General features: G+C 58.5%; 429 protein-coding genes, 6 tRNA genes, 2 pseudogenes and 2 riboswitches (2 of these 439 cut by a window edge). Of the genes and pseudogenes, 191 read left to right on the top strand and 246 right to left on the bottom strand.

Annotated elements, in window-relative coordinates; translation table 11 throughout:
- The 3 genes from rpoB to moaC form a co-directional block, all read right to left on the bottom strand.
- Window positions 1-3,220 carry the 5' portion of a DNA-directed RNA polymerase subunit beta gene (gene rpoB / locus J2S62_RS03520; RefSeq protein WP_310171459.1) on the bottom strand. The gene continues 287 nt to the left of window position 1, outside the view, so only the first 3,220 of its 3,507 coding nucleotides appear in the window; it begins with the start codon at window positions 3,218-3,220; the stop codon falls past the left edge of the window.
- A gap of 269 nt (window positions 3,221-3,489) precedes the next feature.
- On the bottom strand, window positions 3,490-5,292 hold the full coding sequence (locus J2S62_RS03515) for a molybdopterin-binding protein (protein WP_310171458.1): 1,803 nt from the start codon (window positions 5,290-5,292) through the stop codon (window positions 3,490-3,492).
- On the bottom strand, window positions 5,289-5,786 hold the full coding sequence (moaC, locus tag J2S62_RS03510; protein WP_310171457.1) for a cyclic pyranopterin monophosphate synthase MoaC: 498 nt from the start codon (window positions 5,784-5,786) through the stop codon (window positions 5,289-5,291). Before moaC ends, J2S62_RS03515 begins: the two co-directional genes overlap by 4 nt.
- Window positions 5,787-5,896: 110 nt before the next feature.
- Between moaC and moaA the strand changes: the two genes are divergently transcribed.
- Together moaA and mobA are read left to right on the top strand one after the other, a co-directional pair.
- Window positions 5,897-6,919 carry a GTP 3',8-cyclase MoaA gene (moaA, locus tag J2S62_RS03505; protein ID WP_310171455.1) on the top strand — a complete coding sequence of 341 codons (1,023 nt, stop codon included), beginning with the start codon at window positions 5,897-5,899 and terminating at the stop codon, window positions 6,917-6,919.
- A gap of 2 nt (window positions 6,920-6,921) precedes the next feature.
- Window positions 6,922-7,557 carry a molybdenum cofactor guanylyltransferase gene (mobA, locus tag J2S62_RS03500; RefSeq protein WP_310171452.1) on the top strand — a complete coding sequence of 212 codons (636 nt, stop codon included), beginning with the start codon at window positions 6,922-6,924 and terminating at the stop codon, window positions 7,555-7,557.
- Between the two features lie 5 nt (window positions 7,558-7,562).
- Here mobA and J2S62_RS03495 read toward each other — a convergent pair whose 3' ends face one another.
- From J2S62_RS03495 to J2S62_RS03470, 6 genes are all read right to left on the bottom strand, one after another.
- Complete coding sequence (locus J2S62_RS03495; protein WP_310171451.1) at window positions 7,563-8,114, bottom strand: histidine phosphatase family protein; 552 nt, start codon at window positions 8,112-8,114, stop codon at window positions 7,563-7,565.
- Window positions 8,115-8,324: 210 nt separating this feature from the next.
- Window positions 8,325-8,708, bottom strand: coding sequence for a 50S ribosomal protein L7/L12 (gene rplL / locus J2S62_RS03490; protein ID WP_310171448.1), 384 nt, complete (start codon window positions 8,706-8,708; stop codon window positions 8,325-8,327).
- Window positions 8,709-8,771: 63 nt separating this feature from the next.
- Window positions 8,772-9,293, bottom strand: coding sequence for a 50S ribosomal protein L10 (rplJ, locus tag J2S62_RS03485; RefSeq protein ID WP_310171446.1), 522 nt, complete (start codon window positions 9,291-9,293; stop codon window positions 8,772-8,774).
- Window positions 9,294-9,582: 289 nt separating this feature from the next.
- Window positions 9,583-10,749 (bottom strand): carboxylate-amine ligase, encoded by a 1,167-nt coding sequence (locus tag J2S62_RS03480; RefSeq protein WP_310171444.1) that lies wholly within the window; start codon window positions 10,747-10,749, stop codon window positions 9,583-9,585.
- Window positions 10,750-10,854: 105 nt separating this feature from the next.
- Window positions 10,855-11,526, bottom strand: coding sequence for a response regulator transcription factor (locus tag J2S62_RS03475; RefSeq protein WP_310171442.1), 672 nt, complete (start codon window positions 11,524-11,526; stop codon window positions 10,855-10,857).
- 32 nt (window positions 11,527-11,558) lie between these two features.
- The gene (locus J2S62_RS03470) at window positions 11,559-12,794 is read right to left on the bottom strand and encodes a sensor histidine kinase (RefSeq protein ID WP_310171440.1); all 1,236 of its coding nucleotides are present in this window, start codon (window positions 12,792-12,794) and stop codon (window positions 11,559-11,561) included.
- Between the two features lie 165 nt (window positions 12,795-12,959).
- Here J2S62_RS03470 and J2S62_RS03465 point away from each other — a divergent pair, with 165 nt between their 5' ends.
- Entirely contained in the window at window positions 12,960-13,796 is an 837-nt protein-coding gene (locus J2S62_RS03465) for a DUF4352 domain-containing protein (RefSeq protein WP_310171437.1), read from the top strand.
- A gap of 100 nt (window positions 13,797-13,896) precedes the next feature.
- Here the strand turns inward: J2S62_RS03465 and rplA are convergent, their stop codons facing one another.
- From rplA to J2S62_RS03440, 5 genes are all read right to left on the bottom strand, one after another.
- Window positions 13,897-14,607, bottom strand: a complete 711-nt coding sequence (gene rplA, locus J2S62_RS03460; protein WP_310171434.1) for a 50S ribosomal protein L1 — start codon at window positions 14,605-14,607, stop codon at window positions 13,897-13,899.
- 78 nt (window positions 14,608-14,685) lie between these two features.
- A complete protein-coding gene (gene rplK, locus J2S62_RS03455; RefSeq protein ID WP_310175699.1) occupies window positions 14,686-15,117 on the bottom strand; it encodes a 50S ribosomal protein L11 in 432 nt (143 codons plus the stop codon).
- Window positions 15,118-15,251: 134 nt separating this feature from the next.
- Window positions 15,252-16,223: a transcription termination/antitermination protein NusG gene (gene nusG / locus J2S62_RS03450; RefSeq protein WP_407649886.1), complete on the bottom strand. Its 972-nt coding sequence runs from the start codon at window positions 16,221-16,223 to the stop codon at window positions 15,252-15,254.
- Window positions 16,224-16,311: 88 nt separating this feature from the next.
- Complete coding sequence (gene secE, locus J2S62_RS03445) at window positions 16,312-16,497, bottom strand: preprotein translocase subunit SecE (RefSeq protein ID WP_310175694.1); 186 nt, start codon at window positions 16,495-16,497, stop codon at window positions 16,312-16,314.
- Window positions 16,498-16,613: 116 nt separating this feature from the next.
- Window positions 16,614-16,686 (bottom strand) — tRNA-Trp (locus tag J2S62_RS03440).
- 222 nt (window positions 16,687-16,908) lie between these two features.
- Here J2S62_RS03440 and J2S62_RS03435 point away from each other — a divergent pair.
- The 10 genes from J2S62_RS03435 (at window position 16,909) to ehuA (ending at window position 24,997) form a co-directional block, all read left to right on the top strand.
- A complete protein-coding gene (locus tag J2S62_RS03435; RefSeq protein WP_310171432.1) occupies window positions 16,909-18,114 on the top strand; it encodes a pyridoxal phosphate-dependent aminotransferase in 1,206 nt (401 codons plus the stop codon).
- 59 nt (window positions 18,115-18,173) lie between these two features.
- Window positions 18,174-18,581, top strand: coding sequence for a TOBE domain-containing protein (locus J2S62_RS03430; RefSeq protein ID WP_310171430.1), 408 nt, complete (start codon window positions 18,174-18,176; stop codon window positions 18,579-18,581).
- An 11-nt stretch (window positions 18,582-18,592) separates the two neighbouring features.
- Window positions 18,593-19,348: a molybdate ABC transporter substrate-binding protein gene (modA, locus tag J2S62_RS03425; protein WP_310171428.1), complete on the top strand. Its 756-nt coding sequence runs from the start codon at window positions 18,593-18,595 to the stop codon at window positions 19,346-19,348.
- A 12-nt stretch (window positions 19,349-19,360) separates the two neighbouring features.
- Window positions 19,361-20,188, top strand: a complete 828-nt coding sequence (locus J2S62_RS03420) for an ABC transporter permease (protein ID WP_407649885.1) — start codon at window positions 19,361-19,363, stop codon at window positions 20,186-20,188.
- Between the two features lie 5 nt (window positions 20,189-20,193).
- Window positions 20,194-20,889 carry a sulfate/molybdate ABC transporter ATP-binding protein gene (locus J2S62_RS03415; RefSeq protein WP_310171426.1) on the top strand — a complete coding sequence of 232 codons (696 nt, stop codon included), beginning with the start codon at window positions 20,194-20,196 and terminating at the stop codon, window positions 20,887-20,889.
- 96 nt (window positions 20,890-20,985) lie between these two features.
- On the top strand, window positions 20,986-21,420 hold the full coding sequence (panD, locus tag J2S62_RS03410) for an aspartate 1-decarboxylase (protein ID WP_310171423.1): 435 nt from the start codon (window positions 20,986-20,988) through the stop codon (window positions 21,418-21,420).
- A gap of 335 nt (window positions 21,421-21,755) precedes the next feature.
- Entirely contained in the window at window positions 21,756-22,664 is a 909-nt protein-coding gene (locus J2S62_RS03405) for a transporter substrate-binding domain-containing protein (protein ID WP_310171421.1), read from the top strand.
- Between the two features lie 83 nt (window positions 22,665-22,747).
- Window positions 22,748-23,494, top strand: a complete 747-nt coding sequence (locus J2S62_RS03400; RefSeq protein ID WP_310171420.1) for an amino acid ABC transporter permease — start codon at window positions 22,748-22,750, stop codon at window positions 23,492-23,494.
- Window positions 23,491-24,210, top strand: coding sequence for an ectoine/hydroxyectoine ABC transporter permease subunit EhuD (gene ehuD, locus J2S62_RS03395; protein ID WP_407649884.1), 720 nt, complete (start codon window positions 23,491-23,493; stop codon window positions 24,208-24,210). The genes J2S62_RS03400 and ehuD overlap by 4 nt, the downstream gene beginning before the upstream one ends.
- Window positions 24,194-24,997 carry an ectoine/hydroxyectoine ABC transporter ATP-binding protein EhuA gene (gene ehuA, locus J2S62_RS03390; protein WP_310171419.1) on the top strand — a complete coding sequence of 268 codons (804 nt, stop codon included), beginning with the start codon at window positions 24,194-24,196 and terminating at the stop codon, window positions 24,995-24,997. The genes ehuD and ehuA overlap by 17 nt, the downstream gene beginning before the upstream one ends.
- A gap of 33 nt (window positions 24,998-25,030) precedes the next feature.
- Here ehuA and J2S62_RS03385 read toward each other — a convergent pair whose 3' ends face one another.
- Window positions 25,031-26,122, bottom strand: a complete 1,092-nt coding sequence (locus tag J2S62_RS03385) for a YkvI family membrane protein (RefSeq protein WP_310171417.1) — start codon at window positions 26,120-26,122, stop codon at window positions 25,031-25,033.
- Between the two features lie 360 nt (window positions 26,123-26,482).
- Here J2S62_RS03385 and J2S62_RS03380 point away from each other — a divergent pair, with 360 nt between their 5' ends.
- Window positions 26,483-27,244, top strand: coding sequence for a GNAT family N-acetyltransferase (locus J2S62_RS03380; protein WP_310171415.1), 762 nt, complete (start codon window positions 26,483-26,485; stop codon window positions 27,242-27,244).
- Here J2S62_RS03380 and ygfZ read toward each other — a convergent pair.
- The 3 genes from ygfZ to J2S62_RS03365 form a co-directional block, all read right to left on the bottom strand.
- Entirely contained in the window at window positions 27,241-28,440 is a 1,200-nt protein-coding gene (gene ygfZ / locus J2S62_RS03375) for a CAF17-like 4Fe-4S cluster assembly/insertion protein YgfZ (RefSeq protein ID WP_310171414.1), read from the bottom strand. The two genes, J2S62_RS03380 and ygfZ, sit on opposite strands and share 4 nt — an antisense overlap.
- 5 nt (window positions 28,441-28,445) lie before the next feature.
- Window positions 28,446-29,108 carry a nitrobindin family protein gene (locus J2S62_RS03370; protein WP_310171409.1) on the bottom strand — a complete coding sequence of 221 codons (663 nt, stop codon included), beginning with the start codon at window positions 29,106-29,108 and terminating at the stop codon, window positions 28,446-28,448.
- 175 nt (window positions 29,109-29,283) lie between these two features.
- The gene (locus J2S62_RS03365) at window positions 29,284-30,111 is read right to left on the bottom strand and encodes a hypothetical protein (protein ID WP_310171407.1); all 828 of its coding nucleotides are present in this window, start codon (window positions 30,109-30,111) and stop codon (window positions 29,284-29,286) included.
- 87 nt (window positions 30,112-30,198) lie between these two features.
- On the opposite strand from J2S62_RS03365, the gene mshD reads away from it, so the two are divergent.
- The 8 genes from mshD to J2S62_RS03325 all read left to right on the top strand — a co-directional run bounded on the left by mshD (window position 30,199) and on the right by J2S62_RS03325 (window position 36,082).
- Window positions 30,199-31,107, top strand: a complete 909-nt coding sequence (gene mshD / locus J2S62_RS03360; RefSeq protein WP_310171405.1) for a mycothiol synthase — start codon at window positions 30,199-30,201, stop codon at window positions 31,105-31,107.
- A gap of 9 nt (window positions 31,108-31,116) precedes the next feature.
- Window positions 31,117-32,130 (top strand): NUDIX hydrolase, encoded by a 1,014-nt coding sequence (locus J2S62_RS03355; RefSeq protein ID WP_310171403.1) that lies wholly within the window; start codon window positions 31,117-31,119, stop codon window positions 32,128-32,130.
- 55 nt (window positions 32,131-32,185) lie between these two features.
- A complete protein-coding gene (locus J2S62_RS03350) occupies window positions 32,186-32,563 on the top strand; it encodes a GNAT family N-acetyltransferase (protein ID WP_310171401.1) in 378 nt (125 codons plus the stop codon).
- A gap of 5 nt (window positions 32,564-32,568) precedes the next feature.
- On the top strand, window positions 32,569-33,396 hold the full coding sequence (locus J2S62_RS03345) for a thymidylate synthase (RefSeq protein WP_310171399.1): 828 nt from the start codon (window positions 32,569-32,571) through the stop codon (window positions 33,394-33,396).
- Entirely contained in the window at window positions 33,347-33,940 is a 594-nt protein-coding gene (locus J2S62_RS03340; RefSeq protein ID WP_310171397.1) for a dihydrofolate reductase, read from the top strand. The genes J2S62_RS03345 and J2S62_RS03340 overlap by 50 nt, the downstream gene beginning before the upstream one ends.
- Complete coding sequence (locus J2S62_RS03335; protein WP_310171395.1) at window positions 33,924-34,166, top strand: NF038396 family protein; 243 nt, start codon at window positions 33,924-33,926, stop codon at window positions 34,164-34,166. Before J2S62_RS03340 ends, J2S62_RS03335 begins: the two co-directional genes overlap by 17 nt.
- Window positions 34,167-34,172: 6 nt before the next feature.
- Window positions 34,173-35,345, top strand: coding sequence for an aspartate-semialdehyde dehydrogenase (gene asd / locus J2S62_RS03330; RefSeq protein ID WP_310171393.1), 1,173 nt, complete (start codon window positions 34,173-34,175; stop codon window positions 35,343-35,345).
- 206 nt (window positions 35,346-35,551) lie between these two features.
- Window positions 35,552-36,082 (top strand): DUF4442 domain-containing protein, encoded by a 531-nt coding sequence (locus tag J2S62_RS03325; RefSeq protein ID WP_310171392.1) that lies wholly within the window; start codon window positions 35,552-35,554, stop codon window positions 36,080-36,082.
- A gap of 55 nt (window positions 36,083-36,137) precedes the next feature.
- On the opposite strand, the gene J2S62_RS03320 is transcribed toward J2S62_RS03325, so the two are convergent.
- The 9 genes from J2S62_RS03320 to J2S62_RS03280 all read right to left on the bottom strand — a co-directional run bounded on the left by J2S62_RS03320 (window position 36,138) and on the right by J2S62_RS03280 (window position 44,810).
- Window positions 36,138-37,244 carry a UDP-N-acetylmuramate dehydrogenase gene (locus J2S62_RS03320; RefSeq protein WP_310171390.1) on the bottom strand — a complete coding sequence of 369 codons (1,107 nt, stop codon included), beginning with the start codon at window positions 37,242-37,244 and terminating at the stop codon, window positions 36,138-36,140.
- A 4-nt stretch (window positions 37,245-37,248) separates the two neighbouring features.
- Window positions 37,249-37,716, bottom strand: coding sequence for a MaoC/PaaZ C-terminal domain-containing protein (locus J2S62_RS03315; RefSeq protein WP_310171388.1), 468 nt, complete (start codon window positions 37,714-37,716; stop codon window positions 37,249-37,251).
- Between the two features lie 9 nt (window positions 37,717-37,725).
- Complete coding sequence (locus J2S62_RS03310; protein WP_310171385.1) at window positions 37,726-38,160, bottom strand: FAS1-like dehydratase domain-containing protein; 435 nt, start codon at window positions 38,158-38,160, stop codon at window positions 37,726-37,728.
- On the bottom strand, window positions 38,157-38,441 hold the full coding sequence (locus J2S62_RS03305) for a hypothetical protein (RefSeq protein WP_310171383.1): 285 nt from the start codon (window positions 38,439-38,441) through the stop codon (window positions 38,157-38,159). Before J2S62_RS03305 ends, J2S62_RS03310 begins: the two co-directional genes overlap by 4 nt.
- 24 nt (window positions 38,442-38,465) lie before the next feature.
- Complete coding sequence (locus J2S62_RS03300) at window positions 38,466-39,632, bottom strand: RtcB family protein (RefSeq protein WP_310171380.1); 1,167 nt, start codon at window positions 39,630-39,632, stop codon at window positions 38,466-38,468.
- Window positions 39,633-39,748: 116 nt separating this feature from the next.
- A complete protein-coding gene (locus J2S62_RS03295) occupies window positions 39,749-40,366 on the bottom strand; it encodes a sarcosine oxidase subunit gamma (RefSeq protein WP_310171378.1) in 618 nt (205 codons plus the stop codon).
- Complete coding sequence (locus J2S62_RS03290; protein ID WP_310171376.1) at window positions 40,353-43,283, bottom strand: 2Fe-2S iron-sulfur cluster-binding protein; 2,931 nt, start codon at window positions 43,281-43,283, stop codon at window positions 40,353-40,355. The genes J2S62_RS03295 and J2S62_RS03290 overlap by 14 nt, the downstream gene beginning before the upstream one ends.
- A complete protein-coding gene (locus tag J2S62_RS03285; protein ID WP_310171374.1) occupies window positions 43,280-43,579 on the bottom strand; it encodes a sarcosine oxidase subunit delta in 300 nt (99 codons plus the stop codon). The genes J2S62_RS03290 and J2S62_RS03285 overlap by 4 nt, the downstream gene beginning before the upstream one ends.
- Window positions 43,580-43,592: 13 nt before the next feature.
- Complete coding sequence (locus J2S62_RS03280; protein ID WP_310171371.1) at window positions 43,593-44,810, bottom strand: sarcosine oxidase subunit beta family protein; 1,218 nt, start codon at window positions 44,808-44,810, stop codon at window positions 43,593-43,595.
- 461 nt (window positions 44,811-45,271) lie between these two features.
- Here J2S62_RS03280 and J2S62_RS03275 point away from each other — a divergent pair, with 461 nt between their 5' ends.
- Window positions 45,272-46,615, top strand: coding sequence for an HNH endonuclease (locus J2S62_RS03275; RefSeq protein ID WP_310171369.1), 1,344 nt, complete (start codon window positions 45,272-45,274; stop codon window positions 46,613-46,615).
- 289 nt (window positions 46,616-46,904) lie between these two features.
- A pseudogene (locus tag J2S62_RS03270) lies at window positions 46,905-47,549 on the top strand (alpha/beta fold hydrolase); the annotation flags it as partial.
- A gap of 54 nt (window positions 47,550-47,603) precedes the next feature.
- Here the strand turns inward: J2S62_RS03270 and J2S62_RS03265 are convergent.
- The 6 genes from J2S62_RS03265 to glyA form a co-directional block, all read right to left on the bottom strand.
- The gene (locus J2S62_RS03265) at window positions 47,604-48,995 is read right to left on the bottom strand and encodes an L-serine ammonia-lyase (RefSeq protein WP_310171367.1); all 1,392 of its coding nucleotides are present in this window, start codon (window positions 48,993-48,995) and stop codon (window positions 47,604-47,606) included.
- A gap of 3 nt (window positions 48,996-48,998) precedes the next feature.
- On the bottom strand, window positions 48,999-49,586 hold the full coding sequence (locus J2S62_RS03260) for a sarcosine oxidase subunit gamma (RefSeq protein ID WP_310171364.1): 588 nt from the start codon (window positions 49,584-49,586) through the stop codon (window positions 48,999-49,001).
- Window positions 49,579-52,464 carry a 2Fe-2S iron-sulfur cluster-binding protein gene (locus J2S62_RS03255; protein ID WP_407650004.1) on the bottom strand — a complete coding sequence of 962 codons (2,886 nt, stop codon included), beginning with the start codon at window positions 52,462-52,464 and terminating at the stop codon, window positions 49,579-49,581. Before J2S62_RS03255 ends, J2S62_RS03260 begins: the two co-directional genes overlap by 8 nt.
- Window positions 52,465-52,529: 65 nt before the next feature.
- Window positions 52,530-52,820, bottom strand: a complete 291-nt coding sequence (locus J2S62_RS03250) for a sarcosine oxidase subunit delta (RefSeq protein WP_310171360.1) — start codon at window positions 52,818-52,820, stop codon at window positions 52,530-52,532.
- Window positions 52,821-52,835: 15 nt separating this feature from the next.
- Window positions 52,836-54,053 carry a sarcosine oxidase subunit beta family protein gene (locus tag J2S62_RS03245; RefSeq protein WP_310171358.1) on the bottom strand — a complete coding sequence of 406 codons (1,218 nt, stop codon included), beginning with the start codon at window positions 54,051-54,053 and terminating at the stop codon, window positions 52,836-52,838.
- 2 nt (window positions 54,054-54,055) lie between these two features.
- Complete coding sequence (gene glyA / locus J2S62_RS03240; protein WP_310171355.1) at window positions 54,056-55,387, bottom strand: serine hydroxymethyltransferase; 1,332 nt, start codon at window positions 55,385-55,387, stop codon at window positions 54,056-54,058.
- A 160-nt stretch (window positions 55,388-55,547) separates the two neighbouring features.
- Here glyA and J2S62_RS03235 point away from each other — a divergent pair, with 160 nt between their 5' ends.
- Window positions 55,548-56,207, top strand: a complete 660-nt coding sequence (locus tag J2S62_RS03235) for a GntR family transcriptional regulator (protein WP_310171353.1) — start codon at window positions 55,548-55,550, stop codon at window positions 56,205-56,207.
- Between the two features lie 10 nt (window positions 56,208-56,217).
- On the opposite strand, the gene J2S62_RS03230 is transcribed toward J2S62_RS03235, so the two are convergent.
- Complete coding sequence (locus J2S62_RS03230; RefSeq protein WP_310171351.1) at window positions 56,218-56,898, bottom strand: hypothetical protein; 681 nt, start codon at window positions 56,896-56,898, stop codon at window positions 56,218-56,220.
- 176 nt (window positions 56,899-57,074) lie between these two features.
- Here J2S62_RS03230 and J2S62_RS03225 point away from each other — a divergent pair, with 176 nt between their 5' ends.
- The gene (locus tag J2S62_RS03225) at window positions 57,075-57,869 is read left to right on the top strand and encodes an IclR family transcriptional regulator (protein WP_310171349.1); all 795 of its coding nucleotides are present in this window, start codon (window positions 57,075-57,077) and stop codon (window positions 57,867-57,869) included.
- Window position 57,870: 1 nt separating this feature from the next.
- Here the strand turns inward: J2S62_RS03225 and J2S62_RS03220 are convergent, their stop codons facing one another.
- The gene (locus J2S62_RS03220; protein ID WP_310171347.1) at window positions 57,871-58,845 is read right to left on the bottom strand and encodes a universal stress protein; all 975 of its coding nucleotides are present in this window, start codon (window positions 58,843-58,845) and stop codon (window positions 57,871-57,873) included.
- Window positions 58,846-58,994: 149 nt separating this feature from the next.
- Between J2S62_RS03220 and J2S62_RS03215 the strand changes: the two genes are divergently transcribed.
- Window positions 58,995-60,347, top strand: a complete 1,353-nt coding sequence (locus J2S62_RS03215; RefSeq protein ID WP_310171345.1) for a Na+/H+ antiporter family protein — start codon at window positions 58,995-58,997, stop codon at window positions 60,345-60,347.
- Window positions 60,348-60,354: 7 nt separating this feature from the next.
- On the opposite strand, the gene J2S62_RS03210 is transcribed toward J2S62_RS03215, so the two are convergent.
- Window positions 60,355-61,011, bottom strand: coding sequence for a phosphoribosyltransferase (locus tag J2S62_RS03210; RefSeq protein WP_310171342.1), 657 nt, complete (start codon window positions 61,009-61,011; stop codon window positions 60,355-60,357).
- A gap of 87 nt (window positions 61,012-61,098) precedes the next feature.
- Window positions 61,099-61,755, bottom strand: a complete 657-nt coding sequence (locus J2S62_RS03205) for a YczE/YyaS/YitT family protein (RefSeq protein WP_310171338.1) — start codon at window positions 61,753-61,755, stop codon at window positions 61,099-61,101.
- A gap of 306 nt (window positions 61,756-62,061) precedes the next feature.
- Between J2S62_RS03205 and J2S62_RS03200 the strand changes: the two genes are divergently transcribed.
- Window positions 62,062-63,306: an aminopeptidase P family protein gene (locus tag J2S62_RS03200; protein ID WP_310171336.1), complete on the top strand. Its 1,245-nt coding sequence runs from the start codon at window positions 62,062-62,064 to the stop codon at window positions 63,304-63,306.
- Window positions 63,307-63,369: 63 nt separating this feature from the next.
- Here J2S62_RS03200 and J2S62_RS03195 read toward each other — a convergent pair.
- From J2S62_RS03195 to J2S62_RS03175, 5 genes are all read right to left on the bottom strand, one after another.
- Window positions 63,370-63,446: transfer RNA gene (locus J2S62_RS03195), tRNA-Met, on the bottom strand.
- A 59-nt stretch (window positions 63,447-63,505) separates the two neighbouring features.
- Window positions 63,506-63,577 (bottom strand) — tRNA-Thr (locus tag J2S62_RS03190).
- 81 nt (window positions 63,578-63,658) lie between these two features.
- The gene (locus J2S62_RS03185) at window positions 63,659-65,458 is read right to left on the bottom strand and encodes a DEAD/DEAH box helicase (protein ID WP_407649883.1); all 1,800 of its coding nucleotides are present in this window, start codon (window positions 65,456-65,458) and stop codon (window positions 63,659-63,661) included.
- Between the two features lie 177 nt (window positions 65,459-65,635).
- Complete coding sequence (locus tag J2S62_RS03180) at window positions 65,636-66,814, bottom strand: cystathionine gamma-synthase (protein WP_310171333.1); 1,179 nt, start codon at window positions 66,812-66,814, stop codon at window positions 65,636-65,638.
- Window positions 66,815-66,834: 20 nt separating this feature from the next.
- The gene (locus tag J2S62_RS03175; protein WP_310171330.1) at window positions 66,835-68,358 is read right to left on the bottom strand and encodes a pyridoxal-phosphate dependent enzyme; all 1,524 of its coding nucleotides are present in this window, start codon (window positions 68,356-68,358) and stop codon (window positions 66,835-66,837) included.
- A 58-nt stretch (window positions 68,359-68,416) separates the two neighbouring features.
- On the opposite strand from J2S62_RS03175, the gene J2S62_RS03170 reads away from it, so the two are divergent.
- Window positions 68,417-69,400, top strand: a complete 984-nt coding sequence (locus tag J2S62_RS03170; RefSeq protein ID WP_310171328.1) for a DNA-3-methyladenine glycosylase family protein — start codon at window positions 68,417-68,419, stop codon at window positions 69,398-69,400.
- Here the strand turns inward: J2S62_RS03170 and trxA are convergent.
- Window positions 69,397-69,780, bottom strand: coding sequence for a thioredoxin (trxA, locus tag J2S62_RS03165; RefSeq protein WP_310171325.1), 384 nt, complete (start codon window positions 69,778-69,780; stop codon window positions 69,397-69,399). The two genes, J2S62_RS03170 and trxA, sit on opposite strands and share 4 nt — an antisense overlap.
- A 118-nt stretch (window positions 69,781-69,898) precedes the next feature.
- On the opposite strand from trxA, the gene J2S62_RS03160 reads away from it, so the two are divergent.
- Window positions 69,899-71,254, top strand: a complete 1,356-nt coding sequence (locus J2S62_RS03160; protein ID WP_310171323.1) for a cytochrome P450 — start codon at window positions 69,899-69,901, stop codon at window positions 71,252-71,254.
- Between the two features lie 58 nt (window positions 71,255-71,312).
- On the opposite strand, the gene fmdA (J2S62_RS03155) is transcribed toward J2S62_RS03160, so the two are convergent.
- From fmdA (J2S62_RS03155) to J2S62_RS03135, 5 genes are all read right to left on the bottom strand, one after another.
- Complete coding sequence (fmdA, locus tag J2S62_RS03155) at window positions 71,313-72,734, bottom strand: formamidase (RefSeq protein ID WP_310171321.1); 1,422 nt, start codon at window positions 72,732-72,734, stop codon at window positions 71,313-71,315.
- 43 nt (window positions 72,735-72,777) lie between these two features.
- On the bottom strand, window positions 72,778-73,353 hold the full coding sequence (locus J2S62_RS03150; RefSeq protein WP_310171320.1) for a hypothetical protein: 576 nt from the start codon (window positions 73,351-73,353) through the stop codon (window positions 72,778-72,780).
- A gap of 15 nt (window positions 73,354-73,368) precedes the next feature.
- Window positions 73,369-74,517, bottom strand: coding sequence for a zinc-dependent alcohol dehydrogenase (locus tag J2S62_RS03145; RefSeq protein ID WP_310171318.1), 1,149 nt, complete (start codon window positions 74,515-74,517; stop codon window positions 73,369-73,371).
- 164 nt (window positions 74,518-74,681) lie between these two features.
- Complete coding sequence (locus J2S62_RS03140; protein ID WP_310171315.1) at window positions 74,682-75,416, bottom strand: maleate cis-trans isomerase family protein; 735 nt, start codon at window positions 75,414-75,416, stop codon at window positions 74,682-74,684.
- The gene (locus J2S62_RS03135) at window positions 75,385-76,170 is read right to left on the bottom strand and encodes a maleate cis-trans isomerase family protein (protein ID WP_310171312.1); all 786 of its coding nucleotides are present in this window, start codon (window positions 76,168-76,170) and stop codon (window positions 75,385-75,387) included. The genes J2S62_RS03140 and J2S62_RS03135 overlap by 32 nt, the downstream gene beginning before the upstream one ends.
- A 179-nt stretch (window positions 76,171-76,349) precedes the next feature.
- On the opposite strand from J2S62_RS03135, the gene J2S62_RS03130 reads away from it, so the two are divergent.
- Entirely contained in the window at window positions 76,350-77,717 is a 1,368-nt protein-coding gene (locus tag J2S62_RS03130) for an amidase (RefSeq protein WP_310171309.1), read from the top strand.
- Window positions 77,718-77,721: 4 nt separating this feature from the next.
- On the opposite strand, the gene J2S62_RS03125 is transcribed toward J2S62_RS03130, so the two are convergent.
- Both J2S62_RS03125 and J2S62_RS03120 read right to left on the bottom strand, forming a co-directional pair.
- Window positions 77,722-78,216, bottom strand: coding sequence for a DUF3830 family protein (locus J2S62_RS03125; RefSeq protein WP_310171305.1), 495 nt, complete (start codon window positions 78,214-78,216; stop codon window positions 77,722-77,724).
- A gap of 128 nt (window positions 78,217-78,344) precedes the next feature.
- Entirely contained in the window at window positions 78,345-78,623 is a 279-nt protein-coding gene (locus tag J2S62_RS03120) for a hypothetical protein (protein ID WP_310171303.1), read from the bottom strand.
- A gap of 214 nt (window positions 78,624-78,837) precedes the next feature.
- Between J2S62_RS03120 and J2S62_RS03115 the strand changes: the two genes are divergently transcribed.
- The 9 genes from J2S62_RS03115 (at window position 78,838) to J2S62_RS03075 (ending at window position 88,153) form a co-directional block, all read left to right on the top strand.
- Window positions 78,838-80,490 (top strand): ABC transporter substrate-binding protein, encoded by a 1,653-nt coding sequence (locus tag J2S62_RS03115; protein ID WP_310171301.1) that lies wholly within the window; start codon window positions 78,838-78,840, stop codon window positions 80,488-80,490.
- A gap of 3 nt (window positions 80,491-80,493) precedes the next feature.
- Entirely contained in the window at window positions 80,494-81,435 is a 942-nt protein-coding gene (locus tag J2S62_RS03110) for an ABC transporter permease (protein ID WP_310171299.1), read from the top strand.
- Window positions 81,432-82,223, top strand: coding sequence for an ABC transporter permease (locus J2S62_RS03105; protein WP_310171297.1), 792 nt, complete (start codon window positions 81,432-81,434; stop codon window positions 82,221-82,223). The genes J2S62_RS03110 and J2S62_RS03105 overlap by 4 nt, the downstream gene beginning before the upstream one ends.
- A complete protein-coding gene (locus J2S62_RS03100; protein WP_310171295.1) occupies window positions 82,220-83,839 on the top strand; it encodes an ABC transporter ATP-binding protein in 1,620 nt (539 codons plus the stop codon). The genes J2S62_RS03105 and J2S62_RS03100 overlap by 4 nt, the downstream gene beginning before the upstream one ends.
- 63 nt (window positions 83,840-83,902) lie before the next feature.
- Complete coding sequence (locus J2S62_RS03095) at window positions 83,903-84,475, top strand: hypothetical protein (protein ID WP_310171293.1); 573 nt, start codon at window positions 83,903-83,905, stop codon at window positions 84,473-84,475.
- 24 nt (window positions 84,476-84,499) lie between these two features.
- A complete protein-coding gene (locus J2S62_RS03090) occupies window positions 84,500-84,973 on the top strand; it encodes a hypothetical protein (protein ID WP_310171291.1) in 474 nt (157 codons plus the stop codon).
- A gap of 59 nt (window positions 84,974-85,032) precedes the next feature.
- Complete coding sequence (locus J2S62_RS03085) at window positions 85,033-86,175, top strand: type III polyketide synthase (RefSeq protein ID WP_310171289.1); 1,143 nt, start codon at window positions 85,033-85,035, stop codon at window positions 86,173-86,175.
- Entirely contained in the window at window positions 86,172-86,909 is a 738-nt protein-coding gene (locus J2S62_RS03080; protein ID WP_310171287.1) for a class I SAM-dependent methyltransferase, read from the top strand. Before J2S62_RS03085 ends, J2S62_RS03080 begins: the two co-directional genes overlap by 4 nt.
- Window positions 86,906-88,153 carry an FAD-dependent oxidoreductase gene (locus J2S62_RS03075; RefSeq protein WP_310171286.1) on the top strand — a complete coding sequence of 416 codons (1,248 nt, stop codon included), beginning with the start codon at window positions 86,906-86,908 and terminating at the stop codon, window positions 88,151-88,153. Before J2S62_RS03080 ends, J2S62_RS03075 begins: the two co-directional genes overlap by 4 nt.
- Window positions 88,154-88,237: 84 nt before the next feature.
- Here J2S62_RS03075 and J2S62_RS03070 read toward each other — a convergent pair whose 3' ends face one another.
- From J2S62_RS03070 to J2S62_RS03055, 4 genes are all read right to left on the bottom strand, one after another.
- On the bottom strand, window positions 88,238-89,479 hold the full coding sequence (locus tag J2S62_RS03070; protein WP_310171284.1) for an aminopeptidase P family protein: 1,242 nt from the start codon (window positions 89,477-89,479) through the stop codon (window positions 88,238-88,240).
- Window positions 89,480-89,799: 320 nt separating this feature from the next.
- Window positions 89,800-91,584, bottom strand: a complete 1,785-nt coding sequence (locus J2S62_RS03065; protein ID WP_310171282.1) for a BCCT family transporter — start codon at window positions 91,582-91,584, stop codon at window positions 89,800-89,802.
- A 1-nt stretch (window position 91,585) separates the two neighbouring features.
- On the bottom strand, window positions 91,586-92,386 hold the full coding sequence (locus J2S62_RS03060) for a creatininase (RefSeq protein WP_310171279.1): 801 nt from the start codon (window positions 92,384-92,386) through the stop codon (window positions 91,586-91,588).
- Window positions 92,387-92,749: 363 nt separating this feature from the next.
- Complete coding sequence (locus J2S62_RS03055; RefSeq protein ID WP_310171276.1) at window positions 92,750-93,118, bottom strand: DUF488 domain-containing protein; 369 nt, start codon at window positions 93,116-93,118, stop codon at window positions 92,750-92,752.
- 250 nt (window positions 93,119-93,368) lie between these two features.
- On the opposite strand from J2S62_RS03055, the gene J2S62_RS03050 reads away from it, so the two are divergent.
- Both J2S62_RS03050 and fmdA (J2S62_RS03045) read left to right on the top strand, forming a co-directional pair.
- Entirely contained in the window at window positions 93,369-93,662 is a 294-nt protein-coding gene (locus J2S62_RS03050) for an FmdB family zinc ribbon protein (protein WP_310171274.1), read from the top strand.
- Window positions 93,663-93,714: 52 nt separating this feature from the next.
- Window positions 93,715-94,977, top strand: a complete 1,263-nt coding sequence (gene fmdA / locus J2S62_RS03045; RefSeq protein ID WP_310171271.1) for a formamidase — start codon at window positions 93,715-93,717, stop codon at window positions 94,975-94,977.
- Between the two features lie 74 nt (window positions 94,978-95,051).
- Here the strand turns inward: fmdA (J2S62_RS03045) and J2S62_RS03040 are convergent, their stop codons facing one another.
- A complete protein-coding gene (locus J2S62_RS03040; RefSeq protein ID WP_310171269.1) occupies window positions 95,052-97,547 on the bottom strand; it encodes a GcvT family protein in 2,496 nt (831 codons plus the stop codon).
- A gap of 139 nt (window positions 97,548-97,686) precedes the next feature.
- Here J2S62_RS03040 and J2S62_RS03035 point away from each other — a divergent pair, with 139 nt between their 5' ends.
- Window positions 97,687-98,433 carry an IclR family transcriptional regulator gene (locus tag J2S62_RS03035; RefSeq protein WP_310171267.1) on the top strand — a complete coding sequence of 249 codons (747 nt, stop codon included), beginning with the start codon at window positions 97,687-97,689 and terminating at the stop codon, window positions 98,431-98,433.
- Window positions 98,434-98,492: 59 nt separating this feature from the next.
- Here the strand turns inward: J2S62_RS03035 and J2S62_RS03030 are convergent.
- A tRNA-Tyr gene (locus J2S62_RS03030) sits at window positions 98,493-98,577 on the bottom strand.
- Window positions 98,578-98,748: 171 nt separating this feature from the next.
- Between J2S62_RS03030 and J2S62_RS03025 the strand changes: the two genes are divergently transcribed.
- Both J2S62_RS03025 and J2S62_RS03020 read left to right on the top strand, forming a co-directional pair.
- Window positions 98,749-99,237, top strand: a complete 489-nt coding sequence (locus tag J2S62_RS03025) for a YajQ family cyclic di-GMP-binding protein (RefSeq protein ID WP_310171265.1) — start codon at window positions 98,749-98,751, stop codon at window positions 99,235-99,237.
- A gap of 19 nt (window positions 99,238-99,256) precedes the next feature.
- Window positions 99,257-99,745 carry a hypothetical protein gene (locus tag J2S62_RS03020; protein ID WP_310171262.1) on the top strand — a complete coding sequence of 163 codons (489 nt, stop codon included), beginning with the start codon at window positions 99,257-99,259 and terminating at the stop codon, window positions 99,743-99,745.
- Here the strand turns inward: J2S62_RS03020 and J2S62_RS03015 are convergent.
- Both J2S62_RS03015 and J2S62_RS03010 read right to left on the bottom strand, forming a co-directional pair.
- Complete coding sequence (locus J2S62_RS03015) at window positions 99,742-100,611, bottom strand: M48 family metalloprotease (RefSeq protein ID WP_310171261.1); 870 nt, start codon at window positions 100,609-100,611, stop codon at window positions 99,742-99,744. The two genes, J2S62_RS03020 and J2S62_RS03015, sit on opposite strands and share 4 nt — an antisense overlap.
- A gap of 14 nt (window positions 100,612-100,625) precedes the next feature.
- Window positions 100,626-102,035 (bottom strand): FAD-dependent oxidoreductase, encoded by a 1,410-nt coding sequence (locus J2S62_RS03010; RefSeq protein WP_310171260.1) that lies wholly within the window; start codon window positions 102,033-102,035, stop codon window positions 100,626-100,628.
- A 153-nt stretch (window positions 102,036-102,188) separates the two neighbouring features.
- On the opposite strand from J2S62_RS03010, the gene J2S62_RS03005 reads away from it, so the two are divergent.
- Together J2S62_RS03005 and J2S62_RS03000 are read left to right on the top strand one after the other, a co-directional pair.
- Window positions 102,189-102,686 (top strand): hypothetical protein, encoded by a 498-nt coding sequence (locus tag J2S62_RS03005; RefSeq protein WP_310171258.1) that lies wholly within the window; start codon window positions 102,189-102,191, stop codon window positions 102,684-102,686.
- A complete protein-coding gene (locus J2S62_RS03000; protein WP_310171256.1) occupies window positions 102,679-103,212 on the top strand; it encodes an HIT family protein in 534 nt (177 codons plus the stop codon). The genes J2S62_RS03005 and J2S62_RS03000 overlap by 8 nt, the downstream gene beginning before the upstream one ends.
- Here the strand turns inward: J2S62_RS03000 and J2S62_RS02995 are convergent.
- Window positions 103,209-104,255 (bottom strand): polyprenyl synthetase family protein, encoded by a 1,047-nt coding sequence (locus J2S62_RS02995; protein ID WP_310171254.1) that lies wholly within the window; start codon window positions 104,253-104,255, stop codon window positions 103,209-103,211. The two genes, J2S62_RS03000 and J2S62_RS02995, sit on opposite strands and share 4 nt — an antisense overlap.
- 419 nt (window positions 104,256-104,674) lie before the next feature.
- Here J2S62_RS02995 and J2S62_RS02990 point away from each other — a divergent pair, with 419 nt between their 5' ends.
- Window positions 104,675-105,955, top strand: coding sequence for an isochorismate synthase (locus tag J2S62_RS02990; protein ID WP_310171252.1), 1,281 nt, complete (start codon window positions 104,675-104,677; stop codon window positions 105,953-105,955).
- Window positions 105,956-105,964: 9 nt separating this feature from the next.
- The gene (gene lhgO, locus J2S62_RS02985; RefSeq protein ID WP_310171250.1) at window positions 105,965-107,206 is read left to right on the top strand and encodes an L-2-hydroxyglutarate oxidase; all 1,242 of its coding nucleotides are present in this window, start codon (window positions 105,965-105,967) and stop codon (window positions 107,204-107,206) included.
- 25 nt (window positions 107,207-107,231) lie between these two features.
- On the opposite strand, the gene J2S62_RS02980 is transcribed toward lhgO, so the two are convergent.
- The 4 genes from J2S62_RS02980 to J2S62_RS02965 form a co-directional block, all read right to left on the bottom strand.
- Window positions 107,232-108,194, bottom strand: a complete 963-nt coding sequence (locus J2S62_RS02980; RefSeq protein WP_310171249.1) for a hypothetical protein — start codon at window positions 108,192-108,194, stop codon at window positions 107,232-107,234.
- Between the two features lie 75 nt (window positions 108,195-108,269).
- On the bottom strand, window positions 108,270-109,115 hold the full coding sequence (locus tag J2S62_RS02975; RefSeq protein ID WP_310171247.1) for a sugar nucleotide-binding protein: 846 nt from the start codon (window positions 109,113-109,115) through the stop codon (window positions 108,270-108,272).
- Between the two features lie 31 nt (window positions 109,116-109,146).
- Entirely contained in the window at window positions 109,147-110,913 is a 1,767-nt protein-coding gene (gene menD, locus J2S62_RS02970; protein WP_310171245.1) for a 2-succinyl-5-enolpyruvyl-6-hydroxy-3-cyclohexene-1-carboxylic-acid synthase, read from the bottom strand.
- Window positions 110,914-110,923: 10 nt separating this feature from the next.
- On the bottom strand, window positions 110,924-111,934 hold the full coding sequence (locus J2S62_RS02965; protein WP_310171244.1) for an o-succinylbenzoate synthase: 1,011 nt from the start codon (window positions 111,932-111,934) through the stop codon (window positions 110,924-110,926).
- An 18-nt stretch (window positions 111,935-111,952) separates the two neighbouring features.
- Between J2S62_RS02965 and J2S62_RS02960 the strand changes: the two genes are divergently transcribed.
- The 5 genes from J2S62_RS02960 to J2S62_RS02940 all read left to right on the top strand — a co-directional run bounded on the left by J2S62_RS02960 (window position 111,953) and on the right by J2S62_RS02940 (window position 118,346).
- A complete protein-coding gene (locus J2S62_RS02960; protein WP_310171242.1) occupies window positions 111,953-112,903 on the top strand; it encodes a phosphatase PAP2 family protein in 951 nt (316 codons plus the stop codon).
- A 58-nt stretch (window positions 112,904-112,961) separates the two neighbouring features.
- Window positions 112,962-114,431 (top strand): NCS2 family permease, encoded by a 1,470-nt coding sequence (locus tag J2S62_RS02955; RefSeq protein WP_310171240.1) that lies wholly within the window; start codon window positions 112,962-112,964, stop codon window positions 114,429-114,431.
- A gap of 18 nt (window positions 114,432-114,449) precedes the next feature.
- Window positions 114,450-116,627 (top strand): S9 family peptidase, encoded by a 2,178-nt coding sequence (locus tag J2S62_RS02950; RefSeq protein ID WP_310171238.1) that lies wholly within the window; start codon window positions 114,450-114,452, stop codon window positions 116,625-116,627.
- A complete protein-coding gene (locus J2S62_RS02945; RefSeq protein WP_310171236.1) occupies window positions 116,624-117,586 on the top strand; it encodes a diaminopimelate dehydrogenase in 963 nt (320 codons plus the stop codon). The genes J2S62_RS02950 and J2S62_RS02945 overlap by 4 nt, the downstream gene beginning before the upstream one ends.
- Window positions 117,587-117,701: 115 nt before the next feature.
- A complete protein-coding gene (locus tag J2S62_RS02940; protein ID WP_310171234.1) occupies window positions 117,702-118,346 on the top strand; it encodes a hypothetical protein in 645 nt (214 codons plus the stop codon).
- 23 nt (window positions 118,347-118,369) lie between these two features.
- Here the strand turns inward: J2S62_RS02940 and J2S62_RS02935 are convergent, their stop codons facing one another.
- Window positions 118,370-119,068, bottom strand: coding sequence for a tyrosine-protein phosphatase (locus J2S62_RS02935; protein ID WP_310171232.1), 699 nt, complete (start codon window positions 119,066-119,068; stop codon window positions 118,370-118,372).
- A 19-nt stretch (window positions 119,069-119,087) separates the two neighbouring features.
- On the opposite strand from J2S62_RS02935, the gene J2S62_RS02930 reads away from it, so the two are divergent.
- From J2S62_RS02930 to J2S62_RS02920, 3 genes are read left to right on the top strand one after another with little or no spacing between them, the layout of a single operon-like run.
- Window positions 119,088-120,041, top strand: coding sequence for a 1,4-dihydroxy-2-naphthoyl-CoA synthase (locus tag J2S62_RS02930; protein WP_310171230.1), 954 nt, complete (start codon window positions 119,088-119,090; stop codon window positions 120,039-120,041).
- On the top strand, window positions 120,041-121,105 hold the full coding sequence (locus tag J2S62_RS02925) for an AMP-binding protein (protein ID WP_310171227.1): 1,065 nt from the start codon (window positions 120,041-120,043) through the stop codon (window positions 121,103-121,105). The genes J2S62_RS02930 and J2S62_RS02925 overlap by 1 nt, the downstream gene beginning before the upstream one ends.
- A 2-nt stretch (window positions 121,106-121,107) precedes the next feature.
- Window positions 121,108-121,977: a 1,4-dihydroxy-2-naphthoate polyprenyltransferase gene (locus J2S62_RS02920; protein WP_310171225.1), complete on the top strand. Its 870-nt coding sequence runs from the start codon at window positions 121,108-121,110 to the stop codon at window positions 121,975-121,977.
- On the opposite strand, the gene J2S62_RS02915 is transcribed toward J2S62_RS02920, so the two are convergent.
- A complete protein-coding gene (locus J2S62_RS02915) occupies window positions 121,927-122,250 on the bottom strand; it encodes a DUF4229 domain-containing protein (protein WP_310171223.1) in 324 nt (107 codons plus the stop codon). The genes J2S62_RS02920 and J2S62_RS02915 overlap by 51 nt on opposite strands.
- A gap of 59 nt (window positions 122,251-122,309) precedes the next feature.
- Between J2S62_RS02915 and J2S62_RS02910 the strand changes: the two genes are divergently transcribed.
- Entirely contained in the window at window positions 122,310-122,732 is a 423-nt protein-coding gene (locus J2S62_RS02910) for a PLDc N-terminal domain-containing protein (protein WP_310171221.1), read from the top strand.
- On the opposite strand, the gene ccsB is transcribed toward J2S62_RS02910, so the two are convergent.
- The 5 genes from ccsB to J2S62_RS02885 all read right to left on the bottom strand — a co-directional run bounded on the left by ccsB (window position 122,717) and on the right by J2S62_RS02885 (window position 127,360).
- Complete coding sequence (gene ccsB, locus J2S62_RS02905) at window positions 122,717-123,721, bottom strand: c-type cytochrome biogenesis protein CcsB (RefSeq protein WP_310171218.1); 1,005 nt, start codon at window positions 123,719-123,721, stop codon at window positions 122,717-122,719. The genes J2S62_RS02910 and ccsB overlap by 16 nt on opposite strands.
- Complete coding sequence (gene resB / locus J2S62_RS02900; protein ID WP_310171215.1) at window positions 123,718-125,322, bottom strand: cytochrome c biogenesis protein ResB; 1,605 nt, start codon at window positions 125,320-125,322, stop codon at window positions 123,718-123,720. The genes ccsB and resB overlap by 4 nt, the downstream gene beginning before the upstream one ends.
- Entirely contained in the window at window positions 125,319-126,071 is a 753-nt protein-coding gene (locus J2S62_RS02895; RefSeq protein WP_310171212.1) for a cytochrome c biogenesis CcdA family protein, read from the bottom strand. The genes resB and J2S62_RS02895 overlap by 4 nt, the downstream gene beginning before the upstream one ends.
- Window positions 126,068-126,652 carry a TlpA family protein disulfide reductase gene (locus J2S62_RS02890; protein ID WP_310171207.1) on the bottom strand — a complete coding sequence of 195 codons (585 nt, stop codon included), beginning with the start codon at window positions 126,650-126,652 and terminating at the stop codon, window positions 126,068-126,070. Before J2S62_RS02890 ends, J2S62_RS02895 begins: the two co-directional genes overlap by 4 nt.
- 63 nt (window positions 126,653-126,715) lie before the next feature.
- Window positions 126,716-127,360, bottom strand: a complete 645-nt coding sequence (locus J2S62_RS02885) for a histidine phosphatase family protein (protein ID WP_310171204.1) — start codon at window positions 127,358-127,360, stop codon at window positions 126,716-126,718.
- A 155-nt stretch (window positions 127,361-127,515) separates the two neighbouring features.
- Here J2S62_RS02885 and J2S62_RS02880 point away from each other — a divergent pair, with 155 nt between their 5' ends.
- Complete coding sequence (locus J2S62_RS02880; protein WP_310171203.1) at window positions 127,516-128,385, top strand: MFS transporter; 870 nt, start codon at window positions 127,516-127,518, stop codon at window positions 128,383-128,385.
- Here J2S62_RS02880 and J2S62_RS02875 read toward each other — a convergent pair.
- The 4 genes from J2S62_RS02875 to J2S62_RS02860 form a co-directional block, all read right to left on the bottom strand.
- Window positions 128,361-128,996, bottom strand: a complete 636-nt coding sequence (locus J2S62_RS02875) for a redox-sensing transcriptional repressor Rex (RefSeq protein ID WP_310171201.1) — start codon at window positions 128,994-128,996, stop codon at window positions 128,361-128,363. The two genes, J2S62_RS02880 and J2S62_RS02875, sit on opposite strands and share 25 nt — an antisense overlap.
- Window positions 128,993-129,238, bottom strand: coding sequence for a glutaredoxin family protein (locus tag J2S62_RS02870; protein ID WP_310171199.1), 246 nt, complete (start codon window positions 129,236-129,238; stop codon window positions 128,993-128,995). The genes J2S62_RS02875 and J2S62_RS02870 overlap by 4 nt, the downstream gene beginning before the upstream one ends.
- Before the next feature lie 74 nt (window positions 129,239-129,312).
- On the bottom strand, window positions 129,313-129,540 hold the full coding sequence (locus J2S62_RS02865) for a helix-turn-helix domain-containing protein (RefSeq protein WP_310171197.1): 228 nt from the start codon (window positions 129,538-129,540) through the stop codon (window positions 129,313-129,315).
- 102 nt (window positions 129,541-129,642) lie between these two features.
- A complete protein-coding gene (locus J2S62_RS02860) occupies window positions 129,643-130,881 on the bottom strand; it encodes an acetoin utilization protein AcuC (RefSeq protein WP_310171194.1) in 1,239 nt (412 codons plus the stop codon).
- A gap of 187 nt (window positions 130,882-131,068) precedes the next feature.
- Between J2S62_RS02860 and J2S62_RS02855 the strand changes: the two genes are divergently transcribed.
- From J2S62_RS02855 to J2S62_RS02845, 3 genes are read left to right on the top strand one after another with little or no spacing between them, the layout of a single operon-like run.
- Window positions 131,069-132,394, top strand: a complete 1,326-nt coding sequence (locus J2S62_RS02855; protein ID WP_310171191.1) for a TrkH family potassium uptake protein — start codon at window positions 131,069-131,071, stop codon at window positions 132,392-132,394.
- Window positions 132,387-133,046, top strand: coding sequence for a potassium channel family protein (locus J2S62_RS02850; protein WP_310171188.1), 660 nt, complete (start codon window positions 132,387-132,389; stop codon window positions 133,044-133,046). Before J2S62_RS02855 ends, J2S62_RS02850 begins: the two co-directional genes overlap by 8 nt.
- Before the next feature lie 34 nt (window positions 133,047-133,080).
- Window positions 133,081-134,490 carry a phytoene desaturase family protein gene (locus J2S62_RS02845; protein ID WP_310171185.1) on the top strand — a complete coding sequence of 470 codons (1,410 nt, stop codon included), beginning with the start codon at window positions 133,081-133,083 and terminating at the stop codon, window positions 134,488-134,490.
- Here the strand turns inward: J2S62_RS02845 and proC are convergent.
- Genes proC through trhO form a run of 6 tightly spaced genes read right to left on the bottom strand, consistent with a single transcriptional unit; the run spans window position 134,487 to window position 142,396 of the window.
- Window positions 134,487-135,302, bottom strand: a complete 816-nt coding sequence (gene proC / locus J2S62_RS02840) for a pyrroline-5-carboxylate reductase (RefSeq protein WP_310171182.1) — start codon at window positions 135,300-135,302, stop codon at window positions 134,487-134,489. The two genes, J2S62_RS02845 and proC, sit on opposite strands and share 4 nt — an antisense overlap.
- Window positions 135,302-136,114: a sugar phosphate isomerase/epimerase family protein gene (locus J2S62_RS02835; protein ID WP_310171178.1), complete on the bottom strand. Its 813-nt coding sequence runs from the start codon at window positions 136,112-136,114 to the stop codon at window positions 135,302-135,304. Before J2S62_RS02835 ends, proC begins: the two co-directional genes overlap by 1 nt.
- Window positions 136,107-137,141, bottom strand: a complete 1,035-nt coding sequence (locus J2S62_RS02830) for a Ppx/GppA phosphatase family protein (protein ID WP_310171175.1) — start codon at window positions 137,139-137,141, stop codon at window positions 136,107-136,109. Before J2S62_RS02830 ends, J2S62_RS02835 begins: the two co-directional genes overlap by 8 nt.
- Window positions 137,142-137,144: 3 nt before the next feature.
- On the bottom strand, window positions 137,145-139,871 hold the full coding sequence (topA, locus tag J2S62_RS02825; protein ID WP_310171171.1) for a type I DNA topoisomerase: 2,727 nt from the start codon (window positions 139,869-139,871) through the stop codon (window positions 137,145-137,147).
- Window positions 139,872-139,907: 36 nt separating this feature from the next.
- Window positions 139,908-141,482, bottom strand: a complete 1,575-nt coding sequence (locus J2S62_RS02820) for a DUF7059 domain-containing protein (protein WP_310171168.1) — start codon at window positions 141,480-141,482, stop codon at window positions 139,908-139,910.
- A complete protein-coding gene (gene trhO, locus J2S62_RS02815; RefSeq protein WP_310171165.1) occupies window positions 141,482-142,396 on the bottom strand; it encodes an oxygen-dependent tRNA uridine(34) hydroxylase TrhO in 915 nt (304 codons plus the stop codon). The genes J2S62_RS02820 and trhO overlap by 1 nt, the downstream gene beginning before the upstream one ends.
- Window positions 142,397-142,533: 137 nt before the next feature.
- On the opposite strand from trhO, the gene J2S62_RS02810 reads away from it, so the two are divergent.
- Together J2S62_RS02810 and J2S62_RS02805 are read left to right on the top strand one after the other, a co-directional pair.
- On the top strand, window positions 142,534-143,295 hold the full coding sequence (locus J2S62_RS02810) for a GNAT family N-acetyltransferase (RefSeq protein WP_310171162.1): 762 nt from the start codon (window positions 142,534-142,536) through the stop codon (window positions 143,293-143,295).
- 62 nt (window positions 143,296-143,357) lie between these two features.
- A complete protein-coding gene (locus J2S62_RS02805; RefSeq protein WP_310171159.1) occupies window positions 143,358-145,661 on the top strand; it encodes a DEAD/DEAH box helicase in 2,304 nt (767 codons plus the stop codon).
- On the opposite strand, the gene J2S62_RS02800 is transcribed toward J2S62_RS02805, so the two are convergent.
- The 9 genes from J2S62_RS02800 to nth all read right to left on the bottom strand — a co-directional run bounded on the left by J2S62_RS02800 (window position 145,618) and on the right by nth (window position 151,434).
- The gene (locus tag J2S62_RS02800) at window positions 145,618-145,974 is read right to left on the bottom strand and encodes an Rv3654c family TadE-like protein (RefSeq protein ID WP_310171156.1); all 357 of its coding nucleotides are present in this window, start codon (window positions 145,972-145,974) and stop codon (window positions 145,618-145,620) included. The genes J2S62_RS02805 and J2S62_RS02800 overlap by 44 nt on opposite strands.
- The gene (locus J2S62_RS02795; RefSeq protein ID WP_310171153.1) at window positions 145,956-146,318 is read right to left on the bottom strand and encodes a pilus assembly protein; all 363 of its coding nucleotides are present in this window, start codon (window positions 146,316-146,318) and stop codon (window positions 145,956-145,958) included. Before J2S62_RS02795 ends, J2S62_RS02800 begins: the two co-directional genes overlap by 19 nt.
- A 51-nt stretch (window positions 146,319-146,369) precedes the next feature.
- Window positions 146,370-146,549: a DUF4244 domain-containing protein gene (locus J2S62_RS02790; RefSeq protein ID WP_310171149.1), complete on the bottom strand. Its 180-nt coding sequence runs from the start codon at window positions 146,547-146,549 to the stop codon at window positions 146,370-146,372.
- Window positions 146,550-146,610: 61 nt separating this feature from the next.
- A complete protein-coding gene (locus J2S62_RS02785; protein ID WP_310171147.1) occupies window positions 146,611-147,045 on the bottom strand; it encodes a type II secretion system F family protein in 435 nt (144 codons plus the stop codon).
- Complete coding sequence (locus J2S62_RS02780) at window positions 147,042-147,665, bottom strand: type II secretion system F family protein (protein WP_310171145.1); 624 nt, start codon at window positions 147,663-147,665, stop codon at window positions 147,042-147,044. The genes J2S62_RS02785 and J2S62_RS02780 overlap by 4 nt, the downstream gene beginning before the upstream one ends.
- Complete coding sequence (locus J2S62_RS02775) at window positions 147,662-148,876, bottom strand: TadA family conjugal transfer-associated ATPase (protein ID WP_310171142.1); 1,215 nt, start codon at window positions 148,874-148,876, stop codon at window positions 147,662-147,664. Before J2S62_RS02775 ends, J2S62_RS02780 begins: the two co-directional genes overlap by 4 nt.
- On the bottom strand, window positions 148,873-149,742 hold the full coding sequence (locus J2S62_RS02770; RefSeq protein ID WP_310171141.1) for a hypothetical protein: 870 nt from the start codon (window positions 149,740-149,742) through the stop codon (window positions 148,873-148,875). Before J2S62_RS02770 ends, J2S62_RS02775 begins: the two co-directional genes overlap by 4 nt.
- Before the next feature lie 99 nt (window positions 149,743-149,841).
- Window positions 149,842-150,651: an NUDIX hydrolase gene (locus J2S62_RS02765; protein WP_310171139.1), complete on the bottom strand. Its 810-nt coding sequence runs from the start codon at window positions 150,649-150,651 to the stop codon at window positions 149,842-149,844.
- A complete protein-coding gene (gene nth / locus J2S62_RS02760) occupies window positions 150,652-151,434 on the bottom strand; it encodes an endonuclease III (RefSeq protein ID WP_310171136.1) in 783 nt (260 codons plus the stop codon). It lies immediately after the preceding gene.
- 162 nt (window positions 151,435-151,596) lie between these two features.
- Here nth and J2S62_RS02755 point away from each other — a divergent pair, with 162 nt between their 5' ends.
- Window positions 151,597-153,576 (top strand): acetate--CoA ligase, encoded by a 1,980-nt coding sequence (locus J2S62_RS02755; RefSeq protein WP_310171135.1) that lies wholly within the window; start codon window positions 151,597-151,599, stop codon window positions 153,574-153,576.
- A gap of 82 nt (window positions 153,577-153,658) precedes the next feature.
- Here the strand turns inward: J2S62_RS02755 and J2S62_RS02750 are convergent, their stop codons facing one another.
- The 3 genes from J2S62_RS02750 to J2S62_RS02740 form a co-directional block, all read right to left on the bottom strand.
- Window positions 153,659-153,829 (bottom strand): methionine/alanine import family NSS transporter small subunit, encoded by a 171-nt coding sequence (locus tag J2S62_RS02750; RefSeq protein ID WP_310171133.1) that lies wholly within the window; start codon window positions 153,827-153,829, stop codon window positions 153,659-153,661.
- A complete protein-coding gene (locus tag J2S62_RS02745) occupies window positions 153,826-155,454 on the bottom strand; it encodes a sodium-dependent transporter (protein ID WP_310171131.1) in 1,629 nt (542 codons plus the stop codon). The genes J2S62_RS02750 and J2S62_RS02745 overlap by 4 nt, the downstream gene beginning before the upstream one ends.
- Before the next feature lie 125 nt (window positions 155,455-155,579).
- Window positions 155,580-156,773, bottom strand: a complete 1,194-nt coding sequence (locus tag J2S62_RS02740) for a MarP family serine protease (RefSeq protein WP_310171129.1) — start codon at window positions 156,771-156,773, stop codon at window positions 155,580-155,582.
- A 308-nt stretch (window positions 156,774-157,081) separates the two neighbouring features.
- Here J2S62_RS02740 and J2S62_RS02735 point away from each other — a divergent pair, with 308 nt between their 5' ends.
- Entirely contained in the window at window positions 157,082-157,759 is a 678-nt protein-coding gene (locus J2S62_RS02735; RefSeq protein ID WP_310171126.1) for a Crp/Fnr family transcriptional regulator, read from the top strand.
- A gap of 87 nt (window positions 157,760-157,846) precedes the next feature.
- Here J2S62_RS02735 and J2S62_RS02730 read toward each other — a convergent pair whose 3' ends face one another.
- Both J2S62_RS02730 and J2S62_RS02725 read right to left on the bottom strand, forming a co-directional pair.
- On the bottom strand, window positions 157,847-158,311 hold the full coding sequence (locus J2S62_RS02730; protein WP_310171124.1) for a RidA family protein: 465 nt from the start codon (window positions 158,309-158,311) through the stop codon (window positions 157,847-157,849).
- 10 nt (window positions 158,312-158,321) lie between these two features.
- Window positions 158,322-158,489 (bottom strand): hypothetical protein, encoded by a 168-nt coding sequence (locus J2S62_RS02725; RefSeq protein ID WP_310171122.1) that lies wholly within the window; start codon window positions 158,487-158,489, stop codon window positions 158,322-158,324.
- A gap of 72 nt (window positions 158,490-158,561) precedes the next feature.
- Here J2S62_RS02725 and J2S62_RS02720 point away from each other — a divergent pair, with 72 nt between their 5' ends.
- Complete coding sequence (locus J2S62_RS02720; protein ID WP_310171120.1) at window positions 158,562-160,883, top strand: transglycosylase domain-containing protein; 2,322 nt, start codon at window positions 158,562-158,564, stop codon at window positions 160,881-160,883.
- Complete coding sequence (locus J2S62_RS02715; RefSeq protein ID WP_310171117.1) at window positions 160,883-161,854, top strand: metallophosphoesterase; 972 nt, start codon at window positions 160,883-160,885, stop codon at window positions 161,852-161,854. Before J2S62_RS02720 ends, J2S62_RS02715 begins: the two co-directional genes overlap by 1 nt.
- Here the strand turns inward: J2S62_RS02715 and J2S62_RS02710 are convergent.
- Both J2S62_RS02710 and purD read right to left on the bottom strand, forming a co-directional pair.
- Window positions 161,851-162,750: a phosphoribosylaminoimidazolesuccinocarboxamide synthase gene (locus J2S62_RS02710; protein WP_310171115.1), complete on the bottom strand. Its 900-nt coding sequence runs from the start codon at window positions 162,748-162,750 to the stop codon at window positions 161,851-161,853. The two genes, J2S62_RS02715 and J2S62_RS02710, sit on opposite strands and share 4 nt — an antisense overlap.
- A 3-nt stretch (window positions 162,751-162,753) precedes the next feature.
- A complete protein-coding gene (gene purD, locus J2S62_RS02705; RefSeq protein WP_310171113.1) occupies window positions 162,754-164,037 on the bottom strand; it encodes a phosphoribosylamine--glycine ligase in 1,284 nt (427 codons plus the stop codon).
- 80 nt (window positions 164,038-164,117) lie between these two features.
- On the opposite strand from purD, the gene J2S62_RS02700 reads away from it, so the two are divergent.
- The 7 genes from J2S62_RS02700 (at window position 164,118) to J2S62_RS02670 (ending at window position 169,793) form a co-directional block, all read left to right on the top strand.
- On the top strand, window positions 164,118-164,360 hold the full coding sequence (locus J2S62_RS02700) for a hypothetical protein (RefSeq protein ID WP_310171111.1): 243 nt from the start codon (window positions 164,118-164,120) through the stop codon (window positions 164,358-164,360).
- Window positions 164,361-164,367: 7 nt separating this feature from the next.
- Window positions 164,368-165,390, top strand: a complete 1,023-nt coding sequence (locus J2S62_RS02695; protein ID WP_310171108.1) for an asparaginase — start codon at window positions 164,368-164,370, stop codon at window positions 165,388-165,390.
- Window positions 165,391-165,427: 37 nt separating this feature from the next.
- Entirely contained in the window at window positions 165,428-165,802 is a 375-nt protein-coding gene (locus J2S62_RS02690) for a sterol carrier family protein (RefSeq protein ID WP_310171105.1), read from the top strand.
- A 55-nt stretch (window positions 165,803-165,857) separates the two neighbouring features.
- Complete coding sequence (locus J2S62_RS02685) at window positions 165,858-166,319, top strand: hypothetical protein (RefSeq protein ID WP_310171103.1); 462 nt, start codon at window positions 165,858-165,860, stop codon at window positions 166,317-166,319.
- Between the two features lie 3 nt (window positions 166,320-166,322).
- Entirely contained in the window at window positions 166,323-167,744 is a 1,422-nt protein-coding gene (gene purF / locus J2S62_RS02680) for an amidophosphoribosyltransferase (RefSeq protein WP_310171101.1), read from the top strand.
- Window positions 167,713-168,885, top strand: coding sequence for a phosphoribosylformylglycinamidine cyclo-ligase (gene purM / locus J2S62_RS02675; protein WP_310171099.1), 1,173 nt, complete (start codon window positions 167,713-167,715; stop codon window positions 168,883-168,885). Before purF ends, purM begins: the two co-directional genes overlap by 32 nt.
- A gap of 128 nt (window positions 168,886-169,013) precedes the next feature.
- Window positions 169,014-169,793: an enoyl-CoA hydratase gene (locus J2S62_RS02670; protein ID WP_310171096.1), complete on the top strand. Its 780-nt coding sequence runs from the start codon at window positions 169,014-169,016 to the stop codon at window positions 169,791-169,793.
- 21 nt (window positions 169,794-169,814) lie between these two features.
- On the opposite strand, the gene J2S62_RS02665 is transcribed toward J2S62_RS02670, so the two are convergent.
- Entirely contained in the window at window positions 169,815-171,428 is a 1,614-nt protein-coding gene (locus J2S62_RS02665; protein ID WP_310171093.1) for an AMP-binding protein, read from the bottom strand.
- Between the two features lie 232 nt (window positions 171,429-171,660).
- Here J2S62_RS02665 and J2S62_RS02660 point away from each other — a divergent pair, with 232 nt between their 5' ends.
- Window positions 171,661-173,847, top strand: coding sequence for an HNH endonuclease signature motif containing protein (locus J2S62_RS02660; protein WP_310171090.1), 2,187 nt, complete (start codon window positions 171,661-171,663; stop codon window positions 173,845-173,847).
- Window positions 173,848-173,851: 4 nt separating this feature from the next.
- On the opposite strand, the gene J2S62_RS02655 is transcribed toward J2S62_RS02660, so the two are convergent.
- Together J2S62_RS02655 and J2S62_RS02650 are read right to left on the bottom strand one after the other, a co-directional pair.
- Window positions 173,852-174,865, bottom strand: coding sequence for a Sir2 family NAD-dependent protein deacetylase (locus J2S62_RS02655; protein ID WP_310171086.1), 1,014 nt, complete (start codon window positions 174,863-174,865; stop codon window positions 173,852-173,854).
- 53 nt (window positions 174,866-174,918) lie between these two features.
- Window positions 174,919-175,116 (bottom strand): DUF3073 domain-containing protein, encoded by a 198-nt coding sequence (locus J2S62_RS02650; RefSeq protein ID WP_310171084.1) that lies wholly within the window; start codon window positions 175,114-175,116, stop codon window positions 174,919-174,921.
- A 270-nt stretch (window positions 175,117-175,386) separates the two neighbouring features.
- Here J2S62_RS02650 and J2S62_RS02645 point away from each other — a divergent pair, with 270 nt between their 5' ends.
- The gene (locus J2S62_RS02645; RefSeq protein WP_310171081.1) at window positions 175,387-176,148 is read left to right on the top strand and encodes a hypothetical protein; all 762 of its coding nucleotides are present in this window, start codon (window positions 175,387-175,389) and stop codon (window positions 176,146-176,148) included.
- A gap of 108 nt (window positions 176,149-176,256) precedes the next feature.
- Here J2S62_RS02645 and clpB read toward each other — a convergent pair whose 3' ends face one another.
- Window positions 176,257-178,872: an ATP-dependent chaperone ClpB gene (gene clpB / locus J2S62_RS02640; protein WP_310171078.1), complete on the bottom strand. Its 2,616-nt coding sequence runs from the start codon at window positions 178,870-178,872 to the stop codon at window positions 176,257-176,259.
- A 125-nt stretch (window positions 178,873-178,997) separates the two neighbouring features.
- Complete coding sequence (locus J2S62_RS02635; RefSeq protein ID WP_310171076.1) at window positions 178,998-179,825, bottom strand: hypothetical protein; 828 nt, start codon at window positions 179,823-179,825, stop codon at window positions 178,998-179,000.
- Window positions 179,826-179,908: 83 nt separating this feature from the next.
- On the opposite strand from J2S62_RS02635, the gene J2S62_RS02630 reads away from it, so the two are divergent.
- Window positions 179,909-181,159 (top strand): YihY/virulence factor BrkB family protein, encoded by a 1,251-nt coding sequence (locus J2S62_RS02630; RefSeq protein ID WP_310171074.1) that lies wholly within the window; start codon window positions 179,909-179,911, stop codon window positions 181,157-181,159.
- 9 nt (window positions 181,160-181,168) lie between these two features.
- Here the strand turns inward: J2S62_RS02630 and J2S62_RS02625 are convergent, their stop codons facing one another.
- The gene (locus J2S62_RS02625) at window positions 181,169-181,750 is read right to left on the bottom strand and encodes a hypothetical protein (RefSeq protein ID WP_310171072.1); all 582 of its coding nucleotides are present in this window, start codon (window positions 181,748-181,750) and stop codon (window positions 181,169-181,171) included.
- 183 nt (window positions 181,751-181,933) lie between these two features.
- Between J2S62_RS02625 and trmB the strand changes: the two genes are divergently transcribed.
- A complete protein-coding gene (trmB, locus tag J2S62_RS02620; protein ID WP_310171069.1) occupies window positions 181,934-182,842 on the top strand; it encodes a tRNA (guanosine(46)-N7)-methyltransferase TrmB in 909 nt (302 codons plus the stop codon).
- Here trmB and J2S62_RS02615 read toward each other — a convergent pair whose 3' ends face one another.
- The 5 genes from J2S62_RS02615 to dnaK all read right to left on the bottom strand — a co-directional run bounded on the left by J2S62_RS02615 (window position 182,843) and on the right by dnaK (window position 188,068).
- Window positions 182,843-183,979: a glycerate kinase family protein gene (locus J2S62_RS02615; protein WP_310171067.1), complete on the bottom strand. Its 1,137-nt coding sequence runs from the start codon at window positions 183,977-183,979 to the stop codon at window positions 182,843-182,845.
- Window positions 183,963-184,493 carry a heat shock protein transcriptional repressor HspR gene (locus J2S62_RS02610; RefSeq protein WP_310171064.1) on the bottom strand — a complete coding sequence of 177 codons (531 nt, stop codon included), beginning with the start codon at window positions 184,491-184,493 and terminating at the stop codon, window positions 183,963-183,965. Before J2S62_RS02610 ends, J2S62_RS02615 begins: the two co-directional genes overlap by 17 nt.
- Window positions 184,493-185,443: a DnaJ C-terminal domain-containing protein gene (locus tag J2S62_RS02605; protein WP_310171061.1), complete on the bottom strand. Its 951-nt coding sequence runs from the start codon at window positions 185,441-185,443 to the stop codon at window positions 184,493-184,495. Before J2S62_RS02605 ends, J2S62_RS02610 begins: the two co-directional genes overlap by 1 nt.
- Window positions 185,444-185,455: 12 nt before the next feature.
- On the bottom strand, window positions 185,456-186,142 hold the full coding sequence (locus J2S62_RS02600; protein ID WP_310171059.1) for a nucleotide exchange factor GrpE: 687 nt from the start codon (window positions 186,140-186,142) through the stop codon (window positions 185,456-185,458).
- Between the two features lie 81 nt (window positions 186,143-186,223).
- On the bottom strand, window positions 186,224-188,068 hold the full coding sequence (dnaK, locus tag J2S62_RS02595) for a molecular chaperone DnaK (protein WP_310171055.1): 1,845 nt from the start codon (window positions 188,066-188,068) through the stop codon (window positions 186,224-186,226).
- Window positions 188,069-188,320: 252 nt separating this feature from the next.
- Here dnaK and J2S62_RS02590 point away from each other — a divergent pair, with 252 nt between their 5' ends.
- A complete protein-coding gene (locus J2S62_RS02590; protein ID WP_310171052.1) occupies window positions 188,321-188,944 on the top strand; it encodes a nucleoside/nucleotide kinase family protein in 624 nt (207 codons plus the stop codon).
- On the opposite strand, the gene cls is transcribed toward J2S62_RS02590, so the two are convergent.
- Window positions 188,945-190,444, bottom strand: coding sequence for a cardiolipin synthase (gene cls, locus J2S62_RS02585; protein WP_310171048.1), 1,500 nt, complete (start codon window positions 190,442-190,444; stop codon window positions 188,945-188,947). It lies immediately after the preceding gene.
- A gap of 141 nt (window positions 190,445-190,585) precedes the next feature.
- Here cls and J2S62_RS02580 point away from each other — a divergent pair, with 141 nt between their 5' ends.
- Window positions 190,586-193,189: an MMPL family transporter gene (locus J2S62_RS02580; RefSeq protein WP_310171045.1), complete on the top strand. Its 2,604-nt coding sequence runs from the start codon at window positions 190,586-190,588 to the stop codon at window positions 193,187-193,189.
- Window positions 193,190-193,233: 44 nt separating this feature from the next.
- Window positions 193,234-193,506 carry a DUF4235 domain-containing protein gene (locus J2S62_RS02575; protein ID WP_310171043.1) on the top strand — a complete coding sequence of 91 codons (273 nt, stop codon included), beginning with the start codon at window positions 193,234-193,236 and terminating at the stop codon, window positions 193,504-193,506.
- Window positions 193,507-193,590: 84 nt separating this feature from the next.
- On the opposite strand, the gene J2S62_RS02570 is transcribed toward J2S62_RS02575, so the two are convergent.
- A complete protein-coding gene (locus J2S62_RS02570; protein WP_310171041.1) occupies window positions 193,591-194,289 on the bottom strand; it encodes a peptidyl-tRNA hydrolase in 699 nt (232 codons plus the stop codon).
- A 48-nt stretch (window positions 194,290-194,337) separates the two neighbouring features.
- Between J2S62_RS02570 and J2S62_RS02565 the strand changes: the two genes are divergently transcribed.
- Both J2S62_RS02565 and J2S62_RS02560 read left to right on the top strand, forming a co-directional pair.
- The gene (locus tag J2S62_RS02565; RefSeq protein WP_310171038.1) at window positions 194,338-195,000 is read left to right on the top strand and encodes a mismatch-specific DNA-glycosylase; all 663 of its coding nucleotides are present in this window, start codon (window positions 194,338-194,340) and stop codon (window positions 194,998-195,000) included.
- 57 nt (window positions 195,001-195,057) lie between these two features.
- Complete coding sequence (locus J2S62_RS02560) at window positions 195,058-195,876, top strand: SDR family NAD(P)-dependent oxidoreductase (RefSeq protein WP_310171035.1); 819 nt, start codon at window positions 195,058-195,060, stop codon at window positions 195,874-195,876.
- On the opposite strand, the gene mnhG is transcribed toward J2S62_RS02560, so the two are convergent.
- The 11 genes from mnhG to J2S62_RS02505 all read right to left on the bottom strand — a co-directional run bounded on the left by mnhG (window position 195,873) and on the right by J2S62_RS02505 (window position 205,446).
- Complete coding sequence (gene mnhG / locus J2S62_RS02555) at window positions 195,873-196,280, bottom strand: monovalent cation/H(+) antiporter subunit G (RefSeq protein ID WP_310171030.1); 408 nt, start codon at window positions 196,278-196,280, stop codon at window positions 195,873-195,875. The genes J2S62_RS02560 and mnhG overlap by 4 nt on opposite strands.
- The gene (locus J2S62_RS02550; protein WP_310171029.1) at window positions 196,280-196,600 is read right to left on the bottom strand and encodes a monovalent cation/H+ antiporter complex subunit F; all 321 of its coding nucleotides are present in this window, start codon (window positions 196,598-196,600) and stop codon (window positions 196,280-196,282) included. Before J2S62_RS02550 ends, mnhG begins: the two co-directional genes overlap by 1 nt.
- Window positions 196,597-197,265 (bottom strand): Na+/H+ antiporter subunit E, encoded by a 669-nt coding sequence (locus J2S62_RS02545; protein WP_310171027.1) that lies wholly within the window; start codon window positions 197,263-197,265, stop codon window positions 196,597-196,599. Before J2S62_RS02545 ends, J2S62_RS02550 begins: the two co-directional genes overlap by 4 nt.
- Entirely contained in the window at window positions 197,262-198,935 is a 1,674-nt protein-coding gene (locus tag J2S62_RS02540; RefSeq protein WP_310171025.1) for a Na+/H+ antiporter subunit D, read from the bottom strand. The genes J2S62_RS02545 and J2S62_RS02540 overlap by 4 nt, the downstream gene beginning before the upstream one ends.
- Window positions 198,932-199,438, bottom strand: a complete 507-nt coding sequence (locus J2S62_RS02535; RefSeq protein ID WP_310171023.1) for a Na(+)/H(+) antiporter subunit C — start codon at window positions 199,436-199,438, stop codon at window positions 198,932-198,934. The genes J2S62_RS02540 and J2S62_RS02535 overlap by 4 nt, the downstream gene beginning before the upstream one ends.
- Window positions 199,428-202,562 (bottom strand): Na+/H+ antiporter subunit A, encoded by a 3,135-nt coding sequence (locus tag J2S62_RS02530; protein ID WP_310171021.1) that lies wholly within the window; start codon window positions 202,560-202,562, stop codon window positions 199,428-199,430. Before J2S62_RS02530 ends, J2S62_RS02535 begins: the two co-directional genes overlap by 11 nt.
- A gap of 346 nt (window positions 202,563-202,908) precedes the next feature.
- Complete coding sequence (dcd, locus tag J2S62_RS02525) at window positions 202,909-203,490, bottom strand: dCTP deaminase (protein WP_310171018.1); 582 nt, start codon at window positions 203,488-203,490, stop codon at window positions 202,909-202,911.
- 74 nt (window positions 203,491-203,564) lie between these two features.
- On the bottom strand, window positions 203,565-203,930 hold the full coding sequence (locus tag J2S62_RS02520; RefSeq protein ID WP_310171016.1) for a hypothetical protein: 366 nt from the start codon (window positions 203,928-203,930) through the stop codon (window positions 203,565-203,567).
- A 34-nt stretch (window positions 203,931-203,964) separates the two neighbouring features.
- On the bottom strand, window positions 203,965-204,591 hold the full coding sequence (locus tag J2S62_RS02515; RefSeq protein ID WP_310171014.1) for an SDR family oxidoreductase: 627 nt from the start codon (window positions 204,589-204,591) through the stop codon (window positions 203,965-203,967).
- A 129-nt stretch (window positions 204,592-204,720) separates the two neighbouring features.
- A complete protein-coding gene (locus J2S62_RS02510; protein ID WP_310171011.1) occupies window positions 204,721-204,948 on the bottom strand; it encodes a hypothetical protein in 228 nt (75 codons plus the stop codon).
- A 309-nt stretch (window positions 204,949-205,257) separates the two neighbouring features.
- On the bottom strand, window positions 205,258-205,446 hold the full coding sequence (locus J2S62_RS02505) for a hypothetical protein (protein WP_310171007.1): 189 nt from the start codon (window positions 205,444-205,446) through the stop codon (window positions 205,258-205,260).
- 105 nt (window positions 205,447-205,551) lie between these two features.
- On the opposite strand from J2S62_RS02505, the gene J2S62_RS02500 reads away from it, so the two are divergent.
- A complete protein-coding gene (locus tag J2S62_RS02500) occupies window positions 205,552-206,526 on the top strand; it encodes an AEC family transporter (protein ID WP_310171004.1) in 975 nt (324 codons plus the stop codon).
- Window positions 206,527-206,540: 14 nt separating this feature from the next.
- Complete coding sequence (locus J2S62_RS02495; protein WP_310171001.1) at window positions 206,541-207,638, top strand: nuclear transport factor 2 family protein; 1,098 nt, start codon at window positions 206,541-206,543, stop codon at window positions 207,636-207,638.
- Window positions 207,639-207,652: 14 nt separating this feature from the next.
- Here the strand turns inward: J2S62_RS02495 and J2S62_RS02490 are convergent, their stop codons facing one another.
- Window positions 207,653-208,057: a hypothetical protein gene (locus tag J2S62_RS02490; protein WP_310170998.1), complete on the bottom strand. Its 405-nt coding sequence runs from the start codon at window positions 208,055-208,057 to the stop codon at window positions 207,653-207,655.
- 78 nt (window positions 208,058-208,135) lie between these two features.
- On the bottom strand, window positions 208,136-210,184 hold the full coding sequence (locus J2S62_RS02485; RefSeq protein ID WP_310170996.1) for an NHL domain-containing thioredoxin family protein: 2,049 nt from the start codon (window positions 210,182-210,184) through the stop codon (window positions 208,136-208,138).
- A gap of 171 nt (window positions 210,185-210,355) precedes the next feature.
- Between J2S62_RS02485 and J2S62_RS02480 the strand changes: the two genes are divergently transcribed.
- A tRNA-Gly gene (locus J2S62_RS02480) sits at window positions 210,356-210,426 on the top strand.
- Between the two features lie 23 nt (window positions 210,427-210,449).
- On the opposite strand, the gene J2S62_RS02475 is transcribed toward J2S62_RS02480, so the two are convergent.
- From J2S62_RS02475 to J2S62_RS02400, 16 genes are all read right to left on the bottom strand, one after another.
- Complete coding sequence (locus J2S62_RS02475) at window positions 210,450-211,091, bottom strand: endonuclease III domain-containing protein (protein ID WP_310170992.1); 642 nt, start codon at window positions 211,089-211,091, stop codon at window positions 210,450-210,452.
- Window positions 211,092-211,095: 4 nt separating this feature from the next.
- Window positions 211,096-211,908 carry a metallophosphoesterase family protein gene (locus tag J2S62_RS02470; RefSeq protein ID WP_310170989.1) on the bottom strand — a complete coding sequence of 271 codons (813 nt, stop codon included), beginning with the start codon at window positions 211,906-211,908 and terminating at the stop codon, window positions 211,096-211,098.
- Between the two features lie 195 nt (window positions 211,909-212,103).
- Entirely contained in the window at window positions 212,104-212,892 is a 789-nt protein-coding gene (locus J2S62_RS02465) for a hypothetical protein (RefSeq protein WP_310170986.1), read from the bottom strand.
- The gene (locus J2S62_RS02460; RefSeq protein WP_310170982.1) at window positions 212,876-214,993 is read right to left on the bottom strand and encodes a cytochrome c oxidase assembly protein; all 2,118 of its coding nucleotides are present in this window, start codon (window positions 214,991-214,993) and stop codon (window positions 212,876-212,878) included. The genes J2S62_RS02465 and J2S62_RS02460 overlap by 17 nt, the downstream gene beginning before the upstream one ends.
- An 18-nt stretch (window positions 214,994-215,011) precedes the next feature.
- On the bottom strand, window positions 215,012-216,358 hold the full coding sequence (locus tag J2S62_RS02455) for a Dyp-type peroxidase (RefSeq protein WP_310170979.1): 1,347 nt from the start codon (window positions 216,356-216,358) through the stop codon (window positions 215,012-215,014).
- 15 nt (window positions 216,359-216,373) lie between these two features.
- Window positions 216,374-216,931, bottom strand: a complete 558-nt coding sequence (locus J2S62_RS02450; protein ID WP_310170975.1) for a copper chaperone PCu(A)C — start codon at window positions 216,929-216,931, stop codon at window positions 216,374-216,376.
- 19 nt (window positions 216,932-216,950) lie between these two features.
- A complete protein-coding gene (locus J2S62_RS02445; RefSeq protein ID WP_310170972.1) occupies window positions 216,951-217,604 on the bottom strand; it encodes a copper resistance CopC family protein in 654 nt (217 codons plus the stop codon).
- Between the two features lie 72 nt (window positions 217,605-217,676).
- The gene (locus tag J2S62_RS02440) at window positions 217,677-218,330 is read right to left on the bottom strand and encodes a hypothetical protein (protein ID WP_310170970.1); all 654 of its coding nucleotides are present in this window, start codon (window positions 218,328-218,330) and stop codon (window positions 217,677-217,679) included.
- A gap of 162 nt (window positions 218,331-218,492) precedes the next feature.
- Window positions 218,493-218,783: an HU family DNA-binding protein gene (locus J2S62_RS02435; protein WP_141863850.1), complete on the bottom strand. Its 291-nt coding sequence runs from the start codon at window positions 218,781-218,783 to the stop codon at window positions 218,493-218,495.
- Between the two features lie 234 nt (window positions 218,784-219,017).
- Window positions 219,018-220,697 (bottom strand): hypothetical protein, encoded by a 1,680-nt coding sequence (locus J2S62_RS02430; protein WP_310170962.1) that lies wholly within the window; start codon window positions 220,695-220,697, stop codon window positions 219,018-219,020.
- A gap of 172 nt (window positions 220,698-220,869) precedes the next feature.
- The gene (gene rpsN, locus J2S62_RS02425; RefSeq protein ID WP_310170959.1) at window positions 220,870-221,175 is read right to left on the bottom strand and encodes a 30S ribosomal protein S14; all 306 of its coding nucleotides are present in this window, start codon (window positions 221,173-221,175) and stop codon (window positions 220,870-220,872) included.
- A 3-nt stretch (window positions 221,176-221,178) separates the two neighbouring features.
- A complete protein-coding gene (gene rpmG / locus J2S62_RS02420) occupies window positions 221,179-221,346 on the bottom strand; it encodes a 50S ribosomal protein L33 (RefSeq protein WP_310170956.1) in 168 nt (55 codons plus the stop codon).
- On the bottom strand, window positions 221,346-221,582 hold the full coding sequence (rpmB, locus tag J2S62_RS02415; RefSeq protein WP_310170953.1) for a 50S ribosomal protein L28: 237 nt from the start codon (window positions 221,580-221,582) through the stop codon (window positions 221,346-221,348). Before rpmB ends, rpmG begins: the two co-directional genes overlap by 1 nt.
- A 373-nt stretch (window positions 221,583-221,955) precedes the next feature.
- Window positions 221,956-222,459, bottom strand: a complete 504-nt coding sequence (locus tag J2S62_RS02410) for a MarR family winged helix-turn-helix transcriptional regulator (protein ID WP_310170950.1) — start codon at window positions 222,457-222,459, stop codon at window positions 221,956-221,958.
- Between the two features lie 178 nt (window positions 222,460-222,637).
- Entirely contained in the window at window positions 222,638-224,071 is a 1,434-nt protein-coding gene (locus J2S62_RS02405; protein WP_310170946.1) for a thioester domain-containing protein, read from the bottom strand.
- Window positions 224,072-224,203: 132 nt separating this feature from the next.
- Window positions 224,204-225,706 carry an MFS transporter gene (locus tag J2S62_RS02400; protein WP_310170943.1) on the bottom strand — a complete coding sequence of 501 codons (1,503 nt, stop codon included), beginning with the start codon at window positions 225,704-225,706 and terminating at the stop codon, window positions 224,204-224,206.
- Window positions 225,707-225,829: 123 nt separating this feature from the next.
- On the opposite strand from J2S62_RS02400, the gene J2S62_RS02395 reads away from it, so the two are divergent.
- The 3 genes from J2S62_RS02395 to J2S62_RS02385 are packed head-to-tail and all read left to right on the top strand — an operon-like array spanning window position 225,830 to window position 227,981.
- Entirely contained in the window at window positions 225,830-226,240 is a 411-nt protein-coding gene (locus J2S62_RS02395) for a YchJ family protein (RefSeq protein WP_310170940.1), read from the top strand.
- A gap of 23 nt (window positions 226,241-226,263) precedes the next feature.
- A complete protein-coding gene (locus J2S62_RS02390) occupies window positions 226,264-227,232 on the top strand; it encodes an asparaginase (protein ID WP_310170937.1) in 969 nt (322 codons plus the stop codon).
- An 8-nt stretch (window positions 227,233-227,240) separates the two neighbouring features.
- Window positions 227,241-227,981 carry an SDR family NAD(P)-dependent oxidoreductase gene (locus J2S62_RS02385; protein ID WP_310170934.1) on the top strand — a complete coding sequence of 247 codons (741 nt, stop codon included), beginning with the start codon at window positions 227,241-227,243 and terminating at the stop codon, window positions 227,979-227,981.
- 3 nt (window positions 227,982-227,984) lie between these two features.
- Here J2S62_RS02385 and J2S62_RS02380 read toward each other — a convergent pair whose 3' ends face one another.
- Entirely contained in the window at window positions 227,985-229,085 is a 1,101-nt protein-coding gene (locus J2S62_RS02380; protein WP_310170930.1) for a glutathione S-transferase family protein, read from the bottom strand.
- A 12-nt stretch (window positions 229,086-229,097) separates the two neighbouring features.
- Here J2S62_RS02380 and J2S62_RS02375 point away from each other — a divergent pair, with 12 nt between their 5' ends.
- Genes J2S62_RS02375 through J2S62_RS02365 form a run of 3 tightly spaced genes read left to right on the top strand, consistent with a single transcriptional unit; the run spans window position 229,098 to window position 230,891 of the window.
- The gene (locus J2S62_RS02375) at window positions 229,098-229,946 is read left to right on the top strand and encodes an MBL fold metallo-hydrolase (protein WP_310170927.1); all 849 of its coding nucleotides are present in this window, start codon (window positions 229,098-229,100) and stop codon (window positions 229,944-229,946) included.
- Window positions 229,947-229,949: 3 nt separating this feature from the next.
- Window positions 229,950-230,372 (top strand): universal stress protein, encoded by a 423-nt coding sequence (locus J2S62_RS02370; RefSeq protein WP_310170924.1) that lies wholly within the window; start codon window positions 229,950-229,952, stop codon window positions 230,370-230,372.
- A 3-nt stretch (window positions 230,373-230,375) separates the two neighbouring features.
- A complete protein-coding gene (locus tag J2S62_RS02365; RefSeq protein ID WP_310170921.1) occupies window positions 230,376-230,891 on the top strand; it encodes an O-acetyl-ADP-ribose deacetylase in 516 nt (171 codons plus the stop codon).
- On the opposite strand, the gene J2S62_RS02360 is transcribed toward J2S62_RS02365, so the two are convergent.
- Window positions 230,888-232,498 (bottom strand): mechanosensitive ion channel family protein, encoded by a 1,611-nt coding sequence (locus J2S62_RS02360; RefSeq protein WP_310170918.1) that lies wholly within the window; start codon window positions 232,496-232,498, stop codon window positions 230,888-230,890. The two genes, J2S62_RS02365 and J2S62_RS02360, sit on opposite strands and share 4 nt — an antisense overlap.
- A gap of 58 nt (window positions 232,499-232,556) precedes the next feature.
- Here J2S62_RS02360 and hisD point away from each other — a divergent pair, with 58 nt between their 5' ends.
- The 5 genes from hisD (at window position 232,557) to J2S62_RS02335 (ending at window position 236,600) form a co-directional block, all read left to right on the top strand.
- A complete protein-coding gene (gene hisD / locus J2S62_RS02355; protein WP_310170915.1) occupies window positions 232,557-233,864 on the top strand; it encodes a histidinol dehydrogenase in 1,308 nt (435 codons plus the stop codon).
- A gap of 54 nt (window positions 233,865-233,918) precedes the next feature.
- Window positions 233,919-234,041: riboswitch (SAM riboswitch) on the top strand.
- 38 nt (window positions 234,042-234,079) lie between these two features.
- Window positions 234,080-234,613, top strand: coding sequence for a flavin reductase family protein (locus J2S62_RS02350; protein ID WP_310170912.1), 534 nt, complete (start codon window positions 234,080-234,082; stop codon window positions 234,611-234,613).
- A gap of 6 nt (window positions 234,614-234,619) precedes the next feature.
- A complete protein-coding gene (locus J2S62_RS02345; protein WP_310170909.1) occupies window positions 234,620-234,988 on the top strand; it encodes an RNA-binding S4 domain-containing protein in 369 nt (122 codons plus the stop codon).
- Window positions 234,989-235,278: 290 nt separating this feature from the next.
- Entirely contained in the window at window positions 235,279-235,494 is a 216-nt protein-coding gene (locus tag J2S62_RS02340; protein WP_310170906.1) for a cold-shock protein, read from the top strand.
- Window positions 235,491-236,600 carry a hypothetical protein gene (locus J2S62_RS02335; RefSeq protein ID WP_310170903.1) on the top strand — a complete coding sequence of 370 codons (1,110 nt, stop codon included), beginning with the start codon at window positions 235,491-235,493 and terminating at the stop codon, window positions 236,598-236,600. The genes J2S62_RS02340 and J2S62_RS02335 overlap by 4 nt, the downstream gene beginning before the upstream one ends.
- On the opposite strand, the gene J2S62_RS02330 is transcribed toward J2S62_RS02335, so the two are convergent.
- Window positions 236,601-237,878, bottom strand: a complete 1,278-nt coding sequence (locus tag J2S62_RS02330; RefSeq protein WP_310170901.1) for an MFS transporter — start codon at window positions 237,876-237,878, stop codon at window positions 236,601-236,603.
- 144 nt (window positions 237,879-238,022) lie between these two features.
- Here J2S62_RS02330 and J2S62_RS02325 point away from each other — a divergent pair, with 144 nt between their 5' ends.
- Window positions 238,023-238,502: a MarR family winged helix-turn-helix transcriptional regulator gene (locus J2S62_RS02325; RefSeq protein ID WP_310170899.1), complete on the top strand. Its 480-nt coding sequence runs from the start codon at window positions 238,023-238,025 to the stop codon at window positions 238,500-238,502.
- A gap of 16 nt (window positions 238,503-238,518) precedes the next feature.
- Here the strand turns inward: J2S62_RS02325 and J2S62_RS02320 are convergent, their stop codons facing one another.
- On the bottom strand, window positions 238,519-239,385 hold the full coding sequence (locus J2S62_RS02320; protein ID WP_310170897.1) for a M23 family metallopeptidase: 867 nt from the start codon (window positions 239,383-239,385) through the stop codon (window positions 238,519-238,521).
- A gap of 595 nt (window positions 239,386-239,980) precedes the next feature.
- Here J2S62_RS02320 and J2S62_RS02315 point away from each other — a divergent pair.
- The gene (locus J2S62_RS02315) at window positions 239,981-241,381 is read left to right on the top strand and encodes an aspartate ammonia-lyase (RefSeq protein ID WP_310170894.1); all 1,401 of its coding nucleotides are present in this window, start codon (window positions 239,981-239,983) and stop codon (window positions 241,379-241,381) included.
- Here the strand turns inward: J2S62_RS02315 and J2S62_RS02310 are convergent.
- Together J2S62_RS02310 and J2S62_RS02305 are read right to left on the bottom strand one after the other, a co-directional pair.
- Window positions 241,378-242,310, bottom strand: a complete 933-nt coding sequence (locus J2S62_RS02310) for a DMT family transporter (protein WP_310170891.1) — start codon at window positions 242,308-242,310, stop codon at window positions 241,378-241,380. The genes J2S62_RS02315 and J2S62_RS02310 overlap by 4 nt on opposite strands.
- A gap of 11 nt (window positions 242,311-242,321) precedes the next feature.
- Window positions 242,322-243,686 (bottom strand): FAD-binding oxidoreductase, encoded by a 1,365-nt coding sequence (locus tag J2S62_RS02305; protein WP_310170888.1) that lies wholly within the window; start codon window positions 243,684-243,686, stop codon window positions 242,322-242,324.
- A gap of 218 nt (window positions 243,687-243,904) precedes the next feature.
- Here J2S62_RS02305 and J2S62_RS02300 point away from each other — a divergent pair, with 218 nt between their 5' ends.
- The 6 genes from J2S62_RS02300 to J2S62_RS02275 all read left to right on the top strand — a co-directional run bounded on the left by J2S62_RS02300 (window position 243,905) and on the right by J2S62_RS02275 (window position 252,493).
- Window positions 243,905-244,993: an agmatine deiminase family protein gene (locus J2S62_RS02300; protein WP_310170886.1), complete on the top strand. Its 1,089-nt coding sequence runs from the start codon at window positions 243,905-243,907 to the stop codon at window positions 244,991-244,993.
- Between the two features lie 91 nt (window positions 244,994-245,084).
- The gene (locus J2S62_RS02295; protein ID WP_310170883.1) at window positions 245,085-246,539 is read left to right on the top strand and encodes an MFS transporter; all 1,455 of its coding nucleotides are present in this window, start codon (window positions 245,085-245,087) and stop codon (window positions 246,537-246,539) included.
- Between the two features lie 54 nt (window positions 246,540-246,593).
- A riboswitch (TPP riboswitch) is annotated at window positions 246,594-246,696 on the top strand.
- Between the two features lie 36 nt (window positions 246,697-246,732).
- On the top strand, window positions 246,733-247,764 hold the full coding sequence (locus J2S62_RS02290; protein WP_310170879.1) for a thiamine ABC transporter substrate-binding protein: 1,032 nt from the start codon (window positions 246,733-246,735) through the stop codon (window positions 247,762-247,764).
- On the top strand, window positions 247,764-249,410 hold the full coding sequence (locus tag J2S62_RS02285; RefSeq protein WP_310175687.1) for an ABC transporter permease: 1,647 nt from the start codon (window positions 247,764-247,766) through the stop codon (window positions 249,408-249,410). Before J2S62_RS02290 ends, J2S62_RS02285 begins: the two co-directional genes overlap by 1 nt.
- Window positions 249,407-250,267, top strand: a complete 861-nt coding sequence (locus J2S62_RS02280) for an ABC transporter ATP-binding protein (RefSeq protein ID WP_310170876.1) — start codon at window positions 249,407-249,409, stop codon at window positions 250,265-250,267. Before J2S62_RS02285 ends, J2S62_RS02280 begins: the two co-directional genes overlap by 4 nt.
- Before the next feature lie 378 nt (window positions 250,268-250,645).
- On the top strand, window positions 250,646-252,493 hold the full coding sequence (locus tag J2S62_RS02275; RefSeq protein ID WP_310170873.1) for an HNH endonuclease signature motif containing protein: 1,848 nt from the start codon (window positions 250,646-250,648) through the stop codon (window positions 252,491-252,493).
- A 3-nt stretch (window positions 252,494-252,496) separates the two neighbouring features.
- On the opposite strand, the gene J2S62_RS02270 is transcribed toward J2S62_RS02275, so the two are convergent.
- The 7 genes from J2S62_RS02270 to mvk are packed head-to-tail and all read right to left on the bottom strand — an operon-like array spanning window position 252,497 to window position 262,516.
- A complete protein-coding gene (locus J2S62_RS02270; protein ID WP_310170870.1) occupies window positions 252,497-255,937 on the bottom strand; it encodes a DEAD/DEAH box helicase in 3,441 nt (1,146 codons plus the stop codon).
- Window positions 255,934-257,082: a hydroxymethylglutaryl-CoA synthase gene (locus tag J2S62_RS02265; RefSeq protein WP_310170868.1), complete on the bottom strand. Its 1,149-nt coding sequence runs from the start codon at window positions 257,080-257,082 to the stop codon at window positions 255,934-255,936. Before J2S62_RS02265 ends, J2S62_RS02270 begins: the two co-directional genes overlap by 4 nt.
- A 14-nt stretch (window positions 257,083-257,096) precedes the next feature.
- Window positions 257,097-258,191, bottom strand: a complete 1,095-nt coding sequence (locus J2S62_RS02260) for a hydroxymethylglutaryl-CoA reductase (protein WP_310170866.1) — start codon at window positions 258,189-258,191, stop codon at window positions 257,097-257,099.
- Window positions 258,192-258,246: 55 nt separating this feature from the next.
- Window positions 258,247-259,335, bottom strand: a complete 1,089-nt coding sequence (fni, locus tag J2S62_RS02255) for a type 2 isopentenyl-diphosphate Delta-isomerase (RefSeq protein WP_310170864.1) — start codon at window positions 259,333-259,335, stop codon at window positions 258,247-258,249.
- A 2-nt stretch (window positions 259,336-259,337) separates the two neighbouring features.
- The gene (locus J2S62_RS02250; RefSeq protein ID WP_310170862.1) at window positions 259,338-260,429 is read right to left on the bottom strand and encodes a phosphomevalonate kinase; all 1,092 of its coding nucleotides are present in this window, start codon (window positions 260,427-260,429) and stop codon (window positions 259,338-259,340) included.
- The gene (mvaD, locus tag J2S62_RS02245) at window positions 260,426-261,397 is read right to left on the bottom strand and encodes a diphosphomevalonate decarboxylase (protein WP_310170859.1); all 972 of its coding nucleotides are present in this window, start codon (window positions 261,395-261,397) and stop codon (window positions 260,426-260,428) included. Before mvaD ends, J2S62_RS02250 begins: the two co-directional genes overlap by 4 nt.
- Window positions 261,398-262,516, bottom strand: a complete 1,119-nt coding sequence (gene mvk / locus J2S62_RS02240; protein ID WP_310170856.1) for a mevalonate kinase — start codon at window positions 262,514-262,516, stop codon at window positions 261,398-261,400.
- A gap of 160 nt (window positions 262,517-262,676) precedes the next feature.
- Between mvk and J2S62_RS02235 the strand changes: the two genes are divergently transcribed.
- The 5 genes from J2S62_RS02235 to J2S62_RS02215 all read left to right on the top strand — a co-directional run bounded on the left by J2S62_RS02235 (window position 262,677) and on the right by J2S62_RS02215 (window position 266,753).
- Window positions 262,677-263,291: a GerMN domain-containing protein gene (locus J2S62_RS02235; protein ID WP_310170853.1), complete on the top strand. Its 615-nt coding sequence runs from the start codon at window positions 262,677-262,679 to the stop codon at window positions 263,289-263,291.
- 79 nt (window positions 263,292-263,370) lie between these two features.
- Window positions 263,371-264,654 carry an ATP-binding protein gene (locus J2S62_RS02230; protein WP_310170850.1) on the top strand — a complete coding sequence of 428 codons (1,284 nt, stop codon included), beginning with the start codon at window positions 263,371-263,373 and terminating at the stop codon, window positions 264,652-264,654.
- Window positions 264,655-264,747: 93 nt separating this feature from the next.
- A complete protein-coding gene (locus tag J2S62_RS02225; protein WP_310170847.1) occupies window positions 264,748-265,050 on the top strand; it encodes a protealysin inhibitor emfourin in 303 nt (100 codons plus the stop codon).
- 52 nt (window positions 265,051-265,102) lie between these two features.
- Window positions 265,103-266,386 (top strand): M4 family metallopeptidase, encoded by a 1,284-nt coding sequence (locus J2S62_RS02220; RefSeq protein ID WP_310170845.1) that lies wholly within the window; start codon window positions 265,103-265,105, stop codon window positions 266,384-266,386.
- Between the two features lie 61 nt (window positions 266,387-266,447).
- Window positions 266,448-266,753: a hypothetical protein gene (locus tag J2S62_RS02215; RefSeq protein WP_310170842.1), complete on the top strand. Its 306-nt coding sequence runs from the start codon at window positions 266,448-266,450 to the stop codon at window positions 266,751-266,753.
- Here the strand turns inward: J2S62_RS02215 and J2S62_RS02210 are convergent.
- Window positions 266,750-268,393, bottom strand: a complete 1,644-nt coding sequence (locus tag J2S62_RS02210) for an acyl-CoA dehydrogenase family protein (protein ID WP_310170840.1) — start codon at window positions 268,391-268,393, stop codon at window positions 266,750-266,752. The genes J2S62_RS02215 and J2S62_RS02210 overlap by 4 nt on opposite strands.
- 188 nt (window positions 268,394-268,581) lie before the next feature.
- Here J2S62_RS02210 and J2S62_RS02205 point away from each other — a divergent pair, with 188 nt between their 5' ends.
- From J2S62_RS02205 to hpaD, 5 genes are all read left to right on the top strand, one after another.
- On the top strand, window positions 268,582-269,367 hold the full coding sequence (locus J2S62_RS02205) for a glucose 1-dehydrogenase (RefSeq protein ID WP_310170837.1): 786 nt from the start codon (window positions 268,582-268,584) through the stop codon (window positions 269,365-269,367).
- 329 nt (window positions 269,368-269,696) lie between these two features.
- Window positions 269,697-271,175: a fumarylacetoacetate hydrolase family protein gene (locus J2S62_RS02200; RefSeq protein WP_407649877.1), complete on the top strand. Its 1,479-nt coding sequence runs from the start codon at window positions 269,697-269,699 to the stop codon at window positions 271,173-271,175.
- Window positions 271,176-271,850, top strand: a complete 675-nt coding sequence (locus tag J2S62_RS02195; protein ID WP_310170830.1) for a GntR family transcriptional regulator — start codon at window positions 271,176-271,178, stop codon at window positions 271,848-271,850.
- 18 nt (window positions 271,851-271,868) lie between these two features.
- Window positions 271,869-273,368, top strand: coding sequence for a 5-carboxymethyl-2-hydroxymuconate semialdehyde dehydrogenase (gene hpaE, locus J2S62_RS02190; RefSeq protein WP_310170827.1), 1,500 nt, complete (start codon window positions 271,869-271,871; stop codon window positions 273,366-273,368).
- Window positions 273,369-273,399: 31 nt separating this feature from the next.
- Window positions 273,400-274,566: a 3,4-dihydroxyphenylacetate 2,3-dioxygenase gene (gene hpaD, locus J2S62_RS02185; protein ID WP_310170823.1), complete on the top strand. Its 1,167-nt coding sequence runs from the start codon at window positions 273,400-273,402 to the stop codon at window positions 274,564-274,566.
- Between the two features lie 40 nt (window positions 274,567-274,606).
- Here the strand turns inward: hpaD and J2S62_RS02180 are convergent, their stop codons facing one another.
- Window positions 274,607-275,665, bottom strand: a complete 1,059-nt coding sequence (locus J2S62_RS02180) for an alpha/beta hydrolase (RefSeq protein WP_310170820.1) — start codon at window positions 275,663-275,665, stop codon at window positions 274,607-274,609.
- A gap of 186 nt (window positions 275,666-275,851) precedes the next feature.
- Between J2S62_RS02180 and J2S62_RS02175 the strand changes: the two genes are divergently transcribed.
- On the top strand, window positions 275,852-276,574 hold the full coding sequence (locus J2S62_RS02175) for a hypothetical protein (protein ID WP_310170817.1): 723 nt from the start codon (window positions 275,852-275,854) through the stop codon (window positions 276,572-276,574).
- A gap of 97 nt (window positions 276,575-276,671) precedes the next feature.
- Window positions 276,672-277,358 (top strand): DNA alkylation repair protein, encoded by a 687-nt coding sequence (locus J2S62_RS02170; RefSeq protein ID WP_310170815.1) that lies wholly within the window; start codon window positions 276,672-276,674, stop codon window positions 277,356-277,358.
- Window positions 277,359-277,364: 6 nt separating this feature from the next.
- Here J2S62_RS02170 and J2S62_RS02165 read toward each other — a convergent pair whose 3' ends face one another.
- Both J2S62_RS02165 and J2S62_RS02160 read right to left on the bottom strand, forming a co-directional pair.
- Window positions 277,365-278,102, bottom strand: a complete 738-nt coding sequence (locus J2S62_RS02165) for an SCO1664 family protein (RefSeq protein ID WP_310170813.1) — start codon at window positions 278,100-278,102, stop codon at window positions 277,365-277,367.
- 8 nt (window positions 278,103-278,110) lie between these two features.
- On the bottom strand, window positions 278,111-278,764 hold the full coding sequence (locus tag J2S62_RS02160; RefSeq protein WP_310170810.1) for a histidine phosphatase family protein: 654 nt from the start codon (window positions 278,762-278,764) through the stop codon (window positions 278,111-278,113).
- Window positions 278,765-278,837: 73 nt separating this feature from the next.
- On the opposite strand from J2S62_RS02160, the gene J2S62_RS02155 reads away from it, so the two are divergent.
- Window positions 278,838-280,226, top strand: coding sequence for an ATP-binding protein (locus tag J2S62_RS02155; RefSeq protein WP_310170807.1), 1,389 nt, complete (start codon window positions 278,838-278,840; stop codon window positions 280,224-280,226).
- Between the two features lie 9 nt (window positions 280,227-280,235).
- The gene (locus J2S62_RS02150; protein ID WP_310170804.1) at window positions 280,236-282,224 is read left to right on the top strand and encodes a VWA domain-containing protein; all 1,989 of its coding nucleotides are present in this window, start codon (window positions 280,236-280,238) and stop codon (window positions 282,222-282,224) included.
- Between the two features lie 21 nt (window positions 282,225-282,245).
- Here the strand turns inward: J2S62_RS02150 and J2S62_RS02145 are convergent, their stop codons facing one another.
- The 4 genes from J2S62_RS02145 to J2S62_RS02130 all read right to left on the bottom strand — a co-directional run bounded on the left by J2S62_RS02145 (window position 282,246) and on the right by J2S62_RS02130 (window position 286,080).
- On the bottom strand, window positions 282,246-283,454 hold the full coding sequence (locus J2S62_RS02145) for an acyl-CoA dehydrogenase family protein (RefSeq protein ID WP_310170801.1): 1,209 nt from the start codon (window positions 283,452-283,454) through the stop codon (window positions 282,246-282,248).
- A 48-nt stretch (window positions 283,455-283,502) separates the two neighbouring features.
- On the bottom strand, window positions 283,503-283,940 hold the full coding sequence (locus J2S62_RS02140; RefSeq protein WP_310170798.1) for an acyl-CoA thioesterase: 438 nt from the start codon (window positions 283,938-283,940) through the stop codon (window positions 283,503-283,505).
- 77 nt (window positions 283,941-284,017) lie between these two features.
- Window positions 284,018-284,785 (bottom strand): SDR family oxidoreductase, encoded by a 768-nt coding sequence (locus tag J2S62_RS02135; protein ID WP_310170795.1) that lies wholly within the window; start codon window positions 284,783-284,785, stop codon window positions 284,018-284,020.
- 59 nt (window positions 284,786-284,844) lie between these two features.
- Complete coding sequence (locus tag J2S62_RS02130) at window positions 284,845-286,080, bottom strand: CaiB/BaiF CoA transferase family protein (protein WP_310170793.1); 1,236 nt, start codon at window positions 286,078-286,080, stop codon at window positions 284,845-284,847.
- A 336-nt stretch (window positions 286,081-286,416) separates the two neighbouring features.
- Here J2S62_RS02130 and J2S62_RS02125 point away from each other — a divergent pair, with 336 nt between their 5' ends.
- The 3 genes from J2S62_RS02125 to J2S62_RS02115 all read left to right on the top strand — a co-directional run bounded on the left by J2S62_RS02125 (window position 286,417) and on the right by J2S62_RS02115 (window position 291,085).
- The gene (locus J2S62_RS02125; RefSeq protein WP_310170790.1) at window positions 286,417-287,580 is read left to right on the top strand and encodes a TAXI family TRAP transporter solute-binding subunit; all 1,164 of its coding nucleotides are present in this window, start codon (window positions 286,417-286,419) and stop codon (window positions 287,578-287,580) included.
- Between the two features lie 144 nt (window positions 287,581-287,724).
- Window positions 287,725-289,623 (top strand): TRAP transporter permease, encoded by a 1,899-nt coding sequence (locus J2S62_RS02120; RefSeq protein ID WP_310170787.1) that lies wholly within the window; start codon window positions 287,725-287,727, stop codon window positions 289,621-289,623.
- Between the two features lie 109 nt (window positions 289,624-289,732).
- Window positions 289,733-291,085, top strand: a complete 1,353-nt coding sequence (locus tag J2S62_RS02115) for an MFS transporter (protein ID WP_310170784.1) — start codon at window positions 289,733-289,735, stop codon at window positions 291,083-291,085.
- Window positions 291,086-291,148: 63 nt separating this feature from the next.
- On the opposite strand, the gene J2S62_RS02110 is transcribed toward J2S62_RS02115, so the two are convergent.
- A complete protein-coding gene (locus J2S62_RS02110) occupies window positions 291,149-291,961 on the bottom strand; it encodes a CoA-transferase subunit beta (protein WP_310170781.1) in 813 nt (270 codons plus the stop codon).
- Window positions 291,962-291,999: 38 nt separating this feature from the next.
- On the bottom strand, window positions 292,000-292,941 hold the full coding sequence (locus J2S62_RS02105; protein ID WP_310170778.1) for a CoA transferase subunit A: 942 nt from the start codon (window positions 292,939-292,941) through the stop codon (window positions 292,000-292,002).
- Between the two features lie 243 nt (window positions 292,942-293,184).
- Here J2S62_RS02105 and J2S62_RS02100 point away from each other — a divergent pair, with 243 nt between their 5' ends.
- A complete protein-coding gene (locus J2S62_RS02100; RefSeq protein WP_310170775.1) occupies window positions 293,185-294,087 on the top strand; it encodes an acyl-CoA thioesterase in 903 nt (300 codons plus the stop codon).
- Here J2S62_RS02100 and J2S62_RS02095 read toward each other — a convergent pair.
- A complete protein-coding gene (locus J2S62_RS02095) occupies window positions 294,040-294,981 on the bottom strand; it encodes a LysR family transcriptional regulator (RefSeq protein ID WP_310170773.1) in 942 nt (313 codons plus the stop codon). The genes J2S62_RS02100 and J2S62_RS02095 overlap by 48 nt on opposite strands.
- 312 nt (window positions 294,982-295,293) lie before the next feature.
- On the opposite strand from J2S62_RS02095, the gene fdnG reads away from it, so the two are divergent.
- The 3 genes from fdnG to nrfD are packed head-to-tail and all read left to right on the top strand — an operon-like array spanning window position 295,294 to window position 300,696.
- The gene (fdnG, locus tag J2S62_RS02090; RefSeq protein WP_310170771.1) at window positions 295,294-298,554 is read left to right on the top strand and encodes a formate dehydrogenase-N subunit alpha; all 3,261 of its coding nucleotides are present in this window, start codon (window positions 295,294-295,296) and stop codon (window positions 298,552-298,554) included.
- Window positions 298,547-299,596 (top strand): 4Fe-4S dicluster domain-containing protein, encoded by a 1,050-nt coding sequence (locus J2S62_RS02085; RefSeq protein WP_310170769.1) that lies wholly within the window; start codon window positions 298,547-298,549, stop codon window positions 299,594-299,596. Before fdnG ends, J2S62_RS02085 begins: the two co-directional genes overlap by 8 nt.
- Window positions 299,593-300,696, top strand: a complete 1,104-nt coding sequence (gene nrfD, locus J2S62_RS02080) for an NrfD/PsrC family molybdoenzyme membrane anchor subunit (RefSeq protein ID WP_310170763.1) — start codon at window positions 299,593-299,595, stop codon at window positions 300,694-300,696. The genes J2S62_RS02085 and nrfD overlap by 4 nt, the downstream gene beginning before the upstream one ends.
- On the opposite strand, the gene selD is transcribed toward nrfD, so the two are convergent.
- Complete coding sequence (gene selD / locus J2S62_RS02075; protein ID WP_310170760.1) at window positions 300,693-301,697, bottom strand: selenide, water dikinase SelD; 1,005 nt, start codon at window positions 301,695-301,697, stop codon at window positions 300,693-300,695. The genes nrfD and selD overlap by 4 nt on opposite strands.
- A gap of 87 nt (window positions 301,698-301,784) precedes the next feature.
- Between selD and J2S62_RS02070 the strand changes: the two genes are divergently transcribed.
- From J2S62_RS02070 to J2S62_RS02025, 10 genes are all read left to right on the top strand, one after another.
- Window positions 301,785-301,880: transfer RNA gene (locus J2S62_RS02070), tRNA-Sec, on the top strand.
- A gap of 42 nt (window positions 301,881-301,922) precedes the next feature.
- Entirely contained in the window at window positions 301,923-303,236 is a 1,314-nt protein-coding gene (gene selA / locus J2S62_RS02065) for an L-seryl-tRNA(Sec) selenium transferase (RefSeq protein ID WP_310170758.1), read from the top strand.
- Window positions 303,233-305,020 (top strand): selenocysteine-specific translation elongation factor, encoded by a 1,788-nt coding sequence (gene selB / locus J2S62_RS02060; protein ID WP_310170755.1) that lies wholly within the window; start codon window positions 303,233-303,235, stop codon window positions 305,018-305,020. Before selA ends, selB begins: the two co-directional genes overlap by 4 nt.
- A gap of 77 nt (window positions 305,021-305,097) precedes the next feature.
- Window positions 305,098-305,883: a fumarylacetoacetate hydrolase family protein gene (locus tag J2S62_RS02055; protein ID WP_310170752.1), complete on the top strand. Its 786-nt coding sequence runs from the start codon at window positions 305,098-305,100 to the stop codon at window positions 305,881-305,883.
- Between the two features lie 31 nt (window positions 305,884-305,914).
- Window positions 305,915-306,727 carry an HpcH/HpaI aldolase family protein gene (locus J2S62_RS02050; protein WP_310170749.1) on the top strand — a complete coding sequence of 271 codons (813 nt, stop codon included), beginning with the start codon at window positions 305,915-305,917 and terminating at the stop codon, window positions 306,725-306,727.
- A 92-nt stretch (window positions 306,728-306,819) separates the two neighbouring features.
- Window positions 306,820-307,110, top strand: coding sequence for a hypothetical protein (locus J2S62_RS02045; protein ID WP_310170746.1), 291 nt, complete (start codon window positions 306,820-306,822; stop codon window positions 307,108-307,110).
- Between the two features lie 79 nt (window positions 307,111-307,189).
- The gene (locus J2S62_RS02040; protein WP_310170742.1) at window positions 307,190-307,618 is read left to right on the top strand and encodes a PaaI family thioesterase; all 429 of its coding nucleotides are present in this window, start codon (window positions 307,190-307,192) and stop codon (window positions 307,616-307,618) included.
- A gap of 38 nt (window positions 307,619-307,656) precedes the next feature.
- Complete coding sequence (locus tag J2S62_RS02035) at window positions 307,657-308,712, top strand: threonine aldolase family protein (RefSeq protein ID WP_310170739.1); 1,056 nt, start codon at window positions 307,657-307,659, stop codon at window positions 308,710-308,712.
- Between the two features lie 96 nt (window positions 308,713-308,808).
- Window positions 308,809-309,603 carry a cyclase family protein gene (locus tag J2S62_RS02030; protein WP_310170736.1) on the top strand — a complete coding sequence of 265 codons (795 nt, stop codon included), beginning with the start codon at window positions 308,809-308,811 and terminating at the stop codon, window positions 309,601-309,603.
- A gap of 2 nt (window positions 309,604-309,605) precedes the next feature.
- Window positions 309,606-311,243 (top strand): thiamine pyrophosphate-binding protein, encoded by a 1,638-nt coding sequence (locus J2S62_RS02025; RefSeq protein WP_310170733.1) that lies wholly within the window; start codon window positions 309,606-309,608, stop codon window positions 311,241-311,243.
- Window positions 311,244-311,251: 8 nt separating this feature from the next.
- Here the strand turns inward: J2S62_RS02025 and J2S62_RS02020 are convergent, their stop codons facing one another.
- On the bottom strand, window positions 311,252-311,644 hold the full coding sequence (locus J2S62_RS02020) for an ectoine synthase (protein ID WP_310170729.1): 393 nt from the start codon (window positions 311,642-311,644) through the stop codon (window positions 311,252-311,254).
- Between the two features lie 133 nt (window positions 311,645-311,777).
- Between J2S62_RS02020 and J2S62_RS02015 the strand changes: the two genes are divergently transcribed.
- From J2S62_RS02015 to J2S62_RS02005, 3 genes are all read left to right on the top strand, one after another.
- Complete coding sequence (locus tag J2S62_RS02015) at window positions 311,778-313,061, top strand: Nramp family divalent metal transporter (RefSeq protein ID WP_310170726.1); 1,284 nt, start codon at window positions 311,778-311,780, stop codon at window positions 313,059-313,061.
- 102 nt (window positions 313,062-313,163) lie between these two features.
- Window positions 313,164-314,615 carry a protein adenylyltransferase SelO gene (locus tag J2S62_RS02010; protein WP_310170723.1) on the top strand — a complete coding sequence of 484 codons (1,452 nt, stop codon included), beginning with the start codon at window positions 313,164-313,166 and terminating at the stop codon, window positions 314,613-314,615.
- A 93-nt stretch (window positions 314,616-314,708) separates the two neighbouring features.
- Entirely contained in the window at window positions 314,709-315,230 is a 522-nt protein-coding gene (locus J2S62_RS02005; RefSeq protein WP_310170720.1) for a hypothetical protein, read from the top strand.
- On the opposite strand, the gene J2S62_RS02000 is transcribed toward J2S62_RS02005, so the two are convergent.
- From J2S62_RS02000 to J2S62_RS01985, 4 genes are all read right to left on the bottom strand, one after another.
- Window positions 315,227-316,048: a serine hydrolase gene (locus tag J2S62_RS02000; protein WP_310170716.1), complete on the bottom strand. Its 822-nt coding sequence runs from the start codon at window positions 316,046-316,048 to the stop codon at window positions 315,227-315,229. The two genes, J2S62_RS02005 and J2S62_RS02000, sit on opposite strands and share 4 nt — an antisense overlap.
- Window positions 316,049-316,144: 96 nt before the next feature.
- Window positions 316,145-316,618: a Cpe/LpqF family protein gene (locus tag J2S62_RS01995; RefSeq protein ID WP_310170713.1), complete on the bottom strand. Its 474-nt coding sequence runs from the start codon at window positions 316,616-316,618 to the stop codon at window positions 316,145-316,147.
- 251 nt (window positions 316,619-316,869) lie between these two features.
- Window positions 316,870-317,187 (bottom strand): hypothetical protein, encoded by a 318-nt coding sequence (locus J2S62_RS01990; RefSeq protein WP_310170710.1) that lies wholly within the window; start codon window positions 317,185-317,187, stop codon window positions 316,870-316,872.
- Between the two features lie 592 nt (window positions 317,188-317,779).
- Window positions 317,780-318,217: an SdpI family protein gene (locus tag J2S62_RS01985; protein ID WP_310170707.1), complete on the bottom strand. Its 438-nt coding sequence runs from the start codon at window positions 318,215-318,217 to the stop codon at window positions 317,780-317,782.
- A gap of 296 nt (window positions 318,218-318,513) precedes the next feature.
- On the opposite strand from J2S62_RS01985, the gene J2S62_RS01980 reads away from it, so the two are divergent.
- The gene (locus J2S62_RS01980) at window positions 318,514-318,801 is read left to right on the top strand and encodes a hypothetical protein (protein ID WP_310170704.1); all 288 of its coding nucleotides are present in this window, start codon (window positions 318,514-318,516) and stop codon (window positions 318,799-318,801) included.
- 481 nt (window positions 318,802-319,282) lie between these two features.
- Here the strand turns inward: J2S62_RS01980 and J2S62_RS01975 are convergent, their stop codons facing one another.
- Both J2S62_RS01975 and J2S62_RS01970 read right to left on the bottom strand, forming a co-directional pair.
- The gene (locus J2S62_RS01975; RefSeq protein WP_310170702.1) at window positions 319,283-319,621 is read right to left on the bottom strand and encodes a hypothetical protein; all 339 of its coding nucleotides are present in this window, start codon (window positions 319,619-319,621) and stop codon (window positions 319,283-319,285) included.
- Window positions 319,622-320,256: 635 nt separating this feature from the next.
- Window positions 320,257-320,529, bottom strand: coding sequence for a hypothetical protein (locus J2S62_RS01970; RefSeq protein WP_310170699.1), 273 nt, complete (start codon window positions 320,527-320,529; stop codon window positions 320,257-320,259).
- 707 nt (window positions 320,530-321,236) lie between these two features.
- Between J2S62_RS01970 and J2S62_RS01965 the strand changes: the two genes are divergently transcribed.
- Window positions 321,237-321,689 (top strand): hypothetical protein, encoded by a 453-nt coding sequence (locus J2S62_RS01965; protein WP_310170697.1) that lies wholly within the window; start codon window positions 321,237-321,239, stop codon window positions 321,687-321,689.
- Window positions 321,690-321,831: 142 nt separating this feature from the next.
- On the opposite strand, the gene glnT (J2S62_RS01960) is transcribed toward J2S62_RS01965, so the two are convergent.
- The 8 genes from glnT (J2S62_RS01960) to J2S62_RS01925 form a co-directional block, all read right to left on the bottom strand.
- On the bottom strand, window positions 321,832-323,199 hold the full coding sequence (gene glnT / locus J2S62_RS01960; protein ID WP_310170694.1) for a type III glutamate--ammonia ligase: 1,368 nt from the start codon (window positions 323,197-323,199) through the stop codon (window positions 321,832-321,834).
- 236 nt (window positions 323,200-323,435) lie between these two features.
- Window positions 323,436-324,764 carry an FMN-binding glutamate synthase family protein gene (locus J2S62_RS01955; protein ID WP_310170691.1) on the bottom strand — a complete coding sequence of 443 codons (1,329 nt, stop codon included), beginning with the start codon at window positions 324,762-324,764 and terminating at the stop codon, window positions 323,436-323,438.
- 12 nt (window positions 324,765-324,776) lie between these two features.
- Window positions 324,777-325,463, bottom strand: a complete 687-nt coding sequence (locus J2S62_RS01950; protein WP_310170689.1) for a GltB/FmdC/FwdC-like GXGXG domain-containing protein — start codon at window positions 325,461-325,463, stop codon at window positions 324,777-324,779.
- Window positions 325,451-326,344, bottom strand: coding sequence for a class II glutamine amidotransferase domain-containing protein (locus J2S62_RS01945; RefSeq protein WP_310170687.1), 894 nt, complete (start codon window positions 326,342-326,344; stop codon window positions 325,451-325,453). Before J2S62_RS01945 ends, J2S62_RS01950 begins: the two co-directional genes overlap by 13 nt.
- Before the next feature lie 46 nt (window positions 326,345-326,390).
- Window positions 326,391-327,467, bottom strand: coding sequence for an ammonium transporter family protein (locus J2S62_RS01940; protein WP_310170685.1), 1,077 nt, complete (start codon window positions 327,465-327,467; stop codon window positions 326,391-326,393).
- 80 nt (window positions 327,468-327,547) lie between these two features.
- Entirely contained in the window at window positions 327,548-328,942 is a 1,395-nt protein-coding gene (gene glnT, locus J2S62_RS01935) for a type III glutamate--ammonia ligase (protein WP_310170683.1), read from the bottom strand.
- 1,345 nt (window positions 328,943-330,287) lie between these two features.
- Window positions 330,288-331,157, bottom strand: a complete 870-nt coding sequence (gene catA / locus J2S62_RS01930) for a catechol 1,2-dioxygenase (RefSeq protein WP_310170679.1) — start codon at window positions 331,155-331,157, stop codon at window positions 330,288-330,290.
- 74 nt (window positions 331,158-331,231) lie between these two features.
- On the bottom strand, window positions 331,232-332,824 hold the full coding sequence (locus tag J2S62_RS01925) for an ATP-binding protein (protein ID WP_310170676.1): 1,593 nt from the start codon (window positions 332,822-332,824) through the stop codon (window positions 331,232-331,234).
- Window positions 332,825-333,065: 241 nt separating this feature from the next.
- Here J2S62_RS01925 and J2S62_RS01920 point away from each other — a divergent pair, with 241 nt between their 5' ends.
- From J2S62_RS01920 to J2S62_RS01905, 4 genes are all read left to right on the top strand, one after another.
- The gene (locus J2S62_RS01920; protein WP_310170674.1) at window positions 333,066-333,386 is read left to right on the top strand and encodes a putative quinol monooxygenase; all 321 of its coding nucleotides are present in this window, start codon (window positions 333,066-333,068) and stop codon (window positions 333,384-333,386) included.
- Between the two features lie 52 nt (window positions 333,387-333,438).
- Window positions 333,439-334,170, top strand: a complete 732-nt coding sequence (locus J2S62_RS01915) for a PIG-L deacetylase family protein (protein ID WP_310170671.1) — start codon at window positions 333,439-333,441, stop codon at window positions 334,168-334,170.
- Between the two features lie 115 nt (window positions 334,171-334,285).
- Entirely contained in the window at window positions 334,286-335,419 is a 1,134-nt protein-coding gene (locus tag J2S62_RS01910) for a fatty acid desaturase family protein (RefSeq protein ID WP_310170669.1), read from the top strand.
- Between the two features lie 132 nt (window positions 335,420-335,551).
- A complete protein-coding gene (locus J2S62_RS01905; RefSeq protein WP_310170667.1) occupies window positions 335,552-336,313 on the top strand; it encodes a SurA N-terminal domain-containing protein in 762 nt (253 codons plus the stop codon).
- Between the two features lie 81 nt (window positions 336,314-336,394).
- Here J2S62_RS01905 and J2S62_RS01900 read toward each other — a convergent pair whose 3' ends face one another.
- From J2S62_RS01900 to J2S62_RS01890, 3 genes are all read right to left on the bottom strand, one after another.
- Complete coding sequence (locus J2S62_RS01900; RefSeq protein WP_310170665.1) at window positions 336,395-336,817, bottom strand: SseB family protein; 423 nt, start codon at window positions 336,815-336,817, stop codon at window positions 336,395-336,397.
- Window positions 336,818-336,951: 134 nt separating this feature from the next.
- A complete protein-coding gene (locus tag J2S62_RS01895) occupies window positions 336,952-338,121 on the bottom strand; it encodes an MFS transporter (RefSeq protein WP_310170663.1) in 1,170 nt (389 codons plus the stop codon).
- 203 nt (window positions 338,122-338,324) lie between these two features.
- A complete protein-coding gene (locus tag J2S62_RS01890) occupies window positions 338,325-338,516 on the bottom strand; it encodes a hypothetical protein (protein WP_310170659.1) in 192 nt (63 codons plus the stop codon).
- A gap of 175 nt (window positions 338,517-338,691) precedes the next feature.
- On the opposite strand from J2S62_RS01890, the gene J2S62_RS01885 reads away from it, so the two are divergent.
- Window positions 338,692-339,951: a histidine kinase gene (locus tag J2S62_RS01885; protein ID WP_310170657.1), complete on the top strand. Its 1,260-nt coding sequence runs from the start codon at window positions 338,692-338,694 to the stop codon at window positions 339,949-339,951.
- Window positions 339,926-340,591 (top strand): response regulator transcription factor, encoded by a 666-nt coding sequence (locus tag J2S62_RS01880; protein ID WP_310170654.1) that lies wholly within the window; start codon window positions 339,926-339,928, stop codon window positions 340,589-340,591. The genes J2S62_RS01885 and J2S62_RS01880 overlap by 26 nt, the downstream gene beginning before the upstream one ends.
- Here the strand turns inward: J2S62_RS01880 and J2S62_RS01875 are convergent.
- From J2S62_RS01875 to J2S62_RS01860, 4 genes are read right to left on the bottom strand one after another with little or no spacing between them, the layout of a single operon-like run.
- A complete protein-coding gene (locus J2S62_RS01875) occupies window positions 340,588-341,526 on the bottom strand; it encodes a hypothetical protein (RefSeq protein WP_310170651.1) in 939 nt (312 codons plus the stop codon). The two genes, J2S62_RS01880 and J2S62_RS01875, sit on opposite strands and share 4 nt — an antisense overlap.
- Complete coding sequence (locus J2S62_RS01870; RefSeq protein WP_310170648.1) at window positions 341,523-342,785, bottom strand: M16 family metallopeptidase; 1,263 nt, start codon at window positions 342,783-342,785, stop codon at window positions 341,523-341,525. Before J2S62_RS01870 ends, J2S62_RS01875 begins: the two co-directional genes overlap by 4 nt.
- Before the next feature lie 51 nt (window positions 342,786-342,836).
- Entirely contained in the window at window positions 342,837-343,745 is a 909-nt protein-coding gene (locus J2S62_RS01865; protein WP_310170646.1) for an ABC transporter permease, read from the bottom strand.
- Complete coding sequence (locus J2S62_RS01860; protein WP_310170644.1) at window positions 343,742-344,722, bottom strand: ABC transporter ATP-binding protein; 981 nt, start codon at window positions 344,720-344,722, stop codon at window positions 343,742-343,744. Before J2S62_RS01860 ends, J2S62_RS01865 begins: the two co-directional genes overlap by 4 nt.
- A gap of 302 nt (window positions 344,723-345,024) precedes the next feature.
- On the opposite strand from J2S62_RS01860, the gene J2S62_RS01855 reads away from it, so the two are divergent.
- The 7 genes from J2S62_RS01855 to J2S62_RS01825 all read left to right on the top strand — a co-directional run bounded on the left by J2S62_RS01855 (window position 345,025) and on the right by J2S62_RS01825 (window position 355,017).
- Window positions 345,025-346,248: a M20 family metallopeptidase gene (locus J2S62_RS01855; protein ID WP_310170642.1), complete on the top strand. Its 1,224-nt coding sequence runs from the start codon at window positions 345,025-345,027 to the stop codon at window positions 346,246-346,248.
- Window positions 346,249-346,257: 9 nt separating this feature from the next.
- Window positions 346,258-347,799, top strand: coding sequence for an MFS transporter (locus tag J2S62_RS01850; RefSeq protein WP_310170640.1), 1,542 nt, complete (start codon window positions 346,258-346,260; stop codon window positions 347,797-347,799).
- Between the two features lie 146 nt (window positions 347,800-347,945).
- Window positions 347,946-348,317: an iron chaperone gene (locus tag J2S62_RS01845; RefSeq protein WP_310170634.1), complete on the top strand. Its 372-nt coding sequence runs from the start codon at window positions 347,946-347,948 to the stop codon at window positions 348,315-348,317.
- A 104-nt stretch (window positions 348,318-348,421) separates the two neighbouring features.
- Window positions 348,422-349,543, top strand: coding sequence for an LLM class flavin-dependent oxidoreductase (locus tag J2S62_RS01840; RefSeq protein ID WP_310170632.1), 1,122 nt, complete (start codon window positions 348,422-348,424; stop codon window positions 349,541-349,543).
- Between the two features lie 360 nt (window positions 349,544-349,903).
- A complete protein-coding gene (locus tag J2S62_RS01835; protein ID WP_310170630.1) occupies window positions 349,904-351,181 on the top strand; it encodes an FAD-dependent oxidoreductase in 1,278 nt (425 codons plus the stop codon).
- 27 nt (window positions 351,182-351,208) lie between these two features.
- Window positions 351,209-351,478, top strand: coding sequence for a sarcosine oxidase subunit delta (locus J2S62_RS01830; protein ID WP_310170625.1), 270 nt, complete (start codon window positions 351,209-351,211; stop codon window positions 351,476-351,478).
- Window positions 351,475-355,017 carry a 2Fe-2S iron-sulfur cluster-binding protein gene (locus J2S62_RS01825; protein WP_310170622.1) on the top strand — a complete coding sequence of 1,181 codons (3,543 nt, stop codon included), beginning with the start codon at window positions 351,475-351,477 and terminating at the stop codon, window positions 355,015-355,017. The genes J2S62_RS01830 and J2S62_RS01825 overlap by 4 nt, the downstream gene beginning before the upstream one ends.
- A gap of 86 nt (window positions 355,018-355,103) precedes the next feature.
- On the opposite strand, the gene J2S62_RS01820 is transcribed toward J2S62_RS01825, so the two are convergent.
- Window positions 355,104-356,825, bottom strand: coding sequence for a gamma-glutamyltransferase family protein (locus J2S62_RS01820; RefSeq protein ID WP_310170621.1), 1,722 nt, complete (start codon window positions 356,823-356,825; stop codon window positions 355,104-355,106).
- Between the two features lie 191 nt (window positions 356,826-357,016).
- Here J2S62_RS01820 and J2S62_RS01815 point away from each other — a divergent pair, with 191 nt between their 5' ends.
- Window positions 357,017-358,114, top strand: coding sequence for a DUF418 domain-containing protein (locus tag J2S62_RS01815; RefSeq protein ID WP_310170620.1), 1,098 nt, complete (start codon window positions 357,017-357,019; stop codon window positions 358,112-358,114).
- Here J2S62_RS01815 and J2S62_RS01810 read toward each other — a convergent pair.
- A complete protein-coding gene (locus J2S62_RS01810) occupies window positions 358,111-361,086 on the bottom strand; it encodes an FAD-binding and (Fe-S)-binding domain-containing protein (protein ID WP_310170619.1) in 2,976 nt (991 codons plus the stop codon). The two genes, J2S62_RS01815 and J2S62_RS01810, sit on opposite strands and share 4 nt — an antisense overlap.
- A gap of 192 nt (window positions 361,087-361,278) precedes the next feature.
- Between J2S62_RS01810 and J2S62_RS01805 the strand changes: the two genes are divergently transcribed.
- From J2S62_RS01805 to ald, 8 genes are all read left to right on the top strand, one after another.
- On the top strand, window positions 361,279-362,562 hold the full coding sequence (locus J2S62_RS01805) for a sensor histidine kinase (RefSeq protein ID WP_310170618.1): 1,284 nt from the start codon (window positions 361,279-361,281) through the stop codon (window positions 362,560-362,562).
- Complete coding sequence (locus tag J2S62_RS01800; RefSeq protein ID WP_310170614.1) at window positions 362,550-363,230, top strand: response regulator transcription factor; 681 nt, start codon at window positions 362,550-362,552, stop codon at window positions 363,228-363,230. Before J2S62_RS01805 ends, J2S62_RS01800 begins: the two co-directional genes overlap by 13 nt.
- Complete coding sequence (locus J2S62_RS01795; protein WP_310170612.1) at window positions 363,227-364,087, top strand: DUF4097 family beta strand repeat-containing protein; 861 nt, start codon at window positions 363,227-363,229, stop codon at window positions 364,085-364,087. Before J2S62_RS01800 ends, J2S62_RS01795 begins: the two co-directional genes overlap by 4 nt.
- Window positions 364,088-364,276: 189 nt before the next feature.
- Window positions 364,277-364,861, top strand: coding sequence for a SipW-dependent-type signal peptide-containing protein (locus J2S62_RS01790; protein WP_310170608.1), 585 nt, complete (start codon window positions 364,277-364,279; stop codon window positions 364,859-364,861).
- 17 nt (window positions 364,862-364,878) lie between these two features.
- A complete protein-coding gene (locus J2S62_RS01785) occupies window positions 364,879-365,556 on the top strand; it encodes a SipW-dependent-type signal peptide-containing protein (RefSeq protein ID WP_310170606.1) in 678 nt (225 codons plus the stop codon).
- Window positions 365,534-366,235 (top strand): signal peptidase I, encoded by a 702-nt coding sequence (locus J2S62_RS01780; RefSeq protein WP_310170604.1) that lies wholly within the window; start codon window positions 365,534-365,536, stop codon window positions 366,233-366,235. The genes J2S62_RS01785 and J2S62_RS01780 overlap by 23 nt, the downstream gene beginning before the upstream one ends.
- The gene (locus tag J2S62_RS01775; RefSeq protein ID WP_310170601.1) at window positions 366,228-366,752 is read left to right on the top strand and encodes a hypothetical protein; all 525 of its coding nucleotides are present in this window, start codon (window positions 366,228-366,230) and stop codon (window positions 366,750-366,752) included. Before J2S62_RS01780 ends, J2S62_RS01775 begins: the two co-directional genes overlap by 8 nt.
- An 88-nt stretch (window positions 366,753-366,840) precedes the next feature.
- Entirely contained in the window at window positions 366,841-367,983 is a 1,143-nt protein-coding gene (gene ald, locus J2S62_RS01770) for an alanine dehydrogenase (protein WP_310170598.1), read from the top strand.
- 214 nt (window positions 367,984-368,197) lie between these two features.
- On the opposite strand, the gene J2S62_RS01765 is transcribed toward ald, so the two are convergent.
- The 4 genes and pseudogenes from J2S62_RS01765 to ectA form a co-directional block, all read right to left on the bottom strand.
- A complete protein-coding gene (locus J2S62_RS01765; RefSeq protein WP_310170596.1) occupies window positions 368,198-369,034 on the bottom strand; it encodes a hypothetical protein in 837 nt (278 codons plus the stop codon).
- A gap of 302 nt (window positions 369,035-369,336) precedes the next feature.
- Window positions 369,337-369,726: pseudogene (locus J2S62_RS01760) on the bottom strand (ectoine synthase); the annotation flags it as partial.
- A gap of 17 nt (window positions 369,727-369,743) precedes the next feature.
- Window positions 369,744-371,036 carry a diaminobutyrate--2-oxoglutarate transaminase gene (ectB, locus tag J2S62_RS01755; RefSeq protein WP_310170594.1) on the bottom strand — a complete coding sequence of 431 codons (1,293 nt, stop codon included), beginning with the start codon at window positions 371,034-371,036 and terminating at the stop codon, window positions 369,744-369,746.
- 77 nt (window positions 371,037-371,113) lie between these two features.
- Window positions 371,114-371,674 carry a diaminobutyrate acetyltransferase gene (gene ectA, locus J2S62_RS01750; RefSeq protein ID WP_310170593.1) on the bottom strand — a complete coding sequence of 187 codons (561 nt, stop codon included), beginning with the start codon at window positions 371,672-371,674 and terminating at the stop codon, window positions 371,114-371,116.
- Window positions 371,675-372,152: 478 nt separating this feature from the next.
- On the opposite strand from ectA, the gene J2S62_RS01745 reads away from it, so the two are divergent.
- Both J2S62_RS01745 and J2S62_RS01740 read left to right on the top strand, forming a co-directional pair.
- The gene (locus J2S62_RS01745) at window positions 372,153-373,244 is read left to right on the top strand and encodes an exonuclease domain-containing protein (protein WP_310170591.1); all 1,092 of its coding nucleotides are present in this window, start codon (window positions 372,153-372,155) and stop codon (window positions 373,242-373,244) included.
- Between the two features lie 8 nt (window positions 373,245-373,252).
- The gene (locus tag J2S62_RS01740) at window positions 373,253-373,438 is read left to right on the top strand and encodes a hypothetical protein (protein ID WP_310170589.1); all 186 of its coding nucleotides are present in this window, start codon (window positions 373,253-373,255) and stop codon (window positions 373,436-373,438) included.
- Window position 373,439: 1 nt separating this feature from the next.
- Here J2S62_RS01740 and J2S62_RS01735 read toward each other — a convergent pair whose 3' ends face one another.
- The 3 genes from J2S62_RS01735 to J2S62_RS01725 form a co-directional block, all read right to left on the bottom strand.
- Window positions 373,440-373,691 carry a Smr/MutS family protein gene (locus J2S62_RS01735; RefSeq protein WP_310170586.1) on the bottom strand — a complete coding sequence of 84 codons (252 nt, stop codon included), beginning with the start codon at window positions 373,689-373,691 and terminating at the stop codon, window positions 373,440-373,442.
- Window positions 373,692-373,746: 55 nt separating this feature from the next.
- Window positions 373,747-374,304: a dihydrofolate reductase family protein gene (locus J2S62_RS01730; RefSeq protein WP_310170584.1), complete on the bottom strand. Its 558-nt coding sequence runs from the start codon at window positions 374,302-374,304 to the stop codon at window positions 373,747-373,749.
- Between the two features lie 93 nt (window positions 374,305-374,397).
- On the bottom strand, window positions 374,398-375,168 hold the full coding sequence (locus J2S62_RS01725; protein ID WP_310170581.1) for a DedA family protein: 771 nt from the start codon (window positions 375,166-375,168) through the stop codon (window positions 374,398-374,400).
- Window positions 375,169-375,470: 302 nt separating this feature from the next.
- Here J2S62_RS01725 and J2S62_RS01720 point away from each other — a divergent pair, with 302 nt between their 5' ends.
- Genes J2S62_RS01720 through J2S62_RS01710 form a run of 3 tightly spaced genes read left to right on the top strand, consistent with a single transcriptional unit; the run spans window position 375,471 to window position 377,106 of the window.
- Window positions 375,471-376,175 (top strand): dihydrofolate reductase family protein, encoded by a 705-nt coding sequence (locus J2S62_RS01720; protein ID WP_310170579.1) that lies wholly within the window; start codon window positions 375,471-375,473, stop codon window positions 376,173-376,175.
- Window positions 376,172-376,480 carry a putative quinol monooxygenase gene (locus J2S62_RS01715; protein ID WP_310170577.1) on the top strand — a complete coding sequence of 103 codons (309 nt, stop codon included), beginning with the start codon at window positions 376,172-376,174 and terminating at the stop codon, window positions 376,478-376,480. Before J2S62_RS01720 ends, J2S62_RS01715 begins: the two co-directional genes overlap by 4 nt.
- A 2-nt stretch (window positions 376,481-376,482) precedes the next feature.
- Window positions 376,483-377,106 (top strand): dihydrofolate reductase family protein, encoded by a 624-nt coding sequence (locus J2S62_RS01710; RefSeq protein WP_310170575.1) that lies wholly within the window; start codon window positions 376,483-376,485, stop codon window positions 377,104-377,106.
- Window positions 377,107-377,126: 20 nt separating this feature from the next.
- Here J2S62_RS01710 and J2S62_RS01705 read toward each other — a convergent pair whose 3' ends face one another.
- The 6 genes from J2S62_RS01705 to J2S62_RS01680 form a co-directional block, all read right to left on the bottom strand.
- Window positions 377,127-378,635, bottom strand: a complete 1,509-nt coding sequence (locus J2S62_RS01705) for an APC family permease (RefSeq protein ID WP_310170573.1) — start codon at window positions 378,633-378,635, stop codon at window positions 377,127-377,129.
- Between the two features lie 136 nt (window positions 378,636-378,771).
- On the bottom strand, window positions 378,772-379,557 hold the full coding sequence (locus tag J2S62_RS01700; protein ID WP_310170570.1) for an alpha/beta fold hydrolase: 786 nt from the start codon (window positions 379,555-379,557) through the stop codon (window positions 378,772-378,774).
- A 70-nt stretch (window positions 379,558-379,627) separates the two neighbouring features.
- Complete coding sequence (locus J2S62_RS01695) at window positions 379,628-380,494, bottom strand: alpha/beta hydrolase (RefSeq protein WP_310170568.1); 867 nt, start codon at window positions 380,492-380,494, stop codon at window positions 379,628-379,630.
- A gap of 46 nt (window positions 380,495-380,540) precedes the next feature.
- A complete protein-coding gene (locus tag J2S62_RS01690; protein WP_310170565.1) occupies window positions 380,541-381,713 on the bottom strand; it encodes an MFS transporter in 1,173 nt (390 codons plus the stop codon).
- A gap of 131 nt (window positions 381,714-381,844) precedes the next feature.
- Window positions 381,845-382,552, bottom strand: a complete 708-nt coding sequence (locus tag J2S62_RS01685; protein WP_310170561.1) for a YczE/YyaS/YitT family protein — start codon at window positions 382,550-382,552, stop codon at window positions 381,845-381,847.
- A gap of 76 nt (window positions 382,553-382,628) precedes the next feature.
- Window positions 382,629-383,393, bottom strand: coding sequence for a lytic transglycosylase domain-containing protein (locus J2S62_RS01680; protein ID WP_310170559.1), 765 nt, complete (start codon window positions 383,391-383,393; stop codon window positions 382,629-382,631).
- A 137-nt stretch (window positions 383,394-383,530) separates the two neighbouring features.
- Here J2S62_RS01680 and J2S62_RS01675 point away from each other — a divergent pair, with 137 nt between their 5' ends.
- Together J2S62_RS01675 and J2S62_RS01670 are read left to right on the top strand one after the other, a co-directional pair.
- Window positions 383,531-384,784 carry an MFS transporter gene (locus J2S62_RS01675; protein ID WP_310170556.1) on the top strand — a complete coding sequence of 418 codons (1,254 nt, stop codon included), beginning with the start codon at window positions 383,531-383,533 and terminating at the stop codon, window positions 384,782-384,784.
- Window positions 384,784-385,323, top strand: coding sequence for a hypothetical protein (locus tag J2S62_RS01670; RefSeq protein ID WP_310175684.1), 540 nt, complete (start codon window positions 384,784-384,786; stop codon window positions 385,321-385,323). The genes J2S62_RS01675 and J2S62_RS01670 overlap by 1 nt, the downstream gene beginning before the upstream one ends.
- A gap of 20 nt (window positions 385,324-385,343) precedes the next feature.
- Here J2S62_RS01670 and J2S62_RS01665 read toward each other — a convergent pair whose 3' ends face one another.
- The gene (locus J2S62_RS01665) at window positions 385,344-385,850 is read right to left on the bottom strand and encodes a hypothetical protein (protein WP_310170553.1); all 507 of its coding nucleotides are present in this window, start codon (window positions 385,848-385,850) and stop codon (window positions 385,344-385,346) included.
- Between the two features lie 113 nt (window positions 385,851-385,963).
- On the opposite strand from J2S62_RS01665, the gene J2S62_RS01660 reads away from it, so the two are divergent.
- On the top strand, window positions 385,964-387,220 hold the full coding sequence (locus tag J2S62_RS01660) for a sensor histidine kinase (protein ID WP_310170551.1): 1,257 nt from the start codon (window positions 385,964-385,966) through the stop codon (window positions 387,218-387,220).
- Complete coding sequence (locus J2S62_RS01655) at window positions 387,217-387,819, top strand: response regulator transcription factor (RefSeq protein ID WP_310170549.1); 603 nt, start codon at window positions 387,217-387,219, stop codon at window positions 387,817-387,819. Before J2S62_RS01660 ends, J2S62_RS01655 begins: the two co-directional genes overlap by 4 nt.
- 92 nt (window positions 387,820-387,911) lie before the next feature.
- Here J2S62_RS01655 and J2S62_RS01650 read toward each other — a convergent pair whose 3' ends face one another.
- The 3 genes from J2S62_RS01650 to J2S62_RS01640 form a co-directional block, all read right to left on the bottom strand.
- The gene (locus tag J2S62_RS01650) at window positions 387,912-388,400 is read right to left on the bottom strand and encodes a DoxX family protein (protein WP_310170547.1); all 489 of its coding nucleotides are present in this window, start codon (window positions 388,398-388,400) and stop codon (window positions 387,912-387,914) included.
- A gap of 212 nt (window positions 388,401-388,612) precedes the next feature.
- Complete coding sequence (locus tag J2S62_RS01645; RefSeq protein ID WP_310170545.1) at window positions 388,613-389,401, bottom strand: lipoate--protein ligase family protein; 789 nt, start codon at window positions 389,399-389,401, stop codon at window positions 388,613-388,615.
- Window positions 389,402-389,516: 115 nt separating this feature from the next.
- On the bottom strand, window positions 389,517-390,239 hold the full coding sequence (locus tag J2S62_RS01640) for a TetR/AcrR family transcriptional regulator (RefSeq protein WP_310170543.1): 723 nt from the start codon (window positions 390,237-390,239) through the stop codon (window positions 389,517-389,519).
- 126 nt (window positions 390,240-390,365) lie between these two features.
- Here J2S62_RS01640 and J2S62_RS01635 point away from each other — a divergent pair, with 126 nt between their 5' ends.
- Window positions 390,366-391,319: an NAD-dependent epimerase/dehydratase family protein gene (locus J2S62_RS01635; RefSeq protein ID WP_310170540.1), complete on the top strand. Its 954-nt coding sequence runs from the start codon at window positions 390,366-390,368 to the stop codon at window positions 391,317-391,319.
- Here J2S62_RS01635 and J2S62_RS01630 read toward each other — a convergent pair.
- The 3 genes from J2S62_RS01630 to J2S62_RS01620 are packed head-to-tail and all read right to left on the bottom strand — an operon-like array spanning window position 391,316 to window position 394,237.
- Window positions 391,316-391,804, bottom strand: a complete 489-nt coding sequence (locus tag J2S62_RS01630; protein WP_310170538.1) for a DUF3995 domain-containing protein — start codon at window positions 391,802-391,804, stop codon at window positions 391,316-391,318. The two genes, J2S62_RS01635 and J2S62_RS01630, sit on opposite strands and share 4 nt — an antisense overlap.
- A 31-nt stretch (window positions 391,805-391,835) precedes the next feature.
- Entirely contained in the window at window positions 391,836-392,855 is a 1,020-nt protein-coding gene (locus J2S62_RS01625; protein WP_310170535.1) for a hemolysin family protein, read from the bottom strand.
- Window positions 392,852-394,237, bottom strand: coding sequence for a hemolysin family protein (locus tag J2S62_RS01620; RefSeq protein WP_310170533.1), 1,386 nt, complete (start codon window positions 394,235-394,237; stop codon window positions 392,852-392,854). The genes J2S62_RS01625 and J2S62_RS01620 overlap by 4 nt, the downstream gene beginning before the upstream one ends.
- Window positions 394,238-394,673: 436 nt before the next feature.
- On the opposite strand from J2S62_RS01620, the gene J2S62_RS01615 reads away from it, so the two are divergent.
- Window positions 394,674-395,834: a PQQ-dependent sugar dehydrogenase gene (locus tag J2S62_RS01615; RefSeq protein ID WP_310170530.1), complete on the top strand. Its 1,161-nt coding sequence runs from the start codon at window positions 394,674-394,676 to the stop codon at window positions 395,832-395,834.
- A 59-nt stretch (window positions 395,835-395,893) separates the two neighbouring features.
- On the opposite strand, the gene J2S62_RS01610 is transcribed toward J2S62_RS01615, so the two are convergent.
- Window positions 395,894-397,186: a type III PLP-dependent enzyme domain-containing protein gene (locus J2S62_RS01610; protein ID WP_310170528.1), complete on the bottom strand. Its 1,293-nt coding sequence runs from the start codon at window positions 397,184-397,186 to the stop codon at window positions 395,894-395,896.
- 368 nt (window positions 397,187-397,554) lie between these two features.
- Between J2S62_RS01610 and J2S62_RS01605 the strand changes: the two genes are divergently transcribed.
- Window positions 397,555-398,595 (top strand): ATP-grasp domain-containing protein, encoded by a 1,041-nt coding sequence (locus J2S62_RS01605; protein ID WP_310170526.1) that lies wholly within the window; start codon window positions 397,555-397,557, stop codon window positions 398,593-398,595.
- Window positions 398,596-398,669: 74 nt separating this feature from the next.
- Here J2S62_RS01605 and J2S62_RS01600 read toward each other — a convergent pair whose 3' ends face one another.
- The 12 genes from J2S62_RS01600 to J2S62_RS01545 form a co-directional block, all read right to left on the bottom strand.
- Window positions 398,670-399,272: a YdcF family protein gene (locus tag J2S62_RS01600; RefSeq protein WP_310170524.1), complete on the bottom strand. Its 603-nt coding sequence runs from the start codon at window positions 399,270-399,272 to the stop codon at window positions 398,670-398,672.
- Window positions 399,273-399,338: 66 nt separating this feature from the next.
- A complete protein-coding gene (galE, locus tag J2S62_RS01595; RefSeq protein ID WP_310170521.1) occupies window positions 399,339-400,418 on the bottom strand; it encodes a UDP-glucose 4-epimerase GalE in 1,080 nt (359 codons plus the stop codon).
- Between the two features lie 9 nt (window positions 400,419-400,427).
- The gene (locus tag J2S62_RS01590; RefSeq protein WP_310170519.1) at window positions 400,428-401,711 is read right to left on the bottom strand and encodes a lipopolysaccharide biosynthesis protein; all 1,284 of its coding nucleotides are present in this window, start codon (window positions 401,709-401,711) and stop codon (window positions 400,428-400,430) included.
- A complete protein-coding gene (locus tag J2S62_RS01585; protein ID WP_310170518.1) occupies window positions 401,712-402,869 on the bottom strand; it encodes a glycosyltransferase family 4 protein in 1,158 nt (385 codons plus the stop codon).
- Window positions 402,866-404,176: an O-antigen ligase family protein gene (locus J2S62_RS01580; protein WP_310170516.1), complete on the bottom strand. Its 1,311-nt coding sequence runs from the start codon at window positions 404,174-404,176 to the stop codon at window positions 402,866-402,868. The genes J2S62_RS01585 and J2S62_RS01580 overlap by 4 nt, the downstream gene beginning before the upstream one ends.
- Window positions 404,155-405,435 carry a type III PLP-dependent enzyme domain-containing protein gene (locus tag J2S62_RS01575; RefSeq protein WP_310170514.1) on the bottom strand — a complete coding sequence of 427 codons (1,281 nt, stop codon included), beginning with the start codon at window positions 405,433-405,435 and terminating at the stop codon, window positions 404,155-404,157. The genes J2S62_RS01580 and J2S62_RS01575 overlap by 22 nt, the downstream gene beginning before the upstream one ends.
- Window positions 405,436-405,440: 5 nt before the next feature.
- A complete protein-coding gene (locus tag J2S62_RS01570; RefSeq protein WP_310170512.1) occupies window positions 405,441-406,076 on the bottom strand; it encodes an arsenate reductase/protein-tyrosine-phosphatase family protein in 636 nt (211 codons plus the stop codon).
- Window positions 406,073-407,536 carry a polysaccharide biosynthesis tyrosine autokinase gene (locus J2S62_RS01565; protein WP_310170510.1) on the bottom strand — a complete coding sequence of 488 codons (1,464 nt, stop codon included), beginning with the start codon at window positions 407,534-407,536 and terminating at the stop codon, window positions 406,073-406,075. Before J2S62_RS01565 ends, J2S62_RS01570 begins: the two co-directional genes overlap by 4 nt.
- Window positions 407,536-408,615 (bottom strand): ATP-grasp domain-containing protein, encoded by a 1,080-nt coding sequence (locus J2S62_RS01560; RefSeq protein WP_310170508.1) that lies wholly within the window; start codon window positions 408,613-408,615, stop codon window positions 407,536-407,538. The genes J2S62_RS01565 and J2S62_RS01560 overlap by 1 nt, the downstream gene beginning before the upstream one ends.
- A 1-nt stretch (window position 408,616) precedes the next feature.
- Window positions 408,617-409,654: a sugar transferase gene (locus J2S62_RS01555; RefSeq protein WP_310170506.1), complete on the bottom strand. Its 1,038-nt coding sequence runs from the start codon at window positions 409,652-409,654 to the stop codon at window positions 408,617-408,619.
- Entirely contained in the window at window positions 409,651-410,844 is a 1,194-nt protein-coding gene (locus tag J2S62_RS01550; RefSeq protein ID WP_310170504.1) for a DegT/DnrJ/EryC1/StrS family aminotransferase, read from the bottom strand. Before J2S62_RS01550 ends, J2S62_RS01555 begins: the two co-directional genes overlap by 4 nt.
- A gap of 2 nt (window positions 410,845-410,846) precedes the next feature.
- Entirely contained in the window at window positions 410,847-412,637 is a 1,791-nt protein-coding gene (locus J2S62_RS01545; protein ID WP_310170502.1) for a polysaccharide biosynthesis protein, read from the bottom strand.
- 463 nt (window positions 412,638-413,100) lie between these two features.
- Between J2S62_RS01545 and J2S62_RS01540 the strand changes: the two genes are divergently transcribed.
- Window positions 413,101-413,721 (top strand): M50 family metallopeptidase, encoded by a 621-nt coding sequence (locus tag J2S62_RS01540; protein WP_310170500.1) that lies wholly within the window; start codon window positions 413,101-413,103, stop codon window positions 413,719-413,721.
- Here the strand turns inward: J2S62_RS01540 and J2S62_RS01535 are convergent.
- Together J2S62_RS01535 and J2S62_RS01530 are read right to left on the bottom strand one after the other, a co-directional pair.
- Window positions 413,686-414,663: a permease prefix domain 1-containing protein gene (locus J2S62_RS01535; protein ID WP_310170497.1), complete on the bottom strand. Its 978-nt coding sequence runs from the start codon at window positions 414,661-414,663 to the stop codon at window positions 413,686-413,688. The two genes, J2S62_RS01540 and J2S62_RS01535, sit on opposite strands and share 36 nt — an antisense overlap.
- Before the next feature lie 10 nt (window positions 414,664-414,673).
- Window positions 414,674-415,012 (bottom strand): PadR family transcriptional regulator, encoded by a 339-nt coding sequence (locus J2S62_RS01530; protein WP_310170495.1) that lies wholly within the window; start codon window positions 415,010-415,012, stop codon window positions 414,674-414,676.
- 271 nt (window positions 415,013-415,283) lie between these two features.
- Here J2S62_RS01530 and J2S62_RS01525 point away from each other — a divergent pair, with 271 nt between their 5' ends.
- Together J2S62_RS01525 and J2S62_RS01520 are read left to right on the top strand one after the other, a co-directional pair.
- Complete coding sequence (locus J2S62_RS01525) at window positions 415,284-415,694, top strand: LapA family protein (RefSeq protein ID WP_310170493.1); 411 nt, start codon at window positions 415,284-415,286, stop codon at window positions 415,692-415,694.
- A 317-nt stretch (window positions 415,695-416,011) separates the two neighbouring features.
- Window positions 416,012-417,091, top strand: coding sequence for a DUF4190 domain-containing protein (locus J2S62_RS01520; RefSeq protein WP_310170491.1), 1,080 nt, complete (start codon window positions 416,012-416,014; stop codon window positions 417,089-417,091).
- 112 nt (window positions 417,092-417,203) lie between these two features.
- On the opposite strand, the gene J2S62_RS01515 is transcribed toward J2S62_RS01520, so the two are convergent.
- From J2S62_RS01515 to J2S62_RS01485, 7 genes are all read right to left on the bottom strand, one after another.
- Complete coding sequence (locus J2S62_RS01515; protein WP_310170489.1) at window positions 417,204-418,616, bottom strand: aldehyde dehydrogenase family protein; 1,413 nt, start codon at window positions 418,614-418,616, stop codon at window positions 417,204-417,206.
- A gap of 76 nt (window positions 418,617-418,692) precedes the next feature.
- Entirely contained in the window at window positions 418,693-420,234 is a 1,542-nt protein-coding gene (locus J2S62_RS01510) for a zinc-binding metallopeptidase family protein (RefSeq protein ID WP_310170487.1), read from the bottom strand.
- 45 nt (window positions 420,235-420,279) lie between these two features.
- Window positions 420,280-421,269, bottom strand: coding sequence for a C-terminal binding protein (locus J2S62_RS01505; RefSeq protein ID WP_310170485.1), 990 nt, complete (start codon window positions 421,267-421,269; stop codon window positions 420,280-420,282).
- A gap of 5 nt (window positions 421,270-421,274) precedes the next feature.
- Complete coding sequence (gene speB, locus J2S62_RS01500) at window positions 421,275-422,234, bottom strand: agmatinase (protein WP_310170483.1); 960 nt, start codon at window positions 422,232-422,234, stop codon at window positions 421,275-421,277.
- A 4-nt stretch (window positions 422,235-422,238) separates the two neighbouring features.
- Window positions 422,239-423,849: a thiamine pyrophosphate-binding protein gene (locus J2S62_RS01495; RefSeq protein ID WP_310170481.1), complete on the bottom strand. Its 1,611-nt coding sequence runs from the start codon at window positions 423,847-423,849 to the stop codon at window positions 422,239-422,241.
- A 40-nt stretch (window positions 423,850-423,889) separates the two neighbouring features.
- Window positions 423,890-425,551, bottom strand: coding sequence for an amidohydrolase (locus J2S62_RS01490; RefSeq protein ID WP_310170477.1), 1,662 nt, complete (start codon window positions 425,549-425,551; stop codon window positions 423,890-423,892).
- 63 nt (window positions 425,552-425,614) lie between these two features.
- Window positions 425,615-427,000, bottom strand: a complete 1,386-nt coding sequence (locus J2S62_RS01485; RefSeq protein ID WP_310170475.1) for an MFS transporter — start codon at window positions 426,998-427,000, stop codon at window positions 425,615-425,617.
- Between the two features lie 238 nt (window positions 427,001-427,238).
- Between J2S62_RS01485 and J2S62_RS01480 the strand changes: the two genes are divergently transcribed.
- Entirely contained in the window at window positions 427,239-428,156 is a 918-nt protein-coding gene (locus tag J2S62_RS01480) for an Lrp/AsnC family transcriptional regulator (RefSeq protein ID WP_310170471.1), read from the top strand.
- A gap of 103 nt (window positions 428,157-428,259) precedes the next feature.
- On the top strand, window positions 428,260-430,203 hold the full coding sequence (locus J2S62_RS01475) for a heavy metal translocating P-type ATPase (RefSeq protein ID WP_310170469.1): 1,944 nt from the start codon (window positions 428,260-428,262) through the stop codon (window positions 430,201-430,203).
- On the opposite strand, the gene J2S62_RS01470 is transcribed toward J2S62_RS01475, so the two are convergent.
- The 3 genes from J2S62_RS01470 to J2S62_RS01460 are packed head-to-tail and all read right to left on the bottom strand — an operon-like array spanning window position 430,198 to window position 433,183.
- Window positions 430,198-431,178, bottom strand: a complete 981-nt coding sequence (locus J2S62_RS01470) for an ArsA family ATPase (RefSeq protein WP_310170466.1) — start codon at window positions 431,176-431,178, stop codon at window positions 430,198-430,200. The genes J2S62_RS01475 and J2S62_RS01470 overlap by 6 nt on opposite strands.
- A 13-nt stretch (window positions 431,179-431,191) precedes the next feature.
- Window positions 431,192-431,449: a cory-CC-star protein gene (locus J2S62_RS01465; RefSeq protein ID WP_310170464.1), complete on the bottom strand. Its 258-nt coding sequence runs from the start codon at window positions 431,447-431,449 to the stop codon at window positions 431,192-431,194.
- Window positions 431,450-431,455: 6 nt separating this feature from the next.
- A complete protein-coding gene (locus J2S62_RS01460) occupies window positions 431,456-433,183 on the bottom strand; it encodes a carbon starvation CstA family protein (RefSeq protein ID WP_310170461.1) in 1,728 nt (575 codons plus the stop codon).
- 127 nt (window positions 433,184-433,310) lie between these two features.
- Here J2S62_RS01460 and J2S62_RS01455 point away from each other — a divergent pair, with 127 nt between their 5' ends.
- Window positions 433,311-434,678, top strand: a complete 1,368-nt coding sequence (locus J2S62_RS01455; RefSeq protein WP_310170458.1) for a DHA2 family efflux MFS transporter permease subunit — start codon at window positions 433,311-433,313, stop codon at window positions 434,676-434,678.
- A 186-nt stretch (window positions 434,679-434,864) separates the two neighbouring features.
- Window positions 434,865-436,685 (top strand): FAD-dependent oxidoreductase, encoded by a 1,821-nt coding sequence (locus tag J2S62_RS01450; RefSeq protein WP_310170455.1) that lies wholly within the window; start codon window positions 434,865-434,867, stop codon window positions 436,683-436,685.
- A 73-nt stretch (window positions 436,686-436,758) separates the two neighbouring features.
- Here the strand turns inward: J2S62_RS01450 and J2S62_RS01445 are convergent, their stop codons facing one another.
- The 4 genes from J2S62_RS01445 to J2S62_RS01430 form a co-directional block, all read right to left on the bottom strand.
- Entirely contained in the window at window positions 436,759-437,112 is a 354-nt protein-coding gene (locus J2S62_RS01445; protein ID WP_310170453.1) for a carboxymuconolactone decarboxylase family protein, read from the bottom strand.
- A gap of 109 nt (window positions 437,113-437,221) precedes the next feature.
- Entirely contained in the window at window positions 437,222-438,361 is a 1,140-nt protein-coding gene (locus J2S62_RS01440; RefSeq protein WP_310170450.1) for a glutathione-independent formaldehyde dehydrogenase, read from the bottom strand.
- A 23-nt stretch (window positions 438,362-438,384) separates the two neighbouring features.
- Window positions 438,385-438,813, bottom strand: coding sequence for a GlcG/HbpS family heme-binding protein (locus tag J2S62_RS01435; protein ID WP_310170448.1), 429 nt, complete (start codon window positions 438,811-438,813; stop codon window positions 438,385-438,387).
- 155 nt (window positions 438,814-438,968) lie between these two features.
- A complete protein-coding gene (locus J2S62_RS01430; RefSeq protein ID WP_310170445.1) occupies window positions 438,969-439,535 on the bottom strand; it encodes a nitroreductase family protein in 567 nt (188 codons plus the stop codon).
- Between the two features lie 606 nt (window positions 439,536-440,141).
- On the opposite strand from J2S62_RS01430, the gene J2S62_RS01425 reads away from it, so the two are divergent.
- On the top strand, window positions 440,142-440,597 hold the full coding sequence (locus J2S62_RS01425; RefSeq protein ID WP_310170443.1) for a DUF3817 domain-containing protein: 456 nt from the start codon (window positions 440,142-440,144) through the stop codon (window positions 440,595-440,597).
- Here the strand turns inward: J2S62_RS01425 and J2S62_RS01420 are convergent, their stop codons facing one another.
- Window positions 440,598-441,251, bottom strand: a complete 654-nt coding sequence (locus tag J2S62_RS01420; RefSeq protein ID WP_310170441.1) for a hypothetical protein — start codon at window positions 441,249-441,251, stop codon at window positions 440,598-440,600.
- A gap of 135 nt (window positions 441,252-441,386) precedes the next feature.
- On the opposite strand from J2S62_RS01420, the gene J2S62_RS01415 reads away from it, so the two are divergent.
- A complete protein-coding gene (locus tag J2S62_RS01415) occupies window positions 441,387-443,003 on the top strand; it encodes a hypothetical protein (RefSeq protein WP_310170440.1) in 1,617 nt (538 codons plus the stop codon).
- A gap of 30 nt (window positions 443,004-443,033) precedes the next feature.
- Here J2S62_RS01415 and J2S62_RS01410 read toward each other — a convergent pair whose 3' ends face one another.
- The 3 genes from J2S62_RS01410 to J2S62_RS01400 form a co-directional block, all read right to left on the bottom strand.
- Entirely contained in the window at window positions 443,034-444,527 is a 1,494-nt protein-coding gene (locus J2S62_RS01410; protein WP_310170437.1) for an SLC13 family permease, read from the bottom strand.
- 124 nt (window positions 444,528-444,651) lie between these two features.
- A complete protein-coding gene (locus J2S62_RS01405; RefSeq protein WP_310170435.1) occupies window positions 444,652-446,130 on the bottom strand; it encodes a benzaldehyde dehydrogenase in 1,479 nt (492 codons plus the stop codon).
- Window positions 446,131-446,289: 159 nt separating this feature from the next.
- Window positions 446,290-448,731 carry a sigma-70 family RNA polymerase sigma factor gene (locus J2S62_RS01400; RefSeq protein WP_310170432.1) on the bottom strand — a complete coding sequence of 814 codons (2,442 nt, stop codon included), beginning with the start codon at window positions 448,729-448,731 and terminating at the stop codon, window positions 446,290-446,292.
- Between the two features lie 294 nt (window positions 448,732-449,025).
- Between J2S62_RS01400 and J2S62_RS01395 the strand changes: the two genes are divergently transcribed.
- Together J2S62_RS01395 and J2S62_RS01390 are read left to right on the top strand one after the other, a co-directional pair.
- Window positions 449,026-450,558, top strand: coding sequence for a DUF4389 domain-containing protein (locus tag J2S62_RS01395; RefSeq protein ID WP_310170430.1), 1,533 nt, complete (start codon window positions 449,026-449,028; stop codon window positions 450,556-450,558).
- 126 nt (window positions 450,559-450,684) lie between these two features.
- On the top strand, window positions 450,685-451,194 hold the full coding sequence (locus J2S62_RS01390) for a flavodoxin family protein (RefSeq protein WP_310170428.1): 510 nt from the start codon (window positions 450,685-450,687) through the stop codon (window positions 451,192-451,194).
- Window positions 451,195-451,222: 28 nt separating this feature from the next.
- Here J2S62_RS01390 and J2S62_RS01385 read toward each other — a convergent pair whose 3' ends face one another.
- Window positions 451,223-453,193: a BCCT family transporter gene (locus J2S62_RS01385; RefSeq protein WP_310170425.1), complete on the bottom strand. Its 1,971-nt coding sequence runs from the start codon at window positions 453,191-453,193 to the stop codon at window positions 451,223-451,225.
- Window positions 453,194-453,499: 306 nt separating this feature from the next.
- Here J2S62_RS01385 and J2S62_RS01380 point away from each other — a divergent pair, with 306 nt between their 5' ends.
- Window positions 453,500-453,988: a hypothetical protein gene (locus J2S62_RS01380; RefSeq protein ID WP_310170423.1), complete on the top strand. Its 489-nt coding sequence runs from the start codon at window positions 453,500-453,502 to the stop codon at window positions 453,986-453,988.
- A gap of 71 nt (window positions 453,989-454,059) precedes the next feature.
- Here the strand turns inward: J2S62_RS01380 and argG are convergent, their stop codons facing one another.
- Window positions 454,060-455,481, bottom strand: coding sequence for an argininosuccinate synthase (argG, locus tag J2S62_RS01375; protein WP_310170421.1), 1,422 nt, complete (start codon window positions 455,479-455,481; stop codon window positions 454,060-454,062).
- Between the two features lie 99 nt (window positions 455,482-455,580).
- Between argG and J2S62_RS01370 the strand changes: the two genes are divergently transcribed.
- Window positions 455,581-456,111, top strand: coding sequence for a hypothetical protein (locus J2S62_RS01370; RefSeq protein WP_310170419.1), 531 nt, complete (start codon window positions 455,581-455,583; stop codon window positions 456,109-456,111).
- 7 nt (window positions 456,112-456,118) lie between these two features.
- Here the strand turns inward: J2S62_RS01370 and J2S62_RS01365 are convergent, their stop codons facing one another.
- Both J2S62_RS01365 and J2S62_RS01360 read right to left on the bottom strand, forming a co-directional pair.
- Window positions 456,119-457,132: a cation diffusion facilitator family transporter gene (locus tag J2S62_RS01365; RefSeq protein ID WP_310170416.1), complete on the bottom strand. Its 1,014-nt coding sequence runs from the start codon at window positions 457,130-457,132 to the stop codon at window positions 456,119-456,121.
- A complete protein-coding gene (locus J2S62_RS01360) occupies window positions 457,129-457,689 on the bottom strand; it encodes an ABC transporter substrate-binding protein (RefSeq protein ID WP_310170415.1) in 561 nt (186 codons plus the stop codon). Before J2S62_RS01360 ends, J2S62_RS01365 begins: the two co-directional genes overlap by 4 nt.
- A gap of 161 nt (window positions 457,690-457,850) precedes the next feature.
- Here J2S62_RS01360 and J2S62_RS01355 point away from each other — a divergent pair, with 161 nt between their 5' ends.
- Both J2S62_RS01355 and J2S62_RS01350 read left to right on the top strand, forming a co-directional pair.
- Entirely contained in the window at window positions 457,851-458,264 is a 414-nt protein-coding gene (locus J2S62_RS01355) for a CBS domain-containing protein (RefSeq protein ID WP_310170413.1), read from the top strand.
- Between the two features lie 444 nt (window positions 458,265-458,708).
- Window positions 458,709-459,629, top strand: a complete 921-nt coding sequence (locus tag J2S62_RS01350; RefSeq protein ID WP_310170411.1) for a glycine betaine ABC transporter substrate-binding protein — start codon at window positions 458,709-458,711, stop codon at window positions 459,627-459,629.
- A 5-nt stretch (window positions 459,630-459,634) separates the two neighbouring features.
- Here J2S62_RS01350 and J2S62_RS01345 read toward each other — a convergent pair whose 3' ends face one another.
- Window positions 459,635-460,435: an alpha/beta fold hydrolase gene (locus tag J2S62_RS01345; RefSeq protein WP_310170409.1), complete on the bottom strand. Its 801-nt coding sequence runs from the start codon at window positions 460,433-460,435 to the stop codon at window positions 459,635-459,637.
- Window positions 460,436-460,452: 17 nt separating this feature from the next.
- Window positions 460,453-461,373: the 3' portion of a dihydrolipoamide acetyltransferase family protein gene (locus J2S62_RS01340; protein WP_310170407.1), read on the bottom strand. Its footprint extends 402 nt past the window's final position; the window shows 921 of its 1,323 coding nt (coding positions 403-1,323); its start codon lies beyond the right edge, outside the window; its stop codon occupies window positions 460,453-460,455.

Below are 461,373 nucleotides of genomic sequence, written 5' to 3'. Positions count from 1 at the left end.
CGGCACCGTATGCTTCCAGTGCCCACACTTCCATTTCACCAAAGCGCTGACCACCGAACTGTGCTTTACCACCCAGTGGCTGCTGGGTGATCATCGAGTACGGTCCGGTCGAACGAGCGTGGATCTTGTCGTCGACCAAGTGGTGCAGTTTCAGCATGTACATGTAACCAACCGAGATCTGTTCTGGGAATGGTTCCCCAGAGCGGCCGTCAAACAGCGTTGCTTTACCGCTGCTGTCCATCAGGCGTTCGCCGTCGCGGGTTGGGTTGACGTGATCCAACAGGCCGGTGACTTCTTCGGCTTCAGCACCGTCGAAGACCGGGGTGGCGACGTTGACCGGTCCGGTGTCACGCGGCAGATTTGGTAGTTTCTTCAGGAAGTCTGGTTCGCCTTCGACTTTCCAGCCGTTAGCGGCAGCCCAACCCAGGTGCAGTTCCATGACCTGGCCCAGGTTCATACGCCCTGGTACACCCAGTGGATTCAGGATCATATCGACTGGCGTACCGTCGGCCAAGAATGGCATGTCTTCGACGGGAAGGATCTTGGCGATAACGCCCTTGTTCCCGTGGCGGCCTGCCATCTTGTCGCCGTCTTGGATTTTACGCTTCTGCGCAACGTAGACGCGGACCAGCTGGTTGACACCTGCGGGTAGATCGTCGTCTTCGTCACGGTCAAAGATGCGCACACCAATAACGGTTCCGGATTCACCGTGGGGTACCTTCAATGAGGTGTCACGGACTTCCTTGGATTTCTCACCGAAGATCGCACGAAGCAGGCGTTCTTCTGGTGTCAGTTCGGTTTCACCCTTCGGGGTGACACGACCTACCAGAATGTCGCCGGATTCCACCTCTGCACCGATATGAATGATGCCGCGTTCGTCCAGCTGTGCCAGAACTTCGTCCGAGACGTTTGGAATGTCACGAGTGATTTCCTCGGCACCCAGTTTCGTATCGCGGGCGTCGACTTCGTATTCTTCGATGTGAATCGAGGTCAATACGTCATCGGAGACCATGCGCTGCGAGACGATGATGGCGTCTTCGAAGTTCAGACCTTCCCATGGCATGAACGCGACCAGCAGGTTCTTACCAAGCGCCAGTTCACCGTTATCGGTCGATGGGCCGTCAGCCAGCACCGAGCCGTATTCCACGCGGTCACCTTCGGAAACGCGGACTACCTGGTTGTAGGCGTTGCCCTGGTTGGAGCGAGAGAATTTCATGACCGGGTAGTGGCGGGTTGTGCCTTCGTCTTCCATTACGGTGACGAGATCAGCAGCAACTTCGGTCACCACACCGGGTTTCTGCGCGATGATCGAATCCCCTGCGTCGATGGCAATGGGTTTCTCCATGCCGGTACCAACCAGTGGTGCTTCGGATTCAATCAGTGGTACGGCCTGACGCTGCATGTTGGCACCCATCAGGGCGCGGTTGGCATCGTCGTGCTCAAGGAATGGGATCAGTGCGGTTGCAGCCGACACCATCTGACGTGGCGATACGTCCATGTAGTCAATATCGTCAGGCTCGGCGAGGATTGGTTCACCGTCACCACCGCGCTGGCGAGACATAACCAGCTCTTCGGCGAAGGTGCCATCGTCGTTGAGCACCGCGTTGGCCTGGGCGATCTGCACATGCAGTTCGTCATCAGCAGTGAGGTATTCAACCTGGTCGGTGACCTGGCCGTCTACGACTTTCCGATATGGGGTTTCGATGAAACCAAAGGCGTTGATGCGACCATAGGTTGCCATCGAACCGATCAGCCCAATGTTTGGACCTTCCGGGGTTTCAATGGGGCACATTCGGCCGTAGTGCGATGGGTGCACGTCACGGACTTCCATGCCGGCACGGTCACGTGACAAACCACCTGGGCCAAGCGCCGAGAGACGACGCTTGTGTGTCAGACCGGCCAGCGGGTTGCCCTGGTCCATGAACTGGGACAGCTGCGAGGTTCCGAAGAATTCGCGGATAGCGGCAACGACCGGGCGGATGTTGATCAGCGTTTGCGGCGTAATGGCCTCGACGTCCTGAGTGGTCATGCGTTCACGGACCACACGCTCCATACGCGACAGACCGGTACGGATCTGGTTTTCGATCAGTTCACCAACCGCGCGGATACGACGGTTTCCGAAGTGGTCAATATCGTCGACCTCGACCGGAACGTCGATCTCTTCGCCCTTGCGGGTGCCTTTGATCTTGGAGTCACCGTTGTGCAGCGCTGCAATGAAATGCACCATTTGGGTGACATCTTCTTCGGTGAGGACCAGCGAAGAAGGGTCACCAAGTGGGGCGTCGACGCCCAGCTTGCGGTTGAGCTTGTAACGCCCAACTTTGGCCAGATCGTAACGGCGCTCGGTGAAGTACAAGTTTGCCAACAGGTTCTGTGCGGAGTCGACAGAAACAGGCTCACCCGGACGCAGTTTGCGGTAAATATCTTTGAGTGCTTCTTCCTGGTCGGCAATGCCGTCTTTTTCCAGGGTGAGCATCATGGAGTCATACTGTCCGAACTCTTCACGAATGCGTGATTCGGTCCAGCCCAGAGCTTTGAGTAGGACGGTGACGGGCTGTTTACGACGTCGATCGAGTCGGACCGACACCTGGTCACGACGGTCGATTTCGAGTTCGAACCACGCACCACGCGATGGAATGATGCGAGCGGTATAGATGTCTTTGTCGGTTGTTTTATCCGGGCTGCGCTCAAAGTAAGCGCCGGGGGAACGAACCAGCTGGGAGACCACGACACGTTCCGTGCCGTTAATGATGAAGGTTCCCTCATCAGTCATCAGTGGGAAGTCACCCATGAAGACGGTCTGCTGCTTGATTTCGCCGGTGTTGTAGTTCATGAACTCGGCTTTGACATACAGCGGTGCGGCGTAAGAAGCGTCACGTTCCTTTGCTTCTTCGGCCACCATTTTCGGGTCAGAGAATTCCGGCTCGGAAAACGACAGGGACATGGTGCCCTGGTAATCTTCAATCGGTGAGATTTCGTCAAAAATTTCTGCCAGACCAGAAGTGGTAACTACCGAATCGTCGCCGATTTCTTGTGCGCGTTTGACCTGCGCTACCCAGCGCTCATTGCCCATCAGACGGTCAAAGGACTCCGTCTGTAGCGCAAGGAGATTGGGCACAGCGAGAGGCTCAGCAATCTTTGCAAAAGAAACCCGACCGGCTGAAGAGCCATGTCGATAGTTTGTAGCGGTTGTGTTATCAGAGGTGCTAGAAGCGACCAACAGCGATCCTTTCACAGACCTTCCAAAATTTTAGGTACACGTAGTGCCCAACTATCCAGCCAGATACGCCACGGGACGAAGACACGGGACCCACCGCTATATGAAGGTCTAACCGCTCTTGTGTATGATCCTGTGGAGATGGTGCCGCACAGCGCTAAACGCTGGGGACACCAAAACGACCTGGAGACAGGGTTACGCAAAGAATCAGCATAGCTTGACGCAACCCTATTTGTCCAGTAGGTTGTCATGCTTTCGCAAAGATCAGTCGATTATCGCTTATGATCTTCCCCACGGACTTGTTCTACAATATGGTCGATAAGTTCATCCAAAACCGCGATGCCATCGGTTACCCCGCCCAGAGAACCGGGGAGCGTCACCACAAACGTCGTATCGATCATGCCCGCGACCCCGCGAGACAGTGCGGCATGGGGGGTCGTACGCAAGCCGCGGAGCAAAATAGCCGTCATGACATGGGGTAGGTACTGGTCGATATACGGGCTGATGGCCTCTACGGTCTGATCCGTTGGCGAGATACCGGTCCCCCCACTGGTGATGAGCACGTCGGGCATCGGACCGTACTCTCCGGCGGTGAGGTGTTGGAGCGTATCAGCCAGGTCATGATCAGCCACGACCCACGCTTCGGGGGTGTCATAGCCCTTGTCGCGTAACCACTGCACCAATTTTGGCCCCGCATCGTCGTCATACACGCCTGCCGCCGCACGGGTCGAAGCGATCAACACTATCCCGGTCGCACCGGGGTGCTCACTTGTGGACGCGTGATGGTCGGTCGGGAGGGTGACGCTTCTGGGTAGCGGCCCCACAGGGGCGTCCAGCCTGGCGTCGGCAAAAAGATGGACGGTGACGGATTGCCCCGGTTTCACTCGAGCCATTGCTGGGATTTCTACCAGCGCGTTTGCTCCAACCGCTTGTGCCACCAGATGTGAACCAGCATCCCCCTGAAGTTGCGCTACCAGTTCGGAACCATGCATTCCGACGACGGCTCGCCGATATTGGGTCTTCCCTCGGATGCCCGTCGCCGAGTGATTGAGCCGGGCGGTCACCTTAAGGGGCTCATAACCGGATGCAAAAGCCTCCCAGAGCGCGGGGAGCACCAGCACGCGCATCGAAACCAACGTAGAAATAGGATTGCCCGGCACCGCGATGATCGGAGTCGTGCCATACAGCGCATATCCTTGGGGGCCACCCGGTTGTTGGTCGACTTTCCCAACCCAAGAATCTGGGAGCCGTTCGAACAGCTGCCGCACGACCTCATATTTGCCTTCTGAAATGCCGCCGGATGTCAGGATCAGGTCCGGTGCGTGCTCGCGGATGAGCGCATCCAGAACTTTCCGAAAGTCACGCAGGTCATCCGACGTCGCCGCCGTGGCGACGACGTTCATGCCGTGGGTTGCTGCTAGTGATTGGATTAACGGCGTGTTGGCATCAAAGATCTTGGCGGGCACCGGAGAACTCCCGGCCACGACCTCATCGCCACCGGCAATCACGGCGATTCGTGGACGGGCCCGAACCGGCAACTCGGTCAGCCCCTGGGATGCTGCAGCCGCGACCAACGCGGCATCAATCACGTCACCTTCCCGAGCCAAGAGGGTGCCGGCTTTCATATCACTACCGGTCTTGCGGATGAACGCCCCGACTTCAACCGCCGGAAGCGTGACGTACTCACCGGTCTGAACAAACTGCGGCGGGTGAGCGTGTTCTATCGGCACGATGGCCACCACGTCATCGGGAATCTGGGCGCCGGTCATAATAGGCACAGCGGTGTCATGGCCGTAGCCATTGACCCCGTATTGATAAACCTCTGCCGGATCGGTGCCGGCGGGGATATCTGGCCCGACTCGGAAACGACCGCCTGCTACATTGGCATACCCGATGCCGTACCCATCCATCTGCGAATTATCGAATCGGGGTGACGGGGTGGTGGCAATCAGATCGGTGGCTAGCCGCCACCCGACACTTTGATGAACCGGCAAACTGACCGCCGGCAATGGTCCGACCGTCTCAGCCAGCAATCGAGCTAAGGTTTGGAAATAGCGTGCAGTCGATAGGCTCACGATTGGGCTCCGGGGTCTTCAAGGGACCAATCACCCGATTTTCCACCCGTTTTTTCTAAGACTTTAATGTCGGTGATCGCTGCCCGAGGGTCGACCGCTTTGATCATGTCATACAGCGTCAAGGCTGCGGTGGACGCGGCCGATAAGGCTTCCATTTCGACGCCCGTGACCCCGGTAGTTTTGACTAAGGCCTCCACGCGAACCGTGCCGGCTCCAGTATCGGATTTGAAGTCCACGGTGATCTTGCCTAACGGGATGGGATGACATAGCGGAATCGTTTCCCAGGTCTTTTTCGCCGCCATGATGCCAGCGACCCGAGCCACCGGCAGCGCATCGCCTTTAGGCAGTCCCCCGGCCATGATCATTTCGATGACCTCGGAGCGTGTTACGACGACAGCCTGGGCTCGTGAAGTTCTCGAGGTGGTGGCTTTTTCAGTGACATCCACCATGTGGGCCGAACCGTCGGCACGCACGTGGCTGAGTTGGTCGTCCATAGTTCCCTTTCATCCACTATTGCCAAGGTCTAGACTAACTATAGAACGGAACCCTAAAATTTCGCCCCAACATTCCGCGCAACCAAGGTTGCGACGGCAAGGAGCACTCTTTGTCAGGTTTAATCGATCAATTCGGCCGTACCGCGACCGATCTTCGGATGTCACTCATCGATAAATGCAATCTGCGCTGTCGCTATTGCATGCCGGCCGAAGGTCTCGATTGGCTTCAAAAAGATCAGCTGCTCGCCGCGCACGAGGTCATTCGGTTGGCCGATATCGGGATCAGTCACTTGGGCATCGACAAAATTCGCTTCACCGGCGGGGAGCCCTTAGTACGTGCTGACTTAGTGGACATCCTTGCCGGTGTGCATGCAGCCCACCCAGATGTTGAGCTGTCGATGACGACCAATGGGATTAACCTGGAACGTAAAATCGATGATCTGGTGGCAGCAGGCCTCAGCCGCATCAATGTCTCGCTGGACACCGTTTGCCCTGAGACCTTTGCCAAGATCACTCGTCGCGACCGGCTGACCAAAGTCCTGTCTGGCTTACATTCCGCAAAAGCTGCCGGCTTGGAACCGATCAAGATTAACGCCGTACTGCTTCGTGGTATCAATGACCAGCAAGCCGCTGAACTTTTGACCTGGACGCTGGAACACGGCTACGCGCTGCGGTTTATTGAACAGATGCCGCTTGACGCGGACCATAAATGGAAACGCGACAACATGGTCACCGCCAAGGAAATCCGCGCCCAGATCTCCCAGGTTTACACGCTGACACCCCATGAGGAACCACGCGGTTCAGCCCCGGCAGAACTGTTTGATGTGCGCGACAAAACCACACACGAGATCCTCGGGACAGTGGGCATTATTGCGTCGGTGACCGAACCATTCTGTGCCGAATGTTCACGCACCCGTTTGACCGCCGACGCTAAGGTCCGGTCGTGCTTGTTCTCACACGAGGAGACCGACCTGATGGCACTGCTACGCAGTGGCGCATCCGATGAGGTCATCGCCGATGCGTGGCGCACCGCGATGTGGCACAAACCCAAGGCTCACGGTCAGACCAAGACCGGCTTGGGTATGCCTGGTTTCGTCCAGCCCGAGCGCAGCATGAGCGCTATCGGCGGGTAGGTATGACCGTCACTCCCCCCGTTGCAGGGCTGTTTGCGATTATCCTGGCCGGGGGTGCCTCCTCTAGGCTGCACGCCACGAGCCCCCACCCGGTCACGGATAAACCCCTGTTGGAGTTTGAGGGTGAACCTCTCATTACTCGAGTGCTTGCCGAGACGGCCCGAGCGGTTCTGGCGCAACACACAGTGGTGGTCGGGCCGTCATCACTGCCCACCGGTGATATCGCCACGGTGTCGGAAGATCCTCCTCGTGCCGGGCCGTACCTGGCCGTCAGGGCAGGACTGCAATATTTCACCGAAGAACTCGGGCCGGCTACCACTGGTCAAGGAGTCTTGCTCCTTGCGGCTGATATGCCGTGGATCGGACTAGGAATCAGCGCGTTAGCTGAGCATCATCAAAAGCACGGGCCAGATTCGAAGGTCGCTGTGGTCGAGTCCGCTGGACGAATTCAACCGCTTTTGTCGTACCTACCCCGTCCTTTAGGCGAGGAGTTATTTGCTGAACCGCTGCTCAACGCGGGTATTTGGCACGCCCTGCGCAAGACGCCCTACCGTGGCATTGAACTGCCTGCTCATGCCGGTGCGGATGTAGATACCTACCAAGATGCCCTCGAGTACGGGGTAACGTTCAACGACTAGAGGTATCAGGACTGCGATGGTTGTTCCATCTCGAGGTTCTGGAAGGAATCTGCAGGAAACTCTAAGACGTCCCCATTGAGGATGGGAGGATGCTCGTAAGCTAGAACCGCAGAGAGTCCCAAGCGAAATAATGTGCCGTGGCCTACCAAGATCACGTTCTGCGACGGGTGGTGACGCGCGATATGGCGAAAAGCCCCCAGCGCACGATGCTGGACTTCTTCATCAGATTCTTCAGCGCACATGAGCTCCATGCGAGTTTCTTCATCAAAATCCGCCAAGTGGATGCCTTCAGCCGGACCGAAATCGCGTTCAATGAGATTGTCGAGTGTCTGTACGCGTGCCATGCCTAGGATCTCAGCGACTCGTTGTGCGGTTTGGACAGACCGTATCAACGGTGAGGAGTAGATTGCATGCCATTGCCCCCTGCGCTGCAGGGTCTGGGCAGCTTTCGTGGCCTCAAAGTATCCCTCGGCGCTCAAGGGATTGTCGGTACGACCCTGGAGTAATCGCTTTCGACTCCACTCCGTGCGTCCGTGACGTACAAAAGCCCACTTCATTGTCGTTGTCCTTACTCAGGTTATTGATGTATTTAGGCTTACGGGTACGAAGCGACCGGTCTGTGAATACGAAAAATGTTCTTGGTAAACAGTAGGTGACAACTGCGTGATCCGACTTGAACTGCATTTTCGGTATTAAAACGCTTCACCCCGCTGCAATTGCAGCGGGGTGAAGTCGACGTCAGTTAAGAACTGATGCGTAACTGAAGCTTATTTTACGGTGACGGTCGCGCCAGCGCCTTCGAGTGCTTCCTTGGCAGCGTCTGCAGCAGCCTTGTCAACACCCTCGAGGACAGCCTTTGGAGCGGCATCAACGAGGTCTTTGGCGTCTTTCAGACCCAGGGAGGTCAGAGCGCGAACTTCTTTAATAACACCGATCTTGGCGTCACCAGGAGATTCGAGAACAACGTCGAATTCGGTCTGTTCTTCAGCAGCGGCGTCGTCGCCACCACCGGCTGGAGCAGCAGCCATTGCGACTGGTGCAGCAGCGGTTACGTCGAATTCTTCTTCAAATGCTTTGATGAATTCGGACAGTTCTAGCAGGGATAGCTCTTTGAAAGCATCCAACAGTTCTTCAGTGGACAGTTTTGCCATGATATTGGCTCCTTTGCGATAAAAGTCTTGGGTCTGGTTGTGTGGCACGTAATGTGCCAGCGGTTATGCAGCTTCGTCTTGCTTTTCGCGCAGCGCTTCTGCGAGGCGAACAGCTTTCTCGAGTGGGGCTTGGAATGTAGCGGCTGCCTTGGACAGGGAGCCCTTCATTGCGCCAGCCATCATCGATAGCAAAGTCTCGCGAGATTCGAGGTTTGCCAACTGGATAACTTGGGCTTCATCAAGTGGTTGGCCATCCATGTAGCCGCCCTTGATGACCAGTTTGTCGTGGTCCTTGGCGAAATCACGAATGACTTTAGCAACGTCTACAGTCTCACCTGAGACGAATGCGATTGCGGTAGGACCGGTGAGTTTGCCTTCTAGAGCTGTAACTCCGGCCTGTTCTGCCGCAATAGCAGTCAGCGTGTTCTTCGCCACGGCGTAAGTAGCGTTCTCACCCAGAGCACGACGCAGGTTCGTGATCTCTTCTACGGTGAGACCACGGTATTCTGTGAATACAGCTGAGGATGAGTTGCGGAACAGTTCCGCAAGCTCTTCCACGGCTGCAGTTTTTTCAGCATTCGCCATGGCACTCCTTCCTTCGTGGATATGCCGGTCACCCAAACACAAAAACGCCCCGTGCAGGTGCACAGGGCGCAAAGAGTCTGGAGCTGCAAAAATCGCAGGAGTTCTATGCCATCATGTCCACCTACGCGGGCCGCTCATATACGAGCTTTTATAGTCACACCTATTTGGCACAGGTGTAATACAACCGGCGGTCTTCGGTACGCATTACCTTACAGAGTTTCCGCTCGCATTTGCAAATCGAGCACCAGAAACGAAAACACTGCCTCCTGTCTAGCTCTCGATGAACTGGTCAGGAAGCCAAACCGGACGGATGACCAGCATCATCTGACGACGATGTCGAAGTTCTGGTTTCATGGGTGTCGGGTAAGCGTCGATGCCGTGCTGTTGAAGCCTCAGCCGCGTAGCGCAGGACGCCTGGGATGCCCTCACACTGATAGACCGCCCGTTGTCGGGTTGCTCCGGTACCTTCGGCCAGCAACAGCTCTAGTCCAGCTCGAACTAGTTCATCATCACCGAAAGCTTCGATATATGGGAGTGCGTGCTGGAAGGCTTGCCATACTAGCTTTTTGGCAGGGTACGGAGTGCCGCTAAACGGATCGAGCAAACGTCCTGTCAGACCAAACTTTGCTGCTTGCCAAAGGCTCACATCAAGTAGCTCGACCTGGGGTTGGGACCGTGGAGGTTGATCGACAGCGGCACTGACCAGACCACGGATGAGGGCCGCCAAGACAACGGCGTCTGAGACCTGCAGTTGCACATCACAGGCCCTGACCTCAATGGTGGGGTGACGGTGCGACAAGCGTGCCAACCAGCAAATACCACCGTGGTCAGTGACCACATCGCTGGCCAACAGTGCTTCGACGCGCCTGGTGTAGTCCTCAAAATCCTGGAAATATGGGGGCATGCCACTGACCATCCACCGGCGGTAGTGAATGGTCCGCCAGCTAGCGAAACCGGAATCTCTGCCCTGCCAGAAAGGTGAATTCGCACTGAGCGCCGTCAGCAAGGGCAGCCACGGGCGAAGACCGTTGAGCGCTTGTACGCCTGCTTCCGGGTTAGGGATGGTGACGTGGACGTGCATCCCGTTAATGTATTGGTCCGCTGCGATGCCGGGGGCGAGCTCTGCTAATTGGAGGTACCGGTCCGCATCGCTGATCGTTGCGCCGCGCCCATCGATCCGAGGTGCAGCGCCCACCGGCACTGCGGCGATGTTGAACTGACGCGTCACGGCGGCCAGTTCTTGCCGAAAAGCTAACAGGGCCTCAGTGGCAGTTTGCGTATCTCCCAAGACCGCTGAGGCGTGCTCGATCTGACATCGAAGCCACTCAAGTGTGGCCTGGCCACCGGCTACGGCAATGTGTTGTAAGGCGGCCGTCTGATGCTTCGTGGGGGCAACCGGGAATAACGCGTCTTGATCAACGAGTAAGAATTCTTCTTCTATCCCCAGCAGGGTCATGGAGTGACAGTAACACGACGCACCCGGCTGATACTAGAAATCTTCTGCTGCTATCTGCCGTGCTGATGCGCTCATACCGGTAGAGGTACTCCTGACCGTTGGGTGTTATTCAGCGTCCTTGATATCAAGCCGTGCTTGGCCGACAAGAAAGGCCAATTGAGCTCCGTTATCAGCGTCAGCTTTTTGCATAGCACGCGTCACCGTGGATTTGACGGTATCCGGTGCGATGTTCAGTTCCGCACCAATCTGCTTATAGGACTTGCCGTGTCCGATAAGATGCGCAACTTCCAGTTCGCGCGGTGCTAATGCGGCGATACGTTCCCTGGCTTGAGCGATTTCGGGCGCGGTGGAGGGACGGAGAAAGCTTTCAATGAGGCGGATAGTGGTTTGCGGTGAAACCATAGGCTCCCCGTCTGCTGCCGCACGAAGCGCTGGGAGTAGTAGTGTTTCGGCATCGTTTTTGAGAATAAAGCCGACTGCCCCAGCCTCGAGTGCCCCGCGAGTATACGACTCGAGATCGAAACTTGTGGCGGCCAGAACTTTGGGTGGGTTAAGCAAGTTTTGGACACGTCGAATAGATTCCACGCCGTCGATCTCACCTGGCAGGTAGAGGTCCATGACGACCAAATCAGGTCGAGTATCGCGTATCTGCTGCAAAGCATCCAGCCCGTTTGTCGCGGAACCGACCACTTCCATCGTCGGGTCAGCTTCGACAATGGCCACGAGGTTCCGCAGCGTCATGGTCTCGTCGTCTACTATCACTACCCTGATTGCCACACGGAAAGCCTAGCACCGCGGGTGGGACACGTTTAGAGTGCTTCGACCGACTCCAATGTCCAGGGCAGATGGACTGTGAGCCGAAAGTGCTGAGGAAGATACTCTTCTTGGATCCTTCCGCCGAGGAGCTCGGCCCGCTCTTTGATGCCCAGCAACCCGGTGCCGGTCCCGCCCGCAAAATGATGCTGCGCGTCGCGTGTGTTGGTGAACTCCAGCAATAGGCCTTCCCCGGGCTGCCCTTCCAGCCGAAGGTTCACACGTTTATCGGTGCTGTGACGTAAAGCGTTCGTTAGGGCTTCCTGGGTAATCCGTAATACGGCTCGTTGCAGCGCGTCTGGGGCGGCCTCGTAGTTATTGAGCATGATCTGCGGTTGAATGGTCAGACCTTGGTGCACAGCGTCATCTAAGAGGGCTTTGAGGTCCTGGAACCCACTGGGAGCGACCGAAGGAACTGTTGGTTCTTTCTCGCCTTGGGCTCTCAGTGAGGTGACGAGGGTTCGGAGATCTTTGAGCGCTTGATCCGAATAGCGTTTCGTATCCTGCAGGGCGCTGGTGAGTTCCGCATCGTGGCTGGTAGCTAAAGATTTTTGCATTTGGCCAGCCTGCAAGGACAGTGCGGTGAGGCGTTGGGCGAGCGTATCGTGCACCTCCCGCGCCAAATATTCGCGTTCCGTCTGGCGGGTCATTTCCGATGAGAGCACTTCGCGATCGTGTTCTGCTGCTTCAACGGTATCGTGTGCTTGGCGCATTCGGCGGCGGTGGCGGGTGGTAAAGCCAATGGACAGTACGAGCCCCAGCGTTGCAAATCCGAAAGTCAGTACCACCAGAGCTGCGACAGTGGTATCGAAGTCGGCTTCCCAGCGCCACAGCGCAAGAAGATGCCAGACAATATTCACCACGATGGCGGCCAGTCCTACGCCGCTGATTATCCAATGCCAACGGTAGTGTGCTCGTACAATCCACACGGTCAACCCAATGGCCAGCACATACGGATCGCCTTGCAAGATCACCGCGTAAAACGCTCCGGTGATGATCAAGGCCAGCGGGATTTTGCGGTACCACGGAATCAGGAGCAGTAAGAGGTAGCCAATGACGAACCGGACCGCCCCGAGATCGGAAATCTCATCATAACCAGCTCCGCTGAAGTTTTCGGGTGCGGTCAGTGTGGCAAGAACGGTCACAAGGGAACCGACGAACATCATGGCAGCACGGACCACGATGGCCAGTATTGCGTGCCAGAAGCGAGAGTTCTTCGTCGGTGTCGTCATGGTCTCACAGTCTAGTCAGCGTATCGTTTGCCGTGAGCACCCCTTCGGTGGTGTTGAGATACCCGATCGGGTATGAAGGTTTACCCGGTTCGTGGTGTATCCCATCTCGCTGAGTTCCTAGCGTTGTAGGTGTTCAGTTTTCTCACACCTATTCGAAAGGTCGCTATGTCTACGAGTACACAACTGCACCCACCGGTTCAGGAGCACAAATCGCGCAACACGGTGGGACTCATCGCGTTGATCACCGCGATTGTGGGCGCCGTGTTCGCCGTTATCCCTGGAGCAGTCATTATTGGGTGGATTCTGTTGCCCATTGCGTTCGTATTATCGATCATCTCGTTGTTTATGAAAGATCAAAAACGCGGTCAGGGCATCGCGGCCCTGATCATATCCATTGTGGGGACCGTCATTGGGTTCATCGTATTTTTCGCAGTGGTTGCTACCTCGGTAGATGAAGCCTTCAGCGAGGATGTTGAGATTCAATCACCCGCAGACGGCGCAACCGAGGCCGACACCGAATCTGATGAAGACGCCTCCACGGACTCTGAGGAGCACGATGCCCCAAGCGGAGAAGAGGGCACCAGAGACAACCCGTTAGCTCTTGGAACCACTGTCGAAAGTGGTGACTGGGAAGTGACCGTCAACGGTGTCGATCTGGATGCCACTGATGCGATTATGTCCGAGAACTCGTTCAACGAGCAACCAGCCGACGGCAACGTCTATGTCATGGCTGATGTAACGACCACCTATATCGGCAGTGATCCGGAAGGCGAGACCCCTTATATCAGCATCGAGTATGTCTCGTCGGGCGGTAATTCGTTTGCCAGCCATGACGCGATGGTCGTGACGCCGAATGACTTCGACTCATTCGAAACTCTCTACGAAGGTGCTTCCACTTCAGGCAACATTGCGATGGAAGTCCCCCAGGAGGACCTCGAAGCCGGGACACTACGGGTTTCGCCGGGTCTTTTCGGTGATGCAGTGTTCTATGCGGTCCAGTAAGAAATGCACATAATGTTTCAGGTGCACAGATAGCACTGCGGGCCGGGGAAATGCTCCCCGGCCCGCAGTGGCTTCAGTACCCAAACTCGTTGGGTACGGTTTATTCGTCGTCTTCTGGCAGGACGCGAGTCACGTTTGGATCAACTGGAACGCCAGGCCCAAAGGTCGTGGCGACAGTGGACTTGGTGATGTAACGGCCCTTAGCAGCGGATGGTTTCAAACGAATGATTTCATCCAGTGCGGTGGCGTAGTTTTCCGTCAGCTGTTCAGCGGTAAAGCTGGTGTTGCCAATGATGAAGTGCAAGTTGGCGTGACGGTCAACGCGGAAGTCGATCTTTCCGCCTTTGATGTCTTTGACTGCCTGAGCAACGTTGGGAGTGACGGTTCCGGTACGCGGGTTTGGCATGAGGTTTCGTGGGCCCAGGATTTTACCAAGGCGACCAACGAGGCCCATCATGTCAGGTGATGCAACGGCGGCGTCGAAATCGGTCCAACCGCCCTGAATGCGCTCAACCAGGTCATCCGAGCCAACGAAATCTGCGCCAGCTTCTTCAGCTGCTGCAGCGTTGTCCCCTGTCGCGAAGACAACAACACGGGCGGTTTTACCGGTTCCGTGTGGCAGGTTTGCGGTACCACGTACCATCTGGTCTGCCTTACGGGGATCGACGGATAGTCGCATGGCGACTTCAACGGTGGTGTCGATGGATGATGGGTTGATTTCTTTTGCTAAAGCGATTGCTTCAGCTGGGGCGTACAGGCGATCTTCGATCTTTGCCGCGGCTGCTCTGTATGCTTTGCTGCGCTTTGCCATCTGCTTTTTCTCCTTATGCAGTTGTGGTGTCAACGGACCGCGCTCGGCCCTACCACGAAAATGTGAGAGGTGTTGAGGTTAGTCCTCAACGGTGATGCCCATGGAGCGGGCAGTTCCGGCAACGATTTTGGTTGCGGCGTCGAGGTCATTGGCGTTGAGGTCACGCATTTTGGTTTCGGCGATTTCTTGCGCCTGGGCCGTGGTGATCTTGCCAACCTTGACGGTGTGCGGAGTACCAGAACCCTTGTCGATGCCGGCAGCTTTTTTGATCAGCTGTGAGGCAGGCGGGGTTTTGGTGATGAAGGTGAACGAGCGGTCTTCGTAGACGGTGATTTCAACCGGCACGATGTTCCCGCGCATGGATTCGGTCTCAGCGTTGTAGGCCTTGACGAACTCCATCATGTTCACACCGTGCTGACCAAGTGCTGGGCCAACCGGTGGAGCAGGTGAAGCTGCACCCGCTTCGATCTGGAGTTTAATCAGACCTGCGACCTTTTTCTTTGGGGCCATTTTGGGGTCCTTTTCTTTTTCGGATAACGCCAGCCACAGGAGCGTGGGTGACGGGGCGATCACCGTGGCGCGGTGATCTGAACACAACAAGCCCGAACAAAGCTTTCGGGCTTGTCGTGAAGTCTGTTATGGATTTATTCGACCTTGCTGACTTCGTGGAAGCCGAGGGTCACGGGGGTTTCACGTTCGAAGATGGTAACCAAGACCACCAGCTGCTGGGATTCGACTTTGACTTCCGAAATCGTCGCTGGCAGCGATTCGAATGGACCCTCTTTGACGGTGACCGAGTCGCCAACTGCGAAATCGACAGTAACCTGGGGTGCTGCCTCTTGGGCGGCTTCGCCCTTGAGTGGAGCGCCAGCTTTTTCGGCTTCTTTTGCGGCTTCTTGCAGCAAGGAGGGTGCCAGCATGTCAAAGACTTCTTGCTGGCTGAGCGGGACAGGATCGTAGGCGTTGCCCACAAATCCGGTGACACCCGGGGTGTGACGAACAGCAGCCCAAGCGTCTTCGGTCATCTCCATGCGAACGAGCACATAGCCGGGCACACGTACGCGGTTAATCACCTTGCGTACGGTGTTTTTAATTTCGACGACTTCTTCCATCGGAACTTCGATTTCGTAGATGTCGTCTTCGACTTCTAGCGTTTGAATACGAGTTTCCAGATTTGCTTTCACGCGACGCTCGTAACCGGAGTACGTGTGAATGACATACCATTCACCCGGTGCGCGACGGAGCCGTGAACGGAGTTCTTCTTCGACCTGTTCTGGCGCTTTGACTGCAGGCTCGTCAGCTTCAGCGGGTTCTTCGACCTCGTCTTCGACAGGCTCTACGGCGTCTTCAGGTACCTCGGGAACTTCAACATCGGCGGTGACTTCGTCGAGAAGTTCTTCGCGCTCAATATCTTCGGCAACGTCGGAGGGTTCGCGGACTGCGACCTCACCGTTATCTGCTTCGACAGCCGGGACCTCGTCGCTGTTTTCGACATTGGCAGCTGCCTCGGCTGGTTCCTGTCGTTCGTTTGCAACGTCGTCGGTGACATCTTCGACCACGGCGTTGATGTCCTCAACCTCGGGGTCGATTTGTGGTTCGAGTTCGTTCTCCGACACTAGGTATCCTGCTTTCTCAACGGTCAATCACGGGTATGTACCAATATCTTCACTACGGGAAGTTCACCCGCGATACAAGTGAAGTTAATTAGAGGCCGTCAGAACCACCGAATACCCAGGACGCACCCATACCGAACAGCCAGTCGAGCAGGCTCACCAGCGCGATCACAATAACAACGAAGACCAGTACCACACCGGTCATTTTGATGAGTTCTTGTCGGGTCGGGGTGACGACCTTGCGCATCTCATCGACGACCTGGCGCAGGAACATCATGATGCGAGCAAAGACCCCACGCTTTTCAGCGGTTTGGGATGACGTAGACTTGCTCACTAATCCTCGCTCATATTGTTTGTGCTGATAGGTTCTTCGATTCCTTCGAACCTCATGCGCAGGGCAGACAGGACTCGAACCTGCAACCTACGGTTTTGGAGACCGTTGCGCTACCAATTGCGCCACTGCCCTAGGGTCAACCGCACACAAAAACTGGTGTGCGACCTACACCAGAGTCCAATCATAGCCAATGTGCACGCCCTCGACAAATCGGAGGGTCCTTACAGCACCGCTGGTGCAACGTGACGACGTCAACACCGAGCTTGTACCTGGGGCGACTACAGTACTGTTAACCCCTGATTTTCGCAGCTCATTGCCTGAGCGAGCACCCTGAACGAAAGGCCGAGGCCATTTATGGTTGAACCAGCACGTCGTGTATCTGCCCGTCTGCAAGCAATACCTGAGTCAGCAACGCTGGCAATTACCGCCAAAGCCAAGCAGCTCAGAGCAGCCGGTGAACCCGTGATCGGTTTCGGTGCTGGAGAACCAGACTTCCCCACCCCGGACTATATTGTGGAAGCAGCCCAGGCGGCCGTCGTTGATCCGGCCAACCACCGCTATACCCCCGCAGCCGGCCTACCGGAGCTTCGGCAGGCAATCGCCGATAAGACACTGCGCGATTCTGGCGTTGAAGTTGATGCAGCACAAGTGTTGGTCACGAACGGTGGCAAGCAAGCTGTGTATAACACCTTTGCCGCGCTCACCGACCCCGGTGATGAAATTCTGCTGCCTGCCCCGTACTGGACCACTTACCCAGAGTCCATCAAACTTGCCGGTGGCACCCCGGTCGATGTGTTCGCTGGCGCTGAGGCCGAATACAAGGTCACCGTCGATCAACTCGAAGCAGCTCGGACCGACCGGACCAAGGCCGTCGTTTTCGTCTCGCCTTCCAACCCGACCGGTTCGGTCTACACCCCAGAGGAAACCCAGGCCATCGGCCAGTGGGCACTCGACAACGGCATCTGGGTCATCACCGATGAGATCTATGAGCACCTCGTTTACGATGAGGCCGTCTTCACGCCCATCCTCAAAGCCGTACCTGAACTGGCAAATCAGACCGTCATCCTCAACGGTGTGGCCAAAACCTATGCGATGACCGGCTGGCGCGTAGGCTGGATGATTGGCCCCACCGATGTCATCAAAGCAGCATCCACCCTGCAGTCGCATGCAACATCGAACGTGAACAACATCGCGCAAAAGGCTGCCATTGCTGCCGTGTCCGGCCCCCTAGACGCCGTCCATGAAATGCTGGAGGCCTTCGACGAGCGACGCACCACGATGGTCAATATGCTCAACGATATTGTTAGTTTCGTCTGCCCGACGCCAAAAGGGGCATTCTATGCCTACGTTGATGTCACTCAAGCATTAGGCAAAGAGATCGCCGGGCAGCGAGTGGATACCTCGACCGAACTTGCCGCCGTCATCTTAGAAAAAGCCCAAGTTGCCGTCGTACCGGGTGAGGCCTTTGGTAAATCGGGGTACATTCGCCTGTCATATGCTCTGGGCATGGATGATCTGGTCGAAGGTGTCTCCCGCATCCAGAACCTGATGAACGGCTAGCCGCAAGCGCGCGCCACACGCTTTACTTCGCCCGCAAATACGCCATAGACTCTGAGTTTATGGCGTATTTGCGTATCACGGAGGCGGCTGCATACCTGGGAGTCTCTGACGATTCTGTCCGACGGTGGATCAGTAATGGCAAGCTCGAGGCGACCCAGGATGCCACCGGTCGGCAAGTGGTTGCTGGCCAAGATATCGCTGCCTTGGCGCGAGCAGCAGCCGAAGGGCGTCCCAATGTGCCTGATGAACTCGCATCGTCTGCCCGCAATAAATTCACCGGCCTAGTCACGCGGATTGTGGCAGATAAGGTGATGTCTCAGGTAGAGCTCCAGTGCGGCCCGTTTCGGGTAGTGTCGTTGATTTCAACCGAAGCGGTCGAGGAGCTCGGTCTGGAAGTCGGCTCCCCCGCGATTGCCACGGTCAAAGCCACCAACGTTGTCATCGAGACCACTGGGTTAGCTCCATGAAGCGTTCCACTGTGACAGGGACTTGGCTGGTTGCCTTCGCCCTTACCGGGTGTAGCGCAGACGGTCACGACCCATCGCATGCATCAGAGACTGAACCGATCCGGGTATTCGCTGCAGCATCCCTGCAACCATCTTTTGAAGAAATCGCAGCAGAGTTCACCGCAGAGAACCCTCATCTCGAGGTTGATATAAGCGCTGCGGGATCATCGACATTAGTTCACAACCTACACGCCGGAGCGCCAGCTGACGTGCTCGCCACAGCCGATGAAGCCAGCATGCAAGACGCTCACGACGCTGAGCTCACTGATCCCAACAGTCATGAGGTCTTTGCCGCCAATACGCTGGTGGGCGTTGTGCCAGCAGATAATCCAGCGCAGGTGAACTCCTTGGAGGAGGCCACCGAACCCGGGGTGAAGCTGGTGACGTGTGCACCTCAAGTGCCCTGCGGTGCGTTATCGGAGTCTGTGGCGCAGGCCGCCGGGGTTGCCTTGCGCCCGGTGTCCGAAGAACATCAGGTCGTGGACGTGTTAGGTAAAGTGCGCACCGGTGAAGCTGACGCTGGGTTGGTCTACGCCACTGATGCACGGCTTGCCAGCGAAGAGGTTACGGTCTTTCCCATCACACAGGCCGAACAACAGCGGAATCTCTACCCGATCGCCCGCACCACCGACACCGGCCACCCGGAAGAAGCTGATGCCTTCATCGAATTTGTACACAGCGAGCGCGGCCAGGCGATCCTTGCCTCGCACGGCTTCCTGAAACCGTAGCGAGGTGATGTGGTGACGGGGGTGAATTCATCAAGGCGGCAGCGGCAACAGCACGTGGTTACCCCGCGGATCCCCGCCGTTACGATGGCAATCGCCCTGGTGGCGGGGGTGTTTCTGTTGGTGCCGTTCATCGCGTTGCTGACCGGTATCACCTGGACGGAGCTGCCCGCACTTTTGACCAGCCAATCCGCTGTCGATGCATTGTGGTTGTCGCTGCGCACCGCGACCGTGGCCACGCTGATATGTATCGTCTTAGGTGTGCCATTAGCTTTGGTGCTAGCGCGCACAGACTTTCCGGGCCGTAACTTGACTCGAGTGATCGTCTTAGTGCCGCTGGTGATCCCCCCGGTAGTGGCTGGCATTGCCCTGACTGAAGCATTCGGCCGGCGCGGGCTGATTGGTGAGCACCTTTCTGTGTGGGGAATCGAGATCGCATTTAGTACTACCGCCGTGGTGTTAGCCCAAACCTTTGTGGCGCTGCCGTTTATGGTCACGACCTTAGAATCGCACCTGGCATCGGCAGGCCAACATTATGAACGGATCGCTCAATCGCTGGGCGCATCAACGTGGCGGACCTTTTCCACGATTACGCTGCCGTTACTGCGGCCCGGTCTGTTATCCGGTACGGTGCTGACCTTTGCCCGAGCGCTGGGAGAGTTCGGCGCGACGATCACCTTTGCGGGATCACTGCAGGGCACAACACGGACCATGCCGCTTGAAATCTATCTGGCGCGTGAGACTGATCCAGACTCGGCTGTCGCCTTATCGCTGGTCTTGATCTTGGTGGCCGTGCTCGTCATTGCGGTGGCCTACTTCCGTCCCAGCACACAGCGGAGCTGACCACTATGCCGACGCCCACTGCAAGCACACCCACTCAGCAACCTCGACTTGACGTTGCCCTGACGGTAGCCACCCGTGATGTCGAGGTACGGTTTACTGTTGGCAGCGGAGAGACCCTGGCGCTCGTCGGCCCCAACGGAGCGGGGAAAACGACCACGCTCCAAGCATTAGCCGGCTGGCTTATGCCCGACAGCGGTTACGCCCACGTGGACCAGACCGTGTTGTTCCATTGCCCTGTCCCCCACCAACCCCCAACTGTGTGGCTGCCAGCCGCCCAGCGCAACATCGGGTACTTGTCGCAAGATCCAGGACTGTTTCCGCATCTGACGGCACGCGAGAACATCGCTTACGGTATGGACCGAGCAGGCATCACACGCCGGCGGGCACGACTCGAAGCGGCCGAAGCATGGCTTCAACGAGTCGGATTGGCAGGGTATGGCAATCGAAGGCCCGCCCAATTGTCTGGAGGACAGGCCCAACGTGTGGCCATTGCTCGTGTGCTTGCCTCGGGCCCACGTGTTGTCCTGCTCGATGAGCCGTTGGCCGCCATGGATCGAGATGCTGCCCCGGCCCTTCGCGAATTACTCGCGGAGGTCCTGCGCGACCAGACCGTCGTGCTGGTGACCCACCATCAGTCCGATGTCGAAGCGCTCGCCGATGAGGTGCATCACCTTGACCCTGGCGTCTCGCCGTGGGAATAATCGTGCGGAATCCGACAAGAACCCTGAGGCGGGTAAGCTTAGACTTTGGCTACTGTGCCAGCAACCGCATTTCGATCACGCTGAGAGGCTGAACCTATGTTGCGTACCATGTTCCACGCCAAGATCCACCGCGCCACCGTTACCGAAGCAAACCTGCACTACGTTGGTTCGGTCACCGTGGACCAGGACTTGCTCGATGCCGCCGATATTCTTCCCGGTGAGCTCGTATCGATCGTGGACATCACCAATGGTGCGCGACTCGAAACCTACACCATCGCCGGTGAACGCAACTCTGGTGTCCTTGGCATTAACGGTGCTGCCGCCCACCTGATCAATCCGGGCGATCTGGTCATCCTCATTGCCTATGCACAGATGGAAGATGCTGAAGCACGCACTTACGAGCCGAATATCGTCCACGTCGACGAACACAACCGGATTATCAGCCTCGGCAACGAGCCTGCAGAAGCCCTCCAAGAGGGTACGCAGCGGCCCCCGCGGGCTCGCACCCTTTCTGCAGCGCGCCACAATTAGTTCTCTTAGACTGCTTCTCCCGCGTGTTTGCGCGGGATTGTTCATCTATCCAGCCTTTTGCATGCGTTAGAACGGCCAGTGTCTGCCAGGCAATTTCGCCGTGCCATTTCGCTATCGCGCCGACAGAAGCCACGTCACAAATCGATTAAAAATCCCGAAATCTCGGCGAAATCGTGTGTGAGCTGTTGAGCGTGCTGTGACCTGCGCGTATGGTGGTCCACATCCTGCCCCACATGTGGGGCCCGTCACTCGAAGAGGAAATGCACCACGGTTGACCACCGCGTTTGCTTCATAGGTGTTGGTTTGCGACCGGTGCGCTAAAGGATGGATAGTTTATGTTTGGCAAACTCTCACACACCAAGAAAATCACGGCACTTTCGGCAGCGGCACTCCTGGCACTCACTGCCTGTGGGGATGGCGGCGGTGCCGACGAGGGCGGCGAAGCCGCAGATACTGGAAACGGTGAAGTCATCACCGTCGGTATTGCCGGCGAAGTCCCATACTCCTATCTGGATGACGAAGGCAATCCCACCGGTGCGACCGTTGCCCTGGCTGAACGAATCTTTGGCGACATGGGCTATGACGTCGAAGCAGAGCTGGTCGACTGGGACAACTTGATTCCGGGGCTGAATGCAGAACGTTTCGATGCTATTTCAGCCGGCATGTCCATTACACCCGAGCGGTGCGAAGAAGCCGCATTTGCCGAGCCGGAAATCATGTACACCACCGCCCTGGTGGTCGAAGAGGGGAATCCCTTCGACGTGCATGATCTCGATGATGTTCTAGAGGCCCAAGAAGCCGGTGAAGATATCACCTTAACGACCCTGACCGCGGGTATTGAAGCTGGTTACGCCACAGATCTCGGACTGGATTACGACGGTGTTGGCAGCGCCGACGAAGGTATTGAAATGGTCGAAGGTGGTCGCGCTGATGTGTTCGCAATGACCGCGATTTCACTGAACCAAATGGCATCCGAAACCGAGGGCCTGGAAGTCACTGAACCGTTTGTCCAAGAGATCGACGGGGTACTGCAATACGGTGCAGGATCGACGGTCTTCCGCCAGGATGACACCGAACGGCTCGACGAATACAACGAGCATTTGGCAGAACTCAAATCCAGTGGTGAGCTCGGTGAGATCCTGGGCGAATTCGGCTTTACCGACGCCGAGGTCCCGCCCGAAGAGATGACAACCGAAGCACTGTGCGCAAACGATCTGGAAGCACTCCAGGATATCGAGGAGTAACTTCACCGATCACCGGTTCCTCACAGCTCATGCTGGCCTCCGGGCCGGCATGAGCTGTTCACAAGATTGGAAAGCGAGTTCTTGTGAGTTATCTCGATGCGTTATCGATGCATGGGCCCCGGCTTTGGGACGGTTTTCTCCTTACCCTCCAGCTGACCCTGGTTAGCGGACTGTTGGCGTTCGTCGTGGCTGTCGTACTTGGTCTGATGGCCGGCAGCACCAAGAAAATCGCCCGGATCCCCGCTCGAATTATTATCGAATTCTTTCGTGGCACCTCGTTGCTGGTGCAACTGATGTGGCTGTTCTACGTGCTGCCGCTGTTTGGACCGAGCCTGGGAGCGATGAGTGTCGCGATCTTTGCTCTCACGCTCAACTACGGTGCCTACGGCGCCGAGGCGGTGCGGGCCTCCTTGACCTCCGTGCCTCAAGGGCAGTGGGAAGCGACCGTGGCGTTATCCATGTCGTGGCCCCACAAAATACGCCGGGTCATTTTCCCCCAAGCGTGGGCCCTCATGCTCCCCTCACTGACCAACTTATGGGTCCACCTGCTCAAGGGCAGTTCCATCGTTTATATCATTGGCATGAGCGAGTTCACCTTCGAATTATTGCAACTGCGCCGGACTACCGATTGGTTCTTCGCCTTGGCCGTCGTAGGGCTCATCGTCTACTTCTTGATCGCCTTGATCCTGACACAGCTGATGCGCCTCTTAGAGGCCCGAGCCAAACACAAGCTTGGGTTAGGCCCCAGTCTCAAAGAGGTGCTGTCGCCGGTCCCGAAAGCACAACAAACCCCAGCTGAGCCAACTCCCACAGCTGGAGGTGGCCGATGACTAGCTCGCTTCTGTTGGCCGCAGGCCTGTCCGCAACCGTAGACACCCCAGACATTGATGACACCACGAGTTTTTGGCGCTGGGACTTCGCCTGGGAAGTTCTGCCCACGATGCTCAGCTCATTCCTCCAGGTCACCTTGTTGGTCACCGTGGTCGGTACCATTATCGCTTCCGCCCTCGGGCTCGTCATTGCCATCATGATCCGCCTCTTGCCGCGCCCGCTGGCGTGGCTTGTGGAGTGGATCGCGAACTTCATCCGGATGACGCCAATCGTCGTCCAGTTGCTTATCGTGTTCTACGGTTTCGTGTGGATGGAACCGATGACCATCGCCCTGATTGTGTACGGCGTGCATTATTCGACCTACATGTCCGAGGTCTATCGCGCCGGTATCGATTCGGTCCCCCGTGGCCAATGGGAGGCATCGACTGCACTGTCGATGTCACCGGGCCGCACCTGGCGGCGGGTGATCATTCCCCAAGCACTGCGGTCCACTGTGCCTTCATTAGGCAACTACGCGATCTCGATGTTCAAAGACACCCCGTTCTTGATCGCTATCTCGGTCATGGAAATGGTCACCACGGCCTTGGAAATCGGTGGCTTTACGTACCGCTACATCGAAACCATTACCATCGCCGGCGTGATCTTCCTCGTCGCCAGTTACTTCACGGCCGTGCTCGTCAATCGATTGGAGAAACGTCTTGCCTACGCCCACTGATTCCGGCACCAGTCCTCAACCGGTTATTGAGTTCAAAGATGTTGAGAAGCGCTTTGGTGACAAGACCGTGCTCAAAGACCTGAACTTCTCAGTGGAACGAGGAGAACGGGTCACGCTGATTGGGCCATCCGGTTCTGGCAAAACTACAATTCTGCGGCTGGCCATGACGCTGGAGCACCTCACCGACGGGTACATTTTCATCAATGGCGAACCACTGGTGTATGAGCAACGCAATGGCAAACGGGTACCGGTGTCGAATCGCGAACAAAAGCGGTTGCGCACCCGCATCGGCATGGTGTTTCAGCAATTCAACCTCTTCCCGAACATGACGGTGATGGAGAACATCGTCGAAGCCCCTATCCACGTTCTGGGCCTCAAGAAAGAGGAAGCGCGGAATCGCGCCCATAAACTATTGGAAGACGTCGGACTCCCGGAGAAGGCTGACGCTCACCCCACTGAACTTTCGGGCGGTCAACAACAACGCGTGGCCATCGCCCGAGCCTTAGCCATGGATCCACAGATTCTGCTGCTCGATGAGGTGACCTCTGCATTGGACCCGGAAGTGGTGGTCGATGTGCTCGAGGTGCTGCGCAACGTCGCAGCCACCACGGACGTGACGATGTTGATTGTTACCCATGAGATGAGTTTCGCCCGCGATGTTTCGCACCGAGTGATGATGTTTGATGGCGGCAAAGTGGTCGAGTCTGCTGACCCCGAAACCATTTTCACCAACCCGGCGCAGGAACGTACCAAGAAATTCTTGTCGGCGGTACTGCGGGACAGCTGAGCTGTCGTGTCCGCAGCACCGCCCGTGAGAAGGTCATGACCCCATGCGCGTCGCGCCAGATGCCACGCCAGCCTCGTCCGGCCTCTGCCCTGCACGCCGCCGGGTGACAGCCCGCCAGATCGTCACCACGATCATAATGCCCAATAGCACCGCACCCACATACCCGTTGAGCACGTAGACAATGTTGACCATTTGGTCGAATGGCAACCACAGGCCGATGACGGTGCCAACCAATGCCAGCGCAATGGTGAGGTATTTATACCGGCTCGTGCCGTCGGGGTAGACACGTGATGAGACGGTCCACAGCAGCGGGATGGCGGTCGTGTAAATCCCGGCAAGGATCATCAAGGAAATCAGCGATGCCACAAACGGCGCAATGTCGTTGGCCAGCACCAGCATTGGGATCTGCATTCCAGCCACACGTTCAATATTGGCTAATAAGCCCATCCCGACCAGCACACAGGCCAAGGAGAAGATAATTCCGCCCCATAGACCACCGGCCCGCGCTTCGCGCTGGGTAGGCACCGTCTTGCCCAAGGCCGTGAGAAATGCTGCAAGCCACAACATGCAGAATCCGACATAGCTAAGTCCTGCGATGATCCAATGATTCGATGCCTGCTGGACTTCGAGTTCACCCACAATGTTGTGGCCGGCTAATAGTCCGGTGTCAGCGTTGACGATCCCGACGATACCGAGTCCGATGGCGATCACCACGATGATCGGACCGATCTTTCCGATGACGTCGACTAGCGAGTTGAGCCCGAACATTACGGTGATCACGACAAGTGTTGCCAGCCCAAACCCACCGACCCAGGTGGGCAGATTGTAGTGTTCCTCGAAGACCGCACCCGCTCCAGCGACCATGACGGTAAAGGATAAAAAGACGAAAAGGATCGAGAAGTAGTCAAAGAATTTGCCGCCGAATCTTCCCGCGTAGTACTCAAAAATACGCGATGGCTTATCGAACTGTTCCCGCTGGCCTACCGCCAGGAACTGGATCGAGACAAAACTTATCAGGACTAACACGATAGCCCCGGTGCCGAATACGCCCCAAAAACCATAGGAGGCGTAGTACTGCAGGATTTCCTGCCCGGTCGCGAAACCAGAGCCAATCAGAAAGGCCATGATAGCTCCGGCGTACGTGAGTATTCTGAGAACGCTGGAGCGTTCAGTCGAAAACAAGTGCGTTTTCTTTTGTCGTCGTGTTTCTGCCACGGTGTCTGCTTTCAAAGTTGTGATTGATGTCTGATATATCTCACCGAGAACATGAGGTATATCACTGCCTGATAAGCATAAAAGCAATGGCTGTGAGCGTCAACACGATTCTAGTGCAGCGTGGGTGAATCTTGTGCCCCACCGAATCATCTGCGGCCAGGTATTAGGCGCGCGGCAGGGGTGTCATCGGCAATCGTGTCGCGTTAGGCTAGACCCGATGTTTACCGTGGCAGGTGCGGTAACAATTTCCAGTTTGTAGCGGAGGCGCATGTGTCTAAGCACGACTTGAATTCACCTGGTTTATCGAGCGCGAATCAGCGCATCGTCTTATCAGCCTGGGCGCGATCGCTGCAGGAAGACGCAGCGAGCTTCCATGTAGCCAATGAAGAGCCTACGAACCGAAGACGTTTTGAAATTCCGGCAGATCCAACGCTGGAGGATTGGGATCCGCACACCGCGACATTTATTCAGCTGTTCAATATTTCGATCCTGTATGGGCCGCAATGGTTTCTCGATGCCGCGCGCGACATCGATGACGAGGTCCTGGGGCTAGAATCCACGATGCTGCGCCTGGGCTATGGGGCCGGGGCCCGCTCACTCGGTGAAGAAGTGCTCTACTATGCCGAGGACATCCCGTTCTACGACGATGCTCGCCTCAATGTCACCTCACAAAGCCGGGATGTGCGACGCCTTGAAGCCGCGTCTCCCCCGGATGACACGATTTCCATGCCCTTGGATGCGCTCGATCACTTCTTTACGATCGCAGCCTTCGGGCAAGGTGCCGAGCCCATCGCAGGGGCAGGCTATGACGTATTTTCTGACACGGTCGGCCAACTGATGGTCTTAGTGTCGGCAGCACAACGCGGCAAGGGTTATGGGACGTTTATGTTGGCCCGGGCAGCCGAAGAATGCATGTTCGACGGCCTACTGCCGCAGTTTGTCGCTCAGGTCGGGTCCGAGATCGGCGAGAAGATGGCCAACGATGTCGGCTTCCTGCTCTGCGGATATCGCACCAGTATTACCTTCGACTAGCGACGTCGCAGGTTCGAGAGTCCTTGAACGCGTCCGACCACTTTTCCTGCCGTAGGAGGGGTCAAAATCTGTTGTGCTGCGGCAGTGAAGTTTGGTTCCTCGTCCGTGTCAGCGCCCTCAGGTGGCATTTCCCGAATGATCAACTCAGCTTCGGGGTCGGTATTCCGACGAATGATTGCCGTGCCGACCGCACCCATCTCGTGGTGCATCCCCACTGACTTCAAGGTGCCGATGGACCTGGCCGAAGCCATGGCCGCCTGATCGTCACCTTCCGGGCGCACTATAATGTCGGCTCCGACTTCTGGCACACCATGGACCGACCCGTCAATGAGCAGCCCTACTAGCCGACGTGGCGGATGACCGAGGTTGTGCACGCGTGCGACGGTTTCTTGGCCTTTGTAGCACCCTTTTTCAAGGTGCACGGCGGTGCGCAGCCAATCCAATTCGTGCGGAATCGATCGCTCATCCGTATCAAACAGCTGCCGTGGTCGACCGGCCGCGATACGTAATGCTTCGGAGGCCATGGTGCCCGCCAGACGGAAGCCGGCCGGCAAGTTTTGGACGGTGTCTACCAAGGTGTCGGCGGCCAGAATGTAGAGTCGCCAGCTGTAATCTTCGTCCACGGCGGGATGATTTTCAGGGGTGTCGGTATAGGCGTACCCACCAGGAGAAACACCCGGCCACGGATCAATCCACATTGGCCCTTCAAGCCCAGGGACTTCGTCGGTGGCGCCTAACAGCGCCAACTCGCCGGTGCGGTCGGTGATGTCTACCCGGGCAGCAAACTGCATCCGCGTCAACCAATCCAACAGTGTGGCATTCATGGTTGGCTCGGTGATGAGGTATGCAGTTTCTCCGTCATCGTGGATTTTCACCGCGATCTCAATACGGCCCTTCAAATCCAGAAAGAGGGCTTCGGTATTAATGGGCGCAGCCATACCCAGCAGTTGTTGAGTCGTCAGGGTTTGAAGGAGCGAGAGCCGATCGGCACCGGTGATGGTGACAACACCGTAGTGCGACAGGTCGACGACGGCCTGGCCGTGGGCCAGTGCGCGTTGTTCTTGAGCGGGTTGACCGTAGTGGCCGGCAACGTAGTGGTCAACCGAATCTGCTGCCACCGCTCCGTGTATTGCGTCGGGACCGCTAAGTAGCGGTGAGGTGGCGGGCGTGTATTCGATATGTGTGACGTCAAGCATAAAACTCAGGTTTCGTGTTTGCCTGGCAGGTGAGGTTTGCCAGGCGGGAGGCGGCCATCATTTTCAGATGGCATTTTGTCCAGGATACCGGAGGCGTGCGGCTGTGGCTGTTCGCCTTCAGCTTCGACCACGTCCCAGCGCCAGAACATTTGGCCATTGACCAGCCCGTAGATGCGGTTGGCGGAATGATAGTTCCCGCTCAGGGTGCCCAGCAGGACTGCGTCGGCGTTGAGTTGGATCTGCGGTCCGCGCACGATCCCGTAGTACAGTTCCGACATCGAGCCGGGGTGGGTGATCGTCGCGGTGATCGGGAAGTCTGTTTCGTTTTTCCGTAGTTGTTCGACGTCTGCTGCCGAGCGATACGCCGGAACAATGTCGGCGGGCTTCATGCCCGGTCCCACGTCGGCGCTATGGCGCTGCCGGTCGATCGCCCAGTAGCCGGATTCAAATGTCAGGGGACGAATCAGTGTGCCGTCCTCTTCAGACAGCCAGGTTTCAGCCCGGTACTGCAAAAAGGGTAGCCCGGTTTCGGCGAAGTCAACGCGCTGGTAGAAGATTTCCGAGTCTTCTTCACCAGCGCCGAGGCGGCCTTGACCTTCCCAGGAGCCGATCACCCAGGCTAGCGGCGCCAGTTCTGGTAACAGGTCATACGGAAGTTCGATAGCCACGTTGGTATTTAGCGTTGACCCTTGTAGAGGTTACGGATGACCAGGATGGCGAACAGCGCCATACCGACGCCAGCCAGGCCCACGAGGACGGTGAAGAAGATTTCTAAAGCTACAACAGACATAGGGCTTAGTTTACTCACAAACTTGGCTCGGGACGATTCGGTGTGGTCAATTATTACCAGGGTAGCGCGTGGATAACAAAGTAGCTGACCATCCCGGGGACGATCGCTCTTGCGGAGCCCACCGCGACTGCAGTCAATGGGTGACCTAGCGCGGCTTGTGGTGCTTCGGGGCTGTCCGAAAAGCTATCGACCAGAGCCACCATCAGCGCTGTGATGGCACTGGCGATGACCGCAGGAACCGACAGTGGCCCGGGTCGGAAGAATTGCAGGGCCACGGCGACTGCTGTTGCACCCACAATGGTGAGGATCATTCGATTCCGGCGCCGCGTAGGTACCAAGGTAACTAGAGCTGCCACGGCTAAGGCGGCTAGCACGGTCAACATCAACCAGGTCACTCCGGTAATTCGCTCGACACCATAAGCACCGGCTGCAACCTCGTATTTGTTTCGCAATAGCAGGGCCCACCCGGCCGCGACCCCTGAAATCACCGCGCCGACTGCAAACATGGCAGTCGCCAGCGAGCGCTTGACGCCACCGGGCAAAGTAAAGGTTTGTATGACAAACATCAGGAGCACGCCCAAGGCTATGGCGCCCCCAACCGGAGCCAACCATAATTCCAGTGCTCGCTCCGAAAATCGCGTCCCAAGCGGCAGTAAACTCACCAGCCACACGGCCAGTAACCCGGGCACCGCTAGCCCGGCACTGACGCTCCAGCGCGGCTTGGCGTTGACCGTCACAGGCCACGCCAGGGAGAAAACGACAACCAGGAGGGACACGACCAACGGCCCGGTGAAGGTTGGCAGGTTCGGCAAAAAGATCGTGACGACCGCGAGGATTGCGGCTGCGGCAACCGTGGTGAAAGCTGAAATTGTTCTGCGCACCTACCTATCATGGCACGTAGCGCAAAGAATCTTGGGCCGAAAGACAAGTGTGCGCTGAAGAACTAACTGAACAGTTATTCTGGTGACATGACTGATTTGCGCGTGTTGCGTCCTTCCGAAACCCCCGATGAATTGTCTAGTCTTCGCACTCTTACTGCTCGCGGAGTTGCCGCCGATCACAACGAACCGTTTGGGGATCAGACTTGGGTTGAACTCACTTCCGGCAGCGCGTGGTTGATTACCACCGGTGCGTCGGAATTTACGGGTGCTTCAGCCGTGGTCATCCCGACTGACGAGACTCAGCCGGTATTAGTCGAACTTGTGGTTGAGCCGGATGCTCGCGGTGCTGGCCTCGGCCGCGCACTGGTCGATGCGACCAAGACCCTCATCACCCAGGAAGCCAGCAAGGATCAGGTCGTGACTGCGTGGTCCCACGGTGATCATCCTGCCGCTCGCGGCCTAGCGGCTCGCGTCGGGCTGGAGCCGGTACGTATCTTGTATCGCATGGCTGTGGACATTGATCGCGAATCCTTTGGTGACGTCAACGTGCCGGCTGGTTACACGATTCGCACTTTCGAGCCCGGCTCCGATGATGCCGCGTGGCTGGAACTCAATGCCACGGCTTTTGCCGACCACCCAGAACAAGGGCAGCTGACCCAGAAAGATCTGGACGCCAGAAAAGCAGAGGACTGGTTTGATCCGGCTGGCTTCTTCATCGCTGAAGACTCCACTGGCACCCCGGTGGGATTCCATTGGACCAAGACACCCGTGGGCTCACACGCCGGAGAAGTTTACGCGGTGGGAGTGCATCCAAAAACGCAGGGCACTGGGTTAGGCAAAGCCTTGACGATCCATGGGATGAACCATCTGGCATCGTCTGGGCTAGAGAAGATTGTGCTGTATGTTGATGATGAGAACCGCCCGGCGGTGAACTTGTACAATTCATTGGGCTTCGGTGTGGAAAACACTGACGTCATGTTCTCCTCCACGAGCTAAGGTCCATTCATGCGCCCGGCAAAACGCATCGGCAAACTCACCACCACCCGCGCGACAGCAACCACGACTGACGAAGGCACCAACGCGAAAGTCTTGGCAGCCGGTACCCTGCCCTGGCGTATTAAAAGTGGACAACTGCAAGTCCTTTTGATTCACCGCCCCGAATACGACGATTGGTCGTGGCCCAAGGGCCGCCTGGGCGCCAACGAGACCCTGCCCGAAACAGCCTGGCGCGAAACCAAAGAAGAAGTAGGCCTGAACCTCTCGCTTGGTATCCCGTTGGGTGTCATCCGATACAAGAATCCCACTGGCAAGAATCGCAAAGAGGTCTGGTACTGGGCGGCACGAGTCGACGACAAAAAACCAATAGTCGACGGCACAGAAGTCGATGACACGCGTTGGGCGACAGTCGAAGAAGCTCGCCAGCTGTTGTCTAAAAGCGTGGATCACAAACCGCTCGACATACTTGCGGAAGCCTACGATGCCAAGCAGTTAGCCACCATCCCGTTCATTGTGTTGCGGCAGGCAAAACCAATTCCGGCCGAATCGTGGACCAAGGACGAAGTGGATCGCCCACTGGCCGAGTCCGGGTACACCCAGGCCAAGGCGGTGGCTCGCCTGCTGCGCGCGTGGAAACCGACCCGTATCGTGACCTCGAAGTACACGCGGTCGCTAGAGACGATCGCACCCTATGTCAAAAAACATGGAGGCAGCGTGCGCACCAAACGCTGGTTGAACATCAAAACGGCCTCCAGCCACCCCAAACACTTGGCACGCCGTCTGCATCAGGAGCTCAAACGGCTGGAACCGAGCATGATTTGTTCGCAACCGTCGGTCATCAAACGCGTGCTGAAGGAGATTAAAGCACTCGTCAAAGATGATGAGACCCTCATCAACGCGAAGATCATTTCCTCGGGCAAAAAGTCCAACCTGGCTTCCGGTTCGATCCTGGTGGTGCACCGTGCCAAACACCAGGGCGGACGTATCGTCTCGATTGAGCGTTATGACCCGTTGGTGAAATAGCAAACGACCACCACCGACCGTACCGCCCGCCACGACGCCTTGGTAGGCTGGGAATATGACTCCCTCGCCAGGCACGCACCCAGCCAAGATCGTGCACGAGAACCTCCGGCTCGTCCATGCTCCCGCCAAAGACCGGTTCGAGCTCTACCAAGATCGTCCCGAATCCGGGGACAGTGTTTTCATCGGGTTCATTGGTTACCGCATGGCGGAAGAAGATCCCGCGGTTTACGTGCTGCAACATACGATCGTGGCGGAACAATACGGCCGCCAGGGTTATGCCCGTGCATTGACCACACTGGTGTTAGAGGACCTGGCGAAACGGGAACAAAAGTTCACGACCCAGTGTTCTTATATCGTGGACTATTTGCGCAGGTATCCCGAATATTTGCGACTGGTGACCAACCCCGGCGCCAATCGATCATCACGGAAATAAGGAATATGACCGCTACCTCCATTGAGACCCCGTACGAAGAGCTGCTGGCAGATGTGCTTGAACATGGCACACTGACAACCGATCGCACCGGAACCGGAACCTATTCGGTCTTCGGGCGCCAGATTCGCTACAACTTAGCCGAGTATTTCCCGCTGATCACCACCAAGCGAGTCCACTTCAAATCGGCGGCACTTGAGCTCATTTGGTTCCTCAATGGTGATTCCAATGTGAAATGGCTCCAAGAACGTGGCGTGCGCATCTGGAATGAATGGGCCGATGAAGATGGCGAACTGGGCCCCGTCTACGGTGTGCAGTGGCGTTCATGGCCCGCCCCCAACGGTGAGTCCATCGACCAGATCAGCCAGGTCATGGAGTCTTTAGCCCAGAACCCCGGGTCGCGTCGTCACCTGGTCTCAGCCTGGAATCCGGGACAACTCGATGAGATGGCCCTGCCCGCATGTCACGCTATGTTTCAATTTCACGTCCAGCCGGAAGAAAACGGCCCCGGCAAACTGTCGTGTCAGCTCTACCAGCGCTCAGCCGACATGTTCCTCGGAGTGCCGTTCAACATCGCTGAGTACTCGCTGCTCACCATGATGATGGCCCACCAATTGGGTTACAACCCCGGGGAATTCATCTGGACCGGCGGGGACGTACACATCTACACCAATCACGTCGAGCAAGTCCGTGAACAACTCACGCGCGAACCGTATCCGTATCCGCAATTGCGATTCCGTCGGAAACCAAAAGATCTGTTCAGCTACGAATGGGAAGATTTCGAACTTGTCGAATACCAACACCACCCCACCATCAAAGCTCCAGTTGCCGTCTAATACCCAGCTCGGCATGGTCTGGGCCCAAAGTCTCAACGGTGTCATCGGGCTTGACGGTGACATGCCCTGGCACGTGCCCGAGGATCTGCAACACTTCAAGCGTGTGACCATGGATCAGGTCCTGGTCATGGGCCGCAAAACCTGGGCATCGTTCCCTGATTCCGTGCGACCGCTGCCAGGTCGCACCTCAGTGGTGGTCTCCGAAAGCTTTAGCCAAGACCCTTCAGACCCGAAACTTCAAGAGGACAGCGTTCACGTCGCGGCTGATTTACAAGCCGGCCTAGAACTTGCCGGTGAGCTTAAGACCGGGCCCGTAATTTGGGTCATCGGTGGGGGCAGCCTATATGATCAGGCACTAGACCTCGCCACCGTGGTAGAACGCAGCGTATTCAACCTCGACATTGACGGCGACACATATGCCCCCGAACTGAACGACTCGTGGTCGCTGACCACCCAGGATCCGGCAAACGGTTGGCATATGTCCAAATCCTCGGTGCAATACCGGTTCGAACGATGGGAGCGCACCCTTGACGAAAACCACTAACACCGCCCCGGTGTCGCAGCGCCAGATGGTGCTAGCGTTCATCGGTCTGGTGGCCGGTCCCCTGCTGGCTTTGGTGTCGGCCGGGATGGGCCTGTACCTGGTGCTCACCGGTCACACGGTCGCCGGTATCCTCTTTATCCTCGTGCTAACCCAAGCATTTATTGGCGTGGGGCTGTGGGCCTATAACGCACGGAAAAAACACGCTCTAGCCCAGAAGGTAGACTAAAACGTTATGACTCAACAAACTTCAGAGGCTCCTGTGTACGCTGATGCCGCTTCCCGCCCCTCCGTTGGGCTCATTGGTTGGCGTGGCATGGTCGGATCCGTTCTCATGCAACGCATGGTCGAAGAAAACGACTTCACCAAAATCAACCCGGTATTCTTCTCAACATCCAACGCTGGTGGTCCGGTACCCGAACTGCCGGGCGTGGACACGTCAGAAACTCTCCACGACGCTCATGATCTTGAGACCCTGGCCAAACTGCCCATCATTTTGACCACCCAGGGTGGCGACTACACCAACGAGGTCTATCCGAAACTGCGCGACGCCGGTTGGGACGGGATCTGGATTGATGCCGCCTCTGCCCTGCGCATGGACGATGAATCCATCATCGTGTTGGATCCGGTGAACCGAGACCAAATCGATGCCGGTCTGAAAAACGGCATCAACCAATTCGTTGGTGGGAACTGCACCGTTTCGCTGATGCTGCTGGGTCTGGGTGGGCTAATGCGCAATGGCCTGGTCGAATGGGGAACCGCCATGACCTACCAGGCGGCTTCCGGTGGCGGCGCTCGCCACATGCGTGAGCTACTCAAAGGCTTCGGAACCCTGCACAACGTGGTCGCCGAGGACCTACAAAATCCAGGCTCAGCCATTTTGGACATCGACCGTAAAGTGATCGAAGCTCAGCGTAATGGCAGCATGGACACCACCGAATTCGGTGCGCCACTGGCCGGCTCGCTCATTCCCTGGATTGATTCGGATCTTGGCAACGGCATGTCCCGTGAAGACTGGAAGGGCGGCGCGGAAACCAACAAGATTCTCGGCCGCACCGGCGACAACATCATGCCACTGGAATCCGTTACCGTGCGCATCGGTGCGCTTCGGTCACACTCCCAGGCGTTAACCTTGAAACTGACCAAGGACATGCCGCTGGACGAGATCGAAGATATCCTGGCTCGGGACAACGACTGGGTGAAAGTCATCCCGAACACCAAAGAAGCCTCGATGCAGCAGCTGACCCCGGTCGCTGCTACCGGCACCATGGATATCCCAGTCGGTCGCATCCGTAAGCTGGCTATGGGCCCGGAATACATCTCGGCATTCACCGTAGGCGACCAGCTCCTCTGGGGTGCTGCTGAGCCAGTACGCCGCATGCTGATGATTGCCACCGGCAACCTCTAAAAAACTCTTGCCCGCGATGACCGCGGGTATCACGCAACGCGCTACCAAGTCTTCGGACCGGTGGCGCGTTGCGTTTTAACGTGAATCCTCGAGGCCCGAGCCCCGAAGCGCCATGTCCTCGCGCAACCGGATGCGTCATCGCGGCACAGAGCGTGCCCTACAATGGCGAGCACGTAAGCTAACTCACGACGTCAAGGAGCGCGCCTGTGCGACTGCCTAAAATCAACATCCCGACCTATGCCTCGATGCGCATTGGACCAAAATTTTTACAGCGTTTCATGCGTATCTGGCCGCCCTATCTTGGCGCGGGAATCAAACCGGTCTACATCGCCGAAGATGGCTCACGGTCCATTGTCACCCATAAACCCAACGTGCTCACCCGTAATCTGGTGGGTACCGCTTTTGGTGGCACCATGCTGTCCATGACGGACCCGTTTTTCATGTTCGCGGGCGTGTACGGTCTCGGCAAAGAATACCTCGTGTGGGACGTTGGGGTCGAAGCAAAGTTCCTTAAACCCGGACGCGGTAAACTCACCGCGGATATGCGCGTCTCTGATGAAACCTGGGATCTGATTCGCACCGAAACCGCCGATGGTCAGAAGTATCTCCATTGGTTCGATGTGGACATCACCGACGAGCAGGACGAGGTAGTCGCCAGAATGCGTCGCCAAGTGTACTTCCGGAAGAAACCACAGTTCGTCCAACCAGACCCATCACAGGCCAACGCCACCCGATAATTTACGCTCGCTTATCAAGAAACTCCGCGACTATTGCCCACGGCAAGGGTAGTTCTTAGCGACCCAGTTGAACTCCCACGAGCACCGGTTCAGGTACGAGCGTGATTCCCCAGGTGTCAGCTACCCCATCGCGCACGGTAGTCGCGATCCGTAACAGATCTTGAGTTTTTGCATTGCCTCGGTTGGTGAGTGCCAATGTGTGTTTGGTTGATAGCGAGGCTCGACCATCGACGGTTCCCGGTTCGTTATGCAATCCAAAACCTTTGCGAAACCCAGCGTGATCAATCAGCCATGCTGCGGAGAGCTTCACCGTTTCTGCGGTATCCCCGGCTTCGTGGTGGGCAAACCGCGGGGCATGATCTGGCAGTGTCGCGGCGACTGAGGCGGGCACGATCGGGTTTGTGAAAAATGATCCGGTAGACCAGGTGTCATAATCTGCGGCATTGAGTACCATGCCTTTGCTGGCCCGTAGGTCCAGCACGGTCTGTCGGATATGTTCAAGGGGTGCGGTATCGCCCAACTCCACATTGAGCGCTCTGGCGAGTTGGGTATAGCGCACCGGTGCGCTTTGACCAGATTTTGCCAGCTTGAGATCCACGGAGAGCACGATCCATCGGGGCGATGCGTGCGTAACATCCGTATTCGCTGAGACGATGGATCGCTTGATGATGGAATCGCGGTATCCGAACTCAAGGTCAGCCGCGGCCAGCTCCACAACTTTGTGAACTTCTCTATCCCAGACGCGAATACTTTCCAGCGTCTGGGAGATGTCTGCGCCATATGCGCCGACGTTCTGGACCGGGGTAGCCCCGGTTGAGCCCGGAATGCCTGACAGCGCTTCGATCCCGGTGAGTCCCTGCGCGACTGACCAGGCAACGACACTGTCCCAGTCATGACCTGCCGCGATCCGAACGCGCACGTGGGTATCGGTGGACTCCAGAACCTCGATGCCCTCAGTGGCAATCTGAACTACCGTGCCCGGGAATCCCGCATCGGATACCAACAGGTTCGAGCCGCCTGATAACACCAACAGCGGCGTGCCACCCGCATCGGTTGCGGCGATGGCTCGGGTGAGTTGGGCTTCGGTTGCGGCGACAATCCAGGCATTGGCTGGTCCGCCCACTCGGGCGGTGGTGTGATGGGCCAGGAGTTTTTGCGTCATCGGGTTAGAGCTGTACCTTCGCTTGTGCACGGGTGAGCACTCGAGCCCCGTCTTCGCGAGGGTTGGTCACCGTGAGGTCCACACGGACTATCTTGTTTTCCTCGTCAATCGCGCCGACCTTGGCCACCACATCGAGTTTGGCCCCAGCGTTGGGGTTGTCGAAGGGGGTGGCAGGGTTAGAAGTATGGGTCGTTTCGGTCACCGGGACCATGCCCGAAAACCGGGTTTGGTAATCGATGATAGCGGTGGGGTCATTGGTCCATTCGGTCACCAGGTCAATGACCAGCCCCATGGTGAGCATGCCGTGGGCGATGACTCCGGGGAGTTCGGCGGCTTGGGCGGTGGCTTCGGACCAGTGAATGGGGTTGAAATCGCCGGAGGCTCCGGCATATCGGATCAGATCCGCCCGGGTGATGTCGATGGTGCGCGTGGCAACCACATCGCCTTTCGTGAGTTCTTCAATAACAGGCATAGCGTCTCCTTAACCCCGAATCAGCAAGGTGGATGTAATGGTGGCAACCGGTGCCTGGTCGGCGTTGGTCACTTCGGTTTGCGTGGTGAGCATGCGGTTGCCAGCGAGTTCTTTGACGGAGGTCAGGGTTGCTTGGGCGAAGAGTTCATCGCCTGCAACGACAGCGCGATGGTGCGTGAATCGCTGATCGGAGTGCACCACACGGGAAAAATCGACGGCAGCCTCGGGGTCATTCACCATCAAAGCTTCGGCGCGTTGGGCGATCGACACCAAGAAGGTTGGCGGGGCCACTAAGTCTTTGTGGCCTGCGGCGCGGGCGGCATCTGCGTCGTAATGCAGTGGGTGAGTGTTCTTCACTGCGGCAGCGAACCGGCGGATTTCTTCGCTGCCCACCTGGTACGGGCCCACGGCCGGGTATTGTCGGCCGGTAATATCAACAGTCATGTCGTGTCCTTTCCACGCTGCTGGCGACGTTTTCGGTCGGCTTCAAGGTTGGCTTTGAGCTCTTGACGGCGCCCGTAATAGCGGATGGTTTGGGCGATTATATGGGTGATGAGTCCAGCGCCCATGATCCACACAGCGGCCAAAGACAGTGCACGGGTGGAGGTTAGGCCGCCGACGATCGCGGTGATGAAACCGATGCCGAGGATGATCATGCCAGCGATCAGCACCCGCTGGTAGGTGCGGGAGCCGGTGCTAAAGGGGTTATCATCCATCCACGACATGTGTTCTATTATCACCTAGCCGAGCTAGTCCCCTTTGACGTTTACGATTTGCCGCAGGGTGTGGCGGATCGTGACCAGCTCCGTGGAATCTGCCATGACCTGATCGATGGGCTTATAGGCCTGCGGGATCTCGTCGATGAACTTGTCGGTGTCTCGGTATTCGATACCGGTCATGGCTTTGCGTAAGTCGTCTTGGGTGAAGGCTTTACGGGCCGCGCGCCGTGAATACTGGCGTCCGGCGCCATGGGGTGCGGAATCCAAGGCGTCGGCATTGCCCTTGCCTTCCACGATGTAGGAAGCAGCACCCATCGACCCCGGAATGGAGGCCATATCCCCGTTGCGAGCGCGGATAGCGCCTTTGCGTGTAACCCACACGGTTTTGCCGAAGTGTTCTTCTTGTTCGGTGAAGTTGTGGTGGGAGTTGATCCGTTGGATGTCTTGTACCGGTTGACCGACCCATCGACCCAGCTGGTTGTTGACCCGATCCATCATTTCTTCGCGGTTCAGTAAGGCAAAGTGTTGAGCCCACCGCAGATGCGCGATGTAGGTGTCGAATTGTGGTGTGCCCTCTTCAAACCATGCCAGGTCGGGGTGGGGTGGTTTGTCTCCGGCTTTGTGGCGCAGACTTTTAGCGATACCGATGTGGTGGGTGGCGATTCTATTACCGATCCCGCGGGATCCGGAGTGCAAAAACGTCCAGACGTTGTCGTCTTCGTCCAGGCAGATTTCGATGAAGTGATTACCGCCGCCCAGGGTGCCCAGTTGCACTCGCCAGTTGTGGTCGAAGGCATCTGGGTCGAAGTCGATCTCAAGGGCCATGGTTTCGAGCTGATCGATCCGCTCAGCTGCGCTCGGTTGGACTTTTCGGTTGTACTTACCGGCCGAGACCGGGATGGCACGTTCGATGTGCTCTCGCACGGTTTTGAGGTCTTGGGGCAGGTCCTCGAATGTGAACTGGGTCTGGACGGCGATCATGCCACACCCAATGTCGACCCCCACCGCAGCCGGGATGACGGCGCCCAACGTCGGAATGACTGAACCGACCGTGGCCCCGTAGCCGAGATGGGCATCTGGCATCAGTGCGATGTGTGGGTAGATGAAGTCCAGTTCAGCCGAGGTTATCGCTTGTTTGCGGGTTTCTTCTTCGAGCAGTGAGGCCCAGGACACTAACCGATCGTTGATACGTTCCATATCGTTGCAGTGTAGTCTGCCGGGTTCCGGAAAGTAACCAAAGCTCTCTGACCCAGCACAGGACAACGCGGCACCCACCCGTGTTGTCGGGTGGGTGCCGCGAAGTTTGCTGGTGACTAGTCGATGAGTTGGTAGTCGAATTCGTGCATCGCATCCATCAAGAAGTATGCGATGTGTTCTGCAAACGATGCCCTGGGCAAGATGCGCCAGGTGGTTTCACCGGTCTTCCACAACAGCACCGGGGTGCGTGCCAACGTGGTCGTGATGGCACGGTTGACCGTGAACACCCTGGGATGGATATCCGTTGGGGTACCCTTGCGCAGCGCTTTGTGCGCGGCTGGCCCGCTGAGTTCAACAATCGTACGGTTGGAGGTGAGGTCCACGACATGGCCGCGCTCATCCCCCAGCGCAGTTTCGAGCGTGGGGAAGAGTTCGGGTCGTTCGGTAAGTGAAATCGCCAGAAATTCGTCGGGCGAAATCCACAGCACAGCAATGCCATCGGGATCCCCAGCAACTTGTCCGACGCCTGCCGGGAGGCCGTCGGGTAGGACGTCTGTGATGGCCTCGTGGGCGGCGCTGCCGGGGATGGCGCGGATCCCGATCATGGTGGCAAACGGGATTTCACGGATGGCCACGGCTTGGGGCCCGGTGATTTCGGCTTGTGCTAGTTCGCCGGCCAGGTGTTGCAGGGGCGATTCGCGCAGTGCGCGGGGGTCGGGTTTAGTGTTCACCATCGCGGCGGGTTCCTTCCGGATCGAACGAGACAAGCGGGGTAATTTCGAATTCCACGGGCGGATCGTAGGCCGGGGCGTAGAGTTTCTCACCGATGCGTTGCGAACCGCCACGCACCAGCGCCAGCCCGAAGGTCCGACCCAGGGCAGCAGAGTCGTAGTATCCGGTGACATGACCCGTGGTCGCGACCGGGCGAGGCGCGTTCAGGTCTGCTTCGGAAACCAAGGCGGCGCCGTCTCGGACCCAGGAAGTTTTGTCTGTGGCCATAATCGCGACGAGCTCTTCGCGGTCATCGCGCTGGAAATCATCCAACTGATAGGAACGCATGCCCAAGAAGTCCTTCTTGAGTTTAGAGATCACCCATGACATGCCCACGTCCTGCGGTGAGTTGGTGCCGTCGGTGTCTTGTCCCACGATCACGAAGCCTTTTTCAGCGCGCAGGATGCGCTGGGCTTCCAACCCGTAGGGTGTGATACCGAAGGCGGCGCCAGCTTGCGCCACGGTATCCCACAGAGCGCGACCGTACTGGGAAGGCACCGCGATTTCATAGGACAGTTCACCGGTGAAGGAGATACGCGAAATCCTGGCCGGGATGCCATTGTCCAAAGTGGTTTCGCGAAATTCCATGAAACCGAAGGCATCCGGTGCGAAATCGACGTCGGAGGCGAGCTGCTCAACGACCCGGCGGGCTTTCGGACCCGAAACCGCAACGGTCGCGAACTGTTCGGAGACCGAGGTGAAGGTCGCATCCAGGTGGGACCATTCAGTTTGATGCCAGTTCTCCAGCCAGTTCAGCACGCGTTGAGCACCGCCGGAGGTGGTGTGCATGAAGAACCGGTCCTCAGCCAGGCGCAGGGTGACCCCGTCATCCATGACCTTCCCGTCGACGCCCGTCATGACGCCGTATCGGCCTTTCCCGACGGCGAGCTTCAAGAAACCATTGGTGTAGATCCGGTTGATGAACTCTGCGGCATCTTTGCCGCGAATTTCGATCTTGCCCAGGGTCGAGGAGTCGATCATACCAACACCATTGCGGGCCGCGATGGTTTCGCGGCGCACGGCTTGAGCTTTGGTCTCTCCCTGACGCGGATAGTAGGAGGCACGGCGCCATTCGCCGGCCATCTCAAACACTGCCCCGAGTTCCTCGTGGGCGCGGTCCATCGGGGTTTTACGCAGCGGATCAAACAGGTGACCACGCTGACGCCCAGCGAGACCGACATAGGAGATCGGTGAATACGGCGCACGGAATGTGGTGGTGCCAATGTCATCCATCGTGTGGCCCTCGAGCACTTCCGCCATCACGCCAATGGCGGGCACCGCACTGGTCTTTCCCTGATCATTGCCGGTCGAAATGGAGGTGTAGCGTTTGATGTGCTCGACCGAGGACATGCCCGCACCGATGGCGCGCAGCACGTCTTTGACCGTCTGGTCGCGGTGTAGATCCACAAAGTGGTCGGCGTAGGCGTCGAGGTCGTCTCCGTCTGGACTGGCGACCATGCGCAACGGCGCAATCGGGCCACTGGCGCCGCGCTCTGTCAAAGGTGATTTCAGCTCTGCATGGTGACCCGTGGCATCTGCTGCGGCAGCTCCGGCTTGGGTACCCTTAGCGAGCGCCTCATGCAGCGATAATGACCCGGTGATGGAGCCAACGTAGTGGAACGATTTGCGCGGCTGACCGACGACGAAGGCCTGGGCGTCGTTGTCCCAGACCACTTTGCCTTGACGCTGGGAGTGCAGGTGAATGACCGGTGACCAGCCGCCGGAAACCCCCAGGGTGTCCACCTCGAGTTGTTGGGTCGCGCCGAGGCTACCGTCGTCATGATAGGCGGCCACGGTGATGCCGGTCAGTTCGCCGTGATCGTTGCCGGTGGTGTCAGCTACGACGGAGCCAGCGATCACCTCAATGCCCGCTGACAGTGCGGCCTGGGCAGCTTCGCTGAGTTCAGGTCGGGCGTCAATGACCGCGACCAGACCGCCATTGGCGGCCAACTGGTGAGCCAGCGGATAGACCGAGTCATTGGTGGTGAACAGCGCGAGCGTGCTGCCGGCTTGGACCCCGTAACGGTTGAGGTAACCCGCGATCCCCGAGGCCAGCATGATGCCGGGACGGTCGTTGTTTTTGAACACGATCGGGCGCTCGTGCGCACCGGTGGCCAGCACGACCTGTTTGGCGCGAATGTGGAAGATCCGCTCGCGGGAGACCCCAAACGGTACTTGGTCATCCAGGTGGTCGGTGCGGCGCTGGGTGGCCATGAACATGTTGTTCTCGTAGGCACCAAAGACCGTGGTGCGGCCCAGCAGGGTCACGTCGTCATGGTTTTGCAACTCCTCGACGGTGTCGGCGATCCAAGTATCTGCGGGTTGGCCGTCGATCTCAGCTCCCGGGGTACCTGCGAGATTACCGCCAAACGTTGCCCGCTCATCCAGGATCAGCACCCGGGCACCGGCGCGGGCCGCTTGCCGTGCAGCGGCTAGGCCGGCAGGACCGGCACCAACGACGAGCACATCGGGGTGTGCGTAGACATAGTCGTAGTACTCCGGGTCGGCTTGGTCAGCCAGTCTGCCGATACCCTGCAAATGGTCGGCGACCATACCGTTGGTGACTTCCACGGTCGGACCGATCAGCATGGTTTCAGGGATCGCGCCCGGCTTATCGCGGGTGACGGTCACCAGGGAGTTGGGCTCTTCGACACCGGCTGTCAGCACACCGCGCGGCCGGCCCAGATAGATCGAGTCGCCCACGGTCCGGTAGCCGTTGGCTAATAGGGCCGATGTGACCGTGTCGCCGCGGTAGGCGGTGATCGCATGGCCGTCAATGGTCACTTCAACGGTTTCGCCGCGGTCAATAGCGGCTCCCGGGGCGGTCTCTGTTGGCACCCGGAATGAGGTACCGGTGGTCAGTGCTGCGGTGTTCGTCATCGGGCACCTTCTTGGAGGACGGAGGTATCAGGTCGTGGCGTGCCCACCTGGTAGGTGGCTTTGAACTCATAGGTCACGGTGTCACGTACGGCGTTGAACCATTTGCGACAGCCCAAAAGATGGACCCACCGTTCGGCACGTTCACCCATCGGGTTGTCCCGGAAGTACAACCATTCGGCCCATTCGTCATTGCTCAGTGCCTGAGGGTCTTGGGGGTAGGGCACGTGGGCTTGGGAGCCGTATTCAAATTCGGTTTCGTCGCGCAGCCCACAGTAGGGGCAGTCAATCATCATCATGGTTGCGGTTCTCCTAGTGCAGGACACCGGAGGCCGAGTGCTCATCCACCAGGTGTCCGGTGTAGTAGCGCTCTAGGCCAAAGTGTTTGTTGTATTCGTGTGGTTCATCGTGGGCGATGGTATGCGCCAGGGTGTAGCCACCGATCGGGGTGCCTTTAAACCCGCCGGAGCCCCAGCCGCAGTTGATATAGATGCCATCAACCGGCGTCTTGCCGATGATCGGGGTGGAGTCAGGCGAGATATCCACGACGCCACCCCAAACCCGGATGAGGTGTGCTCGGGCAAAAATTGGCACGAGTTCTACCGCGGCGGCCAGTTGACGTTCGATGGTGTGGAAACCCCCGCGTGCCCCGTAGGCGGTGTAGGGATCGGTGTTGGCTCCCATAACCAGTTCGCCCTTATGCGCTTGCGATACGTAGACGTGAATGTGGTGGGAGGTCAAAATGGTCGGGTGCACGGGTTCGAAGAGCTCTGATACCAGCGCTTGGAGCGTGCGAGACTGAATAGGAACTTGGAAGCCAGCTTTTTCGGCCAGCAGGGACGAGTGCCCTGCAACGGCGATCCCGACTTTTTCGGTCGCGATATTGCCGCGGGTGGTTTCGACGCCAATAACCCTGTCACCATCTTTGATGAATCCAGTGACTTCGGTGTTCTGGATGATGTCCACGCCCATGGCGGAGGCTTTACGGGCATAGGCCCAGGCCACGTGGTCGTGTTTGGCGATGGCTGCCCGTGGCTGGTGTGTGGCACCCATGACCGGGTGACGAATGTCTTGCGAGATGTTGACGATCGGTAACAGTTCTTTGACGTCTTCGGGCTCTAGCCATTCGGCGTCGGTGCCGTTGAGTCGGTTGGATTCCACTCGTCGGATGGATTCCCGTACTTCGGCATCGGTGTGGGCCAGGGTGATGAGGCCGCGTTGGGAGAACAAGAAGTCGTACTCCAACTCCTCATCGAGGCCTTCCCACATTTGCAGAGACCGATCGAAGAATCGCGTGGACCGGTCAAGCATGTAGTTTGAGCGAATAATGGTGGTGTTGCGAGCCATGTTGCCCCCACCCAACCAACCTTTATCGATCACAGCCACGTTGGTGATGCCGTGTTCTTTGGCCAGATAGTAAGCGGTGGCGAGTCCGTGGCCACCGGCGCCGACAATGACTACGTCATACGAGGACTTGAGACGCGGGTTCCGCCACAGGAAATCTGGATGTTCGGGTAGCAAATCTGCCATGCCAATCCCAATCTTGCTAGAGGTCTGTTTGGGACACGCACTGTGCCCCTGCCATCCACCACACTAGAAGTGTTCTAGTCGGGGATCTAGAGAATTGGCAACATTTCGCTTTTATACGATGAAAAAGTAGTGATCATTTCTGATCGGTTAACGATCAGGAGAGTAGGTATCGGAATGCTCCTCGACTTCGGCTCGCTTGCAGCGAAGCAGCGCTTCATCTTACGCCCTGAGCTATCCGTAGTTTACAGAATACTTATCAGTGATTATGAATGAGCTGCTTCACATCGCTCCGACACGTTCTTTCGGAACACGGCGGTTTGTAAGCCTATCTCTGATCCGCAACTGTCTCTGAGTACCTGCGCGCCGAGGTAGTTTCCCACAGGCTCGGAGGTCTTCGTGGGGTTGTCCACAACGCGTGGGTTTTCCCTTATCATGTCCGTGTGAATAGCTAGCATTGTGGTATGGAAACAGCAGTTGAGATGGCAGATCTGGTCCAGGAGTTCGTTGACTCCCTGGCCTCGCTGCCGCCTGCTGCGTCCGAGGAAGACAACATTGACCGGCTCCAACACCTGGAACGCGCCAAACGGGCGTTGGCTGCCGCCCAGGCGAGTGCGACGAATGCGTTCGTTGAGCAGCGCAAGGCCCATGAAGCCGGGATGCGAATCACGACTTCTGAGCAACTCAAAGGCATTGAGGCAGAAGTCGGCCTAGCCCGCGGGGAGTCCCCGTTTGTGGGGGCCGCACTGACCTATACGGCCACCGCCCTGTGCAACGTGCTCCCGAACACGTATGCGGCGCTAGCGGATGGGCGCATGAGTGAATATCATGCCCGGATCGTGGCCGAACAAACCAGCCATCTCTCGGATGCCCACCGCCGGGAGATTGATGGGCTAATTGCCCACCGGGTGGGTAAAGCCTCCAGCTCCCAGCTACGCAAACTCATCCAAGGACACGCCTACCGGCTAGACCGCAAAGCGGCTGAGCAACGGGCCGCGCAGAATCAGCGAGATCGTCGGGTGTGCTTGGATCCAGGCAGCGACGGCATCTCATATCTAACCGCCGAACTGCCCACCCATCAAGCGGTAGCAGTCATGGACGCGCTGCAGCAACAAACCAACAAACGCCTGGCCGCCCAACGGCGTGACGCCGCAAACACACCCGACGACCTCGACAATTCCGATGCTGAGCAACCGTTAACTCGCGACCAGGTCATGGCTGATCTCTTCGTCGAGCTGCTCACCGGGCAGACCACCGCCGACGGGGTCACCGCTGAAGTCGTGGTCGTGATGCACGATAGCAGCTTGTTTGGTGATGATGATGTGCCGGCCTGGATTCCCGGCCACGGACCGCTACCCGCCGGGATGGTCAAACACTGGTTAGCCGACCCGCAAGCCGCGAAGTTTTTCCGACGCATGTACACCCGAGCCACCGATGGCCAACTCGTGGCCCTAGAGTCCAAACGCCGTCACTTCCCCGAAGGGCTCTCCAAAATGTTGGCCATCCGGGACGATACGTGCGCCACCCCCTGGTGCAACAGCCCAGTCGAGGATGCTGACCACCGCAAACCCTGGGCCAAGGGCGGGACCACCAGCTGGGCCAACGCCACCGGGCTATGTAAACGCTGCAACCAACGCAAAGAAAACCGAGGCTGGTCCTATACCGGCACCCCAGATCGGCTCACGGTGACCACCCCCACCGGGCATCAATACACCGTGCCCACCCGGCCCCCAATCAGCCAAATCCGGCATACCACCACCGACCCACCCATCGGCCCCATCGACATCGCCTGGCCCGCCGCAGCCTAACCCCACCATGCCACCATGCCCACCCGAAGGTGCGCGCCCTGAGGAAGACAGCTGCAGGCCTGCTGGTTCTCGCTTGCGACATGGTCTTGTGCGACTTTCTTTGTCTTCGATCAAGACCTAGATTGAACATATGGTAGCTCTCGATAAAAGACTGTCTCGACCCGGCGCTACGATCGCCTACGGTGACACCGAAAGCGGCAGTCCAGCAGTGGTACTCACTCACGGAGCGAGTTTGGACCATACGGTCTTCGAGACCCAGGCGCGGACACTACAGTGACAGGGCTACCGAGTCATCACTTGGGATTTGCGCGGTCACGGTCTATCCACGTTAGATCCAGAGGTTAGTTTTCGCACAGAAGATGCTTTGGCTGACCTTGCCGCTCTCGTCAATGAGTGTGGGCTTGACCAAGTTGTTTTGGTAGGGCATTCGTACGGTGGAAATCTCGCGCAGGCCTTCGCAGACGCTTATCCCGACAGAGTCGCTGCGCAATTTGTCTTAGCAACCACGTGGAAAACCAAACCGCTCAACACACTAGAGCGACTGGCGTTGAATCTAACCATCCCGGTATTGCGGCTTGCCCCAGCACCGGTCATCCGACACTTTAGGGTACGGAGTCTCGTCTCACGCCGTGAGCTACGCCCCGCAACGCACCGACTACTCTCACACATCCCAAAACATCGGCTCGTGGAAATTTGGCGCGGCGCGATAGCAGTCCTGCAAGATTCACCGTATCGCCACGTCCCCACCGGCCTCGTTCGTGGCACAGCGGACCCGGTGCTTACCCTGGCCGCAGCCCTGCCTGGGTGGGTCCAGGCCGAAGGCTTGCGCGTGCATCCAATCACCGGTGCACGTCACCTTGTCACGTGGGACGCTCCCGAGACCGTCTCGGAGGCCTTGCTACAACTCCTGGCAGAGGTGCCAAACGTGCATTAACACACTCAAGGCCGACCCCGGAACACACCGGAGCCGGCCTTGCACGCCAGCGAGTTAGCATTCGGGCATAGTAACCGCGACGGCTAATCCGCCTCGTGAGGTCTCTTTATACTTATCCATCATGTCGGCGCCGGTTGCGCGCATCGTTTCGATGGCTTGGTCCAGACTGACCTTGTGGGTTCCATCGCCGTGCAGCGCCAGTCGCGCGGCATTGATCGCTTTGACCGATGCGATCGCGTTGCGTTCGATGCACGGGATCTGCACCAGCCCACCGACTGGGTCACATGTCATGCCCAAGTTGTGTTCCAATGCCATCTCAGCGGCATCTTCCACCTGGGATGGAGTACCACCCATGACCGCGGCCAAACCGGCTGCTGCCATCGAACATGCGGACCCGACCTCACCCTGGCATCCGACTTCAGCACCTGAGATGGAAGCCTGGGTTTTGATGATGATGCCAATAGCGCCGGCGGTGAGCATGAACTCCACGATCTTATCGTCGGTGACGTCGTCGAGGAATCTGGTGTAGTAGTGCAGCACCGCCGGAATAATCCCGGCCGCTCCGTTGGTTGGCGCCGTGACCACACGCCCACCCGAAGCGTTTTCCTCATTGACCGCCAGAGCGTACAAGTTGACCCACTCAATGCCGCGCAGAGCATCGGTGGTGTCCCCAGTGCGCTCGGTGGCGCCACCTTGGCTCAATTGTTTGTAGAGCCTCGGCGCACGCCGGGTGACCTTGAGCCCACCGGGCAAGGTGGTCTCGGTGCGGTCGATCCCGGCTTGCACACAGTCCTGCATGACCTGCCAAATATGCAACAGCTCGGAACGAATCTCTTCGGCATCACGCCATTCGAGTTCGTTCTCCCAGGTCAGGTCCGCGATGGATTTACCCTCCTGGTGGCACAACTCTAAGAGCTGCGTTCCGGTCCGGTAATCGTGGCGCACCTTGCGTTCGGTGGTCAGCGGTTTGTCGAGCTCGTCTTCCGTCACGACAAATCCACCACCGATCGAGTACGTGATCTGGGAGGCTAATTCGGTGCCGTTGGCATCGTAGACCGAGGACTTCATACCGTTGGGATGGCCCGGTAGTGACTTGGATAAGTGCAAGATCACATCATTGGCCCGATCAAAAGCCACCCTCTTGCGCCCAGCCAGTTCCAGGATTGCTGAGGTCTCGACTTGGGCGATGATGTCATCGACTTGGTCAGGCACAATCGTGGCGGGATCATGTCCAGCCAGCCCCAGGATCACCGCGGTGTCCGAGTGATGCCCGATGCCGGTGGCACCCAGCGAGCCAAACAGTTCCACTTGAGCTCGCTCAGTTGCCGCCAGCGTGTCGGCGTCCAGACCATTGATGAACTGGGCTGCCGCCCGCATGGGACCAACGGTGTGGGACGATGATGGCCCCAAACCAATAGAGAACATGTCCAGCACACTTAATGCCATGACTTATCCTTTCGAGGGTGAAAACTCGATCATCCCGTCGAGTAACCAGTTGACCACGTGGTTCGCAAAAGAAATCCGCGGCGCGATCCACCAGGTGTTCTCGGCTACTCGCCAAAGGATGACTGGTGTGTGGGCGACTTCTGTAACGTAAGCCTGGTTGACTGCCCAAGCCCGTGGGTGCAAATCCAGCGGACAGGATTTACGTAATACGAGATCGGATGCTTGGCCTGATAGCTCTATGATCGTCCGGTTCGCGGACAAATCCAAGACCTGTCCGGAACGATCACCCAGGACCTCCGTGAGGGTTTCAGCCAGGCCGGAGTCGGGCTGGTCGATCGCTAGGAACTCATCGGGAGAAAGCCACAGCACAGCGGTAGATGAAGAGTCCCCGATGACTTCCCCGACCTTGGCGGGCAACCCGCCCAAAGCCTGGGCCAGTGCGGTGTACCCATTAGTGCCGGGTGTGGCACGCAACCCGACCTGAGTGGTGAAGGGCACCTCGCGGATGCTTACTGCACTGCTGGAGGCGGCTTGGAGTTCTTCGGTGCGGTCGGTCAGTGGTGACCGTCGGAGTTGTTGTACATTAGCCATCTCGACGAGCTCCTTCTGGGTCAAAGAGGACGGTGGGCCCAATCTTCATGGTGACTTCCTCACCATCGACCAGGGCTTTGAGGCTTTCACCGATGCGGTCAAAACCATTCTTGATCAGGGCCAGCCCGAACGTACGTCCTAGTGCCGGCGAGTTGTAGGAGGCCGTAACCCAGCCTTCTTGCGAGATTGGACCGGCTTCGGCACCGACCGGGGTATCGATGGCCACGAGCGCTTCGCCTTCTTCCAGACGGAAGGTTGGGTCATCTGGCAGTACCGAGACGAGTTGTTTGCGATCCTCGCGGACGTTGTCGGCACGCAGGAACGAGCGCTTGCCAATGAAGTCCTTGTGCTTGGCAAGGATCCATTCCATCCCAGCATCCTGTGGGGTGACGGTGCCATCGGTTTCTTGCCCGACCACGATGAAGCCTTTTTCAGCGCGTAAGACGTGCATGGTCTCAGTCCCGTACGGGGTGATGTTGAACTCTGCGCCGGCTTCGGCCACGGCTTCCCAGACGGCCATGCCGTACCAGGATGCCACCGCGATTTCCCACGCGAGTTCACCCGAGAACGAGATCCGGCTGGCGCGAGCCGGAATGCCCGAGGCCAAGGTGATGTCCCGGAATTCCATGAACTTGAAGCCTTCAGCCGAGAAGTCCTCGCCCGGGGCGATCTTGTTCATCACGTCGCGTGACTTCGGTCCGACCACGGCGATGGTGGCGTACTGCTCTGTCACCGAGGTCGCGAAAACATCAAGTTCTGGCCATTCGGTTTGCAGCCACTCCTCGATCCAGTCCAGGACATCGGCGGCCCCGCCGGTCGTGGTGTGCATGAAGTATCGATCTTCGGCCAACCGCAAGGTCACGCCGTCATCGAAGATCATGCCGTCCGGTTTGAGCATCACACCGTAGCGGCCCATGCCCTCTTTGAGTTTGACGTAGCCGTTGGTGTAGATCCGGTTGAGGAACTCGGGGACATCTTTGCCGCGCAGTTCGATCTTGCCCAGTGTAGAGCCATCGAACATGCCCACCGAGTCACGCACCGCAGCGCACTCGCGGTAGACGGCCTCGTCCATGGTCTCGTTGCCCTGCGGGTAATAGCGGGCGCGTTTCCACTGGCCAACGTCTTCAAACACCGCGCCAGCAGCAACGTGGGCTGAGTGCATGGGCGTGCCGCGAGCGACCTCAAAGAGTTTGCCACGACGACGCCCCGCCAGCGCGGCGAAACCGACCGGCGTATACGGCGGGCGGAACGTGGTGGTCCCGATCTCGCCGAGGTCTTCGACCCCCAAAATGTTGGCCATGACGCCAATGGTGGGAACACCCGAGGTTTTACCCTGATCGGCACCGGTGGAAATTGAGGTGTAGCGCTTGACGTGTTCAACCGAGCTCATGCCGGCTCCGGTGGCGCGCAGGATATCGGCTACCGTCTGGTCGCGCTGCAGGTCAACGAAGTGGTTATCGTAGTCTTCGGGTGTGTCACCGTCTGGGGATGGAACCAACCACAGCGGCTGGACCGGACCGTAGGGGCGGTCGATAGCCCGGGCGGCTTTGGCTTCGGCGGCATATCCTGCCGCGGTGGCTGCTGCGGCGCCGGCTTTGGCGCCGGAAGTCAGTGCCGATGCGGTGGAGTACTTGCCGTTGAGCGCTCCTGCCAGGCGCATGTTTTCCACCGATTCCACGGCGACAAAGCCCTGGAGCTGCTCATCCCAGTCAATGCGACCTTTGCGGCCCGAGTGTAGGTGCACAACCGGCGACCAACCACCCGAGACAGCTAACGTGTCGACCTCGAGGCGTTGAGCCCTGGCGAGATCCAACGCACCATTGAGTGGCGCCACGGTGATGGCGTTGAGTTCATTATCCTCACCGGCGTGGGTATCGACAACCGCCGAGCCGATGATGACATTGACACCTTCCGAGACGGCTTGTTGTGCCGCCGCCGATGCTGAGGAACGCGCATCAATGACCGCGACGACTCCCCCGGTGGCTGCCAACTCGGAGACCAACGGGTAGACCGAGTCGTTGGTGGTGAACACGGCGATCTGTTTGCCGGCGCGCACAGCGTACCGGTTGAGATAGGCGCGGACTGCCGAGGCCAGCATGATGCCGGGGCGGTCGTTGTTCTTGAAGATGATGGGGCGTTCATGCGCTCCGGTGGCCAGCACTACCTGATCGGCTCGCACGTGCCAGACGCGTTCACGAGAGATGCCTTCACCCGGCGCTTCATCCAGGTGATAGGTGCGGCGCTGGACGGCGATCGCGTAGTTTTCGTCGTAGATACCGGTCACGGTCGTATCTGCAAGCACTTCGACGTCGTCGGCTGCGTTGAGCTGGGCCAGCGTGTTGTCGATCCATTGCGAGGCAGGCACCCCGTCGATGATTTCATAAGGCGCATCCAACAGGCTCCCGCCGGCCCATGGCTTTTCATCCATGAGCATGACGCGAGCCCCCGATGCGGCGGCATTCGCTGCGGCAGTCAACCCTGCCGGGCCGGCTCCGACCACCAATACATCGGTATGGACGTGAACGTGATCGTAGTAAGCCTGATCCGCGGCAGGGTCTAGCTTACCGAGTCCACGCAGTTGCGTCGCTTTTATCCCGTTTGTCACCGGAACTGTGGTGGATGTCATCATCGACTCTTCGATGTCACCTGCGTGACGCGGCGATAGATGCACCAGTGAGTTCGGTTCTTCGACACCCGCTGCGAACACGCCACGAGGTCGGTTCCAGTACATTGAGTTGGCGGCCGAGCGGGTGCCGGTGGCCAACAGTGCTGAGGCGACCATGTCGCCGCGCAGTGCGGTAGTCGGATGCCCGTCAATGGTCACATCGACGGTGTCGTTGTGGTCGACCACGGCGTGTGGTGCCTGGTCGGGGCTCAAGCGGTAGGAGTGATTCCCCTGGCGACCATCAGTGGTCTGTGTTGCTTGATCTGTGGGGGTGTGAGTCACTTGGAACCTCCGGTAACTTCCGGGCGAGGCGAGCCGGCCGGGTAGGTGGTCTTGAATTTATAGGACACAGTGTCGCGGATGGCGTTGAACCACTTACGGCAACCGCCGCTGTGGACCCAGCGTTCAGCGAAGTCACCCTTGGGGTTATCGCGATAGAACAGGAACTCGCCCCATTCGCGGTCAGACAAGGCGTAGGGGTCTTCGGGGTAGGCGACGTGGGCTTCACCGCCGTAGCCGAATTCGGTTTCGTTGCGTGGCCCGCAGTACGGGCAATCAATGAGCATCATGGCTGTTGCCTTTCGTTAGTGGGCCACGGCTGCTGCGCCGTGTTCGTCAATCAGATGACCGGTTTCGAAACGCTCCAGGCTAAAGGGCGCGTTGATTTCGTGTGGTTCATCGTGGGCGATGGTGTGGGCCATAGCGTAGCCAGCACCCGGGGTGCCCTTGAAGCCGCCGGTTCCCCAGCCACAGTTGACATACAGGCCGTCGACTTCGGTCTTAGACACAATCGGCGAGGCATCCGGGGTGGTATCGACGATGCCGCCCCAGGTCCGTAGTACGTGTGCGCGAGCAAAGATCGGGAACAGTTCTACAGCTGCGGCCATTTGTTCCTGAATTACGTGGAAGGCACCGCGCTGGCCGTACCCGTTGTAGGTATCGATGCCGGCACCCATGACGAGTTCGCCCTTGTGCGCCTGGGAAACGTAGACGTGGATGTGGTTGGACATGACCACGGTGGGGTGTACGGGTTCAAACAGTTCCGATACCAGAGCCTGCAGCGGATGGGACTGGATCGGCAGTTTGATACCGGCCATTTCGGCCAGCTGGGAGGAGTGCCCGGCACCGCATAGGGCGACTTGGCCGGCGTGGATCTTGCCGCGAGTCGTGTCGACTCCGGTGACTTTACCGTTTTCGACCAGCACGTCGGTGACCTCGGTGTTCTGGATGAGGTCGATACCGGCCATGTCAGCCGAACGGGCCAAGGCCCAAGCGACGTGGTCGTGCTTGGCGATCCCCGCGCGCGGCTGGTAGGTCGAACCCATAATCGGGTACCGGATGTTGTCCGAAATGTTAATGATCGGACAGATCTCTTTGACTTCTTCTGGTTCGAGCCATTCGGAGTCGACGCCGTTGAGCCTGTTGGCGTTGACCCGTCGCTTGGAGTCGCGCACTTCTGAGACGTGGTGGGCCAGGTTCAATACCCCGCGCTGGGAGAACAGGAAGTCGTAGTCGAGTTCTTCGGGGAGCTCTTCCCAGAGCTTCAGCGAAGTTTCGTAGATGTTGGCGGATTCGTCCCAGAGGTAGTTTGAACGAATAATGGTCGTGTTGCGGGCCATATTGCCGCCACCCAACCAGCCCTTATCGATCACGGCCACATTGGTGATGCCGTGCCGGGCGGCCAGGTAGTGGGCCGTGGCCAGCCCGTGCCCGCCAGCCCCGACGATGATGACATCGTAGGACGACTTCGGCTCCGGATTGCGCCACAGGTATTCGGGGTGTTGTGGGAGAAGTTCTGCCATGGTTATGCTCCGAACGGTTCCAGGTTTGGGTATAGCGGATGAGCTTCGGCCAGCGTTGTGACGCGTTCTGCGAGCTCAGGGAGGGTCTGGCGATCACCGGTGGCACCGGCGATCAAGGTCAAGGCAATGATGTCGGCGACCTCTTTGAAGGCTTCGGTGCCAAAGCCGCGAGTGGTCAGTGCCGGCGTACCAATGCGCAGACCGGAGGTCGTCATGGGTGGGCGTGGATCCCACGGGACGGCATTGCGGTTGACGGTGATATCGACTTCCTGGAGCAGATCTTCGCCTTGTTTGCCGTCCAGCTCGGAGTCCCGCAGATCGACCAGTACCAGGTGCACATCCGTGCCACCGGTCAAGACCGAGATGCCAACGTCGGCGACATCTGGTTGCGATAGCCGGTCAGCCAAGATTTTTGCGCCTTCTAAGGTGCGGCGCTGACGTTCGGCGAATTCTTCTTCTGCTGCAACCTTGAAAGCCACGGCCTTGCCGGCGATGACGTGCATGAGCGGCCCACCCTGTTGGCCCGGGAAGACTGCCGAGTTGATCTTCTTGGCGATATCCGCGTCGTTGGTCAGGATGATGCCACCGCGAGGACCGGCCAGTGTTTTGTGTGTCGTGGAGGTCGCCACGTGAGCATGTGGCACCGGTGAGGGGTGTAGGCCGGCAGCGACCAGACCGGCGAAGTGGGCCATATCGACAAACAGGTAGGCGCCAACTTCGTCGGCGATTTCGCGGAAGCGGGCGAAATCCAGCTGACGTGGGTACGCAGACCAACCGGCGACAATCATCTTCGGCTGGTGCTCGCGCGCAAGTCGGGCAACCTCGTCCATATCGACTTCATAGGTGGTTTCATCGACCGAGTAGGGCACGATGTTGTAGAGCCGACCGGAGAAGTTCAGCTTCATGCCGTGGGTCAGGTGACCACCGTGGGCCAGGTTCAGGCCCATGACTGTGTCGCCAGGACGGATCAACGCGTGCATGACCGCGGCGTTGGCCTGCGCTCCGGAGTGTGGCTGCACATTGGCGTACTCTGCGCCAAAGAGCGCTTTGACGCGTTCAATAGCTAGCCGCTCCACTGAGTCCGCATGTTCACAGCCACCGTAGTAGCGTCGTCCGGGGTAACCTTCGGCGTATTTATTCGTCAGCACCGAACCTTGAGCCTGCATAACCGCCATCGGTGTGTGGTTTTCCGATGCGATCATTTCCAGGCCGCTTTGCTGGCGCTGGAGTTCTTGATCGAGAAAACCGGCAATTTCTGGATCGAGCTCAGCAAGATCCTGAGTCAGTGACGGCGCAACCTGAGACTCAAACTGCATAGAGGTGGTACTTGTCATGAAACTTCCTTTGAAATCCTGAACGACACTTGATATATCAGATACCGATCACAGACTATGATGTCTATCACAGGACTGTCAAGGGGCTTGCGGGAGTTATTTTCAAACGCTGCGGTTGGCCCGTATTTAGTGCACAATGAGGAGCAACGAAAGGACACGGATGACCACGCTGAACACCGTCGATACGAATAGCGAGTCCTTATCCGCTCGCGCCTACCGGATCTTGCTTGACCGGCTCATCATGTTGGATATCCAGCCGGGTGAACCCATTATGGAAAAGCAGCTCGCCGAGGAGATGGGGGTCGGCAGAACCCCGTTGCGCGAAGCTCTCAAACGGCTTGAATCCGATCACTTGGTGGTGACGTATCCACGTCGGGGAACCTTTGCCAGCCAGGTCGATGTCACGGAGCTGGCCCACGTCTCGGAGGTTCGTCAAGCGCTCGAACCGCTCGCCGCTCGCCGTGCAGCTGAGGCACGGGGCGGCGCCTGGCGCGAAGACCTGCTCGAAGTACTGGACGATATTCAAGATCTTAATCCTGACCAGTCCCAGCGCGATCTGTTGTCCTATGACCTGTCAGTTCACCGGCTCATCTACAGCGTGACGCAAAATGAGCATTTGTCGGAAACGCTCATTCGATTAGACAATATCGCCACACGTATTTGGGCTGCGCTGTCTGACCGGTTGCCTTCGCTGTATGAGCACATCGTGGAACATACGCATCTGATCAAACAGATCCTCGCCGGAGAGGCTGATGCTGCCGAGCAAACAGCATCAGATCACGTCAAGAATTTTTACTCGATGGTCCGAGAAGCCCTCTAAGCTCTAGGCGTTACGATTGGGCTGTAGCGCGAGCATATTCAGCTCGAATAATCGCCTGATGCAACTGCGGCAGGGTAAACGTAGGCATAGTGCCGTAGGACTTCTGCTGGTGTTCGGCATCCAGTTGTTGCGTCGCCGCTTGCAGGAGCGCATCTCGGTGCTGGGTGGTCAGCTGTGACGTGCCTGTGGCTTCTTTGACGAACCGATCTAACCAAGACTGCTGCACCGCGGTGAGCTCCGGTGTTCGAAGATCTAGCGCCAGCAAAAAGTATGGCCATGCGACATCGGGCACTCCGCTGGTTTTGACGAGAGCTTCCCGCTGGTCTGCCGAGTTCGGATCAACATCGGCGGCAGTTTGCACTCCAGCATCGAGGAGGTTACCTGCAGCAGCCATCAGCTGATCGATCTGAGCTGTTTCCGGCACAAAGTCAGCCAGACCAAAGGGCCCCAGCGTGGCGACAACGCGCATCATGTTGGCTGGGCCCCGAAACGCTTTGAACGCCCGCAGCCTTGGTAGCACTCCAGCACCATATGCGCCGTCCACTTGGGCGCCGATACTCAGGATGGTATCCATGAGTGCGACCTCTACCGAGGCAGCCCAATTGCCGGTGGCGTCCTTGAAGGGCCGTGCCCCACTGCGGCTAGCAGCCTGGGCTACCGCGACTACCTCGGGGTCAGCAGATGCTGTCATACGTCTCGCTTTCTACGGCCAGCTTGGAGCGCCGGGGGGCTGGCTCGGCTAGCTGGGCTTCATCCGTAGGTACCCTATCAAAGAGTCCTCGGATCATCGGTGTGCGGCGCTCAGGCATGCTGCCCATGCGGTCGGTGGCGTATGATCCTTAGAAGTTTCCAAAGCGAAGGAGTCTCATGGGTGCACCGCGTAATTCGGTAGTTCACAACGTCATCGATGTCCTTCGGTGCTTCTCCTCGGAGCATCCGCTGGTTGGGGTGACAGAGATTGCTGACCAAGTGGGCCTACATAAGTCCTCCGTCTCACGGCTGTTGAGCACGCTGGAGACCGAAGGGTGGGTCGAACAAGATGTGACGACCCGAAAATATCAGCTGGGTCTCGGACTCATTGCGGTTGCCGGCCCGCTGCTAGCAAACCTCAACGTGCGAAAAGTGGCATACCCCTATCTGCGAGAACTCGCCGAGACCACGCAAGAAACCACCGTTCTGGCTATCTGGGAAAAATCCGCCGCGGTCACGGTCGAACAAATCGCATCAGAGCGGACCATCAAGCACACCTCACCACTGGGGTCCAGGTACGACTCGACCGGTTCGGCAACTGTACAGGTCTTCTTGGCCGATATGGAACCGTCCAGCATACAAAAGCTGTTGGATCAAGAGGTCACACGCTTACAGCCAGGTTGGACCCGCGCCCAACTCACCCAGCGTCTCGACAAAGTTCGTCAGCAGGGGTATGCGACAAACCTTCGCGAAACCTTTGCCGACGAAGTCGGGATCGCAGCCCCGGTGTACGACCATCGCAACCAAGTCGTTGCCGCGGTGTTAATCGCCGCACCCGCCTACCGCATCGATGAACCAAGCACGACGCAACTGATACGCCAGTGCGTGGAGACCGCAGCCAAAATTTCCACACGTATGGGCAACCCAGAGTCTGCAGAAAACGCTTCTGCCGCCACCGCGCTGAAACGCTAACTTAGTCTTGCGGATGAGTAGGTATCACCAGGACCGGACAAACGGAACGGTTCAGGACCGCTTGACTGACGGAGCCGAGCAACAACCCTGAAAAGCCCCCACGGCCACGGGTACCCATGGCAATCATCGAAGCCGTATTGGAAGCTTCGGTGAGAATATCCGATGGTGAGGCGTCATAGAATCGCCATTGGACGGGCGCGGTGGTTTGATCTTCGATCTGTTCAGCGAACCTAGCTAGTCGATCCGCCACATTTTTTCGCAGATCCGGGACCTCAGCCTGATATACCGGTGACACTGGCATCCACAAGCTGCCACTAAAAGGCTGAGCGTTGATCAGGACAAGATTCAGGTCGCGTTCTTCAGCATATTGCGCAGCCGTTAGCACAAGGTCAACCGGCTGAATGTCGAGGTCCACTGCGACAACCACGCTGTCACGGAAGTCGGCGGTGGTGGCCACTCCTTCAGAAGTGATCACACCGATAGCCGTGTCAGCCTGATCTGCCGGGCCAGCGAAATCTGACTCTGGAAGTTCTTTTCTCTTGCCACGACCCGGTACCACCAGGCTCGGGCAGTGGGCATGCGAAGCCACCGAGGCCGAGACACTTCCCAGGAACCGGCCCGCGAAGCGACTGCGACCCCGTTTCCCCACGACCACCAGGGCCGCGTTCTTGGACTCCCTGATAATCACTCCGGCCGCGTCCCCTTCAACGGCAGCGGAGGAGATGGCGACATCAACATCCTTGGCGGTGGCGATTATGTCATCCATGACCTCCTGTGCATTTTCCTGGGCGAGGCCCTGAGTGTTTTCCGGCAGGTATTCATACCCCGGCTCGGTGTACGCCGTCACCACACGTAGCGCAAGCTCTCGCTGCTGTGCGATACCAAGCGCCACCTCGAATGCCCGCTCGCTGTTATCTGACCCGTCGACACCCACCACAATGAAGGCCGAACCTGAATATTCTGTAGAGTGTTCCATATCACAACCATATCAAGGTGCTCAAAAACATAACAGCAACCTGCAGTACAAGATTTCACCGGCTGACACGGCTTATTCGGAATTCCCGACGAAGGTGGCCTCAGCATCAAAGTCAGCGTCTGGCATTAAGTGGTCTATGCTTGTCGTTCGTGAATGCTGTAGTTATTGCCGTGGCCGTGATGCTGTTATTAGCGTTGCTTCGAGTCCACGTGGTCATTGCGTTATTTATCGGTGCCCTGGTGGGCGGACTGATGGCTGGCATGGGGCTAGAAGCCACCATGGTGGCTTTCCAATCCGGCTTGGGCGATGGCGCCAGAATTGCCTTATCATACGCCTTGCTTGGGGCTTTTGCCATGGCTGTGGCTGCCTCAGGTCTTCCGAAAGCGCTAGCCGACACCTTGATTCGGAAGCTCGATGCCGAAGCCGACGGCGCGTCCCAGAAGGTGGTGACGGCAACGAGCTACGTCTTAATCGCGGGGACCCTGGCGATGTCCATCATGTCCCAGAACCTCATCCCGGTACATATCGCCTTTATTCCGCTCCTGATTCCGCCGCTGTTGACGGTCATGAACCGCCTGCATTTAGATCGCAGGCTCATCGCCTGTGTGTTGACCTTTGGTCTCGTCACTACCTACATGACCCTGCCGGTGGGGTTCGGCAAGATCTTCCTTGAAGACATTTTGTTGGCCAATATAGAACGTGCCGGCGTTGACACCTCCGGCGTGAATATCGTCCAGGCCATGGCACTGCCCGCCTTAGGAATGGTCGCGGGTCTGCTGATCGCAGTGTTTATTAGTTATCGCAAACCACGGCACTACGAGGACCGTCCGATTGCTGGTGGCAGGATCGTGGAACCGACTCCCACGCGGTACAACCTCGTCATGTCGCTGATCGCTATCGTGGCGACCTTCGCGATTCAACTGATCGTACAATTCACCGGTTCTGAAGCCGATGGTCTGTTGCTGGGTTCACTCGTGGGACTGGGGATCTTCCTGATTTCGGGGGTTGTCCAGTGGAATAAAGCCGATGACGTCTTTACCTCTGGTATGCGAATGATGGCGCTGATTGGTTTCGTGATGATCTCAGCACAAGGTTTCGCAGCCGTAATTAACGAATCCGGCCAGGTTGAACCCTTAGTTGCCGTGGTACAGGAATTCTTTGGTGACAATCGGGCCTTGGCGGCGCTGGCCATGCTGGTGGTCGGGCTCATTGTCACGATGGGCATCGGCTCGTCGTTTTCCACCCTACCGATCATTGCGGCCATCTACGCGCCGTTAGCTATGTCGTTAGATTTCTCTGTCTTGGCCACGGTCGCGCTCATTGGGACCGCCGGTGCGCTGGGTGATGCTGGCTCCCCAGCCTCAGACTCGACCCTGGGATCCACCGCGGGTCTTGCCGCCGACGGGCAACACGACCACATGCGTGACACCGTTATTCCCACCTTTTTGCACTACAATATCCCGCTGACCGCAGCCGGTTGGGTCGCAGCAATGGTGCTCTAAACCGGTACTAGGTGCCGAGAATTTCCCGCACCTGGGCATCGGTGACTTGAGCGAAATCAGTGTAGAACGCACCGACCGAACGAAACCGGACCGGAGAACGTAAGCACACCACCTCATCAAAGACCGGGTCATCACTAAGGTGCTGGAAGACTTGATAGGGCACAACCGGGGTGGCAAGGATGATCCGCTCCGCCCCGCGGGCGCGTGCGAGCTGTCCTGCTGCTTGCGCGGTGGCCCCCGTGGCAACCCCGTCGTCGACGATGATGGCCGTGCGTCCTGCTAACGGTACGGGCCCGCGACCCGGTGGTCTGAACCTGATGGCGCGTTCCCTGACCTCTTGACGTTGTTGGCGCAGGGCCTCTTCTTGGTCAGCGGTCGAAATATCCGCGTGTTCGATGATCTTCGTGTTGAGCACCGTGATGCCGTCCTCACCCACCGCGCCCATGGCCAGCTCGGGCCGAAACGGGACGCCCAGTTTGCGAACCACCAACACATCAAGTTCAGCTTCCAGCACGCGAGCAACGACTGCCGCAACGGGCACTCCCCCGCGTGGCAACCCGAGGACCACGGGAGCAGGTGGCAGATTTAGGCCCTTGCGTGTGCTGAGTTCGTGCGCCAGTTGCTCTCCGGCGTCCACCCGGTCATAAAACGTTTGCTTCCTCATGGCGCAACCCCGTGCTCCAGGCCTTCGCTTCAGGTATCGACGTGTTCACTACATACGTTATCCCGTGACGCGCAAACACCATATCGTTCATGAGCCGGAAGAAGTCTCCGGCTCCGGACCTCTAAACCGCTGGTGAAGGGCATGAATCCACCGCAACAACAAACCGACAGTGAGTGCAGAAAAGATGGTACCTTCCCGCACCCCGTAGAGTCCGCCCATGGACATTAAAGAAACAATCGCGGCCACAATAACCAGCGTCGAATCGACCAGCGTCTTAATAGTGCCATATCGGATATTTTGCAGCACTGTGTAAATAGTAAAGACAATGGCATTCCCGGGGAGATACGTCAGCCGCGGCTGCATCTCCACGTAGACCCCCACTGCGAGCAGAACGACACTGGCCAGCAGCCATGCCCACTGCTCAAGGTAACTGGCCGGTTCTAACCATGCCGTCAAATACATCGCCAAGTCCACGAACAGCCCAAAGGCCACGGCCAGTGGCAGCTGAATGAGCTGAAATGTAGGAAATTTGCGACGCAGTATCAGCACCTGGAGCACCACGAAGATCACGTTGAGCGTCATGACATATGTGCCAACGCTGACAGGCGTGATAAATGACAGGACTGCCGGTAGCGATGCAATCGGTGCTGTCCCTAGGTCGGCGCGTACCGACAGGGCCACGCCAATGGCGATGAGAAAGACTCCCAGAAGAAAGATAGTCAGACGTTTCAGTTGGCGAAGCATCAATCGTCACAACCGACGGCCCGTAGCCCACACCCTAGGGGTGAAAACGTCACGACATTATGTACCAAGCTGTATCAGGTTCTCCAGAGTTCGCGGGGTCCTTCCCCACGCTCATTATATGTGCCCGTCCTCGTGGGATTGGTCAGAACGTCATGTGAACTACAGCACCTGGGTTTGAATCAGCTCATGGCTAGTCGCGAGATCGCCGCTCCTGTCTTGAAGTCGCTTTTTCAGCGAGCATAGGATGAGGTTGGAACGACACGTACAGTCCATTTGTCCCCGATGCTTAGACGGAGAACTTTATTTATGGCAAAACCACAGAAGACCAATCTTGACAACGTCCCCCACGTTTTTACCCAACACAACGGCGAACAGATCGCCACCACCTTTTCACCGCAAGAATTCGAACGCCGCCTGAGAAACGCTCGTGAGGTCATGGCGGAAAAAGATGTTGATGCACTGGTTCTTACCACCATGCACAACATCAAATACTACTCAGACTTCGTCCCCTCCCCATTCGGTCGTACCTTTGGGCTGGTCATCACGCCAGAAGACTCGATCACGGTGACTCCATGGGTCGATGGTGGTATGCCATGGCGGACCACCCACGGCAAGAACATTGTGTATTCGGACTGGGACTCCGAGAACATGTTGCGCGCCGTCCAGCACACGCTTGATGAGCGCAACATCAAACCACGCCGTCTCGGTGTGGAATTCGACGGGCTGGTGGTCGATGAATACCACTCTTTCCAAAACTGGTTCGAAGGCGTCGAACTGGTCGATGTGGCTGAACCACTCATGTGGCGTCGACTGATCAAATCCGAAGAAGAAATCGTACTCATGCGTGAGGGTGCGCGGATCGCTGATATTGGTGGTCGCGCCGTGAAGAACGCAATTCGTGAGGGCATCACCGAATACGAATTGGCCCAGATCGCCGTGGACGCGATGGTCCCAGAAATCGCTAAGGCCTATCCGAATCAAGAAGTACGCGAAACGTTCGCACTGATCCAGTCCGGTATTAATACCGACGGCGCCCATAACTGGCCAACGACTCGCAAGCTGCAGAAGGGTGACCTGCTGTCCATCAACTGTTTCCCGATGATGTCAGGGCACTACACGGCCATGGAACGCAGCATGCACCTAGGTCAGCCAGACGATCGTACTTTAGAAATCTGGAAGCTCAACGTTGAAGCCTACAAACTGGGCCTGGAAATGGTGAAACCAGGAGTCGTCGCTGGCGACGTCGCCGCAGAACTCAACCGCTTCTTCGAAAAACACGACCTGCTGCAGTACGCACCAATCGGCTATGGTCACTCATTTGGTGTCATGAGCCCCTACTACGGTCGCGAAGCTGGCATGGAATTCCAGGAGCACATCGAGACTGAGTTGAAGCCAGGGATGGTGGTCTCGATGGAGCCGATGCTGGTTATTCCAAACGATATGCCCGGCGCTGGGGGGTATCGCGAGCACGATATGCTCGTCATCACTGAAGACGGCCACGAAAACCTCACCGAATTTGAGGTCGGTCCGGAACATAACATTATTGACTAGTTCCTCGGCAGCCTGATGGCACGAAAAAACTCCCTCGCAAAGAATTTGCGAGGGAGTTTTTGTTGGTAGCTGTGGGCGGATTCGAACCGCCGACCTCACGATTATGAGTCGTGCGCTCTCACCAACTGAGCTACACAGCCACGTCAGTTACCTGACTCTGGATAAAAATAGCCTGCGAGCTCGCAGGCTATTTCATCAGAGCCCCGACCGGGAATCGATCCCGGGACCTCCATCTTACCAAGATGGCGCTCTACCACTGAGCTATCGGGGCAACGAGATAAGACTTTACCAACAAATGATCAAAAGGCAAAATCAAGAACCTCGTTTATGGGCAACGTCACTGTGAGAGTTTTTAGCCCTCGTAGGACGTCCGCTTTTTAGCTTTCGACCACCGCTGTTTTTTCTTTTGGCCTCGTTGGGCAGGGTCGTAACCGCCGCCGTGCGTGCCACGGGAACCGAAGCTTTTCGGCGCGCCTTTGTCTAGCCGGAGATTTAGCTTCCGGCCCCCAACAACTGCGTTTTTGAGCGCTTCTTGTTGCTTATGCGACAGCTGCTCGGGCAGCTCCACCAGGGAGAAAGTCGGCCGAATGGTAATCTCACCAATCTCGGAGATATCCAAATTGGCTTCGTTGGCAATCGCGCCCACAATGTTGCCGGGTCCAACTCGATCTTTGTGGCCCACTGCGACCCAGTAGGTTGCGTGGCCTTCTTTGGTTGCGCGCTTCGGACGGCTCGAGCGTTCGCCACCGTGCTGGTCTTTCCGTTGGCCGCGCTGGTTCATGGGCGGAAGATCTGGTTCGGATGCTTCAAGTGGTCGACCATCTTGAACCATCAGCGCCAATGCTGCTGCAACGTCGACGGCTGCGATGTCGTGTTCAGCAATGTAATCGGTGACGAGATCCCGGTAAGTCGAGAGTTCCTCGTTGTCATCGTGGGCGGCGATTGTCTGAGTGATGTTTTCAGCGAACGCGGCACGACGAGAAGCGTTAACTTCGTCTAGCGACGGAAGTTGCATTTCTTCTACGGACTGCTTGGTGGCTTTCTCAATGGAGCGCAACAAGTACCGTTCGCGCGGGGTCATCAGCAAGATTGCGTCACCTTGGCGCCCGGCGCGGCCGGTACGACCAATACGGTGCACGTATGAAGAAGTATCGTGCGGAATATCGTAATTCACAACGTGGCTAATACGTTCCACATCGAGCCCACGGGCAGCAACATCTGTGGCAACCAAGATATCGATTCGTCCTGCGCGCAGATCTTCCACGGTCTTTTCACGGATGTTCTGCGGGATATCACCGGAAATCGCAGCGGCTGCGAAACCACGAGCTACCAATTTCGTGGTGAGCTCTTCGGTCATGTTGCGGGTACGCACAAACGCGATGATGCCATCGGTATCTTCGGTTTCCAGTAAACGGGTCATCGCTTCGAGCTTCCAAGGCTGAGCGACTTGCAAGTACCGCTGACGAATGTTCTGGGCGGGTTTGGATTGCCCTTCGACCTGAACCTGTACGGGATCGTTGAGGTAATCACCGGTGATGCGTTGGATCGCACGTGGCATCGTTGCTGAGAATAACGCGGTCTGTTTTTCTTTTGGCGCTGAGGACAAAATGCGGTCCACGTCCTCAGCAAAGCCCATGCGCAGCATCTCGTCGGCTTCATCCAACACCAGATATTTCAGGTCGGAAAGATCCAGGGATCCCCGTTCCAGGTGGTCAATGACACGACCGGGAGTACCAACCACGATGGTGGCACCGCGACGCAAACCGGCCAGCTGTGGTCCGTATGACGAACCGCCGTAGACCGGAAGCACGCTCACAGATGGGACGTGTTCGGCATACGAGTTGAAGGCTTCGGCGACCTGTAAAGCCAGCTCGCGGGTTGGAGCCAGCACCAGCACCTGAGGGCTCTTATGGTTTTGGTTTGCATCGGCCAGATTGGAGAGGACAGGCAGCGCGAACGCAGCGGTTTTACCGGTACCAGTTTGTGCAAGACCTACGACGTCGCGGCCTTCTAGCAGCAGCGGGATAGTCCGTGCCTGGATCGGGGAGGGTTTCTCATAGCCCAACCCTTCGAGTGCCTTGGTTATCGGATCGGCAAGGTTGAGCGAGGCAAAAGTTGTTTCGGTTTCGGGCAGCGAAGATTGTTCGGTCAAAAAGACTTCCTAGATTTCGTAAGGTGATGTAAGGATCCGGATGTATTCCTTGCAATGCACGCTACGTACCACTCAACAGTCCCAATGACTGGAGTCTAAGTTAAAGGAAGAAGCCGGATCTGGCTGAACTCTTCTAGTCTAGGCCAAATCCGGCATTTTCGATAATCGAGGTGCGTCTTACAGGCCCTTCAAAGCCTGGTCGAGGTCACCAATGAGATCATCAATGTCTTCAATACCGACAGATAACCGGATCAAATTCCCTGGAACCGCCAGCTCTGTGCCTTCAACTGAGGCGTGCGTCATAGCGGTTGGGTAATTCAACAACGACTCGACGCCGCCGAGGGATTCGGCCAGCCGGAAGACGTGTGTTGATTCGGCTACCTTCCGGGTGGCTTCAACGCCAGCTTTGAATTGGACGGATACCATCCCACCGAAACCGGACATCTGTTTTTTGGCGATTTCATGCCCGGGGTGGTCTTCAAGGCCCGGATAGTGAACCTTTTCGACACCTGGCTGCTCGACCAACCAGGCAACGATCGCTTCGGCATTGGCGACGTGGCGGTCCATTCGGACCCCCAGGGTCTTCAGGCCGCGAGTGACCAGATAGGAATCCAGCGGCGAATTCGAGGCGCCGGCCGCAAACTGTTGGAAATTAATCGCATTAGCCAGTTCTTCGTCTTCGGTCACCACTGCCCCACCGATGGTATCGGAGTGACCACCCATGTATTTGGTGGTCGAGTGCACGACGACATCAGCGCCCAGGGTCAAGGGCAACTGCAGATACGGGGTGGCGAAGGTGTTGTCGACGACCAATAAAGTGTCGAATTCGTGGGCGAGTTCGGCCAGGGCGGCGATGTCGGCGATTTTCATCATCGGGTTGGTCGGGGTTTCCACCCACAACACTCGAGTCTTACCACCGGCAAGTGCTTCACGCACCTGATCCAAGTCCGACATGTCGACAACCTGGTGTTTTAGTTGCCACGGGCCCAGCACTTTATCCAGCAACCGATACGTCCCGCCGTAGACGTCGTTGCCCACGATAACCCGGTCACCGGGTACACAAGCAGCCATGAGCAAAGCGGTCTCAGCCGCCAGTCCTGAGGAGAAGGTGTAGGCGAAACCGGTGTCGGCGTTTCCGGTTTCGAGTTGGGCGATTTGGGTTTGGAGGGCATCACGGGTGGGGTTGGTGCCGCGGCCATAGTCGTAGCCTTTGCGCAGTTTGCCGATGGCTTCTGGCGCGTAGGTGGACGATAGATGGATTGGTGGCACGACCGCACCGTAGACGGGGTCGAGCTCTTGACCGGCGTGGATGGCCCGGGTGTTAAAACCGGAGCTGTGCTTATCGATGAACGTCATGAAGGTGTCTCCTGGAGAAGTTACTTGGCAATCAGGTGCATCAAGATATCGTGGGCTGAAATGATCCCGGCGATATTGCCATCGCGGGTGACCAGCGCTGCGGGTGCGGTTTCCAGTACGGTTTTGGTGTCGGCTACCGAGGTCATGTACCCAACCTTTGGCAGTTCCGTCAGCTTGGTCTCGGCAAGGCTGCTGTCTGCGGTGATCGCACCGGACGCCAACTGGTCCATGAGTGCACGCACGGTAACAGCACCCCGAACCTCGCCGATCCGGTATGCCTCTTGGATGCCACCCACGACGGGCAGCGCGTCGATGCCGTAGCGGTTCATGGTCGAAATTGCATCCGAAACGGGCGCATCAAGCACGGCGACCACCACTTCTGGCAGCGAACCGGGCAACCATTGGGCTTTGGTATCCAGCAGGTCACCGATCTGGGCCGCTAGCCCCGGTACTTCGACGGTGTCGGTGTCAGCTTCGGGTGCGGCGGGATCGGTGCCGTCCAGGTAGGCGGTGCCAATGCGCTGAGGCGCGACCGGTTCGGGTGCGTTGGTGTCGAAACCGTGTTCTTCCATCCAGGTTTCGGAAAAGATTTTGCCTAGGTAACCGCGTCCGGAATCAGGCAGGATCACGACCATCACATCGTCTTCGGTGAGGTTTTCGGCTTCTTTGAGTGCGGCTGCCAGCGCCATCCCGGATGAGCCACCGGCCAGTATCCCCTCCTCGGCAGCCAGACGCCGGGTGTAGTGGAAAGCCTCGGCATCGGTGATTTCGTGGATGGAGTCTGGGACTTCCGGGTCGTAGTTGCCGGGCCACATGTCCTCGCCCACGCCTTCGACGAAATATGGCCGTCCGCTGCCACCGGAGTAGACCGACCCGGAGGGGTCAGCGACCACGACTTTTACTGGCCCGGACTCGCGGTCGGCCGAGACTTCGTGAAGGTAGCGGCCGGTACCAGTCATCGTGCCGCCCGTCCCCGCGCCGATCACCACGTGCGTGACTTGGCCGGCGGTATCTTCCCAGATCTCGGGCCCGGTGGTTTCGTAGTGCGACTCTGGAGCGGCCGAGTTGAAGAACTGGTTTGGCTGGTAGGCGCCCTCAATTGCTTCCTCTAACCGGTTGGTAATCCCGTAATAGGAGTTTTCTGATTCTGGCGGCACTGCGGTTTCGGAGACCACTACATCAGCGCCGTAGGCTTTGAGCACGTCGCGCTTTTCCTGAGCCACTTTGCTCGGGGTAATAAAGACCGAGCGGTACCCTTTCTGCTGAGCCACCATGGCCAGGCCGACCCCGGTGTTACCGGAGGTGGGTTCCACCACGGTTCCGCCCTCGGAGAGTTTGCCTTCAGCTTCTGCCCGCTCGATCATCTTCAGCGCAATGCGGTCTTTAATGGAACCACCAGGGTTCAAAAACTCGCATTTGACCAGGATCGTTGGTTTGAGATCAGCTCCGATGGAGTTGAGTTTTACCAACGGCGTGTTACCAATGAGGTCGAGGATGGTTTCGGCGTACTTGGGCGTGACTGACGTAGGCTGATTTTGGCTCATATGGACCACGCTACCTGGTTCAGGGTCACCACGGCGATGAGGGAGGTTATAAATCGCCATGAACTTTACACAGCAGCCGGACTACTCGGATGTGCTGCACCCCGGCGTAGCCGTTGACGTGGCGGCGAACATGGCGCCCCTGATTCGCGGCAGAGCCGATCCGACCGCGGCAACGATCAACGGTGTCAGTTGGTTATCATTTCATCCGGTGACTACCGGCCCGGTCACCATCGCGATCGTGCATCCGCGCTCTTCGGTGCAACCAGCCGAGATCCGCTATCACGTGTGGGCGCACGGTGATCGTTCCGCCATTGAGTACGTTGTCCAGCGCATGCCGGTGCTGTTGGGCGTTGATGAACAATCGCTGGACGGTTGGGCTCAGTTTGATGAGCTGTTGGATCAAACCGCGCATCTGCTGCCGGAACGCGTCGTAGAGGCCCGCCGAAGAAATCCCGGGATGCGTTTTATGGCCACCGGCCAACTCGTCGACGAGTTACTGACCGTGGTGCTGGAACAGAAAGTCACCCAGCAGCAAGCACGCGCCACGTGGGGTTGGTTGGCAAATACCTACGGTGACCCTTCCCCCGGTGGTGAGCCTGTTTCGAAAACGGCACCAAAACCGCAAACGGTACTAGGCATCGCATCGTGGCAGTGGCATGCCGGGTGGGTCCAACCTTTTATGGCCCGGACCCTCAAGACTGTCGCCTCGCGGGCTTCGGCATTGCACCGATTAGCGCACCAGCCGGTGGACCAGATCAGTACGGGATTGAATTCATTGCCCGGGATCGGACCGTGGACGGTCGCAGAAACACTACAGCGGACCCACGGGGCGGCCGATTATGTGGCCGTGGGTGATTTCCACGTCGCACATCACGTCGGCGAAGCACTGACGGGGCGCCGCACCGATGATGACGGGATGCTGGAGCTGCTAGAGCCCTGGGTCGGTCATCGGCAACGGATTGTCAGGCTGATCTATGTCTCGGGGATCCGCTTTTCGCGTTTCGGTCCCCGCATGGCGGCAACCGATTTTCGGGATCGTTAGTTGTTGTTCTGCTCGGCTTTCGACCGGGCTTCCTCCACTTGCTTGTGGACCTCTGCCATATCGAGATCGCGGACCTGTTCGATGAGATGGTCCAGCTGTTGGGCGTTGATCGCGCCGGGCTGGGAGAACACCAACACGTTCTCACGGAAGGCCATGAGGGTTGGAATCGAGGAGATTCCGGCAGCGGCCGCCAGCTGCTGCTGATCTTCGGTATCAATCTTGCCGAAGACGATGTCGTCGTGCTTTTGGGAGACTTCGTCGTAGACGGGTGCAAACATTTTGCACGGTCCACACCAGTCGGCCCACCAGTCAACGAGCACGATGTCGTTACCTTCGATGGTCTCTTGGAATGTTTCTTGGGTTAAATCTACTGTTGCCATGCCGCCAGCCTACTTGTACCACCGCCCGGTGCCTAGTCGAGGTCCATCAGTCGAGCGCGAACTACCGGGCGGATGTGGGCCCTTTCGTCACAGTTCAGCCGGCCAGTAGCGTGGAACTATGAGAGACACGTCATACCAGCATCCAAATGATCCTGTCCCCCAACTCACCCCAACAGAACATGCCCGCGTCCTCACCCGTGTGCTGGCTTCCCCGGTTATTAAAGGGCCTATTATTCGTCGGCCCAAGGCCGTTGACATGGCTGAACGGATGGACCTCGACAGCGCCGGGGTTGATGAGCTCAAAAAACTGCGCGCTAAATACGGTCCGGGCCCCGTCCAACTCCAGTTGTTCCCGGGCCGGCGCATCGCACTGTTACTAGATCCTGAGGATGTACATCGGGTCCTAAATAACACTCCAGAACCTTTTAGCCCGGCAAGTATGGAGAAACGCGGCGCCCTGAATCATTTCCAGCCATCCGGCGTGCTGGTCTCCAATCCTGAACAACGAAAGATCCGCCGTCCGTTCAATGAAGAAGCACTCGAGGCCGGCAAGACGGTGCATTCGCACGCCGAGACCATGACTCGCGCAATTCGTGAAGAGGTTGATGCGCTGCGCGGACATCTTGACTTCACCCAAGCCTTGGAGTGGAAAGCCTTCAGCCAGATGTGGTGGCGCCTCGTCCGACGTATTACGTTAGGCGATTCGGCCCGTGATGATGAACAAGTCACCACTTACCTCAACGAACTGCGGGCGCGAGGCAACGTTTCGTACCTTGTCCCGAAAAACCGGAAGCAACGAAAACGGTTCTTGACCACCTTGCAGCACTACCTCGAGCGTGCCGAACCCGGCAGCCTGGCCGCAATGGCGGCGCACACAGCCAGTACCGACAAGACCGTCCCCGAACAACAAATCCCACAGTGGATGTTCGCCTTTGACGCTGCATCGTGGGGCGCATTCCGCGCCTTGAGTCTGCTGTCCGTGGACCCAGAAACCAGTGCAGCTGCACGGGCTGAAACTCAGGAGAGTTTCCCCGACATGCCGCAGTTACGTGCCGTCATGTTGGAATCGTTACGCCTGTGGCCTACTACCCCACTGATCCTTCGAGAGGCTGAAGAACCTACAACCTGGCGTAACGGCACATTACAAGAAGGCACCTCGATCGTGATTTTTGCGCCGTTCTTCCACCGAGACGACGAAACCCTCCCCGAAGCGCATCGGTTTAGCCCACAGTTGTGGCTGGAAAACCGAGATGATTCAGACTGGCCATTGGTGCCCTTTAGTGGCGGGCCCGGTTTCTGTCCGGGACGTAACGTCGTGCTGCTGACTGCTTCTGCGGTGCTCGGCGAACTGCTGCAGCACCACGACTTTGAGCCGGCCAGCTCGACGAAAAACGTTTCCGAGCCGCTCGATTTGGAAAACCTCCCGGGAACGCTCAGCCCGTTCTCCTCGCGCTTTGCGGTAACGCGCCGCTAAGGCACAACCTCACGCACCGCATCCTATGCCGACAGAGAGGCATCTCTGTCGGCACAGTTTAACGGCCTCGGACCCGACGGGCGATATTTTGGAGCCGATCCCCCACGAGGTGGGCAACTTGGCGGATCGGGCTCGTGCTACCGTCGACGGTCGCAGCCGAGGAGGATGGCAGCAGGGCGCGTTTCTTTTTCGGGACTGCTCGCAGAATGTTTTCTTTCGGTAGTTGTGCCGCAGCTGCGCGGGGCACATCGATCCCGCTATGCACTTGATGCGGTCCGCCACTGCTGGGTTTGATATCAAAATCAAAGATCTCCGTTGGGATATACACCGTGGCACAGGCATTTGGGATATCAACCACGCTGGACAGGTGACCTTCAATAGGGGCCGCCCCGAGCAACAGGTAGGCCTGTTCGGGCGAATACCCAAAGGTGGTGAGGTATTCGATAGCGTGCAAACAAGCTCGTTGATAGGCCAAGCGCGCGTCGAGATATTTTTGTTTGCCCTTGGTGGTCACTGAGGTTCCCGAAAAGGAGATCCAGTCAGTGTATTGCGGCGCTTGGTGGCCCGGGATAAACATCGGGTTGTGGCGCACTTTGTACGTTTCCATGCCGCCCCGAAGAATGTCGACTCGCAGGTCAATATAGCCGCCCATCTCGATGGCGCCGCAGAAGGTAATTTCGCCATCCCCCTGCGAGAAGTGGAGATCCCCGACGGAGAGGTTCGCTCCGTCGACAAAGACCGGGAAATAGACGCGGCTTCCCGCTGTGAGATTTTTGATGTCCTGGTTGCCGCCATTTTCTCGTGGTGGCGCGGTTTGTGCAGCCTCTAATGCGATGCGTGCGGCGTCATCGGCAGGGACTGCGCCAAGCAGGGCTCCCTTGGGCAGGGGTGGCAGCGCAAGCGGGGGCACCCGCAACGGATTGGTGGCGATGAGTCCAGCCTCACGCTTATTCCAGGTCTTGAGCAGTTGCGGCGAGGGCGCTGTGCCCATCAATCCCGGATGCACCACCCCTTGGAAGGAAACACCGGGGATATGACGCGATGTGGCTTTCCCGTCGGCAAAATCCCAGATGGCTTTATACGCATCGGGGAAATGCTCGCCGAGAAAACCGCCGCCGTTATTGTGCGCGAAAATACCGGTGTAGCCCCACCCCATGCCAGCTAACGAACCGGTGTGATCATAAGAGATCGGTCCGGCGTCGAGGATGTCGACCACGAGCAGATCTCCCGGTCGCGCTCCGGGAACTCTGAACGGGCCGCTGAGCTGGTGTCCAGCATGAAACGGGGCGTTGAGCACGTCTGCTGCTGAGTCGTCATTTTTGATGAACCCGTCGAACCATTCGCGACACTCGATGCGTACCGCTTGTCCCGGTTCGATCGTCGCCACCGGTGGGATCTCCGGGTGCCACCGGTTATGCCCTACGACCTCTTGGTCCTCGAAGGATCGGTCATCGTTGAGTGCAAAAATCGTGTCCGGCATGATGCTCCTTGTTCACGGGATCGAGCAACCTGTTCCCGCTGTCTTATCGGTTTCGGAAACGCGCAGCAGCCTTGAGACCCAGCGCTATGGCAGCTCCCGCACCGACCACCCAGGGGCCCGCGACGATGATGGGGTCCATCCAGTGGTGGCGCACATCGGCACGTTGCTGACCCACCCGCGAGGAGACACCGTGATGATTGAATTCGCTGGTCACGCCGGTCTGGGTTACGGGGTTATCCGGGCGCAGCGTGATGAATGAGGCAAGGTGGTTCTCCCACGCATCGACTCGGTCTGCGCCAAGCAAGATGAGCCAGCGAGCAGCGCGATCCTCACCGAGACGATAGGCCATGCGGCGGATCCGTCCCGAGCACCATTTCAGCGGCGCCGAGGTGCCAAAGACCGGGGTGAGGAACTGGTGTTCAACTGAGCGTTCGCGCGGAACAGTCTCAGGCTGTCGTTCGGGGAATTCCCAGTGCGCTCCCGTGGCACCCGGGTCGAACCGCTCTCGGGGTACTGATGGTCGATCCTTCGGGTCCAGGTCGACACCCCAGCCTGGGATCCGTGCGCGTAACTGCTCGGGGGTCTCAGGGGGTTGGGGTTTGTTCGGGGTATACGGCATGCTCTGCTCCTCCTGTCACTGATCGCCAACGATAATGACCGGTTTAATACAACCATCGAGTTTTGCGGAGAACACGTGATACGCCTCTGCGATGTCCTCCAATGGGAAACGGTGCGTGACGATCTCATTGGGCTTGAGATATCCGGCTTTGATGTGCTCTAACAGCCGGGGCCATTGGCGTTTCATCGGGGCCTGGTTCATGCGCAGGGTCAAACCTTTATTCATCGCATCACCAAATTTGATCGCGCTATATATCGGACCGTAAGCGCCCATCACCGAAATGACGCCACCTTTGCGAACCGAATCGATCGCCCAGTTTAACGCGACCGGTGAGCCGCCCTGCAGCTTGAGCTTGGCAGCGGTGACATGTTGGATAACATTGCCGTCTGCTTCAGCGCCAACGGCATCGATAGCGACGTCGGCTCCGAAATAGTCCGTAGCGCGCTTCAGATGCACTACGATATCGTCGATCTCGACGAAGTTATAGGTTTCTGCATGCGCGAAGGTTCGGGCTTTTTCGAGCCGATAGTTCAGATGATCAATCACGATCACCCGCCCGGCTCCCATAAACCAGGCAGATTTGGCGGCAAAGAGCCCGACCGGTCCGGCGCCGAAGACCACCACGGTATCGCCTTCGGTGATCTCACCTAACTGGGCTCCAAAGTACCCGGTGGCCAGCGCGTCCGTCATCATCAGCGCATCTTCATCATCTAACCATTCGGGTATGACACTGGGGCCCACATCAGCAAAGGGCACCCGAACGTATTCTGCCTGACCGCCATCGTAGCCTCCGACCGTATGGGAATAGCCATACAGCGCACCCGCAGCGGTCGCGTTGGCGTTGACGTTATGGCAGTTCGAGTAGAGTCCGCGAGCGCAATAGAAACATGACCCGCAATAGATATTGGCCGGGACCATAACGCGGTCGCCGGGTTTGAGCGACCGCACCGAGGCGCCGACTTCATGGACCACGCCGACGAACTCGTGGCCAAAGGTCATGCCGACGCGGGTGTCGGGCATCATCCCGTGGTAGAGGTGGAGATCGGAACCGCACACCGCAGCTTTTGTCACCCGGATAATGGCATCGTTGGAATGTTCAATAGAGGGCATTTGTTTGTCTTCGACCCGGATCTTATACGGGCCGCGGTACACCATCGCTCGCACCACATCACCTCAACTTGTAGCTCACAGGGCTGGTTGATTCTGGGGTCAGACTCACACTTCTGGTTTCTGCGTGTCAAGGAATCGCCCCCCAATAATTCCCGTGCCCGAGCGCGGCTGTGTCGCGCACGTTCAGGCTGTGGTATCCGGAGCGAGCTGGTTGTTGTTTAGCGGGTAAACAGTGTGCCGAGCCGGGCATCTGATCGCACTACGCCGGCCAGCTGCAACCCGTACCAGATGGTGACTTGGTTGGCGGTCAGCACGGGTTTGCCCACCCGAGTTTCAAGTTCGGCTAGCACGTCAACGGTCCGCATCGCCGTGTCGGGAATAAGTAACGCATCAGCGCTCGGATCGTCATGTCGCACGGCGAGCTCAAACACATCCTCTGGCGTGAGGTTAGCGACTGCGGCCGCGGTCTCGATTCCGGCGCTGACCATCGCGGTGGTTTCGATGCCGTGGGCCGCCAGGTAGTCGACAAATAAGGTGGCCACCTCTTGCGGATAGCTGGCGGCGACGGCCACGTTCGTGATGTTGAGCGTGTCCAGTGCTGCGACAAAGGCTTGTGATGTACTCGCCGCGGGCACCCCGGCGGCTGTGGCGAGCTGTTCGGCCTGTTGGCGAGCCCCGTCGAGACCGTAGACGAAGCTTGCCGAGGTGCAGGCCCACATCACAGCTTTCGGATGTTGGGCGGCCAGACGAGTGGCTGCCTCGGCCAGTCGATCTGCCCGGCCGAGGTCTAACAGCTCGGGCACGGCATGCAGGTCGGTGCCGTAGATGTGCTCAACGGGTAGGTGCACCGTCAACCAGTCGCCTGCTATTTGGTAGTCGTCTTCGGCGGCGTGATCCGGGTAGATAATGCCAATTGTGGGATTAGACGTCGTGGGATTGGGCGTCGTGGTCATAGCTATTTTCCTCCTCGAAGACTCCTCGGAGCCAGCGACCTGGACCCACCATGGGCAGTCCCATGTGGCCCAAGCAGGCCCACACGGTGAGTTGGTTGGCGGTGAGGACCGGTTTGCGGAGCTTGCGTTCTAGCGGGGCGATGATGTCATAGGTGGGCAGGTTGGTGCATGACACGAATACTGCTTCTGCCTCGGGATCCTCGGCTTTCAAAATCAGGTCGGCCACGGTGCGATAGTTGACTCGCCAGATCCCGCCCCCGAGACCCAAATACGCGGAGCTGGTCACTGTCACGCCCAGTTCATTGAGGAACGCGATCAGTCGTTCGGTGAGGACCGCGTCATACGGGGTGATGACCGATATCCGGGTCAACCCAAGCTCCCGGACGGCTTCGGCCAGGGCCCCTGAGGTCGTCACGGCAGCGGGAGCGCCTGCATCGAGCATCGCCTGACGCAACGCTGCTTCGCCTGTGACTCCGTGGATGAAACTCCCCGAAGTGCATAAATAAGCCACGACTTCGGGGTCGACCGCGAGCACATCGCGGGTGGCTGTTTGTACCACCTGCGGTCGCGACACGAGGTCGGCCATGGCCAGGCTGACGGCAAGATCCTCGTACGGGGTGCGTGCCAAGTGAAGACTGACATCCAGCGGGGCCCACCGCCACAGCTCGCGTTCCAGAGCAAGGTCGAAGGGGGCAATGATCCCGATGCCGCGCTGGGCCAGTGGACCGTCGAATTCGATGTCAGTCAGGTCCACCTTCGAGCCTCCCTTTACTCACAGGACAGCGACGCCTTTAAGGGGCTTTCACACTATGGTCTCAAGCCAGAAAGTGATTGACAATACGTAGCGCCGATTATACGTTGACAACATATCGTGGCTGTGTTCTGCAGCGACTCCATACGCTTCACATTGAGCATCCATGAGCGGGAGCAACAATGAATCCTACTGAGATGACCGCGACCCAGTTGGTTGCCGCCTACGCGATTCGCGAGCTGTCCCCCGTCGAGGCAATCACAGCGGTGCTGGAGCGCATTGATCAAGTCGACGGGCAACTGGGCGCGTACTGTCTGGTGGATCATGACGCCGCTCTGCAACAGGCTCGGGCAGCTGAGTCCCGCTGGCATTCGGGGTATCCTCAAGGACTCCTCGATGGCGTGCCGATCTCTATCAAAGATGTGTTCCTGACTGCTGGCTGGCCCACGCTGCGCGGTTCTCGGGCAGTCGACCGCGAGCAGTCGTGGGAGGTGGACTCGCCGGCAGTGGCACGGTTGCGCTCCGACGGGATGGTGTTGGTGGGCAAAACCACCACACCCGAGCTCGCGTGGAAGGCTGTAACGGATAGCCCACTGACCGGCGTCACCCGTCATCCACTGGATCCGCAGCTGACTCCCGGGGGTTCCTCCGGTGGGGCTGCCGCCGCCGTGGCCGCAGGGATGGGCCCGTGTGCTATTGGGACGGACGGGGGCGGAAGTATCCGGATTCCGGCGGCGTTTTGTGGCATCGTCGGGTTTAAACCCACCCACGGACGTGTTCCGATGTTTCCGGCCAGCCCGTTTGGTCCGCTGGCCCATGCCGGACCGATGACGCGCAGCGTCGAAGACGCCGCACTGCTCATGGATATCTTATCGCTGCCGGATTACCGGGATCCTACCTCCTTGGCTCCCCCGCAGAGCACGTACCGCGGGGAGTTCAACCGGGAGGTGGCCGGCCTGCACGTCGCGTATTCGCGCGATCTCGGTTTTGCCTCCGTTGATCCTGAAGTAGCACACATCATTGAGGCGGTGGTCGCACGGATCGATGAGGCCGGGCTGAAGGTCACTGAAGAAGACCCCGGGTTCACCGATCCGCTGGAGGCTTTCGAGGTACTCTGGGCCAGCGGTGCGGCCGCCCTGTTGAACACGCTTCCCGGGGCCAGACAGACCGTAGAGCCTGGGCTGAGTCAGCTCTGGGACAAGGGCGAAGAACACACCGCGGTGGAATATTTACAAGCCCGCGAGGTGGCGGCGCAGCTGGGAATTACGATGGGGGCGTTTCATCTGCGTCATAACGTGTTGTTGACGCCCACGGTGACGATCCCAGCCTTCGAAGCAGGACACGAGGTACCGGTGGGTAGTGGCTTGGACCGTTGGCCGCAGTGGGCCACCCTCAGCTACCCGTTCAATCTGACCCAGCAACCGGCAATCAGTATCCCGGTTGGTACCACGCAGGCCGGGTTGCCCGTGGGCTTACAGATCGTCGGGCCGCGCCACTCTGACGACCTGGTACTTGCTGTCGCCCGTTTTGTGGAGTGGCTATTGGATTGAAGCTTCATGCACGGGCGAAGGTGAGCCGTTCGCCGGCGAAACCATGACGCCATAGATCATTACAGGCCGCCGCCATCGCATCGAAGCCTTCGACCACGGCGCCAAAAACATTGCCTGGCACCCAGCCGACATCCCCGTTGATCAACAGGTTGTTCCGGCCATAAAATAACGCCAGGTCGGTGGCGCCCTGCTCGGCGTAGGCCGCTGACCCTGGTTCGTACCCAAAGGCGGGATTGCTAATTTCCCAGGGTTCGAAGTCGAACAGGCACACATCTCCGGGGATAGGTGTCACGGTGGGGTTCTCTCGTCGGGGTGCTGCCGTAATGCGAGGCAGCAGAGCGTAGACCTCATTGCGCGCAAACTTCGCGTGCACCGCATCCCCGGTCACCGGCAGCGCATCCCACACGGCCTGGCAGGTCCCCGGCGCCTGATCATCGAGCAGTCGCGCTCGACAGCTGACCGCTCGCTGTTCCAACGTGATGGTAATGAATCGGGCCATGGCTGCTTCCTTTCACCAGCCGTCGCGTCTCTAACGAAACGAGCCGCGCTACAACCAGTTCCTACATCACGATTCACCCAGCCGCTAACGAGTGGAAAGCGGCTGGGTGAGTGTGCGATGTTTAGCGACTATCGCGAGACGAGTTTGAAGAATGTGCTGTGACTGCCATCAGCCTTTTCGGACTGATAGAGGAAGGCGAGGTTTTCCTTTTCGAACCGTTCGAACCAGTCGTCCCACTCGATGGGTTTGAGTTCGTCTTCACCGGCTCCGCCTGGGAAATCAATCCGCAGGATGCCGCTGGTGTTTGAGGAATCAGTCCCGCGTACCACAGCGGGTTGGCCGCCGTGCTGTTCTGCCCATTTGCGGATCTCATCGTGGTCGGTGGTGGTATGGCTTTCGGATGGCATACGATCCTCCTAAAACATGTATTGGTTCAGGTTTTTTCGACGCTACGCGTGCCAACGTGGAGTGACAAGAGCTCACCAGCCAGTTCTCCCCCTCATAACCGATGCAAGCTCGCTGGTTGTAACGCTGCTGGATCAATTTCGTTCCTGCCGAACCTTGAACAGTATGTGACTTCTACAGCGGCCCATCGGGGCCGCTGGCCGTAGAGTAATCGCTATGGCAAAATACTCATCCTCACATTTCAAGATCTTGGCTACCGCCGCAATAGGTGGCTTAGTACTCGCAGGTTGTGGCAGCCCCGACGCGGAACAGAACGAAACCACCGGGGAACCCCAGGCCGGTGGCACGCTGATTTATGCTTCCGGTGACGCCGAACCAGATTGTTTAGACCCGCACTACGGGGGTAACTACCCACAGGGGCTTATTGCTACCCAATATCTGGAAACTCTGTTCACCAAAAACGAGGATGGCGAAACCGTCCCCTGGTTGGCCGAGACTTCCGAAGTGTCTGACGACGGCTTGACGCACACCATTAGCGTGACCGAGGGCATCACCTTCCATGACGGCACACCGCTGACGTCGGAAGCCATTAAAGCCAACGTCGAGCACCTCCAAGATCCAGATACCGCCTCTTCCACTGGTTTTCTAGCGGTCGAAAAAGTCGAAGAAGTCGAAATCATCGATGAATTGACCGCGGATCTACATTTGAGTGCCCCGGATAATGCGTTGGAAGAGTCGCTATCGATGCATTGGACCGCGATCCAGTCGCCTGAAGCACTTGACCGCGATGTGCAAGAAAATTGTGCCTCACCAGTTGGCACCGGCCCGTTTCAAGTGGAATCGTGGGATCGTGAGCAACAGATCAACTTGGTTCGCAACGAGGAGTACGTCTCGCCGGTCGATACTGACGACGAGGACGCTGTGGCCTATTTGGATGGCATCACGTGGCGGATGATCCCGGAAGCTGCCACCCGCTATGCGGCATTGCAGTCGGGCGAAGTCCATGTCATCGACAATGCGCAGCCAGACACGATTCAGTCGGCTGAGGATACCAGTCTTGGCCACTTGGATTCGCCACGTCCCGGTGCGTCGAACCGGATCGAACTGAACTCCTCGCAGGCCCCCTTCGATGACGCGCTGGTCCGAGAAGCGTTCATCCGCGCCGTTGACGTCGATGGCGGTGTCGACGCGTTATTCTTCGACACCGCAGAACGTTCGCACTCGTTGCTGTCCTCGGTCGAACCCCTGGGATACTCCGATGAGTCGTTGTTCACCCAAGACATCGACGAAGCCAACGAGCTGCTGGATGAAGCCGGCTGGACTGAACGCGACGATGACGGCATCCGAATGAAAGACGGCGAACGCCTCGAAATTGTCATGCCGGTCTCCACAAACCAGTCAGTACCCGCTGAACAATCATTATTTGAACAATTCCAAGCTCAAGCATCCGAGGTCGGGTTCGACATGCAAATCAACCTGCTGGATCTGTCCAGCTGGTATGCCGCCCTTGCCGAACACAACTACAACCTCGTATCAGCCCCCTACACCAAGGTGGGGCCCTCCGTGCTGCGAATCCTGTATCACTCGGATTCGATCGAACCAGCCCCATCCGGCTATTTTGCAAACAATGCCCAGGTCAACATCCCGGAACTGGATGAGATCTTGATGGAAGCCGAAGAGACCACCGATGATGCTGAACGCGCCGAACTCTATGAACAGGCGCAGCAGATCGTCCTAGAGGACTACTACGTCCTACCTCTCTACGATCAGCAAAATCACTTCCTCTACGCCGAAGACGTGCAAAACATGGGCGATACATCTGCAATCGCCGCTCCGAAATACGACAACGTCTGGCTCAACCAGCAATAACGGATGCATATTATTACCAGGTTGGCCCGCCGGGTCGGTGCCGCAGTCATTTTGCTGTGGCTGGTGGCCACCGTCATTTTCATTGCCATCCGGCTGATCCCGGGTGACCCAGCCGAAGCAATCATGGGAGGACCCGGCTCCCAGGCTTCGGCTGAAGCCCTGGAGGCGGCCCGCGAGCAGTACCATCTCAACGAGCCCATCCTGGTCCAATATGGGCTCTATCTCGGGCAACTTGCCACCGGCGATTTGGGCACCTCGTACGCTCAGCATCGGCCCGTGGCTCAGATCATGGCCGAAGTCTTGCCCGCTACCCTGCAGCTGACGCTGATCGCTTTGGTCTTAGCGTGGGTCATCCCCTTTGTGATGGCCGCCATCGCAGCCCGAGCCTCACGGCTCGGTCGGGTTATGGGGACGATCATCGAGGTCGTGGCAGCAGCCGTCCCACACTTCTGGCTCGGGGCGATGCTCATTATTATTTTCTCGACCTGGTTGGGGTGGCTTCCGGCGGTTGATACCGGAACGGTCCGCGGGATCATTTTGCCGGCCGTTACCCTGGCCGTTCCGCTGTCTGGGTTTCTGGCCCAACTCATGCGAGACAGCCTAATGACTGCCATGAGCTCACCGTTTGCGCTGGCAGCCCGAGCCCGGGGCGCTTCCGAGGGGCAGGTCTTTTTCCGGCACGGTTTTCGCCACGCAGCACTACCGGCACTGAACCTCACCGGGTGGGCGGTGGCCGCTTCCATCTCGGGGGCCGTGGTGGTCGAAGAGGTCTTCGCCCGTCCTGGGCTGGGTCGCTCCCTGCTGGGTGCGGTCCTGGCCAGGGACATGCCAATGGTCACCGGCATCGCGTTGTTTTCCGCACTGATCTACATGGTCGTGATGTTGATCGTCGAAGCGATTGAGGCCTTCATTAACCCGGCGGCAGCTCGAGGTGATGACCAATGAGCCGTATCGCAAAAATCGTTGCGTCGATCTTCGTCGGGTTGATTCTCGTCGCAGCCCTGTTTCCATCACTTCTGGCGCCTGGCAGCCCGCTTGCGGTCAGCCCAGCCGAAGCTTTCCAAGCACCATCATTCCAACACCCCTTCGGTACCGATGAGTCTGGTCGTGATGTGTACACGCGGGTCATCCACGGCACGTCTGACTCGCTGACGATCGGGCTTGCGGCAACCGCGCTGGGCATGGGAATTGCCGTGGTCCTGGGGGTCATCACGGCCTTTGGTCCGCGCTGGATCGATGCCGTGATTCTGCGAGCGCTCGAGGTCCTCTATGCGATCCCGACCCTACTGATGGCCCTGATTATTATTGCCTTCACCGGCCCCGGAACCACTCCGGCCATTATCGCCGTTGGGCTGTCCACCGCGCCGGGATACTCGCGGTTGATCCGGACCCATCTGCGCACCTTGGTCAATTCCGAAATGTTTGATGCCGCGACCGTGCTGGGCCATTCGACCTGGCATAAAGTGCGCAACCATCTGATCCCCAATACGCTAACCACCCTGTTGGCACTCATTACCCTAGGGATCGGACAGGCGGTCATCTGGGCCTCTGCACTGTCGTTTCTGGGGTTGGGCACTCCCCCACCGGCACCCGAATGGGGCGCGATGCTTGCCTCGGGCCGCACCTATTTACACTTCGCGTGGTGGCTAACCGTGTTCCCGGGGCTGGCCATCGTGGGCGTTGCCGCCGGGGCCACGCTACTGGGACGCTCGGCAACCCGGAGGAGCTCATGACCCAACCAGCTGTCGATATCAAAAACCTCTCGGTGACCTTCCCGGGCCCCCAGCGGACGGTTATTGAAGCCGTCAAGAACGTGTCGCTGACGCTGACGCCGGGCAAAGCGTTGGGGATCGTAGGCGAATCAGGGTCTGGTAAATCCGTCACCGCACGCGCCCTCTTAGGGCTCACCGGTGGCACCGTCACCGCTGATACGCTGAACATTTTGGGCACCGATGCACGAGACCTGCCCGAAAACCAGTGGCGCGCTCTTCGTGGCAGCCAGGTCGCGATGATTATGCAGGATGCCCTCAACAGTTTGGATCCGCTGCGTCCGATACACCGCGAGATTGCCGATGTACTGCCGGGCTCGAGCACACGGCGCAAACAGGCCGCGATCGAAGCGCTTCGAGAAGTCGAAATGCCCAACCCCGAGCTGCGGGCCAACCAACGCAGCCCGCAGCTGTCCGGTGGGATGCGTCAACGAGCGCTCATCGCACAAGCCATGATTCGGAATCCTACGGTGGTGGTCGCTGATGAAGCCACGACGGCCCTGGACACCAGATTGACCCGGCTGGTCTTGGACGAACTGGCAGCTCTGACGCAACAGGGCATTGCCTTGGCTGTCATCTCGCATGATCTGGCCCAGATTGCTCAGGTCGCCGATGAGGTCATCGTGATGCGCTCCGGTGAAATTGTCGAATCGGGTCCCACCGCCCAAATTCTGCACGCTCCGGAGCATGACTACACCAAACAATTACTTGCCGCGATACCCAGCGGTGTCCCGCGTTTCACGCCGCTGACCCGCGGCACCAGCGATGTCCCTGCGCCCCGAACGCGACCGGCCCAGCATTCTAGGCAGGTATCAGACGAGCTGGCGGTCGAGGTGACCGGGTTGTCAAAAGCCTTTGCGGAGCACGCTGCCGTGGTGGACGTTTCACTGGCCATTCCGCGCGGCACCACCCTGGGCCTGGTGGGAGAATCCGGGTCTGGGAAAACCACGACTGCTCGCATGATGCTGGGATTGACCGCACCCGATACCGGCACGGTGAAAATTTTCGGCCAACAGTTCGCCCCGGCCAAAGAATCCGAGCGACGGAAGCTGCGCAACCGGCTGGGTGCGATCTACCAGGATCCGTTGGCCTCGTTTGACCCGCGCTACTCGGTCTCCCAGGTGCTGATCAATGCGTTATCGGGTGGCGAGACCTCACGTTCACGAACCTATCGGCCGCGTGCCATCGAGCTGCTGGACATGGTGGAACTGGACTCGACTGTATTGTCTCGCAACCCGCGGGAGCTGTCCGGAGGCCAACGTCAGCGGCTAGCGATCGCCCGTGCGCTGGCGCCAGCGCCCGATGTGCTGATTTTGGATGAACCGGTCTCCGCCCTTGATGTCTCAGTGCAGGCGACGGTGCTGGACTTACTGGATCGACTGCAACTCGAAACCGACACCAGTTACCTGTTTATCACTCATGACCTGGCGGTGGTCGAGCACATGTCGGATCACATTGCGGTGATGACCGAGGGTCAGCTGGTCGAGACCGGCACCGCCGATCAAATTCTCCACCGTCCAGCCCATCCTTATACGCAACAACTCGTCGCGGCAGCACCCACCTGGAAGGGTCGTGCATAATTTCGCCAGCGCGCCAAGTGTGGAGTAGTGACGCCCTCCACCCAAGTGACTAGGGTCGACAGTATGGCCCGTCATTCCCTCAACTCAGCCCCAGGCTTCGTCCCTGCCATCATGGGGGCTTGCCTAGTGGTGTTGACGTCTTGTGCTGCATCCCCGGATCGCACAGCCGTGGACGATTACCCGGTGTTCACCGAGCCAGCGACTGATCAAGACGTCCCGGAGATGGCCCACAGTGAGGATCTGGCCCAGGACATGGACCTACCGGCCGAGGAGGTTCGGTGGGTTGGGACGCATAACGACACCGAGTTCTATGCCACCTTGGGCCCCTCAGAAGTCGAGGAGACAGCACAGGTGGTGTGTCTGATCATTGCAGCACACGAACTCGAGGTCGCAGGGGCGTCCTGTTCAACTGATCCCTACGATCCCACCGAACCGACCGTCAGCGTGCGGGTCGGATCCACCGGCGGGGCAGTGCACGCGTTCCTGGTTCCCGCTGCCACAGCGCTCCAAGATGCCGACGGCTGGCACCGCGCCAGCGACTATGTGGTCGTGTTGACGGATCCGGCAGCCCAGGTCGAGCTCGAAGGAACCGTAGCAAACGACACCGATATTGCACTTCGCCGGGTCGGCAGATAGCACGGAAGGAGCAGGAGGATACCAGTGACACAACCCAAGCTCTTGTCCCAAGGAAGCCTCCTGATCGCTCTCGCGACGCTCGTGCTCACCGGTTGTACCGGGATGTCCGACGAGGTCGGCAAAATTGAACCGGTAACCTTTGAAGATCTTGAGGCCTTATACGAGGCCGTCGACGATGAGCTCTCCTGCCCTGAACCCTCAAGCGACCATTACGGGTTTACCCTTCCGAACCATGAACAGGATTTTTTCTACGGTCACACCTGCGGCGACAGCATCATCTTGGCACATTCCGAAGATCCCACCGTCATCACCGAAATTCAGAACATGATGGCTACGGTTCAGGGCGGGTCCATCCCGCTGGTGCACAATACCAATTGGCTGATCATGGACATCACTGAGGTCGCAGAAGATGGCGACGCCGCTAGCCTCGATCACCCGGAGTCCCGCGACCTGGAAGAGCTCGCCGCTTCCTGGGGTGCCGCCTACTCCGTGTTCTAGCCGAGATCGGGCGCCGGTGTTGTCTTGCAGCGTGTCTGGGGCCACTGAGACAATGAACCATGCCCGTTACGCTGAGATCCTTAGAAGTTGCCGTCCCCGACACCGTGTTGCATCAAGACCAAGTTCGTGAGGTTTTCGCGTCCCAGCCCGGGATGAGCCGACTGGCGACTCGCCTGGTGGGAGCAGCGTTCGACTCTTCCGGCATCGAACGCCGCCACAGTGCCGTAACCGAAATGGATCTCTCAGCCGATGCCGACGGCTCAAACACCCCACAATTTTTTGATGCCGCAACCCGGCAGATTCTGAACCCCACCACGGGGGCACGGAACGAGATTTACGTGCAAGAAGCTTCGCGCCTGTACGTCGATGCCGCTGCGGCAGCCCTGGCATCAGCCGACGGTATCGACAAAACCGACGTCACCCATGTCATCACCGTGTCGTGCACCGGGTTCTTCTCCCCCGGCCCGGACTACCTCATCGTCCGCGGCCTGGACCTGGATCCTGCTGTGCAGCGTTGCCATCTGGGATTCATGGGCTGCTATGCGGCATTTCCCGCCATGCGCCAGGCCAAGACGATCTGTGATGCGAACCCAGACGCCGTCGTGCTGGTGGTGAGCGTCGAGCTGTGCAGTATTCACGTGCGCGTCTCAGATGATCCCGACACGATCCTGGGTTCCTCACTATTTGGCGACGGTGCCGCAGCTGCCGTCATTACCGGCCGTGACCACGATGGTGGGCGTGCGCTACAGCTAGATCATTTTGAAACCGTACTGACTCCCGTCGGGGAAGAAGCCATGGCCTGGAACATCGGTGACAACGGGTTCGAAATGGTCTTGGGAACCTATGTGCCAAAGATTATTGACGCCCACATTGTCGACGCACTCGCACCCCTACTGGCACACGATGCGTCGCTGACGGATCGTCAATATCGCGATATCGAGCACTGGGCGATCCACCCCGGCGGGCGCAGCATCCTCGATAAAGTCGAAGCCAAGCTTGAGCTGGACCCCGCCCAACTGGAGCCCTCACGCGATGTCCTGCAGCACTACGGCAATATGAGCAGTGCCACCGTCATGTTCGTCCTCAAAACGATCTTGGATGACCCAGACTCTAAGGCGGGAGAACGGGTGTGCAGTATGGCCTTCGGGCCGGGCCTGACCGTGGAAACCGGCCTGTTCACGACCGTGGGGAGAAATTCGTGAGGTTTCCGCTGTTGCGAGACCTCGCCCATCGGGATCATGAGGCGACAGAACGCATGGATGACCCGCAGTGCGATATAGCCGCGCTGCACCGCACCTATGCACAGTTTGAGACCGTCAATCGGCTGGTGGCCGGTTGGCAGCAGGCCTATCGCCACCACGTGCGCCCGGTGTTGCGTCACGATCGGCTGAACACCCTGTTGGACATTGGCGCCGGGGGTGCAGACGTCACCCGGGCAATTGCCCGCTGGGCACACCGTGACGGGTTCAGGTTGAAGATCACCGCCGCCGATCCGGATCAGCGAGCCTACGCGTGGGCCATGCGCCACCACCCGTCAGTCGATATGGAATTCTGTCCGGCGTTGAGTTCAGAACTCGTGTCCCAGGGCCGCAGCTTTGATGTGGTGATCTCCAACCACCTGTTGCATCACCTCACAGCCACCGACTTTCAGAGCCTTCTCCACGACTCTGAACAATTAGCAAAGAGCCGTGTTGTGCACAGCGATATTCGGCGCAGTCGCATCGCCTATACGCTGTTCTCGGTGGGCACCCGGCCGTTCTTCCGGGGGTCGTTTATTCGTGAAGATGGTCTGACCTCCATCCGGCGCAGCTATACCGCCCTGGAACTTCACGCTGTGGCACCTGCTGGCTGGCGCGTCCATGCCCAGCATCCCTGGCGCAACCTGCTCATCTACGACGCCGTCTCACCTGCGGCCACGGAGCCCAACCGACCATGACCCAACAGCACACCTGCCAGGTGCTGATCGTCGGTGGCGGCCCGGTCGGCTTAGTCATGGCCAGTTTGCTGGCCCAACAGGGGGTGGACGTCGCCGTACTGGAACGTCGTACGCACCCGCGACAGTATTCTCGAGCCATCGGACTGCACCCCCCGGCGCTCGCAGTGCTCAACGCTGTGCAGCTCGAAGAGGCCGCCGTGGCCGAAGGACAGCGGGTGCATACCGGTGCTGCCTATAGTCGTGGCCGTCGGCTCGGCGGTCTGAGTTTCGAACAGGCCTGGCCGGATCGGCCCTTTGTTCTAACGTTGCCGCAGAACCGCACTGAAGCCCTGTTGTCCCAGCGGCTATCCGACCTGTCGCCAGGCGCACTGCACCCGGGGTGGGAGGTGCTCGAGGTCAGGGATCCCGCACGCACCGACCGTCCCGGAGCCAAAGTTCAGGTGCATGCCCGCAGCACGATCGAGCCTGGCCAGGCCGTTGAACGCACCTGGTCTGCCGATCTCGTGATCGGTGCCGATGGGCCACGCAGTCTGGTGCGCCGCACCGCCGGCATCGGCCTGCACACCCAGCCCTTAGACGACACCTACATCATGGGCGATTTCGCACAACACCACGCACGGGTCGTGCCCCACCACGATGATGCGGCCGCCGCAATCTTTTTAGCCCCCACCGGAGTCGTTGAGTCGTTTCCGTTGCCGGGCAATATGCGGCGCTGGGTCGCGCACACCGGCACCCAATTCCTGCCAGAGAGACCAGAAACCTTAACGCGTCTCATTGCCGAACGCACCGGTGAGCAGGTCGATCCCAGCACGTCAACGATGATGAGCGCTTTTGCTGTCCGTCGGCGCCTAGCGCACCAGATGGCAGCCGGGCGATGTGTCATTATCGGAGATGCGGCCCATGAAGTCAGTCCCATCGGAGGTCAGGGCATGACGTTGGGCTGGCTCGATGCCTGGCATCTGGCCCCGCTGATCGTACACATGCTGGCCGAACGCAACCCCGCGCCGCTGCAGCACCTGGAATCCGTGCAGCGCTTCGCACACCAACGACTGTCCGCAGCGCGAGCCGTGGCTCGACAGGCCGAGCTCAACATGGCCCTGGGACGACCGATGCGTCCCTTGACCGTCACAGTTCGCGACGTTGTCTTGCGCTCCGTGCTTGCCACCGGGTTGCGTCACCGGTTGGCCAAGGCCTTTAGCATGCGCCAGCCCCTGGGCGGGCCCGAAACACAGATACCGCGATAATCGTGTACTTACGCCAAGGCCCCGAGCAAGATATCCTGCTCGGGGCCTTACCAGGCGGTATCACCACCTGATCAAGCGGTGAGATTAGGCATCGATGATGTTGTGTTCTGGACCGTATGGGAACTTGGTGATGTTCTCGGCACCGTCTTCGCCAACGACCAAGATGTCGTGTTCACGGTAGCCACCGGCACCGGGTTCACCTTCCATCACGGTGATCATCGGTTCCATCGATACGACCATGCCGGGCTCCAGGACGGTGTCGATGTCTTCGCGCAATTCCAACCCGGCTTCACGGCCGTAGTAGTGGGACAGCACACCGAAGGAGTGGCCATAGCCAAAGGTCCGGTTTGATAGCAGTCCGTGACCGATGAAGATTTCGTTAAGTTCGTGGGCGATGTCCTTGCAGACCGCGCCCGGTTTGATCAATTCAAGACCGGCTTCGTGGACCTCGACGTTAGCCTTCCACAATTCCAGCGTCCGGGCATCTGGCTGGCCCAGGGTCAGGGTGCGTTCCAAAGCGGTGTAATAACCCGAGGTCATCGGGAAGCAGTTGAGCGACAGCAGATCCCCGCGCTGCAGTTTGCGAGTGGTCGCCCAGTTGTGTGCGCCGTCAGTGTTAATACCCGACTGGAACCAGACCCAGGTGTCACGGACTTCGCGATCCGGGAAGGTCTTGGCGATCTCGTGGGTCATCGCTTCGACGCCGATGAGGGCGACTTCGTATTCGGTGATGCCTTCACGGATGGCAGCCTTGATGGCTTCACCGCCGATGTCACCAATCCGAGCGCCGTGTTTGATGACTTCGATTTCTTCGGCGGATTTGATCATGCGCTGGCGCATGGCGGCCTGGGAAACGTCCAGCAGTTCGGCGTCCGGGAAGGTATCCTGCAGGGCTTTGCGCTGCATGGTCGGCACGGTGTCGTCTTCGACGCCGATGCGCTTGGCGCTGATGCCCTGACGGTTCAGTGCTTCCTGTAACGCGTAGTAGAAGTTGTCGCGCTTCCAGTCGGTGTAAACGATGTTGTCACCGTAGCTGGTGCGCCATGGCATGCCCGCATCAATGTTGGCGGTGATCGTGATGGATTCCTGCTGGGTGACTACCAACGCGTAGGAGCGGCCGAAGTAGGTGAACAAAAAATCGGAGTAGTACTTGATGTTCTGGTAGCTGGTCAGAATGACAGCGTCAAGGTCTTTTTCGGCCATAATTGAGCGCAGCCCGCTCAGGCGGCGTTCGAATTCGGCGTCCGAGAAGGTCAGTGGTTGTTTTTCGCCGTTATGGAGGGTCTTCAAGCGCTCAAGTTCGCCGACGCTGGTGACATTAGCCATACGATTCTCCTTTGATTTTCTCAGCCCGCGTGCTCGGTCTGAAACGTACTGATAAGAAAAGGGTGAGCCACGCAGGAACAGCCCCGCCGCTCGGATAGAAAGCAGTGCAACACGCAGAAGTTGTATTCAGCGCAACACCGTTGCATTCAGGATAGGTGTGAGATCACTCACTGTCAAGCACGCGGCCACAGTATTTTCGGGCCGGCTTTGAGAGTGCCGCATGACCAGCTCGAATCGCGCCACACAGCAAAGCGGGCGCAACCCGATTGCTGGGTTACGCCCGCTTGGACTGACCGCTTACAGTGCGGTCGATCTATGGTTTAGGAGGGAGGTGTCTCGTCACGAGGCGGTCGAGAAGCCACCGTGGTGTCCTGCTCCGCAGGCTCCACAAAACCTTCCCCTTCCGGATCTGGAATAAGTACTCGGTCGGGATCGGGATCGTTAATGGCGCGCTCCATTTTGCGCGTTTGTTGATTGCGCTTGTGCAGTCGTCGGATGAAGTTGGCGATCATCAGCAAGATCACAAAGGAGAACGGGAAGGCACCGATAATCGTGCCGGTTTGAACCGTATCCACGACGGCTTCTCCGCCGATGGAGAGCAACACGGTGGCTACTGTGCCAATGCTAATGACGAGGATGACGCGGAAAAACGGGCTGGATTTGCGCGGGGCAGTGACGAACTCACCCAGGGCATAGGACCCGGCATCGAGCGACGTGACGTAGTAGGTCCCCACCAAGATCGTTGCCACAACCAACATGACCGTGCCCACCAAAGGCAGTTGGTCCAACATCAGAAACAACCCGCTGGACGTATCACTGGCGACACCCTCGCTGATGGCTCGTCCGGTTTGGTCATCATAGTAGATCGAGGCGACGCCGATGACGCCGACCCAGAACATCACAATCAACGATGGCACCACGGTGACACCGATAACGAATTCGCGAATGGTACGACCACGCGAGATCCGGGCGACGAAGCCTGCAACAAATGGGGAGAAGGCAATAACCCAGCACCAAATGAAGACCGTCCACCAACCGTTCCAGCTGTCCTGCCAGGTATCCAGCGAGGTTGCTGCGAGCTGGAAATCGGTGAAGAAGCTCATCGATAAGAAATGCTGGCCAAAGGAACCGAAGGTTTGCGTCATGGTCGAGATCATGTAGATCGTCGGTCCGAAAATAAAGACCGCCCCCACCAGCACGATGCTCAGAATCGAGTTGATCACTGACAGGCGGGCCATACCTTTATTGATGCCGATATAGGCGGAGATGCCGGTAATGGTGGCGAATACCCCGATCACGATCATCCACATGCCCGGCCCCGAGTCCAGGCCGGTAAAAGAGGTCACGCCCGAGCTGAATTGCATTGCAGCGAACCCGAAGGACGTGGCCAATCCGAGCACGGTGGCGATAATGGCCAGCAACTCGATCACGACACCAGCTGGACGTTGTGCTTTCTTGGGCAAGATATCGACCGTGGCCTCACGGAAGGTTAAGGTCTTGCCGAGGTTGTGGTGTGAGTACGCTAGACAGAGCGCCACGACACAGTACATGGCCCAAGCGGTCAGACCCCAGTGGAAGTAGGTCCAGACAATGGCGCCTTCTTCTGCTCCGCTAGTGGGCGTGACCGGAATGACCGGGTTTTCGTCCCGGAGCATGATCGGTTCGGCCACGGACCAGAAGATCAGGCCGATGCCCTGCCCGCAGGCGAACAACATGGAGTACCAGGCGAAACGACCGTGCAAGGGTTTAGCTGCGGGCCCGCCGAGGCGGACTTTACCAAACTTACTAAAAGCAGCCCAGATACATACGATGAGCGCGACCAGGGAGTAAAGAATAAATAGCCAGGTGAATTCACTGGTCACGAAGGTACGCATCGTCGAGATGGCCTGCGCGGCTCCGTCTGAGTCCACGATGACCCAAATGACCGCCGCCACGATGAGCACCGGCGGAATGACCATGATCAACACGCGGTCTAACGGCGGGATCTGGCGACCCATAAAACGTGGCACTTCAACCGGTGATTTGTCGCTATTATCTGCCGGTTGTTGGCCTGCGTATGGTTCGTCGGCATCCGGAGGTTTCATCGTTACTTGTCCCTTAGACATGTTAGTTTGCCTTTCGTGAGGCTACTGGAAGGGGGAGGTGAAGTTCGGAGATCAAGGCATCGGAGACCGCACGCGTCACCGCATCGAGTAAGAGCTGGCCTTTTGCCGCCGTGGCTCCTGTGGCAGAGGAGAGGCACCCGCTGGCCGGGGTCCGTGTGGGATCTTCGGGAAAAACATCGTAAGAGGTCAGCTGAGCCGGCGGATGATCGACCACCCGATCCATGTCGACCTTTTCAGGGTGGAGTAATAACATCAGCGAGGTCTCCAGCACTCCGCCGTGTTCGATGTCCCAGCCGAGGAATCCATCTGGGAAAACAGCTTCGAGGGTCTGGTCGTCGACAAAATCCCAATAAGACATCAGCATGGCCCGTCCAGCATTGCCAGCCGTGTGGGCCTGTTTGACGGCTTTGTCCAAGCCCTCGTAGACAAATTGATAATTCTCGTAGTGCCCATTGAGCACGACCACATTCTTGAAGCCTTGCGCGAGGAAGGACGAGGCCACGTCTTCCACCAGACCAATGAGCGTGGCTGCGCTCAAACTGGTGGTGCCAATCCGATGGTCGCCTCCACCCGAACGCGGCTGTGACTTGTACCCATAGGCAAAAACCGGGGCCACCAGGGCACCAGTCTGTTGGGCAACGGCAGCTGCGATGTCTGATGACAACATCGCATCGACGCCGATCGGCATATGCGGTCCATGCTGTTCGGTGGCACCGGTGGGGATGATGACCGTGGACGTGGACTGACGAAGATAGGCCGCATACGTATCTGCATCGAGATCTTCGAGAAAGACTGAAGACATGTGCTCTCCTTGGCTTCCCCAACTAGCTGGGGCGGTGACGGCCAGCAGAATGCTGGACTGAACTTCGAACACTGAGTTGCCTTTAACGCAACAGTGTTGCAGCAAATATATCGAGTGGTCTATCTCACAGTCAAGCCTGCTGGAGTACGAAGGTAAGGTAGCCACAACAACTCGTGCAGCGACCGACGATACCGCAGGGAGCGACACTCTACGAATCGGGCAGGACTTCGGGGCCCTCGTCACCAAATCGAACGGTGGCTTTGCAACGCCAGCATTGCACTGTGGTCGCACCTTCGGCGGGCGGCTCCAGCATGGCAGAGCATTCGGGACACAGCTGGTCAAGCCAACATGCGGGGTCGCCCATTAGCTTTTCCGCCTGAGGTAGTCCTGGAGTATCCGTGCATGGTTGACCTGCTCGTCTGTGGCTGCATAGAGCAGCGTCACCCGGTCGTGATCATGTATCAGAGAGAGCAGCTGCGCGACGGCTTCGGTGTGATCCTCATCTTCGAGCTCGTGTTCATATCGCTGCGCAAAAGTATCAAACTGGTCTGGGTCGTGGTCCCACCAGGTGCGCAGTTCAGGGCTCGGGGCAATGTCTTTTAGCCACAAATCGATCTGTGCCTGCGATTTGCTGAGTCCGCGGAGCCATAATCGATCGACCAGCACGCGCTGGCCGTCCTCTTCAGCAGCATCATCATAGACCCGCTTCAGCACGATTTTCGGTCTGCTCATATGCGTACCCTACGCCGCTGTTTAACCAGCTACAACCGGCCAGCATCCGATGGTGAGCCCAGTTTGTTCAATGAAATACCCGGCGTATCTCACCGGTTACGTCACTACCCTTAGCCGAGCGGACCGCATGCTTTAGCACCGTTGAAAGACCAACGACGATACCAGCCCAAGTCAGCCCCATTGTGCGCCCCGGCGCATTGTGCTTGGCTCAAATTGTCAGACGCATGTCGTCAACGAGAGGAACTTTTCCATGCCCCTCTACGATTACAGGTGTCCGCAAGGAGATGTTTTCGAAGCATTCTTTACGATGCATGACAAACCGGACACCCTGGATTGCCCGCACTGTGGTCAACGGGCCACCAGTAAGTTACCAGCCATCGGACCCTCACAACGTAATTCCGCGCAAATGCGAATTCTCGATGCCACCAACGCCACCGCGGAAACGCCCCAGGTGGTCAATTCCCTTACCGGTACTCCCAATGGGCGCCACCACTCACCGCAATACTCCACCAACCCACTGCACCAGAAACTGCCTCGGCCCTAATTGGCAGTCTGTCCAACTCGTAGCTGTTTATTCACGCAGAGGAAGGTCCAGCATGCTTGGCAATCTGTTCCCCCTGAATTCTGACAAACCCTTTACTGACCAAGAAAAGGTCGGCCACAATCGATACCATCCCGAGATCCCGCCGGTAGCAACCGTCAAGCCCGGTGATAGCTTCAGAGTAGACTCCCGTGAATGGTTTGACGGGGCTATCAAAAATGATGATTCAGCAGATGATATTCTCAACGCCCCGATGAACAAAGTTCACGGACTCACAGGCCCGTTTCGTATCGAAGGTGCCGAGCCCGGTGACCTGCTCATCGTCGATATTCTCGATGTCGGACCAATACCTCAAGAAGAAGGCCCATTAGCCGGTCAAGGATGGGGTTACACCGGAATCTTTGCAAAATCCAACGGCGGCAGCTTCCTGGTAGAGCAATTCCCTGACGCCTACAAGGCGGTGTGGGATTTCCACGGTCCGTGGGCTACCTCCCGTCACATCCCCGAAGTAAAATTCGAGGGCCTCATCCACCCGGGCATTATGGCCACCGCCCCCAGCCCTGAACTATTAGCAAGGTGGAATAAACGCGAAGGCGATCTGATTGCCACCGATCCGAACCGTGTGCCCCCATTGGCGCTACCGCCCGAACCCGATGAGGCAGTGCTGGGCGGTATCTCCCAAGATGATTGGGACCGCGTGGCCTCAGAAGCCGCCCGGACCGCGCCGCCACGAGAAAATGGCGGCAACCAGGACATTAAAAACCTCACCAAGGGCAGTAGAGTGTTTTATCCCGTCTTCGTCGACGGCGCGAACTTCTCGATTGGCGACCTCCACTTTTCCCAGGGGGACGGTGAGATCACCTTTTGCGGTGGCATTGAGATGGGAGGATACATCGAGCTGCACGTGGACCTGATTAAAGGTGGCATGGAAACCTACGGGGTGGCCGAAAATGCGATTTTCATGCCGGGACGTCAGGACCCGCATTTCAGCGAATGGATTTCATTCTCGGGCACCTCGGTGACCCTTGACGGTGAGCAGCGCTATCTTGACTCGCACCTGTCATATCAGCGCGCGATTCTGCATGCCATCGAGTACTTATCGAAGTTTGGTTACTCCAAAGAGCAGGCCTACCTCCTGCTAGGAGCCGCACCGATCGAGGGTCGGCTCTCCTCGGTTGTCGATATCCCAAACTCGTGTTCGACGGTCTACATTCCCACGGCGATTTTCGATTTTGATGTCCGTCCATCAGCCAACGGTCCCCATCAAATTGATCCCGGCATGGGCGCTCCGAAAGCCGCAGACCCGACTTACGGTTAACGAGCCCTCCACACCACATCCAGGGTGGGGACCCGTGCGGTTCCGACCCTGTGATTTGAGGGTTCGCGACCGCGTTAGCAGCGCAGCTTCTCTCCGGCTGGATCATACAAGGGATCAGCTGCGACCACCGCTGGGACACAGCGATCAAAATGCTTGATGATCAGCTCCGTGTCAGGTTGTGCGTACTGTGGATCCACCCAGGCGTAAGTAATGGTCTTGCCGACTGTGTAGCCGAAATCTGACGAGGCGGTATAGCCGACCAGTTGCCCGCCGGCATCACGCACCGGCGAACCAGGATTCGGCGCCCCGAAGGGAAAATCTGAGGTGAGCGACACCATCCGGCGTTGAGTCATCGGGGATGTAGACAGCGCTTCCTTGCCGAGAAACGCGGTCTTATTTTTCGACACCGCAAAGCCTAGCCCGGCCTGTTCGGGTCGGTGTTCGCGCGTAATATCGGCACCATACGCCCGATAGCCTTTTTCCAGCCGGAGGGCGTTGAAGGCTAACCGCCCACCGATCACAAGCCCAAAGGCATTCCCTGCCGTCTGGATTTCCTCCCATAAACGCGCCCCATGGTCGGCGGTGGTATACAGTTCCCATCCGAGCTCCCCAACATAGGACACCCGCAGGGCAAGGACCGGCACGGCTGCAACGTAGAGATGCTTTGCAGTAAAGTACCCGAACCCTTCGTGACTGATGTCGTCATCGGTCAGCTGACTGAGCACATCGCGCGCATGAGGGCCCCACAGGCCGATACAGCATGTGCCCGCCGAGACATCAGTGATTGCGACACGTTCACTGTCACGAACTTGGTTGCGCAGATGCACCAGATCGCGGTGACTATTGACGCCCAGGAAGTATTCCTCGTCGTCAAGTCGCGTCACCGTGATATCCGACAGGATGCCCCCGCGCTCATCGAGCATTAACGTATAGATGACGCTGCCCGGCGCTTTAGCGATGGTATTGGTGCACACCCGCTCTAGCAGGGCCGTAGCGTCAGGGCCAGCGACCCGGAATCGCATCAGCGACGTCATGTCATACATGGCCACACGATGACGAGTCGCCCACGCTTCAGCAACGGCGACCGGCGAGAACTCAGCAGCATCCCAGGGCGGGATTTTCGGGAAGGTCAGGTCTGCTTCGTCGAGCACGCGACGATTATCGTCCAACCATAGGGGTCGCTCCCAACCGTTGGCTTCAACAAAGTGTGCCCCGGCGAGCTTCTGATGGAAATAAAACGGTGAGGTGCGTAGCCGACGCAGCTTGACCGACGCCGCGCGTGGATGGCGAATGTCATACACTTCGTCGTAAGATTCCAGCCCTTTTTGGCGGGCGAATTCCGGGGAGAGCAACTGGCGATCAAACCGAGCCACATCGAGATCAGCCGTATCGATTCCCGGGTGTCCGGTGGTGATCCAGTCAGCTACGACTTGAGCCACCCCCGCGGAGGCAGTCACCCAGACTGCTTGGGCTAGCCATACACCGTTCACAGTTTGTGAAGGCCCCAACAATGGGCCGCCATCGGGGGTAAAGGAAAACAGGCCGTTGAAGGACCGCTGCGTATCGAGTCCAACCTCTTGCACGGAAGGGTAGACCCGTTGCATTTCTTGCCAGGTGGGTTCGTATTCGTCATAGGTGAATTCATGGATGGACGGTTGGCGTCCGGTACGGAGCGCTTCAGCTGGTGTTGCGATTTCATCTTGCCGCACCTCAAGAGGGCGGTGCTCATAGGCACCGATGACCAGGCGCTTGCCCTGTTGTCGGAAATAGATTCCTGCACCCTGGTGACGGACCATCGGGAAATCGCAAGCTTCATCATTGACCGCATCTTGAAATTCATCCAGTTCGTGGCTGAAGCCCAAACCGTGTTCAATGGGTTGCATCGGTAAATTGCGACCCAGCCATCGACCGATCGTAGGGCCCCAGATACCGCCGGCCGCGACCACCAGATCCGCTGCGATGATACGTTGGCGCTCGCCGGTTAGAGCATCGACTACCCTGACGCCGGTAACGGCCCCGTCTTCGGTGACCAGGTCGACCACTTGGGTGTATTCGTGAAACGTGGCCCCATGAGCTATCGCGCGCTTGGCTTGAGCAGCCACGGCTCGCGCCGAGTGCACCACGGCGTCGGTGGGGGTGTGTAACGCACCGACCAAATCGGTGGTGTTGATCGCTGGCCAGAGGTGGTGCACGCGGTCGGCATCGATGAGTGCTGATTCCACACCCCAGGACTGAGCGAAACCGTGTCGGCGTTTCAACTCCCGCATCTGCTCATCGGTATACGCAAGCTCAAGACCGCCAACGCGTTTGAGCAGCCATTCGTCGTCGCCGCCAGGATCAAGTTCATCAAGCTTGTTCAGTGTGCGCTGGGCCAGCTCCGACATCGCTTTGGACGGATTGACCTGAAAAACAAACCCCGGAGCATGGGATGAGGAGCCACCGGTGGTGTATAAGGGACCTTGATCCACGACCGTGACGTCTCGTACACCGCGTTGTGTGAGTTCATCAGCCAGTGCAGCGCCAACCACACCCGAGCCGATTATCAGTATCTTGAGTTCTGTTACCGCCATCGAACTACCTTCCAAGCCGGGGTTGCGCATGTTGCAACTTATGCATAAAGTGCAACTGTGATGTGTGTCACTCAGTGTAGTCAGTGGCCCGCTGCGCAGACAAGGGGGTCGCGATGAACAACCGGAAGGGGCGAGACGAATGAGCTCGAACCAATCAGTCGACCGAGCACTACAGATCTTGTGGACCCTCAACGGACTACAGCACGCCACGGTTACCCAGATTGCCCAAGAGCTCCACGTCCATAAGTCGACTGCCTCGCGGCTGCTGACAGCACTTGAACGACACCGGCTGGTAACTCGACAGCCCGACAGCTTAGCCTATGAACTTGGGCATGGCATCTTGCAGCTCGCTAGCTCCGTGAATTCGCAATACGACCTGACCAGATCCGCTCAACTGCTCGTGGAGGCAGTGGCTGAGCACTTCAATCTCACAGCAAACGTGGCGATTTTGGACGACACCTATGCGGTGAACATCGCACAGTCAGATCCACCGGATAAATTCTTTACTCCGCGGCAATATGTGGGGCGTCGTACCCCTGGCCACGCCACAAGTAGCGGCAAAGTCTTACTAGCATTTGCCGACCAGCAGATCCGTGACCGGATAGCCTCCGAGTCCCTGCACCGGTTTACCCCTCACACCATCACGGATACTTCGGCTCTGATGGCTGATCTTGAGCTGGCGCGGCAGCGAGGCTGGGCGGTGTCGAATAATGAGTGGGATGAAGATATGACAGCAATCGGCGTGCCCCTGCTCGGCAGTCAAGACCGGATTGTTGCGGCCGTTACAGTTACTGGGTTTACCCACGATCTCCCACCGGAGACTTTTGCGGCCCGCGCGCAGGAACTCCAGACCGTGGTCGCCCAACACGGGCGGCTGCTGGACTGAGACCTTGCAGGAAACGAAAAAACCTCGGTTTACACCGAGGTTTTGCTGCTATGAAGCATTGGTGGCAGATACTGGATTCGAACCAGTGAAGGCAATGCCAGCTGATTTACAGTCAGCCCCCGTTGGCCGCTTGGGTAATCTGCCATGTCCACGTCTTGCGTGCACGAGTGTTTACCTTACCAGCACTTTTTTGTTTTTGCGAATCGGTGCCCTACCTGTGCTCGGCGGGCAGGCTAGAGTCCGAGTCATATGGTGAGTCAGGGATTCAAGCTAAACTTTGACCAGAACCAGTTATCACGTGTGCAAGGAGGCCAGATGGCCAAGGAATCGACTTTTGACGTCGTGTCCGAAGTGGACAAACAAGAAGTTGCCAATGCTGTAAACCAAGCCGCCAAGGAACTTCAACAGCGCTACGACTTTAAAGACACCGGTGCCGAGATTGAGCACACCGAAAACACCATCACGCTCACGGCAAACGCCGAAGAACGCGTCAATGCGGCGCTGGACGTTTTGCAGTCGAAGATGATTCGCCGTGGCATTTCTTTAAAAGCCCTCGACGCTTCAGAACCTGTGGCCACGGGCAAACAGCACAAAATCACCGCCACGATTAAAGAAGGCATCGACCAGCCCACCGCCAAGAAGATCTCGAAATTAATCCGCGATGAGGCACCGAAGTCTGTTAAAGCCAACATTCAGGGCGATCAGTTGCGCGTGTCATCGAAGTCTCGAGATGACCTGCAGGCCACCATCAACCTCCTGCGTGACTTCGAGGACGCCCCGCTACAGTTCATTAACTTCAAATAACCGCTTAGGAGTCTTTGCGATGATGTACCTCATCACCTTCAACAAGATCATCTACACCACGCCGATGTCCGTCGGACAGTTCCTCGTGTCCCGAGAAGATGGTGATGCGTTTGAACAAATGACCCTGACCGAACCCGAAGTCCATATCGATATTGACGATGTGCTCCAGCCCGCGCTACGCAATGGGTTCCGGCACCCTGAGGGCCTTTTGGTGGATGAGAGCCTCGTCGATATTATGACCGCACCCCAGCGTCTAGAAATGGCCGCACAAGCACAGTCAGCTCTGGAATCGCAGCTGGAAGAACTGCACACCGACCCGATCCCGGTTACAGATGCCACGCATGCGCATCAGGTTGATCAGCTCTCCCGCAAAGCGCGCCTCGATCATGAAGAAGCCCTGCGATGGGCACAGAATACGCGCAATGAACTCTTAGAGCGGCCGGTTGATGACGAGCTGCAACGGCACTGGGAACAACGTCCTACCGGTAGCAGCGCACACTCGCACTAACGGCTCTGACCCATGTCCCGGGCCTGCTGGGTCAACCGTTCCACCCGGTCCTCCATCGCAGGATGCGTAGAGAACCAGTTGCGGACTCGGCCGGCGAAGGGGTTGGCGATCATCATGTGCGAAGCGGATTTTACCCGATGATCCTCTGCCGGCATCGGATGTCGTTGCACTCCCCCAGAGATCTTTTGCAGGGCTGAGGCCAGTGCCAGCGGATCGCCAGTTAACAACGCTCCATCATGGTCGGCCGAGGTCTCCCGGTCCCGCGAAATCCCGGCCTGGATCAAACCGGCGGCAAGCGGTGCGAGAATCGCACCGAGCAGATTCAGCAAGGCGTTACTGTTATTTCCGCGGTTGAACATCAGCATGTATGCCACACCTTGGATGATGGTGCCCAGGGCTGCGGCAACCGATGAGGTCAGGATGTCGCGGTTGTAGACGTGCATCAGCTCATGTCCGGTCACCGCACGCAGTTCACGCGGCGTGAGCAAATGCATGATGCCCTCGGTAAAGCAGATCGCCGCGTTTTCTGGATTGCGGCCGGTGGCAAACGCGTTGGGCTGATGTGTTGGAGCAATGTAGATCCGCGGGGCCGGTTCGCCAGCCTTTTGAGCAAGATCGTAGACCATATCGTAGAGGCCCTTGAACTGCTGCGGGTCGGCCGGGTAGGCCTGCATGCTGCGCAACGCGATCTTATCGGAATTCCAGTAGGTGACCGCAGTGGTCACGAGTCCGATCCCGGTGAACAGGATGATCCACATACCGTTGCCGGTGGAACCAGAGATCACACCACCGATCGCAACCAGAATGCCCAACATGAGGGCAAATAGAAACCAGGTTTTCGTACGATTTCGCGTTGCGCGTTGCATACAGACGTGTTCCTCTAACTATGTGCTGCTTCGCGAGCTCGAGCCGCAGCTAGTCGAAGCTGTTCTTCACGATCGACTACCTTCACTCGCTCACGTTCGACCGGGCCGTTGGCTGTTTTCATATCACCCAGTTGGATCTCGTAATTATCCAGTTTTTTCCAGCCGTGCCAGTCACTATATTCAATGCCACGGCTCGCTAACAGGTCTAAAATGGCCTGCTCATCAGGGTTTTCTGCCGTGTAGAGATGGTCGACATCTTCGATGATGTGACCAATCGTCTCTAAAGCATCACCCTTCGTGTGTCCGATAAGTCCAACCGGCCCACGTTTGATCCAGCCTGCGGTGTAAAGCCCCGGGACCGGCTGCCCATCAGCACCCAAGACTCGGCCTTCCTCGTTTTTGATGATGCCGCGTTCTTCATCGAATTGAATTTGCGGCACGGCAGAACCGAAGTATCCAATGGCACGATAGACGGCCTGGACGGGGTACATTTTCATTTCGCCGGTGGGCCGGACGTTACCGGTGCCGTCGAGCTCCATGCGCTGCATCCGCAGACCAGCAACCTTGCCGTGTTCGGTCAGGATCTCTTCTGGCGCTTCCAAGAAGTGCAGGTGGAGTCGACGGGACGCGCCACTGCCTTCTGGTCTGTCTTCTTGTTCGAGTAACCAGTTGGTCAAGGTGTTGACCATGTTGCGCACCTGGTTGGACTCTTCGGCGGCTTTTTCGGAAGCTTCGTCAAACTCGAAATCGTCTTCGTACAAGACGATTTCGCAGTCTTCAATGCTGTTGAGTTCCCGCAGCTCGAGCGGAGTGAATTTCACTTGTGCGGGACCACGACGCCCGAATACGTGGACGTCGGTGACCTGTGATGCGGCGAGGCCCTGGTAGACGTTATCGGGGATCTCGGTCTCGAGCATTTGACGGGCAGGTTTGGCCAGCACGCGGGCCACGTCTAACGCGACGTTGCCATTGCCAATGACGGCAACTTCTTTTGCTGACAAGTCCCAGTGCCGATCTACATCGGGATGACCGTCATACCAGTTGACGAAGTCGGCGGCTCCGAAGGAGTTTTGGGCGTCTACCCCCGGAATATCTAGCCGGGCATCCTTGATGGCTCCGGTAGCAAAGACAATCACGTCGTAGTATGTGCGCAGTTCGTCTAAATGAATGTCGGTGCCATAGTCGACGTTGCCGATAAACCGAAGGTCGCCACGATCCATGACCCGATGGAGGGCTTTGATGATGCCCTTGATCCGTGGGTGATCGGGTGCCACACCATACCGAATCAACCCGAAAGGCGCTGGATATCGATCAAAGAGGTCGATGGACACCTCAAAATCGATATCGGCTTTCTGGAGTGAATCAGCGGTGTACACACCGGCCGGACCGGCACCGATGATGGCGATCCGCAATGGACGATGCATAGTTTCGGACACTAATTTCCCTTTGTTCATAGAGACACAAGTACTAGCAATGCTAATTACGTAACTACCGTATCCCCTAATGCTGGCTGTCAGCCATGAATTCAGCGATCAGCAACAGTGGCTGGGACAAAATTCGTGACTACACTAGTAGCTATGGCTCGACGCGATACACCAGTATTTTATCCAGGATTTCAAGGGTTAGTTTCAAAACTCTTGGATCGCCCGTGGCAAGCATCAGACGGCATGCCGCCGGCCGAGCTGCAACACCAAGTGCAACAGTCAATTGCTGCACAACAATTACAGGAACTGGGGAACGAGCCCACAGCAGACCGTCTTATTCCCCTGTCGTTGCAAGAATTTTATTTGGCCTTGGGGACCTCAGAGATGATGGAAACGAATCATTTCTTTTTCGATCCAGACGAACTCGAGATCCGTGACAACATGGTGATGTTCGTCGAAGACGCCAATGAATCGACCGTCTGGGCCGTCCCGCTGGATCAGGTCACGCTGCCCGACCCAATTATTTTTCACCGCACTGTCGGGGCCGATGAGCCAGACGGTGCTGGAACGTGGAAATCCACGGACTCAACTGTGTCAGAATTCATCACAGAGACTTTGACCTGGAACTACACGGAGGACGACCTTGACTGACTACACCGGCCACGGGCCGCATCCCACGCCGCCGCAGATCCAATCGCATGCTCCTGCCGGGTACGTTTGCCCGTTCTGTGGTCTGGTTAACGGGGACGTAGCTGACCCGAACAATCGATGCGAACTCTCCGATGTGATCTATCAGGATGACGATCTCATCGTCTTCGCCGCGGCCGATGGGTTCGGGCCGCGCGCCGGGCACGTCATGATCTGTCCGACCGAGCATTATGAGGCCCTGTATCATTTGCCCGACCGAGTACTGATGCGTATCTCGTTGATGGTGCGCGAAGTAGCGTTTGCGATGAAACGGGCATGGAATCCTGAAGGCATCTCCACTCGGCAACATAATGAGCCCTCCGGGAACCAGCACGTGTGGCACTACCACCTGCATGTGTTCCCGCGGTATGCAAACGACATGTTATACCGCCACCTTCGGCAACCGATGGATGTGGCCTACCGGGCCGAGATCGCCCAAGATATCAAGGCCACCTTGAATCCGGCCAAAACCTTCTTACCAGAGAACTAAGCGTCCCGAGAGACGACATATTCGGCAAAGAGCTGTAGGGCAGTTTTGACGGGTGAATCAGCTAAACCGTCTAAGGCGTCGATGGCTTTGCGTGCCCACTGATCGGTGAGTTCCCAGGCGCGCTCAATCACCTGATGGGTGGCCACCGCGCGCACCGCATTTTCTAATTGCTCATCAGTGTCCAGTGGCCCGTCGACGAGTTTCAGGGCTTCTACCGCATCGGCATCGCCCTGGGATGCTGCTTCACGCAACAACAAGACCGGTAAGGTTTCGACGCGTTCTTTCAGATCCGTGCCCTGGACTTTGCCCGAGGTATCGGACGGGCTGGTGACATCAATGATGTCATCGGCCAGCTGGAATGCCATCCCGACGTTGCCACCATAGGTCGCTGCGATCTCAATGAGCTCTTCGGACCCGCCGGCAAGCAGTGCCCCTAGATAAGCGCTCGTAGCGAGCAGGGATGCCGTCTTGCCGTCTATAACGCGAAGATAGTGTTCCAGGGGATCATCATCGGCTTCGGGACCGACGGTTTCCCACAGCTGGCCCATGACCAGTTTCTCAAAAGTGCGAGCATGCTCCCGCACCGCACGAGTTCCCAGCGACGACATTTCACCTGAGGCTCGGGCAAAGATGAGATCGCCGGCAAGAATAGCAATCGAGTTGGACCATTGCTGATGAACTGCTGTCACACCGCGACGTTGATCAGCCTCGTCCATGACATCATCGTGGTACAACGTGGCCAGATGCGTCAATTCTAACGCGACGGCAACCTTACGAATGTTGTCGTTGGGCTCTGTAACCAGTCCAGACCCGACATTTTCATCCGCCAACATTGAGGATAGAACGGTCACGATGGGGCGGACTCGCTTACCGCCGGCATCCAGTAAGTGCCGCGTCGTCAGATGCGCCAACTGGTCCGCGTACACTAGCGCGTCAGCGAGATCATCTTCGATCTTCGATAAGCTGGTCAACAGCGCATCAAATAGCTGCTCGTGCTCTCGCAGCGCGTCAATACCCGGAGGCAGCGAAATAGAAATGTCCACCCGTATAACCCTACACTAGCGGCCCATTTAGGCCCCTGGAATCACCGTTGTACGAACTTGTGCTCGTATGGCACATAAACTTACCGCTGTCATGGCCCGTATCAACAGAGGTTACCCCGCAGTACCCCGTATTTCAGCTGTGCGAGCAGCATCTGCTATCGCAGCCATACCAAGGTCCCGCACGTGTTAGTCACCAGGCCGCATCGATCAGCGCATTTTCCGCAGGCGTTGCCGCTGAGACTGTGGCGCACCATGCCGCCGTTTTCGCAGCCACGCCCACAGGACAGTTCGGCGCGGCCAGATGAGACCCTTGTGCTGGTTCATCGCACTCTCCCTGATAGCCCAGCCTTCCCGTTGGCAATGATGTCTCAGACTACCGAACCCGCACCAGCGAAAAAACCGGTACATTATTGCCTATCATGTCTTTTACCGCCGCAGCTTTTCAACTGTCTGAGGCACAAGTGGCCCAATTGCCTACCGAAATCATAGGCAAGGCCACCTGTGCATTTTCGCGACACCGGATGGGCAAACTCGGCTTTGGCCAACGATTCCGCTTCACCACACGTGGCCCAGAACGATTCACTGCCGCGCGGGATCGCTGGACCGAGCTCACCGCTGAGGCGGGCCCTGAGCTCCCTGCATCCCTGACCGCTGCCGCTCCGATCTGTTTTGCGGCTTTCACTTTTGATGCTCGTTCGGCAGTTGATTCCATCGTGACCGTGCCGAAATTTGTGTTAGATCGATCGACTGACGGCGTTTGGTTGCGCTACACCTACGAATCAACCGCAACACCCCCGAGCGCCGAAACACTCTTTACGACTTTCCTCGAAGAGCTCCCCCAAGAACCACCTGCCGCCGAACACAATGGGCTAAAAACGGTGTCCGCCCAGTTGTCGGAAGCTGCGTTTGAGCGCTCGGTGGCGAAAGCGGTCCAGATGTTGGCGCAACAAGACTTTGAAAAAATCGTCTTGGCTCGCGACGAGTTACTCACCGGTGCCGCTCCATTCCATATCCCGGCCACCATCCGTGCCTTGGCGTCGGATAATCCCACCGCCTGGACGTATAAGGTTGAAAACCTGATTGGCTCAACCCCGGAGTTATTGATCGCCCGCCAGGCCAATGCTGCCAAAGCCCGGGTGCTGGCTGGGACCGTGGATCGCAATGTAGCAGTCAATGAAGATCTCATTGCAGAGCAGTTGTCAGATCATCCCAAACAGATCTTCGAACATCAGGCCGCTGTGGATTCCTTGGTCGATAAGCTGGCGCCATTTGCCACCCAATTGCGCACCTCTGACCAACCGTTTGTCCTGTCCCTGCCGAATGTGTATCACTTAGCCACAGATGTCTCAGCTGAGCTGACATCAGAAACGTCCATTCTGGATCTTGTGGCGGAAATCAACCCAACGGCTGCCGTGGGTGGTACTCCACGCCAGCCCGCAATGGATGCAATCTGGCAACTAGAAGCCGAGACCCACGGGATGGACCGTGGCCTCTACGCCGGGGCCGTCGGCTGGTTAGATGCCCATGGTCAAGGTGAATTTGGGATCGCACTGCGTGGCAGTCTCATCGAAGACGCTTATCACGTGCGAGTGTATGCCGGTGGCGGGATTGTCGATGGCTCAGATCCGGCTGCAGAGCTAGCTGAGACCCATGCCAAAATGCGGCCGATGAAAAAAGCGCTGCGTGTCCAAGCACTCTAGGATCCTGGTATGAATTCTGTGCGCTCTTCGTCGTTTGCCGTTATCGGTGCGGGTATTAACGGTGCAGCAGTCGCTAACGAACTCACCCGTCGTTTCCCAGCAGCGAAGGTCACGGTCTTTGAGAAAGCCGCAACGGTCGCGGCGCATCAGACCGGGCATAATTCCGGCGTCGTGCATGCCGGGTTGTATTATCAGCCGGGCAGTCTCAAAGCCCGGCTCTGTCGCCGAGGTGTGGAGCTCATGACTGCTTACGCTCAGGCAAAGGGTGTGCCCTATGAGGCCTGCGGAAAACTCGTTGTGGCGCTGGACCCCGACGAGCGTCCGCGTCTAGAGGCCATCTTTGAACGGGCAGTTGCCAACGGGGTGCCAGATGTTGCACTGATCGGTCCCGATGAGCTTCGTCGCCTTGAGCCCAACGCGGTGGGCGTGCTGGCATTGCACTCCCCGCACACTGCGATCATTGATTTTGCTGGGGTCACTCGAGCCCTGATCGATGACGTGCAGGCCGGAGGCGGAACAATCCGGTTAGCAACCGAGGTGACCGATGTCAGCGTGGATGCGCAGGGGTGTGTCCTCACCACGCGAGGACCCGACGATAATGAGCAGACGGAGCAGTTCGATTATGTGATCGGCTGCGCCGGTCTGCAGTCAGACCGGCTCGCCCGGATGGCGGGCGGAGCTGCTTTCCCCGCGATCGTACCGTTTTTTGGTCAGTACGCGCAGTTAGCACCGACCCACCGACAGATCCTCAACGGCCTGGTCTACCCGGTACCCGATCCCGCCTACCCCTTCTTAGGGGTGCATCTCACCAAGCGCGTCGATGGGGAAATGCTGGTCGGGCCCAACGCGTTTTTGTCATTTGGCCGAGAAAATTACACCGGTTGGCAGATCGGGCTCAAAGACACCGCAGCAGTCCTGACCAATCAAGGTTTTTGGAAGTTTGCCGCACGGAATATGAAAGCAGCGATCCGAGAGCTGACTGCCGTGGTCTCTCGGAAAAAATTTCTCAATGGCGCGACCGCTTACGTGCCCAAACTCGACGGAGCACAGGCCACGCCCATCACCCGTGGCATTCGTGCACAAGCCATGGACGAAGACGGTCAGTTAGTCGATGATTTTGTCATCGAACACCTGGGGCGGGCCACGTTTATTCGCAACGCGCCCTCCCCCGGTGCGACCTCTTCGATGGCAATTGCCGAATACATCGTTGATGAGGTCTCAGCGACCCACGGACTAAACGCCAACGACTAATCGGTGGCACGCGACCGCGCGGAAGCTACTGGTAGGACACGAACCACGGCTTTGGTTCAACCTCGAAGGTCTCCTTGGGAGAGAACATCGGATTGTCTTGGCGGTAGAAGTTCTTCCACGCCATGTAGATGTCGTCGGGCAAATCCCGTTGCAACGCTTCCCACGTGTCGAGTTTTTGTTCTGCTGTGCCATGGCCGTCAGCGTGGAGCACGATGGCCAGTTCGGAATGATCTGTATTGATCTCTTCGCGGTCTTGGATCATGGCCAATTGAAACTGATGCAGGATGACCATCTTCTGGGGCAGTTCATGCTCGGCAGTGAGCTCGGCCAACCATTCGGTGGTCTCGTTGATTTCCGCCGCGTCAACAGAGCCGATCTGTTGCATATGCACCTGACCGGGGGCCAGGCGCCATTCTGGGTCTAAAGCGAGGCCGACGTTGGGTTCTTTGAGATAATCCTCAAACAATTTGGCCTGGGTCAGGAAATCATTGTGGCCCGGCTGTAAGTCCAAGACGACGTACACATCGTGTTCTTCTGCAGCTTCAATGTAGGGATCCAGGTCGTCAAAATCTACGACCGCAGAGTAGTTGCCATCATTACCGGGCGCAGCGGACGCCATCGTCACGATGATCTCAAATGACGGGATAATCTTGGCGTCAGTATGCTTCTCATAGTATTCTGCGAGGTCTTTAGCACGTTCGACTGCTTCCTCGGGCCCTTGCTCTCCGAGCGCACCAAGCTCGGGATAGGTGGGGTGTCCGTAGAGCGCGATGAACCGCTTATCTGGGAACAGCTCGGTGCCACCACCGATGAGTTCTGGTGGCTCTTCGGTAGGAGTTGGCGTGGGCTCCGGGCTAGGCTGCGCGGTGTTGTCACCGGTGGACGAAGGCGTCGACTCTGCAGGCGCGGCAGACGGGTCGGCACTGCATCCAGCAAACATCACAGCAGCTGCCATCAGAGCAGCAATGGCACGAGGTAGTCGCGGCATAATTCACATCTCTGTTGGTTGGGGAAGGACCTGCCCTAGCTTATCTTGAGATCCTGAGAAGCCAACAGGAATGCCTTACAGTGTCGTTTCGCGAGCCGCAATGATCTGATCGTAACCGTGCCGATACGTCGGGTAGGTCAACGTTCCCACAAGCTCCGCTAATCGATCGCCGCTCAGTATTCGTCCACCGGATTCGACGGGTTCGACCGGCGGGGGCGGGGCCACATGCAGGCGATCGGCAAGGTATTTGACCACGTCACCTAGCAGTACACCCGGGGTGCGGTCGATTGCATGCAGCACGTTGGGCGCAGTGTCGAGCATCAGGAGTGTATGCAGAGCTCGCACGAGATCGGTCTGGTGGATCCTATTGGTGCGACGGGCATATTGAACCGGTTTTTGATCCAGTACTTTTCGAAGTAACATTTCGCGTCCTGGCCCGTAGATCCCTGCGGGGCGCACGATATGCGCGTTGAACAGCTGGGTTGCGAGAGCCTCGCCGGCAACCAGGGTTTCACCGCGTTCGGACACGGGGGCTACCGGATCAGACTCAGTAATGGCCTGCTCGGTGGTTACGCCTTCGAAGACTCGAGTGGAGGATACAAAGAGCACACGAGGTGGGACCTGCGGCAGGGCCTGCGCCAATTGGTGCAACGCTGCCAGATAACCGTTTGCCCCGGTGGTGTCTTTGATCGACGGCGTCAGGGTTATCACCATCGCATCAACGGTAGGTAACGCCTGGGTCACCGGTTGTAGCAGGTCCACGGACAAGGGCTCAAATTCGACCGGTAACTGACGCGCGTCTCGGCGCAGGCCGTAAACTTGCGCCCCCTCGGCGATGAGCCGTTGTCCGAGTTCGGTGCCGACCTGCCCACATCCAACCAAAAGGACACGCTGGGGTGCGTGCTGGAGCTTTTGCGTCATGAGCCTGTCATCATCCTGTTCTGTGAGTGCATTAGACGAAGGTGGCTCGAACGGCGGCTTGGACTGCGGCGTGCACGTCAGAGCGTTGGCTACGATCTGAGACCACTTCGAGGACTCGTCGACCTTCGGTGGGGTCTCCGAGCATATGGATAAGTTGTTGTTCCGAAGTTAACCGCTCGTGTCTGATGCCGTGGGCAGCACAGATCGCGCCGATATCTACGGTGTGGGGCGTGCCGAAGAAACGTTCCACCACCGATGCCATGCCCGGACGCTGCGCGACTTCACCGTGTTCCAGGCCGTGGAAGATCGCCCCGCCAGAATCGTTAATCACCACAATGTCCAGGTGGGGTTCTTGCTCGGTCGGGCCCATCAGCAGACCGTTGGTGTCGTAGAGGAACGTCAGATCCCCAACCATGACTGTGGTGCGTTCTCCGGTCGCCAGACTGATGCCGCTTGCTGTCGAGATGGTCCCATCGATGCCGGCCAACCCGCGATGCGCAAAGACCGTCGCGGTCGCCTCAGACGGTGGGCGCCACACGAGATCCACATCGCGAATCACCGACGAGGACCCCAACACCAGCTGACCCAGGGCAGTCGCCGAGACTAATTGCGCGGTACGCATCGCTCCGGGCTTGCCGACGACATGCTGTCGTTTGGTCAGCGCCTGTTCTAGGGCGCGTTGGGCACGCAGTGCGGCCGATTGCCAGGACCCCAGCCACCCCGGTGGGCCGGTGCCGGCGAACTCTGCCAAAGATTGCAGCTCAGTGATCAGTTCTTCTCTGCGAGCGCCCGGTGTGAACCAGCCGACCGGTCGCGGATAATACATGGCGGATTTGATGTCATCGCGTTTGAGAAGGGCTTGAAGCTGTCGCGACAGGGTGGGCCGTCCAAACAGCACGATGCGACGAATATGTTTACCCAACCGGTGGGCATGTTCGCCGTGGCCGCCTTCGGGCCCCAATAGATAGGGATAGGCTGCGATGGCGTTGCGCGAAAACCTGGCGTTGGATGACGGCTCGGCAAAGAGCGGCAGTCCCAGGGCTAAGGCGAAATCGTGGGCGATGGGTCCGGCACCATGACCGGCAACCACCACCGTGTGGCGTTCCCGTAAGCCCGTGGCCTCAACCAGTTGATCCTGATAGGACGCACCGCGCTGTTGCCACCGCTTGTCAGCAGTAAATCGGGGTTGTGCCTGGGAGGGGGTAATCACCGGCTGCACGCCGGTCTCGGCTTCACGTTTAACCGCCAGCGTATCGGGTTCTGGGATCAGTGGTTCGCGGAAGCGGGCGTTGATGTGGACCGGGCCGGTTGGTGAGCTGTCGGTTCCGGCACCGACGGCCAGTGCTCCCATCACTGAGGCGTGGGTTTTGGCGTAATCGGCAGTATCACCGGTCACGGTGATCGAAGTGCGCGCATGTACTCCGAACATATCGCGCTGGTCGGTGGTTTGATTGGCGCCGGTGAACTGAACCTCAGTGGGTCGGTCGGCGGTGACGGCCACGAGTCGGATGTCCGCATGGGAGGCTTCCATCATGGCGGGCAGCAGGTTACCGGTGGCCGTGCCAGAGGTGGTGACGACCGCGGCGGGACGTCCGGAAGCTAGTGCCATCCCCAGGGCGGTGAACGCCGCTGAGCGTTCGTCAACACGGACGTGGAGTCGCAGCCGGTCGGGGTGGGCGGCTTCGGCCAGTGCATAAACCAGCGGTGCGGAACGTGAACCGGGGCCAATGACCACGTGGCGTACACCGGAGTCGCGCAGTGCGGTGACGATGGCGCGGGCGGTATCCATGGAATCCATGCGGTCCATCCTACGCGTTTTGGGTCAGCACACTGTGTGCTTTTGCTAGTCGGGTCTGCCACCATCGCTGCCGCTCATCTGGCAGTTTCAGCTGTTCAATGAGCTGAGCATCGGGGACGGGCGCCGGCCCCGGGGTCAGCACCCCGTTGACGGGCAGTGCCGGTTGTGCCGGTTCGGTGCGAAACAGTGCTGCGGTAGCTAAACCACAGGCGTGGTCCAGGCTCGGTAGTGCCGCAGCCAAGGCCACCCCGGCGGCAATCCCCACCGAGGAATCTAACGCAGACGACACAACGGCATCTAACCCGGCGTGTTGCACGATTGACAGCGCTCGGCGAACCCCACCCAAGGGCTGGACTTTGACCACAATCAGATCGGCGGCCTGTGCTTGGGCGACGGCTAACGGATCGGTTTCTTTGCGGACGGCCTCATCTGCGGCGATCAGCACGGAACTGCCGGCGTCACGCAGCGCAGCACGCAGTTTGGCTAACGGTTCAATACCGGGGACCGGTTGCTCTGCATAGGCCAAAAAGGGCAACGCGGTGATCACTTCGAAAGCTTCGTCGTGGCTATATTTCGTATTGCCGTCGATGCGTATGTCAGCGTCTGGAAGCAGTTCTCGCACGCGCTGCACCCGCGCGATATCGGTGGCCACATCATCCTCGGCGACTTTGACTTTCACCGCCGTGACCGGTCCAAACCGAGCCAAGACCGTCTCCACATCCTCGGGGGCTACGGCCGGGACCGTCGCATTGACGGGCACACTCTGGCGCACCGGTTCGGGCCAACCGTGCCACCCGGCCTCAATCGTGGCAGATAGCCAGCGGGCGGATTCTTCGGCGCCGTATTCGGGAAATGGCGAAAATTCAGCCCATCCGATCGGGCCCTTGATGAGCATGACTTCTCGCAGCGTCGTGTCGCGAAACGGGGTGTTCATCGGCAATCCGACGGCTACGGCATTGGCGGCGAGCTCCTCCAGGGCAACGTCAGCGTTTAGCGGTAAGATGTGTGCGTTGTCGACCATGTCGTTAGTCTAGGCCCCATGCACCCTGATTCTGTCCATCAGCTGCCGGATGATAATTTGCCGGCCACCCGGCGACGCCGCCGGGTCGTTCGCGCGCCCGGATCGCGCATCTGGGCGTGGTTGATCATGCTCGTGCTAATGGCCGGTGGACTGTGGGCGATCTACACGAACTTTGTGCTCTCCTCGACTGGCCAAGTGCTGGATCATGCGGCCCTGGCCTCAGCCGAGTTGCAGCTGCGATCCCTCCATGAGGCCTCGATCGGACTATTGGCTGACCTGCCCATCGTGGTGGCCTCAGTAGCCGCCGTGGGGTTCTTGGTCTTGACCTTGTGGCGACGACGCTGGGCCGCCTCACTGATTGTGGCGCTGACCTTTGCGGCAGCAAACTTGACCACCCAGGCGCTCAAGGTGCTCCTGGATCGTCCCGAACTGGCCAATGGCGTGCCCTACTACACGGGCAACTCGTTGCCCTCGGGTCACGTGACGTTTGCTACCGCCACCGCGGCGGCCGTGTTCTTATTAGTGGCCCCGCGCTGGCGCTCTTTTGTAGCACTGATCGGCATGCTCTTTTCGGCCACCGTGGGCGTGGCAACCTTCTTGAACGGCTGGCACCGCCCCGCAGACATCGTGGCCGCCTACCTCGTGGTGGGCTTCTGGACTCTCCTGGGGGGTTTCATCATTTACCGAGTTTCGGTGGATTACAACCTCATCTCCCCGCGCTCTCGTGCCCGGTATGCCTCACTATCCGAAATTCTCTTATGGTTGCTCGCGATCGCCGGTCTGGGCGGCGCCCTGGCCGTTGTGCTGCTCACCGGTGGACTCGGTCAGGTGCCCGCTGACTTCTCCGAAGTCGTGCCATCGACCAGATGGTTTGGCTTCGGAGCCCTACTCATTGGCGGCGCGTCAGCGGCCGTGTGTGCATTGTTGGCAAGTTTCTTCCGCTGGGAGGCCGGCCGAGAAGCGGAGTGACCGATCCGACAATCGGTGCGTTAACCGCGCGCGAACAAAACGTTCTAGGATGTTTCCCATGTCATCGTTGCGCACAGTGAATCAGCAGGACGTCGAACCAAAAAATAAACTCGACAAATTTTTCAAAATTTCCCAACGTGGTTCGACCCTCGGTGCTGAACTCCGTGGCGGGCTCGCCACCTTCCTGGCCATGAGCTACATCATTGTGCTCAACCCCCTGGTCTTATCCGGGCCCGACGGCTCGGGTGGACAACTCGGCATCTCGGCGGTCGCAGCATCCACGGCGTTGATTGCCGCACTGATCACGGTCCTGATGGGCCTGTGGGCCAACCACCCCTTCGCGCTGGCCGCCGGGCTGGGCGTCAACGCTTTGTTAGCCATCACCATTGCCACCACCCCGGAACTGACGTGGCCAGAGGCCATGGGTCTGGTAGTTTTAGCCGGGCTGGTCATGGTCGTGCTGGTGCTCACCGGGTTTCGAACCGCCGTCTTCCGGGCGGTCCCCGACCCGATCAAGACCGGCATTGTGGTGGGCATCGGTCTGTTTATTACCCTGATCGGATTGGTGAATTCCGGGTTCGTCCGTCGCCTCCCCGATGAAGCCGGCACCACGGTGCCCCTTGGGCTCGGTATCGGCGGGGAGCTGACCGGCTGGCCCGTATTGGTCTTTGTGGTCGGCCTGTTACTCACCGCCATCCTGGTGGCTCGGAAAGTGCCCGGCGCGATCCTGATCGGCATTGTTGTCTCGACGGTTTTCGCCAACATTGTTGAAGCCGTCTTCAACATTGGCCCTTCCGTGGACGAGGCCGGCAACGTCAACCCCGAAGGCTGGAGCCTGGTTGCCCCGTCGATGCCCGGCTGGAGTGCTCCGGATTTGAGCCTGCTGGGCGAATTCTCTTTTGGCGCGTTTTCCTCCATCGGCGCTATCGCGGCGTCCTTGCTCGTCTTTGCGATCTTGCTGTCGGTATTTTTCGATGCCATGGGCACCTCGGTGGGCCTGGCCCGCGAAGCCGGCAACGTAGACCAGGTCGGCAACATTCCGAACCTGCACCGCGTACTACTCGTCGATGCGGTGGGCGTGTCGGCCGGTGGCGCCGGTTCGGCCTCCTCAACCCAGATCTTCGTCGAATCCGGTACCGGGATCGGCGAAGGCGCCCGCACCGGTTTGGCCTCGGTGGTGACCGGGGTGCTGTTCTTGGCCGCCATGTTCTTGACCCCGCTGATCTACCTGGTGCCCTTCGAAGCCGTCGCCCCGGCACTGGTCGTGGTGGGCTTTATGATGGTCTCGCAGGTAACCCAAATTGATTGGAACGACGTGGGCGCTGCGATCCCAGCGTTCCTCACGTTCGCGCTGATGCCGTTTACCTATTCAATCGTCAACGGCATTGGTGCCGGGCTGGTCGCTTACGCGGTGATCCGGACCGGACAAGGCCGCTTCCGCGAAGTCCACCCCCTGCTGTGGGTCGTGGCCATCGCGTTTGTGTTCTATTTCGGGATGGGCGTCTTCGAGGACCTGTTGGGACTCTAAGTCCCTATAGTGGAAATCATGACTGCTACCCCTCCAAAAGCCACACGAGTCCCCGTTACCACGGTCCACCACGGCGTGGAACTTACGGATGACTGGGACTGGCTCAAAGACCCAGACAACCCAGACACCATTGCCCATCTCAATGCTGAGAACGCTTACACCGATGCGGTGACCGCAGACCAACAAGCACTGCGCGAGACCATATTCGCTGAGATCAAATCCCACACGGTAGAAACCGACATGTCGGTGCCGTCGCGGATTGACGACTGGTGGTATTTCACCCGGACCGAAGAAGGTGCCCAGTACAGCGTGCACTGCCGCGTACCGGTCGTCGATGATTCGTGGGAGCCACCCCAGATCCAGCGCGGTGAACCGCTGGAGGGCGAACAGGTCATCCTCGACGGCAACGTTGAAGCCGAAAAGGTTCCGTTCTTCTCCCTGGGCGGCATGACAGTCTCACCCGACGGAAACCTGCTGGCCTACCTGGTGGACGAAACCGGCGATGAGCGCTTCACCCTGCGTATCCGGGATTTACGCACCGGGGAACAACTCCCCGACGAGATTTCCGGCCTGGCCTACGGCATCGCCTTTGACCCCTCGGGCACCCGCGTGTTCTATATGGAACCCGATGAAGCCTGGCGTCCGTACCGGCTCAAGTCTCACCGCATCGGCACCGATGTGGCCATCGACGCGCTGCTCTACCAGGAAGATGACCCCCAAATGTGGGGCGGATTCGGCTTGAGCCCGGATAAAACCAAACTGATCTTGGAACTTGGCAACTCTGAAGTTACCGAAACCCACGTCCTGGATCTGGAAACCATCGCCGCCCCGTTGGAGCTGGTCATCAGCCGTTCCGAACGCTCACTGCACGACGTGCTGCCGGTGGGCGACCAGTATCTGATCACGCATAACCGTGCCGCCGACGGCACCCAGCTGCCCAATAATCAGGTCTCGATCGTGGATGCTGATCAGGTGGCCGACCGTTCCGTATGGCGCACCGTATTCGCCCACTCCGAGACCATCAAACTCGACGGGGTCGGCGTGACGCGCGAATACCTCTTTGCTGCGGTGCGCGCCGAAACCACCCCGCGCATGTGGGTTCTCCCGTTAGCGGGACTTGGCACCCAGGCCCAAGCCGAGGTCGTCGAACCGGCATTCCCCGAAGAGCTCTACTCTGCTTCACCGGTGGGCCAGCACATCGACTCGCCCTATATCCGTTTGGCCTACACCTCCTGGATCACCCCGGCGCAAATCCTGGACTACGATCCGGCAACCAATTCCTCCCACTTACGTCGCGCCACCGAAGTTCCCGGCTACGATCCCGACCTATACCTGGTCGAACGCTGGTGGGCCCCGGCAGAATCCACCGACCGCCGAGTGGCTATCCCCCTGACCGTCATCCGGCACAAAGATGTCGAATGGAACGGCGATAACCCAGCGCTGATCTACGGCTACGGTTCTTATGAGATGTCCATGGACCCGGCTTTTGGTCCATCACGGTTATCGCTGTTGGACCGTGGCGTGATCTACGTGGTGGCCCACGTCCGCGGCGGTGGCGAACTGGGGCGCGCCTGGTATGAAAACGGTAAAAAGCTTGCGAAAAAGAATTCGTTTACCGACTTCATCGACGCGACCCGCTTCGTGGCCTCCTCCGGCTGGGTCCACCCTAATCGGATCGCGGCCATGGGTGGTTCAGCCGGCGGATTGCTCATGGGTGGCGTACTGAATATGGCACCAGAGCTCTACCGGGTCTGCGTGGCCCAAGTACCCTTCGTTGATGCGCTGACTTCGATTTTGGATCCCGACCTGCCGCTGACCGCGCTGGAGTGGGAAGAATGGGGTAACCCAATCGAAGATAAGGAAGTCTTCGACTACATGCTCAGCTACACCCCGTACCACAACGTGCGCGAAACCAACTATCCGGCGATCGCCGCCGTCACCTCGCTGCACGACACCCGAGTGCTCTACGTCGAACCCGCCAAATGGGTCCAACAACTGCGAGCCACCGCAACCAACGACCAGGACACTGCGCTGGCTGAAGGCGGCTCCCCCATCGTGCTGAAAACCGAAATGGAAGGCGGCCACGGCGGAGCCTCCGGTCGGTACCGCGCCTGGGAAGACCGGGCTTGGGACTTCGCCTTCATCCTGACCGCCCTCAACGCCCAAGACCTCAAATTCCCACAGGAGGACACATGAACATCAAAGCCGGCATCGTAGGCTACGGAAACCTCGGCCAAGCCGTGGAATACCTCATCGGCAAGCTCGATGACTTCGAACTCTTCGGCATTTTCTCCCGCCGCGAGACCCTCGACACGAACGCGACCGTCTACCCGGTAGCCGATGCGCACAAGTACAAAGACGACATCGACGTGTTGTTTTTGTGCGTGGGTTCAGCCACTGACATTCCAGAACAAGCTGCTGGATTCGCCGAACACTTCACCACCGTGGACACTTACGATAACCACTCCAAGGTGGCCGAACATTATGCGGCAATGGATCAAGCAGCCAAAGCCAACGACAACGTAGCCATCGTGTCGACCGGTTGGGATCCAGGCCTGTTCTCCATGAATCGGGTGCTTGGACTATCGCTGTTTCCCGAGCCCATCCAGAACACGTTCTGGGGGAAGGGCCTGTCGCAGGGTCACTCAGATGCGGTTCGTCAGGTTGCCGGGGTGAGACGCGGGGTGCAATACACCATCCCGGCACAAGATGCCATTGATCAGGCCCGGGCCGGCAACGGGCAGGGCCTATCGAAGACCACCTCCCACGAGCGGATCGTCTACATCGTGGCTGATGCAGCAGATCACGATCGGATTCGTGAAGAAATCACCACGATGCCCGACTACTTCGAACCCTACGACACCACCGTGCATTTCGTGTCCAACGAGGAATTCGAACGCGATCACCAGGGCGCACCACATGGTGGATATGTCATCACGACTGGTGATCTGCAGGGCCATAATGCCAGCGTCGAGTTCAGCCTCGCACTCGAATCAAACCCAAACTTCACCGCAGCCGCCATGGTTGCTTTCGGTCGGGCAGCAGCTCGGTTGAAAGACCAGGGCAACTCAGGCGCGTACACCGTGCTGGAAGTGCCACTGTACCTCCTTAGCCAACAGTCGTTGCAGGAGATGATGGAGACCGGACTGGTCTAACTCACTCTTCCAACACCCTATGCCCCCGCTCCACGTACTGGAGCGGGGGCATTTTGCTAGACGTCGTCGATGAATGATCGTCTCTATATAGGCGCTCTTGTAGCGTGGAGACGTAATGGAACCCACAACCCGTTACGCAACGATCAGACGTCATATCCCGATGCTGACCACAGCGGTCATCGCATTGGTTTCAGCCATTCTTGCCGCAAGTATCGGCCACTGGTACCGGGCCATCGTGGCCGTGCTCACCATGATCCCGACCATCGCACCGTGGATTGTCGAAAAGTGGGCGAAGATACATATTCCGCTGAACCTGCAGTGGCAATATGCCGCCCTGCTCCTGGCCGGACCCTATGGCGGTGAATATTTAGGCATGTACCAGCGAGGCCCATGGGATAAGTTGGTCCACCTGTACTCCGGGTTTGCCGTGGGCTTTGGTCTGGTCTTTGCATTGGGTCTCATCTTGCGCAAATATCAACTGTGGCTGCCACTGTGGTTCGAAGTGGCCATCCTCGTGGTTGCGAAAGGTTTCGTTGCTCTGGTGTGGGAGATCGCTGAGTTCGTGTGGGATTTGGTGCTAGGAACCTCGGCTCAGGACCACAACTTTGACACCATGACCGACATGATCCTTGGCACCTCCCCGGCAATTTTCACCGGTTGGGCACTGGCTCGGTACCGGACCAAGGGACGCTTCACGTATATCGAGTCATTGCTGAATGCACCGCAGCCGACTGAATTTTTCACCAAAGCGCGCAGGTAATTCCCTACCCGTCACGGATGGTGTCAGTCGTTTCGAGACGTCGCGAGTAACTCTTGGACTCGCGCACCCGGCCACTCTGCTAAGAACCTCCGGTAGCTGGCCAGACGGTCCTCGAGTTCCCGTTGAAACTCTGCCGGCTCTAAGTATGACTCATACGGGTGCGGAATCGGGCTGGTTCGGTGGTGTTCGTTGATCCCGTGCGCACCTGAGGCATAAACCCGGGCTTGTTCTTCCCAATCGGCGGCACCACCGGGAATGTCGGGTAACTGCAGCATCAAGCCCAGCACCAAGCCGGTACGATCTCGGCCGGCAGTGCAGTGTAAGACGGTCCCGCCTGTTTCCCAGGATTCCAAAACCGTTGCAATGGCAGTAGCGACCCGGTCACCAAAGGTCTCCATGGTGTCGTGATACGCGTCCGGATGCATCGGATACGGCGCATGACGTTGCCAAAAGGACTCGTGATGGATGTCTTCAACCGGTAAGTGAATCCGCTCAATTGCTGCCGGGACCGCCGGGGCTGGATCGTGTTCGCGGGCTTTGATCTCCGGTGGGGTCCGAACATCAATCACGGTTGCCACGCCGTCGGCAAGCATTTGTTGCCACCCGGTGGCGTCCACCCACTCGGCACGCCCCATTCGCCACAGGCCGTCTCGGACCTGCCAGGCATTGCGGGCTCCGGACCACTTTGCTGGGTGAAGATACTGCACTTGAGACCTGACCATGTTGTATAGACTATGCCATGTGAGTAACTATCCTGTGCCAGAAAAAGTTTCCGATATCTTCGACCCGAACCAGTGGCGTACCGTCCAAGGTTTCGATTTCCAAGACATCACATACCACCGCCATGTTGAACGCGACGGCGACGGCAACTGGGTCCGCGACCTGGGCACCGTGCGTATCGCCTTTGACCGTCCCGAAGTGCGCAACGCCTTCCGACCCGGAACCGTGGATGAACTCTACCGAGCCATCGACCACGCTCGCATGACCTCAGATGTAGGCACCGTGTTACTCACCGGCAACGGCCCCTCTCCCAAAGACGGCGGACATTCCTTCTGCTCCGGCGGTGACCAACGCATTCGCGGCCGCGATGGTTATCGGTATGCCGAAGGGGAGACCGCAGAATCCGTCGATCCAGCACGCGCCGGGCGACTCCACATTCTAGAAGTCCAGCGCCTGATGCGCACCAGCCCCAAAGTCGTCATTGCGGTGGTCAATGGATGGGCGGCAGGGGGCGGTCACTCGCTGCACGTGGTCTCAGACCTGACCCTTGCCTCGAAACAGCACGGGAAATTCAAACAGACCGATGCGACCGTCGGGTCCTTCGATGCCGGGTACGGATCGGCACTGTTGGCGCGCCACGTTGGGCAAAAGCGTGCCCGCGAGATCTTCTTCACTGCGCGCGAGTATTCTGCAGATCAGATGGTGGAGATGGGCGCGGTGAACGAATCGGTCGACCACGAACAGCTTGAAACCGTCGCGCTCGAATACGCGGCAGATATCAATGCCCAGTCCCCGCAGGCCATTCGGATGCTGAAATATGCGTTCAACCTCGCTGACGACGGAATGGCCGGTCAACAGGTCTTCGCCGGTGAAGCTACCCGCATGGGGTACATGACCGATGAGGCCGTCGAAGGCCGGGATGCTTTCTTAGAAAAACGCGATCCAGACTGGTCACAGTTCCCGTATTACTTCTAATGGACGTCTATCAAGCACTCGCATCGGGCACACCGTTCGAGGCCACCGCTACGGGTGTCATGCCCCGCCCGGACATTACCGACCCGGTTCGGGGCCACCCTGAGGCAGTCGCCGTCGTCCGAACCTCGGGTTCTACTGGCACCCCAAAACAGACCATACTCACTGCCTCCGCACTGGCCGCATCTGCCAAAGCTACCGCTGAACATATCGGTGGCGAAGGTCAGTGGCTGCTCGCCGTGGGCACCCAGTACGTAGCCGGACTGGCAGTGGTGTCCCGCTCGGTGCAAGCCGGCACCACGCCGGTGGTCATCGACCCAAGTTTTGGTCCCGAAGCATTCGTTGCCGGGACGCAACAGTTAGACCATGACTTCACCGCGGTCTCAATGGTGCCCACCCAGATGCTGCAGCTGCTTGACCACGATGAGGCGATAACTGCTTTGCAGTCGTATTCGGCGATCCTGGTCGGTGGCGCAGCCATCCCTGCGCGCATCACGGACGCCGCACAGCAATATGGCCTGAAGCTGTATAAGACCTACGGGATGTCGGAAACCTGCGGTGGCTGTGTTTATGACGGTATTCCCCTGCCGGGCGTGACCGTGGATACGGTCGAACACCACGGGGTCGAGCGACTGCGTATCACCGGTCCGATGGTGGCCGCAGGTTACTTTGATGATCCCGAGCTCACCGCCGCCCATTTCTCCGCCGGCTCGTATCTGACCGATGACTACGGGACCGTCACCGACGGGACGGTTCAGGTTTTTGGTCGCTTAGATGATGTGATCAACACCGGTGGGGTCAAAGTATCGGCCGCCCAGGTGCAAAACGTCTTGCAGCATTGGATGCCAGCAGCATTTGTGACCGGCCTGCCCGATGACCGGTGGGGGCAACGGGTCAGCGCTGTGATCACCGGAGACACCTCGCAGGAGGTCTTAGCGGACGCGATTCGGTCAGCACTGGGTGCCCCCGCGGTGCCCAAGACGTGGTTACGCGTCGAGTCATTGCCGATGTTAGACAACGGCAAACCGGATCGCATCACTCTCACCGAATGGTTAGCAAAGGAATAGTATTGGCTTCGTTTTCTCAGTGGGTGGCAGCCGCCCGCTTACGCACCCTGCCCATGGCGATCGCACCGGTGGTGGTGGGCAGTGCTGCAGCCGCCGAACTCGACTCATTTCACGCGGGCAAAGCCCTGCTGGCCCTGATCGTGGCGTTAGCCCTACAAATCGGGGTGAACTATTCCAATGACTATTCCGATGGGATTCGAGGCACCGATGACCAGCGGGTTGGCCCGTTCCGGCTGACCGGTTCTGGGGCGGCAGCGCCCGTCACCGTGCGCAATATGGCCTTTGCCTTTTACGGGCTGGCAGCGGTCGCTGGGCTGGCGCTGACGGTGTGGTCGCAAGCCTGGTGGCTGATGATCATCGGGGTCGCGTCTATTGTTGCGGCGTGGTTCTATACCGGCGGGAAAAAACCCTATGGCTATCTCGGACTGGGCGAAGTCTTTGTTTTCGTGTTCTTTGGTCTGGTTGCTGTGCTGGGTACGACCTACACCCAAGCCGGAGAGATCTCGGGCCTGGCGGTCACGGGGGCGGTCGGTACCGGACTGGTCTCTACCGCACTGCTGATGGCCAATAATGTCCGCGATATTCCCACGGATACCGAGGCCGGCAAGAAGACGCTGGCCGTCCGGTTAGGTGACACGAAAGCCCGCTGGTCGTATCCGATCATGCTGGCCGTCGCCATCGGTGTGCCCCTGCTGTACGCGCAGGAACATCCCTGGTTGTGGCTGATGCTGATCCTGCTGGTGGCCTCGGTCCGGCCCTCGTTGATCATGCTGGAAGCGGAAGAACGCGGTGAGCTGATTCCGGTGCTGAAAATGACCGGTTTATTTGGGATCCTCTACGCCATTGTGTTCACCCTGGGCGTTGTCCTGTAGGTCTTCCGCGTCGGCGAAACGGCCTCGTGTGTAGGCGTCTTCGGCGTCGGCATCATCGACGGCGACCTTGTTGCGTTTGCGTGAATCCAGGGCCCGAATGAGGTCTTCTGAGGCTTCTTTCCGCAGCTTTGGGGTGAACAGGTATGTCAGGGCGAACCCGGTGATCAGACCGACCGCTAATGCGTAAAACACGTTGTTCGTGAAGAACACGGTGATAAAAAATCCGACCCCAAAGAGTAAGAATCTCAGGGCCGTATACAGCCAAAATTTCATGAAGTCTCCATTCTTGGCTAGGTGTGCTTTAAAGCCTACGAGTTCGTAAGATGGGTGCCATGCCACGTTTGTTAATTCCACTGATCCTCGTATCCCTGGGCATCATGATTTATGCCCTCATTGAGGCTATTTCGACGCCGTCGGAGCGGATACGCATCATGCCCAAAGGCGTGTGGATCGTCGTCATTGTACTGGTCCCGTTGGTCGGTGGTGTGCTGTGGCTGTTATTTGGCAACGAGAACTCCTACCTGGCGTCCACGGTGCAGGGTTTCAAGAAGGCCTCCGGGCCCACTCGTCCATCGAATCCTGACGACGACGAGGAGTTTCTCCGCCAGTTAGATATCCAGCGGGCCCAAGAGCGCAAGGCTCGAGAACTGCGGGAACGCGAAGCAGAGCTTCGTCGTCGGGAAGAAAAATTCAAGAAGAAGCCTGATTCAGAAGCTGACTCTGACGACGCCGATGAGGATCAGAACCCGGCATAAGAGTGCAGCGACGGGAAGTACAGGTTGACGATCGTGACATTGAACACGATGGATGAGAATCCGATGATGTTCAGCCACGCTGACCTAGTGCCGGTCCAACCGCGGGTCGCACGGGCGTGCAAGTACCCGGCGTAGATGACCCAAATGACGAACGTCCAGACCTCTTTCGCATCCCAGTTCCAGTAGCGTCCCCAGGCCTGTTCGGCCCAGATGGCACCGGCGATCAGGGTGAAGGTCCACATCACGAACCCGATCGCATTGAGTCGGTAGGACCAGTTCTCCAACGCGAGCGAGGATGGCACCAGGCGCATGAAACCGGTGGCTGGGCCGCGTTTTTCTGCACGTTGTTTCATCAGCTGCAGCAGGGACATCGCACAGGTTATCGCAAAGATCCCGTAGGCAATCACGGCCACCGAGACGTGAGTGATCAGCCACCAGGATTGCAGGGCCGGTTGGACGTTACCCACCGGGGTGGGGAAACCGATGGTTGCGGCCATCATCATCAACAGCACCACACCCGAAACGAAGGTGCCGACGAAACGCAGATCTTTGCGAATCAAAAACAGCAGGTAGACCAACGAGATGACCAGCGCCCCGGAGGTCATGAATTCATAGAGGTTGCCCCACGGCGCCCGGGAGGCCGCCACGGCACGAGCAACGACCGCGAAGGCGTGAGCCAGCGTCGCTACCGCCATGATGGCCACGGCGATATTGGCCGCGGGCCGTTTGACGCCATCGGTGTATTCCATATCGTCAGAGACCAGCTGATGACGTCTGGTCGAGCCACTGGGCTCATCGACGCCGGGACCGCCGGCGCCCACGAGCTGTTTGGACTCCTGGGTTTCTAGCTCGGCCTCAAGTTTTTTAATAGACCGCGAGGCGGTGGCCATATCCCAGGAGAAGAATAGGAAAGCCACTAAATAGATCAGGGCTGCAATCAGCATGAAGAGTTCGCTGTACTGAGCCAGCGTTTCATTGACGGGTGTCATGAGTCCTCCGAAGTGGTTGGCGGGATGACCGGCCAAGTGTTGTCGAATGTTTGACGAAGCTTGATATTTTCATCGCGCAGCCCGAAGGTCTCCCCGCGTGCCAGCAGCCCGTATTCGATGACGGTGTGACCATCTTGTTCACTGGCTTTAACCCATGCGCGACGACGACGAACGTACAGGGAGAAGACCAGTGCGATCAGCGCCAGGGTCGCGAAGAAGCCCACACCCCATTTGGAAGGGTCGTAGTGGAGGTCAAGGCCGACGTAGCGATCCCAGGAGTTAAAGGTAATGCTACCCATGTTCTCTGGGAGCTCGTAGGTGTCCCCCAGGCCCAGCGTGATGCCCCCGTAGTCGTTATTCCGGGAGTTCAGTTCGGTCATAGTCTCGGTATCGAGCACGTACACGTTCTGTGGGATGCCCGAATCCAGTCCGATGTCGCCGTAGTAGGAGTTCAGGATCATCTCGGGATTGTACGCATCGGGGTCAATGGATATTGCGACCCCGTCATCGCCGGTGTATGAGGTGGGTAAGAACATCCCGACAAAGCCCAGCTGCTCAGGACGGGCATCGGGGACCTTGAGTACGACCAGCGAGCTGTTGACGTTGGGGTCCTGAATTTGGGCGATGACCGGGCCGGAGTAGGCCACATCGCCATTGCCGTCGGTCACCGTGACGTTGGGCGCGTATCCATTTCCGACCAGGAAGATCCGGACTCCATCAATGGTCAGCGGGTCGTTGACTTTGATCTCATCCTGATAAGGTTCTTCACCCGGTGCCGGAATGACTTGCATGCTGGCCGTGTAGTCGAGTGCCTGCCCGAAGTGCGACTCGGATTCGCGGTCGAAGACGATGTCGAAGTCTTCGAGCTGTATCGAAAACGGGTGGAGCCGGTCTTCGGAGAATGCTGTGCCGGGGGTGAAGGAGTCATAGGAGACCAGGTTGTTGGTAAACCCGTCCCCTTCAACAATGATCTTTTGGCCCTCGTATTTGAACAGGCCGCCGATCCCCATGAACACGATGACGCCTAATAACCCGAAGTGGAACAAAATATTGCCGACTTCGCGGAGGTAGCCGCGTTCGGCTCCCACGGAGCCGTCGCGCAGTTCGGTGCGGTACCCGGCTTTTTTGAGGATACCTTGGGCATCTACTAGGGCCTGGTCCGGGGTGGGTCCGTGGGCTTCCAATACCAGTTGCCCGTATTCGGGCAGGCGTTTGAGATTGCGTGGTGTCCGGGCTGGAGGTTGACGCAGGGTCTTGAAGTGTTGGCGTCCGCGCGGCCACAGACACCCCACCAGGGAGACCATCAGCAACAGGTAGATCGCCGAGAACCAGACCGAGGAGTAGACGTCAAACATCCCCACCGCATCCAGAATAGGACCGAGCGTGGGGTTATCTTCGATCCAGGTTTCGACGACGTCGGCGCCGGCTCGACGCTGTGGGAACAACGAACCGGGCACAGCAGCTACGGCCAGTAGCAACAGCAGCATCAGCGCGGTGCGCATACTGGTCAACTGATTCCATACGAAGCGCAGCGTACCCCGGAAGCCGAGCGCCGGCATGGCGGGCTGCTGCTGTTTGGGTTGTTTTAGTTTGGTACTCAAATCGGTAGTGTCACCTCGTTGGTAAACCAGCCTTGCAGCTGGTTAACCCAGTCAGTCCACAGCCCGGTAGCCATGGCCAGACCGAGCAGAATTAACAGGACACCACCGGCACGCATGATGAATAGGCGGTGTTTGCGGAAAAAGGCCAGGCGTTTCATACCACGCGAGAAGCCCAGGGCCAGCAGGATAAAAGGAATGCCGAGCCCGAGCGAATAGACGACCGCCAAGATGCCACCGCGCCACATATTCTCAGTGCCTGCGGTGGACATCGCGATCACGGCCGCCATGGTCGGCCCGATGCACGGGGCCCATCCCAGTCCAAAAATCATTCCCAATACAGGTGCGCCCCATAGTCCCGCTGTGGGTTGGTATTGGAGCTTTCGGTCACGCTGGAAAAATGATAGGCCGCCCATAAACACGATGCCCATCAGGATGACGACCAGCCCTAGCACCTGGGTGAGCCATTGGCCATCGCCTTTGAGCCAGATGAACACCCGGCTCAGCAGCAAGCCGGCGGTCACGAATACGACGGTAAATCCCAGCACAAACAGGCTGGTACCGGTGAGCATTCGGCCGCGTCGAGTATCTTCCACGCTGGCACCCGATAGGCCGGAAACATAACCAAGGTACCCGGGAGCCAGCGGGAGTACGCACGGGGACAAAAAGGAGACGAGTCCGGCCAGTGCCGCAACCGGCATTGCTAGCCACATGGACCCGTCTAGTGCGATCTCGGCGAACGGGTTATTCATTCCTCCACCACGCCGCTGAGCAGTGAGTTCAGCGTCGAACGCTCCACGGCACCCAACACGCGAGCTGCAACGCGACCCTCATCGTCGAGGATCAGGGTGGTTGGGACAGCCTGGGGCGGCACGTAGTCGGCGAAGTCTAAGAGTACTTTGCCGTCGCGGCCTTCAATGGAGGGGTAATCGATGTTGAAGTTGCGTTCGAAAGCGGCTGCGGTATCGGCGCCGTCGCGGACATTGACACCCACGAAGGTGACGTCATCGGCGTATTGTTCACTGAGTTCGGCAAGGTCTGGGGCTTCAACACGGCAGGGGGCACACGAGGCGTACCAGAAGTTCACTAGCGCTGGCCCGTCGAGGGTGTCTGCCGAGATGGTTTCGCCGGTGAAGGTTTCACCGGAGAATTCGACGGTTTCGCTGCGTTCGTCGATCGCCAATTCCATGACGGAGCCATCCCCGGCAATATAGTTTTTGCCGCCGGAGTTGCCGGCTTGGGCGGCCAATGGGTCATCACCCGAGCACGCGGTGAATAGTACGGACCCCGCAATGGCTAGGCCGATCAGTGCGCGTGACGTCTTGTTCCTCACAAGTTCTCCCTTTCAAATACCGCGGAAGAGTCTAGTTCTGGTTACTGGGTAGTTCCTGAGTGTTTAGGCGCCTGGTAGGGCTGCTGCGTGTTGGCTGAGGTGCTCTACAGGCTCGCTATAGGACACGGTCGGGATGCGCTGGCCAGGGGCAAATTCAAAGCTGGTGACCGAAGCGAGCGAACACTGTCTGCGTCGCGGATCGTGGGCCAATTGCTTGCCTTCTGCGGATAAGCGAGTCACCCAGATGGGCAGCTGATGAGAGACCACCACTGCCGAAGCACCCGGTCCGTGGGTGAGCATCAGCTCGTCTCGCACCTCTTGAATAGCTTTGGCCATCCGATCGGCCTGTTGGAAGTAGGGCTCGCCCCAAGACGGCCGGAAAGGGTTAAGGACCAGCGGCCAAAGTTTCGGGTTGCGCAGTTGGCGCCGCATATCGGATAACCCCTGGAAACTGTTGTCGGCTTCCAGTACGCGATCATCGGTTCTGATGTCCATGGCGAATTTTTGGGCCAGGGGTGCAATGGTTTCTTGCGCGCGTTGCAGTGGGGAGGATACTAAAATCTGTGGCGTGGTTTCCCAGCCGTCGGCTAATTCTTGGGCCATTTGGTGGCCGAGCGTCGACAACCCGAAGCCGGGGAGCCGGCCGTAGAGCACTTTATCGGGGTTGAACACTTCGCCGTGACGAACCAAATGCACGCTAACAGTCATACAGCTCATTTTTGCATAGAGTTCATGTCCGTTTTGTCCAGAGCTGGCTGCAGTGGGCTGCTTAAGCTACCGGGTAAGAATTTTGCTGCCCGCTGTCATGCGCACCAGCACTGACTCGTTAGGATAGGAGCAAAGTTGTTTCGGAAAGGCTTGTCATGAACGAAAAACATTCTAAGGACAATCCCGATTATGGGGTTCGACTCACCGGCGACGAGCTCGCCGAGTATCAACAAAAGTTGCAGCAATCGCAAGCCCAGTCCGGGAGTTCGGCAGCTTCCGAATACGGCCCACAGGGAGTACAGGGTCAGCAAGCATCCTCGGAATACGGGCCACAAGGTGGCCAACAGCCCGGTTATCAGCAGCCCGGTTTCCAACAACCCGGCTATCAATCCCCCGGATATTCGCAGCAGCCCGGATACCAGCAGCCAGGCTACCAGCAGCCTGGGTATCAGCAACCTGGCGGCGCACCGTATGGCCAGCAGCCATTTGGTGGACCGCAGCTGCATCCCGATATGGCCAAGGAACCGGAACGGCCCAAAACCGTCAATCTCGCGTTTTGGTCCATTATTGCTGCCGGCATCTCGTACCTCATCACCCAGTTGATCGTGCTCTCCCTGCCAAACCGTGGCATGAGTGAGCAAGAGATGCAGATGCTCGACGATATGATCGGCCCAATGATGGCAGAGCTGCCCGTCGACAGCATCTCGGCCTACCTCAACTCACCGATGATGACGGCTTCGATGATTGCCCAAGCGGTCATCTTCTTGGTTGCCTACATTCTCGTGGCGCTCGGCATTCGCCATGGTTGGCGTTCGATGCGGATCATCGGCACCATCTTCGCGGTCTTCTCGCTGTTTTCTTTCACATTCGTGTCACCGTTAGCCGCTGTCTTCTCCGTAGCATCAGTGATTCTGGGCATCGTCGGGATTGTGTATGCTTGGCTGCCGGCTTCGACCGAGTACTTCCGGCGCAAGGCCTGGCAGAAGGCCGCGAAGCGGGCTTACCCCGACGTGCCATCCCGATGAAACGCTAAGATTTGCAGCTCTGCTGAAAGATCCACGGTTTGCACTCTGACGTGGTCGGGCACCTGTAATCTGCGCGGCGCAAAATTCAATATCCCAGTAATCCCAGCGTCCACGAGGATATCGGCGACGTCTTGGGCGACCTCTCCCGGCACCGCTACGATGGCCAGTTCCATATCGTGGTCGGTGCCGATGTCGTTAATGTCCAAAATGGTGTACCCGCCGATGATTTGTCCGATCTTTGCGGGATCGCTATCGGCCACCGCGGTAATGTGCATCCCGCGGTCCCCAAATCCTTCATAGGACATCAGTGCGGTGCCTAAATTGCCGGCTCCCACGAGCAGGACCCGGCGTCCGCTGGTCACCCCCAGTATGTGGGCGATCGTGTAGCGTAGTGCTTCAACTGAGTAGCCTTGTCCGGCGCGGCCACTGTGCCCCATCGCAGCGACATCCTTGCGAGTTAGCGCATCAGAACACCCCAGAGCTTTGGCCAATTGTGCCGAGGTCACGTGGGCGACCCCCTGCGCGTGCATGACCTCCAGATAGCGCAGATACTGCGGCAACCGCGATAGGGTACGTGCCGACAGCTTCTTAGCCGCGGGCTGGTCGGTCATGCCTCACGTCCGGCTTCAATCATCAGCCGGAGCCGGGCCGGATCGATCACCCAGAAGTCGCGCTGTTTGTCATCAATAAATAATACGGGAATCTCTTCGGCGAACTGCTCTGCCAGCTCTGGATGGTCCGTGGTGGAGATCTCTTGCCAGCTCATGTCGTATTCTGCCGTGACTTCGTCCAGAGTTTGACGGGCGGCAGCACACAAGTGACATTCTGGTTTGGTCAGCAGTTTGAGTTCCACGGGCCATTCTTTCGGGGTAGATAAACACAAAACCGCCTGCAAGAGGCGGTTTTGTTGCGGTCAAAACTTATGTGTTAGTTATCGTCGGTACCGGTGGCTGCATCCGTATCCGTGACGATGGCCTGCACGGCTTCCTGTGGGACACGGTAGGAGCGCCCGAATCGCACTGCTGGTAAGTCCCCGGAATGAATCATCCGGTAGACGGTCATCCGCGAGACCCGCATCATATCTGCGACCTCGGTGACCGTCATGAACTTAGCCTCTGCGAAATTGTCCGCCACGATTACTACTCCTTTAAACATTCCCTCGAGGACGGGGTTCTACGCCTGAGGGGAAGTTCAAGTGTAGGCGGCAACCACCATTAGACATTAATAATAGCTTACGAAAGCAATTGCAATACGTCACTAATCAAACCACGGGTCCAATCCATGAAACGGGAAGACCGCTTTACGGGTGGCCATGATGGACTGATCAGTGGGGTCTGCCGGATCATAGCCGATCTCCCAAGACCGCCACCACACGTCGGCATCATCGGTCATGGTCGTCACGACGTCTTCGACTGCAAGGCCCAGCTCATCAGCAACAACTTGGCGCCAGGCATGCGGGATTTCGGTATGCAACGGGATCGGCGTGCCGGCTGCAATGCCCACCAGGTGTGCCCAGGCCCGCGGCACAACTTTCATCGGGCTGTAACCGCCACCTCCCAGTGCTAGCCATTTGCCACCGGCGAAATCATCGGCCCAGTCTGAGGCGTCGAGCATGAGCTGACGCTGCCCGTCGAGTGACAGGTTCAGATCGGCAAGCGGGTCGTGCCGGTGACCATCGACCCCGTGCTGAGTGACTAAGACTTGTGGGTCAAAGGCGCGTAACAGCTGCGGTACTACCGCGTGGACAGCCCGCAGAAAACCGGCGTCTCCGGTGGCAGCGGGCACGGCGACATTCACTGCGGTGCCTTCGGCCTGCGGCCCGCCAACATCTTTGGCGAAACCGGTGCCGGGAAACAGCAGCAGCCCAGTTTCGTGGATTGAGATGGTCATGACGCGCGGGTCGTTCCAGAACAGCTGTTCAACCCCGTCGCCGTGGTGGGCATCGACATCCACGTAGGCCACACGTTCTGCACCGTTGTCCAGCATCCACTGAATCGCCAGTGCGGCGTCGTTATAAATACAAAACCCTGAGGCCGCAGAGCGCTGCGCGTGGTGCATGCCCCCGGCGAAGTTCACGGCCCGGTCGATTTCTCCGGTCCACACGGCTTGACCGGCTGCCAGGGTGCCACCGGCAATACGAGCGGAGGCTTCGTGCAGGTCGGCAAAAACCGGGCAGTCTTCGGTGCCTAGACCGACGGATTCATAGACCCGGGGAATGCAGGCGATCGCGCTGGAATCACCAGATGCGGCATCCCGGGAGGCCGCTTTGACTTGGACGATGTAGTCAATCGAGTGGACGGTGGCCAGCTGGGCGTCGGTGGCCAGAGGTGGTTTGACCTGGGCTAGCCTGGAGCGGTCGAGAACTCCGAGCTCTTTGGCTAACCGGTGCGTTAATTTCAGGCGCACCGGGTTCATCGGGTGGGTATCTGAGAAGCGATAGCTCAAGAACTTGTCATCCCACACCAGAGCACTACGAGGTCCAGCTGTGTTTTCCATCACCGACTAGCGTAGGGTGTGGCGCTGCCATACCGGGACAAACCAAGGATTATGACGTGCGCAATGCGATCTAGTGGCCAGCTGCGGCTGGTCGTGGCGGCAAGAAACGACGAAGATATAACCAGTGAACCCTTCAAGGCTATCCCCCGGAGCTCGGCTCCACCGCCCACCCGGTGGTGGGCAGGCTGTGGCACGCAAACTGGCCGATGTGGTTACCGGCCATCCCGGACGCGCCGCGATATCGCTGTTCGCTCTGGTCATCGGTGGGTTCACCGCGTTATTGGCGCTACCGGTTGCTGGCGCCGACGGGGAGGCGATGCCACTGGTCGATGCGGCAGTAACGGCGACTTCGGCAGTGACGGTCACCGGCTTAACCTCGCTGGGCCCGGAGCATTTTTCGTTTGTGGGGCACGTGATCATTCTGCTGGCCATCCAAGTGGGCGGGTTAGGGATTGTGACGCTGGGCGCTTGGCTGACCCTGTTGGTCTCACGACGGCTCAGCCTGCGCACCCGGATGTTATCGACCGAGTCGTTGGGCGTGTCAAAACTCGGTGAAGTCCCGGCGCTGGTGCTGACCGTCGTCATTTTTACCTTTACCATCGAGGCCCTGTTGGCTGCGGTCATGCTGCCGGTGTTCGTCTCGCAACTCGGTGCGGGTGAGGGCACCTTCCACGCGGTGTTTTACGCGGTCTCGGCGTTCGCTAATGCCGGTTTCACTCTCGGTGCCACCGGTCTGGACCATCCTGTGGTGCTGACGACCATCAACATTGGAGTTTTTGCCGGCGCCCTGGGTTTCCCGGTGGTGTACATGCTCTATCGGATGGTGTTTTACCGGGCACCCATGAATCTTCACACCCGACTGACGCTCGAGGTCACCGTCTTGTTGCTCGTGGGTGGGGCAATCTTGATCGCGGCCTTCGAATGGGCCAATCCCGCCACACTGGGCGGGTTGAGCACCTGGGACAAACTCCACCAAGCTCTGTTTGCCTCCGGTATGACCCGGTCTGGGGGCTTCAGTACGTATGACGTGATGGACCAGACCGACCAGACCTTGCTGGTGACCTGTGTCTTGATGTTTATCGGCGGCGGTGCCGGTTCCACCGCCGGGGGCATCAAGGTCACCACCCTGGCCGTGCTACTGCTGGCCATTGTCGCCGAGATTCGCGGTGATGAACACATTCGAGTGCATCAGCGTGAAATCCCGACCACGTTAGTGCGGGTGGCTGTTGCAGTGGTGACCGCTGGCGCCTTATTAGTCCTGACCGCGGTGGTCGCGCTGACGGCAGTCACCGGCCAGGGGCTGGCCACCACTACCTTCGAGGCCTTGTCAGCATTTGGCACGGTGGGGCTGACCACCGGTTTGACGGCGAGCGCGCCGGAGGCTGGACAATGGATCTTGGTCGGGCTGATGTTTATCGGCCGGGTAGGCATCATCACCTTGTCAGCTGGTTTGGCAGCCCGACACACGCCGACCTTTTATCGATATCCAACCGAAAGGCCGATCATTGGTTAAACACTCAAACAGCGCTGTGTTAGTTATTGGGTTGGGTCGTTTTGGCTCTGCGTTGGCCGCCGAGTTGGTGGCCTCCGGCCAAGATGTGATGGCCGTGGAACGTGAGCGCAACATCGTGCAGCACTACATCGACGACTTCACCACGGTCGTGGAGGCTGATGCGACCGACTTGGATGCGCTGGAACAACTCGGGGTCGAACAGTTTGATACGGCCGTGGTGGGTATTGGCACCTCGATTGAGAATTCGGTGCTGACGGTGGCGAACCTGGTGGATCTGGGTGTTACGCATATTTGGGCCAAGGCGACGACCCGCTCCCACGGCCAGATTTTATCTCGCATCGGCGCCAACCATGTGATTTATCCCGAGCAGGAAGCCGGCGAGCGTACCGCTCACCTGTTAGGGGGCACGATGCGCAATTTCACCGAGTTCTCCCCGGGTTATGCGCTGGCCAATATCACGATCCCCGAATCGCTGGCGGGCCGCCCGATCCGTGAATTACGCCTGAAAGATCGGTACGGTGTAACCGTGGTGGCCTATGAAGACGAACATGACTTCCACAACATCGCTGATGACACTGAGCTTCCCGCCGGTCGCAACATGCTCGTGGCCGGCCCAACCGACCGTGTCGACGAATTCGCCCAACGGTTGTGATGGCGTCGAGTCGGTCCCGAAAGGTGGATAGCGCATGGTAACTGCCAATGTGATTGGCTCCGGGCCCAATGGATTGGCTGCCGCGGTCACCCTGGCAAAAGCCGGCATCGACGTGACCGTCTATGAACGCAGCGATGCCCCCGGTGGTGGGGCCCGCTCGGCTGAGGCGACGCTACCGGGACTGGTGCATGACCGGTGTGCTGGTTTCCATCCCTTGGCGGTCGACAATGCTTTTATGCACTCGACCGGACTGGAGCATTACGGACTGGAATGGGCCCTGCCCGAGGTCCAATATGCGCACCCGCTGGATTATGGCCGCGGCGCTGCGGCCTACCGCTCCGTAGAACGCACCGCCACCGAACTCAACGACCCTGCTTGGCGGCGGCTTTTTGGTCCGCTGACCCGCCAATTTTCGGCTATCAGCGCCGACGTGGCACAACCGATGTTGCAACTGCCGCAGGCGCCAGTGCAGTTTGCGCGCTTTGGGCTGCGGGCCGGATTACCCGCGCAACTACTCGCTGCGCTACTGCGGACGGATGAGGCCAAAGCACTGTTTGCCGGGGTGGCCGGGCACGGGATTCGGCCGCTGCACTCGCTGGGATCCTCGGCCGTGGGCGTCACACTCGCGACAGCGGCCCATGCCGTGGGGTGGCCGGTGGCCAAAGGCGGGTCCGCAGCCATCGTAGATGCTATGCTAGCCGCGCTCGAGGCCCACGGCGGGACCGTCGAGACCGGGGCACAGATTGACTCGCTGGCCGATGTCCCCAGCGCGGATATTGTCATGCTCAATACCACTCCGGGGGCGGCTGCCGACATTCTTGGGTCCAAACTCTCCGACAGGGTTGCCGCCGGGTTGCGCCGGTTCCGGCACGGTCCGGCTGCAGCAACAGTTAATCTGGCGGTCGAAGGTGGCATCCCGTGGACGTTTGAGCCGGCACGTCGTGCCGGGACGGTGCACGTGACCGGTTCGGTGCCTGAGATGGCATTTGTGGAACGCCAAATCAATAAGGGCATCATGCCGCGCAACCCGTATGTTCTTGTGGGACAGCAGTCCGTGGCGGATCCATCGCGAGCCCACAACGGTGTGCACCCCATTGATGCTTATGCCCACGTCCCGTTCGGCTATCCGCACGATGCGACCGAGCTGATTCTGAACCAAATTGAACGGTTCGCTCCCGGGGTGCGCGACCGCATCGTGGCCACCGCGTCCCGCACCACCGCTGACTTAGAGGCCGAAAACCCCAACTATGTGGGCGGAGACATTATTTCGGGCTCTAATACGATGCATCAGTTGTTGTTTCGGCCGCGTCCTGCGCTGAATCCTTATCGGTTGGGCGATAGCGGGGCGTATTTGTGCTCTGCATCGGCCCCGCCGGGGGCCGGCGCTCATGGCATGGCCGGGTACAACGCTGCCAATGCGGCCCTGGCCGAGTTGTCGGCTTAGCTGCCGAGGGCTTCCGAACGGGCGATATTAGCGCGCAGCGCCTCCACGATGAGCTGATTGAAACCGTTCGCGTCCAAGCTCTGCAAGGCGGCCTCGGTGACCCCGCCCTCGGTGGCGATTGAGTTTTCCAGTGCCGTCGGATCGGCATGATCATCGTCGAGCATGGCACCGGCACCCACCACGGTCAGCCGCGCCAGCTCTCGAGCGACCTGAGCATCTAAACCAACCTGTGTTCCTGCGGCAGCCAGCGCATTGACGAAACGAAATACATACCCCGGTCCGGATCCTGCCATCGCCGCCAGGGCGTTGAGCTGGTCTTCGGGGACCTGAAAGACGGTACCCGAGCCAGCAAATAGCTCCCTGACCTGTTCGATTTGTGCCTCGGTCACCATGGTCCCGGGGGCCATCCCGACAACACCTTTGCCCACCGTCAAGGCGACGTTGGGCATGGTCCGCACCACGGGCTGACCTGCAGGTAGGGCCGCGGCCATGGCATCTAACGTAATACCTGCGGCCACCGAGACGACCGTGGTTACCGGGCGCAGCGCCGGGGCGATATCTTGTGCGGTGGCCACCAGATCGCCAGGTTTGACACCCAGGACAACAAGGTCGGCGTCAGCGACTGCTGTGCGGTTGGCTTCGGGATCGGTTTGGGTAGCCGCACACTCAATCCCATACTGCTGGCTGCGTTCAGTTGCCGATTCGACCGAGTGGGTCGTGGCGCTGAGCTGGTCGCGTGGCGCATCGGTGGCTAACAAGCCCGCTAGAATCGCTGAGTTCAGGTGTCCCAGACCGATAAAACTGATACGCACTACTGTTCTCCTTCAGACGGGGTGTTACGGGCCAGGTACTTCCGAGCAAAAGCCAGTGATTCGGCCAGCATTTCTTCGCGATGGCCGGGATATTTTTGACCGCGGGTCGAGACCTCCATGCAGACGGCCCCGTCATAGTCACTTGCTGCGATGTAGCGCAGGGACTCGGTGACGCGTTGGTGGCCGTACCCGGGAAGTAGGTGCTCATCGGCGGTGCCCGACCCGGAACCATCGGTCAGGTGGACGTGGGCCAGGCGAGAACCCAGCAGTTTGATGGCCGCTAACGAATCCATCTTTGCGGTCGCCGCGTGTGAAAAATCCCAGGTCACATAGTCGTAATCCTGGGGAATCGGGTTGTAGTCGGGTAAATACATTTGAATTTCTGCACCGCGGACCCGCCACGGGTACATGTTCTCTACCGCGATGATGACGCCGGTGGCGTCCATGATGTCACGGATCCCGTCGGCGAAATCCAGCGCGTAAGACCCTTGCCATCGAAACGGCGGATGCACCACCACAATGTCAGCGCCCAGTTCCCGTGCCAGATCGGCAGATCGGGCGACTTTTGTCCACGCCGAGCCCCACACCTGCTGCGTGAATAGTAAGGTCGGGGCGTGCACGGCGTGGATTGGCATCGAATGACGCTGAGCCAGCTCATCGAGTTTGGTCGGATCATGAGTCCACCGGTTTTGGGTGACCATGATTTCCACGCCGTCGTAACCGAGGTCCTCGGCCATACCGAATACATGTTGAGGTGGCAACGAAAAGATCGACGATGACGACAGCGTCACCGGGATTTCTGGTCTAGCCACCTGCCACTCCTAATGAGAATCCGGGCCGGTTTTCGTCCGAGGTCAAGTCTACGCCTTCGACCCATCGCTCGTTGGTTTCTTCAACCTGGCCTTGTAATCGCAGGGCGTCGAGTCGGCCCAGGATAAGACCTTCTCGCAGCGCCCACGGACAGATCCGCAGCTTTTTGATTTTGAACACTTCCATGGCAGCTTGGGCGACCATGCCACCGGCCAACACCTGACGTGCCCGCATATCGGACACCCCGGGCAGTTGGGCGCGCTGTTCTTCGGTCATCAACGCCATCGTCTGGTTCCACATGGTCAAATCGCGCCGCCGGAGCTTACGAGGAATAAATAACCCGTCCGTTGACGGCGCTGCCCCGGCCAGCCGAGCCAGCGAGCGGAAGGTCTTTGATGTCCCGGTCACGACGGTATTTTCCGGCAGTTTCTTGGGGAACATCCGCCGGTGCTCTTTCAACACTGCATGGATGTAGTCGTTGAGCGCTGCGAGCTGTTCGCTGGTGGGTGGATCAGGCTCGGTGAAGAATTCCCGCGTGAGTCGTTGGGCGCCCAGCGGCACGGAGATCGCGGTGGTTGGCAGCTCATCGGTGCCATAGGACATTTCAAATGAGCCGCCACCGATATCGAAGTTCAATAAGTTTTCGACGTGCCAGCCGTGCCACCTGCGAACCGCAAAATAGGTCATCGCGGCTTCTTGATCACCGGATAACACGGTCAGGTGCACGCCGGTTTCTTTCGTGATGCGCGCCAAGACTTCGGTGCCATTGGCCGCATCACGGATCGCCGAGGTGCAGAAACTGATCATGTCTGCCGCCCCATTGGCCTTAGCGAATGCCACCGCGCTATTGATGAATTCCACCAGGTTACGCTGCCCCGATTCAGCGATCGCGCCGTCGCCGTCGAGGTGCTGGATCAGCGACATCGGCCGCTTATGATCAGCGTAGGCCGTCGGCCGCGCTCCGGGAAACGCGTCCACTAGCAACAGGTGGACGGTATTGGAACCGATATCCAGTACTCCCAGCCGCATGAGCTACTTCTTCTTCGCTTTCTTCGCCGGGCCCTTGGCCCGTTTTTCGGCAAGCATCTCGAAGGCTTGACCTTCGGTGACCTGCTCGGGAGCCGTTCCCCGTGGCACCGTGACGTTAGTCGTGCCGTCGGTGATGTAGGGACCAAATCGCCCCTCTTTAATGACCACCTTTTTGCCCGATGACGGATCGTTGCCGAATTCCGCGATGGGTGGTTTCGCTTGGCCACGGCCGCGACGCTGCTTGGGTTGAGCGTAGATTTCCTCGGCTTCTGCCAGGGTGATCGTAAACAGCTGTTCTTCGGATTCCAGCGACCGTGAGTCCGAACCCTTGCGTAGGTAGGGACCAAACCGGCCATTCTGCGCGGTGATTTCTTCACCGTCAGCGGCGACTCCCAGACTGCGCGGCAAGGACAGGATTTTGAGTGCATCGTCCAGCGTCATGGTCGCGATGTCCATGCCTTTGAGCAATGAACCGGTTTTGGGTTTTGGCTTCTTCGGGGCTTTCTTAGGTTTTTTGCGCCCGTTTTTGTAGTACTCGTCAGGTTGGGCGTCTTTATACGCCTGGATTTGTTCTTCGGTAAGATCCGGAATGATCTGTGTGACGTAGGGCCCGTAGCGCCCGTCCTTGGCCACAATCTCGTAGCCAGTTTCCGGGTCGATCCCCAAAGAGCGTTCAGAGGGCCCGGCGTTTTCGATCATGTCGACGGCGACTTCGGCAGTCAGCTCATCGGGCGCCATTTCTTCGGGCACGTTGGCGCGTTTGGGCTCATCGCCTTCGGTGGCGTCAGCGGGCAGAGCTTTCTCCAGATACGGCCCGTATCGGCCCACTCGCAGGGTGATCCCCTCGGCCACCGGAATCGAGTTAATGGCCCGGGCATCAATATCCCCGAGGTTTTCAACAGTCTCTTTGAGACCCTCGGCGCTCTCGGCGCTGCCAAAGTAGAACCCGGACAACCAGTCTTGGCGATCCATCTGACCGGCGGCGATCTGGTCGAGGTCATCTTCCATCCGCGCGGTGAAGGTGTAATCCACGTATTGGCTGAAGTGTTCTTCTAGCAACCGGATCACCGAAAACGCGATCCAGGAAGGCACTAGTGCCGATCCGCGTTTGCGCACGTAGCCGCGGTCAATGATCGTGGAAATCGTCGGCGCATAGGTCGATGGTCGGCCGATTTCACGTTTTTCGAGTTCGGCCACCAGGGAGGCTTCGGTATAGCGCGCCGGTGGGGTGGTTTCGTGGCCTTCGGCTTGCAACTCGCGAGCCTCGAGTACTTGGCCTTCGGCCATATCGGGCAAGCGAGCATCGTCGCGGGATTGTTTTTCGCCCGGTACCGATTTCTGATCGGATTCGTAGGCTTTCATGAAGCCCGGCACGGTGATCACCGTGCCCGATGCCGAGAATTCGGCCACCCGTGGGGTCGCTTCAGCTGAGGTGCCAGCGATTTTAACCGTCGCGGTGTATCCGGTGGCATCAATCATCTGCGAGGCCACGGTGCGTTTCCAGATCAGCTCATAGAGGCGGAACTCATCAGCGCTTAAGGAGTTTTTCACTTGCGACGGGGTTCGGAAGAAATCCCCCGAGGGCCGGATGGCTTCGTGAGCTTCTTGGGCCGCACTGTTCTTGGAGGCGTAATAGCGTGGCTTATCGGGCACCATTTCGCCGCCGTAGAGTTCGGTGGCCTGGTTGCGTGCCGCGGAGATTGCCTGGGAGGACAATACGACCGAGTCGGTACGCATATAAGTGATGTAACCGTTTTCATACAGCCGCTGCGCGACCTGCATCGTGACCCGAGAGGTGAAGCGCAGACGCCGTGACGCCTCCTGCTGCAGGGTCGATGTAGTAAAGGGCGCTGCCGGACGACGACGATACGGCTTATCCTCGAGCGAGGTGATCTTGAACTCGGTGTTTTCTAACCCACCGGCCAGCGACCGCGCCGAGGTCTCATCTAACTGGATGACGTCGGCTTTGGGTTTCAGCTGCCCGTCATCGGTGAAGTCACGGCCGGTTGCAACCCGTCGCTCGTCGACGGCGGACAATTTGGCGGCGAAGGATTCTTCGGCGTCGGTCACAAAATCAGCGGTGAGGTCCCAGTATCCGGCTGGCACGAAGGCCATGCGTTCGCGTTCACGTTCCACGACCAAGCGGGTCGCGACCGACTGGACACGCCCGGCGGACAAGCCGGGACCGACCTTGCGCCACAACACCGGCGAGATTTCATAACCGTAGAGCCGGTCGAGAATACGTCGGGTTTCTTGGGCATCGACCAGGTCGGTGTCGATCTCACGAATGTTTTCCAGCGCGCGCTGGATGCCTTCTTCGGTGATTTCTGTAAAGGCCATACGGTAGACCGGGACTTTTGGTTTCAGCACCTCGAGTAGGTGCCAGGCGATCGCTTCGCCTTCCCGGTCAGCATCTGTTGCCAGGTAAAGTTCGTCGGCTTGTTTGAGCGCTTTTCGAAGTTCGGTGACTTTCTTTTTCTTTTCGTCTGCAATCACGTAATACGGTTCAAAACCGTCTTCGGTGTCCACCGCGAATTTGCCGTAGGGGCCCTTTTTCATGTCAGCGGGCAGGTCGGATGGGCGTGGCAGGTCCCGAATGTGGCCTACCGAGGAATCAACAATCCACCCATCGCCTAAGAACTTGGCGATGGAACGGCTCTTGGCCGGGGATTCCACGATCACCAATTTGGTGGTATCACCATTGGTTGATGCAGAACTTTTCGCGCTCACGTGGCTCCTTTTCTTTGCGGCAGCTTCCACACTAATCTAACCGGTCGTATCCGCCGGCTCGAATACCTCAACAAATCCGTCGATGTATAACGTCGTGATGTTGTCTTGGAGTGCATCGGTCTGCTCGTCGTCTAATCCTAGTAATCCTGCCACGGCTGCCACGATTTGTCCGGCAGCCAACTCGCCATCGGCCGCGCCGAGCACCGCCGCAGTGGCGGTATCCAAGCGGACCTGCCGCCCAAAGCCGGCCCCCGAGCGTGCCATGAGTACTTCCGGGTGTTCGGCGGTAAACCGCTGATACTGCTCAGCGGTTATCCAATCCGGGGCCACCAAGTGTACATCGGCCAACGCCCACCCGTCAGCCGGGGCCTGGTGGACGGTGTCGTAGCGTGTAATGGAGTCGGCCCATGCCGCGGCCACCGGTTGATGGACTGCTTGGGTGAGGTACTCAAATTTCCTCAACGGCGCGGCCTGAGCTGGGTGGCGTTTTCGTAACCATACCCAGCCAAACCCGATCTGGGTGACCCCGCGTGCTTCGAAGTCTGCCAGGTAACGAGCGTAGGCCTCGTTGTAAATATCCGGATCGAAATGCTCAGAGGAGTCTTGGAGCCACATTTCCGCATACTGCGCCGGATCGGAACTGGACCGCTGGATAGCCCAGATGTCCATGGACTGATCAGGCCAACTCTGCAACCGGGCGTGCCAGGGCTCCTGGTCGCCGTACATTTCCCAGTTGGCCAACATGACGGCCTGTCCCCCGTCGACCAACACGGTGTCGATGGTGGAGATCAGATCCTGGACGAGTTGGTCTCCGGTGCGCCCAGTTTCGCGATACGTGTGTGTCACCGTGGATGTGGTCGGTGCGATGACAAATGGCGGATTGGTCACGACCAAGTCAAACGTTTGTTCGGCGACAGGTTCCAACATGTTCCCGGCCGCCACGGTGACCCGGTCAGCTAGGTTGTTCGGGTCCACATCCAGTGCCGGAGCGTTGAGCAAGATATTAAAGCGGGCAAAGTCGAGCGCCCGCTGCGATATATCGGTCACGGTGACGTGCTTGGCGTGGCTGAGTAAATGCAATGCCTGAACGCCGCATCCGGTGCCGATATCTAGTGCGGTGTCCACCTGGTGCCGCGGGGTGATTTCGGCCAGCGTCAGCGAGGCTTTGCCCACCCCAAGAATGTGGTCTGCCGGCAGTGCGGTGCCCAATTGCAGTGCGGTCTGATCCGATGCGACCCACAGATCCCCGAGATGATCGGTGGCATAAGCCGAAAGGTCAACCGTGGCCACAATCTCGTTCTGAGCATTGCGCGCGACAATATTTAATGCCATCGCTGCTTCGAGCCCCAGAGTGGCAAACACTCGCTCTGCCAGCGCGATACTGATGGGGTCTGCCAGCATGAAACAGCTGATGATCCCTGCTAATGCATCGCCTTCGGCTAAGGGTTGCGTCAGGGCGCGTCTGGCCGGGACATGTTGGTCACGGGACAGTGCCGCCGCAGCCGTCTCGCCCAACAGTGCGGCGACGTTATCCGCGGTATAGCCAGCTGTGTTCAGGTCGTGACGCAATGCAGCGATCGACTCAACATGGTCCCGGGGTGCCGGATGCATTACTTTTCCACCGTCGCGTATTGGGCACAGGTGTCGCAGACGCGTTCCGTGTGAGCTTCGTGGCAGTCGTCGCAAATCACGGCCAAGGTTTTACAGCCCGGGTCGGTGCAGTTGCGTAATTGTGCCGTCGGAGTGTTGCACAGCTGGCAGGAGCCAATCACTTTTGGCTCGTCAGAGAAGTTCAGAGCCATCCGATCGTCGAACACATACAGCGAACCCTCCCAGAGCCCTTCATCGCCAAAGGTTTCGCCATAGCGCACAATGCCACCGTCAATTTGGTAGAGCTCCTGGAAACCCCGGTTAGCCATCAGCACCGTGAGCACCTCGCAGCGAATCCCACCGGTGCAATACGTAATGACCGGTTGGTCTTTGAGGTGATCGTATTTACCCGATTCCAACTCGGTTATAAAATCTCGAGTGGTGGTCGTGTCAGGTACCACGGCGTCTTTAAATTTGCCGATTTGGGCTTCGAACGCGTTGCGACCGTCGAAGAAGGTCACCGGCCGGCCCTCGGCCTCGCGCTGTGCGACCAGTTCATTAACTTCTTCAGGCGATAGATGAGGTGCAGTGCCCAGGACTTGGTTGCCGGGGGCGACTTTGATTTCCTCTGGTTTATCGAAAGCGACCAGTTCGGGCTTGACCTTAACGCTGAGCCGCGGAAAATCCTCTGCAGAACCTTCTGACCACTTGACCTCGAGGTCTTTGAAGCCTTCGTACCCGCGCGTGTTTTTGACATATTCTTTGACCGCACGAATCGGGCCGCCTACCGTACCGTTAATACCGTGTTCGGAGAGAATAATCCGGCCGGTGAGGCCAAGCCGTTTGCATAACTCTTTTTGCCACAGGGCAATAGCGTCTGGGTCGTCGAGGGGCGCGAAGTGGTAGTACAGCGCGATTTTGCTTTGAGTGCTCATGAAAGGCGTTCTTTTCTGAAAAATCTCAATGGTTAAGCTTGGATATAGGCTGTCTTAAGGGTTACAAGTTCGTGACGCTTGCGCAATCTCGTGTGCCGTCGCTGGGCTTAGAGCGAGACTAAAGCTATTCTAGGGTCATGGCTATCACTACTTCACTGACAGACGAACTTGCCACCGCGTGGTTGACCGGACGTGCGCGCATTCGGAATTATCACCTCACCACCCAGGGCAATATTCATGCTGCCCTGCGCACCCCAGAGTCGACCCGGGCCGGCGAAGATCTCTGGGAATACGTGGTCACCAACGTCTCAGATGACGTATTACAAGCGGTTGCCGCTGAAATTCTGAAGCACCCCTCTCGCCAGCTCATTGTGGCTGCTGATCTGTCGAAGGACCCCAAACCTGCAGGCTCGACAGCCAAATATTATGCCGAGAAAACTGGGTTACGTCCCATCGGGGTCGATGAATTGGTGATGGTCACCGACATGAGCCAGCACGATGTCGAAGAACCCCTCATGCCAGAACAGTTCACAGCTGAGGTGGAGCGCAATGACGGCTGGTACTTAGTGGCGTTTCGTACCACCGAGGCTTCTGAGGCTGGTCCCAATAAGCTTGCGGCTCGTGGCCGTGTGGCCGTGGTCGATGACACCTATGCAGTCTTCGACCAGATTTGGACGGCCCCAGATTTCCGTCGTCAGGGACTTGGCTCACTGACGATGCGGTATCTGAGTTCGTTGGCCCTAGAAGACGATGTTGAAACCGGCTTGCTGATCGCCGGGTTGGAAGGTCAAGCGCTGTATTCCTACCTGGGCTGGACCGCCATCGGTGATGTGGTGGTGTTAGGCCATCCAGACGTCGATCCCAAAGATCAGTGGGCGACCCAAACTTTTGAACCATAGCCATTAACGACCACAACGACGACGCTGCAGTTTACCTGGCGGAGCTTCTAGGCTACTCGCGGGTGCCCGACCAACTGGTCCACACCCGAGTGCTACCGGAACGCACCGCCAGGTTTTCTGTCTGGCCGACCACCCTGCCGGCCGCGTTTATTGATGCGGTGGGGTCCACCGGCGTCCAGGCACCGTTTGAGCATCAGGTCGATGCGGCACTGACTGCTCTGTCCGGCCGACACATTGTTCTGGCCACCGGCACCGCGTCTGGAAAATCTTTGGGTTATCAAATGCCGGTAGCCACCGACCTGGCCGATAACCATTCCACAGCCTTATATCTTGCGCCGACCAAAGCCTTGGGCGCGGACCAATTTGCGTCCTGGCAGTACTTAGCAGCCCACGGAGTCTCGTGGTTGCGGCCGGGAACCTACGATGGAGATACTGACCCGCAGGCGCGATCATGGGCGCGTGAACACGCCAACGTACTGGTCACCAATCCAGATATGTTGCACGTCGGGATTTTGCCCAACCACGGGGGCTGGGCACAGTTTCTTCGCAACCTCAAATATGTAATCGTGGACGAAGCCCACACCTACCGGGGTGTGTTTGGCTCCCACGTCGCTGTGGTGCTGACCCGACTCCGGCGCATCTGTACCCATCTGGGCAACACTGACCTGGTCTTTATCGGCGCGTCGGCGACCTCGTCGGCGCCGGCCGAAAGTTTTTCGCGGCTCATCGGTGCTAACGCCGTCAGTGTCGAACATGACACCTCCGGTCACGGTGAGGTCGTCGTCGGGTTTTGGGAATCAGAATTCTCCGGGGCCACCGGTGAACACAACGCACCGTTGCGTCGGTCGCTTATTGCAACAGGTGCCGATATGCTGTCCGACTTGGCGGTTAACTCGGTGCGCTCTGTGGCCTTTATCCGCTCGCGGCGCGGTGCTGAGGCCATGGCGCAAATGGTTAAACGCAACCTTGCCGAAATTGATCCCTCGCTTCCCGGCCGGGCCGCAGCGTATCGTGCGGGATTGTTACCGGAAGAACGCCGCGCAGTCGAGGAGGATCTCAACAGTGGCAAGCTCTTGGCGGTCTCTACAACGCCAGCACTAGAGTTGGGGATTGATATCGCCGGTCTGGACGGGGTCATCGTCACGGGTTGGCCAGGAACGCGTGCGTCGTTTTTCCAGCAACTTGGTCGCGCTGGTCGTGCTGGTCAACGCTCGGTGGCGTTATATGTGGCCGGAGATGACCCGATGGATACCTATCTGGTGCACCATCCTGAAGCGGTCTTCGAGCTGGCGGTAGAAGATAACGTCATTGATCCCCAAAACCCGCATATTTTGTCAGCCCATTTATGTGCTGCTGCCGCTGAGATCCCGCTACGTCCGGATGACCTGGAGGCTTTTGGGGATGCTGATCAGGTGCGGCACCTTGTCGAAGAACTTACTGAAGCCGGCTATTTACGACGTCGCCCTGCTGGTTGGTATTGGACCCATGAACAGCACGCCGCCGGGATGATCAACCTGCGAGACTCGGGCAGCGGTCCGATGCAGATTATCGATGGTGAAACCGGTGCGATTTTGGGTTCTATCGGTGGTGAACAGGCACATTCGCAAACGCATCCGGGTGCGGTATATATGCACCAGGGTCGTACGTGGGTGGTCGAGGAATTGGATGAAGAGTACGCCACCGTGGTGGTGTTGCGTGCCGAACCGGAGTACTACACCCAGGCCCGGGATGTGACCGATGTGGAAATCCTGGCCGAAGATGCCCGCGTGTACTCAGCCGATGACCACTTGGCGTGGGTGCACGGCCCGGTAAAAGTCACCAACCAAGTGGTGTCCTATCAGCGCAAGGAACTGGCCAGCGGTCGAGTCATCGATGAGCAACCGTTAGATCTGAGCGCGCGCGACTTATTTACCCAAGCCGTCTGGTTTACAGCCCCCTCGGATGCGTTCATTGCCGCAGGACTTACAACTGATCGACTGCCCGGTGCCTTACACGCCGCCGAGCACGCCATGATCGGGATGATGCCCCTGGTCGCTTCCAATGACCGGTGGGATATTGGCGGGGTGTCGCTGGTGTTGCACCCCGATACTCAAGCCCCCACAGTGTTTGTCTATGACGGTCATCCCGGGGGTGTCGGTTTTGCAACCCGCGGGTTCAGCCACGCCAGCACGTGGATCACGGCAACCATGCAAGCCATTATGGACTGCGGCTGTAGTGACGGCTGTCCTTCGTGTGTCCAATCGCCGAAGTGCGGGAATCGCAACTCTCCGTTGGACAAGGCCGGTGCCATTACGGTGCTGGATTTTGTCGCGACGGCTTTAACTAGGGCAATTTCGGTCCCGCCCGAGACTCCGCCGTCGTCATAAAACCCATCGGCGCTTCCACCTGTACGTATATGTGGGCTACGCCTGGGGCAGAGATATCGCATTCGGTCATGTGCGCCCCGTGGGCGGCTACCGTGTCGGCTGCCAAGCTACATGGCTCTGCGATCATGAGTCCGCGGGCGGCATCTGCGGCAGCAAGAGCTGCAAGATCCGCCGCTACGGCCGCGCGAGAAGCCGCCACGTGGACCTGGATCAGGGTCAGGGCCGCTGCCAGGAGTAGCATCAGGGCGGCAAAAACGGTCAGCATCATGGCTGTGGAAGCGCCATCGTCGGTGGTTAGGGTCTGACGGTCCATTGGTTAGGGGCTTTCGCTTCGGCGGTCAGTTCAATGGTGGGAATGAGTCCCAGTGGTCCCGGCACCGGGCTGGTCAGTTCAATGGTGGCCCACTGTTCTGATACCGACGAGACGACGTGTGTGTTGGTTGTCGTCATGGTCGTAACCGCAGTATTGATGGTTTCTATCGACTCGCCGCGGGCCAGTTGTCGGGCAGCGCTGGATGCCGCCCGATGCAATTTCGACTGCTGCATTCCCACCACAACGAGGTTGATAAGCATAGCGATCACTAGGACGATGACAGGTAGGATGACGGCAAATTCTGCGGTGACGGATCCTTGAGCGGACTGTTTGTGGCATGCCATGGTGACTCCGAATAGGGGCCGGGGCTTGCGCCCCGGCCGTGAGTGGGTGAATTAGAAGCTCAAGGCGCGTTCAATCAGTCCTTCCAATAGGCCCTGAACGGTGCCCGAAGACAACACGGCGGCTAACAGGCCGGCAAACGCTACCGCCGCCAGCGTGACGATAGAGTATTCGGCGGTGTTGGCTCCGGTGTCATCGGCAAAGTTTAATTCGAAGGGTCGGGTGGGTTCCATGATGTTCTCCTTAGGGTTGCAGTGGGTTGATGGCGATATTTAGTTATGAGCTTTTGAGGTCTCATCCGGGGAGCAGTGATAGCACCATGGGGATGATGCCCAGCAGGATAAAACTGGGCAACAAGCAGATCCCGGTGGGCAAGACCAACCGAATGGCCAGTTCTTGTGCGAGTTGTTCCGCGAGGCGTTTTCTGTTGGCTCGCAGAGCGGTCGCGGCGGTAGTGAGCATATGGGCTGCCGGTACGGCAGAGGTGTAAACGAAACGCAGCTCATGAGCCAGTTGGGTCAGGTGTGGGTCATCTTTGGTGTGCTGCCATGCGGTATCCCATTCCAGGCCTAGATTGAGTTGGTGCGCCACCTGTATCAAGGGTCGGCAGCCTGGTAGGTGCTCCCCCACCGCTGCTAGCCCGGAGGCCAGTGAGCTACCGGAAACAAAAAGTTGAGCCATGATGTCTAGGACCAGGGCCGGGTCTGTGGCAGCTGTCTTCTCCTTCATTGTTCTTGGGCCGTTCGGATCATCCGGGTGGTCCACGACCTGCCCACCAGCGCGAGCAGGGCACCGGTCGTAAGCAGTACCCACCCGGTAACCGAGGTGAGTAGCTCGGCAAGCGAGGCGCCAAGCATGTGCGCAAGTCCGAGACCCGCAACCGGTAACCACGCCAAGAGACTGGCGGTCGCTTTTGGCCCGGCCGAGGCCGCTTCGCGAGCTTGGTGAGCGTCTTCGCCAGCTTCTAGAGCATCGGCCAGCCGGTAGAGGGTATCGGCCAGCGACATACCAGTGTGTTGGGCTAGTGTGAGCGTGGCCGACAGTTGTCGCCAGCCGGCCGGTTGGCTCGGCGCCGTAGTGTGGGCAAAATAGGGTTGGCCTAACAGTGCTGCGGAGTGTTGGGTGATCAAGACGTGATGCATACAACACTTTGGGTTCGAATCGTGTGCGACCGGAGTGACATTGCAGGGATCATGGGCGCTGGCAACTTCGGGCCATAACTGTGTCAGGGGTCGCCCTGCTGCTAGCAGGGTTGCGGCTTGTCGGATCACCGCGATGAAGTCGGCGTGCTCTTGGCTTGCACGACGTTTGGCCGTGATCAGTTTCGTGACAGCTTTGATGAGGTTCATGCGGCACGCTCCGTTCCTGGGCTCAGCGTGTCGAGCCGGGCAAGACCGGGTCCTTCGAGTACTTGAGTACCGACTGTGGTCAGCACCGGGATGAGACGAAGTTCCGCTGCGTCGCCTGAGTCGTCGAGCAGTGCTACTTCGGCCGGATAGCGCTCACCGTGCTCATCGCGATGTAGGTGGATGATCACGTCGACGGCCGAGCGGATTTGTAATGCTGCGGTGGCTGGTTCTAAGCCGGCCAGAGCTGCCATGGCGTGGAGCCGTGCTGGCACGTCGGCAGCTGAGTTGGCGTGCAGGGTACCGATCGCGCCGCGGTGCCCGGTATTCATCGCGGTGAGAAAGTCGGCCACTTCCGCGCCGCGACACTCCCCCACGATCAGTCGGTCGGGGCGCATGCGTAACGCCTGCCGGATGAGTACCGGTAGGCCGATACCACCTTGGCCTTCCGTGTTCGCCTCACGGGTGGCGAGTCCCACCACATGAGGATGTCGAATATCAAGTTCTGGGGTATCTTCGATCGTCAAAATACGTTCGGTCGGGTCCACGGTGGCCAGCAGCGCCGCCAACAGGGTGGTTTTCCCTGATCCGGTGGCTCCCGAAATGAGCATATTGGTCCGATGCTGCATCAGATGCCCAAGAATCTCGAGCCACTTTGCTGCTCCTGGCCACTGGGCCGCCAGTGTCTCGAGGGTGGGCTGAGTTCTGGCGGGGAGGCGGATCGATAGTTGTGGGCCTGCGGTAGCGATGGGTGGTAAGACTGCATGAACTCGGGCCTGGCCAATCTGCACGTCGCCAAATGGCATCCCCTCATCAAGACGTTTGCCGCCTTGACCCAGGAGCCGGACTGCGAGCGCACGGGTTGTGTCTGCATCGAGGACGGTGTCGGAGCGAGTCAGCCCGGTGCCGGTGTCAGTCCAAATGTGGCCGTGTCCATCGACGATGATATCGGTGGTTTCGGGATGGCGAGTAAACGGTGCCAGCGGACCTAAGCCGATGAGGTCTTCTACCAGGCGGTCCATCGTTGCGTGCGCTTCAGGCACAGACGCCACCGGCACGTGTTTGGCAACGGCTTGCGCCACGACAGCTGTCCCTGGGCGATCAGGTTGCTGTGCGCCGTGAGTAGTGGGTTTAATTCTAGCGGCGAGCCATTGTTTGGCCGCGGCGAAGCCCCCGGTCTTTTGTGGCAGTTGTGGTACCCATCCGCGACTCATGGTGTATCACCACGTTGCATCCAGCGTCGCATACCGCGACGGCGGCGGGCAGCGTTGAGGAGGTATTCCACATCCCGTCGGGTCCCATACTCGGGAATGCGATGCGAAAAGTAATTGATACGTTTATACGGCTCCAGATTCATATAAAGGGGTCGCGAATGGTCGTCAACGTGCACTACCTGGGCGCCTTCTTCGGCGAGTCGCTGCGCGAGGAACAGGTCTGCGCCGCAGTCGACGACGGTGTGGGTGAAGTGGTGACGCGCGGCGTGGACGGTATCTCGCAGTAGCACTGAGTGCAGGGGATTGGACCGCTTGGGATCCAACATCAGGGCGACATGGTGCCATCTGGGGGCGTTCAAGAGGTAAATATGCGCAGAGGGCAGGTCCTGGTCGAATGTAAGGGGTTCGATGCGATGACCGGAGGCTTCGAGGATGGTCTCGCTGAGTTTTCCTGTGGCGTCAGCGTCGATAAGTAACGCACCGTCGTCGGCATGCGCATATGCCATGGCCGCCGCCAACAACGGAAAAACCTCGACGCCGGTTTGGACGACTGCCCAGACGGTGGAGTCTTTGACTCGGCGAAAGCAGGTGGTGACCAACCACTGTTCAAAGGCTGCCTCGTGGTCGGGATAGTGCCACTGCTGGTTACCCGCTGAAATCGTATTGCCCCAGACTTGGATGCTGGCGGCCACTGGCTGCTCGCCGGTATCGGTCAGTTCGACGAGGTTTAGACCCAGGGCCGCGATCACGGCGTACACGAATTCCGTGGCCTGTGGTGTGGCCCCCTGCGTGTCCACCATGACGGTCGCAGTGCTGACCGGTGGTGTTTTCTCGCCCCGTGTGGGCTTCCGTTGCGTGGTTGTCATGCCTTAAGCATTGACGAACCCAACAACGCTCAGGCGCTCAGGCTGCGTGATGTGGATAATGCCGGTTTCACCAGCAGCCCTGTGGAAAGCAAGGAGCCGTTAGCGCTGCCCGCTAAGGTCGATCTCGGTATGGTCCGGATCGAAGTAGGCAGGGGGTACAGGTTTGGTAGCGTCCCAACCGGTGATGTCGATTTTGTATCGCGGGTCCCACGGCTCGGCCCAGCCCAACAGTTGGAGTACGCGGTCTAGGACCATGGCGGTGAAACCCCATACCAGGGTGCCACCAACGGTGAAGGCTGGGGTGCCAAAGCGGTGTTTGGCGGATTTGTCGAACGCGACGGCGGTAACTCGTAGGTTCGGGTCCACTAGATCGCCCACCGGCACCCGGAAGACCCGGGTCGCTTCTGTGGTGGTGATCATTTCGTTGGGCCGCTGCCACCAGCCCACCACCGGCGTTACCCGGAAGTTGGACACTGATAAGGGCAATGCTGGGAGGTGGCCGACGGGGATAATGCCGGTGGGATCGACCCCGGTTTCTTCATGGGTTTCCCGAATAGCACAAGCAACTGCGTCTGCATCCTGGGCTTCGAGACCCCCACCGGGAAATGACACCTGGCCCGGGTGGTTACGTAACACCATGGAGCGCTGGGTCAGCAACACATCGAGTTCTTTGGGGACGATGGTTCGCTGGAATGTCGCCGGGCGGTCATCCATGGAACCAAACAGCAACAGCACGGAAGCGTCCCGCGGGTTTTCCAGTGGCCGCACTTTATAGGACCACCATGTTTGGTCATAGTGCGGTAGGGCTGACGCCGGTGAAACGGTCACGCGGTTGGCGATCTCCGGATGAACAGTACCGTGCGTGTGAACTAATGCCAACAGATCGGCAAGTGCGCCTTCAAGTTGCATTTAGACCTCCCATTGATAGCCGGCCGCACGCAGCTCGGCACGTGTGGCACCGTTGAGCAGTGCCTGGTGGATGTGTTCGCGTCCCGGGGCGAGCTCATAGGATAGTAAGGCTTTGGCGGCTTCGGGGTTGGTCTCACCGATACCCGCGGAGGGACACCACTTGGCCACCGGGCAGGCACCGCAGGCGGGACGTTTAGCATGACAGATCCGTCGCCCCAAGAAAATCAGCCGGTGCGATAGCTCGGTGTAATCCTTGGGGTCAAACAGTGCGGCGAGATCACGTTCCACGATGTTGGCGTTGGTACTGTCGGTCAGTCCGAGACGATTGGCTAACCGGATCACGTGCGTATCGGTGGTAATACCTGGCACGCCAAATGCGTTGCCCAACACCACGAAGGCGGTTTTGCGTCCCACACCGGGCAGTTTGACCAGGTCTTCCAGGGTGCCCGGGACTTGTCCGTCGTGTTCGTCGACGATGGCCTGCGAGAGTCCCAGCAGGGCCCGGGTTTTGTTTTTATAGAACCCGGTGGGCCGAATGATGTCTTGCAGTTCGACTTCAGACGCCTGTGCCATGGTTTGAGCATCCGGATAGCGGGAAAACAACTCGGGGGTAACCGAGTTGACGCGAATATCGGTGGTCTGAGCGCTCAGGACCGTGGCGACCAACAGTTCAAACGGGTTGGTGAAGTCCAGCTCTGCGTGGGCGTACGGAAACACCTCACCGAGTACCCGGAAAATTTTCCGGGCTCGACGCTTCGTAGCCAATGGCGTTTCGTCGCTCACGTGCTCCCCTTCTCTCAACCGACCAACTCTCTTATCCTAAGCCGGTGACCGCTCGCCGGCCCTCACGTGACCGTTCAACGCATACCCGTTTTGATCAGCATCATAAAACGCCCTACCATGACCCTAGATGTGACGACGATCACGACAAATTGAAGGAGTCTCATGGTTACCACACATGAACGCGAAACGATCCAACGGGCCCGCGAGCTGTACGCCGACGCCGACCGGGATCGCCTGGAATATTGGGCTACACGCGCCCGCAACGAAGTGTACTGGCAGACCCCCTTTAGAGAAGTACTGGACTGGTCAAACCCGCCGTTTGCCCGCTGGTTTGCCGATGGCACCACCAATGCGTGCTATAACGCGGTGGACCGTCATGTGGCTGCCGGCAACGGCGACCGGGTCGCACTGTACTTTGAGGGCGAACCAGGTGACACCAAGACCGTGACCTACGCGCAGCTGCAGGACAGAGTGTCCCAGACCGCTAACGCCCTGGAAGCTCTGGGAGTTACCACGGGAGACCGGGTGGCAATCTATCTGCCCATGCTGGTCGAAGCCGTCGTATCCATTCTGGCGTGTGCACGGATCGGTGCGGTCCACTCGGTGGTCTTTGGTGGCTTCTCCGCCGATGCGCTGCGCTCGCGTATCGATGATGCCCAAGCCAAAGTCGTCATCACCGCCGACGGTTCATACCGCCGCGGCAAGCCCAATATGCTCAAACCCATTGTCGACGATGCGCTGGCGGAACCCGGTCACAGCGTCGACCACGTGCTGGTCGTACAACGCAATGACGAAAACATTGACTGGATTGAAGGCCGCGACAAGTGGTTCCACGAGGTCGTCGATGCTCAGCCCACCGCACACGAGGTGGTCTGGGTTGAAGCCGAACACCCACTGTTTATCCTTTACACCTCGGGAACCACCGGTACGCCCAAGGGCATTATGCACACAACCGGTGGTTATCTGACCCAGGTCACCGCCACGGCCCGGGACACCTTCGATTTACAGCCCGAAACCGATGTGTTCTGGTGTACCGCAGACGTCGGCTGGGTCACCGGGCATTCTTATATCGTCTACGGGCCGATGTCCAACGGCGCTACCCAAGTGATCTACGAGGGCACCCCGGATACGCCGCACCGTGGCCGCTGGTGGGAGATCGCCGAAAAATACGGCGTCACCATTCTCTACACCGCCCCGACGGCGATTCGTAGTGCCATGAAATGGGGCCGAGACACCGTTGACCGGTATGACCTCTCCTCGCTCCGACTGCTCGGGTCCGTGGGTGAAGCTATCAACCCCGAGGCCTGGGACTGGTACCAACACGTGATTGGCAACAACGACGGCGCCGGCACCGTCCATGATGACGGGACTGTCACACCAGGCCCACGTAAACCTGATCCGGTCCCAATTGCAGATACCTGGTGGCAGACCGAAACGGGCGCTCACATCCTGACACCCCTGCCCGCACTGAGCGCTGAAGATCTGAAACCCGGGTCAGCCCAACGGGCCGTCCCCGGCGTGGTGGTCGATGTGGTCGACGACAACGGTCACACCATGCAGGACACCACCCAGGGCTTTTTGGTGATCCGCGAGCCCTGGCCTGCAATGGCACGGACTATCTGGGGCGATGATCAGCGCTTCGTTGACACCTACTGGTCGCATTTCGATGGCATGTACTTTGCTGGTGACGGGGCTCGCTTCGATGAAGACGGCGATATCTGGCTGCTCGGCCGCGTAGATGATGTCATGAACATTTCCGGACACCGCCTGTCCACGACTGAAATCGAATCGGCACTGGTCGCACACTCACTAGTAGCAGAAGCTGCCGTCGTCGGCGCCCAAGATGCTACGACCGGTCAGGCCATCTACGCGTTTGTCATCCTGACCGAAGATTCCGAAGGGGTGTCCCAAGAAGAAGCCGAACAGACGTTGCGCGATCACGTCGGGAAACATATTGGACCGATCGCCAAGCCCAAGCGGATCCTGGTGGCTCGAGACCTGCCTAAGACCCGGTCGGGCAAGATCATGCGCCGACTGCTCAAGGATGCCGCCGAGGGGCAAACTGATGCCGATCCGAAGGCGCTTGCCACGCTCGCTGATCCAGCGGTCATGGAAGAGATCTTCGCCGGTATGCGGAACTAACTTCACGTAGCCCACTCATCGAAACGCCTCGGCCACAACCAAAACAGTTGTGGCCGAGGCGTTTGATATGCGCTGAAAGCGACTAGGGTTCGTTACGTAAGCGGCCCGCGGGCTCGTCATGCACGAGTCCTTCGTCACCGAACTCGCCGGATTGGGCGTCTGGATTGCGTTGAATGTGGATTACTGCAGAAATGACCCCACCGAAGACGGTGACGCATGCAATAACCATCATGATGATCGCTGCGGTACTCATGATCGAATCTCCTGTCCTGATTCATCGGTGGAGGCATGTTTGCCGGGCACCAGATCGGTCTCGTCTAGCGCGTACTCATTCTCGGAAGCCTCACTATAGAGCGCCGAGTCTTTCGGCCATGGGATCAGCGTCAAGAGAATGGCAAGGACAATCAAACTGATGACCATGCCCCAGCCAAAGGTATTGACGTACCAGTTCGGCATGCCCCCGTATGGCTCCTCGGCGCTCAACTGAGCGATGAACTCCATGACCAGCGTGTACGCCAAGACCACTGGCAGCAGGATGCCAACAAGGAATTTATAGATTCCACCCAAACGGAACGAGGATACCTGGTTGAGGTGCTTGACCATTCGATCGAGCCGTCGAAGGATCCACGCCACGGCGACCACCGCAACGAACGAGGCGGCAACAATACCGAATTGGTTCACGAAGTAGTCGGAAACATCCAGCAGATGCAGACCCGAGGTCGTGCCGAACCCGAACAGCGAGATCAATGCTGCGGCCAGACCAAAGGTCGCCACAACGGTCATTCGTGACCAGCCGATCTTGTCTTTCACGGCTGAGACGACAACTTCCAGAATCGAGATCATCGAGGTGAACCCCGCAAATAGCAGCGAGCCGAAGAACAACACGCCGATGACGGGGCCGAGCCCGGCTGGCGCCTGGGAGATGATCTCAGGGAAGGCTACGAAGGCTAGCCCGATACCCGAGGTGACGACCTCTTCAATCGTCACACCTGCCGCCTGTGCCATGAACCCAAGGGTTGAAAAGACCCCGATACCTGCCAAAACTTCGAAGCCCGAGTTGGAGAAACCAACCACGAGGCCCGAGCCTGTCAGGTTCGTCCGTCTCTTGAGATACGAGGAGTACGTGATCATAATGCCGAACCCAACCGACAGCGAGAAGAAAATCTGACCGTAGGCTGCGATCCATACTCCTGGATCCGTCAGGGCAGCCCAGTTCGGGGTGAACAGGCCATCAAGCCCCATGGCTGCGCCCGGTAGGGTCAGGGCAATGCCGACCAGGATCAGGAACATCAGGACCAGGATGGGAATCCCGATGGCAGAAGCCATACCGATACCACGTCTCACACCCAATGCGAGGACGACCAGCACGGCCACCCAAATGATGAGCATTGGCCAAAAGACACTCGGCACGATGGTGAAGTCCAGTGCCGGGGTTTCCGACATCTGGAGATAATCCTCGAAGAAGAACGCATTGGGGTCATCGCCCCAGGCTTCTGTCGAGGAGTAGAAGATGTACATCGCCGACCATCCGAGAATGGCCGCGTAATACACTCCGATGACGAAACAGATGAGAACTTGCCACCACCCGATGGTCTCGGTCCACTTCGTCAAGCGCCGAAAGGTGAGCGGCGGGGACCCTTTGAACCGGTGCCCCAAGGAATAATCGAAGAATAGCAGTGGAATACCGGCTGTTAGCAGCGCGATAAGGTACGGAATAATAAACGCACCGCCACCATTTTCGTAAGCGATGTACGGGAAACGCCAAATATTGCCCAGTCCGATCGCAGAGCCCATGGCTGCGAGGATAAATATCCATCGTCCACCAAAGGCCTCGCGCTGTTTGGAACCGGCTGGCGCCGAAGTTACTTGCGAGGACATTTCAACCCCTTTGAGCATGTGATGTGAGCACAAGTCACAATAGACTTATGTGACTAAGGTTACGCCCTTGCCGCCCGTTGGACAATATCCCGAAAAATTTCTAGTCCCGTGGTGACTAGCACGTACTATTCCAGGCAGGATCCGGTGGAAACCGGCTCGGACAGAGAGGGCGCCTGTCCGACAAGGTCAGAAATCTCAGCGTTACTCAGCGCGTATCCGATCTCTGCTTCGGCAGCGCGCGCGAAGATGACGCCGACGACAAGCCCCTGCTCATCGACCAGCGCGCCACCCGAGTTTCCCTGGCGAACGTCAGCGGCAACTTGGTACACATCACGCAGTTGAGGATTCTCGTTATAAATGTTTTCGACCGTTGCCGGCCCACGGGCTTGCACCTGGGCGCCTTCGATCTGATGCGGGCCACCGGAGGGATACCCTAAGACAAATGCGTATTCACCGGGCTCAAGAACATCACCGAACTCGACAACGGGAAGTTGGGCCCCGGGTAGAGCGATGATAGCCACATCGATTTCAGGATCAAAAGCTACAACCTGGCCGGTAAATAACTGCCCCTCGAAGGATTCGACCTGGGGCGATTGGACGCCGGCCACCACATGCGCGTTCGTCACGACCCGGTCACCAGCCACCGCAAAACCCGAACCCGTCTGACTTTGTCCGCACTCATAAGCACTGCCAGTAATACGCACCGACGAGATACTGGTCTCTTCGACGTCGCGAGTGGGCTCGATATGTTGTTCATCTTCAACGGTGGTTCCATCACCGGCGAGATCGAGTTCAGGCAATTCGGAAGAGTCCAGCACGTCTGCCCGAACTTGAGCCACCCAGGCTCGGGCTCTTTCCGGTGTCAGGTCGGTGGCGACCGACACGATGCGTGAATTCTTGAGCGTGCTGGTAATCCCAGGCACCCCAACGGATGCAATCGAAAACGCGATCACAGCAATCAAGACCGTGGTCACGATGGCGTTGCCAATGGCCCCGAGGAACTTGTCGATCAACCGCAGCACGGGGTGGCTTATATGTAACCGCAATCGGGCACCAATTTTGCGCCCTAGCCACATGCCAAACCAAATAAGAAACGCGGTGACAGCGACCATCGTGATGATTCTGGGCACACCTGCCGGGACCAGTTCAACAATCACAGGCATCAACCACAGCCCGCCAAGTACTCCCGCGATCGCCCCGCTCACGGTCCCCATCGAGATCCAAAACCCACGACGAAATCCGAGGACGATGACGAGCAACAGCACAACGATTAGTGCCCAATCAAGCCAGGAAAGCGCTACGATCTCCCACCGTCCCATCCGCTGCTCTTGTGAGGTGGTTATAGGTGTTTAAGCGTAGTCGCTTTTACCAAGTCACATGAACCGCCCTGTCAGTAGCGTAGTCAATGCGAAAAATTTTGGGCTATCCTAGACAAAGATTTCGCTGCTGGTTGTGACGATTTCCACATACCCTTCTACATTCGATAGAATAACTTAGAAGCCCATGTCGAAACGCACTACAATTTATGTGCCCGAACCGGCATTTCTCGGCACGTCACGACCAGTGATTCAGTACCGAGGCACGTTAAGATTCGGCCCACGAGGCCAGTAAGGAAACCTTCACCACCATGGACCTAGACGTATTGCGCAATGCACCGCTGTTCACGCATCTCGATGATGAGGTGTTCAGCGCTCTAACCGCGGAGCTGACAGAAGTCGAGCTATCCCGTGGTGCCTCCGTATTTCACGAAGGCGATGACGGAGACCAGCTGTACGTGATCTTGTCGGGCAAGATCAAGCTCGGCCGCACCGCACCGGATGGCCGCGAGAACCTGCTGGCTATTCTTGGCCCGGGCGAAGTATTCGGCGAGATGGCGCTATTCAACCCTGCGCCACGCTCAGCATCCGCCACCGCAGTTGCTGCCACGAGCCTGGCCGGCTTGCGTCACGAAAACCTCCGCAAAGTCATTTACTCCTCCCCTGAAGTTTCCATGCAGCTGCTGGGTGCTCTGGCTCGTCGCCTGTCGCGCACCAATGAATCACTGGCTGACCTTGTCTTCTCGGATGTTCCAGGACGTGTCGCAAAGGCTTTGCTTGATCTGGCTGACCGCTTCGGTCGCCCCACCGCTGATGGCCTCCTGGTCGCTCACGACCTGACCCAGGAAGAACTCGCCCAGTTGGTGGGTGCTTCGCGTGAAACCGTCAATAAAGCTCTGGCGGAATTTGTTCAGCGCGACTGGTTGCGCTTGGAAAACCGCGCGGTGATCATTATGGATCTGCAGCGCCTACGTCAGCGCGCCCGCTAAAACGTACAAAAAACACAGCAACGGGGTGGGAGTTATCTCCCACCCCGTTGCTGTGTTATCCGCACTTCGTGGTGCTCGCAGCGGTAGCTAGTCTGCTACTTTCACGATCATTTCAACTTCAACTGGCGCGTTCATCGGCAGCATCGCAACCCCAACGGCGGAACGCGCGTGGGTGCCGGTCTCACCGAAGATCTCCCCGAGAAATTCAGATGCTCCGTTGATAACGATGTGTTGCTTCTCGAAATCAGTGGCCGAGGAGACAAACCCCACGAGCTTGGTGATCTGGGTGATCTTATCCAGGTCACCCACCTCTGCTTTAATCGCGGCCAACCCGTTGAGCACGCAGATGCGTGCGTAGCTCTGCGCGTCTTCAACCGTGACGGTCTCTCCTACTTTGCCGGTGGCCGCCAGTTGGCCATCAACGAGTGGTAACTGGCCCGAAGTGTAGATGGTATTTCCATCGCGCATCGTGGGGACATAGGCAGCAAGTGGTTTGCTGACTAAAGGCAACGCATACCCGGCTTCTTCAAGCCGCTGTTCAATGGTGGACATGGAGCTCCTCTTAGGATTCTTTGGGACGTTTGAGATAGGCAACCGGGGCGTTGCCGTCTGGACCTGGAATCACAGTGACCAGTTCCCATCCATCATCTCCCCATTGGTCAAGGATTTGCTTGGTGGCATGGATTAGCAAAGGAATCGTGGCATATTCCCATTTTGTTGTATCGCTCATGCCGTTAACCGTAGCTTGCGCCAAGAGCTTTGCGACAGATTTGAATTTGCGCTTTTCCGGTAGACTGCCACCATGGCCAAAACAACGTCCTCAGGATCTGGTGTGCTCAAAAGCAATCCCGTACTGTCGAAACTGCTCGCCTTCTTTGGTATTTCAGCCCTCTTGGGAGCGCTCGGCGCGGGCATGCTGCTGCCTGCCGGCGTGCTCGCAGGTGCTGCTGCACAAGTTGGCACCGAGATGCTCGACGAGATCCCTGCCGAGCTCAATGAAGAACCTGTCTCGGTGCCGTCAAAAATTCTTGACCAGGACGGCAACGAAATCGCGACCTTCTACGCCGAAGACCGTACTCCGGTCGACCTTGAGGACATCTCGCAGCACATGATCGATGCGGTGATCGCCATCGAGGACGAACGGTTTTATGAACACTCCGGGGTAGATGGCGAAGGCTTGGCTCGTGCGATGGTGCACAACCTGACGTCCGATACGCAACAGGGTGCTTCTACGATCACCCAGCAGTACGTCAATAACGTGCTGGTCAACTATCAGAACCTCAACGGTCTGCGCACCACGGTTTCGGGTTCCAAGAGCGTCCCCGATAAAGTGCGTGAAATGAAACTGGCCGTGGCCATTGAAAAAGAGATGAGCAAGGATGAGATCCTGGAGGGCTATCTCAACATTGTGCTGTTTACAGGCCGCACCTACGGTGTGGAATCTGCCGCACGCCTCTTCTTCAACAAGTCAGCAGCTGACTTGAACATCCCCGAGTCCGCTCTGCTAGCCGGTCTCGTCCAGTCCCCCAATGCGCTGAACCCCGAAACGAACCCGGAAGGTGCAACCAACCGCCGCAATCTGGTGTTAGGGAATATGCATCGCCATGGGTTCATCACTCAGGAAGAATACGATGAGGCGGTAGCTTCGGAGATCGAACTGGACATGAATCCGCTGCCTTCGGGTTGTTACCACGCGCGCGACGGTTTCGAATACTTCTGTGATTACGTTCAGCGCATGATTCTGGCTGACCCAGCGTTTGGGCCTGATCGTGAATCCCGTCAGCGGATGCTCGATCGCGCAGGGCTCGAGGTCACCACAACCATTGACTCTGAGCTCCAACAAGCCGCAGTGGATACTGCACGTCGCAATGTGCCAGCCGGCGAGAATGAGGGCGTCGGCTCCGCGATGGTGACCGTGCAGCAAAACACCGGCAACATCAAGACGATGGCTCAAAACACCGAGTACGCCGTCGGTGAGGACCTGCCAGATGGTCAGATCTCGATGAACTTCAACGTCGACCATGAGTGGGGTGGCGGCGGCGGATTCCAGCTGGGATCCACCCTGAAACCATTTGTGTTTATGGCCTGGATGGGTGCCGGTAACTCGATGCGCGACACCGTCGACGCGTCGCGCGATAACTATACCGGTGCAGAATTCCCGGCCTACTGTCTCGACAAAGGCCATGCAAACGTCACTGGCGAATGGAACGTCAACAACGCCATCGGCGACATGAAGAAGACGATGCGTGCTGATTACGGTCTCTACTGGTCGATCAACACCGCTACGGTCGCTGCGGCGTATGAAACGGATTTGTGTGCTATCACCGATATCACCACGGCCGCGGGCATTACCGGCGCAGGTCCAGACGGCGGGCCGTTAGATCCGTCGCACCCGTCATTTACCCTGGGAGCCTATGAAGTGTCTCCGCTAAGCATGGCCAGCGCGTACTCCACGCTGGCATCAGGCGGCACCTACTGTGAGCCACGCGCCATCGAGTCCATCGTGGACGCCGAAGGTAACGAATACACCGTGCCACCAATCCAGTGCTCTCCTGGTGCGCTCAATGCTGACAACGTGAAAGAACTCAACAACACGTTGACGCAGCTGGCTGACGATCGCATTTCGCAAGGCGAACTCGACTTCCCAATCGCCGGCAAGACCGGTACCAACAACTTCGAGTCCTCGACCTGGTTCGTGGGCTATACCTCAGATCTATCGACCGCATCTTGGGTCGGGAACTACCGTGGTGTCGGCGAAGATTACACCCTGCGGAACAAGACCATTGGTGGTCGATACTTCCAGGACGCTTGGGGGTCGTTGATTGCCGGACCCATGTGGGTTGAATACATGAAGGTTGCCGGGCCGAAATACGACACCGACCCGTTCCCCGAATTTGACGGTCCGACCGGCGATGTCAGCGTCAGAGGTACCGCCCCCTCCCCCGACGATGATGACTCGTCTGACAATGAAGATTCATCCGATGAGGGGGATGCCTCCAACGAAACCGAGTCATCGCAAGACGATGAGTCGACAGACACCGCGAACACCGAGTCCGCCGCTGATGCGGAGGCTGGAGCTGAGGATGCGGACACCGCAGATGACACTGAAGACACCGAAGACTAATGTCTAACACAGTTGGTTGGCCGCGTCGGATGTTATCTGGCGCGGCCAAACTGTTCGCAGCCGGAGCCCTCCCTGCCGCTGGAGCCACCGCGTTCGGGTACCTTTCAGCGCGCCGTTTCGGTGTCCGCTACGAAGCGCTGCCGCTCTTACCTCGGGGGGCTGCACCGTTTCGGATCCTTCATATCGGGGATATGCATTTGGTCGCCGGAGACCGATCCAAGAGCGACTTTGTGCGCGATCTGGTTGCTCTGGACCCCGACTTCGTCGTCAACACAGGTGATAATCCAGGGGGCGATGACGCGGTAGACGACGTCGTGGCTGCGCTGAAACCGCTGCTGGAAATTCCCGGGGTTTTCGTTCCAGGATCCAATGATCTCTACGGTCCGCGCTCGGCTAACCCGCTACGGTATTTGCGGGCCCCGACCACAATGGAAACCTCATCGCACCATCACCAAACCATTGATGTGCGTGCGATGTTTGACCGGTTTATGGCGCCTGGACAGTGGCACTACCTAGCCAATGAAACCCTGCAGCTGCCGGTTCGAAACGATCTGAGACTCATGCTGGCCGGCACCCACGATGCGCATATGCATGCCGATCAGTGGCCCGGATTTGGCCGTGCCCAACCTGAGACGGATCAGGGTTCCACGGGCCAACCGAAAGAGCTCAAAGTTGCCGTCACCCACGCGCCGTACCGTCGGGTGCTCGACGCGGCCACCGCTGATGGGGCAGATTTGGTTTTCGCCGGACATACCCACGGCGGCCAAGTGGCGCTACCGGCCTACGGGGCAATCGTGTCCAACTGTGATTTACCAACCGGTTTTGCATCCGGTATGACGACCTGGCGGGCCGCCGGACGCACAACTCACCTGCACGTCACGGCTGGGATTGGCGCCTCCCCCACGGTTCCGCTGCGGACATTTTGCCCGCCCGAAGCCGTCGTGATTGATCTGGTCGCAGCCAGCGATTAGTCGAAGGCGCGACCCGTGAGTCGCCGGAATGCTTCGCGGTAACGTTGCGCAGTTTTTTCGACGACCTCGTCGGGCAATGCCGGGGGCGGAGTATCGGAAGCCTGATCCCAGCCGGACGCTTCCGATGCCAACCAATCCCGGACAAACTGCTTGTCGAAAGACTCCTGCGAGCGCCCAGGCTGGTAGGTTTCGGCATCCCAGAACCGTGACGAGTCCGGGGTCAGGACCTCATCACCCAAGGTGATGACCCCGTCAGCGTCAGTCCCAAACTCGATCTTCGTATCCGCCAGAATAATGCCAGCCGCCCGTGCGATGCGTTCGGCTGTCGTATACAGCTCCAAGGTCTTGGTCCGGATATCCTCGGCGGGTTCTTGACCGATACGGTGGACCATTTCGGCAAAGGGAATGTTTTCGTCGTGCTCGCCCACTTCGGCCTTAGCCGAAGGCGTGAAGATCGCGGGCTCGAGTTTGGAGCCGTCCACCAGGCCGGTTGGAAGCTGGATACCGGTTACGGTGCCGTTGGCCCGATATTCTGCCAGCCCAGAGCCAGTCAGATACCCGCGGGCGATGGCTTCGATGGGGAACATACTCAACCGCTGCACGACCATCGCTCGTCCAGCTACCGCAGCCGGGACCTCCGTGGAGACCACGTGATTGGGCACCGCGATCTCATCGGCCAGCCGCTCGAACCACCAGAGGGATAACTGCGTCAGGATCTTGCCCTTGTCCGGGATCCCCGGAGACAAGATGTGATCGAAAGCCGAAATCCGGTCCGTTGCCACGACCAGGAGCGTCTCGGATTGCCCGGGTTCGGTCTCGGCCGGCTCATAGAGGTTCCGGACCTTACCCGAATACACGTGCCGCCAGCCGTCAAGTTGTGGTGCGGTGTCAGTCATCGCTCAGGCTCCCGGAATCGTGATCTCGCCGTTGATCGCTTTGGCCGCGATATCGGTGCGGTAGTGACCATTGGGGATCGAAATGGTTTCGACGGCTTTATACGCTGTGTCTCGGGCTTCGGCCAAGTCAGAGCCAGTGGCCACGACTGTGAGGAGGCGACCCCCGGAGGCCGTGAATTCTCCGGTATCACCGGCGGTAGTACCGGCATGCAGGATGGAAACGTTCTCCTGTTTAGCGGCTTCGCGAACCCCACTGATTTGGGCACCGGTCTGAGGTGACTCGGGGTAGCCTTCGGAAGCGAGCACTACCCCGACGGCAGCGTCGTTGCGGAACTTTAGGCTCGGGAACGTCGTGCTGAGTTTGCCATCTGCAGCGGCTTTCAGCAACTGTCCCAAGGGGGTTTGGAGTCGAGCCAGGACCGGTTGGGTTTCTGGGTCGCCGAACCGGGCGTTGAATTCGATGACTTGGATGCCCTTGCTCGTCAGTGCCAGCCCACAGTACAACACGCCGGTAAAGGGGATGCCGCGGTCGGCCATTTCGGCAAGCACCGGGCGGGCGACGCGTTCCATCACTTCGTTGGTGAACCCTTCGGGTAACCAGTCCAGTGGCGTATAGGCGCCCATACCTCCGGTGTTGGGCCCCTCATCTCCGTCGTAGACCCGTTTGAAGTCCTGGGCTGGCGCCATCGCCACCCCATCTTTACCATCGGCAATAACAAAGACTGAGACTTCAGGCCCGTCAAGGTACTCTTCGACTAACACTGGGTCGCCGCCAGCGAAAATAGCTTTACCGTGCGCGATCGCAGCGTCGCGGTCCGAAGTCACCACGACCCCTTTGCCCGCGGCCAGGCCGTCGTCTTTGACCACATACGGCGCGCCGAAGTCATCCAGGGCGGCTTCGAGCTGCTCAAGGTTTATCGCAGTGTGGGCTTGACCGGTTGGAACCCCGGCGGCGGCCATGATCTCCTTGGCAAAAGCTTTCGAGGATTCCAGGCGAGCGGCCTGGTGCGTTGGCCCGAAGACCGCAAAACCGGCGGCCTGCAACGCGTTGGTGACCCCTGCGGCCAGCAGCGCCTCGGGGCCAACCACGACTAAGTCTGGTTGGAGTTCCTGGCACAGTTCCACGACCAGTTGCGGTGAGGATACATCGATCGGGTAGACGGGAACTTCCTTGGCGATTCCGGCATTACCGGGCGCGCAACGCACCTCCGAAACCAGCGGATCAGCGCGCAGGGCTTGCACAATTGCGTGTTCGCGGCCACCTGGGCCCAAGACTAAAGTTTTCACGTCCTTAAGCGTAGTCGGTTCACGGCCCGGGGTGGTCGGTGTGTCTGAAATGTGTGGATAGCCCGACTAGACTGGCCACTATGTCGTATCACCGTCGCCATTTGCCGTTCGGCCAGGGACCCGGGCTGCCCCGTTGGCTGCGCGTTATTTACCTGTGGCTATTAGTCACGCTGTCCACGGGCTTTGTGTCGTGGCTGGGGTTTAGGGCATTTGCCGGTGCCACCCGCGGCGATCTGCCCTACGCGTTCAGCGCCCTGGCTATTGGGGCGGTCGCCGCCACCATCATTACCTGGGCGATCTACCGGCGAAAATCCAACCGTTAGGAGACTGATGCCTGACCCGATTCGTGCCGCGGACGTGGCACAACTGGCCACGGCCACCCGCAACGGGTTTGTGGAAAACCGGTTTTTTGGTTCTGCCGTCGTGGTAAATTCCGACGGTGTGCAATTGGCCGCAGTCGGTGATCCCGCAGCCGGGGTGTACCCGAGGTCGGCGCTGAAACCCTTCCAGGCGATCGCTTCGTTGCGCTGTGGTGCCGAGCTGACCGGCCCTGGGCTGGCGTTGGCGGCAGGCTCGCACATGGGCACCGTCTGGCACCAACGGCTCGCGACCGAGGTGTTATCGAACGCCGGATTACAACCTGACGCTCTGGCCTGTCCGGCCGTGTATCCCGCTTCGGCATCCCAAGTGGCCAAGGCCGCCCTGGAAGTGGCGCCGTTGCCCTTGGAGCGGTCCGCGCTGGCGCATAATTGCTCGGGGAAACACGCCGGCTTTCTGGCTGCCACGGTTGCTTCGGGAACAGCTCCTGCCAACTATCTGGACGCGGACGCACCGGTCCAGGTCGAAACCATTCGGGTATTAGAACAATACTGTGCGACCTCGATCAACCACATCGGTATTGACGGGTGCGGTGCGCCGACCCCGGTGATGTCTTTGGCAGCATTAGCCCGCGGTTTTAGCGCCCTGGGCCGTGCGGTGGAAGACCGAAGCGCTGAACTACCAGCCGCCACGGTCGCCCGAGCCATGCTGGACTACCCCGAAGCCGTCCAGGGCCAGCATCGCCCCGATACCGTCATCTTGGAATCTTTAGGGCTGTTGGTCAAAACCGGGGCGGACGGGATTGTCGGGCTAGCCGCCCCGGATGGCACCGCGGTGGCCGTGTCGATGATCGATTCAACCCACCGGGCCACGCACTTGGTAGCACTCGTATTGCTCGCCAACTTCGCCCCGGAGGCCCTGTCGCTGGAGGCCATGAGCGGCGTCATTGACCGCATCGTGCCTCCGATCTACGGCGGCAACCAGCCGGTCGGCGGTATCAAAGTCGCCCCGGATGTGCTGCGCCTACTAGGTTAACCTCAAGGGCAAACCTACGGAAGAAGGGAAACCACGCATGGCGCGACGAAAAATTCAGGTCACCGACGGCGTTGCGGCGGTTCGGCAATGGGCCGCTGACCCGAAGGGCGTGGGCCGCAGTGTACGGGCGACCGCGGTGCGCTATTCCCTGGAGGAATTAGCCGTGCTGGCCCCGGGGCGTTCCGTCGAGGTGCGCGTCCCGCCATATGGTGCTACCCAGATCATTGAAGGCACGACCCACACCCGCGGCACCCCACCGTCGGTGGTCGAAACCGATGCCGCCACTTGGTTAGCGTTGGTCACAGGGCAGCAGACCTGGGATACGGCGGTAGCTGAGGGCACGGTGCAGGCATCCGGGCAGCGAACAAATTTGTCTGAGTTCTTCCCATTGGTCAAACTGGAACGTGGCTGACCGAAACACGAGATTGCCGCGAGCACCCGGCGCCAGGCGCTAGAATGAGGACACTATGGCTGACAGCAGACTTGAAGATCCTTCTGATTCGGCAGATGCCGCAGAAACTCCCCAGCAGATGGTATACCGTCGTGCCCCAAAAATTGGGCCCTTTTTAGCGACCGGCGCGGTACTGGGCTTCGTCATCGCCTGTTTCATTGTGCCGCTGATGGGGCCCATTGAGGGTTATTCACAGTCTCAAACGCTCGGTTTTATGGCGGCCATTTTCGCCATCGTCGGTCTGGCCGTAGCCTCCCTGGTGTGGTTGCTGATGGATCGACGCTCTAAGCGCAGTACCGAAACCCTCTATGCTCGTCGCACCGAGGACCCTTCAGCAGCTGATGTGGTGCTGACCGAAGACGACTACAGCGAGTGGACGCTCTCGCAGCAACGTCTGCGCGCCGATGAGGCGTATCGCGCTCGCCAGGCCGAAGCCAAAGCTGCCGGGAAAACCAAAAAATCCTCTAACCGGAAATGACACATGCTCGAACAGCACATTGAAAACGCCCCTCAGGATGCCTGCGGGGTGTTCGGCGTATGGGCGCCCGGAGAAGAAGTCTCCAAACTAACCTATTACGGGTTATATTCCCTCCAACACCGCGGTCAAGAAGCCGCAGGTATCGCGGCCTCGGCCGGCGACCGGATCTCCGTGTACAAGGATGTCGGGTTGGTCTCTCAGGTCTTTGATGAGGCCACGTTATCGTCACTGACGGGTCACATTGCGATTGGTCACTGCCGCTACGGATCGCACGGTGCAAAGGACTGGCGTTTCGCCCAACCCACCCTGGGCGCGACGACTGCCGGTGGCACCGTGGCTGTGGGTATCAATGGTGAGCTCACCAATCGCGAAGAGATCAAAGCGCTCATCACGCAGCGCTTCGGCGAAGTGGACTCGGGCGAACTCGCCCAGGGGAACAACTCCGATACCGCCCTGATCACCACGTTGCTGCACGGCCAAGATGGTGACTCGCTGGAAGAGACCGCCACCGAGGTCTTCGGGTTATTAGAAGGCGCGTTTTCGATCGCGATGATGACCGAAACCACGTTGTACGCGGTGCGCGACCGTCACGGGTTCCGTCCGCTGGTGCTCGGTCGCCTCTCAAGCGGTTGGGTCGTGGCCTCCGAACAGGCCGCACTCGCCACCGTGGGGGCAACGTTTATTCGCGAAGTCGCACCCGGCGAAATGTTGGCAATTGACCAGGACGGTGTGCGTTCGACACGGTTCGCCCCGTCGCAGTTAGCACGCTGTATTTTCGAATACGTCTACGTCGCCCGCCCTGATGCGGCAATTAACGGCCGCAGTGTGTACGAGTCGCGCCTAGAAATGGGCCGCCAGTTAGCGCGAGAAAATACGGCTGATGCTGATGTGGTCATCCCGGTACCAGATTCTGGCACGCCGGCGGCTATCGGATACGCCGAAGAGTCCGGCATCCCGTTCGGCACCGGTTTCGTCAAGAACTCTTATGTGGGCCGAACCTTTATCCAGCCCTCACAAACGCTGCGGCAGCTAGGCATCCGGCTCAAGCTCAATGTGCAACCCTCGGTGGTCGCGGGCAAATCCGTCATCGTCGTTGACGACTCGATTGTGCGCGGCAATACCCAACGTCAGGTCGTAGCGATGTTGCGGGCCGCCGGGGCACGTGAAGTGCACGTGAAGATTTCGTCGCCTCCGGTGAAGTGGCCGTGCTTTTATGGCATTGATTTCGCTACGCGCGCCGAGTTGATTGCCAATGGTGCCGGCATCGAAGAAATCCGGGCACACGTCGAGGCCGATTCTCTGGCGTACATTTCGCTGGAAGGCACCATCGCCGCGACCGAACAGGACGCCGACACCCTGTGCACGGCATGTTTCTCCGGCAACTACCCCACCGATGTACCGCAGCTGCATACAGACAGGAAGTAACGTGACTGACAAAGACATCTCCCAACCCATCACCTACGCAACCTCCGGGGTGGATGTTGAAGCCGGAGACGACGCCGTAGAACTGATGAAATCGGCGGTCACCGCGACGCACAGCAACCGCGTGCTGGGCGGCTTCGGCGGCTTTGCCGGGATGTGGGATGCCACCCCGCTAACCAGCTACCGTCGTCCGGTGCTGACAACCTCGACCGACGGGGTGGGGACGAAAGTCGCGATTGCCCAGGCCATGGACATCCACGACACCATCGGCCAAGATCTGGTGGGTATGGTGGTGGATGACATCGTCGTCGTCGGGGCCAAACCATTGTTTATGACCGACTACATTGCCACCGGGAAGGTCGTGCCCGAGCGGATCGCCGATATCGTGCGGGGCATTGCCACCGGGTGCAAACTGGCCGATACAGCCCTGATCGGTGGCGAAACCGCCGAGCACCCGGGACTGTTAGCACCAGATGAATACGATGTGGCCGGAGCGGTCACCGGGGTGGTCGAGGGCGGAAAAATTCTGGGCCCCGAACGGGTCCGCGAGGGTGACGTCGTAATTGCGATGGAATCCTCGGGCGTGCACTCCAATGGGTACTCGCTATTACGCTCCATCGTCGCAGCTCAGGGCTGGAACTGGGACGACCACATCGACGAATTCGGGCGGACCCTGGGCGAAGAGCTGCTGGAACCGACCCGGATCTATGCTCAGACGTGTCTGAACTTGATTGACGAGCTCAACGGCGACGACAATTTTGCGCTGCGCGGCTTCTCGCATATCACCGGCGGAGGCCTGGCGGCGAACCTTGCCCGGGTCCTCCCCCGGGGCACCATGGCGACCATCGACCGCTCGACCTGGTCTTTGCCCGCGGTGTTCTCGGTGTTAGCTGAAGCCGGGAAGGTCCCCCAGCCAGACCTCGAGCGCACCTTGAATTTGGGTGTCGGCATGGTCGCTGTGGTCGCTCCCGAAGCCGCGAAGGCCGCGCTGCAATGGCTCAACAGTCATGACATGAAATCCTGGCAGATCGGCACCGTCGGGGCACTGACCGATGACGCGGCCGAGGCCGGGCACGACTTTATCCAAGGTGCCAAAGGCGTCGACGGTGGAGGCGTGCTACTGCACGGATCCTACGCCCAATAGCGACGGGGATTTAGGGCGTGTGGGTTTTCCACAAGCTGGTCCTGGGCGCTTCACCTCATTGACCGCATTGCGTAGGCTGAACGCAGTTAGTGTGCTGTGCTGCACACTCCCTGCGAGAAGGAGCAGCAATGTCTGAGCTTGTTGAAGTGTCCGTGCACGATGCGATCGCGACGGTCACGCTGTGCAACCCCGGCAAAATGGGGGCCCTGTCAGTAGCGGCGATGCAACAACTCAATGCCGCGATGACCGAGATTGGGAAGCGTCAGGACATCCACGTCGTGGTGTTGGCCTCGCAGGGCAAGGTGTTCTCAGCCGGCCACGATCTCAGCGAGGTTCGCGGCGCCGACGAGACACAACAGCGCCAGATTTTTGAAACCTGTACGGAGCTGATGCTCACCCTTCAACGTATCGCCCAACCGGTCATTGCCAAGGTCCATGGGCTCGCCACCGCCGCGGGATGTCAGCTGGTGGCTACCTGCGATTTGGCAGTCGCGAGTCAATCGGCGCGTTTTGCCACACCAGGTGTGCGCATCGGATTGTTCTGTTCCACACCAATGGTCGCGTTGAGCCGTGCGGTACCGCAGAAAGTGGCCATGCGCATGCTACTGACCGGCGACCCCATTACCGCCGACGAAGCTGCCGCCGCAGGTCTGGTCTCAGATGTAGTGCCCGATGACGAGCTTGACGAGGCCGTGTCGACGTTGGCCACACGCGTAGCGCATGCGTCCGCTGCAACCGTCAGTCTCGGCAAGCGGGCATTTTATGACCAGCTCAATCTCCCCGTCGCCGAGGCGTACGAGAAAATGTCTGAGGTCATGACTCGCAACGCGGTGATGCCCGACGCCCAGGAAGGGATCGGCGCGTTTTTAGAAAAGCGCGACCCAGTTTGGCAACATCACGATCAGTAAGACCGCATCCGGCGCCCGAGACTAGTCGGCTATGTCGCGGAGCTCAGTTTTCCGGATCTTGCCCGTCGAGGATCTGGGTAGTTCACTGATCAGATGGAACGCATCGGGGACCTTAAAACCGGCCAGTGAGGCGCGGCAGTGTTCGCGGAGCTCATCGGTTGAGACCTCTTCGTTGACCACTACGTAGGCGACGGGGCGTTCACCCCACCGTTCGTCTGCGACACCAATGACTGCCGCATCGGAAACCGCAGGATGGGCATGCAGAACTCCTTCTATCTCGATGGAGGAAATGTTTTCTCCACCCGAGATGATGATGTCTTTGAGGCGATCCATGAGCTGAATGTAACCGTCGGGGTGTTGTACACCGATGTCTCCGGTGTGGAACCAACCTCCCGCGAACGCTTCGGCGGTGGCTTCTGGATTATTGTGATATCCGGCCATTACCCCGTTCCCACGGATGACGACCTCGCCTTGAGATTCCCCATCAGCGGGCAGTTGCTTGCCGGTTGGATCTACGATGGCGACCTGGGCGTTTTGCAACATGGGTACACCCTGGCGGGCCAGCAACCGTGCCCGTTGGGTGCTGGTCAGTTCCGACCAGTGATCCTGCGGTTCATTAATGGTTGCCGGGCCATAGGTTTCGGTCAGCCCGTATACGTGCACCGGGGTGATACCCAAGCCTTCTAACCCTTCAATGACCGATGGCGGGGGCGCTGATGCTGCGGTCACCAAACGGACCGGGCGGTCCAGCGGCCGAGCCCGTTCGGAATCGATGATCGAGGCCGCCACAATCGGAGCTCCGCACAGATGAGAGATGTTTTCGTGTTCAAAAGCGTCCCAAATTGCGTCCTGGCGTACCGCCCGAAGACACACATGGGTGGAGGCGGTAGCGGTCGTTCCCCACGTCATGGTCCAACCATTGCAGTGGAACATTGGCAGAGTCCAGAGGTACTTGGAGTCGCCGTCGAGTTGGTAGTGCTGTGCGTTCGCCTGAGCGGAAAGATATGCCCCACGGTGGGTATAGAGCACACCCTTTGGTGGGCCCGTGGTCCCGGAGGTGTAGTTGAGAGTAATGGCAGACAGCTCATCGGCGACATTGTAGGTGTAGGTGTTGTCTGCGGTCTGTTCTGGAGCTGCTGCCAGGAAGTCGCTGTAGGTTGGCAAGTGCCCCGTGGGAGATGGACCAAATTGGTCATCGACAAGCTCTATCACCGCCGGCGGGTTCTCTAAACCGGCCGCGGCATCTGCCACGACGGAGGCGACCTCGGAATCCACAAAGACGATCTGCGTCTCGGAGTGTTCAAAGATATAGCTGAACTCGCGTCCCGCCAGACGCGGGTTCAGCGGGTTGAGGATTGCACCGATGAGGGGCACTGCATAGTGCGCAACGAGCATCTCTGGGATGTTTGGCGCAACAAAACTCACGACCTGGCCGGGCTGAACTGACCGCGCAAGCGTGCGAGCGAGTTTCTGCACTTCATCTTCAAACTGGGCATATGTGCTGCGGCGGTTCCCGTAGACGACAGCTTCTCGATCCGGAAAAGTTCCGGCGGTGCGGCCCAAGAAGGCCAAGGGTGTGAGGTTCTCGTAACTGGCCGCGGAAGTTGGTGTTGCTGTTGGGCTAGATCTGGTCACGGTTCGCCTTTCCTTGCGTGGCCTGCTCCACAGGGGGTCTAGCTCAGTTTACCCAGACAATGCGGGCGGAACAGGATTGCCGCAGGTGTTTTATCACGTGCAGGCTAGCCAGGCCACAGTATCCACAGTCCTGGCAGCCTTCCTCAAGTTCTCCCCATGCATCACCCCAGCGCAGCTAGCGCTTCACTTGTCCGCGAGAATAGCAGCATCGGTTTCGAAGGAGGTGTTAGGAATGAGTGAAGCAGCACAACCCACAGCGCCTTCTCCTCCCGCGACCGATCCCGCGATACCACGAAGCACAAATCTCGTGGCCGAAACCCTAGTCGACGACGGGGCAAGTCTCAATACGGGCCATCCTTCTGCTGACGATCAGGTCGTCTCGCTCGAGGACCAGTTACCAGTCAGTCAGCACATATCGCCAGTCATGATTGCCGCCCACACTGCCATCGAACGTCAGTTCGGGCCGCAATTAGCAACCCTGACGCTTGCTGAAATCCAAGCACTACAAACCAGACTCATTTTGCAGGAAAAACACCTACTGACAACCTCGAATCCCTCAGAGCTATTCTCCGATATGAAACCGCACGAGGTAAGTTATGACGAATCGGCAGCGAAGAAGACCCCGCCAGAACCAGCCGGGCAGGCCGCAGGGTTATCAGGCCATCAAGCCGAAGAGGAACTTAGGTCTTGCGAAGAGAAACTCTCGCCGCTTGAGTATGCGCAGATCCGACAGGAAAATTCCGATCTCTCCGGGGTCGTGTGCGTGCGCGCAACTGCTGACCTCATAAAGGAACTGCGCCGATCAGATAGTTCGGTCGATATACCTGGCCGCAGCCAGGGCAAGACTCCGCTTACCGCTGCGGTATCTTTTGTCGCCTCAGCTTTAAAACTTACCTACTCCACTGTGGACAAACGGCTTACCGCTGCCGCGATTATGTGGCCGAACATGGCATACCGGCGCAGCCATACCACAACACCCCAGTTAGCCACCCATCTTGAGCAGGGCCGTATCCAGTTCGATGCTGCGATAGCTGCCCGGGACAAACTGACCAAAATTCGGCAAGCGGTCCGTCGCGCTGGAGGAGACGAAACGGCTGCCGACGACATGGTGCGACATAAAGAGCGCGATTTCATCCGTCATGCTCTGCGCAACAACTCACATACGTTTGGGCGCTATGCCAAAGCCCAGAGCGACGCCGTGACGAATGAGCTGATCGGGCCGACGAGATCCCTGACGAATGAACAAATCAAGCACGAAAAAGGTATCTTTTATGACGCCCCTATTGGAGACAGCCTTCACCGACTCACGGTGGTGGTCGACGAAGGGGAACTCTTGCAGCTCACCGCGATCCGAGAGTTTTCGACCAAACTCGACTCGGTCATCTCGACACTGCGGGCGCAGGCACATAACACTTGCAAGCATGCGACGGAAGCTGCCTCTGAAACATCTGGCACGAGACATCCCGAGGACGAGGAGGTGAAAAGCCCTCGACTCACACCCGACGATATCGATTACGGAATCGGCAAGCTATTCGACGGGCAGACCAAAGCCGAACGCTGGCTCAACACCCTGATGGACTTCGCGTCTGCTGCCCTTATGCTCCACAAGACATATGATCCTTATGCCACCGCTGAAGAACAGCGTCGGCGTGATACTGCATTACAAAGAGCCGCCGAGCATTCTGAAGTACTCACAGATATCCTCGGTGTGGCCGACCCGCCTGATAAGGGTGATCAGCTAGCCGTTCAGCATGAAGGGGAGTCTGCCATCGATGCCGAGGAATCCAGGACCGAGGATGTGCTTTCGTCTTACGTGCCCGCCGGGTATCAATTACTGCGACCAAATTTGGACCTCATCGTAGAAATATCCTTACGAGATCTTGTCGAATTGGGGCCCAACACAGCAAGACCCGGTACCTCGTCTTCGAAAAACACGGATACCTCTGAATTAGACAAGATTTTAGATCAACTTCAGCAGGAGGAGCGCGGGCTCACGGTCCCGAGAGGATCGCCAGGCAGTGTCACGATTGATTATGGCCTAGCACGGCAGCAAGCCTGCCATCAGCGGATTATCCCGATGATCTTAGGCAGCGCGTCACAGCCCCTGGACGTGGGCCGAGCTCAGCGAAGCTTCTCAGCCGCGATGCGAAGGGCGCTCCATGTTCGAGATCGAGGCTGTGTGGTGCCAGGTTGTCCCCGTCCGTCGAGCTGGTGCGAACCGCACCATCTGGAAGAGTGGGCCCGAGGCGGGGTCACCTCTATCAAAAATGGGGTCCTGTTGTGCCGACAACATCATAGTTCAGTGCACAAGGGCTTTCTCCAGGTGCACATGGAATCGGATGGACGTGCTTCATGCAGTCTGCCGATCCACCTAGACCCCTCACAAACACGCTATCGGAACGTGTATTGGACGGCCTAGTGCCCTATCCTTCACCAATAGTTTCATCTAACCATTCCAAGGCTTGCTTCACACCGGTACGCCACCGAAACGTGGCACGTTCTTCGCCTCTGGTCGGCCCACGATTAATGATACCTATCGGTTTCCGAGCCCGATTTGCATCCAAAAGAATTCGATACCCACTCATCACCGCAAGAGATGACCCAACCACAATCAATGCCCCGGCCTCTGATAGAAGCTCATTGATGGCTATTTTGCGTTGTTTCGGAACGATTTCGCCGAAATACACTACGGTAGGTTTGAGTTTATCTGAACCACAGTTCAGACACCGGACCATCATGAAGTCATCAACCCATCGCTGCGGTATGCGAGCATCGCCGTCGGGATTGATATCAGCGTGTTCCATTTGCCACTGCTCGGCTACGACAGCGTTGGCCTCGTGGAGCCGGTGCCCGAACGCTTCACGATCCTCTTTTACCCCGCAGACGAGACACTCGATCTCGTCCATCGATCCGTGCAATGCAATAACTGGGCTCTGCTGCTTTGAGGTGCGATTCACCTGAGCATCTGCTTTTTGCTGTGTTCTTTGATGAAGTCCATCGACGTTTTGGGTGATGATGCCCGCAATTCTGTCATTGGCGTTCCATCGGGCCAGAATTTCGTGCCCGCGATGCGGTCTGGCCTCCTGCATGTGACGCCACCCAACAAATGATCGGGCCCAATAGCGATGCCGAGCAGCGTCGTCGTGCAAGAACTCTTGATACGTCATGGGACGGGAATGCCGCAGTGAGCCTTCGGGCCCGCGGTAATCTGGGATACCAGAATCTGTTGACATGCCCGCGCCCGTCAAGATCAGAGGCTTCAGGGTCAACAGCTGGGCAAGGCCAGTGGAGGCTACTTGCACATTTTGAGGGGGAGCTGAGTTTCCGACGACTCGCTGCACAGAGCGGATGGCAGCCTGATGCGTTGCGTAGGCTGGATGCTCTTCAGAAAAGGCTGAGCGATCGAAAGAGATCGGCCGGTCAGATGAGCTCGTCATCCGACCGGACCGATCTTTTAAAAATCTCAGGAAACCCTAAGAGATAAACCCCGCTAATACGATGAGTCCTCGTCATACTCGTCGTAGGCGTTATATTTCTCCGCGTATTCGGCGAAGTCGTGGTCATGTCCCCTGTCGGGTTTCTTTCCGGCTAGCTCTCGCTCAAGTGCTGCCAAGTCGGTAGCTGGCGAGAAGTACTTCATGTCCCGTGCCTGACGGGTTGCCTTTGCCTTTTGACGGCCGCGCCCCATGAGCGTGACCCCCTTCGCGGTCTCTGGGTCCTCAGAAGCGGCAACGTAAGGCTCGTGTTGCCGGTGAGGTCTCTTGTTCGTAATGGTTCGTAGTTACCAGGTTAACATGTTTGAGTAGAGTTCGCCCCTCCAGGGCTAAAATGTTTCTGGTATAACTAGCGCTTTCACTCTAAGATCAGCTAATAACCAGCACCGCTCCGCTGAACTCCCCACGTACGAGACCCCTGCGGAGAGAATAAATACTGCTGTCAGGAAGGATGATGGACCGGCATGAGCCCAGCCGCCAACCCGCCCAACTCAGCCGATGAGTCTCCGCTGTCAGCTGAAGACCCCGCCACGCCCTCGCGACGCGAGATCCGCCAACAGCGGGAGCGGCGTTCACGACGAAATTCCTGGATTATCTTCTTTTCTGTCCTCATCGTAGTGCTGGCCATCGTTGGTTTTTTTGTGTACAGCTTCAGCTCCTCCGATAACGGCAGCGCCGAAACTCCTGAGGAAACCACTACGCGGAACCCCTCACCGGGAATCGATGGCTTGATCGCCACGAACGCTTCACCCGAAAACTTCCTGCCGGGCGATTGCCTAGCAAACTACTCAGACGCCAGTCAGCCCGCAGATATCGTTGGTTGCACGACGCCGCATAACGCCCAGCTCATTGGACGTCGACTGTATTCGGAAAACATGACGTATCCCGGCGAAGATGAGCTCCGAGAGTCGTCGGAGGCCTTCTGCGCCGACATCCCGCTGCTTGAAAACACTCAAGCTACCTACTCCATCAACACTTCGCGTCCTTCCGAATACACCTGGGAAACCGAAGGCGACCGTCGCATTGACTGCATTGTGTCGACCAACGATGACACAACATTTTCCGCCTCACTTGTCGAAGAGCCCGCTGTGGACGATCAACGTTCCGAAGAAGAACAGGAACGCGACCCGATCCAGACTGCTGAAGAAGCAGCCGAGGACAACGATGCTGACGATGACGCTTCGCCCACCGAAACGCCAGACACGACCGAGGATGATGAATCCTAGCTGACCCAAACGTCTAGACCGACTGGTGCATTGAGCCCGACCGAACTGGTTGGGCTCAATGCATCTCGGGGTCGCAGCCGTATCAGGTTCGCCTAGTAGGGCTTCGAGTTAGAGGGCGGAGTCCGCTTCATGAGTTTGACTTGTGCGTGTGGTCAATTCAATGCCTTCACCGTCGGCGTCAACCACCACCGTGTCACCGTCAGTAACCCGTCCGGCCAGGATTTCTTTGGCCAACGTGTCGCCAATTTCGCGCTGAATCAGGCGACGCAACGGACGTGCCCCATATGCTGGGTCGTGCCCCGTGCGCGCCAGCCACTCTGCGGCAGTCGGTGTGACCTCCAGACTCAGGCGCCGCTCCGCCAACCGTTCGGCAAGCTGGTCGACCTGTAGATCCACGATCTTGACCAAATCAGCGATGGTCAGCGGATCGAAATGAATCATGTCGTCTAACCGGTTGAGGAATTCGGGTTTGAATGCGGCTCGAACAGCAGCATCAACCCGGGCGTGCTTATCGGCTGGCTCCAGTGTTGCATCCACCAAGAACTCGGACCCCAGGTTTGAGGTCAGAATCAAAATGGTGTTGCGGAAATCGACGGTTCGGCCCTGTCCGTCTGTCAGGCGCCCGTCATCGAGCACTTGCAGCAAGATATCGAAGACCTCCGGGTGGGCTTTTTCGACTTCATCGAGGAGCACCACTGAGTAAGGACGACGTCGCACAGCTTCAGTCAGCTGGCCGCCTTCGTCGTACCCGACATAACCGGGAGGTGCTCCAACCAGTCGGGCCACCGAGTGTTTCTCCGAGTACTCCGACATATCGATGCGAACCATGGCGCGCTCGTCATCGAATAAGAAGTCAGCCAGTGATTTGGCAAGCTCCGTTTTCCCGACCCCGGTGGGCCCGAGGAACAGGAACGACCCGATGGGTCGATTCGGATCGGATACGCCCGCCCGGGAGCGTCGAACGGCATCAGCCACCGACTCCACCGCACGATGCTGGCCAATAAGTCGTTGACCAATGTGGTCTTCCATCTGCAACAGTTTTTCCTGTTCACTGGACAGCATCCGCCCGGCGGGTATCCCGGTCCAAGCCTCAATGACTTCGGCGATATCGTAGGCTGACACCTGCTCTGAAACCATAGGCGGTTCGTCGGCAGGCACCGACGAGTCTGCCGCTTCGGCGGCTTCGAGGTCCTTTTCGACCTGTGGGATTTCCCCATAGAGAATACGCGAGGCCTCCGCCAGGTCGCCTTCACGTTGAGCTTTTTCGGCAGCCGAACGCAACTCATCCAGCTGGACACGCAAATCCCCGGCTTTGTTGAGCGAAGCTTTTTCGGCCTCCCACTTGGCGGTCATGGCAGCGAGCTCTTCTTTGGTATCCGCCAGCTCGGCACGCAGCGCTGCCAAACGTTCCACAGATGCCGGATCAGTTTCGCCTTCCAACGCCAGCTCTTCCATGGTCAACCGGTCAGCGGCACGGCGCAACTGATCGATGGCTTCAGGGGCCGAGTCGATTTCCATGCGCAACCGGGATGCCGCCTCGTCCATGAGGTCTATGGCCTTATCGGGTAGCTGCCGGCCCGAAATATACCGGTTCGACAAGTTCGCGGCAGCGACCAGAGCGGCGTCGGCGATGGCGACCTTGTGGTGGGCCTCGTAGCGTTCCTTCAGCCCGCGCAGGATAGCGATCGTGTCGGCGACGGAGGGCTCACCGACGAAGACCTGCTGGAAGCGCCGTTCCAGAGCCGGATCTTTTTCAATATTCTCGCGATACTCATCGAGCGTGGTGGCCCCGATCAGCCGCAATTCCCCGCGGGCTAGCATGGGCTTGAGCATATTGCCCGCATCCATCGACCCCTCGGCAGCCCCGGCACCCACGACGGTGTGGAGCTCATCAATGAAGGTCACGACCTCGCCGTCGGCACGGGCAATTTCTTCTAAGACAGCCTTGAGACGTTCCTCAAATTCACCACGATATTTCGCACCGGCAACCATCGCACCCAGGTCCAGGGACACCAGGCGCTTACCGCGCAGCGACTCCGGGACGTCACCGGCCACCATGCGCTGTGCCAGTCCTTCAACGACGGCGGTTTTGCCCACACCGGGCTCACCGATCAGCACCGGGTTGTTTTTCGTCCGGCGAGACAGCACCTGGATGACGCGCCGAACCTCAGCGTCACGGCCGATGACCGGATCGAGTTTGCCGGATGCGGCCACCTCGGTCAGATCGGTGCCGTACTGTTCCAGGGCCTGAAAGGTCCCTTCGGGATCTTGGGACGTCACCTTTGTATCGCCCCGGATCGCCTTCATCGCAGCGGTCAGCGCCTGAGCTGTCGCGCCGGCATCACGCAAGGCCTTACCTGTCTCACCGCTATCCGCGGCCAGCCCTAACAGTAGGTGTTCAGTCGAAACGAACTGGTCTTGATTCTCCTGGGCTTGGGTCTGCGCTGCCGAAATCACGGCAAGACCGGCACGCGACAGTTGCGCTTCGGCAACAGATGAGCCCGAAACCTTGGGTAACGCGGCAATCTGGCTTGAAGCTTTGGTCGACACGACCTCAGGATCCACCGAAGCGCCCTTGAGCACGGCGACGGCCACCGAGTCGCGCTGATCCATGAGCGCCTTGAGAATGTGGGCGGGTTCAATCTGCGGGTTGCCAGCGGTAGAGGCATTCATCGCCGCAGCCGATAACGCCTCCTGAGATTTCGTGGTGAATTGCGCCTTCATACATACTCCTTGCTCCCGGTTACACCGGGACTCCACAATCTAAACTTGAGTCTACTTAACTCAACTATTTTTGGGGGAGGAATATTCCGATTTCGCAGTACTAAATTTTGCCAACGACGACGGGGTTAGCTGGCGTCGTCGGTGGGTTCTTCAGGGTCAGCGGAGGTAGCTGCGTCGGTGGGTGACGCCGTCGGGGACGGTGCAGTCTCATCAACTTGGTCTTGGAATGTTTGCTGCAGCTTTTCGGCCTGCGCGCCGAACATTTCCTGGGCCTGTTCTAACGTCACTTGTTCAGCGGTCATGTACATGTGAAATTGTGCATTCACCGACGATCCGCCCACCGCAAGGGACTCGACATCTTCGCCATCTGAAATCTCCAGCAGCATGGCGTCTAACCCCGGCACCTTGGTAAAGGTGGCTTCCGCACCCTCCACCTCGGTCGAGCTCAGCGTCTCGCAGGCATTGGGAATGTCACGATAGATCGCCATCGGTTCGATCGCTTCGACTGTCTCAAAAATCATCGTTTCGACCGCTGCGCCGGATTGGGTTTCATCTTCGTCCCCGTCGTTAGCAGCAGGGGCCCCGCGCATAAATTTTGCCGCAACACCACCAACTGCGGGGGCGGTGAACGAGTTCAATTCTTCCAACAACCGAGCGCAGCTGCCACTGGGGTTGAATTCGCTCAACGTCAGGTACATGGTAACTGGGTCGTCAATAAACCCTTCGACGGGTGGGTCGTGGGCGATCCCCACCAGTTCGCGGTCGGTCACCAATGCTTCGGCATACTGGTCTAGATCCACCTCGGGGGCGGTAGGTGACGCTGTCGCGACGTCCTCGTCCGTTGGGGTCTCGGTCGGCTGATCGGCATCCTGCGAGGTACAGCCGGCAAGGAACATCCCGCCGACGGCAGTTAGGGCAGCAATCCGCAGCGCTTGGCGTTTCACAAACATCACACCTCCACGATACCGCCTGTCTTCGGCAGGACGGGAACTTCAGACACACTACGTGTGCCTCACCACAGGATAAGCTCGAAGGCATGTCAGATTCCGCGGCCGATGCGCATGATTCGCAACCTTCGTCAACGAGACCGTCGGGGCCGAAAAGTGTGGCCGGTTCTGCGATAGCCAAACTCACCCCTGACCGTCCCACCGTGACCTACCAGCACCCGCGTCCAACGTTGTGGTTTGTCATTCGGCGCACGTGGGAACGCGCTATCGCCATGCAAGTCTGGGATGTTGCGGCGACCATGACGTTTTATCTGCTGTTGTCGGTCCTGCCGGCACTGATCGCGTTGACATCCATTGTGTCACTGGTGAATTTCACTGAAGAGACCATCTGGGCGTTTGCCGGGCTCGTCAACGATCTCTTACCCGCCGTCGAGGAGACCTGGGTCGTGGAAACCTTATTCGGTCTCATTGATACCCCCGGCGGACTGACCGCGTTAACATTAGGCCTCATCGGTTCGCTCTACTCGGCTTCGAACGTGGTGGCCGCGTTCCACCGGGCGATGAACCGGATTTATGACACACGCGAAGGGCGACCGTTCATCTATTTCCGGTTCGTGGTGTTTCTGGAAACGCTGGTGTTGATGTTCGCATCCCTGGCGCTGCTGCTATTGGTTATCTTGGGCGGTGACTTTTCGCGTCGGCTCGGCGAAATGCTGGGCTTCACGCAAGAAACAATCGCCACGTGGAATGTGTTGAAATGGCCGCTCATTCTAGCGGTGCTCATTTTCTTAGTGTCCCAGGCATTTTATCGCGGGCCCAACGTGCAGCGGCCGCGCTACCGCGTCATCAGTGGCGGGGCGGCCTTTACCGTGCTTGTGTTGTTCACGGCGATTGTCTTTACCGGCTGGTTGCTGGAACGGATCGCCGTATTTGAACAGCTGTTCAACACCGTCAACGGGATCCTCTATGTGATCGTGATGGTGTGGCTGGCTTTTATCGTCATGCTCGCGGCGGCGGCCTGGGACGCCGAGATGTTGCGTGCCCGGCAATTGGCTTCAGGTCTAGCGGCCTCCGACGAGCTCCAGTTAGCCACCGAGCACACCTGGGTGCTGCGGCAGCTCGATGCCGAAGCAGCGAACCGACGGCACATTTCGCAGATCGTCGTCGAAAATTATCACACCGGGCAGCCGGTGACCCTCACCAAAACCGCGCAACTGACCGAAGCCGAAGGTCTGTGGGCGGTCAAGGAACCCAATTACCCAATATCAACCGGCACCCCTTTTCACACGACAACGTCGTCGTCGGTGCATGACCGCACCAACGACGACGTGTCGAACTAAAGCGCTACGTTAGGCCGCTTTGCGGGCCTTGCGGGCCGCCTTACGTTCTTGGAGCACCGCCTGACGGGCCTCTTGAAGGGCTTTGCGCTGATCCTCGCGTGCCGAGTGGATCGCTTCGACCTTTTGTTCCTTGGCGTGCTGGATTTTGGCAACTTTGCGTTTGGCCGCACGCTTGCGACGCGAGGAAGTGTTCACCAATGAGTCGACAATCATGCTGGCACCAGCACCCAGCAGCCAGCTGTCTTTGGCAATCGAGGTGCCCTCTTGGGTGGGGCGGACACCATCTTCCTGGGTCATACCCGGGGTGTTGAGATACATGTTTAACAGCCCAGCGGAAAACGCGCTCAGCGCCGAACCTGCCAGCCAACCTGGAACCTTTGGAATCAACTGCATCGCACCGACACCGATCTCGGTGACAGCAATGAACCGACGGAACGCTTCAGGGGACATATCAGCCAGCATGGGCACCCCGTTGGCGGCCATCTCCTGGAGGCCTTCGGCTTCCTCAGTGGTGAGGTTTAACTTTCCGATACCGGAGTTCAATACGAATGCACCGGTGGTCAAACGTAACGGCAACTGAGCCAAGCTCATAAGTCTTCCTTCCATTGGGGACTCGTTATCCTTAACTGTAATACTTTCATCCCCAAATCCAACACGTCCCACGTGCGCTGACTGCCTGCACTACGCTAGTCATGCACCAATCCGGTGGTCGTGCAGTTGCTCTCGACCTCAGCTGTTGGCCACCGTCCCCACAGAAAGACTGAACAATACGCTATGACGCCTGCTAAACATCACCGCCCCGATGACGCGAATCATCTTGCCAACGACGAGGTACCGTCGGGATACCAAAAAGTCGAAACCCCTCAGGGCGTCAAGATCGTGCGCGAAGGTCCCGTATCGTTTGTGCGCCGAGAATTAGCCATGTCGCCCAACCGTCAAAAGCTGTGGGAAGAGCACCAGGGCACCACGGTACTGCCGGTGGCGCGATCCTTCGCGGACACCTCAGTGGCCCCCGAATCATATCTGGACGTGGCTTCGGTGTGGGGTCAGGACGGACCGCTGATTGTGGACGTCGGGGTGGGTCACGGTGAGTCGACTTTTGCCGGGGCGCAAGCGCATCCGGAAGCGAACTTTTTAGCCGTCGAAGTGTACCGGCCCGGGCTGGCCAAACTCCTGGACCGAGTCGTCACAGAAGACGTGATCAACGTCCGGATGGTGGAGGCCAACGCCCCGGAGGTATTAGACCACATGCTGCCGGCGGCTTCGGCCCAGGAAGTCTGGGTGTTCTTCTCGGATCCGTGGCAGAAGAACCGGTACCACAAACGTCGGCTGATTCAACCGAAATTCTTGGACCGGGTCGCGCGCGTGCTAGTCGACGGCGGGCTGTTGCGACTGGCCACCGACTGGTCACACTATGCTGCGCACATGCGTGATGTGGCCGAAGCACACGTTGAGTTCGAAAATCTGTATCCGGGCCGGCTGGCCGGCAACGAGTCGCCGCTGACGGCGGCACGCGTGCAGGGCACCGACGATGACAACCCGATGCCAGAGGCACAAGCGCTCGATACCTTGGGCGGTTGGGCGCCGCGGTTCGACACGCGTCCCGTCACCAGTTTCGAGGCCAAGGCACAACGTGCCGGACGCTACATCTTTGACCTGACGTATCGGCGGGTGGACCGCTAATTACCGGCTGACCGAAGCTGCCAGCCAGGTTCGCAGAATGTTTTCGGCCGTGGTGGCCAGGTTTTGCGCGGTGTCGGCCAGGGCGGTGTCGAGGTCTTGGGGTCCGGGCGTGATGCTATGGATTGCCATGATGCCGTGTTCGTAGACCTCGTGCGCGCCGGGACCGATGGCTCCGACGACGGCGATGACCGGGGTGTTGGTTCGACGGGCCACCCCGATGGGCACTTTGCCGGCCAGGGATTGGCCATCGAGTTGTCCTTCACCGGTCAGAATCAGGTCGGCTTGGACCGCGAGCTCATCGAATCCCACCGTATCCAGGACGGCGTCGATGCCGGATTTCAGTTCGGCGTTAAAAAATGCATGCATGCCGGCTGCGAATCCGCCCGCTGCTCCCCCACCGATCAGGTGCTCAACTTCGACCCCTACATCTCGGGCGATCACGGCGGCGGCGTGGGTGGTGGCGGCTTCCAGACGCCGGACCATCGCGTCATCGGCACCTTTTTGTGGTGCAAACGTAGCGGCCGCACCTTCTGGTCCCAGCAGCGGGTTCGTAATGTCGGTCAGCACCGTCATGGAGCGGGGACGACGGACACCCGATGCGTCAATCCGTGCGATCTGGCCCAGGGTGGCGCCGGTGGGCACAAAAGCGCGGCCTGTGTCGTCAAAAAATTTCACCCCGCAGGCAGCGGCTGCACCGCAGCCTAGATCGTGGGTCGCAGAACCCCCGGCACCGACGAGCAGACGGTGAGAACCCAGCCGATTCAGGAGTTCGCCCACCCCGTAGGTGGTCGTGGCTTCGGCGTTCGGTGTCGCGGTCAGGGGCAGGCCCGCGGCGGAAGCCAGCTCGATAACCGCCCGACCGTCGGGGAGCAGCCCGTATGTCGCTGCCACCGGGTGATGTTCCGGGCCGGTGACTTCGACGGTGTGGCGCGTGCCGCCGACAGCGGTCACCAGGGCGTCAACGGTTCCCTCGCCACCATCGGCCATGGGTAGTGCGTTGATTGTCGCCGTGGGCGCGGCACGTCGAATGCCGGTCGCCAGTGCGTCGGCAACTTCCGAAGATGTCAGCGAACCTTTAAACGCATCGGGCATCAAGAAGATGTTCAACTGGCGGGACCGCTTACTGGGTGAGTTCAAAACGTGGCTTATTTAGTGCGTATCGGGGCGCGGATTGTTCTAGCGCGAACCGCACGGCCTGCTCAACACGTTGCTGATCAAAATACTGCCGACGCCGCTCTTCGGAGAATGGCGAGGTCGGTTCGCGGGCGCCGTTGGGCTCTTCTGGGCCGTGAATATTGGTGGTCACCCCGGTCGCGCCGGCGGTGAACGTGCGCGAAAATGACACGTGGGAGCGCATCACGCTAATTTGCTCGAGGAGTTCCCCCACCGTATCGCGCAACTCATCGACTTCGGCTTCGAGTTCCACGATACGGCGGATTCCCTCGAGTGAAACACCGTCACGTGACAACGATTGAATACGACGCAGGCGTTTCACGTCTTCGGCAGAATACCGGCGTTGTCCGCCTGCTTGTCGCGCCGGGACCACCAGCCCCATGCGGTCGTATTGCCGCAGGGTCTGAGGGTGCATATCGGCCAGCTGCGCTGCGACCGAAATGACGTAAACCGGATCGTGTTTGTGACGGTTGACCATTACAACTTAGCCTTCTTTACCAGCTCGGCCCGCGGGTCCACGTCAGCAGTTGCCTCCCGGTACGCTTCGACCGCGGCACGGGCTGCGTCGTTGAGGTTGGCTGGGACGTCAATGACCAGTTCGACCAGCATGTCACCGGTCTGTTTGGTGGTCTTCACGCCCCGGCCGCGCAGCCGCAGCACCCTGCCCGACGATGACCCGGCGGGTACACCGATTTTCACGGTGCCATCCAGTGTCGGTACCTCGATGGTAGTACCCAGTACCGCTTCATCGAAAGATACGGGAACCTTCAGCCGAATATCGTGGCCGTCGCGTTCAAATACCGGATGACTTGCCACCGAGACTCGGACCATCAGATCGCCGCGACCGCCCGAACCTTGTTGGCCTTTGCCTTTGACACGCACCGTCTGACCGTCTTTGACGCCGGCGGGGATGCGGACCTCTTGGTTGGCCCCATAACTGGTGGTGATGTGTTTGGTGGTGCCGCGAATCGATTCCGCAAAGCTGATGGTGGTGCCGGTCTTAATATCGGGCCCCTTTTCGGGAGGTGGTTGTTGAAAACCGCTGAACCCACCACGGCCACCGCCACCAAAACCGCCGAAGATATCACTGAACCCAGCGTGTCGACCGCCACCAGCCTGGCCGAACAGACCCGAGAAGATGTCCTCGAATCCCGCCTGACCACCGCCGGTGCCACCGGCAAAGCGGGCCCCGGATCCCATGGCGCGCAACTGGTCATATTCCTGGCGCTGTTTGGGGTCCGAGAGCACCGTGTTGGCTTCGGTAATTTCTTTGAACCGTTTTTCGGCGGTCGCGTCGTTGGGGTTCGCGTCGGGGTGGTATTTTCGGGCGAGCTTGCGGTAGGCCTTCTTGATTTCGTCGGCGCTGGCGTTCTTGTCGACACCCAAAATGGCGTAGAAGTCTTTTTCTAGCCAATCCTGTGAGGCCATGTGACCCCTCCCCTACTCTTGGCCGGCCGATACCATGACTTGCGCCGCCCGGAGAACACGCTCGTTATACAAGTATCCATTACGGAAGACCTGCACGATATGTTCCTCGGCGACCTCGTCAGAGGGTTGGCGCAGCATCGCTTCGTGATGGACCGGATCAAACGGCTCCCCGACCAGGGCATCACCGTCGTGCTTGACCAAACCAAAGCCTTCCAGCGTGTTCTGCAGCTTGCGTGCGATCGCAGCAAAAGGACCGTCCAAGTCGCCTGCGGCTTCCGCGGCGTCGATGTCATCAAGTACCGGCAGCATCGCTTCGAGCATGCTGTAGGTCGCGTTGTCCTTGGCGACATCACGGTCACGTTCTACACGACGACGATAGTTGACGAACTCGGCTTGCAACCGCTGCAAATCTCCGCGCAATTCGGCGGCCTCATCGGTCGTGGCTGCCTCGTCAACGGCCTCTTCACCGGAGTCAGTTTCAGCCTCTGCGCCGGCCGCGTTGAGAATGTCCTCCACCTGCGACAGCGGGTCAGCGTGTTCTTCATTTTCGGTCTCGGCGGCCTGGTCCTGCTGGCCTGTCTGGTCTTGTTGGTCTTGCTGGGCAGACTGGTCGCGCAGTTCACCGGTTTCTGGGTCGATCCGACGCTTATCGGTGAAACGGATCGGTTCGTGTTCTTCGTTATTGGACTGATCGGTCATGGCTACTCCTTGAAACTCAACAACCAAGGCCGGCCGGAAACCGGCCGGCCTTGGTCATGCAATTACGTGGTGACGTGAAGACTACTTCTTCTCGTCTTCATCAATGACTTCGGCATCCACGATGTCTTCGTCGTCATTGTTGTTATCGGTTGCAGTCTGGGCGGTGTCCTGGTCCGACTGCGCGTAGAGAGCTTCACCGATCTTGGTCTGCGACTGCTGCAGTTTCTCAAATGCAGCCTGCACTTCAGCGTCGTTGTCCTGCTTCTCCAGGGCTTCCTTGAGTGCATCAACGTCGGCCTGAACCTCGGACTTGACGTCCTCGGGCAGTTTTTCGTCGTTTTCTTTGAGCAGCTTGTCAACCGAGTACGCGGTGGTTTCAGCGGCGTTGCGCGCTTCAGCGGCTTCGCGGCGCTTCTTATCTTCTTCCGCGTGAGCTTCGGCGTCTTTGACCATGCGATCAATCTCTTCATCCGACAGCGAGGTACCACCGGTAATCGTCATCGATTGCTCGGCACCGGTCGAGCCATCCTTGGCCGAAACGTGCACAATACCGTTGGCGTCGATGTCGAAGGTGACCTCAATCTGCGGCATGCCGCGAGGCGCTGGCGCAATCCCGGTCAGCTGGAAGTTGCCCAGTGGCTTGTTGTCGCGAGTGAACTCGCGCTCACCCTGGAACACCTGGATATCTACCGATGGCTGATTGTCGTCGGCCGTGGTGAAGGTTTCCGAACGCTTCGTTGGGATCGCGGTGTTGCGCTCGATCAGTTTGGCCATCACGCCACCTTTGGTTTCAATACCAAGCGACAGCGGAGTGACGTCAATGAGCAGCACGTCTTTGCGGTCACCAGCCAGCACACCGGCCTGGATAGCAGCACCTACGGCGACAACCTCGTCAGGGTTGACACCCTTGTTTGGTTCTTTGCCGCCGGCAAGTTTCTGCACCAGTTCGGTGACTGCTGGCATACGGGTCGAGCCACCGACCATAACGACGTGGTCAATGTCTGAAACCGACACGCCGGCTTCCTTAATGACGTCTTCGAATGGACGACGAGTGCGCTCCAGCAGGTGAGAGGTCATGTCCTCGAATTTGGCGCGCGACAGGTGCTCATCGAGGTGGACCGGACCGTTTTCGGTCACCGAGAGGTACTGCAGCGAAATGTTGGTCGAGGTCGCCGAGGACAGCTCTTTCTTGGCCTGTTCGGCGGCTTCCTTCAGACGCTGCAGCGCAATTTTATCCTTGGACAGGTCAGCACCGGATGCCTTGGCCTGTTCCAGCAGCCAATCTACGATGACCTGGTCCCAGTCGTCACCACCAAGACGGTTGTCACCGGCGGTCGAGCGAACCTGAATGGTTGAGAAATCGTCGTCGTCTTTGCCAACTTCCAGCAGGGAGACGTCGAACGTACCGCCACCGAGGTCGAAGACCAGGATCAGTTCGTCTTCTTTACCGCGTTCCAGACCGTAGGCCAGGGCGGCCGAGGTTGGCTCGTTGATAATACGCGAAACGTTCAACCCAGCGATCTCGCCGGCTTCCTTGGTGGCCTGGCGCTCAGCGTCGTTGAAGTATGCCGGCACGGTGATGACCGCGTCGGTGACCTTTTCACCGAGGTATTCTTCAGCGTCGTGCTTGAGCTTCATCAAGATACGAGCCGAGATTTCCTGAGCGGTGTACGACTTGTCGTCAATTTCAGTTTTCCAGTCGGTACCCATGTGGCGCTTAACCGAAGAAATGGTGCGCTCGGGGTTGTTGACGGCCTGACGCTTGGCAATATCACCGGTCAGCACTTCGCCACCCTTGGTGAATGCAACGACCGACGGGGTGGTGCGAGCGCCCTCAGCGTTGGCGATAACCGTTGGGTCGCCACCTTCGAGGACGGCGACCACTGAGTTGGTCGTCCCGAGGTCAATACCTACAGCACGTGACATATGGAATCCTTTCGTAACAAATACTTTGCAGTATCAAAACTTTGCGAGCCTGCTCCTTGAGCTTTCATCACTCAACTTGCCACAGTGAGCGGCCTGATGTCAAACCAAACCTGAGCCGAGCAGACTCAACTTTCTGTCTGCCATATGCAGCGCATAGGGCGCGAAAATTATTCCCGACCCGCGCACCTGTGACGCGCCACACGCAGCTGCTATACCCTTCTAGCGGCCCACAGTGTGCCCTACGATTGAGGCATGTCGCATTACTCTGCAGCTCACCCCCTGATCATCGGGATTGACGGCCGCTCCGGCTCTGGAAAAACCGTCCTGTCGAAAGTCCTGGCCGAAAATCTCTCCGCCGATTACGAGGTCACCGTGCTGCGGCTCGAGAACCTCTATCCCGGGTGGCAGGGATTACAGGCCGGGATGGAAACGTTCAGTCGTGACGTCCTCCCGAAATTAGCCGCAGGCGAAACCGCGACGTATCAGACCTGGGATTGGCATGCCGACGACCAGCCCGACGGCGGCCCCGGGCCAGAAGTGACCACGAAACCAACCGAGGTCATCATTTGCGAGGGGGTCGGAGTCGGTGCCCGAGCCAACCGCGAGCTGCTGGATGTGCTCATTTGGTTGCGCGTGCCCGATCAGGTGCGGCATGACCGGGCGATGTCGCGCGATGGCGACAGCTATCGGGGGAAGTGGGACACCTGGGCGGCCCAAGAACGTCGGATGCTGGATCAAGACCAGATTTATGACGCGGCAGACCTTGTCCTGGTGGCCGATGAGCCCGACGAACGGCATCACACCTCGGCCTTGGCCGTGGTCAAGGCGTTATTGGGCGTGGATCGCAGCGTGACGGGCCCGTCGGAATCCGATTAATTATTGCAGCGCCGAGGTCAGCCGGAAGACATTATCGAGCCAGCGCTTATATCGCGGGCGCGCCAGCCAATCTTTGAGCATCAGGTGCTCGCATTTGTCCTGGTACATGTCGATGATCGCATCGAGTTTGGCGACCTCTTCGGCACCCACGACCATGACGGTCAGCTCCGAGTTGAGTGAAAACGACCGCATATCCATATTGGATGAGCCAAACACCGCAACATCGTCGTCGATGGTAAACATTTTGGAGTGCAAGACGTCCGGATCCGGGTAGCGATAAATGTGGATGCCGGCCCGCAACAGTTGCTCATAATAGGACTGTTGGGCGTGCTGAACCGCCATCTGGTCTGCGCGCCGGACCACCAGCACTTCCACGCGCACCCCGCGCTGGGCCGCTGTGGTCAGGGCGTAGAGCATTGAATCGTCGGGTACCAAATACGGAGTGACCACGCGGATGGTGTGCTGCGCGGCGTAAAACAAATGGTTGAAGGCCCGCAGATTATTCTCTTGCGAAAACCCCGGACCCGATGGGAGCAGCTGGGCCGCTGGTCCTTCGTGGTCCTCAATTTCGTCTTCGGTCACATCGCGCAGTTCGTGGTGCAGTTGTAACCCGGTTTCCGAAAACCAATCGGTGGCAAACACGACGTCCAGGGACGCGACGGTCGGGCCTTCCACGCGGGCCATCATGTCCACCCAGTGTCGGTTGAGCCGGTGTGCCGAGGGACGTTTATACCCGGGTTCGATGAGATTGATCGATCCGGTATACCCCACCAGCCCGTCGACCACGATCATTTTGCGGTGGTTCCGTAAATCGGGGCGCTGGTACTCGCCGCGCCAAGGTCGGACCGGCATCAACCGGTAATACTCAATGCCATCGGCGTCCAGCCGTTTCAGCAGGTGCCGGTAGCCTTTGACCCGGGCGGTGCCGATATGGTCAAACAGCAACCGGACCTTCACCCCGCGTTGGACGGCCCGAGCCATTGCATCCAAGACTAAATCAGCGTAGCCGGGCCGGTGTTTGGGGTCGGTGCCGATGATGTAAAACATCACGTTGACATAGTTGGTGGCCCGATCAATATCGGCGGCCATGCGTTCGAAGGTGCGCCGGTAGTCGGTGAGATACTCAAAGGTGTTGCCGTCCAGCATCGGAAAGCCCGTCAGCCGGCGAGTTAATTTCGAACTGGCGGCCACATAATCCGGGGCGGCACCGACTTGGTCGGGCAGATCAAGGTGGGCCGTGGCACGCCGCAGTTCTGAATTTACCGCGACCTGACGCGAGCGGCGCTGACCACCTAGCCGGTGCGAACCCAATAAGAGGAACACCAATAACCCGGGAATCGGGAAGAAGAAAATAATCAGCAGCCACGCCATCGCAACCGCGGGGCGTCGATTTCCCGGCACAATACCCAGCAGGGCAATACGGATGGCCATATCGGCGCTGGTAAATAACACCCGCACCCAGAATGGAAAATCCGCGAAATCTGCCACCGACGAAATCATGCCCACCAGTCTAAGCGAACGTGCCACAAGAGCCGTCAAATTCGCTGGTCATCATAGAAATTATCCGATGGCGCCTGCGTCCGATACTGTAAGAGAGGGGCGCCTGAAGTGTCCGGATAACTGCAATACGCGAGGGTGAATATGGCAAAGCTTTTGTATCGGTTGGGACTCAGCTCAGCGAGGCGGCCTTTTGCGGTGATCTTTACCTGGCTGGTGCTGCTGGCCATCGCCGCGGGTTCGTTCCTCACCTTCGGCGGGACCCTGGTGTCGACCGTGGATATCCCGGGCACCCCGACCGCACGAACCACCGATCGGCTCCAAGAAGAGTTCCCCGAGGCCGCACGTGGGACCGGTAACGTGGTCTTTCAGACCCAAGACGGCAGCTCCTTCACCGACGAACAGCGCGCCCAGATCGAAGACGTGCTTGATGATGCGCGAGGCGTGGCGGGTGTCGAAGATGTGGTCAATCCCTTTGAGACCGACGCCGAGCTGACCGATCAGCAACAGCAGCTGCAAGACGGACGGACAGAACTCGAGGACGCGCGCGAGCAGTTAGATGCCGCGCCCGAACAATTGAGCCAAGCCGAAGATGAACTGGCCGCTGCCGAAGCAGATTTGGATGCGGCCCAAGAACAACTAGACGCCGGCCGTCAGCAGGCGCTGGATGCCGGCATGCCCGAAGCCGCCGTCGACCAGCAATTCGCGCCCCAACAAGCCCAGTTGGATGCCGCACGAGAAGAACTCGAGGCAGGCCGCGCAGAACTTGAACAAGAACAGGCCAACTACGAAGAGGGCCGCACCGAAGTGGCCGAAGGCGAAGAACTCTTAGACCTCGGCGAACGGCTCATGGCCTCCACCAATGACTACTCCCTGGTGTCCGACGACGAGTCGGCAGCGGTCGCCACCGTCCAGTTCGTGGACCAGGACATGGATGTCACCCCCGAGATTCGACAGGCACTGATCGCCACCCTGACCGATGCTGACATCGATGGTATTGAAGTTCTGCCGTCGCAAGAACTGTCGATGGCCGTGCCCGATGTGTTGGGCTGGGCTGAAGTCGTCGGCCTGGTGGTGGCCGGCATTGTCCTGGTGATCATGTTGGGGACCTTCATCACCGCCGGGCTGCCCCTGCTCAACGCCCTGGTGGGTGTCGGGGTGGGCGCCCTGGCGGCCATGGCGTTCTCCTCGGTCGTGGAGATGAGCTCGGTGACCCCTGTGTTGGGCGTGATGCTCGGGTTGGCCGTGGGCATCGACTACGCGCTGTTTATTGTGCACCGGCACCGCACCCAGCTCAAAGCCGGGATGCCACTGCACCAGTCCATTGCGATGGCGAATGGCACCTCCGGCAACGCGGTGGTGTTTGCCGGGTCCACCGTGGTCATCGCCCTGCTGGCGTTGAACCTCACCGGAATCCCCTTCTTAGGACTAATGGGAACCGTCGGCGGGTTCGTCGTCATCATCGCCGTGCTGGTGGCCATCACCCTGACCCCGGCAATGCTGTCCCTGTTAGGCCGTCGCGCACTATCCAAGCGCGAGCGCATCGCACTGGCCGACCGAACCCAGCGCGCCGCACCGACCAAGCCCCTGAAACCGATGTCCAACGCGCGGGCCATCCTCACCGCAGTCGCGACCATCGCCGTCTTGGCCATCATCGCCATCCCGGTATTCTCGATGCGACTCGGTATCCCGGACGGTTCTGCAGAGTCTCCCGAGTCCACCGAGTACCAGGCGTATGCCGCCCAGTCCGACAACTTTGGGCCCGGTTTCAACGCCCCGATTGTTGCGGTCGCAGATATTCCGGCCGACCTCGACGAGGCCGAGTTATTGGAAACCACCGCGGCCCAGGCCGAACAGATTGCCGAGTTGGACCAGGTGGCACATGTGGTGCCGGTTGGGGAAAACGACGCGGGCGATCTGCTGATGTTTCAAATCATCCCCACCCAGGACGCGAACCACGAGTCCACCGTAAATCTCGTCTATGAACTGCGTGACCTCGAGCCTGCCGGTGAAGTCACGAATTTGGCACTGGCCGGGCAGGCGACCGGCGTCATTGACATCTCCGATGCGCTAGCCGAGGTACTGCCCCTGTACCTGGGGGTCGTGGTCGGGCTGTCGCTGCTGATCATGGTGATCGTGTTCCGCTCGCTGGTGGTCCCACTGATTGCCTCGGGCGGCTTCGTCTTATCCGTGGGAGCCGCCATGGGTGCGGTGGTCGCGATCTACCAGTGGGGTTGGCTGGGTGAAGCCTTTATGGTGCACAACCCGGCACCGGTGCTGTCGTTTCTCCCCACCATTATGATCGGCGTGCTCTTCGGGCTGGCAATGGATTACCAGTTATTTATCTCTTCGGGGATGCGCGAAGCGTACGCGCACGGTACCGAAGCCCGCCTGGCCGTCCAAAAGGGCTTCGTTCAGGGCCGTGCCGTCGTGGCCGCCGCCGCCATCATTATGGTCTCGGTCTTCGGTGGGTTCGTCTACGCCGACGACCCCTACATTCGGCCGATCGGCTTCGGGCTGGCCATCGGGGTCCTCTTCGACGCGTTCTTAGTCCGCCTCCTCATGGTGCCCGCCCTGATGCACCTGTTGGGCCGGCACGCCTGGTACCTGCCCAAGTGGTTGGACCGCATCCTGCCGAATGTCGACGTCGAAGGTGCCGCCCTGACGCAAGCTGAACCGGACGCTGCTGCCGGTCGGGACGAAACGCGCACCGAATCGCCCGTTCCAACAACCACCCGCAACGTCTAAGCTGGAAGAAGTCAACCCGCGAGAAAGGCAAACCCATGAATGACATGATGCAACGTCTCCTGCGCACCGGAGTCTCCATTGGCGCCGGTTTTGTCGCCACCAAAGCTGTCGAAGCGATTTGGAAAGCTGCCACCGGCGACGACGAAGCCCCAAACACCGACGACGATCAAGCCACCCTGTTGCGCGTCGTAACCTTCGCAACGATCTCGGCCGGCGTCTCAGCGCTACTCGAGGTCGGTTCGCAGCGTCTGGTCTCCAAAGCCGTGAACAAACAATCGAATAAACAGCCCAAACAGTTGGGTCGCTCCGAGGTTTAAACGCAAGCTTCCTATGCTGCAGCGTCGATGCACTCGGCGCTGCAGCACTGTTTTAACCGACAGCTGTGAGGGCGGGTAGCAGACCTACCAGAACGCCCGCGCCGTTTCGGTCTCCTGGGCGATCTCGGTGAGCCCAGCATCCACCACCCGCACCGGATGATCCGCTTGCGCCCACTGATCAGGCGTAGGCACCTGGACTCGGACCCGGAACTCATCGGCTCGCCAGGATTCAAGCACGGCGCGTGCGTGGGCGTCGTCGTCAGCGCTGGCAATGAGCCGTTCATAGGCCAGCTGTCCCGCATGACCCACCTGTGCAGCGGCCTTCCCGGTGGACAGCTCGACGTCAGGGTTCAGTTCGATGGTGACCACCGCATCGTCCTGAGTCGAAGCATGAAGCCGGGGTAGCTCGGTGCCGCCAACTTGTAATTTCTTCAACTGTGGCGGCAAGGGTGCGACCGGACCCGGTACGAACGCTCGGACCGCAGCGCTACCAGATGCGACCGTGACACCATCGAGGGCTTGGACATCGTCCCAGCGTTTATTTTCCGCACGCCGTGCCACCTTCCGAATCCACCCGGCCCGCCAGTGCGCGACCGCCTCGGCCCAGGCGCCATCGACACTTGTGGTGCGCGGATCGTCCAACAACCCCACCACCGCGCTGGCAGCAGCTTCCAACACATCAATATGGTTGGCGGGATGTTGTTTATCGCGTTGGATGACCAACTGCATGGCCCAAGGGTGCTCGTGATCGGGCCGATCGGGACGTGAAACCGGATGACTCATACGGTCTACTCTAGCCATCGCGGCGTCACCGGGATCTAGGGTGGACACATGAACATATTGCCCGACGACTGGAGAACCTGGCGCCGACAATCCCCCTTGAATGGTCGCCGTCCTACCAAAACCGAACTCGCCGATGCGGCCGAGCAACAGCTGCGCTTGGATGATCTGCTGCCCTACCCCAACGACGCCGACAACGCCGGACTGTTGCGCTTGCTGATCGTCGGGACCAATCCCAGTCCGTGGGCGGCTGCCGTTCAGGCGCCCTTTGCGCGCCCGGGCAACCGGTTCTGGAAATCGTTACACGCCGGCGGTATCACCCCCACCCTGGTGAATGATTCCAACGGGTTAGACCACGAGGATGAGCGGATGATCGCCGAACGAGGCATCGGCTTGACCAATATTGTGTCGCGTCCAACCTCGCGGTCTTCTGAACTGTCGCGCGATGAATTGCAGGCCGGCTGCGACCGACTGGTCCAGCGGGTGCGAGTGTTAGAGCCGAAGGTCGTGGCCTTCACCGGGATCACCGCGTTCCGAACAGCTTTCCAAAAACCCGCGGCCGTGTTGGGCCTGCAAGATACGACCGATCTTGACGGCTGGCCCGCGGAAACCCAACTTTGGGTGGTGCCGGATCCCAGCGGTCTCAACGCTCACGAATCCGTTGCGTCCCTGGGCGAGAAGTGGGCCGAGGTCTGGGCCGCTGCCACCCGTTAGACTGGCCCCAAAACCCGCACACGATGTACTCCAAGACCGTGCTCCAAGGGAGGTCCGATGAACACTACCGACCGAACCATTTTGCTCACCGGTGCAACCAGTGGCTTAGGCCGTGCCGTTGCCGACACGCTCGCCAACCAGGACGTCCGGCTGATTCTGCACGGCAGAGACTCCGAACGGTTGGCGACCGTGGCCAGCGAACTCGCCGATGCTCCGGCCCAGATTGAGCTGGTGCAAGCTGATCTGAGCGACCTGAACCAGGTGATGCGGTTGGCCGATGACGTCGCTGAGCTGACCGATCATCTAGATGTGCTGGTCCATAATGCAGGCGTGGGAAAAGGGGCAGACGATACCCGCGAACTCTCCGCCGATGGGTATGAGCTGCGGTTGGCGGTGAACCACCTGGCCCCGTTTGCGCTGACCCAGCGGCTATTGCCCCTGCTTGAGATCGGAGCACCGAGTCGGATAGTCAATGTCGCCTCCGGGGCACAGCAGCCGATCGATTTCGCCGACCCCCATCTGGAGCACGGCTATTCGGGCAACCGGGCCTATGCGCAGAGTAAGTTTGCGATGGTCACTTTCGGGTTTGCCCTGGCCAAGACCCTGTTGTCCGATGTGGTGACCGTTAACAGCTTGCACCCGGCCACGTTGATGCCCACGCGGATGGTCAAAGAAGGCTACGGGCGCACAGTCGATGATTTGGACACGGGAGTCGACGCGGTGCTCAACCTCATCAACAACCCCGGGCTCGACGGGACCACGGGCCAATATTTCTCCATCCAGCAGCCGGCTGCTGCCCACCGTGAAACCTATGAAACCGAAACCCAACGACGGCTATGGCAGCTCAGCGAAGAGCTCACCGGGGTCCAATACTAACGGCGGTCTTGGTGCGGGTGTTGGCGCTGTTGTTGCTCCGCATCGGCCCGGTCTTGGGCTTGCACCGCCTGGGCGAGATCATCGACGGCAATATGGGCCGGATCGAGGTGGTGTGAGCGATAGGTTGCCCGACCGACCATGTGTGCTGACACCGGCGCGGTGATCAGTTGGGCCAGCCAGGCGACAATGAGCACCGGGATCACCGCCCAGGTTTCCAACGCGAAACCCAGCCCGGCCAACGCCAGCAAAAGCCCCAGCACTTGGGGTTTGGTTGACGCGTGCATGCGCGACAGTACATCGGGAAAGCGCAGCAGACCGAATCCCGCGACCGCGGACAGTAGCGTCCCCAACACCAGAAGGATGGCCGCAACGATCTCCATCCACGAGTCATAGGTGAGTTCCATTAGAGCTCACCGCCTGTTGGAGCGTGTTGCGGTTCGGGCTCGGATTGGTTGGCGTGTGCGCCTTCTACGGTGAACCGCGCCAACGTGGTCGAGGACAGGAACCCGATGAGCGACGCGGCGACCACCACGACGATGAAGTGGGTGTGCTCGTTGAGCGCCATCCAAACGGTCAGTCCCGAGGAGAACACGATCAAAATGACATCGAGGGCGATCGCGCGGTCCAGCAGAGCCGGGCCGCGGATGATCCGGTAGAGGGCACCCAGTGCACCAAATGCCAGAAACGCCAGGCTTATCCAGCCCGCCAAGGCCATCACACTCATGAATTCTCCTCCGTCTCGGCGATCTCGATGGGCACCTCAAGTTCGGAATGCCGACGGATGACCCCATCACCGGCTCGATCCTCGGCCTTGACCAAGGCGTAGTCTCGCTTGGAACCGAAGCCACGAATCATCTGGGCCTCGATGTCCAGGGATTCTACGCGGAAGGCTTCGGCCGCATCCTCGTCGGGGACGTCGATGACGTGCAAAAACAGGGTCGAGCTGGGACGGTCAACGTCAATGACCAAGGAACCGGGAATCAGCGCATAGACGTGGCCCACGAGCGTGAGCAGTAAGTCGTCTTGGGTGCGCAGTTTGACCGCGACCACGGAGTTGATCACTTTCGGACCCGGTTTAATCGATTTGACCGCAACATCCCAGGTGGCAGCGACAATTTTCCACAGGAAATACAGCGCGAATTTCAGCGAATGGAACACGTTGAACCGGTCGGCGAATGGGACCGGTGGCAACGGTAACGCCAACATCACGGCGACACTAAATATGATGCCCAGCACGATGGTTGGCAATGTGATGTCTTGCCAGAGCGCCACCCAAATGAACGTCAGCGCGACCACCATGGGCCATTGCGACCGTCGGGTTCGTTTATCCTCAATGGACGATGGCGCATCTTCGTGGTCGGTGCGCCGGTTGGCTGGGGTATGCGTCACGAGTCGTCGCCTCCTTCCGAACCTTGAGCCGAGCCGGCACCGTCAGATCCGGTGATCCCCCAGGCTTCTAACTGGTCGGCTTCCAGCTGCGCTTCTTGGGCGGCTTCTTCGCCCAGTACCGCCTCAATATACGGGGTGCGGCGGATCATGTCATCGGCGGCTTCGTTGGCAAAATCGAAGAGCGGACCGGCCACGATGGTTAACGCGACCCCCACCCCAACGAGGGCAACGGTTGGCGCGACCAGCCCCGGGGAGTCCTGGCGCAACGGTTTTCTGCCGTTCTCGGCACGTTTGGCTTCTTCCATCCCGCGCATGGCGGGATCTTCGGCGTCCTCGATGGGGCGCCAGAACACTCGGGTCCACACGCGCATCATAACGATCAGTGTGAGCAGCGATGTCAGGATGGACGCTGCGACCATGACCCACGCCAATGGTGACCCGTTCACCACGCCACCTTCGACCAAACCGACCTTGCCGATAAACCCGGAAAACGGTGGGATGCCGCCCAGGTTGAGCGCCGGGACGAGAAAGAGCACGGCCACCAGCGGCGAGATCTTTGCCATCGAACCCAGGCGTTCGACATTTGCCGAACCGGTGCGGTATTCAATGAGTCCGGTGACCAAAAACAGGGAGGTTTGAATGGTGATGTGGTGGACAACGTAGAACACCGTCGCCGTCAGACCGATATGGTTTGCGACCGCAACACCGAAAAGCATGTAGCCGATGTGGGACACCAGGGTAAACGACAGCACACGTTTGATGTCGAACTGCACCAGGGCGCCCAAGATGCCAACGATCATCGTCAGCCCGGAGATCACCAATAAGAGCGTATTGACCCGGTCACCGGGGAACAGCAAGGTCTCGGTCCGGATGATCGCATACACCCCGACTTTGGTCAGCAACCCCGCAAACACGGCGGTCACCGGTGCCGGTGCGGTCGGATAGGAGTCCGGTAACCAGAACGACAGCGGGAACACCGCGGCCTTAATACCGAACCCGACCAGCAGCATCAGATGTAATACCTGTTGTAAGTCCGGGTCGAGGTCGCCCATTTTGAGCGCGACGTCCGCCATGTTGACGGTACCGGTTGCACCGTAGATCATCGCGATGGCGATCAAAAAGATGACTGAGGAGACCACCGAGACGACCACGTAGGTCACCCCGGCTCGCACACGGGGCCCGGTTCCCCCGATCGTCAGGAGCACGTAGGAGGCGACGAGCAGGATTTCGAATCCGACGTAGAGGTTGAACAGATCCCCCGCTAGGAACGCGTTGGAGACGCCTGCGGTCAAGATTAGGAACGTGGGATGGAAGATCGAAACGGGTTGCTGCGGTGATTCGTCGCTTCCGACGCCCTGGGCCGAGGAAAACAGCAGCACCAGCATGACTACGATCGAGGAGATCACCAGCATCAGGGCCGAGAACCGGTCAACGACCAGGGAAATGCCAATCGGGGCTTCCCATCCACCCATCAGCACGGATTCGGCACCACCGTGGACCCACACATCAGCCAGCAGCCAGATCTCCAGAGCCAGGGTCACCGCCAGGGTGGTGAGGGTGACGACAATCTGGCTGACGGGTTTGCGTACCAGCGTGAAAGCGATCGCTGCCCCCAAGATGGGCAGCAGCACCGATAGTGGCGCCAGAGATACTACAGAGAACTCAGTCACCAGCGCTCACCATCTTTCGGATCATTACCCGGCACCGCTGGGTCGTCTGGGGTGGTGAGTTCGTAGTAAATATTGGGGTCCTCATGGTCTTCGAGGAATTCGGATTCTTCCGTAGCGATGTCAGCGTCATCTTCGGCGTCGTAGGCTGGCTGTTCGGCAACCTGGACGTCCTCGATATCCACCTGGACCTCGTCGCGACGAGCAAGCACCCAGGAACGGTAAATCAGCGCCAGCAAGAACGCGGTCACGGCGAAACCGATCACAATGGAGGTCAAGGTCAGTGCTTGCGGTAGGGGGTCGAAGTATTCTTCATCGGCCACGCCATCGGTGACGATCGGCGGGAACCCAGCCGGTCCGGCCATGATGATGATCAACAGGTTGGCCGCGTTGGTGAACATCATGATCCCGAACAGGATCCGGGTTAGGGTCCGGTCCATCAATAGGTAGATCGCGGCCGCAAACATCACGCCCATGATGAGCAACAGGATGGCATCAATGGTCACTGCGTCCTCCTGCCTGCGCGCTGGCTCGAGCAGCGGCCATGCGCTGTTCAGCTTCCGCGCGGTCACGGGTTTCTATTTCATAGCGCCGGTCGACTTCCGAACCCAGGGAGCGCAGCACATCGATAACTAATCCGATGACCACCAAGTAGACCCCGATGTCAAAGACCATGGCCGAGGCAAAGTGTACGTGGCCGAAAAACGGTAAGAGCACTTCGACATCGTAGGCCTGGAAGACCTGGCCGCCAAAGAACAGCGGGACAACCCCGGCAAGAGCTGCAATCGCCAGGCCCGAGCCCAAAATAATCCCAGCGGGGATCTTGATCGCTTGTTCGAGCTCGAATCGGCCACCGGCCACATACCGGATCGCAAAGGCGATACCCGCCAGCAGCCCCCCGGCGAAGCCTCCACCGGGGAGGTTGTGCCCGGCGATGAGCAAGTACACCGAGACCAGGATGATCGCGTGGAAGATCAGGCGGGTGATGACTTCGAAAATAATCGAACGCCGCTCGGGCGCCAGCGTCGCGCCGGCGACAATCCAGGGCTGGCGCTGGACCTTGAAGAAGTTCGCGAAACTTTTGACTTCGGCCTCGTTGAGCGGAATTTCGGCGACGCGGTATGCACCCACCGTACCGGCGGCTATCTCACTGGCAGTTTTGCGGCGTTTCTCCCGTTCGGCGATAAATACCAAGGATGCGACACCCGTGGCTGCTGCGGCCAGCACTGTAATTTCGCCAAAAGTATCCCAGGCACGCATATCGACCAGGGTGACGTTGACGATGTTCGTCCCGCCGCCTTCGCTATACGACAGGTCTGGCATGGCCAAGGAGATCGGATCTGCGGTCCGCGAGGCCATCACGGTGGCACCGACCCACATCATGATGAAACCAAAAGCGATCGCCAATAAGGCCCGCGCCCACTGGTTGTCGTGTTTCTCGTGCACCTTGGGGATGTCCGGGGGCAGCACGCGCAACCCGAGCACCATCGCAACGGTCAACACCGATTCGACCAGGAGCTGGGTGAGCGCCAGGTCCGGTGACCCTTGGATCGCAAAGATCGCGGCCAGACCGTAGCCGGTCGTGGAGACTAACAGCACCGCCCAAAAACGTCGTTTGGCGCGAATGGCGGCGATGGCGGCCATGATCATCACCACGGCAACCAGCAAGTGCACCGGATGACCGGTGAGCATCCAGTCGCCAAAGAAGGCGGCATTCGGTAGTGAGATCGTGGTCGTATCCGCGTTGGTCGGGAACAACATGATGGCCAACGGCGCTATCACGGTCACCGCTAAAATGATGTACAGGTAGAACGAGAGGTCACCGCGCTGGGTACGACCGGTTATCCAGATCGCCGCATCGTCTAACCGCGCCATTCCCGCGCGATAGACTCGCGACATATCGATCCAGGTGGGCACAGCTTCTTGCGCCTCGTACACCTGGCGGCGCAATACAAACAGCAGCAAGCCCGTCAGAATAATCCCAATGGACAGCCCAAGCACCAGGTTGAAACCATGCCATAACGCAAGTGGTTGGATGTATTCCCCGTCGATGAGTGGGAAGGTTTGGCTGTAACCATACGGGAGCGCTCCGACCCAGCCTGGCACCAGGGCCGCCACAATACCGGCTGCCGACAGCGCACCGGCTGGGATCATGCCCAGACGACCAAAGCCTCGCAGCGCGGGGGTGGCAGGGACGTCGACGAGTTCGCCTCCGGCCACGATCTTTTTGGTGGCAAATGCGGCCCACATGAAGCGTGCTGTGTAGGCCACGGTCAGCACCGAACCCAGCACGACGACGACCAGCGGTGCCCAGCTCCAGACTGCGCCCCAGAAGTTTGGTCCGGCGGCCAGGAAGGTGTCACTGCGCCACAGGGCCCAATCCAGGGAGGCTTGCATAACGGTTTCTTTGCCGATGAACCCGAACAGGGGTGGCACGCCAGCCATTGAGAGTGAGGCGATGGCGGCGATCCAAAACAGTGCCGGGTGGGATTTTCGCAGACCCGAGAGCTTATGCAAGTCTCGAGTTCCGGTGATTTTGTCGATGGCACCGACGACCATGAACAGGGGCGCTTTGAATAACGAGTGCGCCAGCAGCATGGTCAGCCCGGCAATCGCCCCGCTGGCTGTGCCAAGCCCGTTGGCGATCATCAAAAAGCCCAGTTGCGATACCGTCCCGTAGGCCAGGATCAGTTTGATGTCGTTCTGGCGCAGGGCACGCCAGCCGCCCAGCAGCATCGTCCACATGCCCACGCCTAAGACCAAGACCTGCCAGACGGTTTCCCCGGCGAAGGCCGGTGCGAAGCGGGCAACAAGGTAGATACCGGCTTTGACCATCGCTGCGGCGTGGAGATAGGCCGAGACGGGAGTCGGAGCGGCCATAGCGGCCGGGAGCCAGAAGTGGAAGGGAACTTGGGCAGACTTGGTCGTCGCGCCAAGCAGGATGAGAGCAATGGCCCAGGTGATGTAAGCGCCGGCGTAGTCTCCGGTGAGTAAATCGGCTCCTTGAGCCACGATTTCTGAAATACGGTATGTACCGGCCGCATGGCCGAACATCACCAGGCCGATGAGCATCCCGAGGCCACCAAATGTGGTGACGATGAGCGCCGTCATGGCTGACCGGCGGGCAAAGATGCGGTGGGCTTGGTACCCGATCATCAGAAACGACAGGATCGAGGTGATTTCCCAAAACACGTAGAGCACCAGCAGATCGTCGGTGACGACCAAACCGAACATGGCCCCGGCAAACGCCATGAACTGAGCTGCAAAAGAGCCCAAACGAGGTTCATCGGCGACGAAGTAGCGCGCACAATAGACCAATACGGCTGCCCCGACGCCCAACACGATGAGGCCGAGAAATGCGCTGAGGGTGTCTAGGCGGAACGATAATTGGATGCCGAGAAACGGGATCCAGTCCCAGGTTTGCACGAGGTTGGAATCATGATTATCGGCGGCGGCACCCGAGGCGAGCAGCTCCTCGGAGGCAAGAACTTTCGGTAGCTGGGTGGCTAACCAGATGAAACCGGCTGTAGGTACCGCTGCAAGAAGCAGGAAGCCCGAACGTCCCGTTTTGTGAATAATCAGGGGCGCGACGAGCGCAACCAGAAAGAGTGCAAGCAGCACAATCAGCACGGTTGCCTCCGTGAGGTCTAGGGGACGGTCACCTGCTTAACCTTACATAGTGACGACCACCTTCTGTACACGGCTGGCTGAATCATACACGGCAACCCATCCCGCTTTAGGCTGGTTTTATCTGTTCTAGTTGGTTTTATCCCGACCTAATTGGATCTAAAACATTACCTAAATCACTTCTGTGTTACTCAAGAGTCGTCTGGGCACGTTGGCGATATCCTGACGGCACCGGGCCCGGAGGGAGTGACACAGCCAGATCGTGGGGCGCAGATACGGGAACACGGGGCGGCGGCTCGTTACGGTGAGCTCAGCACCACAACAGCTGAGTCAGGCAATAACGGGGGGCTTACCGTTCAATAACTGAGCGGTGGAAATTCAAGTGCGACTTCGACGCCGTGGGACCCCGTTGATTCTGGTACCGGTTGAGGTTTGGACCGGTTCCGTAGGGATGTTCTGAAGCCGACGTTAGAGCGAAAAAGGCCATTTGTCCGATTTTTGAACCCGGCCAAAGTTTGATGGGCAGCGTGGACATGTTCGATAGTTCTAAGGTGATGTGCCCAGAGAATCCCGGATCAATGAACCCCGCGGTGGAGTGGGTTAGCAGACCGAGTCGACCCAGGGATGATTTACCCTCGAGCCGGGCCGCAACATCAGCAGCTAAGGTGACCTGCTCGTAGGTGGACCCGAGAACGAACTCACCGGGGTGAAGAATGAACGGCTGATCCGGTTCGACTTCCACCATGCGTGTTAACCCGGACTGCTCTTCGGCGGGGTCAATGAATGGATAGTTGTGGTTGTCGAACAAGCGGAAGAATCGGTCCAGACGAACATCGACACTGGCTGGTTGCACCATGGCCGTATCTAGAGGGTCCAGGCCGATCCGCCCAGATTCCAACGATTGTTTAATATCTCGATCCGATAAAAGCACAGCTTAACGGTATCGCACTCCGCATCGGTCGCATCCATTGTGGCGCTTGTCCGACTATCGTGTGCGGTCCTCGCCTAGAAGATCAGGGCCTTTTCGTCGGGGAAGTCGAGTTGTTCGTCTAAATTCGGGGCGATCTCCAGGTAGGACGGCTGCCCATCGTCGACAAACAACATGACGATCCCATCCGAAACGAAGGCCTCCAAGATAACTTGAGACCGCCCAGCCGCAACCGGCTTGTCGTCGATGAGCAGCTGGAATGAAGGGCATTTGCCGCAATCGCAGGGCTCTCCAGCGCTGATACGGTCCACCATTTCATGGAGTCCTGCTCGCCAATCCTGCCAGGCTTGCTGCGTTTCGAAGTGGTCGGGGTCTGTTGCTTTTGCACTGGTAATCATGGCGCTGATCAGCTGTCGTTCTGCCTCCGTGAGTGACCTTGCCATCACCGCTCCCCTTCTCTAAGTGCAACGGATAGGGTTATACCTCTTGTTGTAGTGCATCTAACATTTCCTGGGCAAGGTCCGCTGGGTCGTCTTGTCCTGGTTTGGTCCCAATGAACCGTGGGCGAAGCACATGCACATCGACGATTTCCGGGTCGTATTCGCGTTGAATTTGCCGAGCAAGACTGTCGACTACCATCTTTGCGGTTGCATAGGCACCACCTTTGGCAAAGCGCTTCTCTACGGCGGTTGCGGAAGTTAGCACGATTCGACCTCCACCATTGGCCTGCCAGTGCGGCAGGATCCGGGAAAGCACTTTCGTTGTGGGATAGACATTCATGTCGAGCATTTGCTGCAAGTATTCGGTAAATCCGTCCGCGCCGATCCCGTCGTCGTTGGTAAAGCCGCCGTTGAGGAACACGGCGCCACGGAGTGTCCGACCATGGCGCAACGCCGTGGCGACCAACGAATCAATGAACTCGGCGTCATCTAGGGAGCCCACCATCACGGAAACATGCTCATGGTCAAAGGGTGCCCCGGATGTCTCGGAGCGCGCAAACACCACGAGATGGTACCCGGCATCTACCAGGATCGGCAGGACCTGACGACCGAGGTTGCCGGTGCCTCCCAGGATGATCAATGACTCTGGAACCTTATCCGACATGGCCGATCCTTCCCTTGCCCCAACACTGTAGTTGCGCTTAAGAATAACAAAGCCCCCTGTGCGGGGATCAGTTTAGAATCCGACACCGGGGGGCTTGAAATTTGGCTTCTGCCACGCCTGGCTAGCTCATCATGATTTGCTGACGGTCAGGCGTGCGCAAAACAGTTGGTTCTGTTGTTCGCGGGATTTGATGTGGACGTAGCCGATTGCACTCAGACTGACGAGTTGGGCAAGGATAAGGCCAACGGTTAGTGCATACATTTGTGCGATCGATGTGACGATCACGAGTGCAGACAGGACGGCAACGACAGCGACCAGTGCGCCAATAACGACGTTCTTATGCTGGATGGTTTCCATGGCTGTTCCCTCCTGATATTCGTATGCCGTGAATCTTCAAAGGGTTTTTTGAATTACTCATAATATAGCGGCGCGAACACGGCGGGTCTAGACAACTTGGGCTAGCCGAATTAGCGAACAATGGGTGTGCGCTAATTACTTAAGTTCGACTAAAATGCCGCGAAATCATGCGGTTTTCGTGGTTTAAATTACGAAAATGCGGCTCTTTCGCCTCCGCTTCACGAAAAAGCAGCTAGCAAAGTGAGGCAAGTAACGGAAACTGGCGTGAGAGGATTCGCTAGGAGCTTAACTTCTCGCGGGCGGAGGTGTTCAACGGAGTTTATCGGCTTGGGCCAGGACCGCTCCAAGAAGTATGGTCACTACAACTGCTAATCCCACCGTGACCAGCGTGGTGATGAAGTACTCCAGCGCAGCAAAGATCGCTATGCCCGCACCCAGGACCGCTAGAATCCCAGACAGCCACCAAATTCTGGTGCGTCTACGTTGATATTCAGTCATGAGATCCTCGACCGGGGCGATGATGGGTTGCAAATGTCAGCATAGTGCAGGCTAACCCCAGACACGCTCGCTGTTGGGCGTGTGAAGACTCGGCGAAAGGTTGCAGTGGGCCAAGTACTGTCCGGCTTCTTTATCATCTGGCTGATCATTGCCGTCGGCTACGGAGTCGGGCGTACCGGAAGTCTAGGACCCAACGCCCAGCCGGTGCTGTCCCGCGTGGCCTTCTTCGTCGCCTCACCGGCACTACTTTTCACCACCCTGTCGGAAAGCAACGTCTTTTTAGTACTCGGCCCGCAACTGTGGATTGCCACACTCTCGGCTGGCCTAGCTGCCGTCAGTTATCTAATCATCGCCAGATTTGTGGTACCCAAGCGCGCTGCCTCCGAACGCATGATAGCGGCCTTATCCGCTTCGCTCATAAACTCGGCAAACCTCGGCTTGCCGATTGCCGCATATGTCCTGGGGGATGCCAGTTATGCGGCGCCGGTGATTCTGTTTCAACTTGCCATTTACACGCCAGTGTATGTGTTCGTCATGGACAGTCAGACCCTGAAGGAATCCCAGCAACGCGACTCTGATCGCAAAGTCATCAGGGCAGGATTCTGGCGGAGCCTCGGACGGATACTGGCCACGGTGGTCCGCAACCCGCTGATCATTGGGTCGGCTTTTGGGCTGGTTTATTCGATCACCGATTGGCAGCTGTGGCAGCCCCTGGACGAATCGATCCAGCTCATCGGCGGCGCAGCCATCCCTGCTATGCTGCTGGCCTTTGGTATCTCGCTGGTGGGGTCGAAACCCCTAGCGAAAGAAGAGGGCCGCCGACGCGACACCGTTGTCGCCTCGACCGTCAAGCTGCTAATTCATCCATTGGCGGCCTGGCTGCTGGCAGCGTTTGTGTTTCAGCTGGACGACGAAGGTGTGTTGATCGCAACCGTCTTGGCTTCATTACCCACCGCACAAAACGTGTTCGTGTCCGCATCCCGGTACAATACGGGACTGATCGTGGCCCGCGATACGGTGTTTGTCACGACGATCCTCGCAATCCCGGCGATGATCGTTGTGGCGGGTCTGTTAGCTTAGAAAGATTGTTGACGATGTCGAAGGAATCTACCGTGCCGAATACTGCTGCCGGGCGCTCACCTGTGGTCCGACGGCCCGGCTTTTGGGCGCTCATTGCCGCAGGAGTTCTCATCCTGGCCGGCGCGGTCATCGTTTTCTTGAATTCTACGGTCTACAACCCAGAATCCGCGGCCGAAGAATATGTCGAGGCGTTGCGTGCCGGTGATGGTGCCACGGCGATGGCAGTATCACAGGGTTACCTGGCCGAGGATGCCCCCGAGACCATCTCTACGGTGTTACTGGACGGCGAGCCACTCGCGGCGGCCTCAGCGATGTTGGAACAGGCCGAGATCGATAGCGTCGATGCTGAGGTACCGGACAGCTATCGGGAGCCTGAGACCACTCAGCGCGTCGTTGAAATTCGGTATCGGGATGGGACCGATCAACCCCAGACCACGTCGTTGGTCGTGGATAAGGTCGGTACCTCATGGGGTGTATTCAATGAGTGGCAGCTACACCCGCTACCACTGCAACAAATTGAGTTGCTTCCGACGCAGATGCCGGATAACTCCAAGGCTGATGAACCGGTCGCGCACATCCACGATGCACCGACTCCATTATTGGGCACCAATGGCGCCCCGGCCACCCTTGCAGCATTCGCTCCGGCGCTCATTGAACTGGAATACGACGGGACGTATCTGGAAGTCGAGGAGCCGGTCCATTTCGCAGTAACCGACGTCTTGGCCGCGGGTGCACGCGTGGAGTTTGGGTTTGAAGTGAATCTGACCCAGGCCGTGGATGAAGCCATCACCGAAGAGGTACAACAGGAACTGCAGCGCTGCACCCAGCAGACGGTGCTGAAACCAGCAGGGTGTCCTTTCGGGTATGAAACGGCCAACCGGGTCGTGCCTGATTCAGTGGCATGGTCGATCGATGTTCCGGATGTGCAATATTCGTGGGAAGACTCCGAACCTGCCATCGAAAGAGTGATGGCCACCGCGCATTTATCCGCCCAAGAGATTCACATCGGCACCGGTCAGCAGTCGGCCGTGGACTACGAGGAAGTCTTTGAAATGTCCGCCGACTTAGAACTCACCCCGGAATATATTCGGGTGCGACCCAACTGGCAATAGTGCAGCGTCAGTGACTACACTGCACCGCGCGTGTTGATCTGTCCGGCCCAGAGTTTGAGCGCGTCCTCGTGTGGAAGGTCAGTGCGGAAGTATCCGGTGTCGCGCGGTTGGAATGCATCGATGGCGGTCTGCTGTGTGGGGGTCAGTTCTTCGGTGGTCCCCAAAGCTGCCACGAACAGCGTCTTGTCGGCGAGCTCAGCGTACTGGGCGTTCATGAAATTCCGTGCGCCGTGGTGGAAGGCTTCATCTTGGGCTTCGGCCACGACGATGACTGCTTCAACGTTGTCAACGTAGCGTGCCGCGACCGGGAACTCTTCCACGGCGGTCGTCACCCCGCGTTGGTCGCCCAGCGTCCTGGCAAGACGTTGCGCGAAGGTGTGGGCTGTTGGTTCGGAGCCGTGGGCGATCAGGGTTGCCATGAAACAACAAATCCGTTCGGGTAGACGACACGTTGGTGCCTAGTCTATCCCGAACGGATCGCTGTGTTGAGTCTGACGTTAGTGAATGCCCCGCAGGTCCAGATCCAAGGCGGTGTGGGCGCCTTCGTCGCCGTCGGTGTGAATGGTCACCGGGATCCCCCAGTCCTGCTGATACAGGTGGCAGGCGGCTGAATCAGGGATCGGCTGGCCGGGCTCGCCGTCACAGGCTGCAGCACGGGCGGTCACGTGCAGCACCCCTTCGGAGACTTCGGGGTTGAGCTTCAGTTGGCGGTTCAGGCCGGTTTCGCGGCCCTCACCTTCGAGCAGCAGGTTCTCTGGGGTCGAGGAGATGGTCAGTTGGGTGGGGTCGCCCCACCGGTCATCAAGTTTCTGGCCTTTCGGCGCGGCAAACGAAATATTGATCGGCACGTCACCGGCGACCAGTTTGGTTGGTGGGCGCTGGACTTGCATCGCGCCTTCGTCGACGTGCAGGAACTTTTCGGGCACGGCAATGCGCACCAACTGGTGGGCATTGGTTTCGACCACGACGATGGACACCGCGTTGCCATCGACGTCGGTCTCGACCAGAATGTCCGAGGGTTCTTGGAGGTCTCGGGCGACCGTGGTGACCTCGGCGGGTTTCGTCGTGCCATCGGGGTTGATCGTTTCTGGGGCCCAACGGCGGATCGCGTGGTTGTAGGTATCAGCGATCAGTACCGAACCGTCCGGCAGGTTAGTGACCCCCAGCGGGTGCTGGAGCCGGGCCTCTTCGGGATCACCGTCGCGGAAGCCGAAGTCGAACAGCCCGGTACCCACCACGGTGCCAACTTCAGGTTTCTTCGAAACCGTTTGGGATGCGGGGATGACATAGCGCACCGCTGACGTTTCGGCGTCGGCGACCCAGAGCACGCCATTGGCATCGATGGATAGCCCCGAGGATTGGGCGAACCAGGCTTCGTCGGCTGGTCCATCGGTCAAACCTTCGAGCGCGGTGCCAGCATAAACGGCTAGTTCTTTGGTCATCGGGTTATAGGAAAACAGCTGGTGGGTGCCAGCCATCGCGATGATGGCGAGGCCTTCGGCTGATGAGTACTGCACATCCCAGGGGGTCGACAGTGAGGTCTCGAGCGCGCCGGCGTCGAAGGGTGCCAGATCGACTGTTTCGGTGTCGTCGTTGGATTCTTCCTGGATGCGTTCGGAATCAATCAGCCGCTGGACGCCGTTGCCGGCCACCGTGTTGACCTCTCCGGTGGACAGGTTCACTGCACGCAGTCGGTGGTTGACGGCATCGGCGACGAGCACATCATAACCGACGGTCTCGGCGACCTCGTCGGGCAACAGTGCCAGGCCGTGGGGTTCATTGAAGAGTGCGATCTCACGGCCGCCGTCGGCGTGACCGCGCACCGAGATTTTATCGGGATCGGCGACGGCAGTGTCCGCGTCAATGGGTTCGCCGGTGCCGTTGCCGCCGATGGTTTGCAACACGGTTTCTAAGTCATCGGCCACTTCGACGAGACGATGGTGGCCGGTGTCAGCGACCAAGAACGAGCCGTTGCGGCTGCCGCGCGCTCCCAGCGCGATGGCCTTGGCCGGGAATTTCAAATCCCGCGCCACCGGTTCCGGGGCCACATAGGGTCCTTCGCCGCGGTGCAGGGTGCCTTTGGCGTCGTGTTCTTCGATGAGTTGTTCGACCAGTGAATACAGCCCGGAAACATGGCCTTCCCCGGTCAGGTGGGCCACGACGTAGCCTTCTGGGTCGACGACCACCAGGGTGGGCCAAGCTCGCGCGGTGTAGGCCTGCCAGGTGATGAGTTCTGGGTCGTTGATGACCGGGTGGGCGATGTCATAGCGCTCGATGGCCGCTGCGACCGCTGAAGTTTCTGCCTCGTAGTCGAATTTCGGCGAGTGCACGCCCACGGTGACTAACACGTCGGAGTATTTGGCCTCGAGCGGGCGCAGTTCGTCCAGGACGTGGAGACAGTTGACACAACAAAACGCCCAAAAGTCGAGGATGACAATTTTGCCGCGAAGGTCTTTGAGGCTGAGGTCTTTATCGCCGATGTTGAACCAGGTCTCACCGACCAGTTCGGAGGCGCGGATACGAGGAGTGGAAGCTGCCGAAGTCATGGTGTGTATTCTTCCTTATCCCACGCTGGGCGCAAGGCCATGCGTCACACGAAGTAGTCAGGTTTCACCACCGGCAAATCGCCGCACCGATGAAATACGCGACGGTGGTCGCCAAGGGTGTTAAGATATTCCCTAGGTCTTCAACCAGAACACCGGATTTGGTGAAGCCACGCGGGTGTAGCTCAATGGTAGAGCGCTTGCTTCCCAAGCAAGATACGCGGGTTCGATTCCCGTCACCCGCTCTGTTTATGTCACAAGCAGCTCCCTACGGGGCGCCTTGTAACTGCTGCCAGTATGTCTCCCAACCACCAACGACTGTAGCTTCCTTGCCGGCTTGCACAATGAGGCCATGGAACCGCTGTTGTTCTACTGTGGTGAAATCAGCCTCCAGCATCACACCGGTCAGAGCTCGACGCGCTGGTTCGTACCCTTGTGGGGTTGCATATCCAGCGGCTGTAAGAAATCTCCTAGCATATGCATCCCAGATAAACACCGGTCGGTCATACACATACAGCAGCAGCACATCAGCCGTTTCTGGGCCGATCCCACGTACCGCCATGAGATTTTGCCGCAGTTGGTCGGTCGGGAGCTCCGCGGCTGAAGTGTAATTGGCTAGATACCAGGTCGTGTAATTTTTGAGGTACGTGGCTTTGGCGTTCATAAATCCAGCGGGACGAATCAGTTCCTTGAGACCACTTATATCCACACTCGCGATGCCAACAGGCGTCAGGAGACGGTTGGACCGCAGCGCCTCAATGGCCTGTTCTACATTGGTCCACGCGGTGTTTTGGGTCAGGATCGCCCCGACGCCGACCTCAAAATCGGTGTCTGCTGGCCACCAGGTGCCTGGCTCCACCCACCGGTCTAGGAGGTCATAGAGCTGCCGGAACGTGGGGATTGCCGTCATAGACTCAGCTGACATCCTTGGTAAAGACCTGCTGACGGCTGGTCAGCAGCAACGAGGAGAACGTGACAGTGTGTGGGTAGACATCGACGATCGTGGCCCACCCGTCATCCATTCCGCGTAACATCGTCGGCGCTGCGAACAGATCGAAGTTATACGACGCTGCTCCGGACACCCACACGGGGATATGCCCCAAAGTGCCGGCGACCTGGTGGTGATAATGGCCCGACAGGATCGCTCGCACATCGGAATCTTTGATGATGTCATGCAAGGTCTCGGGATCCTGCAAGCCCGAACCGCGTTGCGAGACGGTGGTCGATGGGATCGGCGGGTGGTGAACGGTCAACAGTGTGCCGTGGACTGCGGGTTCCTGTAACACCTCGGCCAGCCAGGAGTGCTGGGCTTCGGTAAGATGCCCGAAATTTCGACCGACGCCGTGGGAATCTAGCCCGATGATGCGCAGTCCATGGATATCGTGGACGGTGTCGCAGAGTTCTGGGCCGGAGGCGATTCTCGCCGGGTTGAAGGCGGTGCCCACCGAGTCGATTGGGTCGTGGTTGCCGCTGACGGTGATAAACGGGATGTCCAGGTGGTCTTGGAAGTGCCCGAAGTACGCTGCGGCGTCGTCGTGGACGTAGTGGTTGCGCTGCCCGATGTCTCCGGAGACAATGATCGCCGCGGGATCAAGGGTCACAAGTTTGTCCAGGGCTTGCCGCATGCGCGCTGGAGTATCCATGACGTCGCGCAGCAGTTTTCCCTCTTCCACAAGGTGGAGGTCTGACAGATGGATGAGTCGCAGGGTCGGAGACTGTGTGGTCATAATGTCTCATCATAATGCCCTACGCTCTGCGGGCGCCGGGACGTGAAACGTTGTCCCGGAATTTACCGAAGCGAAAGCTCCGGTTGAGGCAAGCTCTTTAGAATGGAACGTGTTCCAGTGACTTAGGGAACGCTCCAATTGACATGATGCACGTACGGTCAGGCTCGCAACGGTCTGACCGTACGTGTTTAACGCCTAGTCGAGTTGGGCCACGGCCGAGGCCAGAATCGCTTCGGTGATGTCGGTGAACTCATCGTCGCCAATGTCTTCGCCCCCAATGAAGGCCACTTGGATGGCATACCCGTCGTGCTCGGTCATCATGGTCAGCGCCGTGGTCGTCTGGCCTTCGGGGTCGTCGGTGGGATACCGCTGCCACCGCAGTCCTGAGCCAGACTCGGTTTCGACCGGCTCGGCGGTGAAGGTATATTCCAGTTCGGCCCAGTCGGGTTCAGAGTCATCCGCCAGCATCATGGTCAGGTCATGACAGTTGGTGGTGATTTCTTCGACCGCGCGCTGATGCGTTGCGACGTCATCGGCGGCTTGCGTGGAGCCGCCGGTGTCTTCCGTAATGCCCGCGACCTCAACGCTGCCGGCGCCTTGGAAGTTACCGGTGCTAAAATCCACGCGCGTGACCGCATCGGAAGGGGCCAGGATCGGTGACCAGTCCAGCTCCGCGATGGGTTGGGCACACGCAGCGGGCTCGACCGTGAGCTCTTCCGCAGTCCCGGCGCGGTCTGCAGCATTACCCCGAACGGCTTCGATTTCAGACTCCGATGCGGCCTGTACCTGTTCAAAACCCAATTCCATGGCCATGGCGGTCGCCCCACCGGCGGCCCGCTGATCACCCCGGGCATCCGTGGCCATGAGGCTTTCGAGGTCAGACTGTTCTGCTGCGGGGGCGTCATCATCAGCCGAGCAACTCGTCAGGCCCAGTCCGGCAACGGTCAAAAGGGCGACAAGAGTGGTCTTACCGGACGGTGTCATGTGGGGTGTGCTCCTCGTTGGCTGCAGCCATGCGGGCGTAGTAGTCATTGAGTTCATCGAGATCGCTGTCGCCGTGTTTTTCGACGCGTTCGTCGCGACGTTTTGCGTGTTTCATGTCTTCTTGGCGCCAGCGGAACAACACGATCATGGCCAAGGCGACAGTTGGGAATTCACCGGTCCCCCACATGATGAGTCCACCGACTTGTTGATCTTCGATCGCCGAGGCGCCCCAGTCACGACCGATGGCCGAGAACCATTCGGCCATCAACAACGAGTCGGACCCGGTCAGTGCCACCGCGATGAAGGCGTGGAAGACCATGGTGGCCAGCAGGATGACCAGCCGTAGCGGGTAACTGGGCCGGTTTGGCAGCGGGTCGATACCGATCATGACCGACACGAAGATGAATCCGGTCAACAGGAAGTGCACGTTCATCAGCTCGTGGCCGATGTGGTAGCGCAGCGCGAATTCAAATACCGGGGTGAAGTAGAAAATCACCAGGGAACCGGCAAAGTTGACGGCGGCAAAGATCGGGTTGGTGATGACTTTGGAATACTTCGAGTGCAAGATGGCCAGCATGTACTCGCGTGGGCCCCGTGTGCCGTCCCGGCGAGACTCCATGCTACGCATGGCCAAGGTGATCGGCGCGCCGAGCACGAGGAAGATCGGGATGACCATGGTCAGGATCATGTGATTGACCATGTGGGCGGAGAACATCACCAGCCCGTAAATCGCCGGGGCGCTGGAGGTATCCCACACCAGGATGGCCAGCCCGAGGAAAAAGACGATGGTACGACGGATGGGCCACCGGTCGCCGCGATCAGCGAGTTTGCGAATGGCGCGCAGGTACCAGATGGCCAGGAAGATCGCCACGGCAACCCACAACCAGTTAAAGCGCCATTCGGTGATCCAGCGAATCGCAGTGAGCTCTGGCGGAAGTTCGTATTTGGTGGTGATTCTGGCCGGCGAAGCATCCGGTGGGATTTCTTCGGGTTTGGGTGGTTCCGAGCTCCCCAAGAGCGTAGCGGTCACCATGACCCCGACCATGATGACGACTTCGACGGCGATCAGTTGCCACAGGGTTCTGCGCGCGCCGGCTGGGGGTTGGGTGGTCCCGGTTTTCAGGCGGGGTATGACCCGCACCCGGTGGGCTAATCCGATGAGTCCCAGTGCGACCGTCAACACAAATTTGAGCACGACCATCAAACCGTAGGGTGCCAGGAAGTGTTCGAAGGTTTCCATCCGGATGGCGGCATTGGCGATACCGGAACCCGCAACCAAAATGATCGCCACCCCGGCCACGGCTGAGTAGCGGCTCAGCACGGTGTACACCAGCGGTTGCGTGTGGTCCTGTTTAATCTTGGGTCGCACCTGCGAGGTACCGACCAGGGTGGGGGCAAGCATCGCCAACAACACCAAACCACCGACCCACAGCAGCACGCCCAATAGGTGCAACCCGATGGAGTTGACCGCAGCAAAGTGGTCATCGCCCGAAGATGAGTGCCCAACCAGTGCCAGCGGGATGACCCCCGCCAACGAGATGCCCGCGGCCCAGGCCATACCTGTGGGACTACGCAGCGCAAAGATCAGACTGGTCACGACCGCTGCGATAATGGTCATCCAGAACCAAGCGCGACCCACCGCGATGGCTAAGACGTAGTCGAGCATGCCATCGGAGAACCCCTGCGAGGTGTTGACCGGCATCCCGGCAACATCCGAGTAGGTGAACACGATTTGCGCGATCGCACTGAATGTCCAGACGATGGCTGACACGCTGGCAATTTTGATCGTACGCGTATACGCAGGATGTTCTTCAGCATCCTGTGGTGGCTGCTGCTTGCCGCGCTTGGGCATTTTGGTCCACCGCGGCAAGATGATCGCAGCGAACATGAGCGCACCAAAGGTCAGCGACCAGGCAATATTGTGGATAGCCTTTGTTGCTGGCAGCGCCCACCGAGTGAGTGCCCCGGGGTCGGAGAGTTCCTGGACCCCCGTGACCCCGGATTGCACACCGATGACGATCAAAAAAACCACACCGGTGATAACCGAGACCGGCCAGAGCCAGTTCGGTGCGGGTGTTGTCTGGGTGTTGGTTGTCGTCAACGGTGCTCCTAGGTGTTGCTAGACGAACAGCGGTTCGCCGATATAGCCATCTGCCGCACAGCCGGGCGGAATGGCAAAAACTGCTGACCCAATCGGGATGGTCCACAAATTCAGGTGATCAGTTTCAGCTAAGCGATCCTGAATAGGGGTGTACTGTAGCCCGACGTCGCACTGGAAGGCCACGAAAATCAGGCCGGATTCCGATACACCCGTCTGACCGTGCAGCGCACTTCCCGAAGAGGTCGGTTGTTCATCATAGTTGAAACTGCGCCGAAACATCGCCTCGTCTGAGTCGGTTGTGCGCGCTCGGCGGATATGCGCAATGTCGGAGATTACCGGGAACCCTGCGGGCCCTAATGCCTCGAAATCCGGGGCGTCGTGTTCCTGTTCACCGGTCAGGGGCGCTCCAGACCCCAGTTTGCGACCAATGACGCCTTCTTGCATGGGGCGGTCCAGTTCATCCCATTCATCTACGTTCATCGCAATCCGGCGGATTACCATGGAGGTGCCGTTTTCAATCCAGGGTTGTAGGGTCTTGGTGCCGTTACCGTCGCCGTTGCCCACACCCCAGACCACCCGCTCGGCCTGATCCGAACCGCTCACCGGGTTGCCGGTGCCATCAACTTGGCCAAACAGGTTGCGCATCGTCGTGTCATCCGGGTGTGAAGCTCTAGCGTGGGTGAAACCGGTTTGCACCCACGCCACCGAAGCGAAGGCCCGCGAATCTTTGAGTAGCATACGACGGGCGTGTGCCACCGAGAGCGGATCATCGCCTTGGATTTGGATGACCATGTCGCCTCCGGACCACGCCGGATCGAGCTGGTCAATCGAGTATTCGGGTAATGGCTTGAGCCACGGGGGTTTCAGTTCTGGTTTGGTCCGGTCGAAGACTGCTGAACCGAACCCAAAGGTCACGGTGAGCCGAGCAGGCGCCGCTGCGAGTTCTTCGTCGAGATCAGCCAGCGCCCCCCGGCCTTGCGTCAGCCGGGCGGCGTCATCGGTGAGCAATCGCATCATCGACGCTAGCCGGTCAGAGTCGGTATCGTCATGCAAGTTCAGACCGATGAAAATACCGTGGGCCTGCAGTGGAGTATCAACCCCGGCCTGGCGCGGCCCGTAAAACGGGATGGAATCTGTACCGTAGGGTTCAGAGACCGTCACCTGAGTATTTGCCACCCCGGGACTGACCGTGACGGGTTGTTGGAGATCACCGGGTGCGGCGGGGGCACCAACCGATGCTGCAGAATATCCGGTCGCAGCACCTATCAGACCCCCACCGACCAATCCCCCGGCACCCAACAACAATCCACGCCGCGAAACACCCTTAATCGGTTGCTCGTGTGCAGAGTTGGACGTGTTGGTCACTGGGTATCGTCTTTCTTATGTCTCACTGTGAGTTTCATCATCGTGGTGGTCGAGGTCGCCGTAATTTTCCTGGGCGCCCACGAAATCCTTGGCCACAAACTCGATTGTTTGGGTCTCGCCGGTAGCCACCTCAAGGGTGATGTCGATGACATCACCCGGTTGAATTTCCTCGGCCAGATCCATCAACATGATGTGATCTTCACCAGGGTTGAGCTCGTATCGCTGCTCGCCGGCAAGCGGAAAGCCCCCTTCTTTTTCTTGCATGACATTGACGCCCCCGTCGTCGATGACTTCGTGGAGCTCAACCAACTCGGCAACCTCTGCGTGAGCTCCAACGATGGTCTGGTCTTCACCAGAAACGTTGGTGAGGTGCACAAACGCACCGGTCATGGAGTGATCATGGTCGGTCTCCATGATCACTTCGGTGGCACGCACCCAGGGATCTTCGACCGCAAAGATCTCACCTTCAACAGCATGATCGTCAACCGCTTCGGCTTGGTCATCCGAAGCGCAACCGGCCAAGAGTAACCCGGCGATAGCGGTGGTGGACAGGACAGGGGAAAATTTTTTCATCAGTTTCCTACACGATTATCTAGTCGCCCGATGAGTCTTCGGCTGCCGGGCCAGTGCGGCTACCACGCATGAGCAGATACACAATCGCTGCTATAACGAAGATGCCGACACCGCCGACGACCCAGACCCATCCGGGAATCGACGCTGAAGAATTTTCATCGGCGGTATTTTCGGCGCTCGATGTGTCCTGAGTAGTGTCGGAGTCAGTGGCTCCCGCGGTGGGGGCTGGTTCCTCTACCACCGCACCGCAACTTTCCGGAGTGCCATTGGCTGGTGCCTCTGGATCCGCATTCGTGAAGTTGAACCGTTCTTCACCGGTGTGCCCGTCCGAGTAGATAACTCGGTAGGCGACGGTATATTCACCTTGCGGCAACGTCTCACACAGCGGGACGGCAAGCTCATAGCCTTCTACGACGACCTCACCGTCTTGCCATTCGTTGCCTTGGTCGTCCGTGACACGGATTAAATTCGTCAATCCCTCACCGGTGAGGGGGGTCCCAGAGAAGCGTAACCGCACCTCTTCCGGGGTGGTTTCGACCGTGGATCCCATCTCGGGGGTGGACTCAACTAGCACATCGTGTGCGTGTGCTGTCGAAGGTGCCGTCATAAGTCCAACAGCAGTGAACAGCACGGCAAGCCAGAGGCCAAAACGGGTAGAAACAGTGTGTTGCATATCTTCCTTCCCAAGGATGCCTTGGGTCAATCCGACGAATGTGGGAGGGCCGATCCCACAGGTTGGCCACATCTACGCTAGTACGGGCGGTCCGCGGGTCCATCGCGTGGGCGCGATATTCATCGGATGGGGAACCCACACACGACCTGTAGGGAATTGCTCGCACACTCGATCAGTGCTGAGCGGCGGACTAGCCAACAGAAGGTTGATCGGTGTGACCAGAAGCCAGGCGACGATGATCAGCAGGCTACGTTCACCATGCACAATAACCCAGGTAGTCAGTGCGCCGGCGATGAAGTGGGCAAGAAGCATGACGGCATCCGTGGTTCCGATGCTATGAGCCGCATGATCTATGGATGCGAGCTGAGCTTCAGCAATCGGTGCTGCGCCATGATGCTGATGATGCCCATTGGGGAGGTCGGAAACCCCGGTGTATGGCAAAGAGTAGAGCAGGTGGAAAGCTACCTGGCCGAAAACAGTGGTAGCTGCAGTACCCCATGTGGCAACTTGCCGTCCCGCGAGCGCAACAGCAATCGGTGCAGTCAGTGCAGTTGAAAACACTAAGAGCTGCCAGGGGATGCTTTCTATAGAGCCATGGGTAACAGAGTGTGCTGCCTGGTGGCTTCCGGCAGCGAAGAGTACCGCAAGTAACGCGACAACCCAGCCTCGCCATAATCGAGCAACGCCGGAGCGACGAGCGCGCGATGATACTGCGTGGTCCGTCATATATTCTCCTGGGCGCAGCACAGCGAACGTGCTAGCGGTTCTGTGGGGGATCCTCCCCTATTAAACCATGCTTTGCTGAACCTTTACCCGAATGTCTGGTACAAGCAAAAGACGCCCCGGTCGATACCGGAGCGTCTTGGTTCTTCGAAGAGAACTTACAGCTTATTTTTTCTCGCCGGTGGCGGCAGCCTTCAGTTTCGAACCTGCAGACAGTTTGACACCGTGACCGGCTGGGATTTCGATTGCTTCGCCGGTGCGTGGGTTACGACCGGTGCGTGCTGCACGGTTCGTGCGTTCTACTGAGAACCAGCCTGGGATGGTGATTTTTTCACCTTTGGAAACCTGCGAGGCGAAAACCTCGAATACAGCGTCCAGCACACCATTGACGGCGGTGGCAGAGTTACCGGATTTTTCGGCAACGGCTGCTACAAGTTCACTGCGGTTCATAGCCATATGTCCTCCTGGACTGTGGGTTGTTCAAACCCGACGGGCGCCGGGCTCCTTTTGGAAAAGCTACCACCATTGGCGCGCTTTGTGGCGCTTTTGTGTGCGATTTTCGCGGAATTTCGCGGAAATCTGCCGATTTTTGGCAAAATGTCGCCGAAATCTCAGGATCTTCCCAGCAATCATGCGGTTTTGTGACACTCATTGGGTGATCCAGAACCCACGACATCGGGCCCGGTGAGGCTATTTTCTGCGGTATGTGCGGTAACTCAACGTGGTCATCAACAGGCTGAGTAAGGTGATGGCACCGGTGAGAATGACGCCTGCGATTTTTGTCTCCAAAAGGAGACTATTGGCAGTGAAAAACAACATGGTCGCCATGACTGTCAAAATCGCACCCACGATGGTCAGCAAGCCGAACACAATGATGCCTAGTATCCCCCACATGCGACCGGTCCGCGCTGCTGACTTTCGCGATTCATGAGCCGGGCTCGGTTGGGAGTTAACCTCCGCACGATCTGTTCTGGTTGACGAGGAGGACCGTGCGCCGCCGGGTCGTGGTACCGGAGCGGGTGTTACGACTTGGTAAACCGGGTCGAACGGTTTCGTCGTGGCAGCTGGCTGGGGTGGCGATATCTCGGCCGAGTCTTCGCTGTCAGTTTCTGCTGGCTCGTCTTGTCCTGCGTCGGGCTCTGAGTCAGCGCCGCCGGCTGGTGACGAGGTCTCCCCTATCGTGGCTGGTTCGTCTTCGACTGCAAGTGGTAGTTGGTCCGCTTTTGAGTCTGGTGCCTGGGGTTCAGATGGTTGGTCGCGTTCGTCCGTCCCCTCCAGCTCGACGGGGCCAGGGTCATGAAGCTGTTCATTAGCTTCATTAGCTTCAGAAGCCTCCGGCGCAGTTGTTTCGAATGCCGTTGGGTTATTGTGCGGCTCGGATATTTCGTTGTCGTGTGGCTCTATTGGGTCCGTGACTTTGAGGAATTCGGGCTGCTCGAGATTTTCGCTTTCGATAACAGATTGCGCTGTCGAATCGCCGAGATCTTCGGTCCCTTCCTCTACCGCGTCCAGCTCTGGAGCTATCCCGTTGTTGGAATCCGACCGGGAATCTGCTGGCACGCTTGAGTCCTGTGTCGGTAATCCTGAAGACTCCGAGATAGCTACACTTGTAGCCTCCATGCCGGTTGGATGCTCTGCGGCTGGCCCTGTTTCTGCAGCCAGCTCGTCCAGGGATTGCATTCCTGCATCCTCTGGGTTCTGAGGTGGTGGAGGCAGTGGCTGATCTTCTGTACTGACAGTCATTAGCAACCTTGCATCAACTGAGCCGTGTTGGTCCTCGGCGTCCTCAGCTGGCAGTTTTGTTTCAGGAGAGGGTGGTCCCGTTAGGTTCGCTTCGAGATCGAGTAGGTCATCTGGTTGATCATAGAGGTCACCCCACAGTTCAGTGAGGGTGGTCGCTGCGTGATGTTCCGCAAGTTTCAGGACGATCTGAGCGGTCTGTTCTACGGTGCCGCTATCAGCGTGCTCATCATAGATGTCCAAGGCTTTGAGCACGGTTGAGGGCTGGTGATCCGGTAAGTCAGGGAGCAGTTCTCGAGCCAGAGCCCGACAATCCAGCCATTGAAAGTGCGGCAACTCGGTACCGCTGCGACGGCTTGCCGCCTGGAAGATTTCTTTATCTGCATCGCGGTAATAGCTGACGATGGGCAGTTTGCCGATCACCATACCCAGCTGGGAGAGCGCCTCAGACCAAGGCACAGCGTCTGAAGGCCCGTCCGTTCCGGCTTCTGAAGTCGGAGGGATGATGAAAATGTTATCCAGGCGGGTGATCTGTCCATCCACCATTTTGAGGTACGCGGCTTGAGAGACCGTGGCTGGATCCAGATGGGTTGTTTGCATGGAAATGGCCACAAAACTCAACGATGACATAGTTATGCCGCCTCCGCATTTCTCAGTTATTACAGCAAGGATATCGCATGGAGTCAGCAGGTTCGGATATCTACGGGCCGAATGCGAGATACACCCGTCGTGGCGCACGGTCTGTTAAAACAAAACTGGCCAACGGAAAACCGTTGGCCAGTTTTTGAGAAAGATTATGACGTTACCAGGATGACTTCGTCACACCTGGAAGTTCGCCACGGTGCGCCATATCACGAAGGCGTACACGGGAGATACCGAACTTCTGCAGGGTACCGCGTGGACGGCCATCAATGGAGTCGCGGTTGCGAACACGGACTGGAGAGGCGTCACGTGGCAGCTTCTGCAAGCCGACACGCGCTTCTTCGCGCTCTTCATCAGTCGCGTTAGGATCAACCAGCTGAGCTTTCAGCTTTTTACGACGTTCTTCGTAACGAGCAACGATTTCTTTTCGTTTCTCGTTTTTAGCAATCATAGATTTCTTAGCCAATGCTTAGCGCTCCTCTCGAAAATCAACGTGTTTGCGGGCTACCGGATCGTATTTCTTCAACGTAATACGGTCTGGGTTGTTCCGGCGGTTCTTACGAGTAACGTAAGTGAAACCGGTGCCAGCGGTTGATTTCAGCTTGATGATGGGGCGCAAGCCCTTATCTTTTGCCATTAGAGCTTCACTCCCTTAGCGATGAGTTCTGAAATGACAGAGTCAATGCCGCGGGCGTCGATGACTTTAATGCCGCGGGCGGATACGTTCAAAGTTACTTTGCGGCCCAGTGAAGGGACGAAGTAGCTCTTCTTTTGGATGTTCGGATTGAACCGGCGCTTGGTACGGCGGTTCGAGTGGGAGACCTTATAACCTGTCCCCGGTCCAGCTCCGGTTACCTGGCAGTGTGCTGCCATGATCACTCCTCGGTTTTAAGCAGTAGTAAAAGTACGGGCGAAATACGATGATAGGAATCATCTTTTTCGCCACAAGTTGTGACACCGCGCTCTTACTGCGACTTTCTCGAAGGAATACCAGGCTGGGTGAGAACCAACCGAAGTGCCCTTTTAATCGCTAGGGTGAAGACGGTGAGTCTCTTTCGCGGCTAATGCTGCGAAAGAGAGCCATTGTTCACTGTCTGCACTTCTCCGTCGCCGTACATTCGGCCATGGTCGGACCGAATGGGGCATAGCGCAGACAACAACCTCACAGTCTAGTATGGATGAACCCTTTAATCAAACTGCTAGAGCAGGTAAAATCCGGCCACGCTCCTTGACGCCACTGAAGTGGTTAGGCAGAGAAAAGCCAGTGGTTGGGGTTGTTCCGGCGAAGCATCGTATCCAGCAAATTCGTTGCTTGACGCAGCTCCTCATGAGATAAGGACTGTAATACTCTGCTTTCGATCGACTCATGATAAACATCACGAACAGTGTCGACAAGCGTCCTACCCGTCTGGGTCAGTTCCGCAACAGTGACCCGCTTGTCATGTTCTGCGAGGCGTCGGGTCAGCAAACCCCGGCCTTCAAGCTTGCGAGCAACATGCGAGAGCCGAGACAGCGAAGAATTGCAGCGAGCCGCCAGTTGCGTCATGCTCATGGGCCCGTCAACAGATGACAGATGGTCTAACGCTTGGAACTCGAAAAAGCTGATGTGTGCTGCGCGCTGCAGATCGCGTTCTAGTTCGGGCAGGACACCCATGTACACTGCGACCACACGGTGCCAGAAATCCATTTCCTCAGAAGAAAATGCCATCAGCTGCTCGCGGTCATCGATTTCGCTCGTAATGTAAGACAATTTCTTTCCCTTCTTGCAATCAACCAAATCCCTCAGGCTGCACCAAACACAGCCGACCTACTTAACCCCGCACCCTGTCGCTGGGGCTTGTGGACTTGGTCACGTTCTTACATTAAGGTCAAAGCTGCAACCATTGACCGGTTCCGGTCGACTTCACCCTCAAGATCACCCGGGGTAGTTACATACGGGCCCTTCTGAAGCGGTTTACGACCAGAAGACCTATTCCGGCAGCGATGGTGCCCAGAGCGATGAGTATGTTTCTGGTTTCGTGAGCCCCGGTGGTTGCCAGTTCAGCCGCCGGTTCAGCTTCATCGATCTCCTCGGGCACGCTTTCTTGTGGTGAGCTTGGTTCGACTGGCTCAGATTCCTCGGGTGCTTCGGGTTCGGTTGACGCAGTTGGCGTCTGGGAAACCTCAGGTTCTTCATCTTCTGGTTGTTGGACTGGGGACTGTTCAGGCTCAGGCTCAGGCTCTTGAATCAACGGTTCCTCAACCGTGGGGCTAGGAGATGCTTCGGGTGTTCGTACTTCAGCGGGTGGTTCTTCGGCGGGCGGATCTTCAGCAGGTTCCTCGATCATGACCTGTTCCCAGGCCAACTCGATTTCAGTCGCAGCATGGTCAGTGGCTTGATCCACGACTACGATCGTTTGAAAGCGCCGCTGCCCGTCTGGTTCGGGAATAATCAAACGACCGGTATAACCGTATTCGACCGATTCAGCGGTCAACTGCACGCTGCCGGTCTCCACCTCGGCGGGCACATGTATCCATAGTTCATCGGCATGAACCGACTGGTTCATATCTACCGGCTCGCCTTCTGCATCTAAGACGCTGAGCTGCTCGTGGACTCCTTCCTCAGCCGAATGAACGCTCAAATCGACCTCCGGGGTCGAGGCGTTGAGCCGGATCGGGCCAAGGAGGTGGTCCCCGTCGTCAGCGATCACACTACTGAGGGGTTCGGGAACATCGACATTCGGTTCAGTGGCATCTTCTAGTGTGACGCTAGCTTGGACTTCTTGTTCCGTCAGACCGGTATTGCTGTCTCCGGTGAGGTAAGCAAAAATCTTCCGTACGTTGTCGCTCGAATGCTCGGCTAACTGGGCTGTAGGCCCGGATTCAACTGTCAACTTGCCGTCGGGTACGAAGTCATCGGTGAAATGCCAGATCGCGGCCTGAGTTGCGCTGATGGCCTCAGCTGCCGATAACTGGACCGTTCCTGTCTGCTGGGCAAGCTCATCGAGAGTAAGTGTCGGGTACGAATGTCGCAAGATCCATGCGACGCGTTGTCGCACTTGTGGATCAGATTTGAAGTGGTTATCTCCGGTGAATTCATCCCAAGTGGTCACGGCTGATTCGTGGTCCGGATCTGCGGCTTGAATCCAGTATTCAATGCAATAGGCCAGGATGCTTTCGCCATTCACGACCACGGACCGCAAGGTCGGTGCGACCCCGTTGACGCTGAGTCCGCGTTGATACTCTTGTGCCGGTCCCATCTGGGCAGTAAGTTCTTCTTCGACAGAGACCGAAGCATCATTAGCGGCGGCTAGCCCGGGCATGAGCAGGCTCGTGGCTCCCATCCCGAGGCAGGTCAGTGTTGCGAGTACCGTGGTCTTCAAGTGTGTCTCCTAAGCTCTACGCGTTGCCTCATGCAAACGCATTGAGTAAGAGACTAGGTCGGAGGCTGGCACCGTCACACTGAAGAAGTTCGCTTTTGTGGATAACTTCCACTCGACGCGACGAAACTCGCGTTAAGGACGCGGATGAGTGCTCGAAAGCGGCTGTTCTGCCAGCTGTCGACTGCGAGCGCGATGATCAATTCCAGCAAAAATGAGCGCGACGAGGCAGAACAAGATCAGGACCGCCATGGCCATCTGGAAAGCGTGACTATAGGCCGCAACGCTATCTGGGTCTGTGGGGTCTGGCATGCCCGTGGCGTCACGTGGCACGGCAACTACGAGTGAATAGAAGATCGCGGATCCCACAGCAATGCCGATCGCATTGCCAACGCGCTGGCCGACCTGCTGGAATGACCCCGCTACCCCACCTTGGAGCACGGGCACATCCATGAGTGTGCGCATCTGATTCGCGGCCATGATAAAGCCGGGGCCCACGCCGGCGAAGGCTAACACGATGGTCATGGCCAAAGGGTTATGCTCTGGCGGAATCAGCACCGAGACCGCGACCAGTCCGATCAGGGCGGCGATGAAGATGATGAAACCCCAGATGATCAGACCGGTGGCATACCGGAACGTGTAGCGACCGATCACCCCGGCAACGATGGCGGACACGACCGCATAGGGCACCGTAATGAGTCCGACAATAACGGGATCGTGTCCTAGGCCCTGCTGGTTGAACAGCGTCATCACCAAAAACATGGCGGGCATGGCGGCAAAGAACAGCGTCGTGATGACTACACCGTTGCGGTAGGACGAAAACCCAAACAGGCTGAAATCCAGTACCGGACTTCTGCCTGCGTTGCGGTACCGGAATTCCCACCGCACAAATGCCACACTCGTGATGGCGCCCACCAGAAGGAAGAGCCAGCGAAGCGGTTGGTCATTCGAACCGGTGGTCAGAACAAAGGGCAGCATCACAAATAACACGCTGGCCGCCAGAAGGGCCACGCCCACCAGGTCCAGGTCTGCCCGACCTTGTCGGGGTTGGCCCGCCGGAATGAGCCAAAGTGCCAACGGAATGATGAGCAGAGCCAGAGGCACATTCATGCCGAAGGTCCAACGCCAGCCCAATTCCGCACCGAAGGTACCGATAAAGACGCCACCTAAGGTGGGTCCGAAGGCGGTACCAAGCCCTATTGCAGCACCAAAAATGCCGAACGCTTTGCCTCGTGCTTCGTCTTGAAACAGCGTCTGGATCATGCCGAGCACTTGGGGCATGAGGGTACCGGCCGCCACACCCTGCAGGATCCGAGCCACAACTAACAGCGTGGCCGTTGGCGCTAAGGCCGCGGCCAGTGAGGCGACGGTGAAAATGACCAACCCAATCATGAACATTGCTTTACGGTTCCATTGGTCCCCCAGTCGCCCGGAGGGGACCAGGGCAATCCCGAATGCGAGAACATAGCCGGCCACCACCAGGCTGGTTTGGGTTGGCGTGGCCCCGAGGGTTTCTTCTAATGGGGTCAGGACAACGTTGACTTTTACCACGTCAAGGATCGTCAACACCGCCACCGAGGTGGCCACGGCAAAGGCGATCCACGAGGATCTCCTGGGTTGAAGTTGTTGTCCAGTCACGAAGCTAGGCTAACGCATCAGCCCCCCCATATGGGATGGCTCTCAGCTGAGCCACCGCTCTGTCATCGTGTCAACACGTGGTGAGAGCCTAAATTGGCTTCTACGACTAGACTTTTACGCACAGTGCAGAAGACGAACGGAGCATGCGTGCAAGCAGCATACTGCCCCTGCGGTACCGGGCAGGAATTTCAGAACTGCTGTGGCCCTGTGTTAGCAGGCACGGCCGAGCCGGCAACCGCTGAGGACCTGATGCGCTCGCGGTATAGCGCATTTGTGCTCGGGGACGACGCGTATCTGGCGGCCTCCTGGCACTCCACCACACGGCCGGCTGATGCATCGGCACCGACCGGCATCCAGTGGCGTCGCCTCAGAATTCGGGACACCGTGGGCGGCGGGCCCGACGATGCTACTGGCGAGGTCGAATTCATCGCGCATTTTCGTACCGCCGACGGGTCCCGTGACTTTTTGCACGAGCGATCCAGATTTGCCCGGGAAAATGGTCGCTGGGTCTATGTTGACGGGGAGCTTTTCTAACCGGTCACCTTTAGAATGGCTGCATGAGTGTTGTGCATGTTATTGGTACCGGCGGCACGATTGCGTCCCGCAGCAGCAGCGGTGGCGCCACCGTAGCGGATTCCGCCGATCAGGTGCTTGAAGCTACCGAGCTCACCACCGAGGTGACTACCGAAGATGTCCTGCACATCAATTCTTTTCATCTCAGCTTCGCGGACTTACTTGAGGTCCGGGCTGCAGTGGCAGCGGCATGCCGGCGGCCTGAAGTCGACGGGGTGGTGGTGACACACGGCACCGACACCATGGAGGAGACCGGCTTTTTCCTCTCGTTGTTACATACATCGGAGAAACCGGTCATCCTCACCGGGGCGCAGCGTGCTGCCGACCTACCCGACACCGACGGGCCAGAAAACTTGCGGCAGGCCATCAGGGCCGCCGGTTCCCCGCAGCTGCGGGGTGCCGGGGTGATGGTTGGTTTTGATTCAAAGTTTCATGCAGCCCGGCATACTCGCAAACAGCACACCCTTGCCACCAGTGCTTTCTCCGGCGGCACGCTGGTTGCTGAAAGCTACCAGCACGAGGTGGTTCGGCTCGCCACACCGGCGTCCTATCCGACGCTGTCGGACCCGCCAGAACGCTTCGCGAAACTGAACATTCCCATTATTGATACCGCCCCGGGCAGCGATGCGAACCTGTTCCATGCGGCTCTGGAACACGGGGTCGATGGCATTGTGCTGCAAGGTGTCGGGGCCGGCAACGCTCCAACCGCTTTCACCGCCGCCGTGGAAACCGCCGTGGCCGAGGGCATCCCGGTGGTGCTTGCCACTCGGGTGCCGGCCGGGCCGGTCGCGGCGATCTATGGCAACGGTGGTGCCGTGACGTTATTAGAAGCCGGGGCAATGAGTGCCCAGTATCTCAACACGTATCAGGCGCGCATTCTCTTGGCCCTGTTGATCGCGCATCAGTTACCCGACGACAGGCTCCGCGCCGCATTTGCTGAACAAACCTGTTAAGGAGCACGATGAACACCGCGCAAGTCCAGCTCAACATTACGGATCATCTCACCGCTTTGGCCGTGACGAACCGACAGATCGTAGTGGTCACGGGAGCTACCGGCGGTATCGGTCGGGCGATCGTGGAAGAATTGGCCGACGATTACGCCGTCGTCGCCCAAGGCCGCGATGAAGCACGACTGATCTCGTTGGCCAAACTCGGCGAAGAAATCTATCCTGTGCAGTGCGATTTGGCCGACACCGCCGCCTTCGAGACCACCTTTGGACTGTTACCGCGAGTCGATGCCCTGCTCAATGTCGCAGCCATCGCCCCGCGGTTTGCTTTTGATGATGCCACGGCCGCGGTCTGGTCTGAGGTCATGCACCTCAATGTCACGGTGCCAGCCGAATTAACCAGAACACTGCTGCCACAGTTGCGCGCCTCCACCGGTACGGTCGTGTTTTTGGGCTCTGGGGCTTCCCGAACGACCTCACCGAATAACGTGGTGTATGCAGCATCCAAGCACGCCTTACAAGCGCTGGCGGACGGGATTCGGATTCGTACCGAACCAGACCGGTTGCGAGTAGCCACCGTGGCACCGGGCTATGTTGATACCCCGATGATCGCCTGGGACGATGACTACCCGCTGATTCTGCCGGAAACTTTGATCAAGCCCTCCACGGTGGCCCGGACGATCCGCCACGTGATCGAAGCACCTGCCGATACTCAAATCACTGAGGTGTGGATTCGTCCGCGCACCGAGGCCTAGTCGTTAGGCGTATAACGGGTTGGTGGCTGGGTCGACGCGTTCGGCTTCCCGGACGGGCCCCGGAGCGGTGCCGTCACCAAATGGTGAGCCACCAAGTTCTTCGCGCCCGTGTGCTGTCAACCACTGGGACAGGTCCGGTCCCTTGGGCACAATGCCCGTGGGGTTCACGTCGTGGTGGACGATGTAATAGTGGTCTTTGATTTGTTGGAAGTCCACGGTATCGCCGAAACCTGGGGTCTGGAACAGATCGCGAGCATAACCCCACAGCGCGGGGAATTCGATGAGTTTATTCCGGTTCGATTTGAAATGCCCGTGATACACGGGGTCAAACCGCACCAGAGTGGTAAACAGCCGCACGTCTGCTTCGGTGATATGTTCCCCCATCAGGAACCGGCGAGTGGTCAGGCGTTCTTCCAGCCAGTCCAAGGCGGTAAATAACCGATCATAGGCCTCTTCGTAGGCTTCTTGGGAGCCGGCAAAACCTGCCCGGTATACACCATTATTGACTTCGGTGAAGATCCGCTTGATCACCTCGAACATCTCGTCCAGGTGTTCTTCTGGCAGCAGGTTGGGCGCACCGTCTCGGTGGAACTGCGTCCATTCGGTCGAAAAGTCCAAGGTGATCTGTGGATAGTCGTTGGTCACGACCTGGCCGGTTGGAATATCGACCATGGCCGGCACGGTGATGCCGCGCGGGTAATTTGGGAAGCGTTTGAAGTAGTTCTCCTGCAACCGAGCTGAACCCAGCACCGGGTCTACTCCGTCGGGATCGAGATCAAAAGTCCATGAATTTTCGTCGTGGGTCGGGCCCGGGGTGCCCAGCGAGATCGCGTCTTCGAGTCCCAGCAGGCGGCGCACGATGATGGTGCGGTTCGCCCACGGGCAAGCCCGTGCTGCGACCAACCGGTAGCGGCCAGCTTCGACCGGCCAGGCTTCGGCGTCTTTGGTTAATCCGGTCGTGAGCGTGCCCACGGTGTCGTACTCGTAGTCCTCGGCAGCCCGGTGCGCTTCGGGGTCTGCCACAATACGGTCGTTGATGTAGTTTGTGTCGCGGGTAAAGGGTTTACCGGGTGTGGAGTATCCAGAATTTGTCGAAGGTTCCATAGACTTCACCATATGAGTTCATCAACCATCATGGCTAGTAGCCAGTTCACAACCCGAATTACCCAAGACAATCCTTCCGGGATGACCCTGAGCGGTACCAACACGTATGTCATCGCAGCCCCCGGATCCGACACGGCGGTGGTGGTAGACCCGGGGCTAGCCGAAGGAGCTGAGGCGCATGCCGAAGCCGTCGCCGAAGTCGTCGACGGCCGCACCGTAGAACTCATCCTCATTACCCACCACCACCTCGACCACACCGGTGCGGTGCAAGCCTTCACACAGCGCTTTGGCGCACCGGTTCGGGCCGTTCAACAGCAATGGTCGGACCAGGCCGCTCCCCTGGTGGCTCACGAGGTCATCCACGCCGCCGGTACAAAAATCCGAGTCGTGCCCACACCGGGACACACATCTGACTCGGTGTCATTTTTCCTCCCCGATGATAATGCGGCCCCGCATCCGGGTGGGACCGTGCTGACCGGTGACACGATCTTGGGCGAAGGCACCACCATGTTGGACTACCCGGATGGGACCCTCGATGATTACCTGAGCTCGCTGACATTCCTGGCTGCCCTGGAGGGTGGGGGACGACAGGTCGCGGTTCTCCCGGCACACGGACCAACACTGGATTCGGTGGCTCGGACCGCCGAAGAATACCGTGCCCACCGGTTAGAGCGGGTTGACCAACTTCGCGAGCTAATCCAGGATCTGCCACCGATTATCACGCCGGTGGATTGGGAGTCGGTGGTCGTGCACGATCTATCCCTGCGGCTGTATCCGAAACTGCCGGATATGGTGCGCGGGCCGGCCAAGAAAACCCTGGCAGCGACCCTGGACTACCTACTGCGCAACGAAAAGGATTGATACATGACCATTATTGTGGGATACACCGAGACACCCGCCGCGCGTGCAGCCCTGGACTTTGGACTCGATCTGGCCGGGCAATTAGGTAAACGCGTGGTGGTCATCAACGCGGGCCCCGGGGCCGAAAATCGCGCTGAGTCGCAGCTGACTCGGGCCGAAGCCGAACAGCTGGAACAGTATCTAGAGAAGTTTTCGGTCCCGTCTGAGCTTCGACAATACTCCCGGGGTCGGTCCACAACCGATGAGTTTAAAGATGTGGTGGCCGAACTGGATCCCTACATGGTGGTCATCGGTGCGGCCAGACGGTCCGGATTCTCAAAGTTCGTGATGGGATCCGTCGCCGATGAATTACTCCGGGAGCTGCCCGTACCGGTGGTCTCGGTCAAAGTCCCAGAAACCTCAGTAGAATCTAACGCCAAGGAGTAACCCGTGGAGATCGTGGTACAACAAGGTGACATCACCAAAGTCGAGGTCGATGCAATCGTCAACGCCGCCAACCGATCTTTACTCGGCGGTGGCGGCGTCGACGGTGCTATTCATTCGGCCGGCGGGCCAGACATTTTAGCTGCCACCAAGCAATTGCGAGCCACCACCGTGCCCGACGGGCTCGCTACCGGAGATGCGGTGGCGACCACTGCGGGAAAACTCCCGGCCCGTTGGGTCATCCATACTGTTGGACCGGTGTATGCCAAAACCATTGACCGGCGAGATCAACTGATCAGTGCGTATCGACGCAGCCTGGAAGTCGCCGATGAGCTCGGCGCCAAATCCGTAGCTTTCCCGACGATTTCAGCCGGTGTGTACGGTTGGCCCCACGACGATGCCGTTGCAGTAGCCGTAGAGACCGTCCGTTCGATGGCCGATCAGGTTGCGGTTGAACGGGTTATATTTGTCCCGTTCTCCGAAGAGATGAAGGCCCGCTACGACGCCCAGCTCGCGGACTAGCGAGGCTTCTCTTCATCGTCTGGGCGATCGTCCACAGAGCGCTCATCTACTGGGCGCTCGTCTGGATGCTTCTCCTCGTGGGCGGTGTCCTGGGTGTGCTCTTCGAGTTCAGTTTCGTCGGTGCGTTGCGCACGACTACGATAAGCATCCTCACCGGGGCCTGCCATATCTGCGCCACGTTCAATGGCCGCTACCGAACCGGTGTACATTGAGCCATCCTCTGAGGGTTGGGTCAGGGGCACCGGCGAGGTATCCGGGTCGGTTTTTACCAGCCCGTCGGCGTTTTTGCGTGGCACGGTCGGAAAGACCCCAATTTCGACCGGGGGCTCGGTGTGCTGCCAAGAACGCACCTTCTCTTTATCGATCTGCGGGGCTGAGTTCATATCCCAGGATTTTCTGCTGCGCTTGAGCTTTATCTCCGATGTCTGCTCGGACTTGGGCTCAGTCTGAGACTCAAGCCGCTGCGGAGGCGTCTGCTCAATGCGCATGATGTTCATGGCCTCTGGGTGCTGTTCAGAGATGAATCGGATAAAGTCTTCCCGGACCAGGCACTGTAAATCCCATAGATCTCCCGCGTTGCGGGCAGACACCGCGGCGCGCAACGTGGCCCGATCACCGGCGATGTCCAGCACCTGCACAGACATATCGCGTCCGTCCCAAAGGTCCGTCGACTCCAGCAGCGCGCGCAACCGGGAACGCAGCGCGTCGACGGGCACCCGCCAGTCGACATGGAAATCGATCCCGGCGGAAATTTCAGTGCCGGTGCGGGTGTAGTTTTCAAACGGTGTGGTTGTGAAATACGACGATGGGTAGATAATCCGGCGACCGTCCCAGATTTTCAACACCACATACGACATTGTGATGTCTTCAATGGTGCCGTAGTAGTCATCCATCACGACGACGTCTCCGACTCGGATCGCGTCGGTAAACGCCAACTGCATGCCAGCAAAGACGTTGGTCAAGGTGGTTTGAACAGCCAGTGCTGCCACGACGGATACCAAACCAGCCGAGGCTAACAGCCCGGCCCCCAACGCCCGAACCTGCGGAATCGCCAACAGAATGGCTGCCACGGCCACCACAATGATGGCCGTATGGAGCACCCGCTTGATAAGTTGCATCTGGGTTTTGATCCGGCGGCCACGCCGATCGGCGGCGGTGACCTCGTCATATTGCAGCTCCACGCGGCGCTCAATAACATTGACGACCCGAAGCGCTAACCAGGCGAACCCTGAGGCAGTTCCGATCAACAGTAAGAACGCTAAGAGGTCATAGAGTCGAAGATCCCGACCGGAGAGTTCTAACCCGACCCGAGCACCAAGAAACACCATGGCGGTAAATGCAGGCGTCAACAAAATCTTCAGATGCGAGCGCATGCGTTTGCGTCGGCGGAGCACGAAGCCTGCGGCCAGGGCGACCACGGCCGTCAACGCGAACCCCGCCAGCGCCCCAATAGCGATGTTCAAGCTGGCACCAAATATGGGGCCCAGCGAATCAATATTTTCTAATGCCGAGTTTTGAACATCCTCGGGAACTGCTTCTTCAACATTGGGCATTGACGGCCCCTCGGACGGGTCAGCCGGGGCCTCTTCGGTTTCGTGACGCAACATAGGCACCATCCTCTCAGCGCGATCTGAACTAATCCTGAAAACCGATACACTAACAGGCATGCTTCACATCACCGATTTGCGCCCCACCACCTTTGATCCTGCAACCGTGATGCCGCGCGCCAAACTCGAGATTTCTGATGCGTCGGCCGTCGTGGAACCCATCATTGATCAGGTCAAAGCCCGTGGCGCGGAAGCAGTCTTAGACTTCACCGAACAGTTCGATGGGGTACGGCCTGACAACCTGCGCGTCCCCGAGCATGCCATGACGCAAGCCCTCGAGAAACTCGAGGCTGATGTTCGCGATGCGCTAGAAGAATCCATCGCCCGGGCACGGGCAGTCCACGCCGCACAGCTGCCCCCGGACACCGTGGTACCGCTGGCTGATGGCGCCACCGTGGAGAATCACTGGGTTCCCATCCAGCGCGTGGGTCTGTATGTTCCCGGCGGACGAGCCGTCTACCCGTCGTCGGTCATCATGAACGTGGTTCCCGCCCAGGCCGCCGGCGTCCCCGGCATCGCCATCACCTCGCCACCGCAGGCCGACTTCAACGGTCTCCCCCACCCGACCATCCTGGCGGCGTGCAAACTGCTGGGTGTCGAAGAGGTCTATGCCACCGGCGGGGCCCAAGCCATCGCGATGCTCGCGTTGGGTGTCAGCGACGCTTCCGGAGCAACCGTGTGTGAGCCCGTGGACCTGATTACCGGCCCGGGCAATGTGTATGTGGCCGCGGCCAAACAGGCGTTCTTTGGCAAGGTCGGCATCGACGCGGTGGCAGGCCCCTCCGAAATCCTGGTGTTGGCCGATGAGACCGCCAACCCGGCCTGGGTTGCGGCCGACTTGATCTCGCAATCCGAGCACGATCCGCTGGCCGCATCCGTCTTGGTCACCACCTCAATGGACTTCGCCGAAGCCGTCGTGGCACAGATAGAACAGCAAGTGCCCGGAGCCGTGTTGGAAGACCAGATTCGGGAGGCCCTGACCGGCCAACAGTCGGGCGCACTGGTCGTGAGCACCCTGGAAGAAGCCATCGACGTGACCAATGCGATCGCCACCGAACACTTAGAAATCCAAACCAAAGACAACGAAGCGGTACTCGAGCAGATTACGCACGCCGGTGCAGTATTTTTGGGTCCATATGCGCCGGTTCCGCTGGGAGATTACTCCGCCGGATCCAACCACGTCCTGCCCACCTCGGGGACCGCTCGGTTTTCTTCTGGCCTCAACACCGTCTCGTTCTTACGCCTCCAGCAACGCATCCGCTACGACAAGGCCGGTCTGGAACCGTTGGCGCCCGGAATTCAGAGACTGGCGCAATCAGAAGGCTTACACGCCCACGCCGAAGCCATCCGCTACCGGTTTGAATAAATGTGACAATCTCTACTTTGCCCCGTATGCAAAATAGGTTAGTCTTATCTGCAGAATCACGAGCTCTTACGACTATTTAGCCCTGGCTGTAAGACGGCAACCCTCCCACGTTGTAGTGGGGTGCCCCAGGTGATGATTCGGCCGCACGGAAGACCCCGTGTCTGGCAAGTACAGCGTTCGAGCGCCCTCGAGCGCCAACCTTCGAAGGCAAGATTGTGACCTCAACTTTGCAAGCCCGTAACCTGCAGACCACCAAGCTCACCGACGACATTTCACCGCTGTCCCTACGCAGTGCCTTTGGGCAATTCCCCTCGGGTGTGGCGGCGCTCGCCTCATATGATGCGCACGGTAACCCGCAGGGCATGGTTGCTTCCTCATTCACCGTCGGTGTCTCCTTGGATCCACCGCTGGTCTCTGTGGCCGTGCAGAACACTTCGGCCACCTGGCCGCTACTGCGCGAGACTCGCCGCATCGGTGTATCGATTCTTGGTGAAGGTCAGGGACTGATCGCCCGTCAAATGGCCGCCAAGGGCTCGGACCGGTTCGCCGGGCTGCACACCGCTACCAACGACGACGCAATCTTCGTTGAAGAGTCAGCGCTGTGGTTGGAAACCTCGGTGTACGGTGAGTTTCCCGCCGGTGACCACATCGTGGCCCTCTTAGAAGTCCATAACCTGGCGGACTTCACGGACATTCACGAACCGCTGGTCTTCCATAAATCACAATTCCGCAATATTCGGGACCACTAACCTGCCATGGATGCAGTTCGCGTCGATATCTGGCTCCACGCTGTGCGGCTGTTCAAAACCCGCTCAGCGGCGAGTACTGCGGTCAAAGGCGGCAAAATCAAAGTCGACGGGGAACCCGTCAAACCATCCCATAAACTCCGGGTTGGCCAGACGATCACCTTCCGCCAGCCCGGCCGCGAACGGATCATCGAAGTCACCGGCCTGTTGGAGAAACGCGTGGGATACCCGGTGGCCATCAAGCACTACATCGACCACTCCCCCGCACCGATCCCACGGCACCTGGTCGCCGTCCCCAAGCGTGAACGCGGGACGGGTCGACCGACGAAGAAGGAACGCCGACAGCTCGACCGGTTGCGCGGATACAACAGTCAATAAAAGCATCCAGGAAGTTCACAGCTGGCGTTCGGATAGTTTAAAATAACCTTTATTACACTAGAGGTACCTCTTCAAGGTGCGAGTGATGTTGTAATCCCGCCGCCAGATGAACCCCTTTCATCAGGCGGCGGGATTTTTCATGACGAAATCTCACGTTGTGAATCTTGCGTTGATCTATAAGTATGCCCAATGAGTTTCCCAATAAGCCCGTGATCCACTAGCCTGTGGTCTGGTAGAAAATGCACGTCGGCCCGTGTTGATACCTGATTACCAGAAATGAGAATTTATCCATGTCTGATCGGCAGACCGGCACCGTTAAATGGTTCAATATCGAAAAAGGATACGGCTTCATTACCCCCGATGACGCATCGGGGGATGTTTTCGTCCACCACACCGGCATTGACCAAACCGGCTTCCGTCGACTTGAAGAAGGCCAGCAGGTGCACTACGTCATCGCCGCAAGCGACCGCGGACCGATCGCCCAGAAAGTTTCTACGGCGTCATGAGGCTCGCCATTGGAGCGGGCTTCTTAGCGGCCATCGGCCTGTTTGCCTTCGGGCCCGCCAGTGCAGCGTACGCGACGGCGGAGTCTCCTGACCCATCTTCATCCGTGGTGACCGAGGAGCCTTCTGCAGAAGAGACTCCGGGCGGCCAGATGTCTTGCGATATCATCGACACAACCGATGACGCCGTCACGATCGAATCTGAACACCTGGAGACACTGGAAGATCTTGCAGTCATCGAGGATGACGATGAGCACGTGGATTTCGACAGGATAGACCAGACCTCGATTGTGGTGCCTCGCTCCGAGACGGACCTTCTCGTCCTCGTCGAAGGCTGGGATGAACAAAACAGACAAAGGACATATTGCGAGGTAGCTATTCCGGGTATCCCGGAGGAGCCTGAATCGGAGACCACTGAACAGCCGACTAACGACGGAGCTTCTCCGGAGTCCTCCGATGAAGAGTCCCCCGATGAAACAGCTTCTCCGTCACCAACTGTCCCACCGGAGCCGCCTTCTACCACGCCGCAACCGACGCCGTCACGGTCACCTTCACCCAATATGGCCTCTCCGACACCGCCCAGTGCACCGGCGATGACGCCGAGCACCCCCACCACCCCGCAACCGCCGATCGCGAGCGCACCGCCCACGCCCTATGCTCCACCACCAGCATCGACACCGTCCCCATCACCAACGGCCACAACGACACCGTCAGAAGACCTCAGTGCCGCTGACACCGAACGGCGGGGCCCTCGTGAAATTCGCCCGCTCGCCGAAAGCCCGCGGTACTTACTGCCCGAGATATTCGGTATGCAATCGCATCGGGGTTCACCGCTGGTCATGCCCGGTCCCCGCGATGCAGATGAACAAGCTTCCGAACTTGAGACGCTCCCGCCTATTTCTGAGGACGAACTCGATGCGATCAAAGCCCAATTGTCGTCCCCCGGCCATGCCGACCGAACACCAACCGGGAGCCAGGTTGAAAGTGCTGCGCCACAAGAACGCGACTCAGGTCAGCGTTCCTGGTGGCTACTGGGTGGACTGACAAGCGCCGTCGGCATCGGAGCTGTGCTCTGGTGGGCCTTGAATCGCTATAGACGCAACCACTAGTCAGTTCTCCTGGGCAGCATTGGGTTCCGGTCCGGTGCGCTTATTCAACAGTCGTTCTGCCCCAGAGATTCCAAGAATCGCGCAGGCAAACCATATCCCACCGGCAGGACCCACCGGTCCCGCAACCAGGCTCGCGGCCAGCGGCAACACTACTTGTCCCACCCTGTTACCCACCAATCGCAGGGCTAACGCTGGACTGCGCCACGATCGCGGCACACCCTGCGATATCAGGGTCATCGTAATCGGCTGTCCAACACCCAACGTGAAACCGCCCACGGCCATAAAAATAAAAGCCGCAACCATGCCCGGAACGCCCCACCCCACGACCCCGGGCACAACAGCAATGGCGGCAGCCGACACCAACAGTGCTACCAAAAGCAGATTATTGCGCGCGTACCTGGCGGACAACGGCCGAATAAAGATCCGCGAGAGTACCGATGTGGCACCTCGGATAGCCAACAGCGCCCCGATGACCATCGGAGAGACACCATAGGCCTCCCCGACCAGCGGCATAAACGCCACCAAGATATCAAGAATCGCGAGTAACGCGAGCGCTGCAAACATGTGGGACGTTATCCCCGGCAGTTTCAAGATGTTACGCACCGAGGGTTTCGCGCCGGCCTCGACAACGACAAGGTCTTGGGTCTGCGTGGTCGGTGCCGGTGGGTGGGTAGCACGCAGCGTATACAAGATCGGGACCGCCACTATCGAAGTGATCGCACCAATCCACAGGGCTAGATTAATACTGTGGGTGAGATCGTCGCCTCCGGCCTGCGCCTCGGTCAACGAAGTATTTCCCAGCAGGACACCGGACAGCAAGGGACCAAGCATCTGGCCGACGGAAAATGACGCGGTAAACCACCCGAAATTAGCATCCATGTCTGGGGCCCGCGACCGACGTGCCACCATGCTTTGCCCGCCGATGGTAAACATCAAATGGCCGATCCCCAACACGGCCGAAGCAAGCATCAAATGCACGACGTTGCCCGTCAACGCAAGATACGCGGCTCCGAGGGTCAGAATGAGGATGCCTAGGGCTACGAAGTTTCGTGGGGATTTGAGCCGTGATTGCAACCGTCCAAAGGGCAGCGCGAGAAACAGTGGTAGGAGGGCATACGCGGCGGTGGCGATCCCAATTTCCGTTTCGCCCCAGCCCAGTAGGATCAGTTTATAACTGGTGACCGGTCGAACGAGATTCGCTGTCGTCTGCGTCAAGATACCAGCGATTAGCATCAGCCATAGCCAGCCTGGCAAGGCGTTGTGAGACGTTCTAGACATAACGTGGGCGCGAGATCCTTCAGCATTCGACGTGGGGACGGCTCGTCGATCTCGACTCAGCTTACCGGACGGGACAACGCCTCGAAGCTTGCACAGTCAGTACACTCATCAACTAGACCTATCCGTACGGTTTCAAGAGGGACGATGAGCCAAGAGTCGAATCCGCGACCACGACATCCGCTTGCGCCGGTTGCCGCCGCGTTAGAGTCGCCGTTGGGCGACCACGCTTTGTTCTATCTCACGCAGCTGGAGCACACCTTTCGGTCCGCTACCGAAAACAGCATTCAAGAGTTCGACTTAGATCTGCGGCAGTACTCTACGCTGGCGTTTATCGTCGATGGGCACGCCCCGACCCAGCAGGAGCTATCGCAACTCTTGCGGCTGGATCTTTCCCAGGTCGTTTCCCTAACAAAGGGGTTGGAAGCACGCGGCTTACTGGTCCGACAGACCGCGGCGCACGACCGACGCGCGAAGACCCTAGCAATCACCGCAGCGGGCAGGCGTCTCTATGCCCAAGCCGCGCTCGAGGTCCGACGGGTGGAAGAACATCTCACAGCGTCCTTGTCACGCCGCGATCATATCGCGCTCAGGGCGCTTCTTGGCCGAATCTTGCCGCTGCCGTAATGGGACCGGACTGTTCTTAGTCGGCGCTGGAAACGGTATAGAGCTGCTTGGCGCCACCCCCAGTGGACTGGGAAGGCAGGTAGTATTCTGGGTCAACCCACTTATCGTTGACCTTGATTTCGTAGTGAATATGAGGCCCGGTCGAGTTGCCGGTTGAGCCTGCCAGCGCGATAGTCTGGCCTTGTTCCACGGTGTCACCAACGTTGACGCGTAGTTGCGAGTTGTGGCTGTACGCTGTCACAACACCGTGACCATGGTCGACTTCTACGCGGTGACCGCCGGTGCTGTGCACGCCCGCAAACACCACGGTGCCTGCTTCAGTAGCCTTCACTGGGGTTCCGGTTGGTACCGGGAAATCAGTGCCTACGTGGAACTGGGTTCCGGCACCGGTGGGGTTGCTTCGGCTCCCGAAGGTCGAAGACGTCCGCGTCGAGTCAGCAGGGAAGATCATTTGCAGATTTCCTGGCAGGGATTTCAACGATCCGTTGTGGGGGTTTTGTGCTTCAGCAACTGCAAGCTGCCCGGCGGCAACGTCGCCTTCACCTTCTTGGTACAACCGGCCTAGGCCAACCTGCGAGGCGGCCATTTCGTTGGTCATTTTGGCTACGACTCGTTCATCGCCACCGGTAATAGCTGCTGGGATGACCGAGGTTTCACGCGGTGTCGCGTCGAGCTCAACGGCATTTGCTTCTGCGGTCTGCCCGAAAGCTAGCGGGTTACCGTCACCGGCATTACCGCCGAAGGTCACAGCGGCCGAGGAGACGGCCACGGCGACACCTGCAGTAAGGACGGAAGCGTTGCGTCCGCGCTTTTTCTTGATTGCTGCTGCACGCAGCGCGCGGCGAGAGGGAAATTCGGAAGATGGCATAAGTGTAGTACTCACCAAAAAAGAGGAAGTCTGAATAGCTTGTTATATCGTAGCGTTATCATTTCGTTATATCCAATCCTCAAGTATCGTCGCAGGTATATTGAATCGTTAGCTGCCACCTCGGTCGTGACTTGCGTCTCAAGCGGGTCGCACGCCCCAACGAGCAGAGGCCTGTGACCAGACGATTCAGCTGGTCTCGATCGATCACCACGACCCCGTCATCGAGGGTTCGCCCAGCAGCGAAACTCAAGCTGGGGTGCCCTCAGTGGCCGTCGCGATGCGGTCTAAGGTACCGTTTATGGGTTTGCGAGGTCCCGAGGTGAGCACGAACTGTGGATAACTTCGCTGATTGTGACCTCAATGCGGCTGAAACGACTTTGGGGTTGTATGATGAGGCCAGTATGCCTGTTACCAACTCGCATACTGGCGTTGCCCACAACGGCGTGCGTAACGACTCTGAAACGGAAACGATCCGCTACCACTGCTCCCCATCACGGAGCGACTATGCATTTTCGCCCGGGCATCCTGTGCCCGGGTCTTCGTATATAAACCGCCTACGATAGCGTCCTACGGCAGCACGCATCGGCAGCGGGCATGGGATAAGAGAGTCATGACTGAAGTTCAAACCCCACTTCGCACCGAATCTGATCTCATCGGCACGGTCGAATTGCCTACCGATGTGTATTACGGTGTCAACACTGTTCGTGCCGCAGAAAACTTCCAACTGTCGTCCAGTCGCATCGAACAGTTCCCGGAGCTCATCGAAGCCCTGGCAATCATCAAGCAGGCTGCAGCCGCCGCGAACCGCGATGTCGGCGCACTGGATGCAACCATTGCCAATGCAATCATTGCAGCAGCTCAGGATATTACTGCTGGCCAACTGCACGATCAGTTTATTTTGGACATGATCCAAGGCGGCGCTGGCACCTCTACCAATATGAACGCCAATGAGGTTATTGCCAACCGCGCACTGGAGCACCTGGGCTATGCCAAGGGCGACTACGACGTGTTGCACCCGTTGAACCACGTCAATATGGGTCAATCAACCAATGATGTTTATCCTTCTGCGCTGAAGCTTGCCCTGCATAAGATGACCGGCACCTTGCTGACGAATCTCGAGACCTTCCGGAAAGCGCTCCGTGCCAAGGCCGAAGAATTCAGCTCGACCGTCAAAATGGGCCGCACGCAAATGCAGATCGCTGTGCCCATGACCTTGGGCCAAGAATTCGGCGCCTGGGCCACTATGATCGAACGCGCAGCCACCGGTGTGAAACGGGTGCGCTTTGATCTATTGGAACTCAACCTGGGCGGCACTGCCATCGGCACCGGCATCAACGCAAACGTTGGATACCGCGAGCGCGCCATTGAACAGTTGCGTGAAATCACCGGCATTAACGGCATTTCGTCTGCTCCGGATCTCATTGCGGCCACCGCTGATACCCAAATCTTTGCTGATCTATCCGGTGCGCTCAAACGTGTTGGGCTGACCATGTCCAAGATTGCTAACGATCTGCGGCTGCTCTCGTCGGGTCCTTCCGGTGGATTTGGTGAGGTCAATTTACCAGCACGCCAGGCCGGCTCGTCGATTATGCCGGGCAAGGTCAACCCGGTGATCGCCGAAGCCGTCAACCAGGTCGCCTATCAAGTTGCCGGGCACGACGCCGCCATCAGCATGGCTGTTGAAGCCGGCCAGCTGGAACTCAACCCCTTTGAGCCCATCATGGCTCGCGGGCTGTTCGATTCGATCGCTCTGTTGGCAAACGCATCCACGATGTTTACCGAAAAGTGCATCACCGGAATTACCGCCAATACGCAATTGATGCGCGATGTTGTCGAAGGATCCGCTGGCTTGGCGACCGTGTTCTCCCCCGTCGTCGGGTACAAAGCCGCGACCGCGTTGGCGGTAGAAGCCAATGAGACCGGGGCCAAAGTCACGGACCTGGCCGTTGCAAAAGGTCTGTTGAGCCGTGACCAGGTTGAGCAGCTGCTCAACGAGGCGCTGGCGCTCTAGGCTAAAATTTCGGGGGCGTTCATCACCAGAACGCCCACTCCCATGAATATCAGTCCGATCACTTGGAGTGGTCGGACTGATTTCTTTGGAGCCGATAACAGTCCGAAGTGGTCAACGGCCATGGACCCGGCCAGCAACCCCAGTTGAATCACCACCACGGTGAGGGCAGAACCGATAAGGGGCGCGAGAAATGCCACGCCGGCAACGTAGAGCGCGCCCAGCGCGCCACCGATCCACATCCACCAGGGGTTTTTCCGTTCCCCGGCTGGCACGCGGATCCGTAAGGATGAGCGTGTCACGGCTACCAGCAGAACCAGCACGAGCAGTCCGACTGCAAACGAGATCAGTGCGGCATGAATGGCTGAACCCAATACACCCGTCAATTGACCGTTAATGACGACTTGGAGTCCAAAGCAGACCCCAACCGCCAGCCCGACGAGGTACCAGATTGGTGACGGGGTGGGTTGGTTCAGGTGTGGGTTGGGTCGTCCGGCGCGAACCGCCAGCAGGGCTGCGGCGAGTACTATGATTGCTCCGGTCAGTCGCCAGGCGTTGGCCGGGTAGATGTCAACGCCGAAGAACCCGAAGTGGTCGATGATCATCGTGGTCACGACCTGGGCGGTGAGATTCAGAGCGGTCGAGTACAGCGCGCCGATAATGGGGAGCAACACGACGGTGGTGGTCATCCCGATGACCCCGAGTAATCCACCGGACCACAGCCAGACCGGCTCGGTAGCGAATAAGCGGGGGTCGAAGGTCACGGTCCCCACCGTCGTCCAGGTCAATACCGCCAGACAGCTGGTGCCGACCAGAAACGAGATCGCAGACATGACCCACGGGGAGGAGACCGAGGCCCGCAGCCGGTTGTTGATGGCTGACTGGTTCGGCAGCAACACCCCGATGAGCACACCGAGCAGCACATACATCATCGTGTGCTGCGCTAAATGGCTCGGGCCGGGGTCAGAATGTTGTTCGGGTCCAGCGCATGTTTGATGGCCTGCTGCGTATCGAGGACAGCCTGCTCTAGTTGGATGGGCAGCTCGTGGTGTTTGACCGCCCCGATGCCGTGTTCACCACTGATGGTGCCACCCAGTGACACGGCCAGTTTGGAAATATCGACGATGACGGCCTCGGCCGCGAGATACTCGTCGTGGGAGTCCCCGGCTTCAACTATAGGATGCAGGTTGCCGTCCCCGGCGTGGGCCACGATCGAAACCGCCCGGCCATGCTGGGTCGCGATCTCCTCGATCCCACGGAACACATCGACCAGTTGTCCGATCGGCACGCCAACATCACACGAGACGCGCAACCCACGAGCGCTCAGTGCCGGATTGGCCAGGCGGCGGGCTGCTAACAGCGCGTCGTTTTCGGCGATGGCGACCTCGACGGCCCCGTGTTCGGTGCACACCTGTGTGATAGCGCGTGCGGTTTCAGCGGCATCATCTCCGACAGTCTGGCCGATGAGGACTGCGGCCTTGGGTACGTCCAAGCCTGAGGGAGAGAACGCCTCGATGGTTTCCACGCTATGGGCATCGAGCAGCTCAAGAACTTCCGGTTGGGCTTGACCGTTGACGATCTCGGTGACGGCCTGCCCGGCAGCCTGGATCGAATCGAAACTGGCTCGGAAAGTATGCGGAGTGCCCGGCGGAATCGGTTTGAGTCGCACCGTGGCCGCGGTGATGATGCCCAGGGTGCCTTCGGAACCGACGAAGAGACTCGTGAGGTCGAGACCGACGACGTTTTTTCGGGTGCGGGTGCCGGTGTTGATGATGGTGCCGTCGGCCAGGACGACTTCGAGGGCGGCGACCGAGTCTCGAGTCACCCCGTGAGCGATACAGCGCAATCCCCCGGCATTCGTGGCGATATTGCCACCGACCGTCGAAATTTCTACACTGGCTGGATCTGGCGGGAAAAACAGCCCGTGCTCACGCACCGCGCGATCAAGGTCTGCGGTGATGACGCCGGCTTCCACCACCGCCAGTCGATTCACCGGGTCAATGTCGCGGATACGGTTACAGTGTTCTAGAGAAATGATCAGGCCGTTGGGGTAGCTTACCGCCCCACCGGCCAGGCCGGTACCGGCGCCGCGCACGGACACCGGCACTCGGTGGGTGTTAGCCCAGCGCAGCGCGATGGCGACATCATCGGTGGTGGTTGCCAACACGGCGGCGAGCGGACGATGCGATGGTTGATACCGTGAGCTATCCTGAGACAACCGGGCCAATTCGGGGCCGGTCTCGAGTACTTTGTCACCAAGTCGGTCGGTGAGTTCGGCCAGCGTTTCGGTGAGTTGTTCGTGGGGCATGCGGTTCCTTTACTGTCAGGCACCACATTAGCTGTGTCGCCCACCACGTTCTACTCTGATGCGGCGGTTGCGTTGGAAGCCGTGTCAACCCCGAGTTGTGCGTCCCTTGTCCGTGGGGAAAGCGAACGACTTTCCTTAGAGAACCTAGTAGAATGACCCCAGCGCTCGTGCTCCGCGTGGCGGTGGATTTTCCAAGACTTCACAGGGAGGTATGCCTCATGGCTCCAGGTTCACGGTGGCTCAAGCCCGCCGACACCGAACCAATTCGACGAGTCTGGATGAACTTTCCACGAGCCGGTGCCGCCAATTACGCGGCACTGTGGCAACTCTCCTCCGCCCGACGAGCCTGGATCCGCCTCGCAGAGACCATCAACCAGTTTGTCCCCGTGACCTTGCTGGTTGATCCCGATGATCAACACACCATTGACTCGTATTTATCCACCAAGATGCGCACCGTCGTGGTGCCGTTTCATAACGGTTCGCTGCGCCGCACCGGCCCGACCCTGGTGGTCTCGCGCGAAGCTCACAACACCGGCGGTCGCCGTCCACGGCGCGTGTTGGGAATGATCGACTTTGCATTCAATGGTTTCGGGCATCTTCCCGGGGTGTCCTACGGGCTGGATGATAATCTTCCCGGCACCCTGACCGAAGTCCTAGCCCGCTTTGAGAGCGTCCCCGAACGGCAATTTTCGGTCATGGTATCCGAAGGTGGCTCCTGGGTGACCGACGGCCTGGGTACGGCCATCGCGTCCGAGGCCTTACTGACCGACCAGCGTCGTAACCCGGGCTGGTCGCATCGCACCGTCGAACGCGAACTGCGTCGCGAGGTGGGGCTCGACCACATCATTTGGATTCCGCGGGGCTTATGTCACGGCGCTGCGCCACAAGGGTGGGGCGGTTACGTCGATCACGTGGTGGCTTTCCACTCGCCGGGACGGGTCATCTTGCACAACCAACCCGACCCAACACACCCCGACCACGCGGTAACCGAAACCGTGCGCGAGATCCTCTCCGAAGCCCACGATGCTAACGGGCGGCCCCTGGAAATCATCGACATGCCAGCCCCGCAAACCCACTCGGATCTGCGCGGCCCGGTCAACTGGAGCTACCTGGATTTTCTGGTGCTCAACGACGTCATCCTGATGCCGCGGTTCATCGACCCCCACGACGACGAAGCACGCAAGCTGATGGCCACGCTGTATCCCGAACACCGCGTCATCCCCTTCACCGCCCAGGCGCTATTCGACCACGGTGCCTCCATGCGCGCCGTCACACTGCCTGAGCCGCGCGTCAGCTCACAACGATAACGCTCAGCCAGCGGGGACAAACCGCCCCGAATCGACGCGAGAACCGGGCCAACACGCTAACCTGAACTCGACGACAGGTAAAGGAGCGTAATTGGCCAAGCAGCAGATGACCAAAACCCAGCGAGCCCTGTTGGTGGTGGTGCTGGTCCCGGTCTTCATGTCGCTGCTGTCCATCTCCTCGATTAACGTCATCCTGCCCTCAGTGCAAGAATCCCTCGATGCGACCACCAGTGAAATCCAGTGGGTCTTGTCCGGTTACACTTTGGCCTTCGGGGTGCTGCTGGTCGCCGCCGGGCGCGCCGGTGACACCTTCGGCCGGGCCAGGCTCTTTGTCGCCGGCCTGGTCGTCTTCGGGCTGGGCGCGCTCCTGTCCGGGCTAGCGGTCAACGGGCTGATGCTGGTCCTGGCTCGGTTCGTCATGGGCTTCGGTTCAGGCCTACTCAACCCTCAAACCGTGGGCTTCATTCAACAATTTTTCGACGGGCCACGCCGCGCTCGCGCTTTCGCATCGTTTGGGACGGTCGTGGGAGTGTCCGTAGCCATAGGACCGGTCCTAGGTGGTGGGCTGATCGCCCTGGCCGGACCCGATTGGGGCTGGCGGTGGACCTTTCTGGTCAACGTCCCCATCGCTGCCGCCGCAATCTGGTTTGCCCGCCGACACTTCCCGGCCGAAGCCTGGCAACGCACCGGCCCCGCGGCCCACGGCGGCAAGCCCGACCTGGACCCGGTCGGGACCGTAGCCTTTACCCTGGGCACCCTGTTGGTCATGTGGACGTTTTTGGAAATCGATCAGGGCGGGATCTTCTGGGCCATGCTGCCGGCCGGAGTGGCAATCCTTACGTGGTGGGTCTGGTGGGAGCGCCGGTATAAACGCCGCGGCGGTGCGCCCATGGTCGACATGGCCCTGTTCCGTAATCGGCCCTATCGCAACGGGACCTTGCTCATCGGACTGTTCTTTACGGGTTCGACCTCCGTGTGGGTCACGGTGGCGATCTTTTTGCAAACCGGCCACGGGGTCTCAGCCTTGGGCGCCGCACTGATTGGCGTGCCTTCGGCCATCGCGACGTCGATTTCCTCGCAGATCGCCGGGCGCTACGTGCTCAACGCTGGACGCCCCATGGTCGCCTGGGGCATGACGGTGACCCTAACCGCCCTGGCATCGTCCATCTTCGTCGTGGTGGGCGTCCAGCTGTGGGACTGGTCAGTGTGGTGGCTCGTGCTCACACTGTCGCTGCTGGGCGTGGCCCAAGGCTTTATTGTGTCACCGAACCAAACCCTGTCGCTGATCGAGGTACCCGCCCATGTCTCGGGAGTCGCCGGGGGTGTGATGCAAACCGGTCAACGCGTCGGCACCTCGGTGGGCACCGCGCTGATCACCTCAACACTATTCGGAGTCGCCGCGGCGTGGTCGTGGAACTGGGCGTTTATTGCGGCCTTCGGGCTCATCATGTTCATGGTATCCATCGCCCTGGTGGTAGCCATCGTGGATGTGCGCGGCACCCGACAAGCGCAAGCCGCCGTCGCTCAGGGCCGCGAATCCGCCTAGCGCGTCACCGCCTGCGACATACTGCCCGGCACGGTACCCCATGCGATACATTAGAGGCATCGACAGGGGAGCAGCCACCAGCTGCTGAGAGTGCGCAAGCAGACCCTCGAACCTGATACCAGATCATACTGGCGGAGGAAGTCGTCATACTCTCCACGCACCGCGTGCCCTCCTATGCACACAGGAGGAACCAATGAAAAAAGTGTTACCACTGACGGTCGCCGCCGTGCTCGGACTGGCCGGTTGCTCGGTCGCAGACCAGGCCCCCGACGCGGACGACGATGCGCAAGCCTCGGTCACCATCATGACCCACGACTCGTTCAATGTGCCCGAAGAACTCGTCACGGCCTTCGAGGAAGATTCCGGGTACAGCGTGACCACGACCTCCCCCGGGGATGCCGGGGCGGTGTTGAACCAACTGATCCTGCAGCAGGACAACCCCACCGTCGACGGGGTGTACGGCATCGATAACTACTCGGCCGAAACTCTGCTGGCCGAAGACATGCTGACCACTCACGACGTCCAGTTGGGTTCAGCCGAAGAGTTCACGGTCGCCTCCGATACCGACGGCCACCTGGCACCCATCGACCACGGGCAAGTCTGTGTCAACATGGACAACGAGTGGTTCGACGACCAGGGCCTCACCCCGCCCGAAACACTCGACGATCTGACCGACCCGGACTACGAGGGCCTGTTCGTCACGACCGACCCGACCGCATCCTCACCGGGCCTGGCATTTCTGGTCGCCACGATAGCCGATCAGGACGACTGGCAGCGCTACTGGCAAGACCTGCTGGATAACGGCACCAAGGTCGCCGGCGGCTGGTCGGATGCCTACTACTCGGATTTCACGGCTGCTGGTGACGGCGAGTATCCACTGGTGCTCAGCTACTCGTCCTCCCCGTCGGCCGAAGAGGGCCGCACGTCCTCGATTCTGGGCACCTGCACCCAACAGGTCGAATACGCCGGTGTGTTGGCCGATGGCGCCAACCCCGACGGCGCCCGGGCGTTCATCGAGTTCCTGCTCAGCACCGAATTCCAAGAAACCCTGCCCGAAGAAATGTACATGTACCCCGTCGATGACTCGGTTGAACTGCCCGAGGAATGGGCCACCTACGCTGAACTCGCCGAGGACCCGATCACCGTTGACGAAGCCGAAGTCGCCGACAACCGTGATCAGTGGCTGACCGACTGGACCGAAGTATACGAAAACCATAGCTCGTGATGACCCGCCTGGGGTGGGGTGCCGCCGTCGCGCTAATCCTCACCTTCCTCACCATCTTCTTCGCCTGGCCCGTCGGAGCGATGCTGCTGCGCGGTATCACCGACGACGCCGGCGCGCTCGATCTGAGCAGATTTGGTGAGGTCTTGACCACCGGGCGCACCTGGGACATCGCCGGTCACACGCTGGTGATGGCCCTGGGCGGCACCATCGGCTCGGCGCTCTTCGGTATTCCCGCGGCCTATATTTTGTACCGCACCGATTTTCCGGGTCGCACCATCCTGCGATCCATCACCCTGGTCCCCTTCGTGTTACCCACCGTCGTGGTCGGAGTGGCCTTCCGCGCCCTACTGGGCCCCAACGGCCCGCTGGGGTTTTTAGGGCTGGACCAGACGACGTGGGCCGTCATCGCAGCCATGGTGTTTTTCAACATCAGCCTGATCGCCCGGCAGGTGGGTGGGTTATGGCAGATGTTGGACCCGCGCACCGTCGAAGCCGCCCGCAGTCTCGGCGCCTCCCGAGCTCGCGCGTTTTGCACCATCACCCTACCGGCACTGACACCCGCCATCGGCGCCTCGGCCGGGCTGGTTTTTCTGTATTGTTCCACCGCGTATTCGCTGGTGCGCACCCTGGGCACGCCCGGCGTGGGCACACTCGAAACCGAAGTCTTCCGCCAAACCCAAACCTTCCTGGACCTGCGCACCGCCGCGGTCTTCTCGGCGCTGCAGGTCGTGTTCGTCCTGGCATCGGTCTGGCTCACCCAGCGGCTGGCCCACCACACCACGACCGCCCTGCGCCTGCAACAGCCCCATCGCCAAAACATCACCCGAGCCGACTGGTTGCCGTTGTCCGTGACGATGTTTGCGGTCGTGGTCATCATCCTGTGGCCCATGTTCAGCCTGGTCGAGCGCTCGCTTGCCGACGGTGATGGCGGTTACGGGCTGCACAACTACCGGCTGCTGGTTACTTCCCCGGGGACCGGTTTTGCCGGCGGCGCGACGGCTGCCCAAGCGCTCGAGCACTCCCTGAAAATCGCCCTGGATGCCACCATGATCTGTTTGGTGGTTTCGATCCTCATTGCGCTTGTGCTGACCCGGCGGGTCAAGAGTCGTCTGCTCTCGCGTGCACAGCAATGGCTAGATGTATTTATCATGTTGCCGATGGGCGTCTCCTCGGTCACGATCGGGTTTGGTTTCTTGGTCTCGATCCACGCATGGGATCCGGGGCTGGGACAATCTGGGGTGTTCGTGCCGCTGGCCCAAGCCGTCGTCGCGCTGCCGCTGGTAGTGCGCAGCCTCATCCCCATTCTGACCGCCGTCGACCCGCGACAACGACACGCCGCGGCTGTACTAGGCGCATCCCCCGCTCGGGTCTTTCGCACCATCGACGGCCCGTATCTGTTGCGCGCCGTCGGACTCGCCGCGGGCCTGAGCTTTTCGGTTTCCCTGGGCGAATTCGGTGCCACGAGTTTCCTGGCCTCCCCCGATTACCAAACCCTGCCCGTTTACATCGTGCGGCTGCTGTCTCGCCCCGGCGCCGACAACTTCGGCATGGCCCTGGCCGCCGCCGTCGTCTTAGGTGTCGTCGCCGCCATCGCGTTACTCCTGGGCGAACGCATCCGCCCACGCACCATCAGGAGCACCTCATGACCGCCATCGAACTGATCAATATTCACCTGGGCTATCCCAATGGCAACCAAGTCTTCGCCGGGGCTGAGCTGACGGTCGCCAAGGGTGAGATTCTCGGGGTGCTTGGCGCCTCGGGTGCCGGCAAGTCGACCCTGTTACGGCTCATCGCCGGACTGCAGCACCCGCACGCCGGCACCGTCAAGATCGCCGGGGAAATTGCCGACGACGAGGGCCGTTACCACATGCCGCCGCACCGTCGCGACTGCACCATGGTTTTCCAGGACGCACAATTATTTCCGCACCGCAGTGTGGCCGGCAACGTCGCTTACGGGCTTGAAGCCGCCCGCGTACCAGCTGCGCAACGACGTCGTCGCGTGGCTGAGGTCTTAGAAATGGTCGACATTGCTGAGCTCGCCGACCGGGCGATAACGGAATTATCTGGTGGGCAGGCACAACGTGTTGCATTGGCGCGATGCTTGGTCATTCGCCCATCGGTCATTTTATTCGATGAGCCGCTTTCCGCCCTGGATCGTGGGTTACGGCAGCGCTTAGCTGTGGATATCCGAGAGTTATTAAAGCGCACCGGAACGTCAGCCATTTACGTCACGCATGACCCAGCCGAGGCCACGACCGTGGCAGACCGCATCGCGGTGGTTGAACACGGACAAATTCAGGACCTTGGTCCGGTCCCGGAGCTGGACGTGTCCAAACTGTCCGAATCCGTAGCGAGCTTATTGGGTGGTCTTGGTGAAGTCAGCGGCGTTGTGACCGCGGTCAGTGATGATTCGACGACGATTGAGATCGTTGATCGTCTCGTGGTGCTCCCGGGACGCCAGGGTGTTGTTGGGGATACCGTAACGGTCAATCTGAGTCGGTAGGTTATCGTTTCGTCCGCTGTGGTTCTCACGCAGCATTGCCCGATCAGATGCAAGCAGCTCAATACTCTGGTCTGCCGAAAACATAAAACCTGTTCCCGCAACCGTGTCGCGGCGAAATGTGGAAAAGTCTTCGCCGCCTATGCGTTATCCACAAAACGAATAACACACCCATATCGTGTCCCACCTGTATGATATATACCGACAAATACATGCATAACAATCACATTAACTTCTTCAAAACTGTTGAATGGATCACGGTGGGCGGGTAGAATAGGGGCATACCTCAACCCGTTTCCCTTCTATTCTTCGCCCCTTCGTTTCCTCTTCGCTGTTGATGTTTTCTTGTCACTGATCGGTGCTTGTCGAAAGGACCCGTTGATGGATACCACCCAGATCTTGCCCAACATTGGCTCCCCGGTGTCCTCGCCAGCGTTTGACCCGGCAGCTGCCGATGACATGAGTGTGGGCGAAGCCGTCTACGCTGCAGCCTTCTTCGCCGACGTGGCCGCACAGCGGATGGCCGATCCGGCGGCAGCTGGTGACTTCGCCCGATTTGTGACGGCCTCTGGAGAGGACTGGAGCGGATTCAAGTCCGCGACTGCACCCGGTGCGGTGCCAATACCGCCAGATAACTATTATGATTCGCTGCCGGGCATTGCCCATATGGTGCGCCACCAGCAGCGAGCCACCGATGCGATCCTCACACATTTCGCCGCTCATCTGGAACCAGCCCTGGGCGACCAAGCCGCATTGTTAGGGACTCCCGACGGGGTCAAAGGATATAAAAATGGGCAGGTGTACTTCCGGGAAGTGCTGAAACTCTCATCAGCTCAGACGACGAAGATTCATGATCGGGTCCCGTATGTCACCTGGGCCTCGGGCAAAAATCCCGCGTTGGCGGCCTATCAGCCCAATTTGCTCAAAGTCGCTGAATCCTTTGCCGAAGGCAAGATTTCCGGCGAAAACCTCGACCGCATCATCAGCATGGACAAAGATCTCACCAAGTACGTGCACAAAACCAAGGCCCTCCCCGGGATCAAACGCGACATCCTGCTGGCCTTTGAAGACGCTCTGGTCGATGCCGCCGAGACTCTGACTCCCGATGAACTCTCCGAAGCCAAAACCCGATGGGCCAACAAAATCGCCCACGCGATCGACCCTGACGGGCCCCTGGTATCCGATGCGCTGCGCAAACAACCCGACAACGCGCTTCGCACCCAGAACCTGGCCGATGGGTCCGGCAAAATCAGCATGCATGCCACCCCGGCGGTGTATGCGGCCTTTAAAAACTGGTCCCTGCATCAGCTGAATTTCAATGGCACCCCGGTCGAGATCCCCCAAGAGGTCCTGGACCTGCTAGCCACCGACGACCAGGAAGCACCTGACCCGGCGGCAGCCGTCAATGACCTCAACGACCTGACATCTAGCCCGGATCCGGATGCTCAAGCTGAAGACCCTCAGGGCGCCACCCTCTCAGCTGAAAAGACGGCGACTATCGACCCGCTCACCACCGGTCAGCGGTTAGCAGCCATTATCATTGGCATGTTTCAAAACTTGTTGACGATGGATCCCAAGGACCTCGGCGTCAAGAAAGCCCACGGCGCCGCAGCGCAGTTGATGATCGTCCAAGACATCCAGACAGCCTATGAAACCCTCGGAGTCGGTGCTCTCCCGGAGGCGGTGCGACGACCACCCCAAGCCGCCGGAGTGTTACCACCGATCATCACGCGTCCGAATCCCGATCACGAGCCGGTATGTTTGAATCCCGATCACACCCGGGGCCACTCCCCACCATCGTGGACTCAGTTTATGTCGGAGGCCGTGAACATCGGCGCCATGCGCCCTGCTGACATTGCTCCATTAGCTTGTGACAGTAAACTCGTGGGCCAAATCTGGAACAGCCACCACGAAGTCCTCGCCCAACACCGAGCCCACAGGCTCTTTACCCCCACCCAACGTCGGGCCATTCTAGCGCGGGACCGTGGCTGCCAAGCCCCCGGCTGCACCGTGCCAGCCGTCTACTGCCAAATCCACCACATTGTGGAATGGCTCAACAACGGCACCACCAACGTCGACAACGCCATCACCCTGTGTGCCCACCACCACGGGGCGGTCCACAACGGCAAATGGAAAATCCGCAAACACCACGGGACCACGTTCTTCCAACCAGCACCCTGGTTAGATCCCACCCAACCCTTACTGCGCAACCTCTACTGGGCGTTATGAGAACTAGCTGTCTGAACCGGTTGTGGCACCGGCTTGTATCTCTTCGAGATCAACTGGACTATCGTCAAACAGAGCACGGATGTCTTCAGCCGTGACGTTGGAGGAGAATGCGGTATCGTCCTCGGTCAAAGCATCAAACATCTCAACTTTCTGCTGCTGCAGTGCCAGGACTTTTTCTTCGATCGAACCCTTCGACACCATCCGATAGACCATGACATTCTTGTCCTGGCCAATGCGGTGCGCACGGTCGACAGCTTGAGCCTCGACCGCAGGGTTCCACCACGGATCCAAGAGGAAGACATAATCAGCCTCAGTGAGTGTGAGACCAAACCCGCCGGCACGCAAGGAAATCAGGAACACCGGTGCCTCCCCGGAACGGAACTGATCCACAACGGCACCGCGATCACGAGTAGACCCATCCAGGTAGGCATACTCAATGTCCTGTCCGTCCAGCTCTTGACCTAAGCGCGCCAAGAATGAGGTGAATTGCGAGAAGATCAGCACTCGGTGGCCTTCCGGCAGAATCTCAGACAAACGCGACATGAGCTCATTGAGCTTCGAAGATGGGACATGCGCGTACTCATCGTCGACAATCGCCGGATCCAAAGCCAGCATGCGCATGAGCGTCAACGAACGGAAAATCGACATCCGATTCGATTCCATGTCCGTCACAAGGTTCAACACATTCTTGCGTTCGCGCTGCAGAATCTGCTGATACAACTTATCGTGTTCCGGCTCCATTGGGACCTGCAGCACCATCTCTTGTTTGTCCGGCAACTCAGCTGCAACAGATTCTTTTGTACGACGCAGCATAAACGGCCGGATCTTCGTGCGGAGCTTGGCCATCGCTTCGCGAGATCGCGTTTGTTGGTCGGCACGTTCTTCATCCGACGTACCCGGTTCTGTACGAGCCACCCGCTGGCCCGCCTCGATCGGCCGCAAGAAATCATCCCGGAACTTGGAGTACCGCGGCAACATCCCCGGTACCACCAACCGGAAAATCGACCACAAATCAGCCAGCGTATTCTCCATCGGAGTACCGGTGATAGCCAGCTTGAAGCCAGCCCGGAAATTCCGAATAGCGCGATGCGCCTTCGTCTGGTGGTTTTTCACGAACTGGGCTTCATCGAGGATCAGCCCGGCCCAGTCCTGTTCGGCGAGATAATCCTCATCTAACCGTGCAATCGCATAGGACGTAACCAAAATATCGGCCCGATGCCGGATGGCCTTAATCGATTCGGTACGACGCAGATTCGATACATCCACGACGGCGACCTTCAGATGCGGCGCAAACCGTTCAACCTCATCACGCCACACGGTCAATACCGACGACGGAGCGATCACCAAAAACGGGTCCTCTTCGCCGAGTTCTTTCGCACGAGCGATCATGGCCAGCGTCTGCACCGTTTTGCCCAGCCCCATGTCGTCGGCGAGGATACCGCCCAACCCCAGATCATAGAGGTAAGACAACCATTCATAACCTTCGTGCTGGTAATCACGAAGGTCCGCCTGCAGCGTGGGTGGCGTGTCCAACGCTGGAATGTCGTCGGCGTTGCGCAATACCGCAAGCGCTTTTTGCCACTCGACGATCGTTGGATCGGCATGGAACGTATCGGCAACGTCTTCGGCATCTTCCAGCAGCGAGGCGTTAAAGCGCGAAATCGAAGGATTATCGGCACCAAAGTCATCCAGCGTCGAAGCCTCTTCGAGCAGCTTGCGCAACGGCTCGAAGGCCGGGTGGTTCAGTGAAAAATATGTGCCATCGGTCAGCAGCAGGCTGTCTTGGTTTCGCACCAGCGCAATGAAAAGCTGACGGAACGGAATAGTGCGTTCTTCGATCGTGACTTGGAACCCCAGATCGAACCAGTCGTTTTTCTCCGACTGGGTGGCGTTGATGACGATGTGAGGATCACCGGTGAGTCGAGTGTAGGCCGGTCGGTCTTCGGTTTCGACAATGCGCACATAGGGGCGCTGCTGGATGATCGGCAGCGCTTCGTCGACAAATCGTGCGGCTGCGGCACCGATGAGCGTGGTCTTTCCGGGGACAGCGCTGAGCTCGAGTTCGTCGGAGATGCTGTCGAGTACCTGTTGGCGGTGTTCGGTTTGATCTTCGGTCCCCAAATAATCCCAGCGTGAGGAAATACGCACGTGGTCTTGCCGTTCGCCCTGGTGAGTTGCCTGGTAGTATTCCAGAGTCAGTTCCAGCGTAGACGGTGGGATTTCTGGCAGCTCGACGGACTGGTCCTGGCTGGCCAGCGGAATCACCCCGGCCAGTATTGGGTAGACATTGTCGAAGAACTCTTCGGTATCTCCGGCTGGGATGACCATCGGTTCGGGCGACTCGATGAGGTCCATGACGGTCCGGGTCAGGGGCTGTTCCAACGGCAGCACATTGATATCAGCGGTGCCCGCATCGGGATAATAATCGATCGTGTACAGTCCGATGGCGCCTAACGTGCCGGATGGTTCGACGGCTTCGGTGGGAAGTTGGGCCCGGATAGACAGTGCGACGTCGTCGGTTTCGGTTTCGGTCGCGTCGAAGATGATACGCGCCGGTTCGGTGATGGACACACGGTTGATGATCTTTTGCAGCGGCACCAACGGGATGCCGGCGTTGTCGATTTTGGCCATGATGTCCCACAGCTGGGGCATGTTGATCGTGGCCAGGGTGATCACATCGGTCGAACCCAACGACGACACCGAGGTGGTGTAGAGCCGGTTAAGTTCGTGGAGGGCGTCGTGTTGGTCGGGCAGGAACTGGAAGTCGGTGTGGGATGACTGGTGGAACGGCAGATCGAACAGCGTCCAGTTCATATTGCCTTTGATCCAACCACCCCGGGCACCGACCCGCAGCGGGCGCAACCGCACGGTCAGATCGTTGCGATTCTCCAGATCCTCGGAAGTGGCCTCCCGCCATGCAAAACGGGTCCGGTAGCCCGCGGGTTCGGAATGCAGCGCATCGATCTCGACCCCGAGCGCGACGTCGGTGAAGTCTTGATTCGAGTCGATGGTGGGCAGCAGTTCTTGGACCACTTGTCGCCAGGACAGCCCGGGAATGCCGTGGTCTGCGTCGTCGGCGGCTTCGGGAGTTTCTAGGTCGGCAGCGGTGAGCACATCGGAGGACGCGACGGCGCGGTGATTGGTTTCAAACACCAGGGCGGCACCGTGTTTACAGTCAACGCCGACGGGGCAGCTGCACGACGCCCACTCGACGTCCCAGACGGGGATACCGCCCAGGCTGCGCTCAGTTTGCCGCAGGGTGACGGATGCCCGCCAGATTTTGTCTTCGGAGCCGCGCACTCGGCCGACCAGCCTGCCGGATTCTTCGTTGAATTTCAGCGTGAGAACACGATCTTGCGCGGCGTAATTGCGGCCGCGTTCGGTCATCGTATCGCCGAATGCTGCGGCGACGGTTTGAATGTCAACGAATGGGTAAGAGCTCACTGTGCCTCGTAGCGGCGCTGGTGTTCGGTCACGCCGCTCAACCGGAAGGGTGCATTGGTCGTTTTGGGGGTCGTAAAGGTTTCCGACGTAGCCGCATACCCCTCGTGGAGCGTGCGGTACTCGTCGTAGGTCAGATTCACCCGGTTATCGAGCTGCTTCTCGACGTTCTGCGGGTAGATGTGGTCGCGGTACTGTTCTTGGACCACACCGGTGAAGAACTCGGCCACAGCGCCGGAGCCGTATGAGAAGAAGCCCAGGCGCTTGCCGGCCAGGTCGGCGTTGTTGTGCAGCTGGGCGGTCAGCGCGAAGTATAACGACGCGGTGTAAGTGTTGCCCAGGGCGCGGTTGTAGCTCATCGACTCTTCGATCAGGTCATCGGAGAGCTCGGTGCCGGTGTGCACAGCCAGTGCGGCAAGCTGTTTGCGTGCCATTTTGGTGAACGGCTGGTGGTGCAGGAACCGGTGAATGTCCTCGACGGCGAGCTCGCGACGGGCCGCCAAGTCGTCCCACGCCGCGTTGGTGGCGTTGAGGTAGGCATCCAGGGAAAGCTGACCGTCGACAAACGGCGTGGTGGAGTCATTGGGACGCCAGAAGTCATTGACATCAGAGGTATGGAAGCCAGAGCCGGGTTCGATTTCCACCAGGTTCGGGTCGGCGGCAATCAGCATGGCCACCGAACCGGCCCCCTGGGTTGGTTCTCCCCCGGAGTCCAGCGCGTAGCGTGCCACGTCGGAGGCAATGACCAGGATCTGCTCTTCGGGGTTACGGGCAATGGCGTTGACGGCCATCTGCAGCGCCGCGGTGCCCGAATAGCAGGCTTGTTTCAATTCCACAGAACGCACGTTGGCGGGTAGCCCGAGCAGTTCGTGGAGGTAGACGCCGGCGGCTTTAGACTGATCGATCGAGGATTCAGTAGCAAACAGCACCTGACGGATCTTGGACACCTCGTGGCGTTCCAGCAACGTGGCAGCAGCTTCGGCCGCCATCGTGATGATGTCTTCATCGGGAGCAGGCATCGAGAAGGTGTCTTGGCCCAAGCCAAGATGGTATTTATTGGGATCGATATTCTGCTGTTCGGCCAGCGTATCGAGGTCCAACACGTAGTGGGAAGTGGCGACTTCCAAATCGTGGATGCCTATTTTCACCGATGACTCCTTTATTATTCTGCCTGTGCTTGCGAGCGTTCGTAGGCTACGTGTGCTTCCATCAGTTCGCCGGGGTTGGTTTGAGCTGCCAGCAGCGACAGTTCGCCCGCCAGGACACTAGCGGCAATCAAGCTTGCCAGTCTACGCGAATCTGCGCCGGGTTCGCCACGTTGGCCGATGCCCATGCGCGCCATTGCCTCTTCAATGTAGGGCAGATGTTTGCCATTGCCCACGGTTCCAACGATCAGATGGGGTAGGGTCACAGCGAAGTATAAGCCTTCGGCACGGTTCTCAGCCCACACGAATCCTTGGGATCCTTCTACAATATTTGCTGCGTCCTGGCCGGTGGCTAAGTAGAACGCTAAGAGCATATTGGCAAAGTGCGCGTTGGCCGAGCGGATGGCGCCGGCCACATTGGAGCCGACGTAGTTTTTGGTAACTACCAGTTGTACGACTTGGTCGGCGGTGGTGTGCAAGTTGTTCTCGACGATGTCGTGCGGGATGATCAGCTCGGCGGTGACTTTCTTGCCGCGGCCCAGAATCCCGTTGACGGCGGTAGCCTTTTTATCGGTGCAGAAGTTCCCCGAGATCGAACCGTAGGACAGTCCGATGTTCCACGACAGAATGGTCGACATCAACGTATCGGAGGCTGCGGTGGTCATGTTGTGGCCCGAGGCGTCGCCGGTTAGGTAAGCAAACCGCACAAAGAGCAGATTGCCGACGATTTCGGGGTGTGCCTCAATGAGTTGGGCATACCGGGAGCCGGCGGTGACGATTTCGGCTAGCTCATCAAAACGCGCGGCAATCGTGTCGGCTGCGGCTTGTGCTGCGCCGGCGTCCGAGGCGGTGAACAGCACCGAGCGGGTCATGCGTTCATCGTGGACGGTGGCGGTGATGCCCGAGGTCAGCATGCGCGAGATTTTTGCGCCACGTCCGACGGATGGCCACAGCGGGGTTTCGTAGGTCGCCAGCGGTACGTCAACTTCTTCGACGCCGTCGAAGGCTGCACCGGTCATGCGCAGCGGACCAACCCAACGGGTGGGGACGGCGGTGCTGAAGGTGTCATTGTACGTGGACTTTGAGGGTTCAATTGGCGTTGGATCGATCACGGCATTCCTTTTCACGTAACGTGCTCTTTACTGTGGACGGTACCGGGCGGTCGGGTCAAATTCTGAACCGATCAGCGAACCGTGTGACGTCAATATTGCGCGCGCGGGCGCGTTCGGCACTGGTTCCGGTGATGATGACATCGGTTGCGCGCAACTGGCGGGCGTTGGCGGCCCCCAGGAGCGCGTACACCTGACGGATACGGGTTTTGAACAGGTTAAGTACTTCGGTCACGCCTTCGGCCCCGTCCGACATGGCCACGCGCAGCATCGCGCCGGCTAGTCCGACGGCGTGTGCGCCCAGCGCTTGGGCGCGGACAACATCCAAGGGGTTGCGGACCCCGCCGGAGGCCACCACCGTCAGGTCGGTTGGGACACGGGCCATTTCCAGCAGGCAGTCGACCGCAGTCAGGCCCATGGGTTCAAGCCAGTCCCATTTGGCGTGGACGTCAATGGCGTTGGAGGGGTGCGGGGTGCGTTCGTTTTCAATCCGGGCAAAGTTCGTGCCGCCCGAGCCGGCTACATCGACGATGCGCACGCCTAAGTCGTAGAGCTGTTGGATGGTTTTGGCGCTGAGACCGAAGCCGACTTCTTTGATGATGACGGGTACATCGAGCCCCGCGACGATGTCTTCGATCAGGCCCAGCCACTGACCGAAGTCGCGCGAGCCTTCCGGCATGACGGTTTCTTGGATGGGATTGACGTGGATTTGTAGTCCGTCGGCGGCCAGCAGGTCGACGGCCGCTTTGGCGTGGTCCAGCGTTCGGCCGGCGCCGAGGTTGGCCCAGACGATGCCATCCGGGTTGTGCTCGCGGATGACGGTAAATGAGCCGGCGGTTTCGGGCTGTTCTAGCGCGACGGCTACTGATCCGGAGGCCATCGGGATGCCGGTGGCCGCTGCAGCTTGGGCCAGTGCGCGGTTAATGGGTAGCGCGGTGTCGGTCCCGCCGGTCATGCCGTTGATATAGATCGGTGCCGGGATCGTCCAGGGCCCGAACTGGGCGCTGATATCTACGTCGTCCTCATTGATGCCGGCTAGGGCGTGGTGGATGAAGTCGACGTCGTCGAAGGCATTGCGCGTGTCAGCGAGCTGTTCTTGCTGGACGGCGGCTAACCGGATGTGGTCGTCTTTGCGGGATTGTGCCATCGTTACTCCTTGCGTCCGGCACCCAGTTGGGTCACGGAAAGCGGTAGTGGCTGGATGCCGTGGTCGCGCCAGGCGGCGTAAATGTCGTCAGCGTTGACCCAGGGTTCCGCCAGGACGATACCGCAGTCTCCCCCACCGGCGCCGGAGGTTTTGGCCGAGGTGCCGGCGAACCGTTCGGCAGTGTCGATCAGCGTGGTCAGCGCGGGGGTTTCGACCAACGTGGTGGTGTCGTGGGCCATGCGAGCCAGGAGTTTGCGGGCCGTGCGAATCCCGGCGTGGATCAGCGGAAACTTTTCTTCGGCCAGCGCCAGGAGCAGGCTGTTGACGTTGGCGGCCGAGGGGCGCAGGAAGTCGGCGTCCCAGTCCAGTCCGTTGCCGTTGGTGGTCGCTTGGCTGACGAGGTGGTCGGTGGCCGCGGGGCTGCCGGTCCAACCGATGAGCACCTGAACCTCGGACGGGGTGGGGATGCGACGAGCGCGCATCGGAAGCCAGGCGGGGCCGGTCATGGCTTCGGTCACCGAGACGTTGTCGGACAGTACCCGGGCCAGGTGGTCGCGGTCTGGTGCTTGGTAGTACACCCAGCCGCCCAGGGCGCCGGCTGCCAGGTCACCGCCCGAGGCACGCGGGGAGATCTCGATCGAGGCCAGAATGCCGAGCTTGAGCTTTTCGGTCACGGTCAGGCCGAGATCATAGAGCTCGTTGAAGGCCGTGATCACGGCCATGGTGGCAGCCCCGGAGGAGCCGAGCCCGTATTTTTCCCCGGTGTCTGAGCGCAGCGTGGAGTCAAAATGCAGGTCGACGGGGATGGGATCGATGCCGCGTTCGGCGCGCAGTGCGTCCATGACCAACCAGGCGGCCAGCGCATAATCTGTCCCAAAGCTGCGGTTCGCCGCGGCTGCGACACCGTGGTCGTGGGCCAGGACTTGCTCGGTGGGGGTCGCGGTTTGAGCCGGTTGGGCTGGTGTAACGGTGGCGCTCACATACCGATCCACGGCAATCAAAATGGCCTGTTGACCCGGGGTGACCACCGCGTATTCTCCGGCCACGTAGAGTTTGCCGGGGGCCGCGACCCGGAACGGTAGACGCTGCGTCATGCAGTGTCCACCAGGTGCGCACCGGGTCCGGGAGCAAACGTGTTAATCTGCCCGTATTCGGCGACTCGTGCCGCAACCGCGTCGGTGTCAACAGGGCGACAAATGATGACGACGTTGGGTCCGGCATCAGCGGTCGCATACGCTTCGATCCCGTCCTCGCGCATCGCGGCGACCTCGTCGAAGACCTGCCAGGACACCGGTGCCAAGTACCGGATGGGCGGGTGGGTTGCGTTGATGACGGCGTGCATCCGGTGTGCGTGAGTTTCGGTGATTTCGCCAACGCGCGTGAAGTCTTTGGCCGCACAGGCCAACACCATTTCATCCAGCGTGGTTTTTGTTACGTCAATCCAGGCCTGGTAGTAGGGACTGGTCTGGCGCGTTGCGACCATACCGTCACGCGATGAGACTTTTTTGGCCGCGGCATTGACGGTCACCGAGACCATCGCCATCTCGGGGGCGTCGATGGCTTCGGCGTAACTGGTCGCGTCGGAAGTCCCGGCGTGCCAGATCGCAAACCGATCAATGATTGACCGCGATGCCGAACCCGAGCCGCGACGGGCCAGTCGTGAGAGGTCTTTGGGCGACAGCTTGAGCCCGTAGGCATCGGCCGCTGCGGTTGCCAGGGCGGCGAAACCGGATGCCGAGGACGCCATACCGGCGGCGGTGGGGCCTTCGTTGACCGAGATGACGTTGGCTTTCGCGTTGGCGGTATCCAGGCCGGCCTCGGCGGCCAAGTTTCGCACGAGATCCAGGAAGGCGGTGGTTCGCCCGGTGGCTTTGGCATCGGCCACGGTGCCGTTGAGTTCAAACCGGTCGGCGTCGGTTGTCAGTTCGACCTGGGTGGTCGTGGCGAATTTGTCCAGCGTCATAGACATCGACCCGGCCACGGGGATGATCAGTTCATCATCGGCTTTGCCCCAGTATTTAACCAGGGCGATATTGGGGTGCGCGCGGGCAGCTGAGACCACTTAGCGGTCCTCCTTGGACACCCGGGCAGTCGGGGCCGTCATCAGGTCGAAGTCGTTGGGGATCAGTGAGGTCGTCCAGGTGCGGGTCGCGCCGACCGCGGTCATGGCAGCGGCGACGTCACCGGCTTGTTCTTGGTCGGGAACAACAGCCAACACACAGCCGCCCAGACCAGACCCGGTGAGTTTGGCACCGTATGCGCCGGCTTCTAAGGCAGCTGCGACCAGCGCATCCAACGCCGGGGACGACACACCCAGGTAGGCCAACAGCGAGTGTGCTTCGTGCATGGATTGCCCCACGCGAATCGGGTCGCCGATCCCTAACGCGTAGACCACGTCATCGGTCAGGTTCGCGAGATCTTCCACGACCCGGTCGACGACGCGCGGTTGAATATCGCGCAGCATTTTTACCCCGTCCACTGCGGCCGCGGTCGAACCCGAGGTACCGGTGTCGGCAATGACGAAGGTGAATTTATCGGCGACTTTGACGGTGGTGGGTTTGCCCTGTTGGAACCGCAGCGGCGTCATCGATTGCACGGCGTGGGCATCCAACCCGGAGGAGGTCCCATGGGCGACGTGTTCGGCTTCTTGGATCAGCCCGTGCAATTGTGCGGCGGACAGGCGCGTCCCGGCAAGATTCGCCATGGCGCGCACCACCGCGGCAGACGTTGCCGCCGACGAGCCCAGGCCGCGTTCAAATGGGATCGTCGAACGCAAAATCAGGTCCACGCGGTCAGCGCGAACATCGAGTTGTTCAGCAGAGACCCGTAATGCAGTCAACACGGGAGCCATATGTTTGGGAGCGGTCGCCAGCGGCCCCGTGTACAAGTCCGAGGTGATATACCCACGACGAGTGCGCCGCAGGGATGCGGTGGCTTGCAAATCGAGCAGAGGCAACACAATCGCGGGCGCTCCGTACACCACCGAGTGCTCCCCTAAGAGGATGGCCTTGCCGTGGGCTGAACCCAGTCCGGTTTCCACCGGAGTGCCGGTAACTTTTGCCGCGCCCGCACCGGATGTGGGATCGGAGAATCGATCCCGGCCCGAATGCTGCTGGTACCCGGTGTCAGGTCGCTGGGACTCGGTCCCAGAAAGGTCACCGTGTGGTGCACTATGTCTCATCGGTATGTGGAAACCTCAAAGTCAAAACAAATCTGAACTATTTATTCTAAGCTACCCGACCGCTTGGGCCGAATGTTTAACCGGATCGGCGAACAATCCGCGCTACAATCGCTTCTGATACACCATTTCCGTGCCCGTTGCGGGACGTAGGAGAACCAGCTTGAGAACCTTTCCCACCCTGCCAGCGCTTGCCGTCGTGTGTACCGCACTGCTCGCAGGATGTGGAACCGATGCTGACAGCACCGCCAATGGGACCACGGATACTGAGACCACCGAGACCGACCCGTCAGCACCGCCTGACCCCAATGATGCTTTTCAACCGTTGCAGGTCAATATGGTTGCCGAATCGGGCACGCATTTCCCTGACGGCGTCGACGGCATCGAATTTGGCTGTTCCGACACGCTCGTCACCATCGACACGGTGCCCATCGAAACCGACACCCGAGAAGATCACGTGGCTGCCGCGGTGGAATTCTTACTCAACGATTCGCAGTATTATCACGGCTCCCCGTCGGTGACGAACTCACTGACCCTCTCCGAAACTCTTGAGTTATCCTCCGTAGAAGTTGGCCGCACCACCGTCGACGTTGAGCTGACCGGCGATGTCGTGGTTCGCAGCGACTGCGAGGCCTATCGCGTCCAAGCGCAACTGTATGGCACAGCGGCCGCCGCCGCAGGGGTCGACGACGTCAGCGTCCTCGTCGAAGGCACCGAACTCAACGACGTCTTGGGGCTGGAACCATTTGATACCGAGCCCCTCGCCGACGACGAGTAGCTTCAGCGGACCACCGCATCAATACTCGCGCGCTGAAAGTATATAGACCCGGTGTGACCTAGGTGATACAGTGCCCTTCATGAATCGGGCCCACGTTCGGGATTTTCACGACGATGATCTTGATGCGATCGTCCGCCTCTGGGAGCGCTCGTATAACCGGGGTACACCCCCGGTGTATTCGCTGCCTGAAGTCATCGCGTCGTGCCAGGCGGATTACGCGCTCGTGGCCACCCAACACGACGAAGTCATCGGGGCAGTCGTGGGACGCGCAGCCCACGCCCAAGGCTGGATCGTATTTTTCGGCTTAGCCGAGAACGCCGGCTCTGAACTTGGCGGGCGGCTCTTGGATGCACTCGAACGCCGCATCGCCCCGCTGGGTCTCTCCAAGCTGTCGATCCTGACCTCCCTAGAGGATGACGCGGCGGGTGCCCTGACAGACAACGGGTTTGAGGTGCACAATCCGCTGCGTTATCTGGAACGCGGCATGCCGGTACAGCGTCGGGAACTGGATAAACTTCGAGAACTCGGGGGCAGGATCCTACCGCGTCGGCTGTGGGATCGCGTCAGTGGGATGCAGCAAGAAAAGACCATGCTCGAAGAGCGCCTCATCACCCCGTTAGGTGAGCCAGATCTTGCCGATCAGTTCGGGGTCATGCCGCCCCGTGCGGTTATGCTTTTTGGTCCGCCCGGCACCGGCAAGACCACGTTCGCTAAAGCCGTGGCGTCACGCTTGGGTTGGCCCTTTGTTGAGTTATTCCCCTCCCGGCTCGCGAGCGCACCCGGCGGTTTACCCAATGCTTTCCGCACCTCCTTCGAGGCGATTGCAGAACTTGAGCACGCTGTCGTATTCATTGACGAGGTCGAAGAGGTCGCATCTCAGCGCCGCGGTGACCCGCCCTCTCCCACCCAGGGAGTGACCAATGAATTGCTCAAGCAGGTCGCCGAGTTCCGCGATCGGGACGGGTTGTTGCTGATCTGTGCGACCAACTTCATCCGCGCTCTGGACTCGGCGTTTCTCCGGCACGGCCGCTTCGATTACGTGATCCCGATTGGGCTGCCGGACACTGAGGCGCGCATCGCTATCTGGGGCCGCTATGTGCCGGACTCGGTGGCAGGACAGATTGATTTTCACATCCTGGCCGAGGCCAGCGAGGGGATGACGCCTGCTGATGTGGAGTATGCGGCACGACGAGCGTCCCAAGATGCCCTCGCTCGTGCGCTGAGTGGCAACGGTTCCCCACGTCCGGAGCAGGAGTTGACGACCGACAGTTACCTCGCGGCATTAGCACTGACTCGCGCCACGGTTTCGCGGCTCGACATCGATGCTTTCCACGAAGACATCGAAGCCTATGCTCGGCTTTAGCGCAGCTTTCTTGAGGCACTGCCGGTTCGTTGACCCTCCGGTGGCCCGGGAGTATCCTGATGCCACAAGCCTCGAGGGTAGGAGCCTGCGCACATGCTAGTTTCGCTTGAAGTCAGCGGCGGATTCTTTGCCGCTCCAGCTTTGAATCAGGCCCAGACGATTGACACCCAGGAATGCGAACCTGAGCGTGGCGACGAAATCGAACAACTCATCCACGAGGTCCGATTCTTTAGCCTTCCCACCCAGTTGAGCCAGACGAAACCCGGGGCAGCCGATCACTTCACGTATCGGCTCACGGTCAAAGACGGCACGTACGTGCATTCCGTAGAAGTATCTGATCCCGTGCCGCAAGGTGAGATTTCTCGTCTTATTAACATTCTTCGGAGCACCCCGTAGGCTCCTCCAGGCTCTCAGCTGAGATCACCCACCTACGTTGAAGGAGAGTCCGATGCGAACCCACCCTCACGAAGCTCGCGTATGCTCATTCGTTCCGCCCTTTATTCTTGAATCGATTGTCCAAAACGGTACGCGCGAGGAACAGCAGGCTGCGGCAGCCACCTTGCTCGTTGACTCGAGTGTTCGCATCGCTCGGGAGGTCGCCAACGCTGCGGCAAACAGACATGTTGAGGAAGGTACAGCTGCCCCGCCGAAAAATCGACGAGTTTCGAGCGCCAATAACGGCACCGAGCTCCCCGGTACCTTGCAACGTGGCGAGGGCGATCCCGCCACCGGGGATGCGGCAGTTGATGAAGCCTACGACGGGCTGGGTGGGACCTTCGATTTGTTCTGGGAAGAGTTTGGACGAAATTCCATCGACGATAACGGCATGGACCTCAACGCCACCGTGCATTACGGCGAACAATATAACAACGCCTTTTGGGACGGCACCCAAATGGTGTTTGGCGGCGGTGACGGCGTGATCTTCAATCGCTTTACGATCGCCCCGGACGTCGAAGGTCACGAACTCGCCCACGGGGTGATTGGCTCAACGGCCGGGCTGGAATACCGGAACCAGTCGGGAGCACTTAACGAGTCGATCGCAGACTGCATCGGGGCAATGGTCAAACAACGGATGCTGGGGCAAACTTCCGAGCAGGCCGACTGGCTCATCGGAGCTGGGTTACTGACCAGCGGGATCAATGGTGTCGCTTTACGTTCGATGAAAGCCCCCGGGACCGCGTATGACGACCCGAAACTCGGGAAAGATCCACAACCGGATCACATGGATAAATTCGTCGAGACAACCGCCGATTATGGCGGCGTCCACATCAATTCGGGCATTCCGAATAAGGCCTTCTACCTCGCAGCGCTGGCATTGGGTGGGCACTCGTGGGAGCGCGCGGGAAAGATCTGGTACCAGACCTTAACCGACTCTCGGCTCAGCAGCACGGCATCCTTCATGGAATTCGCGACCCTGACCGCTGACAATGCCAACACATTATTTGGCGAAAGCGTACGGGACGTCGTCATTGAGGCGTGGCGTGACGTCGGGCTTGAAATCGAAAACGTGCTGGCGTGGCACTACAACAAAGATGTGTTATCGACCTATACCACCGCACATTCGCAGAACGCGTGGGTTTTTATTCAAGATGTTGGATGGCGCAGGATTCAACCCCTCAGCGCAGACGGGGTCACCAATATGTTTATGCTGTTCACCCATGCCCTGGCGGCCAGTCGCAAGGTACACATCTATGCCGATAAGTCCTTCATCCATGAGGCTTATGCAGTGTGACCCTGTCGAGGTTCAGCTATGGCTGCCACGAGTTTTCGAAACGTTGAGGTAGGAGCGAGGAATGTCTATACCCTCCATAAATATCCGCATTGAAGTCAGTGACGAGCGCGGTGTCAGTGCACGCGTCGAGCATGACGAAGCACCCATCCCGTTACCTTCTCCTCATCTCGCGGAACCTTCCGAAGACGTCGCTTTGCCGAGACCGACGCTTGATCCTACGTCCCCCTCCCCCGGTTCTACGGCGCCCATCCAGTTGGGCGCAGCAGGTGGGGACACCACGAGCCTGCCGACCCCCTCAGTTGAGGTGCCAGGTCTACCGGCACAAGAGCTTGGAGAACAGGACTCGAACCTGCCCAAGCCCTATTAGGCGCGCTCGATCAACGCATCGATCGCCACGCCGTCTGGCAGCGCACCGTACTGCATCCCTCGATCCCCGCCCAAGCGGGCACGTGCGAACGACTCTGCGATCTCGGTTGGTGCGTGGTGAATCAGTATCGCCGCTTGGAGCATGACCGCTAGGTCTTCCACCAGTACCCGTCCTGCTCGCTGCAGGGCGGCCACTGCCGATGCATCGTGGGATGCGAGGGTTTTCATAGTGTCTTGCACCCTGGGTTTCAGGGCTTCGTATCGAGCATCGTAGTTCGCGTGCACCCCCAGTGCCCCTTCAAGAAAAGTGGTGAGAGCTGTGACGCTGTGCGGTTCGCGGCCCATCGCACGTAAGACGTCGAGCACAATCACATTGCCGGAACCTTCCCAGATGGCCAGCACCGGTTGTTCCCGGTAACGCCGGGCCAACGGGAAGTCTTCGGTGTATCCGTTACCACCAAGACACTCAAGTGCCTCGTAGGCGTGGGCTGGTCCGCGCTTGCAGATCCAGTATTTTGCAATGGCGGTGGCAATCCGACGGAAGGCTTGACCATCGGCGGAGTCATCGTCGTGCGCAGCGGCCAGGTGCATCATCGTCCAGGTGGCCGCTTCTGCCTCTAATTGCAGATCGGCGAGCACCGAACGCATAAGCGGCTGGTCGATGAGGGTATTACCGAACGCTGCTCGCCCGCTGGCATGCCAAGAAGCTTCGGCGACGGCCTGACGCATCCCAGCCGTTGAGCCAATGACACAGTCCAAGCGAGTGCGGGCCACCATCTCAATGATGGCTCGGACTCCGCCGCCGGGCTCACCGACGAGCCAACCGTGGGTGCCGTGCAGTTCGATTTCCGACGAAGCATTGGACTTGTTCCCGAGCTTATTCTTCAGTCGTTGAATGAAAAAGGGGTTCCGGTCACCACCGGGGAGCACCCGGGGAACCAGGAAGCAGCTCAGTCCCTCAGGTAGGTGCGCCAGAACAAGAAACGCATCGGATTGCGGTGCCGAACAAAACCACTTATGCCCGGTGAGCAGGTAATGATCCCCATCCGGGGTGGCGACCGTTGTATTGGCCCGCACATCAGAGCCGCCCTGTTTCTCCGTCATGGCCATACCAAAGGTCGCGGCTTGTTTCTCGGCCGGATCAATGAGCCGGGGATCATATACCGTACTGGTCAGTTTCGGCACCCAGAAGTCTTCGAGTTCGGTGCCCATCAAAGCAGGAACGGCTGCGTGGGTCATCGACACCGGACACGCATGCCCGGGTTCGATCTGGGCAAATAGCGAAAACCGTGCAGCACGTTCGGCGCTGCCACCGGCGTGCGTCCAGCCGAAACTATGGGTGCCATAACTCAGTGACTCACGCATGATGTCGTGATAGGCCGGATGAAATTCGACGTCGTCGATCCGACGGCCCCAGCGATCATGGGTGTGTAATACCGGGGTGTGAATATTGACCGTCTCGGCCGCACCCTGGAAGGTTTCGGCGCCCACATGAGCCCCGATCTCATCGAGTGTCGTTGTCGCGGCGTCCGGAACGTATGCGGCAACGGCCTCCACTAATGGGGTATTGGTGCGGAACTCATTGATATTGACGCGCGGTTCGGCCTGGTTTTGCACCGCGTGCGTGGTTTCAGGAAACATATGATGCGCTCCTTGGTGGAGTGGCGTGGCGGACCCACGTTCCCTGACAATCCCAACGTGACACAGCCCACTGTGTCAAGCCGCAGGCCAAATAATGGAACAAATTTGAACTATCTTCGGTTGTGGGTGATGAGGCAGAAAGCGCGCTTCGATATGCGCGCGACATCAAAGACAGGAGTGAGATACGCATGACTCAACGTTTCGCAGATCAAGCCATCATTATTACCGGTGCCGGTTCCGGTCTTGGACAAGCAGTGGCCGAACGCTTGGCGTCTGACGGCGCGAACCTCGTGCTCGTGGACATGAACCCCGAGGGGCTAGAAGAGACCAAGGAGCTGGTCGAGCAGGCGAACAGTGAGATCAAGGCCGAGCTTGTCACGGCTGATGTCACGAAGGAAGACGACGTCAAGAAGTACGTCGACGCGACGATATCCGCCTTCGGCAAGATCGATGGCTTCTTCAATAACGCCGGGATCGAAGGCAAACAAAACCTGACCGAAGACTTCGGCCTCGACGAGTTCTCTAAAGTCATCGCCGTGAACCTCAACGGTGTATTCCTCGGCATGCAATATGTCCTCAAGCAGATGCACAAACAGGGCCACGGAGCCGTAGTGAACACCGCCTCCGTCGGCGGGATCCGCGGCGTGGGGAACCAGTCCGGCTATGCTGCGTCGAAACACGGGGTAGTCGGTTTGACCCGCAACTCGGCCCGTGAATACGGCGAACTGGGCGTGCGCATCAACGCGATCGCACCCGGCGCCATTATGACCGCAATGGTCGAGAACTCCCTGAAGCAGCTCGATCCGGACAACCCGGAAGAAGCCGGCAAGCAGTTCGTGTCCGCGAACCCGATGAAACGCTTCGGCAAGCCCGAAGAAGTTGCCGGGCTCGTAAGCTTCCTGCTGTCTGAAGATGCTGGGTTCATCAACGGTACCGTCATCCCGGTTGATGGCGGCCAGCACGCTATGTACTAACCGCTCCATCCTTGTGGTGATATCAAGCCACATTGACCTTCAGCCGCCCTCGGGTGCCCAGCGCACCCGAGGGCGGCTTTGTCTTTAACGGCTACAAAGACGTATTGCTCAACGATCTTCCCCCTAGGGACCCCGCCGAATAGGTGGTTTCAGCGTTCACGAAGCTCAGGGTCGTCATCTGATCACTCAAGCAACAGGGACTCCCGCATGCACGTGGCGTCGCCAGCAATTGGATTTTCATATTTGATCTTCCCGAATTCATCGATATCGTATACGATTTGAATTGAGAGAGTTTTGGATCTTCCCCAACCCTTGGAGGTACGGTCTCGATGAACGTGAGTGCGTACGATTTTTCGGTCAAGCAGAACCGACCGGGCAAAATCGTTGCCCTGCATCTCAACTTCCCGTCCCGCATCAAAGAGCGCGGACGCAGCCCCAAGTTCCCCGGCTATTTTCTTAAAGCCACGTCATCTATCGCCCCAACCGGTGCGACAATTGAGCGCCCAGCCGGCACTGAACTATTAGCGTATGAAGGCGAAATCGCGCTGGTCATCGGCAAAGACGCTCGTCGCGTGTCCCCCGAGGATGGCTGGTCCTACGTTTCAGGGGTTACCGCCGCCAACGACTGGGGGCTCTACGATCTGCGGCATGCGGATAAGGGCTCCAACGTCAAAAATAAATCCGGTGACAACTACACGCCATTGGGCCCTGCGATCATCAGTACCGAGGGCATCGACCCCACCCAGCTGCGTATTCGTACCTGGGTTAATGGCGCGATCGTCCAAGACGACACCACCGCGGACCTGGTCTTCCCCTTCGGACAGCTGATCGCTGATCTGTCCCAGTTGATGACACTGGAGGAAGGCGACGTCATTTTGACCGGCACGCCTGCGGGTTCATCGGTGGCACAGCCCGGCGACGTCGTCGAGGTGGAAGTCGACGCGCCGCAGGCTGACGGTGCGCCCACGACCGGGCGTCTGGTATCCCATGTCCAAGAGTCCTCATTTGCGATGGCCGATTATGGGCACGGACCAAAGGTTGATGATGTGCAGCGCGAGGAAGCCTGGGGTTCGAAAGAAAAAGCAGGGCTGACGGATCCGCGCGCGATCTTGACCGATGAATTGCGCAAGAAAATCTCCCAGACCGCGGTGGCGACCATCGTGGCGAACATGCGCAAACGCGGTATCAATAACTGCACGATCGACGGTCCTCGACCAATGCATCCAGGCCAGCAGATTCTCGGTTTCGCGAAGACCCTACGATATGTGCCAAACCGTGAAGACCTATTCAAAAAGCACGGGGGCGGGTTTAATAAACAGAAGCAGGCCATGGACTCGGTGCAACCCGATGACATTGTTGTCATGGAAGCACGCGGCGAAAAAGGCACCGGAACTCTCGGTGACGTATTGGCCATGCGGGCCAAGGTTCGCGGCGCAAAGGCCGTGATCACCGACGGTGGGGTCCGCGACGCTGCGGCCGTTGCCGAAGTGGGCATCCCAGTGTATTCCAATGGCTTCCACCCGGCTGTGCTGGGCCGTCGCCACGTCCCCTGGGAAATGGATGGCACCATCGCCTGCGGTGGCACCACGGTGCAACCTAACGACATCATCATTGGTGACGATGACGGAGTGGTCGTTGTACCACCGGAGCTGCTGGTTGAAGTGATCGAAGAATCCTTCGAACAAGAAAAACAGGACGCATGGGTCTTTGAACAAGTCAAAAACGGCGCTGCCGTAGATGGCCTCTTTCCACCAACGGGTCAGTGGAAAGCCAAATACGAGGCTTACCGCGCCGAGCAAGGCGACTAAATGTCTGTCAATGGTCTTTCCAAAGCTGATCAGGCGCACCAGCACGTCCTGGATGGGATTACCTCGGGTCGCTACAAGGCCGGTGACCGGCTCGTGCTCTCGACCATTGCACAAGAGTTGGGCATGTCGGTGGTTCCCGTACGGGAGGCCATTCGGCGGCTCCAGACCGATGACTTAGTCCAATTTGAACGCAATGTGGGCGCCACCGTCACCGGTATCGACCCCGTGGAATACCAGTACACGATGGAAACCCTGGCCCTGGTGGAAGGGTATTCCACGGCGCTGTGTGCACCGTTGGTTACAGCCCAGACGCTCACCAGGGCCCGCGGGATCAATGATCAGATGCGAGATATGTTAGGCGAGGGTTTCGTGCCCGAGACGTTCACCGCACTGAACGAGAGATTTCATTTAGCCCTATTTGAACATCACCCAAATCCGCACATTTTGGACCTGGTGAATCGCGGATGGAACCGACTGGCGGCTCTTCGGTCATCAACGTTTTCGATCATCCCGTCCCGGGCTCCGAACTCGGTCGCCGAACACGATGAACTGCTGGATTTGATTGCCGGCGGGGCAGCGTTTTCCGTCATTGAATCAGCGGCTCGAAACCACCGGCTCAATGCCTTGAATGCCTACCTGGATCACCACGCACAGGCCACTGCACAAGATTTCTAAGAATATTGAAAGGACGACATGAGTAACGGCAAACCAGACAATATGCCAGATCAAATCCGTCACTACATCAACGGTGAATTCGTCGACTCCGTCGATGAGGATACCTTTGACGTGATCAACCCGGTCACCAACGAGACCTACATCCAGGCATCGTCGGGGAAAGTCGCCGACATTGACGCTGCCGTAGCGGCCGCCAAAGATGCCTTCGACAACGGCCCATGGCCACACATGCTGCCACGCGAACGCTCCCGCATCCTGCACAACATCGCCGATGTGGTCGAAACCCGTCAGCAGGAACTGGCTGAAATGGAAACCTGGGATTCGGGTCTACCGATTTCCCAGACCCTGGGCCAGGCACGCCGTGCGGCCGAAAACTTCCGGTTCTTCGCCGACCTGATCGTGGCTCAGGAAGACCACGCTTTCAAGGTTCCGGGGCGTCAGATTAACTACGTTAACCGCAAACCCATTGGTGTTGCCGGGCTAATCACTCCCTGGAACACCCCTTTTATGCTGGAGTCGTGGAAACTTGGCCCAGCCTTGGCCACCGGAAACACCGTGGTGTTGAAGCCAGCTGAGTTCACGCCACTGTCGGCCAGCCTATGGCCCGGCATCTTCGAAGAAGCCGGCCTGCCTGCCGGTGTGTTCAACATGGTCCACGGTTACGGCGAAGAAGGTTATGCCGGCGATTCGCTGGTCAAACACCCAGATGTTCCGCTGATCTCGTTCACCGGTGAATCCCGCACCGGCCAGATCATCATGGCCAACGCCGCTCCTTACCTGAAGGGTCTGTCCATGGAACTGGGCGGCAAATCTCCCGCCGTGGTCTTCGAAGACGCCGATTTGGAAAAAGCCATCGATGCGACCATTTTCGGAGTGTTCTCGCTTAACGGTGAACGCTGCACCGCCGGTTCGCGCATCCTGGTTCAGCGCAGCATTTACGATGAATTCGTCGAACGCTACGCAGCTCAGGCCGCCAACGTCAAAGTCGGGATGCCAGACGATCCAAAGACCGAAGTCGGGGCCCTGGTCCACCCAGAACACTTCGACAAGGTCTGGTCCTATGTCCAAATCGGGAAAGACGAAGCCCGTCTGGTCGCCGGTGGGGACCGTCCAGAGCAATTCCCGGACGGAAATTTCCTGCAGCCCACTGTCTTTGCTGACGTGGCACCAGATACCCGCATCTTCCAAGAAGAAATCTTCGGGCCGGTCGTGGCAATCACCCCGTTCGACACCGATGAAGAAGCCCTCGAGTTGGCCAACAACACCACGTACGGTCTGGCTGCCTACATTTGGACCAACGACCTGCAGCGTTCCCACAACTTCGCCCAGAAGGTGGAAGCCGGCATGGTGTGGCTGAACTCCAACAACGTTCGCGATCTTCGCACCCCATTCGGTGGCGTGAAGGCTTCCGGACTCGGTCAAGAGGGTGGCTACCGCTCGATCGACTTCTACACCGAGCAGCAGGCCGTTCACATCAACCTGGGCGAAGTGCACAACCCAGTTTTCGGCAAACAGTAAATGTGGTCGGAACCATACTGAAGGATCAATTATGACCATCGATAAAAATAAGCGCACCCTCACCAGTTCGGGATTTCACGTCTCCCAGGACGCGCCCGTCAACACGGACAACCCGATCCCGACACCGGAAGCTGAAGCCCCAGATGTGCTGCGCGTAGCCTACATGGAAATCCAGGTCACCGACCTGGCGGCATCCCGAGAGTTCTATGTTGACGTTTTAGGTCTCCACGTTACCCACGAGGATGACCAGGAGATCTACCTGCGCTCGGCCGAAGAGTTCATTCATCACAACCTGGTGCTGAAACAAGGTGATATCGCAGCCGTCGGGGCATTCTCCTATCGGGTGCGTTCCCCCGAAGATGTGGATAAAGCCGAGGCGTTCTATAAAGAACTGGGCTGCCGGGTGGAACGCCGTAAGGACGGTTTCGTCCGGGGTATCGGCGACTCGGTTCGCGTCGAAGACCCGCTGGGCTTCCCATACGAATTTTTCTACGATGTTGACCATGTAGAACGCTTAGCTTGGCGCTATGACCTGCACATCCCTGGCGAACTGGTCCGGTTGGATCACTTTAACCAGGTCACCCCGGATGTGCCACGCGCGGCCCGCTACATGCAGGACTTGGGTTTCCGCATCACCGAAGAAATTTCCGACAGCGACGGCACCGTGTATGCCGCGTGGATGCGCCGGAAACCGACAGTCCACGACACCGCGATGACCGGTGGCAATGGACCCCGGATGCACCACGTCGCGTTTGCCACCCACGAAAAGCACAACATCCTGGCCATCTGTGACAAGCTAGGTGCCCTGCGTCGCTCGGATGCCATCGAGCGCGGCCCCGGTCGCCACGGTGTCTCCAACGCCTTCTATCTGTACCTGCGCGACCCAGACGGTCACCGCGTCGAGATTTACACGCAGGATTACTGGACCGGTGACCCCGATAACCCCGTGGTTTCCTGGGACGTGCACGATAATCAACGTCGCGACTGGTGGGGCAACCCGGTTGTGCCATCCTGGTATACCGAAGCTTCCTTGGTGCTGGACCTCGATGGCAAGCCACAGGAAGTCGTGGAACGGACCGACGAAAGCGAAATGGAGGTCACCATCGGTGCAGATGGTTTCTCCTACACTCGAGCCGACGACGACAAAGACATGCCCGACTGGAAGAAGGGTGAATTCAAGCTCGGCAACCAACTCTAAGGCGCTAACTCACTCTGTGCGCCATGGCCAGCGACAACCTTCAGGCTGACACTGGACGGAGCGGCCGCAGCCACCGAAGGAGCGCCTCAGTGAGGGCCGCTGGTTGCTCCTGGGCCACCCAGTGACCGGCTTCGACGATCTCTTCGTGTAGCTCTTCACACGCCGAGCGCATCGGGTCTGCCGCCGTGGTGGTTAGCGTGGCACACGTTGCGTCATAGCGGGCGTGCACAAAGAGAGCGGGTACGGTGATCCGTCCGCCGGTTACAGCATTTTCGGCGTACGCCGCATTAGCTCTGTTGTTCTGATACCAAGAGTTTGCGGCGGTGAACCCGGTATGCGACAGGGACGCGACGAGTGCCTCGAATTCGATGTCGTCAAGCACTCGCGGGTCCGGCTCGTGGTACGGGTGCCCATTGGGGAACCATCCCCCGCGCTCTTGCACCGTAGCGTTCGGCACCGGCCGCTCCATCGCCCGCGGGTTGCCTGCGCGCATGATGCTCGCGATCATCCCCCGTACGTCGCCGTCGAACTCCGCGGCGAGGACTTCGGGCATCCTCACATGCGCCACGAGATAGTCCCATTGACCCAATGGGTACTGCTCGGCCGGGTAGAGATCGCGGTCGATATGGTCGACCAGCGTAGTACCCGGCGGTAGATGCGGCACGCAAACCCCGGCGACCCCGGCGAGCAGCTCGGGATGATGCGTCGCGAGGTTCCACACCACCGGTGCGCCGTAGTCGTGCCCGACCGCAAAAGCCGGTGACTCCGCATCGACGCCGAGGTGGTCAAGCAGTTCGCACATGTCCAACACCGCCTCGGCAATGGCGTAATCATCCGGCGAGGAGTGCACCCGTGACGCTCCATAGCCGCGCATATCGGGTGCAACGACACGAAATCCGGCCGCCGCCAGAGGTTCCATGACACGGACCCAGCTGCGACCTAGCTCAGGCCACCCGTGGCATAGGAGCACTACGGGGTCATCAGGGTCCCCGGCAGCCAGATAGGCCGAGGTGTGCCGATCGGTGGCATGCTCATGTACGGACACCCCCTGAGGCAGGTGCGCGTGCAGCTCGGGCGGAACGCCTGTCGTCGTGTCCATGGGGGCTCCTTTAACTTGTCGGTGGTGCCGCATCTGCCGTCCCGCGTCGAGGACGTAAGATCCCGCTCAGAAGTGATGGCGGTCACCGTCTCATCCCACCCCGTATGGTGTCTGACTGTCAAGCCCCACAGCCGGTCTGTCGGAGTGCGCTACGCTGTAGTCAATTGACAGCAGGAGGACAGGGCAGTGACAACTTATGTTCCAGAACGCTATGCCTTTCGGTTCCCCAATTCCTTTGTCAATCAGGTCTGGACGGGTCGCATTCCGCCGCTGATTGGGCGCACATATGAGATCAAAACTTCCGGCAGATGCGGAGGAATGGCGTTTGCTTCCTTGGACTTTTTCCACCTCGGTATACCCGTGCCTTTTGTAGAACCCGACGATTTCTCGTCGGCAGATGTACCGCCGGACGGAGATCCAGTGGGTGACTACATTTTCAAACGACAACTGCACAGCATGTTGACCAGCCGACACGGGATACACAACGGTGTGCGTTTTCTCCATTGGAGCGGCCTGACCGCCGAGCGGATTCTGCAGCAAAGTCTCGCTGAGGAACGCAAAGCCCTGGAGTCTCTGGATCGCGGAGAGCCAGTCATCTTGGGCCTGATCCAGGCCACTAGAAGAGGCTTGACCGCGCAGGGCGTCAACCATCAAGTGGTGGGCTATGGCTACCGTACCAACGATGCAGGCCGGCCCGAATTTCTGGTCTACGACCCAAACGAACCGTTCCGCCCCGCCTCCAAGAAGCCATACGAAGTGATCCTTCGCAGAGCCGAGGATCACGACCCCGAAGGGTTTGCCTACCAACTCGTCCGACCACACCGCATCGATCGGTGGCGGGGATTCTTCGTTCAGCAGTATCGCCCATACACACCAAGTTCCCGTGTGGTCGCCGCGCACGGGGACTAAGACTGCGGTCTGCTCCGCTAAACCCGCCATAATTAATATCCGTGAGGCTCGGCTGGTAAGCGTTAGGCTTCTTTACGAGACTTCCCCAGGAGGAATAATGGCAAGCCGTACCCCAGCAGAACACCTGACGGTCGAAGATGTCCTCGCCGAGCTCGATGCCCTCGAAGACCCTAAAATCCGGGAGGTCAACCAGCGTCACGGAAATGATATCGGGGTGAATCTGTCCAAGCTTCGTGCGATCGCCAAGCGACTGAAAACTCAACATGACTTCGCTGCAGAACTCTGGGACACCGGGGATCCTCAGGCAAGACTCGTCGCAATTTTGATCAGCAGCCCTAAGAAGTATACGGCCGAGCAGCTCGATGTCATGTTGCGCGATACCCGCGTACCAAAGGTTCAGGACTGGCTGATCAACTACATTTTGAAAAAGAACCCCGAGTCCGAAGACCGGCGCATCTTGTGGATGAACGATGTTGATGAGGATGTCGCAGCTGCCGGATGGGCGTTGACCAGTCACGCGGTGGCCCAAGGGGTCGACAATCTCAACTTGAAAGAGCTGCTGGAGGAAATTGAGGAGCAGCTGCAGCAGGCACCAGAACGCCTTCAATGGGCCATGAATGAATGCCTGGCCACGATCGGTATCCATTCGGCCAAGCACCGGAAACGGGCCATCGAGATCGGCGAGCGCTTAGGCGTGCTCAAGGATTATCCGACTCCCCCGAACTGCACGTCCCCGTATGCACCGGCGTGGATCGAAGAGATGGTCTCGCGGCAGAAGGTCTAAGGCCGGTTAGACCAGGGGCCACGGGAAACGTCTGCCGGTGAGATCGTCGGGATATCGTCGAGAGATGAGCAACTGGGCCACCCGGTCTTGCAGCGCGGTGACTTCCTGGTGTGTGAGCTGAGCCGCGACGTCGGCGGGCACGTCTTCGGCTAACGGTGCTAGTTCCTCTAGCAGTTCGTCATCGATCGTTTCGCCAGCAAAATCCCAGATCACGGTGCGCAGTTTCAGCGGGGCAGCAAAGCACAGGCCGTGGTCGATGCCCCACAGGCGTTGGTCGGGGTCGTATAGGACGTGCCCGGATTTGCGGTCTGCGTTGTTCACGACCAGGTCAAACAAGGCTAGGCGACGCAATTGCGGATGGGTTTCAGGGCGTTGGCCAAAGAGCGTGAAGAAATGCTCTGCGGGGTCATGATCGATAAACACCTGGACTGACCCGATCCCCAGCGGGCCATCCTCGCGGATGATGGTGGTCGGGACAATGTGCCACCTTAACGTTTCACTGACCAGATAGGCCGCGACTTCTCGACGGTATAACCCTGGGTCGAAGTCCCATAGCGGTCGCTCCCCTTCTTCGGGTTTGTACACCGCCATATGTTGGACGTCGCCGTGAGTGATCTCCACGAGAAAGGTGGCGTTACTACTGTTCGCGATTCGCCCCAGCACCTGGATCTGACCGCAGCGGAGCACTTCCTCAACACACGGCTCGTCGTGGCGAGGCACTGGCACATCCGGCTGATGGGTCATGGTCGCTCCTATGTCGCTCGCAGGTCGGCGAGGGATTCCAGCGTGGAGTTCACCATAAGCACCCGGGGATCGTCCTCAGGTTTGGCAACGGAATAAGCCAGTGCGGAGACCGAGCAGGGCCCGATGCTCACACGTTGGAACCGTCGCAATGGCGCACCCAGGGCATCTGAGACGGCAATTCTAATCGGGTCCGCATGAGAAAAACAGACCACTGTTCCACCGGGATGCTGGTTGCGCAACCGGCTCAGCGTCGTCGCCATGCGGCGTTGGATCTCAGCGAAACTTTCCCCGTGCGGAAATCGGAACTTATCTGGGCGGCGTTGAACCTTTCGCCAGGCAGGCAGTTTCATTAAGTCCGCCAGCTGTGCTCCGGTCCAGTCCCCAAAGTCGCCCTCTATGAGCCCGGATTCTTCAACGATGGGTAGGCCGAAGTGGTCGGCAGTCGGTGTGGCCGTTTCAACTGTGCGTTCCATCGGGGAAGCGTACACCGCTGTCACCGGTAAAACCGCCAGACGTTCTGCCACTTTGGCTGCCTGTGTCCGGCCGTGTTCGCTCAGCTGCAGACCGGGCGCCCGGCCCGGCAAAACCTGGCCCGTGGTGGGGGTTTGACCATGTCGCACCAGCAGGATCAGAGTGGTCTGCGGTTGCTCATTGACTGCCATGACGCCTAGCATACCCAACCGTGCTATTACAAACCCCTCGACAGGTGGTGCCGTCCGGGCTAGCGTAAGCAGTGTGACTACTTCCCCTGAGATTCAGACACTGGCCGAACTTCGGGCTTCCGGGCACGTACAAAAGTCCGTGCGCGAAGAGCTCCGCGACAACCTGTTGGCCGCGCTGGCCGCCGGGCAGAACCCCTGGCCGGGACTCCACGGTTTTGAACGCACTGTCCTCCCCCAACTCGAACGCGCTCTGATCGCCGGGCACGACATGGTGTTATTGGGCGAACGTGGGCAGGGCAAAACGCGTCTGTTGCGCACCCTGGCCAGTCTGCTCGATGAGTGGACACCTGTCATCGCTGACTCGGAGCTGCATGAGCACCCCTATGAACCGATCACCCCGGAATCGATCCGCCGGGCCGAGGAAGACGGCGATCAACTGCCCGTGGCCTGGTTACACCGCGACGAACGCTACGTGGAGAAATTGTCGACACCTGATACCTCGGTGGCCGACCTGATCGGTGACGTGGACCCGATGCGGGTTGCCGAAGGACGTCGCCTGGGTGACCCCGAGACCATCCACTACGGACTGGTTCCGCGAGCCCACCGCGGCATCGTGGCACTCAATGAGCTGCCGGATCTGGCCGAACGTATTCAGGTCTCCCTGCTGAACGTGATGGAAGAACGCGATATTCAGATCCGTGGCTATGTATTGCGGCTACCCTTGGACATCCTGCTGGTGGCCAGCGCCAACCCGGAGGATTACACCAACCGCGGGCGCATCATCACCCCACTCAAGGACCGCTTCGGCGCGGAAATTCGCACCCACTATCCCGAAGAAATCGCCGACGAGATCGCGGTCATCCGGCAGGAAGCCCAGCTCACCGCCGAAGTGCCCGATGTGCTATTAGAAATCCTGGCCCGATTCACTCGAGCGCTGCGTCGCTCCCCCGCGATCAACCAGGCGTCCGGGGTTTCGGCGCGCTTCGCAATTGCTGGGGCAGAAACCATTGCGGCAGCCGCGCGGCATCGTGCCACCATCTGCAGCGAAGAAGCGGTGGCCCGGCTGATCGACATCCACACCGCTGTCGAAGTGCTGGGGGGCAAGATCGAGTTCGAGTCCGGGGAAGAAGGCCGCGAAGAAGCGATCTTGGATCACCTGCTACTGACCGCTATTGCCCAGACCGCTCGGGCACATTTCGCCGGCATCGACTTCGCCCCGCTGGTCGACACCTTCGACGGCGCCCACACCGTCACAACCGGGGAACGCGTCACCGCCGCCGCATTTCTAGATGAGCTACCGGAAGAGACCGAGTCCGGTGTCTACGACGAAATCGCGGACCGGCTCGATGCCGGTAACCGTCCCGGACACCGAGCAGGTGCCATCGAGCTGGCACTCGAAGGGCTTTATCTGGCCCAAGAATTATCGAAAGAAACCGTCGACGGGCAATCCGTTTACGGCTAAGGAGGCGTCATGCGCCACGGCAAGTCTGCACGCTATGGTCGGTATACCGGCGGGCCTGACCCACTGGCACCGCCCATAGATCTCAGCGACGCGCTCGAAGAGATCGCCGACGAAGTCATGGCCGGGTACTCCCCCGAACAGGCGATCCGTGAGTACCTCCAGCGCGGCAGCCGAGATATGCCCGGGCTCGATGAGCTGGCCGGCCGCGTTCATCAGCGTCGTCGCGACCTGTTGAGCCGCCACCGGTTGGATGGCACGCTGCAACAGGTCAAAGAACTCCTCGATGAGGCCGTCTTAGAAGAACGCAAGCAACTGGCCCGCGATATCACCATGGACGACATGGATCGTGACTTCCGGGAAATGCAGCTGATGAATCTGCCCGAGTCCACCGCGGCCGCCGTCACCGAGCTCTCCGATTACGACTGGCAGTCCACCACGGCTCGCCAAAACTACGAAGAGATCAAAGATCTGCTGGGCCGTGAGATGCTCGATCAGCGCTTCGCGGGAATGAAAGACGCGCTAGAAAACGCCACCGATGCGGACCGTGAAGCCATCGCTGAAATGCTCAACGATCTCAACGAACTGCTGGATAAGCATGCTCGGGGGGAAGACACCCAGCAAGATTTCGAAGACTTCATGGCCAAACACGGTGACCAGTTCCCGGAAAATCCGCAGAATATCGACGAACTGATCGATACGCTGGCCAAACGATCGGCCGCGGCGCAGCGCATGCTGGCATCGATGACCCCCGAACAGCGCGAAGAGCTCATGCAGTTATCAGCCCAAGCGTTCGGTTCCCCAGAACTAATGGACCAACTGAGCCGCCTTGACGCGAACTTACAAGCGCTGCGTCCCGGGGAAGACTGGACCGGCTCTGAAACCTTCGAGGGCGAACAAGGCTTAGGGTTGGGCGATGGCACCGGTGTGCTGCAGGATTTGGCCGATCTGGATGCGCTCGCCGAACAACTTTCCCAATCATATGAGGGTTCTAGCCTGTCCGACGTCGACATTGAAAAACTAGCACGCCAGCTCGGAGACGACGCCGCCGTATCGGCCCGGACCCTGGCGGAGTTAGAGAAAGCGCTCTACGATTCGAACCTGTTGCGACGCGGCTCAACCGGTGACCTGCGACTGTCCCCGCAAGCTATTCGACGGTTGGGCAAATCACTGCTGAAGGACGCAGCAGATCGGCTCACCGATAGGCAAGGTCAGCGCGACACCCGCCTTGCCGGTGCTGCCGGTGAGCTCACGGGCGCTACCCGGACCTGGCAATTCGGTGACGTTGAGCCTTGGAACGTGACCCGCACAATCACCAATGCGATCACCCGCACCGTGAGTGAAGGTAACGATCCTGGCGAGAGGCTGCGACTAGAGGTCGAGGACGTCGAGATTCAAGAGACCGAAGCCCGAACCCAAGCGGCAGTCGTCTTATTGGTCGATACCTCGTTTTCGATGGCCGCCGAAAACCGGTGGGTGCCCATGAAACGCACCGCGTTGGCGCTCCATCAGCTCATCTCCACCCGGTTCCGGGGTGATGAACTACAACTGATCAACTTCGGTCGCTACGCCAACCAGGTGCAAGTCGAAGAGCTGACTGCCATGGCACCCCTCTACGAGCAAGGCACCAACCTCCACCACGGGCTACTGCTGGCGACCCGGTTCTTCCGCAAACATCCGTCAATGCGGCCCGTGCTGCTCATCGTCACCGATGGTGAACCGACCGCGCACCTGTTGCCCAACGGACAATCCTGGTTCTCCTACCCGCCCATGCCCGATACCTTGCACGCCACGGTCGCAGAGCTTGACCGAGTCAGCCGAATGAACTCCGACATCACGTTCTTCCGGTTGGGTAATGACCCCGGCCTGAAACGCTTCTTAGAAGCGATGGCAAAGCGCGTCGAAGGCAAAGTCGTAGCCCCCGATGTACGAGACCTTGGTGCCGCGGTGGTCAACGAATTCCTGCACTCGCGGCGGCCGAACCTGCCCTTCGCGTTCTGACCGCCGCAAGGCGCAGCAGTCCTACCTGGTTTTCGGGGTGAACGCAGAAGTACCGGTAATCGCGCGGCCCACGATCAGCGCCTGCATCGAGTCAGTGCCCTCATAAGTGGAGATGACTTCCATGTCGGTCAGATGGCGGGCCACGTGGTTCTCTAGGAGCAACCCGTTGCCGCCCATCATGTCGCGTGCCTCCCGACAGACCGCGAGCGCTTTGCGCGAAGTTGTCATCTTGACCATCGAAGCAATGGCTTGATTATCTTCGCCCCGGGTCTGCAATTCAGCAAGACGCATGCACAGCAGTTGCATGGTCGTCACATCAGCCAGCATTGTTGCCAGCTTTTCTTGAACCAACTGGAAGTGTGCGAGCGGAGCGCCAAACTGTTCACGGTTCAATGCATAACGGGCCGCGTGTTCAAAGGCTGCCATCGCATGGCCGAGGGCCTCCCACGACGCCCCGCCGCGGGTGGCTTGCAGGACCCGGTTGACGTCCTTGAAAGACTGGCCAAACTCCAACTGGTTGTCGTCTGGTACACGAACGTTCTCGATGGTGATGTCAGCTTGCAAAATACCGCGCTTGCCGATCTTGCCTTCAATCACGGTCGGCTCGTAACCGGTGGGGAACTCACCGTCTTCTTTCTCAATGACGAATGCTTTGACCTCGCCGTCGGTCTCGTCTCGGGCGTAGAGCACGGTCACATCAGCGGCGTGACCGTTGCCAATCCAGCGCTTGTGCCCGTTCAGGATCCAAGAATCTCCGTCCCGACGTGCCGAGGTTTCCAATGCAACCGAGTCAGAACCATGCTTGGGTTCTGTCAGGGCAAAGGCGCCGAGTTTGTCCAGCGATGCCATGTCAGGGAGCCAGCGTTGGCGTTGTTCCTCGTTGCCTAGTAAGTAGATCGAGCCCATCGCCAGGTTTGCGTGTGCTCCCAAGAAGGTGCAGAACGACCCATCGATTCGGCCGAGCTCACGAGATAAAAGTCCGGCTTCACGGCGGGAAAAGCCAGGCGCACCGTAGCCTTCGACAAAGCTCCCAACGATGCCCAGTTCCTTGACCGCAGGGAGCACCTCGTAGGGGAACTCTGCACGTTCCCAATGCTCGTTAATGACCGGTCGGACGTGTTCAATGCCGAAGGTACGGATTTTGTCTCGCAGGGCGATTTCTTGCTCATTCAACTCGCAGTCGAGCAGCAAGAAGTCAGGGTGGTCGATGAGTTCATTCGTTGCTAGCAAGGTGATTTCCTTCGTTATCGCAGGGTGTTGGCCGTCTGGCCCTTATAGCTATGCTGAGTATCCCGGTCCGGAGTGCACTTCGAGCTGCTGCCGATAGGCCTCATTGGGAACTTTCGGTTTTCCGGTATTGGCGTCGATCGTCACGACGGTGACTTCCATGTGCACGCACGGCGTGTGGTCTTGGATCAATAAGTGGGAAACCACGTGTGACGTTCGCCCGATCTTCGAGATCCACACCCATATTGTGGTGTCAGCAGCGTAGTGCACTTCACGGTCGAACGTGGTGTTTTGTGCCCGTACCAAGACCTTTTCGTCCGTGTCTGGCGAAGCATCAGCGTTCCAGATGCTTCTGGCTCGGATGCGTGCTTCTTCGAACAGCGTCCCGATATTGGCATTATTGACATGCCTGTTCGGGTCTTGATCCGACCAGCGCAGTTGAAGGTTGATCGGAGTCGCTAGCTTGAGAATCTGTTCAAGGTTCGACATTGTGTACCGCACTCTTTCTTGTGGGTGTGATTATCTCGATTTCTTTGGGATCCGGCGCCGCTCTTCATTCGGGAGCGTTATTGTCGTCGAAGTCCACGCCCACCATCCACAACGAGTTCGGCACCGGTCACATACGACGCGAAATCGCTGAGGAGAAACGTCGCAGCATGCGCCAGTTCCGTCTTCGTCCCCATGCGCCCCAACGGAACGAGATGGCTTGGGTCCGCTTCCTCATACAGGATGTCCACTCCTGGAGTACCAGCGGTCAGACCCGGGACGAGAATATTTGATCGAATACCGTATGGACCCCAGGCTGCAGCCAGCGATTTCGACATGGTCGCCACAGCGGCTTTCGCACTGGCCGAGTGCACCGTATCCGGTCCACCCTGAGCGGCCCCGGTGGTGCCGATCGACAAAATAGAACCGCCTTCGCCGCGCTCAATCATATGTTGACCCACAAGTTGGGTAAAATTCCACGTTCCATACTGCACGATTTTGACCACGGCATCCCAAGCATTGGCCGACATTTCCTCCGGAGCTACCCGGAAGTTCCCGGCCGCGCTGTTGACCAGGTGGTCTATTTTGCCGTGTGTACCGACGACTTCGTCGATAAGATCGGAAACAGCCTCCCGGTCCCGAACATCCAAAGGTGCAACCATGGCGGCGCTTCCAGGGCGGAGTTCTTCTCCTGCTCGCTGGACTTCGCGCAGTTTCTCCTCGGTTCTGCCGACGAGGACGACTTTCGAGCCAAGTCGAATCAGTTCCAGCGCGATGCCCGCACCGATGCCGGAGCCACCGCCCGTTACGATGCTTACACGGTCTTGGAAAGTATCGTTGGGTAACATTTCTAGATGTCCTTCGTCTTCAGAATGGGAGACAAGCCTGCTGACCTTGCCGGTAGTCTTCAGGCGCTTGTTCGCTCGCCTGCTGCGACACCGTCTTGGGGGACACCAATAGATCCCTGTGCCAGAAGCAGCTCGAAGTCTTGCTGGCTGATGCCGACTTCGTCCAACACGGCTTGGGTGTTCTCACCTAATGCAGGAATATCACCTGTGGGTAGTTCGACGTCACCGAAGTTCATCGGAGGCAAGAGTGCTTTCAGCTCCCCGACGGGTGAGCCGATTGTGCGCCACCGATCCCGTGATGAGAGTTGAGGGTGATCGATCAGCCCTTGGATATCGCGAAGCTGGGCCGAAGCGATCCCGGCATCATTGAGTTTTTGTTCGAGCTCTGCGCTAGTGAATTTCTGAGCTTCCCGCGCCACGACAGCATCGCACTCAAAACGATTCTGGACTCTGGCTACGTTGGTTTCGAAGCGTGGATCCGTCACGTAGTCCGGGCAGTCGAAGACCTCGTTCATCAGAGCAGCCCAACCCCGATCATTCTGGATCCCGATCAGGACCTCACCGTCTTTAGTGGGGTAGGCGTTGTATGGCGCGATGGAAGCATGGCTGAGACCCATCCGCTGGATTTGTTTGTCTGCGTAAAGCTTCATGTACATTGGGTGCCCAAGCCATTCGGCGGTGGCATCCAGCATCGAAATGTCGAGCGTGGCCCCGATGCCGGTCCGTTCCCGACGGAGCAGCGCGGCAAGGACCGACTGGCAGGTGTAGTGCGCAGCCGCAATATCGGAGGCTGGGATTCCGGTCTTCGTGGCGGTCTCTGGGGTCCCCGTAATCGATACCAAGCCGGACTCGGCTTGGATCAGCATGTCATATGCCTTCCGGTCCTTGTGCGGCCCAGACGTGCCATAGCCGGTGATGGCTGCAGTAATGAGCTCTGGGTTGTCAGCGCGCAACTGCTCGGCGCCCAGACCCAATCGCTCGGCCGCACCCGGGGCTGCATTTTGCACGAACACATCGGCCGAAGCGATGAGCTTCTTCGCAATCTCCAGGGTCTCGGGGTTTTTTAGATCCAGCGCGACGGACTCTTTGCCGCGGTTCAACCACACGAAGTGCGAAGCAAGACCTTTCACCGCCGTATCGTAGTTACGTGCGAAGTCACCTTCACCCACTCGCTCGAGTTTAATGACGCGAGCGCCGAGATCAGCTAGATGCCGCGTAGCGAGCGGAGCTGCTACTGCTTGTTCCAAGCTGACGACTGTGTAACCTTTAAGAGGCAATAATGTTGGCTGTGACATACGTCTAGCTTGACCCTCAAATTGCTACCCGTCCAATGCTTTTATATCGGGTTATATATGCCTGCAAGGTAATAGTGATCCTCCGTGTTCAACACACGATCCCCGAGGATCGGCAGTCGCTAGACAAGCTGCCATAACCTCACTCGCCGCAAAATCATTGGGCCCAGTCCGACTTATGTGACTGATAAAAGCGCACATATTGGCCGCCATTCCGCCTAATCGGCCGCCTCCTCTTGACTTATGCCTTCTGGGCAACAATAGCTCGCGGCAGAAGTATTGGAGTTTGACATAGGACTTAGTGCAAAGTGAGGTGAGGCACAGCACTGAAGGAGCGTCATGTCCTACCTACACCGAACAGGCGTCATCGCCATGTCCACCATCGCCGCACTGGCTCTCGCCGGCTGCGGAACCGGCGGTGGCAGCGGCGATGCAGAAGACCGAGCCATGGAAGAAGATGGCATGCCCGGCACTATGGTCTGGAGCACCTACGGCACCGGAACTTCCACCTACGCCGACGTCGCAGTAGCGACCGAGGCCATCGGGCGTAACGAGGACACTGCCGTCCGTGTAGTAACTTCCGATACCGCGATCGGTCGACTGGCCCCCCTGAGTAGAGGAAAAGCCCACTTTTCTCGAACCGGCGATGAATACATTTTCGCATTTGAGGGTGAACACGAGTTTGTCGACCCCGGTTGGGGACCCCAAGATTTACGAGTCGCCTGGTCCCCAGTAGCGCCCCATGGTCTCGCCGTGCCCGAAAGTTCTAATATAGAGACCTTCGAAGACCTTGAAGGCGTAAACTTCCCGAGGATCACAGCGAATCCGTCCGTGAATAACAAACTCGAAGCTTTCCTTGCCTACGGCGGTCTCACGCCGGAAGATACTCGTCAAATTGAGCTTGGTTACGGGGAACAGGCAGACGCGGTAGATAACGGTCAGCTCGATGTCCTGTTCCAACAGGTCTACGGCCCGTCGTTATATGAACTGGAAGCCACGACCCCTATCCGCTGGTTGGAGCTCGACGAAGACGAAACTGAAAAACTTGCACGCCTTCAAAGCGTCGCTCCGTCAACTTTCGTCGGGGAATTCTCTGGGGCACCCGGTCAAGACGAAGATGCAACAGGGACCATTATGTACTACCCCGTACCAGTGGTCACGTATGCGGATATGAATGAGCTCGCCGTGTATGAAACGGTCAGCGCCCTTGTCGATCACTTCGACGAATATAAGGACTCTACGGCTACCGCAGAAGAGTGGGGTATCGACAATATTGCCCTTGAACCCATTCAGGTCCCCTTCCATGACGGCATGATTCGTTTCCTCGAAGAACGCGATCTATGGACCGAAGAAGCTCAGGTTCGTCAGGATCAGCTGGTCGAACGGGGAGAAGCACTCCGTGCTGCATGGAACGAGATCGTGGAGGACACAGATCCCGATGATCTTCGAACGGTCTGGGAAGACCGAAAAGAAGAGATCCCACTTCCAGACCATCTGCAGTAATTTTCTTCAGACCCACGTGATTTTGATCGGACAACTATGAGCACCAAGAAGCTTTCAGAACCGGCCAGCATGCCGGCTGAGCAGGACCCGCAGAACCCTCCACTATCGACACCTCGATATGGAAGGGGATGGAAAACTACCATTGTGACTCTGACTGTCATAGGGGTGTTACTAACCGCTAGTCAGGTATTCTTCTGGTCCCCTATCGGCCGAACCTTGCTTACGAATGAGTACCTCTACCTGGTCCTAGCGATCTTCCTGCCGATCGTCTTTATCACCCAGCCCGTGTCTGGAAAGAGCACCGGACGGCTCCCCTGGTATGACATCGTGCTGGCTGGCTTAGCGATGGCGTTGAACCTGTACTTTGCGATTAACGCACAGAACGTCATTAACTTCGGTTGGGATTATGCTGCGCCCAACGTTGCCATTGTCATCGCATACGCTCACTGGTTGCTGACCTTAGAAGCCCTGCGAAGAGCAGCTGGTTTGATCGTTACCATCCTGGCGGGCGCGTTCTCGCTCTTTCCGCTGATTACCGCTGAAGTTCCAGTGTCCTTCCTCCAAGGAATGGATTTTGACCTCAATGGAACCGCCATCATGCACGTCATGGGCTCTGAATCCATTTTGGGGCTGCCATTACAAACGGCAGCGGGCATTCTTATTGGGTTCCTCCTCTTCGGTGTGGTGCTGCAGCGTACGGGTGGAGCGGAATTCTTCAATGACTTTGCGCAATCGATCTTTGGTACCCAGCGAGGTGGCGCCGCCAAAGTATCCGTCGTGAGCACGACCGCTTTCGGCATGATGAGTGGGAGTGCGGTCTCGAACGTTCTCACCACCGGACCGATGACGATCCCCGCGATGAAACGCAGCGGATTTAGCCCGAAATATGCAGCTTCAGTCGAAGCGACAGCCTCATCAGGTGGTTCCGTCACCCCACCAATCATGGGGGCGGCAGCGTTTCTGATGGTGGCCTTTGTCGGCGTACCATACGTAGAAATTGCGATCGCGGCCATTATCCCAGCGGTGCTGTACTACGTCGGCATTTTCGTTCAAGTTGATGCATACTCCGCCAAATCAAACCTGAAAGGCTTGCCACGAGCCGACCTACCAAAACTCTGGTCTGTCATTAAACTCGGTTGGCCATACATCGCGGCTCTGGTAGGCCTGATGGCCATCCTCATCGTGTACCAGCGCGAGGCCCAAGCGCCATTCATCCTCGTCGCGGTTATTCTGGCCTACGCGATGCTGCGTCGGCGCAATCGAGTCACCCCGACCGACCTCTTTGGTATTCTCTACATCGCCGGAAAGACGATCGCCGAAATTATTGGCATTATCGCTGGTGTTGGGCTCATTATCGGCAGCCTGTCGATGACCGGAGTATCACTGTCACTGTCGAGCGAACTCGTGAATCTGGTGGGCGGGAATCTCCTACTGATGCTGATCGCCGGCGCTGTGGTGTCCTTCGTGCTTGGACTGGGTATGACCGTTTCAGCGGTGTATGTGCTGTTGGCCATCGTGCTTGCTCCTGCACTCGTAGCGTTGGGCATTGAACCAATCGCCGCACACCTCTTCGTGATCTATTGGGCCACCGTTTCGTACATCACGCCTCCGGTAGCCTTGGCGTCGTTTGCAGCCGCAGGCATTGCTGGCTCGAAGCCCATCCCCACGAGCTTGACCTCCATGCGGTTAGGCATGGTCAAATACATCATCCCGTTTGCCTTCGCACTGAACCCGGCCTTAGTCGGTCAAGGCGATTTGGGTACCATCCTGCTAAGTTTCGGTCTCAGTCTTATCGGGGTCTTCATGATGGCCTGTGGATTCGAAGGATATGCCGTCGGTATCGAGAAACGTCTTCCTGTCCTGATGCGCATCATTGCGGTAGTTGCTGGGTTTATGATCATGCTCCCAGAAACGACAACAAGCATCGGAGGTCTGGCAGTCGCCGTGGTACTGGGTGTGCTCCTCGCCTTCCGTCCACGGGAGGAGAAAAAGGCTCCCATCGAGACTTCTGCAGAGGCCACTACCACGCTTCAGAAAACATAAAATAAGTTGCGACTGACTATCGAACGGGCGGGCCAAGTATTTGGTCCGCCCGTCTGGTGTCTTCGTCATCTCAAACTCAAAATCAGCCAGCGAGAGGAAAGAGGCCGCATTGCGTGAGCCAGGGAAGATCGCGTACATCGCGTTACTGTGCACCACGATGGTGGGCACCCTTTCCGCCAACGTAATGAACGCCCCGCTGCATCGCATCCAGCGTGACTTCAACGCCTCTGACGCCGAAATCGTGCTCGCGGTTTCCGCTTTCACCATCGCCATGGTGGTTTTCGTTCCACTGACTGGATGGTTGTGTGATCGCTACGGAGCAGTGCGGGTCGTGCTCATCAGCCTCGCAGCCATGGTGCTTGCGCAACTGCTTGCGGCTTTTTCGGTCAATCTTGAGATGCTCATTCTGCTTCGACTAGCGCAAGGCATAGCCTGTTCGGCCTTCCCGCCCGGGATTCAACGAAGCCTTGCGACCCTGTGGCCATCAAAGGGGCAGGCCGCGATGGCTGCCTGGGCTTCAGCAATCGGAGCGGGACAAGCGATCGGGCCACCAATTGGCGGACTGATTTCGGAACTTTCGGGGTGGCGCTCCGTCTTTATCTTTCAGGCGCTGGTCTGTCTCATTTTAACGGTAACGATCCTTGCTGTGGTCCCGAAACCACGCGGCAGAAGTGTCCCAGTGCACCCCGCGGGAATGTTTATGTTGATGGTTGCAGTTGGGGCCGCAGCTCTTACCGTAACGCTTATCGGCCAGCGAGCCTCACCGATCACCGAGGCTGTGGCAGGCGGAACCGCTGCACTCAGCGTCGGGGTCTACGCATTCCTCGCCACGAAATTTCCTCAGCGGCTATTTGAGCCCCGATCACTACTCGAAAAACGCTACATTCGCGGGACCGTCACGGCGGGAACATCCATGCTAATCATGGGCGTGTGCTTAGTTAGTCTGCCACTGTATCTGGGCGAGACCATGGGGTTAAGTCCCGGGCCTGTGGGGTTCATTGTCTCTGCGATGGCGGCGGCCATGCTGCTATCTGGGCCGCTCACCGCGTGGTTTGCGGAGCGACTGGGGTCGCGCCGAGTCGTGGAGATGGGACTTAGCGTGTTGATCGCCGCACCGCTGTTGTTGGGGTGGTGGACTTCATCCGAAAGCTCCTTTGCCATCCAGGTGACAATTATCGTGGTGCTCTTATTGCTCATCGGCACGGGTATCAACGCCAGTCAAAGCGTTGCAGCCTTTGCCATCTCCCGCTCTCAAGCAGCACGCAACACAATGGCCTTCGGGATCCACAACACCGCGCGGTTCATGGGGATGGCTATCGGGTACGCGTGGGCAGCTCTGATCTATCCGATGGGCAACAGCTTGCTGCTTTACGGTGGGGTCTCCGCGGCTGCGCTCTTTGCTCTGCTGGTAACGGTTATTGGTGGGCCTGCCCCGCAAATCCCCGCGGACCACGAACCATAAACGAAACGGCCCGGTCCACCTTGCCGGTGGCCGGGCCGTTCACGTCTGGTATGAAAGCTTTGGTCAGCGGAGATAGAAACGGTCTGGGTCGATCTGCTGCTGCAATAAGGCTACGTCTTCCTGACTCGGCTGAGCGGTCGTGCGCAGATTTTCAGACACTTTTAAATCCCAGCCCGTTCCCGCGTGCACCTCGTCAAACTCGACCCCGGGAAAGATTTCTGCCAGTTCAAGCTCACCGTAGCGGTCCGGTCTGCGCAGAATCCCCAGCGGGGTGATTACCGTAGAAACGCCAAACCCATTGACCGGCACATTTGGATCTTTTTCTCGCGCGCGTACCGGACTCGGGGAGGTGCAAAAATCTACTTCGGCGGGGAGCGCGCTGAGGTCGTGCCGACGAAGAATCACGATGATTTCGCCGGCGCTCGCCATAATATCTGCCGCCCCACCGGAACCAGGCAGACGCACTTTCGGGTTCTTTGGATCGCCGATAAAGCTAGTGTTGAGGTTGCCCCACCGATCGACCTGGGCTGCACCTAAGAAGCCGACATCTACGTTGCCGCCTTGCAGCACGTAGCCAAATAACGCCTGCATGTTGAGCACCGATTCGGAACCGGACACCAACACCGAGTCGGCAATACCTTCAGCCAACCCCTCGGGGTGAGCACCACACACGCCTGATTCGTACACCATCTCGAGGTTCGGTTCGAAACGGCGCTGCGCTAGATCAACTGCCAACGTCGGTAATCCAACGCCGGCAAACACGCGACGTTTTCCGGCTAATTCACGTGCCGCGACTGTGACAAGAAATTCCGCATCAAAACGCGTGACCTCAAGTGAGTCTGTCACGTCACCGCGGACTGTATTGATGTTGTTCATGATGTCTCCGTAAAACCTTAGAGTATGTTCTTCGCTGGTCAGTGCTGGGGCTGACGTTGACCGTAATTGACTGCACCCGACATCTTGGTCGCTACCTGCAGCGACGCCCAGCGCTCGTCGTCTACGGCCTCCATGTACGCGGCTCTATCCGGCATGTTGTAAACCCAACGATCAATCCAGCTACGGATCAGTTTTGGATCGCGACTGATCGCTGTCCAATCCCGATAAAACAAATTGTCTCTGTCGTAGTACCCCTGAGCGTAGGACGGGTATGCCCCGCCCGGGCAGTGCACGATTGCATCGACTGCGTGCGAGGGGATTAACGTCCGGTTGGGGTCAGAGCGTACGACTTCCGGGTCCACGACCTCTTCGACCGTGACGATAACTTTCTTGCCGGCAAACGCCGCCTCTTGTTGGGCTCCTACAATGCCCCACATCTGCACATTGCCCAGGTGGTCGGCACGCTGGGCGTGCACAATGGTCACATCGGGTTGCAGGGGTGGCACCACATAGATTTCGCCGCCACCATACGGATCCGTCACCTTGCGAATATCGGTGTTCAGTTGCGGCAGATCACTGCCCGCGTATGAACGTAGCGGGTAGAACGGCAGCCCTGCGGCCGCAGCCTGATAACGGCAGACCATCCCGTAGTGGCTATACTCCTCAACCTCGAGCGGTTCTGGATCGTGATCTTCTACTCGACGACGCAACTCATACAGCGATCCCGCAGAGCCGCTGGCAAAAAATGATGCAACCAGCCGAGTGATTACCCCGGCCGCCAGCATCTGGTCGGTTAGCAAGTCTGGAGTCATCCGGCAGACGGTTAAGTTCCGCTTATTTTGGCGAATAATTTCGTGTCCTGCGGCAAACGGAATGAGGTGCCCAAATCCTTCTAGGGCGACGCAATCTCCATCTTGGACGAACCGATCCACCGCCGTGGTGAGATCCATAAGTTTGCTATTGACTTGAAGATCCGTCATGTTCCTCGTTCCTCTAGGTATCGCCGGGTCATCTCGCACAAAGACTTCGATTCAAAGCCTTGTCGATTTCAAGTAGCGGGCACGGTACGTCCACCCGGCAGATAAGCTTGTGTCACATATCACCCTGCTCGCAGGACGCGAGAAAGTCCAATACCAGTTTGCACCTGGATTGATGCCGAGGTGGTATCGGCCTACGCGCCGACGCTCTTCACTCATGTCGAGGCTCCGTGCATAATGAAGGCCATGCAGAAACCACAACAGGCGCAGTCCCTTTCCATGGCACAACTTTTGCAAATGCTGAAGATGACCCAGACGGCCACAGAGCGTCCCAACGCAACCGCTTGGATCGGGACGCCCCAAACTGAGCCACGGGACCGCGTGTTCGGAGGACTGCAACTGGCCCAAGCTATCGTGGCTGCCGGCAACACGGTGCCCGAAACTCAAGAGCTGCTCACATTACAGGCCGACTTTCTGCAAGGCGTGCCCACTGATGCTCCGCTGACGTGGATCGTAGAAGACGTGGCTTCAACCCCAAATGCTTCGGCTCGTCGCAGTTCGATTATTAATGACGACGGGGACCAACTTTTCACCGCCCTCACTCGCTGGAGCACGCTGCGGGCTGATCTGCCCTCGCACAAACCAACGCAACCACTAACCTCTGTTGCTTCCCCCGACGATCTCCCAAGTCTGCACGACCGGTTTCATGATGATGACCGGATTCCGCTGTGGTGGCGCATGAATCGCCCGATCAATCCCCATCCGGTTTCTGCGCCGCCGTATGTCTCTCACGTCGAGCAGGGCAATACGCAATCGACGTTGTTACGCCCCGCCGGGGAGGTACCAAATGACCCGGTGATCCAAGCTGCGCTGGTAGGTTACGCCACTGATATGAGCATTCTGGAACCCGCGTTCCGGGCGACAGGAGCGATGCGTCACGCCCCGGACAGTCGCATCCTCACCATGACGCATGCCCTGACCTTCCACCAGATACCAGACTGGAGTACCTGGTTGCATTTCGACGCCAAGCTGGAAGCTTTATCTCATGGTAGAGCCTTTGGCAGCGGCGAGGTGTTTAGTGCTACCGGCGAGCACCTTGTGTCAGCGAGTCAGGTCGGATTCGTCAAGCTCGGTGGTCGCAGCGTCTGAGCGCGTTGCCGGAAGGAGCGCTTCAGCGACCTTCAGCACAGTGTGAAGCGCCGGGCTATCATCATCGGATCGCCAAAAGAGCCTCGCATAGCTGGGCTCGACGCCTTCTTCGAGCCGGACCATACGGACCCGAGGATGGTCCGTGCCGTGGAAGATGGAATCCACCGTGAAGTTAATGCCAATCCCGGCCCCAACCAATGCCATCAGAGTCCACGAGTCCTGCGCCGTCTGCGCTATTTTCGGCGCAAACTCTGCCTCATATGCCAATTGGAAGAACGAATCGCGGACCGCGGACCGTGACTCAGCCGGCAGAGCCACAAAATGTTCGTGGCGACATTCAGCGATACTGACGGACTCACGTTCAGCAAATGGATGCCCTTCTGGCACAGCAAGGACGTAGTGTTCTTCGGCAATGACTCGGCTTTCGAGACCTGCAAGATCCACGGACCATCTTGCGATGCCTAAGTCCAACGTACCGTCGAGGATTAGCTGCAAGCCATGATCTGCATACGTGGTGCTCTGCAGTTCGAAGCTAATCCCTGGATAGTGCTGCCGAATGTACTGGCTTAGGTCAGCTATCCATAAATGCGAGGATGGGCCAGCAAAACCCAGCCTGACCCTTCCGACCTCCCCTTTCCCGGCGGACTGCACGGCTTGTTCGGCTAACCGATAGGCGGTCAGAATATCTTGGGCCGGCTGGACGAGTGCTTGACCAGCGGCGGTTAGTTCTACCGACCGGGTAGAGCGCTTAAACAGCGTCGCGTCGAGTTCGCGTTCTAGCTGTTTAATCGTGCGAGTCAATGGCGGCTGAGTGATATGCAACCGGGTCGCTGCTCTACCAAAATGCAACTCCTCTGCCACTGCGAGGAATGCGTGAATATGATGAAGGTCCATAATCCATTGATGCTACAAGTGGAAAAAAGTCAAGTCAATTGAGCAATAAGGTGGAAGGGTGGTCACACCATAAGCTCCCACCCTAGAACCCTCCTGACCGAACTACCCAGCTTCAACACGACTCCTCATACCAGCCCGGAAAAAACCTACTTAGAGGGACAATCGGTATCGACGGTGAGTGCTGCGTCCGGCACGTCTTTGGTGAGCTCAGACCACCTTCGGTACGGCCTAACAAGGAGCCTTGAGTGACTGGCCGGAATACTTTCGGTCGAAGCTTCCACGGGACGGGAGTGCTCTGTTAGGCTGACTGCTATGTCACGGTTTTCTATCCTCGGGTGGCCGGTATTTCGCCAGGCCAAGTCAAAAGACAAGCTGGGGCGCGGGCCGACGGTTGAGTCGCCCAAATATCAAAACATGCGCCCCCGGACGGAAGATGCTGACAGAGTTGTCCAGAGCGTCTGCCCGTACTGTGCGGTGGGCTGCGGTCAGCGCATTTATGTGAAAGACAATAAGGTCACCCATATTGAGGGCGACCCGGATTCCCCGGTGTCTCGCGGCCGGTTGTGCCCGAAGGGAGCTGCTTCCGAGCAGCTCGTCAATACACCCTCCCGACAGAAAACCGTCCTCTATCGTCGTCCTCGAGGCACCGACTGGGAAGAGCTCGATCTCGACACGGCGATGGACATGATTGCCGACCGCTTCCTGGAAGCTCGGGCCAATCATTGGGAAGATTTTGCTGAGGATGGTGTCACGCCCGTCAACCGCACCATGGGCATTGCGTCCCTTGGCGGAGCGACCATCGATAACGAAGAAAACTACCTGATCAAGAAGTTGTTCTCGGCTGCCGGAGCGGTGCAGATCGAGAACCAAGCCAGGATTTGACACTCTTCCACGGTTCCTAGTTTAGGATCCTCGTTTGGGCGTGGCGGTGCCACCCAGCCATTGCAAGACATGGCGAATGCAGACCTGATTGTCATCCAGGGTTCAAACATGGCTGAATGCCACCCGGTGGGATACCAGTGGGTGTCCGAGGCCAAAAAACGCGGTGCCAAAGTTATTCACGTGGACCCGCGTTTCACACGAACCTCAGCGGTCGCGGACAAACACATCACCATTCGTGTTGGCTCCGACATCGCGCTGCTGGGTGGCCTCATTCGGTACATGATCGAAAATGACGCATGGTTCAAGGACTACGTCATTCCGTACACCAACGCGTCGTTCATCATTTCGCAAGACTACAAAGGGCCCGAAGACCTTGACGGCCTCTTCTCCGGCTACGACGACGATATCCAGGGTTACGACAACGAATCCTGGCAGTACGAACACGACCCGAATGAACCCGATGGCATCGCCAAGGATAAAACCCTGGAACACCCCCGGTCGGTATTCCAGATCCTCAAACGCCACTACTCGCGGTACACACCGGAAACGGTCGAAGACCTGTGTGGCATCAAGCAAGATGATTTCCATTATCTTGCCGAAGCCTTCGCGGAAAACTCCGGACGGGAACGCACCACCTGTATGGCTTACGCCTTGGGTTGGACGCAGCACTCCATGGGTGCGCAATTCATTCGTACCTCTGCGATCCTGCAACTGCTGATGGGCAACATGGGTCGTCCCGGTGGCGGCATCATGGCCCTGCGCGGTCACGCGACCATTCAGGGCTCGACCGATATTCCAACGCTGTTCAATCTGCTACCCGGGTACCTGCCATTCCCCGTGGCTGGCAAGCACGACACCCTGCAGGACTACTTCAACGAAGCCGTGCCCAAAGATCAGAAAGGCTTCTGGTCCAACGGCGATGCCTACATGGTGTCCTTACTCAAAGCATGGTTCGGCGATGCAGCCACCCCGGAGAATGACTACGCCTATCACTACCTGCCGAAACTAACTGGCGCACATGGCACCTACCAGACGCTGATGCGCATGTTCGACAAGGGTGTGGACGGCTACTTTGTGCTCGGCCAAAACCCGGCGGTCGGGTCAGCCAATGGGCGGATGCAGCGGCTGGGCATGGCAAATCTGAAGTGGATGGTCGTTCGCGACTTCCAACAGATTGAAACTGCCACCTGGTGGCGTGACGGACCAGAAATCCAAACCGGTGAATTGAAGACTGAAGAAATCGATACGGAAGTCTTCTTCATGCCGGCCGCCAACCACACCGAAAAAGCTGGCACATTCACTCAGACGCAACGACTGGTCCAGTGGCGTCACCAAGCGGTGACACCACCCGGCGATGCCCGCTCTGAACTGGAGTTCTTCTTTGATCTGGGCAACCGTATCAAAGAACGACTGAAAGACTCGACCGACCCACGTGACCGACCACTGTTGGACATGACCTGGGACTACCCCGTCGATGAGCACGGCGAACCGTCCGCTGAAGCAGTACTGCGTGAAATCAATGGCTTCCATGTGAGCGGCCCAGACGCTGGGAAACCGTTGGATAACTTCAACCAGATGAAACCCGATGGCTCGACCGCCGGCGGGTGCTGGATTTACACCGGTGTCTACGCCGATGAGGTCAACCGCGCCGCACTTCGAGTGCCCGGCGACGAGCAGGACGAAATGGCATTGGAGTGGGCTTGGGCCTGGCCAGCGAACCGTCGTATCCTGTACAACCGTGCCTCGGCGGATCCGGATGGGAAACCCTGGTCGGAACGTAAGAAGCACATCTGGTGGGACGAAGACGAAGGCAAGTGGGTCGGACCCGATGTCCCCGACTTCCCGGTCGATCGCGCCCCAAGTGCGAAAACCGAACACGGCTCCTATGGTCCAGAATCCATTGCCGGCGATGACCCGTTCATCATGCAGCGCGATGGGAAGGGCTGGCTGTTTGCCCCAATGGGAATGAAAGACGGCCCACTTCCAACGCACTACGAGCCGCCCGAATCGTCGGTTGCGAACAGTCTCTATCCGCAACAAGAGTCCCCTGCACGGGTCCTGATTACGGATGAAGGCAACCAACTGGCCCCGGCTGCCGGTCGCAAGGGCGAGGAAGTGTATCCTCACGTCTTTACGACCTACCGACTAACCGAGCACCACACAGCCGGTGGCATGAGCCGCTTCCTGCCGTATCTGTCCGAACTGCAACCAGAGATGTTCTGCGAGGTCTCGGAAGAACTCGCCGAAGAATTCGGCCTGGAACCCTACGGTTGGGCAACGATCATCTCGCCGCGTGGCGCGATCGAAGCAAAAGTCTTGGTGACCCAACGAATGCAGCCCATCCAGGCGGGTGGCAAGACGATCCACCAAATCGGCTTGCCGTACCACTGGGGTGTCGGAACCGAAGCGCTCATCACTGGCGACGGTGCCAACGACCTGTTGGGTATCACGATGGACCCCAACGTCTTCATTCAGTCGGCGAAAGCTGTTGCTTGTGCAATTCAGCCCGGTCGCCGGCCACGTGGTGAAGCGCTGGTTGAGTTCGTCAATGAATACCGCGAACGCGCGGGCATCACGCCGCTGACCGGACAGGGCAGAATCACCTATGAACGTGATCCGGAGACCATGAAGGTGCTTCAACCACCACGCTTTGCCGATCCCGAGCACCATGAAGGAGACAGTCTTGTTTGATTTCAAGGAAAAACCGGGTCAACTCATCGATGCGTACGAGGATGGGAAAGAACGCAAAGGGTTCTTTACCGACACCTCCATCTGTATCGGGTGTAAAGCGTGTGAAGTAGCTTGTAAAGAGTGGAACGAGGTCCCGATGAAGGGGGACCTAGAACTCTTGGAATCGTCATACGATAACACCGGTGGCCTCGGAGCTAACACGTGGCGTCACGTCGCGTTCATTGAACAAGACCAAGAGCAGATCCAAAAAGCACGCGACTCCGGTGCAAAACTCACAGCCCTGGGCATGCCATCCTTTGGTGCGCCCGAGAAGAAGCAGTCGACCGCAAAGAACGTCGGTATGCCGGAATTCGGGTCCCCCGGGGTGCGGATCAAAGAGCAGGTCGATAACCCACCGAACCCGGATACCCCGGAGTTCCGGTGGTTGATGAGCTCTGACGTATGCAAGCACTGCACCTTCGCCGGTTGCTTGGACGTCTGCCCGACCGGTGCACTGTACCGGACTGAGCACGGCACCGTGGTTGTCCAAGATGATATTTGTAACGGGTGCGGTACCTGTGTGGCCGGTTGCCCCTTCGGTGTCATCGAACGCCGTGATACCGGCACGATTCATACCAAACCAGATCGCACCGACTCGCGATACGCGATGGAAGTCAAACACGCTGGCACGGCCAAAAAGTGCACGCTGTGCTACGACCGGTTAGTTGATGGCCAGACCCCGGCGTGCGCTAAAACCTGCCCGACTGAATCGATCAAGTTCGGTACTCAGACCGACATGATTGACTCGGCCAAAGAACGTGTCACCACGATGCACGAACAGGGCCAGACCGAAGCCCGCCTCTACGGCGCGAACCCCAATGACGGAGTGGGCGGCATCGGCTCGGTCTTTCTCCTGCTCGATGAACCAGAAGTCTACGGTCTGCCACCAGATCCACAGGTGCCCACCAAGGATCTGCCCGCGATGTATAAACGAGTCGGCATTGCTGCCGCTGGCATGCTTGCTGCCGCAGCAACCGCATTCCTAGGAGCCCGCAAGAAGTGACTCTGTCAGATTTCGACGCCTACCGGCCAGAACACCAGACCCGTCGCAAAAAGAAGCGCGACAACAACCGACGCCCCGGCAGTGGCCGACGACGCGGTGGCGGCGATGGTGGGCGCGAAATGCCGATGGTGGACGACGTCGAATTCTCCGACTCGTACTACGGCCGCCACATCGTCAAAGCCCCACCGTGGGACTACAAGATCTCCGCGTACCTGTTCCTCGGTGGGCTCGCCGGTGGCTCCGCTATGCTGGCCGCCGGGGCTGACGCGATCGGTTTCACCAAGCTACGTCGAAACACTCGGCTCACCGCTCTTGCCGCGACCATAGCCGGCACAGGGTTTCTTATTGTAGACCTTGGTCGACCAGAGCGCTTCCACCACATGATGCGGACGTTCAAGCCATCGTCCCCCATGAACATGGGGACATGGATCTTGGCATCTTTCGGTACCACTGCCGGAGTCGCAGCGGCCACTGACATTGACCGAATGACCGGCGAAAAACTGCCGATCGGGATACTCCGCCCGATTTCGAGAGCACTCGAAAAACCATCCGGGACACTGGCAGCAGTCCTTGGCGCTCCCCTGGCCTCTTATACCGGCGCGCTGCTGGCAGACACCGCGGTCCCCACCTGGAACGCCGGGAAAGAGAACTTGTCGTATCTGTTCGTGTCGTCGGCGGCCATGGCCTCCTCCGGCGCGGCACTGATCACTACCCCGACCGCTGAGACCCGACCCGCCAGGGCTTTTGCCGCCATCGGCGCAGCGTCGGAACTGTACTTTTCGGAAAAGCTCACCGAGCCGATGCACCCGGCCGAAGCGGAACCACTGAAAACCGGCAAACCCGGTCAGCGGCTCCGCTGGGCTAAACGCCTCACCATTGCTGGCGGTATCGGTGCGGCCCTGCTCAGTGGTAACCGGATCGCTGCCGTCGCATCCGGTGCGGCACTGGCCACCGCATCGTTCCTTACCCGTTCGGCCATCATGGATGCTGGTATCAACTCCACGAAAGATCCACGCCATGTGGTTGAGCCGCAGAAAGCACGACTCGAAGCACGTCGCGCCCAGGGCATCGTGGACGACTCGATCGTCACGGTCGGCTAACGGACCTCGACCACACCGGCACGTTCGGTTGTGTACCCGATGATTGGGTGGCCCGGTAGTTCGCCGACCACCAGCAGGCCGCCTGAAGTTTGGGCGTCAGCTAACACCAGTAGGTCGTCTTCGATGATCCCTGCTCCGGTTTCAACGTGTGGGCCGACCCATTCAAGGTTTCGACGGGTGCCACCAGAAACGTAACCTTTCGCGAGCGCATCCGCTCCACCTTCAACCAGTGGGACAGCGCTGCGCTCGAGGACCGCCCCGGTCCCGGAGGCACGCATCATTTTGTATAGGTGCCCCAACAGCCCGAAACCGGTGACATCGGTGGCGGCTTTAACCCCGGCGGCGACTGCCTGCTCGGAGGCTTCCTTGTTGAGGGTCGTCATCGTGGCGATGGCTTCTTCGAAGACTTCACCGGTGGCTTTGTGCCGGTTATTCAACAGACCCAGGCCAATCGGTTTGGTCAATGTCAGCGGCAACCCGGCTTGTGCAGCGTCATTGCGCAGCAGCTGATCGGCCTGCGCAACTCCGGTCACGGCCATGCCGTATTTCGGTTCGGGGTCATCGACAGTATGCCCACCGATGACCGGGCAACCGGCCTGTTTCCCGACGGCCAGCCCACCGGCCAAAACTTCGGACATCAGTTCGGCCGGTAATACCCCCCGAGGCCATCCCATCAGGTTGATCGCTACGATCGGGCGGCCGCCCATGGCGTATATATCGCTCATCGCATTGGCCGCAGCGATCCGACCCCAGTCATAGGCTGAATCGACCACAGGGGTGAAGAAGTCAGCCGTCGAGAGGATCGCGGTATTGCCCTCTAGTCGGACTGCAGCTGCGTCGTCACCGTCGTCGAGGCCGACGATCACTTCGTCGTAGTCCTGGCCGGCGAGCTGGGCAACGGCCTCTTCTAGCTCCCCGGGCGGGATTTTGCAGGCGCAGCCACCACCGGAGGCTGTGGTGGTCAAACGTGGCAGGGTGTGGGATTCTAAAGTCTCAGACATGATCCCCAGTATAGGAACGCCGGACCGGACGCGACAGGGGCCATCCGACGATGCTGCTTGGTCCTAAACGTGATAGTTTGTGTTTTTGGAGGCGTCAGGGTTCCTGGTGGTCCCCGCGGTCTTCAAAACCGACGAGACCAAGTAGCTTGGTCTGGCGGGTTCGATTCCCGTCCGCCTCCGCCAAACTTTCTTCCCGCCTGCGCTTGTGTATGGAAAGGACGTGCGGTGAGCCCAGATCCGCGCCGAACGATTCCCTCCACCGACCGGCTGCTTGCGCTCGACCAGGTCGCGGCCGCCAGCAAGCGATTGGCACCCCAGATGATCCGGCGCATCATCACGACCGTGCAGGAGTCCGCACGCGCTGGCGACATCGCCCCTACCGAGGTGACCGAGCAGGTTATTGCTGCAGTAGAGCAGGCCTCACCGACCCGGTTGTCGTCGGTGTTGAATGCCACCGGCGTGATCATCCATACCAACCTCGGTCGGGCGCCACTGTCTGATGCTGCACGAGACGCGCTGATCACGGCGGCCGGATACGTTGATTTGGAACTGGACCTGCGCGATGGCAAACGCAGCAAACGGGGAACCTGGGCCAAGGCTGCCCTGTTGGCTGCTGCACCGGATGCCGAAGACGCTCTGGTCGTCAATAACGGTGCGGCCGCACTCTCTCTGGCCACCACTGCGCTGTCGGTGAGGGCGGATAGGCCCGAAGTGGTCATCAGTCGGGGTGAGCTCGTCGAGATTGGAGCCGGATTCCGCCTGCCGGACCTGATCACTTCCACGGGCGTGCAACTACGAGAGGTCGGCGCGACCAACCGGACCAATCTCGATGATTACCGGGACGCCATCACCGAGCGCACCGGGGGGATCTTGAAGGTGCATCCGTCGAACTATTGGATTGGCGGGTTCAACTCCGATGTCGAGACCAAACAGTTGGCCGAGCTGGCCAGAGAACATGACGTGCCGCTCATCGTGGACGTCGGATCGGGGTTGTTCGAACGGGACCCGGCGCTGCCGAATGAACCGACGATCGGGGAAGCCCTGCGCGCCGGTGCCGATGTGGTCATTGCCAGTGGCGATAAGTTGCTGGGCGGCCCGCAAGCCGGGTTATTGCTGGGCACCCGTGAAGTGATCAGCGGACTCGCCACCCACCCGCTGGCTCGAGCGTTTCGGGCAGATAAATTCACGCTGGCCGCGCTGGAAGCAACACTGAACGCCCCGTCCACACCGGTCCGCGATGCGCTGCATATCGACCCGGATGAATTGCACCGCCGCAGTGTACGTATTGCCGAAGCAGTGGGCGCGGAAGTCGTGGCCCACGATGGGCGCGTGGGCGGCGGCGGTGGTGCCGGCGTGCCCCTGCCCGGGTGGGCTATTAGTCTTGACGAAGCCCTTGCAAAACCGTTGCGAACAGGCAGCCCTGCGATCCTTCCGCGGGTGACCGATGGACGTTGTCTGCTGGATCTTCGCTGCGTACCAGTTGAGGCTGATGCTGTCATTCTTCAGCGCCTGCAAGAGCTTCTGGAGGAGGATGCGTGACTGAACAGTTTGTCATCGCAACCGCCGGACACGTCGACCACGGCAAGTCCGCTCTCGTGCGCGCCTTGACCGGTACCGAAACCGATCGCTGGGATGAAGAACGCGAGCGCGGACTGACCATCGACCTCGGATTTGCGGCGATGACCCTCGAGTCGGGCCAGACGGTGTCATTTGTGGATGTGCCCGGGCATGAACGCTTTGTGGGCAACATGTTAGCGGGCCTGGGCCCTGCCCCGATCGTGTGTTTGGTGGTGGCAGCAGATGAGGGCTGGCAGGCTCAGACCGCTGAGCACCGGGACGCGATCAGGGCCCTGGGTATTCAACATGGAGTCGTGGTCATCTCGCGATACGATCTGGCCCCCGAAAACCTAGAGATCGTCACAGACCAGGTGCGTCACGAGTTGGCAGACACCGGGCTGGCCGATGCGCCGATCGTGGCGACATCGGCCGTGGAGGGCACAGGGTTGGACGAATTTCGCTCCACGCTGGCCGACGTCCTGAGCAACGTGCCCCCCGCCGATACCAACGCGCCGATCCGCTACTGGGTCGACCGCTCCTTTGCGGTCAAAGGAGCCGGGACTGTCGTCACCGGGACTTTGGCCGCAGGCACACTTCGGCTCGAAGACACCCTTGAGGTCGCCGACAAAACCGTGACGATTCGCGGCCTGCAGAGCCACGGCACCAGCGCCGAGACGCTCCCCCCGGTCACGCGAGCTGCGGTGAATATCCGCGGTGTCAAGGTCGAGGAGATTTCTCGCGGAGACGTGCTGGTCACGCCGGATGCTTGGTGGGACACCGATGTCATTGACGTGATGGGTACCCCGGAGGTCGACTTCACCGAGCTGGGCCAAGAATTCTCGGTACACATCGGCACGGCCACTACCTACGTGCACTGCAGACCCTTCGGTCCCCGGTTCGCGCGCTTGAGTCTGGATCGCACATTACCGCTTCACGTCGGTGACCGGTTTATTCTGCGTGGCACCGGGCAACGACTCATCACCGGCGGGGCGACCGTGCTCGACGTCGATCCGCCGGAACTACGTCGTCGCGGTGCCGCCGCCCGGCGTGCCAGAACACTGGCCGATCTCAACACAAACAACCACCTTGAGCTCGAGGTTGCACGACGGCGGGCCGTATTGCAGGCCCAGATCACCGCGATGAACATTCCAGTACCGAGTCCCCTGCCGGCAACAGTTCACGAACACGCTGGTTGGTTTGTGGCCCGGAGCGCACTGGCCGCATGGACCCAGGACTTGGATGCGGCAGTCAAGCAGCACTATGACAAGGACCCGAGTGCCGGTGGCATCTCCCAGCAGGCTGCAGTGAATTTGTTAGCGCTTCCGGATCGCGAACTCCTGCCCCTGGTGGTTACCGAGGCCGGATTTCAGCAGACCGAAGGACGGGTCTCCAACCCGGAACTGCGACCATCGCTTGGGGCTGCCGAAGCATCTATCGCCACGCTGGAGCGCCGTCTGGAACAAGACCCCTTCACCGCTCCCACGGCGGATGAGCTCAACGAGTTGAAGCTAGGGGACAAAGACCTCGCGGCGGCAGCGAAACAACAGCGACTCGTGCGTCTGGCGGACAACATCGTCCTGGGACCCAAGGCTCCGGCGCTGGCCATGCGCCACCTAGTCCAATTGGATCAGCCGTTCACCGCAGCCGATGCTCGCAAAGCTTTGGGGACCACCCGTCGCACTCTGATCCCCTTGCTAGAGCATCTCGATGAGCGCGGCTGGACTCAGCGCCTCGACGGCAACCTGCGCAAAGTCAGCGGTCGATAGGTCGAAGACACCCCACCAACCGCTCCCGCACGGTTTCGTATACGATTGGGACAGGCTGTTCGACGCGAAGGAGTCCGATGTTAGATCACGAAACTCACGTCAAAATCGCTGACGAGTTGCACCAGGCCAATATTGACCGCAAACCGGTGCCGCTGCTGACGAAACGGTACCCCGACATGGTGGTCGAAGATTCCTACGCGATCCAAAAAATCTGGGCTGAGCGCCAGGTGGAGAGCGGTCGCCGCAAAGTCGGGCACAAAATCGGCCTGACATCCAAAGCGATGCAGGCAGCAACCGGCATCGACGAACCCGACTACGGCGTGATCTTTGATGATCAAGTGTTCGAATCCGGTCATGTCTTTGAGTGGAAACAGTACACCCACCCACGGATCGAAATTGAGCTGGCCTTCGTACTGAAAGACGACCTGCGTGGACCCAACGTCAATATTTTTGACGTGCTGCGCGCCACCGAATACGTCACACCCGCGTTGGAAGTGCTCGATGCCCACATCGAGATGGAAGGCCGCACCATCACCGACACCATTTCGGATAACGCCGCACTGGGCGCAATGGTGTTGGGCGGAACTCCCGTGAAACCCGATGAGATCGACCTGCGGTGGGTCGGGGGCGCGCTGTGGCGCAATAACGAGATTATGGAAACCGGTCTGTCGGCCGGTATTTTGGGCCATCCGGCCAATGGCGTGCACTGGTTGGCCAACCGCCTGGCCGGCCACGACGATTATCTGGCCGCCGGCGAAATTATTCTGGCCGGTTCATTCACCCGGTACATGTGGGTGCACGAGGGCGATACGGTGTTCGCCGAATTTGGCCCACTGGGCAGCATCGGTATCCAGTTCGACTAATCCCGCCACTCCGTCACGCAAAGGACTCTTTATGGCTCTGACCCCACGCCCCTCTTTAAAATCCTTATTTACCGACGAAGCGAAAGCCCAACGCAATCGGGCGGCCGCCGGCATGTTCCTATCCTCCGGGGATGCTGGGATCGCCGAAATTGTGGCTGGTGCCGGGATGGATTACCTCATCATCGACGCCGAGCACTCACCGCTGAGTTTGGAATCCGTCCAAAACCAGCTGCGCGCGATTGCCGGATACGAGTCCATCCCGGTGGTGCGGATCCCCGAGAACAACACCACGCTCATCAAGCAGTACTTGGACTTGGGTGCTCAGTCGTTGGTCATCCCGATGATCTTCACCCCTGACGATGCTCGCAAGGCCGCCGCCGCGGTCGCTTACCCGCCCGAAGGCGTGCGCGGTATCGGTTCGGCACTGGCACGGTCGGGCGCCTGGGGACGCTACCCCGACTACCTGGCCACCGCGCGTGAGACCATCACGCTGACCATCCAGATTGAAACCGCCGAGGCGCTGGAACACCTCGATGACATCCTGGCGGTCAAGGGCATCGACGGGGTGTTCATCGGCCCCTCGGATTTGTCGGCGTCGATGGGCTACACCGGCCAGCAAAACCATCCCGAGGTGGTGGCAGCCGCGAAAAACGTCATCGCCAAGGCCAAAGCAGCCGGGGTGTTCGCCGGGGTCAACGCTTTCAACCCCGACCAGGCACAAGACTATGTCGAGGCGGGTGCGGACTTCGTCAACGTTGGTGCCGATGTGGCACTGTTGGCTCGGGCGACCGAACAATTGGCGGCCAAGTGGACCACCGTCGAAACCGAAACCACCAGCTATTAACCTAGCGCTGCAGTCCACCCGATGACATCGAGCCGTCTCCTGTGCGATGTGGCATGTCATCCTGGAGATGATCACTCATACGGGAGGTTGCTATGAAAATGTCACCAAAACGCATTTTGTGGTGGGGTATTGGATTCCTCATCTTGGGTGCGATTGCTTTTTATGTGTACACCAGCGTCGGGTTCCAAACTGCATTGGCCTCCACCCAGACAAGCCAAGCTTTATGGTTCTGGCTATTCTCTCCAGGATTAAACATCATCCAAAACGCGGCGTTTCCCTTGGGAGCTGTGTTGATCGGGGCTTCAGTCGTGATGCGTTACATTGCTTCATGGCAATCATCGGAGGCGCATCAACCATCAGAGCGGAGCGAGCTCGACACCTAAGCGGGTGCGCCATGAGCTCTTTCCTGCCGGAGATGTCATACACTGACCCATGATCCTGCGTTGTGAAGAAAGAAGCATCATGAGTATTTGGTTTGGCACTCCCACAGTCGAAGAACTCGCCCAGTCCAGCCTCAAAGGGGTGGCGGAGCAGCTGGGCATCACCTTCACCGAAATCGGCGAAGACTACCTCGAGCTGAGGATGCCGGTGACCGAGAAAACCTTGCAGCCGCACGGCATCCTGCACGGCGGGGTGTCGGTTGTGCTGGCTGAAACCGCCTGCTCGGTGGGTGCAACCCTGACCCTGGACACCGAGAAACAATTTGCGGTCGGCCAAGAAATCAACGCGAACCACATCCGGCCGGGCACCCCGGGTGATGTGATCACCGCACGGGCGACCCCAATTTCTCGGGGACGCAGTTCGCAGGTGTGGGATATCCGGTTGCACAATCAGGACGGCAAGCTCGTATGCATTTCCCGGTGCACGATGGCCATCCGCGACCACGCCTAACTCCTGGCGGGACGACAGCCGAGTGAGACAATGGGAGCATGAAGACTTCGCGACGTTTCCACGCGCCCGGCGCTGACCCACACTTTGCTTCCGACAATATTTCCGGGGCACACCCTGAAATCATGGCAGCACTGGCCGCCGCCAACACCGACGCCCCAGCCTACGGTGCTGATGAGATCACCGATGAGTTCCATGAGCTCATCGACGAGACCTTCGGCAGCGGCGCCTATGGTTTTCCGGTGTTCAACGGGACCGGGGCGAATATCGTGGCGCTGCAGGCCGTATCGCATCCGCACAGCTCGGTGATTTGTGCCGACACCGCCCACGTTTATACTTCCGAGTCCTCGGCCCCGGTGCGCGCCGGGCTCAGCCTGAAACCCCAACCACATCGCGAGGGCAAGCTCAACCCGGCCGATGTCGCAAAGGTGCTCGCTTCGGATGCGGGCAACCCACAAGCCGTCCAGCCGACCGCGGTCACGATTTCCCAGGTGACCGAAATGGGCACGGTCTACACCGCTGAAGAGCTCACCGAACTGTGTAATACGGTGCACGAGGCCGGGCTGGCCATCCACATGGACGGCGCGCGGCTCTCGCAGGCCGCTGCCGCGCTGGGTCAAGACCTCCACGGTGCGACCACCGCGCTGGGGGTAGATATCCTCTCGCTGGGCGCAACCAAAAACGGAGCGATGGGCGCCGACGCTGTCGTCGTGCTCTCCAATCGGGTACCCCAGGACGTGCTGGCCCCGATCATCAAATACTCGACCCAACTGGCATCAAAAACCAGCTTCCTGTCCGCGCAGTTAAACGCCATGTTCGGGACCTCGTTGTGGCACCGCAACGCGACCGCGGCCAACACAGCAGCCGCTGAACTGGCCGCTGGATTGGCGACCATCAATGGGGTCGACGTGCAAGCACCCGCGGCCAATACGGTGCTGGCGGCCATGCCCGAGCGTCTGCTGATCAGATTGCGCGAACATTATATCGTCCACCTCTGGGGCACCAACGGGGCTGGGCTGCCGATCGTGCGGCTGGTGTGTTCTTGGGCCACCACGAGCCAGAAGGTCACCGAACTGCTCGACGTGCTGCGCGGCTAAGCCCGCAGCATTGCGCCACACAACCTAAACATGACCTGGACCACACTATATTGGTGCGGGTACGACACTCGCGCACGCACACCAGGAGCACCCCCGATGACCCCAATCACCACCTCGAGCACGCGCTTGACGCAGCTGGCTGCCGGCCTGGCCGATCAGAGCATCCTGATTCATGATCTAACCAATACGCTCTCGGAGTCCACCCCGACCCTGCGGCTGCCAGAACCGTTCGCCAACTTGGTGGACTTTAGTCTGGAAAACGTCGCACAGTACGACGATGCCGGCCCCTTCTGGGCGCACAACAACTTCACCCAGGGTGAGCACGTCGGGACCCACATTGACGCCCCGATCCACTGGATCACCGGCAAGGACGGCAAAGATGTCGCCTCGATCGAACCCGAGCGACTCATCGGACCGGCCGTGGTGCTGGATTTTAGCGCCGAAGCAGCCCAAGACCCCGACTTTTTGATCGAAGTCGAACACATCAAAGCGTGGGAAGCTGAACACGGCCCGCTGCCCGAGAACGGCTGGTTGCTGTTCCGCACCGGCTGGGACCAGTACTCCGATGACCAAGAAGCGTTCCTGAATGCCGATGAGAACGGTTCCCATACCCCGGGCTTCTCGTCTGAATGCGCCCGCTGGTTAGCCGAAAACACCAAGATCTCCGGGATCGGGGTGGAAACCGTGGGCATCGACGCGGGCAACGCCGCCGAGCTGGATCCACCCTTCCCGATCCACTATCACCTGTTGGGCAACGACAAATACGGCATCACCTCGCTGCAGAACCTCGCCAAGCTGCCGACCCGCGGGGCCGTCGTCGTGATTTCACCGTTGCCGATTGTTAACGGCACCGCCTCGCCGTGCCGCGTTTTTGCGCTGGTGGAAGGCTAAGCATGACCACAGTTGCGGAACAAATTGGGGCACTATTAGGTCAGCTGGGTGCCGGGCACTGTTTTGGGGTGGTCGGTTCCGGCAACTTTCATGTGACTAATGCGTTGCGCTCCGCCGGCGTGCCCTTTACCGCAGCCCGCCACGAAGGTGGCGCCTCAACCATGGCCGACGCCTACGCCCGGATGTCAGATTCGGTCGCCCTGGTGTCGCTGCACCAAGGGTGCGGGCTGACCAATGCGGCCACCGGGATCGGGGAAGCTGCGAAATCCGATTCGCCCGTGCTCGTGTTGGCCGCCGAAGCGTCCCGGGGTGCGGTGCATTCAAACTTTGCGATGGACCAGGCCGGATTTGCCACCAGCCTGGGTGCTGCCGCCCACCGGGTCCACACCCCCGAAACCGCCATTGCCGATGTGATGCGCGCCTACCGGACCGCACTGCGGCAACGCACCACCGTGGTCTTGAACCTGCCGTTGGATGTCCAGGCAGCCCCTGCGGTGGGCAGCATTGCCGGGCTTCATGTCGAACCGGCCCGGACCCAGCGACCGGATCCCCGCTCGCTGACTGAATTCGTCGAATTGCTTGAGGCCTCTGAGCGTCCGGTGTTTATTGCTGGGCGCGGTGGCCGCGGCGCCAAGTCAGAGATTACAGCACTGGCGCAGCAATCCGGAGCGCTGCTGGCCACCAGTGCGGTAGCCAAAGGGTTGTTCAACGACGATCCCTATAACCTGGGCATCTCCGGTGGGTTTTCGGCCCCGCTGACCGCCGAGCTGATTACCGACGCAGATCTCATCGTAGCCTTTGGGACCGCGCTGAACATGTGGACGATGCGCGGCGGCAAACTCATCGGCGCCGACACCAAGATCGTCCAGATTGATGTCAACGATGCGGCCATTGGCGCCCATCGTCCGGTCGATGTCGGTGTGGTCGCCGATGCCGGGGCCACCGCAACCGATGCGATGGCTGCCCTGTCCACAAGACAACCACCGCGCTATCGGACCGCTGACATCGCCAAACGGATTGCCACCGGTGCTCGCTGGGACCAAACCGAGACCGAGGACCTGTCCGTGCCCGGCCAACTGGTCGACCCGCGCGAAGTCTCCAAACGCCTCAACGAGCTGTTGCCGACCGAACGCGTCGTCGCGATCGACTCGGGCAACTTCATGGGGTATCCATCCCAATATCTTGATGTGCCCGATGAGTTCGGGTTCTGCTTTACCCAAGCATTCCAGTCGATCGGGCTGGGACTGTATACGGCCATCGGAGCGGCTTTCGCCCAACCCGGCCGCCTGCCCGTGCTGGGTACCGGCGACGGCGGGTTCCTGATGAGTATCCAAGAACTTGAAACCGCCGTGCGCTACCGGATCCCGCTGGTCGTGCTGGTCTACAATGACGCCGCCTACGGGGCGGAAGTCCACCACTTCACCGGCGACACCATGGATAATGTCGTCTTCCCGGACACTGACATCGCCGCGATCGCCCGCGGCTTCGGCGCCGACGGCATCACGGTACGCGAGGTCGCAGATCTAGCACCGATGCGTGAGTGGTTGGACTCTTCGCCTACTGCCCCGCTGGTGATTGACGCTAAAATCGCCAACGACGGCGGCGCGTGGTGGTTGGCCGAAGCCTTCCAAGGCCACTAGCCCCCAGTTCAGTCCTCGGTCGGGCCGTAGGAGGAGAATCCACCTTCGACGAGTTCGTGTGCTTCGTCGCCGTTGATCGGCGGGTTGAAAATGGACACCAGAATCAGGTCCTCATCCTCGCCGCCCTGCAGGTAGTGGGCATCGTGTTCGTCTAGTACGTAGATGACTCCAGGGGTGATTTCGAAACGGGTCTGACGGTCAGCGGTGAGCACATAACCCCTCCCACCGATGCAATAACAGGCCTCGAGGTGGTGACGATACTGCAGGGCGGCCTCGGTGCCCTTGCGCACCACGGTGTGTGCAACAGCAAATCCCATGCCGTCTTTTTTGGTCAGAATGCGCTGGCTGGTGCCCTGACCCCACTCAATTTTTGGGACGTCGTCGATAGAACGGATGAACATAGGATCTCCTTGAAATTCGATGACTAAGAGCCGCAGCTCAGCTATAGTGCAGCGGCCTGCTCCTACATTAGTTTCTTTGCTAGGTGGTCCGGAATGTCCCGGACGCCGGTCCTGCGATTCGGGAGGGGTCTCGATGTCCGATAGTGAGGCAACACCTACCAGCGGTTCGCACGCCGCACGATCCGAGAGCTCAGGCAAACGGACCGGTTCACGGTTCGGTCCCGGTCTGATTATTGCCGCGTCGTTTATCGGACCCGGCACGATCACCACATCGATTGTCACCGGCGCCAGCTACGGTTATGCGCTGGCCTGGGCGATCGTGTTTTCAATCATCGCGACGATCATTCTCCAGGAGATGACCGCCCGACTTGGGCTGAGTACTCGGCGCAGCCTGGGCGAAGTGATGCGCTCTGTATTTACGAATCCGGCGGCCCGGACGCTCATGGTCATCCTCGTTATCGCGGCCATCGGCATCGGTGGTGCCTCCTACGCAGGCGGTGACACCTCCGGGACCGCACTAGCCATCACCAACGTCATTGACATCGACATTCGTATTATCGTGGTCGTGCTGGTCGCCACGCTGTTCGGGTTGCTGTGGACCGGCAGCTACAAGGTCATCGAGAAAGTGCTCATCGCGATGGTCGCGATCTTGGCGCTGCTCTTTGTCGTCACCGCGGTCATCGTCCGGCCCAACATCGGCGAGCTCTTCCAGGGCATGTTTATCCCCTCGATTCCGACCGGGGCGTTGCTGACGACGATCGCTCTGATTGGGACCACGGTGGTCCCCTACAACCTCTTTTTGCAGGCCAGTCTGGTCCAAGAGAACTGGGGCGATATGCCCGTCGATAAAGCGATGAAAGAAGCCCGGACCGACACTGCGATCTCGATCAGTATCGGCGGCATCATCACGCTGGCGGTCATGGTCACCGCGGTCGGGTCGATGTTCGTCCGTGGGCTCGCCGCAGAAGAAGGCAGCGATCTGGCCGAAGCACTACGCCCACTGCTGGGAGATGCAGCCCCGTGGGTGTTCGCGCTCGGACTGTTTGCCGCCGGATTCACCTCAGCCCTGGCCGGCCCACTCGGTGCCGCCTACGCGATCACGGGCGTGCTGGGCGTCAGCAACGATCTGCGGTCCACACCGTCTCGTATCGTGTGGATGTCCACCCTTGCCGTCGGTGGAATCATCGCACTAACAGGCTTCAACCCGATCCAGATCATCGTGATTGCCCAGGCCGCCAACGGTCTGCTCCTGCCGATCGTGGCCATCTTGTTGATGATCGTCATGAACAATAAACGGATCATGGGCAAATACACCAACGGGCCCGTGGCCAATATCCTGGGTTGGCTGATCGTCGCGGTCGTGGTCTTCCTCGCCGGATACCAGTTCGCCGATATCTTCGGACTGTTGCCAAACTAAATCGGTGCTTCAGGTCAATGTGTTCACCTTGAACACATTCCCTATCAGCAAGGGGCGGTCGCCAGCTACGCTATGAGCACCCAGTCTTTTAGGAGCGGATACATGAGCTTGCCGAACCTTACTTCACAGTATGCCGAGGCGTTTCCAGAACTTGTTCGAGATGCGACCCCTGCTCCCTCCCCGGACCCTCAGCTGGTCCTGCTCAACCGAGGCCTGGCAGCTGAACTCGGACTCGACGCCGAGTGGTTAGCCACCGAGGAGGGCATCAACTTTTTGCTGGGCCACAACCTCCCCGATTCGGCCAAGCCGGTGGCCCAAGGATATGCCGGTCACCAGTTCGGCAACTACGTGCCATCGCTGGGGGACGGCCGCGCGATCCTCACCGGTGAACTACCCGTCAATGACACGCTGGTAGATATTCACCTCAAAGGCACCGGACCCACCCCGTATTCCCGCCCGGGCTCCGACGGTTATGCCGCCCTGGGGCCGATGTTGCGCGAATACCTCGTCTCCGAAGCCGTCCACGCGCTGGGCATCCCAACGTCACGGTCGCTGGCGGTCATCACCACCGGCCGAAACATTCTGCGCGAAGTCGAACAACCTGCGGCCGTTCTGGTTCGCACCGGTCCCTCGCACATCCGAGTCGGGACCTTCCAATACGTCAGGGCGCACCAGGATCTTGAACTACTCCAGCGTTTCACCAACTACAGCCTGACTCGCCACTACCCCACCGTCGAGGCCGAAAACCCCGCGCTGGCGCTCCTAGAGCAAGTGGTCACGAACCAAGCCGAATTGTTGGCCCAGTGGATGCACGTGGGCCTGATCCACGGGGTGATGAATACTGACAACATGACCATCGCGGGGCACTCGATCGATTTCGGTCCGGTCGCGTTCCTGGACAAGTTCGATCCCAATGCGGTGTTTTCTTCAATTGATTTCGCCGGTCGGTACGCCTACGGGAACCAACCGGCCATCGCCGAATGGAATCTGGCACGTTTCGCCGAATCGCTGCTGCCAGCCATCATGCACCCCGCTGAGGAACTTGTCATGTCCCAGGATGACGCAGTGACTGCTGCAACCGAAGCGGTCGTGAATTTCCGGAGAGTCTACTCTGGCGCCTGGGCGAAACGCTTCACCCAACGCCTCGGGCTGACTTCCGACGAGGATGCGCAATCTTTGAGCACCCAGCTGTTTGAGCAGTTGCAATCCAGCGGGACAGATTTCACCGGGTTCTTTGCTGGTCTGGCTGATATCGCTAAGTCAGGCCTCATCCCGGCGGATGTAGAACCCGAACTCATGTCCTGGTATCGGCACTGGCTGGATCTCAGCCCCAGTGCTGAGAAGCTTGCGCAACATAATCCGATCTATATTCCCCGAAATCACCTGGTCGAAGATGCGATTCAGGACGCAGTCACCGACCAAAACCTCGAAACCTTCCATACGCTGCTCGCTGCGGTAACAAACCCCTATGAGCGTCAACAAGGTTTCGAACACCTAGAACAGCCGGCCCCGGTGGCCTTTGCAATGAACTACCAGACGTTCTGCGGCACCTAAATCCCCGTCAGGGAGAGTTGCACATCAGCGCAACCGCAGGACCGAGCGGGCTCGTGCCTTGTTCGGGACCGGTCACATCGCTAAGCTGACCGTATGCGCCAAAGCTCCACATCAGCCACTCGTCAGCGTCTGACAGACTTCCTGAATGATCCACTGTCCCAAGGGCTGTTGACCGGAGCGCTGACGCTTATCCCAGCACGAAACTATCCGACGTGGTTACGTCGCGGGCTCATCTGGGCCCCGCCAATAGCCGGCGGTGCTGGCGCGGCATATCTGGTGATGAATCCTAAAATGCGCCGCAAAATCGCTGCGAAAGTCGCGGTCGCTCAGTACTCGCCGTCCACTCCTGACAGCTTGCGCCCGCCAGAACCGCCTGCCGCGTTCCGCACGAAGGGCCCCAGCCGCACCGCTGCGCTGATTGCCGCGGGCACCGCCGTGGGTGGCGTTTTCTCATTGGCGACGGCGGCCAGTTTCTGGGCTGATGAGAAAATCGATCAAGGGCTACGGCGCATCAACGTCCCGTTCCCACGCGCTGTCATGGGTCTTGCTGCTGGAGGGGTCACTTGGTGGTCATTGAAACGTGATCAGGATGCAGCGGCAGAGAGCAAGCACTAGTTGGTGGCAAGCTCTAACGTAGCGTCGGCAAGGTCGAAGAATTCTCTTTGTGTTGTCGCGCTAATGCCTGCTGGGTCGTCTGTGGCTGCTTGAAGGACCACAACATACTGTTCGCCAGGACCGTTTTCGATGAACCAACTGCCGGTTAGCACGCCCGGTGATGAGCCACCTTTGAACGCGACGTAATCCCACTTCTCTTGTTCGGCTCCAGACTGACCGCCGAGGATTGTGCGAATGGTCGGGTCTGGATGCTCGTGCAGGGCCCGGTGCACCGCAGCGACATCCTCGGCTGAAGCGAACCATTCGACACCCTGGGGCCAAACCGGGTCACCGCCAACAGCAACGTCATACTCATCTATAGGTTGCTGCTCCAGTTCATCAAGCAAGTCACGCTGTTCTTCCTTCGTCCCGTCGCTCCACGTTTCTAGGTAGGCCGGATCGCTCCAGCCGATTTGAAAGAATTCTCGTGTCGACGGAAAGGGTGCCATCAGCTCTGGGTCATGGTGTCCAGCATCTCGCACCGCTGCTTCGATAGCCTCTCGACCAAGCTGTTGAATTAACATATCTGTTGCGGTGTTATCGCTGATCTGAATCATCTTCGTTGCGGCATCGTGCACCGTCACTGTGGTCCCTGCTGGTTCGTCTTGGAGCTCCCCGGAGGGCAGGCTGCGGTTATGCTCTGACACGGTCAGAACGGTGTCCCAGCTCAACTCCCCGGCCTCGATGGCTTGGGCTACCGCGTAGAGGACATAGAGTTTGAACATCGAGCCCAGCGGGGCCGGCTCATCAGCGGCACGGTCGAGTAACGGCTCGCTCAACGGTGCTACGCTGTCCGCTGGTGTGATCAGGGCATGAACTGTGGCAGGGAAATCCTCGAAGCGCTCTGTGAGTTCTTCCAGCGACTCCGGTGCTCTTCAATCGTCGGATTCACTGGGAGTAAAGAGTAGCCCTGTGATCAGACCGTCGTTATCAACGTGGACTGTCATATCCATCGGATCTGAAACCGGGCTGGTCAGGACGGATACAGCTTGGCGTTCGCCGCCTTCGTAGTCCGTAACGGTAAAGGGCTGAGCAGGGCGAAGATTCTGATTGAATAACTCGACGAGTTCGTCTTCGGACACTTCAGCTGTGAAACTGGAGTGCAGGTGTCCTTCGAAGTCCTCAGCGGTAGTCTCTTCATCTGAATTGAGCAGGTCTACGATACGTTGAGATTGCTCGCCTGCAAGGGTATCGCCCGGAATATCAACGGCCTGGTCGGGAGACTCCTGGGTGACATTCGCTGAATCATCGGGGGTTTCTTCTGATGCACAAGAGGCGAAAGCAAAACCGGCGCTGACGAGTAAGAGACTAGTGATCCCTGCCCTCATACGACGTCCATCAAATGACACGATACACTCCTCCGACAGTGTGATATAAGCCTCTGGTTATACGAGCCTACCGTCTCCGAGCACCCGCCAAAGGCCCTATTACTACCACTGGAGCAAGCAGAATCGAAGATTAGTATGTGGCCAGTGAGTCTTCTTGGGCACCTCTGGTTCTCTTCCCTAGAGGTCACGAAATGATCCGGTTCCACAGCCAATTTGACCAACTGCGGTTGATGTTCTTGAACTCGCCGCGCAAAGTCTCTAGATTCCTACTCTTATCCGCTGCCTAGCTCTGATGGCCCCGTTTGTATGCGACGATTGTGCTGCACATTAAGGATGACCGTCGGAATGGCCGCGAGCAAAATAAGCAGAACCGCCCATAAACCGAGCAGCTCGGCCCAGGCGATAACAGATATTATCAGCAGAACGATCGCGATCGTCCGGTAGACGTAGATCTCTCCTGGATGATTTCTGGGCCGTCCGAAGAAAAGCGGGATTTTCTCATCGGGGTTCGCCCTGCGCACCTGCTGAAACGAGAGGGCAAACTGCACGGTACCAGCCAGCCAAGCTACAGTCCCTAGAAAAAGATCCATGCCTCCAGTCCACATCATTCACAGGTTAGAAGCAAAGATCGCGGTAGCTGGTTACCACCTGTGAACCGTCAAATGAAGCTGCGAAATGCTGCGGAACGAAGCCAACACCTCACCCCCACGAGCCAAGCTAATGGGCTTTTTGGTTAGAGCTAATGCTGTTCCATATATGAAAACCACAGGTGATTGCGCCAAAAGACGCGATGACGATCATCATGGTGAGTGTGTTGGTAGACGATGCTTCGGTAAGAAACCAGGCGATACTCCCAAATACACTGACTAGGACAGCGAATAGTCCCAGAAGAAATCCGATCAGCCTTGTTCTACGACTTTTCATACTGCCCTCCCTAGGAACGGCTGGAGTCGTTCGCGTGAATTTTCCCAAGCTCGAGCACCGCTAGAACGAGCCAAATGATCGCACCAAGAGCCGAGAGTACGCCCGCTACCGGGGCCTCTGCGAAGGTTAGGACGCTACTGACGGTTGAGACTGCAAACAGGGCCAAAGCGATCCCGAGTAACAAGGGGTTCGGCCTGACTGACTTCCTCGCCATGTCCTTATGCTTCCCTCCATAGATTGGGTGGTGCGACTTCGCTGTTAGGGGTCCTTTTCGTATTCTTGCTCGAGCAGCGCGTCGATCTCCTCGCCTTCTTCGACTAGCACCTGTTCAATAGCCACTTTCTTTGCAGCCTGGTGTGCTCGGAGAATCATCAGTCCCGTCACCACTAGGGTGGTGACGAGCGTGCCGAGTGTGTAGAAGGAGACGATGAGGTCACTGGGTGGTGGATCCCATTGGACCAGCCAGATACCCACTGCAAGCGAGACAACGGCGACGCTCGCTAAGAGCCAGCTGTAGAAGATGCCGGCCCGGTGCCCAGCACGCCATGCTTCATCAGAAAAGAGCGTGGACCACAACCTGATGCCAAGCAAATCGTTGCGTGCAGCCTTTTTGCCGCTGCCCGAATAGCAGGTGGCCACGACAATCAACGCACCTTGAATAAGTCCACCCGGCAGAATCAGCAGCATAGGGTCCATACACGCCACCGTAGCGCATCGTGACATGCACTACAATACGTGTACAAGGGCGAAATCGCGCCAAAGCTGGGCGTTCTGACATAAGTAGACAAAGGGGTATGCGTTCTTTAACAGACAGCTCGTAGCATCATCGTGTGCTGAAGACTTGTTAGTGATTGTGGTGATCAGCTGGACTGGTGAGCGTCAATCGTTTGCGGAACCTCGGTCGCTGAGCCTACATAGTTCGGGCTGACTTTCAGTAAATAAGGTCAGCGCCACACTGGTTCATGAGGCGCTTCACGAGGAAGGAGCCAGACATGACTTGGCCGCCTATTACTCCCGGGCAACAGCGCGCAAGACGGTGGTCAGTTATAACCTTCGTCCTTGGTGTGCTGAGTGTGACGCTATTCTTCGTGTTCCAAGAGCCCACCCCGACTGGGTGGCGGACATCCTTGCTATTAATTATTTTCCCGATTGTTCTTGGCGTCACCGGCATCGTGTTTGGGGCGATCTCCAAACGCTATCTCTGGGTGGTCCTCAATGCTGTAGTGATGCTGTCGTTTCCCTTGCTCATGTTTTTTGGCACACTCATTCATGGACCATAGGCAAACACATCCACCACCAGATCGTGGAGGCTCACAGTGTCATTTTCGGAAGTCGTCTGCAAACTCGAGTGCGCATTTCTGCGGTTCTGCAAGCGGCTTCTGAAGGGGCGTTATGCTGTGACTCGCAGCTTTGTTTGTCGGTATCGCTGGTTCAGAGCGCGTTTACCAGGCCGCTTGAAATGCGACTAGGGAGAATCTTTGGCTGAGTCATTGAGATATGACAATATCGTTCGCCGTATTTCCTGTAGTAACTTATCTGGTGATGGTTCTGACGCTGGCGGGGTCTGGGCCACGGTGAAGCCCCCAGGGAACCCTGGGGCGCATCAATAAATTCAATATCCACCACGCCCACAGCCCTGCGTTGGATTCGTAGTCGTATACCTTCTATCCAGTATGTTTCTGCTTTTTCAAACATGTCATTTCCACCCACTTGTGACGGTTAACTTCGAATGGCGTCTTTTTGCAGCGCGGGTGGCGGTGTCTACTCCGAGGTCTCATCTTCGAGCGGCCACGGCTCATAGGACACATCGGCGAACGACGCGACTTCACGGCGGAGGCATGCCGCAATCCGTTCACCGTCTCTGCGCCATCGTTCACGACTCTCGTGGTTGTCCCACCCCTCGAAGGGGTCGAAATGTCGTTCCCAGAAGGCGTTCCAGCGGGCCATGTCTTGGCTCAACTGCTCGGATAAGCCGTACATCTCAGGAGTAGTGGTGTAGCCGACGTCCCAGGTCGGTGTTGAAGACTCCCACAGCGGCCAGTCTCGTCCGTACTCGGGAAAGAGGCGGATTACGCGGCGTTCGGGTGGTCTGTTGCGCATACACTCTCCGTTCAGAACCATCCGGGCCCAGCTCTTCTACAGAAGAAGCCACGGTTTTGGTCTAGCCCTCTGCGTGGTTCATCCTCGTGCGTTATTACAACCTTTTTGAGCTTCCGTATTGGCGCTCGTAGATCAAGGAATGTCACGCTTCACGGTTAGGGTCTCATTTTCAGAAGTCACCTGCGAATAATGGTTGGGCCGTCAACGCTCTATCCGGGAGGCGTGATGGTGTGCTTCATGTTCTTTTCCTGTCGCGGTGTTCCGTCGCGCACCGAACCACACTGCCAGTGGTCCGATGACAGGAACAAGGAGCGCCACGATGATACCTACTAGGCGTACAGCAGGATTCACCATCTTCTGTTTAGGTAGCCAAAATAATAAGAACAGAAACATCAAAAGATGAACAGCGCCGAAAAGGATGACGATCCATTCCATGGTGGATGGTAAGAGCGGGGAAGCCATCAGAATATTAGGTGAACCTGTGGTCAGCTGAATAATAAATATCTCCCCTAAGGTCACCCGTGACGCACGATGTTCGTGGAGGTCATAGAAAAACTCGCCGTCTGCTAGGGGTCGTGTATAGGTTTTGGAAGTGTTGTTTTATTTTCGCTTGCTGACTGTTTTGCTAAGTAACGCTAATTGCCTAAACGTGGGTCGTCCGTTTCTTGGGCAAAATCTGCACGATGCTCTGCGGTCGTAGCGTTAGGCAAGAGTCTTTCTGAGTTCACCGCGATTTTCCTCATTGATCTTGCTATGGAGAGCGCCGCAAAAATGAACACGAGAAGGGCAATGACAGTTAAAAAAGGTACAATCATAAGTTGAATCGTTGTCCAGTTCCAAGTCGTTTCTCTGACTAAATAGTCAGCGTCTTCTATGTCGAATACTGCATGTATTTGCGAGGCGAGCATATCTCTAGCCTTGCACACATGACTGCACACGACCAGGCCATAACTCCACGGACGTAAATGCCTCTACTTTCGGCCTAATTGATAACGAAGTGGGTGTGGTTACCGCGGACTCCCAAGGCAACATCCCTGGGTGCCTCGCTGGGGGTCGTCGTCATTGACACGGAGAGCGCGCCTCAGCAAGTCGAGGAGCAAATTACTGCCCCAACCCAACACGATAATTGCACGCTGCAACGAGACGCGACGCCAGATGGAGTTGCAAGTCACGACTGATAGAGTCACAACGATTCAACGGCGTTTTATCTTTCGGTTCGACCGTCTCGGGAGCTGCACGCTGGGGTGCGATAGCCAGACTGGTAACATGTGCCCCCCTGCGGTTCAACACGAAGGATAGGTCTTCGCGAGTCCACGGAGGGCATTAAGCTCTAACTGCCGTGGAGCGTCAAGGACCATGGCGTTTCGTATGCCCGTGTTTGCTGGGGTCGATGACATCGTCGCTGATCAAACGAAGTCCGACAAAGGACGCTGCGAAATCTCGTACTGAAGCACTCAGAACTGGCCTCACTATGACGGCTAAGGTGAGGGGTATGTCACTCATCAGCCGACCGGCATTCACACATTCTCGAAGCAAATTCATCACGGGGCTTTGCGTCAGCGCTGTGGTATTGACCGCGTGTCAGTCACCAACTGAATCCGGTCCAGAACGAACGGTGACAACAGAGTACCGGGCCTTTGCCAATTCACCCAACAACAACGATATTCCCGACGTGGAGCTCAACGAGCCCGTCTTGGAAGATAACGAGGACCATTACTTCCGATATCTCGGGCTTCGCGATGCCACCAAGTTCTATATGGCCCGCACCGACCATGAAGACACCGTGACACAAGGGTTATGTTTTATTGCCGTAGAGACGGAGACCAATGATGCGACCTCGACTTGCCGCGGTCCTGAGGATTTAGATCCGATGGTGATCCACCTAGAGACTCCTGTGGAAGCATTTCTCATCCCAGACGACACACACGTCGAGGAGTTGCCCGAGGGTTGGTCCCATGCCCGACGAAATGTCATTGTGGTTACCGAACCTGACACCGCACCAGACGAAGCAGAAGTCCTGCTACCTAGCTCAGGCATGCCAACAGAATACACACTGCAACGAAACTAGCTCGCGGTCGCATCCCTTACTAGTGGAGAGGGCTCTGAAATCACCTTCTCTCTCGAAGAAGCTCATACATGTTTAAACACGAAACTGGGCCGGATGAACCGGCCCAGTCTCGCTGGAAGGTCTTCGTTAGAAGGTTAGTGGTTTACCACATGGGCATTGGGCCCTGGAGGTACTGGTCGATCTCCCACTGGGTGACCTGGTTGTGGTACAGGGCGAATTCTTTGCGCTTTTCTTCGGCAAAGAAGTCTACGAAATCACCGTGCGGGCCGGAACCCATGGCCTTGCGCATGACGTCGTTTTGTTCGAGCTCGTTGGCTGCCTCCCACAGGGTTGCTGGCAACGGGTCGTAGCCTGCCAGTTCCTTGCGGGTCATGGTGTAGGTGTTGCGTTGTTCCATGCATTCTCCTGGATCCAGTTCGCGGCGGATGCCGTCGATGCCAGCGGCCAGGATAGCGGCCGAGGCCAAGTGTGGGCTGGCGCCACCGTCAACACCGCGGTGTTCAACGCGTCCACCGTCTGGAATCCGCAGCATGGTGGTGCGGTTATTGCCACCGTACATGGCGTGGGTCGGTGCCCAAGTTGAGCCGGAGGTCGGGTGTGGCACGCCGATACGCTTATACGCGTTGACGTTGGAGCCGATCAGTGCCTGCATACCCCGGGTGTTTTCGAGCACGCCGGCAATGAAGTGGTAGGCGGTCTTGGACAGCCCGAAGCGGTCGTTTTTATCGTCGAAGATGTTGTTGCCGTCTTGGTCCCACAGGCTGAAGTGGGTATTCAGGCCGGTACCGGTGTTCCCGTTGAACGGTTTACCCATAAAGGTCGGGATAATACCGTCACCATCCTGATAAGCCAGCGCATGCGCCATGTAGTGCAGGGTAATAATGCGGTTGGAGGTGGTCATCGCATCAGAGTAGTCGATGTTGATTTCGTACTGCCCGTTACCGTCCTCCGAGTCAATCGCAGGGTTGCCCCAGCCCATTTCGGTAATACCGCGGGACAGTTTGGACAGGTACGGCCAGGAGCGTTCAATACCATAGGGGTGGTAACAGGGTTTCACGGCGGTATCGAGCTCATCGGCGATGCGGATGCTGCCATCGGCATTTTTGCGAACCAGGAAGAATTCTGGTTCCATGCCCGTCTTGTAGGTCCAGCCAAACTCTTCTTCGACTTCGTTCATCAGTCGTTGCAGAATGTTTTGGGGAGCGTATGGCCATGGTTCCCCGTTAACATGTGGGAAAGCCATCATCAAGCCCATTTCGTGGCGCCACGGCATCCGCGTATAGGTGCTTGGGTCTGGAATGTAGGCAATGTCGCCGTCGGAGGGTTCCTGCCAGAGGCCACCGGCAGCGAAGCCGGCAAACGCCGCCCCGTTGTCCAGGAGATCGTCGATGTATTCGGCGGGTGCTACCGATGCATTGGGCTTACCGTTGACTTCGGTGCCCATGGCCATAAAGAACTCAATGCCGTCTTTTTTGGCCTGTTCCTTCATCTTTTCGCGTGCGTCAGTCATGCTATTTCCTCTCTGCAATGCATGGGCACCAGCTAGTTGGTGACTGTTCCATGCACCTGTGGGTGACTTTTTATAAGTGACGATTAAACGTTGTGCAAACGGACCGTATAGCCCTCCAGCTGTGTGGGTGCTGTTCAGAAATCTTTTGGTGGATACGACACTGCCGCCCGAGTTGTGACCCGGACGGCAGTCCCGTGTTGCATTAATTTCGTCTCACACGCAGCGCGTGTAAGTGGTTAGAACCCGCCGTTGCGGCCAGGAACCCAGTCGGTGCCGGCCAGTGGGAGTCCCGTCATGGCAGCAGATTCAATGGTCAGTGCGACCAGGTCTTCTGGTTCCAGGTGGGTGACGTGGGATTTACCGCAGGCCCGCGCCAGGGTCTGGGCTTCCATGGCTAGTACCTGCAGGTAGTTCGCCACACGTTTTCCACCCTCGATGGGGTCCAGACGCGATGACAGCTCTGGATCCTGCGTGGTGATCCCAGCCGGGTCATTGCCCAGCTGGAAGTCGTCGTAGTATCCGGCAGCCGAACCGATCTTTTCGTATTCTTCGGCCAAAGCAGGGTCGTTGTCGCCCAGGGCAATCAGCGCTGCGGTGCCAACGGCCACGGCATCGGCGCCAAGGGCGATGGCTTTCGCGACATCAGCACCCGTGCGAATACCACCGGAAATGATGAGTTTCACCTTGCGGTGGACATTCATTTCCTTCAGCGCTTTGACTGCCTGCCCGACGGCGGCCAGGGTTGGAATGCCGACGTCTTCAATGAAGACTTCCTGAGTGGCTGCGGTGCCACCCTGCATCCCGTCAACCACAACGACATCGGCACCGGCGGCGACGGCCAGTTTGGTGTCGTAGTACGGACGGGAGGCTGCGACTTTCACGTGAATGGGTTTTTCCCAGTCGGTGATTTCGCGCAGTTCCTGAATTTTCAGGGTCAGGTCGTCCGGGCCGGTCCAGTCTGGGTGACGGCAGGCCGAGCGCTGGTCAATGCCCTGTGGCAGGGTTCGCATTGCAGCGACACGTTCGGAAATCTTCTGGCCCAGTAGCATGCCGGCGCCACCTGGTTTTGCGCCCTGGCTGACGACTACTTCAATAGCGTCGGCTTTGCGCAGGTGGTCGGGGTTCATGCCGTACCGGGATGGCAGCAACTGGTAGACCAGTTTGGAAGAGTGGCCGCGTTCTTCATCGGTCATTCCGCCGTCACCGGTCGTGGTGGAAGTGCCCATCGCGGAGGCCCCGCGTCCCAAGGCTTCTTTCGCCTGGGCCGACAGTGCACCGAAGCTCATCCCGGCAATCGTGATGGGGATGTCAATCGTCATGGGTTTCGAAGCGTTCTCGGCACCCATCGTGACGTCGGTGCCACAGGCTTCGCGATACCCTTCCAGTGGGTAGCGCGAAATGGCTGACCCCAGGAAGACTAAGTCGTCAAAGTGTGGGACATCGCGCTTGGCTCCCCAACCCCGGATGTGGTAGACGCCCGTGTCGGCGGCGCGCTGGATGGCTGCGATGGCAGCCTTGTCAAAAATTGCGGACTCGCGGAGTCCACGATCCTCAGGACTTCTCATTTACTCTCCAGATCAGAAGTTGTACAGGGTGCGAGCTGAACCGTAGCGGGTGAAGGAATCAACGTAGGCGTCGTCGTTGGCCTCTTCTTCCATGCCGGCATCTTTGAGTAGTTGCACGAGCTCCTCACGGTGCTCGGGACGCATTTCTTTTTCGATGCAGTCCGCGCCCAGGGAAGCGACTTCGCCGCGTACGTACAAGCGCGCTTCGAAAATTGAGTCGCCGAGGTCCTCGCCGGCATCGCCGCACACGACGATGCGTCCGGCCTGTGCCATGAACGCCGCCTTGGAGCCCATGTTGCCTTTGATAACGATGTCCCCGCCTTTGAGCGAGATGCCACAGCGGGTTGAGGCGTTGCCTTCGACGATGAGCAGACCACCGTGCGCGGTTGCAGCAGCTGACTGCGAGGCGTGGCCTTTGATGTGCACGACTCCCGACATCATGTTTTCGGCAACGCCTGGTCCGGCCATACCGTTAATAGTGATGTTGCCGTGCTGGTGCATCCCGGCGCAGAAGTATCCGACGTCGCCTTCAATTTCGACGTTGATGGGGTCTTTGACACCGGCTGCTACCGAGTGGCCGCCACGCGGGTTGAGCACCCGATAGTTCGAGGCGGTAGGGTTGTGCAGCTCGGAGTTCAGCTCGCGCAGGCTCTTTTCACTCAGGTCAATTTCTACAACGGTTTCCGTTAGCGATTCCATGTGTACACCTTCCCCGGCCCTGGTTCGAAAATGTCAGCGTCTTCAATGCCCGGCAGGTGAGCAATGGCTTGGAATTCCGAGGCCATGGCGACCCACTGCGGGTGCTCTGCGATGATGACGGGTTTGCACGCGTACTCGTCGCGGACCACCGCAAAGCTATCTTCGGTGGTGACCAGCAGGGTGTAGAAACCGTCGAAGGTATCGGAGAGGTGACGCATGGCGGTGTCGAGGTCGTCGCCTTTTTGTTGCATCCGCCACGACACGAAACGGGCGGCGACTTCGGTGTCGTTCTCGGAGTCGAATTCCAAGCCCTCCTCCATCAACTGACGACGGATCGTGTTGTGGTTGGAGAAGGAACCGTTGTGCACGATGGACAGACCGTTGACCGAGTACGGGTGAGCACCGGCGGCACTCACGGCGGATTCGGTGGCCAGTCGGGTGTGGATGACGCCCTGCCAGCCGGTGGTTTCGGACAGGCGGTAGGTGTCGCGCAAATCCATCGGGTTGCCGATGCCTTTGTAAATGATGCTGTCCTCGCCGCTACCGATGACACTGGCTTCCGGGGCGACGTCGCGTACGATCCGCAACAGTTCGTCGGCTTTCATTTTGGCGCGAATAAACGTGGTGTCGGACATATCTTCCACCGACACATCAGCGTCATTGGGAAGTTTCTCGACTAGGCGTTCTTTGATATCGCCCGGCGCTGCCAGTAGGGACACGGATGAGTAATCTTCCGGCAGACGTTCGCGATCACCATAGAGCGCAACCCCGGCTGAGTCCGGGCCGCGTACGACGATACCTTCGACCATCTCATGCAGGAAGGAACCGAGCTGCGGAGCGAGCGATTCGTCTCGCAGGTGGATTCCAGCGATTCCACACATGGATGAACCTCCTATGTTCTTCTTTACTGTGAATAGTTGTACTGCGCTAGGCAGGGTCTGTTGCGCGCATCTCTTCGGCGGGGAACGCCTCTGCGTCGTCGAGCATCACGGTTGGTCTTGGGAACAGTCGCAGGATCAAGCCCACGATCACGCCCAGTACCAACCCGATAACCAAGGTGCCTACCACGGCTACCGCCTGGGAGCCACCGGCAAAGCCCAACACGATGGGAACCAATCCCCCAACGATGCCGGGCACGCCATGCAGGTTGTGCACACCCATGGTGTCCCACACTCCGGTCTTGTCCCGCAACCATTCGTCGAGGAACAGGAACGAAAGTGTCGATACCGCGCCCGCCACTAATCCGATAATCCACGACTGCAACGGGGTAGCTAGGTCTACGCTGGCTCCAATTGCCACGCCACCGGCAAGGATGGCGTACGTGAAGACTAACGGATCAATGGTGCGTTTCAAGGCCCAAAGTATCAGGTAGGTCGCCAGTATTGAAGCCACCATCGCCAGGTAGGTATTGGCCATACCTGGGATGACGTCTTCGGGCGGCAACAGTGCGGTGACGAACGAAGGCCACAGCACCATCAGCAGCATGGAGGCTAACCACACAAAGGATACAGAATGCACACTAGTAGCCGCGGGTTCATTATTGACGGCTTTATTCCGTAAGCCGAGAATGACGCCCCAGCCCCAGTATGCAGCGAACATATGCACCAGGATCGAGCCGCCGGCGTCCAGTACTCCGTCTAGGAAACTAAACATGAACCACTCGATGAGCATGTAGCCGGGCACGAACAGCACGCCGACCACAAGGTAGGCGATCGTGGAGATATGGCCGAGGAACACCCCGATCGCAATCACCAGGGTGATCGCGCAGAAGGCCGCCCCGATGATGAGTTCAACATCGATTGCCGCGCCGAAGATGCCGACGTTGGCCAGCATGTACAGCGGGAATGAGGTGGCAAACACTAACAGCGTGGCCAGTGCGACGCCCCATTCGTAGCGGCGGATGAACATCATGAGGAAGGCCACCAGCATCAGCATGAAGAACACGTCTTGACCCCGGTGGAACTGGAACAGTTCGGCCGTTTGGTCGTTGACGACGTTGGTCATGGTGTGGAGGGTAGGCATGAGTGATGAGAGGAGATTCATAAGGTCACGTCCCTAGGATCAGACCGTAGCGCTGCTACAGGTTATGGGAAGCGCAGGTAGCGGCTAATTTCATGGGAGGTCACCACGTCGGTGACGTCGTGGTATTCTTCGCGTTTGATGCGCGCGTAGTAGTCGACGAAGGCTTCGGTCTCATCCGATGGCTCACCGTATGGGCCATCGACCGGGACCTGACCAAAGGCTTCGCGCAGCACCTGGTCTTGGCCCAGGTAGTGCACTGATTCCATCAGCGAGTGTGGCAACATTTGGATACCGCGGCGCTTAATTTCTTGCCACGGTGCGATGTAGAGGTCCATGTCGTTGGGTTCGCCCGGATCGAGCTTGCGATTCACTCCGTCCATGCCGGCGGCTAAGGCCGCGGTGAAGCCCAGGTAGGGGCTTCCGGAGAAGTCTGGGGTGCGGTCTTCGATAGCGCCGGACCGTGCGATACGCATCATTTGCGTGCGGTTGTTGCCACCATAGGTGATGGCCACGGGAACCCAGGTGCGGATGGTTTCGGTGCCGGCCTTGAGTCGCTTATACGAGTTCACCGTCGGAGCGACCATGGCGGTATAGCCGCGGGCGTGCTCGAGAATACCGGCCACGAAGTTGTAGCCCAGTTCAGAGAGATCCAGACCGCGTGGGTCGTTTTCGTCCAAGAACAGGTTTTCGTCGGTTTCTGCGTCCCACAGGCTCATGGTGTAGTGGAAGCCATTACCGGTGTTGTCGGTGAATGGTTTGGGCATGAAGGTGGCGATCATGCCGTATTCTTCGGCCAGGGAATCGACCATGTAGCGGAAGAAGATCGCGCGGTCAGCGGTCTCGAGAGCATCAGCGAAGGTGACGTTGATTTCGAACTGACCGTTGCCATCTTCGTGGTCAACGGCGTAGTTTTCCCAGCCGAGTTCCGAAACGTACTTGGACAGGCGGGTCATCAGTTCATACTGGCGGGTTAGAGCTTTGACGTCGTAGCACGGGCGTGGCCAGTTGTCGTATTTATCAGCCACCCGCAGCTCGCCGTCTTCGTTGTAGTCGACCAGCATGAATTCAGCTTCGAAGCCGAGCTTGAAGACGTAGCCCTGCTCTTCAGCTTTTTTCATCTGGTTCTTCAAGATCGTGCGTGGGCAGTACTCCCATGGCTTGCCTTCGACGGTGACGTCACCGATGACGTGGGCGAGACCCTTTTTCCAGGGCACGATGCGGAAAGTTTTTGGATCCGGAATGATCTCGACGTCGGGGCTCTGTGGTCCCTGGCCGATGTGTCCTGCGGCGAAGCCAGCAAAACCAACACCCTCTGAAAACAGTGCATCGACCTGGTTGGCCGGAACGAGCTTGGCGCTGGATTTCCCCTGCACCTCAGTGAATGAGGCGAAAATAAATTCGATCTCGTGTTCTTCGATCAGTCTTTTGACGTCTTCTACGGTTTCGGGCTGTGCCATGGATGGCTCCTCCAAGATGTGCGACTCAAGGTCTCTTCGTTCAGGGTGAACACAGAGCGCTTTTAGACAAAAATGTCCGAGGTCCACTCAGTGATGCAAGGCTACTTTTCCACCCGCTTTCAGCACTGTCAACCGCATAACCATGCGGAAGTTCAGGGTCAATTAGGGCTAGACAGACCTCGAAACTCATGTTAGGCATACAGGAACAATCGTTCTGGTTTTGAAAATAGTTGACATATAGAGATTCTTTGCATTGAAACTTCGATGCGCGTCGGAACTCAGCGCCCGCCACCGCCTCCTCGAAGCCCACGCGCCCCGCACTAAGCCTGCAATGCCAGGCTGATTAGGGGCAATAGAGCTACCGCAGCCTAGCTGGCAAGCGCACCCGCCCTCTCAGGACCCTGGCAACTCTCTGCGAGACCATTAATGTGATGTAGGTCATCACTCCAAGCTTTGTATTCAACAACCGGATGAGCGCAGGACTTTTGAACAAAATTGCGAAGGGTTTTGAGTGGAAAATGGAAAATCACGCAATTTGGTTTCGAGAACCCAGGCGCAGATTCCCTAGGAGCGAACAGCGACTGCTCGCATGGGCATGCTTTTTCCATTGGATACTTGGGGCAAACCAAATAGGCCGGATCTTCGCTGGAGTAGCGGCGGATATCTTGCAAGAGAGTTGAAAACTTTCAACAATTTGCGGCCGGGTTTCTAAAGCACTCTTCTGAGTCGCTGCCGTCCGAGGGCAACCGGGTGTAAACACAGCCGGAAGAATCTGTTGAGCAATTTCGGTGCTGACGGGATTATGCGAGCGTAGGCCGTGTGCACATGGCAGATATGAGTTCTACTCTCGCTTTTCTCCCGCGATAACGGCCCGGCTCCAGGCTAGCTCCGTATGGAGGTCATTCAGACAAAGGCCTGTTTCTTCGGGGAAACCGTCCGGCGAACACACTGTCTTGCGCGCGGGACGCCACAACGATGGCGATACAAACCTGGGTGCCTAATCAGTAGCTCGCGCCTCAGCAGGCCGCCCACTACTTTTAAGAGCCAAGACCACATTCGATCCGGTGTGTAGTACGTTCCTTACCGACCAGTTAAAGACCAGTTAAATGGGGGCGGTCAACGCTTAGCGATGGTGCCGAGCTCAGCTGAGATTTGTCCGCATCCGGCACGATCGCGCTGGCACCCCGAGGCCCCAACACAATTTGTTCAGGACGATCGAAGGCTCCGGTTGGTGGGTGGGGGCGCTACCCACGTGGGCAACAATGTTAAAAACACAAAAGGAGCGGATCACTCCGCTCCTTTTGCTATGGCTTCACTCTAATAAGAGCTTACGACCATTGATTGCTTAGGCTTCTGGATCGAGTACGAAGTCGTATTCAACCGTGACACCCTTGCCGTCTTCGGTTGGTTTTGGATCCAACATCAGCTCTGGCTTGACTGCCGAAGCGATGTCATCATCGTTGTGCGGATCCCCTGGGAAGTACAGCTGCGCGGTCAATAGCTCGTGACCTGGGGCCTTGACCTTCAGGTGCAGGTGAGCTGGGCGCCAGGCGTGCCAACCGGCAGCAGCGATCAGCTGACCACAGGCACCATCGGTTGGGATCTGGTATGGGGCAGGCTGAATCGAGTGCATCTCGAACCTAGCTTCATCATTGACCACCCAAGTACCACGCAGGTTCCACTCTGGGATCCCCGGAGCGAACTGTGAGTAGAAGCCGTCGCTGTCGGCGTGCCACAGTTCCACAGTGGCGTCTTTGAGCGGGGTACCGTCGGTCGAGCGAACCTGACCGAAGAACTTCATCGGGGTGCCTGGTTCGTCTTCACGCATTGGGATGGTGCCATTCCATGGCAGCTCTGGAGCGTTTTCGACGTAGTATGGGCCCTCGATCGAGCCCTTGTTGCCTTCGCGGTGGCTGGTGGCAACTTCTTCAACCGAGTGCTCGAGCCACACGTCGAGGAACAGTGGCCATTCGCCGTCTTGGCCGACCTTGATAAGCCAAGCTTTCAGAGCGTTGTACTCGTCGTAGCTGACACGCTCTTCAATGATGATGTCGTTGAGTGCTTTGATGGCACGACCGGCCAACAGATCAACACGTTCGGTATCGACTACCTTGTCACCCTGGGATGAAGCGACGCGCTCGGCGAAGCGCTGCGAGGCGAGGTTACCCGAGGTTGCTGCCGCTGGGGCTTCGTCTAAGTACTGGTCTTTTGACATGTTCTTCCTTCTTTCATTGTGTCGCTACGCCAGGCTCGGACTCCACCTGGCTAAGCAATGGCTATGGACAAAAATTAGTTCGTTGAAGAATGTTCCAGCTCAGTGTGGGGTGTCAGACCGCGGAACCGTGCCGCAGCAGCAAACACCTCCATGGACAACTCGACGCCGCGATGTTTGGCCATCCGTAAGGCAAGGCGCAACACCATTTTAATATCTCGCGGGGTAATCCCGTCATATGCATACAGCAGGTCCTCGAGCAGCTGAGTGTCCAGGCTAATACCGTGCTCGGCGGCCAGGGTTTGCCAGATCTTACGGGCGTCGTCTCGGTTGGGCGGCTGGTAATCAATGACCGCGGCACACCGGGCCAGGATCGCTTCGTCGACTCCATGAACTCGGTTGGTCGTCAAAAACAGCAGGCCGTCGTAGTACTCCAGCGTGCGCAGGAACTCGGCGACAATCGCGTTTTGCGCCAGATCGAATCCGCGCTCTAGAACAAACACGTCGGCTTCGTCCAGAAGCAGGACCGCATCCCAACGCTTAGCGCGCTCGAAAATCTCTTCGAGGTTCTGCCGGACATATTCAGCGGTGATGCCCAGCGAACCGGTGTGAATAGAGTACAGCGGTTTGCCGACCACTTCGGCATAGACTTCCGCGGTCAGGGTCTTCCCGACGCCGGGACGTCCACGGGCCAAGATAACGTTGCCGGAGGATTTGCCTTCGATGATGTCACCGGTGAATACGCTGATATCGGTGGTGAGGATATCGAGCAGCTCGCGCTGGTCAGCGGGCAGGATGAGCTTGTCTTTGAGATCTTTGTCGTAGACATATTCGGTCAGATCGGCGGTGTTGACGTCCAGGTAATCCTGGGCTGACAGGTCAAAGACCCGGACAGCTGTCACGACTGGTACAGCGCCATGCTCGCCCTCATCAAACAGTGTAGATGCGGTGACCATGCGCAACGGTGCGATCTCGCCGGGGGCAACATCGTGGACAACTTTGCGTTCGGTGCGCTCTTTGGCCGAGCGGAAGTCTTCGGTGCGGATAGCGCGACCGGTAAAGACATACTGCTTCCCAAAGCCGTGATCAATAAGCTCTTGGAACTCGTCTCGGCGCTGCTGGTATTCGGCTTTTAAGCTTTCGGTTTCTTTATAGACGCGGTGGCGTGTCAGAACCTCTACCGGGGTTTTGCCGACCAGCTCGGAGTCTTCAAAATACAGCACGCGCGGAGCACGGGAGGGACGCTTGACGGTGGGATTGTCGGCTTCCATCGTAATTTTGATGCGTGCTTCGCGGGTGCGATCCGCTTGTTCATGTTCAATCTTGATGACTAAGTATGGGTGCACGTATCCGTCGGGCTCTTGAACATAAAGCCAGCCATCGATGAGATCGGCCTTTAAGAACTCGCGGAACATCTCTGCAGCGGAGTCGATGTGCGGAATAGGTTGGAAATTTCCGCTGCGGGCGTCTTGGACGGCGGCAACGGTGCGACCGAAGGAATCGTGGTCGAGTTCCTTTGCTACCTTCAACAAGTCAGCTAACGCCGCATCGGTGAGGTACTTCTCCGCGATCCCCATATCTTTAGAACGCCAGCTCGCGGCCTGTCGTCGCGCCTTTTCAAGGTCGGGCGTCGAGGTGGCGGCTGCGATCTCGGTGGGGACAATAAACATTTTCACTCCTTCGACGGCAACCTCAAGAACCGGTGATCACCGTCACGCTGTTTGGAGTTAGCATACCCGCTCTTTTCAGATCTTTTAAATACTAGAGACATACCCATTAGTACCTCAGGCGTATATATACCGGGGGATTGGGAGGCCTGGCGCACTTGAACTTCAAACCACCAGGTCAGAGTGTCATGCTAGAAAGCGACGCGAAGAGCTCGCGCACTACTGTTCACGAGGAGACAACACGATGATTTTTATCGCCGCGAAATTCAAGGTCAAACCAGAATATGCTGACCAGTGGCCCGAGCACGCTCGGGAATTCACTGAAGCCAGCCGCAGCGAACCCGGCTGTCTGTGGTTTGAGTGGTCACGCAGCATTGACGACCCCAACGAATATGTGCTGCTCGAAGCGTTCAAAGACGACGCAGCAGAAGCCCACGTCACCTCGGACCACTTCAAAAAAGCCCAGCAAGATCTACCCCCGTTGCTGCAGGAAACCCCGAAGGTACGCAATATGCAGGTCGAGGACGATCAGTGGCACGAACTTGGGGAAATGGCCGTATCCTAACCACCCGCTGGTGTCTCTAGTCGCTGCATGATCCGGCTCGTAGAGTGGGGGCATGACTACTCACGATGATGCTTCCACTGCGCCACTGACCCCACTGCAAGATCAAGACTTCAAACGCGTCCTGGTGGTGCTAGCCCATCCCGATGACGCAGAATATGGCACCTCTGCGGCCGTTTCTATGTGGACCGACCGCGGGGTCGAGGTGGGGTACGTGTTAGCGACGGCCGGCGAGGCCGGCATGCAGCGGCCACCCGAAGAAGCGCGGCGGATCCGGGCACAAGAACAGCGCAATGCCTGCGAGATTGTCGGCGTCGAGCATTTGCGCATCCTGGATTTCCCCGACGGCCTAGTGGAATACGGTATCGAGTTACGCCGTGCAATTGCGGGGGAAATTCGAGTCTTCCAGCCCGACGTCGTCATCAGCGGCGCCGGCGAGCTGGTTGTGCCCTGGGGCTTGGACCATGCCGACCATCGTGCCGTTGGGCTCGCCACGATCGACGCGGTTCGGGATGCCGGTAACCGGTGGCTCTACACCGAACAACTCGATGAGCAGGTCATCCCGTGGGAGATCTCGACCCTTTTACTGACCGGCACCGAGCCGAGTCACTACCTAGAGATCAGCCGAACCGCGGTGGACAAGCCCGTGGCTTCCCTGGCTGCTCACGAACACTACTTGGCAGATCTACCGGAGCATCCAGCGCCACAAGATTTCATCCCAGGCATGCTGGCCGAACAAGGCCGGGTCTCGCAGGTGCCCTACGCCATGGGATTCCAGGTTCACTGATGGCCATATCAGACTCATCGCGTGCGCGTGTGGTGTGAACCACGTAGACTGCATGATTAGTGGCTCCGAGATTTTCGGAGCTTTCGACTCAAGGGTCGCCGGCTGCATTACAAGGATGACATATTTGAGCAGCACCTCTTCTACTGCCGGATCTCTTCGGCAAGCTTCCCCAGACCCTACGGAAGACACCATCCGTCCGGGTGATCCCAAAACCTTTTTCCATATCAAAGATCTCGTCCGTGAGGCAGGGCTGACCGGTCGACGGCGAGGTTACTACCTGATCACGATCGGTGTCCTCACGCTCGCGCTGGGCGGTATCACCACCGGGGTTATCCTGTTGGGCGACAGCTGGCTTCAGCTCCTCATGGCCGCAGCGCTGGGTGTCGTTTTGACGCAATTTGCTTTTCTGGCCCACGAGGCTGCTCACCGACAGATTCTGTCTTCGGGCAAAGCCAACGACAAACTTGGTCGATTCCTGGCCAACGCGGTAGTGGGGATCAGTTACCAGTGGTGGCTCAATAAGCACAACCGCCACCACGCCACCCCGAACACGATCGGTAAAGACCCCGATATTGAATGGGACACAATTTCATTCCAACCGGTTGATGCGCAACGCCAGACCGGTTTCCTGCGGTGGATCACCGAACGCCAGGGTTACCTTTTCTTCCCGCTGTTAACGCTGGAAGGGCTCAACCTGCACTATCAATCGATCAAGTACCTGTTCGTGGCACCCCGAGTGAAGCGTCGCTGGCGTGAGCTCACGACCATCGCAGCGCGGATCGCGCTCTACCTGGGCGTACTGTTTATCTTCCTGCCGTGGGGTATCGCCCTGGCATTTGTCGGCGTACAGCTTGCGGTGTTTGGCGTGTACATGGGTGGCTCCTTTGCGCCCAACCACAAGGGCATGCCAATGGTACCCAAGACTGCACGCATTGATTTCTTCACCCGACAGGTCATGACCAGTCGCAATGTTATGGCGCGCAGCCGATGGGGCAACCACGTGCTGTCAGTGGTCTATGGCGGGCTCAACTATCAGGTCGAACACCACCTGTTCCCTTCCATGCCGCGACCAAACCTGCACGCGGTCTCACAGATCGTGCGCAAATACTGTGCCGAGCATCAGATTCCCTACACGGTCGCCACGGTCCGTGAGTCGTATGGCTCGGTCATCCGCTATCTCAATAAGGTCGGCCTATCGGCCCGCGACCCGTTTGAGTGCCCGATGATCAGCTCGCTGCGCTACTCCTAGCCTCACCCGCGATGTCCCACCGAGACCCTCTCAGGGCTGAGTGCAGGCTGAACACCGGCTGAACAAACTTCTCAGTTTTTCCTGTTAGTCTCGCCGGGACTTCACATATTTGTTGTACAGAAAGGGGCTTTCATGCCCAAGAAGTTTCTCCTGAGCATCGCTGCTGTCGCTGCTGCGTTTAGCCTCGCCGCGTGTGGCGCCGACGGTGACGACGAACAAGCCACCGAGGATGCACCACAGAGTCAGGAACAAGGCGAACAAGCCGCGCCCGAACCGGAACTGGATAACATTCCGGATGTCGTCGCAGAGGTCGATGGCGAAGAAATCTCGGGGGATGCTTTCGCTGAGAACTATGAAGCCCAGTTCCAGCAGCTGACCATGCAGGCGGCGATGGCCGGGCAAGAACCTGACCAGGAGCAGCTGAAAGAGCAAGCCCTGGAGATGATGATCAACAGTGAACTGTTAGTCGCGGAAGCTGAAGACCAAGGCTTCAGCGCTTCAGACGATGATGTCGATGAATATCTTGCGGACATGGCCGAGGCCAACGGGATAGAGTCATCGGATGTGCTCATGGAAGAGCTTGAAGCTCAGGGCCTCACCGAGGAACGGATCCGGGAAGATCTCCATAAAGAGGTTCTGATCGACCAGGTGGTCGAGACTTTGGAAGTTGAGGAGCCTTCGGAGGAAGACCTCCAGGAAATGTACGATGCTCAGGTGGAACAGCTTGAGGCGATGAATGCGCAGGTTGAAGAAGACCAAGCGCAAGAAGCGCCCCCGTTCGAAGAGTTAGAACCTGAGCTCGAGGAGCAAGTCCTGCAGCAAAACGAAAACGAAGCCATCGCCGCGCTGCTGGATGACCTTCGCGAGGACGCTGACATCGAGATTCTGCTCTAAACTCCGCCAAAAAAGCTACGGGCTAGACATCAACCAATGATCTCCAGCCCGTAGACGTTTAACGGCAAAACGTATGATGTTTTAGTTATCACCAAGCTGGGTGATAATTTCTTGTCGTACGGCTTCGACCTGTTCTTTCGCCAAACCAAATTGACGGTCCGTGCCGAAATCGATGACGATCCCTGCATCGGTGATGGACTGAATGATTGCTGAGCCGGGGACCACGCTGACGTGTGGGGCGGCTTCAGAGAAATCTTCTGGAATGCCTTCGGGTGAAGTAAACAGGGGCATGACTGGGTTGCCCTCGGTGTCCTGGAGCATCAGCGGGCTGACGGAACCATCTTCACCGGCTTTCTCGACAGATGGAAAGACCACCTGCGAGTTCAAGAATGCATTGATGACGTCCACCACTTCGTCGTTACTTGTTTCCCCATCAGTGGCGATGGTGAGCTTCTCAATGAGATTGGTCTGCTCGGGGAATCCGGTGTCCTGTGTCATCTTCATACCTCAAATACTGGTTCTTCTTCGCACCTGCAGTTCAACACAGGCCTGACACCTTCCACGCTACGCGTTATACCATCTGGTGTGAAATCTTTGTTCAGCGCAGCTGTGAGCAGCTTGGGGCGACAACTCTGGTATTACCGGTGTGACAAGTACCGGGACAATCCGGCGACAGCGGCGACGGTTAGGACCACCGCTGTCGCTGCGCTCGCGCCGAAAATGATCATCCAGTATCCTGCTTCGGCGAGCGCTCCGGCAATGGCCGAGCTAACGGCACTGCCCGCAAACACGGCGCCGGCAAAGAACGCCACCGAGATCCCCCGGGCTGCTGGCACCACTTGAGTGGCCCAGGATTGCAGTCCGGTGTGCATAAACGCCCAGGCACCACCCAATAGGACCGCGGCAACCACCACGGTGGCGATCGACAGCTGGATTGCCACCGTGGCTAAGCCCAGCACCAGGCAGATCCCGCCCAGCGCGACGACCCTGGACGCTGAGAGTCTGGCGGTGACCGGGCGAACAAATCGAGTGCACACCAGGGTGGCTACCCCGTATGCTGCGACCGCTAGGCCGGCCAGGCTGGTATCGACCCCTTGGGCTTCCAAGGCCGGGGCAAGCAGCGTCAGGATGCCCAGCACGAGGGCACCTTCGATAAAAGCGAGCACAATGATGACCCAGGACCACTTTTCTGCAAAGAAGAGTCGCAGCGAGGCCACCACTCCGGTGTTACGTTCACGCTCTGGTTCTGCCATCCGCAGCAATGGGATCAACGCGATCAGTGCCAACACTGCGGCGAGTGCGAAAACAATCCGCCAGTTCAGGACTTGGCCGATGATGCCAGCTGCTGCTGTGGCCGAGGCCGTGCCCACAGCCACTGCGGCCATCAGGTCGGATAACGCTGATTGGCGGTGCTCCTGCGAAGTCGTATCGCCAACATAGGTAATTGAGGCTGGGATGATGGCGCCGAAAAACCCTCCGGTGAGTGCTCTGGCGACCGTCAGTACGCCCAGGTTGGGGGCAAAGGCTGAGGCTAGTCCGAACAGCATCGCACCGGAAAGTGCCACCCGCATGACCGGTAGGCGACCAAACCGGTCGGACAGCATGCCCCAGAGCGGCTGGGTGAGCCCGTAAGTCAAGAAATACACCGAGGCGGTCATCACCGCGGCACTTAGGGGCACACCAAAGTCGACGGCGATCACCACGAGTAACGGCGAGATGCCGAAGCGATCCACACTGGAGGTGAAGGCGGCTAGTGCCATCGCACCGGGTGGTCGCCGCACAACAGTATCGGCAGTTGTAGAGGTCACGACGTCACCCTACCGGCAATTTTGGCAGCACCGTAGTGTCACGTTGGAGTGCACCAACCAACGTGTGGACTACCGGCACTCAATTAGCCATTGCCTACTAGGAAGTGATCTCCGCAAACCGGTAGGGAGTTCAGCTGATCTACACCCGCGTCACGGGTCTTCACAACCTAGAGTGGTTGGCAACCGGTGAGGCGCGCAGCAGGTTATCTGCACATGCGCATCAAGATGCAGGCAAAACTGCGTGAGGCGGAGGTGCCCGCTACGTCAGTCATGGTTTCGACCATCTGAGAAGATGGTCGTTCTGTGGGGCCGATGTCGGAAGCAGAGCTGCCCGGAGCCGCTAAGCCGAGACTGGCTACCGCAACAACTGCGAGGGTGGCAAGGCGTTTCTTCATATTCTTCTACTTTCGGTGGTGTGATTTGAGTGCTGTTGCGTACAGCAACAATTCCAGAATGACCTATGGACCTGTGAGAACAGGTATACAAAAGGATAATTCTTGGAGCAGGACGTGTCATTGCTCTGTATTTGTTGAAGATTCTCGTTTTGTCATGCTCTGATACCCTGGTTTCATGCGACAGCGAGAAGCACGGTGGATCGACGAGGTACGCCCTGTCCCGGGCGGCTGGCTTGGCAAGGCCCTGCTTGTCGCGCTCTTTGTGGCTTTGGTTGTGAGCGATGTACTCAACGCTGATGTGATCCTCACGGATCCGCAGGGCTGGGTCGAACTCATCCTGCCCTATATCCCGTTGCTTGCGCTGCTGGCCGGCGTAGTTTCGGGGGCCGTCGCCTGGATCGTCATGTTTGTAGTCTTTCTGAGCATGGGTATCCCCACTGAGTTGCTGTCAGCATCCATGATCCCAATGCTCATCACGGTCGGACTTGCCACCTACGCACTTCCCAGGGTCCCCGCCGGCGTTTTTTCCGGTCTAGTATTGATCCTGGTCCTCTTCTCCGGGCTCATCAACCCTGAAATCGGTCAAGGTTTCATATTTTTAGGCATTTCGACAGTGTGCGCCATCGGTGCCGGGCTGGCGGCCAATGCGATGTATGGCCGATCCTTAAAATATGCCGAAGAAGTCAGCGATCTCAAAGAAGCTCAGGCAAGAATTCGGAATTCAGAACGCAAACGCTTAGCGCATGAACTACACGACATCGTGGCCCATGACGTCACGGTGATCGCGATGCAGGCACGCCGGGCAGAGTTCGTGGCCGATGACCCGGTCAAGACCGCCCAGATCCTTGAAGGGATCGGCGATTCTGCGTCGCAAGCTCTGCAAGACCTGCGCAGTCTGGTGATGCTCTTGAAGACGCAGACTGATGATCAGAGTGACGCCGATGCGACGAACACCGAGAGCGATGATCCGAAACTATCTGGGGAAACCACGACGTCCGTTGGCTTAGTCCACGATATGCGCAACGTGGTCGACACCGTGGAGCGCGGCGGATTTCGTGCGGCATTAGAAATTGAAGGGCCGGTGGCCTCCATACCTGCAAGTTTGCGTCAGGCGCTGCGACGAACTGTCCGAGAGTTGGGCACCAATATTTTGAAGCACGGCAAGCCAGACACCGACGTGCAGATCCAGTTGCTGATCGACCAGGATCAGGTGACACTGCGCTCCACCAATGAAATTTCATCCGAGCGACCTATCTCTTCGTCCAGAACCGGTCTGGAAGCGATGCGGGCCCGCTGTGAAGTCTTCGGCGGAGAAGTGGTCACGGGATCAAAACGTGGTGTCTGGACCACGACCATGACGATCCCATTCGATAGACAACCAGTATCTGAGACATCGCAAGGAGCCTCACATGATTCGACTGCTGCTCGTCGATGACGAACCGATGATCCGGGAAACTCTACGGGACTACCTGTCGACTGATCCCTCGATCGAGGTGGCCGGTGAGGCCAATAATGGTGAGGTCGCAGTGCGTCAGGCAGCGGCCCTGCAACCGGATATTGTGCTGATGGATATGCAAATGCCGGTCCTGGACGGGGTGGGGGCAACAGCACAGATCCATGCTGCACATCCCGAGATCAAAATCCTTGGGCTGACCACGTTCTCTACGGACCGTTATGTTGTTGACCTACTGCGCGCCGGCGGCTCAGGATATCTGGTCAAAGACACCAAACCGCGCGAGATCGTTGCTGCGATTCATGCGGTCCTTGCTGGCGAGTCCGTGTTATCTCCTGAAGTCACGCGTTACGTTGTGAAGGGCCTGGAAGAATCCGTACCTGCCCAGGTCACCCCGGACTCAGAGATCGTAGATCGGTTGACCGATAAAGAACTCGAAGTCATCCAACTGCTATCCCAGGGCATGAGCAACCGCGAAATGGCACAAGCACTTTTTGTCTCCGAATCCACGATCAAAGCCCGCTTCGTAAAGATTATGGAAAAGCTTGGCGTGCGCGATCGCGTCCAAATTTTAGTCACCGCCATACAGCACGGGCTGGTCGATCTCTCCCCGCGTTCCTAGACGAGCACGGACCGTCGACTATCCACCACGTTGGTCAACGGCAGCAGCAGTCCAGCAAATGCGTCCGGTAAGGAATCGTCGACGCCATCGAAAGATCGGTCGGGGTTGGCAATCAGCTGCCCACCCCATCCCATGACTTCGTATTGTGCCATCGCCTGCACCAGACTGGTCGGCGCATTCCAGGCGCGAACGAGATTGGCTTGAGCGTAGGCGATGGCTTCGGTGGGGTCGGCGCTCGTGATATGTGCCAGCTCATCAGCGAGACCCGCCACGGTTTCAAGCGTCTCGATGCTGCGCTTCGCTTCCGAAGTGACAGCCCATTGAATGGCGGGAGTGGCCGCCTCAAGGGTGCGCCTGATGTCGATCCTGGAGTAATTCCCGCTGCGCTGCAACGCGGTTTGTAAACTCAGCGCTGGCCCCTCATGCAGTGCGCTCAAAGCTACTAAGGTGGCCGCATGCCCAACCTGATGCGACGCGTCTGGCCCACGCAGAGCAGTATGAGTAAAACCCTGTTGTTGTGTTTGGCGCATCGCACAGGGGATCGTCGCGGACGGCACAGCGGAAGGGATTGGTGTCCCCACCGCCTGGTGGAGCTGTTGGACAATGTCTTCGGAACCCGCAATCGCGATCACCGGGTGGACCACTGGAAACGCGAGCCACAGGCCTTCGATATGCCGAACCCATTCGAGCACGTTGTCCTCGGGTAGGGACACCACCACAGATTCCGCGCCGTCACCGGAGCGCCATTGGCTATGCACCGGGCGTGCTGCCGCCGGGGAGAGTTCACCGTGTTCCAGGGCCCGACGCAGGGATCTGCTCGGCTGGTGCTGACCCGTGGGCTGGGTGGTCCGCCAGGCGATCCCAATCGTCGTAAACACAGAGCGCGTGTCGACGACGCTCACGGTGCGAATAGGTCGTGGCATTGATCTTGTCATCGAGCACCTTCCGGTTCATATCGGACCGTCATGGAAGCAAATGCTTGGCTGGTTAGGCGTTGACTCGCCTCCGCCATTAGATGTCGGGCCAGGGCGGGACGATCAAGGAGCTCAACCAGGGCGCTCACCAGCTGCGCGCTGTGCTCCGGAATATCACGCAACAGCACATCGCGCGCGACGGTGCGAGCCAAGCGCGCATCATCCACGACCAGTTGCTCAGCACGGTGCACAGCCCGGCAGATCGCATGACGCACCAGACTGTCCTTGGCCGTCGTGACTGCCCGGATGCGATCTACCGGGTCCACGGCACAAGGCGTGTCATCAATGAGAACAAAGAGGTCATCGTGGGTTCTCTCACCGAGACCGAACACTCCCGCACTCGCATCCAGACCTTCGAGGGTCCCCAGTGCTTCGGCAACCAAGAGATCCCCCAACACCTGTGGGGTCACGGCGCGCGTCGTGGCCGCACGTGTAGCCGCCAAGCATCGGCTGGCAGACCCGGTACCGAGGGGCCCTGCGTCCAGGTGCTGGGTAATGGGCAGGCCCACCGGTGCGGGCGAGGATGGTCCATCGCTCGGGGCAATGCTGCTGAACGCTTCGGACAGCTGGTGGAGGGCTTCTGGTGCCGGCAACGGAGACAGTGCGACCATGACCGCACCCGCCGGGTGATACAGCTGGCGATGCATTGAGGCCAGCAGCTCGGGCGTGACCCGGTCGGTCAGGTCGATGTCGCCACTACCGTCATGACCGTTGGCGTGATCATACCAATACGCCTCCGTCAGATGCGGCCACAGCAAAACATTGCCCGGTGCTGCAGCCAGTCGTTGACGTCGTTCGATGGCAACCGCTTCGATTTGTTGTGCAAGTTGCTCGGCACGAAATGCCGGGAAGAACACCTGGTCAACGAGTCGTGCAGCGACGGTCCCGAGATCTGGTGTCGAGCCGGTTTCAAAAAATTCGGTGTAATCCATATGCGTGTTGCCACCCAGTACGGAGCCCGCCCGAGCCACGTCGCCTTGCCGTGTCAGCCCCTGGATAGTCTGGCTGTCCTGGTACACCATGTGTTCGATCAGGCGCACGATGCCGTTGTGCTCTGTTCGGCGTTCATCACGCATGCCAGCGCGCAGCGATAACGCTACGGTGCTGGTTTTTGCCTGCGGAGCGTGAATCGCCAAGACGCGAGCGCCATTGGACAACGTTGTCGAAGCGGCGTGCAAGCCACGAATATCGTGGCCGGTCAGAGAGACTGATGCGGGCATCACGACCTCATTTCTGGATCAAAGGGTAACGGATTGTGCGGGGTCTGTCGGTTAGGCGGTTTCGTCTGCAGTGCTGGGCTCGCGCATGGCGACCAGCGATCCGGTTCGCAGCGCGTTCTTGCGATAGATGGTGGTGGTAAAGCGGAAGAGCAGCGGCACCGTGACGGCAGCAATCAGCGCTGCGATCACCATTTCCACGGTGTGCACCCCGTCGAGGGCGAACCGCATGGGCATCAGGTAGGAAGACAACAGGGGCACAAAGGACAGCACCTGGATCCAGGTGCTCGCCAAATACTGTGGCACCAAATACAGCGCCACAACCCACAGCACCAGTTGACTGACCACCAGGGGTGTTAATGCGGTGCCCAGGTCTGCATGCCTGGACACCATGGAGGCCAGCAGGGTGCTCAGCGTCGCGAAGCTGCAAAAGCCCAGCAGGAACCAAACCAGGAACCACAACAAGTTGGCCCCAAGTTCAATATCCAAAACACTCCAGCCACCCACGACGGTAAAGCTGGTCAGCGCCGCCCCACCGATCACCAACAACTGGCCCAGGGTGACCAGTCCGACACCGATGAGTTTGCCGGCCAGCAGGGGTGTCACACCGATCTTGGTCAACAGGATCTCGACAAGCCGGGATGACTTTTCTTCGACGACTCCCGAGGCCAGACTCTGGGACGAGTAGATCAGGGCTGCCAGCAGTGCGCTAATCATGGCGGTGGCAACGAGGAACTGAGTGTCTAAGGCCAGCGTGCCGGTGCTTCCGAAGCGGTCCACCAGAAACCAACCGCCTACCCCGGCGCCAAGACCGGCAAGTGCACCCAGCATAAGGGTCGAAACAACAATGCTGCGATTCACAAACCGCGTCACCAGTTCCCGTCGGATCACGGTTCGCACCGCGTCGAAGTCGGTGGGCGCAGTGGCGGAGCGTCTAACAATACGAGTGACAGTCGGTGTCATGATATTGCACCTGAGACTTTGAGCCCGGTATCGATGACGGTCGATGCTTTCCGCACCGGACCGGTTTTCAGCCGGTCAGCAAGTATTTCGGCCAGCGAGCGTTGGATGCACCGAATACTTCTGAGCCCACCATGACGGAGGGCTACGTGCAGGACCTCTTCCGGGATTTCTCGGTTTCGACCCGACAGCGTGATCATGACCGATTTCGGGTCGTCTTCCACCGCGGTTGGAATCAGCCCGGGGATGATCGAAAGTTCCGCGATGAGCAGGTCCGGGAGGTCTTCGCTAAAACTTAGGGCCCAGCGCGAGTACGAGTCGGCTTGGAGCTCAGTGACCCGGCCGCTCGCAGCGATCCGGCCCTTGTCTAAGACACAGACCCGGTCGCACAACCGTTCGACGAATTCGAGTTGCTGGGAAGAAAACAGGACGCCGACATCGCTTTCGGCTTGTTGTCGAATCAGTGCCGCCAGGGTTTCTACGGCCAATGGGTCCAGGCCGGCAAACGGTTCGTCTAAGACCAACAGCGAGGGGTGGCCGACCAGGGCGACTGCTAGTTGGACGCGCTGTTGATCACCCAGCGAGAGGTCTTGGACTCGGGAGCGTTCACGGCTGGTCAGTCCTAGGGTGTCGATGAGCTCGGAGACGGTGCGCCGGGCTTGGGTGATCGTTTCACCTTCGAGCAGCGCGAAATGCACCAGTTGTTCGACGACGGACATCTGTGGGTAAAGTCCGCGCTCATCTGGCATATAGCCGATGGCTCGACGGTCTCGCGCGGTGATCGGTTCACCGTCCCAGGTGATGGTACCTTCCGAGGCTTCGATCAGCCCCAGAATGAGGCGCATGGTGGTCGTTTTCCCGGCGCCGTTGCCACCGATGATGCCTACGATCTCGCCGGGGGCCACAGCTAGGTCGACGCTGTGGAGGACCTGGCGGTCTCCGAAACTGCGGCCGATATCGTGCAGTTCTAGACCAAGCATGTCCCCTCCCCCAGGTCTCGAGTTTTATCATTTCTGACATTACGGAGGGTGGTGCAGTTCGGCATTGTACTTCGGTACAGATCTGAACTGGTCTTTCGCTCAACTTCGGCCCCATCATGCGCTCGTAAGGTGAGAGCGCGGCACCGGAGCGAGGAGCTGCGCACGCCAAGGCATGCTTAATGCGCTGCCCGTTCTTATACTGAAACCAGGTTCGTATGATCACGACATACACCGGTGACGACACGAACGGGCTGCCCTGAATCCAGCACGTTCCGATATTCCGTTTTACCGAGAGGTTTGCCATGACAATACAATTCCTGACAGATCTCGATGACTTACTTTCGCGTTTACGCGACCTCTATCGAGAACTTCATCAACACCCAGAACTCAGCCTCGAAGAACATCAGACTGCTGAGCGCATTGAATCCGAACTCAGTGACCTAGACGTCGAGGTGCAACGAATCGGTGGGACCGGTGTGGTTGCGATTATCCGCAATGGCGACGGTCCAACTGTTTTAGCTCGGGCAGATACCGATGCGCTGCCAGTAACAGAACAAACCGGACTCGACTACGCTTCCAAGGTTGACGGTGCGATGCACGCCTGTGGGCACGACATGCACGTGACGACCTTGCTGGGAGCCGTGGAATTGCTGACAACCAACAAGGACGCATGGGCCGGGACCTACATCGGTCTCTTCCAACCCGCTGAGGAAACCGCCCAGGGCGCACAGGCCATGCTGGACGATGGCTTGGTCGACAAAATCCCAACCCCAGAAGTCGCATTATCTCAACACGTGATGCCCACCGAAGTCGGTACCATCGGCACCAGTGCAGGGCCAGTCCTGTCAGCCGGCGACTCGCTGAAAATCACGGTCCATGGGCGAGGCGCACACGGCTCCATGCCACACAACTCGGTTGACCCGGTGGTGCTGGCATCCTCGATTGTGATGCGCTTACAGACCATTGTTTCGCGTGAAACCAAGCCCGGAGAATTCGCCGTAGTCACGGTCGGCGCACTCAATGCGGGATCGAAATCCAATATCATCGCGGATCGCGCCGAACTGCTATTGAACCTACGAACCTACGATACGCAAGTGCGCGAAGACATCATGGCTGCCATCGAGCGCATCGTGCGCGCCGAATGCCAGGCAGCAGGTTCCCCACAAGAACCCGACTTCGAATACTACGACCAGTTTCCACTGACCGATAACGACCCAACCGTCAACACCAAAATCACCGAAGCATTTACGGACTACTTCGGCTCCGAGGCGGTCTATGAGACGAAACCCTATACCGCTTCTGAGGACTTCAGTCGTATCCCCAACGCCTTCGACATCCCCTACACCTACTGGTTCATCGGTTCGGTCGCGCCAGAAAAATATCAACGCGCCGTCGAACAAGGCACCGTTGCCCAAGACATTCCCGCCAACCACTCCCCATTTTTTGCCCCTGAAATTGATCCCACGCTAGAAAACGGTATCCGCACGCAAGTAGTAGCCGCCCTGGCCTACCTTGCTCAAGACTAGGAGTGCTTCATGAGTACCACCTCTTCAGCGACTACCGCTGACACGACTTGGAAAGCCGACGATAAGTGGTTAGCCGGCGTTGTTATTGCCGTCATTACGTTCTGGCTCTTTGCCCAAACCCTGCTCAATGTGATCCCCGGTATCCAGGTGGAACTGGGCATCGAGCTGACGACCGCAAACCTGGCGGTCTCAATTACCTCACTGTTTTCTGGCTTATTCATTGTGATCGCCGGAGGTCTGGCCGACCGTATCGGGCGCGTGAGAATTCTTCGGATCGGAATTGTCCTATCCATCCTGGGGTCGCTGCTCATTGCGTTGACCCCAGAAAATATGGGCGCGCTGACCACCATCATGCTCTTGGCTGGCCGGATTGTCCAAGGGCTTTCTGCCGCAGCGATCATGCCCTCCTCGATGGCTCTGCTCAAAGACTTCTACGAGGGCAAAGCACGGCAGCGCGCCATTTCCTTTTGGTCCATTGGGTCCTGGGGTGGTTCGGGACTGACCGCACTGTTTGGCGGGTTTATGGCCACCTCACCGCTGGGCTGGCGCTCAATCTTCTGGATCTCAGCGGTGCTGGGCGTCTTATCGCTGTATCTGATTCGGGGCACTCCTGAGCGAAAAGCCACCCGCAGCGCAGATGCTCCGGCCTATCGCTTCGACTGGGGCGGTGTCATCGCGTTCGTCATCGCCCTGCTGGCGTTGAACGTCTACATTTCCCAGGGCCCCAACATCGGCTGGCTGAGCCTGCCCGGGATTGGGCTCATCGCTGTGACTGCCATCGGCGGTTTGATCTTCCTGCAGATCGAAACGCACCACAAGACCCCATTCTTGGATCTCAACGTATTCCGCAACGGGACCTTCACCGGGGCCACACTGTCAAACTTCATGCTCAACGGTGCGGCCGGAACGCTTATCGTCGCTCTTGGTCTCGTGCAAGTCGCAGCCGGAATGTCGTCACTACAATCTGGCCTGCTCACCATCGGGTACTTGGTCGCCATCATCAGTACGATCCGGGTGGGCGAGAAGCTGCTGCAGAAATTCGGGCCACGACGTCCGATGCTCTGGGGCTCGACCATCACCGGTATCGGAATTCTGCTCTGTTCCCCGACGTTCTTACTCATCGAGCAGTACATTGTCACCACGGTCATCGGATTCACGCTCTTTGGTATCGGACTTGGCTTCTACGCCACCCCGTCCACCGACGCAGCACTAACCAACGTGCCGGAAGACCAAATCGGTGCAGCATCCGGCATCTACAAGATGGCTTCCTCGCTGGGGAACGCTATCGGGGTGGCCGTTTCTGCAGCAATTTATGTGGCAGCCCAAAACGTCAATCCCGAACTGCTGGAGCAACTCGATATCTTCATCGGCCGGCAGGATAATATCGCGCTGCGCTTCGGTGGTGCGATCGGCCTGTTATTCAATGTGCTCATGGTCGGGCTGGCTATCGCTTCGATCATCCTGACAGTTCCAAAAGATAAGAAAGTCGAACTCGCCGAAGACGGTCGCCCGGAACGAAAAGACGTTCCCCCGCCACCTATCGGCAACTAGTACCAAAATGTCCCGGCACCAAACTGCGGTCGCTTCCACCCCGAAGTGGCCGCAGTTTTGTCTCTACGTGGGTGAGACACCAGCGAGCAGGGTTGGAACGCTCGGTTCGCCTATCTATCGGGACAGTCGAGAGCTAAGATAATTTCATGAAAACTCTGCAGGATGTGCTGGACAAGATTCCCAACGAAGACCACCAAGACCGGCTCAAACATGTCCTGGAATGGGTGGAGGAAACCTTCCCGGAGCTGAAACTAGAGATCAAGTGGAATCAGCCGATGTTTACCCACAACGGGACCTTCATTCTCGGCTTTAGTGCATCGAGCCGGCATTTTTCGATCTCACCTGAACGCCAAATCCTGGATGAATTCCGAGATCGCATCACCGAAGCTGGGTACTCGCACTCCAAGGCGCTATTTCGCATCATGTGGACCGAGGACGTGAACTACACGCTGCTAGAAGACATCATCAACCGCAGCATTCAGTTCAAAAGAGGGTCTAAGACCTTCTGGGCTCAATAAGTTTCCCGCAAGCATGCCACGAGCTCAATGACGATCAGTTACCGCCCGACGGGTGACCGTCACCAGCTCAGCAAGGTCAACGGCCGCGTGTTAGCTTGGTGGTCATGCGCGCCAATTCTAAATCTCCGGCACAGTCAGATGAACTATCCCTCGACGCTCGAGACCCTGAACTTCGTCGCGCAGATTGGCATGCAGAGGAGCACCAAGCTCACCGTCGCAAGGGTCCCTTGAAGCTCGGGTTTCTGACCTTCTTGACCCAAGAGCACCGAGACCCGACCACGGTGTTGCAGGAAGGTCTGAAGCTTTTTCATGAGGCGGAACAGCTGGGCTATGAGTTGGGCCTGGTCCGGGTGCGCCATTTTCAGCCCTATCTGTCCGGCCCTCTAGCGTTCCTTTCCGCGGCCTCGCAGCATACGAGTACTATGCGATTGGGTACCGGTGTTATCCCCATGCACGCCGAAGATCCGATTCGGTTGGCTGAAGAACTCCAGACCTTGGACCTGCTCAGCAACGGACGGGTCGAGGCCGGTTTTGCCACGAGCATGCCCGAACAAGGCGTACATTCCCACTGGGTCGACCAGGTGCAAACTAAACAAGACTCCTGGGAGAAATTCGACAGCTTTCTCGATCGGGTATCGGGCGTGCCGGTCCCCACCGGCCCCGGGACGTTCCTGTGGGGTCTGCCCGAAGGGTCCGACGCCATCACATGGCCTCCCAGCCCGACCTTGCGCGAACGTATTTGGTATGGCGCAGGAAGCATGAATAGTGTCCAACAGGCCGCCGAGCGGGGCCTCAAACTCCAGTTATCGTCGGTCACTGACGAAGCCGGCGTCCGTTTCGAACCACGGCAGTACCAACAGATCGCGCGGTACCGCGAACTCATGGCACAACTCCACCCCCAGCGCACCCCGGAGGTGGCGGTCAGCAGAAACATCCTGCCGATGACGGGTGCCGCCTCGGATGACGAGTTCGACTGGCTTGTGCGGTTCTATACGGACAATATCTATCCCAACGGAACCGGGCGTCCGGAGTTCCCGGTGGGTGGCCGTTTCTCGCATCCGGCCACCGGCTCGGTCGATAACACCATCGATTTCCTGCGCCACGACGTCGCCCTAGCCGCCGCCGATACCCTACTGGTGTTGGCGCCGTTCTATTCGGACCTGCAAACCACACTGTCACTGTTGAAGTTGGTTGCCGAAGAGATCGTCCCAGCACTCGGTTCCTGATACCGCGCCCTGACCCCACGGGTCGAACAATTCCCCTTTTTCTTTTGCACACAATCGTTCTGGATTGAGGAACGATCCCATTTTGTTGCCTACGTCACACAAATTTTCTCCGTGATTTTGTGGCGCTCACGGTGGGTTTTGTGCGGTCTTTGCCCCTTGTTGAGCGCGCAGTTCCGCGCCGGTCCCCCATCCTTGACTAGGCCTATCGCGCGGTGGCAACCTGGGGAAAAGTAACCCAGAACACAACCCACACTGCCCATCAAAATAGTACGGAGCATTGGTGCGCCCGCATGCGCCAATACCCGATACGACACCGTAGACAACAACGAGCATTCTCGTATTTTTAAGGACTTGATACGCGTGGTGACTACTACAAATAACGGCAACAACCGCTCGCGCTATTCCGCATTTCAGCTCTTCTCCAAGGGCCTCACCCAAGAAAGCTGGCCTGAACTCTGGTCCCAACCCGATATGAAAAGTAGCTACGAGGTCGTGATCATCGGGGGCGGCCTCCACGGGCTAGCTACCGCCTACTATCTGGCGAAAAATCACGGCATCACCGACATCGCCGTGATCGACAAGGGGTACATCGGCGGGGGCGGCTCCGGACGAAACACCTCAATTCTGCGCTCCAACTACCTCACCCCAGAAGGCGTCCGCTTCTACGACCGGTCGTTGAAACTGTACGAAGACCTCTCCAACGAACTGAACTTCAACCTGATGTTCGTCCAGATGGGCCACATGTCACTGGCCCACGACGACGGCGGGGTGCGCACGATGCGCTGGCGTGCTGAAGTCAATAAGGCTCAGGGCGTGGATTCCGAAGTCATCGGGCCCGATGAAATCAAAGAGCTGGTGCCATACCTGGATGTTTCTGAAAACACCCGGTATCCGATTCTCGGTGCGCTCTATCACCCACCGGGCGGTACGATTCGGCACGACGCCGTGGTCTGGGCTTATGCCCGTGCCGCCCACGAAATGGGTGTGCACATCATTCAGCACACCGAAGTCACCGGTATTGACGTGGACAACAGCAAAGTCACCGGCGTCCAAACGTCCCAGGGCAATATCGCCACCGGTACCGCAGTTAACTGCACCGCCGGTTGGGCTTCTTTGATTTCCGATATGGCTGGTGTTCGTATGCCGGTTACCACCTCCCCGCTGCAGGCAGCTGTGACCGAACCGGTCAAACCATTCCTGGGCACCGTCGTAGTCTCGGGAACCCTACACGTCTATGTCAGCCAGACCGACCGAGGCGAGCTCGTCTTCGGCGCCAGTGTGGATCCGTTCACCTCGTATTCAATGCGCGGCACGCTGGAGTTCGTTGAAGGCCTGGCCACTAACGTACTCAGCCTGATGCCATCCCTGTCGAAGATGCGACTGCTGCGCCAGTGGGGCGGGCTGTGCGATATGACACCGGACTACTCCCCGATCATGGGTGAAACCGAAGTCGACGGCTTCTACGTCGATGTCGGCTGGGGCACCTACGGGTTCAAAGCCGGCCCGGTCTCGGGTGAAGCAATGGCAGAAACCATTGCCACCGGCAAACGGCCAGAAATCATCCAAGGCTTCGGCTTAGATCGCTTCTCATCCGGCAGACTCGTCGGTGAGAAGGGTGCAGCCGCGGTTGGCCACTAACCCGATATCACGACAAGGAGCATAATCATGATGCAAATTACCTGCCCGTGGTGCGGGCTACGCAATGCCACCGAATTCCGTCAGCACGGTGAAAAACCACCTCGTCCAGCGGTCACGGATACCAACATGCAGCAATGGCACGAGTATCTCTACTACCGCAGCAACACCTGGGGTGTGGCCAAAGAAATGTGGTTCCACTCTGCCGGGTGCCGCCAGTTTTTCACTCTGCACCGTGACACGTATGCGAATAAAGCGATTCGCTCTGAAGCTATCCGTTCCGAAGGAGACGTTCGATGACACCGTCTGATGCCACCAATCAACCACTGCGTCTACCAACACAAGCAAACGAAGAAATTGACCGCTCTCAGCGCGTCAGCTTCAACTGGAACGGCAAAACCTACACCGGCTTCAAGGGTGACACCATCGTCTCGGCGCTGTACGCCGCAGGTGAGCGGGTTTTCTCCCGGTCGATGAAATACCACAGCCCACGCAGTGTGCTGACCGGCACTTTGCACGATCCGGGCACGATCATGCAGGTCGATGACGAACCCAACGTGCGCGGCGCACACCGGCTCATCCGGGAAGCCATGAACGTCAATTCCCAGAACACCTGGCCCTCGCTGAAATACGATGTGCGGTCGGTCAACCAACTCGGTGCACGCTTCCTTGGCCCAGGCTTCTACTACAAGACTTTCATGAAGCCAAACTTCCTGGTGCCGATGTACCAGAAAGTCCTGCGCGGGTTCGTACACGGCGGTGAAGTCTCCGAAGAAACCCCAGAAGAAACCTACGAAAAACGGTACGCCCACACCGACGTGCTAGTTGCCGGTGGTGGCCCCGCCGGTATGGAAGCCGCCCTGGCAGCCGCCGAAGCCGGTGCCTCCGTGATGTTGGTCGAAGAAGACCACCAGTTGGGTGGACACCTGCGCTGGTCTGACGGCGAACTGGCACGACAGCTGCGCTCACAAGTCGAATCCCACCCGCAGATCACCGTCTACACCAACGCCACGGTTGCCGCCCGCTACGACGACAACTGGTTCCCCGTCGTCCAGCGCAACCCGCGGCCGGGCATGGCAGAACGCATCCTCAAAACCCGCGCTCGCAGCCTGGTGGTCGCAGCCGGTCTGTTGGAACGTCCATATGTCTTTGAAGGCAACGATCTGCCCGGTGTCATGCTGTCGACTGCGGCACGTCGCCTGATTAACCTGTACTCGGTTCGCCCCGGTGAGCGTGCCGTGGTGCTGACCGCCAACCCCGAAGGTGATGCGGCCGTCGAAGATCTACGCCGCGCCGGTGTGGATGTCGCCGCGGTGTTGGATGCACGTCGTGGCGAAACCGTGGTCAAGGCCGAAGGCCGCCGCGGCAAACTCGCCCGCGTGCATACCTCAACCGGCCAAACCATTGAGGCTGATCTGCTCGTCACAGCCACCGGCTGGACCGCACCAACCTCACTGCTGAACATGTCCGGCGATGTGCCATACTACGAACCGCGTGCAGCCCGCTTCTTGCCCGGAGGCACCGACGAGGGTGTCTACGCTGCCGGCGGGATTGCCGGTGACGGCAGCGTCCAGCAACTGCGCGAGAACGGCGGATCAGTGGGCGCCCGTGCAGCGGCTCATGCGCTGGCAGCACGACAGCAGAAGATTGCCTCAGCTCCAACCGTGACCGACGCAGGCGAGGCGACTGAGCCAGCACTTCCCGAGATCACGCCGCTGGAGACTCCAGAGCACCCCGAACTGTTCCGATCTTCGACCCACGGTTTCGTTGACTACTCGGAGGACATCACCTCCGAGGACCTCATCGAGGCGGTCAAAGAAGGCTTCGACTCGGCAGAGCTGGTCAAGCGGTTCACCACCGTAACCATGGGCCCGTTGCAGGGCAAGATCGAACTGGTGAACTTCATCGCCATCGTCGCTGAAGCCACCGGTAGAACCATTGCCGAAACGGGCACAACCACCTGGCGTCCAATGTATGCCCCGGTCACCCTGGGCGCGTTGGCCGGTAGGAACTACGACCCGGTCCGGTACTCGTCGATCCAGCCCTGGCATGAGGCTCACGGTGCCAAGCAAATGGTCGCTGGCGCTTGGATGCGGCCCGAACACTATGGTGATCCGGCAGCCGAAGTCCGTCGGGTGCGCGATAAGGTCGGCATCATCGATGTCACTCCGCTGGGCAAGATCGATCTACGCGGACCAGACGTCCCCAAGCTGCTCAACCACCTCTACACCAATAAGTGGATGAAACTCCCGATCGGCAAGGTCCGGTACGGTGCCATGGTCTCTGAAGACGGCGTGGTTATGGATGACGGAGTGACCGCCCACCTGGGTGAAGACCACTACCTGATGACGACCACGACCTCGGGTGCCGGCCGCGTTTGGGACTGGATCGAAGAATGGTTGCAGACCTTCCACCCAGAATGGCAGGTCCATGCGACCCCGGTCTCCACCGCCTACACCAGTATCAACATTGCCGGGCCACATTCCCGGACCCTACTGTCACGGCTGACCGAAGACGTCGACCTGTCCGCGGATGCGTTCAAGTACATGGAAGTCCGCACCGGAACCGTGGCCGGGGTTGCCAATACAATCCTGTGGCGCATTGGGTTCACCGGTGAACTCTCCTACGAGATTCACGTGCCAGCAGCCTACGGCCTGCACGTGTGGGAAGCCCTGCTGGAAGCCGGCAAGGACCTGGGTGTCGGACCGTTCGGGATCGAAGCCCAGCGCGTCTTGCGTCTGGAAACCGGCCACCTGATTGTCGGGCAGGATACCGACGGCCTGACGCAGGCCTATAGTGCTGGCCTGGACTGGGCGGTCAAGCTCGACAAGGACGATTTCGTTGGTAAACCCGAGCTGTTGTGGCAGCAACAAAAACAGGACGGTCCGCGTCTGGTTGCTGTCCAGCCGACCGACCCCAACGTGGTGCCATACGAGGCCAGCCAGGTGCTCTACCCCGACGGCACGATTGCCGGACGCATCACCTCGTCACGGTTCTCCCCAACACTCAACCGGTCCATCGGGTTGGCCCAAGTGGACCATTCGCTGTCCTCACCCGGCACGATCCTGGATATCCGCCAGGTTGACGGGTCGATGGTCCAAGCCAAGGTCATGCCCGACATGACCGCGGTGGATCCAGAAGGCGTGCGGTTGGATAACGACACCGTGCCGCAAGACACCGTCAGCTTCGCTGAACCGGTCGCTCGCGGGCCAGTTCGTTTGGGCAACGCCACGACCACGGTGGGTGACTGGGAAGTCTCGGCACAGCCAAGTGCTGCACCACTGACGGTCCAGGATCAATCGGCGATGGCCAAGGTCGAGATCCGCAGTGCGTTCAACGGATCGACCGCCCAGAAGCTGCAAGCCAGCTTCGGACGGACCCATCGCAGCGAGCAGGGCACCCTGGTCATCGGTTCAGGTCCCGGCCAGTGGCACGTGTTGGGTGAGCCCGGCACTGAGCAGTCGATGGTCGATGAGCTGCAACAGATGGCAGACAGCGCCGATGAGCTGACCACCGTGGTCGACCTGACCCACGGGCGGGCACTGTTCCGGATCACCGGTCCAGAATCAGCTGAGCTCCTGAACAAGCTGTGCTCGCTGGAGCTGTCCGATGACATCGTCCCTGATGGTTCAGCATTGCGCGGTTCGGTCGCCGGTGTGGTCACCGATATCGTTCGTGACGACAGCGATGGCACCCGCAGCTACCTGATCCACTGCGAGCGCTCTTCGGGTCAGTACCTGTGGGACACCTTGTTCGATGCTGGTGCTGAATACCGCATCGAAGAGGCAGGTTTCGGTATGACCCATACCTTCCAGGAAGCCGTGAGCGGCGCACGCTAACCCAACACCGTATCCTCCGACAACGCCAGAGGGGCCGATCCGCATTTGGATCGGCCCCTCTGGTTATGTGTTGGAAAAATCAGGAGTTATTCGTCGGTGACGTCTACGACTTCATAATCGGCATCTCGACGAGTATCTCTGGCACCGATGACGGCCGCGTTGTCGTAATCGACCTCTAGGGCCTGGACCGAACCAAAGACTGCGTCAGCTCGTGTGGTCACCTGCACATCCCAGCCGCGCTGATCAATCAGTTCATTGACCTCCGGGCTCGGATTCCCCTCGAGTGCAAGCACACCGTTTTGCAAGCTGTGCCGCGGGGCATCAATGGCTTCTTGCAGTGGAGCATCCTGGAGCGCCCAAGGCACCATGACCGAGGTCAAAATATTCGGGATCGTGTGCCCGCCGGGGGTTCCGATGCCCAGCACCACGCGCCCCTGATCGTCTAGGACCAGTGCGGGTGCCGACCAGCTCACCGATTTGCGACCGGGTTCGGGCTGGTTCGCACGAGTATCGATCGCGTCGAACCGCGTCAGTTGGTCATTGAGGAAAAAGCCCCCAACATACTCAGATTCCAAACCACCCCAGAAACTGGTCAGCGTATTGGTCATCGAGACCACCAAGCCGTCCTCATCGACCACGGTGATGTGGGTGGTATTGCCCGCCGTGATCTCTTCGCGTTCGCCGTCCTCAGGAACAGGTGACTGCGCCGCTGCCGGTTCAGCAAGAGCAGCATTGGCATCCGGGTCTGTGAGTTGATCGGTCGGGACGTCTACGAAATCGGGATCTCCGAAGTAGTCGCTGACGCTCTGGTCTGCGGTTTCCCAAGCCCGCGAGGTGCGGTCAATATATGCGGCAGACCCCGGTGCCGCGTCTCCGGCGCCCAGTGCTTCTGCGATCTGTAACTGCTGGACCACCGCAGCCCCGGGTAGCGGTGGTCCCGCCGAGACGAACTCATAGTCGCCGAACTCGCCGGAAACCGGTGGGGCATCCTCAGTTTCGTAATTCGCGAGCGTTTCGGCATCCAGCCCGTCCACCTGGGTCAGCTGATCGGCGATCGAGCCGGTGTAGAACGCTTCGGGACCATCTTGGGCCAGCGTGGTTAAGGTAGCTGCCAACTCAGTCTGAACCAGCGTATCGCCAGCATTTAACGGCTCACCGCCGTCATGAAAGTGGTCCAGACCTTCGATGGAGGCGGGACCCCAGTCGCTTCGGAAGCGTTGGGCCAGCAATTCGGTGACTTCAAAACCATCTGAGGCTAACTCGATGGCAGGCTCAAGCAGGTCGTCCCATGCCATACTGCCGTGGTCATCGTGCAGCGTGGCCATCCCGTGAACCATTCCCGGCACGCCGGTACCGGAATCCGGGATGTTCCCGTCAACGGCCACCTTTTCTCGGTAGTCGTACCCGACCGGTCCCACGGAGGGGCCGGACAGCAGTGTTGCGCCACCACCACCGATGCCCGAAGCGTAGGGCTCGACCACACTAATGGCAAAAGAGGTCGCAATGGCTGCGTCCACCGCATTGCCGCCTGCATCCAGAATCTCAATTCCTGCTGCTACGGCATCGGGATGCGCTGCCGCCACACCATACTGTTCCAGCTCGACTGCCGCATCAGATGCCGGTTCCGATGTTTCGGTTTCAGTCGGTGAGGGAGACTCTTCTGGTGTCGGCGGCGCTGGGCTCGCCGGCGCGGGCTCTGGTTCTTCCGGCTCGGCTGCGCAACCGACGACTGCGACCAGTGCGGTCAGCAGACTCATGGATGCGAGGGCGTGAAAACGGGACCGCTTCATCGGTCTGGTTCTCGACATACGGGGATACCTGTGTCCTTCCGGTCAGAGCAACGACTGTGCCACAGTAACACGCACCAATTTGGCGTATTTTATTGATGTCGGCGTGTTTGGCCTGATCACACGATTTTCGGTGCGTCGTCCAGTTAGTATGCAGCTATAGACCATAGACTGCCACTCTGATGACCTCTGTACGGAATACGAACACGGATATGAGCCACGCTCCGGGCCTGAACTCGCCCAATCGCAGCAGCACCGGTAAATCTCGAAGATTTCACGGGCTCGATGCTGCGCGCGCTCTTGCCATCATCGGGATGCTGGCCGTCAATGTTGGGCCTCGGAAAGAACCCGACGATGTTGACGTGGCCGTGTTGCTCTACGATATTCCACACGGTCGAGCATCGCTACTGTTCATGCTCCTAGCGGGCATCGGCATGTCGTTGATGACGCGCCGTGCACGCACCGAGAACGCACCCTTACCGTGGCAGACCATCTTATGGCGGGCAATCCTGCTGATCGGCAGCGGTTTAGCACTCCAACTGTTGGAACATGACATCAGCGTCATTCTGACCTACTACGGGGTGCTATTTTTATGTGGTTTTCCCCTGCTCAAAGCGCCCACGTGGCTGGTGTCGACGTTGGCCGGTATCAGTCTGGTTGCAGGACCACTGTTGTGGTTATATCTGCAACAAGTCACCGCCACCACGTTCAATTTCGTGGCACCGTCATTCACGGACCCACTGTGGACCGCCACGCATGCCACGTTGCTCACCGGGGCTTATCCCGTGCTCATTTGGTTGGCACCATTTCTTCTCGGGCTGGTCATCGGCCGGTGCCAACTCGGTCAACGCCGATTCCAACACCAGCTCATCGGCTACGGCGCCGCGGCCACACTGATTCCTCTGGGCATCTCGGGCGCACTCATCGCCAGCAATGGTCTCCCCGCGTCGGCCTATGGCTGGGACCATCTGATGTCAGCCGAAGGCCATTCGCAAATGCCATTATGGATGATCTCCAGCTGCGGTAGCGCGCTGGTGATCATTGGCCTTTTCTTACGCGCCGAACCGTGGGTGACGCGCCGTCTCACGTGGCTGATCTCTGCCGGCAGGCTCTCGTTGACGATTTATGTGGCCCATCTCTTCGTGTTGGCATGGCTCGTCCGCCCGGGGCCGGATAGCCTGCTTGAAGGATTCCTCATCAGCACCGTCATGTCGGCGGCCTTCATCGTTTTAGCGCACTTGTGGTGGACGAAGTTGGGGCCGGGCCCGTTAGAACGACTGCTCAACTGGCCACCGAAGCTGACCCGCTAACTTCTGGACTCACGCGTGCGTGCGGCCAACAGTTCGGCTAGATGAAGCGCTGGCACATCGGCAAGGTCATCGAGCTGAATCCGACACGACATCCCATCGGCAAGGACGACTGTGTCAGCAGAGGTTCCGGTGTCCGCACGATGTTGCTGGTCCCGAATAGCGGGGAGCAGGTAAGTTTCTGCCACCGCGACCGAGGTTTCGTAGTGGCCTTGTTCGACGCCGAAGTTTCCGGCCAATCCACAGCAACCGGCCACCCTGGTGACCTGGGCTCCAGCCATTTCTAATAGTGCTCTATCTGCCTGCCAGCCAATGACCGAAGACTGATGACAGTGGGGCTGCGCGACGACATCCACCCCAGTCAGATCTGGCAGTTCGACTCGGCCCTCGTCGACAAGGGCCGTCAGCAGTTCGGCAAACGTCAGAACCCCGTCGGCTACGGTTTTAGCCTGGGTGGTGTCGGTCAGCTCGGCGGCGTCACTGCGCAGCGTGGCTAAACAGCTGGGTTCCAGCGCGATGACCGGCACCCCAGAGTTCACATAGGGCTCGAGCATCTGAATAGCACCATGGATGCGCTCGCGCGCTTGGTCGAGTTGTCCGGTAGAAATCCAGGGCAGACCACAGCATCCCTTCTGCGAGATGACCTGTACCCGCAGCCCGTGATCTTGCAGGTATTGGATGGCCGCGAGCCCGGATTGCGGGAAGAAGTGGTTCGTGAAGGAGTCCGCCCACACCCAAACATCGGGCTGTTTGGTATCGGCTTGCGCGCGGGGCGTCAGGTTGGTTGCTGCCCGTCGCAAGGTTCGGGAAGCGAATTTGGGGAGCGAACGGCGCTGATCCATCCCGGCCACCCATTTGGCCGCAGCCGCTAATGGAGGCAGTCGGAGCACCGTATTGAGCACCGGCGCGATGGGTGCGGCGAGCGCAGCCCAGAACGGGATCCGCCCCAGCAGGTAATGACTACGAGGTCTCAGCTTGCGTCGCGGCTGGCCGTGAGCATCACGGTCGTAGGTTTGATACAGGGCTTCAGCCTTATATGCCGCCATGTCGACGCCGGTGGGACAGTCCGAGACACATCCTTTGCACGACAGGCACAGGTCTAGGGCTTCGTGCACCGCGGCGTCTTGTAGGCCACGGACCAGGGTCCCGTCCATGGCTTCTTGCAGAATGCGGGCCCGCCCGCGGGTCGAATCTTTTTCCTGGCGGGTTGCCAGATACGACGGGCACATGACGCCGGTGGTCTGTGGGGCCACACACGACCCGACCCCGGTGCACCGATGAACTGCACTCGCAAAATCCCCATCATCGTGGGGCAGCCCCAGGCCGGGCCAGGGTAGGGACCGCTTGGGCTGAACGGCGCGCAGGTTCTCGGTCATGCTGTGCGTGCCGGGTGACTGTCCCGCGGTGGCTTCGGCCGATTGCGGCCGGGTGATGATGCCCGGGTTGAGGAGATCATCCGGGTCGCAGATCGCTTTGGCCTGGGCGAACAGGTCCAGGGAGGTCTGATCGTACATGTAGGGCAGCAGCTCTGAGCGGGTGCGACCATCCCCGTGCTCACCGGAAAGCGAGCCACCATAGACCGCTAACCGCTCGGCGCAGGCCAACATGAACTCGCGAAACACTTCAGTCCCCTCCGGGTGGCCGTGACGGAGGGGAAAATCAATCCGGCAGTGGATGCAGCCGTCCCCGAAGTGTCCGTACGGGTAACCCTGGAGACCGAAGTCTTTCAAGAGGGATTCGAATTCTCGCATCCACGCGCCCAGGTGCTCTGGCGGGACAGCTGCATCCTCCCATCCGGGATGCGCCTGGGTGGGCAAGCTGATCGCGGCGATGCCCGCCCCGTCGCCGCGGATCTTCCATAGCGCCGCAGCTTCGTCTTGGCGCTCCACAACCCGGGTACCGATCGCATTGGAGGCAGCGGCCACCCTTTCCAGCACTGCCCGGGAGTGCGCTCCGCCGGCTTCGACGAACAACCAGCTCTCACCCCGTGGCAAGTCCGGGACTGCTTTGCCAGCCGAACGCACCAGCGCCACAAGACGTGAATCCATGCCTTCGCACGCGATGAGACTGCCTTCGCCGAATTCTTGGTGGGCGGCCCGCAGGATCTCGGGCACTGCATCGGCGGCATCGCCAACGGTGGGATAGCCCAGTACGAGCAAGAGTCGGTGAGGGTCTTCTGGAACCAAGCGCACTTCGGCTTCCAGCACCGTGGCCAATGTGCCCTCACTGCCAACCAGAAAACGCTCGACCCGCCCGCGTTGCTCCGGCAGGAGATGCTCCAGGCTATACCCCGAAACCTGTCGTGAAAATTGCCCGAAGTTCGTGCGAATATGGGCCAGATTGCTTCGAGCAAGCTGCAGCAACTGCCGCGCCGTGGCCCCTTGCGCGGTGCCAACCCGAGAGTCAAATACTCCTTGCTCACCATTGCCGAATAACACCGATAAGGCTTCGACATTATCGACGGTCCGGCCGTAGCCCAGTGCACGCGAACCACAGGCATTATTGCCGATCATGCCACCGATGGTGCATCGCGGGTGGGTGGAAGGATCGGGTCCGAAGCGCAGCCCGTACGGGGCGGCCGCGCGCTGCAGATCAGCATGCACCACGCCTGGTTGCACGCGAGCTGTCCGGGAGTCTGGATCAATGGCGATAATCTGGTTCAGATCCCGAGTGTCCACCACGATCCCCTCACCAACCGCATTACCAGCGATCGAGGTGCCGGCGCCCCGCATGGTCACCGGCACTCCCAGCGCGTGAGCCACCTCGTGAACGGCATGCAATTCATCAACGTGCTGCGGCCGAGCCACAGCCTGCGGGATGACCCGGTACAAACTGGCATCAGAAGAATACATACCTTTGACCAGCGTCGAATCGGCCACCTGCGATACGCCGCGACGCGATAACTCCTGCCGGAGTTCGCCGTGGAGTTCACGAACGTGAGCGGAAACCTGTGTTCCGGTGCGGCTGATGGTCATAGCTGTGACCTTTCAAGCTCGGCTGACTGGGGAGTACTGACAGTCTAGGGATCTTGCTCAGACTCCTGTAGTCCCCGTCACAGATAGTGGTAGAAGCCTGGAGTCTCTGCAGCTTTCCTTTCGGGTTTTCCATAACTAAAGTGTCCGGATTTCTCTGTATCGCTTTATACCGCCGCGCCATACTGTTAAAGCATGAGTTCAACAACACAAACCCAGCGGGTAGCCGAAACAAAGCCCGCTCGCCCACCCCTCCGGCTGGGTATGACACTGCTGCACCTAGCCGTCCTCGGTACGATCGGTTGGGCCATCATCGGCTTATTATTCGGAGCCATCGGGTTAGGAGCCGGGCTGATCATCGTGCTCGGCCTGGGCTTGATCGTTCTGCTCGGGGTGTTCTACGCACTCTTTGGGATCGCCTGGTTCGAAATCGAACGCGTCGCAAGCCTCTATGACATCCCGGCCCAGCGACTGACCTGGCGCTCGCATCCACAACGCGGCTTCGTCGGATACCTCAAATCACTAGGACGAAACATCGCACACGGACGCATGTGGGCAGCCCTTGGTAACTTCTTACTCGCCTGTCTACTGGGTTCACTCATGATGGCCGCGATTCAGGCCATGGTGCGACTACTCATCAGCGCGTTCGCACCACTGACCGAGGCCGAGACCGTGACTACGGCCTTCGGGATCGAGATCCAGGCTAGCTACGCGCCCTGGCTGATACTTCTCGCGCTGTTGTGTGCCGGCGTGGTCGTCGGGGTGCTGTTCTTACACCGCACCCTTGCCACCGCAATCATCGGTGCGACCGCCCGTGAATCGAAACTGACCGAACAGGTTCGTACCACCACCGTGCAACGTGAAGGTGCCATGCGAGCGGCTGAAGTCGAACGCACTCGTATCGAACGCGACCTGCACGACGGTGTCCAACCCCGACTCGTCTCGGTGGGCATGACGTTGGGGCTGGCCAAACAAGAGATTGACAACAATCCTGCCCACGCCAAGGAACTCGTCGACGAAGCACATACCTCGACCAAGGCGGCTATCACTGAGCTGCGGCAACTGACCCGAGGTATTTATGCCTCGGTGCTGGACGACCGTGGTTTGGATGCCGCCCTGTCAGCGGTGGCGGGCCGGTCGCATATTCCGGTGAACTTGGATGTGCGTCTCCCCCACCGATGCGGTCGCGCAGCTGAAGCCGCCGTGTACTTCGCCATCGCCGAAGGCCTGACCAATGCGGCCAAACATTCCCGAGCTTCCGAAGCCCGCGTCACTGTGCGGATGCGCGAAGATGACAGCGGTCGGGCCTACATGTGGGCTCGAGTCGAAGACAACGGCACCGGTGGCGCCAAAGTCCTGCCCGGCGGCGGACTAGATGGAATCACCAATCGTACGGTTGCAGCCGGCGGCACCATCACCGTCGACAGTCCCGCCGGCGGTCCAACAGCACTGGAAGTGAGCGTGCCATGCGCATCCTAATTTGTGAAGATTCGGTCCTGCTACGCGAAGGGCTGGTGCGGCTATTAGAACACTCAGGCCACGAAGTCTCGGCTGCGCTGCCGGACACCACCGAACTGTTCACCACGCTGGAGACTGATATGCCGGATCTTGCGATCCTGGATGTGCGGCTGCCACCCACCTACTCCGATGAAGGCATTCGGGCGGCCATCACGATTCGCGAGCGCTACCCGAAACTGCCGCTGCTGGTGTTATCCCAGTACGTTGAAGAACGCTATGCATCCGAGCTGATCTCGACTCACACCGCGGCGCTGGGCTACCTACTCAAAGACCGAGTCGCGGACGTGGCCGAATTCGTCGAATCTCTAGAGCAGATCCGCTCCGGCGGCACCATCCTCGACCCGGAAGTGGTGGCACAACTGTTGACCAGAACGCATCACGACAATCGCATGCAACGGCTCACCGACCGCGAACGCACCGTGTTGGCGGCAGTGGCCGAAGGCAAATCGAACCACGCCATCGCCGCGCTCCTGCATCTGTCTGAAGCCAGCGTGGAAAAACACATCACCGCGATCTTCCAAAAACTTGAACTCGAAGCAGACGGCACCGGCAACCGACGCGTACTGGCCGCCCTGGCACACATCGAAAACCAGGCGACCAGCCCGCAGTCACGACAGGACACGCCATGACCACCCAATACACTCCCTATGAAACCCAACCACCACTGCCCGACCCGGCACCCAGGCGATCGAATGCCACAAAACCGCTGATGATCTTATTGGCGGTCATCGGAGGCATCACCCTGGTGGTCATGTTAACCACCACCATCTTCTCTTCCGTGCTCGGTCTGTCACGTGGTTCCGCAACCCTGGCCGCCGACACCGCAGGGGTCACCGCCCTCGATGTCAACGCCAGTGCGGGCCAATTCACCCTGGAGTTCGCTGAGGTCAACGAAGCCACCTTGGAAACATCCGGCGTCAGCGCAGATCGTTGGGAACTGACCAGACACGACACCACCCTGGTGGTGGATACACCCAGCCGCTGGTTCAGCTGGGACTGGTTCGGTGCCAATAGCGGCGATAACCGTGTAACCCTCACGCTGCCGGAAGAACTCAATGACGGCAGCCTCAACGCCGAACTGGATTTGGGCGCCGGTCGCCTGATCGCTACCGGGGATTTTGATCAACTTGTCGTAGAGCTCAACGCGGGTGAAGCACGCGTAGAGGGCAGCGCCCGTGGACTGGATGCGCAAACAAACGCCGGCAGCATGAACCTGAACCTTGCCGACGTCGAATCCTCGAGTTTTGAAGTCGCGGCCGGACGCATCAATGCCGAGCTCACCGGAGCCGCACCAACTGCAACGGAAATTGAAGTCAGCGCCGGACGATTGGATCTGACTCTGCCCGACGAGACCTATGCGATCACCTCAGAGGTAGCAGCCGGGAACTTGGATAACCGGCTGAACACAGCCAACGAAAGCCAGCATCAGATCGCGGTCGAACTTGCCGCAGGCAACGTCAGGCTACGGCCACTATCTAATAACTAAGAGAGTCTCCACTGATCAAGCGGTCTAGCACGAATCTGTGCTAGACCGCTTTTGCGTGATCAACTTCATACCACAAGACAATGAGATAACTGGAATTTCCTTCAAAGTTTAATTACTATTGAGTAATGTTACCAGCGAGTAACGCGGCCCGACCAGGGCATTTCATCACTTCGAATTCCAGGAGATTTTATGTCCAACACCGTTACCACTCAGAAGAACACCTCTAAAAAAGCCAAAGCCCTGTTGGCCGGTGGACTTGTGCTAGGTGTCGGCGCCGTCGTCACGTTTGCGTCGTGGACCGATCAGGAATGGGCAAATGCCAGTTTTTCGTCGAGTGATTTCGTCCTAGAATCCAGCACCAACGGTGAAGATTTCAAATCACATCCCGGAAACGACGCAATCCTAGACTTTGACCTCGACATCGCCAAGAACCTTGCACCGGGTCAAGAACTTATCGCACCATTTGCTTTGCGACTCAGTGCAGACACAGGCCACGACGCAGTAGTCACGATGGGCGCGCCATCAGACGATGACTACATCAAGGGCCTTGATTATCGCCTCGCTAAAGCCGGCGCTGACGGCCAATGCGATCCAGGCTTAGAGTTCAAACCTGCATCTGCAGCAGGTTTCAAACTTCACGCCGGAGACGGCAACGCAGCTGGCGATGCGGAAGTCTTGTGCTTCCACGTTAGTGCGTCGGAGACCCTAGAAAAGGGCAAAACCGTCAACCCAACATGGACCTTCACCGCCCAATTAGACGAATCAACCAACTAATCGAGGATGACTCAGACATGTCCCGTGACGAGACTCCGTCTCAGCATCGTTCGTCACGGCGCACGCTAAGACAGCGCCGCCGTGATGGACAGGGGCAACGACGTCGGAAAATTCAAGCATTAGCAGCAGGTGGGCTGGTGCTAGGCGTCGGCGCCTCCGCGACGCTGGCTGCCTGGACCGATGAAGAAATGACCACAGGCCAATTTACGACCGGAGAATTTGCACTCGAAGCCAACACCTTAGGCAAAGATTGGGAATCTACGGAAACCATCCACTTCGAAAATACTGCTCTTGCTCCGGGTCACAGTGTCTATGCGCCGGTTGTTCTACGCCTTAGCCCTGATACCACTGTTGACGGGGACATTACAGTGTCTGGGCTTGGCGATACGGAAGGTTTGAACACTGCACTCCGGTTCCGAGCCGTCACGGTGGACCCGGTTACAGACGCGACCGACATGACCTGCACGGAGGGTACCTTCGATTCATACGATACCTATGTGTTCGGAGAAAACGGCGAGTATGTCTCGATGAGTGGGGCGGCCGATGCTTCCACGACACAACACTTACAAGTTGGCGAGGGTGAAACGGTCGCCTACTGTTTTGAAGTTCAGCTCGATCCAGAAGCCACCAACGAGACACAAAATTTGACGGCAGACTACTCTTGGACGTTCCATGCGCAATCAGTCACACCATAAACGCTTCGCAACTCGCCTTGGGGATATCCTCCTGGGGCTCCTTTCAGTAGGCGGCGCGATCTCCATCATTTTGGTCATTTTGGGCTTTAGCATGAACATCTCCATCATGATGTTCCGCACCGGTTCCATGCACCCCACAATCTCGGCCGGCGATATTGCCCTGGTCAAAGAAATCCCTGCCACTGAGATGCAAGAGGGTGACATCATCACCGTCGATCGAGGCGCCGGGCTACTCCCTGTCACTCACCGTGTGACCGAGATTAGCGAGGTCGACGAAGGTTCTGGAGCGGTCACTTTTGTGATGCGAGGTGATGCCAACGACTTCGACGACCAAGACCCATATACGGCAACGACCGTGCAACGCACCTTCTTTTCAATTCCTGGAGTCGCACCTGTTATTCAGCAGCTGCAAAACCCACTCGTCCTAGGTGGTCTCACTCTCGGTGCATCGGCACTGGTCATCTGGGCCTTCTGGCCGCGCAATGGAGGGTCCCAACCCGATGCCGAAGACACAAATTCTACGGATGAAACACCAACAACGTTGATTGAGCTGGGCGCTCCGGTCTCCCGTAAACACCCCGCAACTCGGGTAGGCCCATTGGCCTCGGTCCTCGTGCAACACAACGCGGCACACCGTGCAGATGGCCGCCGCGCCAAGCATGGTGTCAAGCATGGGTAACATCTCACCCCGACGACTTGCCGGTCTCATCGTGGCAAGGGTGCTGCTCCTAGCGATCATGGTCGCAGGCTTTAGCCGGGTCGTTCTCACCGATGCCGCATGGTCTGATTCCAGAACTTTGAGCGCTACCTTTGAAGCCAAGCTGCCAGAAGTCATCGTCCCCGGCCCGGTACAAAATTACCAATGCGAGAAAGAATCGGGGCCTCCGCCGCATCCGGTAAAACTCACATGGGAACAACCGGCGAACCTCGACGGACAAAATGTGGTCTACGAGGTGTCCTGGCGGGATCTCGTAGTAGCCGACTACAAAGGTGCTCATACGACGCGTGACCGTGAGTTTGGCCCGTTCTTACCAGACACTGAAGTACTCGACAAAATGGCCGAACTCGAATTTACCGTCCAAGCCAGAATCGAAGGCAGTGACCAGCTGAGCGAGCCGGTCAAGTTCTATGTCAAGGGCCCGATCAGCAACGGGGAGCCTAAGTTGAATTGCATGAATCCAAATGCGTACTCATAAAACTGAACTCAAAAGCGCTCAGAACACTTGTATCTCATTCATGAGGGATGTACTGCCAGAGCACGAGAAAAAGGAGTAACCTGGGCTTATGTTAATTGGCGTTCCCAAAGAAATCATGAATAACGAAAACCGTGTCGGGCTCACCCAAGGTGGTGTGCACGAACTGGTCAAAGCCGGCCATACGTTACTGGTCCAAGCGGGCGCCGGCGTGGGCTCCGGTATCAGCGATGAGGACTACCGGTCCGTCGGTGCAGAAATCGTAGACGACGTGGCACAGGTGTGGGAACGCGCCGAAATGATCCTGAAGGTCAAAGAACCCATCGGTGAAGAACTGGCCCGCATGCGTCAAGGCCAAATCCTGTTTGCTTACCTCCACCTCGCGGCCTCAGCAGAATGCACCAAAGCTATTCTGGATTCCAAAGTCACTGCGCTGGCCTATGAAACCGTCACTCGCGGCCGTGCCCTGCCATTGCTGGCACCGATGAGCCAGGTGGCTGGTCGACTCGCCCCGGTTGCTGGCGCCTATCACCTCACCCAAGCCCAGGGTGGATCCGGTGTGCTGATGGGTGGAGTACCCGGTACCCGTCGCGCCAATGTGGTGGTCATCGGTGGCGGTGTCGCAGGTGAAGCAGCCGGTGTCATTGCCGCGGGCATGGGTGCCAGCGTGAAAGTCATCGATCTGAACCTTGAACGCCTATCCGAGCTCGAACAGGTCCACGGCAGCAGCCTGGATACCCTCGCCTCCAATGCCATGAATATTGCCGAAGCCGTTGCCGAGGCGGATCTTGTCATCGGGTCTGTGCTGATCCCCGGTGCCGCTGCGCCAAAACTGGTGACCGCCGAAATGGTCGAACGCATGCGCCCCGGCTCCGTCCTGGTAGACATTGCCATCGACCAGGGTGGCTGTTTCGAGAACTCTCGACCAACCTCTCATGAGAACCCGACCTACAAGGTTGGCGACAAGATCTACTACTGTGTTTCCAATATGCCGGGTGGTGTGCCACAAACTTCGACGGCTGCGCTGACCAACGCCACGCTGCCATACATCCAGCGAGTCGCCTCCCAGGGTTGGGCCAAAGCACTCGCCGCTGATGAAGGACTCGCTGCCGGACTGAACGCCTATAACGGCCAGCTCACCCACCACGGTGTCTTCGAAGCCATGGTCGAAAGCCTGCAGCTAGAGAAAAACCGGGACTTCCGCGCGGTCAAGGATATTCTCGCCAATGTGTAACCGTCGTGATGTCGAGCAAGTGAGAACCAATACGGTAGAGCTGCTCGGCTTAGAAGACTCGCACCGACAGTTGCATGCTGAGTTAGCGGCACGGCGTCAGAAGCAATAATCCTGTACGCACGAGTGGACCCCTGCAGCTGAGGTTCTCTCCCAATTGAGATAATGGCGGGTGCTGCTATGCAGCACCCGCCATCAAATCTTTAACGTCTAAACTTTACTGGCCCAAGGCTGCTTCCATGAAGTCCTGCTCAGTAACGAGCTGATCGTCGCTTGGTTTCTCTGGGATCTCAACTTCTTCATCCCAGAAAAATTCCATCTGGGTATCGCCGTCACGAATCCGGTCCAACCGAGGGTTCTCACGATCCGTTGGAAGGACAATGAACTCGTCAACCACACCATTCATGATGTCGCCTTCAGCCATTTCCTGCGTTGCGTAGTACCAGCCGGTATCGTCGGTTTCCCTATCGAGCTGCGCGTACTCCCCCTCGGGATGCAGGTCATCAAAATTGAAGCCCGTGACGTCATCTGCACGACCTTCTTCAGCTGCTGAACGCATTTCCTCGAGGAGGTCAGCAACATCTACGCTATCGGTGGTGGTGTTGTAATCGTCGCTGACATCGAGGTATTCGCCCTCAAAATCCGTAGCCAAGCGGTCGAAGAGGTCACGCTCCTCTGCTGACGCGTTACTCATCAGGAAGTCGCCCATGGTTTCCCAGACCATGTCCATGGAGACATAGACTTCATCGTCAAAGAACGACATGATGGGGTCCTCATCGCCCAGCCGGATTGCGGTGGCCGATTCGTTGAGCGATCCATAGATTTGCAGATCTGAGATGTTCCCGCCGATCATGTCTTCAATGATCGCGGCATCGCTGGCCATAGCTTCGGGGAGCACACCGGTCATCGCCATGGCATCCGCATTGGCCATGGATTCCCACATGTCTGGCTCAACGTCGTCAAACGCTGGGACATCGGAATCTCGGGCACAGCCGGTAAGAACCAATCCGGCAATCGCAGCCGCGGCGACTCCAGCTTTAATGGATCGTGGCATAGTCGATCTGCTCTTTCTTCAGGGTGTCGTGATCAGAGAAGCTACATAGCGGGAATCGTTGGGCCTTGGCTCGGGAGCGCGGCCGTGAATCCTCTACTTCTTACAGCAACTTTCAACCATAGACCGCCGCGGCGTCCAGGTGGTTACACATGACAACGGGTGCCGCACTGTGAGACAGTGCGACACCCGCTATTCAAGGTGTGGTCTATTGAACCTTAGGCAGTCGTTGCTGGTTCTGTAGCCTGGCTGGCGATCTTGGATTCTTCGCCAACCCGAGCGCCGGTCGGGACCTTGCGGTCCGCGCCTTCTTCGGTCACCAGCGGGTAGACACCCGATTCGTCGTGGGTTTCACGACCGGTAACCGGTGGGTTGAAGACACAGGCCATGCGCAGTTCGGTTTCGGCGCGCACGGTGTGTTTCTCGTGGCCATCCAACAGGTACAGGGTGCCGTCCCGCAACGGGTGGACTTCCCCGGTTTCTTCGTTGGTCAGGGTGCCTTCACCTTGGACGCAGTACACGGCCTCGATGTGGTTCTCGTAGTGGAACGTTGAGGTGGTGCCCGCATAGATGACGGTGTCGTGCATCGAAAAGCCAACGCCTTCACGGGCTAGGACGATGCGGCGGGAGCGCCAGGTTTCGGCCGTGACGTCACGCTCGGTGCCGTTGAGGTCTTCTAGCTGAGTTACGATCATGAAAAAGTGTTCCTCTCTTAGGCCTTGGCGGTGTCGCCCAGTACCAGGGTGATCTCTTGTCCGGTGACCTCGCTGACGCAGTCGGCCAGGATATTCAGGCCGCGTTCCAGGACAACCAGGTCGATGTTCAGTGCTGGCATCAGCTTGATGACTTCATCTTCTGGGCCGGAGGTTTCCATCAGCAGACCCTTTTCGAAGGCCTTGGCCGAAATCTTGCCGGCAACGTCGGTGTCGCTGAAGCGCAGTCCGGTCAGCAGGCCGCGGCCTTTGACGGAGGTACCTTCAACTTCGATGGCGATCTTGGTCAGCGCATCTTGGACCATTTCAATGACTTTGACCAGGTGACCGTTCTGGAAGGAGTCATCGGCCCAGTAGCGGCGCAGTGCGGCAGTTGCGGTGACAAAGGCTGGGTTGTGGCCACGGAAGGTACCGTTGTGCTCGCCCGGTGCCCACACATCGAGTTCTGGGCTGAACAGGGTCAGCGCCATTGGTAGGCCGTAACCGGAGATCGATTTGGACAGGCAGACGATATCCGGGGTGATGCCGGCTTCTTCGAAGCTGAAGAACGAACCGGTCCGACCGCAGCCGGCCTGGACATCGTCAACGATCAGCAGAATATCGTGTTCCTTGGTGAGCTCGCGCAGGCCGCGTAGCCATTCGTGGCGTGCGGCGTTGAGTCCACCTTCACCCTGGACGGTTTCGACGATGATCGCGGCTGGTTTATCGACACCGGAGCCGGAGTCTTCTAGGACGCGCTTGAGCCACAGGAAGTCTGGGGTTTCACCATCGAGGTAGTCGTCGTATGGGATCTTGGAGCTGTTGGTCAGGGTCATGCCGGCACCCTTGCGCTTCATGGAGTTACCGGTGACCGACAGCGAACCCAGGGTCATGCCGTGGAACGCGTTGGTGAATGACAGGATGTGCTGACGACCGGTGACCTTGCGGGCCAGTTTTAGTGCGGCTTCGACCGTGTTGGTGCCCGTGGGTCCGGGGAACATGACTTTGTAGTCCAGTCCACGTGGTTCCAGGATGATGTCTTTGAAGGTCTGCAGGAATTCCCGCTTGGCCGGGGTCATCTTATCCATCGAGTGGACCAAGGCATCCGAGCTGAGGTATTCCAGCAGTTCGGTGCGTAGTTCTGGGTTGTTGTGCCCGTAGTTCAGGGCGCCAGCACCGGCGAAGAAGTCGATATATTCGCGGCCTTGTTCATCGGTCAGGATCGAACCGGAGGCTTGGGAGAATACGGTGGGCCAGCTGCGGCAGTAGCTGCGTACTTCGGATTCGGTGGTCTCGAAAATAGTGGTATCCATGAGGATTCCTTTCAGGGGTTTGCTCAGGTTTTTGGGCGCAGCGAAGCTACGCGTCAAAGTGTGAAAAGTAGAGGAAGTTATTCGACGACGGCCAGTTGTGCTTGGGCCTGGCGTTGGCGCAGCAATTCAGGCACTAACGGGCCGATCCGGTGTAAGTATTCGGTGTCGTGACCGTCAGGGTACAGCTCCGGAGTGAAGAGCGGGGTCACGGTGTGGCTGGCTTCGTGGCGTTGGGCCAGTGAAGCAAACATAGCCTTGGATGCGGCATTGTCATCGGTTACGGTGGTCTCGAGGTGTTCGACACCGGTGGTTTCGACCAAGTAGTCCAGCATTCGGCTGGCCAGTCCGCGGCCGCGTGCTGCAGAGTCGACAGCAACCTGCCACACCATCAGCGTGGTGGGCTCATCTGGGCGCAAGAAGCCGGTGATGAATCCCATCAAACGCCCATCGTCGGAAACTCCTACGACGCTGGTGTCAGCGAAATCGCGGCACCACAGCAGGTACTGGTAGGAAGAGTTGAGATCTAGTACCCCGGTATCTCGGGTCAAGCGCCACAGGTCGGCGCCATCGGCCAGCTTCGGCGGCCGCAGATCGATAACGAAGTCAGAATGATTGTTCTCATTGGTGGAACGATGCATGCGCTCTACATTAGCGAACTGGCCGGCCATATCAACCTGCCCAACTCGGCCACTTCGCGCTCAGTGCGCGGAAAAGCGACACCCCAACCTCCCCGCATCCGCATGATGGAGCGGGTTTTAGCCACGCCAGCTGATCAGCTCCTGATCAGTTCAGCGAAATAATTTCGTTATGGATTCGTTATAAGTCTGTTATATTTGAGCGGTGAAAAAGATATCTAGATCACATATGGCGACTGAAGGTGAGGACGGAACACTCCACATCTGCCCATGATCGTCCGACTGCAACATTTATCGTTTGGTCGTGACTAGGCCAAGATTTATCCAGCCGTGCCCTGGTGAGGTCGGCCTAGGCTTTGGGTCGGGGGCACAGTGCGATGTTGGTGGGTCACACTACTGGGAGCGTCTTAGCCTGTCCCTCCCACCTAATACATTGAGTGGTACTTCTCATCTCACGTACCGAAAGGTCCGCTCATTAACAATGAGTCAGCTTAGTTTTCTTGCCCTCGATTTTGAAACAGCTAACCCCGACCAAGCTTCAGTCTGCCAAGTCGGCGTCGCCAAAGTGGTCAACGGAGCCATCGTTGAATCAGACAGCTGGCTGGTCACGCCTCCCACCGGTATCGAGTCGTTTGAACCCAGATTCATTCGAATTCATGGCATCATTCCAAAGCAGGTGCGGCGATCAGGGATCTCCTGGCAAGCGTCCTTGGACCGGCTCCTACGCCTGGCTGATGGCTTACCAGTGGTGGCTCACAACATCTCATTTGATCGGACTGTGTTTCGACGAGCCAGTGAACGGGTGGGAGTCTCAGTTCCATCAACACAATGGTTCGATACTCTGTCTATCGCTCGACGCTTCGTCAAGGCCCCAAACCATCGCCTGCCAACCGTGGCGAAAGCATTAGATTTGCCCGCTTTTCAGCACCATCAAGCCGAAGCTGATGCGATTACATGTGCCCGAATCGCCATCGTGCTGAGTCAGCGCCATCAACTCACGAGCGTCTCAGAACTGTGGCAAAAGCCCACCGCGCGACGCCGTTCACCAGTTCCTGCTCGACGCTTCGTTCGGGTCGGCGATCTCCCCGCACCCAACAGTGAGGCACATCCCGAGCATCCCTTGTACGGTCACCATGTGGTGATCACCGGTGACCTCCATGGTGTGAATCGCGATGATTTCATCGTCAAAATTGCTGAGCTCGGTGCGCAACCTCAATTGAATGTCACGAAGAAAACCACCATGCTTGTGGTTGCCAACCAAGAGCACTTCCCAACGCATTATGACCCTGCTGCGGGTTCGGCGAAGGAAAAGAAGGCCCACGAATACCGTTTGGCCGGTCAGCAGATCGATTTTGTCCCAGCACAGCAAGCCTTGGCAATGCTGGCGACGAACGTCGAAGAACCCGAAGACGTGGTTGCAGACGTGCCGGAGCCGGTGGTTGAATCACCCGCTCTGAAACCCTCTGAGGTCATCCTGCCCACACCCCCTCTCATCAGGCACCAATGCCAGTTGGCACACGTACCAGCAGCAAGCGGCGTGCTGGGGTTCCTGCTCCGATCGTTCGACCAGTAGCGTGGTCATTGGTCGGCGTAGCCGCCGTGTTGGTCTTGCTGTTGTTCATCGGGGCAACCGGAGCAGCGTTGTCCGACGACCCGGATTTCACCCTCGGCACCTGGCTCGTTTCAATCCTTGTGCTCACTCCCATCCTGGGAGCGCCAGGCGCACTGGGATGGTTCCTCTTGCGACGCTATCCACGTCGTTCTTGAGTCAATGCTTGAAGTGGACGAACACTCGCCCGTGGTTCTTGCTGTCCTTTTCGACCCGGTGGTAGCGGGCTTTGATATCTTTGCGCTGCAAGAAGCGTAGGACGCGTTTCTTGAGTGCCCCACTCCCCTTCCCGGGAATGATCTCCACCGTTTTGGCTCGGGTTGCTTCCGCTTCATTGATGATGTCATGCAGCGCTCGGTCGAGGTCGCGGCTCTTGTTATAAATATCGTGCAGGTCTAATTTCAGACGCATCTAGGCCTCCATCGCTCGCACACATACCTATAAACACGCTACTCGAAGCGAGACGTTAGTCTTTGTTAGGATACGACAGCCGGTAGGTCAGCCGAGCAAACTGGCCCACCTGCTCCACACTGATCAGCGTGGCTTGGTCAGATTCGATGCGCTGGCTCAGCAGCGGCGCTCCGGCCCCGAGCGCGACCGGAGCTACCGAGAAAACCATCTCATCGAGTGCTTGTGCCGCAATGAACTGTGACGCTAAGCCTCCTCCGCCGACCACCCAAATATTCCCCTCACCTGCGAGGCGTTGGAGCTCTGGCACTGCATCTGCCACATCACCGGACATGAACTTCACATCAGCATCATCTGGCGCAGGGAGCTGCCTGGTTGTAAAGACGACGGTGGTTGAAGGCATGGTCTCATGCCAGACATTCATGTTCTCAAGTGCGCCGAGCTCATCTAACACCCACTCGTATGTGGTCGAGCCCATGACCTGCACGGCAGCTCGTGGCGGTGCTAGGTCTGGATTGTCGCCGCCTGGCACGACGAATAACCAGTCCAATGAATGTTGCTCGTCAGCGAGGTAACCATCAAAACTCGTGGCGGTTTCATAAATAATCCGTCCCATGCGCTGACGCTAACCCATGGCTGCCAAGCATCGCAATCAGGTTAGCGAGGTAGGCGGGAACGCTCTGATCATCGGGATGTCGGGCGGTGAACACTATTCGGAGCTTGAGGTGTCGTCGGCGTGCTGCTGTGCGACGAGCCGCTCGATGCGGGCTGCTGCCTCTTCGGGGGTTTCGGGGCGATACTCGGGGTCGCGGGCACGGCGTCGATTGCGCACTACCCGCAGCGTCACCCATATCGCGATGACTGCAACGACGATACCTAGCACGACATTTGAGAATGCATCGGCATAGTCGGCTATCAAGTGGAAGTTCTCGCCCAGTAAATATCCGCCCATGATGAGCACGGTGTTCCAGATCAACGAACCAAGCGTGGTGAAGAGCGCAAAGAGCCAGAGATTCATCCGCTCAAGACCAGCGGGAATGGAGATCAACGACCGAAAGATCGGGATCATTCTGCCGAAAAAGACAGTCCAATACCCGTATCTGAGAAACCAGCGTTCGGTGCGTGCTACATCATCAATATCCACCAGGGGCATGACATAGGCCGCCCGATAGAGCCGCCGTCGACCAAACCAGGCGCCGAGGCCGTAGAGCACGAGCGCACCCGTGACCGAACCGACTGTCGCCCAGAAAATGGCCTCAGCGGGGGTGAAGGCGCCATCGGCCGCGGTGAACCCTGCCAGGGCGAGCATAATCTCTGAGGGGATCGGTGGGAAGATATTTTCTACCAGCACTGCTATCGCAACGCCGATCGGGCCCAGGGCCTCCATGATGGCCACCACGATGTCACCGAGCCAGCCGTAGGAGACATCCTGGGGCGCAGCCCCGGCATCGCTCTGGGTAACTACGACAAGCTCAATCATCGTTTTATATTATGCCCTACCGCCACGGAAGTTCCGCTCATCAGTTGGCAAGCACAAGGGCGCGCCCTGAGTGAGACAGCTTTCACGATAAATACGTAAACAATCCGTGCGGTCAGCTGAGCCTTACCGACCCTCGAAGAATACGACAAGCAATAGCGCAGAGTCGACCATACGCCCTGGTCACGAGTCCAGAGATTGTTCACTCAAACTGTCCTACTCCCCTCGGGTGGATGGGTGTCACGCCAGCACCGAATGCCGCTATGTTCAAGGTCGTTGTGAGTTTCCTATGATGGGGGACACGGATGGCTTTCCGTTCCGATCTGGAAGGAGCATCCAACATGCTCTTGAGCGTCAATCTCTTCATGACCCTTGACGGGGTGAATCAAGCACCCGGCGGCCCAGACGAAGACACGCGCGGCGGGTTCACCAACGGCGGCTGGCTGATGTCTGTGTTCGATGAGGGATGCGGGCAAGCAGTCTCCCGCTGGTTCGAACAATGCGGCGCGCTCTTATTAGGGCGCAAAACCTATGATTCGTTTGCTTCGCACTGGCCTCAGGTGACAGACCCGGACGATCCGGTCGCCGGGCTGATCAATAACAGCACAAAATACGTGGTGACGTCCTCTCCGGTAGGTGAGGTGTGGTCTGATACCACCACGGTGCTCGGTGAAGACTTTCTCGACGAGATCGCTCGGTTCAAGGGCGTGACCCACGATAAAGAGCTGCAAGTCCACGGCAGCATTCAACTGGCGCAAATATTGCACCAAGCGGGACTGGTGGATGTATACCGCTTTTTGATCGCGCCGGTGACTGTCGGGCCAGGTTTGGGGATTTTCAACGAAGGCGGCCCCTCCTACAACATGCACGTGGTCCACGGTGCGGTGACCAGCAACGGAGTCTTCGACGTTGAAATGACGCCAGCAGATTTCGAAAGCCGCAAAACGGTCAGCCTTGAAGATGGCAAAGAAGTCGTGATTGATGCGGAGCGGAAAGACCCCGAGGCATGATCATCCTCGCGGGGTATGTATACGTCAATTCTTCCGAACGAGACCGATACATCACTGCGTTCATGCACTACACGAAGCGCACGCGCCAGGCCCCCGGTTGCCGCGATGTGGCGATCAGTCCAGATCCAGTTGATCCCACACGAGTCAATATATTTGAACTGTGGGATTCAAAAGGCCAGATGGAAAGGTACCGGGTGCAAACCGTGGTGCCCAATTCCGGGGTCGAGATCCATGGCGGGACGCTGCAGGAATTTCTGATCGAGTCTGTCCGGAATCCTTTCGATCCTCACACCAAGAAGGAGTAGCCATGGCGGTCACCGCGAACCTGAGCATCTCACTGGACGGGTACTACACCGGCCCCAGTCCCAGCTCCTTACATCCCTTAGGCCACGGCGGCGAACCGTTGCATGATTGGTTCGCCCATAACGGCACCTCTCGACACCAGTTGAGTGCCAGCGATATTCTCGCCGAGGAGCTGGAACGCCTGGGCGCGATGGTCATGGGTCGAGATAGTTATGATCATGCTCAGGCGGAGTGGGGTGACAGTCCACCATTCGAGGTACCGGTCTTCGTGGTTACGCACCGCGCTCACCCCGACGATGTCCGCGATGGCACGACTTTTCACTTCGTGACCGACGGGTTTAGTGCCGCATTAGCTCGAGCCCAGGAATCTGCCGGACCCAAAGATGTCGTGTTGCACGGGGGTGGGCCAATTCGGCAGGCGTTACGCAACGGAAGCTTGAACCAGTTGCAATTGCATATCGTGCCGATGCTGTTGCGCAGCGGACGCAGCCTGTTCGAGAGTCTGGGCTACGGAACCATCAAGTTCGACCAAGACCGTGCTGTCGCCGGGCGCCAGGTGACGCATCTTCGATACAGAGTCCGCTACGGCCACTTCTCGGGCACAGCGGATCCGTTTTCTGCACGGTAAAAACGCCGATGCAGAGCTTGTCACTGTGGTGGCTGGGTCCGTCGCTCTGAGCCCTTTCGTACCGCTTTGGGGCCGCGTCCCCTGGAGGCGAGTTCAGCCACCAGGTCCTCTTCGGCATTGATGCCAGGTTTGATGCCGCCGGGGATCCGGAGCAGGAAGACCAGACCGAGCAACCACCACAGCCCGAACATAATATAGGTCGGAGTATCAAGGTCAGCCGGCATGCCAGGTACATAAAGCGACAGCAATCCAATAGTCAGAATCACGGTCGCGACACCGACGACGATCCCCAGTGTATTGTTCCGCTGGCCACCAATCCGCATGGGGCGTTTCATGTTCGGCTCTTTCTTGCGCAGCATCAAGAACACGACCGATACCAGGATGTAGGTAATCACGATCGAAGGCGAACCGGAATCCACCAGCCAGACCATCATCTGTTCCCCGAAGAACGGTGCGATGATCGACAGCCCACCGATGAACAGCAGTGCGTTGACCGGAGTCTTGTGTTTGGGGTGGAGCTTAGCGAACCAGGTGGGCAGCATTCCAGAGTGGGCCATGGCCCAGATCAGGCGCGAGGCACCAATCAGGAAAGCATTCCAGGAGGTCAGCAGACCGGCCAGCCCGCCTGCGACCACCACATTTGACCAAAATTCGTTCCCCGCTAGGACTCCCATAGCGTCAGCCGTCGCTAGGTCGAAGTCTCCCATCTCGGCCGCGGGCAACGCTGAGGAGGTCGTCAAAAGGATCGTGACGTAGAACAGCCCTGCCATGGCAACTGAGAACACCACCAGGCGTCCGATGTTCCGCGGTTCGATTTTGACCTCTTCTGCGGACTGCGGGATCACATCGAAACCCACGAACATGAATGGCACGACAACCAGAACAGTGATGATGCCCGCGCTACCGCCGGTGAACAGCGGGTCCATATTCCCCCGGTCCCCTTCCATCAGGGACAGTACAACCAAGGCGAGCGCCATGACGATGACAAACAGCACGATAGAGGTCTGGAAGAAACTGGCCTGTTTGATGCCGCGGATATTCAGCAGGGTCAACAGGATGGCGGTGACAACACCGATCAGCGCCCAGATGAGATGCACTTCGAAATCGGCCACGGTCCACAATGGGATGGAATTGACCTGCGGAATGATGTAGGCAATGGTGCGGGGGATGGCGACCGCTTCAAATGCCACCACCGAGATATAGCCTCCGACGATCCCCCAGGATCCGATGAAGGCTAACCGCGGCCCGAAACCACGTAAGAGATAATTGTGCTCCCCGCCTGCCAGGGGCATTGCGGAAACCATCTCAGAGTAGACCAGCCCCACCAGCGCCATAATGCCAGTCCCGATAACGAAGGCCGATACCGCGCCCAACGTGCCGGCGTCGCTAAGCCAGCCGGCGGTCAAGGTGACCCAGCCGAAGCCGATCATCGCTCCGAAGCCAATGAAGAAGACTTCTAGAGAGCCCAAACTTCGTTTGAACCGGTCTTCAACCGATGGCGTGGGGTGCTGTGCTGCTTCCTGAGTCATCTCGGTTCCTCATCTCCGTTTTACGGGGGCAGTGTGAGCTTCGAGTACCTCGACCTACCGAGGTAGTTGTGACGTTACTCACAGCATCCTGAGTGGTCAAGCAAATAATTTTGTTTTCGCCGTGCTTCCTTGCTCATCACCCCGCGGTTACAAACTTCACCAGCTCTTCCACCATGGGCTCGACTTCCCATTCGTGTTGGGCACCCGGTACGACCCGCTGCTGCGCGTGAGGTACGGCCCGGACGATCGCGTCTGTAGCGCGATTCATGACCTCGAATGTGGACTCCCCTACCATCGTGAGGAGTGGCATTGTGAGTCCACCGATCAAGGTCTGCAGTGGTGCGGAATGGAACCATGCTAATGCTTCAGCATCAGCTCGCATGCTTTGGGCGTTAGCGATCATTAGGTCCCAGATCGGAGACGCTCTTAATTCCGCTTGATAATTGGGTGGCATGTCTTTGGTGAATTGGTCTACTGCGCCGGCGTGATCACTGGCATCAAGTAGCTCGATAAAATCGGCCGCCCAGGACTGTACCTCTATGGAAGGACCGATGAGAGGCACTTCCCACAGGGCAAGACCGGTGACCGGCAAACCAACTGTGGCCGCATATAATGCTATGGCGGAGCCGGAAGAGTGACCACACAGCGCAGCAGAACCTCCCACGTGTTTCAGGATGGCCCGCAGTATTGAGATTTCTTTGGCTAGGGTCACCGGTGCAGAGCCCGTACTCTCACCCAAACCGATGCGATCGTAAACTACAGTTGTCACCCCGTGGGTGGCGACTAGCTTGGCTGTGGGAGGGACTGTCGGATCGATGGCTCGAAATGATCCCGCACCAGGAATGAAAACAAGGGGTGGACCTATGCCGCGCACCTCGAACGTGATGGTATCGCCCTGCTCGGTCGTCAGCTGCTGGTCCACGATAGACCCCTTAGGGGTTCGGTCTTGTACGTGACAATAAACCTGACACCGGGCTGAGTCAAGAAAAATTTCAGTCATCCGAGTTGATGGCGTCGGCGAGCTCGGCCACCGCTTTCGCTACCGCAGCGCCGTGCATTTCCGGGTCGTTATGGTCTGCATCAACAACATGCTCTGCCACCAGGTTGTCGGCGGCCTCGGCGACCTGCGCGCTGAGCTCAGTGGGCACCACCGAATCGTATTCCGCCCGGATGACAGAAATCGGCACTTGGGTGTCCCGGACGTGTTCAACCACGGGGAATCGGTCACGCAAAATGAGGCCTACCGGTAGCCACGGATAATGATGCCGACCGACATCGGCTAATTCCGTAAATGGCGAGCGGAACACCGCACCGGCGGGTGGGCGTTCGGCCAACAACGCCGCGATGACTCCCCCACCGATGGATTCGCCAAAATAAATCGTTCGATCCGGCGGGAAACCGAGCTCCGCCAGAGCGTCGAGCGCTGCATGGCCGTCTTGGATCAGGCCGTGCTGACTAGGCCTGCCCGGGTTGGTACTGTAACCGCGGTAATCCATAAGCAGCACCGAAAACCCCTCGGCTTGCAACTGCTCTGCAAGTCCGACCCGATTATAGCGATTGGCGGCATTGCCCGGCGAGACCAAGACGGCCAGCTCCCGATCTTGCGATTCTGAGGCAGGGGGCGCGAAGTAAGCATCGAGTTCGAGACCATCGGCAGTATGCAGGGTGACATCTTGACCTCCGGCCAGTACTTCACCGGCTGGTGGCACCGCTGAGGTATCGGGAAAATAAATCATCGAACGCTGTAATGCCCATATCAAGCCAACCACCACCGCCACAATTACGATTAGGACGGCTGCCACGCCAAGAATCCGGGCACCAGGCTTCCTGGTCTCTGCCGGTTTTTCGGGTGCAGCCATATACCCATGGTGGCAGCACCCGCCGGCTGACTTCAACGAGTCAGCACTAGGTTCTAGATGCCGCAAGAGCCGCCACGGCTAATAAGCCAGCCATGAGTAGCGCCATGGCCGTATAACTCCCGAAGACTGTGGCAAGGGCTGGGCCTGAAACGGGCGCTAACGCACCGAGCGCGGTCATGGGAGCACTCAGGGTCGCATTAATCTGGGCAAAGTTTGTGGTGCCCCAGCGGTCTGCGGCCGCCGTGGCTTGTAGCAGCGTATGACAGCCGCGTGCCGCACCGGCCAGCACCGCCAACGAGATGAGCAACCAGGCAGGTTCAGGTACGACTGCTACAGCGACCAGGCTGATTGCCCCGACGCCATAAATCAGCATCATACGTTGTGATGGGGACGTCTTGCGGGATAGCGGGGCATATCCCAGCCGACCGATCACCTGCCCGGCACCCACCAGCCCTAAAGCCACTGCTGCGGTGGAATACGGTAAACCCCGTTCTAGCAGCAGGGGCACAATGTTGATGGTCACGGCAAAGAGTGCAAACGCAGCAACAGCCATCACGACTGCTAACACAACGAACCGCGGTGAACGGGTCACAGCACGCACCGCATGCTTATTGCCAACCTGACTAGCACTTGTAGAGCTTGTCACCGAATCAGTCCATCGACCGTTGAGAAAGAATATGTGCAGGGGCACCGTGACGACTCCGAGCATCACCGCCATGATTGCATAACTGACTCGCCACCCGAACTGGTCGATCAGATACGCGACGATCGGCGCGAAAATCGTGGAAGCGAAACCCGCCACCAAGGTCAACGTGGTCAGCGGGCGGATGCGCTGTGGCCCGTACCAACGGGTGATAACCGCAAACGCCGGTGGGTACAGCACCGCTGACTGCGCCAGCCCCGCGATAAGCCAAGCGATATAGAACCACACGAGATTTGGTGACCAGGCCACCATGAGTAGAGCAACGACCCCGATGAGACTGCCGACGGTCATCAACCGACGAGGTCCGCTGACATTCAACAGCTTGCCAACCCGCAAGCCGGCGATCGCTGAGACGATAAGCCCAAAGGTCAGTGCTGCAGTGATGGCGGTGTGGCTCCACCCGGTGTCATCGGCGATGGGTGGCACTGCCACCGGCAGTGAATAGTAGAGCAGCCCCCAACTGGTGGTTTGGGCGATACATAGGGCCGTTAAGCCACCACGCGGACGATCTTGCATAGCCGCTACGTGGTCCTCCCCGTCGATGCTGGCACGTCAGCCGTGCTCGGATTTGCTCAGCATGGCATAGGGAGGAAGATGGTTGGTGAATTCTCTCGGTCCGAAGGGTGAACGGTCGGGAAGCTAGAAATCTACTGAGTTGAGCTCGTATGTCGGGTTCTGAAATGCTCGATCGTTTTGACGACCGCCCCAACGGCAAAGGCCGCAAAGACGGTACCTTCCCGAACGTTTTCGAGTCGCTGCAGCAAAATCAATGACATCACCGCGGAGATGACCACCAGCGACCAGTCCACCAGCTGTTTCATAGTGCCAAATCGCACTGTGGTGACCTGGGTTAGTGCCATGACCAGGCCTTCCCCGGGTAAATAGAGCAGCTTGGGTTGGATTTGGATGTAGACCCCAATGCCGAGGATCAGCGCACCGATGATGGTGACCACCCATTGCATGAGATAGTGATCGGGTTGCACCCAGCTGGTGAGATACACCGATAGATCGATCAGCGTGCCAAAGAGTACCGCGATGGGCAATTGTACCAGTTGGAAGGCTTTGAACCGCCGGCGCAGAATAAGCATCTGAAGAAGGACGAAAGCGATGTTCATGACGATGGTGACAGAACCGACGGTCCACATCGTCGCTGCGTCGAGCACTGCCGGAATCGTTGAGATCGGTGAGGTCCCAAGCTGGCCGTGGATGCTCAAAGCAATACCAACTGTCATGACCCATATGCCGAATAAGAAGGTCAGCCAGCGTCGCAGCAACCCGGCAGCACGGACTGGTGCAATCTGATCGCTTCCGGTTTTCGAGGTCGTGGCGTGACTATCCGAAGGGTTCTGGGTCATGTGTTTTCTCGCTTCTAGCTCTACTCAGCTCACCCGGAAGAGCACCCCCTCTACTGTACTGCGAATGGTGGCGCAGTCAGGAGTCGAGTTCGGCGGCTTCAAACGAGACCGCTCTGGCAGCCACATCGCGGGCATAGGCCATCGACTGGTTATAGGTAGTCACCGCGCGCACCCAGTCATCATCAACCGTCAGGTCCTCGCTGCTGTCACAAAGATAAACGGCAGCGGTCAGGACTGCATCGTCGATTTGCTGCGGATTGGTCTCACCATCACGGTTGCCGTCTACGGCATAGCGCTCCCAAGTCTCGGGGAGAAATTGCATGGGTCCCACTGCTCGGTCCCACTCATCGTCGCTATCGAGTTCCCCATTATCGGTGTCTTCGATCGCCATAACACCCTCAGAGCCATCAAGCACCGGACCAATAATGGCCGGTTGCGCTACCCCATCGGCGTCCAAGCCGGCCCCGCCGATACTGGCGTGCGCACTTTCCACCGACCCCACGCCGGCCAGCGTATTCCAACCCATATTGCATTCGGGATGGGTTTCGGCCATCCGCAGGGCAGCCCCGGCATAGGCCGCCATGGCACGCCGTGGGATGGCATTGTCGGACGCGGTTTCTTCAACCCACTCGGCATCAGCCAATTCAGCGATCGGTACACCCTCGGTGGTCTCGGCCTGCTCGTCTGATTGCGGCGGCATGAGCTGCTGCGGAGCCTCGGGCGGGCCAGTGGCCGGATCCGCCTCCTCAGTAGTGGCACACCCCACCAACATCAAGGCAGGCAGCATCGCGCCGACCAAGAAGCGTAGCGGTCGATGAATGTGATGCCCGGTAGTGCTCATAATGCTGTCCTCTCCAGAGCTTTAACATATCCGTTGTCTCTGGGCATTCCGGGGGCCACGCAGCATTCGTGCGATTGTGACCTAAAGTTCTGACCCAATTGGCGATGCCCAAAGCAGAAAGGACTACCCTAAAGGACGTGAACAGTCCTAATTCTCCTCGCGCATCAGCTTCCACCGGTCTGCTAATCATCCTGCTGTGTGCCATGGGGGCCGGACCGCTTTTCAACTACGGCATCTCCGTATCCTCAGCTCTCATCATTGAGCAACTCGGTATCACCGCCGGTCAGTTAGGACTTATTGTCACCGTAGTCTTCGCGGCGGCTGCGGTGTCCAGCATCTGGTTGGGCAACCTCGCCGACAAGATCAGCGCTCGCAGTCAGATGCTCATTATTTTTGTGGGCACCGCAGTGGCGTTGGTGGTTGCAGCCTTCGCGCACAGTTATTGGTTGCTACTCGTGGCCGCGGTGCTCGCTGGACCTGCCCAAGCGATCTCCAATCCCACCACCAACCGGGTGATTATCCGAGCCGTGCCGGCACATAAGCGCACCGGCTGGATCGGGGTCAAACAATCTGGTGTGCAAGCCTCACAATTGTTTTCGGGGCTGTTCTTCCCCGCAGTTGCCCTTGCGCTCGGCTGGACCGGTGCAGCACTTGGGGGTGCGCTGGTCAGTATCGCATTATGGCTCATTTCGTTGAAGTACGTGCCCGCGCCGACTCGCTCGGCGCAGCGCGAGTCCGCACCGCAACCCGAGCCTCCAGAAGTCACCGTCGATACCGGCCAGATGTCAGCGGTATCCACCAAAGATAAGATGCCCGCAGTGGTGTATTACTTCGCGGTGATCGCAATGTTCTCCGGCATGGGAATGCAGGCCACCAACGTCTACTTGCCCCTGTTTGCGGTCCAAGAATTGAACTTCTCACTGGTCTTAGGCGGAGTCGCTGCAGCTGTCTCCGGTGTCATCGGCGTGGTCTCTCGCCTGGCATGGAGTCGCCGGATGCAGGCCGGCGCCCAGCCGTCGAAACTGTTGATGCTCATCAACGCTGGTGCTCTGCTGGGTGTGCTGGCGTTCCTTGGCGCCGCGTCTTGGCAAGCACCCGCCCTATTGTGGACCGGTGCCGCACTCCACGGTATTACCGTGCTAGGGGCCAATGTGGTGATCAATGCGGGTCTACTGCAGATCGTCCCCGGAAACAAAATTGGTGCCGCGTCCGGGCTCAATTCGATGGGCATGTACGCCGGGTTCGCGCTCGGGCCACTGATCATGGGCCTGCTCCAAGATGTCACCCAGTCCTTCACTGTTGGCTGGATCTTTGTCGGCGTATCGTATGTATTGTGCGGTGTGGTCACCGTGCTGTTATACCGCCGCACTCGTGCGAAGGGGAATCCGTGATGCTGATCAAAACAACTCATGCGCCACGTTGGGCACGTGCAGCGATGCTGTTCATCCCGGCCGTTTGGCTGGGACTGATTATCGGTATTTCCTTTCTCGAAGCACCACTGAAATTTACTGCTCCCGGAATTACTATCCCGCTGGGATTAGGGATCGGTCGGCGCGTTTTCCTCGCGATGAATATCGTTGAGGCCGCGCTCGGCGTGTTCCTGCTCATTGCGCTGATCACGCTATGGCGCAATCACCGGTATCAAGAGCTGCCGAACTTCAACAAGATGCGCTTCTGGAGCCTGGTGGCCCTGGTGTTGCTCTTGATCAAAACAGTAGTGATTCGACCGCTGCTAGCAGTCCACACCGACCGGGTTCTTGCCGGAACCTTCGAGGGTGGGTCTTCCACACATTATTACTACATTGGCGTAGAAGTCCTGCTCGTGATTGTACTAGTAGCGCTGATGATAGTTGCGATGCGTGGGCTCCTGCCACCCACCGCCGATGTTGCCGGTGTGGTGCCGCATGAAAAGACCGCTGCCGATGAGTAAGGCGGCGGCCAGGGTAGACGTTAGAGTCCGCTGAGGCTGAACAGGCCTAACATCAAAGCCCCAGAGACCACGGCATATCCGGTGATGCCGATGCCCTGCCAGACCAGCACACCGGCCCGAGAGCAGCCGAACCCGACGAGCGTGACAGCAATCAGGTGGCTGGGAACGAATAGCATGCCAAAAATAGTGACGCCAGGAATACCGTAGCGGTCGAACAGCCTACGGACTCGCTGTTGTCTGGTAGTCAAAGCCTCCGGTTGCGGGGTGGGCGCTGCACCGCCACGGCGTGCCAGCACTGCGTCTCGGGTGCGGCCCGACAACAGCGTCAGTAGCGCGATGATCGCTAGGTTGCCGACGATCGCCATGATCACCACGGCCCAGATGGGGATGCCCGCGACCGAACCGATCACCACCGCACCATAGTTTTCGACAAACGGCACCATGGCCGCGAGCGCGACTCCCAGGAACTGGATGGCTTCTGGCAAACCGAGGACAAAGTTTTGGAGTGATTCAATGAAATTGTTCATATCCTCTAGTTTTCCGGGTCTCCCCTTTTCTAGGTAGTGGCATCTCGTCATGACTTCCCGTGACACTTTTCAGTGAAATCCATGACAGTTGTCATGGTCCTAAACTAAATGGTGTGACCTCATCAAAGCTGCGCCCCAGCGGCCAAGTGCCAGTGAGCCCGGCCGCATCCGACCGAGCGGATACCTCAAGCCGGGATATTACGCTGACCTGGTGGTACACGTTTTTGAGTATTGCCGGCATATCGGTCTTCTTGCTCGTGGTTGCCGCCCTCGTTGTCTCTTCGCTCATCAATCGACTTGAAGGCAATACCTGGCAAGTCGTTGTAGTACTTGTGCTGTTCATAGGCAGCAGCGTGGGCAGCGTGTATGCCTCTTGGCTCATGCGAACGGGCTACGGGGCGGGCTGGCCGCGTCGCTCGGTCACCCTCGGCGTCCTGGCGTTGCCCGCACTGAGCTGGGTTGTCACGTTAGTTATCCCTGGCGCGGTATTCTATGGTGCTATCCCCCTGTGGATCACCTTGAGCATTCTGTTGGCGCTTATTCCCCGGTCACACCGTTGGAGTGTGACCGCAGCAGGTCTAGTCCTCATTGCCCTCCACGGGTTAGTGAACCCCGGTGCCCCAAGCTTTTTCGACCGTGGATTGCTGTTCGGCTTGATAATGTACATTCTCTTCGTCCCATCCACTTTTCTGGTCTCCGGCTGGTTATGGCATTTGATCACCCGCCTGGACGAGGCACGCACGATGAGCAGTCAATTGGCCGTCGCCCGTGAGCGGCTCCGCTTCGCTTCGGACCTGCACGACATCCAGGGCCATCATCTGCAGGTCATCGCACTGAAGGCCGAGCTGGCTGAACGGTTACTGGCCGCACCCAGCGAAGACCACCGAGCGGCTGCACAAGAAGCGATCGCCGAGGTCAGGTCACTCGCCGAAGAAGCACAGACTGAAACGCGCCAGCTTGTGCGAGATTTGCGCGTGGTGTCGCTGACTGAAGAATTGAAAAATGCCAAGGACGTGTTAGAGGCAGCTGACATCCCCACCGAGGTTACGACCGAAGCCAAGATGGATGCTGCCGCGAGCACCGAGGTTAGTAGACTCCTCGGTCTGGCAGTACGCGAAGCGACCACGAACATCTTGCGGCATGCTGATGCCACCGAGGTCCGCATTCAGCTCTACAGCACCCAGCAGGCACTGCATTTAGATATTCATAATGATGGTGTCACTCCCAGCGCGACGAGACATCCCGGCACTGGCTTAGACGGGCTACGGGCCCGGTTTCGCGCCGCGGGAGGCAGCATTCATACGCGGCAAGAGGCTAATACATTTGCGCTACAAGCCGTGTTACCTAGCCCCACTCGGGAGGCCACATGATTCGCGTACTCATAGCCGACGACGAGACCATGATCCGCACTGCCATGGAAACATTGTTGGGCATGGAAGAAGACATCGAGATCTTGCCGGGTGTAGCTGACGGGCGCGCAGCCGTTCGTGCGGCTCAAGAACTGCAACCCGATGTGTGCATTTTGGATCTAGAGATGCCCGAACTCGATGGTGTCGAAGCGGCCCAGGAAATCGCACGAACCGTCGCGACAAAAGTCATTATTTGCACGCGTCATGCTCGGCCCGGTGTCCTACGCAGAGCGCTGGCTGAAAAAGTCGCAGGGTTCGTACCGAAATCCACGCCGGTCGAGCGATTGGCCGATGTGATTCGGGAAGTCATGGCGGGACGACGGTATGTTGACCCAGATATTGCCGCCACCGCGCTGACTGCGGCTCAATGCCCGCTGACCGACAGGGAGCTGGATGTTCTCCGTGCCGGACGAGATGCGCCCACGGTCGCCCAAATAGCAGACCAACTCAACCTCGCCCAGGGTACCGTCCGGAATTATTTATCTACGGCCATGCAGAAACTCGGCGTGAGCACTCGCACTGAAGCTTCCCAGTACGCTTGGGAACAGGGCTGGATCTAAGAGTGTCCAAGGCACAAAACGGCCGTGATGGCGCAGCCCCTGTTGGGTCCGCTGCCATCACGGCCGTGTGTTCTTGAAGTTATGCTTGTCGGTTAGCGTGCGGAGACGAGCTCTTCCTCAGCGACCCGGTCAGTCGCGTTGTTGCGGTACGGGGAGCCTGGGAGCAATGCGTCGATGCTGAATTTGCCAGCGCCACGGACGGCAAGGAGCAGCAGGCCAGCAGCCAGAGCAAGCACAAGCTCATAGCCGCCGTTTTCGATGAATAGTCCAGCTTGAACGTGGACCAGAGCAAAGGCCGCCAGCTGGACCAAGACATTCAAGATTGCCACGACCGGAGTCAGCAGGCCGATGAGGACGAGTACTCCCCCGACGAGTTCGGCTGAGGCTGCGATAGCGGAAGTCACCCTCGGAGCGGGGATGCCCATGTCTACGAATGCTGCGGACGTACCAGCTAGCGTCCATTCATTGAATTTCTGCCAGCCGTGGGCAATGAGGATGACACCCAGTGCGATACGGGCCAGCAGCAGGACGATGTCGTCGAGGATTGGATATTTCTTTGCAGGGTTCAAAAGTGTTTGCATGACCGATAGCTTGACACGGAAAGTCATCGGTCGCAAACCAGCGCGATGTGAACTTGATCATGCGAGTCGAGGTGCACTGGCGCGGCAACAGGGCCCAGTAGCGCTCAAATTCGTTGCAAAACATGAGGGTTATTGCAATATTGAAATACTTTGGGACAGCTCCACCGACAGCGGCGATCTACACTCGTGTGACGAACGCCCTATAGGTGAAATTATGGGTCGACGGTCGGCGGGACCCGCTCCTGCAAATCTGACCACGACATCTCGACGATGTGTGAGGAAGCTTCACCGCGAGGTTTTTCGCTGCGGATTCGCTGCTCATAAGCCAGCTGCAGTTCATCAATGAGGTCCGCGACGGTCACACCCGGGACCGCATCATCGACGGCACCAACCGTGGCGGGATCTAAGGGCAGTTGAATGGCCTGATACACATCTGTGAGCACGGCACGAACCGGCTCCGCATTTTCCACCACGAGGCTGGTGGAAAATAACCAAGCGCCTTTAACCACGCGCTGTGCGGTACCGGCGAGCTTGATTCGGTGGCTGGAACTGAGCACGGCATGCACGGAGTATTCCCCAGCACAATATTCATCGGGAATCTCCCCGACCGCGGCATTCACGCCCAGGCCATGAAGCACGCTCGTGAACAACTCGCCAAAGTACTCGAACCGCTTGCGGAACCCGAACATCGCATCGGCTTCAGGTTGAATATGGTCGATGATCAACGAGCCGTGATGGTAGGCGGCTGCACGACCGCCGACTTTTCGCACGATTGGTGTAAAGCCATGGGCTCGACTCTGGTCCTGCGCGGCTTCGTAACCGGGCATACGAGTATCCTGTTGTCCGAACGATACGGTGGGCTCCGGGCGGTATAGCCGGACGAGTGGCCCCGTTATGTCCCCGTGTTGGACCGCTCGTAGCAGCGTGGTGGAGTAGGTCAGATCTTCTGCCACACCCAAGGTGGTGTCTTGTTCTACCCAGGTGAGTGGTGTCGATGTCATCGAACTCCTCCTCCACGTTGATCCTTGTCAGTGTGGCATGCATACGAACGTATCTGTCGGCTGATCTCTGCAACACTCTATCCGCTCTGCCCCACTCCCCTGCGAGTTCTGCAAATCAGCGAGTACTGCCACCGTTAGACTCGCTCGACAGAAGCTGGCTGGCCAACTGTGCGACTAACGCCGCGAACACCGGTTCCGTGTCTTCGGCAGAGCCTTCAAAGTGCCCGCCAAGTTCCAGGGTGATGAAACCGTGGATGCTAGACCAGGCGAGCATCAGCGCAGTTGCAGCGCCATGAACCCCTTCACCCTGTTCAGCTAACGCTGAGCGCAGCGGCTCCAAGACTTGCTCCGATGCATCGAGCACCGGACCAGGCGCTACGTTTGGACGCAGTTGCGGATACAGCTGCAACACCGATTCATTGACTCGACGAGCCGGTTCGATCGTTTCCTCGGGTGCCGCATACCCCGGGATGGGCACTCCATAGATCAGGGCCCAGTCATAAGGGTGCTGCAGCGCCCAGTCTCGCAGCGCTTGAGACCAAGTCTGCAACTGGACTTCAGGAGCAGGATCGGCACGCTGACATGCCGCACCGACAGCATCGGCCACATCATGAAAACTTTGCAGAATCAGCCGGGTGATGAGTTCATCCCGGCTAGCGACATACCGGTAGATGGCAGACGAGACCACACCAAGTTCTCGAGCGATAGCACGCAGGGATAACTGCGCGGGCCCAACACTCTTGAGTTGCTCACGAGCAGCCGTCAGGATCCGCTCCTGCATTTCCGCATGCGCCAGTTCCCGAGCAGTGCGGGGTGCTGTGGCCTGTAAGTTGTCCATGCTTCCATTCTGCAATAAGAGATCACCGATCACAATTGTGAGCACCGCTCTTGATTTCCACTTCGATCACCTGCCATACTTATTTTCGAGAGCACCGCTCTCGCTATGAGCTTCTGAGGAGTAGCCATGACAAACCTTCCTCCATCCACTGGTCCGCTACGCGTTGTGCTGGGTGCAGGGCCCGCCGGCAGAGCCACCGCTACCTATCTCCAGCGACAAGGGGCACGTGTGATCTTGGCAAGCCGCTCAGGGATTGGTCCCGCAATAGAAGGCGTGGAACGAGCCCAAGTCGATGCCACTGACGCGAGCGCACTGACCGACCTGATAGAAGACGCAAAAGCCGTCTATAACTGCATGAATCCGGCCTCTTACACCGACTGGGCAAGCCAATGGCCGCCAATTCATCAGGCACTAATGCAGGCCGCTCAAGCAACGGATGCGGTCCTCGTTACAATGTCGAATCTCTACATGTACGGTCCGCTCGAACGCCACGAAGCGATCACGCCAAATACCCCAGAGAATCCACAGGATCTCAAAGGCACGCTACGAGGTCAGATGGACCGTGAGACGTTGCAGGCTCACGCGGACGGCCGATTACGGGCCGTAGTGGTGCGAGCTTCCGATTTCATCGGACCCGACGTGGGCGCCAACGGGCATGCAACTCGAAACATGCCCGCACTACGGAAGGGACGACGGGCCTGGGTACTGGGAAGCGCAGATCAACCACATTCGTGGACAGCGATCAATGACGCTGCCAAGACGTTAGCGACGGTGGCCCAACGACCGGATACCCATGGGCGGGTATGGTTTGTGCCAACCAGTCCCCCGGTGACGCAACGTGAATTGGCCGCTGCAAGCGCGGAGGCACTGCAGGCCCCACCCGCCAAAGTATCAACCATGCCGCACGGGCTGATGAGAGTTATCAGCCGGGTCAACCCCATGATGCGCGAACTTATGGCGGTGTCGTATCAGTTCACCGGTCCGTGGATCATCGATTCCTCGACCACGACTCAAACGTTGGGAATAGAGCCAACCAGCTGGGAGAGGCTTGTGTATCAGTCAGCCCACGGCAACGCTTAGCCTGTACGAGGTTCGCTGCGTCGCGTCAAGATCAGCGAGAGCACCAAGCACAGCCCCCAAAAGAAGAACAGCGGGTCCCACAGCAGGGCGTGGCCCAGGATGACTGACCTGTCGTACGCAGCAGTTGGAGCCACCCATCCGGCCAGCATCGTCATGGCAGTGATCGCGTAGAGACCGCCGTAGATCACCAGACCGAGACCACCAACCCAACTGATGAGGCGCCAGAGTCGGCGACCACCGAGCTTGCCGTATTCGACCAGCACCGGAATGACTGCTGCTGCGCTTTTGATCAAGCCGATACTCAGCAGCACAACCAAGGTTTGAAACGGCTGGTGAAGTTGGCTCACCACAGCCCACTGGCCAACAGTATCTAGAAGCCAGGAACCGCCGAAGGCCCAGTAGAAACTCCACCCCGCATGGACTAGCCCCAGCACCATGGCGGCCCAGAGGAATCCCCTCCCGATTCGAACCGCGCGTTTTTGCATGACTACTCAATACATTCTGATTATGTCGCCTTTAGTCGGTGGCTGGCTGTTCACGCGGCAACAGTCGCTTCACAGCGTCGCTGAAGGTCAGCATGCCAATGAACTTCGAACCATCCATCACCACGGCAAGTTGTTCGCCCCGCTGTCGCATGGTAGCTAGTGCTTCGTGGACCGGTGTACCCGCAGGAATTGCTAATGCTGGACGCGCTAGATCGCCCACGGTCCGGTCTGCGGGTTCTAACAACGTGTCGCGAACGTGCACCACGCCCGGGTTACTATCTTCACCTCGCACCAGAATGCGTAAATGGCCAGACTCCATGGCTGCCCGCTGCAAATCGGCTACCGTGTCTGAAGCAGCTACCCCGGTGGGTTCGGTACCAGCGGGAATGAGCTCTTCGATCTGCAGGGTCTGGAGCTCAAGCGCTCCCGTGACGGGCGTGCCAATGGTTTCTTCCAACGTTCCGACGTCAGCGGAGTGTTCGACTAAGCGGCGAACGGTGGCGGCGTCTCGGCCGCCAACCGCAGCACGGTCCACCGGTTCCACCCCCGAAGCTGCGACGAGCCGGTTGGCAATCTGGTTAATCCAGCGCAGCAGCGGAGACAGGATCCATATGTAGCCGCGAGCAGGAAGGCTGGTGGCCTTTGCGGCAGTCTCTGGGTGCGCGATGGCCCAGGACTTCGGTGCCATCTCGCCAACAACCAAGTGCAGGAAGGTCACGATAAACAACGAGAGAATGAATGAGCCAGTGCCCGACAGCCATGCTGGCATGCCGGTATTTTCGAACAGGACGGACAGCCAGCTATCGACGGCAGGTTTGGTAATCGCACCCAAAGCGAAGGTGCACGCGGTGATACCTAGCTGCGCTCCGGCGAGCATGATGGTCAGCTCATCCATACCGCGCAGAGCGGCCCGAGCGCCTCGACTGGTTTGGGCCTCCTGCTCGAGCCGGTGTCGGCGAGCGCCCATGAGGGAGAACTCCATGATGACAAACAGCGCGCTGAGCACGATGATGCCAATCGTGACCAGTAAGACAATCCAGGGATTCGTCATTGTGCCGCCTCCTCTTTCGGATCGCTCGAACCGACCGTAACTTCGATGTCAACCTCCACCATCGACGGGACACGCTTTTCGAGTTCGACGACCTTGGCTTGAAGACAGCGACTGACCGGTTCATCCCCGACGAGATCGGAAGGCAGCTGGGGCAGCTCGATCCGAATGACTTCACCCAGTTTCGGCAAGTCCTGTAAGTGATCGATCAACATCCCGGAAAGCGTTTCGTATTCTCCCCGCGGCAACGCGTGTTTGATTTGGCGCTCTACCTCATCGACGGGTGTGGTCCCACTAATACGCCAGGCATTTGAGCCTTGCGTTTCGATTGGCTCGACAAAGTCTGGGTCGTGTTCATCGACCACGTCGCCGGTGACTTCCTCGGCCAAGTCCTCAAGCGTCAAGATGCCCACCAGGCCGCCATATTCATCGACCACGCAGGCAATCTTTGAACTCGCGTTCGTCATGCGCTGCTGGGCTTGAGGCAACATCATTACGGGTGGGACGGTGACCGGCTCGCGCATGATGGCAGTTACTGGCGCTTCGGGCCGATCTGCAGCCGCCAGCACGTCCAGCAGGTGCACCACTCCGAGGGGTACGTTGTCACTATCCAGCACCGGGTACCGAGTGTGTGCTGATGCCATGAGTTCACGCACCTCACCGATGGTGGCTTCGGGGCTAATGCTGTCAGTGTTGGTAAGGGGGATCATGGCGTGTTCGACATCCCGGTGCGGGTAATCCAAGATCCTGTCGATCATGATGGATAGGTCGTCACCCAAGTGGCCAGAATGGCGGGAATCTGCCACGATGCGTTTCAAGTCTGCGGCGGTGGCGGAACTGTCGGGGTCTTCCACCGGCTTGATCCCGACGAGACGCAACAGGCGATTGGCAGACCAATCGAAGAAACTAATCAACCAGCCGAAAATCCCCAGATAAATATTGGTCGATTTGGCTAGCGCTCTGGATAGCGGCCCGGGGTTGGCGATCGCTAAGTTCTTGGGATACAGCTCACCAAACACCATTTGGACGATCGTCGACACTGCCAGCGCTAAGACCGTACCGATCGTGACGCTCACGCCCGCTGGCACGCCAACTCCGCCCAGCAGCGCGCCGAGACTCTGCCCGACCAAAGGCTCTGCGACATAACCGACCATGAGGCCAGTCACGGTGATACCAAGCTGCGCGCCAGAGAGCATGAACGAGGTACGCCGAGTCACCTTCAGTGCTTGGGCTGCGGCTTCGTCACCCTCTTCTGCCTCGGCTGCAAGCTGCGCACGGTCCACCGACATGTACGCAAACTCTTGGGCCACGAAGTACCCGTTTGCCGCGATGATCGCCAGGATGACCAAGATACCTAACAGCAACATCAACACAGGCGTTAGCATCTCACCACCACCTTCGGCGCACAATGGGCGTTACCACTACTCACGTCAGGTTCACCGCCTTTGTATGGAGTTCTGTTGGTCTCGCATTGCCCTATCCTAAGGTCCGCTGTAACCTCACGATAGGATCCGTGAGCTACCGGCCCGCTGAAGATTTCGAAGATCACATTCCAGCCAGCAAGAGGTCGATCTGACCTCAGTACGGTACCTCAGTATTAGTAATGTACCTCTTTCTTGGCCAAGGAAATCCGCAAGGTGGGGCTACTCTCAGTCCCGATGGCTACCTACTGACTGAGCTATCGAACCGAGACCTGACGCTGCGCACCAATCCGTGCCAGTCTTAGGCGTCTGCTCTGGTCCCTGAATCGTCGAAATGGCATACTGATATGACACTTCTCACGCCAATCGTACTGAGAAACCTCAGTCGGAGGGACCAGCTTTGCGACGAAAAATCCACGCGGGTACGGCGCTAACTGTCACCATTCTGCTCCTTGCCGGATGCGCATCCGACCCGGAGAGCGCTGAACCCACTCCCAATGTAGCTGAAGCCCCAACCACACCGGAGCCCACGGGAGCCGACCCAGCGCCCGTCTCACCAGATACCGCCGATATTGAACACGAAGCACTCGAGACAGTAGAAACGGATCTGGGCGAAGTCGAGATCTTGGCTGAAAACCTTGAAGCGCCCTGGTCTATCGCGTTTTTTGGCACAACGCCGCTGATCAGTGAGCGAGACAGCGCTCGAATTCTGGAGCTGGATGCCGAGGGAAATATCCGTGAGGTCGGTGTGGTCGAACAAGCCGCCTCGTTACGTGGTGAAGGTGGTCTGCTGGGCATCACAGTCCACGAAAACCAGCTGTATACCTATCTCACCACGGGTCCAGACAACCGGGTCATACGCTATGACCTCGTCGGTGAACCGGGTTCCTACGAGCTCAGCTCCCCGCAGGAATTATTCATTGGCATCCCTGCCGCCGGCTATCACAACGGCGGGCGCATCGCCTTTGGCCCTGATGACATGTTGTATATCACCACTGGTGACGCCTTGGAACCCAGCCAATCTCAAGATCTCGACTCGTTAGCCGGCAAGATCCTGCGCATTACACCCGAGGGTGACATCCCCGATAGCAATCCCTTCGACGACTCCCCGGTGTATAGCTATGGGCATCGAAACCCGCAAGGCTTGGACTGGGCCGAGGATGGCACGATGTATTCCAGTGAGTTCGGAGAAGATGCCTGGGATGAGCTCAACATTATTGAGGCAGGCGGCAACTATGGTTGGCCAGAAGTCGAGGGCATGGGTGGCGAGCCCGAATACATTGACCCGGTCCAGCAATGGCCACCCGCCGAGGCCAGCCCCAGCGCCATAGAAATCCACAAGGACACCATCTACATGGTGGCATTGCGCGGCCAACGGATCTGGGAGATTCCGCTAGACGACCTCGAGAGCTCTACGGACTACTTAGTCAATGAATTCGGACGGCTTCGTGAGGCCACCACCGCACCGGATGGCACGCTTTGGGTCCTCACGAACAACACTGACGGCGTCGGAGAACCCGAGCAGACCGACGATCTACTCCTTCGACTCGAAGCACCATAGACATGAAGGAAGGTCTCGCCTTCGAACCGAAGACGAGACCTTACCTCTCAGCCAAATTGTTAAGATGTGGGTTCGGCCATAGCCTGCCGCGGCCCATTGACCGGTCGCTTCAACGATGCTTCCGTTTCGACTTTGCCAGTGGCTGCTGTCCACTGGCTGCCCTGCACGTATTCGGCCGCGCCCCACTTTTTCCGCACGAGGGTCAGCTCATGCTCGGTCCGCGCGTAGACAGCTGGCAGATATTCAATAAACATTGGTTGCAAGCACAAGGTGTACGCACCCACCTTGTGAAACACGATTCTGTCGTCTAATTGCAGCGCGGGCTGATCCGTAAGCTTCATCAGACGATCGCCTTCGACGAGGGTAAAGCCAGTCAAGACCTGTTCAGCCAGTAGGTCAGTACTTGCTGTATCAATCCGGATGTCATATGAACCGTCCTTGCGGAACAATGGATCGATGTTGGTGCGGCTGGCGTTGGTCAGCACAAGGGTCTGACCTTCAATTTGCTTGACATCTACCACGCTGGCATGGAATTCGAAGGGGACGGCCACCAGCGCCCCGCCAGGCTCGGTGATCAAACACGTCCGGTCAATGTCGACCACAGGTTCCAGAGCGTCTCGGATCACGCGCATATAGTCCTCGAATGTTGGTGTGCCATCTTCACTGCCGAAGAAGCCACCACCAATATCGATCCAGTCCAAGTCCAGCCCGCGCGACGAAATGATCTCAGCGGCTACTGTTGCCGCAGCCTGATACACATTGAGGCTTTGGGTGCGGGAGTTTCGGTGGACATGCAGGCCAGCAATCCGCACGCCCGCGGTTTGAAGCGCCGAGATCGCTTGATCCAGTTCGCCGTTTTCTGGACTAAACCCAAAACGACTCTTCTGCTCACCGAAAGTGCTTTCTCCGGGGCACCGGGTCTCAAGGTCCCAGTTGATACGCAGCCCCACACCGAATTCGCGGTCTGGCATCTCGCGTGCAAGCTCGATAGTCCATTCGACATCACGCTTCGCATCGAGATTGATGATCGATCCGCCAAGCAGCGCTGCTCGAAGCCGATCACGGGTTTTATACGGACCATTCAACACCACCCGATCAGGGGTATAGCCCAGCGCCAACGCGAGCTCGTATTCGGCGTCTGAGACGACCTCGGCCCAAGCACCACGATCCCGCATAAACGCCACCAACCAGGGTAGGGAGTTGGTTTTGAATGAGTAACCAAGGATCGAATTTGGCCAGTAGGTCTTCATCGCCTGCATGAAGCGAGCAGTGAACTTTTCCAGGAGTGGGACATCAATGACAAAAGCCGGAGTGGGCGGCTGAAGATTCTCAGGGGTGAGTGAGTGAGCCATGAACTTTCCTACCTGTGCATGTGGAGTGTGGCCAACATCTGTTGGCGAGAACCCGGGCTGCCGCTCAGAAGAGAACTTTGATCGGCCCGGGGGTTCACCGCGGACGCGGCTACGTCTATACTATGACAGTGTCGTGACATATGTCACTACTTTAATGCGGTAGTAATGCGGTCTAGCGATAGCGCGCAACGGGTCTGCCCGTCCACGCTCCTATGATGAAAAATTTTCGCATTAGGCCTGGCCTGATCGACACCTCCGGCAATACAGTGTGATGTATGCCACGTACAGCGGCTCGCTGACGTCGCGGAAGCGTCCCGAACTGCGCACACCTCACCACATCAATTGAAGAGCCTCAAAGGAGACCCAGGGTGGCAAATAATCAGCATCTTAAGATCGTGATTGCTTCGGCCGGACGTCGAGCACACTATATTCAATGGTTCAAGGACGCGCTGCGCACCCAAGAGATCCCCGGCGAGGTTATCGCTTTGGATTATCGTGCCACGAGCCCGACCGTGGGCCTGGCGGACCGCGCCTACCAGACCCCTGCGTACAACAGCCCTGAATACCTGACGATGATCCGAGATTGGTTCACCAAGGAGCGCCCGGATCTATTTTTGTGTATGAATGACTATGAGGCTCATGCACTCTCCCAAGGAGTGGCCGATGAGCTACGCGAGCTTGGTTGCGCGGTCGCTGTCCTGAACAAAGCAGCCCACGAGATCGTATTAGACAAGCACTACACCGCTGAAAAGCTCAACGAGTACGGCATCCCGACGCCGTCAACCTACTTAGGTTCAGACGTGGCCTTGGCTCTGGAGAACTCCAGTGCAGACAGCAAATTCGTGGTCAAACACCGCTACGGCGCAGGTTCGACCGGAGTGCACATTGTCACCGCTGACGAGCTGGCGGAAGCAGTGGATGAATCAGCTCAAAGCGCGCTGGGCCCGGACGGCAAACCCGCTCACCATATCGAATCCGTGATCATTCAGGATTTCCTCCCCGGTGCTGAATATGGGGTTGACGGAGTATTTTCGGTCGACGGGCGCTCGGAGTTCTTGGGGTTGGTCGCTCGGCGTAAAGAGCAGATGCGAGGCGGAGATACCGACCTGGCCACGTCCGTAGATCCCGCACCGTTCCGCGCCTCGATCATTAAACTCGGGCAGTTGTTGTGTCCTACCGGCAGCATTGATGTTGACTTCCGTGACAATGCCGTCGGCGAGCCGATGGTCATTGATGTCAACCCACGAATGGGCGGCGGGTATCCATTCTCGCATCGAGCCGGGGCAGATATGCCGTCAGCCCTTGTCCGGGCCGCAGCTGGGCTAGCGCATCTGCCCGAGCTGCTCGACTACGAACACAATGTCACCACAGCACGTCGCGAGGAATTTACTGTCATTAGTAAAGGCTAAGCGCAAACGAGTGCCTGGTTTCGTCGGCAAGTTGAGCCACATCTGTATGGCTTCGACTTGCCGGCACCGGCCGGCTAACACGCTACGAAAGTCGCATACAGGGCTTTGAAGAATGCAGCGTTTTCATACACGATATGCCAGGCCCAGTTTTCTTCGGACCTTTCAACAGACACGTCAGGCTCTGGGAACACAACGTTGACGTCGACCGTGTCCGCCGCACATCGTTCAAAGATGAACCGCGTTCGAAAAACGTGGGATCGACTTGTCACGATCGTCACCGATTCCCACGCTTGGGTCTGGGCAAGCTCACGAAGCGCTAAGGCTTCTCCCCGGGTAGAGATCTCCTCTGGAGTAAGGCACCACACCGCTTCGTGACGCTCGTCAGCAGGGTCTTCGCAATAGGACTCGGCAGGCTGCCACGCCGCGACCCACTCCGCGTTATAGTGGCGCGGATCGACGGGCACATAGGAGATCGCCAAGTTGTCTGCATGTCCTGTGTGATACAACTCTTCGGCTAGCGGCAACCGATAGGGCGGCGGAGAGAGGCTCACGACCGCATCGGCATGAGCCTCAATGTCACCTTGGCGCGGGTCATAAATGCTGACACTAGCGAAAAGAAACCATCCCAGGACAAGGATGATGACTGCGGTGCTGAAGATTTTAAGTTTGCGCATCATCTTTCTGCTTTGTTGCGTGAGCACTCGGCTAGCCTCGAGCTCCCTGCCCGTGGTCTCAGGGCCCAGTTATCGCGGTTTACTCGTCAGATCAGCGGTCCGTTGAAGTCCGGGAGTACCTATCACGACCTTGATCGTCTGCTCGTATCCGGTGGGGTTTTGAGATTGCCAGTTCCACGCGTCGCGACAAGCCTCCGTGAAAGTACGAGTAGTTTGCCAGTCTAACTTCGCCTTGGCTAACTGCGGATCCGCCACGACTGTCGCCAGGTCGCCATTTCGGCGTGCACTAATCTGGTATGGCACGGGCCGACCGGATACCTCTTCGAAAGCACGCACCGCTTCCAATACGCTGGTTCCGACCCCAGAACCCAAATTATAGGTTTGCACGCCGCAGGTCGCGTGGTTCAATGCCGCGACATGCCCCTCGGCAAGGTCCATGACGTGGATGTAGTCGCGCACGCCGGTCCCGTCGACGGTGTCGTAATCATTACCAAAAACCGCCAACTGCTGTCGTCTGCCCACCGCGACCTGGGCGATGAACGGAAGTAAATTATTGGGAATACCGGCCGGGTCTTCACCAATGCGTCCCGAGGGGTGAGCACCTACCGGATTGAAGTAGCGCAGCAGCACCGCCGACATATCGGGGCGTGTTGCTGCAGCATCGCGAATGATTTGTTCATTCATATATTTTGACCACCCGTAGGGGTTGGTCAGCCCCACTCCTGTCCGATGGGTTTCCGCAATCAACGGAGTTTGGGGCTCACCGTAGACGGTTGCTGAGGAGCTAAACACCAGCCTGGTGATCCCGCGTTCTTCTAAGAGATCCAACAGGGTCAGCGTCGATGCAAGATTGGTCCGATAGTAGCGCACGGGCTGATCCACCGACTCTCCCACAGCTTTGAGGCCGGCAAAATGCACCACAGCCTCAAAATCGATGCCGGCAAGGGCCATCCGGGTCGCACCAGCATGGGTCAAATCCGCCTGCACGAAGGTGATGGTTTTCCCGGTGAGCTCTTCGACTCGGTCGAGTGCCACTCGGTTACCGTTTGACAGATTGTCGACCACCACGACCTCATGGCCCTGTTCCAGCAGCACTAACGCGGTGTGGCTACCGATGTATCCGGCTCCGCCGGTGAGAAGTACACGCATACCAGCCTCCTAGGGCCTCTTGTTTGTGTGAGTGCGGCGCTGCGCTCTGAAAGCTAGAGCAAAAGCGCCGATGAACCTACCCCACCCGGTCGTAACCGCTACGGCCAGAGCCCCGATGATGGGAGGAATACCGGGTGTATTGATGACCAACAAGCCGACACCGACACCGCATGAGCACGCCAGGAACCAAATCCAGGCCTGACCCGAGTATGCGTTCAGGACGTTGAGTGTGCCCTCATAGATGTATGAGGAGGCGATCGGAAGCATCGCGATAGAAAGTATCGTCAGCTCCCAGTAGGTCAGCGAGAATTCCTCGCCGTAAATGAATTGCAGCACTGGGGAGCCGGCAAGAATAACGATCGGGATCGTCGCGCCGACCGTGAGCATGATGATCCCGGCGATTTTATGGGCTCGTTTGAGCAACGCGCAGGACCCAGATGCTTCAAAGGTCCAGCGGAATGAGGTGATGAGAATATCTTTGAGAGTCGAACCCGAAAGGTTTACGGCCGTCAGGAGATAGGCTGCAGTCGCGAAGACCCCTGTGGTGGCATCGTCAGCTATCACCGACAGAAACAGGATGGGCAGGTACGTCGACAGTGCCGCTAGGGTTTCTGAAACGGTGGTGGGCGTCCCAGCACGCAAAATACGGCGATACCCGCCCTTGATAGTGCCGGGTTCGGGGGGCGTTTTTACCACATATCGCTGGGCTGATACCGCGACCATCATCGCACCGAAGCCCACGCATAAGATGGTTAGCGGGATGGATTCGGTCAGCCAGATCGCGACAAAGGCGATGGTCATGGTGCCAAAATTATGCACAAGGCTATGGAGGCCGATAAGGAGCAGTCGGTTCTCGCGTTGAAAGCGGGCGTAGAGAATGTCTAAGTAGACATCGAAACAGCGTACGAAGACGACCGCAGCCAGCAGACGCACATTGAGCTCGGGGTTGAGCTGGTAGTAGGCGCCCACGATCACAATGGAGATGCCAATGCCAATGAGCCGCAGGATCAGATAGGACACCCACGTGAAGCTCGTTTGTAGGCTCAGATACACTGTGCGCAGCCCGAACTGACCAATAATGAATACCGGGGTGACCACAGCGAGCGTTAGGGAGTACTGCCCAACTGCAGCGGCTCCACCGCCTACTTGAGCAAACAGCCACACCAAGAACCACTGGGCCAATGCCCACGTGAGCGAGCCAGCGGCAAAGATGTAGCGATCGGATGATCGCGTTTTTGCTGGCTCGGTGCGTGGTGTTCCCGTGTGCGGGCCGATTGCTTTTTGCTGTGTCACTTAGGTTTCCGCATGCTGTGTGGGCACAACCAAATGGAGCTGCTGTGCGATATTTTCTTCTTGTAGTCCAAACATGAAGACTTGTTCGAACTCGTGTTCAACTCTGGCGCGGGCTTGGCGCCCCCGCTGTCGGATGTGTTCTGGATCGTGAGTGATCTCCGTGATGATTTGGGCCAGAGCTTCAGCGTTTTCGACTGGAAAGATCCAACCGGTTTCACCATCCACGACGGAATCAATAGCTCCGGTAGCGTCTGCAACGACGGAAGGAACTTCGAGCGCTGCCGCTTCTAACACCACATTGGGAAACCCTTCTCGTAGGGTGGGTAAACACAGGACATCCGCCGAGGTGATGTAGGGGCGTACGTCGTCCACGTCGTCGAGTCGGTGGATGTGTTCGGCTTCCGCAACTTCGTGGGCGAGTCGCTGATCCTCAACCGAACCGATGAGGAGTAGGCGGATGTTCAGACCGCGAGCGCGCACTGCTTTGACTGCTTGCAGCAGCGTGGAGATCCCTTTGTCGGGGGTGAGGCGACCGATAAATACGATTTTCAGATCGCTGTCCTGCGCTAGAAAAGCTGCGGTGTGATCATCCACCGGACCGGTAGCAGCACGCGAGAACCGTTCGAGGTCCACGCCGTGGGAGCTGCCGGCTCCCAGGACTTCGATGGAGTTGGGGGCGGCCAGTCCGAGCGCTTCTGCTGCCCGTGCCAGACTGAAGCTATTGGCAACTGTCTGGGTTGCTGCTGAGATCGCGGTGCGTTCGGAAGCTTCAAGTACTTTGCGTTTCAAGCCTGTTTCAGTTTCTAATCGCAGGCCCCACAGCTGGTAGATACGGACCGGTACTCCGGCGAGCTTGCCCGCCAAGGTGCCCAGTAGCCCGCCTTTGGGGGTCGCCGACACGACCGCGTCGGGACGAATTTTCCGAAGCAGGCGGGCGGTCGCAAAGAGTGTCTGGAGGTCTTTGAGCATCGAAGGGTTGCGTTCATACGGGATGTGGTAGCCCATGGCACCTTCGGTGGCCGCCCACTCTTCTAACGCCCCGCTGGAGTTGGCCACGACCGTCACGTCCCAGCCGCGCTTGCGCAGGAAGCGCAGGTAATTTCGGTAGAACGTCAAAGCAGAATTTTCACTGGTTAGGATCAGTACGACTTTTTTCATTGCTGTACCTCTTGGTGGAGTGACCGCTGCTGAATAGACTGTCGTGTTTTTGTGACCACATGAACGGCCAGCAGCATGCCGATGATGAACCAGAGCAGCCGGGAGTTTTGCAGCGAGATGCCTGCGGAGCCGATCATCAACACCAGCAGCGCATCTCGGGTCGAGTGCCACAGCGCTAGATTGGCGCCCAGTGGTGGGCGTCGCAGGAATAAGATGATGACCCACACGAGGAAAATTGCCGTGAAGATCAGTCCCCATTCGGCGGCGATTTGTAAGAAGGTGTTGTGGGCGAGCACAGGCACATCAGTAAACTCGGTGGCTACCTCCAGATAGGTGCCCATGCCAACACCGAACAGGGGAAACAGCCCGATGATCTGGATCGCATTGAACCAGGCTGAGTCTCGTCCGGAACCATCGCCTTCGACCCCGGCTTCGAAATCCAGCAATAGCGGAGTGAGCCGACTCAATGCTGGTACCTGGTCAAGACCTGACGCCAGGCTCATGCGCATGGAGTAGTCCAGCATCACAATCAGCAGCAGGACCGGTGCACACACGACCAACCCGATCAACACGGCCCGATAGGGCGAGATATATCGGCTGCGGTTGGAAAATGAGAACACCGTGGGCAAACCACGCCACACTAAGAAGATCAGCAGTGCTAGCATGCCGGTCTTAGAGCCCGAAGCAAGCACGGAGGCTGCCAGGATGATGAGCGAGGGGTAGCGGATCCTCCGGCTGATGTCTTGGTCGTGCCATAGGACCGCCATAGCGACTAGTTGAATCACCGCGAAATAATTCGGATCACTCATCAGGCCGGTGAAGCGGATTTCATAGTAGAACATGAAATCTAACCGGGGCAGCGCAGGGATAGCAGTTTGCAGCGCACCGATACCACCGATCACGACCGCCATGAAGGCAAAGGCACGCAGCACGACTCTGGCTTGCCCCGCACGAACAATGTTGAAGCCTAAGAGGAAGTATGCGAAAGAGGTCGCCAACTTGAGGTAATCGGTCAACACATCAAGGTAGCTTTGGTCCAGGCTGATGACGTTGGGGACGACAAAACCACCCATGATAAGAACCAGGATGGATAAGGCCAGAAAATAAATGGTCGGGCCGAAGGGCACCAACAGCCGGGCCGTGAGGAGTGTTAGCACCAGCAGGAGCAGCGCAAAGAAGTCCGCGATCGATAAGTTGATGTCGAACAGGACGCTGGTTTGGTTCAGCGTGATGCCCAGGAAGAATAAGAGCACCGGCGCACGCTGAAGCGCTGGATGATGCTGCGTTACAGGTGAGGTGCTAACCATTGGGACTTCCCATTCGCAGCAGCGTTGATGTGGTCACCGGCTGGTATCCATTGCTGGCCTTGTAAGTATTCGGAGACTGATGGCTTTTCGCGCACTAATATGAGCTCTTCCTCATGGGTGCGGATGTAGACGGCTGGCGGAAACTCGATGAAAAATTTTGATTGGTAGCACATCGTGTACCCGCCGACCTTGTAGAAGACGATCCGGTCGCCGATTTCTAGGGCGGGCTCATCTTCGATATCCATGAGCCGGTCGTCCTCCATGCAGGTGTACCCACCAATGGTCTGTAACGGCCGGGTGTGGGTGGCGTTGGTCTCGAGGTCGTATTGGAATGGGCGTTTGCGACGAAACAGCGGGTCGATATTCGTACGGCTGGCATCGGTGACCACAAAGGTATGGTCTTTGACTTGTTTGACATCGAGGACACTGGCGTGGAATTCCAGGGGTACCGCCACCAGGGAGGCTCCTGGCTCAACAACAAGCCGGGTGCGAGCTGGATCAATGACCTCTTCAAGTACCTCGCGGATGGCCAAGACATAATCGGCGAAGGTCGGGTGGCCCTGCTCGGCGCCGAAAAAGCCGCCTCCGATATCCACCCAGTCCAGCTCCAGTCCGCGCGAGCTAATAAGGTCTCTGGCTACCGTTGCGGCCGCTCGGAATACATCAACGCTTTGGGTCAACGAGTTGCGGTGCATGTGCAGCCCGGCGATCTGTATTCCTGCATCACGCAGGGTGGATATCGCCGCGTCAAGTTCACCGCTGGCGGGACTGAACCCGAAGCGGCTATCTGCCCCGTCACTGGTGCTTTCACCGGGGCAGTATTCATTGACGTCCCAGTTGACGCGCAACCCGACCGCTAGTGGGGTTTCGGGTTGTTGACGGGCCAATGCTGCGGCCCATTCGACTTCGCGTTTTGCATCGAGATTGACCACAGTGCCCTGAAGCATGGCAGCCCAGAGCCGGTCGCGGCCTTTGATAGGCCCGTTGAAGATGATGCGGTCCGGGGTGTAACCCAACGCGAGCGCGAGTTCGTATTCGGTGTCAGATACCACTTCAGCCCAGATACCGCGTTGTCTCATATAGGACAATAACCACGGCAGCGAATTGGTTTTGAAGGAGTAGGACAGCACGGAGTGTGGCCAGTGCTCCGCCAGCGCCTGTTCGAAGCGGGTCAGGAAAGTATCGAGTTTCGGCACATCAAAGACCAGAGCCGGTGTGGGTGGCATCTGCTGCTGTGATCCGCGCTGCGTGGGTTGCATGGTGGTTACTTTCTGTCGTTCATCGTGACGATTGCTGGATAGCCGTTTTTCAAAGCCGCGCTCAGTTCTGCGGCATGTTCAAAGAATCTGGCAATACGGTCGACTGCCTGTTCGATCTGTTGTGCTGAACGGGCATATACCTGCCGAGAACGGCCATATGGATCTTGAAGGTCATACAGCCGATCAGGGTTCAGTCGAGGCACAACCCCGCGCATCCGAACCACCGCTTCAATCGCAGCGGTCGGGGTGTCTCCGCTTTGCAGCAATAACGTTTGGAGTTGTCCATCATTGATGTAGGAGACGATGTGCGCGAATTCCAACAAGGTGAAGGACCGACGTGCGGCACTGGGGTGGAATCTTGCCGCTTCGCTGCGGTGTTCACGCTCCATTCCCAGGATCAAGTCTGCTTGCGCCACGACGCCGGATGTCACCGAATGTGCCCGGTGCTTCTCGGTTCCTTGTACTCCGAGTTTCTTGGCGAGCTGTTGCATGGTTTCTTGCATCGGATCGCCGAGCATGGCTGACGTTCCGGCACTAGCGGTTCTGAACTGCTTCCGGTCCAGTTTCGTGGCTAAGAGTCTCGCCGCAAATGGGGAGCGGCAGATATTTCCGGTACAAATGGTCAAGATGCGAATTGTCATGCCACCCTCGATGCTTTCGATTTCGCGGTTTCGGATTTGTCGACGTATTTATAGGTAATGAACCCAGAATTTGCGGAGCCGCGCATCGGCACCCGATTGACGATCAGCCCTAAGACTTTCCCGCCCACGTTCTCCAAGGATTCGATGGCTTGTTCGAGGTTTTGCTGTCGGGTTTGGCCAACGGAGCTGACGATCAAGCTGCCCGAGGCATAGGTCGAAAGGATCGCCGCGTCCGTGACGGGTAGCACCGGTGGGGCATCGATGAGAACATAGTCTGCCGTCTCCCGGAGCGTGTTGATGACTTCACGCATCATGGGCGAGCCGAGTAATTCAGACGGGTTCGGTGGGATTTGTCCGGCAGGTACCACGGTGAGGTTGTCGGTGCCCCACTGTTGGGTGACATCTTCCAAAGATGCTCGATCGATGAGGACATCGCTGAGTCCGACGGCGCCTTCGATTCCCATGACGTGGGCGAGGCGTGGTCTGCGTAAGTCCGCTTCGACCAGGGCGACGCGTGCCCCCGATTCAGCCAGGACCACTGCCAAGTTCGCCACCACGTGGGTTTTCCCTTCACCCGGGGTGGCGCTTGAGACCACAAAGACACGTGCATCGTCGTTGGCCGCGAAGAACTGCAGGTTGGTTCTGGTCGTACGGAAAGCTTCGGCGCGTGGACTGCGTGGATCGTCATGCACCACCAAGGGGCGATGCGCGATGCTGTCGTCAAGCGCGATTCGTCCAACAACCGGGACGTTGGTGATTTCTTCGACGTCTGCAATCGAGTGGATGCGGGTATCCAGTGAGCCGCGGAGGATCGCCAGTGCGATACCTAAAGCCAGCCCGACTAATAGGCCTAGCGCACTATTGAGCGCGAAATTCGGGCTGACGCTTTCTGCCGGCACAATGCCTGGGTCAATGAGTCGGACCTGCACCGGAGAGCTGCCGCCTTCAGCGCCGACTTCAATTTCGTTCTCCACCACATCAACGAGGGTTTCTCCGGTGGTGTTGACCAGCGCGGCCGCCGTTTCGGGATCGGAGTGTTCACCGGTGATGTTCAGCAGCGAGGATCCCTCAGGAGATTGCACGCTGAGCAGTCGGCGCATCTCGTCACGAGCGACTTCGCCGTCCATTTCTTCAGCCACCCCGTCGAGCACGATGGCTGTCGTTGCGATGTCAACGTAACTGGTGACCACCGTCTGGGCGAAGCTTGCGCCCTGGAAAAGGTCTCCAGAGTCGCCGGCGCCGACGCCACGGACTGAAACGTACAGCGTGGCGGTGGATTCGTACCGTGGGGTCATCATGGCGGAGGCGCCCAGGCCCAGCAGCAGCCCGACCAGGGCACCGGCCACTACGATCCACCAGTTTTTGGACAGCATGCGCCAGTAGGTGCGCAGCTCCATGGGGTAGTTGTCTCGTCGGCCGGTTCCTCGGTGGGACTGGCTGGCATTGGTGAGTTCAAACATCAGATTCCTACGCGTTTCTGGATGGTTATCCGGCTGCGGTGTTCAGCCGGTTGTGGGATGGGGGTCTGGTCTGGGGTGTCGAAACCGATGATGCCTTCGTGTTTGGCGCCGATGTAGCCAATGCGGTAGTTGTCCCAGTCTGGTCTGGGGGCAAAGCCTAGGGTGGAGGCCAGGTAGAAGTGGGGCAGATCTGCCCCGGCAACGTGGACAAAGGGGTAGCCGCCACCGAACCGGGGATTGACGTCGAGGACGTACGGAGTGCCGTCGGCGGTGAGCAGCACGTCCACATCAACGCTGCCGCGGATCCCCAGGGTGGCGTTCAGTGCGGCGGCCAGTCCGATAAACGGGGCGTTTGGCACTGTCATGGCACTGGAGGTTTCGCCGTGGCGCATGCCCAGTTTCCTGCGGGCCAGGATTCCTTCGACCGGTCCCCCGCGGACCGCGGTGATCACATCGAGGCCGTATTCCTCACCACCAACATCGGGTTGGAAGATGATCTCATCAAAACCCAGTGCTTCGGCGTCGGTCGCGTTGAGGTAGCGTTCTTCGACCCAGCGGCAAGCCTGATCTGCGGTGAAGCGTCGCAACCCGGAAGAGCCACTTCCCCACCGGTCTTTGACGATGACGTGGCTGTGCTTGTTGAGTAGCTGGTGTACCGCCATCACGTCAGACATCAGCACGGTAGTCGGTGTGGAGATACCGGCCCGTTGTAAGACCTGGCTCATGACGAGCTTGTCAGCCACCGCTCGGTGTGATGCTTGATCAAGTACCGGTGTGACGACACCGCGTGCCCGTAGTTGGCCTGCCAGACCTTCGGATAAGGCGGTGAGCTCATGATCGTTGAGCGAGATGAACAGATCCGGTTGAAGCTCGTCGATAATGTCGAGCAGCGCGTCAGCGTATTCTGGGCAGGTGAAGGCTGGCACCGGGCGGTAATCGTCTGCCGCAGCGGCTGTGGCAGCGTTGGGGTCAAAGTCCAGGACAATCACGTCGCCGTCGATGCCGGCTTCATACAGTGCTTCTTGGAACCACTGGACGAGATAGACGCGGCGTCCTGCCGAACTGATAATGATGCGCATCTCATGTTCCTGTCTGTGCTGCGAAGGCCACAAGCACTTCGCCTTCATCGGTGTCAGTCCCCTGGTGGGGTTGGTCAAGTGGAACGAAACCGAGCAGTTGAACGATCTCGAAGAATTCTCGGCTGGTATCGGATAACCGCAGGAAGATGCGGTGGGCGTCGTAGGATTTGCCGTGATACAGCAAGCGGTTCAACAGTGCTTCCAGCGCCATGGTCGTGTGATGGTGTGGTCCCAGCACGATGCTGGCGTGGAGTTGCGGGCCGCCTAAGCCAGACAGCCCGGCGATGCCCACGGGGATCGCCCGGTCGTCGAGGTAGACCCAGTGACGCGTGGTGCGGGCGTCCAAACCGTCGAAGTCACCGATTTTCTGGGCAGCTGGGCTGCGCTGCCACGATGCCCAGAGATCTTGCCAGCGGTCATCCAGTGGCGCTTCGGTGAGTCCATCGCAGGGTGGTTCACCGACAAACATGGTCATCGTCGAGATCTGTTCGCCTTCGACATCCGTTTTGGCGAAGACCCGAGTGACGGTCTGGGCCAGGATTTTGAGATCCAGCCACACATTGTGGTGGTCTACGTAGTGCACGTCGAGGTCGAAGCGTGCTTCCCACGACAGGGCGTTGCGACCGGTGACTTGGGCCAGCCCGGTGATGCCGGGGCGCACGTTGTGTCGACGTGCTTGCTCCGGTGAGTACAGTGGCAGGTATTCGACATTGAGCGGTCGAGGACCGACCAGGCTCATGTCGCCTTTGAGCACGTTGATCAGGGTGGGGAGTTCGTCCAGGCTGGTGGCTCGCAGCCGCCGACCAAAGCTGGTCATACGTTGGTCGTCGGTAAGCAGCCCCTTGGCCGGGTCTTCTTCCAGCATCGACCGGAATTTCCACATGGTGAACAGTTCGCCATCTTTGCCGGGTCGAAGTTGGGTAAAGAGCACCGGGGCTCCGAGTTTGACACGAATCAGGATCGCTAGCACGATCATCACGGGAGCGAGGACGATCAGACCCAGGCTGGCTCCGAGAATATCTATGGCTCGTTTGGTCATGACCCTGAGCCCCCGAGGTAGGCATCAAGCACGCCGACGACCCGTTCGAGTTGCGGGGCGGTCATGTTTGAGCCGCTGGGCAAGATGACACCGTTGGCGAAAAGTTCTTCTGCCGCACCGGTGAGTAGACTACGGGCATCTGAGAAGACCGGTTGAAGGTGCATGGGCTTCCAGATTCTGCGGGCCTCGATGCGGTGTTGTGCCATCGTTTGGATCAACACATCAACCGCTACCGGATGTTGGGACTGGTCGAAGACCAGTGGTGTGAGCCAGCAGTTATCTTCCTGATCGGTTGCGCCGCCTAAGATCTCTATGCCGGGTTTGGTGGCACTCCACTGGCGGTACTGATTGCGGATATCGCGCCGTCGGGCAATCATGGCATCGAGCCGTTCCAGCTGGGCGCGGCCTAGTGCTGCTAGGAGGTTGCTGAGCCTGTAGTTGTAACCGATGTCGGTGTGCTCATAATGAGCGACCGGCTGGCGCGCTTGGGTCGACAGGTACCGGACGTATTCGGCGACGTCAGCACGATTCGTTACCAGCATGCCGCCACCGGAGGTCGTCATGATCTTATTCCCGTTGAACGAGAACACCGCGGCATCTGCATAGCTGCCAACACTCTTGCCCGCATGACGCGCGCCGACTGCTTCGGCTGCATCGGCCAGGACCGGGACATCGTATTTGGCGGCGATTTCTTCGATCGACGTGTAATCGGCGGCTTTCCCGAACAGGTCTACGGGAAGCACCGCGCCCACTCGTTTATTGGCCCGAGCCAAGACATGCAATGCGATGTCGAGCAGTTCCGGATCCATATTGCCCGTGGTGGGATCAACGTCAATGAAGAAGGGTTCGGCGCCGGTATACACAATGGCATTGGCCGTGGCAGCAAACGTCAACGTGGTGGTCACGACCACATCCCCCGGTCCGACACCTAAGGCAAGCAACCCCAGATGCAGGGCTGCTGTGCCGGATGCTAATCCCACGGCGTGGTCGACGCCAACGCGTTGGGCGACTTCTGCTTCGAAAGCGTTAAGATCCGGGCCCGCCGGTGCGATCCACCCTGACTTCAGTGCTGCCATGACCGCTTGTTCTTCCAACGGTCCCACATCGGGGCTGGAAAGATGAATGTGTTCAAGGGGTTCTTCAGGAGCGTGGACAGGTGAGGTGATAGTGATGTGTTGGATATCGGTCACGGTTAGCTCTGCACTTTCGTCGAAGCATGTACGTAGGTCAGTTCTGAGATCGACAGCGGTTCCACTGCTGTGCAGCTGATCTTGGGGTGTGCCGAAGGTCTGACATCTTCGGAATCTGAGGTGAGGTCTTCATGAAGTTTTTCGCCATCACGAAGCCCGGTGTAAACAATCTCAATGTCTTTGCCCGACATGGCGATCATCCGTTTGGCGATGTTGAGAATCTTGACCGGTTGGCCCATATCAAGGATCATCACTTCGCCCGGGCTGCCGATACCGCCGGCTTGGAGCACGAGCTGGCAGGCCTCCGGGATCGTCATGAAGTACCGGGTGACCTCCGGGTGGGTAATGGTCAGCGGGCCGCCTTGTTCGATCAACCGGGTGAAGGTTGGCAGCATGGACCCGCGGCTACCGATCACGTTGCCGAATCGGACCGATAGGTAGCGCCCGTCGGTTTGTTGGCCCATCCAGGAGGTGAGATGCTCTGCTGCACGTTTGGTGTAGCCCAGTACGCTGGTCGGGTTCGCAGCCTTATCGGTCGAGATATTCACGAAGCGTTCAACGCCAACTGCTGCAGCGGCTTCTAGTACATTCAATGTGCCCACGACGTTGGTTTTCCAACCCTCTTCGGGATAGCGTTCCAACATAGGTAGGTGTTTGAGTGCTGCGGCATGGAAGACGACCTGGGGGCGATGTTCCTCGAATAGCTCGCGTACCGCATCCGAATCTCGGATATCTGCCAGTACGGTTTCTTTGGTGCTGAGCAGCCCGTTGCCGTTGACCATCAGCTGTGCGGTTTGGAGTCCGGTTTCACAGCGGTCCACCATGATCAGCTCTGCCGGATGAAAGCGGCTGATTTGTTCGCAAAGCACCGAACCGATTGATCCGCCGGCACCGGTGACGAGCACTCGGGCACCGGCCAGGTAGCCTGCGATGTCTTCGACGTTGGTGTCGACTGGCTCGCGGCCGAGCAGATCATCAGTCGAAATATCGCGCAGGTCCGTGGGATGAATGCCGCGTTCGAGCAGCTCGTGTAGCGGCGGGATGACTTTGACGTTGACGTCATATTCGTCGGCGATAGCCTGAATTTCGCGAAGCATTGGTTTGGAGGGTTCGGCGACTGCCACAACTACCGCTTTGGCTCCGGCCTGCACAATGAGTTCGGGAAGCTCGCGCACGGTGCCAAGGACTTTAACGTGATAGACCTGCACGTGGGATTTTTCCGGTGCGTCATCAAGCATGCCGACCGGCCAGTATTTGGCTCCGGGTGTGGTGACCATCTGTCGGATGAGATTGGTACCGACTTCACCGGCACCGATAACTAAGGTGCGGGTCGCTTTCCGGTCTGGGACAGCGCGTGCCAGTTGGCGCAGCCGTTGTACATAACGTGTTCCAAACATCATCGCCAACGCTGTGGGGATGATCAGCAGGCTCATCGTCACCGGATGATCAATGGAATACCCTGCGATCAGGTCAGCGATCACCATTGTTAGCCCGGTGGCGAACGCGGTTTTCATCAGGGCGCGAATCTCGTCAAAACTGCCCGCGCCGAACCTGCGGCGATAGAGGAAAGCTAACCAACCAAAAAACAGCTGAGCGGTGCTGGCCACCAGTGTGAGTACGATGACCAGCACCACCTGCGAGGGTGTGAGTGAGAAATTATAATAGATCAGGTAGGCAGCAATAATGGCTACCGCCCAGCACGCTATGTCAAAGTAGTACTGGTATGGGCTAAAACGCGTGCGGCGTACGAGGCCGTGACCGTCAGTCTGTTCTGCTGCGTGAAGAGCTGTCATCGGAACTCACCACGAAACTGAACATCGTTACTTACGTGGCTCCGCGCACTGAAATGCGGTTTCGACGTCGCCATGACTGATCGACCTCTCCTTGTGTGTGAGCGCTGGATAAACAGTCTGCGCATCGCCTCCGTAGAGGTAATGGTGACCTAGATCTCAGCTAATTCACAGGCTATGAGGGGCCGGTGTTGCAATCACTAGCTATCTGGCCAGTTTGCTTCACGGTGTTTGTGTGCTGGCGGCTAGCTTCAACGCGAGAAGAAGTGTTGGCTCCGCGCAGGTTTACGCTAGGTTTGTGTTGGGTTTAATGTTCGAGGGTCAGCATTCTCACAGGTGAGTCACCGAATTGTCAGCCAGGTCTGCTATAAGTTGGCTGGTGCTCGAAGATTTATGGCAACGTTCAACTAGTGTCCAACCGTCTTTACCCGAAGTATGGGTGTTAGCTATTGGTTTGGCTGCTCTTGTGCTCACGTGGTCAACTTTTGGTTACCGCGTAGTACGGCATTTAGCGACCCTGTTGCATGAAGTTGGGCATGCGTTGATAGGTGTGCTGGTGGGGCGAAAGCTACGTGGTATCCGCTTGCATTCGGATACCTCTGGGCTAACCTTGTCCCGCGGTAAGCCCACCGGTCCCGGCATGGTGGCAACACTGTTAGCTGGCTATCCCGCGCCAGCGGTTGTCGGCCTCGCTGGCGCCTGGCTGGTCAGTTCCGGTTATGCAGCAGCGATGCTGTGGGCGCTCGTACTGCTGTGCGCGCTCATGCTGGTGTTTATCCGCAACTTTTACGGCCTATGGGTCGTGTTGGTAACCGGTGGCGGGGTGGCCGTCCTGTCTTGGACTGCCAGCGGCGAGGTTATTTCTATTACCGCCTACCTGTTGGTGTGGTCGCTGCTGCTGGTCGCTCCGCGTGCGGTTGTCGCATTGCAGCGCAGTCGCCGTCGCCCACAATCTGGCACTCTGAGTGATGCCGATCAGCTGGCCCGCCTGACCCGTTTGCCAGCGGGTTTTTGGATCGCCGTCTTCTGGTTGATCTGTGTCGGCTGTTTACTAGGTGGCGGCTGGTTGTTGTTCAACGCCGGCTGAGTTCGCTCGATACGTTTTGACCCAACCGTCGATGATGTCCCAAACGGCTACGAGACCTACACCGAAACCAAACACGACGGCTAGCGTGTGCTGAGCATCAGCACGTATCCCGTTATCGACAGCTAATCTCAACAGATCGGCACTAAACAGTTCACCGCGCGCCAGCAGGATGATGAACCAACTGAAGATCAACACGCTCAAGGCCGTGTTCAGCACTGCCATGGGTACATTCCATCCGCCGCGTCGATACAGTGCGACTGCGAAGATAACGTCTAGCGCAAGTAGTGCCAGGAACCCGGCCATCGTCCACGGCCACAGCTCAGGGTTGAGTACCGTCACGCGCTCGTCGAAGATCCGAATGAACCCAACGGTCTGATCCCAAATCAACGCCACCAGGACGATGCCGATGAAGACTAGCGAAGCTATAAGATCTCCAGCCCCCGGGCGGTCTTCGCGCGGTTCAGGGAGATCCTCTAGGCTCCACTCCATGCCCAGATCTGCGCCGGTGCGCTCTATGATGGCAAACGACAGCGTGACCCAGAAGCAGATGTGCAGGCCGGTCGACATGGTGGCCACAATGGCTTCAGCAATCACCGTACCGATGTCACCACTGGCTATGACCTGAGCGAAAGCCACGAGAACGAATACCAGTGGCATGATGAGGACCAGTAGTCGTTTCAACAATCGCGACCAGGCCGGGTAGTAACGCGGCCCGATCAGCTGTAGCGGACGGTCAGCATAACCGGCTGCCAGGACTGCGGGGTCACCCAGCTCAGTGAGCACCTCACGTTCCGCGGTGTCGTGATCTACACCGTCCGTCATCCGGGCGTCGACTGCGTCGGCGATCGAGGCTTCTAATTCCGGGCGCACTTCGCTGCGAAGTTTTTCGGGTAAGCCCTCAATGGTTGCCGCGATATAGCGTTGGGTCAGTGAGGTTGTCATAGCGTACTCCTCAGGCATGCGGCGGGTCGTCTGGTAGGTCAGCGATGGCCCGACTGAGTTCATCCCAGTGGTGTTGCATCGCGTCCGTTAGCCGACGACCTGCCTCAGAGGTTTGATAAAACTTTCGTGGCCTGGACTCTGCGGTATCCCAATGACTGGTCAGATACCCTTGCTTCTCCAGCCGTCTCAGTAGCGGATACAGCGTGTTTGCTTCAGTATCGAACCCTGCGGTCTCGAGGTCTTGCAGCAATCCATAGCCATAGCCGGGAGTGAGCAGCAAACGCAGACAAGCCAACACCACGGTGCCGCGCCGCAATTCTTGGAGATGGGGCTCAAAGTCTTCGTCCACATCTCACACTATACTGTGCATGACACACTATTGTCAATGACACACGACGAGCATGTGAGGGCCGTGGCGCAAGACTGGATCAAGTCTTTCCAAAGCACCCGGGAAAATCTACGTGTGCAAAAAGCCATGAGCCCCACCAGAAACAATTATTCTCAACAAGCCTGGAATGGCCTCGGCAATTGACTAATCGGCGTGGTCAACCCTCAATTCAACGAGGGGACTCCTGGTAACCTCAACAGAAAATACCTCGACGACGAAACAGGAAACTGTCATGGCCCAGACGTCTGATCCTTCAGAAAACCAACCACAGGTCCCGGCCACCGAGGCACAGCCCTGGCCTATTAGTGACTCGCCACAAGAGCACCGTCCAGAAGTAAGAACTGATCCCACTCTTGATGAACATCAGAAACAGGGTTTCACCGGAGCCACCTGGATAGCACTGATTCTGGGTGCACTCGTATTGATCATGTTGCTGATTTTCATTCTGCAGAACAACGTCCCGGCAGATTTTGCCTACTTAGGTTGGGCTTTCACGCTTCCCTTGGGCGTTGCTATGCTCTTCGCAGCGATCGCCGGCATGCTCATCATGGGGCTTTTCGGCTCAGTGCGGCTCTTTAAACTCGGCCGCAGAGTGCGCAAGCTTGAAAAGGAGCGTCAGACACTTAAACGCACTCTCGAGTAAGCGACACCGCCACTTCGCCAGCGGGGTCTTATCCCAGGCGCTTTGATCCGCTCAATGGTGGTCTTCGATTGTTGGGATCTGGAACAAGAGTAAACGGTGTCGGCCGATGATCGCTGAGCGAGTGGGCCTAGATTGATCGTCAAGAGGTCAGGCAGACTTCGTGTGTCTTGTATATCGAGCACATACGGACTGCTGATAACTTTGTCTTGTTAGTGAAGTAACGTATTAAGCGGCTCCACCTCTCACCCCTTCGGGGTTTATGGCCACCTTGTTGAGCCACTTTCCACTCGCAGATCATCCCACCGAAAGCATCTTGAATGACGTACGAACCATACCCAACTCAGCCTGACCCTTACTCTTCGGGTGGCTATCCGCCCCAGCCCCCAGCTCCACAGCAGCGTAGGGGCTTCGGCATCGCCGCGATGGTCGTGGGGATCATCTCCCTCTTGCTGGCCTTCATCCCTTTCATCGGCTTCATCTCATTTTTGCTCGGCTTGGTGGCTATCGGCCTGGGAATTTTCGCTGTCGTCAAGCGCAGGGGCAAGGGCCAAGGCATCGCGGGGATTATTACCGGTGCGGTGTCGCTGGTGGTGGCACTCGTCGTCACCCTTATCGCGAGCGCTTTCGTTTCTATATTGGAAGATGAGCTGCAGAACCCTGAGGACTTCTTTGAGATGGACCCCCAGGAGCTCGAAGAGCTCCTCGAGACTCCGGACGCGGAAATCGACGCTGCCTCTGAAGGTTCAGATGACATTCTCAACACTCCCCTGGCGTATTCATCGCTCACCGTCATCGGAGACGAGGAAGCTCTACCGGCAGGCGAGGCAGGGGAAGTCTCTGTCGTGGCGATTAACCGCTCAGAAGAGAACACCACGTTTCCTTTTATTGTGCAGAACCAGACCGATGAAGCCATTTCTCGTGTTGAAGTGAGCGGCCGGGCGGTCGATTCAGATGGCGAAACGCTAGGCACCGGGTCTTCGCATGCCGTCTATCCGAACGTCGTGCTCCCCGGTGGATATGCCTTCGGATACGTCTATGTTGATTCTTCGGATTATACGCTGCCGTCAGGTGCTACCATCCCGGATCTGCGCCTTGAGTTTACCGAGGGGCTTGGCAGCTACGAGAGTCTCATCAGTCTCGACATTGAAAACTTCGAAGAGTTATCGAACGGAGATCTCACCGGGGATGTTGTCAATCCTCACGACATCGACGTGGGCGGACCCATCGGTGTGGATACAGTCTGCCTGTCGGGCGACGATCATGTGACTTATGATCAGACTTACACGGACAATGACCACATCGACGCAAGCGATTCTTCCACCTGGACACTCCGCTCATACCGCGAGACTCCAGAGTGCACCGTCCGACTGCTCAGCTCCAACGGATACGACTGGTAGAGCTCTGAATCGCTAACCTGCGCAATAGATAACCGAGTTAGCTGCCAGCCGTTCCGTTGAGCACGGCTGGCAGCTCCTTCACCCCAGTAGTGGTCCCGTCGGGGACTTACCATTATGTTTTGTTGATATAGTACAACCGCTTATTGACGAATTCATCCATACCGAGAGGCCCCAACTCACGGCCAAACCCCGAATGCTTTACGCCCCCAAATGGCATATCCGCGGCTTCGGACCCGCCAATATTGACGTGGCTCATGCCGACATCGAGCTGCTGGGCGACTCGTTCTGCTTGTGTACGGTCCTCAGAGAAGACCGCCCCCGCCAGACCAAAGGGCGAATCATTGGCCATGGTGACCGCGTCTTCCTCATTACGGATCTTGTAAATGGTGACAACCGGTCCGAAAAATTCTTCCCGATAGGCATCCATGCTCTCCGTGACATCGGTGAGCACCGCAGGCCGGACCCAGGCCCCTGGGGCGTTCAAGCGCTCACCCCCGGTCAACAAAGTCGCGCCTTGATCAACAGCCCGCTGAAGTTGCTGGATGAGGTTATCAGCGGCTGCTTCTGAAGACAGCGGATAGTAAGTTCCTTGACGAGGCTGGAGGGGGTCACCCTGTTCGAGACTCGAAACATACTGGACCGCTTCGTCAACGAACTCGTCGTAAAACCCTTCGTGCACGAGGAGCCGTTTATTCGAGGTGCACGCCTGGCCCATATTATCCATGCGCTGATCGACCGCCTGCCGGGCAGCGGCTCGAATGTCAGCCGCCGAAAGATAGATATGGGCATCCGAACCACCTAACTCAAGCACAACCTTTTTGAGGTAGCTCCCCGCCGTAGCCGCAACGGCAGCTCCAGCCCGTTCGGAACCGGTGAGTGAGACTCCCTGGATCCGGTCATCGGCGATAATCTTTTCAATCTGACCGTGAGTGACAAACATGTTCTGGTACACACCTTCGGGCACTCCCCCGTCCAGAAAAACCTGTTCCAGCGCCAGAGCGGAACGCGGACACGTCTCAGCGTGTTTCAATACGATGGAGTTGCCGAGCACCAGATTCGGCGCGACAAAGCGTGCAACCTGGTAGTAGGGGAAGTTCCAGGGCATGATGCCCAACAGGACACCCAGCGGTCGACGCTGTAATACCGCGCGACGGTTCTTGTCATCGGAGAGTATTTCTTCGGCTGCGAACCGTGGGCCGTGCTCTGCGTAATAACGACAAATGTCAACGCATTCTTGCAGCTCCGCGTCAACTTGATCTACCGCTTTGCCTATTTCTATCGCGGCAATCTGGGCGAGTTCTGCACGCCGTTCATGAATCAGGTCAGCTACGCGATACGCAATGTCAGCCCGGTCTGCTACGCTTCGCGTCTTCCAGTGCGTGGACGCCTCCTGAGCTGCGGCGAGCGCCGCGCTCACTTGTTCATCACTGAGGTAATCAAAGACCTCTAGGACTTCGTTGGTACGTGGGTCTTGAGTGCGGAACCCTGTTACTGATGGTGCATTCGACTCGATGGGGTAACTCATAATGTCATAGTCCTGTTGCAGTGGAGAGCATGGTCATATTGGGTCAAAAGCGTCTTGACGCCGGAGATACCATTGACTATCGGTATTCGGGCCAGGGCAGGTCGATCGGCGGCTCAAAATCGGCCGGCAGAAGCGCCGGCATAGGATCTTCCTGAGCCCGACGATCGAACTCAGCTTTCGCCTCCGCGAGCCGTTCAGGGTTGGTGAACAGGTCGAGGAATGTCGTCGCGACAGTCTTGCCCGCAACTTCAATGGTCGGAGCGATGGTTTCGGGGATGCCGCCCAATGCGTTCATCACCCAGGCAGGGTATGGTCCCGCGCCTGGCACAGGTTGCAATGCTGGGCGGGAGACATAGAAGCGCACCAAGGGCGCGTAGTGCGACATCTCCACGTAATCGTCACTTGTCCAGTTCCGCTGCCAGGCCGGCATGGACTCACGCAACTGCCGCTCGGCCTCGACCGGCTCGATGAGCTGTTCGGTTTCGGCAAGAAAGGGCTTCTCGCTCGGGGGAAGACCAAGGTTTCGCTGGATGTCTTGTGCGATGGCCACAGCCTCGGGACCATACTGCGGGGCCCCCACTGACGCTAGGTTTTCGTACAAGACCTCGGCCATGACATGGTTGGTGCGTCCCGGACGGCTGCGGGCGATCCACCGGTCGTCGACCTCACAGTGCGCCATAGCTGCCGCATGCTCCGCATTTCGGTCAAGGACCGCCAGCACGTGTTCTGCCATCTCAATGTCGGGGGTGCGCCAAGAGAACTGAATGCGTGCCACGCGTTGCGGCAGATTATCAGCGGTAGCTTGTCCGTCAGTGAGAATCGCATCGGAGAAACTCCAACCGCCGGTGGCGGGCAGCATCGCATCTTGCATGACGCGGGCCGACGTGTACATCTGCATGAGCGCAACATTCGCGCCCGGAGCCCGAGCGGCTGAATGCGAAGCGGGAATTGGCGAATTCGGGTCGGCACTGGAGATCTGCCAGGTTTCGGCACTGTCGCAGGTAAAGGTATAGACCTTGCTGTAGTAGGCACCGCATTGGGTGTCCCACCGGGCCGTGTTACACAGCGGCAGCATGTAGAAGGGGTGAAATGAGACGATCCCATCCACATTGTCATAGTAACCGCGCAGCCCATGAACGATCTTTGACCCATGCATCTTCTCTGCTGGTTCACCGGTGTATCGGATGGTGCCGGCGATGTCATGTTCGATCATGGCATGCTTGGCAGCGAGGATACCGGCCAGCGTAGAGATCCCGAGTGCGGAATGGGGGTCAGTGTGGCCTGGTGCGAAGCTCGAGGTTCCCTCATGGGGTTGCTGACTGGTAACAGCAGCCTGGCTATTTCCTGGCACCGCATCGTATTCGGCATAGGTGAGCAGTGTCGGTCCGTCACCATTGGACCACGTGGCGCAAAAGGCCGTTGGCATGCCGGCTGAGCCGTCCTCGACGACGAAGCCTTCTTCCCGAAGCCGTTCAACATACCATTGTTGGGAACGGTACTCACGCCACGCAGGTTCGGCCAGCTCCCAGATATGGGTGTGCCAATCCAGCAGTCTGTCTAGATTTTCATCGACCCATGCTTGTGCCGTGCGTTTGGCCTCAGCAACGAATGTTTTCATGTTGTTCTACCTCTGTACATTGATGGGTTGTGACAAATGTTTCCGTCAGGCTTGGCTGATGGTGTTAACCGAGGAAATAGGTTTTCCAGATTCGTGGAACGTCACGGCATTCTGGGCTTGAATGCGAACGTATTCTGCTGCTGTTCGTTCTGAGAAGTACGCAACGTGCGGGGTCACCACGACACCTTCGACCCCCAGCAACGGATGGTCTGCTGGTGGTGGTTCGACATCGAGTACATCGACAGCGGCTCCAGCCAACTGCCCTGAACAAACCGCTTGAGCAACGGCAGCAGAATCGAGCAGTGCACCACGCGAGACATTCACAATGAGGGCACGGTCGGGCATCTCAGCGATGAATGCAGCATCGATGAGGCGGTCTGTTTCATGAGTAAGCGGCATATGGAGCGATAGGACGTTGGAATGCTGCCGGGCGGTCTCGAGGCTGACGCGTTCGATGCCGTGTTCGGTGAGCATTGCGCGCACCTCATCGGTATCAGGCAGCAACGGATCATATCCCAGTGTCCTGCCGAACAGGGGTTTGGCGAGTTCGGCGAGCTTCAGCCCAATCCTGCCCAGCCCGATTATGCCCAGCGTCTGTTCGCTCAACCGCCATGGTGCCACTGCGGCGCGGGAGTTCCAGGTTTCAACATCCGCGACCGATGTTTCGGTGTAGTAATCCAGTTGACGTGCCCAGTGCAGTATCAATGCGAGCGCATGAGTTGCCACCTCTTCGGTCGCTGCCCCCGGCACGTTCGTGACCCAAACACCGTGATCAGTTGCCGCTGCTACGTCCACGGTGTCGGTGCCCATGGACATCAGCGCGACGAGTTTCAGCTTCGGTAACTGTTCGAACATGTCGCGAGTGATCGACGCATAACCAGCCAGGAGCACGTCGGCGTCTCCAGCATGTGTCACGATCTGGGCGCTGTCGCGAGTGTCTAGCACTCGTACTTCAAACCCGGCTTGTTCCAGCAGTGCGATACCGTCAGTCAAGTCGGTGTCGGAGCTTTCCGTATAGACTGCAACAGGTTTCATGTCGCTCATACTTCGTTGTCTCGTACCAGACCCTGTGCCATCGCAGTCATAAGTTCGTAGACGACATGCGCGGCGGCTACCCCCGTGATTTGCGCGTGGTCATAGGCAGGGGCCACCTCGACGACATCGGCGCCTACGATATTCAGATCGGTCAGCGCTCGCAGCATGCGCAACAGTTCTCGACTGGTGAGTCCACCTGCCTCTGGCGTTCCGGTGCCGGGTGCGTGAGCCGGGTCGAGTATATCGATGTCCACCGAGATATACAGTGGCTTGTCTCCGATCCGTTCGCGTACACGGTCGATTGCCGCGGCTACGCCCTCTTCCTCGATGTACTCGCTGGTGACAATGGCGAAGCCGAGCCGGTTATCATCCTCGAGGTCCTCTTTACCGTAGAGCGGGCCTCGGATGCCTACGTGCATCGAGGCAGTTTTGTCGATGAAACCATCTTCTGAGGCCCGTCTGAAAGGCGTGCCATGGGTCAGGGGTTGGCCGAAATAGGTGTCCCAGGTGTCCAGGTGGGCATCGAAATGCAGGACCGCGACCGGACCATGCCGTTCGCTGACTTCCTTCAGGCTGGGATACGCGATGGTGTGGTCGCCACCAACGGTAATAACGCGCTTGGTTCTCGCGCGAAGCTCATGGATACCTTCATAGATCTGATCGACCGCTTCGGCGAGGTCATAAGGATTCGCGGCTATATCTCCAGCATCTGCGACCTGTACTGCGTCCCACCCGGCGAAATCCTGAGCCGGATTGTACGGCCGCAGCAGGCGGCTGGATGCACGCACATGTTCTGGACCAAACCGTGCTCCCGGCCGATAGCTCACGCCTGAATCGAAGGGCACCCCGACAATAGCGATATCGGTGGTGGGGACATCTTCGATTCGGGGTAGTCGTGCGAACGTTGACAGGCCCGCATAGCGTGGGGCCTTCGAAGCGTCAGGGGCTCCAAGAGGGGATGTCATATGTTTAGACCTTGTCTACGAGCTCGAAGGGGACATGGATGAGTTGCAAACCGCCGCTTGCCACCGCGGTATCAACGGCTGCTGGAAGTTCCGACAGCTCCGTGACGCTGATACCGGCACCGCCAAAAGCCTGCACTAGGGCTGGCCAGTCAGGTTGTGCCAGGTCAACGGAGATCGGCGCGATCCCGACATCGGCTTCATTATTTTTGATTTCCGCATACCCGCCGTTATTCACCACGATGACCGTGAGGTCGAGGTCTTGTTCCACGGCTGTCATGAACTCCTGAACCGAGAACATCAGGGCGCCGTCACCAAGCACTGCGACCACTGGGCGTTCGGGTGCGCCGATTTTGGCGCCGATTGCAGCGGGCAGGCCATAGCCGAGCGTTGCATAGGTGGCCATATAGGGCGTCGAGTTCGGTTTCTGGGTCTTGAGCATATTGAGCAGGCCCCAGTAGGCGATCATCGATGAGTCGGTCGACATGATGACGTCTTTTGGCAGGGCGTCGGCCAGTGCGGTACCAAGAGCTGTGTTTTTTGCATCGAGCTCGCGGCTTTCGGCTACCATCGCCTCCAGGGCGGCCTGAACATCGACGGCTGGTGTGCGGTCCCGGTTCGGCAGCTGTGCAAGAATCTGCTGGACTGCTTCACTGGCTTCACCGACGAGGCCGAGGTGGGCGTGTTGATTCTTGTTGATCTGGGATTCAAGGCGGTCGATCCGGATGACTTTACCCTCGGCCTCGAGGGCATCGACCCAGAGGTCTGCCTCGCCAAGCTTTGAACCTACGACAAGCAGAACATCTGCGGTCTTGGCGATGTTTCGGACTGCCGCGAGACGTAAATTGGCTCCCAGTGCAAGCCGGTGGTGCTCGTCCAGAATACCTTTTCCGTTGGTGGTGGTCACGACGGGGGCTTCAAGCCGTTCCGCCAGTTCGAGGATGCAATCAGCCGCTGCCCGAGCGCCACCACCGGCTAGGATCACCGGATTCTTCGCCTCGTCGAGTAGCCGGGCTGCCTCTGCGGCTGTTTCATGGTCCACGGGCGCCAGAGTCGGGGTCGGAATAGGTTGCAGCAACTCAGCTGAAATGTTTGTTTCAGCCTCCAGGACATCGAGGGGTACCTCAATGTAGACCGGGCGCGGACGTCCGGTTGCGAATAACTTGAATGCATCATGCACGGCTTGAACGGCTTCTTCAGCACTGGCCACGCGTCGACCCCATGCGACCACGGCCTGTGCCGCCGATAGCTGGTCTTTTGTTTCGTGCAACGAACCGACGTCGGCGAACTCTTGTCCGGTGGCCGGCCCCGGCGCAAGGATGATCATGGGTCGGGACTCGGCAAAAGCAGTTGCGGCAGCTGAGAGCGCGTTCAACAGCCCGGGGCCGCTGGTGGTGATAACTACGCCTGGCAGACCTGTCTGCAGCGACCACCCGTCAGCGCCATAGCCGGCTCCCTGTTCGTGACGGGAGGTCACCGCACGAATGCCGAGGTGGCGCAGCGGACGATAGAACTCCAGATTATGTGTACCAGGTATGCCGAAAATCGTGTCGACACCATAGTTGTTCAGGGTTTCGAGTACCCACCAGCCAGTTGTCGGCTTTTTCGTGGTCTCCATACGTTGTGATCTCCCTAGCTAGTCTTCTTGAACGCGGCGCTTACGGTGTGGCTGGTTCCCCATCAATCCAAGTCTCCAGGACCGGGATGTCACGAATCGCTTCCGGATCAGTGGTCACGGGATCGCCCCCCAGCACCACGAAATCTGCCCGTTTGCCGACCTCTAGCGAACCGAGCTCGTGTTCCCGACCGATGGAGACTGCTCCTTCAAGCGTATGTGCGCGCAATGCCGCCTCAGCAGAAATTCGTAGACAATCGTCGCCCAGCTTCGCACCTCTGCGGGTGATCCGCGTGACGGCAGCTTGGATGGCTTCCAACGGGCGTGGCTCAGCAACCGGGGCATCCGAAGAGATAGTGATGGGAACCCCGGCAGCTTCGAATTCGCCCAGCGGGTTGAAGCGCTCCCCGGGAGTGCCGATGGCCTGCTCGACGCTTTCTCCCCAGTTGAAGTAGTGCTGTGTTTGGTTCACCGGGCGGATGCCCAGGGTGGCCATACGCTGGATGTCTTCGGGACTCGGGAGCCCACAGTGTTCAATGCGGTGACGTGCTGCGGTGTTTGGGTGCTCTGCCAGGGCTGCTTCGATCGCGTCAACCACCATGTTGATTGCAGTGGGTGACTGTGCGTGCGTTGCGGTCTGCAAACCTGCGGCATGGGCGCGTCTGATGAGCTCGTTGAATTCTTCGGGCTCATGGTAGCGCTGCCCGACACGACACGGGTCACTCATATACCCTTCCGGGAAGTACGCAGTCCAGCCCCCCAGGGTGCCATCAGCATAGAGTTTAATCCCAGCAGTCGCTAGCTTGGCATTACCAAATGGACTGGTCAGACCCAGGTCAATAACTTGGTCTAATAAGTGCGAGAGGAAATACATCGAAACTCGCACACGCTGCTGCCCTGAGCTGGCGAACCGGAGATATGTTTCGAGCTCGCGTTTCGATACCTGAGCATCGCCGATCGTGGTCACTCCCCCGGCGAGGAATTCTTTTTGGACCAGCTCCATCTGCCGCTGGTGTTCGGCCGGTTCGTCGCCGAGATGGAAGTTTGGGCCGTGGTGTCCTACCTTGACTCCGTGGAGACCAGTCAACACGTTGCAGGCAGCATCGGAGAGCTCGCCGGTGAGTTCTCCAGCATCGTCTTTGAAGAACTCTCCGCCGAGAGGGTTAGGCGTGTCCTTAGTTACCCCGTGCACCTCGAAGGTATACGAGTTCACGACACCCCCGTGGCCAGAAGCGTTCATGATGTAGACCTCGCGGTCTGTCGCCACCTGATCCAGTTCGAAGCGGGTGGGGTGACGCTGTTCAGCGAGGTTGCCTTGCTCATACCCGAAGCCTCGCAGGGGCACACCCGGGGGCATCGTCTTTTCGGCTTCGCGGAGGAGTTCAATGATTTCTGGGATCGTACTGGCACGCTGCGGTGATACGTCAACCCAGGTAAGTAACTGACCGTACATCAGCGGGTGCGCGTGTGCGTCCACAAACCCTGGCACGATGGTCGCACCGTCGAAGTCAGCGCGCTGGGGTTTGAGATCTGCCTCCGTGGCAACTTGTTCGACTTCGGCGAGGGTTCCCACCGCCAAGATCCGGCCTCGGTGGATCAGCATACTCTCCGCCACAGGTGTGTGATCCTCAACCGTGCGGATCTGTGAAGCTGTCACGATCACCGGAGGCGAATCTTGGTGATCAAACGTTGCCAGTGGGCGCATCAGGGTATTTTCCTCTCACTTTTCGTCATCATTCCGGCGCCGGAAATTTTAGCGTTAGTCGGTCTACGTTGTTTTCGAAGTCACGGATGCCGTAGCCCCGTTTTCCTCGTCATCGGTGTCAAAAACGTGGTCGCGAATCTGTGGCGCCAAGCTCAGACAAATCATGCTCAGGACCGCGAAGGCGATATACAGGACAATGACGCTCCAGATGTTTCCGGTCCAGTTGAACAGTGCGGTCGCTACCACCGGCGAAAAACCGGCGAAGATGGCGTTACCGAGATTGTAGGAGAACGAGAGGCTTGTTTGACGTGCTTCGGCGTTGAACATCTGGGACATGATGGATGCCATCGGTACCCATGTGCCGTTCATGAGCACACGGAAGACGGCGAACAAGATGAACATCAGTAATGCATTACTGGGATCCATGGTGAGGAACATGGGCGCGATGAGTAGCGATGTGGAAACAAGAGCGATAAACATCGTGCGTTTGCGGCCAATACGATCAGCGACGAGACCAATGAACAGCGATGAAATGAGCTCAGCTAACGCCGCGATGGAAAGGATATTCAAGAATAAATTGGCATCCATATTCACCCCGAAGGCAGGCTCGGTGGCGTAGGAGGTGGCGAATGTCGTCACGAGGTAGTACCCGCCGGTGGATACGGGGATCAAGCCCATGCCCAGCAGGATCGCCTTCCAGTTTTGACGCAGCGCTACTTTGAGCGGGAGTTCGTGGTTCAAGGGGTTGTCGCTAGCGTCAGCAATATCTTGCTGAAATACCGGGGTTTCTTCGACACGGAACCGAACCCAGAAGGCTACGCCAATGAGCACGACAGAGAGGAGGAATGGGATTCGCCATCCCCCGTTGAGGAGGAATTCGGTGCCATTGATTGTCAGCAGCGCGAAGATACCTGATGCCAGGAGCGCGCCCATAGGGTTGCCCATCTGGGGGAAGGCGCCGTAAAAGCCTTTGAACTTTTCTGGCGCGTTTTCAGTAGCCATGAGGACCGCACCGCCCCATTCTCCTCCGACCGCTATACCTTGCGCGGCACGCAGGATCACGAGCAGCACGGGGGCCAACGCGCCCGCCGTTTCATAGGTCGGCAGGAGACCTACCGCTACGGTAGCTCCACCCATGAGCAGGAGCGTGATAATGAGCGAGCGGCGGCGACCATACTTATCGCCGACGTGCCCGAAGATGATGCCTCCGATAGGACGAAACAGGAAGCCAACGGCGTAGGTGGCAAAGGAGAACAGCACGCCCAAAATGGGATCGGCTTCGGGGAAGAAGAGCGGACCGAAAACGATTGCCGCAGCGGTGGCAAAAATGTAGAAGTCATAGAATTCGATCGATGTACCAACAAAGGACGCCGAACCGGCCCGAAGGGCGCGTCGGTGGCTAAATGTCTGTCGTTGGGGACTGCCATTGGCTTTAGGAGTCTCGCTCATGTCCCTCACCTTTCTCATAGTCGTGCGTCACCAAATGCTAGATATGCTGAGGTGGCCTCGAAGTGTCTTGAACTATACAGTGACCTGAGGCACATGGTGAAGCAGATGCATCGTAGTCGTATGATGAAACCACGCTTATGCTGAGATATTGAACAAAAGCTCAGCCACTAAACCATTTTCTCGCGCTTGACGATCGAAGTGTTCAGAATTGGTGACAACTCGTTTTGAGGGGAGAATCGTGTCTTGGGAAGATATCGACGAACGTTTAGTTGAAGAACTCCGTCAGGACCCGCGGGTCAGCATTGTTTCGCTAGCGCAACGTCTCTATGTTCCACGCGCAGCAGTCTCCGAACGACTGCGCTATCTGACCTCACACGATTTGATCCGCGTGGTCGCGGCGGTGCATCCTGGATTCCTCGGGCTCAGCGTGATCGCGCACGTTTCTATTTCTACGAGCGGGCCTACCGAAGAAATCACCAGAATGTTGGTGGAGTGGGATAGCTGTGTGCTCGTTTCGATCACCGCCGGGGAGTATGATGTCGTGGCCGAACTGCGCGTAAGCACCCACCGTGAGCTCCAGAGAGAACTCGACCAGCTGCGCGCCCACCCAACCGTGGTGCGATGCAACACCGTGCTCTATACGGAGATCATTCAGGGGAACGTCGAACACGAGCAGCATGCCGATATCGGGGTCGATCAGGTAGATCGACAATTACTCTCGGCTCTCATCGACGACGGGCGCATGGGCTGGAAGGCGCTCGCGGAGAAGACCGGAAAATCACCGTCTGCTGTGCGAAACCGCGTACAGCGTCTCCTGGATGCTCGAATCGCTCAGATAGTCGTAGTACAGCAGCGCGGAAGTGGTAGTAACCAGGTGTCTGCCGGTGTCGGCGTGACCCTGCACGAGGATTCTCGCACCACGCTGGAACGCCTCATCACGATCGATGGGATCGAATTCGCCGCTGCCTGTATCGGTCGCTTCGATGCCGTGCTCACCGTACGGGGCAGTACCCCCATGGCGATCGAACGAAGTCTCGAGCGGGTCCGAGCTGACGCCGGAGTGCGCTCGCTTGTCACCTGGCTTCACCTACGATCGGCCAAGGTTGATTATGCCCGCATGGGAATGCTCACACACCCTGGAAACCCTACCCCGTGACGCGCCCGCTATCGACTTGCTAGCGCATCATCAGGGAGGCGGGTGGGAGCAACCGTTGTAATGTTTACGGAACGGCTGCGTTCAAGTATCAGAAGGGGACGAGATGACATCGGCATGCGGATGCGAGACATCAGCATCAACTATTGAATCTGAACAGCACACGCCCTGGTGGCAAGATCGAAGTATGCTCCTTCCAGCCGCCTCTGGTCTGGCTTTGCTCCTCGGATTACTCTTCGAATGGTTCACCTCAGGTACAGAAGTTATCGCCGAGGCATTGTTCTGGCTCTCTCTACTCTTCGGAGCCTCCCAGTTTGTGCCCGGGGCACTTCGCGGACTGTTCCGCTCGGGCCGTTTAGGCATTAGCTTACTGATGACGATCAGTGCTTTGGGCGCTGTCGTTCTGGGATTCCTCGAAGAGGCAGCAGCGCTAGCATTTCTATATTCCATTGTCGAGGCACTCGAAGACCGGGCGATGGATAAAGCTCGGTCTGGTCTGCGCTCGCTGCTGGCGCTTATTCCACCCACAGCAACCGTCGTGGAGCACGGAACACCCCGCAGCGTTGCTGCAGAATCCCTGGTCCCAGGGCAAGTACTTCGCCTGTCCGCCGGCGAACGGTTGGCAACCGATGGGGTGGTACGCGAAGGCACGAGTAGTCTTGACGTTTCGGCCATCACTGGCGAGTCCATCCCGGTCGCGGTCAAACCCGGTGACGAAGTACTGGCCGGCTCGATCAACACCTCCGGCGTTCTTGAGGTGGAAACCACCGCTGCCGGGACTGACAACTCTCTGACCACGGTGGTGGCGCTCGTCGAACAGGCGCAGCATGACAAAGGCGAACGTGCTCGAATTGCTGACCGCTTGGCCCGCCCGTTAGTGCCGGGAGTGTTGATCTTGGCGGTCTTGGTCGCCGTTGTTGGATCGTTGTTCGGCGATCCAACTGTGTGGATTGAACGGTCCTTAGTGGTATTAGTCGCGGCATCACCGTGCGCTCTGGCTATCTCAGTGCCCGTTACGGTCATTTCGGGAATCGGGGCGGCCAGCAAATTCGGTGTCGTCATTAAGTCCGGAGCAGCCTTTGAACGACTGGGCGAAATCCGCCATTTAGCGTGGGATAAGACTGGCACGTTGACCCGAAACGAACCTAGCGTCACGGAAGTGCTGACCGTTGGAGATACGACCCAAGCCGAGGTAATCCAACACGCAGCAGCACTCGAGGCCCACAGTAACCACCCGCTAGCAGCAGCAATCACTGCTGCAGCAAGCAATCCGCCGACAGCCCTTTACGTGCGTGAAACCGCCGGGCAGGGCATGACCGGTGTGCTTAACGGCGATGGAGTCGCTGTCGGTAGTCCAATTTGGCTCAGCCCAGGTATGTTAACGGAGCAAGTGGGCGCATTAGAAGAGCGCGGCATAACCGTGGTCATGGTCCATCGCAATGACAAGCCCATTGGCGCGATCGGGGTTCGCGACGAACTGCGGCCAGAAGCCGCCGGTGTTATCCGTGATCTGAGCGATGCTGGCTTCGGTACGACCATGCTGACCGGAGACAACACTCGGACCGCGAGCGCCTTGGCCGCCGAGGCCGGCATGAGCGACGTGCAAGCTGGCCTTCGCCCGGACGGCAAGGCCAAGGCAGTAACTGCACTGCGCGAGCGTGGTGCAGTAGCGATGATCGGTGACGGCATCAACGATGCCCCCGCTTTGGCCTCTGCGGATGTTGGGATCGCCATGGGGGCTAAAGGGGCCGATGCTGCCATTGAATCCGCAGATGTCGCGTTCACCGGCGAGGATCTGCGACTGATTCCGACGGCCCTGCACCATGCACGGAGGTCCCGCCGCATCATCACCCAGAATATTGTGTTGTCCCTGGCTATTATTGCAGTGCTCTTGCCACTGGCGATTACCGGTGTGCTGGGACTAGCCGCAGTGGTGCTGGTTCATGAGGGTGCCGAAGTGTTGGTCATCCTCAATGGACTGCGTGCCAGCCGCGCTGCGCGTCTCGATCATCGTCATCAGACAGTTCGCAAAGAGCTCGCGGCGTCATGACAGTTGCTCGGCCAGTTCCATCAGCGCGTCTGTGCCCACCAGGTCACGCAGCATCAATGGCACAATGTCCACGTCGACTTTTGGTAGTTGGGTGCGTAACCCGGCCATGTGGTGTTCTTCGCGCTCACGCCGGTCTGCGAGAAACTCCCCGGCATCGTTCGGTGAAACGCGGTTGATGACAAAACCGCCCACGTCGATTCCGGTTTTGCGGAGATTGTCGTAGAGCTCGATGGTTTCCAACACTGGCACCCGTTCCGGGATCAACACGATCACAAAGCTGGTGAGTTTCTTGTCAGTCAGCACATTGCGCATGGTCTCGAAGCGGGTTTTGCGTCGCAAGAGCATTTGCCGGATGCGCCGGTCTCGGTTCTCACCGCTGGCCGACTGCGGGTCGTCATCTCCATCGAGGGAACGGATCGCTGCGCCAAATTTTTCGGCTTTGGTGCGCCGGTTCAGCAGCCCTTCGGTCCAGAACGTCATGATCTCCGGTAAGGCCATCAGTCTGGCGGTGTGCCCGGTTGGTGCGGTATCGAAGACGACCAAATCGTAGTGTTGCAGACCGTCTTCAACGGTCAACGCAATCCGCTCGAGCATTGCAGATTCGTGTGTGCCCGGGGTTTGGGCGGCGAGCTCCAGGTGTTTGGTGACCTGCGGGTGAAGGTGTTCCGGCATGAAGTCGCGCAGGGTTTGGCCGACTTCTGCCAGGTATCGATCGATGGTGCGTTGCGGGTCGATTTCGATCCCGTGGACCGAGCCTGCCCCGTCGTTGGTACGGAATAGTTCAACGGGGTCGTCTCCGACGGGTTGTTCCCATAGGTGGCCCAGGTTATGGGCTGGGTCAGTGGAGACCAGTAGAACGTTGCGCCCGGTTTGGGCCTGGTGCAGTGCCGTGGCGGAGGCGGTGACGGTTTTGCCGACACCGCCCTTACCGCCTAAAAATAGCACTTTGCGGTCGGTGGCAAGCTTCAGCAGCATGTACACGCTTTCTCTAGCAACATTTGAACCCTTCGATGGGTGAATGGTCCAGGCCCTGGCGGGTGTGCCATTCGTGCATGCGGTCCAGCATTTCGGGTAGGAGTTCTAGCGTGACCCCGGAGGCCGGGTTGGGCACGCCGAGGGCTTCGGACAGGACCAGCATCATAAACAGGTCCTCTTCGTCGCGTTTGGCCCTCGCGAAGGTGCGCCGGTAGGGCGCGATGTAGAACTCGCGTAACCCAGCGCTGAAGCGGTGCCACCAACTGCTCATCGTCGACTATTTCCTAGGGGTACCGGCTGGCAGGAGTTCTTCTTCGGTTAGCGCTTCCTCGTCTTCGGGGTCTGGCTCCTGGTGTCTGGTACGAACCATGGCCAGTGCTGCTTCGATGAGCACCCAGACGGCGGCGATCAGCACGATGATATCGAGTACCAGCAGCAGCCAGTTGCCGTCGTTGTAGAACTGGCCCAGCTGGACAATCAGCGCGTAGATCGACACGAAGATGACGAACACCGCTGGGATGAGCACCGGCAGGAACGGGCGCCGTCTGCGCATCAGCATCACGGCCACAATCGACAGTGTCAGCGCTGCCAACAGCTGGTTCGTAGTACCAAACAGTGGCCAGATCAGCACACCACCGGAACCGTCGGCACCGGCGGAGAAGGTCAGCGCGATACAGATCCCCACGGCGATGGCCGTGGCCGTGTACATGTCGATTTTGACGTTGAAGGTCTGCCCGATTTCTTGGACGATATAGCGTTGCAGTCGCACCGCGGTGTCCATAGTGGTTGCGGCGAACAGGACCGCCATGGTGGCCAGAATGGTCGAGCTGAGTCCAGCTGGTAGGCCAAGCCCCTGGTTCACCATCGTCCCGCCGGCTTCGACAAAGACTTCGACCCCGCCACTGGAGAAGCTGTCGTACATTTCTTCCCACTCGGTCACGGTGCGGAAGGCTGCGGTGGTGACCAGGATGGTTCCCAGTGCCAGTAGGCCCTCGCCCACTGCCCCGAAATAGCCCACAAAGCGTGCGTCGCCTTCGCGGTCGATCTGTTTGGAAGTCGTGCCGGAGGATACGGTGCCGTGGAATCCGGAGATCGCACCACAGGCAATGGTCACGAACAGCAACGGCATCAACGACGGTGTGTCAGCCGGGACGTTGTTGTTGATGGCCGGGGCCACCACGGTTGGGGTGGCGATGGCTACCGAGACATATAGCAGGGCCAGCGCGATGAACAGTTGCAGGCCGTTGATGTAGTCACGCGGCTGCATCAGCACCCACACGGGAAGTAGGGAGGCGATCGCACCGTAGGCGAAGAGGATGATGATCCACCAGGTTGCTGGCGGCAGTCCGAGCAGTTCATCGGGGAAGGACAGTGGGAAGCGGTCGCCCAGCGGAATCAGAATGAATAGTGCGATCACGCCGACGACGGTCACGATTGGCAGATTCCAGTTCCAGCGGTATATGGCCTGCCCGACGAACAGTGCCACAATGAGTGCACCCCAGGTCGGGATGACCGCGGTTGGGGAATCGACTAACAGCCCCGAGGTCACGGTGGCGAAGGCTGCGATGACCATCATCAGCAGGAAGAAGATGACCACCAGAAATAGGTTGCGTCCGCGCGGACCGATGTAGCGGCCGGAGAGGGTTCCTAGGGATTGGCCTTTGTTGCGGGCTGAGGCCCACAGTGAGCCGAGGTCGTGCATCCCGGCGAAGAAAACGGTCCCAAAGACCACCCAGAGGAAGGCGGGTAGCCAACCCCAGATCACGGCGATGGCCGGACCAACAATCGGGGCCGCGCCAGCGACCGAGGTGAAGTGGTGGCCCCACAACACGAATCTATTGGTCGGCACGTAATCGGTGCCGTCATTGAATTGATGGGCGGGTGTTTTATACGCATCGTTGAGCTTGAACACCCGTTTTGAAAGATATTTTGAGTACAGGAAGTAACCGGCCAGCATGATACCCACGCCGATCACCGCCAATAACAGAGCGTTTGGGCCTTCCACGGCAAACTCCTCAAGGTGATGTGTTCTTATTGGCACATGATGTAAGTAACGCTAACAGCGTCTGACCTTAGGTGACCATAGGTATCGCACTTTGACCTACCGGGCACCCGGCCATAGCATGACCACAGTGTGGAAAGCCCTCGGCGCCCTCTGTGTGGGCCTCTTTATTACGTTGTTGGATCAGTCCCTGGTTGCCGTTGCGCTGCCACAAATCACCGAAGACTTAGGTGCCTCGGTCAATCAGGCCGTGTGGGTCTCAGCGATCTACTTACTGACCTTTGCCGTGCCATTATTGGTCACGGGCCGCCTAGGCGATCGCTTCGGACAGCGCAACGTCTACCTGGTGGGCATGGCCGTCTTCACCCTGGCTGCCACAGCCTGCGCATTCGCTCCCACGATTGAATGGCTCATCTTCGCTCGTGCCGTTCAAGGATTGGGCGCATCGCTGTTGAACCCCCAACCACTGAGTGTCATTAACCGGATCTTCCCGGCGACCAAACGCGGCGCGGCCATGGGTGTGTGGTCTGCGGTTGCTAGCTCATCGGGCCTCTTCGGACCGGTGGTCGGTGGCCTGCTGGTCGGGTGGATTAGCTGGCGTTCGGTCTTCTTCCTCTACATTCCCTTCGGCCTGCTCGCATTCATCCTGGTGGCCCTGTGGGTTCCGAAACTCCCCACCGCGGTTTCCCGTATTGATCCTGCGAGCGCGGCCCTATCGCTGATCGCAGTATTAGCGATTGTCGTGACCCTGCAGCAGGGACCAGAACTCGGCTGGCCGCTGTGGTTATTCGGCGTGCTGGCCGCCGGGCTGGTCGCGCTCGCCGTGTTTATTTGGTTGCAACACCGGGCACAACGGCGCGGTCAGGATGCCCTGGTGCCACCGAAGCTCTTTTCGTTCAATAACTTCCGGTGGGGCGCCATCTCCGTCTCCACCCTAGGCTTTGCGGTGTACTCGATGAATCTGCCGATCATGCTCTATCTGCAGCTTGGTGCAGGGCTATCCGCGCAGGCTGCAGGCTTACTGATGCTGCCAATGGCTGCGGTCTCCGTGGTCAGCGCTCCCCTGTTGGGTCGGCTCACCGACCGACTCCCACCCGGGCGGATCTCGAAGTTCGGGTTGACTTCGATGATGACCTCGATGGCGCTGTTTGCCATCTTGATCGCCACCGAGGTCCCCGTAGGCTGGCTGGCCATTCCATTGGTGTTCCAAGGTGCAGCCAATGCGATGAGCTGGTCGGCAAACTCCGCGATTTCGATGCGCCAGTTGCCGCCAGAACTGGTCGGTGCCGGCTCGGGTGTCTATAACACCTCGCGCCAGGTGGGTGCCGTGGTTGGTGCGGCCGCGCTGGGCGCGATGATGCAGATCAACCTGCAGTTCTTCGAATTCTCGGTCGCGATGGGATTGTCGCTGGTGCTGCACGTCGTCGTACTAGGCATCGGGCTGTTTGCGGTGTCGCACTTCCGCCAAGATCTACTTCAGAAAGAACCTGCAGCCTGAGGTTCGGTGCGTCGTTATCCAACTGGCGAATTTTTCACACACAACCGATTGAGTTGTTAGCCTGGAAAATAGAGCACCTCATGAAATGCAACAAAATATGCTTGGTCCGAGATGGTGCAGCGCTGATGTGAAACCTTTGTGGGTTGCCCCTGCAGCATCTCAGGCAAGCAGGTTAGGAGCGCACGCATGACAAACCAAGCTCAAGGATCTATCGGGACGGTCACCGTACGCGGGTTACCCGATGAGGTCGATCTCGCGATCATCGGATCCGGCGGGGCCGGGCTCATGGCTGGCCTGACCGCCGCAAAAGAAGGCGCCCGCGTGCTGATTGTCGAATCCATGCCCATTGTCGGTGGCGCCACCGGGATCTCGGCCGGAGCGGCCTGGATCCCCGCACACGGCTTTGCGAAGAAAGCTCTTGGCGTGCACGACAGTTTAGATCAGGCTCGCCGCTACATTTACGCCGAAGATCGCGATCAAAAGCTCGACCCCGACATGGTCGAGGCCTTCCTGCACAACGGGCCCAAAGTCGCCCGTTACATCGAAGAACACACGAACTTCGGCTGGATCCCAGCGATCTGGCCCGATTACCGGTCAGATATCCCCGGCGCCTCCGTGGGTCGCGCGTTGTTCCCCGGGCCCTATAACCCAGACGGTCTTGGCGAGGCCGCACAGTTTGTCCGTCCCGCACTGACCACCGGCATGGCAAAGAACCCCATGCCCTTCTGGTTACTCGGAGGTGTCAGCAGTGATGATGTGTGGATTGCCGGCCCGGCACTGGTCGGCGCGCTGCTGGAAGCCAACCTGCGCAACGGCGTCGACGTCCGTGTCTCGGCACCCGCCACCGGCCTGATCACCGAAGGATCACGCGTCACCGGTCTGACTGTTGAACACGATGGCAAGGAACACTCGGTTCGCACGACCCGTGGTGTGTTGATCGCCAGCGGTGGTTTCGAATCTGCTGAAGACAAGACCACACAACATCTCGGCGCCCCAATGGGCACCCACGTCTCGCCCCGCGGCCACAACGGCATCGCGCTACAACTGGCCGACGAAATCGGTGCTGAACTGACCTCGATGGAGGACGCCTGGTGGATGCCGGGTGTGCAGATCCCTGGTGAAACTTTGGACGGCAAACCGCTGAGCCGACTGCTCCTGGGTGAGCGTTCACTGCCGCACAGCATTATCGTCAACGCCGCAGGCAAGCGCTTCACGAACGAAGCCGAGTCCTATGACAAATTCGGTGCTGCAATGCGCCAGGTCGACCCGGCCACCGGAGACATGCCGAACGACCCGGCATGGTTCGTGTTCGATCAGAACTTCTGGGAGAAATTCGGTCTGTTTGGTGTGACCCCGGGCGGTGACGTGCCCGAATACGTTTATCAGGCCGATAGCCTGTCCGAGCTTGCCGAGCAGATTGATGTGGATCCAGTCGGCCTGTTGCGCACGGTAGATGAGTTCAACCCCGAAGCCGTCCAAGGTCGTGACCCGTGGTTCAACCGCGGTGAGACGCTGTTCGATCGGTACTTCGGTGCCTTCAACCCGCGCATGGGTGAGGCTGCCCCAGATGCCCAGGCGCCAGCCGCCACGGCCAAAGCACGGGCTACCATTGCCAAACTCATCGGTCCGATCGCGTCCAAAGGTGCCGGTTTCGTTGCCGGACGTCTCAATCCGGACACCCTGCGTTCGATGATCGTTGGGCCACTGACCAAGATTATGCGCCCGGTATTGAAGAGCCCGCAGTCCTCGACGCTTGGACCCATCAATAAGGGCCCGTTCTACGCGATCAAAGTGCACTCGAGTGCACTGGGTACCGTGGGCGGACCCAAGACCGATGCCCAAGGTCGCGTGCTGAGCACCAACGGAGACGTGGTCCCCGGCTTGTTCGCCGCCGGGAATGCCGGTGGGGCTCCTCTGGGTGGCTTCTATGGCGGGGCTGGTGGCACCATCTCACTGGGGTTGGTGTTTGGTCATCTGGCTGGCCGGACCGCTGCTGTCGGTTCATAAACCCGGACGCTTGCACGACAACGGCCACTTGAGCAGAGCTCTGCTCAAGTGGCCGTGCTTTTCCGGTTGGAGCTTACTGTTCGCTTTGGCCTGTATCGTTTTCGTCTTGGAAGTATTTCATGGCCATCCACCCGTGCGTCATCGCACCGCCGGCGCGCATTGCCATGGCAACCATGACCGCTTCCGACAGTTCGGCTTCGGTCGCTCCGGCTTTGGCAGCGGCCCGGGAGTGGATCTCAATGCAGTGCGGGCACTGGGTGGTCGCGGCGACCCCGATGGCAATCAGTTCGCGGGTCTTTTTCGATAGCTCGTGGCCTTCTTCGGCGAAGACTTGCTGATCCCACTCAACGAACTTGGCGAAATCATCCGGGGCACCTTTGCGGAGGTTGCGGCCGAACTTACTGTCTTTTGAATCGTAGTGCTGCATAGGTGTCCTTTCGTAGACGTTGCGGTGTTCTTTGTGACGTACAGAAACGGCTCCTGAGCCGAACAGTGTTGCTCGGCTCAGGAGCCGTTGGGTTTATGGCACGAGGCGCTTAGCGTCCTGGCTGAAGTAGCACTTTGGAGTAGCCTTCTTCACGCTTGTCGAAACGCTCGTAGGCATCCGGTGCGTCTTCCAGTGGCAGTTCCTTGGAGACAATGAACCCGGGTTTGGCCCGACCAGCGATAATCAGGTCGCGCAGCGTATGCGCATACTGTTTCGCGTCGGCCTGTCCGGTGCCCATGGTCTGGCCTTTTTCGAAGAACTTGCCAACCTTGAATAGCAGCTCGCCTTTTGCCGAGTGTTCATCAGGGGCGCCCGGGTCCGATGGGACATACAGTCCAATGATGCCCAATCCTCCGGTGGCTTTGACGGTGCCCACCAGCTGGTTGAGTACCACTGCTGGTTGTTCTTCGCCGTCGGCTGCGGTCGCTTGGTACCCGACAGCATCGATACCGCGATCGACACCGTAGTCTTGGACGGCGTCGTGGATTTGTTCGACCGGGTCGCCGTCGTCGAAGTTGATCGGCTCGGCCCCCATGTCTTTGACAATATCCAGCCGGTTGGCGACGTTATCGACCACAAACACACGGCTGGCGCCTTTGAGCTGTGCAGAGTAAGCGGCCATGATGCCGACCGGTCCTGCACCGTAGACCGCGACGGTGTCGCCTGGGCGTACCCCGGCGAGTTCGGTCGAGTGGTAGCCGGTTGGGAAGATATCGGCCAGCAGCGCGAAGTCTTTTTCGTGTTCGGTGCCCTCTGGCAGTGGCACACAGTTGTAGTCCGCGAACGGCACGCGCAGGTATTCAGCCTGGCCACCCGCATACGGGCCCATTCCGACGTACCCGTAGGCACCGCCAGCGAAACCGTCGACGTTGACGGTTAGGCAGAACGCGGATTTTCCTTTGCGGCAGTTATCACAGAAGCCACAGGCAACGTTGAAGGGCATCACGACGCGGTCGCCTTTCTTGACGACGTGTACCCCGTCGCCGACTTCTTCCACGATGCCCATATTCTCGTGGCCGAACGTAATACCCGGTTCAGCGTCGGTGCGGCCTTCGTACATGTGGAGGTCCGAACCACAGATCGCGGTCGAGGTGATACGAACGATCACGTCGGTCGGGTCTTGGATTTTGGGGTCCTCGACTTCTTCGACGGCGACTTCAAATGGTCCTTTATAAACAACAGCTTTCAATGTTCACTCCTCATCCTGGGGTGTTACTTGACTGCAGATTCGAGGGCTGCCACGCCTGCTTCGGCCACGATTTGATCATTATCGACGGTCGATCCGCTGACCCCGATCGCACCGATGATGGTGCCGTCGTCGAGTTTCAGCGGGATGCCGCCCGGGAAGGTGATCAGGCCGTCATTGGAGAATTCCATGTGATACAGCGGTTTGCCGGGCTGCACCATGGGTGATAGTGCGCCGGTTTCCATATCGAAATACCGTGCGGTGCGGGCTTTTTTGATGGAGATGTCGATGCTGCCCAGCCAGGCACCGTCCATGCGATGAAATGCTTTGAGATTGGCACCCGCGTCGACGACTGCCACGTTCATTTTCAGTTCGAGCTCTTCGGCCCGGCGCAGTGCTGCGTCGGCCACGGTTTGGGCCAGTTGTAGGGAAATGTCTGAGGTGTTGCTGGTCAAAATGCCACTCCTTCGTCAGATGTTTCGGGTGCGGTCGACCAGACGTTTGCGAGGTGTCGCGCTGCATTGGACAACGCCGTGCCCGCGAACGCCTCATATCCCATTGTGGTGGGTGAACAGACTTTCCGAAAGGGGTGGCAGGTTCGCGTGGAGCCTTAGAGTCCCGGAGTGAGGTGCTCATCGATTTTGAGCGGTTTGCGTGGCTTGGGTTTCTTCTGGGTCTCAGGCACGCCGCCGACGTAGATCCAGCCCAGCAGTTCTTCACCGTCGGCAAGCTTATGAGCTTTGCGCATGGTCTTGGAGCGGGTGCCGTCGCCCGTGCGCCACATGGTGCCCCAGCCTGCTTCGGCCAGTAGCAGCGTCAGGTAGTGCGCGACCCCAGAGGCCACGGCTTCTTGTTCCCAATAGGGCACTTTCTTGGATTTTTGTGGTGACACAACAATGGCCAGCACCAAGGGTGCCCGAGTGGCCTTGGCGATGCCTTTTTCAGTACTCATGTCGCGGGTCTTGGCCATGGCACGGCCCAGTACTTCACGGTCGTCGCCGCGCAGTTCGATGACGCGCCACGGGCGCAACCGGGAATGATCCGGCACGCTATTGAGCACGCTCATCAAGTCGCGGAGTTCCTCGTGGGTGGGTGCCTCATCGGTGACTTTTGACTGCGAGGCACGGTTGGCCATCGCCTGGAACACTGGGCCCTGTGAAGAAGTATCGCGGGTCATAGTCCCCACTGTACTGGAAGTGTAATCAGCGTCATGAGTCCTTTGCGTTACCAGGGTTGCCTACTGGCATTAACCGTGAAGACCTCCGGTTCGTGGCGAGGGTGGTAACCCCACCAGCCGACCGGAGGTCTTCTGTCGAGAATTGGAGCTATTTACAGCGCTGAGAAAATGAAAATCAACAGCGCGATGATCGCTAGAACACCAACGATCGTCCAGATTAAACCACTTCCGCGCATGATATCTCCCTTTCGTGAAACCTCTTGGGTTTCGGTCGACTATATGGAGCTCAGGTCTTGAGCTTGGTCCCATAATAACTACCCTCGGCTCCAATGGCTTCGGTCGAGGAACGCTGTTTTAAAAATCAACGAAATGGGTGTTGGCCGTTATCAGCGCCGATCTCGGCGCAGAAGAAGACCTTGTGTAGCAAACATCACTCTTTCATTCAAGATCGTTGGCCGGTTGGCCTCCACCACGTCGTAGCAGATGCTGGTTCGCCGATGTCCCCTCTGCGCATGAAATGAGCCGCTCGCTTGGTCTCCCATAAGGTCGATCGGCTACAGTAATCACGGCCCTGTTTATCGTGTTTCCAACCGACCGAGGACGTGCATGTTCGCTACACCGCGCAAGTTTTTCCGCTTCTTTGCCATCGCGGAGGTGATTTCCTGGACGTTGCTGATCGGCGGGATCATCTTACGGGCCACTCAGGGCTGGGACCTGGCCGTAACCATCGGCGGCGGAATCCACGGGTTCGTGTTCCTGGCGTATGCGCTGACTGCTGTATTGATGTCGAAGAATCAACGCTGGGCCGCCGGACCGTCGGCAATTGCCATTGTCAGTGCCGCGATCCCCTATGCGACCATCCCGGTAGATATATGGTTGCACCGTACCGGTCGACTCGAAGGCGACTGGCGCCGGTTGGCCACCGATGATCCACGGGATCAGGCCTGGCACGATCGGTTACTGCGCTGGATTATCAACCACCCGGTACTCAGCATCCTCATCGGGCTGGCTGCGGTGGTCGTGATGTACATCGCGCTGCTGCTAATGGGCCCACCGGTCTAATTAGTCGAACCAGCCGGTTTCCATATCAATGAGCCAGTGATTCCGCAGTGTTAGGGCACGTTCCATGGCGGCGAGAATAGTCAGAACCATGGCCGGTGTCGTCGCCCAGTTAGGCAACTGGATCGGGGACGTAAATGGGTCAACAAATTGCTGAACCCATTCCGTGTGGGTCAAGATTTCGGCTAATTGCAGCACACTAAATGGCAGTAACATCAATAAAATCGTAACCGCGAGCACAGCTATCAGTTTACTCACCAAGGGCGCGCGGGCAGCGAGTCTGGCACGCATACCTTCCGCGCTGGCGGGATCAGGTTTGAGCACGCGCGCTGTGCCCTTGTCATCAACGTAGTGCATGCGTTTCAACCCGTAGGTGGTCGCGGCTACCTCGATAGTGCCGCCCTCGACCGGGAAAGCCGCCGGTAGTTTAGATCGCGCGTGATGGACGCCATTAAGATACAAGTCGGCTCCATCTTCCCATTCGAAGTAATTCACCTCGACCGCATAGAGCCGCTGTTTACCCTCTGGGGTTTCTAATGGCGCATAGAACAGCGACCGGGCCAGTCCTTGCCAGACACGGAAAGGCTTCAATGGTCGACCGTCACCGGGCTGAACTTCGTGTTTTTTGCGGCCAAACCACCATTCACCAGAACCCATCGTGCGCTTTCTGCTCCCTAACGTCCTATAAGTCTTAGGGTACTGGAGCACTCGGCGGAGGTAGGAAGGCCTCCGCTTCGGATTGTACGATGGCCCCATAGAGCTGGCCGTGTGCAATGGAAGGGACGTGGAATCATGCCGGGCGCTCGAGCGATGAACCGCACCGATCGCCTAGCCCAGCCAGCTGCCCAGCCCTTGAGCTGGTTGCGTATGTGGCCGCTGGCTGCTCTCACCGTAGCCGTTATGTTGCTGATGGGTACGGGGGTGCTTCCCGACTGGCCAGGACTGGTACATCTCGTCGCCCTCCCACCGCTGGATCTCTACACAGACCTGCGACTCATCGTTGTGCAGGCAACGTCCTGGCCCGTCGCTCTCCTGACACTGCTGGGGATCGTGGCCGTGCGCGTCACGATGATTGCTTATATCGTCGGTGCTGTTACCCGTCGCAACCTCGGTCTGGCTGTCCGTTTTTACGGTGTGGTCAGCTTCCCGCTGTTAGTTGCAGCCTTCTTCATGGGTGTTGCCTCCGCAATGCCGGTCGCCCGATTTTTCTGGGGTGCTCTTGCGATCGTAGCTCTCACGGCAGTTTTGACGATGGCTTTACCCTGGCATGGGAGCGTCCGGTTGCGCAGTGCGTTTCGTAGAAACTGGCGTCAAGGCCTGCGTTTGGAAATCGTCTTGGGATATCTTTTCGCAGTGACCGGTATCGGGACTGTCGCGGTGCTCTTTCCGGAGATCACTATTTGGCTGGTGCCGGTATCCGGTCTTGCCACCGCGCTCGCGCTGCGCGGGTTCAGTCACCCGCCGGTTGAACGGCCAGGCCTACTGATCTCGGTGGCGGCTGCTGCGCTTTTCTTGGTGGGCACCGCCGTGGTGTTGCCACGCTTTAGTGACCCCGAGGTGCCGACACCGCCGCAGCGAGACGGTGCGCTGATGCTCATGGGTGGCATCGTGACCTCATCGGGCGGGGGCAACATGGCCCGCAGCGACCCTGCACAGCTTGGCTACACCTGTGAGCAGACCTATTACTTCTCCTATAAGGGTCCTGGCGATGGGCAACCACAGAATGATGCCCTGTGTCCCATCACCACGGGTGCACCCTACGAGGCTGAACACACCCAACAACCGCTGGAGTACCAGGTTGAAGCTTTCGTCGAGCAGGTCCCAGCGCTTCCTCGGCCGCTGGTAGTCGCAGGACATTCGCATGCTATTTGGGTGGCTTGGGAAGCACTTGCTCGAGGTGATGCGCACGTTGATGCACTGATCTTGGTTGGGGCGCTGCCCGACAGTGTGGTCGGCTATCGCCCGCCGGGCGAAAACGGACCGGGTCGCGTCCTGGGCGATTTATTGCGACTGGTAGCGCCCTTGGCTCAGTGGGCGGATTTCGAATTCCAGCCCGATATGCCAGCAGCGCTGCACCTACAGGGCACACCGAACTCCTCGCGGGATATCCTGGCCCAAGAACTCCCCGACGAGGTCGAGGTCTTGAGCGTCACGACGGCCGGTGACCTCCCCTTGATGCCCGGTGGGTGGCAATTAGATGTTGAACGTAATGCCTGCCCGATTCGTTCCTCGCACACCGAGTTGCCCTTGGATGCGGTTTATGCCAAAGAGGTCAATCGATTCTTGGATGGGCGGCCGGCCAGAGATTGCCCGGTATGGCGCGACTGGGGCGCGTACTTGACCGAAGCCTTTGGCGCGCCACCCAGCAGTGCCGGTCAGGATATCAGTGCTGCAGCACGCTCCAGGTAGCCGGGTTTAGCGCCGCGAGCGCGTTGTAGTTCAGACCCCGCTGAGTACGACAGGCTGCCAGAACAGAATGAATAATGAAGCGAGGGTGATGGCAGTGATATTCATCCAGAAACCCGCTTTGATCATGTCGTCCATGGTGATGTGGCCGGAGCTGAACACCGCCGCGTTAGGGGGTGTGGCCACCGGTAGCATGAAGGCACAACTGGAGCTGATAGCCACCAGGGCCATGATCGAGTAGGGGTCGACACCCATCGCCAATGCCATGCCGGCAGCTACCGGAATCAACATATTGGATACTGCGGTGTTGGACATGATCTCGGTCATGAACAAAATGATGGCGGCGAGCGCAATGATGATCAGGGCGTATGGAAGAACATCTAGCCCCTCCAGCAGATCCCCGAACCAACTGGTGAGGTCTGAGTCCTCAAAGGCGGCAGCTAAAGACAGGCCACCGCCGAAGAGCAACAGAATCCCCCACGGCAGGTCTATGAGGTCCTGCCATACTAGCACGCCACCCCCACCCTCGCGTTCGCGTGCGGGGATCAGAAACATGATCGCGGCGCCCAATATGGAGATCGTTGTATCGCTGAGGCGGAACTCTTCGGGGATAAACCCGCTGGAGATCCACAGCGTGCCGACAGTGGCGAACACAGCCAAGACCACTTTTTCTTCGTAACTAATGGGCCCGAGCTTCTTCAGCTCTTCCTTGACAAAATCTGGTGGGGTATCCACCTGCATCGAGACTTTGAACAGGACGCGGGTAAACAACAGGTATAACACCAGCAGCATCATCAGGGTCATCGGCCCGGCGAAGAGCATCCACGAAGCAAAGGTGACTTCTTGGTCGAGAAGGATGGACGCTTGGGCAGCAAAGACAGCGTTCGGTACCGAACCGATGAGCGTTGCCAGGCCTCCTATGGTTGAAGCATAGGCAATGGACAGCATCAATCCGGTAGCAAACCGCTTGAACGATTTCTCATCATAGAGCTCGCGCTCGCGGACTTCCTCGACCAGTGCCAGGCCGATGGGCAGCATCATCAGAGCAGTCGCTGCGTTTGATATCCACATGGACAGGAATGCGCATGCCAGTATGACGCCCAGCATGATGCGTGAACCGCTCGTACCCACCATCTGAATGATGGTCATGGCGATACGTCGATGCAGACCCCAGCGTTGGATGGCCATCGCAATGATGAACCCGCCCAGGTACATGAAGACAATGGGGTCGCCGTAGGCGGTAGTCGCAGTCTCTTGGTCTGTTCCCCCGGTCACCGGCAGCAAGATGATCGGTAACAGCGACGTCGCCGGGATCGGAATCGGCTCGGTGATCCACCAGGTCCCTACCCACAGGGTGACCGCTAGGACTGCACGCGGGGCGTCTTCGAGGTCTGTGATAGCGGGGATGAAGAAGAAAACCGCAAAGAGAAGGGGGCCCAGGACCAGCCCAATACGCTGCTTCGTTACGGGTCCCCGTGAGGAGCTCTGGGTATCCTCCGCCGGGTCTTCCGCTTGCTCACCCCTCATACACCTCAGTGTGCCAGAGCTCACAGAGCGGAAACAATGCTCAGACTACAAAGTGCATGGGAGACGGAACCCAAAGGGCACCTCTCGCGAGTATCGCAAGAGGTGCCCTTCGAATGAAGAATTGTTAGAACGGGTATTCGGCGATCGTGGAGCGCACGGTCAGCCACTGGGTTTCGGTGAACGCTTCGATATTGGCTTGCGCGCCACCGAATCGGGAACCGGTACCGGAGGCTCCCGTGCCACCAAATGGTGCGGTTGCTTCGTCTCCGACGGTTTGTTCGTTGATGTGGATGATGCCCGAGTCGATCATGTCCGCAAGATCCATCGCGGGCCCGACATCTCCGAGGATGCCCACAGACAGACCGTAGTCGGATGCATTGACGATATCTGCGGCTTCTTCAAGGCTCGAGAACGACATGACTGGAGCCACCGGCCCGAAGATTTCATCGGTCCAGGCGGTGTTGTTTTTGCTGACATTCGACAGCACAGTTGGCGAGTAAAACAGTTTCTTGTACTCGCCACCGGCTTCCACTTTGGCGCCTTGGGACTGAGCATTTTCGACGATCGAGTGGATGTTATCCCGCTGACCTTCGTCGATGATCGGGCCCATCGCAACTGATTCTTTGTTGGGGTTGCCGACCGGCATGTTCTTGGCTTTTTCGGCCAGCTTGGCCACGTACTCGTCACGAATCGATTCGTGCACCAAGTGACGACCGGCGCTCATACAGACTTGGCCCTGGTGCATAAAGGACCCGAACGCGCCCGCGGAAACAGCAGCGTCGAGATCCGCCCCGGGCAGCACGACCAGGGCATTGTTGCCGCCGAGTTCTAGGTGGGCACGTTTAAGGTTGCGGCTTGCTGCTTCGCCGACTTTACGCCCGGCCGCGGTGGAACCAGTGAAGGACACGACGCGAACTTCTGGCGCCTCGGTCATGGCAGCACCGGTGTCACCGCCACCTGGCAGTAGGTAGAGCACATCTTCTGGCAGTCCGGCTTCTTCTAGTACGCGTGCAATCATCAGCCCACCGGTCACTGGGGTGCGGGGATCTGGTTTCAGCAGCACGGTGTTGCCCAGGGCCAGTGCTGGCACAACCGAACGGATGGACAGAATCAACGGGAAGTTGAACGGTGAGATCACCGCGACGACACCGGCAGGACGGCGACGCGAGAATGACCAGCGCGGGTCATCGGTGGCCAGTACATCGCCCTGCGGGGCGGTGCACAGCGCTGCGGCTTCATAACATTCTTGCGCGGCAACGTGCAGTTCCAGACCGGCCTTTGGACGGATTGCGCCGGTTTCGCGCATGACCCAGGACTGGAGTTCTTCAGCGTGTTGTTCGAAGAGCAGACCAGCTTTGCGCAGGATGCCAGCGCGCTTGGTGGGCTTCATCGCAGCCCAAGTTTTCTGTGCACGGGCAGCTTTTTTGGCCGCACGCTTTACGTCCTCGGGGCTGGCCCCGCCGATGGTGCCGAGCGTTTCGCCGGTTGCCGGCTCGGTGATCGCGATGTCTTCTCCGGAACCGGAGGTCCAGCCGCCGCTGTGAATCTTGTGGTGCCAGCGTGAATCTTTGAGCAGTGAGGTGTTTTCTTGTGTTCGTGTCATAACGCTCCTCCTATATTGGAAACTTTAGTACCCGATAAAACTTTTCGGACACCGCTACCTGAAAGTGTAGTCAGCAGGAATAGCACCGACCATGGATTGAGCGATTGGACGATTTTAGTACTGGGGCACGGGTCTCTGATGTATCCCTTGTAACACCCTCTACCTCTCGAGCACCCACACAGCTTTGATCCCCTCATGATCGGCGAGTTCCTTGAGGAGCTTACGCTCAATCTGGCGAATCCGCTCGCGACTGACACCGTACTTACGCCCCACTTCTTCTAAGGTGGCCATCTCTCCATCGTCGGTTGTGAGGCCCCACCGATGGAACAGGATTGATTGGTCACGCTCCTTGAAGCCTGCAGTTGCTCGTTGCAGCGCGATTCGCAGGCCTCGGAGGAACGAATTTATGACGCTCCACTGTTCGGCCTCCAAAGTGAGTTCATCCACGATCAGATCAGCCAGTAAATAGGGCACTCCATTGATCCACCGTTCGGACGACAAAGAAAGGATCCTGGCCTCTGCATTCCGGGCGGCATCCACTTTGTCAGGCTCCTCTTCTAGGACCAGTGCGATCTCTTGCGTAGTCGGCTCGTTTCCCTCGTGGATCCATACATTTTCGATCCTCCGGATAGCATTGAGCTGTTCGACTAGATGCACGGGCAACCGTATAGTCCGTGAACTCTCGGCAATGCTTCGGGTCGCTGCTTGCCGGATCCAAGCATGAGCGTATGTGGAGAACTGGAAGCCCCGGGTATAGTCCCACAATTGCACAGCACGTTGCAGTCCAAGATTCCCTTCCTGGATAACATCAAGAAAGCTAAAAGAGGGCTCCCCATTTCCCCAGAAGTATCGCTTGACTACCGATACCACTAATCGCAAATTTGAGGTAAACATTCTATTGAATGCTTCCTCGCCTAAGTCCACTAGACGCCAATAGTCCCGGCGTTCTTTTCGAGAGCCGGTGTAGTTTGTGGTCAATAGATGTTGCGCATACACCCCGGCTTCGACCTGTTGGGCCAACTCCACCATTTCTTCATGGGCGAGCAACGGATACTGTGCAATCTTACGGAAGTAGTCGCCAATAATGTCGTCGGTCAGTACAGTCTCTGACAGCTGCTCGGGCAGTTCCCCATCGTCCAGAATGTCATTCCAGCGTGGTGGCTGACCTTCGAATTCTGGTTGCTCAGAACTCGTCTCGTATTCGGTTGGTGCTGGCGTTTCAAGGGGCAGTTCAACGCTGATTTCCGGTTGTGGCTCAGGTGCCAGAAACTCGATCAATTCATCGAGGTGCTGCTCCAAGTTAAAGTACATGTAGTCACGCGCAAACGGCAGCACATCAGTCAGGAAATCGTCTCGCAGCGCTGGGTCTTCAATCGTCCCAAAAGCGTAGAGGTAGACAAACCGTCCCCGGTCCCCGGAGGGTCGTTTGCGAATGACGCGGCCAAGACGTTGGATAAATTGTCGCTGCACCCGTGTGCCAGAAGTCTGGATGGCTAGATCAGCAGCTGGCACATCCACACCTTCGTCTAGAACACGCGGTGCACACAGAACATGGAGCTCGCCGCGTCGGAAGGCGTTCATTGTGCCCAACCGATCGACCTTCGTCATACCTGACATGAGGTGACCTGCCGGGACGCCAACGGCTTGTAGCGCCTGGGTAGCAGCCTGTGCTTGTTCCTTACTCGACCCGAACACTAATGCTCGTTCTGCAGCAGCAAGTGAGGGCGCCAGCGCTGCTAAAGCAAAATTCTTTACCGGAGTGTTAGCCAGGAGGCTTTGGCGTTTCGCCACGTTCCGCAGGAAGCGTCGAGCGATCGCACTGGCTGCTGAGCCATCTTCTAGTTTCGATAGACGTCCAACTGCCTCCATGAAATCGTGTTCGCTCAGTGCCGCCTGGTCGAAGTAGTTGCGCAGACTGAGCGTATCCGTGGAAATCTCATCTGACAGCATGTCATACTCGACCTGCTCATGATTCTGCAGTTGGAGTCCCACCAGCGCGATATCGAATTCGGAGATAACCCCGTAGCGTTGCGCTTCGTCGTACCAAATTTTGTAGACAATTGAGCCAAAGTATTCGTCGAGCACTTGATTCCGACCGTCATGGCGTGTGTACGTTGCGGTGAGCCCCAGACGCCATATGTATTGTTCATCAAGTGCGCGAGCAAACAATGGTGCCGCATACCGGTGACACTCGTCTGCGACGACCAGCCCGGCTCGGAAATGTTCGATCAGTGAGCGGCTACCGGCAGTGTTGACGATCGCCACAATGACATCCACACTACGGAAATCAGCTGTATGGCTGCCACCGAGTCGTCCTATCGAAGCACGCGGCAGGTCTTTACGAAGGCTGGTCATCCACTGCTCTTGCAATTCAGTAGTGGGGACGAGCACGGTGACCTTCATACCAAACCGAAGCGCTTGGGCGATGGCAGCAATCCCTACCCGGGTTTTCCCTGCTCCGGTAACTGCTTCGATGACGCCTTGGAAATTATGCGCTTTCCAGGATCGCAGCGCCTGCTGCTGCCAGTCGTATAACTCGGCAAATTGAAAGTCCCCGGTCACCGTCTGGTAATCGAGGACTGGGAGATCCGTATCTTGCATGGTGATCCACCGGTCTAAAAGTGTGAGCTGAGCTACTAATAATTATCGGCCCTAATTCCTAGTTCCTAGCTTTAACTCGCTCTATGACGATTTGAAACAAGGTAGGTCACTCAAACAATGTCTAGCACAGCAAATACGCATGCCCCGATTTCACCCTCCGATTCACCCTTCTGAACCACTGCCGGATGGTAAAGTCAAGAATCACCCGACGATTATTTGGGGCTGTCCCATCAAGCCAGCCCCAGTCGTTGCTCCGGGTATCTCACTTTGCGGCGCTATCGCGAAGGAAGCGTTATGGATGCTTATCCCGCTACTCCGAATTATTCGGCCCCAACGCAACCGCTACGCATGAAGCCCTGGAATTGGGTGATGCTTGTCGTCGGCGTCTTGCTCATGCTTTTGGGCATTGGTCTGATCATTGCGGGGGCTGTGCTATTGAGCGCTGGAGCCGCCCAACGGGACGGTCAGTTCCTCACCACCGACGCGCATCGCTACCAAACGACTGGGCATGCAATTGCCAGCCCGCCATTAACCCTGGAACTCGAAGAAACCGAGACGGCCGAGCTCCCACCCCTAGAAGACATTGCCAACTTCCAGATCCGTGCGACCCCTGTCATTCCCGATCAAGAACTCTTCGTCGGCGTCGCCGAGGCGACCGATGCCGCAGCCTATCTCGACGACGTCCCGCACGCGGTGCTCGAAGACGTGACTTGGACCCAACAGGAACAATTTTCAGACGAATGGACCTGGGACACCGAGGTTGACCAACGGCTCCAAGAGGTCGCCGGCTCTGCAACTCCTGCTGCTCCGGCTGAAGAAGATATCTGGGTTGAATCGACCACCGGCACCGGTACCCAAGACCTCACGTTCGAGCTGCAAGAGGGTCAGTGGACACTGGTGGTGCTCAACGCTGACGGCACCCGCCCGGTCTGGGTTGATCTGCAGGCGGGCGCTCGCACCGAGCTGATGGATCCGGTCAGCCCCGGCCTACTGATCGCCGGTATCGTCGGGCTTGTTCTGGGTATCCCGCTGCTGCTACTGGGCGCGGCTGGCCTGGGCCGAGACATTGACCAGGATCATCCGCAGCAGCACCACGGACTATCTCCGGCAGCAACGACGAGCGGTGCTGCCGTGCCAGTGTATCCACTGGCGTTCAGCGGGCATCTCGACGGGCAGCTATCACGAGGATTGTGGTTGGTGAAGTGGTTGCTGGCCATCCCGCACTATATCGTGCTGGCCTTGCTGTGGTTCGCTCTGGTGGTCACCACCATCGCCGCTGGAATCGTCATTCTCTTTACGGCCCGGTACCCCCGATCGTTGTTTGCCTTTAGCGTCGGGGTGCTGCGCTGGAGCTGGCGGGTGGGCTTTTACGGCTACTTGGCATTGGGAACTGACCGGTATCCGCCATTTACCCTCGCTCATGCTGCATACCCCGCCGAATTAGATGTCCCCTACCCCGCACAACTGTCTCGCGGGCTAGTGCTAGTCAAATGGTGGCTACTAGCGCTGCCGCACATCTTGCTCCTGGGGATCATTGCAGGTGGAGGTGGCGTCGTCTGGCTGGGCGCGGGCAATACCTCGGCAAGCTGGGGTTTCTCGCTTTTAGGGCTGCTGGTGCTCATTGCAGCAATCGGGCTGCTGTTTACCGGTCGTTATATGGCAGGCCTGTTTGCCTTAGTGATTGGGCTCAACCGGTGGACCTACCGTGTCTCAACCTACGTCTTACTGCTGCGAGACGAATACCCGCCGTTCCGGCTCGACCAGGGTCCTACAGACCCACCGCCGTACCAACCGGCCCATCACGAAACGCCACAACCCGGTCTCTAGCATTCAATACCATGAGCGCATTGCAGCATCTATCGGGACGGGCCACCGCCGACGCCCAAGGTCGTCTCACGAGTCCCATTCACGGTAGCGCGTCTTTGCCTCAGCCCGACGGAAGAGGAGGATTCTATGCGGGCCCTCATCATTTACGAATCGGCGTGGGGAAACACCACGGCCGTTGCCGAGGCCGTCAGCGAAGGACTAACGGAACACGATATTGAGGTAGATGTTCGTGCTGTACAAGATGCCCCTGCGTTACACCAGGTGCAAGTGGATCTGCTTGTGGTCGGCGCCCCGACCCATGCGTTTGGTCTCAGCCGAGAAGCCACGCGCCAGGAGGCTCATAACCGGGGCGGTGAATTGATTGCCACGGGTGTCCGCGAGTGGCTCGAGTCCGGGCCCGTGTCGCTGTCCGTCGCCACGTTTGATACTCATGTCAGGCGCCCAAATCTTCCTGGGCATGCCAGTCGTAAGGCGGCGAAGAAACTCAAGAAGCTTGGCTGTACGTTACTCGTTGATCCAGAGAGTTTTGATGTCGAGGATTACGAGGGCCCGCTGTCGCCCGGTGAACTGGAAAGAGCTCGCCAATGGGGTATCGAGCTTGGTCGCAAGCTCACAGAGCAATCCCACCGCACGTGATGTCCGCAGCTTATCTATCGTGGTTGGACTAGTCCTTCGGTTCCTTCGGAGAGATATTGTCGCTGGCCTCTGGCGGGTCGGTCTCTTCACCGGTGACCAGCTTCATCGCGCTGGTTTCGGCTTCTTCCTTATACCAGTCGGTGTATTTCGGCGCCGACGCATCCACCCCGGTCCCAGCCCCGCGACCGTCAGGAGAGTGCTGCACCGCGAACTCAAATTCCTCGCCGTGATCTTCGATCCCTCGAATGACAGCATCTGACACGGCTTTGCGAGCATAGTCATGTCGAATACGGGCTGGGTCGGTGGACAGGTCTTTCAGGAAAGCCCAGACCATCAAAATGAGCACGATACTAAAGGGCAGGGCAATCAGATAGGTCAGGCTTTGCAATCCCGACAGGGCGTCTTCGCCACCGGAAAGCAGCATGACGATGGCAATGCCCATCATGGACAGTCCCCAGAACACCACCAGGCTCTTCTTCGGTGCCGGATTCCCGCGTGAGGTCATCATGCCCATGACCACCGAGGCCGAGTCCGCTGCGGTGATGAAAAAGATGGCCAACACCCCGATCAAAATGAACGGGGTGATCGCGTTGAAGGGCAGCGTATCGAACAGATTGAACAGCACGGCCTCAGGGGATGCTTCACCGTCGAAACCTTCGACCCCGTTGATTGAGTTGATAATCGAGGCCCCACCGAACACAGTGAAGGCCAAGATCAGAATCAGCGTCGGCACACCCATGGTGACCAGCGCGAATTCACGCAGCGTGCGGCCGCGGGAAATACGCGCGATGAAGGTGCCGACAAACGGTGTCCAGGCGATCCACCAGGCCCAGTAGAACGCGGTCCACCAGGTTTGGAATTCCACGGTTTCGGGACCCCAGGACAGCGACTTGGCCATCATCGGCAGATAGTTGTCGATGTAGTGCAGGATGCCCGAGGGCACCAGATTCAGCAAGTACAAGGTGGGACCGGCGAAGAATACGAACAGCACCAGCCCGAGCGTGAAGGTGATATTGATATTGGACAGATACCGAACCCCGCGCGAGACCCCGGAGACCGCACTGATGACAAAGCCTGCGCCGAGCACCCCGATGATGAGGATCAGCGCGTTGTTGCCGATCGGGCCCATGCCACTGACAATCGTGACACCCTGACCGATCTGGATGGCCGAGAGTCCCAGTGTTGTGGCGGTACCGAACAGGGTGGCAATGATCGCGAAGATGTCGATGAGTTTGCCTGCGAAGCCGTCGGTTTTGGACTTGCCGAACAGGGTTTGGAAGATCGAAGAGATCAAGGTTGGGCGACCGCGGCGGAAGGTCGCATAGGCCAGTGCCCCACCCACGAGGGCGTACATGCTCCAGATATGCAGACCCCAGTGGTAGCTGGCTTGCGAGACACCCTGGTGGATGGCTTCTCGGTTGACCCCGGGATCTTCACCTGCGGCGCGTTGGAGTTCATTGACGGTCTCTTGTTGATCTGCCATCGTATGCGGTGGCGGCGACAAGAAGTGCGACAGCGGTTCGGATGGGCCGTAGAAAAATAGGCCCACGCCCAGCCCGGCCCCGAACATCATCGCGACCCACGAGAACCGCGAGAACTCTGGTTTTTCGTCATCTTTGCCGAGTTTGATTTTGCCGTAGCGCCCAAACGCGACGTAGAGCATGACGAATAAGCCCACGCCCATTGCAAAGTTCAACAGCCAGCCCATGTTTTCCATAGCCCAGCTGAAGGCCGCGCTCGCCACGGTTCCCACCGATTCTGGGCTGAGAATGCCCCAGGCGACAAATGCGACGATGAAGGTCGCTGTGACCGCGAAGATCGTCTTGTCGACACGAAAGTCGCGTTGCTGATCGTCGACGCCAACACCGGACAACAGGCCGGGGTGGATATCTCCCGGATAGAGCCCGACGGCTAGGGTCTTGCGTTTGGATCGCAATTTCTCAGTCAACGGCACTTTTGTATGCGGTCCCGTGGGACTATCAGGCGCGTTGGGGTTCATGGGTGGTCTCCTTGTGAGCACGGGATTGCGTCACAGAAGTTGACGCGCGAAAACACCGGGTGGTGTGGGACGGGATGAGGTCACAGCTTGATGCTGGCACGGACAACTCTCAGGAATGTACGGAGATCCTGGAGGGTGCCTCGACTGCTTTACTGTACTACCCGCGGTGTCGGAATGCTCAATTTTGTAAGCGTCATCTTGCCCACGTTTTGGGCTGCTCAGCCGAGGCCTTCGAGTGGATCACGTAGTAGCATTCGAGGCATAGCGGAAAATACTATCTCTCGTTTATCGAAGGGGAGCAGCGTTATGTCATACTCACAAGAACCAAAAATCTCTTGGGAATATAAGATTCTTGAGCTCCAAGAGGCGCCCACCGGGGAGTTCCAGCAGGCCAGGCTGGCCCCGCGCAAGGTGCCCACTCCAGAAACTGTCAAAGATCTCGAGCTACTCGTGATCCGAGAGCCAGGCAGCAATCACTTCCATGCTGAACCGCTCTACCCCGGCCCTGACGAACCGGCCGCCGATTCCACCGTAGCAACCAGCGGCCGTCAGAACTCATCGATTGACATTGAGATCTCTGAAGAAGACCACGAGGTTATCTACCAGAACGTCTACTTCAAGCCTTCGTGGGACCATGACTTCCTCAAAGAAGCAGTCCTACTGCGCTTGCAAGAGTATCTTCTCCACTTTGGCAAACCAGTCATCGACTTCGGTGCTCGGCCGAATCCGTCAGAACAGATGCTAATTGAGATCATGAAAAACAAACACAACTGGCGAGACGTCCACGATCACTAAAGACATCTAGCGCAAACACGATTGCCCCCGTCCACAGCGTGTAGACGGGGGCAATTGTATGTACGGGTGTATTAGTCGGTACCGGCGTCGAATGCGGCCTTGAGCCCGGCGGCATCCTGTTCGGGATCGACATCAACATCGGAGGCGGCAATCTTGGCGGCGCCACCGACTTCGAGCTCGCCCATGAGTTCGGCCGTTGGGCCACCCAGGGTCCCGCGGGACGCGTACTGCTCCAGGCGGGCACGCGAATCGGCGATATCCAGGTTGCGCATGGTCAGCTGCCCGATGCGATCATCCGGTCCGAAGGCCGCATCTTCGACGCGTTCCATGGACAGTTTTTCTGGAGTGTAGGACAGATTCGGTCCGGTGGTGTCTAAGATGGTGTAGTCGTCACCGCGGCGCAGGCGCAGGGTAACCTCACCGGTGATGGCCGAGCCAACCCAGCGCTGGATGGATTCGCGCAGCATTAGTGACTGCGGATCGAACCAGCGACCTTCGTACATCAAACGGCCCAGACGGTAGCCGTTCATATAGTAGCTTTCGAGGGTGTCCTCGTTGTGGATCGCATTGAGCAGACGCTCGTAGGCGATGTGGAACAGCGCCATGCCAGGGGCTTCGTAGATGCCGCGGGATTTGGCTTCAATAATGCGGTTTTCGATCTGGTCCGAGACGCCCAGACCGTGGCGTCCGCCAATGGTATTGGCAGCCAACACGAGCGCGACCGGGTCGGTGTATTCGGTGCCATTGATCGAGACCGGACGGCCTTCGTAGAAGCCGACAGAGACTTCTTCGGTTTCGATGTTCACGTCGTCGCGCCAGGCGGCAACCCCCATGATGGGTTCGACGATATCGAGGCCGACGTTGAGGAATTCTAAGGATTTGGCTTCGTGGGTTGCGCCCCAAATGTTGGCGTCGGTCGAGTATGCCTTTTCGGTTGAGTCACGGTATGGGTAGCCGCGTTCGACAAGCCATTCGGACATTTCTTGGCGTCCGCCGAGTTCTTCGACGAAACGCGAGTCCAGCCACGGTTTGTAGATCTGTAACTCTGGGTTGGCCATCAGACCGTAGCGGTAGAACCGCTCGATATCGTTGCCCTTATAGGTGGAGCCGTCGCCCCAGATGTTCACGCCGTCTTCCTTCATGGCGCGCACCAGCAGCGTACCGGTGACAGCACGGCCCAGCGGGGTCGTGTTGAAGTAGGTTTTGCCGGCCGAGCGCACGTTGAATGCCCCGGTCTGCAGCGCCACAAAGCCTTCCTCTACCAGAGGCTTCTTCGCATCGACGAAGCGGGCGATTTCTGCACCGTACTCTTTGGCACGGTCGACCACCCCATCGATATCGGGCTCATCGTACTGACCGATATCAGCGGTGTAGGTGCATGGGATAGAACCGTTTTCGCGCATCCACGCAACGGCTACAGACGTATCGAGACCGCCCGAAAAGGCGATACCGACGCGTTCGCCGACGGGGAGAGAAGACAAAACCTTAGACATAAGGTCAAGAATAGTAGTTTGCGAGCGCTTTCACCCAATCGTTGCACAACGCGTCGGTGATACCGACGTGCCAGGTGCCCGGTGACCTAGGCTGGAGGCATGTCGAATTCCGCTGCAGAACAACCCAACCGGCTGATCGCGCACCCCTTAGACCAGTGGGGTGTGCACAATAATCCTGACGTTGGGATGGTCATCGGCTCGGATAGTACCGGTGAGCGTTTCAACCTGATCGCGGTGGCTCCCGATGGGACGGTGGGGTCGGCGGCGTTCCGTGATCGCACCGACGCGCAGACCGCGGTCGAACTGATCAACAAAACCCTGGATTCCCCGGCCACCGGTCGGATCGGTGGGCCGTTTGTGATCTTCCGCAAGGGCAAGTTCAAACAGGGCATCCGCTGGGTTGGTTTCGACCTGAAGGTTGTGGACGGCCAACCCGCTCCCGATACCGACAATCCGCGTGCCGTGGTGTGGCTGCTGCCAGCTTCGGATGAGAAGTCGGTCGCGCTGGTCGACACTCGCGATCCCGAGAACTATCGGCCCATCGGTTTCTTTTTGACCACCGAGGCCGCCAACGCGTTCGTCGACACAATGGATGCGATTGTCGCGTCCATCTCCGAGGCCGCCGACTAGGCGAGAACTAGACCTCTTTCTGATCGATCTGTGGCAGGAACTCTTCGGGCAGTTCGGCCACCGGGATGATCACCAGATCATGGAGTTTCCAGTCCGACTCGCTGAGTTTCTTGCGGATTCTTTCCACCTCGTCCAGGGGCGGCATCTGGCCCTGATACGGGACCACAAAAACTTCGGTATGGAAGACCATGCCGAGGTCGCGCATGCGAACATCGGCTTCGTCAACCCAGTCGAGCTCCATGACTTGCTCACGGACCTGTTGGATGAGCGGGTGCGGATCTTTCATATTCGTCGTTGTCGCGCGGGCGTCGATCAGCCCGGCTAGCCCGCCGCGGACGTTCTTATACCCGTCGTTAATAATGTCAAAAGAAATGAAGATCGCGACGGCAGCATCAAACCACCACAAACCAAAACCGACACCGGTCAGGCCGACTGCGGTCGCAATACCAGTCATCCAGTCGGCCTTATTCATATCCGCATCGGCATAGAGCACCTTGTTGTGCAGCGGTGGCGCCAGTTTGGCATTTATCCGACCGATAATAATGGCCGGGATGACCACAATCACCGAGACGACCACCATGATCCAGCCCTGCCAGATTTCCATCCCAAAGATTTCGATCAAACCAATTGCTGGATGTTCCCCGGCGAATAAACCCATTGCCGAATCAACCAACAGCATGGTGCCGAACCCTAACAGCGCCACGGCAGCGACCAGATGGCCAATACCCATGGCCCGGTGATAGCCATACGGGTGGCGCGGGGTGGGTTTCCGATTGATAAAGCGCAGCGCAATTAAAAAGGCCAACGGCGGCAGGATGGCCAGAGAGTCTTCAATCCATGCGGCCTTCATCGCCTGCGAGTTGCCGGCAACCGAGAAAATAGCGATTACGGCAATCACTTTGGTGACGATGTTGATCCGCTCAACACGGATCGCTTTTTGCAAGGTCTTCTGCTGCTCCTCGGGCAGATCGTGTTCCCCGAAGTACGTCGTCTCGCGAATTTTGCTTTGGTCTCGCCTCATGGACGCATCTCCTCGGGCAGTTGCTTGTCGATATCCTGGTCAAGCAGGAAGCTTTCCAAGCTGGTCATGAAAGCGTTCTCCCCCATGGGCACGACCATTACATGCTTGGAAGTGCTACCGTCCACGCCGAGTGACTCAGCATACGTGGTGGTCAGGCCCCCCTTCGAGGACCACGGCGACTCATCTGTTATCCCGCCGATGACTAGGTCAAGTTGGCTTTCCTCAAGCATCGTTGTCAGTTGCTCTTCGCCACCGGCGTGCCACTCCACTTCCGCGCCGATCGACCGAGCGTAGTCTTGGATCAGTTGGGGTTCAATGCCTCCAGGGTCTTCTTCCGAATTCCCCTCGCCTAGCGTGTCAGTCCAAGGCGGTTCGTGGGAGACGCCGACTCGCAACGTCCCACCGCTCACGCGGTCCAAGGTGCCCTCGGGGTCTGCCGGATAGTGTCCCGTGCAGCCAACGAGTCCGACCAGCACGGCGAGCAATACGAGCCCGCGGGTGATCCGTTGTCGCAGTGTGTTGATGTGGCGCATATCGTGTCTCAAAATCGTGGTCACTTGGTTGACTTTAGGAACGAGTAGAACGAAAAAACAAGTTCCTAGGTGCTACCTCAACATTGGCACCTCAGGCTGAGAATTTGCTGAGGTCTCTTGACAGTCCAAACGGGGGCTGGAAGCGTGGAAAATGTCAGAGTTCACCCGTTTTTAGGAGCAGAACAATGCTGACAGCACGCGACATTATGACACCAAATGCAGAGTGTATTGGCGAACACGACAGCCTCACCGAAGCGGCCCAGAAGCTGCGTGATCTCGGGGTTGGTTCAATGCCGATTTGCGGCGAAGATAACCGTCTCAAGGGCATGCTGACCGACCGTGACATTGTGGTCGGCTGTGTCGCAGCCGGACGTGACCCGGATAAGACGCCCGCCGGGGATTTCGGTGGGGAGAAACCAGTCACCATTGGCGCGGATGATTCCATTGATGAAGCCATCAAAACAATGCAAGAACACCAAGTCCGCCGGTTGCCCGTCATTGATGGGCACGAACTGGTCGGGATGGTGGCCCAAGCCGATATCGCTCGGTCAATCCCCGAAGATAAGGTCGGTGAACTGGTGAAACTGGTGTCCTGGTAACCGATCCCCTCGATGATGGAGGTGCCTATGGCAACCTGTGATGTTTGTGGCAACGAGTACGACAAAGTTTTTACTATCCAATATCAGGACCGCACCGGAACGTTCGATAGTTTCGAGTGCGCAATTGCTGGGATGGCACCCGAGTGCGCACACTGCGGTGTGAAGATCATTGGTCACGGCGTCGAAGACTCGGACCAACTGTATTGCTGCGCAAGTTGTGCCCGGCAGAAAGGCCAGACGGACGTCAAAGACCGTGTGTCGTCCTAAGGGTAGCTGACGCAGAATAGGACAACGGGTGGTGGCAGGAATGCCCCACCCGTTTTGCGTGGTATTCACCCCACGGTTCGGGTTGATAGAGTTCATTTTGCCGAAACGGTCTGGCCCCCGGCCGCAGACCCAGTAAGCATGTCGATGTGTTCTATCTTGTGAGCTCTAGGGAGATCAATGAGTCATTCAATGCGTCCGTGGCGAGTCCCTATGATGTTGCTTGCCGGCTCGCTGATGCTGACCGCGTGTACCGGTGACGATCCCGAAGCCGATCATCACACTACCGACGAGGAACAAGACGTCATCCGCATCGGTAGCGTGACAGGATGGTCTGATCAGGCGGGTATCGCGCACCTCTATGAGTATGTCCTAGAGGAAAACGGCTACGAGGTCGAAGTCCAAGACACCTTGGATGTTGCACCGGCCTATGAGGCAGTGGCTGAAGGAGAACTCGACCTGTACGCGGCTGCCTGGCCAGAGGTGGCTCAACAGGTCTATTGGGAAGAGCACCAAGACAATGTAGAAGACCTCGGCGACATTTACCAGGATGCACAGCTGTTCCTCGGGGTGCCGGAGTATTCAGAGATCACGTCCATCGAAGAGCTGCCCGACTACGCAGATGAGCTCAACGGCCAGATTACGGGTATCGAATCTGGAGCTGGTCTGAGCGTGCTGACCGAAGAAGAAGTTATGCCGCATTACGGCTTGGAGGAGGACTTTGAGCTGCAGCTGTCCTCAGCCAGTGGCATGGTGGGCCAGCTTGAAGAGGCGATCGAAAATAACGAGGAAATCGTCGTGACGCTATGGACCCCGTACTGGGTGACCGAGCAGTACGATGTGCGAGCGCTGGAAGACCCCGACATGATCTACGGGGAGCCAGAAAACGTGCATACCTTAGGGCGTACCGGTTTTGCCGAGGATTATCCAGAGATCGCTGCGATGATCGAGAACTTCTCACTGACCGCCGAGCAGGTGACCGATCTGCAAGACACCATGGTCAACGAGTTCGATGACGATGACTCAGCTGCCGTCCAAGCGTGGGCGGAAGACAACCCGGAGGTCGTCGATCAGATGTCAGCAGATCTCAGCGAGGCCTAGCTCGCTCAAGCGAGATTGTTATCGAGCAACTCAGCGAGCCGTTGCGGATGCTCTAGCGGCAGCAGGTGTGCTGCGTCTTCAACAACCGCGGTGCTGCCGTGTTGCACCGCGGTTGCGATCTGATCCGCCTCGGCGACGGTGCACATTTGGTCCTGGTCTCCGGCAACGGTGAAGATGGGGATGCTGATCTCGCCCAACCGGGACGTGGCATCGTACGCGCCCAGCGCTCGACACAAGGCCGCATAGGATTGATCATCGGCGGCCGCCAGGGCTCGTTTTTGCACTTGAAGTTTGGTGTCGTCCGTGAAGGTGTGTGCCACCCAGAGGCTGGCCGAGGATTCGACCATGGATTCAGTGCCGGAAACCTCGACGGCTTCGGCGCGTTCGGCCCAGTCTTCGGGGGTGCCTATGACCGCTGAGGAAGCCATCACCGCAATGCCGTCAAATAATTCGGCGTGTTCCAGGGCCAGTTGCAGGGCAATGAGTCCCGAGATTGACAGGCCTGCGAAGTAGACTTTCGATTCTTCTTTGATTGTGCCAGTAGTGCGCAGGTTGATGACCAGTTCTGCGACCGCATCGGCTAGTTCTTCGATGGTGATCGTGTCGTGGTGTGCCGGTGATTCGCCGTGGCCGGGCAAGTCAATGCCAATGATTTGGAACCGGTGGGTCAAATGACGCGCCATGTCGGCATACAGTGCGCGGACCGCGGTGCCCATGCCGGGCCCCACGATCAAGGTGTCACGTCCTTCGGGGTCGAAGGAACCGGATTCGGTCAGACGGACTGCGGCGAAATTGGGGCTGGCCACGGATTCACTCTCCAGGTCTAGCTAATCAACAGGGCTGGTTCCTCCAGGATAGCTGCCACATCAGCCAAAAAGGCACCCGCCTCGGCCCCGTCCACAATTCGATGATCAAAGGCCCCACCCAGCGTGGTCACCCAGCGCGGTTCGATCTTGCCGTCAACGACCCACGGCTGCTGCTTTATTGTGCCGAAGGCGAGGATGCCGGATTGACCAGGGTTGATGATGGGGGCTGCGGTATCGATACCCAACGGGCCCACGCTGGTGATGGTGATGGTGCCGTCAGCCAGCTCTGCGGGCTGGGTTTTACCGTCCCGGGCGCGCTGGGTCAGCTCCTGGATCGCCTGTGCCATTTCCAGCTGGTTAAGGTTGTGGGCATCTTTGATGTTCGGCACGAGCAGTCCGCGCGGGGTCGCTGCCGCGATGCCAAGATTGACGTGGTGGTGCAGGGTGTAGCTGTCGCCGTGCCAGGTGGCATTGGTTTCGGGGGTGTTTAGCGCAGCCTGGGTGACGGCCATCGCGACCACTAATAGCGGCGAGACTCTCACGTCAGTAAAGCGCGGGTGCTGTTTGAGGCGCTGGATGTACTCCATGGTGCGCGTGGCGTCGACCTGCCGGTACGCGGTGATGTGCGGTGCGGTGGTATAGGACTCGGTGACGGCTTTGGCCGTCGCTTTGCGCACGCCCGTGACTGGGATGGTCTCAGAAGTGGCCTTGGTGGTGTGGGACTGCGATGCCGCAGCGCTCGAGACCGCACCATCGAGCACGGCACGAACATCATCACGGGTGACCTCACCGTGTTGACCGGTTGGCGTGATCGTCGTCAGATCCAGCCCGTGGTCTTTGGCCAGCTTCCGCACTGGAGGTTTGGCTAAGACTTTGGCAAAGAGATCTGACTTCTGGGGTGTCGCTGGGGCCGGCTCAGGTTCCAGCTCTTCGGGTGC

Source organism: Enteractinococcus fodinae (assembly GCF_031458395.1).
GTDB lineage: Bacteria > Actinomycetota > Actinomycetes > Actinomycetales > Micrococcaceae > Yaniella > Yaniella fodinae.
This window is presented reverse-complemented; position numbering and strand designations above follow the sequence as displayed.

What these genes read in the sequence shown, in the direction of transcription:
- J2S62_RS01795 (WP_310170612.1), top strand. Translation starts at nt 363,227, where the DNA reads ATGACCACCCAATACACTCCCTATGAAACCCAACCACCACTGCCCGAC.
- J2S62_RS02575 (WP_310171043.1), top strand. Translation starts at nt 193,234, where the DNA reads ATGATGCAACGTCTCCTGCGCACCGGAGTCTCCATTGGCGCCGGTTTT.
- J2S62_RS02225 (WP_310170847.1), top strand. Translation starts at nt 264,748, where the DNA reads ATGCTAGTTTCGCTTGAAGTCAGCGGCGGATTCTTTGCCGCTCCAGCT.
- J2S62_RS02775 (WP_310171142.1), bottom strand. Translation starts at nt 148,876, where the DNA reads ATGAGTCGCGGATGGGTACCACAACTGCCACAAAAGACCGGGGGCTTC.
- J2S62_RS02880 (WP_310171203.1), top strand. Translation starts at nt 127,516, where the DNA reads ATGAACGAAAAACATTCTAAGGACAATCCCGATTATGGGGTTCGACTC.
- J2S62_RS03140 (WP_310171315.1), bottom strand. Translation starts at nt 75,416, where the DNA reads ATGACCACGACGCCCAATCCCACGACGTCTAATCCCACAATTGGCATT.
- J2S62_RS03285 (WP_310171374.1), bottom strand. Translation starts at nt 43,579, where the DNA reads ATGATGATGATTGACTGCCCCTACTGTGGGCTGCGCGACGAAACCGAA.
- J2S62_RS02625 (WP_310171072.1), bottom strand. Translation starts at nt 181,750, where the DNA reads ATGAGCTTGGCTCAGTTGCCGTTACGTTTGACCACCGGTGCATTCGTA.
- J2S62_RS02140 (WP_310170798.1), bottom strand. Translation starts at nt 283,940, where the DNA reads ATGTCGAACCTTGAACAGATTCTCAAGCTAGCGACTCCGATCAACCTT.
- J2S62_RS02050 (WP_310170749.1), top strand. Translation starts at nt 305,915, where the DNA reads ATGGCTCTGACCCCACGCCCCTCTTTAAAATCCTTATTTACCGACGAA.
- J2S62_RS03110 (WP_310171299.1), top strand. Translation starts at nt 80,494, where the DNA reads ATGCATATTATTACCAGGTTGGCCCGCCGGGTCGGTGCCGCAGTCATT.
- J2S62_RS02895 (WP_310171212.1), bottom strand. Translation starts at nt 126,071, where the DNA reads ATGAATAACCCGTTCGCCGAGATCGCACTAGACGGGTCCATGTGGCTA.
- J2S62_RS01710 (WP_310170575.1), top strand. Translation starts at nt 376,483, where the DNA reads ATGGCGGTCACCGCGAACCTGAGCATCTCACTGGACGGGTACTACACC.
- J2S62_RS01355 (WP_310170413.1), top strand. Translation starts at nt 457,851, where the DNA reads ATGCTGACAGCACGCGACATTATGACACCAAATGCAGAGTGTATTGGC.
- J2S62_RS02915 (WP_310171223.1), bottom strand. Translation starts at nt 122,250, where the DNA reads ATGAAATTTTGGCTGTATACGGCCCTGAGATTCTTACTCTTTGGGGTC.
- J2S62_RS01465 (WP_310170464.1), bottom strand. Translation starts at nt 431,449, where the DNA reads ATGAGCAGTTGGTGGCACCGCTTCAGCGCTGGGTTACGCGAGTTCTAC.
- J2S62_RS01450 (WP_310170455.1), top strand. Translation starts at nt 434,865, where the DNA reads ATGACAAACCAAGCTCAAGGATCTATCGGGACGGTCACCGTACGCGGG.
- J2S62_RS02305 (WP_310170888.1), bottom strand. Translation starts at nt 243,686, where the DNA reads ATGCCCCACGAACAACTCACCGAAACGCTGGCCGAACTCACCGACCGA.
- J2S62_RS02315 (WP_310170894.1), top strand. Translation starts at nt 239,981, where the DNA reads ATGACTGAAGTTCAAACCCCACTTCGCACCGAATCTGATCTCATCGGC.
- rplA (WP_310171434.1), bottom strand. Translation starts at nt 14,607, where the DNA reads ATGGCAAAGCGCAGCAAAGCATACAGAGCAGCCGCGGCAAAGATCGAA.
- J2S62_RS01515 (WP_310170489.1), bottom strand. Translation starts at nt 418,616, where the DNA reads ATGAGTTACCCCATCGAGTCGAATGCACCATCAGTAACAGGGTTCCGC.
- J2S62_RS02715 (WP_310171117.1), top strand. Translation starts at nt 160,883, where the DNA reads ATGTCTAACACAGTTGGTTGGCCGCGTCGGATGTTATCTGGCGCGGCC.
- galE (WP_310170521.1), bottom strand. Translation starts at nt 400,418, where the DNA reads ATGCGTGTACTTCTCACCGGCGGAGCCGGATACATCGGTAGCCACACC.
- J2S62_RS02645 (WP_310171081.1), top strand. Translation starts at nt 175,387, where the DNA reads ATGAGCCCAGCCGCCAACCCGCCCAACTCAGCCGATGAGTCTCCGCTG.
- J2S62_RS02800 (WP_310171156.1), bottom strand. Translation starts at nt 145,974, where the DNA reads ATGGACCGTCAGACCCTAACCACCGACGATGGCGCTTCCACAGCCATG.
- J2S62_RS01525 (WP_310170493.1), top strand. Translation starts at nt 415,284, where the DNA reads ATGGCCCAGACGTCTGATCCTTCAGAAAACCAACCACAGGTCCCGGCC.
- J2S62_RS02380 (WP_310170930.1), bottom strand. Translation starts at nt 229,085, where the DNA reads ATGGAACCTTCGACAAATTCTGGATACTCCACACCCGGTAAACCCTTT.
- J2S62_RS01560 (WP_310170508.1), bottom strand. Translation starts at nt 408,615, where the DNA reads ATGCGCATCATTATCAGTTCGGCAGGACGCCGCGTCTATCTCGTCCAG.
- J2S62_RS01380 (WP_310170423.1), top strand. Translation starts at nt 453,500, where the DNA reads ATGTCATACTCACAAGAACCAAAAATCTCTTGGGAATATAAGATTCTT.
- dnaK (WP_310171055.1), bottom strand. Translation starts at nt 188,068, where the DNA reads ATGTCACGTGCTGTAGGTATTGACCTCGGGACGACCAACTCAGTGGTC.
- J2S62_RS01565 (WP_310170510.1), bottom strand. Translation starts at nt 407,536, where the DNA reads ATGTTTGAACTCACCAATGCCAGCCAGTCCCACCGAGGAACCGGCCGA.
- J2S62_RS03225 (WP_310171349.1), top strand. Translation starts at nt 57,075, where the DNA reads ATGGGTGCACCGCGTAATTCGGTAGTTCACAACGTCATCGATGTCCTT.
- J2S62_RS03205 (WP_310171338.1), bottom strand. Translation starts at nt 61,755, where the DNA reads ATGCTTCGCCAACTGAAACGTCTGACTATCTTTCTTCTGGGAGTCTTT.
- J2S62_RS01875 (WP_310170651.1), bottom strand. Translation starts at nt 341,526, where the DNA reads ATGACAAGATCAATGCCACGACCTATTCGCACCGTGAGCGTCGTCGAC.
- J2S62_RS01970 (WP_310170699.1), bottom strand. Translation starts at nt 320,529, where the DNA reads ATGCTCGCCTCGCAAATACATGCAGTATTCGACATAGAAGACGCTGAC.
- J2S62_RS03350 (WP_310171401.1), top strand. Translation starts at nt 32,186, where the DNA reads ATGACTCCCTCGCCAGGCACGCACCCAGCCAAGATCGTGCACGAGAAC.
- J2S62_RS01390 (WP_310170428.1), top strand. Translation starts at nt 450,685, where the DNA reads ATGCGGGCCCTCATCATTTACGAATCGGCGTGGGGAAACACCACGGCC.
- J2S62_RS01860 (WP_310170644.1), bottom strand. Translation starts at nt 344,722, where the DNA reads ATGCTTGGTCTAGAACTGCACGATATCGGCCGCAGTTTCGGAGACCGC.
- J2S62_RS01510 (WP_310170487.1), bottom strand. Translation starts at nt 420,234, where the DNA reads ATGAAAACATTCGTTGCTGAGGCCAAACGCACGGCACAAGCATGGGTC.
- J2S62_RS03005 (WP_310171258.1), top strand. Translation starts at nt 102,189, where the DNA reads ATGGCTCGACGCGATACACCAGTATTTTATCCAGGATTTCAAGGGTTA.
- J2S62_RS02335 (WP_310170903.1), top strand. Translation starts at nt 235,491, where the DNA reads ATGAGGCTCGCCATTGGAGCGGGCTTCTTAGCGGCCATCGGCCTGTTT.
- J2S62_RS03310 (WP_310171385.1), bottom strand. Translation starts at nt 38,160, where the DNA reads ATGACTGTTGATATTACCGGCCGACAATACCCGGCCGTGGGCCCGTAC.
- J2S62_RS01785 (WP_310170606.1), top strand. Translation starts at nt 364,879, where the DNA reads ATGTCCCGTGACGAGACTCCGTCTCAGCATCGTTCGTCACGGCGCACG.
- J2S62_RS03065 (WP_310171282.1), bottom strand. Translation starts at nt 91,584, where the DNA reads ATGTCTAAGGGACAAGTAACGATGAAACCTCCGGATGCCGACGAACCA.
- J2S62_RS03035 (WP_310171267.1), top strand. Translation starts at nt 97,687, where the DNA reads ATGAGCTCGAACCAATCAGTCGACCGAGCACTACAGATCTTGTGGACC.
- J2S62_RS02110 (WP_310170781.1), bottom strand. Translation starts at nt 291,961, where the DNA reads ATGAACAACATCAATACAGTCCGCGGTGACGTGACAGACTCACTTGAG.
- J2S62_RS03115 (WP_310171301.1), top strand. Translation starts at nt 78,838, where the DNA reads ATGGCAAAATACTCATCCTCACATTTCAAGATCTTGGCTACCGCCGCA.
- J2S62_RS02325 (WP_310170899.1), top strand. Translation starts at nt 238,023, where the DNA reads ATGAGCCAAGAGTCGAATCCGCGACCACGACATCCGCTTGCGCCGGTT.
- J2S62_RS01645 (WP_310170545.1), bottom strand. Translation starts at nt 389,401, where the DNA reads ATGACATCGACACCACTCACCTGGGTAGAACAAGACACCACCTTGGGT.
- J2S62_RS02820 (WP_310171168.1), bottom strand. Translation starts at nt 141,482, where the DNA reads ATGCATCCGGCACCCCGGGACCATGTTGAGTCGATCGCTGCATTGCGT.
- J2S62_RS02205 (WP_310170837.1), top strand. Translation starts at nt 268,582, where the DNA reads ATGACTCAACGTTTCGCAGATCAAGCCATCATTATTACCGGTGCCGGT.
- J2S62_RS02440 (WP_310170970.1), bottom strand. Translation starts at nt 218,330, where the DNA reads ATGACGGACCACGCAGTATCATCGCGCGCTCGTCGCTCCGGCGTTGCT.
- J2S62_RS01630 (WP_310170538.1), bottom strand. Translation starts at nt 391,804, where the DNA reads ATGCAAAAACGCGCGGTTCGAATCGGGAGGGGATTCCTCTGGGCCGCC.
- J2S62_RS03075 (WP_310171286.1), top strand. Translation starts at nt 86,906, where the DNA reads ATGACCCAACAGCACACCTGCCAGGTGCTGATCGTCGGTGGCGGCCCG.
- J2S62_RS02030 (WP_310170736.1), top strand. Translation starts at nt 308,809, where the DNA reads ATGACCCCAATCACCACCTCGAGCACGCGCTTGACGCAGCTGGCTGCC.
- J2S62_RS02810 (WP_310171162.1), top strand. Translation starts at nt 142,534, where the DNA reads ATGGCTATCACTACTTCACTGACAGACGAACTTGCCACCGCGTGGTTG.
- J2S62_RS01495 (WP_310170481.1), bottom strand. Translation starts at nt 423,849, where the DNA reads ATGGAGACCACGAAAAAGCCGACAACTGGCTGGTGGGTACTCGAAACC.
- J2S62_RS01535 (WP_310170497.1), bottom strand. Translation starts at nt 414,663, where the DNA reads ATGACAACCTCACTGACCCAACGCTATATCGCGGCAACCATTGAGGGC.
- J2S62_RS01365 (WP_310170416.1), bottom strand. Translation starts at nt 457,132, where the DNA reads ATGAGGCGAGACCAAAGCAAAATTCGCGAGACGACGTACTTCGGGGAA.
- J2S62_RS03245 (WP_310171358.1), bottom strand. Translation starts at nt 54,053, where the DNA reads ATGGCAGAACTTCTCCCACAACACCCCGAATACCTGTGGCGCAATCCG.
- J2S62_RS01890 (WP_310170659.1), bottom strand. Translation starts at nt 338,516, where the DNA reads ATGAAGAAACGCCTTGCCACCCTCGCAGTTGTTGCGGTAGCCAGTCTC.
- trhO (WP_310171165.1), bottom strand. Translation starts at nt 142,396, where the DNA reads ATGAGCACTCAAAGCAAAATCGCGCTGTACTACCACTTCGCGCCCCTC.
- J2S62_RS01570 (WP_310170512.1), bottom strand. Translation starts at nt 406,076, where the DNA reads ATGACAATTCGCATCTTGACCATTTGTACCGGAAATATCTGCCGCTCC.
- J2S62_RS02860 (WP_310171194.1), bottom strand. Translation starts at nt 130,881, where the DNA reads ATGGAAAACACAGCTGGACCTCGTAGTGCTCTGGTGTGGGATGACAAG.
- J2S62_RS02885 (WP_310171204.1), bottom strand. Translation starts at nt 127,360, where the DNA reads ATGACTGTTAGCGTGCATTTGGTTCGTCACGGCGAAGTGTTCAACCCC.
- ccsB (WP_310171218.1), bottom strand. Translation starts at nt 123,721, where the DNA reads ATGACACCCGTCAATGAAACGCTGGCTCAGTACAGCGAACTCTTCATG.
- mobA (WP_310171452.1), top strand. Translation starts at nt 6,922, where the DNA reads ATGACCGTCACTCCCCCCGTTGCAGGGCTGTTTGCGATTATCCTGGCC.
- J2S62_RS03470 (WP_310171440.1), bottom strand. Translation starts at nt 12,794, where the DNA reads ATGACGACACCGACGAAGAACTCTCGCTTCTGGCACGCAATACTGGCC.
- J2S62_RS03055 (WP_310171276.1), bottom strand. Translation starts at nt 93,118, where the DNA reads ATGAGCAGACCGAAAATCGTGCTGAAGCGGGTCTATGATGATGCTGCT.
- J2S62_RS02720 (WP_310171120.1), top strand. Translation starts at nt 158,562, where the DNA reads ATGGCCAAAACAACGTCCTCAGGATCTGGTGTGCTCAAAAGCAATCCC.
- rpmB (WP_310170953.1), bottom strand. Translation starts at nt 221,582, where the DNA reads ATGGCAGCACACTGCCAGGTAACCGGAGCTGGACCGGGGACAGGTTAT.
- J2S62_RS02105 (WP_310170778.1), bottom strand. Translation starts at nt 292,941, where the DNA reads ATGACGGATCTTCAAGTCAATAGCAAACTTATGGATCTCACCACGGCG.
- J2S62_RS01420 (WP_310170441.1), bottom strand. Translation starts at nt 441,251, where the DNA reads ATGGGTTCTGGTGAATGGTGGTTTGGCCGCAAAAAACACGAAGTTCAG.
- J2S62_RS01395 (WP_310170430.1), top strand. Translation starts at nt 449,026, where the DNA reads ATGGATGCTTATCCCGCTACTCCGAATTATTCGGCCCCAACGCAACCG.
- J2S62_RS02965 (WP_310171244.1), bottom strand. Translation starts at nt 111,934, where the DNA reads ATGGTCGACAACGCACACATCTTACCGCTAAACGCTGACGTTGCCCTG.
- moaC (WP_310171457.1), bottom strand. Translation starts at nt 5,786, where the DNA reads ATGGACGACCAACTCAGCCACGTGCGTGCCGACGGTTCGGCCCACATG.
- mshD (WP_310171405.1), top strand. Translation starts at nt 30,199, where the DNA reads ATGACTGATTTGCGCGTGTTGCGTCCTTCCGAAACCCCCGATGAATTG.
- J2S62_RS01790 (WP_310170608.1), top strand. Translation starts at nt 364,277, where the DNA reads ATGTCCAACACCGTTACCACTCAGAAGAACACCTCTAAAAAAGCCAAA.
- J2S62_RS02630 (WP_310171074.1), top strand. Translation starts at nt 179,909, where the DNA reads ATGTCAGATTCCGCGGCCGATGCGCATGATTCGCAACCTTCGTCAACG.
- J2S62_RS02730 (WP_310171124.1), bottom strand. Translation starts at nt 158,311, where the DNA reads ATGTCCACCATTGAACAGCGGCTTGAAGAAGCCGGGTATGCGTTGCCT.
- J2S62_RS01925 (WP_310170676.1), bottom strand. Translation starts at nt 332,824, where the DNA reads ATGTTTATTGTCCCCACCGAGATCGCAGCCGCCACCTCGACGCCCGAC.
- J2S62_RS01370 (WP_310170419.1), top strand. Translation starts at nt 455,581, where the DNA reads ATGTCGAATTCCGCTGCAGAACAACCCAACCGGCTGATCGCGCACCCC.
- J2S62_RS01840 (WP_310170632.1), top strand. Translation starts at nt 348,422, where the DNA reads ATGCGCGCCAATTCTAAATCTCCGGCACAGTCAGATGAACTATCCCTC.
- J2S62_RS02435 (WP_141863850.1), bottom strand. Translation starts at nt 218,783, where the DNA reads ATGGCTATGAACCGCAGTGAACTTGTAGCAGCCGTTGCCGAAAAATCC.
- J2S62_RS02195 (WP_310170830.1), top strand. Translation starts at nt 271,176, where the DNA reads ATGTCTGTCAATGGTCTTTCCAAAGCTGATCAGGCGCACCAGCACGTC.
- J2S62_RS02285 (WP_310175687.1), top strand. Translation starts at nt 247,764, where the DNA reads ATGACCCGCCTGGGGTGGGGTGCCGCCGTCGCGCTAATCCTCACCTTC.
- J2S62_RS02390 (WP_310170937.1), top strand. Translation starts at nt 226,264, where the DNA reads ATGAGTGTTGTGCATGTTATTGGTACCGGCGGCACGATTGCGTCCCGC.
- J2S62_RS02495 (WP_310171001.1), top strand. Translation starts at nt 206,541, where the DNA reads ATGTCGAAGGAATCTACCGTGCCGAATACTGCTGCCGGGCGCTCACCT.
- J2S62_RS02470 (WP_310170989.1), bottom strand. Translation starts at nt 211,908, where the DNA reads ATGACCACACAGTCTCCGACCCTGCGACTCATCCATCTGTCAGACCTC.
- selD (WP_310170760.1), bottom strand. Translation starts at nt 301,697, where the DNA reads ATGTCTGAGACTTTAGAATCCCACACCCTGCCACGTTTGACCACCACA.
- J2S62_RS03160 (WP_310171323.1), top strand. Translation starts at nt 69,899, where the DNA reads ATGAGAGACACGTCATACCAGCATCCAAATGATCCTGTCCCCCAACTC.
- J2S62_RS02740 (WP_310171129.1), bottom strand. Translation starts at nt 156,773, where the DNA reads ATGGGACGGTGGGAGATCGTAGCGCTTTCCTGGCTTGATTGGGCACTA.
- J2S62_RS02100 (WP_310170775.1), top strand. Translation starts at nt 293,185, where the DNA reads ATGCAGAAACCACAACAGGCGCAGTCCCTTTCCATGGCACAACTTTTG.
- J2S62_RS02605 (WP_310171061.1), bottom strand. Translation starts at nt 185,443, where the DNA reads ATGGCCTCACAGGATTGGCTAGAAAAAGACTTCTACGCCATTTTGGGT.
- J2S62_RS02445 (WP_310170972.1), bottom strand. Translation starts at nt 217,604, where the DNA reads ATGCAACACACTGTTTCTACCCGTTTTGGCCTCTGGCTTGCCGTGCTG.
- J2S62_RS02515 (WP_310171014.1), bottom strand. Translation starts at nt 204,591, where the DNA reads ATGTCGGATAAGGTTCCAGAGTCATTGATCATCCTGGGAGGCACCGGC.
- J2S62_RS02990 (WP_310171252.1), top strand. Translation starts at nt 104,675, where the DNA reads ATGTCTTTTACCGCCGCAGCTTTTCAACTGTCTGAGGCACAAGTGGCC.
- J2S62_RS01980 (WP_310170704.1), top strand. Translation starts at nt 318,514, where the DNA reads ATGACTTGGCCGCCTATTACTCCCGGGCAACAGCGCGCAAGACGGTGG.
- ectA (WP_310170593.1), bottom strand. Translation starts at nt 371,674, where the DNA reads ATGCATCGTTCCACCAATGAGAACAATCATTCTGACTTCGTTATCGAT.
- J2S62_RS03095 (WP_310171293.1), top strand. Translation starts at nt 83,903, where the DNA reads ATGGCCCGTCATTCCCTCAACTCAGCCCCAGGCTTCGTCCCTGCCATC.
- J2S62_RS02655 (WP_310171086.1), bottom strand. Translation starts at nt 174,865, where the DNA reads ATGACGAGCTCATCTGACCGGCCGATCTCTTTCGATCGCTCAGCCTTT.
- J2S62_RS01405 (WP_310170435.1), bottom strand. Translation starts at nt 446,130, where the DNA reads ATGACACGAACACAAGAAAACACCTCACTGCTCAAAGATTCACGCTGG.
- J2S62_RS01780 (WP_310170604.1), top strand. Translation starts at nt 365,534, where the DNA reads ATGCGCAATCAGTCACACCATAAACGCTTCGCAACTCGCCTTGGGGAT.
- glyA (WP_310171355.1), bottom strand. Translation starts at nt 55,387, where the DNA reads ATGACAAGTACCACCTCTATGCAGTTTGAGTCTCAGGTTGCGCCGTCA.
- J2S62_RS01490 (WP_310170477.1), bottom strand. Translation starts at nt 425,551, where the DNA reads ATGCGCCCACTGGCAACGTTTGATCACCAAGATTCGCCTCCGGTGATC.
- J2S62_RS02695 (WP_310171108.1), top strand. Translation starts at nt 164,368, where the DNA reads ATGCCTGACCCGATTCGTGCCGCGGACGTGGCACAACTGGCCACGGCC.
- lhgO (WP_310171250.1), top strand. Translation starts at nt 105,965, where the DNA reads ATGAATTCTGTGCGCTCTTCGTCGTTTGCCGTTATCGGTGCGGGTATT.
- J2S62_RS01735 (WP_310170586.1), bottom strand. Translation starts at nt 373,691, where the DNA reads ATGCGTCTGAAATTAGACCTGCACGATATTTATAACAAGAGCCGCGAC.
- J2S62_RS02505 (WP_310171007.1), bottom strand. Translation starts at nt 205,446, where the DNA reads ATGACTGAATATCAACGTAGACGCACCAGAATTTGGTGGCTGTCTGGG.
- J2S62_RS02300 (WP_310170886.1), top strand. Translation starts at nt 243,905, where the DNA reads ATGGCTCCAGGTTCACGGTGGCTCAAGCCCGCCGACACCGAACCAATT.
- J2S62_RS02330 (WP_310170901.1), bottom strand. Translation starts at nt 237,878, where the DNA reads ATGTCTAGAACGTCTCACAACGCCTTGCCAGGCTGGCTATGGCTGATG.
- J2S62_RS01640 (WP_310170543.1), bottom strand. Translation starts at nt 390,239, where the DNA reads ATGGACAACTTACAGGCCACAGCACCCCGCACTGCTCGGGAACTGGCG.
- J2S62_RS02685 (WP_310171103.1), top strand. Translation starts at nt 165,858, where the DNA reads ATGGCTGACAGCAGACTTGAAGATCCTTCTGATTCGGCAGATGCCGCA.
- J2S62_RS03220 (WP_310171347.1), bottom strand. Translation starts at nt 58,845, where the DNA reads ATGGAACACTCTACAGAATATTCAGGTTCGGCCTTCATTGTGGTGGGT.
- J2S62_RS03100 (WP_310171295.1), top strand. Translation starts at nt 82,220, where the DNA reads ATGACCCAACCAGCTGTCGATATCAAAAACCTCTCGGTGACCTTCCCG.
- J2S62_RS02590 (WP_310171052.1), top strand. Translation starts at nt 188,321, where the DNA reads ATGTCGCATTACTCTGCAGCTCACCCCCTGATCATCGGGATTGACGGC.
- J2S62_RS02310 (WP_310170891.1), bottom strand. Translation starts at nt 242,310, where the DNA reads ATGATGTATGTGCTGCTCGGTGTGCTCATCGGGGTGTTGCTGCCGAAC.
- J2S62_RS01655 (WP_310170549.1), top strand. Translation starts at nt 387,217, where the DNA reads ATGATTCGCGTACTCATAGCCGACGACGAGACCATGATCCGCACTGCC.
- J2S62_RS01685 (WP_310170561.1), bottom strand. Translation starts at nt 382,552, where the DNA reads ATGACCCAGAACCCTTCGGATAGTCACGCCACGACCTCGAAAACCGGA.
- J2S62_RS02700 (WP_310171111.1), top strand. Translation starts at nt 164,118, where the DNA reads ATGTCGTATCACCGTCGCCATTTGCCGTTCGGCCAGGGACCCGGGCTG.
- J2S62_RS01620 (WP_310170533.1), bottom strand. Translation starts at nt 394,237, where the DNA reads ATGCTAACGCCTGTGTTGATGTTGCTGTTAGGTATCTTGGTCATCCTG.
- asd (WP_310171393.1), top strand. Translation starts at nt 34,173, where the DNA reads ATGACTCAACAAACTTCAGAGGCTCCTGTGTACGCTGATGCCGCTTCC.
- J2S62_RS03345 (WP_310171399.1), top strand. Translation starts at nt 32,569, where the DNA reads ATGACCGCTACCTCCATTGAGACCCCGTACGAAGAGCTGCTGGCAGAT.
- hisD (WP_310170915.1), top strand. Translation starts at nt 232,557, where the DNA reads ATGCTTCACATCACCGATTTGCGCCCCACCACCTTTGATCCTGCAACC.
- J2S62_RS02975 (WP_310171247.1), bottom strand. Translation starts at nt 109,115, where the DNA reads ATGACGCAAAAGCTCCAGCACGCACCCCAGCGTGTCCTTTTGGTTGGA.
- J2S62_RS02040 (WP_310170742.1), top strand. Translation starts at nt 307,190, where the DNA reads ATGAGTATTTGGTTTGGCACTCCCACAGTCGAAGAACTCGCCCAGTCC.
- J2S62_RS01910 (WP_310170669.1), top strand. Translation starts at nt 334,286, where the DNA reads ATGACATATTTGAGCAGCACCTCTTCTACTGCCGGATCTCTTCGGCAA.
- J2S62_RS02940 (WP_310171234.1), top strand. Translation starts at nt 117,702, where the DNA reads ATGGAACCCACAACCCGTTACGCAACGATCAGACGTCATATCCCGATG.
- J2S62_RS02095 (WP_310170773.1), bottom strand. Translation starts at nt 294,981, where the DNA reads ATGGACCTTCATCATATTCACGCATTCCTCGCAGTGGCAGAGGAGTTG.
- J2S62_RS03230 (WP_310171351.1), bottom strand. Translation starts at nt 56,898, where the DNA reads ATGACAGCATCTGCTGACCCCGAGGTAGTCGCGGTAGCCCAGGCTGCT.
- J2S62_RS01850 (WP_310170640.1), top strand. Translation starts at nt 346,258, where the DNA reads ATGAGTACCACCTCTTCAGCGACTACCGCTGACACGACTTGGAAAGCC.
- glnT (WP_310170683.1), bottom strand. Translation starts at nt 328,942, where the DNA reads ATGGCACAGCCCGAAACCGTAGAAGACGTCAAAAGACTGATCGAAGAA.
- J2S62_RS03315 (WP_310171388.1), bottom strand. Translation starts at nt 37,716, where the DNA reads ATGCCTGTTATTGAAGAACTCACGAAAGGCGATGTGGTTGCCACGCGC.
- J2S62_RS02045 (WP_310170746.1), top strand. Translation starts at nt 306,820, where the DNA reads ATGAAAATGTCACCAAAACGCATTTTGTGGTGGGGTATTGGATTCCTC.
- J2S62_RS03025 (WP_310171265.1), top strand. Translation starts at nt 98,749, where the DNA reads ATGGCCAAGGAATCGACTTTTGACGTCGTGTCCGAAGTGGACAAACAA.
- J2S62_RS02250 (WP_310170862.1), bottom strand. Translation starts at nt 260,429, where the DNA reads ATGACGCAGCGTCTACCGTTCCGGGTCGCGGCCCCCGGCAAACTCTAC.
- J2S62_RS02560 (WP_310171035.1), top strand. Translation starts at nt 195,058, where the DNA reads ATGAACACTACCGACCGAACCATTTTGCTCACCGGTGCAACCAGTGGC.
- J2S62_RS02725 (WP_310171122.1), bottom strand. Translation starts at nt 158,489, where the DNA reads ATGAGCGATACAACAAAATGGGAATATGCCACGATTCCTTTGCTAATC.
- menD (WP_310171245.1), bottom strand. Translation starts at nt 110,913, where the DNA reads ATGGATTCCATGGATACCGCCCGCGCCATCGTCACCGCACTGCGCGAC.
- J2S62_RS02610 (WP_310171064.1), bottom strand. Translation starts at nt 184,493, where the DNA reads ATGGTCAACCGTCACAAACACGATCCGGTTTACGTCATTTCGGTCGCA.
- J2S62_RS02130 (WP_310170793.1), bottom strand. Translation starts at nt 286,080, where the DNA reads ATGTCACAGCCAACATTATTGCCTCTTAAAGGTTACACAGTCGTCAGC.
- J2S62_RS01865 (WP_310170646.1), bottom strand. Translation starts at nt 343,745, where the DNA reads ATGACACCGACTGTCACTCGTATTGTTAGACGCTCCGCCACTGCGCCC.
- ectB (WP_310170594.1), bottom strand. Translation starts at nt 371,036, where the DNA reads ATGGATACCACTATTTTCGAGACCACCGAATCCGAAGTACGCAGCTAC.
- J2S62_RS02490 (WP_310170998.1), bottom strand. Translation starts at nt 208,057, where the DNA reads ATGGCAACCCTGATCGCCCACGGCTCCGAACCAACAGCCCACACCTTC.
- J2S62_RS03020 (WP_310171262.1), top strand. Translation starts at nt 99,257, where the DNA reads ATGATGTACCTCATCACCTTCAACAAGATCATCTACACCACGCCGATG.
- J2S62_RS02160 (WP_310170810.1), bottom strand. Translation starts at nt 278,764, where the DNA reads ATGGCAGTCAATGAGCAACCGCAGACCACTCTGATCCTGCTGGTGCGA.
- J2S62_RS01585 (WP_310170518.1), bottom strand. Translation starts at nt 402,869, where the DNA reads ATGAAAAAAGTCGTACTGATCCTAACCAGTGAAAATTCTGCTTTGACG.
- J2S62_RS01800 (WP_310170614.1), top strand. Translation starts at nt 362,550, where the DNA reads ATGCGCATCCTAATTTGTGAAGATTCGGTCCTGCTACGCGAAGGGCTG.
- J2S62_RS01775 (WP_310170601.1), top strand. Translation starts at nt 366,228, where the DNA reads ATGGGTAACATCTCACCCCGACGACTTGCCGGTCTCATCGTGGCAAGG.
- J2S62_RS01950 (WP_310170689.1), bottom strand. Translation starts at nt 325,463, where the DNA reads ATGGAATCGCTAACGGAAACCGTTGTAGAAATTGACCTGAGTGAAAAG.
- J2S62_RS02925 (WP_310171227.1), top strand. Translation starts at nt 120,041, where the DNA reads ATGGACGTCTATCAAGCACTCGCATCGGGCACACCGTTCGAGGCCACC.
- J2S62_RS02475 (WP_310170992.1), bottom strand. Translation starts at nt 211,091, where the DNA reads ATGACGGCAATCCCCACGTTCCGGCAGCTCTATGACCTCCTAGACCGG.
- J2S62_RS01670 (WP_310175684.1), top strand. Translation starts at nt 384,784, where the DNA reads ATGCTGATCAAAACAACTCATGCGCCACGTTGGGCACGTGCAGCGATG.
- fmdA (WP_310171321.1), bottom strand. Translation starts at nt 72,734, where the DNA reads ATGCCGGACACGATTTTTGCACTCAACGATGACCGATCCTTCGAGGAC.
- J2S62_RS03015 (WP_310171261.1), bottom strand. Translation starts at nt 100,611, where the DNA reads ATGCAACGCGCAACGCGAAATCGTACGAAAACCTGGTTTCTATTTGCC.
- J2S62_RS01680 (WP_310170559.1), bottom strand. Translation starts at nt 383,393, where the DNA reads ATGAGCACTACCGGGCATCACATTCATCGACCGCTACGCTTCTTGGTC.
- J2S62_RS02015 (WP_310170726.1), top strand. Translation starts at nt 311,778, where the DNA reads ATGTCCGATAGTGAGGCAACACCTACCAGCGGTTCGCACGCCGCACGA.
- J2S62_RS01690 (WP_310170565.1), bottom strand. Translation starts at nt 381,713, where the DNA reads ATGCAAGATCGTCCGCGTGGTGGCTTAACGGCCCTATGTATCGCCCAA.
- J2S62_RS02755 (WP_310171135.1), top strand. Translation starts at nt 151,597, where the DNA reads ATGGTTACCACACATGAACGCGAAACGATCCAACGGGCCCGCGAGCTG.
- J2S62_RS01505 (WP_310170485.1), bottom strand. Translation starts at nt 421,269, where the DNA reads ATGAAACCTGTTGCAGTCTATACGGAAAGCTCCGACACCGACTTGACT.
- secE (WP_310175694.1), bottom strand. Translation starts at nt 16,497, where the DNA reads ATGATGTTCCTGCGCCAGGTCGTCGATGAGATGCGCAAGGTCGTCACC.
- J2S62_RS03125 (WP_310171305.1), bottom strand. Translation starts at nt 78,216, where the DNA reads ATGGCCCGATTCATTACCATCACGTTGGAACAGCGAGCGGTCAGCTGT.
- J2S62_RS01870 (WP_310170648.1), bottom strand. Translation starts at nt 342,785, where the DNA reads ATGCCCGCATCAGTCTCTCTGACCGGCCACGATATTCGTGGCTTGCAC.
- J2S62_RS01715 (WP_310170577.1), top strand. Translation starts at nt 376,172, where the DNA reads ATGATCATCCTCGCGGGGTATGTATACGTCAATTCTTCCGAACGAGAC.
- J2S62_RS02025 (WP_310170733.1), top strand. Translation starts at nt 309,606, where the DNA reads ATGACCACAGTTGCGGAACAAATTGGGGCACTATTAGGTCAGCTGGGT.
- J2S62_RS03355 (WP_310171403.1), top strand. Translation starts at nt 31,117, where the DNA reads ATGCGCCCGGCAAAACGCATCGGCAAACTCACCACCACCCGCGCGACA.
- J2S62_RS03175 (WP_310171330.1), bottom strand. Translation starts at nt 68,358, where the DNA reads ATGAGCCAAAATCAGCCTACGTCAGTCACGCCCAAGTACGCCGAAACC.
- J2S62_RS01985 (WP_310170707.1), bottom strand. Translation starts at nt 318,217, where the DNA reads ATGGACCCTATGCTGCTGATTCTGCCGGGTGGACTTATTCAAGGTGCG.
- J2S62_RS02945 (WP_310171236.1), top strand. Translation starts at nt 116,624, where the DNA reads ATGAACATCAAAGCCGGCATCGTAGGCTACGGAAACCTCGGCCAAGCC.
- J2S62_RS03040 (WP_310171269.1), bottom strand. Translation starts at nt 97,547, where the DNA reads ATGGCGGTAACAGAACTCAAGATACTGATAATCGGCTCGGGTGTGGTT.
- J2S62_RS02570 (WP_310171041.1), bottom strand. Translation starts at nt 194,289, where the DNA reads ATGAGTCATCCGGTTTCACGTCCCGATCGGCCCGATCACGAGCACCCT.
- J2S62_RS01825 (WP_310170622.1), top strand. Translation starts at nt 351,475, where the DNA reads ATGACACCGTCTGATGCCACCAATCAACCACTGCGTCTACCAACACAA.
- J2S62_RS03275 (WP_310171369.1), top strand. Translation starts at nt 45,272, where the DNA reads ATGGAAACAGCAGTTGAGATGGCAGATCTGGTCCAGGAGTTCGTTGAC.
- J2S62_RS03210 (WP_310171342.1), bottom strand. Translation starts at nt 61,011, where the DNA reads ATGAGGAAGCAAACGTTTTATGACCGGGTGGACGCCGGAGAGCAACTG.
- J2S62_RS02450 (WP_310170975.1), bottom strand. Translation starts at nt 216,931, where the DNA reads ATGAAAAAATTTTCCCCTGTCCTGTCCACCACCGCTATCGCCGGGTTA.
- J2S62_RS02650 (WP_310171084.1), bottom strand. Translation starts at nt 175,116, where the DNA reads ATGGGGCGCGGCCGTCAAAAGGCAAAGGCAACCCGTCAGGCACGGGAC.
- J2S62_RS02960 (WP_310171242.1), top strand. Translation starts at nt 111,953, where the DNA reads ATGCACCCTGATTCTGTCCATCAGCTGCCGGATGATAATTTGCCGGCC.
- J2S62_RS01885 (WP_310170657.1), top strand. Translation starts at nt 338,692, where the DNA reads ATGCGACAGCGAGAAGCACGGTGGATCGACGAGGTACGCCCTGTCCCG.
- J2S62_RS02280 (WP_310170876.1), top strand. Translation starts at nt 249,407, where the DNA reads ATGACCGCCATCGAACTGATCAATATTCACCTGGGCTATCCCAATGGC.
- J2S62_RS01410 (WP_310170437.1), bottom strand. Translation starts at nt 444,527, where the DNA reads ATGAGGGGTGAGCAAGCGGAAGACCCGGCGGAGGATACCCAGAGCTCC.
- J2S62_RS03120 (WP_310171303.1), bottom strand. Translation starts at nt 78,623, where the DNA reads ATGCCATCCGAAAGCCATACCACCACCGACCACGATGAGATCCGCAAA.
- J2S62_RS02865 (WP_310171197.1), bottom strand. Translation starts at nt 129,540, where the DNA reads ATGTTTAAAGGAGTAGTAATCGTGGCGGACAATTTCGCAGAGGCTAAG.
- J2S62_RS02950 (WP_310171238.1), top strand. Translation starts at nt 114,450, where the DNA reads ATGACTGCTACCCCTCCAAAAGCCACACGAGTCCCCGTTACCACGGTC.
- J2S62_RS02565 (WP_310171038.1), top strand. Translation starts at nt 194,338, where the DNA reads ATGAACATATTGCCCGACGACTGGAGAACCTGGCGCCGACAATCCCCC.
- J2S62_RS01955 (WP_310170691.1), bottom strand. Translation starts at nt 324,764, where the DNA reads ATGAGAAGTCCTGAGGATCGTGGACTCCGCGAGTCCGCAATTTTTGAC.
- J2S62_RS01545 (WP_310170502.1), bottom strand. Translation starts at nt 412,637, where the DNA reads ATGACAGCTCTTCACGCAGCAGAACAGACTGACGGTCACGGCCTCGTA.
- rplJ (WP_310171446.1), bottom strand. Translation starts at nt 9,293, where the DNA reads ATGGCGAATGCTGAAAAAACTGCAGCCGTGGAAGAGCTTGCGGAACTG.
- J2S62_RS03085 (WP_310171289.1), top strand. Translation starts at nt 85,033, where the DNA reads ATGCCCGTTACGCTGAGATCCTTAGAAGTTGCCGTCCCCGACACCGTG.
- rpmG (WP_310170956.1), bottom strand. Translation starts at nt 221,346, where the DNA reads ATGGCAAAAGATAAGGGCTTGCGCCCCATCATCAAGCTGAAATCAACC.
- fmdA (WP_310171271.1), top strand. Translation starts at nt 93,715, where the DNA reads ATGCTTGGCAATCTGTTCCCCCTGAATTCTGACAAACCCTTTACTGAC.
- J2S62_RS03415 (WP_310171426.1), top strand. Translation starts at nt 20,194, where the DNA reads ATGCCGACGCCCACTGCAAGCACACCCACTCAGCAACCTCGACTTGAC.
- J2S62_RS03430 (WP_310171430.1), top strand. Translation starts at nt 18,174, where the DNA reads ATGGCGTATTTGCGTATCACGGAGGCGGCTGCATACCTGGGAGTCTCT.
- J2S62_RS03435 (WP_310171432.1), top strand. Translation starts at nt 16,909, where the DNA reads ATGGTTGAACCAGCACGTCGTGTATCTGCCCGTCTGCAAGCAATACCT.
- J2S62_RS01905 (WP_310170667.1), top strand. Translation starts at nt 335,552, where the DNA reads ATGCCCAAGAAGTTTCTCCTGAGCATCGCTGCTGTCGCTGCTGCGTTT.
- J2S62_RS02935 (WP_310171232.1), bottom strand. Translation starts at nt 119,068, where the DNA reads ATGGTCAGGTCTCAAGTGCAGTATCTTCACCCAGCAAAGTGGTCCGGA.
- J2S62_RS02875 (WP_310171201.1), bottom strand. Translation starts at nt 128,996, where the DNA reads ATGACCGACCAGCCCGCGGCTAAGAAGCTGTCGGCACGTACCCTATCG.
- J2S62_RS02660 (WP_310171090.1), top strand. Translation starts at nt 171,661, where the DNA reads ATGAGTGAAGCAGCACAACCCACAGCGCCTTCTCCTCCCGCGACCGAT.
- J2S62_RS01745 (WP_310170591.1), top strand. Translation starts at nt 372,153, where the DNA reads ATGAGTCAGCTTAGTTTTCTTGCCCTCGATTTTGAAACAGCTAACCCC.
- J2S62_RS01475 (WP_310170469.1), top strand. Translation starts at nt 428,260, where the DNA reads ATGACATCGGCATGCGGATGCGAGACATCAGCATCAACTATTGAATCT.
- J2S62_RS02150 (WP_310170804.1), top strand. Translation starts at nt 280,236, where the DNA reads ATGCGCCACGGCAAGTCTGCACGCTATGGTCGGTATACCGGCGGGCCT.
- J2S62_RS01820 (WP_310170621.1), bottom strand. Translation starts at nt 356,825, where the DNA reads ATGTCGAGAACCAGACCGATGAAGCGGTCCCGTTTTCACGCCCTCGCA.
- J2S62_RS01855 (WP_310170642.1), top strand. Translation starts at nt 345,025, where the DNA reads ATGACAATACAATTCCTGACAGATCTCGATGACTTACTTTCGCGTTTA.
- J2S62_RS03250 (WP_310171360.1), bottom strand. Translation starts at nt 52,820, where the DNA reads ATGATGCTCATTGATTGCCCGTACTGCGGGCCACGCAACGAAACCGAA.
- J2S62_RS02340 (WP_310170906.1), top strand. Translation starts at nt 235,279, where the DNA reads ATGTCTGATCGGCAGACCGGCACCGTTAAATGGTTCAATATCGAAAAA.
- J2S62_RS02910 (WP_310171221.1), top strand. Translation starts at nt 122,310, where the DNA reads ATGCCACGTTTGTTAATTCCACTGATCCTCGTATCCCTGGGCATCATG.
- J2S62_RS01915 (WP_310170671.1), top strand. Translation starts at nt 333,439, where the DNA reads ATGACTACTCACGATGATGCTTCCACTGCGCCACTGACCCCACTGCAA.
- speB (WP_310170483.1), bottom strand. Translation starts at nt 422,234, where the DNA reads ATGACATCCCCTCTTGGAGCCCCTGACGCTTCGAAGGCCCCACGCTAT.
- trxA (WP_310171325.1), bottom strand. Translation starts at nt 69,780, where the DNA reads ATGGCAACAGTAGATTTAACCCAAGAAACATTCCAAGAGACCATCGAA.
- J2S62_RS01485 (WP_310170475.1), bottom strand. Translation starts at nt 427,000, where the DNA reads ATGAGCGAGACTCCTAAAGCCAATGGCAGTCCCCAACGACAGACATTT.
- J2S62_RS03295 (WP_310171378.1), bottom strand. Translation starts at nt 40,366, where the DNA reads ATGGTGAACACTAAACCCGACCCCCGCGCACTGCGCGAATCGCCCCTG.
- J2S62_RS03170 (WP_310171328.1), top strand. Translation starts at nt 68,417, where the DNA reads ATGAACTTTACACAGCAGCCGGACTACTCGGATGTGCTGCACCCCGGC.
- J2S62_RS03060 (WP_310171279.1), bottom strand. Translation starts at nt 92,386, where the DNA reads ATGTCTTCAGTCTTTCTCGAAGATCTCGATGCAGATACGTATGCGGCC.
- J2S62_RS02430 (WP_310170962.1), bottom strand. Translation starts at nt 220,697, where the DNA reads ATGTCATCGTTGAGTTTTGTGGCCATTTCCATGCAAACAACCCATCTG.
- catA (WP_310170679.1), bottom strand. Translation starts at nt 331,157, where the DNA reads ATGTCAAAAGACCAGTACTTAGACGAAGCCCCAGCGGCAGCAACCTCG.
- J2S62_RS02670 (WP_310171096.1), top strand. Translation starts at nt 169,014, where the DNA reads ATGTCTGAGCTTGTTGAAGTGTCCGTGCACGATGCGATCGCGACGGTC.
- J2S62_RS03495 (WP_310171451.1), bottom strand. Translation starts at nt 8,114, where the DNA reads ATGAAGTGGGCTTTTGTACGTCACGGACGCACGGAGTGGAGTCGAAAG.
- J2S62_RS01705 (WP_310170573.1), bottom strand. Translation starts at nt 378,635, where the DNA reads ATGACTCAGGAAGCAGCACAGCACCCCACGCCATCGGTTGAAGACCGG.
- J2S62_RS01635 (WP_310170540.1), top strand. Translation starts at nt 390,366, where the DNA reads ATGACAAACCTTCCTCCATCCACTGGTCCGCTACGCGTTGTGCTGGGT.
- J2S62_RS01665 (WP_310170553.1), bottom strand. Translation starts at nt 385,850, where the DNA reads ATGAACAATTTCATTGAATCACTCCAAAACTTTGTCCTCGGTTTGCCA.
- ygfZ (WP_310171414.1), bottom strand. Translation starts at nt 28,440, where the DNA reads ATGCTTGACGTCACACATATCGAATACACGCCCGCCACCTCACCGCTA.
- J2S62_RS03260 (WP_310171364.1), bottom strand. Translation starts at nt 49,586, where the DNA reads ATGGCTAATGTACAACAACTCCGACGGTCACCACTGACCGACCGCACC.
- J2S62_RS01810 (WP_310170619.1), bottom strand. Translation starts at nt 361,086, where the DNA reads ATGACCATCAGCCGCACCGGAACACAGGTTTCCGCTCACGTTCGTGAA.
- J2S62_RS02830 (WP_310171175.1), bottom strand. Translation starts at nt 137,141, where the DNA reads ATGCGGCTGGGAGTACTGGATATCGGTTCCAATACCGTCCACCTGTTG.
- J2S62_RS02600 (WP_310171059.1), bottom strand. Translation starts at nt 186,142, where the DNA reads ATGACCGATCAGTCCAATAACGAAGAACACGAACCGATCCGTTTCACC.
- J2S62_RS01650 (WP_310170547.1), bottom strand. Translation starts at nt 388,400, where the DNA reads ATGCAAACACTTTTGAACCCTGCAAAGAAATATCCAATCCTCGACGAC.
- J2S62_RS01580 (WP_310170516.1), bottom strand. Translation starts at nt 404,176, where the DNA reads ATGGTTAGCACCTCACCTGTAACGCAGCATCATCCAGCGCTTCAGCGT.
- J2S62_RS02035 (WP_310170739.1), top strand. Translation starts at nt 307,657, where the DNA reads ATGAAGACTTCGCGACGTTTCCACGCGCCCGGCGCTGACCCACACTTT.
- J2S62_RS02710 (WP_310171115.1), bottom strand. Translation starts at nt 162,750, where the DNA reads ATGACTGACACCGCACCACAACTTGACGGCTGGCGGCACGTGTATTCG.
- J2S62_RS02375 (WP_310170927.1), top strand. Translation starts at nt 229,098, where the DNA reads ATGAGTTCATCAACCATCATGGCTAGTAGCCAGTTCACAACCCGAATT.
- J2S62_RS03465 (WP_310171437.1), top strand. Translation starts at nt 12,960, where the DNA reads ATGTCTACGAGTACACAACTGCACCCACCGGTTCAGGAGCACAAATCG.
- rplL (WP_310171448.1), bottom strand. Translation starts at nt 8,708, where the DNA reads ATGGCAAAACTGTCCACTGAAGAACTGTTGGATGCTTTCAAAGAGCTA.
- J2S62_RS02520 (WP_310171016.1), bottom strand. Translation starts at nt 203,930, where the DNA reads ATGGCAAGGTCACTCACGGAGGCAGAACGACAGCTGATCAGCGCCATG.
- cls (WP_310171048.1), bottom strand. Translation starts at nt 190,444, where the DNA reads ATGATTTCGTCGGTGGCAGATTTCGCGGATTTTCCATTCTGGGTGCGG.
- J2S62_RS02055 (WP_310170752.1), top strand. Translation starts at nt 305,098, where the DNA reads ATGTTAGATCACGAAACTCACGTCAAAATCGCTGACGAGTTGCACCAG.
- glnT (WP_310170694.1), bottom strand. Translation starts at nt 323,199, where the DNA reads ATGACTGACGCACGCGAAAAGATGAAGGAACAGGCCAAAAAAGACGGC.
- J2S62_RS02765 (WP_310171139.1), bottom strand. Translation starts at nt 150,651, where the DNA reads ATGCAACTTGAAGGCGCACTTGCCGATCTGTTGGCATTAGTTCACACG.
- J2S62_RS01520 (WP_310170491.1), top strand. Translation starts at nt 416,012, where the DNA reads ATGACGTACGAACCATACCCAACTCAGCCTGACCCTTACTCTTCGGGT.
- J2S62_RS03130 (WP_310171309.1), top strand. Translation starts at nt 76,350, where the DNA reads ATGAATCCTACTGAGATGACCGCGACCCAGTTGGTTGCCGCCTACGCG.
- J2S62_RS02020 (WP_310170729.1), bottom strand. Translation starts at nt 311,644, where the DNA reads ATGTTCATCCGTTCTATCGACGACGTCCCAAAAATTGAGTGGGGTCAG.
- J2S62_RS02745 (WP_310171131.1), bottom strand. Translation starts at nt 155,454, where the DNA reads ATGTCCTCGCAAGTAACTTCGGCGCCAGCCGGTTCCAAACAGCGCGAG.
- J2S62_RS01400 (WP_310170432.1), bottom strand. Translation starts at nt 448,731, where the DNA reads ATGCAAGATACGGATCTCCCAGTCCTCGATTACCAGACGGTGACCGGG.
- J2S62_RS02230 (WP_310170850.1), top strand. Translation starts at nt 263,371, where the DNA reads ATGAATCGGGCCCACGTTCGGGATTTTCACGACGATGATCTTGATGCG.
- J2S62_RS02770 (WP_310171141.1), bottom strand. Translation starts at nt 149,742, where the DNA reads ATGACAACCACGCAACGGAAGCCCACACGGGGCGAGAAAACACCACCG.
- J2S62_RS01470 (WP_310170466.1), bottom strand. Translation starts at nt 431,178, where the DNA reads ATGCTGCTGAAGCTTGCCACCGACCGCAAAGTGCTATTTTTAGGCGGT.
- J2S62_RS02135 (WP_310170795.1), bottom strand. Translation starts at nt 284,785, where the DNA reads ATGTTACCCAACGATACTTTCCAAGACCGTGTAAGCATCGTAACGGGC.
- J2S62_RS03150 (WP_310171320.1), bottom strand. Translation starts at nt 73,353, where the DNA reads ATGCCGTATACCCCGAACAAACCCCAACCCCCTGAGACCCCCGAGCAG.
- J2S62_RS02465 (WP_310170986.1), bottom strand. Translation starts at nt 212,892, where the DNA reads ATGACACCGTCCGGTAAGACCACTCTTGTCGCCCTTTTGACCGTTGCC.
- J2S62_RS01990 (WP_310170710.1), bottom strand. Translation starts at nt 317,187, where the DNA reads ATGGATCTTTTTCTAGGGACTGTAGCTTGGCTGGCTGGTACCGTGCAG.
- J2S62_RS02955 (WP_310171240.1), top strand. Translation starts at nt 112,962, where the DNA reads ATGTCATCGTTGCGCACAGTGAATCAGCAGGACGTCGAACCAAAAAAT.
- J2S62_RS01695 (WP_310170568.1), bottom strand. Translation starts at nt 380,494, where the DNA reads ATGGCTGCACCCGAAAAACCGGCAGAGACCAGGAAGCCTGGTGCCCGG.
- J2S62_RS02200 (WP_407649877.1), top strand. Translation starts at nt 269,697, where the DNA reads ATGAACGTGAGTGCGTACGATTTTTCGGTCAAGCAGAACCGACCGGGC.
- J2S62_RS01610 (WP_310170528.1), bottom strand. Translation starts at nt 397,186, where the DNA reads ATGGCTCACTCACTCACCCCTGAGAATCTTCAGCCGCCCACTCCGGCT.
- J2S62_RS01940 (WP_310170685.1), bottom strand. Translation starts at nt 327,467, where the DNA reads ATGACCAACGTCGTCAACGACCAAACGGCCGAACTGTTCCAGTTCCAC.
- J2S62_RS03300 (WP_310171380.1), bottom strand. Translation starts at nt 39,632, where the DNA reads ATGGAACGTATCAACGATCGGTTAGTGTCCTGGGCCTCACTGCTCGAA.
- J2S62_RS02010 (WP_310170723.1), top strand. Translation starts at nt 313,164, where the DNA reads ATGAGCTTGCCGAACCTTACTTCACAGTATGCCGAGGCGTTTCCAGAA.
- J2S62_RS02790 (WP_310171149.1), bottom strand. Translation starts at nt 146,549, where the DNA reads ATGGAACCCACCCGACCCTTCGAATTAAACTTTGCCGATGACACCGGA.
- J2S62_RS03200 (WP_310171336.1), top strand. Translation starts at nt 62,062, where the DNA reads ATGGCAAAACCACAGAAGACCAATCTTGACAACGTCCCCCACGTTTTT.
- panD (WP_310171423.1), top strand. Translation starts at nt 20,986, where the DNA reads ATGTTGCGTACCATGTTCCACGCCAAGATCCACCGCGCCACCGTTACC.
- rplK (WP_310175699.1), bottom strand. Translation starts at nt 15,117, where the DNA reads ATGGCCCCAAAGAAAAAGGTCGCAGGTCTGATTAAACTCCAGATCGAA.
- purF (WP_310171101.1), top strand. Translation starts at nt 166,323, where the DNA reads ATGCTCGAACAGCACATTGAAAACGCCCCTCAGGATGCCTGCGGGGTG.
- J2S62_RS02980 (WP_310171249.1), bottom strand. Translation starts at nt 108,194, where the DNA reads ATGCCGCGACTACCTCGTGCCATTGCTGCTCTGATGGCAGCTGCTGTG.
- J2S62_RS03050 (WP_310171274.1), top strand. Translation starts at nt 93,369, where the DNA reads ATGCCCCTCTACGATTACAGGTGTCCGCAAGGAGATGTTTTCGAAGCA.
- J2S62_RS02125 (WP_310170790.1), top strand. Translation starts at nt 286,417, where the DNA reads ATGTCCTACCTACACCGAACAGGCGTCATCGCCATGTCCACCATCGCC.
- argG (WP_310170421.1), bottom strand. Translation starts at nt 455,481, where the DNA reads ATGTCTAAGGTTTTGTCTTCTCTCCCCGTCGGCGAACGCGTCGGTATC.
- J2S62_RS01445 (WP_310170453.1), bottom strand. Translation starts at nt 437,112, where the DNA reads ATGCAGCACTACGATTCAAAAGACAGTAAGTTCGGCCGCAACCTCCGC.
- J2S62_RS03385 (WP_310171417.1), bottom strand. Translation starts at nt 26,122, where the DNA reads ATGGCCTTTCTGATTGGCTCTGGTTTCGCGACCGGGCAGGAAATCCTG.
- clpB (WP_310171078.1), bottom strand. Translation starts at nt 178,872, where the DNA reads ATGAAGGCGCAATTCACCACGAAATCTCAGGAGGCGTTATCGGCTGCG.
- J2S62_RS02780 (WP_310171145.1), bottom strand. Translation starts at nt 147,665, where the DNA reads ATGAACCTCATCAAAGCTGTCACGAAACTGATCACGGCCAAACGTCGT.
- J2S62_RS01830 (WP_310170625.1), top strand. Translation starts at nt 351,209, where the DNA reads ATGATGCAAATTACCTGCCCGTGGTGCGGGCTACGCAATGCCACCGAA.
- J2S62_RS03320 (WP_310171390.1), bottom strand. Translation starts at nt 37,244, where the DNA reads ATGACGCAAAAACTCCTGGCCCATCACACCACCGCCCGAGTGGGCGGA.
- J2S62_RS02795 (WP_310171153.1), bottom strand. Translation starts at nt 146,318, where the DNA reads ATGGCATGCCACAAACAGTCCGCTCAAGGATCCGTCACCGCAGAATTT.
- J2S62_RS03235 (WP_310171353.1), top strand. Translation starts at nt 55,548, where the DNA reads ATGACCACGCTGAACACCGTCGATACGAATAGCGAGTCCTTATCCGCT.
- J2S62_RS03405 (WP_310171421.1), top strand. Translation starts at nt 21,756, where the DNA reads ATGTTTGGCAAACTCTCACACACCAAGAAAATCACGGCACTTTCGGCA.
- J2S62_RS02785 (WP_310171147.1), bottom strand. Translation starts at nt 147,045, where the DNA reads ATGAAGGAGAAGACAGCTGCCACAGACCCGGCCCTGGTCCTAGACATC.
- J2S62_RS02580 (WP_310171045.1), top strand. Translation starts at nt 190,586, where the DNA reads ATGGCAAAGCTTTTGTATCGGTTGGGACTCAGCTCAGCGAGGCGGCCT.
- J2S62_RS03010 (WP_310171260.1), bottom strand. Translation starts at nt 102,035, where the DNA reads ATGCATCGTCCATTGCGGATCGCCATCATCGGTGCCGGTCCGGCCGGT.
- mnhG (WP_310171030.1), bottom strand. Translation starts at nt 196,280, where the DNA reads ATGGAACTCACCTATGACTCGTGGATGGAGATCGTTGCGGCCATCCTT.
- J2S62_RS03070 (WP_310171284.1), bottom strand. Translation starts at nt 89,479, where the DNA reads ATGGCTAATGTCACCAGCGTCGGCGAACTTGAGCGCTTGAAGACCCTC.
- J2S62_RS01920 (WP_310170674.1), top strand. Translation starts at nt 333,066, where the DNA reads ATGATTTTTATCGCCGCGAAATTCAAGGTCAAACCAGAATATGCTGAC.
- J2S62_RS01425 (WP_310170443.1), top strand. Translation starts at nt 440,142, where the DNA reads ATGTTCGCTACACCGCGCAAGTTTTTCCGCTTCTTTGCCATCGCGGAG.
- J2S62_RS02550 (WP_310171029.1), bottom strand. Translation starts at nt 196,600, where the DNA reads ATGAGTGTGATGGCCTTGGCGGGCTGGATAAGCCTGGCGTTTCTGGCA.
- J2S62_RS01945 (WP_310170687.1), bottom strand. Translation starts at nt 326,344, where the DNA reads ATGTGTGGAATCGCTGGAATCCACCTGCGAGACGAATCGCTCGCTCCG.
- J2S62_RS02750 (WP_310171133.1), bottom strand. Translation starts at nt 153,829, where the DNA reads ATGAGTACCGCAGCGATCATCATGATGGTTATTGCATGCGTCACCGTC.
- ald (WP_310170598.1), top strand. Translation starts at nt 366,841, where the DNA reads ATGTTAATTGGCGTTCCCAAAGAAATCATGAATAACGAAAACCGTGTC.
- J2S62_RS02385 (WP_310170934.1), top strand. Translation starts at nt 227,241, where the DNA reads ATGAACACCGCGCAAGTCCAGCTCAACATTACGGATCATCTCACCGCT.
- J2S62_RS03305 (WP_310171383.1), bottom strand. Translation starts at nt 38,441, where the DNA reads ATGTCGTGGATGGATGATAACCCCTTTAGCACCGGCTCCCGCACCTAC.
- J2S62_RS02485 (WP_310170996.1), bottom strand. Translation starts at nt 210,184, where the DNA reads ATGACTTCGGCAGCTTCCACTCCTCGTATCCGCGCCTCCGAACTGGTC.
- J2S62_RS02510 (WP_310171011.1), bottom strand. Translation starts at nt 204,948, where the DNA reads ATGGAAACCATCCAGCATAAGAACGTCGTTATTGGCGCACTGGTCGCT.
- J2S62_RS03180 (WP_310171333.1), bottom strand. Translation starts at nt 66,814, where the DNA reads ATGACGTTCATCGATAAGCACAGCTCCGGTTTTAACACCCGGGCCATC.
- J2S62_RS01625 (WP_310170535.1), bottom strand. Translation starts at nt 392,855, where the DNA reads ATGACGAATCCCTGGATTGTCTTACTGGTCACGATTGGCATCATCGTG.
- J2S62_RS02215 (WP_310170842.1), top strand. Translation starts at nt 266,448, where the DNA reads ATGTCTATACCCTCCATAAATATCCGCATTGAAGTCAGTGACGAGCGC.
- J2S62_RS01725 (WP_310170581.1), bottom strand. Translation starts at nt 375,168, where the DNA reads ATGATTGAGCTTGTCGTAGTTACCCAGAGCGATGCCGGGGCTGCGCCC.
- purM (WP_310171099.1), top strand. Translation starts at nt 167,713, where the DNA reads ATGTACCGCAGCTGCATACAGACAGGAAGTAACGTGACTGACAAAGAC.
- J2S62_RS01720 (WP_310170579.1), top strand. Translation starts at nt 375,471, where the DNA reads ATGGCTTTCCGTTCCGATCTGGAAGGAGCATCCAACATGCTCTTGAGC.
- mvk (WP_310170856.1), bottom strand. Translation starts at nt 262,516, where the DNA reads ATGAGACATAGTGCACCACACGGTGACCTTTCTGGGACCGAGTCCCAG.
- J2S62_RS01975 (WP_310170702.1), bottom strand. Translation starts at nt 319,621, where the DNA reads ATGCGCAACAGACCACCCGAACGCCGCGTAATCCGCCTCTTTCCCGAG.
- J2S62_RS03480 (WP_310171444.1), bottom strand. Translation starts at nt 10,749, where the DNA reads ATGACCCTGCTGGGGATAGAAGAAGAATTCTTACTCGTTGATCAAGAC.
- fni (WP_310170864.1), bottom strand. Translation starts at nt 259,335, where the DNA reads ATGGCACAATCCCGCAAAGACGACCACATCCGGTTAGCCGCCGTCCAG.
- J2S62_RS01575 (WP_310170514.1), bottom strand. Translation starts at nt 405,435, where the DNA reads ATGCAACCCACGCAGCGCGGATCACAGCAGCAGATGCCACCCACACCG.
- J2S62_RS01880 (WP_310170654.1), top strand. Translation starts at nt 339,926, where the DNA reads ATGATTCGACTGCTGCTCGTCGATGACGAACCGATGATCCGGGAAACT.
- J2S62_RS01845 (WP_310170634.1), top strand. Translation starts at nt 347,946, where the DNA reads ATGAAAACTCTGCAGGATGTGCTGGACAAGATTCCCAACGAAGACCAC.
- J2S62_RS02845 (WP_310171185.1), top strand. Translation starts at nt 133,081, where the DNA reads ATGGTAACTGCCAATGTGATTGGCTCCGGGCCCAATGGATTGGCTGCC.
- hpaD (WP_310170823.1), top strand. Translation starts at nt 273,400, where the DNA reads ATGACCATCGATAAAAATAAGCGCACCCTCACCAGTTCGGGATTTCAC.
- J2S62_RS01805 (WP_310170618.1), top strand. Translation starts at nt 361,279, where the DNA reads ATGAGTTCAACAACACAAACCCAGCGGGTAGCCGAAACAAAGCCCGCT.
- J2S62_RS02690 (WP_310171105.1), top strand. Translation starts at nt 165,428, where the DNA reads ATGGCGCGACGAAAAATTCAGGTCACCGACGGCGTTGCGGCGGTTCGG.
- J2S62_RS02275 (WP_310170873.1), top strand. Translation starts at nt 250,646, where the DNA reads ATGGATACCACCCAGATCTTGCCCAACATTGGCTCCCCGGTGTCCTCG.
- J2S62_RS03265 (WP_310171367.1), bottom strand. Translation starts at nt 48,995, where the DNA reads ATGGCATTAAGTGTGCTGGACATGTTCTCTATTGGTTTGGGGCCATCA.
- J2S62_RS03290 (WP_310171376.1), bottom strand. Translation starts at nt 43,283, where the DNA reads ATGACGAACACCGCAGCACTGACCACCGGTACCTCATTCCGGGTGCCA.
- J2S62_RS01900 (WP_310170665.1), bottom strand. Translation starts at nt 336,817, where the DNA reads ATGAAGATGACACAGGACACCGGATTCCCCGAGCAGACCAATCTCATT.
- J2S62_RS03280 (WP_310171371.1), bottom strand. Translation starts at nt 44,810, where the DNA reads ATGGCAGATTTGCTACCCGAACATCCAGATTTCCTGTGGCGGAACCCG.
- J2S62_RS01385 (WP_310170425.1), bottom strand. Translation starts at nt 453,193, where the DNA reads ATGAACCCCAACGCGCCTGATAGTCCCACGGGACCGCATACAAAAGTG.
- J2S62_RS01415 (WP_310170440.1), top strand. Translation starts at nt 441,387, where the DNA reads ATGCCGGGCGCTCGAGCGATGAACCGCACCGATCGCCTAGCCCAGCCA.
- J2S62_RS02220 (WP_310170845.1), top strand. Translation starts at nt 265,103, where the DNA reads ATGCGAACCCACCCTCACGAAGCTCGCGTATGCTCATTCGTTCCGCCC.
- J2S62_RS02345 (WP_310170909.1), top strand. Translation starts at nt 234,620, where the DNA reads ATGGATGCAGTTCGCGTCGATATCTGGCTCCACGCTGTGCGGCTGTTC.
- J2S62_RS02360 (WP_310170918.1), bottom strand. Translation starts at nt 232,498, where the DNA reads ATGTTGCGTCACGAAACCGAAGAGGCCCCGGCTGACCCGTCCGAGGGG.
- ehuD (WP_407649884.1), top strand. Translation starts at nt 23,491, where the DNA reads ATGACTAGCTCGCTTCTGTTGGCCGCAGGCCTGTCCGCAACCGTAGAC.
- J2S62_RS01765 (WP_310170596.1), bottom strand. Translation starts at nt 369,034, where the DNA reads ATGCCACGATCCATTAAAGCTGGAGTCGCCGCGGCTGCGATTGCCGGA.
- J2S62_RS01730 (WP_310170584.1), bottom strand. Translation starts at nt 374,304, where the DNA reads ATGGGACGGATTATTTATGAAACCGCCACGAGTTTTGATGGTTACCTC.
- J2S62_RS01815 (WP_310170620.1), top strand. Translation starts at nt 357,017, where the DNA reads ATGAGCCACGCTCCGGGCCTGAACTCGCCCAATCGCAGCAGCACCGGT.
- J2S62_RS02735 (WP_310171126.1), top strand. Translation starts at nt 157,082, where the DNA reads ATGGACCTAGACGTATTGCGCAATGCACCGCTGTTCACGCATCTCGAT.
- J2S62_RS02165 (WP_310170813.1), bottom strand. Translation starts at nt 278,102, where the DNA reads ATGACCCATCAGCCGGATGTGCCAGTGCCTCGCCACGACGAGCCGTGT.
- J2S62_RS02170 (WP_310170815.1), top strand. Translation starts at nt 276,672, where the DNA reads ATGGCAAGCCGTACCCCAGCAGAACACCTGACGGTCGAAGATGTCCTC.
- J2S62_RS01350 (WP_310170411.1), top strand. Translation starts at nt 458,709, where the DNA reads ATGAGTCATTCAATGCGTCCGTGGCGAGTCCCTATGATGTTGCTTGCC.
- J2S62_RS02210 (WP_310170840.1), bottom strand. Translation starts at nt 268,393, where the DNA reads ATGTTTCCTGAAACCACGCACGCGGTGCAAAACCAGGCCGAACCGCGC.
- J2S62_RS03105 (WP_310171297.1), top strand. Translation starts at nt 81,432, where the DNA reads ATGAGCCGTATCGCAAAAATCGTTGCGTCGATCTTCGTCGGGTTGATT.
- J2S62_RS02180 (WP_310170820.1), bottom strand. Translation starts at nt 275,665, where the DNA reads ATGGACACGACGACAGGCGTTCCGCCCGAGCTGCACGCGCACCTGCCT.
- hpaE (WP_310170827.1), top strand. Translation starts at nt 271,869, where the DNA reads ATGAGTAACGGCAAACCAGACAATATGCCAGATCAAATCCGTCACTAC.
- J2S62_RS02370 (WP_310170924.1), top strand. Translation starts at nt 229,950, where the DNA reads ATGACCATTATTGTGGGATACACCGAGACACCCGCCGCGCGTGCAGCC.
- J2S62_RS02290 (WP_310170879.1), top strand. Translation starts at nt 246,733, where the DNA reads ATGAAAAAAGTGTTACCACTGACGGTCGCCGCCGTGCTCGGACTGGCC.
- trmB (WP_310171069.1), top strand. Translation starts at nt 181,934, where the DNA reads ATGACGCCTGCTAAACATCACCGCCCCGATGACGCGAATCATCTTGCC.
- J2S62_RS02005 (WP_310170720.1), top strand. Translation starts at nt 314,709, where the DNA reads ATGCGCCAAAGCTCCACATCAGCCACTCGTCAGCGTCTGACAGACTTC.
- J2S62_RS01600 (WP_310170524.1), bottom strand. Translation starts at nt 399,272, where the DNA reads ATGATGCGCAAACTTAAAATCTTCAGCACCGCAGTCATCATCCTTGTC.
- J2S62_RS01430 (WP_310170445.1), bottom strand. Translation starts at nt 439,535, where the DNA reads ATGACCCGCGATACTTCTTCACAGGGCCCAGTGTTCCAGGCGATGGCC.
- J2S62_RS01555 (WP_310170506.1), bottom strand. Translation starts at nt 409,654, where the DNA reads ATGACCAAACGAGCCATAGATATTCTCGGAGCCAGCCTGGGTCTGATC.